At 62.4% G+C, this 453,886-nt stretch carries 432 protein-coding genes, 6 tRNA genes, 2 pseudogenes and 1 riboswitch (2 of these 441 only partly in view); of the genes and pseudogenes, 199 read left to right on the forward strand and 241 right to left on the reverse strand.

Annotated features, from left to right (window positions below; all coding sequences use genetic code 11):
• Positions 1–130: the 3' portion of a Trm112 family protein gene (locus tag BMY38_RS01540; RefSeq protein WP_092759121.1), read on the forward strand. The gene continues 56 nt to the left of window position 1, outside the view; the window shows 130 of its 186 coding nt (coding positions 57–186); its start codon lies beyond the left edge, outside the window; the stop codon is at positions 128–130.
• 23 nt (positions 131–153) lie between these two features.
• On the opposite strand, the gene BMY38_RS01545 is transcribed toward BMY38_RS01540, so the two are convergent.
• Positions 154–1,359 carry a UbiH/UbiF/VisC/COQ6 family ubiquinone biosynthesis hydroxylase gene (locus tag BMY38_RS01545; protein ID WP_092759123.1) on the reverse strand — a complete coding sequence of 402 codons (1,206 nt, stop codon included), beginning with the start codon at positions 1,357–1,359 and terminating at the stop codon, positions 154–156.
• Positions 1,360–1,444: 85 nt separating this feature from the next.
• Between BMY38_RS01545 and BMY38_RS01550 the strand changes: the two genes are divergently transcribed.
• From BMY38_RS01550 to BMY38_RS01570, 5 genes are all read left to right on the forward strand, one after another.
• Positions 1,445–2,770 (forward strand): amidase, encoded by a 1,326-nt coding sequence (locus BMY38_RS01550; RefSeq protein WP_092761066.1) that lies wholly within the window; start codon positions 1,445–1,447, stop codon positions 2,768–2,770.
• 131 nt (positions 2,771–2,901) lie between these two features.
• Positions 2,902–4,077: an aminotransferase class I/II-fold pyridoxal phosphate-dependent enzyme gene (locus tag BMY38_RS01555; protein WP_092759125.1), complete on the forward strand. Its 1,176-nt coding sequence runs from the start codon at positions 2,902–2,904 to the stop codon at positions 4,075–4,077.
• Between the two features lie 9 nt (positions 4,078–4,086).
• Positions 4,087–6,837, forward strand: a complete 2,751-nt coding sequence (locus tag BMY38_RS01560; protein WP_092759127.1) for a DNA translocase FtsK — start codon at positions 4,087–4,089, stop codon at positions 6,835–6,837.
• 215 nt (positions 6,838–7,052) lie between these two features.
• Positions 7,053–7,649, forward strand: a complete 597-nt coding sequence (locus tag BMY38_RS01565) for a LolA family protein (protein WP_092759129.1) — start codon at positions 7,053–7,055, stop codon at positions 7,647–7,649.
• Between the two features lie 142 nt (positions 7,650–7,791).
• A complete protein-coding gene (locus BMY38_RS01570; protein WP_092759131.1) occupies positions 7,792–8,478 on the forward strand; it encodes a type 1 glutamine amidotransferase domain-containing protein in 687 nt (228 codons plus the stop codon).
• A 126-nt stretch (positions 8,479–8,604) separates the two neighbouring features.
• Here the strand turns inward: BMY38_RS01570 and BMY38_RS01575 are convergent, their stop codons facing one another.
• Positions 8,605–10,632: an NADPH-dependent 2,4-dienoyl-CoA reductase gene (locus BMY38_RS01575; protein WP_092759133.1), complete on the reverse strand. Its 2,028-nt coding sequence runs from the start codon at positions 10,630–10,632 to the stop codon at positions 8,605–8,607.
• Positions 10,633–10,751: 119 nt separating this feature from the next.
• Here BMY38_RS01575 and BMY38_RS01580 point away from each other — a divergent pair, with 119 nt between their 5' ends.
• Positions 10,752–11,792, forward strand: coding sequence for a flavin monoamine oxidase family protein (locus BMY38_RS01580; RefSeq protein WP_092759135.1), 1,041 nt, complete (start codon positions 10,752–10,754; stop codon positions 11,790–11,792).
• 8 nt (positions 11,793–11,800) lie between these two features.
• Here BMY38_RS01580 and BMY38_RS01585 read toward each other — a convergent pair whose 3' ends face one another.
• A complete protein-coding gene (locus BMY38_RS01585) occupies positions 11,801–12,394 on the reverse strand; it encodes an enoyl-CoA hydratase/isomerase family protein (RefSeq protein ID WP_092759137.1) in 594 nt (197 codons plus the stop codon).
• Positions 12,391–13,140, reverse strand: a complete 750-nt coding sequence (locus BMY38_RS01590; RefSeq protein WP_092759139.1) for an SDR family oxidoreductase — start codon at positions 13,138–13,140, stop codon at positions 12,391–12,393. Before BMY38_RS01590 ends, BMY38_RS01585 begins: the two co-directional genes overlap by 4 nt.
• A 71-nt stretch (positions 13,141–13,211) precedes the next feature.
• Here BMY38_RS01590 and BMY38_RS01595 point away from each other — a divergent pair, with 71 nt between their 5' ends.
• The 6 genes from BMY38_RS01595 (at position 13,212) to lpxK (ending at position 19,472) form a co-directional block, all read left to right on the forward strand.
• Positions 13,212–14,690: a hypothetical protein gene (locus tag BMY38_RS01595; protein ID WP_092759141.1), complete on the forward strand. Its 1,479-nt coding sequence runs from the start codon at positions 13,212–13,214 to the stop codon at positions 14,688–14,690.
• Between the two features lie 119 nt (positions 14,691–14,809).
• Positions 14,810–16,153, forward strand: a complete 1,344-nt coding sequence (locus BMY38_RS01600) for a TldD/PmbA family protein (RefSeq protein ID WP_092759143.1) — start codon at positions 14,810–14,812, stop codon at positions 16,151–16,153.
• Positions 16,140–16,958, forward strand: coding sequence for a 3'(2'),5'-bisphosphate nucleotidase CysQ (locus tag BMY38_RS01605; RefSeq protein WP_092759145.1), 819 nt, complete (start codon positions 16,140–16,142; stop codon positions 16,956–16,958). The genes BMY38_RS01600 and BMY38_RS01605 overlap by 14 nt, the downstream gene beginning before the upstream one ends.
• Positions 16,959–16,991: 33 nt before the next feature.
• Positions 16,992–17,234, forward strand: a complete 243-nt coding sequence (locus BMY38_RS01610; RefSeq protein WP_092759147.1) for a DUF4170 domain-containing protein — start codon at positions 16,992–16,994, stop codon at positions 17,232–17,234.
• Between the two features lie 4 nt (positions 17,235–17,238).
• Positions 17,239–18,516 (forward strand): 3-deoxy-D-manno-octulosonic acid transferase, encoded by a 1,278-nt coding sequence (locus BMY38_RS01615; protein ID WP_092759149.1) that lies wholly within the window; start codon positions 17,239–17,241, stop codon positions 18,514–18,516.
• Positions 18,516–19,472, forward strand: a complete 957-nt coding sequence (gene lpxK / locus BMY38_RS01620; protein WP_092759151.1) for a tetraacyldisaccharide 4'-kinase — start codon at positions 18,516–18,518, stop codon at positions 19,470–19,472. The genes BMY38_RS01615 and lpxK overlap by 1 nt, the downstream gene beginning before the upstream one ends.
• Before the next feature lie 53 nt (positions 19,473–19,525).
• On the opposite strand, the gene BMY38_RS01625 is transcribed toward lpxK, so the two are convergent.
• Together BMY38_RS01625 and BMY38_RS01630 are read right to left on the reverse strand one after the other, a co-directional pair.
• Positions 19,526–20,194, reverse strand: coding sequence for a DsbA family protein (locus tag BMY38_RS01625; RefSeq protein WP_245737467.1), 669 nt, complete (start codon positions 20,192–20,194; stop codon positions 19,526–19,528).
• Positions 20,195–20,228: 34 nt separating this feature from the next.
• A complete protein-coding gene (locus BMY38_RS01630; protein ID WP_092759153.1) occupies positions 20,229–20,723 on the reverse strand; it encodes a DUF721 domain-containing protein in 495 nt (164 codons plus the stop codon).
• Between the two features lie 73 nt (positions 20,724–20,796).
• Between BMY38_RS01630 and BMY38_RS01635 the strand changes: the two genes are divergently transcribed.
• Together BMY38_RS01635 and BMY38_RS01640 are read left to right on the forward strand one after the other, a co-directional pair.
• Entirely contained in the window at positions 20,797–21,804 is a 1,008-nt protein-coding gene (locus BMY38_RS01635; RefSeq protein WP_092759155.1) for an A/G-specific adenine glycosylase, read from the forward strand.
• A 90-nt stretch (positions 21,805–21,894) separates the two neighbouring features.
• Positions 21,895–23,040, forward strand: a complete 1,146-nt coding sequence (locus tag BMY38_RS01640; RefSeq protein WP_092759157.1) for an alkane 1-monooxygenase — start codon at positions 21,895–21,897, stop codon at positions 23,038–23,040.
• Here BMY38_RS01640 and BMY38_RS01645 read toward each other — a convergent pair.
• Genes BMY38_RS01645 through BMY38_RS01670 form a run of 6 tightly spaced genes read right to left on the reverse strand, consistent with a single transcriptional unit; the run spans position 23,037 to position 28,832 of the window.
• Positions 23,037–23,633, reverse strand: a complete 597-nt coding sequence (locus BMY38_RS01645; protein WP_092759159.1) for a DedA family protein — start codon at positions 23,631–23,633, stop codon at positions 23,037–23,039. The genes BMY38_RS01640 and BMY38_RS01645 overlap by 4 nt on opposite strands.
• Positions 23,634–23,678: 45 nt before the next feature.
• The gene (gene kdsA, locus BMY38_RS01650; protein WP_092759161.1) at positions 23,679–24,515 is read right to left on the reverse strand and encodes a 3-deoxy-8-phosphooctulonate synthase; all 837 of its coding nucleotides are present in this window, start codon (positions 24,513–24,515) and stop codon (positions 23,679–23,681) included.
• A 3-nt stretch (positions 24,516–24,518) separates the two neighbouring features.
• Positions 24,519–25,301, reverse strand: a complete 783-nt coding sequence (locus BMY38_RS01655) for a 3-deoxy-manno-octulosonate cytidylyltransferase (protein ID WP_092759163.1) — start codon at positions 25,299–25,301, stop codon at positions 24,519–24,521.
• Positions 25,298–26,239 carry a KpsF/GutQ family sugar-phosphate isomerase gene (locus tag BMY38_RS01660; protein WP_092759165.1) on the reverse strand — a complete coding sequence of 314 codons (942 nt, stop codon included), beginning with the start codon at positions 26,237–26,239 and terminating at the stop codon, positions 25,298–25,300. Before BMY38_RS01660 ends, BMY38_RS01655 begins: the two co-directional genes overlap by 4 nt.
• Positions 26,240–26,275: 36 nt before the next feature.
• Complete coding sequence (locus tag BMY38_RS01665) at positions 26,276–27,517, reverse strand: glycosyltransferase family 4 protein (protein WP_092759167.1); 1,242 nt, start codon at positions 27,515–27,517, stop codon at positions 26,276–26,278.
• Positions 27,518–27,527: 10 nt separating this feature from the next.
• The gene (locus BMY38_RS01670) at positions 27,528–28,832 is read right to left on the reverse strand and encodes a UDP-glucose dehydrogenase family protein (protein WP_092759169.1); all 1,305 of its coding nucleotides are present in this window, start codon (positions 28,830–28,832) and stop codon (positions 27,528–27,530) included.
• A gap of 166 nt (positions 28,833–28,998) precedes the next feature.
• Between BMY38_RS01670 and BMY38_RS01675 the strand changes: the two genes are divergently transcribed.
• Positions 28,999–30,210 (forward strand): glycosyltransferase family 4 protein, encoded by a 1,212-nt coding sequence (locus BMY38_RS01675; RefSeq protein WP_092759171.1) that lies wholly within the window; start codon positions 28,999–29,001, stop codon positions 30,208–30,210.
• Here BMY38_RS01675 and xrtD read toward each other — a convergent pair.
• The 3 genes from xrtD to BMY38_RS01690 all read right to left on the reverse strand — a co-directional run bounded on the left by xrtD (position 30,207) and on the right by BMY38_RS01690 (position 34,981).
• Entirely contained in the window at positions 30,207–31,769 is a 1,563-nt protein-coding gene (gene xrtD / locus BMY38_RS01680; protein WP_092759173.1) for a VPLPA-CTERM-specific exosortase XrtD, read from the reverse strand. The two genes, BMY38_RS01675 and xrtD, sit on opposite strands and share 4 nt — an antisense overlap.
• Positions 31,770–31,773: 4 nt before the next feature.
• The gene (locus BMY38_RS01685) at positions 31,774–34,203 is read right to left on the reverse strand and encodes a tetratricopeptide repeat protein (protein WP_092759178.1); all 2,430 of its coding nucleotides are present in this window, start codon (positions 34,201–34,203) and stop codon (positions 31,774–31,776) included.
• 97 nt (positions 34,204–34,300) lie between these two features.
• On the reverse strand, positions 34,301–34,981 hold the full coding sequence (locus BMY38_RS01690; RefSeq protein ID WP_092761070.1) for a sugar transferase: 681 nt from the start codon (positions 34,979–34,981) through the stop codon (positions 34,301–34,303).
• Positions 34,982–35,275: 294 nt separating this feature from the next.
• Between BMY38_RS01690 and BMY38_RS01695 the strand changes: the two genes are divergently transcribed.
• The 3 genes from BMY38_RS01695 to BMY38_RS01705 are packed head-to-tail and all read left to right on the forward strand — an operon-like array spanning position 35,276 to position 38,571.
• Positions 35,276–36,166, forward strand: a complete 891-nt coding sequence (locus BMY38_RS01695) for an ExeA family protein (protein ID WP_092759180.1) — start codon at positions 35,276–35,278, stop codon at positions 36,164–36,166.
• A gap of 5 nt (positions 36,167–36,171) precedes the next feature.
• On the forward strand, positions 36,172–37,698 hold the full coding sequence (locus BMY38_RS01700) for a GumC family protein (protein ID WP_092759183.1): 1,527 nt from the start codon (positions 36,172–36,174) through the stop codon (positions 37,696–37,698).
• 27 nt (positions 37,699–37,725) lie between these two features.
• A complete protein-coding gene (locus tag BMY38_RS01705) occupies positions 37,726–38,571 on the forward strand; it encodes a CpsD/CapB family tyrosine-protein kinase (RefSeq protein WP_092759185.1) in 846 nt (281 codons plus the stop codon).
• On the opposite strand, the gene BMY38_RS01710 is transcribed toward BMY38_RS01705, so the two are convergent.
• From BMY38_RS01710 to BMY38_RS01720, 3 genes are read right to left on the reverse strand one after another with little or no spacing between them, the layout of a single operon-like run.
• Positions 38,568–39,419: a glycosyltransferase family 2 protein gene (locus tag BMY38_RS01710; protein ID WP_092759187.1), complete on the reverse strand. Its 852-nt coding sequence runs from the start codon at positions 39,417–39,419 to the stop codon at positions 38,568–38,570. The two genes, BMY38_RS01705 and BMY38_RS01710, sit on opposite strands and share 4 nt — an antisense overlap.
• Positions 39,416–40,579, reverse strand: coding sequence for a polysaccharide pyruvyl transferase family protein (locus BMY38_RS01715; protein ID WP_245737468.1), 1,164 nt, complete (start codon positions 40,577–40,579; stop codon positions 39,416–39,418). Before BMY38_RS01715 ends, BMY38_RS01710 begins: the two co-directional genes overlap by 4 nt.
• On the reverse strand, positions 40,576–41,712 hold the full coding sequence (locus tag BMY38_RS01720; RefSeq protein WP_092759189.1) for a Coenzyme F420 hydrogenase/dehydrogenase, beta subunit C-terminal domain: 1,137 nt from the start codon (positions 41,710–41,712) through the stop codon (positions 40,576–40,578). Before BMY38_RS01720 ends, BMY38_RS01715 begins: the two co-directional genes overlap by 4 nt.
• 218 nt (positions 41,713–41,930) lie before the next feature.
• Between BMY38_RS01720 and BMY38_RS01725 the strand changes: the two genes are divergently transcribed.
• From BMY38_RS01725 to BMY38_RS01740, 4 genes are all read left to right on the forward strand, one after another.
• A complete protein-coding gene (locus BMY38_RS01725) occupies positions 41,931–43,277 on the forward strand; it encodes an oligosaccharide flippase family protein (RefSeq protein WP_092759191.1) in 1,347 nt (448 codons plus the stop codon).
• A gap of 144 nt (positions 43,278–43,421) precedes the next feature.
• Positions 43,422–45,341, forward strand: coding sequence for a right-handed parallel beta-helix repeat-containing protein (locus tag BMY38_RS01730; RefSeq protein ID WP_175495735.1), 1,920 nt, complete (start codon positions 43,422–43,424; stop codon positions 45,339–45,341).
• Positions 45,338–46,762, forward strand: coding sequence for an O-antigen ligase family protein (locus BMY38_RS01735; RefSeq protein WP_092759195.1), 1,425 nt, complete (start codon positions 45,338–45,340; stop codon positions 46,760–46,762). Before BMY38_RS01730 ends, BMY38_RS01735 begins: the two co-directional genes overlap by 4 nt.
• A complete protein-coding gene (locus tag BMY38_RS01740; protein ID WP_092759197.1) occupies positions 46,759–47,694 on the forward strand; it encodes a glycosyltransferase family 2 protein in 936 nt (311 codons plus the stop codon). The genes BMY38_RS01735 and BMY38_RS01740 overlap by 4 nt, the downstream gene beginning before the upstream one ends.
• A gap of 840 nt (positions 47,695–48,534) precedes the next feature.
• On the opposite strand, the gene BMY38_RS01750 is transcribed toward BMY38_RS01740, so the two are convergent.
• A complete protein-coding gene (locus BMY38_RS01750; protein WP_245737469.1) occupies positions 48,535–49,686 on the reverse strand; it encodes a polysaccharide biosynthesis protein in 1,152 nt (383 codons plus the stop codon).
• On the opposite strand from BMY38_RS01750, the gene BMY38_RS18335 reads away from it, so the two are divergent.
• Positions 49,679–50,089: a hypothetical protein gene (locus BMY38_RS18335; protein WP_245737470.1), complete on the forward strand. Its 411-nt coding sequence runs from the start codon at positions 49,679–49,681 to the stop codon at positions 50,087–50,089. The two genes, BMY38_RS01750 and BMY38_RS18335, sit on opposite strands and share 8 nt — an antisense overlap.
• 408 nt (positions 50,090–50,497) lie before the next feature.
• Positions 50,498–51,619, forward strand: a complete 1,122-nt coding sequence (locus BMY38_RS01755) for a DUF2793 domain-containing protein (protein WP_092759202.1) — start codon at positions 50,498–50,500, stop codon at positions 51,617–51,619.
• Between the two features lie 28 nt (positions 51,620–51,647).
• Here the strand turns inward: BMY38_RS01755 and rfbD are convergent, their stop codons facing one another.
• From rfbD to pip, 4 genes are read right to left on the reverse strand one after another with little or no spacing between them, the layout of a single operon-like run.
• The gene (rfbD, locus tag BMY38_RS01760) at positions 51,648–52,481 is read right to left on the reverse strand and encodes a dTDP-4-dehydrorhamnose reductase (RefSeq protein ID WP_092759204.1); all 834 of its coding nucleotides are present in this window, start codon (positions 52,479–52,481) and stop codon (positions 51,648–51,650) included.
• Entirely contained in the window at positions 52,478–53,530 is a 1,053-nt protein-coding gene (rfbB, locus tag BMY38_RS01765) for a dTDP-glucose 4,6-dehydratase (protein ID WP_092759206.1), read from the reverse strand. The genes rfbD and rfbB overlap by 4 nt, the downstream gene beginning before the upstream one ends.
• Positions 53,527–54,087: a dTDP-4-dehydrorhamnose 3,5-epimerase gene (rfbC, locus tag BMY38_RS01770; protein WP_092759208.1), complete on the reverse strand. Its 561-nt coding sequence runs from the start codon at positions 54,085–54,087 to the stop codon at positions 53,527–53,529. Before rfbC ends, rfbB begins: the two co-directional genes overlap by 4 nt.
• Positions 54,088–54,125: 38 nt before the next feature.
• Complete coding sequence (pip, locus tag BMY38_RS01775; RefSeq protein WP_092759209.1) at positions 54,126–55,115, reverse strand: prolyl aminopeptidase; 990 nt, start codon at positions 55,113–55,115, stop codon at positions 54,126–54,128.
• Between the two features lie 66 nt (positions 55,116–55,181).
• On the opposite strand from pip, the gene ubiG reads away from it, so the two are divergent.
• Positions 55,182–55,922, forward strand: coding sequence for a bifunctional 2-polyprenyl-6-hydroxyphenol methylase/3-demethylubiquinol 3-O-methyltransferase UbiG (gene ubiG, locus BMY38_RS01780; RefSeq protein WP_092759210.1), 741 nt, complete (start codon positions 55,182–55,184; stop codon positions 55,920–55,922).
• Here ubiG and BMY38_RS01785 read toward each other — a convergent pair.
• Positions 55,919–56,542 (reverse strand): TetR/AcrR family transcriptional regulator, encoded by a 624-nt coding sequence (locus tag BMY38_RS01785; protein ID WP_092759211.1) that lies wholly within the window; start codon positions 56,540–56,542, stop codon positions 55,919–55,921. The two genes, ubiG and BMY38_RS01785, sit on opposite strands and share 4 nt — an antisense overlap.
• Positions 56,543–57,560: 1,018 nt before the next feature.
• On the opposite strand from BMY38_RS01785, the gene mbfA reads away from it, so the two are divergent.
• The 5 genes from mbfA (at position 57,561) to BMY38_RS01810 (ending at position 61,959) form a co-directional block, all read left to right on the forward strand.
• Positions 57,561–58,538 (forward strand): iron exporter MbfA, encoded by a 978-nt coding sequence (mbfA, locus tag BMY38_RS01790; RefSeq protein WP_092761073.1) that lies wholly within the window; start codon positions 57,561–57,563, stop codon positions 58,536–58,538.
• Between the two features lie 161 nt (positions 58,539–58,699).
• Entirely contained in the window at positions 58,700–59,635 is a 936-nt protein-coding gene (locus tag BMY38_RS01795; protein ID WP_092759212.1) for an AEC family transporter, read from the forward strand.
• A gap of 1 nt (position 59,636) precedes the next feature.
• A complete protein-coding gene (fghA, locus tag BMY38_RS01800) occupies positions 59,637–60,443 on the forward strand; it encodes an S-formylglutathione hydrolase (protein WP_092759214.1) in 807 nt (268 codons plus the stop codon).
• Complete coding sequence (locus tag BMY38_RS01805; protein WP_092759216.1) at positions 60,440–61,060, forward strand: HAD family hydrolase; 621 nt, start codon at positions 60,440–60,442, stop codon at positions 61,058–61,060. The genes fghA and BMY38_RS01805 overlap by 4 nt, the downstream gene beginning before the upstream one ends.
• Positions 61,057–61,959, forward strand: coding sequence for an ornithine cyclodeaminase family protein (locus BMY38_RS01810; protein WP_092759218.1), 903 nt, complete (start codon positions 61,057–61,059; stop codon positions 61,957–61,959). Before BMY38_RS01805 ends, BMY38_RS01810 begins: the two co-directional genes overlap by 4 nt.
• A 16-nt stretch (positions 61,960–61,975) precedes the next feature.
• Here the strand turns inward: BMY38_RS01810 and radC are convergent, their stop codons facing one another.
• Genes radC through sfsA form a run of 3 tightly spaced genes read right to left on the reverse strand, consistent with a single transcriptional unit; the run spans position 61,976 to position 64,402 of the window.
• On the reverse strand, positions 61,976–62,776 hold the full coding sequence (gene radC / locus BMY38_RS01815) for a RadC family protein (protein WP_424338131.1): 801 nt from the start codon (positions 62,774–62,776) through the stop codon (positions 61,976–61,978).
• A 35-nt stretch (positions 62,777–62,811) separates the two neighbouring features.
• Complete coding sequence (map, locus tag BMY38_RS01820; RefSeq protein ID WP_092759220.1) at positions 62,812–63,636, reverse strand: type I methionyl aminopeptidase; 825 nt, start codon at positions 63,634–63,636, stop codon at positions 62,812–62,814.
• A 49-nt stretch (positions 63,637–63,685) separates the two neighbouring features.
• A complete protein-coding gene (gene sfsA, locus BMY38_RS01825; protein WP_092759222.1) occupies positions 63,686–64,402 on the reverse strand; it encodes a DNA/RNA nuclease SfsA in 717 nt (238 codons plus the stop codon).
• A gap of 39 nt (positions 64,403–64,441) precedes the next feature.
• On the opposite strand from sfsA, the gene BMY38_RS01830 reads away from it, so the two are divergent.
• The 4 genes from BMY38_RS01830 to BMY38_RS01845 are packed head-to-tail and all read left to right on the forward strand — an operon-like array spanning position 64,442 to position 67,375.
• Positions 64,442–65,161, forward strand: a complete 720-nt coding sequence (locus BMY38_RS01830) for a competence/damage-inducible protein A (protein ID WP_092759224.1) — start codon at positions 64,442–64,444, stop codon at positions 65,159–65,161.
• Entirely contained in the window at positions 65,158–65,880 is a 723-nt protein-coding gene (locus tag BMY38_RS01835) for a GNAT family N-acetyltransferase (protein ID WP_092759226.1), read from the forward strand. Before BMY38_RS01830 ends, BMY38_RS01835 begins: the two co-directional genes overlap by 4 nt.
• Positions 65,877–66,449, forward strand: coding sequence for a peroxidase-related enzyme (locus BMY38_RS01840; protein WP_092759228.1), 573 nt, complete (start codon positions 65,877–65,879; stop codon positions 66,447–66,449). Before BMY38_RS01835 ends, BMY38_RS01840 begins: the two co-directional genes overlap by 4 nt.
• Positions 66,446–67,375 carry an OmpA family protein gene (locus tag BMY38_RS01845; protein ID WP_092759230.1) on the forward strand — a complete coding sequence of 310 codons (930 nt, stop codon included), beginning with the start codon at positions 66,446–66,448 and terminating at the stop codon, positions 67,373–67,375. The genes BMY38_RS01840 and BMY38_RS01845 overlap by 4 nt, the downstream gene beginning before the upstream one ends.
• Positions 67,376–67,443: 68 nt before the next feature.
• Here the strand turns inward: BMY38_RS01845 and BMY38_RS01850 are convergent, their stop codons facing one another.
• The 4 genes from BMY38_RS01850 to ilvD all read right to left on the reverse strand — a co-directional run bounded on the left by BMY38_RS01850 (position 67,444) and on the right by ilvD (position 71,480).
• On the reverse strand, positions 67,444–68,349 hold the full coding sequence (locus BMY38_RS01850; protein ID WP_092759232.1) for a LysR family transcriptional regulator: 906 nt from the start codon (positions 68,347–68,349) through the stop codon (positions 67,444–67,446).
• A gap of 166 nt (positions 68,350–68,515) precedes the next feature.
• A complete protein-coding gene (locus tag BMY38_RS01855; protein ID WP_092759234.1) occupies positions 68,516–68,875 on the reverse strand; it encodes a hypothetical protein in 360 nt (119 codons plus the stop codon).
• Positions 68,876–68,920: 45 nt separating this feature from the next.
• Complete coding sequence (locus BMY38_RS01860) at positions 68,921–69,703, reverse strand: DUF6478 family protein (protein ID WP_092759235.1); 783 nt, start codon at positions 69,701–69,703, stop codon at positions 68,921–68,923.
• Between the two features lie 13 nt (positions 69,704–69,716).
• A complete protein-coding gene (gene ilvD / locus BMY38_RS01865) occupies positions 69,717–71,480 on the reverse strand; it encodes a dihydroxy-acid dehydratase (RefSeq protein ID WP_092761077.1) in 1,764 nt (587 codons plus the stop codon).
• Between the two features lie 213 nt (positions 71,481–71,693).
• Between ilvD and BMY38_RS01870 the strand changes: the two genes are divergently transcribed.
• The 4 genes from BMY38_RS01870 (at position 71,694) to BMY38_RS18020 (ending at position 75,995) form a co-directional block, all read left to right on the forward strand.
• Positions 71,694–72,674 (forward strand): CPBP family intramembrane glutamic endopeptidase, encoded by a 981-nt coding sequence (locus tag BMY38_RS01870; protein ID WP_092759237.1) that lies wholly within the window; start codon positions 71,694–71,696, stop codon positions 72,672–72,674.
• Between the two features lie 345 nt (positions 72,675–73,019).
• The gene (accD, locus tag BMY38_RS01875; protein WP_092759239.1) at positions 73,020–74,030 is read left to right on the forward strand and encodes an acetyl-CoA carboxylase, carboxyltransferase subunit beta; all 1,011 of its coding nucleotides are present in this window, start codon (positions 73,020–73,022) and stop codon (positions 74,028–74,030) included.
• Between the two features lie 32 nt (positions 74,031–74,062).
• A complete protein-coding gene (locus tag BMY38_RS01880; protein ID WP_092761079.1) occupies positions 74,063–75,292 on the forward strand; it encodes a bifunctional folylpolyglutamate synthase/dihydrofolate synthase in 1,230 nt (409 codons plus the stop codon).
• A gap of 1 nt (position 75,293) precedes the next feature.
• The gene (locus BMY38_RS18020) at positions 75,294–75,995 is read left to right on the forward strand and encodes a RidA family protein (RefSeq protein ID WP_175495736.1); all 702 of its coding nucleotides are present in this window, start codon (positions 75,294–75,296) and stop codon (positions 75,993–75,995) included.
• Positions 75,996–76,072: 77 nt separating this feature from the next.
• On the opposite strand, the gene zapE is transcribed toward BMY38_RS18020, so the two are convergent.
• Positions 76,073–77,122: a cell division protein ZapE gene (zapE, locus tag BMY38_RS01890; RefSeq protein WP_092759241.1), complete on the reverse strand. Its 1,050-nt coding sequence runs from the start codon at positions 77,120–77,122 to the stop codon at positions 76,073–76,075.
• A gap of 135 nt (positions 77,123–77,257) precedes the next feature.
• On the opposite strand from zapE, the gene BMY38_RS01895 reads away from it, so the two are divergent.
• Both BMY38_RS01895 and ggt read left to right on the forward strand, forming a co-directional pair.
• Positions 77,258–78,508, forward strand: coding sequence for an MFS transporter (locus BMY38_RS01895; RefSeq protein WP_092759243.1), 1,251 nt, complete (start codon positions 77,258–77,260; stop codon positions 78,506–78,508).
• 59 nt (positions 78,509–78,567) lie between these two features.
• Positions 78,568–80,307, forward strand: coding sequence for a gamma-glutamyltransferase (gene ggt / locus BMY38_RS01900; protein WP_092759245.1), 1,740 nt, complete (start codon positions 78,568–78,570; stop codon positions 80,305–80,307).
• A gap of 39 nt (positions 80,308–80,346) precedes the next feature.
• Here ggt and BMY38_RS01905 read toward each other — a convergent pair whose 3' ends face one another.
• The 9 genes from BMY38_RS01905 to BMY38_RS01945 form a co-directional block, all read right to left on the reverse strand.
• Positions 80,347–80,829 (reverse strand): hypothetical protein, encoded by a 483-nt coding sequence (locus tag BMY38_RS01905; protein ID WP_092759247.1) that lies wholly within the window; start codon positions 80,827–80,829, stop codon positions 80,347–80,349.
• Between the two features lie 70 nt (positions 80,830–80,899).
• Positions 80,900–81,388: an RNA pyrophosphohydrolase gene (locus BMY38_RS01910; RefSeq protein WP_245737471.1), complete on the reverse strand. Its 489-nt coding sequence runs from the start codon at positions 81,386–81,388 to the stop codon at positions 80,900–80,902.
• Between the two features lie 67 nt (positions 81,389–81,455).
• A complete protein-coding gene (locus BMY38_RS01915; protein WP_092759249.1) occupies positions 81,456–82,790 on the reverse strand; it encodes a S41 family peptidase in 1,335 nt (444 codons plus the stop codon).
• A gap of 9 nt (positions 82,791–82,799) precedes the next feature.
• Complete coding sequence (locus BMY38_RS01920) at positions 82,800–83,900, reverse strand: murein hydrolase activator EnvC family protein (RefSeq protein WP_092759251.1); 1,101 nt, start codon at positions 83,898–83,900, stop codon at positions 82,800–82,802.
• Positions 83,897–85,408: a 2,3-bisphosphoglycerate-independent phosphoglycerate mutase gene (gene gpmI / locus BMY38_RS01925; RefSeq protein WP_092759253.1), complete on the reverse strand. Its 1,512-nt coding sequence runs from the start codon at positions 85,406–85,408 to the stop codon at positions 83,897–83,899. The genes BMY38_RS01920 and gpmI overlap by 4 nt, the downstream gene beginning before the upstream one ends.
• 32 nt (positions 85,409–85,440) lie before the next feature.
• Complete coding sequence (gene rlmH / locus BMY38_RS01930) at positions 85,441–85,905, reverse strand: 23S rRNA (pseudouridine(1915)-N(3))-methyltransferase RlmH (protein ID WP_092759255.1); 465 nt, start codon at positions 85,903–85,905, stop codon at positions 85,441–85,443.
• A 1-nt stretch (position 85,906) separates the two neighbouring features.
• Positions 85,907–86,377 (reverse strand): ribosome silencing factor, encoded by a 471-nt coding sequence (rsfS, locus tag BMY38_RS01935; RefSeq protein ID WP_423787128.1) that lies wholly within the window; start codon positions 86,375–86,377, stop codon positions 85,907–85,909.
• A 36-nt stretch (positions 86,378–86,413) separates the two neighbouring features.
• Positions 86,414–87,751, reverse strand: coding sequence for an amidase (locus tag BMY38_RS01940; RefSeq protein WP_092759257.1), 1,338 nt, complete (start codon positions 87,749–87,751; stop codon positions 86,414–86,416).
• Positions 87,723–89,102, reverse strand: a complete 1,380-nt coding sequence (locus BMY38_RS01945) for a mechanosensitive ion channel family protein (RefSeq protein ID WP_092759259.1) — start codon at positions 89,100–89,102, stop codon at positions 87,723–87,725. The genes BMY38_RS01940 and BMY38_RS01945 overlap by 29 nt, the downstream gene beginning before the upstream one ends.
• Before the next feature lie 362 nt (positions 89,103–89,464).
• Between BMY38_RS01945 and leuC the strand changes: the two genes are divergently transcribed.
• Positions 89,465–90,886 (forward strand): 3-isopropylmalate dehydratase large subunit, encoded by a 1,422-nt coding sequence (leuC, locus tag BMY38_RS01950; protein ID WP_092759261.1) that lies wholly within the window; start codon positions 89,465–89,467, stop codon positions 90,884–90,886.
• Positions 90,887–90,959: 73 nt separating this feature from the next.
• Here leuC and BMY38_RS01955 read toward each other — a convergent pair whose 3' ends face one another.
• Both BMY38_RS01955 and secA read right to left on the reverse strand, forming a co-directional pair.
• Positions 90,960–92,096: a hypothetical protein gene (locus BMY38_RS01955; RefSeq protein ID WP_139204632.1), complete on the reverse strand. Its 1,137-nt coding sequence runs from the start codon at positions 92,094–92,096 to the stop codon at positions 90,960–90,962.
• A 106-nt stretch (positions 92,097–92,202) separates the two neighbouring features.
• Positions 92,203–94,920 carry a preprotein translocase subunit SecA gene (secA, locus tag BMY38_RS01960; protein ID WP_092759265.1) on the reverse strand — a complete coding sequence of 906 codons (2,718 nt, stop codon included), beginning with the start codon at positions 94,918–94,920 and terminating at the stop codon, positions 92,203–92,205.
• Positions 94,921–95,101: 181 nt separating this feature from the next.
• On the opposite strand from secA, the gene BMY38_RS01965 reads away from it, so the two are divergent.
• The 4 genes from BMY38_RS01965 to BMY38_RS18540 all read left to right on the forward strand — a co-directional run bounded on the left by BMY38_RS01965 (position 95,102) and on the right by BMY38_RS18540 (position 97,937).
• Positions 95,102–95,938 (forward strand): peptidylprolyl isomerase, encoded by an 837-nt coding sequence (locus tag BMY38_RS01965; RefSeq protein ID WP_092759267.1) that lies wholly within the window; start codon positions 95,102–95,104, stop codon positions 95,936–95,938.
• Positions 95,939–95,942: 4 nt separating this feature from the next.
• On the forward strand, positions 95,943–97,286 hold the full coding sequence (gene argJ / locus BMY38_RS01970; RefSeq protein ID WP_092759269.1) for a bifunctional glutamate N-acetyltransferase/amino-acid acetyltransferase ArgJ: 1,344 nt from the start codon (positions 95,943–95,945) through the stop codon (positions 97,284–97,286).
• 13 nt (positions 97,287–97,299) lie between these two features.
• The gene (mutT, locus tag BMY38_RS01975; protein WP_092759271.1) at positions 97,300–97,698 is read left to right on the forward strand and encodes an 8-oxo-dGTP diphosphatase MutT; all 399 of its coding nucleotides are present in this window, start codon (positions 97,300–97,302) and stop codon (positions 97,696–97,698) included.
• Positions 97,699–97,808: 110 nt separating this feature from the next.
• Positions 97,809–97,937 (forward strand): hypothetical protein, encoded by a 129-nt coding sequence (locus BMY38_RS18540; protein WP_092759273.1) that lies wholly within the window; start codon positions 97,809–97,811, stop codon positions 97,935–97,937.
• 55 nt (positions 97,938–97,992) lie between these two features.
• Here BMY38_RS18540 and hemH read toward each other — a convergent pair whose 3' ends face one another.
• Together hemH and BMY38_RS01990 are read right to left on the reverse strand one after the other, a co-directional pair.
• Positions 97,993–99,045: a ferrochelatase gene (gene hemH, locus BMY38_RS01985; RefSeq protein ID WP_092759275.1), complete on the reverse strand. Its 1,053-nt coding sequence runs from the start codon at positions 99,043–99,045 to the stop codon at positions 97,993–97,995.
• Positions 99,042–99,854, reverse strand: a complete 813-nt coding sequence (locus tag BMY38_RS01990; RefSeq protein WP_092759277.1) for a methyltransferase domain-containing protein — start codon at positions 99,852–99,854, stop codon at positions 99,042–99,044. The genes hemH and BMY38_RS01990 overlap by 4 nt, the downstream gene beginning before the upstream one ends.
• Before the next feature lie 16 nt (positions 99,855–99,870).
• On the opposite strand from BMY38_RS01990, the gene BMY38_RS01995 reads away from it, so the two are divergent.
• From BMY38_RS01995 to BMY38_RS02010, 4 genes are read left to right on the forward strand one after another with little or no spacing between them, the layout of a single operon-like run.
• On the forward strand, positions 99,871–100,614 hold the full coding sequence (locus BMY38_RS01995; protein WP_092759279.1) for a ComF family protein: 744 nt from the start codon (positions 99,871–99,873) through the stop codon (positions 100,612–100,614).
• A 40-nt stretch (positions 100,615–100,654) separates the two neighbouring features.
• Positions 100,655–100,912, forward strand: a complete 258-nt coding sequence (gene grxC, locus BMY38_RS02000; RefSeq protein WP_092759281.1) for a glutaredoxin 3 — start codon at positions 100,655–100,657, stop codon at positions 100,910–100,912.
• Entirely contained in the window at positions 100,912–101,742 is an 831-nt protein-coding gene (locus BMY38_RS02005) for a carbon-nitrogen hydrolase family protein (protein WP_092759283.1), read from the forward strand. Before grxC ends, BMY38_RS02005 begins: the two co-directional genes overlap by 1 nt.
• The gene (locus tag BMY38_RS02010; RefSeq protein WP_092759285.1) at positions 101,739–102,200 is read left to right on the forward strand and encodes a MarR family winged helix-turn-helix transcriptional regulator; all 462 of its coding nucleotides are present in this window, start codon (positions 101,739–101,741) and stop codon (positions 102,198–102,200) included. Before BMY38_RS02005 ends, BMY38_RS02010 begins: the two co-directional genes overlap by 4 nt.
• 18 nt (positions 102,201–102,218) lie before the next feature.
• Here BMY38_RS02010 and BMY38_RS02015 read toward each other — a convergent pair whose 3' ends face one another.
• Both BMY38_RS02015 and kce read right to left on the reverse strand, forming a co-directional pair.
• Positions 102,219–102,929, reverse strand: a complete 711-nt coding sequence (locus BMY38_RS02015; protein WP_092759287.1) for an NYN domain-containing protein — start codon at positions 102,927–102,929, stop codon at positions 102,219–102,221.
• 64 nt (positions 102,930–102,993) lie between these two features.
• Positions 102,994–103,920 carry a 3,5-dioxohexanoate:acetyl-CoA acetone transferase gene (gene kce / locus BMY38_RS02020; protein WP_092759289.1) on the reverse strand — a complete coding sequence of 309 codons (927 nt, stop codon included), beginning with the start codon at positions 103,918–103,920 and terminating at the stop codon, positions 102,994–102,996.
• Between the two features lie 39 nt (positions 103,921–103,959).
• On the opposite strand from kce, the gene BMY38_RS02025 reads away from it, so the two are divergent.
• Positions 103,960–104,736, forward strand: a complete 777-nt coding sequence (locus BMY38_RS02025) for an SDR family oxidoreductase (protein WP_092759291.1) — start codon at positions 103,960–103,962, stop codon at positions 104,734–104,736.
• A 16-nt stretch (positions 104,737–104,752) separates the two neighbouring features.
• Here BMY38_RS02025 and BMY38_RS02030 read toward each other — a convergent pair whose 3' ends face one another.
• Both BMY38_RS02030 and BMY38_RS02035 read right to left on the reverse strand, forming a co-directional pair.
• Complete coding sequence (locus BMY38_RS02030; RefSeq protein ID WP_092759293.1) at positions 104,753–105,865, reverse strand: S-(hydroxymethyl)glutathione dehydrogenase/class III alcohol dehydrogenase; 1,113 nt, start codon at positions 105,863–105,865, stop codon at positions 104,753–104,755.
• A 157-nt stretch (positions 105,866–106,022) separates the two neighbouring features.
• Positions 106,023–107,516, reverse strand: a complete 1,494-nt coding sequence (locus tag BMY38_RS02035; RefSeq protein WP_175495737.1) for an FAD-dependent oxidoreductase — start codon at positions 107,514–107,516, stop codon at positions 106,023–106,025.
• A gap of 178 nt (positions 107,517–107,694) precedes the next feature.
• Between BMY38_RS02035 and rimP the strand changes: the two genes are divergently transcribed.
• The 4 genes from rimP to infB are packed head-to-tail and all read left to right on the forward strand — an operon-like array spanning position 107,695 to position 113,012.
• Positions 107,695–108,279, forward strand: a complete 585-nt coding sequence (gene rimP, locus BMY38_RS02040) for a ribosome maturation factor RimP (RefSeq protein ID WP_092759297.1) — start codon at positions 107,695–107,697, stop codon at positions 108,277–108,279.
• 3 nt (positions 108,280–108,282) lie between these two features.
• The gene (gene nusA, locus BMY38_RS02045) at positions 108,283–109,902 is read left to right on the forward strand and encodes a transcription termination factor NusA (protein WP_092759299.1); all 1,620 of its coding nucleotides are present in this window, start codon (positions 108,283–108,285) and stop codon (positions 109,900–109,902) included.
• A gap of 18 nt (positions 109,903–109,920) precedes the next feature.
• On the forward strand, positions 109,921–110,553 hold the full coding sequence (locus BMY38_RS02050) for an RNA-binding protein (RefSeq protein ID WP_092759301.1): 633 nt from the start codon (positions 109,921–109,923) through the stop codon (positions 110,551–110,553).
• Positions 110,550–113,012 (forward strand): translation initiation factor IF-2, encoded by a 2,463-nt coding sequence (infB, locus tag BMY38_RS02055; RefSeq protein ID WP_092759303.1) that lies wholly within the window; start codon positions 110,550–110,552, stop codon positions 113,010–113,012. The genes BMY38_RS02050 and infB overlap by 4 nt, the downstream gene beginning before the upstream one ends.
• A 69-nt stretch (positions 113,013–113,081) precedes the next feature.
• On the opposite strand, the gene BMY38_RS02060 is transcribed toward infB, so the two are convergent.
• The 9 genes and pseudogenes from BMY38_RS02060 to BMY38_RS02095 form a co-directional block, all read right to left on the reverse strand.
• Entirely contained in the window at positions 113,082–113,714 is a 633-nt protein-coding gene (locus tag BMY38_RS02060; protein WP_092759305.1) for a hypothetical protein, read from the reverse strand.
• A 108-nt stretch (positions 113,715–113,822) separates the two neighbouring features.
• Positions 113,823–114,623: a cytochrome c1 gene (locus BMY38_RS02065; RefSeq protein WP_092759307.1), complete on the reverse strand. Its 801-nt coding sequence runs from the start codon at positions 114,621–114,623 to the stop codon at positions 113,823–113,825.
• A gap of 12 nt (positions 114,624–114,635) precedes the next feature.
• A complete protein-coding gene (locus BMY38_RS02070) occupies positions 114,636–115,997 on the reverse strand; it encodes a cytochrome b (protein ID WP_092759309.1) in 1,362 nt (453 codons plus the stop codon).
• 10 nt (positions 115,998–116,007) lie between these two features.
• Complete coding sequence (gene petA / locus BMY38_RS02075; RefSeq protein ID WP_092759311.1) at positions 116,008–116,580, reverse strand: ubiquinol-cytochrome c reductase iron-sulfur subunit; 573 nt, start codon at positions 116,578–116,580, stop codon at positions 116,008–116,010.
• Positions 116,581–116,732: 152 nt separating this feature from the next.
• Complete coding sequence (locus BMY38_RS02080) at positions 116,733–117,164, reverse strand: GNAT family N-acetyltransferase (RefSeq protein ID WP_092759313.1); 432 nt, start codon at positions 117,162–117,164, stop codon at positions 116,733–116,735.
• Positions 117,161–117,760 carry a glutathione S-transferase gene (locus BMY38_RS02085; RefSeq protein WP_092759315.1) on the reverse strand — a complete coding sequence of 200 codons (600 nt, stop codon included), beginning with the start codon at positions 117,758–117,760 and terminating at the stop codon, positions 117,161–117,163. Before BMY38_RS02085 ends, BMY38_RS02080 begins: the two co-directional genes overlap by 4 nt.
• 108 nt (positions 117,761–117,868) lie before the next feature.
• Positions 117,869–118,354: a fasciclin domain-containing protein gene (locus BMY38_RS18340; protein WP_245737523.1), complete on the reverse strand. Its 486-nt coding sequence runs from the start codon at positions 118,352–118,354 to the stop codon at positions 117,869–117,871.
• 48 nt (positions 118,355–118,402) lie between these two features.
• Positions 118,403–118,963, reverse strand: a pseudogene (locus tag BMY38_RS18345) (fasciclin domain-containing protein); the annotation flags it as partial.
• Between the two features lie 113 nt (positions 118,964–119,076).
• Positions 119,077–119,397 carry an FMN-binding negative transcriptional regulator gene (locus BMY38_RS02095; RefSeq protein WP_424337512.1) on the reverse strand — a complete coding sequence of 107 codons (321 nt, stop codon included), beginning with the start codon at positions 119,395–119,397 and terminating at the stop codon, positions 119,077–119,079.
• 110 nt (positions 119,398–119,507) lie between these two features.
• Here BMY38_RS02095 and BMY38_RS02100 point away from each other — a divergent pair, with 110 nt between their 5' ends.
• Positions 119,508–120,470 carry a DMT family transporter gene (locus tag BMY38_RS02100; protein WP_139204633.1) on the forward strand — a complete coding sequence of 321 codons (963 nt, stop codon included), beginning with the start codon at positions 119,508–119,510 and terminating at the stop codon, positions 120,468–120,470.
• Here the strand turns inward: BMY38_RS02100 and mtaB are convergent.
• Together mtaB and dapF are read right to left on the reverse strand one after the other, a co-directional pair.
• A complete protein-coding gene (mtaB, locus tag BMY38_RS02105) occupies positions 120,418–121,680 on the reverse strand; it encodes a tRNA (N(6)-L-threonylcarbamoyladenosine(37)-C(2))-methylthiotransferase MtaB (protein WP_245737473.1) in 1,263 nt (420 codons plus the stop codon). The genes BMY38_RS02100 and mtaB overlap by 53 nt on opposite strands.
• A complete protein-coding gene (gene dapF / locus BMY38_RS02110) occupies positions 121,673–122,482 on the reverse strand; it encodes a diaminopimelate epimerase (protein ID WP_092759323.1) in 810 nt (269 codons plus the stop codon). The genes mtaB and dapF overlap by 8 nt, the downstream gene beginning before the upstream one ends.
• A gap of 85 nt (positions 122,483–122,567) precedes the next feature.
• On the opposite strand from dapF, the gene BMY38_RS02115 reads away from it, so the two are divergent.
• Positions 122,568–122,643 (forward strand) — tRNA-Lys (locus BMY38_RS02115).
• 2 nt (positions 122,644–122,645) lie between these two features.
• Here the strand turns inward: BMY38_RS02115 and BMY38_RS02120 are convergent.
• The 4 genes from BMY38_RS02120 to BMY38_RS02135 form a co-directional block, all read right to left on the reverse strand.
• On the reverse strand, positions 122,646–123,290 hold the full coding sequence (locus BMY38_RS02120; protein ID WP_092761085.1) for a CDP-alcohol phosphatidyltransferase family protein: 645 nt from the start codon (positions 123,288–123,290) through the stop codon (positions 122,646–122,648).
• Positions 123,291–123,374: 84 nt separating this feature from the next.
• Positions 123,375–124,310: a phosphatidate cytidylyltransferase gene (locus tag BMY38_RS02125; RefSeq protein ID WP_092759325.1), complete on the reverse strand. Its 936-nt coding sequence runs from the start codon at positions 124,308–124,310 to the stop codon at positions 123,375–123,377.
• Entirely contained in the window at positions 124,307–124,960 is a 654-nt protein-coding gene (locus tag BMY38_RS02130) for a lysophospholipid acyltransferase family protein (protein WP_092759327.1), read from the reverse strand. The genes BMY38_RS02125 and BMY38_RS02130 overlap by 4 nt, the downstream gene beginning before the upstream one ends.
• A gap of 27 nt (positions 124,961–124,987) precedes the next feature.
• Positions 124,988–125,587, reverse strand: a complete 600-nt coding sequence (locus tag BMY38_RS02135) for a lytic transglycosylase domain-containing protein (RefSeq protein WP_092759329.1) — start codon at positions 125,585–125,587, stop codon at positions 124,988–124,990.
• 120 nt (positions 125,588–125,707) lie between these two features.
• On the opposite strand from BMY38_RS02135, the gene BMY38_RS02140 reads away from it, so the two are divergent.
• Together BMY38_RS02140 and BMY38_RS02145 are read left to right on the forward strand one after the other, a co-directional pair.
• A complete protein-coding gene (locus BMY38_RS02140) occupies positions 125,708–126,565 on the forward strand; it encodes a lysophospholipid acyltransferase family protein (protein ID WP_175495738.1) in 858 nt (285 codons plus the stop codon).
• A gap of 20 nt (positions 126,566–126,585) precedes the next feature.
• A complete protein-coding gene (locus BMY38_RS02145) occupies positions 126,586–127,986 on the forward strand; it encodes an L-serine ammonia-lyase (RefSeq protein WP_092759334.1) in 1,401 nt (466 codons plus the stop codon).
• A gap of 16 nt (positions 127,987–128,002) precedes the next feature.
• Here BMY38_RS02145 and BMY38_RS02150 read toward each other — a convergent pair whose 3' ends face one another.
• From BMY38_RS02150 to BMY38_RS02160, 3 genes are all read right to left on the reverse strand, one after another.
• Positions 128,003–129,598, reverse strand: coding sequence for a class I SAM-dependent methyltransferase (locus BMY38_RS02150; protein WP_175495739.1), 1,596 nt, complete (start codon positions 129,596–129,598; stop codon positions 128,003–128,005).
• An 11-nt stretch (positions 129,599–129,609) separates the two neighbouring features.
• Positions 129,610–130,749 carry a GSCFA domain-containing protein gene (locus BMY38_RS02155; protein WP_092759338.1) on the reverse strand — a complete coding sequence of 380 codons (1,140 nt, stop codon included), beginning with the start codon at positions 130,747–130,749 and terminating at the stop codon, positions 129,610–129,612.
• Positions 130,750–130,976: 227 nt separating this feature from the next.
• A complete protein-coding gene (locus tag BMY38_RS02160) occupies positions 130,977–132,011 on the reverse strand; it encodes a LacI family DNA-binding transcriptional regulator (RefSeq protein ID WP_092761087.1) in 1,035 nt (344 codons plus the stop codon).
• An 89-nt stretch (positions 132,012–132,100) separates the two neighbouring features.
• Between BMY38_RS02160 and BMY38_RS02165 the strand changes: the two genes are divergently transcribed.
• The 3 genes from BMY38_RS02165 (at position 132,101) to BMY38_RS02175 (ending at position 134,293) form a co-directional block, all read left to right on the forward strand.
• Positions 132,101–132,177 (forward strand) — tRNA-Arg (locus BMY38_RS02165).
• 439 nt (positions 132,178–132,616) lie between these two features.
• On the forward strand, positions 132,617–133,912 hold the full coding sequence (locus tag BMY38_RS02170) for a sulfite oxidase (RefSeq protein WP_092759340.1): 1,296 nt from the start codon (positions 132,617–132,619) through the stop codon (positions 133,910–133,912).
• Between the two features lie 57 nt (positions 133,913–133,969).
• Positions 133,970–134,293 (forward strand): aldehyde dehydrogenase, encoded by a 324-nt coding sequence (locus BMY38_RS02175; RefSeq protein ID WP_175495740.1) that lies wholly within the window; start codon positions 133,970–133,972, stop codon positions 134,291–134,293.
• A 7-nt stretch (positions 134,294–134,300) separates the two neighbouring features.
• Here BMY38_RS02175 and BMY38_RS02180 read toward each other — a convergent pair whose 3' ends face one another.
• Complete coding sequence (locus BMY38_RS02180; RefSeq protein ID WP_092759342.1) at positions 134,301–135,017, reverse strand: anti-sigma factor; 717 nt, start codon at positions 135,015–135,017, stop codon at positions 134,301–134,303.
• Entirely contained in the window at positions 135,014–135,499 is a 486-nt protein-coding gene (locus BMY38_RS02185; RefSeq protein ID WP_245737474.1) for an RNA polymerase sigma factor, read from the reverse strand. The genes BMY38_RS02180 and BMY38_RS02185 overlap by 4 nt, the downstream gene beginning before the upstream one ends.
• A gap of 328 nt (positions 135,500–135,827) precedes the next feature.
• Here BMY38_RS02185 and BMY38_RS02190 point away from each other — a divergent pair, with 328 nt between their 5' ends.
• From BMY38_RS02190 to BMY38_RS02200, 3 genes are all read left to right on the forward strand, one after another.
• Positions 135,828–136,094, forward strand: a complete 267-nt coding sequence (locus BMY38_RS02190; protein WP_092759346.1) for a spike base protein, RCAP_Rcc01079 family — start codon at positions 135,828–135,830, stop codon at positions 136,092–136,094.
• Entirely contained in the window at positions 136,091–137,461 is a 1,371-nt protein-coding gene (locus tag BMY38_RS02195) for a GDSL-type esterase/lipase family protein (RefSeq protein WP_092759348.1), read from the forward strand. The genes BMY38_RS02190 and BMY38_RS02195 overlap by 4 nt, the downstream gene beginning before the upstream one ends.
• 278 nt (positions 137,462–137,739) lie before the next feature.
• Positions 137,740–139,086, forward strand: a complete 1,347-nt coding sequence (locus tag BMY38_RS02200) for a polysaccharide biosynthesis/export family protein (protein WP_175495741.1) — start codon at positions 137,740–137,742, stop codon at positions 139,084–139,086.
• 29 nt (positions 139,087–139,115) lie between these two features.
• Here the strand turns inward: BMY38_RS02200 and BMY38_RS02205 are convergent, their stop codons facing one another.
• The 11 genes from BMY38_RS02205 to BMY38_RS02255 all read right to left on the reverse strand — a co-directional run bounded on the left by BMY38_RS02205 (position 139,116) and on the right by BMY38_RS02255 (position 149,832).
• Complete coding sequence (locus BMY38_RS02205; protein WP_092759350.1) at positions 139,116–139,838, reverse strand: sugar transferase; 723 nt, start codon at positions 139,836–139,838, stop codon at positions 139,116–139,118.
• Positions 139,835–140,830, reverse strand: coding sequence for a glycosyltransferase family 2 protein (locus tag BMY38_RS02210; RefSeq protein WP_092759352.1), 996 nt, complete (start codon positions 140,828–140,830; stop codon positions 139,835–139,837). The genes BMY38_RS02205 and BMY38_RS02210 overlap by 4 nt, the downstream gene beginning before the upstream one ends.
• Positions 140,827–142,221 (reverse strand): oligosaccharide flippase family protein, encoded by a 1,395-nt coding sequence (locus BMY38_RS02215; RefSeq protein ID WP_092759354.1) that lies wholly within the window; start codon positions 142,219–142,221, stop codon positions 140,827–140,829. Before BMY38_RS02215 ends, BMY38_RS02210 begins: the two co-directional genes overlap by 4 nt.
• Positions 142,218–143,333 (reverse strand): DegT/DnrJ/EryC1/StrS family aminotransferase, encoded by a 1,116-nt coding sequence (locus BMY38_RS02220; RefSeq protein WP_245737475.1) that lies wholly within the window; start codon positions 143,331–143,333, stop codon positions 142,218–142,220. The genes BMY38_RS02215 and BMY38_RS02220 overlap by 4 nt, the downstream gene beginning before the upstream one ends.
• Complete coding sequence (locus BMY38_RS02225; RefSeq protein ID WP_139204634.1) at positions 143,330–143,872, reverse strand: GNAT family N-acetyltransferase; 543 nt, start codon at positions 143,870–143,872, stop codon at positions 143,330–143,332. Before BMY38_RS02225 ends, BMY38_RS02220 begins: the two co-directional genes overlap by 4 nt.
• On the reverse strand, positions 143,869–144,906 hold the full coding sequence (locus BMY38_RS02230) for an acyltransferase family protein (RefSeq protein ID WP_092759358.1): 1,038 nt from the start codon (positions 144,904–144,906) through the stop codon (positions 143,869–143,871). The genes BMY38_RS02225 and BMY38_RS02230 overlap by 4 nt, the downstream gene beginning before the upstream one ends.
• Positions 144,903–145,334, reverse strand: coding sequence for a sugar 3,4-ketoisomerase (locus tag BMY38_RS02235; RefSeq protein WP_092759360.1), 432 nt, complete (start codon positions 145,332–145,334; stop codon positions 144,903–144,905). Before BMY38_RS02235 ends, BMY38_RS02230 begins: the two co-directional genes overlap by 4 nt.
• Before the next feature lie 82 nt (positions 145,335–145,416).
• Positions 145,417–146,583 carry a glycosyltransferase family 4 protein gene (locus BMY38_RS02240; RefSeq protein ID WP_175495742.1) on the reverse strand — a complete coding sequence of 389 codons (1,167 nt, stop codon included), beginning with the start codon at positions 146,581–146,583 and terminating at the stop codon, positions 145,417–145,419.
• Positions 146,580–147,653, reverse strand: a complete 1,074-nt coding sequence (locus BMY38_RS02245) for an EpsG family protein (RefSeq protein ID WP_092759364.1) — start codon at positions 147,651–147,653, stop codon at positions 146,580–146,582. Before BMY38_RS02245 ends, BMY38_RS02240 begins: the two co-directional genes overlap by 4 nt.
• Positions 147,650–148,714: a glycosyltransferase family 4 protein gene (locus BMY38_RS02250; RefSeq protein ID WP_092759366.1), complete on the reverse strand. Its 1,065-nt coding sequence runs from the start codon at positions 148,712–148,714 to the stop codon at positions 147,650–147,652. Before BMY38_RS02250 ends, BMY38_RS02245 begins: the two co-directional genes overlap by 4 nt.
• On the reverse strand, positions 148,711–149,832 hold the full coding sequence (locus BMY38_RS02255) for a glycosyltransferase (RefSeq protein ID WP_092761093.1): 1,122 nt from the start codon (positions 149,830–149,832) through the stop codon (positions 148,711–148,713). Before BMY38_RS02255 ends, BMY38_RS02250 begins: the two co-directional genes overlap by 4 nt.
• A gap of 374 nt (positions 149,833–150,206) precedes the next feature.
• Between BMY38_RS02255 and BMY38_RS02260 the strand changes: the two genes are divergently transcribed.
• A complete protein-coding gene (locus BMY38_RS02260; RefSeq protein WP_092759368.1) occupies positions 150,207–151,235 on the forward strand; it encodes an NAD-dependent epimerase/dehydratase family protein in 1,029 nt (342 codons plus the stop codon).
• 4 nt (positions 151,236–151,239) lie between these two features.
• Here the strand turns inward: BMY38_RS02260 and BMY38_RS02265 are convergent, their stop codons facing one another.
• Entirely contained in the window at positions 151,240–152,010 is a 771-nt protein-coding gene (locus BMY38_RS02265; protein WP_092759370.1) for a metallophosphoesterase, read from the reverse strand.
• Between the two features lie 127 nt (positions 152,011–152,137).
• Here BMY38_RS02265 and BMY38_RS02270 point away from each other — a divergent pair, with 127 nt between their 5' ends.
• The 6 genes from BMY38_RS02270 (at position 152,138) to BMY38_RS02295 (ending at position 160,629) form a co-directional block, all read left to right on the forward strand.
• Positions 152,138–154,249 carry a GumC family protein gene (locus tag BMY38_RS02270; RefSeq protein WP_175495743.1) on the forward strand — a complete coding sequence of 704 codons (2,112 nt, stop codon included), beginning with the start codon at positions 152,138–152,140 and terminating at the stop codon, positions 154,247–154,249.
• 223 nt (positions 154,250–154,472) lie between these two features.
• Entirely contained in the window at positions 154,473–155,828 is a 1,356-nt protein-coding gene (gene hmgA, locus BMY38_RS02275; RefSeq protein WP_092759374.1) for a homogentisate 1,2-dioxygenase, read from the forward strand.
• Positions 155,825–156,778 (forward strand): fumarylacetoacetate hydrolase family protein, encoded by a 954-nt coding sequence (locus BMY38_RS02280; RefSeq protein WP_092759376.1) that lies wholly within the window; start codon positions 155,825–155,827, stop codon positions 156,776–156,778. Before hmgA ends, BMY38_RS02280 begins: the two co-directional genes overlap by 4 nt.
• Positions 156,779–157,010: 232 nt before the next feature.
• Positions 157,011–158,189, forward strand: coding sequence for an acetyl-CoA acetyltransferase (locus BMY38_RS02285; protein WP_092759378.1), 1,179 nt, complete (start codon positions 157,011–157,013; stop codon positions 158,187–158,189).
• Positions 158,186–159,796: an acyl-CoA synthetase gene (locus BMY38_RS02290; protein WP_092759380.1), complete on the forward strand. Its 1,611-nt coding sequence runs from the start codon at positions 158,186–158,188 to the stop codon at positions 159,794–159,796. The genes BMY38_RS02285 and BMY38_RS02290 overlap by 4 nt, the downstream gene beginning before the upstream one ends.
• Positions 159,793–160,629, forward strand: coding sequence for a hypothetical protein (locus BMY38_RS02295; protein WP_092759382.1), 837 nt, complete (start codon positions 159,793–159,795; stop codon positions 160,627–160,629). Before BMY38_RS02290 ends, BMY38_RS02295 begins: the two co-directional genes overlap by 4 nt.
• Positions 160,630–160,689: 60 nt before the next feature.
• Here BMY38_RS02295 and katG read toward each other — a convergent pair whose 3' ends face one another.
• A complete protein-coding gene (gene katG / locus BMY38_RS02300) occupies positions 160,690–162,900 on the reverse strand; it encodes a catalase/peroxidase HPI (protein WP_092759384.1) in 2,211 nt (736 codons plus the stop codon).
• A 123-nt stretch (positions 162,901–163,023) separates the two neighbouring features.
• Between katG and BMY38_RS02305 the strand changes: the two genes are divergently transcribed.
• Both BMY38_RS02305 and BMY38_RS02310 read left to right on the forward strand, forming a co-directional pair.
• On the forward strand, positions 163,024–163,914 hold the full coding sequence (locus BMY38_RS02305; protein WP_092759386.1) for a hydrogen peroxide-inducible genes activator: 891 nt from the start codon (positions 163,024–163,026) through the stop codon (positions 163,912–163,914).
• 84 nt (positions 163,915–163,998) lie between these two features.
• Positions 163,999–165,960 (forward strand): DEAD/DEAH box helicase, encoded by a 1,962-nt coding sequence (locus BMY38_RS02310; RefSeq protein WP_092759388.1) that lies wholly within the window; start codon positions 163,999–164,001, stop codon positions 165,958–165,960.
• Between the two features lie 29 nt (positions 165,961–165,989).
• Here the strand turns inward: BMY38_RS02310 and BMY38_RS02315 are convergent, their stop codons facing one another.
• Together BMY38_RS02315 and BMY38_RS02320 are read right to left on the reverse strand one after the other, a co-directional pair.
• Positions 165,990–166,691 (reverse strand): winged helix-turn-helix domain-containing protein, encoded by a 702-nt coding sequence (locus tag BMY38_RS02315; RefSeq protein WP_092759390.1) that lies wholly within the window; start codon positions 166,689–166,691, stop codon positions 165,990–165,992.
• Positions 166,663–166,944: a hypothetical protein gene (locus BMY38_RS02320; RefSeq protein ID WP_092759392.1), complete on the reverse strand. Its 282-nt coding sequence runs from the start codon at positions 166,942–166,944 to the stop codon at positions 166,663–166,665. The genes BMY38_RS02315 and BMY38_RS02320 overlap by 29 nt, the downstream gene beginning before the upstream one ends.
• 131 nt (positions 166,945–167,075) lie before the next feature.
• On the opposite strand from BMY38_RS02320, the gene BMY38_RS17835 reads away from it, so the two are divergent.
• From BMY38_RS17835 to BMY38_RS02340, 3 genes are all read left to right on the forward strand, one after another.
• A complete protein-coding gene (locus tag BMY38_RS17835) occupies positions 167,076–167,624 on the forward strand; it encodes a hypothetical protein (RefSeq protein ID WP_139204636.1) in 549 nt (182 codons plus the stop codon).
• Between the two features lie 46 nt (positions 167,625–167,670).
• Entirely contained in the window at positions 167,671–168,288 is a 618-nt protein-coding gene (locus BMY38_RS02335; RefSeq protein WP_092759398.1) for a ribonuclease HII, read from the forward strand.
• 115 nt (positions 168,289–168,403) lie between these two features.
• A complete protein-coding gene (locus BMY38_RS02340; RefSeq protein WP_092759400.1) occupies positions 168,404–169,510 on the forward strand; it encodes a site-specific DNA-methyltransferase in 1,107 nt (368 codons plus the stop codon).
• 206 nt (positions 169,511–169,716) lie between these two features.
• Here BMY38_RS02340 and BMY38_RS02345 read toward each other — a convergent pair whose 3' ends face one another.
• The gene (locus BMY38_RS02345; RefSeq protein WP_092759402.1) at positions 169,717–169,902 is read right to left on the reverse strand and encodes a hypothetical protein; all 186 of its coding nucleotides are present in this window, start codon (positions 169,900–169,902) and stop codon (positions 169,717–169,719) included.
• A gap of 478 nt (positions 169,903–170,380) precedes the next feature.
• Here BMY38_RS02345 and dalA point away from each other — a divergent pair, with 478 nt between their 5' ends.
• Entirely contained in the window at positions 170,381–170,896 is a 516-nt protein-coding gene (gene dalA / locus BMY38_RS02350) for a divisome-associated lipoprotein DalA (protein WP_092759404.1), read from the forward strand.
• 72 nt (positions 170,897–170,968) lie between these two features.
• Here the strand turns inward: dalA and BMY38_RS02355 are convergent, their stop codons facing one another.
• The 9 genes from BMY38_RS02355 to BMY38_RS02395 all read right to left on the reverse strand — a co-directional run bounded on the left by BMY38_RS02355 (position 170,969) and on the right by BMY38_RS02395 (position 182,034).
• Positions 170,969–171,475, reverse strand: coding sequence for a L,D-transpeptidase family protein (locus tag BMY38_RS02355; protein ID WP_092759406.1), 507 nt, complete (start codon positions 171,473–171,475; stop codon positions 170,969–170,971).
• Positions 171,476–171,551: 76 nt separating this feature from the next.
• Complete coding sequence (locus tag BMY38_RS02360) at positions 171,552–172,430, reverse strand: SDR family oxidoreductase (RefSeq protein ID WP_092759408.1); 879 nt, start codon at positions 172,428–172,430, stop codon at positions 171,552–171,554.
• Positions 172,427–173,443 carry a tRNA epoxyqueuosine(34) reductase QueG gene (queG, locus tag BMY38_RS02365; protein ID WP_092759410.1) on the reverse strand — a complete coding sequence of 339 codons (1,017 nt, stop codon included), beginning with the start codon at positions 173,441–173,443 and terminating at the stop codon, positions 172,427–172,429. Before queG ends, BMY38_RS02360 begins: the two co-directional genes overlap by 4 nt.
• A complete protein-coding gene (gene fzlA, locus BMY38_RS02370) occupies positions 173,443–174,108 on the reverse strand; it encodes an FtsZ-binding protein FzlA (protein WP_092761095.1) in 666 nt (221 codons plus the stop codon). Before fzlA ends, queG begins: the two co-directional genes overlap by 1 nt.
• A gap of 31 nt (positions 174,109–174,139) precedes the next feature.
• Positions 174,140–174,868: a monofunctional biosynthetic peptidoglycan transglycosylase gene (gene mtgA / locus BMY38_RS02375; RefSeq protein ID WP_092759412.1), complete on the reverse strand. Its 729-nt coding sequence runs from the start codon at positions 174,866–174,868 to the stop codon at positions 174,140–174,142.
• Between the two features lie 90 nt (positions 174,869–174,958).
• Positions 174,959–179,497, reverse strand: coding sequence for a glutamate synthase large subunit (gene gltB, locus BMY38_RS02380; RefSeq protein ID WP_092759414.1), 4,539 nt, complete (start codon positions 179,495–179,497; stop codon positions 174,959–174,961).
• Entirely contained in the window at positions 179,494–179,697 is a 204-nt protein-coding gene (locus BMY38_RS02385; RefSeq protein WP_092759416.1) for a hypothetical protein, read from the reverse strand. The genes gltB and BMY38_RS02385 overlap by 4 nt, the downstream gene beginning before the upstream one ends.
• Positions 179,694–180,401, reverse strand: a complete 708-nt coding sequence (locus tag BMY38_RS02390) for a hypothetical protein (RefSeq protein WP_092759418.1) — start codon at positions 180,399–180,401, stop codon at positions 179,694–179,696. The genes BMY38_RS02385 and BMY38_RS02390 overlap by 4 nt, the downstream gene beginning before the upstream one ends.
• A gap of 109 nt (positions 180,402–180,510) precedes the next feature.
• Positions 180,511–182,034 (reverse strand): NAD(P)-dependent oxidoreductase, encoded by a 1,524-nt coding sequence (locus tag BMY38_RS02395; RefSeq protein ID WP_092759420.1) that lies wholly within the window; start codon positions 182,032–182,034, stop codon positions 180,511–180,513.
• Positions 182,035–182,242: 208 nt separating this feature from the next.
• Here BMY38_RS02395 and BMY38_RS02400 point away from each other — a divergent pair, with 208 nt between their 5' ends.
• Positions 182,243–183,043, forward strand: a complete 801-nt coding sequence (locus BMY38_RS02400) for an undecaprenyl-diphosphate phosphatase (protein ID WP_092759422.1) — start codon at positions 182,243–182,245, stop codon at positions 183,041–183,043.
• Positions 183,044–183,193: 150 nt separating this feature from the next.
• Here the strand turns inward: BMY38_RS02400 and BMY38_RS02405 are convergent, their stop codons facing one another.
• A complete protein-coding gene (locus BMY38_RS02405) occupies positions 183,194–184,177 on the reverse strand; it encodes a complex I NDUFA9 subunit family protein (protein WP_092759424.1) in 984 nt (327 codons plus the stop codon).
• Positions 184,178–184,316: 139 nt separating this feature from the next.
• Here BMY38_RS02405 and BMY38_RS02410 point away from each other — a divergent pair.
• The 7 genes from BMY38_RS02410 to BMY38_RS02440 all read left to right on the forward strand — a co-directional run bounded on the left by BMY38_RS02410 (position 184,317) and on the right by BMY38_RS02440 (position 188,302).
• Positions 184,317–184,403, forward strand: a tRNA-Leu gene (locus BMY38_RS02410).
• Between the two features lie 97 nt (positions 184,404–184,500).
• Entirely contained in the window at positions 184,501–185,115 is a 615-nt protein-coding gene (locus tag BMY38_RS02415; RefSeq protein WP_092759426.1) for a ribonuclease D, read from the forward strand.
• A 76-nt stretch (positions 185,116–185,191) separates the two neighbouring features.
• Positions 185,192–185,755 carry a hypothetical protein gene (locus BMY38_RS02420; RefSeq protein WP_139204637.1) on the forward strand — a complete coding sequence of 188 codons (564 nt, stop codon included), beginning with the start codon at positions 185,192–185,194 and terminating at the stop codon, positions 185,753–185,755.
• A 12-nt stretch (positions 185,756–185,767) separates the two neighbouring features.
• The gene (lptA, locus tag BMY38_RS02425) at positions 185,768–186,253 is read left to right on the forward strand and encodes a lipopolysaccharide transport periplasmic protein LptA (RefSeq protein ID WP_092759430.1); all 486 of its coding nucleotides are present in this window, start codon (positions 185,768–185,770) and stop codon (positions 186,251–186,253) included.
• A gap of 8 nt (positions 186,254–186,261) precedes the next feature.
• Positions 186,262–187,023: an LPS export ABC transporter ATP-binding protein gene (lptB, locus tag BMY38_RS02430; protein ID WP_092761097.1), complete on the forward strand. Its 762-nt coding sequence runs from the start codon at positions 186,262–186,264 to the stop codon at positions 187,021–187,023.
• 209 nt (positions 187,024–187,232) lie between these two features.
• Complete coding sequence (gene hpf / locus BMY38_RS02435) at positions 187,233–187,802, forward strand: ribosome hibernation-promoting factor, HPF/YfiA family (protein ID WP_092759432.1); 570 nt, start codon at positions 187,233–187,235, stop codon at positions 187,800–187,802.
• 32 nt (positions 187,803–187,834) lie between these two features.
• On the forward strand, positions 187,835–188,302 hold the full coding sequence (locus tag BMY38_RS02440; protein WP_092759434.1) for a PTS sugar transporter subunit IIA: 468 nt from the start codon (positions 187,835–187,837) through the stop codon (positions 188,300–188,302).
• Here the strand turns inward: BMY38_RS02440 and BMY38_RS02445 are convergent.
• From BMY38_RS02445 to cysQ, 6 genes are all read right to left on the reverse strand, one after another.
• Positions 188,299–189,675 (reverse strand): hypothetical protein, encoded by a 1,377-nt coding sequence (locus BMY38_RS02445; RefSeq protein WP_092759436.1) that lies wholly within the window; start codon positions 189,673–189,675, stop codon positions 188,299–188,301. The two genes, BMY38_RS02440 and BMY38_RS02445, sit on opposite strands and share 4 nt — an antisense overlap.
• The gene (locus tag BMY38_RS02450) at positions 189,665–191,359 is read right to left on the reverse strand and encodes a DUF5927 domain-containing protein (RefSeq protein ID WP_175495744.1); all 1,695 of its coding nucleotides are present in this window, start codon (positions 191,357–191,359) and stop codon (positions 189,665–189,667) included. Before BMY38_RS02450 ends, BMY38_RS02445 begins: the two co-directional genes overlap by 11 nt.
• Positions 191,356–192,366, reverse strand: coding sequence for a glycosyltransferase family 2 protein (locus BMY38_RS02455; RefSeq protein WP_092759440.1), 1,011 nt, complete (start codon positions 192,364–192,366; stop codon positions 191,356–191,358). Before BMY38_RS02455 ends, BMY38_RS02450 begins: the two co-directional genes overlap by 4 nt.
• A gap of 130 nt (positions 192,367–192,496) precedes the next feature.
• Positions 192,497–193,519 carry a glycosyltransferase family 2 protein gene (locus BMY38_RS02460; RefSeq protein ID WP_092759442.1) on the reverse strand — a complete coding sequence of 341 codons (1,023 nt, stop codon included), beginning with the start codon at positions 193,517–193,519 and terminating at the stop codon, positions 192,497–192,499.
• A gap of 6 nt (positions 193,520–193,525) precedes the next feature.
• Positions 193,526–194,407, reverse strand: a complete 882-nt coding sequence (gene galU, locus BMY38_RS02465; protein ID WP_092759444.1) for a UTP--glucose-1-phosphate uridylyltransferase GalU — start codon at positions 194,405–194,407, stop codon at positions 193,526–193,528.
• A gap of 66 nt (positions 194,408–194,473) precedes the next feature.
• Positions 194,474–195,271 carry a 3'(2'),5'-bisphosphate nucleotidase CysQ gene (gene cysQ, locus BMY38_RS02470; protein WP_092759446.1) on the reverse strand — a complete coding sequence of 266 codons (798 nt, stop codon included), beginning with the start codon at positions 195,269–195,271 and terminating at the stop codon, positions 194,474–194,476.
• Between the two features lie 87 nt (positions 195,272–195,358).
• Here cysQ and BMY38_RS02475 point away from each other — a divergent pair, with 87 nt between their 5' ends.
• A complete protein-coding gene (locus BMY38_RS02475) occupies positions 195,359–196,180 on the forward strand; it encodes an ABC transporter permease (protein WP_092759448.1) in 822 nt (273 codons plus the stop codon).
• A 196-nt stretch (positions 196,181–196,376) separates the two neighbouring features.
• On the opposite strand, the gene BMY38_RS02485 is transcribed toward BMY38_RS02475, so the two are convergent.
• Positions 196,377–197,024 (reverse strand): alpha-ketoglutarate-dependent dioxygenase AlkB family protein, encoded by a 648-nt coding sequence (locus tag BMY38_RS02485; RefSeq protein ID WP_281243197.1) that lies wholly within the window; start codon positions 197,022–197,024, stop codon positions 196,377–196,379.
• A 163-nt stretch (positions 197,025–197,187) separates the two neighbouring features.
• Here BMY38_RS02485 and dnaK point away from each other — a divergent pair, with 163 nt between their 5' ends.
• Both dnaK and dnaJ read left to right on the forward strand, forming a co-directional pair.
• The gene (gene dnaK, locus BMY38_RS02490; RefSeq protein ID WP_092759452.1) at positions 197,188–199,101 is read left to right on the forward strand and encodes a molecular chaperone DnaK; all 1,914 of its coding nucleotides are present in this window, start codon (positions 197,188–197,190) and stop codon (positions 199,099–199,101) included.
• A gap of 66 nt (positions 199,102–199,167) precedes the next feature.
• Complete coding sequence (dnaJ, locus tag BMY38_RS02495; RefSeq protein ID WP_092759454.1) at positions 199,168–200,337, forward strand: molecular chaperone DnaJ; 1,170 nt, start codon at positions 199,168–199,170, stop codon at positions 200,335–200,337.
• A gap of 63 nt (positions 200,338–200,400) precedes the next feature.
• On the opposite strand, the gene BMY38_RS02500 is transcribed toward dnaJ, so the two are convergent.
• Together BMY38_RS02500 and BMY38_RS02505 are read right to left on the reverse strand one after the other, a co-directional pair.
• Complete coding sequence (locus tag BMY38_RS02500; protein ID WP_217638775.1) at positions 200,401–201,186, reverse strand: extracellular catalytic domain type 1 short-chain-length polyhydroxyalkanoate depolymerase; 786 nt, start codon at positions 201,184–201,186, stop codon at positions 200,401–200,403.
• A 334-nt stretch (positions 201,187–201,520) separates the two neighbouring features.
• Positions 201,521–203,782: an NADP-dependent malic enzyme gene (locus tag BMY38_RS02505; RefSeq protein WP_092759456.1), complete on the reverse strand. Its 2,262-nt coding sequence runs from the start codon at positions 203,780–203,782 to the stop codon at positions 201,521–201,523.
• A gap of 81 nt (positions 203,783–203,863) precedes the next feature.
• Between BMY38_RS02505 and mutS the strand changes: the two genes are divergently transcribed.
• Complete coding sequence (gene mutS, locus BMY38_RS02510) at positions 203,864–206,467, forward strand: DNA mismatch repair protein MutS (protein ID WP_245737476.1); 2,604 nt, start codon at positions 203,864–203,866, stop codon at positions 206,465–206,467.
• A gap of 1 nt (position 206,468) precedes the next feature.
• Here mutS and BMY38_RS02515 read toward each other — a convergent pair whose 3' ends face one another.
• Both BMY38_RS02515 and hrcA read right to left on the reverse strand, forming a co-directional pair.
• Positions 206,469–207,035 (reverse strand): nucleotide exchange factor GrpE, encoded by a 567-nt coding sequence (locus BMY38_RS02515; protein ID WP_092759458.1) that lies wholly within the window; start codon positions 207,033–207,035, stop codon positions 206,469–206,471.
• An 18-nt stretch (positions 207,036–207,053) separates the two neighbouring features.
• Positions 207,054–208,118, reverse strand: coding sequence for a heat-inducible transcriptional repressor HrcA (gene hrcA, locus BMY38_RS02520; RefSeq protein WP_092759460.1), 1,065 nt, complete (start codon positions 208,116–208,118; stop codon positions 207,054–207,056).
• Positions 208,119–208,238: 120 nt separating this feature from the next.
• Between hrcA and rph the strand changes: the two genes are divergently transcribed.
• From rph to hemW, 3 genes are read left to right on the forward strand one after another with little or no spacing between them, the layout of a single operon-like run.
• Entirely contained in the window at positions 208,239–208,952 is a 714-nt protein-coding gene (gene rph / locus BMY38_RS02525) for a ribonuclease PH (protein WP_092759462.1), read from the forward strand.
• Positions 208,949–209,581, forward strand: coding sequence for a non-canonical purine NTP pyrophosphatase (locus BMY38_RS02530; RefSeq protein ID WP_092759464.1), 633 nt, complete (start codon positions 208,949–208,951; stop codon positions 209,579–209,581). The genes rph and BMY38_RS02530 overlap by 4 nt, the downstream gene beginning before the upstream one ends.
• Complete coding sequence (hemW, locus tag BMY38_RS02535) at positions 209,578–210,741, forward strand: radical SAM family heme chaperone HemW (protein WP_092759466.1); 1,164 nt, start codon at positions 209,578–209,580, stop codon at positions 210,739–210,741. The genes BMY38_RS02530 and hemW overlap by 4 nt, the downstream gene beginning before the upstream one ends.
• Here hemW and BMY38_RS02540 read toward each other — a convergent pair.
• The 7 genes from BMY38_RS02540 to hemJ all read right to left on the reverse strand — a co-directional run bounded on the left by BMY38_RS02540 (position 210,712) and on the right by hemJ (position 218,077).
• Entirely contained in the window at positions 210,712–211,623 is a 912-nt protein-coding gene (locus BMY38_RS02540) for a ParB/RepB/Spo0J family partition protein (protein WP_092759468.1), read from the reverse strand. The genes hemW and BMY38_RS02540 overlap by 30 nt on opposite strands.
• Positions 211,616–212,404 (reverse strand): ParA family protein, encoded by a 789-nt coding sequence (locus tag BMY38_RS02545; RefSeq protein ID WP_092759470.1) that lies wholly within the window; start codon positions 212,402–212,404, stop codon positions 211,616–211,618. The genes BMY38_RS02540 and BMY38_RS02545 overlap by 8 nt, the downstream gene beginning before the upstream one ends.
• Before the next feature lies 1 nt (position 212,405).
• On the reverse strand, positions 212,406–213,008 hold the full coding sequence (rsmG, locus tag BMY38_RS02550) for a 16S rRNA (guanine(527)-N(7))-methyltransferase RsmG (protein ID WP_092759472.1): 603 nt from the start codon (positions 213,006–213,008) through the stop codon (positions 212,406–212,408).
• The gene (mnmG, locus tag BMY38_RS02555) at positions 213,005–214,873 is read right to left on the reverse strand and encodes a tRNA uridine-5-carboxymethylaminomethyl(34) synthesis enzyme MnmG (RefSeq protein ID WP_092761105.1); all 1,869 of its coding nucleotides are present in this window, start codon (positions 214,871–214,873) and stop codon (positions 213,005–213,007) included. Before mnmG ends, rsmG begins: the two co-directional genes overlap by 4 nt.
• Before the next feature lie 11 nt (positions 214,874–214,884).
• The gene (gene mnmE, locus BMY38_RS02560) at positions 214,885–216,180 is read right to left on the reverse strand and encodes a tRNA uridine-5-carboxymethylaminomethyl(34) synthesis GTPase MnmE (protein WP_092759474.1); all 1,296 of its coding nucleotides are present in this window, start codon (positions 216,178–216,180) and stop codon (positions 214,885–214,887) included.
• Between the two features lie 6 nt (positions 216,181–216,186).
• Positions 216,187–217,509 carry a transcription termination factor Rho gene (gene rho / locus BMY38_RS02565; RefSeq protein ID WP_092759476.1) on the reverse strand — a complete coding sequence of 441 codons (1,323 nt, stop codon included), beginning with the start codon at positions 217,507–217,509 and terminating at the stop codon, positions 216,187–216,189.
• A gap of 130 nt (positions 217,510–217,639) precedes the next feature.
• A complete protein-coding gene (hemJ, locus tag BMY38_RS02570) occupies positions 217,640–218,077 on the reverse strand; it encodes a protoporphyrinogen oxidase HemJ (RefSeq protein ID WP_092759478.1) in 438 nt (145 codons plus the stop codon).
• A 389-nt stretch (positions 218,078–218,466) separates the two neighbouring features.
• On the opposite strand from hemJ, the gene BMY38_RS02575 reads away from it, so the two are divergent.
• Genes BMY38_RS02575 through dnaQ form a run of 4 tightly spaced genes read left to right on the forward strand, consistent with a single transcriptional unit; the run spans position 218,467 to position 221,112 of the window.
• Positions 218,467–219,054, forward strand: coding sequence for a Maf family protein (locus BMY38_RS02575; protein ID WP_092761107.1), 588 nt, complete (start codon positions 218,467–218,469; stop codon positions 219,052–219,054).
• Entirely contained in the window at positions 219,051–219,866 is an 816-nt protein-coding gene (locus BMY38_RS02580; RefSeq protein WP_092759480.1) for a shikimate dehydrogenase, read from the forward strand. The genes BMY38_RS02575 and BMY38_RS02580 overlap by 4 nt, the downstream gene beginning before the upstream one ends.
• Positions 219,863–220,429: a dephospho-CoA kinase gene (coaE, locus tag BMY38_RS02585; protein WP_281243198.1), complete on the forward strand. Its 567-nt coding sequence runs from the start codon at positions 219,863–219,865 to the stop codon at positions 220,427–220,429. The genes BMY38_RS02580 and coaE overlap by 4 nt, the downstream gene beginning before the upstream one ends.
• Positions 220,426–221,112, forward strand: a complete 687-nt coding sequence (gene dnaQ, locus BMY38_RS02590) for a DNA polymerase III subunit epsilon (protein WP_092759482.1) — start codon at positions 220,426–220,428, stop codon at positions 221,110–221,112. Before coaE ends, dnaQ begins: the two co-directional genes overlap by 4 nt.
• A 1-nt stretch (position 221,113) precedes the next feature.
• Here dnaQ and secB read toward each other — a convergent pair whose 3' ends face one another.
• Positions 221,114–221,653 carry a protein-export chaperone SecB gene (gene secB / locus BMY38_RS02595; RefSeq protein WP_092759484.1) on the reverse strand — a complete coding sequence of 180 codons (540 nt, stop codon included), beginning with the start codon at positions 221,651–221,653 and terminating at the stop codon, positions 221,114–221,116.
• Positions 221,654–221,740: 87 nt separating this feature from the next.
• Positions 221,741–222,211 (reverse strand): FxsA family protein, encoded by a 471-nt coding sequence (locus BMY38_RS02600; RefSeq protein WP_092759486.1) that lies wholly within the window; start codon positions 222,209–222,211, stop codon positions 221,741–221,743.
• A 104-nt stretch (positions 222,212–222,315) separates the two neighbouring features.
• Between BMY38_RS02600 and BMY38_RS02605 the strand changes: the two genes are divergently transcribed.
• The 3 genes from BMY38_RS02605 to BMY38_RS02615 are packed head-to-tail and all read left to right on the forward strand — an operon-like array spanning position 222,316 to position 224,421.
• Positions 222,316–222,975 carry a Tim44/TimA family putative adaptor protein gene (locus BMY38_RS02605; RefSeq protein ID WP_092759488.1) on the forward strand — a complete coding sequence of 220 codons (660 nt, stop codon included), beginning with the start codon at positions 222,316–222,318 and terminating at the stop codon, positions 222,973–222,975.
• A gap of 1 nt (position 222,976) precedes the next feature.
• Complete coding sequence (mltA, locus tag BMY38_RS02610) at positions 222,977–223,846, forward strand: murein transglycosylase A (RefSeq protein ID WP_139204638.1); 870 nt, start codon at positions 222,977–222,979, stop codon at positions 223,844–223,846.
• Entirely contained in the window at positions 223,843–224,421 is a 579-nt protein-coding gene (locus tag BMY38_RS02615) for a Smr/MutS family protein (protein ID WP_092759492.1), read from the forward strand. The genes mltA and BMY38_RS02615 overlap by 4 nt, the downstream gene beginning before the upstream one ends.
• Here the strand turns inward: BMY38_RS02615 and BMY38_RS02620 are convergent.
• The 4 genes from BMY38_RS02620 to idi form a co-directional block, all read right to left on the reverse strand.
• A complete protein-coding gene (locus BMY38_RS02620) occupies positions 224,389–225,639 on the reverse strand; it encodes an MFS transporter (protein WP_092759494.1) in 1,251 nt (416 codons plus the stop codon). The two genes, BMY38_RS02615 and BMY38_RS02620, sit on opposite strands and share 33 nt — an antisense overlap.
• A gap of 13 nt (positions 225,640–225,652) precedes the next feature.
• Positions 225,653–226,951 (reverse strand): ATP-dependent protease ATPase subunit HslU, encoded by a 1,299-nt coding sequence (hslU, locus tag BMY38_RS02625; protein ID WP_092759496.1) that lies wholly within the window; start codon positions 226,949–226,951, stop codon positions 225,653–225,655.
• Positions 226,952–227,108: 157 nt separating this feature from the next.
• On the reverse strand, positions 227,109–227,666 hold the full coding sequence (gene hslV, locus BMY38_RS02630; RefSeq protein ID WP_092759498.1) for an ATP-dependent protease subunit HslV: 558 nt from the start codon (positions 227,664–227,666) through the stop codon (positions 227,109–227,111).
• 69 nt (positions 227,667–227,735) lie between these two features.
• Positions 227,736–228,311 carry an isopentenyl-diphosphate Delta-isomerase gene (gene idi, locus BMY38_RS02635; protein WP_245737477.1) on the reverse strand — a complete coding sequence of 192 codons (576 nt, stop codon included), beginning with the start codon at positions 228,309–228,311 and terminating at the stop codon, positions 227,736–227,738.
• 334 nt (positions 228,312–228,645) lie between these two features.
• Between idi and BMY38_RS02640 the strand changes: the two genes are divergently transcribed.
• Positions 228,646–229,086, forward strand: a complete 441-nt coding sequence (locus tag BMY38_RS02640) for a c-type cytochrome (protein ID WP_092759502.1) — start codon at positions 228,646–228,648, stop codon at positions 229,084–229,086.
• A 3-nt stretch (positions 229,087–229,089) separates the two neighbouring features.
• Here the strand turns inward: BMY38_RS02640 and BMY38_RS02645 are convergent, their stop codons facing one another.
• The 4 genes from BMY38_RS02645 to BMY38_RS02660 all read right to left on the reverse strand — a co-directional run bounded on the left by BMY38_RS02645 (position 229,090) and on the right by BMY38_RS02660 (position 234,080).
• Positions 229,090–229,782, reverse strand: coding sequence for a thiamine ABC transporter ATP-binding protein (locus BMY38_RS02645; protein WP_092759504.1), 693 nt, complete (start codon positions 229,780–229,782; stop codon positions 229,090–229,092).
• The gene (locus tag BMY38_RS02650) at positions 229,775–231,304 is read right to left on the reverse strand and encodes a thiamine/thiamine pyrophosphate ABC transporter permease ThiP (RefSeq protein ID WP_092759506.1); all 1,530 of its coding nucleotides are present in this window, start codon (positions 231,302–231,304) and stop codon (positions 229,775–229,777) included. Before BMY38_RS02650 ends, BMY38_RS02645 begins: the two co-directional genes overlap by 8 nt.
• 5 nt (positions 231,305–231,309) lie before the next feature.
• Positions 231,310–232,287 (reverse strand): thiamine ABC transporter substrate-binding protein, encoded by a 978-nt coding sequence (locus BMY38_RS02655; RefSeq protein ID WP_092759508.1) that lies wholly within the window; start codon positions 232,285–232,287, stop codon positions 231,310–231,312.
• A 34-nt stretch (positions 232,288–232,321) separates the two neighbouring features.
• Positions 232,322–232,420, reverse strand: a riboswitch (TPP riboswitch).
• 385 nt (positions 232,421–232,805) lie between these two features.
• Positions 232,806–234,080, reverse strand: a complete 1,275-nt coding sequence (locus BMY38_RS02660) for a tetratricopeptide repeat protein (protein WP_092759510.1) — start codon at positions 234,078–234,080, stop codon at positions 232,806–232,808.
• 152 nt (positions 234,081–234,232) lie between these two features.
• Here BMY38_RS02660 and aroC point away from each other — a divergent pair, with 152 nt between their 5' ends.
• Positions 234,233–235,336, forward strand: a complete 1,104-nt coding sequence (aroC, locus tag BMY38_RS02665) for a chorismate synthase (protein WP_092759512.1) — start codon at positions 234,233–234,235, stop codon at positions 235,334–235,336.
• Here the strand turns inward: aroC and BMY38_RS02670 are convergent.
• From BMY38_RS02670 to BMY38_RS02685, 4 genes are all read right to left on the reverse strand, one after another.
• On the reverse strand, positions 235,333–236,202 hold the full coding sequence (locus BMY38_RS02670) for a DMT family transporter (RefSeq protein ID WP_092759514.1): 870 nt from the start codon (positions 236,200–236,202) through the stop codon (positions 235,333–235,335). The two genes, aroC and BMY38_RS02670, sit on opposite strands and share 4 nt — an antisense overlap.
• Positions 236,203–236,339: 137 nt before the next feature.
• A complete protein-coding gene (locus BMY38_RS02675) occupies positions 236,340–236,630 on the reverse strand; it encodes an HU family DNA-binding protein (protein WP_092759516.1) in 291 nt (96 codons plus the stop codon).
• Between the two features lie 116 nt (positions 236,631–236,746).
• Positions 236,747–238,231 (reverse strand): AMP nucleosidase, encoded by a 1,485-nt coding sequence (locus BMY38_RS02680; protein ID WP_092759518.1) that lies wholly within the window; start codon positions 238,229–238,231, stop codon positions 236,747–236,749.
• Positions 238,228–240,024: an adenine deaminase gene (locus tag BMY38_RS02685; RefSeq protein ID WP_092759520.1), complete on the reverse strand. Its 1,797-nt coding sequence runs from the start codon at positions 240,022–240,024 to the stop codon at positions 238,228–238,230. The genes BMY38_RS02680 and BMY38_RS02685 overlap by 4 nt, the downstream gene beginning before the upstream one ends.
• Positions 240,025–240,116: 92 nt before the next feature.
• On the opposite strand from BMY38_RS02685, the gene BMY38_RS02690 reads away from it, so the two are divergent.
• Positions 240,117–241,079: a DNA topoisomerase IB gene (locus BMY38_RS02690; protein ID WP_092759522.1), complete on the forward strand. Its 963-nt coding sequence runs from the start codon at positions 240,117–240,119 to the stop codon at positions 241,077–241,079.
• Here BMY38_RS02690 and BMY38_RS02695 read toward each other — a convergent pair.
• Complete coding sequence (locus BMY38_RS02695) at positions 241,071–242,240, reverse strand: HupE/UreJ family protein (protein WP_245737478.1); 1,170 nt, start codon at positions 242,238–242,240, stop codon at positions 241,071–241,073. The genes BMY38_RS02690 and BMY38_RS02695 overlap by 9 nt on opposite strands.
• Between BMY38_RS02695 and BMY38_RS02700 the strand changes: the two genes are divergently transcribed.
• From BMY38_RS02700 to BMY38_RS02735, 8 genes are all read left to right on the forward strand, one after another.
• Positions 242,239–243,048 carry a DUF4198 domain-containing protein gene (locus BMY38_RS02700; protein WP_175495745.1) on the forward strand — a complete coding sequence of 270 codons (810 nt, stop codon included), beginning with the start codon at positions 242,239–242,241 and terminating at the stop codon, positions 243,046–243,048. The genes BMY38_RS02695 and BMY38_RS02700 overlap by 2 nt on opposite strands.
• A 30-nt stretch (positions 243,049–243,078) precedes the next feature.
• Positions 243,079–243,684 (forward strand): 3-isopropylmalate dehydratase small subunit, encoded by a 606-nt coding sequence (gene leuD, locus BMY38_RS02705; RefSeq protein ID WP_092759526.1) that lies wholly within the window; start codon positions 243,079–243,081, stop codon positions 243,682–243,684.
• A gap of 242 nt (positions 243,685–243,926) precedes the next feature.
• On the forward strand, positions 243,927–244,772 hold the full coding sequence (locus tag BMY38_RS02710) for a hypothetical protein (protein WP_092759528.1): 846 nt from the start codon (positions 243,927–243,929) through the stop codon (positions 244,770–244,772).
• Positions 244,773–244,888: 116 nt separating this feature from the next.
• A complete protein-coding gene (locus BMY38_RS02715; protein WP_092759531.1) occupies positions 244,889–245,770 on the forward strand; it encodes an endonuclease/exonuclease/phosphatase family protein in 882 nt (293 codons plus the stop codon).
• A gap of 58 nt (positions 245,771–245,828) precedes the next feature.
• A complete protein-coding gene (gene leuB / locus BMY38_RS02720; protein ID WP_092759533.1) occupies positions 245,829–246,932 on the forward strand; it encodes a 3-isopropylmalate dehydrogenase in 1,104 nt (367 codons plus the stop codon).
• 70 nt (positions 246,933–247,002) lie between these two features.
• Complete coding sequence (locus BMY38_RS02725) at positions 247,003–247,977, forward strand: DMT family transporter (RefSeq protein ID WP_424337865.1); 975 nt, start codon at positions 247,003–247,005, stop codon at positions 247,975–247,977.
• Between the two features lie 54 nt (positions 247,978–248,031).
• Entirely contained in the window at positions 248,032–248,643 is a 612-nt protein-coding gene (locus BMY38_RS02730) for a methyl-accepting chemotaxis protein (protein ID WP_092759537.1), read from the forward strand.
• Between the two features lie 43 nt (positions 248,644–248,686).
• Positions 248,687–248,763: transfer RNA gene (locus BMY38_RS02735), tRNA-Pro, on the forward strand.
• A gap of 105 nt (positions 248,764–248,868) precedes the next feature.
• On the opposite strand, the gene BMY38_RS02740 is transcribed toward BMY38_RS02735, so the two are convergent.
• From BMY38_RS02740 to BMY38_RS02775, 9 genes are all read right to left on the reverse strand, one after another.
• Positions 248,869–249,465, reverse strand: coding sequence for a peptide-methionine (R)-S-oxide reductase (locus tag BMY38_RS02740; protein WP_139204640.1), 597 nt, complete (start codon positions 249,463–249,465; stop codon positions 248,869–248,871).
• Positions 249,466–249,602: 137 nt separating this feature from the next.
• Positions 249,603–249,728: a hypothetical protein gene (locus BMY38_RS18545; protein ID WP_281243199.1), complete on the reverse strand. Its 126-nt coding sequence runs from the start codon at positions 249,726–249,728 to the stop codon at positions 249,603–249,605.
• 5 nt (positions 249,729–249,733) lie between these two features.
• The gene (locus BMY38_RS02745; protein WP_092761115.1) at positions 249,734–250,975 is read right to left on the reverse strand and encodes a formate dehydrogenase subunit gamma; all 1,242 of its coding nucleotides are present in this window, start codon (positions 250,973–250,975) and stop codon (positions 249,734–249,736) included.
• Between the two features lie 67 nt (positions 250,976–251,042).
• The gene (gene fdh3B, locus BMY38_RS02750; RefSeq protein ID WP_092759539.1) at positions 251,043–251,642 is read right to left on the reverse strand and encodes a formate dehydrogenase FDH3 subunit beta; all 600 of its coding nucleotides are present in this window, start codon (positions 251,640–251,642) and stop codon (positions 251,043–251,045) included.
• Between the two features lie 11 nt (positions 251,643–251,653).
• Positions 251,654–254,674, reverse strand: coding sequence for a formate dehydrogenase subunit alpha (locus BMY38_RS02755; RefSeq protein ID WP_092759541.1), 3,021 nt, complete (start codon positions 254,672–254,674; stop codon positions 251,654–251,656).
• Positions 254,675–254,687: 13 nt separating this feature from the next.
• Positions 254,688–254,882 (reverse strand): hypothetical protein, encoded by a 195-nt coding sequence (locus BMY38_RS02760; protein WP_092759543.1) that lies wholly within the window; start codon positions 254,880–254,882, stop codon positions 254,688–254,690.
• Between the two features lie 25 nt (positions 254,883–254,907).
• Positions 254,908–255,522, reverse strand: coding sequence for a TorD/DmsD family molecular chaperone (locus tag BMY38_RS02765; RefSeq protein WP_092759545.1), 615 nt, complete (start codon positions 255,520–255,522; stop codon positions 254,908–254,910).
• Positions 255,519–256,103 (reverse strand): DUF3306 domain-containing protein, encoded by a 585-nt coding sequence (locus BMY38_RS02770; protein WP_092759547.1) that lies wholly within the window; start codon positions 256,101–256,103, stop codon positions 255,519–255,521. The genes BMY38_RS02765 and BMY38_RS02770 overlap by 4 nt, the downstream gene beginning before the upstream one ends.
• A complete protein-coding gene (locus tag BMY38_RS02775; protein ID WP_245737480.1) occupies positions 256,100–256,648 on the reverse strand; it encodes a DUF3305 domain-containing protein in 549 nt (182 codons plus the stop codon). The genes BMY38_RS02770 and BMY38_RS02775 overlap by 4 nt, the downstream gene beginning before the upstream one ends.
• Before the next feature lie 124 nt (positions 256,649–256,772).
• On the opposite strand from BMY38_RS02775, the gene BMY38_RS02780 reads away from it, so the two are divergent.
• Genes BMY38_RS02780 through BMY38_RS02800 form a run of 5 tightly spaced genes read left to right on the forward strand, consistent with a single transcriptional unit; the run spans position 256,773 to position 261,091 of the window.
• A complete protein-coding gene (locus tag BMY38_RS02780; protein ID WP_092759549.1) occupies positions 256,773–258,692 on the forward strand; it encodes a 4Fe-4S binding protein in 1,920 nt (639 codons plus the stop codon).
• A gap of 9 nt (positions 258,693–258,701) precedes the next feature.
• Complete coding sequence (locus BMY38_RS02785; protein WP_092759551.1) at positions 258,702–258,893, forward strand: DUF6494 family protein; 192 nt, start codon at positions 258,702–258,704, stop codon at positions 258,891–258,893.
• The gene (locus tag BMY38_RS02790; protein WP_092759553.1) at positions 258,890–259,957 is read left to right on the forward strand and encodes an Mrp/NBP35 family ATP-binding protein; all 1,068 of its coding nucleotides are present in this window, start codon (positions 258,890–258,892) and stop codon (positions 259,955–259,957) included. The genes BMY38_RS02785 and BMY38_RS02790 overlap by 4 nt, the downstream gene beginning before the upstream one ends.
• Positions 259,950–260,621 carry a biotin/lipoate--protein ligase family protein gene (locus BMY38_RS02795; RefSeq protein ID WP_092759555.1) on the forward strand — a complete coding sequence of 224 codons (672 nt, stop codon included), beginning with the start codon at positions 259,950–259,952 and terminating at the stop codon, positions 260,619–260,621. Before BMY38_RS02790 ends, BMY38_RS02795 begins: the two co-directional genes overlap by 8 nt.
• Positions 260,618–261,091 carry a DUF6505 family protein gene (locus BMY38_RS02800; RefSeq protein ID WP_092759557.1) on the forward strand — a complete coding sequence of 158 codons (474 nt, stop codon included), beginning with the start codon at positions 260,618–260,620 and terminating at the stop codon, positions 261,089–261,091. The genes BMY38_RS02795 and BMY38_RS02800 overlap by 4 nt, the downstream gene beginning before the upstream one ends.
• A 6-nt stretch (positions 261,092–261,097) precedes the next feature.
• Here BMY38_RS02800 and BMY38_RS02805 read toward each other — a convergent pair whose 3' ends face one another.
• From BMY38_RS02805 to BMY38_RS02820, 4 genes are all read right to left on the reverse strand, one after another.
• Positions 261,098–261,892 carry an ABC transporter substrate-binding protein gene (locus BMY38_RS02805; RefSeq protein WP_092759559.1) on the reverse strand — a complete coding sequence of 265 codons (795 nt, stop codon included), beginning with the start codon at positions 261,890–261,892 and terminating at the stop codon, positions 261,098–261,100.
• Positions 261,889–262,602: an ATP-binding cassette domain-containing protein gene (locus BMY38_RS02810; RefSeq protein WP_092759561.1), complete on the reverse strand. Its 714-nt coding sequence runs from the start codon at positions 262,600–262,602 to the stop codon at positions 261,889–261,891. The genes BMY38_RS02805 and BMY38_RS02810 overlap by 4 nt, the downstream gene beginning before the upstream one ends.
• Positions 262,596–263,300 carry an ABC transporter permease gene (locus BMY38_RS02815; protein WP_092759563.1) on the reverse strand — a complete coding sequence of 235 codons (705 nt, stop codon included), beginning with the start codon at positions 263,298–263,300 and terminating at the stop codon, positions 262,596–262,598. The genes BMY38_RS02810 and BMY38_RS02815 overlap by 7 nt, the downstream gene beginning before the upstream one ends.
• Positions 263,301–263,373: 73 nt before the next feature.
• On the reverse strand, positions 263,374–264,345 hold the full coding sequence (locus BMY38_RS02820) for a glycosyltransferase family 2 protein (RefSeq protein WP_175495746.1): 972 nt from the start codon (positions 264,343–264,345) through the stop codon (positions 263,374–263,376).
• Between the two features lie 103 nt (positions 264,346–264,448).
• On the opposite strand from BMY38_RS02820, the gene BMY38_RS02825 reads away from it, so the two are divergent.
• Genes BMY38_RS02825 through BMY38_RS02840 form a run of 4 tightly spaced genes read left to right on the forward strand, consistent with a single transcriptional unit; the run spans position 264,449 to position 268,423 of the window.
• The gene (locus BMY38_RS02825) at positions 264,449–265,669 is read left to right on the forward strand and encodes a glycosyltransferase (protein WP_175495747.1); all 1,221 of its coding nucleotides are present in this window, start codon (positions 264,449–264,451) and stop codon (positions 265,667–265,669) included.
• Entirely contained in the window at positions 265,662–266,582 is a 921-nt protein-coding gene (locus BMY38_RS02830) for a glycosyltransferase family 2 protein (RefSeq protein WP_092759567.1), read from the forward strand. The genes BMY38_RS02825 and BMY38_RS02830 overlap by 8 nt, the downstream gene beginning before the upstream one ends.
• Complete coding sequence (locus tag BMY38_RS02835) at positions 266,575–267,612, forward strand: hypothetical protein (protein WP_092759569.1); 1,038 nt, start codon at positions 266,575–266,577, stop codon at positions 267,610–267,612. Before BMY38_RS02830 ends, BMY38_RS02835 begins: the two co-directional genes overlap by 8 nt.
• A 1-nt stretch (position 267,613) precedes the next feature.
• Complete coding sequence (locus BMY38_RS02840; protein WP_092759571.1) at positions 267,614–268,423, forward strand: glycosyltransferase family 2 protein; 810 nt, start codon at positions 267,614–267,616, stop codon at positions 268,421–268,423.
• A gap of 356 nt (positions 268,424–268,779) precedes the next feature.
• Here BMY38_RS02840 and BMY38_RS02845 read toward each other — a convergent pair whose 3' ends face one another.
• The gene (locus BMY38_RS02845) at positions 268,780–269,379 is read right to left on the reverse strand and encodes a nicotinate-nucleotide adenylyltransferase (RefSeq protein ID WP_092759573.1); all 600 of its coding nucleotides are present in this window, start codon (positions 269,377–269,379) and stop codon (positions 268,780–268,782) included.
• Between the two features lie 391 nt (positions 269,380–269,770).
• Here BMY38_RS02845 and ettA point away from each other — a divergent pair, with 391 nt between their 5' ends.
• Positions 269,771–271,426, forward strand: a complete 1,656-nt coding sequence (ettA, locus tag BMY38_RS02850) for an energy-dependent translational throttle protein EttA (protein WP_092761120.1) — start codon at positions 269,771–269,773, stop codon at positions 271,424–271,426.
• 70 nt (positions 271,427–271,496) lie between these two features.
• On the opposite strand, the gene BMY38_RS02855 is transcribed toward ettA, so the two are convergent.
• The 5 genes from BMY38_RS02855 to fliF are packed head-to-tail and all read right to left on the reverse strand — an operon-like array spanning position 271,497 to position 275,365.
• A complete protein-coding gene (locus tag BMY38_RS02855; protein ID WP_092759575.1) occupies positions 271,497–272,105 on the reverse strand; it encodes a hypothetical protein in 609 nt (202 codons plus the stop codon).
• A gap of 12 nt (positions 272,106–272,117) precedes the next feature.
• Positions 272,118–272,825, reverse strand: a complete 708-nt coding sequence (fliP, locus tag BMY38_RS02860) for a flagellar type III secretion system pore protein FliP (RefSeq protein WP_425431615.1) — start codon at positions 272,823–272,825, stop codon at positions 272,118–272,120.
• The gene (locus BMY38_RS02865) at positions 272,822–273,097 is read right to left on the reverse strand and encodes a FliM/FliN family flagellar motor switch protein (protein ID WP_092759577.1); all 276 of its coding nucleotides are present in this window, start codon (positions 273,095–273,097) and stop codon (positions 272,822–272,824) included. Before BMY38_RS02865 ends, fliP begins: the two co-directional genes overlap by 4 nt.
• On the reverse strand, positions 273,090–273,641 hold the full coding sequence (locus BMY38_RS02870) for a hypothetical protein (protein WP_139204642.1): 552 nt from the start codon (positions 273,639–273,641) through the stop codon (positions 273,090–273,092). Before BMY38_RS02870 ends, BMY38_RS02865 begins: the two co-directional genes overlap by 8 nt.
• A 47-nt stretch (positions 273,642–273,688) precedes the next feature.
• The gene (gene fliF, locus BMY38_RS02875; protein ID WP_092759581.1) at positions 273,689–275,365 is read right to left on the reverse strand and encodes a flagellar basal-body MS-ring/collar protein FliF; all 1,677 of its coding nucleotides are present in this window, start codon (positions 275,363–275,365) and stop codon (positions 273,689–273,691) included.
• Positions 275,366–275,489: 124 nt separating this feature from the next.
• Here fliF and BMY38_RS02880 point away from each other — a divergent pair, with 124 nt between their 5' ends.
• From BMY38_RS02880 to BMY38_RS02920, 9 genes are all read left to right on the forward strand, one after another.
• Entirely contained in the window at positions 275,490–276,002 is a 513-nt protein-coding gene (locus BMY38_RS02880) for a flagellar basal body-associated FliL family protein (protein WP_092759583.1), read from the forward strand.
• Position 276,003: 1 nt separating this feature from the next.
• Positions 276,004–276,417, forward strand: a complete 414-nt coding sequence (locus tag BMY38_RS02885; RefSeq protein WP_092759585.1) for a hypothetical protein — start codon at positions 276,004–276,006, stop codon at positions 276,415–276,417.
• Positions 276,414–276,998, forward strand: a complete 585-nt coding sequence (locus tag BMY38_RS02890; RefSeq protein WP_092759587.1) for a MotE family protein — start codon at positions 276,414–276,416, stop codon at positions 276,996–276,998. The genes BMY38_RS02885 and BMY38_RS02890 overlap by 4 nt, the downstream gene beginning before the upstream one ends.
• A gap of 4 nt (positions 276,999–277,002) precedes the next feature.
• Positions 277,003–277,866, forward strand: a complete 864-nt coding sequence (gene motA, locus BMY38_RS02895) for a flagellar motor stator protein MotA (protein WP_092759589.1) — start codon at positions 277,003–277,005, stop codon at positions 277,864–277,866.
• Positions 277,863–279,659, forward strand: a complete 1,797-nt coding sequence (locus tag BMY38_RS02900; RefSeq protein ID WP_092759591.1) for a hypothetical protein — start codon at positions 277,863–277,865, stop codon at positions 279,657–279,659. Before motA ends, BMY38_RS02900 begins: the two co-directional genes overlap by 4 nt.
• Before the next feature lie 62 nt (positions 279,660–279,721).
• A complete protein-coding gene (locus BMY38_RS02905) occupies positions 279,722–281,782 on the forward strand; it encodes a flagellar biosynthesis protein FlhA (RefSeq protein WP_092759593.1) in 2,061 nt (686 codons plus the stop codon).
• Entirely contained in the window at positions 281,779–282,534 is a 756-nt protein-coding gene (locus BMY38_RS02910) for a flagellar biosynthetic protein FliR (RefSeq protein ID WP_092759595.1), read from the forward strand. Before BMY38_RS02905 ends, BMY38_RS02910 begins: the two co-directional genes overlap by 4 nt.
• Positions 282,531–283,604: an EscU/YscU/HrcU family type III secretion system export apparatus switch protein gene (locus tag BMY38_RS02915; protein ID WP_092759597.1), complete on the forward strand. Its 1,074-nt coding sequence runs from the start codon at positions 282,531–282,533 to the stop codon at positions 283,602–283,604. The genes BMY38_RS02910 and BMY38_RS02915 overlap by 4 nt, the downstream gene beginning before the upstream one ends.
• Positions 283,601–283,927: a hypothetical protein gene (locus BMY38_RS02920; protein WP_092759600.1), complete on the forward strand. Its 327-nt coding sequence runs from the start codon at positions 283,601–283,603 to the stop codon at positions 283,925–283,927. Before BMY38_RS02915 ends, BMY38_RS02920 begins: the two co-directional genes overlap by 4 nt.
• Positions 283,928–283,973: 46 nt before the next feature.
• Here the strand turns inward: BMY38_RS02920 and BMY38_RS02925 are convergent, their stop codons facing one another.
• The 9 genes from BMY38_RS02925 to BMY38_RS02965 are packed head-to-tail and all read right to left on the reverse strand — an operon-like array spanning position 283,974 to position 288,417.
• Complete coding sequence (locus BMY38_RS02925; RefSeq protein ID WP_092759602.1) at positions 283,974–284,429, reverse strand: hypothetical protein; 456 nt, start codon at positions 284,427–284,429, stop codon at positions 283,974–283,976.
• Entirely contained in the window at positions 284,429–285,157 is a 729-nt protein-coding gene (gene flgH, locus BMY38_RS02930) for a flagellar basal body L-ring protein FlgH (protein WP_092759604.1), read from the reverse strand. The genes BMY38_RS02925 and flgH overlap by 1 nt, the downstream gene beginning before the upstream one ends.
• A gap of 20 nt (positions 285,158–285,177) precedes the next feature.
• The gene (gene flgA, locus BMY38_RS02935) at positions 285,178–285,591 is read right to left on the reverse strand and encodes a flagellar basal body P-ring formation chaperone FlgA (protein WP_092759606.1); all 414 of its coding nucleotides are present in this window, start codon (positions 285,589–285,591) and stop codon (positions 285,178–285,180) included.
• Entirely contained in the window at positions 285,588–286,373 is a 786-nt protein-coding gene (gene flgG / locus BMY38_RS02940; protein ID WP_092759608.1) for a flagellar basal-body rod protein FlgG, read from the reverse strand. Before flgG ends, flgA begins: the two co-directional genes overlap by 4 nt.
• Positions 286,374–286,383: 10 nt before the next feature.
• Entirely contained in the window at positions 286,384–287,094 is a 711-nt protein-coding gene (locus BMY38_RS02945) for a flagellar hook-basal body complex protein (RefSeq protein ID WP_092759610.1), read from the reverse strand.
• Position 287,095: 1 nt separating this feature from the next.
• Positions 287,096–287,362 carry a flagellar biosynthetic protein FliQ gene (locus BMY38_RS02950; RefSeq protein WP_092759612.1) on the reverse strand — a complete coding sequence of 89 codons (267 nt, stop codon included), beginning with the start codon at positions 287,360–287,362 and terminating at the stop codon, positions 287,096–287,098.
• Between the two features lie 4 nt (positions 287,363–287,366).
• Entirely contained in the window at positions 287,367–287,624 is a 258-nt protein-coding gene (fliE, locus tag BMY38_RS02955; protein ID WP_092759614.1) for a flagellar hook-basal body complex protein FliE, read from the reverse strand.
• 37 nt (positions 287,625–287,661) lie between these two features.
• Positions 287,662–288,054 (reverse strand): flagellar basal body rod protein FlgC, encoded by a 393-nt coding sequence (flgC, locus tag BMY38_RS02960; protein WP_092759616.1) that lies wholly within the window; start codon positions 288,052–288,054, stop codon positions 287,662–287,664.
• Positions 288,055–288,057: 3 nt separating this feature from the next.
• On the reverse strand, positions 288,058–288,417 hold the full coding sequence (locus BMY38_RS02965; RefSeq protein ID WP_092761123.1) for a flagellar basal body protein: 360 nt from the start codon (positions 288,415–288,417) through the stop codon (positions 288,058–288,060).
• A gap of 95 nt (positions 288,418–288,512) precedes the next feature.
• On the opposite strand from BMY38_RS02965, the gene BMY38_RS02970 reads away from it, so the two are divergent.
• Positions 288,513–289,883 (forward strand): FliI/YscN family ATPase, encoded by a 1,371-nt coding sequence (locus BMY38_RS02970; protein WP_092759618.1) that lies wholly within the window; start codon positions 288,513–288,515, stop codon positions 289,881–289,883.
• An 898-nt stretch (positions 289,884–290,781) separates the two neighbouring features.
• On the opposite strand, the gene BMY38_RS02980 is transcribed toward BMY38_RS02970, so the two are convergent.
• The 5 genes from BMY38_RS02980 to BMY38_RS03000 form a co-directional block, all read right to left on the reverse strand.
• Positions 290,782–291,567: a DUF1217 domain-containing protein gene (locus BMY38_RS02980; protein WP_175495748.1), complete on the reverse strand. Its 786-nt coding sequence runs from the start codon at positions 291,565–291,567 to the stop codon at positions 290,782–290,784.
• Complete coding sequence (locus BMY38_RS02985; RefSeq protein ID WP_092759624.1) at positions 291,564–291,968, reverse strand: flagellar biosynthesis repressor FlbT; 405 nt, start codon at positions 291,966–291,968, stop codon at positions 291,564–291,566. Before BMY38_RS02985 ends, BMY38_RS02980 begins: the two co-directional genes overlap by 4 nt.
• Before the next feature lies 1 nt (position 291,969).
• Entirely contained in the window at positions 291,970–292,341 is a 372-nt protein-coding gene (gene flaF, locus BMY38_RS02990) for a flagellar biosynthesis regulator FlaF (RefSeq protein ID WP_092759626.1), read from the reverse strand.
• A 125-nt stretch (positions 292,342–292,466) separates the two neighbouring features.
• Positions 292,467–293,714 carry a flagellin N-terminal helical domain-containing protein gene (locus tag BMY38_RS02995; protein ID WP_092759628.1) on the reverse strand — a complete coding sequence of 416 codons (1,248 nt, stop codon included), beginning with the start codon at positions 293,712–293,714 and terminating at the stop codon, positions 292,467–292,469.
• Positions 293,715–293,932: 218 nt separating this feature from the next.
• Positions 293,933–294,394 carry an Lrp/AsnC ligand binding domain-containing protein gene (locus tag BMY38_RS03000; RefSeq protein WP_092759630.1) on the reverse strand — a complete coding sequence of 154 codons (462 nt, stop codon included), beginning with the start codon at positions 294,392–294,394 and terminating at the stop codon, positions 293,933–293,935.
• A 131-nt stretch (positions 294,395–294,525) separates the two neighbouring features.
• Between BMY38_RS03000 and putA the strand changes: the two genes are divergently transcribed.
• Entirely contained in the window at positions 294,526–297,477 is a 2,952-nt protein-coding gene (gene putA / locus BMY38_RS03005; protein ID WP_092759632.1) for a bifunctional proline dehydrogenase/L-glutamate gamma-semialdehyde dehydrogenase PutA, read from the forward strand.
• A 70-nt stretch (positions 297,478–297,547) separates the two neighbouring features.
• On the opposite strand, the gene BMY38_RS03010 is transcribed toward putA, so the two are convergent.
• Complete coding sequence (locus BMY38_RS03010) at positions 297,548–299,164, reverse strand: GMC family oxidoreductase (protein WP_092759634.1); 1,617 nt, start codon at positions 299,162–299,164, stop codon at positions 297,548–297,550.
• Between the two features lie 132 nt (positions 299,165–299,296).
• On the opposite strand from BMY38_RS03010, the gene BMY38_RS03015 reads away from it, so the two are divergent.
• From BMY38_RS03015 to BMY38_RS03030, 4 genes are all read left to right on the forward strand, one after another.
• Positions 299,297–300,529, forward strand: coding sequence for a TRAP transporter substrate-binding protein (locus BMY38_RS03015; protein ID WP_092759636.1), 1,233 nt, complete (start codon positions 299,297–299,299; stop codon positions 300,527–300,529).
• A 111-nt stretch (positions 300,530–300,640) separates the two neighbouring features.
• A complete protein-coding gene (locus BMY38_RS03020; RefSeq protein WP_245737481.1) occupies positions 300,641–301,339 on the forward strand; it encodes a TRAP transporter small permease in 699 nt (232 codons plus the stop codon).
• Positions 301,336–302,703, forward strand: coding sequence for a TRAP transporter large permease (locus BMY38_RS03025; RefSeq protein WP_092759638.1), 1,368 nt, complete (start codon positions 301,336–301,338; stop codon positions 302,701–302,703). Before BMY38_RS03020 ends, BMY38_RS03025 begins: the two co-directional genes overlap by 4 nt.
• A gap of 2 nt (positions 302,704–302,705) precedes the next feature.
• Positions 302,706–303,473, forward strand: a complete 768-nt coding sequence (locus BMY38_RS03030; RefSeq protein ID WP_092759640.1) for an IclR family transcriptional regulator — start codon at positions 302,706–302,708, stop codon at positions 303,471–303,473.
• Positions 303,474–303,507: 34 nt separating this feature from the next.
• Here the strand turns inward: BMY38_RS03030 and BMY38_RS03035 are convergent, their stop codons facing one another.
• From BMY38_RS03035 to BMY38_RS03060, 6 genes are all read right to left on the reverse strand, one after another.
• A complete protein-coding gene (locus BMY38_RS03035; protein WP_092759642.1) occupies positions 303,508–304,494 on the reverse strand; it encodes an ABC transporter ATP-binding protein in 987 nt (328 codons plus the stop codon).
• Positions 304,491–305,474, reverse strand: a complete 984-nt coding sequence (locus BMY38_RS03040) for an ABC transporter ATP-binding protein (protein WP_092759644.1) — start codon at positions 305,472–305,474, stop codon at positions 304,491–304,493. Before BMY38_RS03040 ends, BMY38_RS03035 begins: the two co-directional genes overlap by 4 nt.
• On the reverse strand, positions 305,474–306,412 hold the full coding sequence (locus BMY38_RS03045; RefSeq protein ID WP_092761127.1) for an ABC transporter permease: 939 nt from the start codon (positions 306,410–306,412) through the stop codon (positions 305,474–305,476). Before BMY38_RS03045 ends, BMY38_RS03040 begins: the two co-directional genes overlap by 1 nt.
• A 47-nt stretch (positions 306,413–306,459) precedes the next feature.
• Positions 306,460–307,437 (reverse strand): ABC transporter permease, encoded by a 978-nt coding sequence (locus tag BMY38_RS03050; RefSeq protein ID WP_092759646.1) that lies wholly within the window; start codon positions 307,435–307,437, stop codon positions 306,460–306,462.
• Positions 307,438–307,664: 227 nt separating this feature from the next.
• Positions 307,665–309,218 carry an ABC transporter substrate-binding protein gene (locus tag BMY38_RS03055; protein ID WP_092761129.1) on the reverse strand — a complete coding sequence of 518 codons (1,554 nt, stop codon included), beginning with the start codon at positions 309,216–309,218 and terminating at the stop codon, positions 307,665–307,667.
• Between the two features lie 148 nt (positions 309,219–309,366).
• A complete protein-coding gene (locus tag BMY38_RS03060; RefSeq protein WP_092759648.1) occupies positions 309,367–310,941 on the reverse strand; it encodes an ABC transporter substrate-binding protein in 1,575 nt (524 codons plus the stop codon).
• 213 nt (positions 310,942–311,154) lie between these two features.
• On the opposite strand from BMY38_RS03060, the gene BMY38_RS03065 reads away from it, so the two are divergent.
• The gene (locus BMY38_RS03065; RefSeq protein ID WP_092759650.1) at positions 311,155–311,763 is read left to right on the forward strand and encodes a hypothetical protein; all 609 of its coding nucleotides are present in this window, start codon (positions 311,155–311,157) and stop codon (positions 311,761–311,763) included.
• 229 nt (positions 311,764–311,992) lie between these two features.
• A complete protein-coding gene (locus BMY38_RS03070) occupies positions 311,993–312,583 on the forward strand; it encodes a GNAT family N-acetyltransferase (protein WP_092759652.1) in 591 nt (196 codons plus the stop codon).
• Positions 312,584–312,751: 168 nt separating this feature from the next.
• On the opposite strand, the gene BMY38_RS03075 is transcribed toward BMY38_RS03070, so the two are convergent.
• The 5 genes from BMY38_RS03075 to betI form a co-directional block, all read right to left on the reverse strand.
• A complete protein-coding gene (locus BMY38_RS03075; protein ID WP_092759654.1) occupies positions 312,752–313,156 on the reverse strand; it encodes a BrnA antitoxin family protein in 405 nt (134 codons plus the stop codon).
• A 117-nt stretch (positions 313,157–313,273) separates the two neighbouring features.
• Positions 313,274–314,920, reverse strand: coding sequence for a choline dehydrogenase (betA, locus tag BMY38_RS03080; protein WP_092761131.1), 1,647 nt, complete (start codon positions 314,918–314,920; stop codon positions 313,274–313,276).
• Between the two features lie 10 nt (positions 314,921–314,930).
• Positions 314,931–316,394 carry a betaine-aldehyde dehydrogenase gene (betB, locus tag BMY38_RS03085; protein ID WP_092761133.1) on the reverse strand — a complete coding sequence of 488 codons (1,464 nt, stop codon included), beginning with the start codon at positions 316,392–316,394 and terminating at the stop codon, positions 314,931–314,933.
• Positions 316,394–317,917 carry a choline-sulfatase gene (gene betC, locus BMY38_RS03090; protein ID WP_092759656.1) on the reverse strand — a complete coding sequence of 508 codons (1,524 nt, stop codon included), beginning with the start codon at positions 317,915–317,917 and terminating at the stop codon, positions 316,394–316,396. The genes betB and betC overlap by 1 nt, the downstream gene beginning before the upstream one ends.
• Positions 317,914–318,486, reverse strand: a complete 573-nt coding sequence (betI, locus tag BMY38_RS03095) for a choline-binding transcriptional repressor BetI (RefSeq protein ID WP_217638776.1) — start codon at positions 318,484–318,486, stop codon at positions 317,914–317,916. Before betI ends, betC begins: the two co-directional genes overlap by 4 nt.
• A gap of 111 nt (positions 318,487–318,597) precedes the next feature.
• On the opposite strand from betI, the gene BMY38_RS03100 reads away from it, so the two are divergent.
• From BMY38_RS03100 to choV, 3 genes are all read left to right on the forward strand, one after another.
• Positions 318,598–319,530, forward strand: a complete 933-nt coding sequence (locus tag BMY38_RS03100; RefSeq protein WP_175495749.1) for a choline ABC transporter substrate-binding protein — start codon at positions 318,598–318,600, stop codon at positions 319,528–319,530.
• Positions 319,531–319,596: 66 nt separating this feature from the next.
• Positions 319,597–320,493 carry a choline ABC transporter permease subunit gene (choW, locus tag BMY38_RS03105; RefSeq protein WP_092759660.1) on the forward strand — a complete coding sequence of 299 codons (897 nt, stop codon included), beginning with the start codon at positions 319,597–319,599 and terminating at the stop codon, positions 320,491–320,493.
• A 91-nt stretch (positions 320,494–320,584) separates the two neighbouring features.
• On the forward strand, positions 320,585–321,604 hold the full coding sequence (gene choV / locus BMY38_RS03110) for a choline ABC transporter ATP-binding protein (protein ID WP_092759662.1): 1,020 nt from the start codon (positions 320,585–320,587) through the stop codon (positions 321,602–321,604).
• A gap of 3 nt (positions 321,605–321,607) precedes the next feature.
• On the opposite strand, the gene rfbA is transcribed toward choV, so the two are convergent.
• The gene (gene rfbA / locus BMY38_RS03115; protein ID WP_092759664.1) at positions 321,608–322,489 is read right to left on the reverse strand and encodes a glucose-1-phosphate thymidylyltransferase RfbA; all 882 of its coding nucleotides are present in this window, start codon (positions 322,487–322,489) and stop codon (positions 321,608–321,610) included.
• A 242-nt stretch (positions 322,490–322,731) separates the two neighbouring features.
• Between rfbA and BMY38_RS03120 the strand changes: the two genes are divergently transcribed.
• From BMY38_RS03120 to BMY38_RS03130, 3 genes are all read left to right on the forward strand, one after another.
• The gene (locus tag BMY38_RS03120) at positions 322,732–322,935 is read left to right on the forward strand and encodes a hypothetical protein (RefSeq protein ID WP_092759666.1); all 204 of its coding nucleotides are present in this window, start codon (positions 322,732–322,734) and stop codon (positions 322,933–322,935) included.
• Between the two features lie 191 nt (positions 322,936–323,126).
• Positions 323,127–323,486 carry a Lin0512 family protein gene (locus BMY38_RS03125; protein WP_092759668.1) on the forward strand — a complete coding sequence of 120 codons (360 nt, stop codon included), beginning with the start codon at positions 323,127–323,129 and terminating at the stop codon, positions 323,484–323,486.
• Positions 323,483–323,860, forward strand: coding sequence for a Lin0512 family protein (locus BMY38_RS03130; RefSeq protein ID WP_092759670.1), 378 nt, complete (start codon positions 323,483–323,485; stop codon positions 323,858–323,860). Before BMY38_RS03125 ends, BMY38_RS03130 begins: the two co-directional genes overlap by 4 nt.
• On the opposite strand, the gene BMY38_RS03135 is transcribed toward BMY38_RS03130, so the two are convergent.
• Positions 323,850–324,662, reverse strand: a complete 813-nt coding sequence (locus tag BMY38_RS03135) for an ABC transporter permease (RefSeq protein WP_092759672.1) — start codon at positions 324,660–324,662, stop codon at positions 323,850–323,852. The two genes, BMY38_RS03130 and BMY38_RS03135, sit on opposite strands and share 11 nt — an antisense overlap.
• A gap of 92 nt (positions 324,663–324,754) precedes the next feature.
• Here BMY38_RS03135 and BMY38_RS03140 point away from each other — a divergent pair, with 92 nt between their 5' ends.
• Both BMY38_RS03140 and BMY38_RS03145 read left to right on the forward strand, forming a co-directional pair.
• The gene (locus BMY38_RS03140; protein ID WP_092759674.1) at positions 324,755–326,002 is read left to right on the forward strand and encodes a KpsE/RkpR family capsule polysaccharide export protein; all 1,248 of its coding nucleotides are present in this window, start codon (positions 324,755–324,757) and stop codon (positions 326,000–326,002) included.
• Positions 325,999–326,679 carry an ABC transporter ATP-binding protein gene (locus BMY38_RS03145; RefSeq protein WP_092759676.1) on the forward strand — a complete coding sequence of 227 codons (681 nt, stop codon included), beginning with the start codon at positions 325,999–326,001 and terminating at the stop codon, positions 326,677–326,679. Before BMY38_RS03140 ends, BMY38_RS03145 begins: the two co-directional genes overlap by 4 nt.
• A 10-nt stretch (positions 326,680–326,689) precedes the next feature.
• On the opposite strand, the gene BMY38_RS03150 is transcribed toward BMY38_RS03145, so the two are convergent.
• The 3 genes from BMY38_RS03150 to BMY38_RS03160 all read right to left on the reverse strand — a co-directional run bounded on the left by BMY38_RS03150 (position 326,690) and on the right by BMY38_RS03160 (position 332,169).
• Positions 326,690–329,707 carry a calcium-binding protein gene (locus BMY38_RS03150; RefSeq protein ID WP_175495750.1) on the reverse strand — a complete coding sequence of 1,006 codons (3,018 nt, stop codon included), beginning with the start codon at positions 329,705–329,707 and terminating at the stop codon, positions 326,690–326,692.
• 126 nt (positions 329,708–329,833) lie between these two features.
• Positions 329,834–331,249, reverse strand: coding sequence for a mannose-1-phosphate guanylyltransferase/mannose-6-phosphate isomerase (locus BMY38_RS03155; protein ID WP_092759680.1), 1,416 nt, complete (start codon positions 331,247–331,249; stop codon positions 329,834–329,836).
• A 77-nt stretch (positions 331,250–331,326) separates the two neighbouring features.
• A complete protein-coding gene (locus BMY38_RS03160; RefSeq protein WP_092759682.1) occupies positions 331,327–332,169 on the reverse strand; it encodes an amidohydrolase family protein in 843 nt (280 codons plus the stop codon).
• A gap of 75 nt (positions 332,170–332,244) precedes the next feature.
• Here BMY38_RS03160 and BMY38_RS03165 point away from each other — a divergent pair, with 75 nt between their 5' ends.
• The gene (locus BMY38_RS03165) at positions 332,245–333,369 is read left to right on the forward strand and encodes a mannitol dehydrogenase family protein (RefSeq protein ID WP_092759684.1); all 1,125 of its coding nucleotides are present in this window, start codon (positions 332,245–332,247) and stop codon (positions 333,367–333,369) included.
• A gap of 37 nt (positions 333,370–333,406) precedes the next feature.
• Here BMY38_RS03165 and BMY38_RS03170 read toward each other — a convergent pair whose 3' ends face one another.
• On the reverse strand, positions 333,407–334,249 hold the full coding sequence (locus BMY38_RS03170) for a DMT family transporter (RefSeq protein ID WP_092759686.1): 843 nt from the start codon (positions 334,247–334,249) through the stop codon (positions 333,407–333,409).
• A 109-nt stretch (positions 334,250–334,358) separates the two neighbouring features.
• On the opposite strand from BMY38_RS03170, the gene dacB reads away from it, so the two are divergent.
• The 4 genes from dacB (at position 334,359) to BMY38_RS03190 (ending at position 337,021) form a co-directional block, all read left to right on the forward strand.
• Positions 334,359–335,807 (forward strand): D-alanyl-D-alanine carboxypeptidase/D-alanyl-D-alanine endopeptidase, encoded by a 1,449-nt coding sequence (dacB, locus tag BMY38_RS03175; protein ID WP_092759688.1) that lies wholly within the window; start codon positions 334,359–334,361, stop codon positions 335,805–335,807.
• Positions 335,804–336,271 carry a TrmH family RNA methyltransferase gene (locus BMY38_RS03180; protein WP_092759690.1) on the forward strand — a complete coding sequence of 156 codons (468 nt, stop codon included), beginning with the start codon at positions 335,804–335,806 and terminating at the stop codon, positions 336,269–336,271. Before dacB ends, BMY38_RS03180 begins: the two co-directional genes overlap by 4 nt.
• 29 nt (positions 336,272–336,300) lie before the next feature.
• Positions 336,301–336,609 (forward strand): DUF5665 domain-containing protein, encoded by a 309-nt coding sequence (locus BMY38_RS03185; protein ID WP_092759692.1) that lies wholly within the window; start codon positions 336,301–336,303, stop codon positions 336,607–336,609.
• Between the two features lie 73 nt (positions 336,610–336,682).
• Positions 336,683–337,021 carry a GlsB/YeaQ/YmgE family stress response membrane protein gene (locus BMY38_RS03190; RefSeq protein ID WP_342707732.1) on the forward strand — a complete coding sequence of 113 codons (339 nt, stop codon included), beginning with the start codon at positions 336,683–336,685 and terminating at the stop codon, positions 337,019–337,021.
• A gap of 153 nt (positions 337,022–337,174) precedes the next feature.
• On the opposite strand, the gene uvrB is transcribed toward BMY38_RS03190, so the two are convergent.
• Positions 337,175–339,334 (reverse strand): excinuclease ABC subunit UvrB, encoded by a 2,160-nt coding sequence (gene uvrB / locus BMY38_RS03195; RefSeq protein WP_092761137.1) that lies wholly within the window; start codon positions 339,332–339,334, stop codon positions 337,175–337,177.
• A gap of 254 nt (positions 339,335–339,588) precedes the next feature.
• Here uvrB and BMY38_RS03200 point away from each other — a divergent pair, with 254 nt between their 5' ends.
• The gene (locus tag BMY38_RS03200; protein ID WP_092759696.1) at positions 339,589–339,900 is read left to right on the forward strand and encodes an ETC complex I subunit; all 312 of its coding nucleotides are present in this window, start codon (positions 339,589–339,591) and stop codon (positions 339,898–339,900) included.
• Positions 339,901–339,998: 98 nt separating this feature from the next.
• Positions 339,999–340,075: transfer RNA gene (locus BMY38_RS03205), tRNA-Arg, on the forward strand.
• Between the two features lie 147 nt (positions 340,076–340,222).
• Here BMY38_RS03205 and BMY38_RS03210 read toward each other — a convergent pair.
• From BMY38_RS03210 to BMY38_RS03240, 7 genes are all read right to left on the reverse strand, one after another.
• The gene (locus BMY38_RS03210) at positions 340,223–341,578 is read right to left on the reverse strand and encodes a sensor histidine kinase (RefSeq protein ID WP_092759698.1); all 1,356 of its coding nucleotides are present in this window, start codon (positions 341,576–341,578) and stop codon (positions 340,223–340,225) included.
• Positions 341,575–342,381: an alpha/beta fold hydrolase gene (locus BMY38_RS03215; protein WP_092761139.1), complete on the reverse strand. Its 807-nt coding sequence runs from the start codon at positions 342,379–342,381 to the stop codon at positions 341,575–341,577. Before BMY38_RS03215 ends, BMY38_RS03210 begins: the two co-directional genes overlap by 4 nt.
• Positions 342,382–342,830: 449 nt before the next feature.
• Complete coding sequence (locus BMY38_RS03220; protein WP_092761141.1) at positions 342,831–343,271, reverse strand: ion channel; 441 nt, start codon at positions 343,269–343,271, stop codon at positions 342,831–342,833.
• A 49-nt stretch (positions 343,272–343,320) separates the two neighbouring features.
• Complete coding sequence (locus BMY38_RS03225) at positions 343,321–344,076, reverse strand: glutaredoxin family protein (RefSeq protein WP_092759700.1); 756 nt, start codon at positions 344,074–344,076, stop codon at positions 343,321–343,323.
• Between the two features lie 13 nt (positions 344,077–344,089).
• Positions 344,090–344,935, reverse strand: a complete 846-nt coding sequence (locus BMY38_RS03230; RefSeq protein ID WP_092759702.1) for a DUF6692 family protein — start codon at positions 344,933–344,935, stop codon at positions 344,090–344,092.
• 54 nt (positions 344,936–344,989) lie between these two features.
• Positions 344,990–345,373 (reverse strand): Cu(I)-responsive transcriptional regulator, encoded by a 384-nt coding sequence (gene cueR / locus BMY38_RS03235; RefSeq protein WP_092759704.1) that lies wholly within the window; start codon positions 345,371–345,373, stop codon positions 344,990–344,992.
• Entirely contained in the window at positions 345,370–347,829 is a 2,460-nt protein-coding gene (locus BMY38_RS03240) for a heavy metal translocating P-type ATPase (protein WP_092759706.1), read from the reverse strand. The genes cueR and BMY38_RS03240 overlap by 4 nt, the downstream gene beginning before the upstream one ends.
• A gap of 145 nt (positions 347,830–347,974) precedes the next feature.
• Here BMY38_RS03240 and BMY38_RS03245 point away from each other — a divergent pair, with 145 nt between their 5' ends.
• On the forward strand, positions 347,975–348,169 hold the full coding sequence (locus tag BMY38_RS03245) for a heavy-metal-associated domain-containing protein (protein ID WP_092761143.1): 195 nt from the start codon (positions 347,975–347,977) through the stop codon (positions 348,167–348,169).
• Here BMY38_RS03245 and BMY38_RS03250 read toward each other — a convergent pair.
• Both BMY38_RS03250 and typA read right to left on the reverse strand, forming a co-directional pair.
• Entirely contained in the window at positions 348,166–348,651 is a 486-nt protein-coding gene (locus BMY38_RS03250) for a c-type cytochrome (protein ID WP_092759708.1), read from the reverse strand. The genes BMY38_RS03245 and BMY38_RS03250 overlap by 4 nt on opposite strands.
• A gap of 359 nt (positions 348,652–349,010) precedes the next feature.
• Entirely contained in the window at positions 349,011–350,831 is a 1,821-nt protein-coding gene (gene typA / locus BMY38_RS03255; protein WP_092759709.1) for a translational GTPase TypA, read from the reverse strand.
• Positions 350,832–351,030: 199 nt separating this feature from the next.
• Between typA and BMY38_RS03260 the strand changes: the two genes are divergently transcribed.
• The gene (locus BMY38_RS03260) at positions 351,031–352,269 is read left to right on the forward strand and encodes a cytochrome-c peroxidase (protein ID WP_245737482.1); all 1,239 of its coding nucleotides are present in this window, start codon (positions 351,031–351,033) and stop codon (positions 352,267–352,269) included.
• Here the strand turns inward: BMY38_RS03260 and BMY38_RS03265 are convergent.
• Both BMY38_RS03265 and BMY38_RS03270 read right to left on the reverse strand, forming a co-directional pair.
• Positions 352,266–353,720 (reverse strand): CRTAC1 family protein, encoded by a 1,455-nt coding sequence (locus tag BMY38_RS03265; RefSeq protein WP_092759711.1) that lies wholly within the window; start codon positions 353,718–353,720, stop codon positions 352,266–352,268. The two genes, BMY38_RS03260 and BMY38_RS03265, sit on opposite strands and share 4 nt — an antisense overlap.
• Positions 353,717–354,985 carry an ROK family transcriptional regulator gene (locus BMY38_RS03270; RefSeq protein WP_092759713.1) on the reverse strand — a complete coding sequence of 423 codons (1,269 nt, stop codon included), beginning with the start codon at positions 354,983–354,985 and terminating at the stop codon, positions 353,717–353,719. Before BMY38_RS03270 ends, BMY38_RS03265 begins: the two co-directional genes overlap by 4 nt.
• A gap of 203 nt (positions 354,986–355,188) precedes the next feature.
• Between BMY38_RS03270 and xylF the strand changes: the two genes are divergently transcribed.
• From xylF to xylB, 4 genes are all read left to right on the forward strand, one after another.
• The gene (gene xylF, locus BMY38_RS03275; protein ID WP_175495752.1) at positions 355,189–356,223 is read left to right on the forward strand and encodes a D-xylose ABC transporter substrate-binding protein; all 1,035 of its coding nucleotides are present in this window, start codon (positions 355,189–355,191) and stop codon (positions 356,221–356,223) included.
• 130 nt (positions 356,224–356,353) lie between these two features.
• The gene (locus tag BMY38_RS03280) at positions 356,354–357,646 is read left to right on the forward strand and encodes a sugar ABC transporter permease (RefSeq protein ID WP_092759715.1); all 1,293 of its coding nucleotides are present in this window, start codon (positions 356,354–356,356) and stop codon (positions 357,644–357,646) included.
• The gene (locus tag BMY38_RS03285) at positions 357,646–358,404 is read left to right on the forward strand and encodes an ATP-binding cassette domain-containing protein (RefSeq protein ID WP_092759717.1); all 759 of its coding nucleotides are present in this window, start codon (positions 357,646–357,648) and stop codon (positions 358,402–358,404) included. Before BMY38_RS03280 ends, BMY38_RS03285 begins: the two co-directional genes overlap by 1 nt.
• Entirely contained in the window at positions 358,404–359,837 is a 1,434-nt protein-coding gene (gene xylB, locus BMY38_RS03290) for a xylulokinase (RefSeq protein ID WP_175495753.1), read from the forward strand. Before BMY38_RS03285 ends, xylB begins: the two co-directional genes overlap by 1 nt.
• Before the next feature lie 12 nt (positions 359,838–359,849).
• Here xylB and BMY38_RS03295 read toward each other — a convergent pair whose 3' ends face one another.
• The 3 genes from BMY38_RS03295 to BMY38_RS03305 form a co-directional block, all read right to left on the reverse strand.
• Positions 359,850–360,494, reverse strand: a complete 645-nt coding sequence (locus BMY38_RS03295) for a VPLPA-CTERM sorting domain-containing protein (protein ID WP_092759719.1) — start codon at positions 360,492–360,494, stop codon at positions 359,850–359,852.
• A gap of 72 nt (positions 360,495–360,566) precedes the next feature.
• Complete coding sequence (locus BMY38_RS03300) at positions 360,567–361,211, reverse strand: VPLPA-CTERM sorting domain-containing protein (RefSeq protein WP_245737483.1); 645 nt, start codon at positions 361,209–361,211, stop codon at positions 360,567–360,569.
• Positions 361,212–361,269: 58 nt separating this feature from the next.
• Positions 361,270–362,445: an NAD(P)/FAD-dependent oxidoreductase gene (locus BMY38_RS03305; protein ID WP_092759723.1), complete on the reverse strand. Its 1,176-nt coding sequence runs from the start codon at positions 362,443–362,445 to the stop codon at positions 361,270–361,272.
• Between the two features lie 80 nt (positions 362,446–362,525).
• On the opposite strand from BMY38_RS03305, the gene yddG reads away from it, so the two are divergent.
• Entirely contained in the window at positions 362,526–363,374 is an 849-nt protein-coding gene (yddG, locus tag BMY38_RS03310) for an aromatic amino acid exporter YddG (RefSeq protein ID WP_342707733.1), read from the forward strand.
• On the opposite strand, the gene BMY38_RS03315 is transcribed toward yddG, so the two are convergent.
• Positions 363,357–364,313 (reverse strand): ABC transporter ATP-binding protein, encoded by a 957-nt coding sequence (locus BMY38_RS03315; RefSeq protein WP_092759727.1) that lies wholly within the window; start codon positions 364,311–364,313, stop codon positions 363,357–363,359. The two genes, yddG and BMY38_RS03315, sit on opposite strands and share 18 nt — an antisense overlap.
• A gap of 186 nt (positions 364,314–364,499) precedes the next feature.
• Between BMY38_RS03315 and BMY38_RS03320 the strand changes: the two genes are divergently transcribed.
• From BMY38_RS03320 to BMY38_RS03335, 4 genes are all read left to right on the forward strand, one after another.
• Positions 364,500–364,703 carry a zinc-finger domain-containing protein gene (locus tag BMY38_RS03320; protein WP_092759729.1) on the forward strand — a complete coding sequence of 68 codons (204 nt, stop codon included), beginning with the start codon at positions 364,500–364,502 and terminating at the stop codon, positions 364,701–364,703.
• Positions 364,704–364,890: 187 nt separating this feature from the next.
• Positions 364,891–365,559: a PAQR family membrane homeostasis protein TrhA gene (trhA, locus tag BMY38_RS03325; RefSeq protein WP_092759731.1), complete on the forward strand. Its 669-nt coding sequence runs from the start codon at positions 364,891–364,893 to the stop codon at positions 365,557–365,559.
• Positions 365,560–365,666: 107 nt separating this feature from the next.
• On the forward strand, positions 365,667–368,459 hold the full coding sequence (polA, locus tag BMY38_RS03330) for a DNA polymerase I (protein WP_092759733.1): 2,793 nt from the start codon (positions 365,667–365,669) through the stop codon (positions 368,457–368,459).
• A gap of 22 nt (positions 368,460–368,481) precedes the next feature.
• Positions 368,482–369,012 carry a pseudouridine synthase gene (locus BMY38_RS03335; RefSeq protein ID WP_092759735.1) on the forward strand — a complete coding sequence of 177 codons (531 nt, stop codon included), beginning with the start codon at positions 368,482–368,484 and terminating at the stop codon, positions 369,010–369,012.
• 10 nt (positions 369,013–369,022) lie between these two features.
• On the opposite strand, the gene BMY38_RS03340 is transcribed toward BMY38_RS03335, so the two are convergent.
• The gene (locus BMY38_RS03340) at positions 369,023–369,595 is read right to left on the reverse strand and encodes a DUF1285 domain-containing protein (RefSeq protein WP_092759737.1); all 573 of its coding nucleotides are present in this window, start codon (positions 369,593–369,595) and stop codon (positions 369,023–369,025) included.
• A 66-nt stretch (positions 369,596–369,661) separates the two neighbouring features.
• On the opposite strand from BMY38_RS03340, the gene BMY38_RS03345 reads away from it, so the two are divergent.
• From BMY38_RS03345 to BMY38_RS03375, 7 genes are all read left to right on the forward strand, one after another.
• Positions 369,662–370,663: an AAA family ATPase gene (locus tag BMY38_RS03345; RefSeq protein ID WP_092759739.1), complete on the forward strand. Its 1,002-nt coding sequence runs from the start codon at positions 369,662–369,664 to the stop codon at positions 370,661–370,663.
• Between the two features lie 74 nt (positions 370,664–370,737).
• Positions 370,738–371,550, forward strand: coding sequence for a DUF58 domain-containing protein (locus tag BMY38_RS03350; RefSeq protein ID WP_092759741.1), 813 nt, complete (start codon positions 370,738–370,740; stop codon positions 371,548–371,550).
• On the forward strand, positions 371,547–374,237 hold the full coding sequence (locus BMY38_RS03355; protein WP_092759743.1) for a DUF4159 domain-containing protein: 2,691 nt from the start codon (positions 371,547–371,549) through the stop codon (positions 374,235–374,237). The genes BMY38_RS03350 and BMY38_RS03355 overlap by 4 nt, the downstream gene beginning before the upstream one ends.
• 1 nt (position 374,238) lies before the next feature.
• Positions 374,239–376,299 (forward strand): hypothetical protein, encoded by a 2,061-nt coding sequence (locus tag BMY38_RS03360; RefSeq protein WP_092759745.1) that lies wholly within the window; start codon positions 374,239–374,241, stop codon positions 376,297–376,299.
• 162 nt (positions 376,300–376,461) lie between these two features.
• A complete protein-coding gene (locus tag BMY38_RS03365) occupies positions 376,462–377,490 on the forward strand; it encodes a TRAP transporter substrate-binding protein (RefSeq protein ID WP_424338119.1) in 1,029 nt (342 codons plus the stop codon).
• Positions 377,491–377,559: 69 nt separating this feature from the next.
• Positions 377,560–378,138 (forward strand): TRAP transporter small permease, encoded by a 579-nt coding sequence (locus BMY38_RS03370; protein ID WP_175495754.1) that lies wholly within the window; start codon positions 377,560–377,562, stop codon positions 378,136–378,138.
• Positions 378,135–379,445, forward strand: a complete 1,311-nt coding sequence (locus tag BMY38_RS03375; protein WP_092759747.1) for a TRAP transporter large permease — start codon at positions 378,135–378,137, stop codon at positions 379,443–379,445. Before BMY38_RS03370 ends, BMY38_RS03375 begins: the two co-directional genes overlap by 4 nt.
• 21 nt (positions 379,446–379,466) lie before the next feature.
• On the opposite strand, the gene BMY38_RS03380 is transcribed toward BMY38_RS03375, so the two are convergent.
• Together BMY38_RS03380 and BMY38_RS03385 are read right to left on the reverse strand one after the other, a co-directional pair.
• Complete coding sequence (locus BMY38_RS03380) at positions 379,467–380,114, reverse strand: GntR family transcriptional regulator (protein WP_092759749.1); 648 nt, start codon at positions 380,112–380,114, stop codon at positions 379,467–379,469.
• Positions 380,115–380,129: 15 nt separating this feature from the next.
• Positions 380,130–380,825, reverse strand: coding sequence for a M48 family metallopeptidase (locus BMY38_RS03385; protein ID WP_245737484.1), 696 nt, complete (start codon positions 380,823–380,825; stop codon positions 380,130–380,132).
• 124 nt (positions 380,826–380,949) lie between these two features.
• On the opposite strand from BMY38_RS03385, the gene BMY38_RS03390 reads away from it, so the two are divergent.
• Both BMY38_RS03390 and BMY38_RS03395 read left to right on the forward strand, forming a co-directional pair.
• Entirely contained in the window at positions 380,950–381,282 is a 333-nt protein-coding gene (locus tag BMY38_RS03390; protein WP_092759753.1) for a TIGR02300 family protein, read from the forward strand.
• An 83-nt stretch (positions 381,283–381,365) separates the two neighbouring features.
• Positions 381,366–381,441 (forward strand) — tRNA-Ala (locus BMY38_RS03395).
• 9 nt (positions 381,442–381,450) lie between these two features.
• Here the strand turns inward: BMY38_RS03395 and BMY38_RS18655 are convergent.
• The 3 genes from BMY38_RS18655 to BMY38_RS03405 all read right to left on the reverse strand — a co-directional run bounded on the left by BMY38_RS18655 (position 381,451) and on the right by BMY38_RS03405 (position 383,875).
• The gene (locus tag BMY38_RS18655; protein WP_425431616.1) at positions 381,451–381,786 is read right to left on the reverse strand and encodes a VIT1/CCC1 transporter family protein; all 336 of its coding nucleotides are present in this window, start codon (positions 381,784–381,786) and stop codon (positions 381,451–381,453) included.
• Entirely contained in the window at positions 381,698–382,600 is a 903-nt protein-coding gene (locus tag BMY38_RS03400; protein ID WP_092759755.1) for an NAD(P)/FAD-dependent oxidoreductase, read from the reverse strand. Before BMY38_RS03400 ends, BMY38_RS18655 begins: the two co-directional genes overlap by 89 nt.
• A 528-nt stretch (positions 382,601–383,128) precedes the next feature.
• Positions 383,129–383,875, reverse strand: a complete 747-nt coding sequence (locus BMY38_RS03405) for an SDR family NAD(P)-dependent oxidoreductase (protein ID WP_092759757.1) — start codon at positions 383,873–383,875, stop codon at positions 383,129–383,131.
• A gap of 1,066 nt (positions 383,876–384,941) precedes the next feature.
• On the opposite strand from BMY38_RS03405, the gene BMY38_RS03410 reads away from it, so the two are divergent.
• A complete protein-coding gene (locus tag BMY38_RS03410) occupies positions 384,942–385,337 on the forward strand; it encodes a ubiquitin family protein (RefSeq protein WP_139204643.1) in 396 nt (131 codons plus the stop codon).
• A 78-nt stretch (positions 385,338–385,415) separates the two neighbouring features.
• On the opposite strand, the gene BMY38_RS03415 is transcribed toward BMY38_RS03410, so the two are convergent.
• Genes BMY38_RS03415 through BMY38_RS03425 form a run of 3 tightly spaced genes read right to left on the reverse strand, consistent with a single transcriptional unit; the run spans position 385,416 to position 387,420 of the window.
• On the reverse strand, positions 385,416–386,204 hold the full coding sequence (locus tag BMY38_RS03415; RefSeq protein WP_245737485.1) for a metal ABC transporter permease: 789 nt from the start codon (positions 386,202–386,204) through the stop codon (positions 385,416–385,418).
• A complete protein-coding gene (locus BMY38_RS03420; protein ID WP_092761157.1) occupies positions 386,201–386,947 on the reverse strand; it encodes a metal ABC transporter ATP-binding protein in 747 nt (248 codons plus the stop codon). The genes BMY38_RS03415 and BMY38_RS03420 overlap by 4 nt, the downstream gene beginning before the upstream one ends.
• On the reverse strand, positions 386,944–387,420 hold the full coding sequence (locus BMY38_RS03425) for a helix-turn-helix domain-containing protein (protein WP_092761159.1): 477 nt from the start codon (positions 387,418–387,420) through the stop codon (positions 386,944–386,946). The genes BMY38_RS03420 and BMY38_RS03425 overlap by 4 nt, the downstream gene beginning before the upstream one ends.
• A gap of 60 nt (positions 387,421–387,480) precedes the next feature.
• Between BMY38_RS03425 and BMY38_RS03430 the strand changes: the two genes are divergently transcribed.
• Together BMY38_RS03430 and BMY38_RS03435 are read left to right on the forward strand one after the other, a co-directional pair.
• Entirely contained in the window at positions 387,481–388,380 is a 900-nt protein-coding gene (locus BMY38_RS03430) for a zinc ABC transporter substrate-binding protein (RefSeq protein WP_092759761.1), read from the forward strand.
• Between the two features lie 395 nt (positions 388,381–388,775).
• Complete coding sequence (locus BMY38_RS03435; RefSeq protein WP_217638778.1) at positions 388,776–389,279, forward strand: DUF305 domain-containing protein; 504 nt, start codon at positions 388,776–388,778, stop codon at positions 389,277–389,279.
• A gap of 194 nt (positions 389,280–389,473) precedes the next feature.
• Here BMY38_RS03435 and gyrB read toward each other — a convergent pair whose 3' ends face one another.
• The 8 genes from gyrB to mutM all read right to left on the reverse strand — a co-directional run bounded on the left by gyrB (position 389,474) and on the right by mutM (position 398,586).
• On the reverse strand, positions 389,474–391,888 hold the full coding sequence (gene gyrB / locus BMY38_RS03440; RefSeq protein WP_092759765.1) for a DNA topoisomerase (ATP-hydrolyzing) subunit B: 2,415 nt from the start codon (positions 391,886–391,888) through the stop codon (positions 389,474–389,476).
• A 99-nt stretch (positions 391,889–391,987) separates the two neighbouring features.
• Positions 391,988–393,088 (reverse strand): DNA replication/repair protein RecF, encoded by a 1,101-nt coding sequence (gene recF / locus BMY38_RS03445; RefSeq protein WP_092759767.1) that lies wholly within the window; start codon positions 393,086–393,088, stop codon positions 391,988–391,990.
• A 6-nt stretch (positions 393,089–393,094) separates the two neighbouring features.
• On the reverse strand, positions 393,095–394,213 hold the full coding sequence (dnaN, locus tag BMY38_RS03450; RefSeq protein ID WP_092759769.1) for a DNA polymerase III subunit beta: 1,119 nt from the start codon (positions 394,211–394,213) through the stop codon (positions 393,095–393,097).
• An 87-nt stretch (positions 394,214–394,300) separates the two neighbouring features.
• Positions 394,301–395,653, reverse strand: coding sequence for a chromosomal replication initiator protein DnaA (dnaA, locus tag BMY38_RS03455; RefSeq protein ID WP_092759771.1), 1,353 nt, complete (start codon positions 395,651–395,653; stop codon positions 394,301–394,303).
• A 34-nt stretch (positions 395,654–395,687) separates the two neighbouring features.
• On the reverse strand, positions 395,688–396,134 hold the full coding sequence (locus BMY38_RS03460) for a rhodanese-like domain-containing protein (RefSeq protein ID WP_092759773.1): 447 nt from the start codon (positions 396,132–396,134) through the stop codon (positions 395,688–395,690).
• Positions 396,135–396,358: 224 nt separating this feature from the next.
• Positions 396,359–396,625 (reverse strand): 30S ribosomal protein S20, encoded by a 267-nt coding sequence (gene rpsT / locus BMY38_RS03465; RefSeq protein ID WP_092759775.1) that lies wholly within the window; start codon positions 396,623–396,625, stop codon positions 396,359–396,361.
• A 245-nt stretch (positions 396,626–396,870) separates the two neighbouring features.
• Positions 396,871–397,647 carry an enoyl-CoA hydratase-related protein gene (locus tag BMY38_RS03470; protein WP_092759777.1) on the reverse strand — a complete coding sequence of 259 codons (777 nt, stop codon included), beginning with the start codon at positions 397,645–397,647 and terminating at the stop codon, positions 396,871–396,873.
• Positions 397,648–397,719: 72 nt separating this feature from the next.
• Positions 397,720–398,586, reverse strand: a complete 867-nt coding sequence (gene mutM, locus BMY38_RS03475) for a bifunctional DNA-formamidopyrimidine glycosylase/DNA-(apurinic or apyrimidinic site) lyase (RefSeq protein ID WP_092759779.1) — start codon at positions 398,584–398,586, stop codon at positions 397,720–397,722.
• 71 nt (positions 398,587–398,657) lie between these two features.
• Between mutM and ubiE the strand changes: the two genes are divergently transcribed.
• Together ubiE and ubiB are read left to right on the forward strand one after the other, a co-directional pair.
• Positions 398,658–399,425 (forward strand): bifunctional demethylmenaquinone methyltransferase/2-methoxy-6-polyprenyl-1,4-benzoquinol methylase UbiE, encoded by a 768-nt coding sequence (ubiE, locus tag BMY38_RS03480; protein ID WP_092759780.1) that lies wholly within the window; start codon positions 398,658–398,660, stop codon positions 399,423–399,425.
• A 1-nt stretch (position 399,426) separates the two neighbouring features.
• A complete protein-coding gene (gene ubiB, locus BMY38_RS03485) occupies positions 399,427–400,956 on the forward strand; it encodes a 2-polyprenylphenol 6-hydroxylase (protein ID WP_092759782.1) in 1,530 nt (509 codons plus the stop codon).
• A gap of 42 nt (positions 400,957–400,998) precedes the next feature.
• Here the strand turns inward: ubiB and BMY38_RS03490 are convergent, their stop codons facing one another.
• Positions 400,999–401,658, reverse strand: a complete 660-nt coding sequence (locus tag BMY38_RS03490) for a flagellar hook capping FlgD N-terminal domain-containing protein (protein WP_092759784.1) — start codon at positions 401,656–401,658, stop codon at positions 400,999–401,001.
• Positions 401,659–401,667: 9 nt separating this feature from the next.
• Entirely contained in the window at positions 401,668–403,179 is a 1,512-nt protein-coding gene (locus tag BMY38_RS03495) for a flagellar hook-length control protein FliK (RefSeq protein WP_092759786.1), read from the reverse strand.
• A gap of 113 nt (positions 403,180–403,292) precedes the next feature.
• On the opposite strand from BMY38_RS03495, the gene BMY38_RS03500 reads away from it, so the two are divergent.
• The gene (locus tag BMY38_RS03500) at positions 403,293–403,577 is read left to right on the forward strand and encodes a rod-binding protein (RefSeq protein WP_245737486.1); all 285 of its coding nucleotides are present in this window, start codon (positions 403,293–403,295) and stop codon (positions 403,575–403,577) included.
• Positions 403,578–403,645: 68 nt separating this feature from the next.
• Here the strand turns inward: BMY38_RS03500 and BMY38_RS03505 are convergent, their stop codons facing one another.
• Positions 403,646–404,227 (reverse strand): transglycosylase SLT domain-containing protein, encoded by a 582-nt coding sequence (locus BMY38_RS03505; RefSeq protein WP_092759787.1) that lies wholly within the window; start codon positions 404,225–404,227, stop codon positions 403,646–403,648.
• Between the two features lie 76 nt (positions 404,228–404,303).
• Positions 404,304–404,477: a hypothetical protein gene (locus BMY38_RS03510; protein WP_175495755.1), complete on the reverse strand. Its 174-nt coding sequence runs from the start codon at positions 404,475–404,477 to the stop codon at positions 404,304–404,306.
• Between the two features lie 259 nt (positions 404,478–404,736).
• Here BMY38_RS03510 and hspQ point away from each other — a divergent pair, with 259 nt between their 5' ends.
• Both hspQ and BMY38_RS03525 read left to right on the forward strand, forming a co-directional pair.
• Positions 404,737–405,063 (forward strand): heat shock protein HspQ, encoded by a 327-nt coding sequence (gene hspQ / locus BMY38_RS03515; protein ID WP_092759789.1) that lies wholly within the window; start codon positions 404,737–404,739, stop codon positions 405,061–405,063.
• Positions 405,064–405,320: 257 nt separating this feature from the next.
• Positions 405,321–407,354 carry an ATP-binding protein gene (locus BMY38_RS03525; RefSeq protein ID WP_175495756.1) on the forward strand — a complete coding sequence of 678 codons (2,034 nt, stop codon included), beginning with the start codon at positions 405,321–405,323 and terminating at the stop codon, positions 407,352–407,354.
• Here the strand turns inward: BMY38_RS03525 and BMY38_RS03530 are convergent.
• Complete coding sequence (locus BMY38_RS03530; RefSeq protein WP_092759795.1) at positions 407,351–408,346, reverse strand: asparaginase; 996 nt, start codon at positions 408,344–408,346, stop codon at positions 407,351–407,353. The genes BMY38_RS03525 and BMY38_RS03530 overlap by 4 nt on opposite strands.
• 217 nt (positions 408,347–408,563) lie before the next feature.
• Here BMY38_RS03530 and BMY38_RS03535 point away from each other — a divergent pair, with 217 nt between their 5' ends.
• Together BMY38_RS03535 and rlmN are read left to right on the forward strand one after the other, a co-directional pair.
• A complete protein-coding gene (locus tag BMY38_RS03535; protein ID WP_245737526.1) occupies positions 408,564–409,037 on the forward strand; it encodes an invasion associated locus B family protein in 474 nt (157 codons plus the stop codon).
• Positions 409,038–409,171: 134 nt separating this feature from the next.
• Positions 409,172–410,347, forward strand: a complete 1,176-nt coding sequence (gene rlmN / locus BMY38_RS03540; protein WP_092759799.1) for a dual-specificity RNA methyltransferase RlmN — start codon at positions 409,172–409,174, stop codon at positions 410,345–410,347.
• A gap of 294 nt (positions 410,348–410,641) precedes the next feature.
• On the opposite strand, the gene serB is transcribed toward rlmN, so the two are convergent.
• Complete coding sequence (gene serB, locus BMY38_RS03545; protein ID WP_092759801.1) at positions 410,642–411,517, reverse strand: phosphoserine phosphatase SerB; 876 nt, start codon at positions 411,515–411,517, stop codon at positions 410,642–410,644.
• A 155-nt stretch (positions 411,518–411,672) separates the two neighbouring features.
• On the opposite strand from serB, the gene BMY38_RS03550 reads away from it, so the two are divergent.
• Positions 411,673–412,815, forward strand: a complete 1,143-nt coding sequence (locus BMY38_RS03550; RefSeq protein WP_092759803.1) for a phosphoserine transaminase — start codon at positions 411,673–411,675, stop codon at positions 412,813–412,815.
• Between the two features lie 66 nt (positions 412,816–412,881).
• Positions 412,882–414,474 carry a phosphoglycerate dehydrogenase gene (serA, locus tag BMY38_RS03555; protein ID WP_092759805.1) on the forward strand — a complete coding sequence of 531 codons (1,593 nt, stop codon included), beginning with the start codon at positions 412,882–412,884 and terminating at the stop codon, positions 414,472–414,474.
• 82 nt (positions 414,475–414,556) lie between these two features.
• On the opposite strand, the gene BMY38_RS18350 is transcribed toward serA, so the two are convergent.
• Positions 414,557–414,937: a hypothetical protein gene (locus BMY38_RS18350; protein ID WP_245737535.1), complete on the reverse strand. Its 381-nt coding sequence runs from the start codon at positions 414,935–414,937 to the stop codon at positions 414,557–414,559.
• Here BMY38_RS18350 and BMY38_RS03560 point away from each other — a divergent pair.
• Positions 414,902–415,184, forward strand: a pseudogene (locus BMY38_RS03560) (IS3 family transposase); the annotation flags it as partial. The gene BMY38_RS18350 and the pseudogene BMY38_RS03560 sit on opposite strands and share 36 nt — an antisense overlap.
• Here the strand turns inward: BMY38_RS03560 and BMY38_RS03565 are convergent.
• The 3 genes from BMY38_RS03565 to BMY38_RS03575 all read right to left on the reverse strand — a co-directional run bounded on the left by BMY38_RS03565 (position 415,181) and on the right by BMY38_RS03575 (position 417,890).
• On the reverse strand, positions 415,181–416,758 hold the full coding sequence (locus BMY38_RS03565; RefSeq protein WP_092759807.1) for a gamma-glutamyltransferase family protein: 1,578 nt from the start codon (positions 416,756–416,758) through the stop codon (positions 415,181–415,183). The pseudogene BMY38_RS03560 and the gene BMY38_RS03565 sit on opposite strands and share 4 nt — an antisense overlap.
• Positions 416,759–417,084: 326 nt before the next feature.
• Complete coding sequence (locus BMY38_RS03570) at positions 417,085–417,558, reverse strand: ATP-binding protein (RefSeq protein WP_092759809.1); 474 nt, start codon at positions 417,556–417,558, stop codon at positions 417,085–417,087.
• Positions 417,555–417,890: an STAS domain-containing protein gene (locus BMY38_RS03575; protein ID WP_092759811.1), complete on the reverse strand. Its 336-nt coding sequence runs from the start codon at positions 417,888–417,890 to the stop codon at positions 417,555–417,557. Before BMY38_RS03575 ends, BMY38_RS03570 begins: the two co-directional genes overlap by 4 nt.
• 110 nt (positions 417,891–418,000) lie before the next feature.
• Here BMY38_RS03575 and BMY38_RS03580 point away from each other — a divergent pair, with 110 nt between their 5' ends.
• The 5 genes from BMY38_RS03580 to pheT all read left to right on the forward strand — a co-directional run bounded on the left by BMY38_RS03580 (position 418,001) and on the right by pheT (position 423,196).
• Positions 418,001–419,179 carry a thiolase family protein gene (locus BMY38_RS03580; RefSeq protein WP_092759813.1) on the forward strand — a complete coding sequence of 393 codons (1,179 nt, stop codon included), beginning with the start codon at positions 418,001–418,003 and terminating at the stop codon, positions 419,177–419,179.
• Between the two features lie 77 nt (positions 419,180–419,256).
• On the forward strand, positions 419,257–419,706 hold the full coding sequence (locus BMY38_RS03585; RefSeq protein ID WP_092759815.1) for a free L-methionine (R)-S-oxide reductase MsrC: 450 nt from the start codon (positions 419,257–419,259) through the stop codon (positions 419,704–419,706).
• Positions 419,703–420,176: an MOSC domain-containing protein gene (locus tag BMY38_RS03590; RefSeq protein WP_245737487.1), complete on the forward strand. Its 474-nt coding sequence runs from the start codon at positions 419,703–419,705 to the stop codon at positions 420,174–420,176. Before BMY38_RS03585 ends, BMY38_RS03590 begins: the two co-directional genes overlap by 4 nt.
• Positions 420,173–420,658: a GNAT family N-acetyltransferase gene (locus BMY38_RS03595; RefSeq protein ID WP_092759817.1), complete on the forward strand. Its 486-nt coding sequence runs from the start codon at positions 420,173–420,175 to the stop codon at positions 420,656–420,658. Before BMY38_RS03590 ends, BMY38_RS03595 begins: the two co-directional genes overlap by 4 nt.
• Positions 420,659–420,802: 144 nt before the next feature.
• The gene (pheT, locus tag BMY38_RS03600; protein ID WP_092759819.1) at positions 420,803–423,196 is read left to right on the forward strand and encodes a phenylalanine--tRNA ligase subunit beta; all 2,394 of its coding nucleotides are present in this window, start codon (positions 420,803–420,805) and stop codon (positions 423,194–423,196) included.
• A gap of 407 nt (positions 423,197–423,603) precedes the next feature.
• On the opposite strand, the gene BMY38_RS03605 is transcribed toward pheT, so the two are convergent.
• Complete coding sequence (locus tag BMY38_RS03605) at positions 423,604–424,008, reverse strand: RidA family protein (protein WP_092759821.1); 405 nt, start codon at positions 424,006–424,008, stop codon at positions 423,604–423,606.
• A gap of 123 nt (positions 424,009–424,131) precedes the next feature.
• Here BMY38_RS03605 and BMY38_RS03610 point away from each other — a divergent pair, with 123 nt between their 5' ends.
• Positions 424,132–424,749 carry a TetR/AcrR family transcriptional regulator gene (locus BMY38_RS03610; RefSeq protein WP_245737488.1) on the forward strand — a complete coding sequence of 206 codons (618 nt, stop codon included), beginning with the start codon at positions 424,132–424,134 and terminating at the stop codon, positions 424,747–424,749.
• Between the two features lie 174 nt (positions 424,750–424,923).
• Here BMY38_RS03610 and BMY38_RS03615 read toward each other — a convergent pair whose 3' ends face one another.
• The 13 genes from BMY38_RS03615 to BMY38_RS03675 all read right to left on the reverse strand — a co-directional run bounded on the left by BMY38_RS03615 (position 424,924) and on the right by BMY38_RS03675 (position 438,005).
• The gene (locus BMY38_RS03615) at positions 424,924–425,964 is read right to left on the reverse strand and encodes a succinylglutamate desuccinylase/aspartoacylase family protein (protein WP_092759825.1); all 1,041 of its coding nucleotides are present in this window, start codon (positions 425,962–425,964) and stop codon (positions 424,924–424,926) included.
• A 1-nt stretch (position 425,965) separates the two neighbouring features.
• The gene (gene rimK / locus BMY38_RS03620) at positions 425,966–426,871 is read right to left on the reverse strand and encodes a 30S ribosomal protein S6--L-glutamate ligase (RefSeq protein WP_092759827.1); all 906 of its coding nucleotides are present in this window, start codon (positions 426,869–426,871) and stop codon (positions 425,966–425,968) included.
• The gene (locus BMY38_RS03625) at positions 426,868–427,347 is read right to left on the reverse strand and encodes an ATP-dependent zinc protease family protein (protein WP_092759829.1); all 480 of its coding nucleotides are present in this window, start codon (positions 427,345–427,347) and stop codon (positions 426,868–426,870) included. The genes rimK and BMY38_RS03625 overlap by 4 nt, the downstream gene beginning before the upstream one ends.
• 89 nt (positions 427,348–427,436) lie before the next feature.
• Positions 427,437–428,624, reverse strand: coding sequence for a phenylacetate--CoA ligase family protein (locus BMY38_RS03630; protein ID WP_092759832.1), 1,188 nt, complete (start codon positions 428,622–428,624; stop codon positions 427,437–427,439).
• Entirely contained in the window at positions 428,621–429,601 is a 981-nt protein-coding gene (locus tag BMY38_RS03635) for a phosphatase domain-containing protein (RefSeq protein WP_139204644.1), read from the reverse strand. The genes BMY38_RS03630 and BMY38_RS03635 overlap by 4 nt, the downstream gene beginning before the upstream one ends.
• 67 nt (positions 429,602–429,668) lie before the next feature.
• Positions 429,669–430,214, reverse strand: coding sequence for an RNA 2',3'-cyclic phosphodiesterase (gene thpR / locus BMY38_RS03640; protein ID WP_092759836.1), 546 nt, complete (start codon positions 430,212–430,214; stop codon positions 429,669–429,671).
• Complete coding sequence (locus BMY38_RS03645) at positions 430,211–431,068, reverse strand: ABC transporter ATP-binding protein (protein ID WP_092759838.1); 858 nt, start codon at positions 431,066–431,068, stop codon at positions 430,211–430,213. The genes thpR and BMY38_RS03645 overlap by 4 nt, the downstream gene beginning before the upstream one ends.
• Before the next feature lie 111 nt (positions 431,069–431,179).
• The gene (locus tag BMY38_RS03650; protein ID WP_092759840.1) at positions 431,180–432,457 is read right to left on the reverse strand and encodes an ABC transporter substrate-binding protein; all 1,278 of its coding nucleotides are present in this window, start codon (positions 432,455–432,457) and stop codon (positions 431,180–431,182) included.
• Positions 432,458–432,527: 70 nt separating this feature from the next.
• Positions 432,528–433,604 carry a branched-chain amino acid ABC transporter permease gene (locus BMY38_RS03655; RefSeq protein ID WP_092761165.1) on the reverse strand — a complete coding sequence of 359 codons (1,077 nt, stop codon included), beginning with the start codon at positions 433,602–433,604 and terminating at the stop codon, positions 432,528–432,530.
• A 74-nt stretch (positions 433,605–433,678) separates the two neighbouring features.
• Positions 433,679–434,668 carry a branched-chain amino acid ABC transporter permease gene (locus BMY38_RS03660; protein WP_092759842.1) on the reverse strand — a complete coding sequence of 330 codons (990 nt, stop codon included), beginning with the start codon at positions 434,666–434,668 and terminating at the stop codon, positions 433,679–433,681.
• Positions 434,669–434,746: 78 nt separating this feature from the next.
• Positions 434,747–435,562: an ABC transporter ATP-binding protein gene (locus tag BMY38_RS03665; protein WP_092759844.1), complete on the reverse strand. Its 816-nt coding sequence runs from the start codon at positions 435,560–435,562 to the stop codon at positions 434,747–434,749.
• 85 nt (positions 435,563–435,647) lie between these two features.
• On the reverse strand, positions 435,648–435,998 hold the full coding sequence (locus tag BMY38_RS03670; RefSeq protein WP_139204645.1) for a hypothetical protein: 351 nt from the start codon (positions 435,996–435,998) through the stop codon (positions 435,648–435,650).
• A gap of 60 nt (positions 435,999–436,058) precedes the next feature.
• Positions 436,059–438,005 (reverse strand): AMP-binding protein, encoded by a 1,947-nt coding sequence (locus BMY38_RS03675; RefSeq protein ID WP_092761167.1) that lies wholly within the window; start codon positions 438,003–438,005, stop codon positions 436,059–436,061.
• A gap of 172 nt (positions 438,006–438,177) precedes the next feature.
• Between BMY38_RS03675 and BMY38_RS03680 the strand changes: the two genes are divergently transcribed.
• Together BMY38_RS03680 and BMY38_RS03685 are read left to right on the forward strand one after the other, a co-directional pair.
• On the forward strand, positions 438,178–440,082 hold the full coding sequence (locus tag BMY38_RS03680; RefSeq protein ID WP_092759848.1) for a hybrid sensor histidine kinase/response regulator: 1,905 nt from the start codon (positions 438,178–438,180) through the stop codon (positions 440,080–440,082).
• Entirely contained in the window at positions 440,079–440,798 is a 720-nt protein-coding gene (locus BMY38_RS03685) for a response regulator transcription factor (RefSeq protein WP_092759850.1), read from the forward strand. Before BMY38_RS03680 ends, BMY38_RS03685 begins: the two co-directional genes overlap by 4 nt.
• Positions 440,799–440,828: 30 nt before the next feature.
• On the opposite strand, the gene BMY38_RS03690 is transcribed toward BMY38_RS03685, so the two are convergent.
• A complete protein-coding gene (locus tag BMY38_RS03690; protein ID WP_092759852.1) occupies positions 440,829–441,047 on the reverse strand; it encodes a DUF6356 family protein in 219 nt (72 codons plus the stop codon).
• Between the two features lie 108 nt (positions 441,048–441,155).
• Between BMY38_RS03690 and BMY38_RS03695 the strand changes: the two genes are divergently transcribed.
• Positions 441,156–441,617, forward strand: coding sequence for an Lrp/AsnC family transcriptional regulator (locus BMY38_RS03695; RefSeq protein ID WP_092759854.1), 462 nt, complete (start codon positions 441,156–441,158; stop codon positions 441,615–441,617).
• On the opposite strand, the gene BMY38_RS03700 is transcribed toward BMY38_RS03695, so the two are convergent.
• The 4 genes from BMY38_RS03700 to BMY38_RS18550 all read right to left on the reverse strand — a co-directional run bounded on the left by BMY38_RS03700 (position 441,589) and on the right by BMY38_RS18550 (position 448,188).
• Complete coding sequence (locus tag BMY38_RS03700) at positions 441,589–442,803, reverse strand: hydantoinase/carbamoylase family amidase (RefSeq protein WP_092759856.1); 1,215 nt, start codon at positions 442,801–442,803, stop codon at positions 441,589–441,591. The genes BMY38_RS03695 and BMY38_RS03700 overlap by 29 nt on opposite strands.
• Complete coding sequence (locus BMY38_RS17845; RefSeq protein ID WP_139204646.1) at positions 442,787–444,400, reverse strand: hypothetical protein; 1,614 nt, start codon at positions 444,398–444,400, stop codon at positions 442,787–442,789. Before BMY38_RS17845 ends, BMY38_RS03700 begins: the two co-directional genes overlap by 17 nt.
• A 147-nt stretch (positions 444,401–444,547) precedes the next feature.
• Positions 444,548–448,066: a DNA polymerase III subunit alpha gene (gene dnaE / locus BMY38_RS03710; protein WP_092761169.1), complete on the reverse strand. Its 3,519-nt coding sequence runs from the start codon at positions 448,064–448,066 to the stop codon at positions 444,548–444,550.
• Positions 448,063–448,188 (reverse strand): hypothetical protein, encoded by a 126-nt coding sequence (locus BMY38_RS18550; protein ID WP_281243202.1) that lies wholly within the window; start codon positions 448,186–448,188, stop codon positions 448,063–448,065. The genes dnaE and BMY38_RS18550 overlap by 4 nt, the downstream gene beginning before the upstream one ends.
• 172 nt (positions 448,189–448,360) lie before the next feature.
• On the opposite strand from BMY38_RS18550, the gene xdhA reads away from it, so the two are divergent.
• The 4 genes in view from xdhA to BMY38_RS03730 are tightly spaced (each overlapping or abutting the next) and all read left to right on the forward strand, a layout consistent with a single transcriptional unit that may run on beyond the window.
• Positions 448,361–449,722 (forward strand): xanthine dehydrogenase small subunit, encoded by a 1,362-nt coding sequence (gene xdhA / locus BMY38_RS03715; RefSeq protein WP_092759858.1) that lies wholly within the window; start codon positions 448,361–448,363, stop codon positions 449,720–449,722.
• Positions 449,719–452,034: a xanthine dehydrogenase molybdopterin binding subunit gene (xdhB, locus tag BMY38_RS03720; protein ID WP_092759860.1), complete on the forward strand. Its 2,316-nt coding sequence runs from the start codon at positions 449,719–449,721 to the stop codon at positions 452,032–452,034. Before xdhA ends, xdhB begins: the two co-directional genes overlap by 4 nt.
• Positions 452,031–452,873, forward strand: a complete 843-nt coding sequence (gene xdhC / locus BMY38_RS03725) for a xanthine dehydrogenase accessory protein XdhC (protein WP_092759862.1) — start codon at positions 452,031–452,033, stop codon at positions 452,871–452,873. The genes xdhB and xdhC overlap by 4 nt, the downstream gene beginning before the upstream one ends.
• Positions 452,870–453,886 carry the 5' portion of an ABC transporter ATP-binding protein gene (locus BMY38_RS03730; protein WP_092759864.1) on the forward strand. 498 nt of this gene lie beyond the right edge of the window, so 1,017 of the gene's 1,515 nt are visible here — the first part of the coding sequence; its start codon is at positions 452,870–452,872; its stop codon lies beyond the right edge, outside the window. Before xdhC ends, BMY38_RS03730 begins: the two co-directional genes overlap by 4 nt.

Genomic DNA, 453,886 nt, shown 5'->3' on the forward strand with positions numbered 1-453,886 from the left:
GCAGACGCAAGGTCCGCTGACATATGATGCCGATGCGCAGGAACTGGTGTCGAAATCCGCGCGGCTGGCTTACCCGATCCGCGGCGGCATTCCGATCATGCTGGTGGACGAGGCACGGGTTCTGGATTGATGCGATTTGATGGACGCGCCGGTTCAGCCCTGCATCAACTCGGGCAAATCGCCGCTGATCCCCGCCGCTTCGCGGATGAACCGTCGGCGCACCGGGGGCATCGCGGAAATCGCCCCCATGCCAAGATCGCGACCCAGCCGCAGGATCGGATTATCGTTCGAAAACAGCCGGTTCACCGCGTCCGTAGCAAACCCCATCATCGACGTATCGAACCGCCTCCACCGCTGATATCGCGCCAGGACATCTGCTGCACCTATGTCTTCGCCACGCGCGCGCGCGCGGCCCAGTACATCGGCCAAAGCGGCGACGTCCCTGATGCCAAGGTTCAGGCCCTGCCCCGCGATCGGATGGATGCCATGGGCCGCGTCGCCCACCAGCGCCACGCGATCGGCAGTGAAGGAATTGGCCAGACTCAGCGCCAGTGGATAGGTATACCGCCCCCCGGCCAGACGCAGATCGCCAAGAAAGCTGCCGAAACGGGGCCGCAGGATGTCGAGATATTCAGCATCGGGCAGCGCGTTCAGATCGGAGGCATTGGCATCGGTTTCAGTCCAGACGACGCTGGAGCGATTGCCGGTCAGCGGTAAAATCGCCAGTGGGCCGGGCGGCATGAAGAACTGATGCGCGATACCACCATGCGGCAGGTCATGTTCGACCGCGCAAACCAGCGCCGTCTGACCATACCCCTTACCCGTTCGCCCGATGCCCGCACGTTTCGCCGTGCCGCCAATCCGTCCGTCACACCCCAGCAGGATACGTCCGGTCAGCGGCTCATCCGCCTGCACCCGGACAGTCGCGCCTTCGGCAGTCTGGTCCGTGACAGTCACACCAAAACGCATCTCGACCCGCGGATCAGCGTCGCAGGCAGCCAGAAGGGCGGGGCGAAGGTGCCGGTCCTCGACCATCTGACCCATGAACGGCTCGCCAATTTCGGCCGCGTCGAACGCCAGATGCAGCGGCGACGCGCCTTCGCCCGCGCGGCCGTCACTGGCCCGGATGCCGATGATGGGTTGAGCGTCGGCGGCAAGCCCGTCCCACAAGCCAAGGTTTCGCATCAACCGCACCGATCCCAGCGCCATCGCATAGGACCGCCCATCGAAAGCGGCGTCGTCAAAATCTGCACGGGGTCGGGCGTCCAGCACGAGACTGGTGATCCCGGCACGGGACAGGGCAAGCGCGGTCAGGGGGCCGGTCAGCCCGCCGCCCACGATAAGGGCATCTGCGTTCATGGTTTCAGATATGATCAGTCAGGCGCCATTGTCCAACCCGGACCACGTCTTTAGCGTGATCCGCGACGATATGACGGAGACAGAAATGCAGGACTGGTTGTGGGCAAGCGCCGCCGATTTGGGGCGCGGCATCGCGTCGGGTGACATTGACCCCGAGGCGCTCTGCGACGCCTATATGACCGCCATCGCGGGCGACACGAACCGCGACACGATCTATGCCCGCCTGACCGAAGACCGCGCGCGGGCCGAGGCTGGGGCCGCCGCGACGCGCGCGCGCAACGGGTTACGGCGCGGCCCCCTGGACGGTGTCCCGATCAGTTGGAAGGACCTGTTCGACAGCGCTGGCACGGCAACTGAAGCCGGGACTGCACTTCTGAAGGGACGTGTTCCGCAGGACGATGCGGTGGTACTGGCCAATGCGACGCATGGTGGCGCCGTGTGCCTTGGCAAAACCCACATGAGCGAACTGGCCTTCTCCGGTCTGGGCCTGAACCCGGTCACCGCGACGCCGCCGAACCGGCACGATGCCGCATTGGTGCCCGGCGGATCGTCATCCGGGGCCGCCACTTCGGTAGCCTTCGGTCTGGCCTCCGTCGCGATCGGGTCGGACACCGGCGGATCGGTGCGCAATCCGGCTGCTTGGAACGATCTGGTCGGCCTGAAGACCACATTGGGGCGCGTGCCGGTCAAGGGCGCGGTGCCGCTGGTCGAATCGATGGACACCATCGGCCCGCTGGCCCGCACAGTCGAGGACGCGGCGCTGGCATTGGCGCTGATCGAGGGCGGAGTTGCCGCCGACCTGAACGGTGCGACGCTGGTGGGCAAACGCCTGCTGGTGCTGGCGGATTATGCCGACACCAGCCGCGATGCGCCCCGCGCTGCCTTCAAGCATGCGGTCGAACGTTTCAAAGCAGCCGGAGCGATTATCGAACGGGCCGAAATCGCGGCTGTCGGCAAAGCCATGGACCTGACGCCATTGCTGTTCGCGCCCGAAGGCTATGCCATCTGGCGCGACGTGATCGAGGCCAGCCCGCATCTGATGTTCGACCGAATCCTCGAACGGTTCCGGCAAGGGCGCGATGTGGCCGCCGCCGATGTGCTGGACGCCCGGCGCAAGCGGCAGGCCGCCGAAGCCGAATATCTGACTGCGACCGCCGGGTACGACGCCGTGATCCTGCCGACCGCCGCGATCCTGCCCCCCGACCGCGAGCGTCTGTTGACAGACGAAGACTACTACGTCGCCGAAAACCTGATGGCCCTTCGAAACACGCGCGTTGGCAATATGCTGGGCCTGTGTGGCCTGACCTTGCCGACCGGCGTTCCGATGTGCGGGGTCATGGCGCTATGCCCCCCGATGCAGGAGGAGCGCCTGCTGCGTCTGGGTGCGGCAATGGAGGCGGCCCTCGCCTGACGCGGACCTTTGCGCTGGCTCGAATGCCACACCCGAGACACCGCGATTGGTTTTCGTTGGACCCTGGACGCATCCCTTTGCTATCCTGATTCAAACGGGGCCGTCAGAGCATCCGTCACGAGGCTACAGGCATGAATTATCCGCAGCGGTTCTCCGAACTGCCCGAATATGCGTTTCCGCGCTTGCGGACGTTGCTTGGCGACCTGTCGCCCGGCAGCAATGCCCCTGTTCAAATGACCATCGGCGACCCGCGCCATGCGCCGCCCGCCTTCGTGGGCGAGGTCATTGCCGAATATGCTCCGTTGTTCATGTCTTATCCGCCAAACGACGGCGCGCCCGAATTATTGTCGGCCTGCGCGTCGTGGCTGAAACGGCGATATGGATATAAAGCTGATCCGGAACGCGAAATTCTTGCCCTGAACGGCACGCGCGAAGGGTTGTACAATGCCGCGATGGCGCTGTGTCCCGAAACAAAGAACGGCCTGACCCCTGCGATCCTGACGCCGAATCCATTCTATCAGGTCTACGCTGTAGCGTCCTTGTCGGTCGGCGCGGAGCCGGTTTACATCAACGCCACAGCGGAAACCGGCCATCTTCCCGATTATGACGCACTGGACGCAGGCCTGCTGGACCGGACGGCCGTGGTCTACATCTGTTCGCCCGCGAACCCGCAGGGGGCAACCGCTTCGCTGGAATACTGGTCGAACCTGCTGCGTCTGGCGGACAAACACGATTTCATGATCTTCGCCGACGAATGCTATGCCGAAATCTATCGCGGTCAGCCGCCTGTCGGCATTCTGGAAGCGGTCCGCATCACCGGGGCCGATCCGGAACGGGTCGTGGCGTTCCACTCGCTGTCCAAGCGGTCGAACCTGGCCGGGTTGCGGTCGGGCTTCGCGGTATCGGGGCCGAAGAATATCGCCCGGATGAAACAGCTTCGCACCTATGCCGGTGCGCCCCTGCCCCTGCCCTTGCAGATGGCCGCCGCGCGGGCATGGTCGGAAGAAGAGCACGTCGAGGAAAACCGCACGTTGTATGCCGCCAAGTTCGAGGCGGCCAAGGCGATCCTGCCCGGCATGGATATCCCCGACGCCGGGTTCTTCCTGTGGCTGCCTGTTGACGATGGCGAGCAGGCCACGCTGAAATTGTGGGCCGGGACGGGCGTCAAGGTCCTGCCGGGTGCCTATCTGGCCCGTGACACACCTGCCGGAAACCCCGGCACATCATTCATTCGCGCGGCCCTTGTCGGCCCGCTGGACGAGACGATCGACGGCCTGACCCGGCTGCGCGACTGTCTTTACGGTTAAGGAGGCCCCATGGCGTATCAGGTGCGGCAACGCGACCCTCTTCTGGACCAGAACATGCAGATCACGCTGGCGCGGCGCGGACGCGAGGGGCTGGGCGTTCTGATGGTGCTGTTTGGAGTGCTGTTGGCGGTGATTCTGCTGACCTATAACCCGGAAGATCCGAACTGGCTGGCCGCGACCGACGCACCGCCGCGCAACTGGCTGGGCGTGTTCGGGGCGTCGCTGGCGGCCCCGCTCTACCTGATCCTTGGGTATGGCGCGCTAGGCCTGTCAGGCGGTCTGATCGTCTGGGGCCTGCGCTTTGCCCTGCACGCCGGGTCGGAACGTGCGTTGCCGCGCGGGTTGTTTGTCATGGGCTGGGTTCCGATCCTGTCGCTCTACAGTGCATCGCTGGTGCCGGGGCCGGGGTGGACACATGATTTCGGATTGGGAGGCTTGTTCGGCGATACGGCATTGGGTGCGCTGCTGTCGGTCCTGCCAATCACGGCCAGTATCGGGTTGAAGGTGCTGTCGCTGATCCTAGCCGCCGGGTCCCTTGTGTCCGGCGCCTGGGTGCTGGGCTGCACACGGGAAGATATCACGAAGGCGGGTATATTTTTCCTCAACGGTCTGGGCAACGCGATCCATCTGATCAAGATCATCACGGGCACCGCCGCGCGCGGGGCCGCCGTCGGCACCCTCAAAGGGGCAACTGCCCTGCGCCAGGCCCGCGCCGCCCGCGCGGAGACCGGATATGAAGACGAAGATGTCTATGATGATGTCGCTCCTGCGCCCCGTCGCAGCCTGATGTCGTGGTTGCCACAGCGCACCATGGCCGACCCGATGGACGACGGCGACGATGATATCGGCCAGGACGACGGCCCCGAGGACGACCGCGTCCGTGCCCGCATCGCCAATGCCGTCCGCACCCGTGTGCGCCGCGCTAACATTTCGCAGGCCCTGAACTCCGGCCATGCACTTGCCGCGCGCGGCCAGTCGCCGGAGGGTGGCAAGCGGGTCGAACCGACATTGACCGGAGCGGCGCCCGCGCAGCCCTCGGCGATCGGAGGAGATTATTTCACGCAAGCACCGGATCTGTCCGAAGATGCGCTGATCGAAGCGACCGTGCAGCAATCGACCAACATATCGGCCCGGCAGGTTCCGTCTCGGACGGTAGTGCAGGCCCCCGCCAGGCCCGCGTCGCCGTCCAGGCAGGCCCGCGCCGAAGCACAGCCTGCCCTGCAATTCGAGGAAAAGGCCGCAGCCTACGAAATGCCTCCGCTGAACCTGTTGGCGGACCCGTCCACGGTAGAACGCCATCATCTGTCGGACGAGGCGCTGGAAGAAAATGCCCGCATGCTGGAGACGGTCCTGGATGACTACGGCGTCAAGGGTGAAATCGTGTCGGTGCGCCCAGGACCCGTGGTCACGATGTATGAACTGGAACCTGCGGCGGGTCTCAAAGCGTCCCGCGTGATCGGGCTGGCCGACGACATCGCGCGGTCGATGTCGGCCCTGTCGGCGCGTGTCTCGACCGTGCCCGGCCGCACCGTCATCGGCATCGAACTGCCCAACGAGCGCCGCGAGAAGGTCGTCCTGCGCGAGATCCTGTCAGCCCGCGACTTCGGCGATTCATCCATGGCCCTGCCGCTGGCACTGGGCAAGGATATCGGCGGCGCGCCGATCGTCGCCAACCTTGCCAAGATGCCCCACCTTCTGATCGCGGGCACCACGGGATCTGGCAAGTCCGTCGCCATCAACACGATGATCCTGTCGCTGCTCTACAAGCTGCCGCCGGAAGACTGCCGGATGATCATGATTGACCCCAAGATGCTGGAACTGTCGGTCTATGACGGCATTCCGCATCTGCTGTCGCCTGTCGTCACCGACCCGAAAAAGGCGGTGGTCGCCCTGAAGTGGACCGTGGGCGAGATGGAGGAGCGCTATCGCAAGATGTCGAAGATGGGCGTTCGTAATATCGAGGGCTACAACGGGCGCGTGAAAGATGCGCTCGACAAGGGCGAGATGTTCAGCCGGACCGTGCAGACAGGCTTCGACGACAATACGGGCGAGCCGATCTTCGAAACCGAGGAAACGGTGCCCGAGAAGCTGCCATATATCGTCGTCATCGTCGACGAGATGGCGGACCTGATGATGGTCGCCGGCAAGGAAATCGAAGCTTGTATCCAACGGCTTGCGCAGATGGCGCGGGCATCGGGCATTCACCTTGTGATGGCCACGCAGCGCCCTTCGGTCGACGTCATTACCGGCACAATCAAGGCGAACTTCCCGACACGGATTTCCTTCCACGTGACGTCCAAGATCGACTCGCGCACCATCCTCGGCGAAATGGGCGCCGAACAGCTTCTGGGCATGGGCGACATGCTCTACATGGCGGGCGGGTCCAAGATCACACGTATCCACGGCCCCTTCTGTTCCGACGAAGAAGTCGAGGAAATCGTCAACCATCTCAAAAGCTTCGGACCTCCCGACTATGCGTCCAGCGTGCTGGATGGCCCCGAGGACGGGGCGGCATCGGATATCGATGCGGTGCTGGGCCTGACGGGCGGCAATACGGGCAACGAAGATGCGCTGTATGATCAGGCGATCGGCATCGTCGCACGGGATCGCAAGTGCTCGACGTCGTATATTCAGCGCAAACTCGGCATCGGCTACAACAAGGCCGCGCGTCTGGTGGAGCAGATGGAGGACAATGGCGCGGTCACGGCGGCCAACCATGTTGGCAAACGCGATATCCTGCTGCCCGATCCGAACGCCTGATACGGGGCAAACCGGGCGTAAGACAGGCGTATTACAGCGGTATTACCTGCGTCATACCCGATTTGCGCAGGGTGAACCCCTTCGATCCGGCGGACTTTTGCCATAGGCGATCCGAATATCGAGCGGGCGTCATCGGATATCGGCGGGATTTCGGTTAGCGGATACCTATATGTTCAGTCAGTCCGATCATACACCAACGACCGAAAGACCCGCACATGCGCCTCCTTGCTCTTGCCGCCACGCTCGCTTCGCTTGCCCTGCCCGCTTGGGCGGAAATTCCTGTGAACCAGATCAGCGGTTACCTGAACAGTTTCACAACCGCGAAATCGGCCTTCACGCAGATAAACGGCGACGGTTCGATCTCGACCGGGGATCTGTCGATCCGGCGGCCGGGGCGTGCGCGGTTCGACTATGATGCGCCCAACAAGGGTCTGGTCATCGCGGGCGGTGGACAGGTCGCGATCTTCGACCCGGTGTCCAACACACCGCCCGAGCAATACCCTCTGAGCCAGACACCGCTGAGCCTGATCCTGGCCGACAATGTAAATTTCGGGCGGTCGGGCATGGTTGTCGCGCACGGCGGCGACAGCACACAGACCGCCGTGACGTTGCAGGACCCGGCGAATCCCGAATACGGCAATATCCAGCTGATCTTCACGCCGAACCCCGTCACCCTGCGCCAATGGGTCATCACCGACGATGGCGGATCGCAGACGACAGTCATCCTGGGTGACATGCAGACGGGCGCGTCGCTGGGGAGCAGCCTGTTCAACATTCCGCTTGAAATGCAGCGGCGCGGGTTGTCGAACTGACCTGCGGGTCGTCCTTCGCCGCGCCGCAGGGCGGGGGACGCATTCGCCTGACCGATACCCGCTGTCGGTTCCTTCCGTTTGGGAAAACGGACCCGAAGACCTATCTGAGCGTTGAGGCACACACACGCTACAGGAGGCTTTCATGGCCAATGTTCTTTTCATCCTGACATCGCACGACAAACTGGGCGACACGGGCAACCCCACCGGTTTTTACATCGACGAGATGGCTGCCCCCTACTGGGCGTTGACCGACGCCGGGCACGACATCACCATCGCGTCCGTCAAGGGCGGCAAGCCCCCGATCGACCCGAACTCCCTGGACGACGATCCGGCCAAGCGGCCCGCCCCGGTGACGCGCTTTCTCGATGACGCGACGGCCAGCGCCAAGCTTGAGAACACACCCGCCGTCGCGACGCTGGACGTTGCGGATTACGATGCGGTTTTCCTGCCCGGCGGGCACGGCACGATGTGGGATTTTGCCAAGAATGACGACATCGCGCGTCTGGTCAGCGGCATTTATGCCAAGGACGGCGTTGTCGGCGCGGTCTGCCACGGGCCGGCCGGTTTGCTGGGTGCAACGAAGCCGGACGGCACACCTCTGGTCGCGGGCCTGCGGGTCAACGGCTTTACCGATAGCGAGGAAAATACGGTCGGCCTGACGGATCAGGTTCCGTATCTGCTGGAGTCGCGCCTGCGTGAATTGGGCGGCAAGTTCGAGGGCAAGGACGACTGGGCCGCGTTCGCCGTCACCGACGGGCGTTTGGTCACCGGCCAGAACCCGCAGTCGGCCGAGAAGGTCGGCGAACAACTGGTAGCGGCACTGGCCTGAACCTTGCCTTGATCCTGTCACCCGCCTGCGGGGTTTCAGACAGGCTCCGCCGTCGCCTTCGGGCGGCGGCATCATTCCGGCCTAATGGTCATCAGGACCGGCGGGATGGAAATTCGGCGGAGCGCTTCAGAGCGTCGCCGCCAGACGCGTCCCCTGATCAATGGCGCGCTTGGCGTCCAGCTCGACGGCCACGTCGGCGCCGCCGATGATATGACAGTTGACGCCCTGCGCCTCCAGCGCATCCGCCAGCCTCCGGTCGGGCAACTGGCCCGCACACAGGACAATCGTGTCGGCTTCGATGACGGTCGGATTTTCCCGCGCTTCGCCGTGGCTGATCATCAGGCCCTCGTCGGTGACGCGTTCGTAATTCATGCCGCCCAGCATTTTCACGTTCTTCATCCGCAGACCCATGCGATGAATCCAGCCGGTCGTCTTGCCCAACCGCTTGCCCGGAGCCTCGGCCTTGCGCTGCAACAGCGTGACCCGACGCGCCGGGGGCGAGGGTTGCGGACCTTCGGGCGACAGTCCGCCGCGATGTTCGGCCGGGTCGGTGACGCCCCAGTCGGTCAGCCATTCGGGCAGGTTTTCCGTTGCGGAATGACCGTCGTGGACCAGAAAGTCGGACACGTCGAAGCCGATGCCGCCCGCGCCGATCACGGCGACCTTTTCGCCCACCCTGGCCCCGCCCCGCAGCACGTCGATATAGCTGACGACTTTCGCGTCGTCCTGCCCCGGAATGCCCGGATCGCGGGGCACGACGCCGGTGGCGATGATGACTTCGTCGAAACCGGCCAGCATGTCGGCGGTGACTTCGGTATTCAGCCGGACGTCGATGGCGAGGGTGTCCAGCATGGTTTCGTACCATTCGACGAAGCCGATGAACTCCTCCTTGCCGGGCACGACCTTTGCCATGTTGAGTTGCCCGCCCACCCGGTCGGCCCGGTCGAAGAGGGTAACGGTGTGGCCACGCTCCGCCGCAGTAATCGCGGTCGACAGGCCCGCAGGCCCCGCGCCCACGATGGCGATGGTCTTGGGCGTGGCGGTGGGGGTCACCACCAGCTCGGTCTCGTGACAGGCACGGGGGTTCACCAGACAGGTGCTGATTTTGCCCTGGAACGTGTGGTCGAGGCAGGCCTGGTTGCAGGCGATGCAGGGCGCGATCTGCGCTGATTTACCCGCCGCCGCCTTGGCGACGAAATCCGGGTCGGCCAGAAACGGACGCGCCATCGACACCATGTCGGCGCAGCCGGTGGCCAGCACGTCTTCGGCGACGTCGGGCGTGTTGATGCGGTTCGACGTGATCAGAGGGATGCCGACCTTGCCCATCAGCTTCCTTGTGACCCAGGAAAACGCCGCGCGCGGCACGGAGGTGGCGATGGTCGGGATGCGTGCCTCGTGCCAGCCGATGCCGGTGTTGAGCATCGTCGCGCCCGCCGCCTCGACCGCCCGGGCCAGTTGCACGACTTCGGCGTGGGTGGACCCGTTGGGGATCAGGTCGATCATCGAGATGCGGTAGATGATGATGAAATCCGGGCCGATTGCGTCACGACACCGGCGCACGACTTCGACCGGCAGGCGCATCCGGTTTTCGTAAGATCCGCCCCAGCGGTCTGTGCGGTTGTTTGTATGCGTCACGAGGAACTGGTTCAGGAAATACCCTTCGGACCCCATGATTTCGACGCCGTCATATCCGGCCTCGCGGGCGCGCAGGGTGGCGGTGACGAAATCCTGTATCTGCTTTTCGATGCCGTCCTCGTCCAGCGCCTTGGGCGGGAAGGGAGAGATCGGGGATTTGATGGCTGACGCGCCGACGCACTCGGGACCGTAGGCATAACGCCCCGCGTGCAGGATCTGCATCGCGATCAGGCCGCCCGCGTCATGCACGCGGTCGGTAACGATACGGTGATTTGCGATATCGGTGTCGTTGAACAGACCCGCAGCACCTGGAAACACGCCCCCTTCGCGGTTTGGGGCCATGCCGCCGGTGACCATCAGCGACACGCCGCCGCGCGCGCGTGTCGCATAGAACTCCGCCACCCGGTTCCAGTCCTTCGTCTCCTCCAGATTGGTATGCATCGAGCCCATCAATACGCGGTTCTTCAAGGTCACATGACCAAGGTCCAGTGGCGCGAGAAGATTGGGGTATAGGGTCATCGGTGCCTCCCTGCATCGGTCGGCGCAGGGTCGGGCATGTGGCCGGGCGGGGCAAGGCAGTGGTGGCAATTTCGTTGCGTCGCGGGCATGTCAGAGGCTGATAAACCCCCGGAGAGAGCATGCCGGAGAACAGTATTCTTATCGTGGGCGCGGGATTGTCCGGTCTTGCGCTGGCCACGCATCTGGTCGGGGCCCGGCGCGACGTTACCCTGATCGAAAGTCGGAAACGGGTCGGCGGGCGCATTTATTCGCCGAACGGCTTCGATCTGGGTCCGGCCTGGATCTGGCCGGGGCAGCCGCGCATTGCCGCCCTGACCGGACGTCTGGGCCTGAAGGTATTCGAGCAGCACTGGCAGGGTGATCTGCTGCTCGAAGACGCGCAGGGATCGGCTCATCGCGGGCCGGGCCAGGCGTCGATGCGCGGCGCGTTGCGAGTGGCCGGGGGGCTGGGTGCCGTGACCCGAACGCTGGCCGAAAATCTGCCGGACGGTGTCTTGCGGGTTGGCGTGCACGCGACTGGCCTGATGCAGGGTGAGCGGGGCATTTCAGTCGTGACCGACGGGGCGACGATCCATGCGGATCAGGTCGTTCTGGCCATTCCGCCCCGGCTGGCCGCAAGTCTGACCTATACGCCGCAGTTATCGACCGCGGAGCTTACGGCGATGCAGGCAATTCCCACGTGGATGGCAGGGCATGCCAAGGCGCTGGCAAGATACGATCAACCGTTCTGGCGGGCGGCAGGACTGTCCGGGGATGCCCACAGCCGCCGCGGTCCGATGGTCGAGATCCACGATGCGTCGGAAGACGGCGGAGCGGGCGCGATTTTCGGATTCATGGGTATTCCGGCATCGGCGCGCAGGGACCAGGCGGCGCTGCGGGACGCGACGTTGGCGCAATTGGGGCGGTTGTTCGGGGCGGAGGCCTCGACGCCGCTGAGCCTTGCGATCACGGACTGGGCGAATGATCCCCTGACCGCGACGACGCTGGATCAGACGCCATTGACGCATCATCCGACCTATGGATTACCGCCCGCGCTTGCCGACCTGTGGGATGGAGCATTGTTGCTGGGATCGACTGAAATCGCGACGCAGTTCGGTGGCCTGGTGGAAGGTGCGCTGGAGGCGGCGGAGGAGGTCTTTGCCAAACTCCGGGACCGCTAGCGGCCCGCTCAGGGCACCATGCCCTTTATGGCCGCGATATGCGCAGCCTCTCCGGCAGCCAGGTCGTGCGCCGCCGCCACCGGGTCGGGCGTGATGCGGTCGATCAGGCCGAAGGCCAGCGCCTCGGATGCGTCGAGGCGCGCGCCGCCCGCAAGGATCAGCTTGGTGCGGGCCGGACCGATCAGTCGCGCCATGCGGGCAGGGTCCGAGGGTTGCGGAAGATAGCCCAGCCTGGCGACCGGATAGAAGAACGTCGCCTGTGGCACCGAAAGTCGGATGTCGCAGGCCAGTGCCATGCCGAAGGCTCCGCCTGCCAATGTGCCGTTCAGCGCGGCAACGGTCAGGCATGGCAATGCCGCGATGGCCGATGACAGGTCTTCCCAAAGCGGCGAAGTGGCAAGGCCTGCGCGGGCCTCTTCCAGATCGGCCCCGGCGCTGAATACTTTCGCGCCCGTTCCGGTCAGGATCAGCAGGCGCAGGTCGGTGGCGTCGCGGACATGGCCGGTCAGGGCCGACAGCATCGCGGCGGTCAGGGAATTGGCCCTGTCCGGGCGATCCAGCGTCAGGGTCAGAACATCGGCGTCGCAGTCGGCGCGGATCATGACAGGCCGATCCGGGCGCGCAGGCCTTCGTCGCGCAGCGACAGTTCGGTGCCGCGAAATTCGTCCGCATCGGGGCCACACATCCAGACCAGTGCCTGCGCCACCCATTCGGGCGGGATGTGATCGGACCAGTCCAGTTCGGCCACAGGCCCCACGCCCGAGGCCTTGATCTCGCGCTGCATCTGCGTGGCGACGGTACCCGGTGACAGGCCCATGACGCGCAGGGTTTCGCCGTGTTCGACGTGACATGCCTCGGTCAGCATCTTTGCGCCCGCCTTGGATGAGCAATAGGCCGACCAGCCCGCCAACGCCCGGTGTGCGGCCCCCGAACTGATAGTGATGATCGTACCCGCCCCTTCCGCCATCATGATCGGCAGGGCGGCACGCATCCCGTGATAGACCCCCTTGAGGTTTACATCGATCGCCGCACTCCAGTCGTCGGGGTCGGTGTCCATCAACGGGCCGATAGGATCGATGACACCGGCGTTGCCGATCACCACGTCCAGCGAGCCGAAGGCCTCGACCGCGGCGTCGGTAGCGCGCGCCATTTCCGACCAGCTGGCGACATCGCAGGGGATCGCCAGCGCGGTCTTGCCGATTTCGCCTGCAAGGTCGGCGATGGCCCCGGTGCTGCGCGACAGAAGGGCGACGTTGGCACCCTTGGCGGCGAAAGCGCGCGCAGCGGCGGCCCCGATGCCACGCGATGCGCCGGTTATCAGAACGGTCTTCGCGGAAAGGTCAGGCATGGTTTCCCCCTGTTGACCCCGCCTTCGGGGTCGGATTTGGTATCTGAGACATTGATAGAGGAACCTTGAGCATGCTGAAATACACCATTCCGGGTGCGGCCGCGTTATTGCTCGCGACGGCCCCACAGGCTTGGGCGCTGGATGCCCAGACCCTCTGGTCCGATTGGCAGGACGTCTACAGCCGGTTCGGAGGCACGCTGACGGCCGCATCGGAGGAGTATTCCGGCGGCACGCTGACCCTGACGGATGTGACATACGAAACCGTCATGGGCGAGGTCACCAACACGGCAGGCTATGGCACCCTGACATTGGTCGAGCAGGACGACGGCAGCGTCGTGATCGAGATTCCGGCGACAGTCGAAACCACCAGCGTGACGGAAACGGATGGCGTGTCCATCGAGCAAACCATGCGCATGATCCAGGATGGCCTGACTGTGGTGGCGCGCGAAGAGGATGGCACCCGGACCTACGACATGGCGGCGGACAGCATCACTGTCGAGATCGACACCGAAGCCCAGGCGGATGAAGAGAGTATTTCTCCGGGTGTCGTGACGGTGGCGATGTCGAATGTCGCCTCGGTCTATCGCTCGGACGTGGACGCAGACGGTGCCTTTTCGCAGACGCTGGCGGCCGATACGATGACGGTCCAGGCCGCGATGGAAGACGACACCGGCGGCACTGTCGACGTCAGCTATGGCATGACCGGAATCACATCGGATCTTGCCGGAAATTACGGTGACGCGCCGACCGGTCCCATCCTGGGTCTTTCGGATATGGGGGTCACCTATGGCGGTGACATGACACACAGCGGCAGCACCCTGTCGGTTGCGGGCGACGGTCCCGATGGCCCGTTCCGTCTTGATGGCACGTCGGAGGCGGGCACGCTCACGCTGGACCTCGGAGCAGATGCGCTGACGTATTCCCTGACATCGACCGGCGGCGATATGGTCGTCCAGATGCCAGGATTTCCGGTTCCGGTGAACATCTCGATGGCCGAACTTGCCAGTGGCTTCCAGATTCCGGTCGGCGCGCCCGGCGAGGAGCAGCCTTTCGGCATGACCGTCACCCTGCGCGACCTGACTGTGGACGATATGCTCTGGGGGCTGTTCGACCCCACGGGACAATTGCCGCGCGACCCCGCCACGCTGATCCTCGATCTGGACGGCACGGCGCTGATGTCCGTGGACCTGTTCGGTAACCCCGATGCGATGGCGAACCTGCAAGGTCCGCCGGGCGAATTGAAGACGCTGGCGATCAATCAGATCCTGTTGACCCTGGCCGGGGCCAGCCTGCGCGGATCGGGCAGTCTGGATTTCCCGACGTCGACCCCCATACCCGAACCGGTAGGCAAAATCGACCTGGCACTGGATGGCGGTTTCGCCCTGATCGACAAGATCGTGGCGCTGGGCTTCATTCCTGTTCAGCAGGCCGCCTTCGTCAAGGGCATGGCCGGTGCGGTCGCGAAACCCGTGGGCGATGACCAACTGGAATCGACGATCGAGTTCCTTCCGGGCGGGGGCATCAGCGCCAATGGTCTGCCGCTGAAGTAACGTCGATCAGACGACAGGCAGGCGCTCCGTGGCAACGCGGGGCGTTTTGCATGTGGCGCGGCGGCCTTGTTCGCAGGCGGCGGCAAGGCTACCTGAGGGACAACCATGAAGGCTGCGCCATGACCGATCTCTCCCATCTGACCGAAGCCCTTCTGCATGCCGCCCGCAAGGCCGGGGCCGATGCGGCGGATGCGCTTGCGGTGGACGGCACCTCGGTCTCGGTCGATGTGCTGCGCGGCAAGCTGGAACACGCGGAGCGGTCCGAGGGCATTGAGATCGGGCTGCGCATTTTGATCGGCAAGCGGCAGGCCTGCGTTTCGGCTTCGGACATCAGCACCGCGACGTTGGAAATGATGGCCGAACGCGCCGTCGCCATGGCCCGCGAAGCGCCGGAAGACCCCAATATCGGGCTGGCGGACCCCGATATGCTGGTGCGCGATTGGGATGTCGCCCGGCTTGACCTGGTCGACGACAGCCCGGCGCTGTCGCCTGCCGATCTGCAGGATATGGCCGCACGGGCCGAGGCCGCGGCGCTGGCCGTGAGCGGTGTCAGCCAGGTGTCGGCAGCGGGCGCGGGATATGGCGACAGGCGAGTGCATCTGGCGGCAACGAACGGATTCGCAGGTGGTTACCGTCGAACGGGCACATCGCTGTCCTGCGTCGCGATCACGGGCGAGGGCGCGAAGATGGAGCGGGATTACTACGGTGACAGCCGCATCCACCGCGCCGATCTGGACAGCCCTGAAGACGTGGGCCGTATCGCGGGCGAACGCACGGTCGCGCGGACCGGGTCGACCAAGCCGCCCACTGGCGCGTTTCCCGTAATTTATGATGAGCGGGTCGCGGGTCAGTTGATCGGGCATCTGTTGTCGGCGGTGAACGGCGCTTCGGTGGCGCGGGGCGCGACATTCCTGCGCGATGCCCTGGGACAGCAGATCCTGCCCGCGCACCTGTCATTGACCGAAGACCCGACCTTGCCGCGCATGTCGGGCAGCCGACCGTTCGACGGCGAAGGCCTGCCGGTCACAGCACGCGATATCATCGCGCATGGCATGTTGACGGGCTGGACGCTGGATCTGGCGACCGGGCGCAAGCTGGGCATGGCCAGCACCGGCAATGCCGCGCGCGGCACATCGAACCCGCCCGCTCCGTCGGTTACCAATGTTCTGCTGACACCGGGCGATGCCACGCGCGAGGATTTGCTGGGGCAGATGGGGACGGGTCTTCTGATCACCTCGATGATCGGGTCGTCTATCAATGCCACCACCGGAGATTATTCGCGCGGGGCCAGTGGCTTCTGGGTCGAGAATGGCCGGATCGTGCGGCCCGTGAACGAATGCACCGTGGCTGGCAATCTGCGCGATATGCTGATGACGCTGATCCCGGCGAACGATGCCCGGCGGCACGTCGGACGACAGGTTCCGTCCTTGCTGGTCGAAGGGCTGACGATTGCCGGAGGCTGATGCCGCGCTCGGCGCTGACCTGTCGCTTCTGGCCGATGCCGCCCGCGCTGCCGGGCGGATCGCGGGCAGACATTTCGGCCAAGGCCCCGAGACATGGGACAAGGGCGATGGCCAGGGTCCGGTGACCGAGGCCGATCTGGAAATCGATACCATGCTGCGTCACGACCTGCTGGCCGCGCGACCTGGTTATGGCTGGATGTCCGAAGAAACCGCCGATGGACCGGAACGCCTGGATGCCACGCGACTGTTCATCGTCGATCCCATCGACGGAACGCGCGCATTCATCGACGGCTCCCGCGATTTCAGCCATGCTTTGGCTGTGGTCGAGAACGGGGTGCCGATCGTCGCGGCGATCTTTGTTCCGATGAAAAACCGGTTGTATCTGGCCGCGTCTGGCCAGGGCGCGACGCTGAACGGTGTTGCAATCCGGATGTCTGGCCGAGCCGGTCTGGACGATGCAACCGTGCTGGGCAGCAAGCACAACTTTCACGACACTCATTGGACCGGTGGACGCCCCCCGGTTCTGCAACGGTTCGTATCGTCGCTGGCTTACCGCATGGCTCTGGTGGCCGAAGGGCAATACGACGCGATGATCGCCCTGCGTCCAACCTGGGAATGGGACATCGCCGCCGGTGGCCTGATCGTGACCGAAGGGGGGGGCCGGGTCGCGGACAGACGGGGCGCCCCACTGCGGTTCAACAACCCGCATCCCCAACTGGATGGCATCGTAGCGGGGACGCCCGTTGTTGCGGATGCCCTGCTGAACCGGCTTGTCCCTGTTTCCCCTGCCCGGCGGACACGCTAGATCAGGACAAAGCAATACCTTGAGGAGGCCGATATGGTCCAACGCCTGCATCTTGTTTTCGGTGGTGAGCTGGTAAATCCCAGTTCGACGCAATTCGCGGACATGGACAACATCGACATCGTCGGCCTGTTCCCCGATTACGCCAGCGCCTATGACGCCTGGAAGGGCGCGGCGCAACGCACCGTGGACGACGCCCATGCCCGGTATTTCATCGCCCATATCCATCGTCTGCAGGACGAGGAATCTGCCGTATCGGCGACCGAGGAACCGGGCTGACACCATGTGCCGATCCGTTCTTCTGGGCGCGTATCTCATGCTGACGGGTCGCGCCTCTTTCGGCGAGCGCATTCTTCGCAGGCGCCTTGCGAGAGGCAAGGAAAATGCCTCTCGTCTGGACGAACGTCGCGGGATTGCGTCGCTGCCCCGCCCAGATGGGCCATTGATGTGGCTGCATGCGGCGAGTGTCGGTGAAAGCGTGTCTCTGCTGGAAATGATCCGTCGCCTGGGCGAGGAACGGCCCGATCTGTCGTTTCTGATCACGACCGGAACCACGACGTCGGCGCAGGTTCTGATCGGCCGGATCCCGGCACGTTCCGTGCATCAGTTCGTGCCGCTGGATATTGGTCCGTGGGTGCGCCGGTTTCTGGATCACTGGACCCCCGATCTGGTCGTTCTGGCCGAAGGAGAAATCTGGCCTACGCTGCTGCTGGAGAGCGGCAAGCGCGACATTCCCGTCGTCATGATCAACGCTCGGATGACACATCGCGCGCATGGGCGCTGGCGCGTGGCACGGCGAGCGGCCCGGCAGATGATGGCGCAGATCCGTCACGTTCAGGCACAGGATCAGGTAACCGCGAACCGCCTTGTATCGCTGGGCCTGCCGGAAACACGGATCGAGGTAACGGGCACGCTCAAGGAAGGATCTGCCGCACTGCCCCATAATGAGACGGAGCGTGTGCAACTGGCCGCCGCGATCGCGGGCCGTCCCTGCTGGTTGGCTGCCTCCACGCACGAGGGCGAGGAGGCGATGGCCGCCACGGCCAACAAGCTGGCCCTGCGGTCCTGGCATAAACTGCTGCTGGTGATCGCGCCGCGCCACCCCGAACGGGGCATCGGCATCGTCGCTGGTCTGCGGTCGGGCGGCTGGAAGGTCGCGCAGCGGTCGGCGGGCGAGCCGATTTTACCGGACACCCAGATCTATGTCGCCGACACGATGGGCGAGATGGGACTCTGGTATCGTCTCTGTCCCGTCAGCTTCGTCGGCGGATCACTGGTGCCGATCGGAGGACATAACCCGTTCGAACCGGCGGCCCTGGGCAGCGCCATCCTGCACGGGTCCAGTGTCGAGAATTTCGCCGACATTTACGCTAGGCTGTCCAGCGCAAAGGCCGCGGTCGTCGTGTCCGAACAATCGCTGGGCGAGACCGTAGCACGGATACTCGAACCGGACGAAGCCGCAAAGATGGCGCATGCCGCATGGACGGTCTGTTCCGAAGGCGCGGAGGTCACGGAAAAGGCGATGGACCTGCTGATGGCGATGCTCGACGAGGTCGATTGATGCGCGCGCCGCGCTTCTGGTGGCGCCCTGCCGGTCTGGCTGCGATGCTGCTGTCGCCGCTGGGTGCGCTTTATGCTGCCGGAACGGCCCGACGGGTGGCGCAAGATGGCGTGACCGTCGGTGTCCCGGTGATCTGCGTCGGCAACCTGATTGCGGGCGGCACGGGCAAAACGCCCACGGTGATCGCGGTTGCCGAGCGGTTGGCGGCCCGCGGCATAGCGGCGCACATCGTGTCGCGCGGATACGGCGGGCGGCTGACTGGCCCGGTGCAGGTCGATCCGACCCGCCACGAAGCCGCCGATACGGGGGACGAACCGTTGTTGCTGGCGGCCTTCGCGCCGACATGGGTCGCCCGCGACAGAGCCGAGGGCGCGCGCGCCGCCGCCGCCGCGGGGGCGCAGGCCATCATTTTGGACGATGGGTTCCAGAACCCATCCATCGTCAAGGATATCTCGATCGTGGTGGTCGATGCCGGTGTCGGGTTCGGCAACGGGCATGTAATTCCTGCGGGACCGTTGCGCGAACCCATTGCGACGGGACTGGCGCGGGCCGATCTGACGCTGACCATCGGGCGTGGCGATGTGGCCCTGCCCGACCCGCCGCCGCGTCTGCGCGGGCATCTGGAGCCATTGGCGACCGGAATGGACTGGCGGGACCAGCCGGTGTTTGCCTTCGCTGGCATCGGTCGGCCGGAGAAGTTCTTCGAGACGTTGCGCGATCTGGGGGCCGACATTCGCGGCACCGCGTCGCTGGCCGATCATCAGCCCCTTGGCCCTGCCTTGCTGAAACGTCTGGGAGATCGGGCGGCCAGGCTGTCGGCGCAGCCGGTAACGACGGAAAAGGACGCCGTGCGGCTGCCCGCTGCGCTGCGGGGCAGGGTGATGACGGTTCCGGTCCGGTTGGTGTTGGAGGACTGGATGCCGTTCGAAACCGCACTGCACCAGGTCGGCCTTTGACGAATAGGCAGACTACAAAAACGAACGGCGTTGGGCGTCACAAAGATCGGAGTTTAGCTGGCAGCGGCGTCGATCAAAGTACCGATCTGCGTCAGACTCATGTTGCCTGCGGACAATTCCCCATTGATCAGGAATGACGGCGTAGACCGGATATTGTCGGCGTCTGCGTTTGCCTCATACCAGGACACAAGGCTCTGGGCCAGATCGGCATTATTCAGGCAGGCGTCCACCTCCTCCTGCGACAGACCGGCCTGCACGCCAATGCGTTTCAGACTTTCTGCGACGGCGGCGGCATCACCCTGACGCGCCCATTCGCCCTGTGTCCGGTAAAGGATGTCGGCCACGCTCATGTAGCGATCTGGTCCCGCACACCGCGCGACCATCGCCGCCCAGAGGCCATAGCGGTCGAAAAATACTTCGCGGTAGGTGAAGTGCACCTTGCCGGTATCAATGTAATCGCGCTTGAAATCCTTGTAGGTATCGTTGTGGAAATTGGCGCAGTGCGGGCAGGTGAAGCTGGCGTATTCAATGACTTTCACCGGCGCATTTTCGTCACCGAGAGTGATGTCCTCGATCTGGACCGCCGTGCCCTGCGCATTGGCCGCACCAATTCCCACAAGTCCCGAAAGTGCGGTCTGCCCGCCCCGCAACAGATTGAAGACACTGCCTCCGGCCACAAGGCCCATGCCGGTCAACGCCAGAATGTTGCGCCGTGTGATCATGTCCGTCTCCTCGTGCGGGCCTGCGATGGCGCAGTCAAAGCCCTTGTTTCGATATGATATTGGCCGCCAGTTGTTCAAGGGACCGGCGCAATCCTTCGTCGCCCACGCCCTGCGCCTGTTCGCGCGCAAGGGTCCGGGCCTGTTCGCTGGGTTGAACGCGCGGTTTGGGCTTTGGCGCGAATTCCGCCTGCCCCTCGGCAAAGCCGGTGGGCGCGGTCTGAGTGATGTCGATGCGGCTGATGGCGCGGTAGCCGTAACAGGCATTCACCCGTTCGATGATCTGCGGCAGACGCATCTGAAGCATCGGAGCCTGCGCCCCGGTCGTCAGCAGGGTCAACACCGCGCCGAAACCGCCCCGTGGAAAGCCCACTTTGACGGGTCGGCAGATCGTGGCCGTATCGGCCCCGGCGATTTCCGCCCAATGCGTCAGCAAGCGCGTTTCCGAAAACCCGCGCTTTTCGCCCATGCGCTTGATGTCGCGCTCGACCAGTGTCGAGACACGGCGCGCGGATTTGCGAAAACGGGTCATGGCTGCGGGGTTCCTCCTGTGGTCGCGGCATCCTACATCAGCGGCAGGATCAGGAACAGGAACAACCTATACGATGTATGATCGACGGACGGACGCCTTGCGCGATTGGTATGCGACGCAGGCACGCGACCTGCCTTGGCGTGTGCCTCCGGGGTCGGACACCGTTCCGGACCCCTATCGCATCTGGCTGTCCGAGGTCATGCTGCAACAGACCACCGTAGCTGCCGTAAAGGCGTATTTCGCCCGCTTCACGACGCTTTGGCCCACGGTGCGCGACCTTGCCGCAGCCGAGGATACCGATGTGATGGCGGCCTGGGCCGGTCTTGGATACTATGCGCGTGCTAGGAACCTGTTGAAATGCGCGCGGGCCGTGGTGGCGGACCATGACGGGCAGTTCCCGGAATCCGAGACCGACCTGCTGACCCTGCCCGGCATCGGGCCTTATACGGCGGCGGCGATTGCGAGCATTGCCTTTCAGACCCGTGCCGTTGTCGTCGACGGCAATGTGGAACGGGTAATGGCCCGGCTGGGTGCCATCGAGACGCCCTTGCCCGCGGCCAAACCCCAGATCCGAGTGTTGGCCGATCTACTGACGCCTGACGAACGCCCCGGCGACCATGCCCAGGCGGTGATGGACCTGGGTGCAACGATCTGCACACCGAAATCGCCAGCTTGCTTTCTGTGCCCGCTGCGCGACGATTGTGCGGCGCTCAAGCTGGACATCGCCGAGTGCCTGCCGCGCAAGATGCCCAAGGCCGCGAAACCCGAGCGGCGCGGCTATGTCTATCTGGCGCGGCGCGGCAAGACCTGGCTGGTGGAGACGCGCGCGCCCAAGGGCCTCTTGGGTGGAATGCTGGCATTTCCGACCTCGGACTGGTCCGACAGGCCGATCCCCGCCGCGCCGTTCGACGCCCATTGGCAGGAACGCGGTGAGGTGCGGCACACGTTCACGCATTTCCACCTGACGCTGAAAGTGCTGACCACGATGGCCCCCGGCAACCCGGATCGGGGCAGGTTCGAAGCGCTGGACCCCGACGCCCTACCGACGCTGTTCGCCAAGGCGCACAAACTGGTGACGTAGCGTTTCCCTACTCACGCTTGAGCCAAAGCGCCGGGAAGCGTAAATTTGCAGGAATTCAGGGGCTACCACAGCCCGGAGCTGTCGCGACCGATGACCATTACGACAATTCCCCCGGCGCGAATGGCGCGCCCCTTGGCGGCACTGCCCTTCTGGATGTCGCTGACCATGGTACCGATCATCTTGATCGGTGCGGTGCAAGGCGGCGTCTGGGTCGTGGCGATGCCGATCTATGCCTGGGTGGTCTATACAATCCTCGACATGATTGCCGGGTTGGAGGAGGGCAATGCCGACCCGGACATGGATCGGACGCGGCTGGGCTGGTACCGTGCGATTACGCTGATCTGGGCGCCGGTGCAGTTCGTCACGCTGTTCGGTCTGATCTGGTACGTTACCCGCGCCGATCATTTGTCCGCATTGGAGATGTGGGCGCTATTCTTCGGGATGGGCGTCGCGTCGGGCACGATCGGCATAAACTACAGCCACGAATTGATGCACCAGAGACCCAGGCTGGACCGCTGGCTAGGCGATATCCTGTTGGCGATGGTCCTGTATTCCCACTTCCGCTCTGAACATCTGCTGGTCCATCATCGCTATGTCGCCACGCCGCGCGACCCGGTCACGGCGCGATATAACGAAGGCTTTCACCGCTTCTTTCCCCGTGTGCTGCGTCAATCGCTTGTGTCCGCCTGGAAAGCCGAGGCGGCGATGCTGGCACGCAAATCGCTTCCGGCATGGGATCTGTCGAACCCGTTCTGGCGCTACGCTGCATTGCAGGGCGGGATGCTTCTGCTGTCCATTCTGCTGGGCGGTTGGGTCGGGATTGTTCTGTTCCTCGTGCAGGCGGCAACGGCGATCTGGCAGTTGGAGCTGGTGAATTACATCGAGCACTATGGCCTGACCCGGCGCCATCTTGGCGGCGGCAAATACGAGCCTGTGCGCCCGCACCACAGCTGGAATTCTGCACAGAAGGCATCGAACTGGCTGCTGATCAATCTGCAGCGCCATTCCGACCACCATTATAAACCGGATCGACCGTTTCCCCTGTTGCAGACCTATTCGGAAGACGAGGCCCCGCAATTGCCTGCCGGTTATCCGGTGATGACAGCGGCAGCGATGATACCGCCGCTCTGGCGTCGGATGATGAACCCCAGGGTCCGGGCGTGGCGACGGCAGTACTATCCCGATATCGAAGACTGGTCGGCCTACAAAGCGGCGACGAACCCGCTGCCGCGCTAGGTGCCCGACTGTCGGATGAATCGCCACAGATAGATGCCAACCGCCCCTATCAGGACGGCGGTTCCGACCGGATCAATCCAACCCGATACCTTTTCGTATTGCGATTGCAGCACGTATCCCAGCGCAGCCAGACCGCCGATCCAGACAAGGCTGCCCAGCGTCGTATAAACCAGAAACCGACCCAGAGGCATCCGCGCGACCCCTGCGGGCACAGAAATCAGGGTGCGGACACCCGGCAGGAAGCGTCCGATCAGGACGGCCAGTCCTCCGTGACGCTGGAACCACAGGGTGGCGGCATCCACGTCACTGGCCGACATCGTGAGCCAGCGACCGTGACGTTCGGCAAAGTTGCGCAAACGGACCGGACCGATCCTGAACCCGACCCAATACCAGAATGTCGCGCCCAGAACCGATCCGAACGTGCCAACCAGGATAACGATCGGCAGCATGAATTGCCCCCGCGCGGCCAGAAATCCGGCCAGCGGCATGACAACTTCGGACGGAATCGGGGGAAATACGTTCTCGATAAACATCAAAAACGCGACGCCAAGGTATCCGCCCTGCGACATGGCGGCGGCGATCCATTCAAACATCAGCAAGGTCCCTCAACGTTCGACCCCAACGCGGCAAGACGCGTTTCAGTTGCCCTTGCGCAGATTGTCGAAGGACCGGAGTTCGCCGATCAAGGCCTCCATCTGGTCCACCGGGATCATGTTCGGTCCGTCTGAAGGAGCACTGTCCGGGTCCTGATGGGTTTCGATGAACAACGCCGAGACCCCCACTGCGCAAGCCGCCCGCGCCAACACCGGCGCGAATTCACGCTGCCCGCCCGACGTCGTGCCCTGTCCGCCGGGTTGCTGCACCGAATGCGTCGCGTCGAAGACGACCGGGTATCCCGTGCGCTCCATCACCGGCAGGCCACGGAAATCGCTGATCAGCGTGTTATAGCCGAAGCTGGTGCCACGGTCACAGAGCATGATCTTTTCATTGCCGGTCGAGGCGACCTTGGCCGCGACGTTCTCCATATCCCACGGGGCAAGAAACTGACCCTTCTTGATATTGATGGCACGGCCGGTTTCGCCCGCCGCCAGCAGAAGATCGGTCTGTCGCGACAGAAACGCAGGGATTTGAAGCACGTCGCAGACCTGCGCAGCGGGGGCGCAATGGTCGGGAAGATGCACGTCGGTCAGAACGGGGCAGCCGAACTCGGCCTTTATCTGGTCGAGGATGCGCAAGCCCTCCTCCATCCCCAGACCGCGCTGCGTTCCGATCGAGGATCGGTTGGCCTTGTCATAGCTGGCCTTGAAGATGAACCGCGTGCCCGTCGGTGCGCAGGCGGCAGCGATCCGTTCGGCCATCATGCGGGCGTGGTCAAGCGACTCCAACTGGCAGGGGCCGGTGATCAGGGCAAAGGGATGCGACCCACCGACCGGAATGCCTGAGACGTCGATGACCTTCGAGGCGATGGGGTCCATGGCTCAGGCTCCTGCAAGGACGGATTCGATACGCGCGATATCTTCGGGGTTGTTCAGCTCCCAGAACAGGCGACCCCTGGCGTCGACTTCGACGCAGGCGACGGTCGCGCCGTTTTCCAGGAACCGCAACTGTTCCAGCCCTTCGCGAGCTTCCAACGGACCCTCGGGCCACGACATATAGGCGCGCAGGGCGTCGGGGCGATAGGCATAGACGCCGACGTGGTGGAACACCGGCACCGGATCGGGGATCTTGCCGGGCGCCATATAGGGAATGACTTCCTTGCTGAAATACAGCCCATGCAGATTGGTGTCGAACACCGCCGTTGTGCCGCCGACGCGACCGGCTTTGCGGTCCTCTATGAACATATCGTAGGTCTGCCGGTCACAACGCAGGACCGGAGTGGCGACCTGCGCCGTTGTATCGTCTTTCATTCGGTCGATCAGCGCTTCGACGAACCAGGGCGGCGTCAGCGGCGCATCGCCTTGCAGGTTAACGATCAGGTCGGCGTCAACCTGCGCCAACGCCTCGGCACAGCGTTCGGTGCCGTTGGTGGCCTCGGACGACGTCATCAGAACGGACGCGCCGAAACCTTCCGCCGCGTTGCGGATGCGGTCATCGTCGGTCACGACATGAACGGCATCGATACCGCCAACCTGCAATGCCGCTTCCCAGGTCATCTGGATCAGAGACTTTACCGTTACGTCCTTCTGGCGAAGTTCGGCCAGCGGTTTGCCCGGATACCGGGTCGAGGCATAACGCGCCGGGATCATCAGAACGGTCTTCATGCGACACCTGCCCGCAAAAGATCATGGATATGGAGGATGCCGACCGGCACATCACCGTCACAGACAATCAGGACGCTGATCTTTCGTTCATTCAGGATCGCAAGCGCCTTGGCAGCCAGCATGTCAGGCGGCACCGTCAGCGGGTCGCGCGTGGCAACATCGCCAGCCGTCCGGTCCATCAGGTTCGCCATGTTGCGCCGCAAGTCGCCGTCAGTGATGATACCGCGCAACACGCCATCGGCGACGACAGCCCCGATGCCGAATCCGCCCGCCGTCATTGTCAGCAGCGCGTCCGGCATCGGCGTATCGGGGGACACGGTCGGCACCTTGGTATGCATCAGCTTTTCGACCCGCGCCATCTGTGCACCCAGTTTGCCGCCGGGATGGAAAACGCCAAAATCCTCGGGGCGGAATTTGCGACGCCGCAACAGAGCCACGGCGAGCGCATCGCCCAGAGCCAGCGTCAGCGTTGTCGATGTTGTCGGGACCATGCCGATGCCGCAGGCTTCGGGCAGGGCCGGAATGGTCAGATGATGGTCGGCGGCGCGCATCAGGGTAGACAAAGGCCTGGACGAGAGCCCGATCAGCGGCACGCCGAAGCGGCGCGTGTGTTCAATGATGTCCCGCAGCTCAACCGCCTCGCCGGAATTCGAGAGCATGAGAACAGCGTCGTCGCCGCTGATCATACCCATATCGCCGTGACTGGCCTCGGCCGGATGCACGAACAGCGCGGGCGTGCCGGTGGATGCCAGCGTGGCCGCGATCTTGCGGGCGATGTGGCCGGATTTTCCAATGCCCGTAACAATGACCCGACCCGGCAGTGTCGCGATAAGGTCGACCACGGCATCGAAATCGGGGGGAAGGTTATCGGCCAACACGGATAATGCCGCGGCCTCGGTTTGCAAGACCTCTCGGCCGGTATCAGTCGCATCGCTCATGCGCTTGCAGATAGGCCGGGGGCGGCGGTCACGCAACTAGAGTTGCAGGTGTCGGTCCGGGTGCACCATCGCGTTGATACGGGCGACATGCTCAGGCAGGCACTTGGTCAGGAAATCATACTCCGCCACCACGTGTTCGCGCGCTGCCGGACCCAGATGGGCGAAACGGTCCGGATCGGCCAATACTTCGCTCACCTGTGCGGCCAGCGCGTCGGGCGACAGGAAGTCGACCAGCAGCCCCGTCTGGCCATGTGTGATCGCTTCGCGCACCGGGGCCACGTCGGACGCTACGACAGTTGCCTGCATCGCCATCGATTCCAGCAAAGACCACGACAGCACGAAAGGCATCGTCAGATAGATGTGGCACCGGCTGATCTGCACGACGCGCTGAAAGTCGGCATAGGGCACCTGCCCCAGAAAATGCACGCGGGACCAGTCGACCAGATGGCCCACCTCGCGCTCCAGTTCCGCCCGGAACCCACCCTCGGCCTGACTGGCCTTGCCGTAACTGGTGCCCGATCCGCCGACGATCAGGGCACGGGCCTTCGGGCGGGCCTTCTGAATTGCGGGCAGCGCGCGCATGAAGGTGTGGAAGCCGCGCGTGCGCTCCATATTACGGGCCAGATAGGTAAATACCTCGTCGTCGCGGGTAATACGCCCCGCGCGGCCAAGGTTCAGCGTGACATACGCGTCGGGCAACAGGCGGTCGGTGCGGATGCCATCGTGGCAGACGTAAAGCTTGTCGTGGAACGATTGCGGAAACGTATCGCGTTGCCACCGGGTCGGTGCCAGCCCCTGATCAACGACGTGGATATTACTGTTGGGAACGGCGTTTCGTGCCTGCAGAAGATAGGACGAAGCCGCGCCGGGCGGATCATCGGGGTCAAAGCCGACGGGACCGCCATCGGACAGGTAGTAATACTCGAAAAATCCCAGGATCGGCACATCCGGAAGGACGTGTTTCAGGAACAGCAACTCGCCCCATCCGGTGTGTCCCAGGATGATGTCGGGCACGAAACCCTCGTCCCGCAGAACGGCGGTCGCCTGCGCGGCGGCGTATCCATAGCCCACCGCCTCCTCCCATGTCTTGGACAGACCATAGGCGTTCTTGGCCGGGGTGTGGTGAGGTTTGTAGACCACCTTTCGCACGCCCGGCATGTCGGGAAGGTTCCGTCGTTGCGTCAGGAATACCAGTTCGTGCGTGCCTTGCGCGACCAGCCAATCCAGCATTTCACGGTATTGGCCCGGCATGTTCTGGTGGACGAACAGGATCTTCATCGCAACCGCCTCAGCGTCCCACGGCGTCGTAAGCCTCGAACCCGGCAGCCAGCGCGTCGGCACGGTTATACACGTTCCGCAGATCCGCCAGACGCGGGACAGCCATCGCCGCAGACAGGCGCGACAGGTCGAGCGCGCGGAACTCGTTCCATTCGGTCAGGATTACGATCAGATCGGCACCATCGGCGGCGGTATAGGGATCGGTGATCCAGGCCACGCCGGGCAGCAACGCCTCGCCCTCGCGGAACCCTTCGGGATCGACGACCCGAACTCGCGCCCCGCTGCCGACCAGCGTGGGCACGATCGTCAGGCTGGGGGCCGCGCGCATGTCGTCGGTGTTCGGCTTGAACGTTACGCCCAGAACGACAACGGTCTTGCCGTTGAAACTGCCGTCGCACAGGTCGCGGAGTTTTTCGACCATTCGGGTCTTGACCCCTTCGTTGACGCGTATCACCGCTTCTGTGATCTGCATCGGGACGGCATGTTCCTGTCCGATCCGGGCCAAAGCGGCAGTGTCCTTGGGAAAACAGGACCCCCCATAGCCGGGTCCGGCATGCAGGAACTTGTTGCCGATGCGACCGTCCATCCCCATCCCTTTGGACACCTTCTTGACGTCCGCGCCGACCTTTTCACACAGGGCCGCGATTTCGTTGATGAAAGTGATCTTGGTCGCGAGGAAAGCATTGGCCGCGTATTTGATCATCTCTGCGGATTCCAGGTCGGTGACCATGATGGGAAAATCCCGCAGATACAGCGGTCGATATATGTCGGACATGATCTTTTCTGCCCGCTCGGATTCCACGCCCACGACGACGCGGTCGGGGCGCATGAAGTCGTCGATGGCCGCGCCTTCACGCAGGAATTCCGGGTTGGAGGCGACATCGAAGTCGGCGTCGGGTGCTGCTGCACGGACGGCTTCCGCGATCTTGCGGTTGGTGCCGACAGGAACGGTGGATTTGGTGACGATCACGGCATGACCGGTCAGCGCCTGCCCGATTTCGGCGGCGGCGGCCATCACATAGGTCAGATCGGCGTGACCATCGCCCCGGCGGGTCGGTGTGCCCACTGCGATAAACACCGCATCCGCGCCATCGACAGCTGCTTTCAGGTCAGTCGTGAATGACAGCCGCCCGGCGGTGACGTTGCGATTCATCAGATCATCGAGGCCTGGTTCGAAGATGGGAACGGTGCCGCCCTCCAGCATCTCGATCTTCCTGGGGTCCTTGTCGACGCAGATCACGTCGTGGCCGAAGTCGGAAAAGCAGACACCGGACACGAGGCCGACATACCCCGTGCCGATCATGGCGATTCGCATGTGAAATCCTTCGAATTGTCTTCTGCCCAAACCGGCTTGTCGCGATCCATCATGGCAAGGTTGTGGCGGCAGGGCCATCCGGCAGCGCGAAATCCCCTGTCGATCTTGCAATTATTGCCCGCCCCCTGTCCCTTGTCCGTCACTCCGACCCGCCAAGAGGTCCCGCATGAGCAGTCGCCCCTACCCCGATAGCGCCATCCGGCGCGTTCTGATCGTGGTCGAAAACCTTCCCGTTCCTCTGGACCGTCGCGTCTGGCTGGAGGCGACGTCGCTGACGGCGGCAGGATACGAGGTGTCGGTGATCTGTCCCATGGGGCGCGGCTGGAACAAGACCTATGAATTGATCGACGGCATTCACATCCACCGCCACCCTGCCCCGCCCGAAGCGCATTCCGGCGCAATCGCCTATGCCCGCGAATATGCCCATGCGATCCGGCACTGGTTTCGGTTGGCGCGTGTCATCCGGCAGGAGCGCGGGTTCGACGTGATCCATGGCTGTAATCCACCCGATCTCGTTTTCCTGCTGGCGCTGCGTTACCGCTTGGCCGGGGTGCGATACCTGTTCGACCACCATGACGTCTGTCCCGAATTGTTCGAAGCGAAATTCGGCAAGCGCGGCCTGCTCTACGGGGTGATGCGCCTGTGGGAACGGATGACTTTCGCCTGTGCCCATGTCAGCATCGCCACCAATGAAAGCTTCGCCCGCATCGCACGTGATCGCGGTGGCATGGCCCCCGAAGACGTGTTCGTCGTCCGCTCCGCCCCGCGCATCGAGAAATTTCTGCCCGGAGCGGGCGACCCGGAATATCGCAATTCAGGCACGATGCTGGGCTGGATCGGCATCATCGGTCAGCAGGAGGGGTTGGAGCTTCTGGTCGAGGCCGTTCGCCATCTGCGCGACATGGGCAAGATCGACGTTCACGTCCTGATCATCGGTTTCGGCCCGCACCAGCCGGTGATCGAGGCAGAGGTCGCACGAGCCGGGCTGACGGACCATTTCACTTTCACCGGCGCGCTTTATGGTGAGGCGATGCTGGGCGCACTGAATGTTATCGACATCGGTGTGGCGCCTGATCCGAAGAACGCGATGAATGATATCAGCACCATGAACAAGGTCATGGAATACATGACGCTGGAAAAGCCCGTGGTGCAGTTCGACCTGACAGAAGGACGGGCGTCCGCCGGGGATGCGTCGCTGTATGCGCGGGCCAATGATCCCCGCGATCTTGCCGACCGGATCGCATGGCTGATGGACAACCCCGATGACGCGCGCGTCATGGGACGGCGAGGGCGTGAAAGAGTGCTGGACAGACTGAGCTGGGACCATTCGGTGCCGCAGCTTCTGGCGGCCTATGAGCGGGTGTTCTCCAAGGATTAGTCCGGCACCAATGGTGCCAGCTTCGGCAGAGCCGCTCGCGCGATTTTCTGGAGTCGCGCCTCGGCCACGTCATCGGCTTCATCTGGACCGATAGGGGTTGTGAACCGCACTATCATCCCGTCGCTGCGCCCTGTCACCAGCCCGTCCCGAACAGCCGAAAACTTGGCCTGCCAATCGCTGGTCATGCGTTTGCCGCGTTGTTCGAACCAATAGATCACCATCTGCCGGTCCAGACCCTTCTGGATGATGGCCCGGTTCACGCCGAAGTTCGCGCCCCCCGCCGTCAGGGTCGAATGATCCAGTGAGGCGATCTCCCACCCGGCGCCGGGCAGGCAAACCTCGGGCGAATGGATGCCGGTGCCATCGGCCTGCCGCGCGTACCACGCGACGAACAACCCGACGCCTGACGTCTCGCCCGGTGCCACGTAATCGGCGACCAGATAGTCGCTTGCCCCCAGCACGCGCGCGACATCCGGGGCCAGTATCCCGCGTCGACCGATCCAGTCGTCCAGTTGCATCGGATAGGCCGACAAACGCGCCCGTGGCTCCGGCCCGGTGTCGTTTATCGTCAGGTGCAGCGCCGTGATGCCCAGCGTCAGAACCGTCAACATCACAAGGACGCGCGTGCCGCCGATGCTACCCAGCCGCGCGGCCTGTCCGACAAGGCCAGATGTGTCCAGATCCAGCATCGGGCCGCCGGCGGGTCGACGTCGTGCCAGAAGCGCCGCAACGATCAGAAGAATTGCGATGCACAGTGCAAAGACCACCCAGCCCTGAAAGATATGCAGAAACCCTTGCGCCTGGGCGATGCCATAGCGGTCGACCAGAATGCCGATGATTCCGACGCGGACAGCGTTCAGGATGATCGCCAGCGGCGCGGCCATTGCGAACAGGATCACGCGATGCGCCATCGGCCCGCGATACAGGATCGCCGTCAGATAGGAGAAACTGAGGATCGGGAACAGGTATCGCAGGCCCGAGCAGGCCTCGGCCACCTGAAGCTGCCAGACGCCCAGATCGATGATCTGTCCGTCCAGGAAAACCGGGATGCCCGCCGCATCCACCAGTGCCACACCGATCTGCGCCGACAGGCCCTGCAACGCAGTCGAGACCTTCCAGTACAGGACCTGCGGCAGGGGCAGCATGAAGATCAGGTGAAAGACCGAGGCCCAGTGCCTGCGCCCGCGCGCCCATCCCATCGCAATCAGGACGACGGCCATGACCCATAGGATCATCCCGTATGTCACCAGATCGGGGATCGAGGTGCGCGCGCCTGCCAGGGCAAGGGCCAGCGCCGCAGCACCCAGCAACAGGCCGGGCCAGCGAATGGGTGCGCGGTCGACGCCAGTTGGGTGGTCGCGCATTTCGCGCAGGAACAGAAACAGTGAAATCAGCGGTATCAGGGGTCCGTGGCTGTATTCGGGCGTGGACCAGGCCTGTCCCAGGGACACGAACCCGGACCAGAACAGAGGTATCACCGCCAGCGTCGCGCCCAGCAGGACGAAGGGTGCAAGCGCAAGGCGTTGCCGCATCATGGCAAGGGGGTCGGCGAACGTCATCGCGTTATCCTCCCAGCGCCTGGAGCTTGGCTTGCGCGGCCCGTGCAACGGGATGATCTTCTGCCGCAAGTGTCAGGACCGTTTCGAACGACGAGCGTGCCTCGTCCATTTCACTCAAAGCCATAAGCACCTGCCCCAGCCGCAGTTGCACCTGCGGGTCTTGCGGCAGACCCCGTGCGGCGCGGCGCATCAATGGCAAAGCACCAGTTGCATCGCCACGCTGGAACGCGATCCAGCCAATGGTGTCGGAAACGGCGGGATCGGCATTGCCCTGCAACGGCGCGACGATACGGGCCGCCCGTTCAAGTTGCGCCGGGTCCGCACCTTCGGCGGACAGCAGAGTGGCAAGGTTGTTGGCAACGACCGGGTCCGACGCGTTTTCGGCGTACAGGGTTTCCAGAAGTGCGATCGCCCCTGCAGTTTCGCCGATTACATCCAGCCGGTTCGATTCGATCAGGCGGAGCGGGCGCGAGGCAGGATATGCGGCGAGCGCGTTTGCCAGCAGGGCGTCCGCATCGTCGCGGCGTCCCTGACCGGCAAGTAGCGAGAAGAGACGCAGGGCCGGGGTATCGCCTGCCGCAGGCTCATCCAGCAGCGCGCGATATATATCCTCCGCGCCGATGGGGTCGCCTTCGGCCGCATAGAGGTCACCATCCAGAAGGCGCAGCGCCACGTCGCCCGGACGCCGCGCCGTCGCGCGATCCATCTGCGCCCGTGCGACATCCAGATCGCCGCGCGCGACAAGCCCCGAAATCAGGCGCGTGAAGGCCACCTGACGCCCCGGATCGGCGCTCAGCATACCGTCGACAACGGTCCCGGCCTCCCGACCCTGGCTCAGCAGGAGCGCCGCTTCGATGGTGGCGCGGGCAGATATGGCTTCGGGATCATCAATGCGGCGCAGGCTGGACAGAAGATTCGTCACTCCGGCCCAATCAGATTGGGCCATCCGAAGATCGGCCAGCAGGACGGCGATTCCTATGTCGCCAGGGGCCGCGGAATGCGCGACGTCCAATACCCGTGTTGCAACGAATTCACGTCCCTCAGTCACCAATGCGCGGGCGTAGCGTTCAGATTCGCGCGCCGCGTTGCCCGAGACTTCGGCGGCAGCGGCCAGTTGTTCCAGTGCCAGACCCCGCGTGCCGTCCTGCGCATGGGCTGCGGCCAGTAGCGTCATCAGTTCGGTGTCCCGCGGGCGCTGTGCCAAGGCGTTTCGCAAGTCCACGATCGCGTCCTTCGGACGTTCCTCGTCGATGGCCCATGTCGCACGCAGTTTCAGCGCCTCGATCTCGCCGGGGTCCATCTCCAGCGCGGCATTGACCAGGATACGTGCCGCCGGCCTGTCGCCCAGCCGGTCATGCATGCGTGCCAGCAGCACCTGAACAATGCGCGCTTCGGGTGCGTTGCCCAGATCGTCCAGCATCCGGCGCAGCCCTTCGATTGCGCCATCCCGGTCGCCCATGTCGAAGCGGATCGAACGGTCCATGGCGGCATAGATCACCGCTGCCGGAGAATCGTCCGCTTCGTCGATCAATCGTGACAGTTCTGTCAACGCAGCGTCGGAGCCGCGCGTCGATTTCAGGAATCGGACCAGCATCGTCCGCATCGACACGTCGCTGATCGGCGAGCCGTCCGCCAGCGCGCGCAACACGGCTTCCGCGTCGTCGACCCGGCCCCTGGACATATAGCGGGCCACCAGAAGCCCGGCGATCCGGGGATCGTCTGGATAGAGCCGGGCCAGATCCAGTAGCCGGTCCTGTGCCACATCCATCTGGTCGGCGTCGGCCAGCAGGGAAATTCGCAGCAACTGCAACTCGGGCAAACGAGGGTCGGCGGCAAGGGCTGCATCCAGAACAGGTAGCGCCGCAGTCGGGTCGTCGCTTGTGGCTATGTTCTCTATCGCGATGCGCAACAGGACCGGCTGCGCGGGCCGCTGCTCGAGCAAGGCCTGCGCTGAGGCCGATATTTCGTTCTGCCGGGGACGATTGCCTTCACGCCGGGCATTTCGATATCGGACCGCCAGGCGCAAAGCCTGCGTCTCAAGTGCTTCGGCATCAATCTGATCGGCTGCTTCCGCCTGCCGTTCCAACGCGTCCCAGTCGGCGCGCATCAAGGCGATCTCGCCCAGCTTGCTGCGGAATTCCAATATGTCGGGGAATCGCTCTGACAGCAGGGTGAACTCCTGCTCGGCCTCGCGGATGGTTCCCTGCGCAAGAAAGGCCTGTGCGATGGCCCCACGGGTTTCGGCATCGTCGGGATCTATTTTCAACGCGTTCCGATACTGGATGATCGCGCGCGCCTGGTCGCCGTTGGCGGCGTATTCCAGCCCGCTGCTGCGATATTCTGACAACCTATCCGCATCGGACTTGCAGCCCGATACCAAAATCGCCACAGCCAATGCCGCAGCGCAAACCCTGAGGGGACGCCTGATATTCATTTTATGTGAACCCGTTCTGCTCGGTTCTTATTATGCGACCAGGATGACCGGTGACGCGGTCTGCAGCAAACTGTGAGGTCGCGAGGGTGTGGATAAGTCATCGACCTGTGGCGCGCAGGACAACAGCAAACGTCGCTGCAATGATTGCCACATCGGTCCTCAGAGACAGCGCGGCATCGTAGGCACGGTCGAATTCTGCACGCGCGGCAAAGGACGAACTGTTGCGGTCGGAGACCTGCCACGGTCCTGTCAGACCGGGGCGCAAACGGAAATAAGCCTGTCCGGAATACATTTCGCGCTGTTCGGGCAACATCGGGCGCGGGCCGACAAGACTCATATCGCCGGTCAGAACATTCACAAGCTGCGGCAGCTCGTCGAGCGATATCTTGCGAATGAACCGGCCCAGCCATGTGATGCGCGGATCGCGTGTCAGCTTTTGGTCGCGATCCCATTCGGCGCGGGCGGACGGATTGGCGTCAAGATATGCTGCAAGCGCTGCATCGGCATCAATGACCATAGAGCGTAGTTTCCACATCCGGAAACGCCGCCCGCCAAAACCGATGCGATCCTGACAGTAGAATGCCGGGCCGCCATCCAGGACAACCAGCAAGGCGAATACCGCGATCAGTGGCAAGACGACCGGCATCGCCATGAGGACCAGCAGGATGTCCAGGGCGCGCTTGACGTATCGACGATAGCTGACGGAAGACACCGGAGACGCGGGCGCTACAGCAGTTGCGCCGATCATGATCGCCTTGGGGTCGAACTGCATGGTCATCGCGGCGTCTCCGTTCATTCCTGTCGGGGCCATCTCTGGCCCGCGTTAAGAATGAATGTGACGCCCCCGATTGTTCGGTTTATGGCCGATTAACCCTGAATCATGGCGGGTCCGGTGTCATTTCAGGACGGATTGCGGCGCTGCCTTGAAGGTGCCGCGACCTGCCGCTGATTGTTCCTGTCCCCGCCTTAGTCCTGTCCAATTTTACAACAATAAAAGGGGAATAGTTTTGTGTCCCGGCATGTAACCGGAAACAATGGCACCAAAAAACAATGGACTGTTTGGAACCTAGTGATGAGTCAGCTTCAGAGCCTCTACAAGGATCACTTCGGAATGACCGGACGCCCGTTCAGCGGGCTGGCCGATGGTTCCGGTATATGGTGGGGCAAGGCGCACATCCGGGCACAGGCGGCATTGGAATACGGTCTGTTGTCGGGGGCGGCCTTCGTCGTGCTGACCGGTGCCGCCGGATCGGGAAAGACCTCGCTGCTTTTGAACATGATCGAGACCGCGACCGACGATCTGAAGATCGCCATGGTTTCGGGTCTACGCCGCGGCACCGGATCTGTTCTGCCGTGGATTCTTCAGTCGCTCGGCGAGGATATTACCGGCGATGAGGCCGAAACGGAGCTGCACGGTCGGGTTCAGAACCATTTGATCGGCGAATACGCCGCTGGTTGTCGCGTCGTCCTGATTCTGGACGAAGCGCAAAACCTGTCCACCGATGCATTGGACGAACTGCGCGTGCTGTCGAATATCAACACCGCGCAGGATCAACTGGTGCAGATAGTGTTGTGCGGTCAACCGACATTGCGCGATCATCTTCGTGCGCCAGAAATGGCAGGCCTGGCTCAGCGGGTCGCCGCATGGGGGCATTTGGCCGAACTCGATCGTGCCACGCTCGACGGATATGTCGGCATGCGTCTTGCTTCGGCAGGCGGCCCCGAAGACCTGTTTGAACCCGAAGCGCTGGATATGATCCATGCTGCAACCGGTGGATTGCCGCGCCCTATCAACCAGTTATGCGAACTGGCGCTGGTCTATGCCATGACCGGCGGCGGCGACAAGATCGGGCCCGAAGCCATAACGCAGGTTCTGGAAGACGGGTTGTTCCTGTCGCCCTTGCCACCCGTCCCGGCCCCATCCACGCCGCGCGAAAGCCGACTTCGACTGGCGGCGGGGTAACCGGCATGATGGCTGAAATTCGTTTTTATGCATCCCTGTTCCGTCGTCGGCTGGGGTGGTTCCTGCTGGCGCTGTTTCTGAGCACCGGCACTGGCGTCGCCGTCGCCGTAAGCCTGCCGCCGGTTTTTGCCGCCAAAGCCCGTCTGGTGGTCGAATCCGAAAAGATCCCGGACGAGTTGGCCGCGTCTACCGTTCAGACTCAGGCCTTCGAACATCTGGAGATCATCGAACAGCGCATCCTTTCCCGCGAAGCTCTGCTGGATATGTCCAACCGGCTGGCGATCTACGGCGATGTCCGCCCCGCGCCCGACCAGATCGTGGAAGACCTTCGCAAGAGGATCACATACAAGATCGAAGGTGGGCAACCGCGACCTCGCGATCCGGTCAAGGCAACGATGCTGATCCTCGGGTTCGAGGCCGAAACGGCCGTCATGTCCGCCGCCGTTGCCAATGAACTGGTGACCCGCGTCATGGCCGAAGACGTCGACATGCGGACGACTGTGGCCCGCCAGACGCTGGAATTCTTCGACCAGGAAGTTTCGCGCCTTCAGCAACAGTTGAGCCAGAGCGGCGCAACCCTTCTGTCGTTCCAGCAGGAGAACCAGGATGTCCTGCCCCAGACCCGTGAACTGCGGCAATCGCGTACCTCCGCTATCGAAATGGAGTTGATGCAGCTTGAGCGGGATACGGACGATTTGCGCCGCGAACGTGAGCGTCTGACCCGCCTGAACGAGTCGGTGCGCCGCCGCGAAGGCACTCCGGACGCAGGTTATGAAATGCGCCAAGTCGCCGCGCTGCGTGAAACCCTGGACAATCTGCCATCGGGCGACCCCGGTGCCGCCGACATCGCACAGCGCATTGCCGCCCTGACCCGTCGGATCGAAGCTCAGGGTACGGGCACCGGCAACCGCACCGCGTTTCAACGGCGCCGCGACGACATCGATGCCCAGGTCGACGACAATGATGCGCGCCGCATCGAACTGATTGACGAACTGGAACGGCTCCGGATCGGTCTGGCCGTCGCCCCGGTGAAGGCTGCTGAACTTGCAAGCCTCGAGCGGGATCACGAAAATCTGCGCCAGCTCTACGATCAGGCACTTGCATCCAAAGCTGTCGCCGAAACCGGCGATGCCATCGAAGCTCTGTCCAAGGGGCAACGGATCGGCATCATCGAACAGGCTTCGATCCCTCGCGTGCCGGATCGTCCAAACCGCAAGATCGTCGCTATCGCAGGCCTTGTCGGCGGCGTGTTGCTGGGCCTTCTGATCGTCGTCGGGCTGGAATTGCGCCTGGGATTCCTGCGCCGTCCGGTCGATCTGCAGCGTCGGCTGGGCATCACGCCAATCGCGACCTTGCCGTTCATCTCGGAGTTGGGCGATGCACCTGCCCACATGGGCCGCAGCCTGCAACGAAAACTGGCCATTGCCGCCGCCGCGATCGTCTTGGTGGCTGTCATCGGTGCAATGCTGTCGGGCCATTTGCCCGGACCCACGGAAATCGCGGCGCGCATTGATCGCATCAATTTCATCTGACGCCATCCATACGGAAGGATCTGCACAATGGACCGACTACAAGCCGCTATCGCGCAGGCCCGCGCCGCTCGCCAAGCCGTCCTTTCCACTCAGGCCGGTGTCCCTGCCACAACCCCGGAGCAAGCAGTCTCGCTGCCGAAAGATAACTGGCAAGCGCTGACCCGGTTTGAACCGGACACGGACCATCTGACAGAAAATCGGATCGTTACCCGCGACAGTGGAGCGAAAAGTGCGCCGTTCGACGTGCTGCGCACCCGCGCTCTTCAGCAGATGTCCATGCAGGGCTGGAAGCGGTTGGCAGTCACTTCACCCGGACCGGGCTGCGGCAAAAGCACGGTCACAATGAACCTTGCCTTTTCGCTGGCCCGCCAGCCCGACATCCGTACTCTTGTCATCGACCTGGATCTGCGCCGCCCGATGTTGGCCACGCTTCTGGGGTTGGAGGCACGGCACGAGGTCACTGCTGCGATCAGAGGCACGGCGACACCTGCTTCGCAGATCGTCCGCGTCAGCGATAACCTTGCCTTCGCGACAACGCGCACCCCGGTTCACGACCCTGCCGAACTTCTGCAAGGTCGGCGCATCGGCGATCTCTTGTCCCGGCTGGAAGAGGAATTCGCCCCCGATGTGATCCTGTTCGATCTGCCCCCTATCATGGTCAGCGACGACGCCATCGCCTTTCTGCCAAACACTGATTGCGCCCTGATGATCACCGCCGCTGAGCAAAGCACGCTAAGCCAGGTCGATATCTGCGAAAAAGAACTTGCTGCCCAGACCAGCGTTCTGGGGGTTGTGCTGAACAAATGCGCGCATCCCGGCGACGGGCAGCGTTATGGCTATAACTATGGCTATGGGGTTGAGCCCGCAGCCTAACGATGCAGCATCCAGACCATTCTTGCCAATCTGATCCGGGCCAGCGTCATCATGGCACGGACCTTTTCGATCCCTGTCAGACCGGATGCGCGCAGCACTCTGGGCGCATGGATAAGGACCGATACGGGCATGGCAAGGGCGCGCAGAATCCAGGCGGCATTCGATTTGCCATTTGCGCGATGCAACTCTCGCGCCTCCTCGGTCATGCGACGCCACTTTTGTGACAGGGCCGGCCAGTCCTTTCGAGACGGGTGCCCGACGCGCAATTCGTGCACGTAAGTCAGCTTAAAGCCCAACGCCGTCGCCCGCAGGCACCAATCCTTGTCCTCGGACATGCCTGCCCGGAACGGACCCACTTTGTTGAATACCTTGCGCGTGGTCACCAGATTACCGGTGCCTGCAAAACCATCACGCGCGACGTAGGTGCGAAAGTCGAAGGCGAACACCTGTTCGAACGCCTGTGCGCCACTGTGCATTCCTTCGGTTTCGTGAAAGACGTAAACCTCGCCCGTGACCAGATCGCCCTGATCGGCGACGGTCAGCGCAGTTTCAGCCCAATTCGCGTCCGGCAGGCAATCCGCATCCAGAAACAACAGCAGCGGTGCATCGGTCTCGACCACGCCACGGTTGCGCGCATTCGCTGCCCCCGCCAGCGGTTCGTGCAGCAGATCGACACCCGGATAACGCGACAACATATCCGCGATGTCCCCCTCGGAGCCGTTGTCGACAACTGCAACCGCGACTTCATCCGGCAGTGTGGGCATCAGGGCGGCAAGACACCGATCCAGCCGCACAGGATCGTCCTTATGCGGGATGATGACGACGGCGCGCTTGTCCGGATCTTTCACAGCGTGGCCAGCAGGTCGGATAGCGCCGCCTCATAGCTTGCCAACCGCACCAGTCCCGCAACGTGAGCCGTCTTGGTTTCTTCAGCGACGGCCTTTCGATCGACCCAGGCCGTCTCGACCGCGCTGCGGATCGTCGCCGCGTCGTCACGGGTGCAGTCGACTGTCCGGTCAAAACCCAGCGACCCGAACAGACCCGCAAACTTGCGACTGTAGGCCATCGGAACGACAGGCACGCCGGTCGAAAAGGCGGCAATGCAGGCATGCATCCGCGCACCCAGAAAGAAATCCATCGCTGAAATATACCCCTTGGCCTCGGGCGGGGAGGCGAAGGATGGGGCCAGCACAGTTTCCCGGTGCCGATCCGCCAGCGCAGCGCAGGCCCGCAGATCATCCTCGCCCGCCATCGGCCCGTCCGGCACGATCACATGCGGGATAAGGTGGACCGTTGCGCCCTGAGCCTGAAACCAGCGGATCAGATCATCGATCAATGCAGGATAGTCCAAGCCCAATCCGAATTCATTCTTGCCGGTATAACCGCCACCCATCAGCAGGCCAGAGACATTCAGCCCGACATGCGGCCCCTGCCCCAGATCGGGCTTCGGTCCGCATGGCATCCGCAATGCCACATCCGAAGCCAGGATCGGGGCGGCCTTGATGCCAAGCTCACCCATGTGGATTCGGGACGGCTCATCCCGCACAGCCACCAACGCACAGCGATTCAGATGTATTCGCGCCGCAATGCGCGATGTGGGCTTGGTGAAAGGCCCCACCGTCTGCGGCGCGAAGACGAAGGGCTTGCCTGCCAAGTGCGCCAGCGCTTTGAGCGCCAGCATCAGACGCAGTCGCTTGGGCCCGTAGATATCAGCGAAACTGTCGCCACCGCCGATGTCGATCACCGCATCCTGACGTCTCAGTTCAGCCCAGTAACCAGACCGGCGCTTGATCCATTTCCCCGACAGCGGCACGATGCGGATATCGTCGCCGTGGATATACGGCTCCCTTGCATCGGGATAGTCGGCGATGGTGATCGCGATCGTCCGGTCCAGCCTGACGGCGATGTCCCGCAGGATGGCGACCTGCGCCACGCTGAGCGCGCCGACCCCCAGGTTATGCGAGCGTGTCGAATGCATCAGCAACAGAACGCGCAGCGGGCGGGTCACTTGCGCAAGCCCCGGCGCAACATCCCGAGAAAGTTGCGGACTGTTTTCAGCAAGCCCAGCTGCCGTGACAAGGTGGCCAGATGCAGTCCGCGGTAGGCCGGGATCGGACGCCCCAACACACGCAGCGCTGTCAGACGGGCGACAAGCGCACGGCGACGCTCGCGCTGGCCCGGCTGAATATCCATAAGACGGGCCATGTCGAACGGCGCCAGATCCAGACGACCGGCGGCCCGCGCGCCTTCGGCGATCTGTTCGCCCAGAACCGTCCGCGCGAGGACAAGGCTGACGCCCTCCCGCTCCTCGAACAAGGGATATCCCTTCTCGTCAACCTCCCAGGCATCGGCGCAGACCAGATCGGCGGCCATGCCGGAGCCATCCGCGCAAATCTTGCAGCGATGCTGAACGTGACGCGACAGGATGCCCCCCCAACTGTCGTGATAGCTCATCGACCGGCTGGACCCATCCGCCAACGTCGCGGTCGCCTGACCGGGCCAACCATTTCCACGATAGCGGAAGGCCGTGACCTCTGTCTCGGCCACGTCCAGAGCTGCCAGGATGCCACGCGCGCCCGTGGTCGACGGCACGCCCGCGCAAAAGAACGACAGGATCACCGGAACAGCGCGCGCCACGACCGGATCACGCGACCGGATCGCGGCCAGTGCAGCGGCATCGCAGGGTTTGCCGACAAAGGCAACGCGGCGTCCATCGGCCAGAATGTCAGGCAGGGCATCAAGTGGCGCGGACGGCGCATAACGCGACCCTGCGGTCGTCCCGAATGTCGCCGGGTCGGCGGACAGCACCGTCCGGTTGCCCATCGGATCGTTTGGATCGGGCGCGTTCTGAACCACTGCCTGCACCACACCCGAACGGAGCAGATGAGTCAGAACTGCCGTCAGCGCGCCACCGGATGCACCACGATGGCGTTGGCTGGCATCCATCGACCACCCGGTCCAGGCGCGCCGATACGGCCCCCACATGGTGTCGTCGGTGCGCGACCCGGCATCGACCGTAACACCCAGACCAGGACAGACAGCGGCAATCGCCTCGTCCGCCCCCACGGGAAGGGCCGAAATCTGTCTTGGACGAAGAAAGCCCGGCTCCTCCATCCGCATCGCGAGCGCATGCGGGAACATGGCCGCGCACCCCCCGCAGCCTGCGCAGAGATCGCCGCGATTTACGACGGACAAAGCCTGGGACGCGCCAGAGGCGTCGCCCGCGAGGGGAGGTCTGATGGTCTTCAACGTCTGCTCTGCCTGCCGCGGTTTGCCTTCTGTCGGGCTTGCGGCTTGACCCGAGCATGGCAAGACACGCACAACGCCGCAACCCTTTTTGCCCGTGAGAGGCACTGTCGATGCTTCGTCCCGCACTTCTGATTCTTTCGGGCAACGCCGCAGCATCGGGGTTTCTCTTCGTGCGGAACCTTGCCGTCGCGGCCCTGGTGCCGGTTGCAGACTACGGCATCGCCGCGACATTCGCACTGGCGATGGCGGCGGTCGAGATGGCCTCGTCCTTCGGTCTTCAACAACAGATTGTGCAGGCTCGTGACGGCGACGACCCACGATTGCAGGACGCACTGACGGGCTTTCAACTGCTCCGCGGCGTGCTATCGGCGATCGCGCTCTTTGCCCTGGCAGGGCCCTTGGCGATGTTTCTGGGCATCCCCGAAGTGACATGGGCCTATCGCGTCCTGGCGCTCGTGCCCCTGTTGAACGCGCTGCAACATTTCGACATCCATCGCCTGAACCGCAACGCGCGCTTCGGGCCATTAATCGCCGTTAACGCCGTTCCAGCGATGCTGTCACTGGCCGTGGTCTGGCCGCTGGCGATCTGGGTCGGGGACTGGCGCGTGATGCTGGGTGCCATCCTGTTCCAGGCGGCCACCGGCGCGATCCTGTCCCACCTGGTGGCCGAACGTCCCTGGCGCGCCGCGGTGGACCGCGTGTTCTGGTCGCGAACGCTGCGTTTCGGGTGGCCGATCCTTCTGAACGCTGTGATCCTGTTCCTGGTGTTTCAGGCCGACAAGCTGGCGGTCGGGCGCATTCTGGGGATGACGTCCCTCGGGGTCTTTGCAATGGCCATCACGCTGACACTCACACCGTCGCTGGTCGCGGCCAAGACGATCCAGACGGCGCTGCTGCCGCGACTGTCCGGCATGGTGGATACGTCGGGTTTCGCCGGGCTGGCGGGTGTGGCGCTGACGGCGTCGATGGTGGCAGGTCTTGCACTGGCCTGCGCCGGAATTCTTCTCGGTTGGACAATCGCGCCATGGATCACCGCGACCGGTTATGCCGCGCTGCCACAGTTGATCGGGCCGCTGGCAGTGATGCAAGGCATCCGCATCGCCAAATCCGGTAGCACCGTTGTCGCGCTTTCGGTTGGCCTGACAGGAAACGCCGCCCTGTCGAATTTGCCGCGCATCGCTGCCCTGGTTGCAGGCGTGGCGGCCCTGTACCAGGGATACGGCCTGCCTGCCCTGATCTGGCTTGGCGTTGCTGGCGAAACGGCAGGGTTCGTCCTTTCCACTGCATTGGTAACGTACCGCACCGGATTGCGATGGTCCGCTGATCAGATCGCATTGGGTGCTTTCGGGATCGTCAGTGCGGCGGCAGCACTGGTGATGCCGTTTCTGCTGCTGGCCGCGCTGGCCGCGCTGGTGCCCCTGCTGTTCGAACTGCGCTCCGCCCGGCAGACGACGTAGCAAGGACACAGCGACGCCAAACAATCGTCCCGTCCGGTGTTTATCCTTTTGTGCATGGGCCAGCGCACGCTAGCCTATCCGCAATCGACCCCAGCAGAGGGTCACGAGCAGCAAACCGGCCAGCGTGTCGGACCGGAGCAGGCAATGATCTTGCACGCATTCTTCCGCGCCGGTTTGGCGCAGGCGGGGGTTTTGGCCCTGATCGCGGCGACGATGTTCGCGTCGGTGGCCATCGCCGAGCGCGATCTTCTTGTCACCCCCGCAACGCTGAACGATGTGTTGGCCACTGCCGGACCGGGCGACGTGCTGACTCTCGCGCCCGGACAATATCCCCCGCTTACCCTGCGGCAGGGCGGGGCAATGCTGAACCCGCTGAAGATGCGTGCCGCCGACCCGGACAATCGTCCCGTTTTCCCCGAACTCCTGATTGTCGGGGCCCAGTATATTTCCCTGACTGACCTGACCTTCGATCTGATCCCGCGGGCCGATACGCGAGAGAAGAGTTTCCGCATTCAGGATGCGCGGGGCATTATCCTTCGCGACCTTCTGTTCGACGGCGCGGAGCGGCCAGACGCAGAGGGGATCGCACGGCCCTGGGGCATTGGGCTGAACATCACCGACAGCATAGATATCTCTCTGACAGGCAGCGAACTGCGAGGTTTCGCGCGCGGACTGGTCGCGGCCCGGACGGAGCAGCTGAGCGTATCCGACAACCTGATCCACGGCATGCGCGAAGACGGGATGAATTTCGTGCAGGTCCGCGATGTTCTGATCGAGGACAACGAGATCCGCGATTTTGCGCGCGCCATCGGGTCGAGCGATCATTCTGACATGATTCAGTTCTGGACCCGTGGAACCAAGACGCCCAGCGACGGCATCATCATACGCAACAACCTGCTGACCTCGGGCGAAGGGCGATTTACCCAGTCGATCTTCATGCGCAACGAAGAGGTGGACTCGAACCGTGCGGGCGAAAGCATGTACTACCGCGACGTGGTGATCGAAGGAAACGTGATCATCAACGCCCAGTTGCACGGCATTACCGTCGGTGCCACGTCAGGCCTGACGATCAACCGCAATACCGTTGTCCGCAATGCCGTTTCGCAAGGTCCGGAGCTAAATCCAGGCCGTTGGACACCACGCATCAACATCGACGATCGGTCGCGCGATGTTCTGGTCCTCGGGAACGTGAGCCATGCCGAACCCCAGGTCGGCTGGCAACCCGATTGGGTCGTGGCTGGCAATGCCGTAGTGCAGGATCGTGTGCCGGGGCAATCCAACCATTACGACAGGGTATTCCGGAGCGTCGACCCGACCCGCCCGGCCCGGATCGAGGATTTCGCCGCCAGACCAGACGGGCTGTTGGGCGGTCGTGATATCGGCGCGCCACGGCTGATTGCGCTGTCCGAAATGGCGGCGTTGCCCGGACCGGATACGCTGCGCGATACGACACCCCCGACAGACACGCTCAGCGGGATCATTCGCCTCTACCCCGATCTGAATGTTATTCGAGCCGATGGCGGACGCGGTGCTCCTCCACTGGAATACGCTCTTGGCGGACCTGCGATCATGGTCGGCGACACGCTGACTCCTACCGTTTTATCGCGCGAAATGACATCGGCCCTGTTCGAAGCGTCGCGGTTCACCATCAAGATGCGGCTAAAGCCGGACGGGGATTACCGTGGCGCGGGCGAAGTCCTGCGACTTCACGAATCCTTCCGTGTGAACGTGACCGGGCGTGGTATCGTCGAAGTCGAAGTGCTGACCGATATCGGCGGCGTGGCGCGTCTGAAATCACGCCCCACACGGCTGTATCGCGACGGCGAACTGGACCTGACGATCTCTTACGATGGACCCGTCGGTAGCCTGCGGATCATGTCCGGTGACGAACTCATCGGCGAACGCCCCCTGAGCGGGCGGCTGAGACCGATGCAGGACTGGGGCCTGTCGTTCGGCAACCCATTCGGCAAGAAACTCAGCTTCGACGGCCGGATCGAGGAATTCGAGGTTCGCACCGATCCGCCCGACCCCAGTGCGCTTCTCGATACTGGATATCATCGGTGACGGCACGTGCCCTGCATCCTACGACCGGCGCGCAGGAGATTAGCAACCGCCTGCCCCTGCTGACCGTCATCTACTTGCTGACCGTGGTTTTACCGGCGGCGATAAACGTCGGATCGCTCTATTTGACAGCGCTTCGCATTCTTCTGCTTATGGTGACGATTCCCATGCTGGTGTCGCTCCTGACAGGCCGGTACGGGCGCGTTCTGGCGACAGACTGGTTATTTCTGGGGCATGCGTTGTGGTTGACGCTGGCGCTGGCGATCAACAATCCCGACCGTGTGATTCAGCAGGCTCCTTCTGTCGGCATCGAGTTTCTGGGGGGCTATGTTCTGGGCCGCGCCACGATCCGGTCGCGGGAACAGTTCATCGCCCTCTGCCGGTTTCTGGTCTTGATCGTTCTGATACTGCTGCCATTCGCATTGCTGGAAACCCAGACCGGCAATCCCTTGATCCTCAGGGCCATCCGCGCCCTTCCCGGCATCACGTCGGTCGATGTGACGCGCGATGATCCCCGCCTCGGCCTGGCGCGGGTGCAGTCGACTTTCGCGCATCCGATCCACTTCGGCCTTTTCTGCTCGGTAACCTTCTCGCTGGCGTTTGTCGCCCTGCGCGGCAGGATAGGCACGACGCGGCGCTACATCGTCTCGGCGATGATCGCCCTCGCCGGATTCACCGCCCTGTCGTCGGGCGCATTGCTGGCGGTTGCACTTCAGGTCGCACTGATCGGCTGGGCCTGGATGTTCAAACGATTGGACAACCGTTGGTGGCTATTGATCGGACTATTTGCCTTGGCCTGGGTCGCAGTCGACCTGTTGTCCAACCGTAGTCCGTTCAAGGTGTTCATGAGTTATGCGACATTCTCGCCGCACAATGCCTATTGGCGCAGCATCATTTTCGAATGGGGTGTCATGAACATTTTCGGGAGTGTCGAGAACGAAATCCCGGCCAGCGTTCTGTTCGGTATCGGCCTGAACGACTGGGTGCGGCCCAGCTATATGTATTCTGGATCGATGGATAATTTCTGGCTGGTCATGGGCGTGCGGTATGGTGTGCCCGGCTTCGCCCTGATCGCCCTGGGCTGGGTGGTTCAGGTTGGCTCTCTGATGCGGCTGAAGCTGGGTCCGGACCATCCGCTTCTGTATATCCGGCGGGCCTGCGTCTTCACCTTCCTCGGTCTCAGTTTCACGCTGGCCACAGTGCACGTCTGGGGCAATGTGTTCTCCTTCGTCATGTTCATGGTGGGAGCGACCGGCTGGCTTTTGCAACCGGATGCCCTGGCCAGGAACGGGTCCGACAGGGACGATGGCACGCCACAGCCCGCCACCCGCAGCGCTCGACATTCTTCGGGTCAGACGGCCTACAGCCGCTTCGCCCCCCGCCCCGGACGACAGACAATACCTGTTGCGGGCCAATCCAGATGAACGATCTGCCATGCCTCGGCGTCGTGATCGTGACTCACGGGTCCGCCGACGTGATCGGCGACTGCCTCGACACATTGCTGGCGTCGACCGGCGTGTCGCTGACTGTCGTGATCGTCGATAACGCCTCGACCGATGACACGGCGCAGGTCGTCGCGCAGCGCAGCGCAGCGCCTCCTCATACAATGATGTGGCTTCCGACCGGTCGGAACGGCGGCTTCGCGGCTGGCGTCAATCATGGTCTGACCCATCTTCTGGCCGATCCGGGATTGGATCGGTTCTGGGTGCTGAACCCGGACACTCTGGTGCCGCAGGGCACGGCGGCCGCATTTGCCACTCATGCCGCCGGGCAGCCGTTCGCTATGATCGGTGGTCGCGTCGTCTATGCCGATCCGCCAGGCAATGTGCAGATCGACGGCGGGATCGTCGACTGGCGAACAGGACAGACACGCAACCTCAATCAGGGGGCACCTTCCGACGCGCCGCCACCCGATCCCGATGCCGTGGATTTCGTAACCGGCGCAAGCCTTGTCGCCAGTCGCACTTTCATCAGCCGTGCGGGCCTGATGCCAGAGAATTATTTCCTGTATTACGAGGAGGTTGACTGGGCGATGTCCGCCCGCGACCTGCCTTTGATGCACTGCCCTACAGCCATAGTCGAACACCGAGCCGGCACCGCCATCGGATCGCAAAAACCCGGACAGTATGCTTCGCCATTCAGCGAATGGTTCAAGCATCGCGCCCGGATGATCTTCGTGCGTCGTCATCGCCGGGCCTCTCTGTACGGGGCATTTGCCTTTACCCTCGCCAAGTCGCTGCAGATGATGATCCGCCGTGATCCCCGTTCCGCCGAAGCGGTTCTGCGGGGGGGGCTGGGATTGCCGCCGCCCAAGGCCGTGCGTCAACGTCTGGTGGCTGGCGGTGTCCAGCTATGAAGGACCCGACCCTCGTGAGGCTGGCTTTGCAAAAGCTGCGACGTCGCCAAAACCCGGATTTTTCGCACCGCTTGCAAGCGTCAGCACAGGGGCCAGAAGATCCGCGTCGGGCTGCGTCAGGTGCCATGGATACGGACAGGGCGTCGCCGAGGCGTCAGTTTTCTTCGGCAACGTGACTGAAACGCCGTCGGTGTGCTGCGACCAGACCCAGCGACTACGTGGTCTCGGGAAAGACTGTCTTTGCCGGCCGCGATCCAGCTTGGCGCGCTTTCATCCGATCAGACGTGACAGTGGTCCTGTGTCACCTGCGCCGACGCTATATGCTCTATCGATAGCCCAGCAACAGGATGCACCCTCCATAGAGTACATGCTCGACCGGATAGGGATCGTCGATGCCGTGGATCGGAAGCCGCAGCAATGCAGGTGCAGCGCAACGTCTGGTATGGGCGCGGTTCTTTATCGGCTAGGCGTGCCGATGTCTCCTTTCCGGCATGGCATGGTGCGATGGGAAGGGAGGGGCCCGGTCGTCGCTTCGATCCGGATCAGACTGGTCTGGATTTTCTGTGGTGCTTTGGACGCGAGGGAATTCGGCGCAGGACCAAGCGGCCAAGACAGGGAGCAACCGCTGACGACACGGGATTTTGTGAAACGTGATATGTTGAAAGTCGCGTGACGTCATCGGGGAAACCCGCGTATCGGTACGGAACCTGTCCATCGGTATGACGGACAGGTTGCCAGTATCCGGCGTGGGACCATCGATAAGTGTTGGCGATCGCAGCCCATTCATTCGGAAGACCATATCCAAATATTTAAGGGATAGTCTGACCTGACTGTCCCCGATCAGGAAATATGCGCAATTGGCAGGGTTTCTTCAGGATCGGTCGGATTTCGGAAGCCGGGGATGCGGCGTGCGAGCGCGGAAAATGCCTCCTCCGGCTGGCCACTGGCGATAGCATTGCGCAGGGCACGCAAAATCTCGGCGACCTCGAATTCGGACAGGCCTGCATCTTCAAGGCAAAAAATCCGGTGATGGGCTGTTGCCTTTTCGGTTCCGTCGCAAAGTGCCTGTTCGTGGCGGTTCTCTCCTTCGCAAAGGCCCACGATTTCCACAGCAATCTCGCCATTTGGAACCTTCGGCGACCGGATCGTCCGACCCGCCGCCACGATAGCCTGCAGTGCAAGATCCAGAATGCGGACCGGTTTCCCCATGTCGAGGACGAATATCTCTCCTCCCCTGGACATGGCTCCGGCATAAAGGACCAGCCGCCCCGCCTCGGACACTGTCATGAAATATCGGGTGGCGTGCGGGTCAGTGACCGTGACCGGCCCGCCCCGGCTGATCTGATCCTGAAAGATCGGAACGACAGATCCGGAAGATCCGAGGACGTTGCCGAAGCGTACGATCGACAGGATCGGGCCATCGTCCCCCATGCGATGCGCGATATCCTGAACGATCAGCTCCGCCAGTCGTTTGGATACTCCCATGACACCACTTGGACGCATGGCCTTATCCGACGAAACCAGGATGAAACGTTCAACACCCGCCTGCACGGCAGCCGTGGTCAGAACATGCGTTCCGAGCGCATTGTTCGACAGGCCGACGAGAGGGTTTCGCTGAACGAGGGAGACATGTTTGTAGGCGGCGGCGTGCAGCACGATATCGACCGACTGCTGTGCTAGAACCTGTGCAACCAGTATCCCATCGGTGACGGAGCCCAGGACCGGGACCAGTTCGACCTGGGCAGCGGATGCGGTTTGAAGCAATGTCCGGTGCACGTCAAACAGCGCGACCTCGCTGAGGTCGAAAAGGATCAACCGGCCAGGCCGGTGATGGATCAGCTGCCGACAGAGCTCGGAGCCGATGGACCCGCCTGCGCCTGACACCAGCACCGACTTTCCGACATAAGTCTCGAGACCGTAGAGACCGTCGAGCGTATCCTCCCCGACCTCTGTCCGTCCAAGGAACATGTCTGGGGTCGGCATCTTGTTCATGGGATCGACCGTTGGCCGTCTGCCAGGAAGCTGCCTTGAATTCAACTGGGCGAAAATTGCCCGCGATACTGTCATCATGATGAACAGGCAGGCGGAGAAGATCATCGGCACTGCCAAAGGCAAGGTCAGCCCAGATAATGCACCCGCCATGACGGCGATCAGTGCGAGGCTGACAGTTGTGACCGCCGTCCGCAGGATGATCCGCCCGTCGGCGTCAGATGCCCCAGAACGGGGCAATCCGAAAGCAACCATGATGGTCGCGGACAACATCACAAATCCAGCAAACGCCCCGACCGGGACCGTCGATACTTCTGTCAAATTCCGGTCCGCCGCGGTCGAAAAAAGCGCGATCAGCAGCGACATCACAACAAATCCAAGGTCTGTCAGAAGTACGCCGATATAACTGTCGATGTCCTGTCGGGATGCCAGAACCGCCGTATTGTCTACCTGTTCCGAAACCTTCATCGCCGTCCGTCTCTTGTCGAAGGAACCTGCCGGGAAATCGACTCACATGCCTTGCCCGATGGGTTATGGTCAGGTTCCAGCGATAGACCGGCTGGATTAACATACCGTAAATAATTGACCTCAAGAGTTCTCCCATGAGCAGCAACCGGGCACGGCGCGGTGTTGGAAGATTTTGATTACGTTACCGGGGCCCCTCAGGCGGCAATAAGCCCCATTCCGGGTCTGGTAAGGTCGGACTTTGGACCGGCCAGAAGTGTCACCGATTGACGCTGCAACAGCCATTAACAGACCGTTAACTGCTCGCTCACAGAGTCCGATCCTTCACATCACCGGAGGCGCGGCACCCATGTCGGAAAATACCACAATCCTGTCCCTGCCACTGATCCAGGGCGGACAGGCACAAAAGCACATCACTCATAACGAGGCGATCCGCCGCCTGGATACGCTGGTGCAGCCGGTCGTGGCCGACGTCGTCCGCACTGCGCCGCCCACCACTCCGAACGAAGGCGACCGCCATATTGTGGCAATCGGCGCAACCGGCGATTGGGCTGGACAGGATGGCTCGATCGCGGTGCGTCAGGGCGATGCCTGGGCATTCATCTCTCCGCGTCAAGGCTGGCGCGTCCATGTAATCGCGTTGGGTGCCGATATCGTTTTTGACGGAACGACTTGGGGCACGCCCGAAATCGGACTTCTGGGAATCAACGCCGCGGCCGATACGACGAATCGTCTGGCGGTCGCGTCCGATGCGACGCTTCTGACGCATGACGCGGCGGGCGATCATCAGTTGAAAATCAACAAGGCGACGACGGGCGATTCAGGCAGCCTTTTGTTTCAGACCGGCTATTCGGGCCGGGCCGAAATGGGATGCGCCGGGGAGGATGGCTTCTCGATAAAGGTCAGCGCCGACGGCACCACCTTCGCGAACGCGATGACCGTCGATCCGGCCTCCGGTCGGGTGGCCTTTCCGTCGGGCGCAGCCGTGCCGACCCGGGCGCAGATTGGCGGACGCTGGTATTGCTACTCGGATTTGCGTTGGGTCACATATTCCGCATCCTATGGCGTCAACTCGGGAAATCATGATCAGGACGGAGGCACGGGTACCGAACCCGATGTGAACTGGAGCCACCTCGGCCTCAGGGTGGAAGCCGGAACCCGCATCACCCGTTTGATCGGATCGCTGCGTCCCAGCAGTCCGCAGATCACCGGCTATGACATGCGGTTGACCTTCCAATATGGCGACTGGTCGACGGGATGGTCCGACGATGCCGGAACGACACGGACGGTTTTGTTCAGTGCAGACAACCAGCCCCTTCAGGATGGTTGGAGCAAGCTGGACGAACGGTTTGCAAATACCGCGATACCGCAAGACGGGCATGTTCTGCTGTATCTGAAACCGCGCGGCATACTCTCGGCGACGCAATATATCTACACGTCGTTGCAACTGGATATGATCCCACCCGCCTGATGCCTGATCCTCAGGCGCGCGCCGGGTCTCAGGACTTTATCACCGCGCGCAGCCCGTCCCGCCAGTCGGGGCGGGCAATTCCAAACACGGCCATAAGCGACGTGCAGTCCAGTCGGGAATTCGCCGGGCGCACCGCAGGCGTGGGCCAATCGGCAGTGGTGATATCCTCGACCTTGCAGTCCAATCCGGCCACGTCGAACACAGCGCGCGCGAAACCGGCCCAGCTGATGTCAGGCCTGCCAGAAAGGTGATGAATGCCGGACGGCGCACCGACGCGCAAACCCTGGACCATTGTCAGGCAGGCCGCGGCAATGACGGACGCAGGTGTCGGGCCGCCGATCTGGTCGGCCACTACCCTCAGAAGCTCCCGTTCCGCACCCAGCCGCAGCATCGTTTTCACGAAATTTTCGCCATGGGCCGAAAACACCCAGCTTGTCCGCAGGATCGCATGCCGACACCCGGAATCCGAGACAGCCGTTTCGCCCTCCAGCTTGGATGCTCCGTAAACCCCAAGCGGACCGGTCGGGTCTTCCGGCAGGCGGGGCGCATGGCCGCTGCCGTCGAAAACGTAGTCCGTGGATATCTGCACCAGCGGAATGTCCAGATCGGCGCAGGCGCGGCCCATCTCGCCCGGCGCAGCACCATTGATCCGGGTGGCCAGCGCCACCTGCGTCTCGGCCCCATCGACATCGGTGAACGCACCGGCGTTGATGACGGCATCAGGGCGCGCGGCCCGGATTGCAGCGTCGCAGGCCCCCGGAACGCTCAGATCGGCCTGCGCCCGGTCCAGACAAGTCACGTCGCCGGAGAGGGTGGCCAACTCCCGCGCGACCTGGCCGGTTTTGCCGAAGACCAGGATCATGTCCCGTTGCCCAAACCCGTGCCCAACCGCGCCCCGACGCCCTCGCGCGTCAGCAAGGGGCGCCACCATGCCTCATTTTTCAGATACCACCGCACGGTTTTCTCCAGTCCGTCCTCCAATGTGACGGAAGGACGCCATCCCAGCTCCGTCCTGATGCGGGATGGGTCGATGGCATAACGGGCATCGTGACCGGGCCGGTCGGTGACATGCTCGATTAGATCAGCGTGGGGGGCATCTTTGGCCCGCAACCGGTCCAATATCGCGCAGATGCTGCGGACCAGGTCGATATTGCGCACCTCGTTCTCGCCGCCGATGTTGTAACTGCGCCCGACCTGACCCTTGCGCACCACCGTCAGCAGGGCATCGGCATGATCTTCCACATACAGCCAATCGCGCACATTTTCGCCCGCGCCGTAGACCGGGATGGACCGACCGTGCAGCGCGTTCAGGATGACCACAGGGATCAGTTTTTCGGGATAATGATACGGTCCGTAGTTGTTCGAGCAATTCGAAAGAATGACCGGCAATCCATAGGTCTCGCCCCAGGCCCGGACCAGATGGTCGCTGCCGGCCTTGCTGGCCGAGTATGGGCTGCGCGGGTCGTAAGATGTGTCTTCTGTGAACATGCCCTCTGCGCCAAGCGATCCGAACACCTCGTCGGTCGAGACGTGATGGAAGCGGAACCCCTCCGGCTTGCCCATCGCCTGCCAATGCGCGCGCGCCGCTTCCAAGAGGTGAAATGTACCCATCACGTTGGTAGCCATGAACGCATCCGGTCCGTCGATGGATCGGTCAACGTGGCTTTCGGCGGCAAGATGCATGACAGCATCCGGAGCGTGATCGGAAAACACAGCATCCAGTGCGGAACGGTCGGTGATATCGGCCTTCACAAACGCATAATTCGGCGCATCGGCGACCGCGGCGACGTTCGCCAGGTTGGCGGCATAGGTCAGCGCGTCGAGGTTCACGACCTCCATCCCTTCGCCGACCGCCTGTCGCACGACCGCGGACCCGATGAACCCTGCACCGCCTGTAACCAGAAGTTTCATGTCGCTGCCTCGAATATGAACGGGCTGTCCAGATCGGCCAGCGGCGGCGCGAGGGCGTCCTTATCGGACAGGATCGGGTCACCTGCCTGCGGCCAGTCTATGCCGCAACTGTCCCAACGGATTATCCCCTCGGCTTCGGGGGCATAGAATGCTGTGCATTTATAGACAATCTCGGTCGCAGGCTCCCGCGTCTGGAACCCATGGGCAAAGCCCTCGGGGAGCCAGAGCATGCGCCCGTTCTCGGCGCTCAACTCCACACCGAACCACTGACCATAAGTCGGCGACCCGCGGCGGATATCGACGGCCACATCGAACAGGCGACCACGTCCGCAGCGCACCATCTTGGCCTGTGCCTGCGGCGGAGTTTGAAAATGCAATCCTCTGATCGTGCCGGGCGCGCCAGACAGTGAATGATTATCCTGCACGAAAACGGCGTCGATCCCCAGATCCGCAAAAGTGCGTGCGTTCCAGGTTTCGGCGAAAAACCCCCGCGCATCACCAAAGCGGCGTGGCGTCAGAACCTTCAGCCCTTCGATCCCGGTATCATCGACCTGCATGACGCCCCCCTGCTTTTCTCCAGCTACCGGAGGTGGGGTCAGAAGCGCAACTGTGCCGCGTGATGCCGCCCAAGCCCGTCCGTCGCTGCGACCAGACGGTCCGAAATACCGGATTCCGACAGCGCGTGCCCGGCGAACGGCGCAATGTCGAGGCTGACGTCCGACCAGCTCTCAGCCAAAAGATGCGCCGACAGCGGTGGGCAGATCATGTCATAACGACCCTGCACGATATGCCCGCCGATGCCTGCCAGTTTCGACAGGTTCTTCCGGATCCAGCCATCGTGATCCAAAAAACCCTTGTGTGTGAAATAATGGTTTTCCAGTCGCGCGAATGCCCGTGCATATTCGCCCCCCGGCTCGCCGGAGCGGCCCTGTGACTGGACCGAGGCCAGTGCATTTTCCCATGCCGCCCATGCCCGGGCGAAACGGGTCTGTTCGTGCGGTGGCGTATCGAAAAGGCGGCGGTTGTAGGCCGCAATCAGATCGCCGCGTTCGTCTTCGGGCACCATGCCGACAAACCGCGACCATTGATCCGGCCAGAATGCCCCGGCCCCGCCACCATAGAACCAGTTCAACTCGCGTTGTTCCATCAGGAACACGCCGCGCAGAAACAGATGCGCCGCGCGGTCGGGATGGGTGATGGCATAGACCAACGACAACGTCGCACCCCAACTGCCGCCGAAGACAGCCCAGCGGTCGATATTGAGCAAGGTCCTGATGCGTTCGATATCGCCAACCAGATGCCATGTCGTGTTGTTGGCGACGCTGGCGTGCGGGCGCGACCGGCCACAGCCACGCTGATCGAACAGGATGATGCGCCAGATCGAAGGATCGAAAAACCGTCGCATCATCGGGCTGCACCCGCCGCCGGGACCCCCATGCAGTACGACGACCGGCAAACCTTCGGGGTTTCCGCATTGCTCGACATAAAGGCTGTGTCCCTCGCCCACGTCCACGACGCGCTGATCGAAAGGATCGATCGGAGCATAGAGTGCGCGGGCGCTGGTCTGGGGCGTGTTCCTGTCCATTCTCTGGCCTATATAGAGTGCGACACCCCGGACGCCATCGGGAACGATGTGAAAAAAGAGGACGCCATGACCACCACTATCGACGCCGCCGAGATCGAGAAGTTTCAGGCGATGGCCGCCGAATGGTGGGATCCGAACGGAAAGTTCAAACCGCTGCACATGCTGAACCCCTGTCGGTTGGATTACATCACCACGCAGATCGCGGCAGAATTCGACCGCGATCTGACGGGCGATCGGCCGTTTGCGGGTCTTCGCCTGCTCGATATCGGATGCGGCGGCGGTCTGCTGTCGGAGCCGATGGCCCGGTTGGGCGCGACGGTCGTGGGGGTCGATGCGGCAGCCCGCAATATTCCCGTGGCACAGGCCCATGCCATGCAATCCGGTCTGGAGATCGACTATCGCCACACTTCCGCCGAAGACCTGATTGCCGCGGGCGAGCCGCCCTTCGAAGTGGTCCTGAACATGGAGGTGGTCGAGCATGTATCGGACCCGCTGACCTATCTTACCGCGTGTCACGATCTGATGCGGCCGGGCGGGCTGATGATCTGCTCGACCCTGAACCGCAATCCAAAGTCTTTCGTCATGGGTATCATCGGGGCCGAGTGGATAATGCGCTGGCTGCCCAAAGGCACACATGACTGGTCGAAGTTCATCACACCCGATGAATTGTTCGACCTGCTGACGCGCGCCGGGCTTCGCCCCGAAGATCGCATGGGGTTCGTGTTCAATCCCGTGACCTGGACCTGGCACCTGTCGGAGCGGGATCTGTCGGTGAACTACGTCACGGCCAGCGTGCGCCCTGACTAGGCCTGTTTCGCACCGTAACGCGCCAGAAACGTGTCGACCGCCCCATCGATGACGCGCTGACGCTCTGCTTCGGTGGTGGTCTTGCGGATGCCGAACATAAGTTCGGAAAACAGATGCGACTTGCACAGCTCGGCGAACTGGTCGGCGGCAAGCTCCAGATCGTCGATCACCAGATGCCCGTCCTCAACCGCATCGCGCATGTAGTCGACCATCCGTTGGCGAAACAGCTTGGGGCCCGTTTCATAGAATTCGCGGCCCAGCTCGGGAAAGCGGTCCGACTCGGCCACGCACATGCGAAAAATCGACTGGCCAAAATCCGACAGGAAAAACTCCAGCATTCGCTCTGCCGCGACGCAGAGAACCCTGCGCGGGTCACATTCATCGCACAGAATTGCGTCCGCTTCCTCGATCTGCAGGCAGCATTCGGCCTTGGCCACTTCCATGAACAACAGGCGCTTGTCCGCGAAGTAGCTGTACAGGGTGGCTTTCGATACGCCCGCTGCCTTGGCGATCGCATCGACGCTGCTCCCTTCATAGCCATCAGCCATGAAAACAGCACGCGCGCCTTCCAGCACCTGATCGAACTTACGACCCTTTTTGATCGGCGACACATCGTTCATGATTTTTCCGCACCCTTCCTGTCGAAATATACTCCGCAACCGCAAGTGCACAAGCACAACGGCGCGGACTGTCAGGGTGCGGAACCGATCAGCGCTTGCTGTCCTGGGTTGGTTGAACAGGTACCGGCGGTGATGCGGGCGGTGCGTCAGCGGAAGGCGGAAAAGTCAAATAAGGCAGATTAGCCCCCCACCCCGCTGTCATGGCGGGTCGAGCGGTAGCAGAAAACAACAGTAAGAACATCAGGAACAGACGTATCATGCTAGAAACTCCTTAAAAGTGGCCACGCAAAAAACTTCGGCCAAGTGAATTTCGCAGGTTTGCCGTCAGTGCGACGGCCTCGATATGCCACGCGCGCTAAATGGAAAAGCGGACGGGACCGTTGATCAGTCTTCATCGTCATCCGACAGATTTCTGATCACTTCGTTAAGCGATAAGGTTCCACAGTCCGATTCTTTTACACCGGCAGAGCGCTCCAGCATAGTGCATCCTCCCGAAGCTCAGACTTGGCGGCTGGACTGAGCAGCGGTTGGATCGACATAGCCCCATCCGTCACCGCCGATTTTGATAGCGTGACCTGTCCGACGACAGACGATCATCATCGACGATGTCGATCGTCTGGGCCATGGCAGGAAATGCAATCGAGGCGCTCAAGCAGGTTGCTAATAAATCCTGGACATCTGTTTGTTCCCTTTCACTGGAACTGAACAGTTCGGTACACATGCACGTGATATGTTTGGTTTCGCTCCGCCAGCAGAAAATAAACCAATCGGTTCATCTCGATCTGCGAGCCGAGAAACCACCCCGCGACAGAACCACTCGCCGGGGTCCGTCGCAGGGTGCCGCCGCCCGAGGGGATAGAAACGGGCGACGTGTTCGCCGACCGGGTTGGGTTCCGGCCTGCTGTCACGTGTGAACAGTTTGCGCCCGCGGCGCAGACGGTGCAATTCGCGAAACTTTGCCATCGGCCAAGGTCCGCGCAGGGTTGCGCTGAACGTGGCCGGGCGTATCTTCACAATCATGATACCGGGCTTGTCAAATCGCCGTCGCTTCCGCGACCTCTCCGAACAGGAAATTCTGGCTTTGGCGATTTCGTCCGAGGAAGACGACGCCAGCATCTATCGGCTCTATGCCGAACGCCTGCGGGCCGAATATCCCGACAGTGCCGCCATCTTCGACGCCATGGCCGAGGAGGAGAGCGAGCATCGCCGTCGCCTGATCGACCTGCACGCCGCGCGTTTCGGCGACGTCATCCCCCTGATCCGCCGCGAACACGTCGCTGGCTTTTATGCCCGCCGCCCGGTCTGGCTGATCGAGAATCTCGGACTTGATCGGATAAGGTCCGAAGCCAGCGCGATGGAGCATGAGGCGCATGCCTTCTATACCCGCGCCGCACAGCGCACCTCCGACGCGGCGACGCGCAAATTGCTGGGCGATCTGGCCGCCGCCGAAGCGGGGCACGAGACGCGCGCGGAAGAGCTGACGGAGACAGGCCTGACCGCAGGCGTCCGCGATGCCGAAGACCAGCACGCGCATCGGCAGTTCGTCCTGACCTGGGTGCAGCCCGGTCTGGCCGGCCTGATGGACGGCTCTGTCTCGACCCTCGCGCCGATCTTCGCGGTCGCCTTCGCCACTCAGGACACATGGACGACCTTCCTCGTGGGCCTCGCCGCATCGGTCGGCGCGGGTATTTCGATGGGGTTCACAGAGGCCGCCAGCGACGACGGTCAACTCTCGGGCCGGGGCGCGCCCTGGAAGCGGGGGATCGCCTCCGGGCTGATGACGACACTGGGCGGTCTGGGCCATGCCCTACCCTACCTGATCCCGCAATTCGGGCTGGCCACCGGCATCGCCATCGCCGTGGTCTTCGTCGAACTCTGGGCCATCGCCTGGATCCAGAACCGGTTCATGGACACCCCGTTCTGGCGCGCCACCCTGCAAGTCGTCGTCGGCGGTGGCCTGGTTCTGGCGGCAGGCATCCTGATCGGCACCGGATGAACCGCGAAACGCTGCGGCGCCTTGCCTTGCGAGCCGTGATTGCAGTGGCCCTGGGTGCCTCGCTCTGGCTGCTGTCGGATACTCTGCTGGAACGGACCCGGACGGAACAACGGTGATGCCACCTCTCGACAGCCCCTGCCAGCCCCGCTAGCGATCACCCCATGTTGGCGATCTTCCTGAAAACCGTGCCCTTCTTCGCGTTGATTGCCTTGGGCTATGCCGCCGGGCGCACGAAGTTCTTCACGTCCGAAGCAACCGCATATCTGACCAAGTTCGTCTTCTGGTTCGCCCTGTCGGCGATGCTGTTCAACTTCGCGGCCAATCTGACGCTGGCCGAAATACTCGACTGGCGGTTCATCACCGCCTATCTGTGGGGCACTGTCACCGTCTACCTGATCGCGACAGTCGTCGGAATCCTCCGCCGCCTGCCCATCGCCGAATCCGCCGTCGAGGCGCAATGCGCCGTTATCGGCAACGTCGGTTTCCTTGGCATCCCGATGTTCGTGCTGTTGCTGGGGCCAGAGTCGGCAGGCCCGATGCTGATGGTGCTGGCGACTGACCTGATCATATTCTCCTCGCTGATCGTGATCCTGATCACCGGATCGCGCGACGGCCGGGTGTCGGTCAAAACTCTGCACACCGTCGGGTTGGGACTGGTGAAGAACCCGATGATCGTTTCGATCGTTCTGGGTATCGCATGGTCATCCACGGGACGCGAACTCTGGCAGCCGGTCAATGAATTCCTCGCCATTCTGGGCGCCGCTGCGACGCCCGGCGCACTCTTCGCCATCGGCGCATCGCTGGCCGGCAAGACGGCGGAGCGTATTTCGGTCGCGGGCTGGCTGACATTCTGCAAGCTGGTGCTGCACCCGGCGGCAGTCGCGCTGGCGGCGCTGGTGATCTTTCCGGTCGCCGATCCGTTCGCCGCTACGGTGATGATTTCCGCAGCCGCCTTGCCGGTCGCGGGCAACGTCTACATGCTGGCGCAACATTACGGGGTCGCGCCGCAACGGGTCTCTGCCGCGATCCTTGTCTCGACGGCGGTCTCCATCGTAACCGTCTCAGTCGTCATCGGACTGCTTACTGGGGGTATCTGACGTGAAGACCTTATCGGAAAACCGCTGCTTCGGCGGCACGCAGGGCGTGTATTCCCACACCTCCGACGCGACCGGAACACAGATGACGTTCGGCCTGTTCAAACCCGAACACGCCACCGGCGCGGTGCTGTGGTATCTGTCGGGCCTGACCTGCACCCACGAAAACGCGATGACCAAGGCCGGGTTGCAGGGCTGGGCCGCGAACGCCGGTCTTTCGCTGGTGTTTCCCGATACGTCGCCGCGCGGCGAAAGTGTTCCCGACGACGACGATTACGCCATGGGACAGGGCGCGGGTTTCTACGTCGACGCGTCCCAAGGCGAATGGGCACGGCATTTCCAGATGGAAAGCTATATCACCAAGGATCTGCCCGAAGTGGTCTTCACCGCCTTCGATCTGGACGACACGCGGCAGGGCATCACCGGGCACTCGATGGGGGGCCATGGCGCTCTGACGCTCGCGCTGAAGGAACCCACGCGCTATCGCTCCGTCTCGGCCCTCGCGCCGATCTGCAACCCGTCGGCCAGCGACTGGGGCACGCCGCAACTAACCGCCTATACCGGGCGTCCGGCATCCCACGACGCCACCGTCCTGCTGACCGACGGGGCGCACCTCCCCCCCGCCCTGATCGACACCGGCACCTCGGATCAGTTCTACGACAAGCTGGGGACGGCGGCCTTCGCGGCGGCGCTGGCAGAGACGAAATCGGAAGCCACGCTGAACCTGCGGCGTGGCTACGACCACAGCTATTTCTTCGTCTCGACCTTCGCGCCGGACCACGTCGCCTTCCATGCGGAGCATCTGGCATGACGATCCGCGCCGTTATCTTCGACATCGGAAACGTCCTGATCGAGTGGCAGCCCGAGCGGTTTTACGACCGCACCGTAGGCGAGGCGCGCCGCCGGGAGATGTTCGCCGCCGTAAACCTGCACGGCATGAACGACCGTGTCGATCTGGGCGAAGGCTTCCGCGACATCATCTACGAAACCGCCGAGGCGAACCCGGCTTTCCGCACTGAAATTCGCATGTGGCACGACCATTGGCTGGAACTGGCGAACCCCGTGATCGACCACTCGGTTCGCCTGCTGCATGCCCTGCGCGCCAAGGATGTGCCGGTTCACGCCCTGACCAATTTCGGCATCGAAAGCTACGATCTGGCGAAGGGGCACTTCGATTTCCTGCACACCTTCGATACCGCCTTCGTGTCCGGCCACATGAAGGTCATCAAACCCGATCCGCAGATCTATCGCATGGTCGAGGACACGCTGAACCTGCCCGGCGACGCGCTGCTGTTCGCGGATGACCGCCATGCAAACGTCGCGACAGCGAACGCGCGCGGCTGGAATGCGCATCTGTTCGAACATCCGCAGGGCTGGGCCGACCGATTGGTGTCCGAAGGCCTGCTCACCGCGGCCGAGGCCGCATGAACCCGCCGTTCATTCCCTTCGCGGCGGAAGCCAGGCTGGACTGGCTGGACCTGACGCATGCGCTGGCGGCAGGCCACGATCTGCCGCGCGCCGAGACGAAGGACAGCTTCCTTTATCGTGGCGACGACACCATCCTCAGCCGGGCGGCATGGATCGACGAGCTGGGCGCGCTGGTGAAAACGGCGACGATCTTTCCGGACAATCCCGCCATGGACAAGCCGACCGTCAACGGCGCCGTATCGCTGTTCTCCGACACCGACGGGACTCTGGCCGCAATGCTGGATTTCGCGCTGGTCACGAAATGGAAAACGGCCGGCGACAGCCTTCTGGCCGCGACCCGACTGGCCCGACCCGACGCCGCGCGCATTCTGATCGTCGGCAGCGGTACCGTCGCCCGGTCGCTGCACGCCGCGTATTCGGCGGCCTTCCCCGATGCGCGTTTCGCGGTATGGTCGCGCACCGCGGCCACGGCGCGAACATTGGCCGACAGGCTTGGCATCGACCACGCCCCCGATCTGGCCGACGCCGTGCCGCAAGCCGATATCGTCACCTGCGCCACGATGACGACCGATCCCATCCTGCGCGGCGACTGGCTGCGCCCCGGTCAGCACATCGACCTGATCGGCGCCTATCGCCCCGACATGCGCGAAGCCGGGGACGATGTCCTGCGCCGTGCCACGATCTTCGTTGACAGTCGTGCGACCACGATGGACCACATAGGCGAACTGAAAATTCCATTGGCCGAGGGCGTGATTGATGCGTCGGACGTAGTGGCGGACTACTACGACGGGAACGCGATGCGGCGCAGGTCGGACGATCAGATTACCCTGTTCAAGAACGGCGGCGGCGCGCATCTCGATCTGATGACGGCGCGATATATTCTGGATACTGTCGGCTAGGCTTCGACGGCCCGTCTCAAAGCAGGCTTTCGGCCCGGAACGACACCTCGGTCGCCTTGCCGATGATCAGATGGTCGTGCAGCGCGATGCCCAGAACCTGCGCGGCGTCGCGGATCGCATAGGTCATGCTCACATTCGCCTTCGATGGGGCCGCGTCGCCGGACGGATGGTTGTGGACAAGGATCAGGCCCGACGCATTCAGCGCCAGCGCCCGCTTCACCACTTCGCGTGGATAGACCGGCACATGGTCGACCGTGCCCTCGGCCAGTTCCTCATCCGCGATCAGCACGTTCCTGCGGTCCAGGTACAACACGCGAAATCGTTCGGTCACCTGATGCGACAATGCAGTCCGAAGGTAGCCAAGCAATGTGTCCCAGGATGACAGGACCGGCTGCTCGATCACTTTAGAGCGCACCATGCGGTGCCCCGTCGCCTCCATGATCTTGAGGTTTTCGATGACCGCCTGACCTACGCCCTGCACGTCGGCCAACTGGTCCGCCGGGGCGGCCATCACCCGATTCAGGTCGCCGAAGCGATGCAGCAGGCGCTTGGCCAGCGGTTTGACGTCACCCCGCGGCAAAGCACGAAACAGGATCAACTCCAGCAATTCGCAATCGGGCATCGCCGCGGCACCCCCCTCCATGAAGCGCCGCCGCAGGCGGACACGATGGGCAAGGCGAGGGTCGGGTTCCAACAGGGAGGATGGAACGGGAATTGTCTTCGGCATTGCCATGCCGCCTGCGAACAGGTCTTTCACGGGTGCCTCATTGAAGCTGCCGGGCTGGCTATCAGGCGAATCGGTGTCGAGACTGGTCATGTCCCGAACTCTCGCCCGCAATGGTTAAGGCATGGTTAACCGTTTGAAGCCGCATCATATGTCGGGTGGAACATCCCACCGGGCGACAGCGTGAAAATTTCCGCCCCCGTCGCCGTCACCCCGATCGAATGCTCAAACTGCGCCGAAAGCGACTTGTCGCGGGTCACGGCGGTCCAATCGTCGGCCAGCACCTTGGTTTCGGGCCGTCCCAGATTGATCATCGGCTCGATGGTGAAGAACATCCCCTCCTCCAGCACCGGACCCGTTCCGGATCGGCCATAGTGCAGCACGTTGGGCGGCGCATGAAACACCCGCCCCAGACCGTGGCCGCAGAAATCGCGCACCACGCCCGTGCGGTGCCCCTCGGCATAGGCCTGAATGGCATGGCCGATGTCGCCGAAGGTATTTCCCGGCTTCACCGCTTCGATCCCCTTCATCAGGGCGTCGTGGGTGATCTGGATCAACCGCTCGGCCTTCCGGCTCAACCGCCCCGCGACATACATCCGCGAGGTATCGCCAAACCAGCCATCGACGATCACCGTAACGTCGATGTTCAGGATATCGCCGTCCTTCAGCACCTTGTCGCCGGGAATCCCGTGGCAGACGACGTGGTTCACGCTGATGCAACTGGCATGGGCATACCCCTTGTAGCCGATGGTGGCCGAGGTCGCGCCCGCCTCGGTCACCCAATCGGTGATCATCTGGTCCAGCGCGCCGGTCGTCGCCCCCGGCACCACATGTTCTGCAATTCGGTCAAGGATCTCTGCCGCCAGCCTGCCCGCCCTGTGCATGCCCGCAAAATCCGCGTCCTCGTGGATGCGAATGCCGTCCCGTGTCAGTCTGCCGCGATGTTCGTCCAAGGGTCTGCCTCCGGTTCCGTCGCGGGCCACATAATGCGCCTGACGGGAATTATCCACCAGTGACGGTTCCCGTGAACGGCAAGGCGCCTTGCGCCCAGACCCCCTCGACCGTGATCCGCGAGTCCAGCGCGATGACTTCGACCCCCGCCGCGCGCGCCGCATCGAAGGCGCGCCCGTAACCGGGGTCGATGTCCGACGCGACGCCAATGCGATCGCAATCCGTCCGTTGCAGGGCGAACAGAACGACCGCACGATGCCCCTGCCGGACCATTTCGGCCAATTCCCCCATGTGTCTGGCCCCGCGCAGGGTCACACAATCGGGAAATTCCGCCAGATCGCCGGTGCGGCGCAGGGTGACGGCCTTCACCTCGACATAGATATCCCGCTCCGGCCCGGTCAGCAGAAAATCGACGCGGGAGTTCGCGCCATACCCGACCTCTGCCCGCACTGTATCATAGCCATCCAGCCCCGGCACCGCCCGAGCGCGCAACGCCTCCCCCAGAACCCGGTTGGGCAGGCCGGTATCCACGACAACGCGATGACCCCCCGGCAGATCGGCCAATCGCCATCCATACTTCAGCTTTCTCTTCGGATCGTCATTCGGCTCCAGCCAGATACGCGCACCCGGCGCGGCCTGCCCGGTCATCGCACCGGGGTTGGGGCAATGCGCGGTCACTTCCGTCCCGTCGTCCAGAACGGCATCGGCCAGAAACCGTTTGTACCGACGGACCAGCGTGGCGGGGATAAGCGGAGTGGCGAAGCGCATGGGGCCGCCCTATACCGTGACCCGACACAGGAGACCATGATGCCAAATCCCACTGCCGCCATGCTCGTCATCGGGGACGAAATCCTGTCGGGCCGCACCCGCGACGCCAACATGCACCACCTGGCCGGCCAACTGACCGAAGCGGGCATCACGCTGGCCGAGGTCCGGGTGGTCAGCGACGATCACGACGCCATCGTCCGCGCCCTGAACGACCTGCGCGATACATGGGATACGGTGTTCACGTCCGGCGGCATCGGGCCGACGCATGACGACATCACGGCGGATGCGGTGGCGGACGCCTTCGACGCGCATATCGACGTGCGCGACGATGCCCGCGCCCTGCTGGCCGCGCATTACGCCAGGACGGGGGCGGAACTGAATGCCGCCCGCCTGCGCATGGCACGCATTCCCGAAGGTGCGACCCTGATCGACAACCCGGTCTCCATCGCGCCCGGCTTCAGCATCGGAAATGTCCACGTCATGGCAGGCGTCCCCAGCGTGTTTCAGGCGATGGTCGCGACCGTCCTGCCGACATTGACCGGGGGCGAACCGATGCTGTCGACCTCGACGCGTATCGACCGGGGCGAAGGCGATATCGCCGGGCCGTTGGGCATACTGGCACAGGACTATGCGGACCTGTCGGTCGGCAGCTATCCGTTTCAGAAAGACGGCAAGTTCGGGTCAAACATCGTGATCCGGGGGCAGGACCGTGCCCGTCTTGAGGAAGCCACCGCCAGACTGGCGACCCTGCTGGGATGACCGGAACCGACCCGTACGATTGGCAGAGGATCATCGATATCTGCTGGCCAGCCGAACGGATGCTGCCCGTGGGGCCATGGACCCTGCGAATCACGCCGGGTGCGGGCGGGCGCGTGAACTCGATTTCAGGCGACGCACCGGACGATTTGAGCTTGGCTGAAGATACCGCACGCGCGCAGGACCAGCGTCCCAGTTTCATAATCCACCAAGGCCAGGACACCCTGGATGACGCGCTGAATGCGCGTGGCTACGTCATCGAAGACGCCGTGAACATCTGGGCGATGGATGTAGGCCCCCTGACTCAGATGCCGCTGCCCCATGCCACTGCCTTCACCATCTGGCCGCCGCTCCAGATCATGCGCGACATCTGGGCTGAAGGCGGGCACGTCACTCCGGTCCGTCAGGCGGTCATGACCCGCGCCGCGCAACCCGGCGGCATCCTGGCGCGTGTCGACGATCGCGCGGCAGGCGTGGGCTTCGTCGCGGCGGGTGACGATACGGCCATGCTCTCGGCCATCCACGTGCTGGCCCGCCACCGCCGAAAGGGTGTCGCGGGCAATATCCTGCGGGCCGCGGCCCATTGGGCGCGCGACCGCGGCTGCACACGCATTGCGCTGGTGGCGGAGCGCGCAAACCTGCCTGCCACTGCGACCTATGCTGGTCATGGCATGGAAATCGTCGCAGGTTATCACTACCGCCGCGCACCGGAGCTGTCATGAATCCCACCGCACTCGACCTGCCGCAAGTCGATCCGCTGCCCGCCGAGACGCAGCGCTATTTCGACATCTGCACTGAAAAGCTGGGCTTCGTGCCCAATGTCCTGCGGGCCTATGCCTTCGATATCGACAAGCTCAACGCCTTCACGGCGATGTACAACGACCTGATGCTCGCGCCCTCGGGCCTGTCGAAACTGGAACGCGAGATGATCGCCGTTGCCGTCAGCGCCGAGAACCGCTGTTTCTACTGTCTTGTTGCCCACGGCGCGGCGGTGCGTGCATTGTCCGGCGACCCGACACTGGGCGAGATGATCGCGATGAACTACCGCGTCGCGCCCATCGACGCCCGCGTCCGCGCGATTCTGGATTTCGCCGTCAAGATGACCAAAGCCTCCGCCACCATCGAAGAATCCGACCGCGCCATCCTGCGCGACCATGATCTGACCGACCGCGATATCTTCGATCTGGCGGGCGTGGCGGGCTTCTTCAACATGACCAACCGCGTCGCCTCGGCCATCGCAATGGTACCGAATCCCGAATATCATGGTCAGACGCGTGGTTCACGGACGTGATACTGCGACTCGGCCTGCTTCTGCTGATCTTTCCGCTCGGGGTTCAGGCCGCTGACCTCACCATGCCATTCCCGGCCACCATCACTTTCACCGAAACCCGCGCCCTGGGCAGTCACCGCATCGCGATCGGTCCGTTTGATGAAACCCTGCCGTCCGTCACGGTCGAGGGCACGATCACCCGGCAAATCTGGCAGCTGACCGGCGCCGAGACGACGCTGCAAATCCTTGCTCCCCTGCGCGAACAACTGAGGGACGACGGCTGGACCCAGGTCTTTGCATGTTCCACTCGGGTTTGCGGCGGCTTCGACTTCCGGTTCGAAATCGACGTGACTCCGGCCCCGCAGATGTTTGTCGATCTGGCCGACTTCAGCTATCTGGCGGTTCAGAAGTCCGATGCATGGACCACTCTGCTGGTCAGCCGCTCGGGCGATCTCGGCTATGTTCAGGCGACGACTGTCGACCCGGATGGCACGGTCGAACCTGCGAAAAGCACATCAAACGCCGCATCTCCGCCCAGCACCCCGCCGATTGCCCCGCCGACCACGACGTCCGATGTCGCTCAGGCTCTGGTGGCCGAAGGTCACGCGGTCTTGTCGGATCTGGCGTTTGCCACCGGGTCATCCGATCTGACCCAGGACAGCTATTCCTCGCTCGAGTCGCTGGCGGCGTTTCTCAGGGATAACCCGTCAACCACCATCGCGCTGGTCGGCCATACCGACGCCGTCGGCAGCGCTGCCGGCAACATTGCCATTTCCCGCAGGCGGGCCGAAAGCGCGCGTACCTTGTTGACCGGGCGCTATGGCATCGCACCCGGCCGGATCGAAACGCAGGGCGTCGGCTTTTACGCCCCGATCGCACGCAATGACACCGAAGCGGGACGGCGTACCAACCGACGGGTCGAAGTCGTCATCACCTCAACCGATTAAGCCCTCAAACGCAAAACGGACCGCCTGAAACAGACGATCCGTTGCATGTGCTGGCGGTGCAGAGGGGGTTACCAGTCGCCCGGCCCGCTGTCGCGGAAGCTGTCGACAAGGAAATCAATGAAGGCGCGAACCTTCGGCTGGGTATAACGGCCCGGCGGATAAACGGCATAGATGCCCTGAGTCTCGGGCGACATCCCCTCGATCGCGGGAACAAGTTTGCCCTCTTTCATTGCCTCGGCATAGAGAAAATCTGGCAAAAACGCGATGCCCAGCCCGTTCACAGCGGCGTTGAGCAGCGACTGCCCGTCGTTCACCGTCAGCCATCCGGCGGACCGGACCTGCCGCTTTTCACCCGACGGCGCGGTCAGCTTCCAGACCGAACCGTTTGCCTGGTTCGAATAATGCAGCAGCTTGTGTTCGTTCAGGTCGTCGATCCGCTGCGGGCGGCCATATTCCTCAAGATATTCCGGCGAGGCGATCATCTGACGATGCGTCTCGGCCAGCTTGCGGGCGCGCAGGCTGCTGTCTTCCAGGTCGCCGATGCGCACTGCCAGATCGAAACCTTCCGAGATCAGCTCGACGTAGCGATTGTCGAGGACCATGTTCACCGTGATATCGGGATATTCATGCAGGAACCCGCCCAATATCGGCGAGAGATGATTCACCCCGAAATCCGTCGCGACAGATACCCGCAGCATTCCCGACGGTGCCGATTGCATGGATGTGACCAGGGCGTCGGCTTCGCCTGCGTCATTCAGAACGCGGCGGGCGCGGTCGTAATAGGCAAGGCCGATTTCGGTCGGCGACACGCGGCGCGTCGTGCGGTTCAGCAGGCGCGCACCAAGGCGCGTTTCCAGCGAAGAGACGTGCTTGGACACCGCCGATTTCGAGATGCCAAGCTTCTTGGCGGCATCGGTAAACCCGCCCTGGTCGACGACAGTGGCGAAGGCTTCCATTTCAGACAGTCGATCCATGCGGCAGCATCCTGGGAGTAATTGAACTTGCTCCTAGAACTGTCATCCGATTGCGGCAGGACAGTGCCACACGTGGGTCAATGCCGGGATCAATTCGGGATTAAAGCGGGGCAGGAAACGCCAAAGCCGCCACATTAACCTATTGTAAACCAAGTATTAACTGAAATCAGCTTTCGTTAATGTGGCGACGGAACGCCGCCTTCAGCACCCGCAGCTCGTCGCGCAGGGCGCCCATCTCGGCGCGAATATCCTCGGGCGCACCCAGACCTGTGACGATAGTGATACTGTCCAGCGCCGTTCCGTCGGGCGCGCGGACCACGACCGTATGAACCCCGTCGGTCAGCAACGCGGTCCCCAGCTCTCCCTCGACGTGATAGCCGCCCTCGGCGGCAGCCGGTGTCAGATGGCCGAGGCTTTCTCCCTCCATCGTCATTTCCAGGGCAGGCGGCTCGCCAGCACCGACAAGCAATCCGCGATAGATCCCCCCGGTGATCGAGGTGCGGTTCAGGATCCAGGTGTCGGACATGGGTCGCGGGCCTTTCTGTCTTGATATCGGCGTGCCGGGAATGGGTCAGATATCGGCGCGCGGACGACGGGTCAGGGTCAGGTCGCGAATTCGCACGCGGCTCATCTCGGGCCTTTCGAAAATCAGATCGATCCACGCATTTTCCAGTTTGGCCGGATTGATCTCGTGGAAGCCAAGGTCGAATTCGGCGATCACCGGGCTTCCCGCACGATCGCCTGGCCGCAACTCGCTGACCAGTTGTTCGGTGTTCGGTCCCTGCCGGATGTTGAGGCGCACGAACATCTCGATCGGACGCTCACTGTCGAACAGGGTCGAAACACCAAGAATGTGAGACCGGCGCAGACTGCGCGCGGCCTCGACCGGCAGGTCCATCGCCAGAGACAGGAACGACCCGCGAAACCCCAGCGCATCCACCGACAGAACGAAGGGTGCCCTGGCGTCGCTATCCGGGGTCCGGGTCTGATGCACGGTAATCTCGGCCAGCGGGCAGTCGTGGAACAGCATCACGCCGTCAGCCAGCCGCGTTCCGCCGACCGCACCCGCGACCGAAGCCGGGTGCATTGCGTGCGCCCAGGGCGAGGGCCGCCAGGCCCAGTCACATTGCGGCGGGCGGTCGATCTGACCGATGATCGCCTGCGCCCCCGCCAGACGCCGATCCGCGACCTGCGCCAGCAGGCGGGCGTGATGCGCGATCTCGCGGGCCTGTGTTGCCAGGCGGGCCAAGGTCACGGCATCCGCCGCCTCACCGTCTTCGGCAGCCTGATGCCAACGGCGCATGGCGCGCCGCGACCGCAGGCTCTCCAGAAGATTGGGAAGGGGAAACACCACGCCGCCCGACCCCTCAGAGGTCCATGTAGACGTGGGCTTCTTCGCTGCCGCCGGGATGCGTGCAGGCCCCGGACTGCGCCGACCCGACCAGTTGCGCATATTTCCAGAGCGCGCCCGATGCATAGATCGTCTTGCGCGGCCCGGCCCAGTCGGCCCGCCGTGTCTCCATCTCGTCGTCGCTCACATTGACCGAAATCGTGCCTTCGATCGCGTTCAGGGTAATGACGTCGCCATCGCGAACAAACGCGATCGGCCCGCCATGCGCGGCCTCAGGCCCGACATGACCGACGCAGAACCCCCGCGTCGCACCCGAAAAACGCCCGTCGGTGATCAGTGCGACCTTTTTGCCCATGCCCTGCCCGGACAGCGCCGCCGTCGTCGCCAGCATCTCGCGCATGCCCGGCCCGCCTGCGGGGCCTTCGTTGCGGATGACGAACACGTCACCTTCTTCGTACTCCCGCGCCTTGACCGCGGCGAACGCGTCTTCCTCGCATTCGAACACCCGCGCCGGGCCGGTGAACAACTGATGCTGCGCTTCCATGCCCGCGACTTTCACGATGGCGCCTTCGGGGGCCAGGTTGCCCATCAGACCGATCACGCCGCCGGTCTTGGTGATCGGCGTTTCGACCGGATAGATGACGCGCCCATCGGCCTCCAACGACACTTCGTCGATCTCCTCGCCGATGCTGCGGCCGGTGACGGTGATGCAATCCTCGTGGATCAGACCGGCCTTGCGCAGCTCCTTCATGACGACAGGCACGCCGCCCGCTTCGTAAAGATCCTTGGCGACATAAGCGCCGCCCGGTTTCAGATCGACGAAATACGGCGTGTCGCGGAAGATGTCGCAGACGTCCTGCAGGTTGAAGTCGATCCCCGCCTCGTGCGCGATGGCGGGCAGGTGCAGACCGGCATTGGTCGACCCCCCGGTGCAGGCCACGACCCGCGCCGCGTTTTCCAGCGACTTACGGGTCACGATGTCCCGCGCCCGGATATTCTTTTCGATCAGATTCATGACGGCCACGCCCGAGGCGATGCAGTATTGGTCGCGGCTCTCGTACGGGGCGGGCGCGCCCGACGAATTGGGCAGCGCCAGACCGATGGCCTCGGACACGCAGGCCATGGTGTTGGCCGTGAACTGTCCACCACAGGCACCCGCCGAAGGGCAGGCGACCCGCTCCAGAATTTCCAGCGCCGCATCGCTCAGATCACCGGCCTGATGCCGACCCACAGCCTCGAACATGTCTTGCACGGTCAGATCCCGACCCGCATATTCGGCAGGAACGTCCGACCCGGCGGGCACCCGACCCGGCAGGATCGACCCGCCATAGATAAAGACCGACGGCGTGTTCAGCCGCACCATCGCCATCATCATCCCCGGCAGCGATTTGTCGCAGCCCGCCAGACCGACGATGGCATCGTAGCAATGCCCCCGCATCGTCAGCTCGACCGTGTCGGCAATCGCCTCCCGGGATGCCAGCGACGACCGCATCCCCTCGTGTCCCATGGCGATGCCGTCGGTGACGGTGATCGTGGTGAATTCGCGCGGCGTGCCATGCGCTTCCTTGACGCCCAGCTTCACCGATTGTGCCTGACGGTTCAGCGCAATGTTGCAGGGCGCCGCCTCGTTCCAGCAGGTCGCGACCCCGACGAAGGGCTGATGAATATCCTCGTCGCCCATCCCCATGGCATAGAAATACGACCGGTGCGGCGCGCGCGACGGGCCCTCCGTGACGTGGCGGCTGGGCAGATTGGTCTTGTCGGTGGGGGTCTTCGTCATCTTGGTCGTCTCCATGTCCCTTTGCGCATGGGATAGACCCGGCATGCCGGTGGGACAAGCGGGCTTGTCCCGACGCGCCGCGCTGCCTGCAGCGAAACAAGACGGTCGCCAAGGGCACATGGCCAGTTGTCCAGACCTCCCTGCGCGTCTAGGCTTGGGAAAATAACCCGGCAAACGGGAGACCATAGGCAGACATTCCAGAGGGCATCAGGCATGTGGACCCCCCGTTTCGAGCGTTTCGTGGCTCCGGCTCGTGCCAGACCGCAACTCTGGCGACTGATCCTCGGGGTCTTGCTGATCGGCGCGATCATGTTCCTCGCCTTTATCATCGTCTCCATCGGGTTGCGGGCCGTGTTCGGCCAGGCCGAGGCGAACGCCTATCTGTCATCGCTCTCGACCGGCGGGACGCCAACGCTGGTGGTGATGATGCTTGCGATGTTCATCTGGCCACTGCTGGGCGCGATCGTCGTCGTGCGCATGCTGCACCGGCGCTCCGTCACGACGGTGTTCGGCCCCGGCCTCCTGCGCGATTTCTTCATCGCCGCCGCAATTGCCACGCTGGTCTTCGTCGGCGCGACGCTGGTTCTGCCGATGCCGTTCGACCCGGTGCCGAACGTCCCGATGTCGCTGTTCCTCAGCTTCCTACCGCTCGCCGTGATCGCGATCGGCATCCAGACCTTCGCCGAGGAGGTGGTCTTCCGTGGCTACATGCAACAGCAACTCGCCGCGCGGTTCCGCAATCCGCTGATCTGGATGCTGATCCCCGCGGTGTTTTTCGGAAGTCTGCATTCCGATCCGTTCGGTGGGGTCGACAAGCTCTGGCTGATGCTGCCGCCGACGCTGTTTGGCCTGATCGCCGCCGACCTGACCCGCGTGACCGGATCCATCGGGGCCGGCTGGGGGCTGCATTTCACGAACAACGCCTCGGCCATTCTGATCCTGTCGCTGGATGGCAACCTGTCGGGCCTTGCCCTCTATCGTACACCCTTCGGCGTCGAGGCGCTGTCGCTGTCCAACCCGCTGGTCTGGCAGGAGATGCTGATCACGGTCATCGTCTGGGCCAGCATCCGGCTCTGGCTGGCGCGGGGCGGGGCGATTTCGGGGGGCGGCACGTCGGGCGGCAATCGGGACGACAGTCAGGATGCCGGTCAGGATGCCGATCGCAGCCGCGAAAACTCGCCCGGTCCGGGATGACGGACGCCTGAGTCGGCATATCGAAACGCGGGCTGGAGTGTGTCCGGGACGTTCCGCCCCGTCCTTGCGGAACACCCATGTGCCGCTCCGTCTCGCCAGCCTGATCTCGTTCAATTTCATTCATTCGGCGCACGGATGCAGTCGTCCGTGCTGCCGGATACCGACAAAGATGGCCTGCTCCGCTGCCCCCGCGCCGACTGAGGACAAAGGCCTGAAAACAAAGGCTGCAGCGCAGTCCGATGCGCAGTTCGACCGGCCTGACCTCCCACCCTCCGCCCCTCCGGCGCGAATTGCATTCCGCGCCTGCCGTCGCTATCTCCGGCGGGACCACGCGGGGAATACGCCATGAACTGGATCTCGAACTACGTCCGTCCCAAGATCAACTCGCTGTTCTCACGGCGCGAGGTGCCCGAAAACCTGTGGACCAAGTGCGACCAATGCGGGACCATGCTGTTCCACCGCGAACTCAAGGACAACCTTAACGTCTGCACGAACTGCGACCATCATATGTACATATCGCCGCGCGACCGCTTCGCGGCGATGTTCGACGGTGGCGTCTTTGTCGAAGTGTCGGTGCCCCATCCTATCGAAGACCCCCTCAAGTTTCGCGACCAGAAGCGGTATCCCGACCGCCTAAAGGCCGCGCAGAAAGCCGCGAACGAAGCCGAGGCGATGCTGGTCGCCGAAGGCGAAATCCACCGCACCCCGGTCGTCATGGCGGCACAGGACTTCGGCTTCATGGCCGGGTCGATGGGCATGTATGTCGGCAATGCAATCATCGCCGCCGCCGAACGCGCCGTTGCCCTGCAGCGTCCGCTGATCCTGTTTTCCGCCGCCGGGGGGGCGCGCATGCAGGAAGGCATCCTGTCGCTGATGCAGATGCCCCGCACCACCGTCGCCGTGGAAATGCTCAAGGAAGCGGGCCTGCCCTATATCGTCGTCCTGACCCATCCGACCACGGGCGGCGTCACCGCCAGCTATGCGATGCTGGGCGACGTTCACATCGCCGAACCGAATGCCCTGATCTGTTTCGCCGGTCCCCGCGTCATAGAACAGACCATCCGCGAGACCCTGCCCGAAGGGTTCCAGCGCGCCGAATACCTGCTGGATCACGGCATGCTGGATCGCGTGACCCCGCGCGGCAAGCTCAAGGGCGAACTTGCCACGATCCTGCGGATGCTGACCGGCCAGAGCCCTATCGTCCACGGCGACCTGCCTGCCCCCGACACCATCGCTCCGCCGGCCGAAATCGCCGAGCCCGCGGCACCCGCCCCGGCCACTGAGAAGGCCGCCGCCGAAAACACCTCCGGCAAGCAGGCCCGGAAGGTCGAGGCCAAAAAGGCCGAGGCCCGGTGAACGACGGCTCCGATGTCGTCCTTGAACGGCTGATGACCCTGCACCCCAAGGTCATCGACCTCGTTCTCGACCGGGTGCATCGCCTGCTCTCCGCCCTCGATCATCCCGAACGCCGCATTCCGCCCGTGATCCACATCGCGGGCACGAACGGCAAGGGTTCGACCCAGGCGATGATTCGCGCCGGGCTGGAAGCTGCGGGGGATGTCGTCCATGCCTATACCTCGCCGCATCTGGCCCGCTTTCACGAACGTATCCGCGTCGCGGGCGCATTGATCGAAGAAGACGATTTGGCTCGACTGCTTGCGGAATGTGAAGCTGCCAACGGCGGCGAACAGATTACCTTCTTCGAGATCACGACCTGCGCCGCTTTCCTTGCCTTCGCTCGCACTTCCGCCGACTGGACCCTGTTGGAGGTCGGCCTCGGCGGGCGTCTGGATGCGACGAACGTGATCCATCCGGCGCTGACCGTCATCACCCCGATTTCAATGGATCACGAGGCCTTTCTGGGCGACACGATCGAGGCTATTGCAGGCGAAAAGGCGGGTATTCTGAAATCCGGCGTTCCCTGCATCGTCGGTCCGCAGGACGAACGGGCGCTGGAGGTCATCGAATACCGCGCCGCCCGTCTGAACGCCCCGCTGCACGTTCAGGGTCAGCACTGGCACGTCATCGAAGAAGACGGCCACCTGATCTTTCAGGACGAGGACGGGCTTATGGACCTGCCCCTGCCCCGCCTGATCGGGCGTCATCAGGTCGACAACGCGGGCATGGCCATAGCCGCCCTGCGCGCCCTGAAACGCACCGCCGGTGCCGATGCCGCAATGACCGACGCGGACTGGCCCGCCCGGATGCAGCGCCTGCGCACCGGCCCGCTGGTCGACGCAGCGGGCGACGCCGATCTCTGGCTCGACGGCGGCCATAACCCCGCCGCGGGCCACGCGCTCGCCGAAGCCCTGACCCGCCTGCCGCCCCGCCCCCTGCACCTGATCTGCGGCATGCTGAACACCAAGGACGCGACCGGCTACATGACTCCGCTCGCCCCCCTTGCCAAACATCTTCATGCTGTTTCCATCCCCGGCGAGGCGAATACCCTGCCCGCCGCCGACACAGCCGCTGCCGCCAAACGCGCGGGGATACCTGCCAGCACTGCCCTTTCGGTCGCGAACGCCATCGCCACGATCAAGGCGACCACCCCTGACGCCCGCATCCTGATCTGCGGCTCACTCTACCTTGCGGGAAACGTCCTGCGCGAGAACGGCTGACGTGGCCCGCGGCGTCTTCCCGCCGGGGTCGGAAGCCGCGGCCAATGCCCTCGCCCTGTCGCCCGCCATTGCGTCGCACAGCCACCTTTTCCTGATCGGTCTGACCGGCAGCGCGCCCGACGGCACCCCGTCCGCCGACCCGGAAACCCAGTTCCGCGCCGCCTTCGACAAGATCGCCGCAACCCTCGCCGCCCTGATCCTCTCGGCCCTCGCAGCCCCCGCCAGCGCCGCGACCTACGGGTTCTGCTGGCAGGGCGCGAACGACTACCGGATCGAAGGGTATATCTCCTATCCCGACACTGCCGAAGGCCGGATCGTGACGGAAAATACCATCACCGGCTTCGGCATCACCGGTTGGCGCGGCGACACCTACCTGGGCCGCTGGTCGATGAAGGACCTCACGCCCGACACCTCCTGGACGCTGCGCTTCGACACCCGCACACTGTCCTTCCCGATGGGCGGCTATATCGAGAACGGCACCTATCAGGAATGGAACGCGAACGGTTTCGCCAACGACTGCGGCATCCCCGGCTTCGGTTTCAACGGCGGCAACCGGGCGCAGGACATCTGCGTGGACGGCGTGTTCATCGAAGAATCCGGAGTCGCCCCCGATACACCGCTTTCGATCTCGCCCAATGCCGAAGATCCCTGTGGCCCGGTACCGATGTCGTCGCTGTCAATCTTGGGCCGCATTTTCGGCTGACGGCCGGATATCATCCCCGACGTCCGACGCGGATCACCCGTGGATCACCCGCGCATCATATCCAGGGTTCGCACAAGTTATTCTTGACCCGCGCCCCAATCCGCCGCCTGCATTTCCCGCAATCGGCTGGCCGTTCGTTCGAACTCGAACACGTCTCCGGGCGACAGATCCTCGGGTTCCGCTTCCGCCGACATGATCAATCTGACACGGGCCTCATACAGCGCATCGATCAGCGTGACGAACCGCCGCGCCTCGTTGCCGTGAGCCCGGCTCAACTTCGGCACATTCGTCAGGATCAGGACCCGAACGGCCCGCGCCAAAGCCAGGTAATCCGCCGCGCCCAGAGGCTTGCCACACAGGTCCGCGAACGACGCCCGCGCCACGCCGGACCGGAAATCCTCCAGCCGCAGGTCGCGCCCCTTCACCCGGAGTGTCAGGCCTTCCGACACGCCATCGGTCAGCCGCTCCCAGACCTCATCCAATGCGCCGCCGCCGATGAAATACGTCTGCTCATCGCCCAGTCTGTCCTGCCGATAATCGCGCGCGGCGACCAACTCATGAACGATCATCCGTTCCTTCACCATATTGATAAACGGCACGAAAAGTGCCCGGTTTAGCCCGTTTTCATAAAGATCGTCCGGCACCCGGTTCGACGTCGTGACCACATGCACACCTGCAGCGAAAAGCTTCTCGAACAGGCGGCCTACGATCATGGCGTCGGTGATGTCTGTGATCTGCATCTCGTCGAAACACAGCACGCGCGTCTGGGCGATCACCGACCGCGCGAAGGGCTCCAGCGCGTCACGCGTCTCGGCGGCGCGGGCCTCGTGCATCGCCTCGTGCGCTTCCTGCATGAAGGCGTGGAAATGCACCCGCCGCGACGGCACCGGCGAGGCTTCGTGGAACAGGTCCATCAGCATCGATTTGCCGCGCCCGACTCCGCCCCAAAGATAGACGCCCATCGGCCCCTCGGCGGGCTGTGTCCCGAACCCGAGAAAGCCCTTCTTTACCGGCGCAGCCAGTTTCGTGCGGATCTTTTCCAACGGCACCAGCGCCGCTTCCTGCGCGGGGTCGGCGGTCAGACAGCCCTCGGCCACGCGGGCCGCATAGAGTTCGGTCAGGGTCATACGCCGGTCTAGCCTTGCGATGAACGGTTCCTCAACCGTTCGAACCGATAAATGCTGTGCAGCATCAGGAATTTTCATAGTCGCATCAGAACATCTGAATTGACCAAATCGATCAATCCGTAAAAACCTCTTCGGATGACCGCCCGCACCCTTCCTGTTGTTAACCGTTTGTTAACCCCTGTCCTGATTTCGGGCTGTATCATCCTGATGGTCGGTTTCTCGATCCGCGCCAGCTTCGGCGTGTTCCAGCTTCCCATTGCCAACGAATTCGGCTGGCCAAGGGCGGAGTTCTCGCTCGCCATCGCCATCCAGAACCTTGCCTGGGGTATCGGCCAGCCGATCTTCGGTGCGATTGCCGACAGGTTCGGCGACCGCAAGGCCATCGTGATGGGCGTGATCTGCTATGCCGCCGGTCTGGTCCTGTCGTCCTTCGCAACCACACCCGGTGCGCACCAACTGCTGGAAATCCTTGTCGGGTTCGGCATCGCGGGCATGGGCTTCGGCGTCATCCTCGCCGTCGTCGGCCGCGCCGCATCGGACGAAAACCGCTCCATGACGCTGGGCATCGCGACCGCCGCAGGCAGCTTGGGTCAGGTGTTCGGCGCACCCGCCGCCGAATTTCTTCTGGGTTTCTATTCGTGGCAGGAGGTATTCCTGATCTTCGCCGGCATCGTCGGCCTTGCCCTCTTCGCCCTGCCGATGATGCGCGCGCCCGTGGCCACCAAGGCCGAGCTGGAGGAGACCTTCTCAGAGATACTGGGCAAGGCTTTCCGCGATCCGTCCTATGGCCTGATCTTCGTGGGCTTCTTCTCCTGCGGCTACCAACTGGCCTTCGTGACCGCGCATTTCCCGGCCCTGGTGACCGAGATGAGCGGCCCCATCCTTCCCGGATCGATCCTTCACACCATGGGTATCACCACGACCGCTGCCCTGGGCGCGGTGTCGATTTCGCTCATCGGACTGGCCAATATCGCGGGCACGCTCTACGCGGGCTACCTCGGCAAGCGGTATTCCCGCAAATACCTGCTGGCGGGCATCTACATGGGCCGCACCCTCATCGCCGCCGCTTTCATCGCCTTCCCGATCACGCCCCTTACGGTAGTCACCTTTTCCATCGGCATGGGGTCACTCTGGCTGGCGACGGTGCCCCTGACTAGCGGCCTCGTCGCCCATATTTACGGGCTGCGCTACATGGGCACGCTCTATGGGCTGGTGTTCTTCTCGCATCAATTGGGCAGCTTTCTCGGCGTCTGGCTGGGCGGCACACTTTACGATTCGACCGGCAGCTATGTGACGGTCTGGTGGATCGGCGTGGGCGTCGGATTGTTGTCGGCAATCGTGCATCTGCCAATTCGCGAAGTGCCGCTGAAACTGCGCGAAGTCTGAAGACTTGCCCTTGCGGCAAGACGCGTCATTCTGTCCCCATCATCGAGAGGAGAGAACAGATGCGTATTGCCCTGACACTTTCGTTTTTACTGGCGCTTCCAGCCTATGCACAGACCGCCACCGAGGCCGTCGCCCCCGAAGGCGCAACCGGCCTCGCGACCGAAGCTACGGCCCCCGTAACATCCGACACGTGGATGGTCGCCGCAGCTAATCCGTTGGCGGTTGAGGCGGGGGCCGACGTACTGCGCGCCGGCGGGTCCGCCGCCGATGCGATGATTGCCGTGCAGGCCGTTCTGGGTCTGGTGGAGCCTCAGTCCTCCGGCCTTGGCGGGGGCGCTTTCCTCGTCTGGTACGATGCCGCGAGCGGTGAAATCACCACACTGGACGGGCGCGAAACCGCGCCGATGGCAGCGACCCCGACCCTGTTCCAGGATGAAACCGGCGCGCCGCTGGGCTTCTTCGATGCCGTCGTCGGCGGCTTGTCCGTCGGCACACCCGGCACACCCATGCTGCTGGAGGAAGCGCACCGCCGCTGGGGCACGGCCAACTGGTCCGGTCTGTTCGATGCGGCGATCACACTGGCGGACGAAGGATTTCCAACCTCCCTCCGCCTTGCGATGCTTGTAGCGGAAGACGCTGAACGACTGGCTACATCTGAAGCGACAGCGGCCTATTTCCTGCCGAACGGTCAACCTCTGCAAAAGGGCGAGACCCTGCGCAACCCGGCCTATGCCGATACCCTGCGTGCCATGGCAGCGGATGGTGCAGCGGCGTTCTATTCCGGTGAGATCGCCGAAGGGATCGTCGCCGCCGTACGTGATGCGGCGCTGCCCGGCTTGCTCTCGCTGGATGATCTGAGCGCGTATCAGGTGAAGGAACGCGATGCCGTTTGCGCACCCTATCGCGGGGCCGAAGTCTGCGGCATGGGGCCACCGTCATCGGGCGGCCTGACGGTCGGTCAGATCCTAGGAATGCTGGAGCCCTATGACATCGCCGCCATGGGCCCCGATTCGGCTGAAGCCTGGCGGCTGATCGGCGATGCCTCGCGCCTCGCTTTTGCGGATCGCGGTCGCTACATGGCCGACAGCGATTTCGTTCCCGTTCCGACAGCCGGTCTGCTGAACCCGGCCTATCTGGCCGAGCGCGCCACGTTGCTGCAAGGCGATGACAGCCTGCCTGAAGTCAGCGCAGGCACTCCGCCATGGGATCACGCCATGCTGCTGGCGGATGATCGCAGCATCGAACTGCCCTCGACCTCGCAGATCTCGATTGTCGATGCGGCAGGCAATGCGCTCTCGATGACCACTACCATCGAGAACGGTTTCGGCAGTCGCGTCATGGCTCCTGGCGGCTTCCTTCTCAACAACGAGTTGACCGACTTCAGCTTCGCCACCCAGGACGACGGCGTGCCAATCGCCAACCGTGTGGAACCGGGCAAACGCCCCCGGTCCTCGATGGCACCGACCATCGTGCTGCGCGACGGCGCACCGATTCTGGTCGTCGGATCGCCTGGTGGCAGCCGCATCATCGGTTATGTCGCCAAGACCATCGTGGCGTATATGGACTGGGGCATGGATGTGCAGGCGGCCGTCGCAATGCCGCATCTGGTCAACCGCTTCGGAACCTACGACGTTGAGGCGGGAACCAGTGCCGAAGGCCTGACCGAACCGCTGACCGCACTGGGGTACGAGGTGAATGCCCGCGACCTGAACTCCGGGTTACACGCGATTGCACTGGACGAGAACGGTCTGAGCGGCGGGGCGGACCCGCGCCGCGAAGGCATCGCCATCGGGGAGTGACGACGCCGGGACGCGGGCGGAAACCCGCGCCCCGGAGGATCAGTCGACCGGAACTTCGCAATTGCCCGTCAGGCAGGCCTCGGCGTCTGTTACCACCGCGGGCGTGGCCTTCAGAGCGAACAGGGGACACGGACCTTCGACCAATACGTTCTCACCGTCGCGCCGTTCGACGAAGACCAGCATCCGGTCAAGCGGCACGCCCCCGCACCACGCCCCGATGCAACCTACTTCGACTGTCAACGGAAAGCTGGCGTCCTGGTCGAAACCAGTCGCGCTGGCCAGTTTTCCGTCGAACCGAGTCTTGACGGAATAGCCCTGGCGATTGTTCGGATCATCTCCGGTGGAAGGCACCGTTTCGCCCGGCAGCAATTGTATCCGCCCCACGGCCATGACGTACTGCGCCTCCGACGCGTCGGCCTGTTTGAAGCTGCCCTGAACCGTAGGGGTAATACAGGACAGGGCCGAGGCTTCACTGGCGATGGCGGTCGACATCAGGGCGGCGGCGAAAAGGAGTCTGGTCATGTTCGGTCTCCGGGGAAATAACGTCTGATCGAAGGATGAGAGCGGTATGGGCGATAGGCAATAACGCCGACTATAACAGGCCGAACCTGGCCAAAACATGAGCATAGAGATCGCGCTTGAACGGCACGATCGAAGTCAGGACATCGGCGGCGGGCATCCACTGCCACCGCTTGAATTCGCGTTCGTGATAATCAAGGTCCACCGCATCGTCCGGTCCCGCGTAGGACATGCGGAACCAGTGCTGCGTTTGCCCGCGATACTGCCCCTTCCAGAGTTTGGGGACCAGATCGAGCGGCAGGTCATAGGGCAGCGGATCGCTCAATTCGTCGATCACCCGCACGGCATCGGGTGCGATGCCCGTCTCTTCCCGCAATTCGCGCAGGGCGGCGGCGCGGGGGGCTTCGCCGCTGTCGATCCCGCCCTGCGGCATCTGCCAGGCACCCGGATAATCCAGCCGCTCCCCGACCCAGATCAGGTCATCCGGATTGGTCAGACAGACACCGGCACAGGGGCGATAGGGCAGTTTCGCGATGTCGTCAGAGGTCAGGCGAGGCGTCATGTTACGGGTCCTTGCGAAAAAGGGGCGACCAGACAGCCGCCCCCTTGTTGATCTGCCGACTATTGAATCAGCGCGCTTCGATGGCGGTCAGGCCCTTCAGGATGTCGATGGCATAGGCCATCTGGTAATCTTCCTCGCGCAGTTTCGCGGCCTCCTCTGCGGCGACCTGTTCCTTGCGGATCTGCTCCTGCTCGTCATCGGAGAGACTGTCGTTGGACAACGATCCGCGCAGACTCGATTCAGTGCGGGTCGGACGGGCGGTTTCGTCGGCGGTCTCCTCCGGGGTGGCCGGGTCACGGCGCGGCTGGACGACCACGATATCGGGCGAAATGCCCAATGCCTGGATCGACCGGCCTGACGGCGTGTAATACCGCGCCGTGGTCAACCGGATCGCGCCATCGCCCTGCACCGGCATGATGGTCTGCACCGACCCCTTGCCGAAGGACTTGGTGCCGACGACCACGGCACGACGATGATCCTGCAAGGCACCCGCGACGATTTCGGACGCGCTGGCCGAGCCGCCGTTGATCAGCACGACCATCGGCAGGCCGTCTATGATATCGCCCGGCTTGGCGTTGAAGCGGTCGCCACCCGCGCTTTCCCGCGACCGGGTCGAGACGATTTCGCCCTGCTCCAGGAAGGCATCCGCCAGATCGACGCCCGCCGTCAGCAGGCCACCGGGGTTGTTGCGCAGGTCGAGGATGATGCCGTTCACGTTCTCGATGCCGCCCATCTCCTCGACCGTCGTCTCGAACCCGTCGATGACATTCGGCAGGGTCTGGTCGTTGAAGGTCGAGGCGCGGATGATGACGGTATCGCCTTCCTTGCGGACCTTTGCGGCCGTCAGCTTGATGGTATCGCGGGTGATGGTGATGTCGATGGGTTCTTCCAGACCGTCCCGCACGATGGTCACCACGATGTCGGACCCGACCGGGCCGCGCATCAGGTCGACTGCCTCTTCCAGGGTGAATCCCAGGATATTCTCGCCGTCGACGGCGGTGATGAAATCGCCTGCCTCAATGCCCGCTTCGAAGGCAGGTGTGCCGTCCATCGGCGTAATGACCTTGACGTAGCCCTCCTCCTGCGTGACCTCGATCCCAAGGCCGCCGAATTCACCTCGCGTATCGGCCTGCATATCCTCGAAGTCGCGCGGCGGCAGATAGGAGCTATGCGGGTCGAGCGAGGTCAGCATGCCGTTGATCGCCGCCTCGATCAGCTCGCCTTCGTCTACCTCCTCGACGTACTGGTTGCGGATGCGTTCGAACACGATTCCGAAAAGGTCGAGCTGTTCATATACGGTGGCCTTTTCGGCCTCCTGCGCCAGAAGCGGACCGGCTATCTGCGTTGTGGCCAGGATACCTGCCAGAACGCCGCTTCCTGCGGCCATTGCGAACTTGTTCATGTCGTTTCCCTAATCGGTGGCGAACCAGGTCGCCGGATCTGTGGGCATACCGCCCTGTCTGACTTCGATATAAAGCGTTTCGGAGCGCGATGCGCCACCGCCCGCAACGGAATCTTGAAGGAAATCCGCATTTCCCGGCGATCCGCCGCCCATCAGCCCCAAGGGCGCCCCCTGCGTCACGATCTCTGAGAGACGAGCGTAGACCCGTGACAGCCCGGCGAAAACCAGCAACGTGCCGGGTCGGGGCTCCAGAATGATCACGTTGCCGTAATCCAGCAACGGCCCGGCATAGCGCACAGTGCCAGAAGCAGGCGCCGTAACGATGGCCGCAGGGTCGGTCGCCAGTACCAGTCCGGGGCGTGCGATGCCCGCGGCATCCGGTTCGCCGGCTGCGCGGAGCAGGCGACCGGCAACCGGGAGAGGCAACGGCAGCGACAGATCTGCCACCGTTTCCACGGGTGGCAGCACGCCCAGACCTTCGGAAAAGGCCTCCAGTGTGTCGATACGCCCCAGAAGCGCGGCAATGCGGGCCGCATCCTCGGCCATGCGGGGCGGGGGATCGGTACGATCGGCGATTGCCTCCGACAGGGCGACACGCGCGTCTTGAACGCCGCCCAGCCCCTGGACCAGGCTGTCGGCGGCGCTCTGCTCCAGCGCGCGCAGATCGCGCAGGTCGGACAGGTCGCGGCGCAGCGCTTCTGCGCGGGCTGTCAGCGCGGGGACAAAATCGCTCAGGATCATGGACGACCGCGCCGTGCCCAGCGGACCTGACGGGTGCAGCAGAAGAAGCGGCCCCGGTTCGCGTTCCATCGACTGCAGCGTGGCGATCAGATGCGCCACCTCGGCCTCGCGGGCCCGCAGGTCTGCGGTCAGCGCGCGTTCGCGGATCGCCACCTGGCGCAACCCGTCGCGCAGGGCCGACAACCCGCCCTCATAGGCCCTGATCACGGCGGTCAGGGCCTCGACCCGGTCGCGCGCGGTCAGCGCCTGCTCCAGTCCGATGGCCGCTTCGGTCAACTGCGCCGCCGCCTGCCGTGCGGTATCGGCTGCGGTCTGCGCCTGAACCGGCCCCGCAACCAGCAGCAAAAGAAGAAGGACGCGCGAAATCATTCCAGCAGGTTTTTGCCGGTCATTTCCTCCGGCGGCTCGATCCCCATCAACGCCAGTAGCGTCGGGGCCAGATCGCCCAGCTTGCCATCGCGCAGCAGTGTGCCATCTGGGCCACCGTACAGGATTACAGGAACCGGATTCATTGTGTGGGCAGTATGACGCTCGCCGGTGATGGCATCAATCATGGTTTCGCAATTGCCATGGTCTGCACAGACGATCATCGCGCCATCAGTGCCGTCCAGCGCCTCCAGCACGCGACCAAGTCCCCGGTCCACTGCCTCACAAGCTTTTGTCGCTGCATCCAGATCGCCGGTGTGACCCACCATGTCCGGATTGGCATAATTCACGACGATCAGATCGTAGCCCTTTTCGATGGCAGCCACGAAATGGTCCGTGACCTCGACCGACGACATCTCGGGTTGCAGATCATAGGTGGCGACATCCGGCGATTTGGGCATGAAGCGATCCTCGCCCTTCTCCGGCGCCTCGATCCCGCCGTTCAGGAAGAAGGTGACATGCGGGTATTTTTCGGTTTCGGCCAGATGGAACTGCGTCTTGCCCTTGCTGGAAACCCAATGTCCCAGCGTGTTCGACACCGTCTGCTTGGGAAACACCGTCGTCATGTAGGCGTCATGCCCCTCGGAATAATTGACCATGCCCAGCAACTGCAGCCTGGGGCGGTTGTTGGTCGTAAAGCCGTCGAAGTCGGGGTCGGCCAGCGCAGACAGGATTTCGCGCACACGGTCGGCACGGAAGTTCAGGCAGAAGACACCATCGCCGTCGTGCATGCCGTCATATCCGTCCAGCGGGGTGGCGCGCAGGAACTCGTCCGTTTCGCCCCGCGCCTTGCCGGCAGCCAGAGCATCGCGCGCGTCTGCGGCGTGATCGCCCTCGGCCCAGACCATCGCGGCCCAGGCCCGCTGCACCCGGTCCCAGCGGTTGTCGCGATCCATCGCGAAATAGCGTCCCGTTATCGTACCGACCGTCGCGCCATCGGGCAGCCCGTCGAGGAGTTGATCAACGAAACCCTCTGCCGATCCAGGTGCCACGTCGCGCCCGTCGGTAATGGCGTGGATGACGACCGGAACACCCGCATCGGAAACCGCATGCGCGGCGGCCAGCAAATGATCGATGTGTCCATGTACGCCGCCGTCCGAGATCACACCCATCAGATGTGCCGTGCCGCCCGAAGCCTTCAGCGAGGCGATCCAACCCGTCAGGGCGGCTTCATCGGAAAAGGTCCCCTCGGCCAGCGCCTTGTTGATCAGGCCGAGGTCCATCCAGACGACGCGGCCTGCGCCGATATTCATGTGACCGACTTCGGAATTGCCCATCTGACCTTCCGGCAGGCCGACGGCAGGGCCGAACGTGGTCAGCCTTGCATGCGGGCAGGTTTCCATAAGACGATCGAAGTTCGGAGTGTGGGCACGGTCGGGCGCGGATTGTTCCGGCCGATCCGAGATGCCCCAGCCGTCGAGAATGCACAGGATGACGGGTTTTCTCTGCATGTGTCTTTCCCTTGTCCGAAACGATCCGGGCCTCAGACCCTATGATAAGGTGCGCCTGCCATGATGGAAGCTGCACGATACAACTGTTCCGCGACCATCACGCGGACCAGTATATGCGGCCAGACCATCCGCCCGAAGCTGATCGCCAGATCGGCACGGTTGCGGATGTCGGGGGCGATGCCGTCCGCCCCGCCGATCACGATGGCCACGTCTCGCGCGCTGTCGCGCCAGGCAGCCAGGCGGGCGGCAAAATCGGGAGAGGTCGGTTGCTCACCGCGTTCGTCAAAAATCACCAGCGCCGCGCCGGGCGGAATGGCACGGGTAATCAAGTCACCCTCGGCGGCCATCCCCGCACCTCTGGCATCCAGCTCGACGACGGTGACGGACGGCAGGCCCAGTCCGCGCCCGACCTTGGCGAAGCGATCCAGATAATCCTCCACCATCGCCAGTTCAGGCCCCTTTCGCAGGCGCCCGACGGCGATCAGATGCAGCTTCACCTCAGGCTTCGCGGCTCGGCTCGGCCGCCGGATCGAGCCACATCTTTTCGAGTTGATAGAACTCGCGCACTTCGGGACGGAAAATGTGGACGATCACATCGCCTGCATCCAGCAGAACCCAGTCGCCCTGACTTTTGCCTTCGGTACGGGCGCTGCGGCCCAGACGGGTTTTCAGCCGCTCGGACAATTTTTCGGCCAGCGCGCCGACCTGGCGGGTCGAGCGACCCGAGCAGACGACCATATGGTCCGCAACGGAGGATTTACCGGCGAGGTCGATCTGAACGATATCTTCGGCCTTTTCCTCGTCCAGAGCGGTCAGGATAAGGGCGAGCGTCTCGTCGCTGGCGGTTTTGTCCGCCGTGGGGCGGGAAGCATGGGTGTCGGCGGGCAGGGTCCGATCCTCCGGGGATATAAGGGCGGGCGCATTAAGCGCGGTCAGCCATGACGTAGCATCGGAACGCCGTCCCGACAATCGCAGCCCGCCATATGGCCCCGATAGGCGGACAGTTCAATCGACCGTTTGGTCCGGACGCCTTGCGGCCCATGGCATCCGCGCGTGCATCCGCCGGGCCAGTCCGATCAGATCCGCATCCGCGCCGCGCCGTCCGATCAGTTGAACGCCCATCGGCAGGCCGTCCTGAAACCCGACCGGAACCGAAATCGCAGGCAACCCGATCAGGGAGGCCGGGACCATCACGGCCATCCATCGGTGATAGGTGTCCATCGACTGCCCGGAAATGGCCTTGGGCCAGTCGAGCGTGGCGTCGAAGGGGAAGCACTGCGCCGACGGCAGCGCGATCACGTCAACTTCCAGCGCATCCATACGTCGAGCCCATTCGGCGCGAATGGCGCTGGCGTCAGTGACGTCGCAAAGGGTCAGGGCGCGACCCTTGGCGACCTCCCAGTGCAATTCGGGTTTGGACTGTGCGGCGAAGGCATCAGTCCAGAGTGGAGCCATCTTCTGCGCTATGGAAAACGCGCGCAGCACCGTCCACGATTGCCACAGGTCATCCGCATCTATCGGCGGATCGAGGGTTTCAGCCACCCCGTCCAATGCCACTTCGCAGAGCGACAGAACCCCGTCGTCGCAGGGAAAGCCCCCGGCCCAGTCGCCCAGCCATCCGACCCGCAACGGCCGGGCGGCGACTGGACGATAGGTCGGGGCCATGACCGACAGAAGCAGTTCCAGATCGTCGGGTGTGCGCGCCATCGGGCCATCGGTGGCCAGCGGATGCAGGATCGGATCGCCCACCGGCGCACCGCGTACGGTGCCCTGGGTCGGGCGCAATCCGAAGACATTGTTCCAGGCCGCCGGATTGCGCAGGGATCCCATCATATCGGACCCGTCGGCCAGTGCCACCAGCCGCGCGGCAAGGGCCGCGCCCGCGCCGCCCGAACTGCCGCCAGCACTGCGCGTCTTGTCCCACGGGTTCAGCGTGGTTCCGTGGACAGGATTGTAGCTGTGCGATCCAAGGCCGAACTCCGGTGTGTTGGTCTTGCCGATGACGATAGCCCCCGCCGCGCGCAACCTCGCCGCCATCGGGCCATCGGCATGCGGGACGTGATCGGCGAAGGCCGGGTGGCCATAGGTCGTGCGGATACCGGCAGTATCGGCCAGATCCTTGATCGCCATCGGCAGGCCCGACAGCGGGCCGGGACGCGGGTCCGATGCTTCGGCCAGCAGGCTGTCGCGACCGCGCAGCGAGACGACGGCATTCACGTCGCTGGCCGCGATCCGGTCCAGGGTGTCTGACATCAGGTCGCGGGGCGACAGCCGCCCGGCGCGCATCGCCGACAGCAAGTCCAGCGCGGACGGGTCAGTCGGCACCGAGGATCGCACTGTCATCCGGTCCTTCGAGCGATCCGTCGTGCGGCGTGTCGGACGCGTCGTCAGACAGCATCCGAACCTCGCGCTGCGGGAACGGTATCGAGATATCGTTTTCCCGGAACGCGTCCCACAGCGCCAGATAGACGTTGCCGCGAATATTTGTCAGCCCGTCGGTCGGGTCGGAAATCCAGAACCGCAGGATATAGTCGACCGAGGAATCCCCGAACCCCACGATATGACAGACCGGCGGCTTGGATTTCAGCACCCGCTTGGTGTCGCTGGCCGCGTCGATGGCGACCTTGCGGACCAGATGGGGATCGTCGCCGTAGGCCGTGCCGAAAAAGATATCGAGTCGGACCAGTGCGTTGGAATGGGACCAGTTGATCACGAGGCCGGTAATCAGATCCTCGTTCGGAACCAGATATTCGCGCCCGTCCCGCGTGGTGATCGACACGTAACGGGCGGTCAGTGCATTGATCCATCCGAAGGTATCGCCGATGGTGATGACGTCACCGGGTTTTATTGACTTGTCCAGCAGGATGATGACCCCGGACACGAGATTCGAGACGACCTTTTGCAACCCGAAACCCAGACCGACACCGATGGCGCCCGACAACACCGCAAGCCCGGTCAGGTCGACCCCGATGGCCTTGAGTCCCAGGAAGAATGCTCCGACATAGAGGACGATCTGCAAAAGCTTGACGACCAGCACCCGCATAGAGGGGCTGATATCTTCGTTTTTCGAGATCCTGGCGGACGTGGCGTGTGCCAGAAACCGCGCCACCGTGAACAGGATGCCGATCACCACAAGTGCGGTGATTAACCCCAGCAGCGAAATGCGGAACTCTCCGAGCTGTATGGCAAGGCCGTCCGTGATCTGTCGCGCCGTGTCCAGCGCACCCAGATAGAACAGCGTCACGTATACCAGAAGAGCCCAGTTCACGATCTTGCGCAGGAACGGGTTGCGGACCAGACGCGCGACGAAGCTGACGACCATCCAGGCCGTGCCGATAGTCGCGGCCAGCCCGACAAGATAGCTGTAGGACGGCCATCGAAACATCTGTTGCATCGTAAGATACGCGACCCAGGCGAGGGCGGCGAAGATCACGAGGCCAAGCCGGTTTCGGAAGATGACCAGCCAGCGGAGTTGCCATTTCGGCCGCCCCGTCTGTGTGCGCATCCATTCGGTCATGCGTTCGCCAGCCCAGCGGCGCAGCAGCCAGGACAGCAACATAACCCCCAGAATGATCAGGATCTGCCAGAGCTTCCAGCCACCCTGCAACAGGCCTGAAAGGAAGGTAGTGGCCGTCGACCAGCCGGTCAGCAATTCATCCCTGAGGGGGATCGTTTTCAGAATATCTTCTTCCATCCTTCTCTATGCGGCAGTTTGGACGTGCGGAGCAACAATGCCGACAGCGCCTGCGCTATTTCTCATGCTGTTTCGCCTTGAACGGTCACCGGCGTATGGGACGGCTGCGGCGTTCCGAAAGGCTCGGTCATGTGGGCCTCGCACTGTCATCAACCGAAATCCTGGATCGCTCATAACCGCGGCAAGCCTTGCAGGGGACATGTCGCCCGCGTATCTGACCGTCCATGAAACGCGTCCACGATCTGAGCGACCACGATTTCCTGCCCTGGCGGTTTTTCGGCCGCGCCCACGGGGTGACGGCGCGGCGCTGATTGCGTCCCTTTCGCCCATTTCAGACAGACACACCCGCGAGGATTTCGCACATGACCGGCCACACCACCAAAGCCCGCACGCTCTATGACAAGATCTGGGACGCCCATCTGGCGCACGAAGCCGAAGACGGCACCTGCCTGCTGTATATCGACCGGCACCTGGTCCACGAAGTGACCAGCCCGCAGGCTTTCGAAGGGCTGCGGATGACGGGCCGCACCGTGCGTGCGCCCGACAAGACCATCGCCGTGCCCGACCACAACGTCCCGACCACGCTGGACCGCGCCAACGCGGCCACCATGACCGAGGACAGCCGCATCCAGGTCGAGGCGCTGGACAAGAACGCCAAGGATTTCGGCATCCACTACTACCCCGTTTCGGATGTCCGTCAGGGCATCGTGCATATCGTCGGGCCGGAACAGGGCTGGACCCTGCCCGGCATGACCGTCGTCTGCGGCGACAGCCATACGGCAACCCACGGCGCCTTCGGTGCGCTGGCGCATGGGATCGGCACGTCGGAGGTAGAGCATGTTCTTGCGACCCAGACCCTGATCCAGCGCAAGGGCAAGAACATGAAGGTCGAGATCACGGGCAAGCTGCGCCCCGGCGTCACGGCCAAGGACATCACTTTGTCGGTCATCGGCAAGACCGGCACCGCGGGCGGCACCGGATACGTCATCGAATATTGCGGCGAAGCGATTCGCGATCTGTCGATGGAAGGCCGCATGACCGTTTGCAACATGGCCATCGAAGGCGGCGCACGCGCCGGTCTTATCGCGCCGGACGAGAAGACCTACGAATATTGCATGGGTCGCCCCCACGCCCCGAAAGGTGCACAATGGGAAGCCGCGTTGGCATGGTGGAAGACGCTCTATTCCGACGATGACGCGCAGTGGGATATGGTGGTGACCATCGCCGCCGAAGATATCGCGCCGGTCGTCACATGGGGCACGTCGCCCGAGGATGTGCTGCCGATCACCGCATCGGTCCCCGCGGCGTCGGATTTTACCGGCGGCAAGGTGGACGCGGCGCAGCGATCACTGGATTACATGGGCCTGACACCGGGCACGCCATTGTCCGAGGTCGCCATCGACACGGTATTCATCGGCTCCTGCACCAATGGCCGGATCGAGGATCTGCGCGCCGCCGCCGCGATCTTGCGTGGCAAGAAGATCAAGGACGGGTTGCGCGCCATGGTCGTGCCGGGGTCTGGCCTTGTGCGCGCGCAGGCCGAAGAGGAAGGGCTGGCGCAGGTGTTCATCGACGCAGGGTTCGAATGGCGGCTTGCCGGCTGTTCGATGTGCCTGGCCATGAACCCCGATCAACTGTCGCCGGGTGAACGCTGCGCGGCCACGTCGAACCGCAACTTCGAGGGGCGTCAGGGCCGCGGCGGACGCACACATCTGATGTCGCCCGCGATGGCAGCGGCTGCGGCAGTCACCGGCCACCTGACCGACGTGCGCGAGATGATGTGACGCGAAAGCGAGCTTGAAAAATGACAACGGGCGGCCCGATGGGACCGCCCTTTTTTCAGCCCGGTAATGTCTGTCAGTTCGAGGCGACATCGACCTGCGCGACCGGGGCCACCAGATCGCCCAGCATCACGTATTCGCCTTCTGCCTCGCAGCCCGGCATACGGAACGTCAGATTCTGCGTAATGGTGGCAATGCCCGGCGTGGCCTGTATGGTTCCGGCAACGATCTGCTGGCCGCAGTTGCTTGCCAGAACGGGGGCCTCGATGCTGATCGCGACGGCCTGGCTGGCCGGGGCTGTGTAGACGAGGGCGACGCGCGCGTCGTCAAGCGTCGCGTCGCCCAGTGTCGTCAGATAACCGCCATTTCCCGACAGGATGCGGGCGATGTTGCGCGGCGTCTCGGGCGCGATATGGCCATCGGTGCCATAGTCGGCGTCATCTTCGAAGGCGTGCAGTTCCAGCCCGACGTCGTTCTGCCAGTATAGAACCGTGCGGGCGTAATCGTCCATATCCGCAACGGTTGTGATCTGGTTGACCGGGTCGCGATCGGCGACGGCCACGGCGATGACCGCCATGGCGGAAAGTGCCGGCATCGCGACCTGCGCCATACCATTCTCATCCAGTGCGACGGCGATCTGCAAATCGCCCTGCAGGATATCGGCACGGGCAGCTCCGTCGCAGGGCGCAGCAATATACAACCCGACGATCGCGCCGGCCTGCGGTTTCGCATCGACGGTCACAGTGCAATCGGGCGTTGCAACGGCGGCCTGTGTCGGTCGCAGGTTTTCGATCTTGCGGATCGGGGCCGGTGCCAGCGTGGCAAAGGTATCGGGATCGGCGGGCAGCGATGGCAAACTGTTGGTCGCCGCGGTTACGGTGGTTGCGGAGGGATCCGGCTGTGCGCTGTCCTGCGTGGACGTGACTGCGGTCTGCTGGAGTACGGCGGACACGGGTTGAACCTCCGTAGCCAGCGCGGAGGCACGCGTGTTCGTGTCATCCGGCCCAGGCATCATCGTCAGGACGATCGCTGCACCAAGGACCGCAATGCCAAACGCGGCAAGCCGCACCGGGCTTTGCGACCGGACGGCGGCAAAAGCCGTGCCCACGACCGAAGATCGGGACGACGTGTTCGTCTTCTTGTCGCTTGATGCGGACACCGGAGGCTGCTCCGGGGCGTCATCTTCCAGCGCGTCGAATTCTTCCTGTGTCATCACATTGATCCTCGGAAACATGGCGTTTCCTTGGTGATGACAGCGGAATCAGGCGATTCTACGGAGCAGTCGCGCTGATTTCCCGACCATTGTCCCTACCCGAGCTTCAATACGCTCCGTGGCAGTGTTTGAATTTCTTGCCCGATCCGCAGGGACAGGGATCGTTGCGGCCCGGATTGCCCCATGTGGTCGGATCGTCCTCAAGGAAGCCGGGCGTGGCTTCGGACTCATCCGCACCGGGGGCGGAGGTCGATTCTGCCTCGGCGGCGGCAGGTGCGGCCTGTCCGGCGGCGGCACGTTGCTGGGCGATCATCTGTTCGATCATCGCCTTGCGCTCCTCCTCCGACAGGGGGCGCACGCGAGCCAGCTTCTTGGTCACCTCGACACGCAGGCTGTCGAGCATCGTTTCGAACAGCTGGAATCCTTCGGTCTTGTACTCGTTCAGCGGATCGCGCTGCGCATACCCGCGGAAGCCCACGACCGAGCGCAAATGTTCCAGGGTCAACAGATGCTCACGCCATTTGCCGTCGATGGTCTGCAGAAGGAACTGCTTTTCGATCTGCCGCATCTGTTCATCCCCGAAGGCCTCGGCCTTTTCGGCCATCAGCTTGTCGGTCGCCTCGTACAGGCGTTCGCGCACGATCTCCTGATCGACGCCGTCCTCGTCAGCCCATTCGATCACCGGAGCCTCGACGGCCAGGATTTCGATAACCGCAGCATACAGACCCTTGGCGTCCCACTGATCGGCATAGGACTTGGGCGGCAAGTATTCGTCCACCAGATCGTCGATCACCTGCTGGCGCATGTCCTGCGCGATCTCGGCGATGTCTTCGGCTTCCATGATTTCCAGCCGCTGCTCGAACACCGCCTTGCGCTGATCGTTCATCACGTCGTCGAACTTCAGCAATTGCTTGCGGATGTCGAAGTTGCGTCCCTCGACCTTCGCCTGCGCCCGCTCCAGCGACTTGTTCACCCATGGGTGAATAATCGCCTCGCCTTCCTTCATGCCCAGCGTATTCAGCACCTTTTCCAGACGTTCCGATCCGAAGATCCGCATCAGATCGTCGTCCAGCGACAGGAAGAATACCGACCGGCCCGGGTCGCCCTGACGACCGGAGCGTCCGCGCAACTGGTTATCGATGCGACGGCTTTCGTGGCGCTCGGTGGCCAGAACAAACAGCCCCCCGGCTTCCAGCACCTGCTTTTTTTCGTCGGCGTGTTCCGCCTCGATCCGGGTGCGGATTTCGTCAGGGTGCGCTTCGGGATCGGCGGCCAGCGCCTCCAGCACCTTCATCTCGACGTTGCCGCCCAATTGGATATCGGTCCCGCGCCCGGCCATGTTGGTGGCAATCGTGATCGCGCCCACCTTGCCCGCATCGGCGATGATCTGCGCCTCCTGCTCGTGCTGACGGGCGTTCAGGACGTTGTGGGGCAGACCTTCGGCTTCAAGCAACTGCGCCAGCATTTCGGACTTTTCGATGGACGTGGTGCCGACCAGCACCGGCTGACCCTTGGTGTGGGCGGTCTTGATCTCGGCGACCACGGCGGAAAACTTCTCCTGCGCGGTGCGATAGACCTGATCGTGTTCGTCGGCACGTGCGATCGGGCGGTTGGTCGGAACCTCGACCACGCCCAGACCATAGATCGATCCAAATTCCTCTGCCTCGGTCGCCGCCGTGCCGGTCATGCCCGCCAGCTTGGAATAAAGCCGGAAATAGTTCTGGAACGTCACCGAGGCGAGGGTCACGTTCTCCGGCTGGATCGGCACCCCTTCCTTGGCCTCGATCGCCTGATGCAGACCGTCGGACAGGCGACGACCGGCCATCATGCGGCCCGTGAATTCGTCGATCAGGACGACCTGATCGTCGCGAACGATATATTGCTGATCCTTGGCGAACAACTTGTGCGCGCGCAGACCCTGGTTGACGTGGTGGACGATGGTGGTCGATTCCGGGTCATAAAGCGACTGGCCTTGCGGCAGGATACCCGCAGACAGCAAGCGCTCCTCCAGCCATTCGTTGCCCTCGTCGGTGAAGGTGACGGAGCGTTGCTTCTCGTCCTTTTTGAAGTGCTCCTCGGTGATCTCGGGGATCAGCTGATCGACGCGCGTATAAAGGTCGCTGCGGTCTTCGGACGGGCCCGAGATGATCAGCGGTGTCCGCGCTTCGTCGATCAGGATCGAGTCGACTTCGTCCACGATGGCGAAGTTATGCCCACGCTGCGCCATCTCGGCCTTGGAGGAGCGCATATTGTCGCGCAGGTAGTCGAACCCAAGCTCGTTGTTTGTGGCGTAGGTGATGTCGGCGGCATAGGCCGCGCGCTTCTCGTCGTCGGGTTGCTGTGGGACGACGACGCCGGTGGTCAGGCCCAACGCGCCATAGACCTTGGACATCCAGTCCGCGTCACGGCGCGCCAGATAGTCATTGACCGTGACGACATGCACACCCTTGCCAGACAGCGCGTTCAGATAAGCCGGAAAGGTTGCAACGAGCGTCTTTCCCTCGCCCGTTTTCATCTCGGAAATGTTACCCTGATGCAGGAAGATGCCGCCCATCAACTGCGTATCGAAGGCCCGCAGGCCCAATGCGCGGCGAGCCGCCTCGCGGCAGTTGGCAAACGCTTCGGGCAACAGGTCGTCCAGCGACTCGCCTTTTTGCGCGCGTTCCTTGAGAGTTTCGGTCTTCGCCTTGATCTCGTCATCGGAAAGTTTCTGGAACTCCGGCTCCAGCGCATTGATCCGTTCGACCAACTTCAGCGTGCCTTTGACCTTGCGGTCGTTGGGTGTGCCGAACACCTTCTTTGCAATTGCACCAAGTCCAAGCATCAGTCGTCCCGCCTCTCGCGCCCTTGCCGACCGTGAAAAGGCCCCATATCACAGGGGCAAATCATGGGCGGGCGCGGTAAAAATAAGTCCTCGTCGCACTTAAGACCCGCCCCCACGGGTGTCAACGAACGCCCATTGGGACACAACCGAACACTGGCCTGATGGCCTGAAAGGATCACATATGAAATATCTCCTGATCGGCGCAGCCGCGCTTAGCCTCACCACGCCGGTTTTCGCCGATAGCGACACGACCGTCGACGCAGATACGGTTCTGGCGACCGTCAATGGCACCGATGTCACGCTGGGCCACGTGATTGCACTGCGCGAACGCCTGCCCGCGCAATTCCAGCAATTGGATGATGCTACCCTGTATCAGGGCATGCTCGATCAGGTGATTCAGCAGCAAGTACTGGCTGATGCCGCGACCCCGTCGAAAGCCACCGAAATCGGCAAGGAGAACGAGGTGCGCGCCTATCTCGCCAGCCGCGAAATCGACAGGCTGTCGTCAGAACCGGTCAGCGACGAAGCCCTGCAGGCGGCCTATGACGCGGAATACGGAAACATGGAGGCCCAGCCGGAGTTCAATGCCAGCCACATCCTGGTCGAGACCGAGGAAGAGGCGCAGGCCCTGATCGAAGCCCTGGACGGCGGTGCCGACTTCGCCGAACTGGCGCAGGAGAAATCCACTGGCCCGTCCGGTCCCAACGGAGGTCAGCTGGGCTGGTTCGGCCCCGGCATGATGGTTCCGGAATTCGAAAATGCCGTTGCCGGAATGGAACCGGGTGAAGTTTCAGCTCCGGTGCAGACGCAGTTCGGCTGGCATGTCATCAAGCTGAACGAGACCCGCGATCAGGACGTCCCCGAGTTGGACGAGGTCAAAGCCGAACTTGAAGCAATGGTCCGCAATGCCGCCGTGGAAGCCGAAGTAGATCGCCTGACCGGCGAAGCCGATATCAGCCGGAGCGAAGTCGAAATCGATCCTGCACTGATCCGCCAGACTGATCTGCTGGAGGAATAGTTCGATGGGCAAAGACGGGAAAAAGAAGGCTTCCAATACGGCGAAGGGTCCGAAAAAAAAGGACCTGATCGCCCGGATCGCCCAGCTGGAGGCGCAGGTGAATGGTCCCAAGGGACCGCTGACCTCGCCCCTGGCGCCCGAATTTCCCGAATTGCCCGCCATTGATGGCGTCCGCTTTGCCACGGCACAGGCGGGCGTCAAATACAAGAACCGCACCGACGTGATGCTGGCCGAAATCGCCGCCGGATCGTCGGTCGCGGGCGTCTTCACCACGTCGGCCACGAGATCGGCCGCCGTGCGCGACTGTCAGGACAAGTTGAAGAGAAAGGCCGCGTCCGGCGGTTGGGCGATTCTGGTGAATTCGGGCAATTCCAATGCCTTCACCGGGGCGGCGGGCGATCAGTCGGTTCAGGCCATCAGCACAGGGGTCAGCCATGCGCTTGGCCTGCCCGCGTCGCGGGTGTTGACCGCTTCGACCGGCGTGATCGGTCAACCCTTGCCGCACGACCGGATCACTGCGGTGCTGGACAAGCTGGCGACCAGGCTGGACGCAGGCGAGATGGGCACGGCGGCCCGCGCGATCATGACGACGGACACCTTTCCCAAGGGATCGAGCCGCACGGTCGATGTCGGCGGCAAGACCGTGACCATCGCCGGTATCGCCAAGGGATCGGGCATGATCGCCCCCGACATGGCGACGATGCTGGCCTATGTTTTCACCGACGCCGCCGTGCAGGACCGCGCCTTGCAGACCATGCTGTCGGACCTGACGAAACAGACGTTCAATGCCGTGACGGTGGACAGCGATACATCTACATCTGACACATTGATATTGGTGGCCACCGGCCACGCCGGGAACGAGCCGATCACCTCGGCGCGGACCAGGGCGGGGCGCGACTTCAAGGAGGCGCTGCATCAGGTGCTGCACGATCTGGCGTTGCAACTTGTCAAGGACGGCGAGGGCGCGACCAAACTGGTCGAAGTCCGCGTGAAGGGTGCCGCCAATGCATTGGATGCCCGTCGCGTCGCCTCGGCCATCGCCAATTCGCCACTGGTGAAGACCGCCATCGCGGGCGAGGACCCGAACTGGGGCCGCGTCGTCATGGCCGTCGGCAAGTCCGGCGCGCAGGCCGACCGCGACAAGCTGCGCATCAGTTTCGGTGATATTCTGGTCGCCGAGAACGGGCAGGTCAGCCCCGGTTACACCGAAGATGCGGGCGCGGAATATATGAAACGCGACCGTATCCTGCTGACAGTCGAGATGGGTATGGGTCAGGCCGAAGACACGATGTGGACCTGCGATCTGACCTATCGCTACATCGAGATCAACGCGGACTATCGGTCTTGATCCGGCTCCGCGGATGAAAACCGTACTGGTTTCGGCTGTCGCGCTGATTGACGTCGACGGGCGCGTACTTCTGGCACAGCGACCGGAGGGCAAGCCGATGGCGGGCCTGTGGGAGTTTCCGGGTGGTAAGGTCGAGCCGGGCGAAACCCCCGAAGCCGCCCTGATTCGCGAGTTGCAGGAAGAGCTTGGAATCGACACATGGGCCAGTTGTCTGGCACCCCTGACGTTCGCGTCACACGGATATGACGACTTTCATCTGCTGATGCCGCTGTTTGCCTGTCGCCGTTGGCTGGGACAGCCACAGGCACAGGAAGGTCAGGCTCTAAAATGGGTGCGGCCAAACGATTTACGGGATTATCCGATGCCTGCTGCCGACATTCCGCTAATCGCAATTTTGCGGGATTGGCTGTAACTTGCCTTCAACAGTTCATGATTTGAGCAAGAAATTGCCATAATTTGTCTTCCTTTGTCTATTTTATGACATAAGATCGTCCCAGTTCGCGCTCCAAAGGGGGAAACCGCATGCTCAAGACTATCGTGATCGGAAATCACCTGTCGATTCAGGGTCAACTCGTTCAAATGTTGAAGGACGGCCTGTGTCAGGTTCGTGTCGGCACCCAGATTTTTACCGGGCGTCTTATCAGCGGTTGATCCGTCCGCATGACCCCGTTCCGCGATTTGCAGATCGGGGTCATGTCACAAGGCATCAAAGCCAGCCTGACAGATTGTCGTCGATAATGTCCGACAGTGCGTCAATATGCGCGTCGTCGTCGTTCAGGCACGGAATGTAGGTGAAGCTTTCACCGCCTGCATCTTTGAAGCTTTCCTTGATCTCTTCGTTGATCTCTTCCAGCGTTTCGATGCAGTCGGCAGAAAATGCAGGCGCGATCACGGCGATCTTTTTCTTACCTGCCTTGGCCAGGCGCGCGACTTCTTCTACCGTATAGGGCTTCAACCACTCCTCGGGGCCGAACTTCGACTGGAAGGTCGTGGTGATCGCCGCCGCATCCCAACCCAGCCGTTCGCGCAGCAGGCGCGTCGTTTTCTGGCATTGGCAATGATAGGGGTCGCCCTCCATCAGATACCGTTTCGGCACCCCGTGGTAGGAACAGACCAGAATGTCGGGCTTGTCCGTGGCGGCGGCATAGGCACGCTCAACCGATTGGGCCAGGGCCTCGATATACCGAGGGTCTTCGAAATAGGCGGGCACCGTGCGGCTGCTGGGCTGCCACTTCAGTTTCATCAGCGCGCGGAAGAACTGATCGTTCGCGGTGGCCGAGGTCGCGCCCGCATATTGCGGATACAGCGGAAAGAACACGATACGGTCGCACCCGGCCTCCTGCAGCGCGCGCACCTTGTCGATGGTCGACGGCTTGCCGTAGCGCATTGCATAATCAACCATCACCCGATCCCCATGCCGGGCCTGCATCCGCGCGGCGATCTTGGCTGTTTGCGCCTTGGTGATCGTGGCCAGCGGGCTTTCCCCGGCCTCGTGATTCCAGATCGACTTGTAATTCGCGCCAGACCGGAACGGCCGCGACGTCAGGATGATGCCCTGCAACAGGGGCTGCCACAGGAACGGCGAATAATCGATGACGCGGCGATCTGACAGAAATTCGTTCAGATAGCGGCGCATCGACCAGTAATCGTATCCGTCCGGTGTGCCCAGGTTCGCGACAAGCACACCGATCTTTCCCATCCGCACCTTCGGGTGATCGACTGGGGCATGCGGCAGCGGCGTATAGGTCATGTCATTCATTCGCCTGATCCAAGTTCCGGAACCCCCAGCGCATCGGCCAGTCGGGCCTGCGCCGATCCGGGGCGGAGCGGTTTCTGTTGCGTGTCGGACGGGGCCCAGCCCGTCAGGAAGACCGTCTGGAACGTAGCCTTGATGCCATCGCCCTCGGGGAAAGCATCAGCATAGATCCGTGCCGCCCGGTCGAACAGGGCGCGCGGCGGGGTGCGGCGATGACGCGCAGCCAGGGCATTGGTTTCGCCCATGGCGCGCAGGTCGTGGGCCAGTTGTGCCAGATCACGATACCGCACCGTCAGCGTGATCGCATCCGCCACCGGCAGCGCCAGTCCCGCCCGGCCCAGCAATGCGCCCAGATCGCGGATTTCGCCCATCGGTGCGACACGTGGGCTAAGTCCGCCCAGAATCTCCGTCTCGGCCTGCGCCAGCGCGGCCCGTAATTCGGTCAGTGTCTCGCCCCCCAAGGTCGCGACCAGAAGCAAACCATCCTCGCGCAGGGCACGGCGACATTGGATCAGCTGTCCCACCGGATCATCGGCCCAATGCAGGCACATCGCGTGAATGACCAGATCATGCGCGTCGGGCGTAAGGTCCAGCACATCGCCCTCGGCCACCAATGCGGCATCGGGCACAGCCTTGGCCCAGACGTCCGGATGAGCGGTAACGATCACGGGCGATGTAAAGGTTCTGTTAACGTCTTTCAGTCTTTCCTGAACTTCCTCGATGGCGGCGGCGTGCAGGAACCATGCCGACCCGTCCGCGCGGGCGCGGTGCAGGGCAAGGCTTGAACGATCGGTCAGGGGCGGTTGAGGCATATCGGGGACTTAGGACATGGCGATCACGTTGCAAAGGGTGGCACGGCGGAGTGCTGCGGTGCTGCGCGAGGCGCTGTATCCGACGACCTGTATGATGTGCGACGAACGCGTGCAGGAAGATGGCGCGCTCTGCCCCGCATGTTGGACCGATACGCCGTTCCTGACGGGGGCCTGTTGCGATATGTGCGGCACCGGCCTGCCGGGGCAGGATGACGGCGTGGCGCGTTGCGACGATTGCCTGACGTTTGCGCGTCCATGGGACGAGGGGCGCGCGGCGCTGGCATATGGCGGTGGCGCACGGCGGCTGGTGCTGGCGCTGAAGCATGGCGACCGGACCGAACTGGCCAAGGGCGCGGCGCGCTGGATGCACCGCAGTGCCCGCGATATCCTGACACCGGAGACACTTCTGATTCCCGTGCCCGTCCATCGCTGGCGGCTGCTGCGCCGCCGCTACAATCAGGCCGCTTTACTGGCACGGCAACTGGCCCGGCTGACGGGCGGGACTTGTGCGATGATGGCTCTGACTCGCCACCGCGCAACATTGAGTCAGGATCACAGGTCCGTCCCCGACCGTTTCGCCAATATCGCCGGTTCGATCCGCTGTACGGCGGGCGCGACGGTCGCCGGGCGGCACGTCGCATTGATCGACGACGTAATGACCTCGGGCGCGACACTGGCCGCCTGTGCCGATGCGCTGCGGCAGGGCGGGGCGTCCCGCATCAGCGTGCTGGTACTTGCGCGCGTTGCGAAGGACCGCTGACCGTCTATATGCAGGGCTGACCTCTGAAGGAGCGTGAGCCATGAAAACCGTTGAAATCTATACCCAGCCGCGCTGCGGGTTCTGCACCGCCGCATTACGCCTGCTGGCCAAAAAAGGCGCGCCGGTGACCGAATTCGACGTCAGCCGGATGCCCGGCAAGCGTGCCGAAATGATGCAGCGCGCCAAGGGTCGCAGCAGTACACCCCAGATCTTCATCGGCGACACCCATGTCGGCGGCTGCGACGAGCTGTTCGCATTACAGGATGCGGGCAAGCTCGACGCGCTGTTGCAAGCCTGATGCGGGCGGGTCTTCTTCAGCTCAACGTCTCGGACGATCCGACGGAAAATCTGGCCGAGACGCTGGCACTCATGGCCGATGCGGCTGCGCAGGGCGCGGAGATCGTTCTGACGCCCGAGGTCACGAACTGCCTGTCCTTCAACCGCAGCTATCAACGCGACATCCTGCGCCCCGAGGTTCGCGACCCCACGCTGGCGGGCCTGAGAGACGCAGCTCAGGCGCATGGTATCTGGTTGCTGATCGGCAGCCTCGCCCTGCGCACGGCCGACCCGGAGGGACGCTTTGCCAACCGCTCGTTCCTGATCAACCCGGCGGGCACGATTGTCGCGCGCTATGATAAAATCCACATGTTCGACGTCGACGTGAGCGCGACCGAAAGCTATCGCGAGTCGTCCGCTTATCGCCCGGGCACCCAGGCCACCTTGGCCGATACGCCCTGGGGCAAGCTGGGAATGACGGTTTGCTATGATGTCCGCTTCCCAATGCTCTATCGCAAACTGGCGCAGGCCGGCGCGTCTTTTCTGACTATTCCCGCCGCCTTCACTGCCGTTACCGGGGCCGCCCATTGGGAGGTGCTGTTGCGCGCCCGCGCGATCGAGACGGGGTGCTTCGTCCTCGCCCCCGGACAGACCGGATCGCACGCCGTCACGCCGGACCGGACGATCCAGACGCATGGTCACTCCATGGTCGTTGCCCCCTGGGGCGAGGTTTTGCTGGACGCCGGGACCGAACCCGGGGCCTATGTCGTGGACGTCGACCCCGACGCGGTGACCGGGGCCCGGTCGCGTGTGCCTTCGCTGACCGCGGATCAAAGATGGGAAGGACCATGACCGAGGCCGCAGACGACGACGCCGACAGGCTGGCCGTGGCGCTGTTCAGCGAAATGCTGACCGCAGATCAGCTTGTGCGCGCACGTCTGACCCGCGCCCTGCCCAAGGGAATGGAGTTGTCGCATTTCATCGTGCTCAACCACCTGGCGCAGACTCCGGTGGAACGTAGCCCGACGGAACTGGCCCGCACCTTCCACCTGACGCGCGGAGCGGTGACCAATACGCTGGCGAAACTGGAATGGGCGGGGCATATCCACGTTCGACCCGACTGGGACGATGCGCGGCGCAAGCGTGTCGCCATAAGCCCGTCCGGCATTGCCGCGCGAGAAGCGGCGCTTGCCGCGATCCGCCCGATCATGGCGCAGGCGGTGCGCGAAATCGGCGAGGGCCGGACCCGCGCCGCCATTCCCGTGCTGCGCGAAATCCGACAGCGGTTCGGCGCGCCCGACGTCGAATAACCCTCAGGCGGCGGATCGTCAGTCCCGGCGTCGCACCATCAGCTGATTGCCCTCTTTCCGGGTCTCGAGCCGCCGAATGTCGCCAATCAGCTCGCTCAGCTTGCGCTTGCCATAGGTCCGGGTGTCGAAGTCGGGCACCGCGGCCATGATCGTGCTGCCCAATGCTCCCAGTGCAACCCAGTCGTCTTCCTGGTTCATCTGCTCCATGGCGCGCAGGATCATGGGCAGCGCGTCCTGGGGCTTCCGCTTGGTGGCGGCAACGGTGGCATCTTGCGGCGCGGCAGGTTCGTCGATCAGGTTTTCGATCAGGATGAAGCGGTTGCAGACGTTGCGCAGACTTTCGGGGGCCTTGCCTTCGCCAATGCCGAACACGTCCAGCCCATCCTCGCGAATCCGCGACGCCAGCCGGGTGAAATCGCTGTCGGAGCTGACCAGAACGAAACCGTCGAAGCGCCCGCCGTTCAGGATGTCCATCGCGTCGATCACCAGCCCGATGTCGCTGGCGTTCTTGCCCTTCGTATTGGCGGTTTCCTGATGCGCGACCAGCCCCAGCTCCAACACCTTGTCGGCCCAGCCGCGCAATTGCCCCGACGACCAGTCGCCATAGACCCGCCGCAATGCCGGTTCCCCGAGACTGGTTATCTCTTTCAGGATCGCCTCGGCGAATTTGGCGGGAATATTATCGGCGTCGATCAGGACGGCGAGGAGAGGACGGTCGCGGTTGGCCAAGGCAAGCTCCTTTTCGACGTGCCTAGCGAAGCCGGTCGCCGCCGTCCATTGCGGCGGACGCCACTCAGAATCCGACCCGGTCGCCGCCTTTGAGCGCCAGCATCTGACGCGCCTCGGCGGGTGTGGCGACCTCCAGCCCCAGCGCCTCGATCATCTGTCGCGCTTTCGTCACCTGGTCCGCGTTGGTCCGCGCCAGCTCGCCCGGCCCGATCCACAGATTATCCTCCAGTCCGACACGGACATGGCCGCCAAGGGTCACTGACTGCAGCGCAATCGCCATCTGCTTTCGCCCGGCGCCCAGCACCGACCATTCGAGGTCATCCCCGAAAAGGCGATCCGCCGTGCGCTTCATGTGCAGAACGTCTTCCGGGTGGCCGCCGATGCCCCCCAGAAGTCCAAAGACAGATTGCACGAAAAACGGTGCCGTCACGAGACCCCGGTCCACGAAATGCGCCAGCGTATAGAGATGCCCGATATCATAGCACTCGATTTCGAAGCGGGTTCCGTTTTCGGCGCATGTCGTGAGGATATATTCGATATCCGCAAAGGTATTGCGGAAGATGCGATCCTTCGACCCTTCCAGATATGGTTTTTCCCAATCGTGATTGAACTGTGGATAGCGGTCGAGCATCGGGTAGAGGCCGAAATTCATCGAACCCATGTTCAGCGAAGCCACCTCGGGCGCGAAATGCGCCGCCGGTTTGACCCGTTCCTCGACCAGCATCGTGGGGGCGCCGCCGGTCGTGATATTGACGACCGCGTCGCACCCCTGACGGATCACGCCCAGGATCGGCGCAAAGGCTTCGGGCGACTGGTCGGGCTGACCGGTCCGGGGGTTGCGCGCATGGACATGCACGAGGGCCGCACCCGCCTCTGCCGCTCCGATGGCGGCCTCTGCGATCTCGGAGGGCGTGACTGGAAGATGCGGAGACATCGTCGGTGTGTGGATTGCGCCGGTAACGGCGCAGGTGATCATGACCTTGCGGGGCATCGCATCCTCCGGTTTGTTGACAGCTTGGGAGGGTTCGGCATGGACATGCAACTGAAAGATGCGCGGGTCATCGTTACCGCAGGCGCTTCGGGCATCGGGCGCGAGATTGTGCAGGCCTTCCACGACGAAGGCGCGCGCATTGCAACCTGCGATATCGACGAGGCCGCGCTGGAGGCGCTGCGCGACGACCTGCCCGGCGTCCACGCCACTATCTGCGACGTATCGGACCCGGCCGCCGCTGCCGTGTTCGTCGCCGACGCCATCGCACATCTGGGCGGGCTGGATACACTGGTGAACAACGCGGGCATTGCCGGGCCGACGGCGGCGGTCGAGGACATCGACCCCCACGACTGGGCGCGCACGCTGAACGTCTGCCTGACCGGACAGTTCAACTGCACCCGCGCCGCCATTACGGCCCTGCGCAACAGCGACAACGCGTCGATCACCAACATGTCCTCGGCAGCGGGTCGGCTGGGGTTCGCGCGGCGCACGCCATATGCGGCGGCGAAATGGGGGGTTGTCGGATTCACCAAATCACTGGCGTTGGAACTTGGGCCGGTCGGTATCCGTGCCAATGCGATCCTTCCGGGGCTGGTCGCGGGCGATCGTCAGCGCCGCGTGATGGAAGCGCGCGCCCAGTCCCGTGGCAAGACTATACCCGAAATCGAGGCCGAAGCCTTTGATCGCGTGTCTATCCGCGAGTTTGTCACGGCCCGGCAACTGGCCGATCAGATTCTTCTGCTGGCCAGTCCGCGCGGACGCACGATTTCGGGTCAGGCCATTGCCATCGACGGCGACCTGGGAATGCTGGGCTGAGGGAAATCCGAAAAGGTCAGTAGATGACCACGCTGCGGATGCTTTCGCCCGCGTGCATCAGATCGAAGCCCTTGTTGATGTCAGACAAGGGCATCGTGTGCGTGATCATCGGGTCGATCTCGATCTTGCCATCCATGTACCAGTCGACGATTTTCGGGACGTCGGTTCGGCCCCGCGCGCCGCCAAAGGCCGTACCGCGCCAGACCCGCCCGGTGACAAGCTGGAAAGGTCGCGTCGAGATTTCCGCGCCCGCGGGGGCCACGCCGATGATGACGCTCTCGCCCCAGCCCTTGTGCGCCGACTCCAGCGCCGTTCGCATAACGCCGACATTGCCGGTCGCATCGAAGGTATAATCCGCGCCACCCCTGGTCAGGGCCACGAGATAGGCAACCAGATCGCCGTCGATTTCGGACGGATTCACGAAATCGGTCATGCCGAACCGGGTCGCCATCGGGATCTTGTCGGGGTTCAGGTCGACCCCCACGATCTGATCCGCACCGGCCAGCCTAAGTCCTTGAATTACATTAAGTCCGATACCGCCCAGTCCAAACACGATAGCGGTCGAACCGATCTCGACCTTGGCGGTATTTATGACGGCCCCTATGCCCGTCGTGACGCCGCAGCCGATGTAGCAGATCTTGTCGAACGGAGCATCTTCGCGGACCTTGGCAAGCGCGATTTCAGGCAGGACGGAGTGGTTCGCGAAGGTCGAGCAGCCCATGTAATGCAGGATCGGATCGCCATCGAGGGTCGTGAACCGCGATGTGCCGTCGGGCATCAGGCCCTGACCTTGCGTCGTGCGGATCTTCTGGCACAGGTTCGTCTTGGGGTTCAGGCAATACTCGCATTCACGGCATTCGGGCGTGTAGAGCGGAATAACGTGATCGCCGGGCTTCAGGGTGGTGACGCCTTCCCCGACTTCCAGAACGATTCCAGCACCTTCGTGGCCCAGAATCGCGGGAAACAGTCCTTCCGGATCAGCGCCCGACAGGGTGAATTCATCGGTGTGGCAGATGCCTGTGGCCTTCATTTCGACCAGCACCTCGCCCGCGCGGGGGCCGTCGAGATTTACATCCATGACTTCAAGGGGTTTTCCGGCCTGAACGGCGACGGCGGCTTTGGTGCGCATGGGATTCTCCTGTTTCGGAGCAGGGTGAAGCAGACGCGGCTGCGGGGCAAGACGCGGCGCCCTGTCCCGGTGCGGATCAGGGATTTCTGATCCGAAACGAACGTCGGACCGACGGGTGATCTGCGGGTGATCCGCGTCGGACGCGACGGCGGATGGCTCAGGCCGGGATCGGCCCGCCTGCCGCCAGCATTTCGAGATGGAGCGCCGCAAGGTCCGCGTCCCGTCCGGCGGTCACCGCTGCCCTGACCTGCCCGTCCTTGATATACCGCGCGAGAAACGGGCCGGTGGGATCCCCGTCGAATTCGATCTCGTCCCAGTCTTCGGCGTAACCGAGATAGCGATACTGGCGGCCCAGTGCCGTCCAGAAGAACGGAATGTCCAGCGGCACCCCCTGCCCCAGCATTGCCAGTGCTGCATTGCGACCATGCTGACAGGCGACCCGCCAGTGTTCGATCCGGGCCGTCCCGAAAGGCGTCGGTGCGACTGCGCAGTCGCCGGCGACATAAACGCCGGACAGGCCGGGGACCGACAGGCCGGGGCCGGTCACCACGCCGCCGTCGTCCTGTGTGCGCAATCCGTCGATTGCATCTGTGGCGGGGGTCACACCCATCGCCAAAAGGACAAGATCGGCGTCGATCGTTTCGCCGGTTTCCAGCGTCACGCCCGTTGCATTGTCCTTGCCGGTGACTGAGGTCAGGGATGCGCCGGGGACGAATGTGATGCCCTTCGCCTCATGCTCGTCCTGAATGATGCGCCCGAGACGTTCGCCCAGAATACGGGCCAGCGGCACCTGCTCGCGCATTGCGACAGTGACCGACAAACCGCGCTTGGCCAGCGACAAGGCCCCTTCCAGCCCGATGAAACCGCCCCCGATCAGAACGGCGGATCCGGTCGTCTCGGTCGCCTGTGAAATCGCGGCGGCGTCGGCGCCGGAGCGGAGCGTATGCACACCCGGCAGATCGACACCCGGCAAGTCCGGGCGATTCGGGCGGCCACCGGGGGCGATGAGCAGCTTGTCGAAGGCATGGCGACCGCCATCGGCCATGACCACCTGGCCCGGTTCGATGGCGACAGCCTGGCCAGACACCAGCGTCACATCCAGGTCGGCCAGCGTATCGGCATCCGTCAGGATCGCGTCGTCGGGAGTTCTGCTACCGGACAGGACGGCCTTCGACAGCATCGTGCGGTCCAGCGGCAGGCCATCGGGAGAAATCATCTGGATGATCCCTTCGAAGCCCATCTCCCGCAGGGTTTTCGCACAGGTATTCCCCGCCGCCCCGGCACCGACTATCACGATGCGCTCCGGGTTCAGGCCCAGACGCGCATGGTCCGGTGCCAGGTGCAGATCGGTGTCGGGGATATCGACAATCACCCGCCCGTCCTTCTGCGTGACGGTATATCGACGCAGGTCCGCATGGCCGGGCGGCTGGATTTGCCGACCCGTGCGGGCGTTGAAACACGCATGATGAAAAGCGCATATCAGCGTGCCGTCGCGCACCACGCCCTTGGCCAGCGGCAGGCCATAATGCGGACAGAGATGCGCCAGCGCGGTCACGTCGTCGCCGGTGCGGATCAGGATGACCTTTGCCCCGTCGGGCTGATGCGGCACACCTTCGGGAATATCGGCCAGGGCGATGTCGATCTGGGTCATGGGTGTCTCCGGTTTCCGGCGGAACAATCTGTCTGCCAATACAAATGCGCAGACCGCTTGCATGTTCCCCACCCCTTCCTTATATGCCCCTCAACAGCGGCGGCCAACTGGCCCCACCGGATAAGTCAACGGGCCGCGCGCCCGTTTTTTTGTGCCTTCACCCAACGTCCAGGGAATCATGTCCGATCTGATCGCCAAGACCGCGCAGGACAAGCGCATCGCCGAGATCGTCACCCCCGTCATCGAGGACATGGGGTTCGAGTTGGTGCGTCTGCGTCTGATGTCGGGCAAGACGGCGACGTTGCAGATCATGGCCGATCGGCCCGAGGGCGGCATCGAGGTCGACGAGTTAGCGAAGATCAGCACGGATGTCTCCGCCGTTCTGGATGTCGAGGACCCGATTTCCGAGGAATATACGCTGGAAGTCAGCAGCCCCGGCATCGACCGCCCCTTGACACGGCTGAAGGATTTCGACGTCTGGGACGGCTATGAGGCGCGGATCGAGACGGAAAACCTGATCGACGGCCAGCGCCGGTTCAAGGGCTGGCTGCGCGGCACGGAAAACGGCGAAGTCCTGATCGAGATCGAACAGGGCACCGAGACGCCGACGATCGGATTGCAGTTCGACTGGCTGTCGGACGCCAAGCTGATCCTGACGGATGATCTCATCCGTGAGGTGCTGAAAAACCGCAAGGACAAGGGTCAGATCGACGAGACCCAGTTCGACGAAGTAGAAACTCTCATGGACGGCGAGGAAGACTAACCCATGGCCATCACATCCGCCAACCAGCTGGAACTTCTCCAGATCGCCGACGCGGTCGCCCGCGAGAAGATGATCGACCCCGGCCTCGTGATCGAGGCGATGGAGGAATCGCTCGCCCGTGCCGCCAAGTCGCGCTACGGCAGCGAAATGGACATCCGCGTGTCCATCGACCGCAAGTCGGGCCGCGCCACTTTCACCCGCGTCCGCACCGTGGTCGAGGACGAGTTGCTGGAGAACGAAAAGGCCGAGTTCACCGTCGAGCAGGCCAAGCCGTATCTGGACGACCCCAAGATCGGCGACACGTTCGTGGAAGAAGTGCCGCCTGTCGACATGGGCCGGATCGCCGCGCAGTCGGCCAAGCAGGTCATCATCCAGAAGGTCCGCGAGGCCGAGCGCGAGCGTCAGTACGAAGAGTTCAAGGACCGCGCCGGGACAATCATCAACGGTGTCGTCAAGCGCGAGGAATATGGCAACGTCATCGTCGATATCGGCGCGGGCGAAGCGTCGTTGCGCCGTAACGACAAGATCGGGCGCGAGAGCTATCGCCCCGGCGACCGGATCCGCGTCTATATCAAGGACGTCCGCCGCGAGGAGCGCGGGCCGCAGATCTTCCTGTCGCGCACCGCGCCCGAGTTCATGGTCGAGCTGTTCCGCATGGAAGTGCCCGAGATTTATGACGGCGTGATCGAGATCAAGGCCTGTGCCCGCGATCCGGGATCGCGTGCCAAGATCGCCGTGATCAGCTATGACAGCAGTATCGACCCGGTCGGCGCCTGCGTAGGTATGCGCGGATCGCGCGTTCAGGCCGTCGTCAACGAGCTTCAGGGTGAAAAGATCGACATCATCCCGTGGACCGATGACGCGGCCACGTTCCTGGTGAATGCGCTGCAGCCCGCCGAGGTCACGAAAGTCGTGATCGACGAGGACGCCGAGCGGATCGAAGTCGTGGTGCCGGAGGAGCAGCTGTCGCTGGCCATCGGTCGTCGCGGTCAGAACGTGCGGCTGGCGTCGCAACTGACCGGATTGGATATCGACATCCTGACCGAGGAAGAAGAGAGCAAGCGCCGCCAGGCCGAGTTCGAGCTGCGCACCAAGCTGTTCATGGAGGCGCTGGATCTGGATGAGTTCTTCGCCCAGCTTCTGGTCTCCGAAGGGTTCACGAACCTTGAGGAAGTCGCCTACGTCGAGGTCGACGAACTGCTGGTCATCGACGGTGTCGACGAAGGCACGGCGGGCGAATTGCAGGCCCGTGCCCGCGACTATATCGAGGCACAGAACAAGGCCGCGATGGATGCCGCCCGCGAGGCGGGTCTGGCCGACGATCTGGCCAATTTCGAGGGTTTGACGCCGCAGATGCTGCAGGCGCTGACCGCCGATGGCATCAAGACGCTGGAAGACTTCGCAACCTGTGCCGACTGGGAACTGGCCGGGGGCTGGACCGTCGAAAAGGGCGAGCGAATCAAGGACGACGGCCTGCTGGAGCCTTTCGATGTCTCGCTGGAGGAAGCGCAGGATATGATCATGACCGCCCGCGTGATGCTGGGCTGGGTCAGCCCCGAGGATGTGGTCGGATCGTCGGAAGGCGATGCCGAGGCCACCGAACCAGAGGAGGCCGGGGCGTGATCGCCCCGGATCGTTCCCCTGACGCGCGGCGGCAGAGACAAAAATCGCGACGAGCCTGATCGTCGCTGCATCGTAACCGGCGAGACCGGCTCCAAGTCGGGGCTGATCCGTTTTGTCGTCGGACCTGACGATACGATCTATCCGGATGTGGCGAACAAGCTGCCCGGACGGGGAATATATGTGACGGCATCACGTGAGGTCTTGGAAAAGGCCATTGCGAAGCGCATGTTCTCCAAGGGTGCGAAGAAACAGGTCCGGATTCCCGACGGATTGCCGGACCTCGTCGAATCGCTGCTTCTCAAACGCCTTCAGGACCTGCTCGCCATGGCTCGCAAGGCCGGCAAGGCGATCACCGGCTATGAGAAGGTGAAGGTTATGCTGATCCGGGAAGAGGCGCGCGTTCTGTTGCAGGCCTCGGACGGATCGGAGCGCGGCAAGGGCAAGCTGTCGACGCCTGGGAACGGCAAATGGATCGGTTTCCTGACGGCAGATGAGTTGGGTTTGGCCTTCGGACGAGACCGGGTGATCCATGCGGCGGTGTCTGCTGGAACCTTGGCCAAACGTATTGTAGAGGAAGCCGCAAGGCTTCAGGGCATCAGACAAGTGAATGGCAGCACTCCGGCTGCCGAGAAGGATACTGGGAACGCATGAGCGATCAGGACGGCAAGAAACCCCTCGGACTTTCTGGTGGCGCGCGTAGCGGCACCGTAAAGCAAAGCTTTGCCCGTGGACGTACCAACAATGTTGTGGTGGAGACCAAGCGCAAGCGCGTTTCGGTCCCCAAACCCAGTGGCCAGTCCGCGGCCGCGGTAAACGCGCAGGGTGGTAAGCAGACCAGCACCACCGACGCTGAAATGGATCGTCGCCTGAAGGCGCTGCAGATGGCCAAGGCCCGCGAGGCCGAGGACACGGAGCGCCGTCAGCAGGAAGAGCAGAAGCGCGAGGATGAGCGCAACCGTCGCCGCGCCGAGATCGAGACCAAGGAGCGCGAAGAGAAAGAGCGCGAAGAACTGGCCCGAAAGCGTGCCGAAGAGGACGCCCGTCGTCAGGAAGAGGCGCGCGAGGCCAAGGCCCGCCCGTCCGAGCCTGTCGCCGCGGAGCCCTCGCCCGACACTTCGCCGCGTCAGCGCAACCTGGGCCCCGATGCGCGCCCCGGCCGCAACGATGGACCGCGCAAGCGCGAAGAGGAAACCGGCAAGCCCAAGGGCGACGGCGATCGCCGGTCCGGCAAGCTGACCGTCAATCAGGCCCTGCGCGGTGGCGAAGGCGGGCGGACACGTTCGCTGGCCTCGATGCGCCGCAAACAGGAGCGTCAGCGCAAGGGCGGCGGCAACGTCACCCAGGAAAAGGTGATGCGCGAAGTGCGCCTGCCCGAGACCATCGTGGTGTCGGAACTGGCCAATCGCATGTCCGAGCGGGTCGCCGCTGTCGTGAAATCCCTGATGACAAGCGGCATGATGGTCACCCAGAACGAGGTTCTGGACGCCGATACTGCCGAGCTGATCATCGAGGAATTTGGCCACAAGGTCGTCCGCGTCTCCGATTCCGACGTGGAGCAAGTGATCGAGATCACCGAGGACAAGCCCGAGGATCTGGTCGAGCGCGCTCCGGTCATCACGATCATGGGCCACGTCGACCACGGCAAGACGTCGCTGCTGGATGCGATCCGCAAGACCAAGGTCGTGTCGGGCGAGGCCGGCGGCATCACGCAGCATATCGGGGCCTATCAGGTAGAGGTAAACGGCAAGCCGCTGTCGTTCCTCGACACGCCGGGTCACGCCGCCTTCACGTCGATGCGGGCACGTGGCGCGCAGGTGACGGATATCGTCGTTCTGGTCGTCGCCGCAGACGATCAGGTCATGCCGCAAACGGTCGAGGCGATTGCGCATGCCAAAGCCGCGAACGTGCCGATGATCATCGCTATCAACAAGATGGACCGTCCCGGTGCCGATCCGCAGAAGGTCCGCACGGACCTGTTGCAGCACGAGGTGATCGTCGAGGCGATGTCCGGCGAGGTTCAGGATGTCGAGGTCTCCGCCCATACTGGCGCAGGTCTGGATCAACTGCTGGACGCCATCGTGCTTCAGGCCGAAATCCTCGAGTTGAAAGCCAACCCGAACCGCGCCGCCCAAGGTGCGGTGATCGAAGCGCAGCTTGACGTGGGTCGTGGCCCCGTTGCGACCGTTCTGGTTCAGAACGGCACATTGCGCAAAGGCGACATTTTCGTCGTCGGCGAGCAGTGGGGCAAGGTTCGCGCGCTGGTCGACGATCAGGGCAAGCGCATCGACGAGGCCGGACCTTCTGTTCCGGTCGAAGTGCTGGGTCTGAATGGCACGCCCGGTGCCGGTGACGTGCTGAACGTGGTCGAGACCGAAGCACAGGCGCGCGAGATCGCGGAATACCGCGAAAAGGCCGCCAAGGACAAACGTGCCGCCGCCGGTGCCGCGACGACGCTGGATCAGATGATGGCCAAGGCCAAGGAAGATCAGGGCGTTTCGGAACTGCCGCTGTTGGTCAAAGCCGACGTTCAGGGCTCGGCCGAGGCAATCGTGCAGGCGATGGAGAAGATCGGTAACGACGAGGTCCGCGTGCGGATCCTGCATTCGGGTGTCGGCGCCATCACCGAATCGGACATCACGCTGGCCGAAGCCTCGGGTGCGCCGGTCATCGGCTTCAACGTCCGGGCCAATGCGCCCGCACGGGCCGCCGCGAACCAGAAGGGCGTGGAAATCCGATACTATTCGGTGATCTACGACCTGGTGGACGACATCAAGGATGCCGCCTCGGGTCTGCTGTCTGCCGAGATCAAGGAGACCTTCATCGGTTACGCCGAGATCCGCGAAGTCTTCAAGGTGACGGGCGTCGGCAACGTCGCGGGCTGTCTGGTGACCGAGGGCGTGGCCCGCCGGTCGGCAGGTGTGCGTCTGTTGCGCGACGACGTCGTGATCCACGAAGGCACACTGAAGACCCTCAAGCGCTTCAAGGACGAGGTCAAAGAGGTCCAGTCCGGTCAGGAATGCGGTATGGCCTTCGAGCGCTACGAGGATATCCGCAAGGGCGATGTCATCGAGATCTTCACACGCGAGGAAATCGAACGCTCGCTGGAGTGATCTGCCGGCTTGCCGGATCTGTATGGAAAGGGGTCCCTCTCGGGGCCCCTTTTCACATGTCGGTGTGCTTTATCGCGGCGGTTTGGCGCTGAAGATCGGATGCGCGCGGCGCGCGGCGCCCTCGGGTTTGGCGGCGAAGCCTGGTTCCGTACGCGACACGGATTTCGGACCCGGTTGTGAAAGGCGCGGCGCGGCTGCCGGTGTCGGGGTCGGCGCGGAGAGGCGGGCCTTGAGATGCACAGGCATCGGCGGCACATCGTCGACCGGAACCGCCTTCAGGGCATCGTCCTGCACCGCCCCTGATCCAGGCTGACGAATCGGGGCGACCGGTTCGTCGGGTGTATCGCGCTCGATATCCGCAGTCCCGGCTTGCGGTCGGGACAGGGCCTTCCGCTCTGGCCGCCTGCGCGCCAACATCAGCATTTCGCGGGTCATATCGGCGGTATCCATCGCCGCACGGCTTTGCACCGCCAAGAGCAGCGACATCAGGCCAAAGGCGATAATACCCAGGCCCAGGGCCGACGCCGCGATCCGTGCAGTCAGCGACACCTCGCCGGTAGCGCCACCGCTGCCGGGCGTCGCACCAAGGGCAAACCCTGCAATGGCAAGCAGAAGACCGATCGCGGCCAGCCCCCAGCCAATGTTGGAGAACAGCACGGATATACTGCGGCCCAGCGGATACGTTTTTTTGAAGTCGCTCATGTGATCCCCGTTTTCTGCCTCGACACTGCCGCTTGCGGCGCGCCTTGCCCAACGAAAAAGGCCGACCCCGAAGGGTCAGCCCGATTTTTGCCGACCGACATGGCGCGATCAGATGTCTTTCGTGCCTTTGACCGGGGCCCAGATACGCTTGTTGGTCAGATAGAGCAGCACCGAGAACAAAGCCAGCATGATGATGGCTGTCAGACCCATCTGCTTGCGTGCCGCAAGTTTGGGTTCAGCGGTCCACATCAGGAAGGCAGCGACGTCCTGCGCCGCACTTTCCAGATCGGCCGGGGCACCGTCGTCGAATTCGACATAATCGTCGCCCAGAGGGGGAGCCATGCTGATCCAGCCGCCCTTGAAGGCCTTGTTCCCGTAGAGGATCGAGCCTGCTTCCTCTCTTTCCTCGCCGGTGTAGCCGGTCAGGAGCGAGGCAATATATTCCGGTCCGCCGCTGCCCTTCAGTAACTGTTTGATACCAAGATTCAGAGGTCCGTGGAAACCGGCGCGGGCCTTGGCCATCAGGGACAGATCGGGCGCCCCGACGGAATTGTTCACCGGAAAAACATCCGGCGGCGTGGCCGTGCGGTAATCGCCTTCGCCATCGGCCAGGGTCCTGTCGAAAACCTCGATCTCGCCCGCGTAGGCCTTGACCTGATCTTCCGAGAAGCCCGGTCCCCCGGAGTCGCCCAGCGTGCGGATCGGCACGAATTTCAGGCCATGGCACGAGGAACAGACCTGGGTATAGACCTTGAGACCCCTTTGCAGCTGGTTCTGATCAAACGTGCCGAACGGCCCCTCGAACGAGAAGTCGTAATCGGTGATTTCCTGCTTGTAATGGTCAGCCGCAAAGACTGCAGAAGTCGTGACGACAAGTGCCGCAAGGGCGCGTATGATGGTCGAGAACATCTGTCCCTCTCCTTATTCGGCGGGCGTGCCGGATTTTTCACCGGGCAACCGCATTCCGGTCGCACTGCCGGTTTCCCCATAGTGGGCTGCGAAATCTTCCTCGATCGTCGCAGGGCGGGCCAGCGGCTTTTCGATCACGCCAAGCAACGGCAGGATCACCAGAAAGTAGGCGAACCAATAGGCTGCGGCGATGAGCGAGATCCAGTCATAGGGTGACACGGTCGGCATGGACCCCACCCACATCAGCACGAGGAAATCGAGTGCGAGCAAGGCGAACCACCACTTGAACATCGGGCGATATCGGCCCGACCGGATCGACGATGTGTCAAGCCACGGGGCCAGTGCCATCACGATGATCGAGCCGAACATGGCGATCACACCGAAGAACTTGGCGTCGACGATGCCGCCGGTGATCCAGTCCACCGCGATCACGACCCAGACATCCGCTGTGAAGGCCCGCAAAATCGCGTAGAACGGCAGGAAATACCATTCGGGCACGATTTCAGCGGGCGTAATAAGCGCGTTTGCCTCGATGTAGTTGTCGGGATGGCCCAGATAGTTGGGTATGAACCCGACAATGGCGAAGAACACCAGCAGGATAACGGCCAGCGCGAACAGGTCCTTGATGACGAAGTAGGGCCAGAACGGCAGAGTGTCCTTCTTGGCTTCCTCCTTGGACGTGCGACGCACCTCGACCCCGGTGGGGTTGTTGTTCCCGGTCGTGTGAAACGACCAGATATGCACGATCGTCAGGCCGAGAATCAGGAACGGCATCAGGTAGTGCAGCGAGAAAAAGCGATTCAGCGTCGGGTTTCCGACTGCCGGTCCGCCCAGCAGCCAGGTCTGAATCGATTCGCCGATCCACGGGATCGCGCCGAACAGGCCGGTGATGACCGTGGCCCCCCAGAAGGACATCTGACCCCAGGGAAGAACGTAACCCATGAAGGCCGTGCCCATCATCAGCAGATAGATAACGATGCCGATGATCCACGTAACCTCGCGCGGGGCCTTATAGGAGCCGTAGTAGAGACTGCGGAAAATATGCGCATAGACCGCCACGAAGAACAGCGAGGCACCGTTCGAGTGAAGATAGCGCAACGCCCAGCCGCCATTGACGTTTCGCATGATTTGTTCGACCGACGCGAAAGCAAGATCAATCTGCGGCGTGTAGTGCATCGCCAGGACGATCCCGGTCACGATCTGGAGCACCAGCGTGAAGGTCAGCACGATGCCCCATATCCACATCCAGTTCAGATTCTTGGGCGTGGGGATCATCATCGTATCGTATATCAGGCCGATGATCGGAAGACGACGTTCGATCCAGCGCTCCGCCGGAGAATTCGGTTTGTAATGGTCGTGGGGAATGCCAGCCATTTGTGCCTCCTCAGCCCAGTCTCAGGGTTGTTTCGTTGGTAAACGATGCCAACGGAATATCCAGGTTGCGCGGTGCGGGACCTTTGCGGATGCGTCCGGACGTATCGTAATGCGACCCGTGGCAGGGGCAGAACCAGCCGCCGAAATCACCCGATTCGCCACCGATCGGAACGCAGCCCAGATGGGTGCATACACCGATCATGACCAGCCATTCGCCGGCCTCGTCCATTGCCCGGTTCTGGTCCAGGGCGGGAGAGTCCGCCAGCTGATTCGGATTTTCGTACAAATAGTCGACCGGATCGGGAAGATCCTCCAACGGCGTGGCACGGGCGGCCGCGATCTCGTCCGCGGATCGCCTGCGGATGAAGACGGGCTTGCCCAGAAACTTGACGGTAAGCTGTGTGCCGACCTCGACGCCGGACACGTCCACGTCGATTGAGGCCAGCGCCTGCACATCCGCCGCAGGGTTCATCTGATTCACCAGCGGCCAGACTGCGGCCCCCGTAAGGACGGCCCCCGTGGCAGCGGTGGCATAGTAGAGGAAATCGCGGCGGGTGCCCGCGTGATCGTCTGCGTGTGACACGAAGCCATCTCCCGGTTTGATATCGGCCTTGCGCAGGGCCGGTCCTAGAACGCACGAGCGGAGCCTGGGATCACTCCCGAACCCGCGTCCTGCCTCCCTTAGCGCATGCCGGGGGGCGAGTTCCAGCGGACAAACGCGCGCAGGGGTACGTTTTACAGGTCGCGGTCCATATCGCGGTGCGGAATGCCTGCATCATCGTAGACCGGGCCATGTGCCTGGAAGCCCAGACGTTCATAAAACCCGAGCGCGTCGATCTGCGCCCCAAGGGTGGCACTGGTGAAACCACGCTCGGCCAACCTGTCCATGACATGACGCATCAGTGCAGTGCCAAGGCCCGTGCCGCGCGCGCGTTTCAGCACGGCGACCCGCTGGATCTTGGCGACCTCGCCCTGGGGCAGAACCCGCAGCGTGGCGACGGAGCCTTCGGCGTCGGTCACCAGCCAGTGCAGGCAATCGGCATCCCTGCCGTCCACGTCCTCGGCGGGGGCGACGTGCTGTTCGGCAATGAAGACCTCGGCACGCACGGCAAGCGGCGCGCGCAGGTCGGTCACTTCACCGATAACCTGACCGGTGGGCAGCTTCATGACGGAGCCGTTGCCGCCATCGCCGGGCGGGCGGAGAAGGCGGCCTGCCAACCGGCCAGGACATCGCGTCCCGCGCGCCAGTCGCGGTCATCATGACGCAGGTCGAGGTATTCCAGGGCGCAGCCGACGGCGATCTGCCCCATGGTCAGCGGACCTTGCAGCATCGGCATCGACCGCGATTCGAGTGCATCGAGCGACCGGGCGATCTTGGTCCATTGCGCATCGAACCATTCAGGCCACCACAGGTTTTCAGGCCGAAGACGTTTTTCGTAGGTGATGGCCAGAGCGGATTCCAAAACAGCATCGCAATTCGCTTCGAGCGACAGAACTTCCCACAGGCGATTCTCGGGATACAAACCGGATTGGGCGCGATGATCCAGAAACCGGCAGATCACCCGGCTGTCATAGATCGCCGGACCTTCGTCGCGGACCAGGGCCGGGATCTTGCCGGACGGATTTGCCGCATTCAGAGCGGCATCCCCGCCCATCGGACTGGCGGCCACGTCCCGCACCTCGATATCGTCCTGCGCGGTCTCGATCAGCAGAACGCGGCATTTACGTGCGAAGGGAGAGGCGGGGGAACTGAGAAGCTGCATATATGGTCTCCGGGGGCAATGGTCCGAACACAATCTAGCGGTGGAACCCGGATTCACAAACGCCGCCCCCGGAGACAAGGGGCGGCGCAGGTGCGGTGGCGGTTGGGCCTACTTTGGCAGCAGCACGCCCTCGACCACGTGGATCACGCCGTTCGACTGCATCACGTCCGCGGTCGAAACCTGATATGCATTGCCGGATTCGTCAAAGATATAAACCGAACCGGATGACGTCATCTGAACCGACAGCGCGTCGCCGGAGACGGTCTGCAGGTTCTTGAACTCGCCGGGGGCAAGCCCGGCGGTCAGGTCTGCGGCTGTCATCTGACCGGCCACGACATGCGCCGTCAGGACCTTGGTCAGGGTATCCTTGTTTTCCGGCTTGAGAAGCGTCTCGACGGTGCCTGCGGGCAGCGCGGCAAAGGCTTCGTCCGTGGGGGCGAAGACGGTGAACGGACCGGGGCCGGACAGCGTCTCGACCAGGCCGGCGGCCTTGACGGCGGCGACCAGTGTCGTGTGGATCGGCGAATTCACTGCGTTCTCGATGATGTTCTTCTGGGCGAACATCGCAGCGCCGCCGACGGTCGGGTTGGCCATGGCATCGGCAGCGGCAGGGGTCGTATCGGCAGGCGCAGCTTCAGCGCCCGGCAACAGGACCGCGTCGATTACGTGAATGACGCCATTCGACTGGACCACGTCGGCGACGGTGACAGTTGCGACCCCGCCCGTCTCGTCTTCCAGCTTGATCTGATCGCCGTCCATAAAGGCCTGCAACGTGCAGCCTCCAACTGTCGACACGGGATAGCGTCCATCCTCACTGGCGATCATGCCCTGGATTGCGTCCGACATCGCGGAATCGGCAACCACATGGCAGGCCAGAACCCTGGTCAGTGCAGCCTTGTTTTCCGGCTTCAGAAGCGTCTCGACGGTGCCTGCGGGCAGCGCGGCAAAGGCTTCGTCCGTGGGGGCGAAGACGGTGAACGGACCGGGGCCGGACAGCGTCTCGACCAGGCCGGCGGCCTTGACGGCGGCGACCAGTGTCGTGTGGATCGGCGAATTCACGGCATTTTCGATGATGTTCTTTTGCGCGAACATCGCTGCGCCGCCGACTTCGGGGTTCGGGGCAGAGTGGGCATCGGCCAGAACAACGCCAGCGGTTCCTCCGGCAAGAACAGTGGCAAGGGTCAGGGTACGTAGGAAGAACATGGGTCTCTCCGAGGTTGGAACAATGGTCCGGCGTCTTTCTGTCCGGTCATGCTCAGTTACGGAGAACATTGGGGATAGGTTTCAAATCGGATGAAATAAATATCAGCGACCGGTCATCGGGGCGGATCGCGCATCAGGCCAGACAGCGCCGCGACCTCCTGCCCCGAAGGCGCGCCGGTGACCGCTTCTGCGGCGCGCGCCCGCACCTTGCCCGGTTTGTTCTGTCCCAGCTTCCACGTGGCGGTGGACTTGGTCATCGTCGTCCGCAAAGGCACGATCTGCCGCATCAGCCGGTCCCGCGCATCGGGTGTCATCTTTGGGACGGTCCACGGCATCTTTGGCAGCAGGCGTCGCTCCTGATCGGCGCTGAGCCGGTCGAGATGATCGCGCAACACATCGTCCGGCAGCCGCGTCAGACGTCCGCGCAGATGCAAAGCGCACCGAACGCACGCTTGCGCGCGAAGGCCAGGCTGCGCGCATCCGGTGTCTGCCGAAAGGCGGAATTGGGGTGCATGGGCGGGTTTCCATCTATGCGGGTGCCGTCATGGTTGCCGCGCCGGATCGCCGCGCGCAAGGTGCGGCAATGGTCGCCACTCCCGTTTCCACCGCTGCATCGCATAGCCTGCGATCCGCCATATCCCTGCGCCTTATGGCGGCGGGGTTCGCCACGGGTCTGGGGTTTTGCGTCCATGGCGCAGCGGCCTATGCCGCCACCGGCCAGATCGTGTTCCTGCGCGCCACACTGTCGATCCCGGTATTGCTGCTCTGGGCCGCTCTGACCTCAAGACCCGCCGATTGGCGACCCAAGGCACCCGGCAAGCACGTGATCCGGGGGGTGATGGGCGGGCTTTCGATGATCCTGAATTTCTACGCCCTGGGGCAATTGCCGGTGACTCATGCGCAGGCGCTGTCATATCTCGCCCCGGTGCTGTCGATCCCGGCTGCGGTGATCTTGCTGGGCGAGCGGTTGTCGACCCGCACGGTTCTGGCCGTGGCATTCGGCTTCGCGGGGATGATCGCGATGCTCTACACCTCTGTCTCGCGTCCGGGCTGGGGCTGGGCCGAGCTGTCGGGCATGATCGCGGGCATAACGTCGGCAGGTGTGATGGCGGTGGTGCGCGTCCACATCAAGGCGATGACGGCGACCGAGACGACGATCTCGATCGCGCTATCTTTCGCCGTCGTCACCAGCGCCATAGGCGTGGTCGCGGTGATGGTGACGGGATGGGTGCCGATGACCCCGATCCTGTGGGCCTGGATGGGTGGGGCGGGAGTGTTGGGCGCTGCGACGCATATCTCTGCTACGGCATCGGTCGCGAGGGCGCCGGTCTCGACGCTGGCCCCGTTCGATTATGCCGGGTTGGTCTTTGCCGTGATCCTGGATTTCGCGATCTTCTCGCGTTTGCCGGGGGCATGGGGCTGGGTCGGAATCGGACTGATCGCGATCGCCGGACTTATGACGGCGATGACGGGACGGCCCGTAGGCAGCGGTCTGCGCGCCCGGTGATCTGCGACTGGACGATCGCACCCTCGGGTTGATCGCTATCGAAGGTGACTTCGGCGAACTGCGCCGTGCGGCCCATGCGAGGGGTTTCCATCAGCACATTGTGGTGCCGCCCGATCTGAGCGGTCAGATGGCGTTCCACCGCCGCATCGCCCGCCGCTCGCAGCCGCGCAGCGCGCTGTTTGATCAGTCGACCGTCGACCGCAGGCATCCTGGCCGCCGGGGTGCCTGTGCGGGCCGAATACGGGAAGACGTGCAGCCACGTCAGGTCGCAGTCCTCGACCAGCCGCAGGGAGTCGGCGAAATGCGCCTCGGTCTCGGTCGGGAATCCGGCGATGATATCCGCGCCGAAGGTCATATCGGGGCGCAGTTTGCGGGCCTGCTCGACAAAGGCGATGGCGTCACCGCGCAGGTGCCGCCGCTTCATCCGTTTCAGAATCAGATCGGCACCATGCTGCAGCGACAGGTGCAGATGCGGCATCAGGCGTTCTTCGTCGGCGATGCAACGCATCAGGGCGTCATCCACCTCGATACTGTCGATGCTGCTGATCCGCAGGCGTGGCACAGTCGTCAGCTTGAGGATGCGCGCCACCAGATCGCCCAGTCGCGGCGCGCCCGGCAGATCCGCGCCCCAGGATGTGAGGTCCACACCGGTCAGCACGATCTCGTTGAAACCCCGGTCCACCAGCCGCGTGATCTGTTCGACCACGACGCCCGCGGGCACAGACCGCGAATTGCCGCGACCATAGGGGATGATGCAGAAGGTGCAGCGGTGGTCGCAGCCGTTCTGAACCTGCACATAGGCGCGGCTGCGCGTGCCGAACCCGTCAATCAGATGGCCTGCTGTTTCGGTCACGGACATGATATCGTCGACCTGTACCGGCTCGGTGTTACCGGTCGCCAGACCCGCCCATGTCGCAGCCTGCATCTTTTCGGTGTTGCCGATCACGGTGTCGACCTCGGGCATGGCCGCAAAGCTGTCGGGGTCGGTCTGGGCCGCGCATCCGGTGACGACGATCCGCGCTTCGGGGTTTTCACGGCGCAGGCGGCGGATGTCCTGTCGGCCTTTGCGGACCGCTTCGGCGGTGACGGCGCAGGTGTTGACGATCACCGCGTTGGAGAGGCCCGCCGTAGTAGCCAGATCTCGCATCGCCTCGACCTCATAGGCGTTCAGGCGGCAGCCGTGGTTTGACAGGATCGGTGCTTCAGCCATGCCAGACACCATCGAAGACATGCGCCGTCGGCCCGGTCATCCAGACGCCATCGTCGCGCCAGTCGATCAGCAGTGTGCCGCCATCCAGGTCGATGCGAACCGTTCGTCCGGTCAGCCCGCGCCGCGCCGCGGCCACGGCCACTGCGCAGGACGACGAGCCGCTGGCCAGCGTGACGCCGACGCCCCTTTCCCAGACCCGCATCCGCAGATGGTCAGGACCGATCAGATGGGCGACCTGCACGTTGGTGCGTTCGGGAAAGAGCGGGTGATGTTCGTTGGTGCGTCCGAGGGCAGGCAGATCGACCGCAGTGGCATCGTCCACGAAAAAGGTGCAATGTGGGTTGCCCATTCCGGTGGCCACCGGATCGCCGTCGATCGGCAGGTGCAGGGTGTCGACATCCCTCGCCAATGGAACGTCCCGCCAGTCGAGCAGCGGCGCGCCCATATTGACCGACACGCCGTCCCCGCTGCGACGGGCATGCAGGATATCGCGTTCGGTCCGCAGGGTCAGGGCGTCGACGCCACGCCGCGCCATTTCCCAGGCCGCAACGCAGCGGGTCGCATTGCCGCAGGCACCGGCAGTGCTTCCGTCCGAATTGTAGAAGGTCAGCGCGACATCGGCATTGGTCCCGTCCTCGATCAGGGCAAGCTGGTCGAAGCCCACGCCGAAGTGCCGGTCACCCATGGCGATGGCCGTCGCGGCATCGACCGTGACGCCCGCGCGCCCGTCCACCACGACGAAGTCGTTGCCCAGCCCGTGCATCTTCATGAACGGCAGGCCATCTGTGCCAGAAGTCACCATCAGCGGGCAGATACGCCCGACAGGCCAGTTTTGAAAGACCCCCCGCTTGACGGCATCAATCGGCGGCGATAGGTCCGCCCCCGGAGAGCCGATAGCTCAGTTGGTAGAGCAACTGACTTTTAATCAGTAGGTCCAGGGTTCGAGCCCCTGTCGGCTCACCATTTTATCCTGATTTCGCCAGACGTTCGTGAATGCGCATTCCGCGTCGCGCGACCGTGGCGACACAACACAACACGATGACCCAAAGCGCAAATGCCAGAACCGTTCCGGGCGCGATCCACGGTGACAGCACGATGCCGAGCGCCGCAGCCAGCGTGATCGCCGCCATGCGGTGCTGTTTGGCCATCGGACCACTGTAATCAGCGTCCTGCCCCAGCGATCCCCCGAAGGCGCGCAGATACGCCACAAGAATAGCCAGTGCGGTTGCGGCCCAACCCAGCGATGGCTCGCCCGCACCGAGGCCGACACCGACCAGGATCGCGATATCGGCCACGCGATCCGGCACCTCGTTCCAGAATGCACCGGTTGGGCCGCCGCGCCCGGCCTCGAGCGCCAGCATGCCGTCGAACAGGTTGCACAGAAGGCGAAGCTGAACGAACAGCCCCGCCACTAGCAGAACCGCGACCTGGCCCCATCCGTCCGTCCACGCCACGGCGGCGAACCACAGCCCTGCCAGAAGCGCGGCCATGACGCTGAACGCCGAAACCTGATTGGGTGTGATCGGCGTTTTCGCAAGCGCGCGTGTGATACCTTGTGCCCAGCCGGTGTTGCGGCTGGTCAGGGGGCGGCGGTTCTTCGTCTCGGTCATCTTTTCATTTTCATCGGCTGCGGCCCCGGTTGATGTACGGCAGTCCATGGTGGCAAAGGCCCATGCCATGTGCAGCGCTGTCGCTCACGTCCACCAATACCGTGTCAAATGAAAGAAGATCGGCGCGGAAAACACCACCGAATCGAGGCGGTCGATGAAGCCGCCGTGCCCTTCGATCGTGTGACCCCAATCCTTGACGCCCCGGTCGCGCTTGATGGCCGACATGACCAGTCCGCCGCAAAATCCCATGATCGCGATGGTGAAAGCCATCAGCCCGGCCTGCAACGGCGTGAACGGCGTGATCCAATAGAGCATCAGGCCGATCGCCGTCGCCGACAGGACGCCGCCGAAAAAGCCCTCGACTGTCTTGCCCGGTGACAGGCGGGGGGCGATCTTGCGGCGCCCCAGCAGCTTGCCCCAGACGTATTGCAACACGTCCGACATCTGCACGACTACGATCAGGAAGGCGATGAGCAACACGCCGCGCCCTTCGTAGCCGGGGATTTCCAGCGTCAGCAGGGCAGGCACATGGCTGACCGCGAAAACCGCGATCATCAGCCCCCATTGAATTTCCGCGACCCGGATCAGGAAGTTATCGGTCTCGCCCCGCAAAGCGCTGATGATCGGACCGAGAAGAAAGGCATAGACAGGAATATAGATCGAATAAATACCGTATTCCCCTGCCCAGACCAGCCAATACTGCAGAGGTATTACTACGAAGAAACTGATGGCCAGCGTCCAGTGATCGGCACGCCGCGCATTGGTCAACGTCACGAATTCGCGCAGGGCGGCGAAACTGCAGAGCGCAAACAGGATCACCACGCCGGTCCGGCCGGCAAGGAACGCGACCGCGATCAGGATGGCCATGACCCACCAGGCCCGGATACGCGCGACAAGGTTTTCGACACCTTCGTTCTGTCCCTCCGGGGACAGGCGACGTTGCAGCACATATCCGACGGCGCTGGCGACGATCAGCAGGCCGCCGACCCAAAGTAAAAGCGTAATCAGGTCGGGGATCATGACGCGTCCTCCGACAAGGCCAGCAAGGCATCGCGGCTGCGGGTCAGGAAGGCATCCTTCGATTCGTGGGGTTTCAGGCGAACCGGCGCGCCGAAACGGACGCGGCACAGCAGAGGGATCGGCACGACCTCCCCTTTGGGCATGACGCGATTCAGGTTCTCGATCCAGACCGGGACCAGATCAACCTCCGGTCGAGCCGTGGCCAGATGGAACAGCCCGGTTTTGAAGGGCAGCAATTTCTCTGCGGTCAGGTTGCGCGTGCCTTCGGGAAACAGGATCAGAGAGCTACCCCCATCAAGCGCCTCCGACATCTGTTCGACAGGTGCTTCGCGGGGGCCTGCGCCGATCCGGTCGATCAGCAGGGCGTTGAACACATGCTGCCCGACGAACCGTTTGATGGGCGTCGACAGCCAGTAATCGGCTCCTGCTACTGGCCTCACGCGATCACGCAGACGCGGTGGCAGTACCGCCCAGATCAGGACGAAATCGCCATTGCTGGCGTGATTAGCGTAATAGACGCGCGTCCCCGGCAAAGGTTCAACCCCCCGCCAATCGGCACGGACGGCGGTGACGAGGCGGGCAAAAACCTCGATCCCGCCAGCGACGGCGCTGGCGGAGATACGGGTCAGAATGGACGGTTTCGCCGGCATGACGCCGACCCTAGCGACCAGCTCCGGTCAGGAACAGGTCTCGGCCCCGACGAGTCCCGCAAAGCCTGTCGCCGTTCGGCATTCGGGCTCCGGGGCCTTGGCCAGAATGCGCCCCTGTGCATCAATCGGTGGCATTTCGGTCATGCCTGCGTCGTAGCGTTGCCAAAGTTCTCCGCGCAGCCCGGTCTCGCGCAACAGACCCCGGCGCTTGGCTTCGAAATAGTAGCCCTTTGCATACCACATCATCGCCTCGTATTCGCTGCCATCGCTGACCATCCATGCACCGCGCAGATAGCGGATCGAGTATTTCAGGCCGGTGTCCGCATCCAGAAGCTGCGATGGCTTGCCGACCATGCCCATGTTGCGCGCGGTCGCAGGCAGGATCTGCATCATACCGTAATACGGGCCGTTGCGGGCGCGGGCGCGATAGTCGCTTTCCCGCTGCACGACCTTGTGGATCAGGCTGGCGGGCATATCGTAATAATCCGCCCACTTCTCGATAAGAGACCGCACCGCGGGCGTTTCGCCGGGATAGAGCGCAGGTTGTGGTGCAACAGCGACTTCCGGTTCGGGCGTGGAAGCACAGGCGGCAAGGACAAACAGCAGCGGAATAAGCAGACGGAACATTGGCTAGCCTCGTGGTTTTCCGCGCAATACCCCATCGTTTTCCCGGATTGGAGTCCCGGAACGGACCATCGGCAAACCTCCGCGCTTGAAACACGGGCCGCCATGCGTCAACCCGGCACCATGAGAACGTTATCTTACTGGGCGCAGGGCGCGATGCTGCGGCTTCTGTTGCTGTTGGTCGCGCCACTGTCGCTGGATCGGCGGCGGAAGGTGCTGGGCTTCGTGACGGAATGGCTGGTCCGCCTGACGCCTCTGCATCGGCGTGCCGACCGCAACCTTGCATTGGTCTGGCCGGATCGTCCGGCGGAAGACCGGACTGCCATCGTACACGCCGCCGCGCGTAATGCCGGTCGCAGTCTGACCGGTATCTGGTTCAACGCGGATTTCGCCCGCGAGGTGGCAAACCTGCGTCCCGAAGGTCCGGGCCTCGACGTGCTGCGAACCGCACGGGCCGAGGGGCGCGGCGCGATCATCGTGTCCGGCCATTTCGGTCAATGGGAGGCCATCCGCCATGTTATGAAGCGCGAGGGGCTGGAGGCCGGGGCGATTTATCGGCCCAACAACAACCCCTATTACGAGCCGATTTTCCGCGCCGGCATCGACCTTGGTGGACAACCGATCATTCCCAAGGGGCGCAACGGGTATCGGCAGATGATCAAGCATATCCGGTCCGGCGGCTTTATGGCGCTCCTGCCGGATCAGCATATCGGCGACGGCGCGCCCCTGCCGTTTCTGGATCATGACGCCAAGACGTCGCTGGCGGCGGCGGAACTGGCCTTGCGCTATGACCTGCCTCTTGTGCCGGCCTTCGCGCCCGAAGTGGACGGTCAGTTGCACGTCATCTTCGAAGATCCGATCCCCCATACCGATGCCGAGACGATGATGCAGATGTTCAATGACAGGCTGTCGTCGTGGGTGACACGCCATCCGTCGCAATGGCACTGGCTGCATCGGCGATGGAAGATTAAGCGAAGCTGATCCCCGAAAGGCGACCTGTCATGTTCCTGAGCATCTTCGATATCTTCAAACCCGGCATCGGCCCCTCCTCATCGCATACGATGGGACCGATGGTCGCCGCCGCGCGCTTTCTTTCGGCCCTGCGTGGTGGCGCCGAACCCGAGCCGGGGGCAGGACAACCGGCACATCTGACCGCGACACTGCATGGCTCGCTGGCCTGGACGGGCAAGGGTCACGCAACCGATCGCGCTGTCATGTTGGGTCTTCTGGGGTTCGAGCCTGCGACTGTCGACATGGACGCCGCCGAGACGGCACTGGCCGAATTGCGAAGCACTGGCGAAGTGACGCCCGCTGACCTGCCGGCGATGCGCTTCGATCCCGAAGCCGACGTCATCTTCGACTGGGGCCCGCCCCTGCCCGGCCATGCGAACGGCATCGTCCTGCGGGCCTTCGATGTCGCCGGAAACCTGCGGATGGAGGAGACGTATTATTCCGTCGGCGGCGGCTTCGTCGTGACTGAGCGTGAACTGTCCGATCCACCCGATCTGCATGCCGCCAAGGCCGAGGCCGGGTATCCCCATCCCTTCGGGTCGGCAGCCGAGATGCTGGCGATGGCGGCCAGGTCCGGGCTGACCATCGCGCAGATGAAATGGCAAAACGAATGCACGATTACACCGGAGCGGGATCTGGGCGCCAGGGTCGATGCCATATGGACTGCGATGAACGGCTGCATAGACCGGGGATTGCGGCAGGACGGCATCTTGCCCGGCGGGCTGTCGGTCAAGCGTCGGGCTAAGGCGATCCATGCGCAATTGCAGGACGAAGCGGGCAAGAACCTGGCCCATCCGCATGTCGTCAATGACTGGCTGTCGGTCTATGCCATGGCCGTCAACGAAGAAAATGCGGCGGGTGGCAAGGTCGTCACCTCGCCCACCAACGGCGCGGCGGGCGTCGTGCCCGCGACGATCCGATATTACCGCGATCACTGCGTCGGCGCGACCGACGACGGCATCCGGACCTTCCTGCTGACCGCTGCCGCGATCGGCGGTCTTATCAAACACAACGCTTCGATTTCCGGGGCGGAGGTCGGCTGTCAGGGTGAAGTCGGCTCGGCCTCGGCAATGGCGGCGGCGGGGCTGTGTGCAGCACTTGGAGGCACCAGCATGCAGATCGAGAATGCCGCAGAAATCGCGCTGGAACATCATCTGGGCATGACCTGCGATCCGGCGGGCGGCCTGGTGCAGGTGCCCTGCATCGAACGCAACGGTTTGGGTGCGATCAAGGCGGTTTCTGCGGCCTCGCTGTCGCTGCGCGGTGACGGCACGCATTTCATGCCGCTGGACAATTGCATCGAGGCGATGCGCCAGACCGGGCGCGATATGTCCGAGAAATATAAGGAAACCAGTCAGGGTGGTTTGGCCGTGAACCTGCCCGAGTGCTGATGACACCCGGTCCGGTCTATGCGTCCGTGGCTTCGGCCCTGGGCTTTTTCGAGGCCGCCTCGCGCGCCTTCATTTCATCCCAGAGGGCGCGATAGCGCGGCTCTTTCATCAACTCCGCGAATTGATCCCGGTGCCACTGGACCCCTTTCTTGTGCAACTGTCGGATTTTACGGTCAGATCGAAGGTCGGCCAGCATCTGCGCGAAACCCGGCGCACCTGATATCAGCGATTTGTCGCGCCCGCCGATCAGATTCCACTTGTCCCAATATTCGAGACCAAGATCTTCGTTGATATGGTTCGCCCGGCCCCGGTTCTTCTTGAGAATATAGCTCTCCATCGACCGCAAAGGATAATGATGCATGTAGGCCGCGTCCTGGCAGCCGTCCCATTTCATTGTCCAGGTCTTGCCCTTGTTCATCCGACCCGAGATGTCCTCGCCGGTAGGTGACTTCCAGACAATCCTATCCTGCCAGTCGTCTTTCACACGGGGGCGGTGCAAACCGAAATGATACATCGCCTCGGGCTTGCGAAACATGGTCTTCACATCGCGCATCTTGCGACCGCCGCGCTTTGGCACAGGCTCGCAGATGTGGAACTGGGCAGTCAGCGGCTTGTCCTTGAAGGCCTCCACTCCTCCATTGGCGAAGATCTTCCACGGGAAGCTGACCACATCCGTTTCAGGCCCTAACACGCGCATCAGACCCTGAATCGTGCCGTCCGTACATCGGATATTGATGAACTCGTCAACGTCCGCGATCAGTATCCAGCTGGCCTTGTGGCGCAGCACGTGATCGCGCGCCCATTTCAATGCCGACTTGTGCGGGCCGCGCTGCAGCACGGTATTGACCTGATGTGTCAGCACACCGCCGGCCGCGCCCGTCTCCTCCAATCGGTCTAGAATCGGATCAGTGGTGTCGTCGCAATCGTTGGTGAAGATCAGGAAATCGGTGAATCCGATGGCGCGGTGATGCGCGATCCATTCGAGAACGTAGGGTGACTCGTTCTTCATGGTCGAAATGATCAAAAACCGCTCGTCCGTCGGCCTGGCGCGCAGGATTACGGTTTCGGGCAAGGTCAGGGACCAGAACTGTCCGGCCTGCTGCACCTCCGCGTCATCCAGACGGGCGGCAATGTCGCCGACCGCTTCACGCACAGGGCGTCCCATTTCGGCGCCCCAATGCCAACCTCCCCCCGCGATCACACCGCCGGGTCGCACTATGCGAACGGCCTGCTCCAGATCGGCAAGGATCATATCATATTGCTTGTTTCCATCCAGCCAGATCCAGTCGAGCGTGGCATCCCGCATCGCGCACAGCGCCTCGACAGAGGTCTGCCGCAGGATTGTAGCGTCGGGGAAGGCGGTCGTGACGGCGGCGTATTGCGCATCCCGTTCCGCTTGCGGGGCAGTATAGGCGAAGGGGCGCGCGTCCTGTCCTTCGTCCTCTCTCCACGGGTCGATCAGCGTGAGCGTGCGGGGCGCAGCGATTTCGACCAGCGCACGCGCCGTTCGGCCCAGATGAGTTCCGACCTCTGCCCCGCGCGCGCCTTTGGGAAGGCTTTCGATCGCGGTTAGGGCATTGTCGCGGACGGGGGTTTCATCAATCTCGGACACGTCGGATGCGTTCACGCAGACAGCAACGCTTCAAGACGGTCCAGCTGTGCGCGGACCGCCTCCTCCGCCTCGGGATGCCGGGCAACCTTGCGCTTGCCCATGATCCGTTTGAGCGCCCTGAGATTGTCATCGCGCACGACGGCCTCCAACCGGTCGGAAATCAATCCGGCGGACGAGAGCGCGGCAATCCAGTGTTTCAGCATTTCCTCATCGGTGGGTTGCTTGTCGCACCAGACCTGTTCGAACAGCATCATGATGAAGTCCAGAACCGCCTTGGGCAGATGCCGCCGGTCCTGTTTGAACGGCGAATGGAAGACGTCGGTGATGATCTCGTAGCTGGGCCAGTAGTGTAGATAGCCGTCGTCGCCCAATTCACGCATCAATTCGTCCAGGGCAACGCGCAGCACCGCCTTGCTGACCGAATTGGCGGAAATGCAGGATACCGGTCGGAACGTCGCGATCAGCGGCACCGGCGACAGCGTGGTGATTATCTTTGCGTCGGGACGGTGCTTGCGGATCAGATCATAGATCGCGCGGATATTGTCCTTGTTTTCCTCGACCGTCGTGACGCGGAACTTGTGGCGCGCGGGATCGTAGGCCTCCTGCGGTATGGACCGCCAGAAGACGCCGCCCGTCACCTCGTCATACCAGACTTCCGACAGGCCGAAGGTCAGGATGAAAAGGTCGGTCTTGGAGAAGATGTCGAGGGTCTGTTTGCGGATCTCCTCGTCGTATCCATAGCTTTCGGCCTCGTAACCATGCCACAGCGCCTCCTCGAATTTCTTGCCCTCGAAGGCCCATTCGAACTGCTGACGGATGACGAAGCTGTTCACCATGCCTTCGCCGCATTTCACGACATAGGCGTTCGACCCTTCGTCGCGCGTCAGGATGTCGTAATTCCGCGATGCCAGCCAGTTCGAGATATTGGCCGCAAAACAAGATCCGAATGCAGTGATCTTGGTGTCCGGTTTGACGATCCGCTCCGATGGCTCCCACCCCTGGGTGACCCAGCTCAGGGCTGAGTCTGCCTCGGCCATCTTTTCGAAGTCGGGATTGAAGTTGGTATGTTCGCCCCGAAACCAGGTTCTGAACACACCCTCTCTTCGGGTGTGCTGGAAGTTGAATGTATTGGCTTCGATTTGCATGTTCATGGGTCAGACGTCCTTCGGCTTGCATGGTGCCCGCGTCACCGGTTGAGAGCGCGGATACCATCGGTCTCGGTCTTGCGGATCAAACGGGATGGCCGGGCCCGCCATATTCGATCGCGCATTGATATTGTCGCTCGTGCTCTCGCGAAGTCATGGCGGCGTCATCAGTCGCTTGCCATCGAAATGAGGCGAAAATAGGCACATATCCGAAGATTGTTTCTATTTTCAGGTCAATCGATCCGGACCGGACGCAGGGTATCGCCGGGAATGAAGGTCGGAACGAGTTCGATGCGCCGATCCTCGCTGTCGAAGACGTGAGTTCCCGCGACGATGCGGGCGGCGACCTGCCCGGCCTCGCGACGTCGGCTGTCGACTGTGGCCAGTTTGCGCGGCAACCCATCCAGCAAAGTGAAGGCATTGAATCCGGCCAGCCCCAGCGTGTCGCCAACATCAAGCCCCATTTCCAGCGCATACAACAACCCGCCCGCACCAGTCAGGTCGTTGGTGTAAAACAGGAAATCCAGATCTGGCGTGCGCTCGAGCATGGCTTTGGTCATCTCTCGCCCCTTGGCGAAGCCGGACCAGCCGGAATAGGCCATATGGTCCGCGACGGTCACACCCGCTTCGGCCAGCGCACGCTCCAGCCCTTCAAGCCGCTTGCGGGCACGATGATCACCGTCGACCTTGGTGCCCAGGACACCGACCCGACGATAACCCCGCGCGACGATTTCCGTGCCGACCTGATAACCCGCGCGCCAGTGACTGATGCCCACCGCAGCATCCACAGGATCGCCGTCGACATCCATCACCTCGACCACGGGAACGCCGCAATTTGCCAGCATTGCGCGACTGGCATCGGTATGTTCCAGACCAGCGATGATGACGCCCGACGGACGCCATGACAGCATTTCGAAAAGGGTCTTTTCCTCTTTCGCAGGGTCGTAATTGGTGGTTCCGATCACCGGTTGGAGCGGCGTGTCGCCCAATATCTCGTCCACACCGGCCATCATTTCGGGAAACACCAGATTCGACAGGCTGGGAACGATCACCGCAACCAGATTGACCCGGTTCGACGCCAGCGCACCGGCAATCTTGTTGGGCACGTAGCCCAATTTCTTGGCCGCTTCGATCACCTTTGCGCGTGTCTTGTCGCTGACGTCGCCGCGGTTTCGGAGAACCCGGCTGACAGTCATCTCGCTGACACCGGACGCTTCGGAGACGTCGCGCAATGTAAGATGTTGGTGTCGGGTGTTTTTGCGGGTCACATCGGTCTCCGGGTACCGGGTCGACGGACGATAGCCCGTGCCGGGGGCGGTGGACAAGACGCGGCAGGCAGCGCTATCACGCGGACTTGGGTCCCGTAGCTCAACTGGATAGAGCAATCCCCTCCTAAGGGATAGGTTGCAGGTTCGACTCCTGCCGGGATCACCAACTGTAATTTCTGGTTCCAACTCACATCAGTCAGGTGCGTTTTGCCAGATATGTACATCGCATCCGACGTTCAAAATAACTCGGCAAGGCGCTGAGTCCGTAATTTGGCTGATATCCAGGATAAGATGCATCGAAATTCATCCGAAGCGGTTCAGGCACTGACGGTTCGATGATTTACAGGACCATATGATCGCTTTTGCACTGCAGATCGTTTTCGCGCCCTCTTCCGATCTGAGATGACATTACGAAGGTATGGGCAAGACTTGGGCCCGTTTGGATTTCCCAGTTTCCTCTGCGTGGAATGTGCCGGTGGGCCGGGGCGGTCCCGCAACAAGGATCAGTAAGATTTGTCCGGGGAATAAACCTCCGCCCTGGGACGTCTGTTACATGACGCTCGCAGCGGAGGCTTCGGGCGATAATCAGCCGTAGGGAGGACAATATGACACCCAAGGACACTGACGCCCCGCATGTAGGTGGCTTCTTCGCCGACGATCCGGAGGCAGCGGACCGCGCCTTCTTCGGGCGCGTGACGCACGGGGATCGCAGGGGATTTCTGAGAAAGGCTGGACTCGCGACCATGGGTGCGATGGTGGGTGGGGTAATCCCGTTCCATCGCAATATGCCCGCAGGACTGATCCCTGCCGCCCTGGCTCAGGAGAACGTCCTGATGGGCAAGGACGGGTTGACGCTTCTTAACGATCGTCCCGTGAATGCCGAGACGCCGCCCCACCTGCTCGACGATGCAATCACGCCCACAGCGCGACACTTCATCCGCAACAACGGCATCGTTCCGGATGATATGGACCCCGCCGCATGGACGCTGACGATCGACGGTTTCGTGGATACACCGATGGAACTGACGATCGCAGATCTGCGTGAGCGGTTCGAGGTTGTGACCATGGCCCTGACACTGGAATGCGGCGGAAACGGGCGAAGCGCCTTCGATCCGCCGGCGAGCGGCAATCAGTGGACATACGGCGCGGTCGGCTGTTCGGAATGGACGGGCGTGCGACTGCGCGACGTACTGGAGGCGGCGGGTGTACAGTCGAATGTCATCTATACCGCCCATTACGGAGCTGATTATCACCTGTCTGGAGACCCCGACAAGCAGCCGCTATCGCGCGGGGTTCCGATCGCCAAGGCGATGACCGACAACGTTCTGATAGCGTTCGAGATGAACGGCGGCCCCCTGCATCCGATGAACGGTGCACCGCTGCGTCTGGTTGTGCCGGGATGGCCCGCATCGACTGCGCAGAAATGGCTGACGCGAATCCAGCTGAGAGACCAGGTCCATGACGGCGCGAAGATGACCGGCACGTCCTACCGTGTCCCGAACCGCCCCATTGCCCCGGGCGAGGAGGTTGCGACGGAGGACTTCGTCATCATCGAGCGGATGCCGGTGAAGTCGCTTGTGACGTTCCCGGCCAACGGTGCAGAGATCGGCATGGAGACGGAAGTGCGCGGCCATGCGTGGTCCGGCGATCGGAGCGTGGATGCCGTCGAGGTCTCCATCGACTTCGGCGCGACCTGGCAGCCGACGGATCTGGACCCGGCTGTCAATGAAGGTGCCTGGCAGAACTGGCGAGCCGATATTTCCTTCCCGCAGGCCGGTTATTACGAAGTCTGGGCCCGGGCCACGGACAATACCGGCGAGATGCAGCCGCATGCGATCGACTGGAATCCCAAGGGCTATCTCAACAACACGATGCACCGCGTCGGAATTCGGGTCAGCTGAGCATCTGCAGCGGGGCGGCAAATGCGTCGCCCCACTGATAAGAATCTGGAGACATTAATGAAAATCAATATATTGTGGCCGATCCTGTTCGCCATGACGTTCACCCCTGCGGTGGTCGGCGCGGGCGAAGACCCGGAATTCGGGGCGCTGTTCATAGCCCCCGGCGTGGAAGAAACCTTCTACACCTGTACCGCTTGTCATTCCGAACGGATCGTCGCGCAGCAGGGCCTTAGCCGGGATAAATGGGTCGATATGCTCGACTGGATGGTCGAGGAGCAGGGCATGCAGGAAATCGAGGAGCCGGACTACACTGTCATCGTCGACTACCTCTCGGAGCATTACGGCGTCGACCGGCCGAATTTTCCTGCTCCGATGAACTGAGCACAACTCACCCGATGCAGGGGCCGGCCGCCTGGGCAGCGCTCCGGACGGCGGCTACCACGGAAGGGGCCGACATGCGCAGGGCGATCTGTCGCAGATACGTCCCTATGGCCTCGAATTTCCCGGCGTCCATGCCCGTGGCGACAACAAGGTGGTACGTACCGTCGGACGTGGACCATGCGGTCGCCTGTATGCCGTCTTGCGTCGGCAAGGCGCCCGCCTTGCGCATCCGGAAATAAGACAGGCGACACCCGTTCTGACCGACGTAGTATGCGGCGGCACCATCGGGCAGGTCCCGGACGGCGACAGTGGTCAGGTTCGCCGATTCAAGGTCGGGCCAGTCAGCAGCGATGCTTACCGCAACGGGCACGACGGCGGCTGGCCGAGCCTCGGTCATCGTCGCAAAGCCCGCATGCACCTCAAGCGGTGTAGGGGTCTGCGTTGGCCATTCCATCAGCAATGCCAGTCCCACAAGCCCTGCCGCGATCGCAGCCGTCAGCCCGGTTCGGACCGGCCACCGCCGCTCCGGGCCGGGCACCATGGGACGGTTGGCACCGGGGTGCAGCATGGCGAGAGAGGAAGAGAGAGAACGAATCTCCTCCAACGTGGCGACCAGCGTCGGCTCATGCTTCAGTCGGCCTTCGAAGGCACGAGCATCCCTCTCGGGAAGCTCCCGGTCATGATAGGCGCTCGCCAGCTCCCAATCGCTATCCTCGATGGTCATGTCTTCTGCGTCCTTGCTCTCGGCGTCTCCGCCGGGTCCTCGATCCTGGCCAGCAGCGCCCTGCGGGCCCGGCTGACCCTGCTCATGACGGTGCCATGCGGTACGTCAATAACCGTTGCCGCCTCCGCGTAACTCAAGCCCATCACATCGACGAGGAATACGATTTCCCGCATCGCCGGTGGGAGTCGTTCGAACGCCATTCGAACGAGCGTATCGCGTGCGACATCGACCCCGACGAGTCCATTCGATAGACGTTTCTCGGACGCAAAGTATTCCCTTCTGACTCGCCGTTTTCGCAATTCGTCATAATGAAGGTTCCTGATAACCCGGAACATCCATGGACGAAGCTGTGACATCTCGGCAGGGGCACTATTCGCCCTCAGGCTACGTTCGATGGCATCCTGAACAAGATCCTCCGCCTCCGCAGGATCGCCGCAAAGAGACCCGGCATATGCCTTCAATTCCGGCAGGAGGACATTCAAGGCATTAGTCACCTGAGACAGCTACCTCCCACTGGTTAAGGATTGAAAAGAAGATGCTCTAGGCGAACCCGAGCGTTGGACCGGCGTCAAGTCTCTCTGACCGACCCATTCCTGGGCTTTGCGACCGTCAGGCTGTCCATATCCGGTCCGGTGGCATTCAAATCGTGAGGCATCCAACGGCTGGTCACCGAGACACGATCATCTGCTGGCATTAAGGTTTCGTTTACTGCTCCTTCAGAGTGTCCCGATCGTAGCGCGCCCCATTCGCCCTCGGTTGCGCGCCGCCGTCCGGTCTTTCGGGCGCGGGGGCAGCTGACGAGGCATCCTCATGTACGATCCTTTCAAGAACCGCATTCCGGAAGCGACGGGCCCCGCTTCGGACATTCTTCCGGTCCTGCCTGCGGACGAGACCGACCTGCCGCAGGTCGCTGCGGCGCTTTACATAGAAACGGGCGGTGCCCTGTCCATCGTGACCGCATCGAACGAGATTCGCACAATTATCGTCGGCGACCTGTCGGTCCTGCCGGTGCGAGCCCGCCGCGTCCGCGCAACCGGCACGACCGCCACCGGCATCCATGCACTGTTCATCGCATGAGGTTCGATTTCGCAATTACTTCCACATCGGACGTGCTTCGGGGAAGAGTGCGGCGCGCAGGGCATTGGTCCCGCGCGCTGTTCACTGAGGGCGATACGGGTTTCACCTATGATCCGTCAGACGTCACTTCACTGTTTCAGGATGCCGCCGGAACCCTTCCAGTCGTGGCAGATGGCGACCCTGTTGGTCGCATGGTCGACCAGAGCGGCAAGGGCCACGACGCGTTGCAGACGATTGCCGAACGGCGGCCGCTGTGGCGGACCGATGGCATCAGGGGCTGGCTGGAGTTCGACGGTACGGATGACGAGATGACCGTGCCGCAGACTGCCTTGTCGCAGACCGCCACGAGCTTCGTCGGTATCGTGGCCCTGACGGCGAATGGCTATTACCCGATGATCCTGGGGGATCAATCGCTGTCGAGTGGGCTAAGCGCAGGGTTCGGCAATGGTAGCGGGCGCAAACCGCGCTTCGGCATCTCCGGACACAACCCGGTCACCCTGATTGCCGCGGACGCGCTGACACTCGGGCAGGTGACGTCCATGGCCTATGTCTGGGATGGGTCCAACCGCGTTCTCTTGCGGGATGGCAGGGAAGTCGGGCGCGACGTCCAGACCGCCACATGGGTAAAGGGCGATCAGCCGCTGCTATGCTATTCCGGGTCGAATGTCCTGAAGTCGTCGATCCTGTTTCACGGCGGTCTGGCCATCGATCGCGGTCTGTCCGGAGTTGAGCTGGCAAAAATCTCGGCCCGCTTAGGACAGGAATTACCCGCAGCGGGAACGGCATGGATCCTGGGCGACAGTTCCATCGCATCCTATGCGGGGCTTCCCTCGGTCCTCGGCCTTCTCGACGGCGCGCGAGCCATGCAGGATCTGGCGGCACCAGGACAGACCATTGCGCAACAGATGGCAGCCTGGACCTCGGCGAATGTAACGCAGGCGCTTGACGGTTTCGTCCTGATCCAGCTTGGATTGAACGACCTCGACCCGTCCGAGACAGCGAATTCCGCCATTGGCCGGCTTCAGATGCTGGTCGATACCGTACGTGCAGATATCGGGTCCGCTCCCGTGCTGATTGCCCAGATGACGCCTGCACGGCAGCGTCTTCTGGATATCTACGGGGCACAGGAACCGGCAGCTCAGGATAAGTGGCTGGCAATAAATGCCGCCATTGCGGGTCAGGGGACAACTCCCGTCACGGGAGTCGACGCCCGCATCACCACGCATGTCGCCGCGATGGACGACGGGACGGGCGCTTTGGCGGCGGATTTCGATACAGGCGATGGCATCCATCCGAACACGGCCGGTCGCCAGCTGATCGCGGATGCCTGGAGAGCGGGTTTGAATGGGTTGGATCTGTCGGTCTGACTGGAAATCACCGGGGCGGCCTGCATGGATCGTCCCGGTAAACCAACGGGGCCAAGCGGCCCGAGGTCAGTTCTCCAAATTAAACCAAATTTTAACTATTACGCGAGAACCATACGGCAGGTCCGAAATGCCCTTGGGCGGTGTGGAATACATTTATGAAATTGAAGATAAACCGTTTCGGAGGTCGTGCATATTCTTGTTGAATCTTGGATACTGCTTGATCGGGCGCGCTGTATGACTGCTGCACATCGGCTCGCGTCGCCGATCGGAATGACAACATGATCAGGACCATGATCACCGGGCTGGCATGTCTTGCCCTGACGGGATGCGGCGCAGTCTACTCATCGTCATCTGTGCCGCGCGATGCACCCGGTGTCCGCGTCCTGTCGCTGACGGCGGACTCGGTGTTGACCGCCAACTCTACTCCCTATGTCCCCCGTGCCCTGCCTGCGGTTTTCGAGGCCAATGCCGGGGCCGGATCAGACCTGGGCGCGCCTGGTGCGGTGCCGCCCGCCGCATTGTCGCGCCCGGTGCGCCCCGGGCCGCTGGCTTTGGACGCCCCGCCAGCGGTGCGATCCGGGTCCTATGCGATCGGCATCGGGGACGTCCTGTTACTGGCCACCCGCTCCGACGGTTCAACCGCCGCAGAACTTTCGGGCCTGCTGGCCGCCGCAAACCGGCGTCAGGGCTATACGGTCCGTAGCGACGGTGCGATCGCCATTCCCGACATCGGGCGAGTTCCGGTTGCCGGACTGACCCTCGAGGGAGCCGAAGACGCATTGTTCCAGGCCCTTGTTGCCAACAACATCGACCCGACGTTCAGCCTTGAAGTGGCGGAGTTCAACTCCGGGCGCGTATCAGTCGGTGGTGCGGTCGCCAACCCGACGGTCGTTCCGGTCGCTCTGACCGAATTGACATTGGATGCGGCTCTGGCTGGTGCCGGTGGCGTATCAACGGGCAACCTCGATTTCGCGCTGATCCGCATCTATCGAGATGGTCGGCTTTACCGGATTCCAATTGCGGATTACCTGTCCCGGCCAGCCCTCCAGAAAACGGTTCTGATCGCGGGCGACAGTGTCTTCGTCGGCGAGGAGTTTGATCTGGATCGGGCGCAGGCCTATTTCTCGGAGCAGATCCAGCGCGCCGGTCTACAAGCCGCTCAGCGCAGTCAAGCGCTGGCCGAGTTGACCACCGAGGTTGGCCTGCGGCGCGCGGCACTGGATGAAACGCGGGGCAACTTCCAAGACCGGTTCGCGCTGGATGCGGTCGAGCGCGATTATGTCTATCTGACCGGCGAAGTGCGGATGCCCAGCAGGTTTCCCCTGCCTTTCGGACGACAGGCCACACTGGCCGACGCCCTGTTCGAAAGCGGCGGGTTCGAGTCGAAAACCGCAAACCCCGGTCAAATTTACGTATTGCGCGCGGCTGCCGATTCCGCCGAGCCGGGAGCAGTGATCGCATGGCATCTCGATGCTCGGAATGCAGTGATGTTCACAGTCGCGACCCGGATGCAGATGCGGCCCGGTGATGTGATTTTCGTCGCCGAGCAGCTGATCACGCGGTGGAACAGGTCGATCAGTCAACTTGTGCCGCAGGTCATCGCAGCCGGGAACGCCGCAAACTGAGCCGCCCGGGCGCGACCCCGTTTTCGCGATCAGCGACCACCGCCGCTTGCCACGACCCGAAGCGTCTTCAGCGCGATCCGGGTGTCCATCACATACCCGCGCCTGCGGACATAGGTCAGGTCTGCGGCGACTTTGGCGCGTGTCGCGTCGGCCCCCTCCGCATAACCGAGGTCGACCTGTGCCAGACCCGTTATACCAGGCTTGACCGCATGACGCTCGTGATAGCCCGGAATCGTTCGAAGATAGTGCCGCGCATGCGGCAGATAGTCGGGTCGCGGTCCGATCAAACTCATCTCACCGCGCAGGACATTGATGATCTGCGGCAGTTCGTCGATGCGGGTTCGACGGATGAACCGCCCGACTGTCGTAATCCGGTTGATTTCCAGCGGGTCATGGGCGCGGCGATTTATACGATGGGTCGATGTCATGCTGCGGAACTTGATAACCCGGATCGGCTTGCAATCCTTTCCCATCCGCTTCTGATGAAAGATCAGAGGCCCGGCGTTCGAGGATCGGTTTACAATGGCAAGTCCGACCGCGCAAAGCCCCAGTATCGGAAGCAGGGCCAGGGAAACGACAAGGTCAAAAGCGCGTTTGGCACCTGGAAAATGCGCTTCCGGTTTTATGGATACGGCGACTTTCACAGGGCGCGCAAAAAGAACACCTCGTTGACCGTAGATCGCATCAATGAATGCGCTGGACGGGCCGCAGAATTCGGACGTTATCGCCAGGCCGCCTTCGAAATCATTCATGTCGACGTCTTGCGCCTTCTTTGAGATCGCGCGGGCCGGGCCAGCAGACGCAGCCGATGAAGGACATGCCCGATAGTCCCTCTGCCCACCATGGCGACACCGATACCGGCCATGGCCCCAAGCATCGCCGCGATCCACAGTCCCCGTGGATAGGCTCTCCGCCGCTCCCGGTCGCGCCCGATTAACCGCCGTAACGATGTCAGATCCCCTTGCCGACCGAACCCCCGCGCAAGCCGTCGCTCGCGCAGGTCGGTGGCGCGGAGCCAGAGATCCGGAAACTCGGCCCTGAGATTCTTGTCGAGAATCCGAAACCCGTCTTCGAACCGCTGCGTGATCACATGCCCAAGCCCACCGGGGCTGTCTCGCTTGATGATCAGCGGGGTGTCCAGAAAGCGGAAACGCGCGATCCGCGCCGCTCGCAAGTAGAAATCCAGGTCCTCGTAGGTCAACGACTCATCGAATGGGCCGACCGCATCGAAGAGATTGCGACTGGCGAAAAACGATGGGGCGTTGATCCAGCCGCGTCCCAGGGCAATATCCTCCATGACCCAGCCATCGAGCGGTTTTCCGAAGGGCGGGCGATGCCGAATACGGACGCCATCCCTGCGCAACCGGATGGCCGCGCTTTGCATGCAGACCATATCGGTCGCCTCGGTCACAACGGCAGCCATGTTGCGGGATACGAAAGTCGGCAGATACATGTCGTCGGAGGCGATCATGCCGATCCAATCGCCGTCGGCAGCCGCGATACAGCGGTTCAGACTGGCACAAACGCCCTTGTTCGAGACATTTTCCAGCAGGATCATCGGCACCGGAGAGCGCGCTGCCATATCGCGAAGGATCGCCAGCGTGCCGTCGGGTGAAGCATCGTCGCAAACCACGATTTCAAGGTTAGGATAATCCTGAGCCCAGAGACTCTCGATGCAATCGGCCACGTGATCGGCGTGGTTGTAAGCGGGCACGACGATCGTGACCCGAGGCGGGTCGATCATGCGGGATGCCTCCGAAAGAACGCGGCGGGTTGCAGGGCCAAAATACCCAAGGCCGCCTGTATAATGGCCAGCAGCCAGGTCAGCGCAGGCACATTGAGGGAGAGCGTCGCCAGCAACAGGGCAGTCGCTGTCAGGATCAACGGGACCGGACCTGGCGACATCGCCTGTGCAGCCCCCCAGATCAGCCCCGCCGCCAGGTAGGCGCCATAGGCGAGCGCAAATCCGACGCCGACGGCGGTCAGACCCAATATCGGCATCAGGATCAGCGATAGCCCGAGGCACAGCATCGCGAAACCAAGTTCGGCCAAGAAGAATATGCCCCCCGCCCCCCGCGCCAGCATGGCGAAGCCCATGGCCCAGGCAGGCAGTCGCAGGATCGTGCCAAGCGCCATCCAGCCCAGAAGCGGTGCCGCCGGTAGAAACGCTTCGGAATAGAATAGGGTCAGTACCAGATCCGCCTGCCCCGCCAATACGACCAGGACCGGCGCGCCCAACGCCAGTATGAGGCGGATTTGCGTGTCGATCAGCGCCCGTGCCTCGGCAGGGCGCGACAGCAGGGCCGTCAAACGGGGATAGAAATCGGCAGATATCGCGGCCAGGACAAATCCGGCCTGCGTTACCGCCAACGCCCATGCCGCAGTGAACAGACCGACCGCATCCAGCCCCAATCGGGAGGCGATCTGCGCCCGCAGGACTAGCAGGACCATGGCTGAAAAAGCTGTTCCGGCTACTGTCGCCATGCCCAGTCGCACCAGCCGGGGCCAGAGCGCCGGACCGGGCCGGGCACCTGTCGCCGCAGGCCGCGCCGGAACCATCCAGACCAGGCAGGCCAGCACGGCAGGCGGCACAAGAACCAGTGCAGGCAAGGCAGCCGCGCCCCATTTCGCGATCGCGGCCAATGCCAGGACGGTGCCAGCGGCGGCGGCGGTCACCTGGACGCGGGCAAGGGTGTGTATGCGCCGTTGTCCCTGCAAAAGGGCGGTGCCGGCCCCGGCCAGAAGCGCGACAGGTATGCCCAGACCCACAAACGCGACTTCGGCCCCGCGTGTCGGATCGTCCAGAAGCCAGCCTGCCAGCGGCACTCGAAAGACGAAGACCGCCACGGCGGCGATGCCGCCCTGAACGATAGCCGCGCGCGGCAAGAGCAGCGTCGCGCGCGTCAGACGGTGCGGGCGTGCGGCAATCATGCGGACCGTCGCAGGGCCAAGGCCAAGCCCAGCTATCTGCGATCCGAAGGCCTGTAACGCCAGCATCAGGCCAAGCACGCCCAGCCCGGCCGGTCCCAGCCACAGCGATACCAGTTTGAATCGTACCAGTCCCATCAGCAGGATCGCGACCTGCGCCGATCCGGTAACGGCGAAAGCGGCCAACAGAGGGCGCAGGGAGGTCATAGCGCAGCCCGCAAAACATCTGCTACGCGCCTGGCATCCTCTTCGGGCAGATGCGGTCCCATCGGCAGGCTGAGAACCGTTTCCGAAATGCGATCCGCCTGTGTCAGAGCCTGTCTGTTGATACCAATCCCCCGGTGCGCGCCCTGGCGATAACAGGGAATCGGATAATGTATCCCGGTGCCTATTCCAGCGTCTGCCAATCGTGCCGCCAGTCGGTCCCGATGCGCATGACGCACGACATAGAGGTGCCAGGACGGGTCGGTACCGGGTAGCGTCACAGGCAGGACCAGCCCGGTTCCGGCCAACTCCTCGGCATAGATCCCGGCAATGCGGGCCCGCCGCGCGACCCAGGTCGTCAGATGCCGCAGCTTGACGGCCAGAACCGCCGCCTGAAGCGGATCGAGGCGAGAGTTTATACCAAGCTCTACCGCGTCGTACTTTGCCGTCGCACCATAATTGGTCAGGCGGCGAATACGATCGGCGATCTTCGGGTCGTCGGTCGTGACCGCGCCCCCGTCGCCCAACGCGCCCAGCGTCTTGGCGGGATAGAAGCTCCAGGCGACGGCATCGCCATGCGCCCCAATGGGGCGGTCACGAAACCGGGTGCCATGCGCCTGCGCCGCATCTTCGACCACCTTCAGACCGGTGTCGCGCGCAAGGGCCAGAAGCCGATCCATCGGGGCAGGCTGACCATAGAGATGAACGGGCAAGATCACGCGGGTCGTGGAGTCGATGGCGGCGGCGGCGGCCTTCGGGTCCATCACCATTGTGACCGGATCGACGGCGACCGGCTGCACCCGTGCACCCAGGGCCGCGATGGCGTGCCAGGTGGCGACAAAAGTATGCGCTGGGACGATGACGCCATCGCCGGGTCCCACGCCGCAGGCGCGCAGCGCAAGTGTCACGGCATCCAGTCCGTTACCGCAGCCGACCGCATGCTTCGCACCGCAATACGCGGCCCAATCCGTCTCGAACATGGCGACTTCGGGACCGCCGATATACTGCCCCGACCGGGCGACACGCAAAAGCGCCGCCTCGATCCGGGGGGCCAGTTCGCGGCTTGCGGCGGCAAGATCGAGAAACGGTATGCTGCGCTTCAGGGTCGCGGTCACACGGCAATCCTCTCCTGCGCGGCGAGCAGACCGGGAGCTGCACGGTTCCAGTCCGATGCGGTCAGGCGATACAGGATATCGGTTTCGGTCGCACCGATCCGGGTCGCGCCGAACCTGTCGTGGAAGGCCAGCGCCGCAGTGTTCGCGCGGCGCACGTCAAAGGTGGCCTTCGGCAGGCCCAACAGGTCGAACCCGATACGATAGACCATCAAGGCCGATTCGAGGGCTGCGCGCCGCGGCTTCATTGCCGGATGCAAAAGCCAGCTGCCCCAGGTGAAGCCTGCGTCGCAAAGATTCGACAACCTCAAGAGACCGCAATCGCCGGTCGGGCCTGCAATAACGTAGTAACCACGAATTTCGGCCTTTTTCAGCCACCGGACCTGTCCCTCTATGCCGCCCGTGACCGGATGCAGGTGGCGCGCCAATACCGGATCGCTGCGCAGACCGTGGACGAAGGCTGCATCGCCGGGCGTGATGCTGCGCAAGGACACGACCGGCCCCGAAAGCGTCATGGGAAGTCTCGCATAAAGGGTGTTCACGCTGGTCGCCCCCTCGGCAGAGGGCGCGTGCGCAGCAACCAAAGTCGGGCCGGACGTTCGACCAGGTAATGGGCCGCTGTGGCGATGATCAGCGTCAGCACAATCGTGACCAGCCAGTACGACGGCGCGGACAGATCGACGAGGCGCGGCAGACCGAGGATCACATGAAACTGGAACAGGTAGAACGCGTAGGAGATGCGGCCGAACCAGACCACGGGACGCGCCGAAAGCAGGCCGTTTGGGGTATGTGTCAGATGCAGGACCGCCATCCCGACGACCGGGATCAGCAGCGGTGCCCACATCGTCGGCAACCCCTGTCCTTCGACACCGATCATCAACGTCGCGAACGCAAGAACGCCGAGCATCGGCAACCACCCGGGCACCTGCACGCCGCGCAGGGCCAGGTGGCCGAAGGCGACACCGGCCATAAACTCCGGCAAACGAAAGATCGGGGTGGCATACTGAAAGGCGAACCCCGGCCCGTTCGGAAAGATATAATAGGTTCCGGCAATCATCCCCGAGAAGATCATCGTCGTCAGTATGACCCATATCAGCGTCTGTTCCGGCAGCGCGTGCAGCACATGCCGCACCGCCGGAAATGCGGTATATAATGCGGCTTCGACCGACAGGGACCAACTGCTGGCGTGGTTCCAGATATTGAAAAGATTTGGAAACCATGCCTGAAGCATAAGCCCCGAAATCAGCACCGTGGTCGCGATCGCAAGTGGACTTTGGTCCGACGACAGAAGCCACGGCAGCGCCATCACGGCGGCCAGTGCATAGAGCGGATAAATCCGGGCCATCCGGGCCCGCGCAAACCTGCGCAGATCCGGACCGTCACGACAGGCAAGCGTCAGTACGAACCCCGACAGTACGAAGAATACCGTCATACCGGCCGCGCCCGCCTGAAAAATTGCCGCCAGCGGTCCGTCGACAATCGGTGCCCGGATATGCAGGTGAAAGCCGAAGACCCAGACAGCAGCCACTGCGCGCAATCCCGTCAGGGCCAATATCTCGCCCTCTGGGGGTGTCATGCGGTTGTCGGACTGAAGGTGACATGACGCACGGCGACCCGGAAGGCAGCGTGATCGCGAATGTAGTCGGCTTCTTCATAGGCTGCGGATGCCATGACCAGGCAAACAGTCTCCGGTGCGAAATCCGTAAGATCGCGCCATGTCATCGGACCGACGAGCAAGGCCCGCGCCGGATTATCGAGACGATAAGACCGCGCGCCTCGCGCCGTCTCGAGTGTCAGGGTCAGAGCACCCGCAAGAGGGACGAATACCTGCCAGAGAGTGCGGTGCGCATGCCCCCCGCGCGGCGCGCCAGAAAAGCCGTGCAGCCAGTAGAGCCGCTTGATATCGAATGGCAGGGCCAGACCCTCGGCGACAGTAAGCTGCCCGCGGGAATCACCATGACGGGCAAGATCTATCCAGGGAGAAAGGGGCGGTGTGTCGAACATTCGACAAGATTTAGGTAATGACGGTTAAGGGATCGTTAACAACGACTTGCCGTAACGGCAGCGCCCCTGTCCCGGGCTTGCCTCAATCCTCTGACAGATCGGCGAGTTCGCGGCGATAGGCGGCAATTACCAGCCTTTCGTCAAAGAACTGCTCCGCCCGGCGACGCGCGGCATTTCCCATATCGATACGCGCCGGAGGACCGATCCCGATCATCTCGGTCATCGCGCGCGCCAGGTCGTTCGGATCGCGCACCCGGCAGAGAAGCCCGGTTTGGCCCGGCACGATCGCGTCGCGACATCCGGGATGGTCCGTCGTGATGATCGGACGCCCGGTCGCCGCCGCTTCAAGCAGGCTGCGGGGCAGGCCCTCGGCATAGTAGCTGGGAAGGACAATGCAATCCGCATCCGCAAGGTAGGGCCGCACGTCCGCAACATGGGCGATAAACTCCAGCCCATCTATCCTGCGCCAGCTTTCCAGATCCCGCGCGGCGACCATTCCCGCATCGCGGTCGTCGAATGCGCCCAGAACCGTGACATGCGCTTCAACGTCCCAGCGCCGCATGATCCGCAGTGCTTCCACCAGATCGGCAACGCCCTTGTCGCGCAGCAACCGCGCGATCATGAGAAAGCGAACCTGCGCACGCGATGGCGCGAACGGAGCCTGCGCAAACCTGACCAGATCGACACCCGATCCGGGAAGCGACTTGATCTGTCCCGCGGTCAAAAAGCCCCCGTCGAGCAGAAGTTCCGCATCGTTCGCATTCTGCACAAAAACCGGAGCGACACCCTTCAAACCCCTTTTATAGAGCCTTCCCGCCACCCAGCCCAGCATTGACCCCCGTCTGGCAAAGGCGGTTCCCAGCCCTGTTACATTCGGAACAACGGGAATTCCCAACGGGCGGGCCGCCAGCGCCCCATAGAGGTTGTTCTTGATCGTCCAGCTGAGCACCACGTCCGGGGCCAGCCGCCGAAATGCCAGCCGCATTCGCCAGATCAGCGCAATCTCCGACAGGGGATTCAGACCCCTGGCGTCCATCTTCAGCGGCACGACCCTGCATCCCATGGCGGCAATTTCGCCGTCATGGATCGACGGCGGAACCAGCGCGACAAGCTCGTGCCCGTCGGCCAGCAGGGCCGCGATCAAACCGGCGCGGAAGTTCACAAGATTGAAGCCCGTATTTGCGGTCAGCACGATCCGCAGGGGGCCGCGCGGTCCGCAAGAAGGACTACGGTGGGTCGGGTCGGTCACAACGGAAACCTCTGAACATCGGGATATCCCCCGATCCAGGTCTGATAGGGGACGAAACACTGTTCGAAGTGATCGGAGGTCGCCATCCAGACGACGAAAAGCGCGAGCAGCGCGACCCAGGGCACGGTCGCCAGAACCCTGCGGCTGTCGCGGGTCGGAAGATACGGAATGCGCGCAAAGATCACAGCCTGGACCGGAACCAGATAATAGGCGAGCCGATCCGCGATAACCGTCGAGACGGGAAGGATCGCGACCATTGCCATCATCCCGAGACTTCCGATCAGGACGAAATCGTAATCCTCCGGCCAGGCCCGCTTCCATGCCGAGCGCAGGAACAGGCGAAAGGCCAGCCCAGACAGAACGATGAACATGACGCGGAAGATCGCACCCTGCGCCACAAGGTCCGTATCGACATAGCGCGCGGTCGCGATCGCGACTGCTTCGCCGGACCACAGGAAAACGATGCCGGGAATGGCCAGCAGTGCCGCCATTGCCAGTCTTGTCCAATTGTAACGGCCCCCGACCAACGGCAGAAGAAGCGCGAAGATCAGGGCGCTTTGGTGGAACAGGCTGGCCAGTCCGACCCAGATGCCGAAGCGGACGACCCTGCGGTCCATCATCGCCGTGAATGCAACGCAGACCAGACCGATCGCGATGGCCTGTCGCAGCGCGCCCATCGACATATTCACCACGAGGACCGGGTACAGGAATGCAAGAAAGGCGAACGGATCGGGTTGCCGTCTGGCCAGCGCGTGAACGCCGGCAAAGAAGATGATCGCGGTGGCGACGTTGACGAATGGGTAGGGCAGGCCGGCTGCCCCGATCGTCTCGATCATCAGCCACCAACCCGGATCCCGCCGAACGATAGACCGATCATAGGAGGGGCTGCCGACAATCTCGAAATGATTGAGGTATCCGGACCAGTCGCAACCGACTTCGAAGCGGAACGCCACGAACAGGAACATCGCCGCCATGATGATCCAATAGAGCTGATCGCGCAGCCGGTGATACGGCGCAATCCCCCAGCGCAGCAGCATCAAGGCCACAAAAGGCAAAAGATAGACAATCACCCTGCCGCCCCGCGCAGCAGCGCCGCGACCCGGGGTGCCCAGACCTGCAGGGAATAGGAACGCTCCACCTTGGCGCGCCCCGCGGCCCCCATCCGCGCACGCAGGGCCGGATCGTCCAGCAGCGTGATCAATGCGTCGCGCCAATCCTTTGCGGTCCTGGCCAGGAAGCCGTTCACCCCATGTTCGACGATCTCGGTGTTCACGCCCGTAGGCGATGCCACGACCGGTCGTCCGCAAGCCATGTACTGGATCAGCTTGTACCCGCATTTCCCGCGCGACCACGGGCTGTCGTCCAGCGGCATGATGCCCACATCCATGCCGCGGATCGCCTCGACCTCCGTATCTTCGGACCACGGCAGATACTCGATGCCGTCCTCGATCTCTGACGTGCCGCGCGCCCCGATGGCCCGGAACAGGCCGCCACGCGGGATCACGACGTCCACGATCAGACGTTGCATCGGCGCGGCATGATCTGCCCATGTCATCGGCGTCCCGACCCAGCCCACGCGCAGGCCACCGTCCGGCGGGGGCAATGGGCTGGCCGGATAGCGCGACAAATCGACGACTGTCGGCACGACCTCGACCCGACCGGCCCCGGCGGTCCTTGCGCGGTCGGCGATATAGGGATTGCCCGCCATGACGATGCGCGATGCAGCCATCACCCCGTCGATCTTGCCACCCAGAAGCCCACGCACAGACGCGCGGCGGTGGTGGTCATAGCGGTGAAAGACGGCATCGTCATGGTCCGATACTACCGGCACATCCCGCGGCCATGCCGGACGCTCCAAAAGCCATGGAAGCCAAGGCAAAGCCTCTTTTTCCAGCCAGATCACATCGGCAGAGCCAGCGGCGCGCAAATCCGCCAGACGGGTTCGGATATATCGACCCAGATGCGCTTTGCGCGACCCACCGCCATAGAGAGCCGAAATATAGGTTGCATCGAAGAACGGGCGGGTCGAAACCTGAAACCCTTCGGCTTCGAGAAACGGGACGTATTGAGCGGTTCGCAATCGCGATGACGCGGCGACGGCGTCGTATCGCGACAGGATCACGAGCTTCACGATGCAGACCCCAGAATCGTATCGTAAAGACTTGCGTAGGCCCGCGTCCCATCCTCCAGCGAGAACAGCGTCTCGGCCGTGGCACGGGCGCGGTCGGGCAGGTCGGGGTCATGGCGCAGGGCCGACAGATCGGACAGCGCGGCGCGCGCCGCATCCATGGTACAATCCGCCATCAGCACGCCGACACGATGACCGGTTACGATGTCCGCGACATTGCCGACGCCCGCGTTCGCAATCACCGGGCGGCCCGTGGCGAGGATTTCCGCCAATCGCGTAGGAGAAGACCCCAGTCTGGCCGGTCCGGTGGCGTAGAACATCGCCGAGGCGTGGTGGCCAGCGATCCGCGCCGCCACGTCTTCCGGCGGCACCGACACGATTGTCAGTCGCGCGGTCGGTACATTGGGCAGGCCTGCGCGAACGACATCGGAGTCGTCGCGAGTTACGACCTCGAATAGGGCAGTGGGGTCATCGGACGCCGCTGCCGCGAACAGCGCATCGAGCCAATCCAGACGAAACCAGCCGGACGTGACCGACCCGACGCAACCGAACACCATCGGCGCGTCGGGTGGCGGGCGCATCGGGAACCTGTCCAGATCGGCACAGGTCGGGATCACGACAATGCGTTGGCCGATAAGCTCGGACGGGTAGATGCCTTGCAGGTGTGAAACCGCCGCGTCGGTCAGGGATACCACGCCCGCGGCATCGCGAAGGCACAGCCGTTCCATACGTCGCAGAACCCGTTCCATCGGCGACCCGGCCGTCAGGCGACCCGCTTCGATCATCTCGTCCAGCCAGAGCGCGCGCATGTCGAATACGAACGGAACGCGGGTCCGCCGCCACAGGGCCCGGGCAATGGCCGCAGGAATATAGGACCGGGCGTGGATCAGGGCGATAGGCTTCTGCCGCATGATCCTCATCGCAACTTTGAACATCGTCGCGAAATTTCGGGCCGCGCCAATCCTGCCTGCCCGGAACCTCTGCGGTCGCCAGTCGATGCCATGCGCCGCGCAATCGGCCCGCAGTGCGGCCATGTGGGATGCATCATCGGCATCGTCGATCTTTTCGGCAGTCAGAAGCGTGATATCATGATTACGCGACAGCCCGCGCAGATAGCTCATGACCTGACTCTGACCCAACGGATCCGCCAGCCCGGTGCGCGTCAGATAGAGTATGCCGGGACGCTTCACAGGTCTGCGCGCGCGCCAAACCAGCGGCTCGGCGCTTTCGCACTTCGGCAGGCACCCAGAAACCGTCGCACCGTGTGGACCTCTCTCCTTCGTCAATCGGAGCGACTGCGGATCGACCCGCACCCGATGCGACACCGACATCGCCTTGCATGAAGGTCGTTGAACTTCAACGGCATCACAAGTCCATCTCTCGGGCAAAGGAGAATACAGTCACACTTCATCGCTCCCCGGAGCCATCAAGCATTGGGTTTACCGGGGTCATCGCTTAGGAAACTCGGGATCGACAGCCAGCCCGAGGCCGACCCATGACCGACAAAGACCCCCGCACCATTTTTGTGACCGGCACCGCCGGGTTCATCGGTTTCCATCTTGCACGGCACCTGCTGGACGAAGGTTTCACTGTGGTCGGCTTCGACGGGATGACCGATTACTACGACGTCGCTCTCAAACGTCGCCGCCATCAGATGCTGCTCCAGACCCCGGGTTTTCGTGCCGTCGAGGGGCGGCTGGAGGATTCCGACCTGCTGAAGCGCACCATGACCGAGGCCGCGCCCGACGTTATCGTTCACTTGGCCGCGCAGGCGGGCGTCCGCTACAGCCTGGAAAATCCCCGGTCCTATGTCGAAGCCAATCTGGTCGGCACATTCAACGTGATGGAATGCGCCCGCGAACTGGCGGTCGATCATTTGCTGATGGCCTCCACCTCTTCGGTCTACGGGGCGAACACGCAGATGCCGTTCACCGAAGACCAGAAGACCGATGCGCCCCTGACACTTTATGCCGCGACCAAGAAAGCGAACGAGCACATGGCGCATTCATATGCGCACCTGTGGAAAATTCCGACGACGATGTTCCGCTTCTTCACTGTCTACGGGCCCTGGGGCAGGCCCGATCTGGCGCTTTATAAATTCGCGAAGGCGGCCTTTGCCGGAGAGGCGATCGACGTCTACAACCACGGCCGCATGTCGCGCGACTTCACCTATATCGACGATCTGGTTCGTGGCATCCGTCTGCTGATCGATACGCCGCCGGTGGAGCCCGCCGACCCGTCCGACATCGCGCCGGGCGATACGCTCAGCCCGGTGGCGCCTTACCGCGTCGTGAACATCGGCAACGGCGAACAGGTGCAACTGATGGAATTCATCACCGCACTGGAAGCCGAGCTGGGCTTCGAGATCAGGAAGAACATGATGGAAATGCAGAAGGGCGATGTTCCCGGAACCTGGGCCAGTTCGGATTTGCTGGAGAGTCTGACTGGTTATCGTCCCGACACGCCCGTTCGCGCCGGTATAGCGAAATTCGTCGCCTGGTATCGCGACTACCACGGCGTGTAATACGTCAGGTCAGGGTCCTGAAGGTCCCTTCTTCCAGAACACCTACGGTCAGAAGGCCCGAAAAATGCGCGCCGGTATCAAGCGCGATGCGCCCGTCGGCTATTTCCGGAACGTCGACGACCGTATGCCCGTGCGCCACCCAGATGCCATCGCGCCGTGGTGTGGTTCTGAAGTCGGGATGGCCCCAGATCATCGTTGTGTCCGCCTGCCCGGACACGGCCAGGCGCGGGTCCAGTGCGGCATGAACGCAAACCAGATTACCTGACCGCCACAGCAACGGCAGGTTCGACAGCCAGATCTCCAGACCCGCGGGCAGCGCGGCGCGCAGGTCTGCTGCTGCAGATCCCAGAGCGTCAGGATCGGATATGTCGGTATCTTCGATGCCGAAACTGGCCATCGTCGTCAGGCCGCCATTGTGCAACCAGAGACGTCCGCAGGATACCGGATCGGCAAGAAAATCCAGCATCATCCGTTCGTGATTTCCCATCAGCGTGACGACCGGGATCGGGCTGGTCCCCGGCAAAGCTCTGAGCTTTTCAAGAACCTGGGCCGACTGCGCGCCCCGGTCTACGTAATCGCCCAGAAACACCAGGGCCGAGGGCCCATCACATCCAGCCAGATCGCCGTCGATCCGGGCCAGTGCCGACATCAGCAGATCGTGCCGACCGTGAATATCGCCCACGGCGTAAACGCGGACATCGGGTTGTAATGGCGCAGAGAATTGCGGTCCCCTGCGACGCACCGCAAGTCGGTCAATAAGATACCTGACGATCATCTATGTCCCCTGCACTGCACTCTGATGCTCGGGCAATCCGGCAAGAGAATGCAAGCACCGCGCGTTGATGCGCAAGGGATGCTGTGCCATGCCTGACCGACGCCATCCTGCAGGACGATGCACTTCCATGACAGCTCAGACCCCGATTTCCACCGCTACTCTGCCATCGCGGGACGATGAGGTCGATTTGGTAAGTATCCTGAAACTGCTCTGGCGGGGGCGGTGGTGGATCGTCGGGGCGACCACGATCTCGCTGTCCCTCGGTGCGATCTATGCGTTTTGGATTGCGGTCCCGGTCTACACTGCCTCCTCCACCGTCGCTCTGGACAGTCGCGAAGGCAATGTCATCGAGTTCGAAAGCGTCGTGTCCGGCCTCTCGTCGGATATCTCCACGATCAATACCGAGATCGAAGTCATGCGATCGCGCGACCTGATCGGGAAACTGGTGCGCGATCTGAACCTGACAGCCGACCCCGAGTTCAACCGCGCCCTGCGCCCGCCCACATTTTCACTGCGCGACTGGCTCGCGGACCTTGCCGGGGCGGGGTCCGAGCGTTCTCCCGCCATTGCAACTGACCAACAGATTCTCGACCGGGCGATCAACGCCGTACTGGCAGCAACATCAGTGACAAACCTGCGCAATAGTCTCGTATTTCAGGTCACTGCCCGGACCGAAAACGCGGTGAAATCAGCACAGATCGCGAACCTGTTGGCCGAGATCTATATTCGGGATCAGATCGAGGTAAAGTTCGACGCCACTGCGCAGGCCACCCTATGGCTGGGGCAACGGGTGGCCGATCTGGGCCTGGAATTGCAAGTGGCGCAATCGGATTTGCAGGCCTTCACGGCCAGCGCCGACCTTGTCACCCCAGCCGAAGTCGCGGGCCTGAATCGACAGATTTCGGACATACGATCCCGACTTGCCTCGACGCGCGCCCAGATCGACACCGACGTCGGCCGGGCCGATATGCTGGCTGATGCGCTGGCGGCGGAAGACTGGCCCCGGCTGGCCAGCCTGACCGGGGACCGCATACTCGACCGTTTACTGGCGCTGCCCGACGATGACAGCAAGGCTACGGCATTGCGCGCACGCGGCGAACAGCTGGCCAACATCGCCACCCGGTCCGAAAGGCGCGGAACGGCCCAGATCGCTGCGCTGACCACATCGCTGGCGGAGTTGGAGGCGCAGATCAACGCCCAGTCCGAGGGGCTTGTCGAATTCCAGGGGTTGGAACGGAAGGTAGAGCAGGCCCGTGTCCTGTTTGAATATTTCCAGAACCGCCTGCGCGAAACGACCGTGCAGCAGGGCATCCAGCAGGCCGATGCCCGTCTTCTGTCCCGCGCTGTCGTGCCAGGCGAGCCGTCCGAGCCGCGCAGGCCGGTCATTCTGGCGCTTGCTGCAATGCTGGGACTGATGGCGGGTGCCGGTGGTGTTCTGCTGCGCGAGGTGCGCAACACCGGCGTCCAGTCGGCCAACGATCTGGAGGCACTGACCGGTATCGTCGTCATGGGTCAATTGCCGATGATTGGCACAAAATCCAGCCGGGAGATGATCGAATACCTGTCACAGAAACCGAATTCCCGGTTGGCCGAGTCTTTTCGCAACCTGCGCACTTCTGTGATGCTTTCGAACCTTGATCGACCGCCGCAGATCATCATGTCTACCTCTTCCCTGCCGAACGAGGGGAAGACGACACAATCCTTGGCGCTGGCGCAAAACTTCGCAGGTATGGGCAAGTCGATCCTGCTGATCGAGTGCGACATCCGCCGCCGGATTTTCGGATCGGAACTGGGGTTCAGGGACGAGATTGGCCTGCTCTCTGTCCTGTCGGGCGAGGTCATGCTGGCAGATGCGGTGCAGCGCGATCCTCAGTTGGGCGCAGTTGACGTTCTGGTCGGCGACAGTGGCACATCGAATCCCGTCGACATATTTTCGTCAGACACCTTTCGGGCGTTCCTGACGGACGCGCGCACTGTCTACGATATCATCATCATCGACACGCCCCCCGTGCTGGCCGTGCCGGACAGCCGCGTCATCGCACAGCATGCGGACGCCATTCTCTATGCGGTGAAGTGGAATTCGACACCCCGAACAGCGGTGCGCGAAGGGATGCGCCTGCTCGAAACGGTGAATGCCAGGATTTCTGGGCTTGTGCTGACCCAGGTCGATGTCAAGCGGATGGAGCGGTCCGGATACGGCGCATACGGCCAGTATGACAAAGGCTACTATTCCGACTGACGCACGGCCTGACTGCCAAGAACATCACCGGCAATCCCGATCAGACATTGATACAGTGGCGCAAACGTTTTGTGTCGCAGACTGTTCCGCAAAGACGCGACCACGTTTGTCACAGGACAAGGCCGACAAGCCATCGCCGCAGGATCAGGCGGCGGGTCACAGTCGATTCCAACAGTTGTCAGTTACAAAACCAATAAATACCCTGTGGCAAAGGGAGATCATCATGACCGAATATCCCAAGCCCCGAACCCTGCGAGCCGGGCCGGTCGATAGGACCCGCTCCTATATGCCCGGCTTCAGCAACGATTTCGAGACCGAGGCCCTGCCCGGTGCGCTGCCGCAGGGGCGCAACAGCCCGCAAAAAGCGAACTACGGCTTGTACGGAGAACAACTTTCCGGAACTGCCTTCACCGCGCCCAGCCACCAGAACGAGCGGACGTGGTGCTATCGCATCCGCCCGTCGGTCAAGCACACGCATCGGTTTGCCAAGATCGACCTGCCATACTGGAAATCCGCCCCTCTGGTCGATCCCGATATCGTCAGTCTGGGGCAATATCGCTGGGACCCTGTGCCCCATGCCGACACACCGCTAACCTGGCTGACGGGCATGCGGACGATGACGACGGCTGGCGATGTGAACACGCAGGTCGGCATGGCGAGCCATATTTATCTGGTGACCGAATCGATGGTCGACGCTTATTTCTATTCCTCCGATTCCGAGCTTTTGGTCGTGCCGCAGGAGGGCCGCCTGCGCTTCTGCACCGAGTTGGGCGTGATCGACCTGGAGCCGCAGGAGATCGCCATCCTGCCACGCGGTCTGGTCTATCGCGTCGAAGTGCCGGACGGCCCGGCGCGCGGATTCGTCTGCGAAAACTATGGCCAGAAATTCGCCCTGCCGGGGCGCGGGCCCATCGGCGCGAACTGCATGGCGAACCGGCGTGACTTCAAGACGCCCGTTGCGGCCTTCGAAGACCGCGACGCGCCCAGCACCGTCACGGTAAAATGGGCCGGCCAGTTTCATGAAACGGAGATCGGGCATTCGCCGCTGGACGTCGTTGCGTGGCACGGCAACTATGCGCCCTGCAAATACGACCTGCGGACCTATTGCCCGATCGGCGCGGTACTGTTCGACCACCCGGACCCGTCGATCTTCACCGTGCTGACCGCGCCATCCGGCATCGAGGGGACGGCCAATATCGACTTCGTCCTGTTTCGCGACCGCTGGATGGTGGCAGAAGATACCTTCCGCCCGCCATGGTACCACAAGAACGTCATGTCAGAACTGATGGGCAATATCTTCGGCATATACGATGCGAAGCCCAGGGGCTTCGTCCCCGGCGGCATGTCCCTGCACAACATGATGCTGCCGCACGGACCGGACAAAGCCGCGTTTGAGGGGGCATCGAATGCGGACCTGAAGGCGGAGAAGCTGGAAAATACGATGTCCTTCATGTTCGAGACACGCTTTCCGCAGCATTTGACGCCCTTCGCCGCACAGGAAGCGCCATTGCAGGACGACTACATCGATTGCTGGGCCGATCTGGAGAAGAAGTTCGATGGCACACCGGGGGTCAAATGATCCTCGCGTCCTATCCCATGCGACGGGACGGGCAATTACGGATCGTTTCGCCAGACCGAAAGACCAGCACCCGGATGAAGCGGCATTCTTTCATCGAGATGATGGAGTACGGTATTGACGAGCCGGATGGCCCGCCGGAGCCGTTCGATATTGCCCGTTGCACCGCCCCCCTGCCCCGCGCGCATCAGTTTCTCGACGGATCGGCCTACGTCAATCACGTCGAACTTGTCCGAAAGGCGCGCGGTGCGCCGATGCCCGCTAGGTTCTGGACTGATCCGCTGATGTATCAGGGCTGTTCCGATCCTTTTCTCGGACCGATGTCCCCGATTGTCGGCGATCCGGCTTGGGGTATCGACTTCGAAGCCGAAGTGGCGGTCATCGTGGCCGACGTCGACATGGGGGCGACAGTGGATGAGGCGCGTCAGGCGATCCGGTGGGTGATGCTTTTGAACGACGTCTCCCTGCGAAACCTGATCCCGGACGAACTGGCCAAGGGATTCGGCTTCGTTCAGTCCAAACCGCCCTCTGCCCTTGCCCCGCTGGCCAGAAGTGTCGACGACGTGACAGGATGGGACGGTGACCGCCTTCATGCCACGATGTGCGTCGATCTGAACGGTATGCCATTCGGGCGAACCGATGCCGGACAGGACATGACATTTGGCTTCCCGCAACTGATTGCCCACGCCGCCAGAACCCGACCGCTGCGTGCGGGCACAGTGATCGGCTCCGGCACGGTCTCGAACAAGCTTGATGACGGGCCGGCGCGAACCGTCACTCAGGGCGGTGTCGGCTATTCCTGCATTGCCGAGCACCGGATGATCGAAACCATCGAAACCGGCGCGCCGGTCACACCCTTCCTGCAACCCGGCGATGACGTCCAGATCTGGATGGAAGACGCATTTGGCAATGACCTGTTCGGGCGCATTTCACAAAAAGTCCAGATGCCCTGAGCCGACCTTCCGCCACGACCGGGAACTGGACCGAGAAGAAGATCGCGTCGATCAAATCGGTCCCGATCTATAGGCGTTCACCGCCGGATACGACACGAATTCCGGCGTCGTCACCGGCAACAACAAGTCAGCCATGCTGATCGGTACCGTCCCGCACTCCGCGTTACAGCTCGCAGGGGACGTTGCCGCACCCGAAGACCCGGCATAGGGTCTGACCAACGGAGGAGCTACCATGACCAATCCCGCCACCCCCCAGATCGTCGGCTGGGCGCACAGCAAGTTCGGCAAGGCCCCCGAAGGCGATGTCGAGCAATTGATCGCAAGCACCGTTCCCGAAGCGCTGGACCACGCGGGTATCACCGCAAGCGACGTTGATGGCATCTTCGTCGGCGTCTACAACAACGGCTTTTCCCGGCAGGCGTTCGAGGGCGCGCTGGTCGGCATGGCTGTGCCCGAACTGGCATACGTGCCGTCGGTGCACCTGGAAAACGCCTGCGCCACCGGGTCCGCCGCGCTCTATGCCGCACTGGATTTCATTGCTGCGGGGCGGGGCCGCATCGCGCTGGTCGTGGGTGCCGAAAAGATGAGCGCGACACCGGGCGTCGAGGTCGGCGACATCCTCCTGACCGCCGCCTATCGCGCCGAAGAAGGCGAGATCGATGGCGGGTTTGCCGGCGTCTTCGGCCAGATCGCGAACCGTTATTTCCAAGCGCATGGCGACCAGTCGCGCGAACTGGCGATGATCGCGGCCAAGAACCACACGAACGGCGCGCGGAATCCATTCGCCCACATGCAGAAAGATCTGGGCGTCGACTTCTGCAATACCGTCAGCGACCGCAATCCGATCGTCGCGGGGCCGCTACGGCGCACTGACTGCTCGCTCGTTTCCGACGGGGCCGCCGTCCTTGTCGTGGCGCACCCGGACGTGGCCGCCGACATGCGCCGTGCCATCGGCTTCCGCGCCCGCAATCAGGTCAACGATGTTCTGGCCCTGTCACGGCGGGACCCGACCGAATTTGCGGGCGCGCGCGGAGCCTGGGCCAAGTCGCTGGATGAGGCGGGGCTGACGCTGGACGACCTGAGCCTCGTGGAAACCCACGACTGCTTCACCATCGCCGAATTGCTGGAATACGAGGCCATGGGCCTTGCACCCCGCGGCCAGGGCGGGCGGGTGATCCGCGACGGCATCACCACGCGCGACGGCAAGCTGCCCGTGAACCTGTCGGGTGGGTTGAAATCGCGAGGTCATCCGCTGGGCGCGACCGGCGTTTCACAGCACGTGATGGCCGCAATGCAACTGGCCGGTGACGCGGGCGACATGCAATTGGACGGTGCTGCGCTGGCGGGTGTGTTCAACATGGGCGGCGCTGCCGTGGCCAATTACGTCTCGATCCTGGAACGCGTGAAATGACGGAAACCGGGAATCGCGATCCTCGCCTGCCCTGGACGACCCGCACCACGAACCTCGCGCATTTCCTGACGCGCAATGCCCGTCGTCTGGGTGACCGTCCCGCGATCATCGATGCCCGTGGCACACTGACCTGGTCCGAATTGGACACCCGCGTCAGCGCGTTGGCCGCCGCGATGCGCGACCGGTTCGGAATCAAGGCCGGCGACCGCGTTCTGGTTCAGTCCCCCAACAACCGCGAAATCACCGAGACGATGCTGGCCTGCTGGCGGTTGGGCGCGGTCTGGGTGCCCTCGAACTACCGCCAGCGCCCGGACGAGGTCGCCTATCTGGCCCAAAAATCCGATGTCGCGCTGATGTTCTGCGAACAGGATTTCCCCGACCACGCGACCGTATGCGTCGAGGCCGCACACAAGCTGACCGAGGTCGTCTGCATCGGGCAGGGGTTCGGCACACCCTATGATGACTTGATCGCCGCGCATGACGGCATGCCTGTCAGCAATGCCGATATGGACCGCGATGCCCCCTGTTGGCTGTTCTTCACCTCCGGTTCGACCGGGCGACCCAAGGCCGTCGTCCTGACCCACGGCCAGTTGACCTTCACAACGCTCAACCACCTGAACGACCTTATGCCCGGCACTGGTCCCGATGACGTCAGCCTTGTGGTCGCGCCGCTGTCGCATGGTGCGGGAATGCACCAACTCGTTAACATCGCGGCGGGTGCCGTGTCCGTCCTGCTGCCGCCCGGTCGCTTCGACCCTGCCGTCGCGTGGCGTCTGGTTCAGGACCACGGTGTCACGAACATGTTCACCGTGCCGACCATTGTGAAGATGCTGACCGAACACCCCTCCGTCGATCAGTTCGACCATTCCAGCCTGCGCTACATTATCTATGCGGGTGCGCCGATGTACCGCGAGGATCAGAAACATGCGCTGGGCAAACTGGGTCGCGTTCTGGTCCAGTATTTCGGACTGGGCGAGGTCACCGGCGCGATCACTGTTCTGCCGCCGCACGATCACCACATCAATGACGGCCCCGAAGCCCGCGTCGGCACCTGCGGGTTTGAGAGGACCGGCCTGCACGTTACCATCCAGAATGACAGCGGCGCACATTTGCCGCCCGGTCAGACGGGCGAAATCTGCGTTGCCGGGCCAGCGGTCTGCGCCGGATATTACATGGATGATGCAGCCAACACGAAGGCCTTCCGCGACGGCTGGTTCCTGACTGGCGATCTGGGTCACATGGAAGCCGAAGGCTATCTTTTCATCACCGGGCGGTCGTCGGACATGTACATCTCGGGCGGATCGAACGTGTATCCGCGCGAAATCGAGGAGCTGATGCTGACCCATCCCGCCCTGTCCGAAGTCGCGATCCTTGGCGTGCCGCACAAGCAATGGGGCGAAGTCGGTCTGGCAGTCTGCGTCTGCGAGGCGGGCAAGTCGGTGACCGGCGACGAAATCACGGCGCTGCTGAAGGACAGCCTGGCGAAATACAAGCTGCCGCAGGAATATGTGTTCCTGGATGAGATGCCGAAGACCGGCTATGGCAAGATCACCAAGAAACTCGTGCGCGAAGCATTGGAAGCGCGCGGAGTCTTGCCCGCAAAATGACCCCATCCATCAGCCGCGATCTGATCCGTCACCCCGGTCCCAAACGCTCCGACCGCATTCTGTCCGCCCGCGGCACCGTGACGACGCGGACCGTGACATTACCGCGGGGTTCCGTGTTGATGCAGGCCGTGGCGCAGGCGATGGACGACGCCGGATGCGACAGTGGCGTGATGGTGCTGGATGGCCTGCGGATCGGACCCTATCGCTATGTCATGCCCGGCCCGTCGCACGACGCCGATCATGCCGCATGGTACAGTGCGCCGCGTGATGGCGGGTCCGGAAAAATCGTTTTCGGGACTGCCATTGTCGGACGGCGCGACGGTGCCTGGTGGCTGCATTGCCATGCGCGCTGGACGGATGGTGACGCGACCAGAATGGGTCATTTGCTGCCCGACGATGTGAAGCTGTCTGAAGACGCGCAGATCACTTTGCACGCTTTCAAGGGCGGCGCGTTCGAGGTGCTGCACGACGCCGAAACCAACTTCTCGATCTTCCATGCGATGGGCGGGATGGCGGACGGCAACGCAGTGATTGCCAAAATCAATCCTCACGAGGATATCTCGAGCGCGCTGGAAACACTGATCCACGGCGCCGGGTTCGCCCGCGCGAAAATCCACGGCATCGGCAGCTTGATCGGTGCAGTGTTCGACGGCGCACCGCCGATGACGTCGCCCATATCCGAAGTGTTGATCCCGCCGGGCGCGATCTGGAATGGCGCGCTGCATCTGCCGATGGAATGTGTCGACCCGGACAACGGGCAATACGCGGGCCTTCTGACGAAAGGCCGCGCGCCGGTCTGTGTGACGTTCGAAGTAATGATCGTTGCCACCTGATATGAAAACGCCGGACGAACCGCTTGGGTCCGTCCGGCGCGAAAGGCTTTGATCCGCAGATCAGTGCAGGTCGAAGCGATCCAATTCCATCACCCTGGTCCAGGCGGCGACGAAATCGTGGACGAATTTGTCGCCCGCGTCGGACTGGGCATAGACCTCGGACAGTGCCCGCAGTTGCGAATTCGACCCGAACACCAGATCGCAGCGCGTCCCTGTCCAGCGAGCTTCGCCCGTCTTGCGATCCCGACCTTCGAAAACCTGCGCATCGTCGGACGCGGGTTTCCACTCGGTCGCCATATCCATCAGGTTGACGAAGAAGTCGTTCGTCAACTGACCCGGACGATCCGTCAGCACACCGTGCGATGTACCACCGTAGTTCGCGCCAAGCGCTCGCAAGCCACCGACCAGAACCGTCATTTCCGGTGCCGACAAGGTCAGAAGTTGTGCCCGGTCGATCAGCATTTCCTCGGGTGAGACCTTGAATGTCTGTTCCTGATAGTTGCGGAAACCGTCGGCTTTCGGCTCCAGAGGTTCGAAGCTCTCGGCATCGGTCTGCTCGGCGCTGGCGTCGGTGCGGCCCGGCGTGAAGGGCACATCAACGTCGTGACCTGCATCGCGCGCGGCCTTCTCGACCGCCGCAGTTCCGCCCAGCACGATCATATCGGCCAGTGACACCGGCTTGCCGAAATCGCTGCGGATGCTGTTCAGCACGTCCAGTACCTTGGCCAGCGTGTCAGGCTGGTTGACCTCCCAATCCTTCTGCGGCGCAAGACGGATGCGCGCGCCATTGGCCCCGCCCCGTTTGTCCGAGCCACGGAACGTCGAGGCCGAGGCCCATGCCACGCCGACCAGTTCGGATGTGGTCAGACCCGACGCGAGGATTCGGGCCTTGAGGTCCGTGACATCATCCGCACCGATCGGCGCATGATCGGCGGCGGGAATCGGATCTTGCCAGATTAGATCCTCCTGCGGGACTTCCGGCCCCAGATACCGAACCTTTGGCCCCATATCGCGGTGCGTCAGCTTGAACCAGGCACGGGCATACGCATCGGCAAATACGTCGGGGTTCTGATGGTAATGCGTTGAAATCCTAAGATACTCCGGGTCCATCTTCAACGCCATATCGGCTGTGGTCATCATTGGCGGGTGCTTGACCCCATCCAGATGCGCGTCCGGCACGGCATCGGCCATGGCCCCGCCCGCAGGTTTCCACTGATGCGCCCCGGCAGGCGATTTCGTCAGCTCCCACTCGTTGCCCAGAAGGGTGTCGAAATACGACATGTCCCAGGTAATCGGCGTAGTCGTCCACGCACCTTCGATGCCCGATGTCGTGGTATGCGCACCGTGTCCGGTCTCGAAGGCGTTTTTCCAGCCGAAACCCATGTCCTCCATGCCACCTGCTTCCGGTTCCGCGCCGACAAGGGCCGCGTCGCCTGCGCCATGCGCCTTGCCGAAGGTGTGGCCACCTGCGACCAGTGCGACGGTTTCCTCGTCATTCATCGCCATGCGGGCAAAGGTGTCGCGGATGTCATAGGCCGACTTCAGGGGGTCCGGGTTGCCGTTTGGGCCTTCCGGGTTGACGTAGATCAGACCCATCTGCACGGCGGCCAGCGGGTTCTCCAGGAACCGTCCCAACCCGTCCTCGCCCTTATCATAGCGAACATCCTTGTCGCCCAGCCACTCGTCTTCGGTGCCCCAGTAGATGTCTTCCTCGGGCTCATAGATATCGACTCGACCGCCGCCGAACCCGAACGTCTTGAAACCCATCGATTCCATTGCGACATTTCCGGTCAGGATGAACAGATCGGCCCAGCTGATCCTGTTGCCGTACTTCTGCTTGATCGGCCACAGCAGACGCCGCGCCTTATCCAGGTTGCCGTTGTCGGGCCACGAATTCAGCGGCGCGAACCGCTGACTGCCCGAAGTCGATCCACCCCGCCCGTCTGCCGTGCGATAGGTGCCAGCACTGTGCCACGCCATGCGAACGAAGAACGGACCATAATGGCCATAATCGGCTGGCCACCAGTCCTGACTGTCGGTCATCAGCGCGGTCAGGTCGGCCTTGACGGCGGCCAGATCCAGTTTGGCGAACTCAGCGGCATAATCGAAGTCCGGCCCCAGCGGGTCGGACGCGGGCGTGTTTTGATGCAGAATGCTCAGCTTCAGCTGGTTCGGCCACCAGTCGCGATTGCTGCGGGACTTGTTGGTGGCGTGCATCGAGACGCCGTGAATGACCGGGCACTTGCCGCCTGCGCTGTCGGAACCGTCCATGATACTCTCCTGCTGTATGTTTAAGGTCTGGGCGAGCGTTATCCGCCCCATCTGCCCCGCATCTAACAGCAACTTTCGATTGATATAAGTTGCATTTTCCTATGCCATCAATAACTTTAACTTATGGCGAACATTACCCTCAAACAGTTGCGCTATTTCGAGGCATTGGCCCGTCACACGCACTTCGGACATGCGGCAGAGGCCTCGGCCATCTCCCAGCCGGCCTTGTCCAGCCAGATCAAGGATCTGGAGGCGACGCTGGGAACGCAGTTGTTCGAGCGCAACCCCCGGCAGGTCCGGTTGACGTCCTTCGGCATCCGGTTCCGCGACCGGGTCCGCGATATCTTGCGCAGCGTGGATGAATTGGGCGATCTGGCCCGCGTATCGAAAGGTGCGTTATCGGGACGGCTGCGGATCGGGGTGATTCCCACCATTGCTCCTTACCTGCTGCCGACCCTCGTGCGCAGCCTGACCGCGACCTATCCCGACCTCGATCTCGATATCCGCGAAACGATCACCCCGCGTCTGATCGACGATATAGCGGACGGCCATCTGGATGCGGCCATTGTCGCTCTGCCGGTGTCTGAGCCTTCGCTGACCGAGGTCACGCTGTTCACCGAAGATTTCGTCCTCGTCCGCCCCGAGGCTGACGGCGACCGCCCGATGCCCGCCCCGGATCAATTACAGCATATGCGCCTGTTGCTGCTGGAAGAAGGCCATTGCTTCCGGGATCAGGCACTGTCGTTCTGCAAAATACCCACCGCGCGCACACGGCACGGGCTGGACGGATCGTCGCTGTCCACTTTGGTGCAGATGGTCGGCGCCGGGCTGGGCGTCACGCTGATCCCGGATATGGCGGTGCCGGTCGAAACCCGCTCGGCCCCGGTCGCCATTGGACGGTTTGCCGAGGTGCAGCCCAATCGAACCGTGGGCATGATTTGGCGCAAGACCACGCCGCTGGCCGATCATCTGCACGAGATGTCTCAGGTCGTTCGACGTGCCGTCACCCCCTGAACGCTGCCCTATACTTCTGGGCGTAATGGGCGTAGGGACCGGCGCTTGCCGCCCTGACCGCAGGGCAATCGAAAGGCCATCCCCATGAAAAAAGCCCTCGCCGATGCGCTCGAGGCGCGTGGTTACGACACGCTCACCCCTGTTCAGCAGGCCGTGCTGGAACCCGAACTCGACGGCGTCGACATGCTGGTATCCGCGCAAACCGGCTCGGGTAAAACACTGGGCTTCGGTCTGGCCATCGCGCCCACGTTGCTGGGCACCGCCGAACACTTCCCAGACGCCGGCGCGCCGCTGGCCCTGATCATCGCGCCGACCCGCGAACTGGCGATGCAGGTGAAACGCGAGCTTGACTGGCTCTATGACAAGGCAGGGGCTGTCATGGCCTCGACCGTCGGCGGCATGGATATGCGCGACGAACGGCGCACGCTGGCCCGCGGCGCGCATGTCGTCGTCGCCACGCCGGGCCGTCTGCGCGATCACATCACGCGGGGGTCCATCGATCTGACGGAAATCCGGGCTGTCGTTCTGGACGAAGCGGACGAGATGCTGGATCTGGGCTTCCGCGAGGATCTGGAATTCATTCTGGGCGAATGCCCCGAAGCACGGCAAACGCTGTTGTTCTCGGCCACGGTACCCGCCGCTATCGCGAAACTTGCCGAATCCTATCAGCAAGAAGCCGTGCGGGTCGCCACGGTCAGCGCGCGTGAACAACACGCCGACATCGAATACCACGCGCTGGACGTGTCGCCGCGCGATGCCGAAAACGCAATTATCAACGTGCTGCGATTTCACGAGGCCCCGAACGCCATCGTCTTCTGCAACACTCGCGCCATGGTGAACCGCCTGACGACGCGCCTGTCGAACCGGGGCTTTTCCGTCGTAGCGCTGTCGGGCGAATTGTCGCAGGCGGAGCGCACACACGCCCTGCAAGCCATGCGCGACGGACGTGCGCGGGTCTGCGTGGCGACAGATGTTGCCGCGCGGGGCATCGACCTGCCGAACCTCGATCTGGTGATCCACGCTGAACTGCCGACCGGGTCGGACACGTTGTTGCACCGGTCTGGCCGGACGGGCCGCGCCGGACGCAAGGGCGTCAGTGCCCTGATCGTGCCGCCGTCGGCCAAGAAAAAGGCGCAGCGCCTGCTGGGCTGGGCCAAGTTGTCGGCGACATGGGGCGTTGCGCCCTCCGCCGATGCCGTCCGTGACAAGGACCGCGAGCGTATGCTGGCCGACCCGGCCTGGCACGAGGAGATCACCGAGGACGAGGAGCAGGCCGTCAACGACCTGGCCACGCGGTTCACCCCGCAGCAGCTTGCCGCCGGGTATCTGCGCCTGAAGGCCGAACGTCAGACTGCGCCCGAAGACCTGTCCGCAGTGTCATCAAAGCATACGCCTGACCCGCGTCCGGAATTCGGCCCCTCGGTGTGGTTCGCCATTCAGGGCGGGCGCAGCGCGCATCAGGACCCGCGTCGCCTTTTGCCGATGCTGTGCAAGGTCGGTGGTCTGACCCGCGACGATATCGGCGCGATCCGGATTCGGGACGAGGAGAGCTATTTCCAGATTGCCGATGTCAAAGCCTCGGCCTTCGAGAAGGCCCTGGGCCCCGACATGATCGGCGAAGATGGCCTGACGATCCGCCGCTCCGAAGCGCCGCCTGCACAGGGAAAGCCGTCTTACGATCGCGGCCCCAGGCCGGGCAGCAAGCCGTATCAGGGCAAACCCCAAGGCACGACCAAGCCGGTCGAATGGAACGACGACCCGGCCCCCCGCACGCGCAAGCCAAAGCCGGAGCATCCGAACGCCAAGCCCCGCAAACCTCATGCGGAACGGCCCGAGGGCGTTGTCGAAGATTTCAAGCGGTCATCGAAACCAGGCAATAAACCCGGCGCGAAACCGTGGCAGGGCAAGCCAGGCGGCAAATCTGGTGGCAAGCCGTTCAAGGGCAAACCGGGTGGCAAGCCAGGCACCGGCGGCACCCCGGTCGGCAAGCCCAACAGCAAGAAGAACAAGGCGCGGGCGGCGGCGAAAAAAGCTGGCGAAAGCTGAGCGTATTTCTGTGTGGACGGCGCAGTCCGTCACAACATCCGGATGACCTTGGGGTCCAGCGCCAGCACATACCCCTGCCGCGTGATATTGCGGATCAGAAGGTGCGTCACGATCTGGTTGCCCAGCGTGTCGCGCAACCGCTTGATCCGGGTCGCGCCCGCCGCTTCCTCGCAATCGCTCTCGGATTTACCGGTGATGACCGCCTCGATCTGGGCACCGGTCAGCGTGTCCCCGTCCAACCGCGCCTCGGCCAGAACGGCCAGCGTTTCCATCGCCGCATCGGTCAGCTTCAACTCGATATCGTTCAGCATAACGGCGTTCTCGGCGCGGGCCAGAACTAGCGACGTGACCTGAATTCCTGACCGCTCGATCTCGCCCATGCGACGATTCAGCGTGACGATCGCAAGCAATAACACGACGCAGGCGATAAGAAGGGCCGTTGCGAACACCAGCAGAACGAAGATGATCACCCGGTAGCTGGTCAGAACCTCTGAAAACGCTGTGCCCGACTGGGCCAGCACCTCCAGAAGGCCGATCTCGGCGCGGGTGGTCAGGTCCGATTCGATGAAAAGCTGCTCGACCCGCAGGTTGAACGCGTTCGCGTTCGGCAATGTCGCAAACAGAAAGATTGCCGCCGCCAGCAGGATCGCGACGATGGCGGCGATTCCCAACCCGATGACCTTGTTCGACGCCGCGCGCGTTTCAGTAACGGAGGAAGAATTCGCCGGCACTTGCTTTCCTTTTCTCAAGGCCATCTTCGTCGTCGAAGACAGAGATCACCTGCAACAGCTGCCAACCATCGTCCAGCCTGTCGCGCAATGCGGCGGCAGCGGATGAGGAATCGCAGGCATCATCGGGCAATTCGACGACACCGTAATGCAGCCGCAGGGGATCGTCCTGCTTGGCCTTGTAGTCGGCATAACACGCTGCAGAGGCGGGACCTGCAAGCACGAAAGCCATCAAGATCAAAAGTGCGCGTTTCATGGAGTCCTTGATGGGGCATAGACGCTTGGCAAGCAATGACGGTCGTTCCGTTATCTCATGACACCGCACCGTCATTGAGCGTCAGAGCATCAAGGATAATGGTCTGTCCATCAACCAACTGGAGGTCTGTCATGTTTCGCACAACGCTAGCCGCCATTCTGTCCATGGCCCTGTCATTGTCTATGATCGCTGTTCCCGCCGCCGCCGATCAGCGCAGCTATGCGCATAATCACGATAACCAGAACAGAAACATCGCCATCGGTGTCGTAGGCGGCCTTGCCGCTCTGTTGCTGCTCAAGCGCGCCGCCGATCGCCGCGAGGAGAAGGAAGCCGCCCGTCGCGCCGCCACCGTCCGCCGCGATAACCGTAACGAACGAAATGACCGAGTCTTGCTGGGTCGTGACCGTGACCGTGACCGTGACCACCATGATGATAACGATCGCGGGCGCAATCAGCGGAACGCCAAGATTTTACCGGAAAGCTGCTATAGAACGTTCCGCACTGATCGCGGCACAGTTTCAGGCTATGGCGCGCGCTGCATGCAGAATGCGGTCGCCCGGCCTGCTATCTTGCCACCGCAATGCATCCGTCAGGTTCGCACCGACCGGGGTGCGCGCAACCTGTACACTGCGCGATGCATGAGCCGCGACGGCTGGACCTCCCGCACCGCACGGCGTTGACGCAATCGCGTTGACCCACCGCCGGAGCGGGGGCAGGGTCGGCTTCATGTCGATCCTGCCCCTGGACTACCTTCATGAACGCGCGGCCTTTGACCGGGGCGCGCGTTTCGTTGTCGGCCTGGACGAAGTCGGGCGCGGTCCCTGGGCCGGACCCGTGGTCGCCTGCGCTGCCCTCCTGATCGGACCTGCGCCAGCCGGATTGAACGACAGCAAGAAGCTGACGGCGAAGCGGCGGGAGGCTTTGGTGCCGTTTTTGCTGGCCTGCTGCGATGTCGGCTTCGGCGAGGCGACGGTGGCCGAAATCGACGCCCTTAACATCCGGCAAGCCACGCATCTGGCCATGCGCCGGGCGGTGGAGGCCCTGCCAACACTACCCGATCACCTGTTGATCGACGGCAATGATTGCCCCGCCTGGGTCGCCTGCCCCTTCGACCTGATCATCGGCGGCGACGGACTTTCGCCATCAATCGCGGCCGCGTCGGTCCTTGCCAAAACACGGCGGGATCAAGGCATGGTGGCGCTGGCGCAACAGCATCCCGGTTATGGATGGGACAGCAACGCAGGATACGGCACCAAGGCCCATCAGGACGGACTGGCCAAACATGGCGTCACACAACATCATCGGCGTTCCTTTGCCCCAATACGCAAGATGTTGTGTTCCTGACCCTGCCTTAATCTTGCCTTTCTTGCCCGCTGGACGGTGAACCAACCGCCCGCCATTCTGGCCGGACAACAACAAGGCGCCCCGTCAATGAGGGTGCCGTTCGAGGCGACAGACAATGGCAAAACCCACACCGGAAGCCCCCGTGCTTCCGCTCGATACCATCATGTCCGGTGACTGCGTGGCAGCGATGAATTCGCTTCCCGAAAACTCGGTCGACCTGATTTTCGCAGACCCCCCCTACAATCTGCAACTGCGTGGCGATCTGCACCGTCCGGACAATTCCCGCGTCGATGCCGTCGACGATCACTGGGATCAGTTCGAAAGCCTGAAGGCCTATGATGCCTTCACGCGTGGCTGGCTCAAGGCGGCCCGACGGGTGTTGAAACCCGATGGCGCGATCTGGGTGATCGGGAGCTATCACAACATTTATCGCGTCGGCGCAACGCTGCAGGATCAGGGATTCTGGATCTTGAACGACGTCGTCTGGCGCAAGACCAACCCGATGCCGAACTTTCGCGGCAAACGCCTGACGAATGCGCATGAGACGATGATCTGGGCGTCAAAATCAGAAGGGTCGAAATACACCTTCAACTATGAAGCGATGAAGGCCCTGAACGAAGGCGTGCAGATGCGCTCCGACTGGACCTTCCCGATCTGCACCGGGCACGAACGTCTGAAAAATGCGCGGGGCGAAAAGGCTCATCCGACGCAGAAGCCCGAATCGTTGCTGCATCGCCTGCTGATCGGCTCGACCAACCCCGGCGACGTGGTGCTTGACCCGTTCTTCGGAACCGGCACGACCGGCGCGGTGGCCACGATGTTGGGTCGCCATTTCATCGGCATCGAGCGCGAAGAAGAATACCGCCAGATCGCCGCCGAACGCATCGCGCGTGTCCGCAGTCTTCCGCCCGCAGCACTGGAGGTCTCGACGTCCAGGCGCACCGAACCGCGCGTGCCGTTCGGGCAGCTTGTCGAACGTGGAATGTTGCGTCCGGGCGAAGAACTCCAATCCGGCAATGGCCGACATCGCGCCAAGATCAGGGCCGACGGCACGCTGGCCGGTGAAAATATCAAAGGGTCGATCCATCAGGTCGGCGCGGCATACGAAGGCGCGCCCAGCTGCAATGGCTGGACCTACTGGCACTTCAAGCGCGAGGGGAAATCGGTCTCGATCGACATTCTGCGCCAACAGATTCGCGACGAGATGATCAAGCCCGACTGACGTTGCGACCGAGTTACCGCCTGCGTTCCCTGCCCAATGTCCGGGGAACGCAACTTGCCCCTGTTCCCGTTTGTCGGGTTCAGGGGTTTTTTTTAATGCACCGGAAAACAGGCGAACTTCACGGCACATAACGAAAAGCGCGCCCCCGAAGGGACGCGCTTTCCAGAGAACCTTCTGGTTCCGATGGCCCGTGAGGGCCGTCGAAATCAGTCCGACGCTGCGGCAGCGGCCAGCAGAATGATGGCCAGGATCGGAACGATGATGCCGGCGGACGAGGACGAGGTGTCCTCGACAATGACGACGGGCTCGACCGGGGTCACCGGAGCGATACCGCCGGCGAAGGCGGTGGTGGAAGCAACCGACAGAGCGGCAGCGAGAGCGAGTTTCTTCATAGTATCCTCCAAGATACGCCAATGATGAGGCGAATTTGCCAAATCTTAAGGCACCCAAGACTGTACCTCGTAAGACTCGTTAAGCAGCTATGCCAAACCTTTGCAACGCCCGGACAACGCGCGTGCGATCGCTTTCGCTCGGGTCTTGTCAAATTGGCAACACCTGTGTTCCGGCCTCCGACGCAAAGCGTATCCAATTGATATCCCCCGTCATACGAATCGACAAAGCCAGGATGGTGAAGGGCATTTCTTCCTGCACTGGTCTCTCCGGGCTACCGGCGGGTGTCGTGTCGACCCCGCTGACCGAAGTCCGATCGGGCCATGTGATCGAGACTCCTGTCAGGAATGGACATATTCTTCCGAAGGCAAAATCCCGTCACAGGCGCGATGTTTCGCCTTTCGAAGACGCGATCATGGCATTTGCCTCGCCGGACGCTCCGATATACTCCGACGTGACACGAAAGACCTGGGGACGCCGATGAACCGCCGCACTGCATTGATCCTGCTCGCTTCCACCGCGCTGGCCGCCTGTGCGCCGACGCCGACGCCGCCCGCGCTCGGCCCCAACGGCAAGCCATTGCCCAAGCTTTACCGCATTTCCGATACCGACGGCCGACGACTGCCGTTCCGCGCGCTGGATGCCGTGAATGCGCTGCGTCAGGCGTCCGGGGCCCCACCGCTGACCCTGGATGCCAAGCTGACGGCCGCTGCCGAAACCCATTCCCGCGATATGTCGTTGCAGAACCGCCCGTGGCATTTCGGCTCCGACGGCTCGTCTCCCATCGATCGAGCGCGCCGGGTCGGCTTCGATGGCCGCCTTCTGGGAGAGGCGATCTCGGAAACCTATGAGACCGAATTGGAGACAGTGGCCGCCTGGTTGCAGGAACCCGGACCGCGCCGCGTTCTGCTGGATCCGAACGGACGTCGCATGGGATTCGGCTATTTCCAGGAATCCAACGGCAAAATCTGGTACACGCTGAACGTCGGCACCTGATCGGCACGAAATATTCGAATCGCGAACGGGGCCCTGCGGCCCCGTTTTTTTGTCAGAACTTCGGGATGTGATTCAGGCGTAGATATCCACCGGCGTGCCATCGCGCACCGACGCATAGATCACCTTGATCTCCCGATTGGTGACCGCAACGCATCCGGCCGTCCAGTCGCCGCTGCTGGCGCGCCGCTTGTCGCCCCACCCGTGAACGAAAATTTCGCCTCCCGGCTCCTTACCCATCTCCGCAGCATAGGCGCGATCGGCCTCGTTCGGATAATCAATGCCGACCGACAGAAAATACGCTGAATTGGGGTTACGCTTGTCGACGGTGTAACGGCCTTCGGGCGTCTTGCCGTCGCCTTCGAACTGCTTGGGCCCGACGGGGGCAAAGCCAAGCTGGATCTTGTATTGTTCCAGCATCGTGTTGCCGTTGAACAGCGCCAGCTGGCGCGATGATTTCTGGATCACGACTCGCGTGACCTCAGGCCCGTCATAGGAAATGAACTTGCTGCCGCATCCCGCCAGAAGGGCGGTCGAACCGAGACCCAGTGCCAGCGCGCCCCGACGTGTATAATTATTCATATCTGCCTGCCTACCTGCACTCTGCGTTGCATCTATAAGGCATGTCTTACAGCAATTTGGCACAGCAAGGAACGCCTCATGTTTGCACGATCCCCGAATCGCGGTCGCGCTGCAACAGGTTCGCCAGACCGCTGCGGTAATCGGGGAAGCGCAGGGTCACGCCCAGGTCCGCCTTGATGCGATCATTTCGCACCCGTTTCGATTCGGCATAGAAGCTGCGCGCCATCGGACTCATCTCGGCTGCTTCAAAATCCACTTCCGGCGGCAGCGGCAGGCCCAGCAGTTCGGCAGCATGGCCGATCACATCCTGCGGTGGAGCCGGGTCGTCGTCGCACAGGTTATAGATCGCGCCGGGGTCGGGCCGGGCGATGCTGGCCATCAGCACCTGCGCGATGTCATCGACATAGATGCGGCTGAAAACCTGACCCGGTTTCACGACACGCCGGGCGCTGCCGTTGCGAACCTTTTCGAACGGCCCACGACCGGGCCCATAGATCCCGGCCAGGCGAAAAATATGCAGGGGCGCACCTGTTCTGGCCGCCAGATCCTGCCATGCCGCCTCCGCCTCTACCCTAAGGCGCCCGCGGCGGGTCGTGGGGGTCAATGGCGTGTCCTCGTCTACCCAGCCGCCGTCATGATCGCCATAAACACCCGTCGTTGAAAGATATCCGACCCACGCCTTTGACCCCAGATGCGTCTCTAACATTGGCAGATACGCATTCAGGACCGGATCGCCCGTCACGTCCGGTCCGGCGGAAATCAGAACATGGCTCGCCCGTGCCAGCGCAGTGTCCAGCGGCGCACCGAAGATCACCGGCTCCACGCCCTCGGCGCGTAAGGCCTCGGCCTTTTCATCTGACCGCGTCGTGCCGATGACCGTCCAGCCTTGTGCCAGCAGGAGCGGCGTCAGCGCACGGGCCGAGTAACCGTGCCCGAAGCTCAACAACGTCTTCATATCCGCTCCACGGCCCAACGCGCTGCGTTCGAGACGCCGGCATCCGGGTCTTCGCACAGACCCTGCACAAAGGTTTTCAGGCGATCCGACCGAGAATTTCCAATCGCGTAACAGACATTCCGCACCATTCGATCCCGTCCGATCCGCTTGATAGGGCTGCCACTGAACCGTGCTCGAAATGCAGTATCGTCCAACATGGCCAACTCATCAAGATCAGGGGTGCGATGCGGGCCATGGTAGCGCAGGTCCGATGCCTCGACCGCAAACTTGTTCCACGGGCAAACCGCCAGACAATCGTCACAGCCATAAATGCGGTTACCCAAGGCAGGGCGTAGACCTTCATCCACCGGACCGCGATGTTCAATTGTCAGATAGGAAATGCACCGGCGCGCATCTAATTGAAACGGCGCGGGAAAAGCATCGGTTGGACAGATGTCCAGACATTTGCGGCACGATCCGCAATGCTCGGCCTCGGGCGCATCCGGCTCCATGTTCAGCGTCGTGAAGATTGCCCCCAGAAAGACCCAGTTGCCGAAATCGCGTGACAGAAGGTTGGTATGTTTTCCCTGCCACCCCAGACCCGCTGCCTGCGCCAGCGGCTTTTCCATTACCGGCGCGGTGTCGACGAAGACCTTCACCTCGCAGTCGCCCTCCGCGACCATCCAGCGCGCGACGCGTTTCAGCGCCTTCTTGACCACGTCATGATAATCGCGCCCCTGCGCATAGACCGAAATCGCCCCATGTTCGGGTCTGTTCAGGTCATTCAGCGGATCGTGTCCGGGCGAATACGAATGCGCCAGCATCACGACCGACCGTGCTTCTGGCCAGAGTGCCGCCGGATTGCCGCGCCATGTCGAACGCTCGCCCATCCAGGTCATCTGACCATGATATTCCGCGTCCAGAAACGAAGCCAATTGTCCGGGCGCTTTCGGAATGGCATCCGGCGCGCACACCCCGACAGACACGAATCCCGCCGCCCGCGCCTCGGCCTCCAGCCGGACACGGAAGGACATCAGAAATCCAGATCGGCGTAGTGTTTCGCCGGTCGGAATCCCGGCACCACATCCGCCAGGATCGAACGGAACGCCGGGCGGGACTTGATCTTGGAATACCAGTCGCGCACGGCCTGATTGCGACCCCAGTCAACGTCCGAACTATAGTCCAGGCACGACAGATGCGCGGCAGCGGCGAAATCGGCGACGGTCAAGTCCGGCCCCGCAAGCCATCGCGACCGATCCAGCAGCCAGCCCATATAGTCGAGGTGGAACTTGATCGCCTTTACCCCATCCTTGACGTTTGCCCCGTCGGGATAGCCCGCGCGCGTCAGCTTCTTGTTGACCCGCTCATAGACCAGCTTCGATGTCACCTCGTGATGAAACTTGTCGTCGAACCAGGCCACCAGCCGCCGCACCTCGGCGCGATGCGCCGGGTCCCTGGGCATCAGCATCGGGCTGGAGTTCGTCTCCTCCAGGTATTCGCAGATCGCCCCCGAATCCGACAGCGTCAGCCCGTCGATTCGCAGGACCGGCACTTTACCCGCGGCGTTGCGGCGCAGAAACTCGGACGACGCTTCCCAATAGCGTTCGTCGATCAATTCGACGTCGAGTTTCTTCTCGGCCAGGACAAGGCGGACCTTCCGGCAGAACGGTGACAGGGCAAAATGATAAAGCTGAATCATGGGACCGGGATGCCCTGTGTCGGCGGGATTTTCAATCCTCGAAGCACGCCGCGCGCCCATCTGAACGGATCGTCGCTGCTCCATCCTGCACGCGGCGGGCCTTGCGCTGCAACGCAGGGGTCATCGCGGCGGCATTCCTGTCCTTTGGGTTCGGCAGGATCGAAGCCAGGGCGGCGGCCTGCGGCGCACTCAGGTCCCCGGCATCGACCCCGAAATACAGTTGCGCGGCCGCCTGCACGCCAAAGACGCCCTCGCCGAATTCGGCCATGTTCAGATAAACCTCGATGATCCGCCGCTTGGGCCAGAGCGTTTCCATCAACGGTGTCAACCCCGCCTCCAGCGCCTTGCGCAGCCAGCTTCGACCCTGCCACAGAAAGACATTCTTCACGACCTGCTGGCTGATCGTCGAAGCCCCGCGCCCGGCTCCCGCCTCGATCGCATCGCGAATGGCGGCGACGTCGAAGCCCCAATGACGACAGAAATTCGCGTCCTCGGCGGCGACGGCGGATCGGGCCATCACCGGCGCGATGGCATCGATATCGACCCACTGCCGCTCGACCTCGCCCAGCCGCAGCCCCTCGGCCAGAATATAGGGTGTCGTCGGCGGGTCGAACCAGCGATAGGCCAGCACCCAGACGACCACGGCGACCGCACCCCACAGGGCAACGCGCCACAACAGGCGCAAACCACGACGGACCAGTTCTCCGATCCGGGGTCGCAGGCCTGTCTTGGCCGACTTCTTCGTTTTCTTCCGCGCCATCGCCTTCACCAACCGGCACGGCGCGTCCGGGTCAAGGAAGACCCTGCCTGATTCCTGGTCAGGCGGGGCAATACAGTCACAAACAAGGGACTATTCCGCCGGAATCGCGCCCGCCTCCTCGCTCAGCGGGGCCTTCAGATGGATCAGCATCTCCTTCGGGCAGATCTGCAGGAAGTTACCGCGCTCATTTTCCCAATCCGACAGGATGCGCTGCGCCTTCTTGGAGCCGGTTTCCCTTGCGTGCCGCTCCACCAAGGCACGCAACTGCGCGTCCCAATGGTCTACGGTCACAGGGCAGGTAACCAGCGTTTCCATGTTCATCAGCGTCGGGGCCGCGCCCGCAGGGTCGTACAGATACGCCATCCCCCCGGTCATGCCGGCGCCGAAATTCGCGCCGATCGTCCCCAGAATCACGGCAACTCCGCCGGTCATGTATTCGCAGCCGTTGGACCCGCAGCCCTCGATCACCACCGATGCGCCCGAATTGCGGACCGCAAAGCGTTCCCCGGCCCGACCAGCCGCGAACAGATAGCCATCGGTCGCACCATACAGGACCGTGTTGCCGATGATCGTATTCTCGTCCGCTTTCAAAGGGCTGGACATCGCGGGCCGCACCACGATCGTGCCCCCGGACAACCCCTTGCCGACGTAATCGTTGGCGTCCCCCGACACTTCCAGCTTCAGACCGGGGGCCAGAAACGCACCCAGCGATTGCCCGGCAGAGCCCTGCAATTTCACCGTCAGGTGATCCGGTTGCAGCGAATTGCGCATCCCGAACTTCGAGACGACATGACTGGAAATCCGCGTGCCCACGGTGCGGTGCGTATTCTGCACCGCGTATTGCAGCTGCATCTTCTCGCCGTCGTTCAGGAAGCGTTCGGCATCCTTCACGATCTGCGCGTCCAGCGTATCCAACACGGCATTACGGGGCTTGTTGCGGTCATACCTGATCCGATCCGCGCCATCGACGGTGATCAGCAGCGGGTTAAGGTCGAGGTCATCCAGATGCGCCGACCCCCGCGACACCTGGGTCAGCAGATCGGCGCGCCCGATGATGTCATCTATCGATCTGGCCCCGATCTCGGCCAGAATTTCCCGCACTTCCTGCGCGTAGAAGGTGATCAGATTGACCACCTTGTCCGCCGTGCCGGTGAACTTGGCGCGCAATTCGGGGTTCTGCGTGCAGACGCCGACGGGGCAGGTATTCGACTGGCACTGTCGCACCATGATGCAGCCCATCGAGATCAGAGCCGCTGTCCCGATGCCGTATTCCTCGGCCCCCATCATGGCGGCCATGACAATATCGCGCCCGGTCCGCAGGCCGCCATCCGTGCGCAGGGTCACCCGTTCGCGCAACTTGTTCATCGCCAGAACCTGATGCGCTTCGGTCAGGCCCATTTCCCACGGCAGGCCGGCATATTTGATCGATGTCGCCGGTGACGCCCCCGTCCCACCGTTATGTCCCGAAATCAGGATCACATCGGCCTTGGCCTTGGCCACGCCCGCCGCAATCGTTCCGACCCCGGATGACGCCACCAGCTTTACCGTCACCTTGCAGCGCGGGTTGATCTGCTTGAGGTCGTAGATCAGCTGCGCCAGATCCTCGATGCTATAGATGTCGTGGTGCGGCGGCGGTGAAATCAGCGTCACGCCCTTGGTCGAATGCCGCAGCCGCGCGATCAGGTCGGTGACCTTCATGCCCGGCAACTGCCCGCCCTCACCCGGCTTGGCGCCCTGCGCGACCTTGATCTCCAATTCCTCGCAATGGTTCAGGTATTCGGCGGTGACACCGAACCGTCCTGAAGCGACCTGCTTGATCTTGGCCGAGGGGTTGTCGCCATTCGGCTCCGGCACGAAATGCGCCGGGTCCTCGCCGCCCTCGCCGGAATCCGACTTCGCGCCGATCCGGTTCATCGCGACGTTCAGCAGCTTGTGCGCCTCGGGCGACAGCGCGCCCAGGCTCATGCCCGGCGTCACGAACCGCTTGCGGATCGAGGTGATGCTCTCGACCTCCTCGATCGGAATCGGCTTGGCCATCGGCTTGATCGCCAGCAGATCGCGCAGGTGAATCGGCGGGTTCGACTGCATCGCGTGGCTGAACTGCTTCCACAACTCATACGACCCGCGATCGCAGGCGGCCTGCAACATGTGCATCGTCTGCGCTTCCCAGGCGTGCTTTTCGCCCGACCGCCGCGCCTTGTAGAACCCGCCAATCGGCAGGATGTTCGACGTCGCCTGCCAACCCGTGGCGTGGATCGCCTCGGCCTTGCGCTGAATGCCGTTGGTGCCGATGCCGGAAATCCGCGACAGCATGCCGGGGAAGAACTCCGCAACCATCGCCCGGCTCAGACCGACCGCCTCGAAGTTGAGGCCGCCGCGATACGAGGAGACCACCGAAATCCCCATCTTGGCCATGATCTTCAGCAGACCCGCGTCGATGGCGCTGCGATAGCGGTCCACCGCCTCGTCCAGCGTGCAATCCAGCAAACCCTTGCCGATCCGGTCGGCCAGGCTGTCCTGCGCCAGATAGGGGTTCACGGTTGTCGCGCCGCATCCGATCAGCACCGCGAAGTAATGCGGGTCGATACATTCGGCAGACCGCACATTGATCGAACAGAAGGTCCGCAGACCCTTGCGCGTCAGCCAGGAATGCACGGCCGAAGTCGCAAGGATCATCGGCATCGCAACCTTGTCCTCGTCCTGCATCCGGTCGGTCAGCACGATATGCCCCGCACCGGATCGCACGGCGTCTTCGGCCTCGGCCCGGATCCGGTCGAGGTTGGCTCGCAGCGCACCGGGCGTGCCGCCGGTCGGGAAGGTGCAGTCAAGCGTGACGACCGAATCCTCGAAGTGTTCGAACATGGCCTGAAACTGGGCGTTGCCGACGAAGGGCGACGGCAATTCCAGAATCTCGGTCTGCGACGAATCCTCGTCCAGCACGTTCTTCAGGTTCCCGAACCGCGTCTTCAGGCTCATCACCCGGAATTCGCGCAGGGAATCGATGGGCGGGTTCGTGACCTGACTGAACGACTGCCGGAAGAAATGGCTCAGCGGACGGTATTTTTCCGACAGAACGGCGCTGGGCGTGTCATCCCCCATCGACGCCAGTGCTTCTTTTCCGTCCTCGGCCATCGGCGCCAGAATCTGCTCCAGCTCCTCGATGGAATATCCTGCCGCAACCTGGCGCGACCGCAGCGCGGCCCCCTCGTGAAGCGCCACTTCGGACACGTTGCGCGTCATCTCACCCAGGTTGGTGATCCGCTCGACCCAGTCCCCGAACGGACGGTCTGCTGCCAGTTTGTCCTTCAGTTTGGCGTCGTGGTACAGCTCGCCCGTTTCCATGTCGACGGCGATCATCTGGCCCGGCCCCAGCGCCCCCTTCTCGACCACGGTGGATTCGTCGACCGGCACCATTCCCGCCTCGGACCCGGCGATCAGCAGGCCGTCGCCCGTCAACGTATACCGCATCGGCCGCAACCCGTTCCGGTCCAGCCCGGCGCAGACCCAGCGCCCGTCGGTCATCGCCAGTGCGGCGGGTCCATCCCATGGCTCCATCACCGCGTTGCAGTACGAATACATGTCACGCCAGGTATCGGGCAGTTCCACAGCCGATTGCGACCAGGATTCGGGCACCAGCATCGTCTTTGCCATTGGCGCCGACCGCCCGGCCCGCACCATCACTTCGAAGACCGAATCCAGCGCTGCGGAATCGCTCGCGCCTTGCGGAATGATCGGCTTGATGTCCTCGGCCATCTCTCCGAATGCGCCCGAGGCCATTCGGATCTCGTGGCTTTTCATCCAGTTGACGTTGCCCTTCAGCGTGTTGATCTCGCCGTTGTGGGCCAGCATCCGGAACGGCTGCGCCAGCCACCACTGCGGGAAGGTGTTCGTCGAATACCGCTGGTGATAGATTGCGAAGGCGCTCTCGAACCGCGCATCCTTCAGGTCGGGGTAGAACTCCGCCACCTGCTCGGCCAGCATCATGCCCTTGTAGATCACGCCCCGGCACGACAGCGACGCCAGATACAGCCCGTTGATCTGGGCGGCAATCGCAGCCTTCTCGATCCGGCGGCGGATGACATACAGCTCGCGCTCGAAAGTGTCCTCGTCCACTCCCTTCACGTTGGAGATCAGAATCTGTTCGATCTCGGGGCGCGTCGCGTTGGCTTTTTCGCCCAGAACCTCGATGTTCACGGGCACATGGCGCCAACCGTAAATATAGTATCCCATCCGCAGGACTTCGGTTTCCACGATCGTCCGACAGATTTCCTGCGCGGTGAAATTGTCGCGCGGCAGGAAGATCTGGCCCACCGCGATCCGCAGCCCCTCGTGCGGCTCGTGTCCGGTGCGCCGGATCTGGTCCTTGAAGAACTCGACCGGGATCTGCACGTGAATGCCCGCGCCGTCGCCGGTCTTGCCGTCGGCATCGACCGCGCCCCGGTGCCAGATCGCCTTCAGCGCGTTGATCCCCGACTCGACCACTTTGCGCGACCGCTTGCCATTGACGTTGACAACAAGACCGACGCCACAGGACGCATGCTCGGATTCCTCGTGATAGAGACTGATTTCGCCCATCGCCTGACGGCGCTTCAGCTCATCGCGTTCCCAATCGGAAAAATAATGGGTCATGGATCATCTCCTTCGACGAAGAGGGATCGCGCCTCGTATTCGGCGCGTGTTTTTTTGGGGTGATCGCCCGCCAGCCGGGCATAACCGGGCGCGCGGTCGATATAGATTTCCGAGATCAGCGGGAAGTCATCGGCTTCCGCAAAGAACAGGCAGCGACCCGACAGGTTGCCCGACCGGCGATATACCGAAATATCCGTCATGCCACGCCCTCCGCATATTCGGCATACAGCCTCTCTACGCGAGTCTTGCGGCCCCGGATGATTGCGCCGATCACATCACTCAGCAGACCCGCATCCTTCAGCGCGCCAGCGATGTTATGCCGTCCCTTCGGCAGAACAAAGCGATGGACGCGGTTCATCTCGGGCGCGAAATCCAGATGCGCGACGTCCTCGCGGCACCCACCTCCCGCCGTCAGGTAATACTGCGTCTTTGTGTCGGCGAAGGTCCCGCCCACATTGTCGACGGGCAGATCGCCGAACTTATCCTTGATATCCGGCCAGCGCGTGTCATCCATCAGCGTGCGATCCATCGTCAGTTGCGGCGAAAAGGCGATGGCGCGCCGCACCCGGACATCACGCGGCAGCAGCAGCGCGCCAAAACCGCCCATCGAATTGCCCAGCGTCACGATTTCATCGATCCTCTCGGACTTTCGCAGATACCGGATCAGCTTGACGATGCGCCGCCACAGACCGGGAGCCGCGAACCAGGTTGCGCGCCGGTCGGTCACGAACAGCACGTTGTTCTTTCCCTTGTCCGAGGCTGATCCGGCAAACTCGTCCAGCGGCGCGCCACCGAAACCCGCCTTGAGGCCGGTGAAGACGACGACCATCCGCCGCGTGCTGCCGGGCAGCCAGCGCAAGATCAGCTCCTCGTCCTGAAGCACGGTATCGATGGTCGATGACATGAAATGTGAAGACCTCGCAAAGAGTCAGCCAGGCTGACGTTTCTCTTTACCGAATTACACCCTGTGTATGTACAGGGGGTGCACGGGGGGTGCACAGGGGGTGCGCCGGTTATTCGGCAGCGATCTCCGGCACGACAGAAGCCGAGAATTTCGCCAAAATCGCGTCAGCCGCCTCGCGTCCGTCGCGGATTGCCCAGACCACCAGAGACGCGCCGCGTACGATGTCACCCACTGCGTAGATGCCGTCCAGCGGCGTCGCGTGGGTGCGGAAATCGGCCCGGACAGTGCCCCAGCGCGTGACTTCCAGCTCCGGATGATCCCACAGCGTCGGCAGATCTTCGGGCTCGAAACCCAGCGCCTTGATGACCAGATCGGCGTCCTCGACGTAGTCTGCATCTTCGATCAGTTCCGGCGCCTGGCGACCCGTCGCATCCGCCTCGCCCAAGCGCATACGCTGGACGGTGACGCCGCTGACGATGCGGTGCATCGTTGCCACGTCCTCGCCCTCCAGCTCGATACCTTTCATATCGACGGCCACCCCGCCCGCCATGGCATCGCCCGCGCCTGCCTCAAAGCCCGTGGGCGCGGTCAGCCAGACGAAATCGACGCCCTCTTCCTCGGCGTTGGCGACTTCGCGCTGAGACCCCGGCATATTGGCCCTGTCGCGGCGGTACAGACACTTGACCGACCTGGCCCCCTGCCGGATGGCGGTGCGAACACAATCCATCGCCGTATCGCCGCCGCCGATCACGACGACGCGCTTGCCCTCGGCCGACAACTCGCCGCTGTCGAACTCGGGCACATCATCGCCGAAGCTCTTGCGGTTGGAGGCGGTCAGATAGTCGATGGCGCGCACAATACCCTGTGCATCATGGTTATCACCGCCCAGTTCGCGGGATTTGTAGACCCCGGTGGCGATGATCACCGCATCATGCTTTTCGCGGATGGCGTCGAAGGTAATGTCGCGCCCGACCGCGGTATTCAGCACAAACTTCACGCCGCCCTCGGCAAGCTGATCGTTGCGACGCTGAACCACGTCCTTCTCAAGCTTGAAGCCGGGGATGCCATACATCATCAAGCCGCCCGCGCGGTCATGGCGATCGTACACTGTCACCTGCACACCGGCCCGGCGCAGCACGTCCGCCGCAGCCAGACCGCCCGGCCCGCCGCCGATAATTCCAACCGATTCCTTGCGTTCGGTGCGCGGCTTTATCGACGGAACCCAGCCCATTTCGAAGGCCGTGTCGGTAATGTATTTCTCGACCGCGCCGATGGTGACAGTGCCGTGGCCGGATTGCTCGATCACGCAATTGCCTTCGCAAAGCCGGTCCTGCGGACAGATACGACCGCAGATTTCCGGAAAGGTATTTGTCGCCTGACTGATTTCATAGGCTTCCTGCAACCGTCCTTCAGCGACCAGGCGCAGCCAGTCGGGGATGTTGTTGTGCAGGGGGCAATGGGTCTGGCAGTAAGGCACGCCGCACTGGCTGCACCGGCCCGCTTGCTCGGCGGCCCGTTCGGCGGCAAATTCACGATAGATTTCGTCAAAATCATGCCGCCGCGCATCGGCTTCGCGCTTCTCGGGCGTCTTGCGATCGACGGTCACGAACTGAAGCATCTTACTGACAGCCATCGGTCCCTCCTGGAGAAATTCAAGCCCCGAATATCCGAGGCGCTACGGAATATAAAGTCAGCAATGCTGACCTATATTCCGATTTATTTGCGAATTCTACCTGTCAGGCGGAAATAATGCGCCATTAAAGGACCGAAGCGGTCCTACCAGACCTCTTTCCTTCGCCTACCCGCTTCGACAGTGTGCGGGAAAACAAAGTGAGTCGAGCATGGCCATCTGGCATCTTATCCTTCTGGCGCTGGTTCAGGGCGTTACCGAATTCCTGCCCATCTCCTCCTCGGCCCACCTGATTCTGGTGCCTGCCGTATTGAACATTCAGGATCAGGGCGTAGCCCTTGATGTGGCGCTCCATGTCGGCACCCTGGGTGCTGTCGTCCTGTACTTTCGCGCTGACGTCGCCCGCGCCCTTGCCGGCACCATCGGTCTGTTCCGGCGGCGCTGGGGACCCGACGAACGCCTGGCGGCCGGCCTGGCCATCGCCACGGTTCCTGTGGTCATTATCGGCCTTGTCCTCAAGGTCACGGGTGCAGCGGATGCCATGCGATCCGTCGTGGTCATCGGCTGGGCGACAATCGGATTCGGTCTGCTGCTCTGGTGGTTCGACCGGCGCGGGGGCGAGACCCGCACCATTGCCGACTGGACCTTGAAGCATGCACTGATCTTCGGATTTTGGCAGGCCATCGCGCTGATCCCCGGAACCTCGCGGTCCGGCATCGCCATCACCGGCGCACGGGCCCTGGGCTATGCACGTGAAGATGCGGCCCGAATTTCGATGCTGATGTCGATCCCGACCATCCTTGCCTCTGGTGCATTGTTGTCGATCGACGTGATCGGGCAGGCCGACGGAGCCTTGTTGCGGGATGCTGCGATCGGAGCGGTCATGGCTTTCATCGCCGCTTTGACTGCGCTGTCATTGATGATGCGGCTGCTACGCTCGGTCAGCTTTACACCCTATGTGATCTATCGCCTGATTCTGGGAACGACCCTGCTGATCTGGGCCTATGGCTAGGGCTCGCAGGTAAAACCGGCACCGACCCGCCCACCCAACATCGTAAAACTTCGATGAGGCTTTGTGACTTGCGCGCGCTTCAGTCAGATCGCGTGATATGTCTGGCACGCCAACATGCAGAACCGGAACATAGGGCCGTTTGGCCGTCCGTCAGGTCTTCATGTTCCGGGCGCTGTCCTTGATATCTGAATACTGCCCCGACGGCCGGAACCGCCACAGGTAACCGGGCAGAATCGCCTCCATCGAGGTGGGTGCGATGCCCAGCGCGTCGAAACCCGGATACTCGCCGGTAACAATGTTATCATTCGCCAGGTTGCGGACCTGATCGCGGGTCAGGGTGCCATTGTGCAAAAGTCCCCCGGTGATCGTCTGACCCATATCGAGGACCCACGCCATGATCCGCGCGACGAAGAACGGCACGGTCAGCAAAAGGGCGCGGCGTCTGATCACATGCAGCATGGTTTGCATCAGTTCGCGGAAGGTATCGACGTCCGGGCCGCCCAGTTCGTAGATACCTGCCTGTGCCCTGCCCTCGACACCAAGCGCAGCGGCGGCGGCAACGTCGTCGACGAAAACCGGCTGAAATTTCGTGTTAGGGCCGACGACGGGCAGGACAGGAGCCAGACGCGCCATTCCGGCGAAGCGATTGAAAAAGTTGTCCTCCGGCCCGAATATCAGCGAAGGGCGCAGAATTACGGCGTCGGGCATATGTTGCGTCACACCCGACTCTCCCTTGGCCTTGGAGCGGGCATAATCGCTGTCGCTGCCCGCGTCGGCCCCGATGGCGCTGACGTGGACCATACGGTCGATACCCTCCGCAGCGGCAAGACGTGCGATGCGGGTCGCCCCTTCGGCCTGCACCGCATCGAAGCCGTTCTTGCCGGACTCTGACAGGATGCCGACGCAGTTCACCACAGCATCGGCACCCGACAACGCTGCGGCAACCGAGGCATCATCGCGGATATTGGCGAAAACCGGCACCACCTGACCGACGGCCCCGTACATGCGCACGAAATGCGCTTCGTTCGGACGACGCATGGCGACGCGGACGCGCCAGCCCTGCTTGGCCAGGCGACGGGCGATATAGCGACCGACGAAACCGGAACCGCCGAATATTGTGACGAGCTTCTGCATGGGACGCGCCTTTCGTGTTGCCGCATCGGATACCGCCCGGCGCGGGTCCGGGCAAGGGTGGCAATGGTCGCGACCAAATTTCCCGGTGCAGGCGATTGACACCACCTGAAGCCGGATATACCCACCCCGCACCGTGGACGCCCAGATGGCGGAATTGGTAGACGCGCTGGCTTCAGGTGCCAGTTCTCGCAAGGGAGTGGAGGTTCGAGTCCTCTTCTGGGCACCACGGTCTACCGAACATGAAACGCCCGGCGCGCCTCCTTCCAGGGCCGCCGGGCGTTCGTGTTTTCAGACTGCCGGTTTCTGGACGAAGGACGCATGCCATGACGATCACCCTGCACAAGAACGATCTGCCCGATGGGATGCACCTTGGGTCGTCAGTCGCCATCGACTGCGAAACCATGGGCCTGAATCCGCATCGTGACCGGCTTTGCCTGGTGCAGTTGTCGTCCGGTGACGGAACAGCGCATCTGGTGCAGATTGCCAATGGCCAGACGGCGGCTCCCAACCTGTCCCGGTTGGTGAACGACCCGGACGTGCTGAAACTGTTTCACTATGGCCGCTTCGACATCGCGGCGATGTACCATGCGTTCGGCGCGCTGGCGCAGCCGGTCTGGTGCTCCAAGATCGCATCGCGTCTGGTCCGCACCTATACCGACCGGCACGGCTTGAAAGCTCTGCTGCAGGAGCTGTTGCAGGAGGATATCTCCAAGATGCAGCAGACGTCGGACTGGGGGGCGGAGGATCTGACCGAGGCGCAGATGGCTTATGCCGCGTCAGACGTGCTGTATCTGCATCGCCTCAAGGCCGCACTGGACGACCGCCTTGCCCGCGAGGGCCGGACCGAGATCGCGCAGGCCTGTTTCGATTTCCTGCCGACCCGTGCGAAGCTTGACCTGATCGGTTATCCCGAGACGGATATCTTCGCCCATTCCTAATACGGCGCGACAGCACTACATCACATCCATGATCATGCGTGACACCCTGAATCCCGTTCGCAGCCGGATTATCCGGTTGGCGACGCTTCTCCTGCCGGTATTGGCGTTGATGCTGTTGTCGACGCTTTTCCTGGTGGCGCGCAGGGTGAACCCCGACGATGCCATTCCTTTCGCCGACGTGGATGTCTCGATGCGCGCCCGCGAACAGCAACTGACGATGCCACGCTTCACCGGCGTATCTAGCGGCAGCACCGCTTTCGATCTTTCGGCGCTGCTTGCCCGGCCCGATGTCGCCGATCCCCGCCACATGACCGCCGAAGCCCTGCGCCTGATTCTGCGCGACGATCTGGGCGGTCAGGCCATCGTGATCTCCAACGAGGGCGATATCGACACCGGAAAGCGTAACCTGATCCTGACAGGCGACGTGCGGATCGAAACCTCGACCGGCTACGCCCTGATGACCGATCGATTGGAGGGGTCGCTGGCGGACCTGTCCATCACATCGCCTGGCAAGATCACAGGCACCGGTCCACTGGGCGATCTGCGCGCCGGAAGCATGGAGATTTCGGAACGTGCGGACGGCACCGCACGGCTGGTGTTCACGAACGGTGTCGACCTGTTATACAGACCTCCAACCTGAATTGGATATCTCATGTTCTTGCGCCTGATCCTTCCGCTCCTTCTTGCGCTGTTCCCCGCTCTGCCCGCCGCCGCGCAATCGGCAGCGATCGGATTCGGGCAGGGCGATTTCGACCGGTCCGCCCCTGTAGAGGTCACGGCAGACAATCTTGAGGTCGACCAGGCCTCCGGACGCGCCACCCTGACTGGCAATGTCGTAATCGCGCAGGGCGACCTGCGGCTGTCGGCGAACCTGGTGACGGTCGATTATGCTACCACGAACGGCAACCGCACGATCGAGCGTCTGAACGCCGAGGGCGATGTTCTGATCGTTGCCGGTCAGGATGCCGCCGAAGGACAGACGGCGGTCTATACCCTTGGCACGTCGGACATTCTGATGACCGGCGATGTCGTTGTGACTCAGGCCGCTGGCACACTGGCGGGCGATCGCGTGGCGATCAACCTGAACTCGGGCGCAGGCACGGTGACGGGACGCGTGCGAACCACGCTGCAACCGTGACCGGCGATATGACCCAGATCGAACCGGTGCTGTCCGTGACCCCCGGCGACGGCGGGTTGTCGATCCGAAACCTGCGGAAATCCTATCGCAAGCGCCCGGTGATCCGCGATGTGTCGATGGAACTGGCGCGTGGCGAAGTCGTCGCCCTGCTGGGGCCGAACGGGTCGGGCAAGACGACAACTTTCTATTGTATCGCGGGCCTGGTGACGCCGGATGGCGGGCGCGTCGCACTGGACGGCGCGGATGTGACCTATCTGCCGATGTATCGCCGCGCCCAGGCCGGGATCGGCTATTTGCCGCAGGAAATGTCGATCTTTCGCGGACTGACGGTCGAACAGAACATCATGGCCATCCTTCAGATCGCCGAACGCAAACCTCACCGTCGTCGCGAACGGCTGGAGGAGTTGCTGGGCGAATTTCATATCGAACACCTTCGCCGGGCCTCGGCGATGGCGCTGTCGGGCGGAGAACGCCGCCGGGTCGAAATCGCGCGCTGCCTCGCGGCGAATCCCCGTTATCTGCTGCTGGACGAGCCGTTCGCGGGTGTCGATCCGATTGCCGTGGGTGACATCCGCGCCCTGGTGGTCGAACTGAAATCGCGCGGTATCGGAGTGCTGATCACCGACCATAATGTCCGGGAAACGCTGGAAATCGTCGACCGGGCCTATATTTTGCACGATGGCGGCGTTCTGATGTCCGGCAGCCCGGACGAAGTCGTCCAAAACGACAATGTGCGTCGCGTCTATCTGGGCGAGGGATTCTCGCGATAAGATGCTATTGGGTCGATTGCCATGCGTTTCAAGATTGACAGACCCCCGATTAAAAGCGCCCAATCGACGAATGGAGCCCCTCTCGCTGCACCTGTTCCCCTGGCGGAAACGCCTGTGCAGACCCCGGTCGCAGATTGCGGCACGGCAGCGGACCCGTCAGGACAAGATCGACGGGACGAGTGGCTTCGGTACTCAATACAGGAGCTATCATGCGCTATCAGATCACCGGAAAGCAGATCGACATTGGCGAAGCTTTGCAGACTCACGTGCAGACCGAACTCGGCTCGGTGATCGACAAGTATGCGCAGCGACCGACCGATGCCATAGTGGTGTTCTCCAAGTCCGCGCACGAATTCATATGCGAATCGACTGTCCATCTGTCGACTGGCCTGACCGCGCAGGCCAAGGCCAAGGCAACCGAAATCTATGCCGCCTTCGACGCCTGCGGCGAGAAGATGGACAAACAGTTGCGCCGTTATAAACGGCGTCTCAAGAACCACCATCAGGACCGGTCCCGTCCGGTTGAACTTTCGGGAGCGTCCTCCTATATCCTCGCCGCCGAAGGGTCCGAGGATGAGCCCGACTCGCTGGCCCCCGTGATCGTGGCCGAAATGCAGACAAAAATCCCGTCTCTCTCGGTTGGAGAGGCGGTCATGCAGATGGAATTGACCGGCGCGCCCGTGCTGGTTTTCAAGAATGAAAAGGGCGGTAGCGTAAACGTGGTCTATAAACGTGAAGACGGAAACGTCGGCTGGATAGACCCCGCAACCAGCACCTGAATTGGTCCGAAGTGGCCGAACGAGGATGAGCAATGCAGTTAAGCGAAATCCTGGCCCCTGGGGCTGTTAAGGTATTGCCGAAAGCGTCCAGCAAAAAGCGGCTGTTCTGCGATCTGGCAGAGATTGTGCAGGATTTGCACGGGGTGGACTACAACTCCGCCTTCAGCGCCCTTCAGGAACGCGAGGCGCTCGGCACAACGGGTGTGGGCGGCGGTGTCGCCCTGCCCCACGCACGGCTGGAAGGGCTCGATCAGGTCCACGGCGTTTTCGTGCGGCTGGAAACTCCGCTCGATTTCGACGCAACGGATCGTAAGCCGGTCGATCTGATCTTTTCGCTGTTCGCGCCCGAAGGGGCAGGTGTCGCGCACCTCAAGGCTCTGGCACTGGTATCCCGGACCCTCCGGGAGGCGTCGGTCTGTGCCAAGCTGCGGGCGAATGGCGATCCCGCGATTCTCTATACCGTTCTGACGGAAGCGCAGGCGTCGGTCGCCGCCGCCTAGGCATTCTTCCAGCGCTTGAAACCGAATGCGAGGAAATCGCGACGATAAGCATCGACGCAGGCATCCTCGATCTCTTCTGTTGAAATGTCTGTCAGCAGATCCCGGTCCGGCAGGGCAAAAACCGGCGAAGGCTTCTCGGCAAGTTCGGCCAGACGGTCCAGCTCCCTCTGCGCCTCGCCTTCGCGGATGATACGTTGTGCCAGAACGGTTTGCGCCTGACCGGCCAGCAGCGCCGATTGACTGGCCCATTCCCGGGCGACCGGAAGCGAGGACTGGCCGTTTAGATTGGCCTTCAAAAACTTCAGAAACCCCAGAAACGCATCTGACCCGGACCCGTCCAGATCAACCGCATGCTGATTGGTCAATATCCGGCGCAGATTGTTCGCCTGCGGTCCCTTGGCGCTTAACAGGGTGCGAAACGCATCATGGGCACGGGCGAGCGGATGCCGGACCACTGCGAAGCTGACGAAATTCTTGGTCTTGCGCATCCATGGGCGCAATTGCTTCTGCGTCATCCCCTCGGTCGGGGCCACACCATCCAGCGCCGTCAGCCAGTCCCGGACCGCATCGTCCGGTCCCCCGGGCAGAGGCAGGGCCAGCAACGGACTGTCCGCCGCCGCCATGAGCGTCGGAATGGCAGGGCCCCGCACAGGTTCGGCATTGACGGATCGCGACAGCAGGAACGGGTCCAGCGTCGCCAGATGCGCGCGCATCTGATCGGGATTCTCCAGCTTGTCCTCGACTTCACCCGGATTCTGTCGCTTCAGCTTGCCCGGCACCTCGGTCAGTCGATCACCCGACCCCAGAAACGCGGCCAATCCGTTCAGAACGTCGAGATCGCCGATATCGTCATAACCAATCCAGAACGCTCCCTGCCCCGATAGCTGCAAGTGTCGCTGGATCCGATCGCGGAACTGGCGCTGGCGTACGATCAAGGCATCGAAATCCGACCCGACGAATGTCGCCTTGGCGGACTTTGCCATCTTCGGGTTGGTCAGACGCCATTGGCCTGTTTGTGACGCAATCGCCAGCGAGACATAGCTGTCCAGAGGATTACGCGTCAGCACGACCTTGCCGATTCTCGGATCGTCAAGCAGACGATCAAGGACACGGGGGTCGTGATCGTGGAAAAACCGCAAGCCGGTCAGGCCCGGCTGGTCGACAATCCTGTCGAGCAGGGGCAGCGGGTCGCGTTCGCGGGCGGCAATGTCGATCCCGAAAAGCTCGCGTCCGTTGTGTGTTCCGATGAACGATGGATTGAAGACCTCCCCGTGGCTCGTCACATCGGACAAGGTGTTCAGCGATTCTTCCAGGTGATTTGACCCTGTCCGCATCTCGGCAAACATGACGAATGCATCGAACCTAGCGGACATTTTGCGATCTTTCCTGCGCGGCACGATTGATCCGGGTCGGCATGGACCCGAAGTCGCCCACAACCTGCGGTTTTATGCCCCCGTTCCGAAGTTGTAACAGGAAGTCAGGCAGACCGGAGATGTCGCGCATCTGGGGCAGATCGGTCAGGCGGCGGGGGCCGGGGCCGGTGATTTCATCAAGAATATTCTGCAGCTTTTCGATTGGCTGTTCCACGAATTCAGCCAGAGTCCAAAGATGCACGCGCGCTGCTACGCCTGTCGCCCTCAGGGTCCGCAGAAACATTATTTCAGCTCGCTGCAATCGTGCGGCCTCGGCCTTGATTTCATCGAAGTCCATGTTCGATGTATGCAGCGGAACCACCCAGGCTCCCGAGATGATGGCCAGCGTCGCATTCGGATCGCGAGCCAGAAACGATCCGATCTGGGGCGTGTCGCCCGGACCATAGAAGAATGACTGCCGCTCACCGCGCGTGGACCACAGAAGGTTCGTCAAAAACTGTTCGGGCCTATAGTCGCGCAAGGCGGGACTGTCAGACAGGCAACCGTTCATAACGGTTTCTCCGCCGGCAAATTCAACCTGGTCCGGATGATACAGGTGGCCGTGGACACGCCCCCCCAACCGACGGGCGAGCCAGGGTTCGAACTGATGGAAAACCTGTTCGAACCCCGAGAATACATTGTAGCGAGCACAGCTCAGGCCGTTCTCGAAACCCGGTGCGGGAAAGCGCGCCTGACTGTACAGGCCCGGACGACCACGGCCCCGCCGTTCGTTTGCCTTGGAGAATACCCGATCAATCTTTCCGGGATTCGGATCCGCATGGCGTTTGATCGGCCGCTCATCGTCGAGGAAAGTGGAATACAACCGTTCCGCATGGGGCCAGATCTTGCGTGCCACAAAACAGTCCGACCGTTCCAGCAACGGCTGATGATCGTCGTAGAAGACATGTGGTTTCCCCTGGACGTCGAATTTCGACAACGTCAGCGAATGGCTTTCGATATCAGCGGAATATCGCCGCGAGAGAGACTGAAAATAGCTTTCATCAGGAATCCAGACCTTGGAGAAATAGCTATCGACAGCGGGTCGGTCCGGGGCATTGAGAATCGACTCCAGCGTGCGACGGGTCAGACACCACCACTGGCTGCCCAAATGCGGCGAGATGCCGTCGGGGATGCGCCGCCGCAACCCGAACCGCCGCTGAAGCCGGACGTAGGTGTCGAAGGCACGCCGGTTCTTTCGCCACGAAAATGGAAAGCGCAGGGTGAACCGCTCCGTCTCCAGCCCATCGACTGTCCATGTAACCTGATGCGTCGTCACCGATTCGATGAAATCGGTTTCAGGGTGGGTCGCCAGATAATCCTTCAGTTGTGCCACAGGCCGCAGTGGCAGACAGGACCCTGAAGCCAGAAAGACGTGCCGCACATCCGGGAAGTTATCGAGCAGGCGCTCGGCCGCGAATTGGGTGGCCCGCACCAAAGACCATGTGCCCCATTCCACCCGCGTCCGCCGGGAAAACCGGACCAGCGGTTCGCCCTGGAACCGATCACGGAAATCCTTGAACGTGCGCGGTTTGACCTTGCCGTCGACATGGATGATGACCGGGCAATCGTTCGCCGCGAAATAGCGCGCGACCTGTTCGGCACGATCGAACGCGGTGTGCACCAGGAGAACGAACCCCAGAGTCACGCCCAGTTTCCCTTGGAAATCAGCCCGAGAATTTCGAGCTGGCGCCAATTTACATAGCGTTCGGACCACTTGCACCAGAGGTCCGCCGATACATCCAGGCCATCGGAATAGGCCCTGTATTCGTCGCCACGGCGATAATGTTCCGACCGTTTGGCTTCCTCGGCGGCGCGCTCGACGAACAGGCTTATGAACTTGGCATGCAGCAACACACCCGTCGTCTTTTCGCCGCCACTCGCATCGTATGTCAGGTTCAAGCCGCGCGGCAAAAGTGCGTGGGTGGAGCTGACATAGACGAAATCCTTGTGCCATTTAACCAGCGGCACCTTGTTGAGCGCCGGGGCCGTTTTCGGTGTCGTGGCAAAGAAGGCGCGCGCGCGGACGCCGCCCTGAATCCAGAGGTTCTCATAAGTCGAATTACGCTCGAACATGTAGTTGCCGCTGTCGAACCAGGTGGCGATTTCGAAGGGATTTTGTCCCTCGGAATACGTCTGTCCGCCAATCGGCCCCTTGGGATACATATCCAGCAGCATAGCCCCGAAACTGCGTATCGAGCTGGCATCGAGCCAATCGGTCAACGCGCGCAGGGGGCGGGTGTCGCAGAACGGGTAAACCAGAAATTCATCCACATCGACCGTCAGCGACCAATGGCGATGCGCATATTGCCGTTGCAGCCAGTTCAGCCAGTCGACCCCGAACGCGGACTTTGCATAACTATGGGATGTCGACCAGACCGAGACATCCGTCTGTTCGGTCAGAAATTCGCGCGTCCCGTCGTCGCTTCCGTTGTCGACGAACAGAAAGTGGTCGACACCCAGTTTGCGATAATACTCCAGAAAATACGCCAGCCGCAGACGTTCGTTGCGAACTGTCGTGAACGACAGAATCGCACCAGGCCGGATGACGTGTGTCCGGTCGCTGACGACCGAAAGCTGACGTCGGCGGCGAAGCGCGCGCACCCGCCAGTACCGGCGGCGCAATCGCATTCTGTAGGACGAAATCAGTCCCATCGCGTTGCCAGACCCCGCCGTAACACATCATTATTCCCCAATTGGACTTTGACCATTGTTTCCATTGATAAATCAATCTGGGCACCTGCCGAAGATTGTCGCATGATTCTATTTCGCAACTGTTTACGCATCAATCCCACCCGCCCCTCGACAACAGACCGAGGCCTTCAAGCTGTTGCCAGCCATGATATCGCGTCGAAGCTTCAGTCCAGAGAACTGGGCCCGAGGCCAGAGCGTCATAGTACTCGTCATAGAGGTTTGAATTTTCAAAGTGTTGGCGACGTGACATTTCTTCGACGGATTTTGACAGAATTGTCGGCAGAAACTTGGTGTGCAGCAGGATACCCGTCGGAGCTTCGCCCCCGTGCCTGCCGTAGACGTGATTCAGGTATCGCGGAAGCAAGGAATGTGTGGAGCTGACATAGGCATATCGTCGGTTCCATCGCACCAGCGGCACTTTGGACAAGGTCGGTGCGCGGCGCGGGTCGGCGCGAAAGAACGCGCGCGCACGCGGCCCGCCCTGTACCCACAGGTTCTGGAGTTTGGGCTGGCGGATCATGACGTAATTGCCGGCGTCGAAGTATGGAATGCCCGCGATAGGGTCTTTTTCAGGGTCCGACGCACCCGATCCCAGTGCCCCGCGCGGATACATGTCCAGCATCATCGCGCCCATCGTCGGCCGACCGGTCACGTCCAGCCAATCCGTCAATGCGCGCAGATTTCGGCGATCATGATGGGCGTAAACGAACAATTCATCCGCATCCAGCGTCAGGCACCAGTGGCCGTGCCCGTATCGTGCAAGCAGCACGGTCAGCCAGTCGACGCCGAAGCGTGACGCCTTGTATCCATGCGGCGTGGTCCAGGTCGACACGTCGGGCTGATCGGCCAGCCACTTTGCCGTCCCGTCGTCGCTGTCATTGTCGACGATCAGAAAGTGATCGATACCAAGCGCGCGGTGGTGTTGCACAAAATACGGCAGGCGGTCCATTTCGTTCCGCACCGTGGCGAAACAAAGGATTGCGCCTGCCGCAATATCGTCGGTGCGGTCACGCAGCGGTGACAGTTGCCGTCGCTTCGCAAACGATCGAAGCAACAACCGCCGACGTCTCCAGCGCAGCTTGTAGGCCAGCCAGAGGTCAGCAGGACGCGACATGCCAGGTTAAGTTCCGCTCAGGCTCAGATCGGACAGGAAGGCGGAAAGCTCATCCCGCAGGTCGGGCCGGGCCAGCCCGAAGGCGACCGTTGCCTGCAAAAACCCGGCCTTGGACCCGCAGTCATATCGCTGACCTTCGAAGCGAAACCCATAGACGCCGTCACCGTCGATCTCTCGGGCGATGGCATCGGTCAGCTGGATCTCGCCACCCGCACCGGCACCCAGCCCGGTCAGGTGCTTCATCACCTTCGGACTGAGGATATAGCGCCCGATCACGGCCAGGTTCGACGGTGCGGTCCCGGCTTCGGGCTTTTCCACCATACCGCGCACCCTGGAGGTTTGACTATCCGTGCTATCGACATCCAGGATACCGTAGGACGAGGTACGGTCCGGCGCGACCTCCATTGCGGCGACCATGCTGCCGCCGGTTTCGGCATAAGCCTCGATCATCTGGGCAAGACACGACGTTTCGGCGGCGATCACATCGTCGGGCAGGATCACGGCGAAGGGTTCATTGTGGATCATCCGGCGCGCGCAGGCCACGGCATGGCCCAGCCCTTTTGCGCGATGCTGCCGAATATAGGCGATTTGCCCCGAATCCATCGTCGTGCGCTTCAATTCTTCCAGGAGATCCAGCTTTTTCTTCTTGCGAAGTTCCTGCTCAAGGATGGGACTGTCGTCGAAATAGTCCTCCAGCGCCGACTTGCCGCGCGATGTCACGAAGATAAACTCCTTGATGCCGGCCGCACGCGCTTCGTCGATCGCATATTGGATCAGGGGCCGATCCACGAGCGTCATGATTTCCTTGGGAACCGATTTCGTAGCCGGCAGGAATCTCGTTCCCAGGCCTGCGACCGGGAAGATTGCCTTAGTGACTGTCCGCTTCATTTGACCACTCTCTCAAGTTCAGAATTCCTTATCGCGTGACACAGAAATATGCTGGATGCCTGACAATCAATGCTTTTTGAGATCGACCCCCGGAGCGAGCGCGATGAAGAACGGATTCTCATAGCCCGGCTTGCCATATGTCAGCGGTGTGTGATCGTTAAAACGCACCACCTGACCGCCCGCACCTGACAGCACGGCATGCCCTGCTGCGGTATCCCATTCCATCGTTCGACCCAGTCGCGGATACAGGTCCGCCTCGCCCGTGGCGACCAGGCAGAACTTGAGGGATGAACCTGCGGATTTCAGATCCGAGACCGCATATTTGCCGATGTAATCATCTGTTGCCTGATCGCGATGCGACTTGCTGGCCACGACCGAAAGGGCCGAATTATCCGCTTTAGAGACTGAAATAGGGGTGCAAATGCCGATCTTGTCCTGATTGAAAGGTCCCGTTTCCTCGACTGTCGTGCCATCGGCCTGGGTCCAGAACAAGCGGTCGCGGGCAGGGGCGTAGACCACCCCCCGGACCGGCGTGCCATCTTCGACCCAAGCGATATTGACGGTGAAATCGCCACGACGTTTCACGAACTCTTTCGTGCCATCCAGAGGATCAACGATGAAAAAGTTTCCAGCTTCCAGATCATGGGTCGCCGACTGTTCTTCGGTGATTAACGCAGCATGGGGGAAAGCCGCCTGCAGGCCAGCGGAAATCAGCGTGTCAGCGGCTTCATCGGCTTCGGTTACCGGACTTTCGTCTGATTTTGAACGCACTTCGAAGTTTGGGTCAGCATAGATTTCCATGATGCGGTCACCTGCCTGCAACGCAAGTTTGCGAAGCGTTAACATCATTTTGTCGAATTCCATGCCTAGATCCCCCTGGAAACGCTGTCGCTGACACGGCAGGCTTATGGTAAGGTCCCGGCAAGGGGCAAGCGCAGGCAGGAAGCGTCAATGTTCAAGATCGAACGCCGGGATACGATGACGACTCGTGCGTTTACCCTGGCAGAGTTGATTTTTCATGCCACGGTCCGGCAGATCCGAAAGGGCCATTCCAGCGGCCTTCAGGCGCTGTTCATGAGCATTCTGCAATCGGTGATCTTTATCGCCGCCTTCGTTGTGATGTTCAGCGTTCTCGGACTGCGCGGCAATGCCATCCGGGGCGACTTCATTCTTTACATCATGACAGGCGTCTTTCTGTTCATGACCCACATCAAGGCGATGGGCGCCGTCGTCGGGGCCGAGGGCCCGGCTTCGCCAATGATGAAACATGCGCCGATGAACACAGTGATATCGATCACAGCAGCGGCCTTGGGGTCGCTTTATGTGCAATCGCTGTCAATGTTCCTGATCCTGTTCGGTGTCCACGTTGCCTGGAACCCGATTGTCATTGAAAATTTTGGCGGCGCGGCAATGATGTTCCTGTTGGCATGGTTTGTCGGGGTGGCCATCGGCATGGTCCTGCTCGCCTTGAAGCCCTGGGCGCCGAACTTCGTCCAGGTCGTCAATTCTATCTACAGCAGGGTGAACATGATCGCCTCGGGCAAGATGTTTGTAGCCAACATGCTGCCGGCCAAGATGTTGGCGTTCTTCGACTGGAACCCGCTGTTCCACGCCATCGATCAGTCGCGGGGATACACATTTATCAATTACAATCCGCATTACACCAGCTGGCAGTATCCTCTGAAGGTCGGTTTGGTTCTTCTGGTGATCGGCCTGATGGGTGAATTCTATACCCGCCGTCATGCGTCCCTGTCCTGGTTCGCAGGGAAATGAGGGGTTATGCTGCCGATCCTGTTCGGGGTGCTGGCTGGTTTTCAGGTCAACCCCGTGCAGGCAACGCAGGACGTCTGGCCCGCCTGTTCGACGTGGCGGCAGACGATGTGCTGAACCTGCGAAAAGGGCCGTCCCTTGACGCGATCTTTGGCGAGCAGGTCCTGTCGGGATGCTGCACGCTCGCGCCGTAAGATAGTTATCTCGAAGGCACACTTGTCTCGTCACTCACCACCCGCAGCGTCAGATTGATTCGTCCTGGCGCGTCCAACAAGGTCGATGTTCCCGGCGCAACCCGGTCCACCCCATGATGCAGCAACCGCGCCGCTCCACCGAGAACCAACACATCGCCGGACCGCAGCCAGAGCGATTCGGTCTTGCCGCCGCGTTCGACATTGCCGATGCGAAACAGCGCGTCGTCACCCAGCGAGATCGATACGACCGGCTGGTTGAAATCGCCTTCGTCCCGATCCTGATGCATACCCATCCGCGCATCGGGGCCATACCAGTTGACCAGACAACTTTCCGGCGGGCGTGCACCGGGCACCACAGCATCCCATACCGCGCGCACGCTGTCTGGAATCGGGGGCCATGGCACCCCCGAGGAATGCCGTGCCTCGTACCGATAGCCCCGCCGATCTGTTACCCATCCCAACAAACCGGCCGAGGTCATGCGGACTGATAATGGCTGGCCCCGTCGTGTCACAGGCACCACGAATGGGGCGGCACGGGCAATCGCGCGTACGTCTGCGACCATCGCCGCCTGCGCCACCGCATCCAGAAAGCCATCGAAAACCTGTACGCCCCGAACGTCGCGTCGCGGGTGGCTGTCTGATGTTTCCGTCAAATTCGCCCCCTTCACATCCTTGCGAGCGTAAAACCCCCTCCTTATATACCCCCTGATCCGCGGACGGGCAGTTTCCGACCGCAACGATTTTAACCTGGGATTAGGGCCGGGGCGCCTGAGAGGGCTCCGGTTCGAGCAAATCGCCAAGAGAGGACTATTCGAAATGGCAAAAGTCATCGGTATCGACCTCGGGACCACCAACTCCTGCGTCGCCATCATGGACGGGTCGCAACCCCGTGTGATCGAAAACGCGGAAGGGGCCCGCACTACGCCGTCCATCGTCGGCTATACGGAAAACGAGCGTCTGGTGGGTCAGCCCGCCAAACGTCAGGCCGTCACCAACCCTGAAAATACCATTTTCGGCATCAAGCGTCTGATCGGTCGTCGGTTCGACGATGAGCATCTGAACAAAGACAAGAAGAACCTGCCGTTTAACGTCGTCTCCAGCAATGGTGACGCCTGGGTCGAAGTGCGCGGTGAAAAGTATTCCCCCGCTCAGGTCAGCGCGCTGATCCTTCAGAAGATGAAGGAAACGGCCGAATCGTATCTGGGCGAAGACGTCACGCAGGCCGTCATCACGGTTCCCGCGTATTTCAACGACGCCCAGCGTCAGGCCACCAAGGACGCGGGCAAGATCGCCGGTCTGGAAGTGCTGCGTATCATCAACGAGCCGACGGCGGCCGCGCTGGCCTATGGTCTGGACAAGAAAGAAACGCGCACCATTGCGGTTTATGACCTTGGTGGCGGTACGTTCGACGTAACCATTCTGGAAATCGATGACGGCCTGTTCGAGGTCAAGTCGACCAACGGCGACACCTTCCTGGGTGGCGAAGATTTCGACATGCGGATCGTGAATTACCTCGCAGAGGAGTTCAAGAAAGAGCATGGCACCGACCTGACGCAGGACAAAATGGCCCTTCAGCGCCTGAAAGAGGCGGCGGAGAAGGCCAAGATCGAGTTGTCCTCGGCCAATCAGACCGAGATCAACCAGCCCTTCATCTCGATGGGGTCCAATGGTCAGCCGCTGCACATGGTCATGAAGCTGACCCGTGCCAAGCTGGAATCGTTGGTCAGCGATCTGATCAAGGCGTCGATCAAACCGTGCAAGGATGCGCTCAAAGACGCGGGCCTGTCCACGTCGGATATCGACGAAGTCGTTCTGGTCGGCGGTATGACCCGCATGCCCAAAGTTGTTGAAGAGGTCACCAAGTTCTTCGGGAAAGAGCCGCATAAAGGCGTGAACCCCGATGAAGTCGTGGCTCTGGGTGCCGCCATTCAGGCCGGTGTTTTGCAAGGCGACGTCAAGGATGTGGTCCTGCTGGACGTGACTCCGCTGAGCTTGGGGATCGAGACTCTGGGTGGTGTGTTCACTCGTCTGATCGACCGCAACACGACGATCCCGACCAAGAAATCCCAGGTCTTCTCGACCGCCGAGGATAATCAGAACGCTGTCACAATCCGGGTCTTCCAGGGTGAGCGCGAGATGGCGTCCGACAACAAGATGCTCGGAAACTTCAACCTCGACGATATCCCGCCCGCCCCGCGCGGCCTGCCGCAGATCGAAGTGACTTTCGATATCGATGCCAACGGCATCGTGTCGGTCAGCGCCAAGGACAAGGGCACCGGCCGCGAGCAGCACATTACAATCCAGGCGTCGGGCGGTCTGTCGGATGAAGACATCGAACAGATGGTCAAGGATGCTGAGGCGAATGCCGAAGCAGACAAGGGACGTCGCGAGTTGGTCGAAGCCCGGAACCAGGCCGAAAGCCTGATCCATTCGACCAAGAAGTCCTTGGAAGAGCATGGCGACAAGGTCGATCCGTCCACCGTCGAAGCGATCGAGCTAGCCGTCACTTCGCTGGAAGAGTCGATGGACTCGGAGGATGCCGGCAAGATCAAATCCGGTATCCAGAACGTATCCGAAGCCGCGATGCGTCTGGGCGAGGCGATCTACAAAGCCTCGGCTGCTGCCGAAGAAGGGGATGAAGCCGCACCGGCCGATGGTCCCCGTGACGAGAGCGAGGATGAGATCCTGGATGCCGATTTCGAGGACCTCGATGACGAGAAGCGGGCCTGATCGTCTTATGAATGACAGACAAGGCCGGCCCCAAGCGGGCCGGTCTTTTCGTTGGAGACCTGAGTAATGGCGAAACGTGACTACTACGAGACGCTCGGCGTGTCGAAGGGGGCCGGGCCGGACGAAATCAAAAAGGGGTTCCGGGCCAAGGCCAAGGAACTGCACCCGGACCGCAATTCCGACAACCCGAACGCCGAAGCGCAGTTCAAGGAAGCGAACGAAGCCTACGACGTCCTAAAGGACCCCGAAAAAAAGGCTGCCTATGATCGCTTTGGTCATGCCGCATTTGAGGGCGGCATGGGCGGTGGTGGCCATGGTGGACCGCGTCGCGGACCTGCGGGGGCCCAGCAAGGAGACTTTGCCAGCGCGTTCTCGGACGTGTTCGAAGACCTGTTCGGCGACTTCATGGGTGGCCAGCCCGGTCGCGGTGGTGGTGGTCGGGCGCGTGCGACCCGTGGCTCGGATCTGCGATACAACATGCGGATTTCGTTGGAGGAAGCCTTCGCCGGACAGCAAAAGACAATTACCGTTCCGACCGCCGTGCAGTGTTCCACCTGTAACGGCAAGGGCACCGAAGGCGCATCCGAACCCGCGACCTGTCCGACCTGTTCGGGCATGGGCAAGGTGCGTGCCCAGCAGGGTTTCTTCACTGTCGAGCGCGCCTGCCCGACCTGTTCGGGCGCGGGCCAGATCATCAAGAACCCGTGCAAGGTCTGCGGCGGCGGTGGACGCGTTGAAAAAGAACGGCAGTTGTCGGTGAACATCCCCGCCGGCGTCGAAACCGGCACCCGTATTCGCTTGTCCGGCGAGGGCGAGGCGGGGTTGCGCGGCGGGCCAACCGGCGATCTGTATATCTTCATCGACGTAGCCGATCATCCGATTTTTCAGCGCGACGGTGTGAACCTCTATTGTACGGTCCCGGTCTCGATGACCGCCGCGGCCCTTGGGGGCGAAGTAGAGGTGCCGACCATCGATGGCGGACGCAGCCGGGTTAAAGTGCCAGCCGGGTCACAGACCGGGCGACAGATGCGCCTTCGGAGCAAGGGGATGCCCGCGTTGCGGGGCGGCGGCTCGGGTGACATGATGATAGAACTGGCCATCGAGACGCCGGTCAACCTGACGTCCCGCCAGAAGGAACTGTTGAAGGAGTTTGACAAGATCGACGCCGACAACAATCCGCAGGGCGACAGCTTTTTCCGAAAGGTCAAAGGCTTCTGGGATGGAATGACGCAGTAGCGCCATCGAATTTGATACGGCGAAGGGCACCCTTGGAACAGGGCGCCCTTCTTCTTTGATATTCTAGGTGATCGAAGCTTCGCGGAAGAACCGCACCATCTCCGCCGTTGCATCGGGTCCGGCGGGGTCGGCATAGCTGCCGGAGTGGTGACCGCCCGACCACGCATGACCCAACCCCTCAACCTGCCATAACTCGGTCGCCAGGGTTTGACCGCGTTTGGCTGCGCGCGAGACGGTGACACGGCGCCCGTTCGCAGTGACCTCGCTGCGGTCGGCATCGGTCATATCCGGCGGCAGGAAAGAAGCACCATTGACAGGTGCGACGGTGCTGTCTGCCGTACCATGGAAGACGATGGCGGGAACGGCCAGTGGCAGCACGGCATCGCCCCCGGATCGCATCGCACCGAAAGCCGACATCACGTCCTGCGCAGACCCGACCGGCAAACCGGAGTGGATGCCAACCGAAGCGAAGACTTCGGGATAATGCGCACCCAGAATGGCGGCCATCGCGCCCCCGGCTGACAATCCGGCAACGTGAACCTTGCGGGTTCCACCGATCCGGGCAAGCACGTCGCCGACGACCGACACGATCGCCGCAGCCTCTCCGGCACGACCCTGATGATACGGCTCGAACCAGTTCCAGCAGCCATTGGCGTTCGCAGCGCGCGATTGCTCGGGCCAGATGACGTGCGCACCAATGGCTTCGGCGGCGGCATTCATCCGGGTACCTGCGGCAAAATCTTCGGGTGTCTGGGTGCAGCCGTGCAGCATGACGATCAGTGGCGCGTCGTCGGATGGAGTGGATGGCGAAAAGAGACGGTAAGGAAGCAGTCCTGTTTCGCGGACCATGCCAGTATCGGCTACGGCCCGTCTGGGTCGTACCGCCTTGCCGCGCTTTGGCTTCGGAGACGGGGCACCATCAGGCAGTGCGCGTGACACGGGGGTGACATCCCGCATCGGCATCTCTTCCTGAAACGTTCCGGTCGGGGAACCGCGAAGAAGAGATTGGATCTTGTCCGTAGCGTCCCCGAGACGGCCAGTACGAACTAGGTCCAGTATAGTTTTCATCTCTGCCATCGAAGCCTCCTGACAGGTGTTTGTCTTTGCAGACGTCCCTGCCAAAAAATATGCCGCAATGCAGCATTATCAAGTGCAGGTGCAGCATAATACTTATGAACACCGGTCATCCGCCTACTCGACAGGCAGCCAGCAATGCCATGTTCAGAATATCCGACGAAGTGGAGCCGGTGGATGCGATCTGGACCGGACGGTCAATTCCGGTCAGGATCGGCCCGATGACCGTCGCTCCCGCCATTTCCTGCATCAGCTTGACGGAAATCGACGCCGAATGGCGTGCCGGAACCACCAGGACGTTTGCCGGTCCGGTGAGACGCGAAAATGGATAGTTGGCCGCGACTTCGGCGTTCAGGGCGACATCGACAGTCATTTCGCCCTCAAACTCGAAATCGACCCCACGCGCTTCCAGAACGGCAGGCGCGCGGTTCATTTTTTCTGCGCGCTCGCTAACTGGGTATCCGAAGGTAGAGAAACTGACGAAGGCCACGCGCGGTTCCATCCCAAGCCCACGAGAAACGCGCGCGCCCGCCTCGGCGATCGTGGCGAGGTCTTCAGGCTCGGGCCATTCATGGACAAGCGTATCGCCGATCAGAACGATCCTGCCCCGATGCAGCAGCGCGGTAATGCCAACCGCCTGAGGGTTGTTCTGAATATCGAACACATGATCCAGAAGGCGAATTGCATGCGCCGATTTTCGGGTTGCGCCGGTGACCAGTCCGTCACCATGCTCGTGCGCCAACATCAAAGCCGCAAAGACATGGCGATCCCTGCTGGCCAGACGATGGATATCCTGCGCATCGAAGCCTTGGCGCTGCAGACGTTTATAGAGGTATGTCTTGTATTGATCGAGATGGCGGGTATTGGCCGCATTGATTACCTCCAGCTCGCGAACGGCATCTCCTAGGCCCGCCGTCTCCAGCTTGGCCCGCACATCCTCGTCGCGTCCGACGATCAAAGCCTTGCCATATCCGTTGCGTTGATAGGCGACGGCGGCGCGCAGCACTCGGGGGTCGTCGCCCTCGGCAAAGATCATCCGGGCCTGAGCTTGGCGCGCACGGGCGGAAATACCCTGAACGATAGTCGCTGTCGGGTCCATCCGTGCGGCCAGATCGTGGGTATACCGCTCCATATCGACAATCGGACGCCGTGCGACGCCGGTGTCCATGCCAGCGCGCGCAACGGCGGGCGGGATCACATGGATCAATCGCGGATCGAAGGGCGTGGGGATGATATAGTCTCTGCCAAAGGACAATTTACGCCCATAGGCCATCGCAACCTCATCCGGAACGTCTTCACGGGCCAGGGCTGCCAGCGCCTCCGCGCATGCGATCTTCATCTCATCGTTGATGGCGCGGGCGTGGATGTCCAAGGCACCCCGGAACAGATAGGGAAAGCCCAGTACATTGTTGACCTGGTTGGGGTAATCGCTGCGTCCTGTCGCCACGATGGCGTCGGGGCGGACGGCATGTGCCTCTTCGGGCGTGATCTCGGGGTGGGGGTTCGCCATTGCGAAAATCACAGGGTTTTCCGCCATGTCAGAGACCATTTCAGGTGTAACCGCACCTTTGGCCGAAACGCCCAGAAATACATCTGCGCCTTTCATCGCCTGATCCAGCGTGCGTAAGTCGGTCTTGATCGCATGCGCCGACTTCCACTGGTTCATTCCTTCGGTCCGGCCCTGCCAGATCACACCTTTGGTGTCGCACATTACGCAATTCTCATGTCGCGCACCCATCGTCTTGAGCAGCTCCAGGCAGGCGATTCCTGCCGCACCGGCCCCGTTCAGGACAATCTTGACGTCTTCGATTTTCTTGCCGGAAATGTGCAACGCGTTGATCAACCCGGCGGCGCAGATCACGGCGGTGCCATGCTGATCGTCGTGGAAGACGGGAATATCCATCGCCTCTTTCAGCTGGCTTTCGATCATGAAGCATTCGGGCGCCTTGATGTCCTCGAGGTTGATGCCGCCGAACGACGGGCCCATCAGCTTGACGGCGGCCACGAAGGCGTCGACGTCTTCGGTATCGAGTTCGATATCGATCGAGTTCACATCGGCGAAGCGTTTGAACAGCACCGCCTTGCCTTCCATTACCGGTTTCGACGCCAGCGCGCCCAGATTGCCCAGTCCTAGCACGGCCGTGCCGTTGGAAATCACCGCCACCAGATTACCCTTTGTGGTGTAATCGTAGGCCAAAGCCGGGCTTTTCGCGATTGCTTCACAGGGGACGGCGACGCCGGGGGAATAAGCCAGCGACAGATCGCGTTGCGTCGCCATCGCGGTGGATGCATTGATCTCGATCTTTCCCGGTCTGGGATCAAGATGGTAGGCAAGCGCCTCCTCATCGGTGATTTTTGTGCGCCCGGTCATGATGTTCCTCCCCATGGTTCAGATGGTGTAGCGGAGGTCGGCGCAGGGAGATAGGTTGCCTGGACGACCAAGGGGGCCTTCATGTCAGTCACGCCGATGATGGCGCAATATCTCGCGATCAAGGCAGAAGCGCCCGAGGCGTTACTGTTCTATCGTATGGGCGATTTCTACGAACTTTTCTTCGATGACGCAGTCGCCGCGTCCGCCGCACTCGATATTGCACTGACCAAGCGCGGGCAACATCTGGGGCAGGACATCGCGATGTGCGGCGTACCCGTCCATTCCGCCGAAAATTATCTGATGACACTGATCAGAAAGAGTTTTCGCGTGGCGGTCGCTGAACAGCTCGAATCACCGGAAGACGCCAAAAAGCGTGGGTACAAGTCGATCGTCGCGCGCGGCATCGTGCGGCTTGTCACACCCGGAACGTTAACCGAAGACACACTGCTGGACGCACGGGCCCATAACTACCTTGCCGCGTGGTGCGAAGTGCGGGGTAAAGGGGCGCTGGCCTGGGCCGATATCTCCACGGGCGCGTTCCATGTCGCGGAGTGTCCGCGCGTGCGGTTAGGGCCGGATCTGGCGCGGCTGGGTGTTGCTGAGGTGGTGCTGGGCGAAAACTCGGGCGTCGAAGGCATAGTCGAGGAGCAGGGTGCCGCCGTCACACCGCTGGGGCGCAGCGCATTCGACTCAGGTTCGGCTGAAGGGCGATTGAAAGCCTTGTTTGACGTGGGATCACTGGATGCCTTCGGGACGTTCAGCCGGGCGGAGCTTGGCGCGATGGGTGCGCTCGTCGAATATGTCGAGCTCACGCAGCGCGGCAAACTGCCGTTGATGCGCCCGCCGCGCCGCGAAGCCACGTCCGAATTGATGGCCATTGATGGTGCCACCCGACGCAACCTGGAGTTGACGCGCGGGGCAGGCGGAGGACGAGACGGATCGCTTCTCTGGGCTATCGACCGGACGGTGACTGCGGGCGGCGGGCGTTTGCTGGAACGGCGCCTATCCGCACCTTCAACGGTCGAGGCGGTTATAAAGGCGCGGTTGGATGCGGTGAGCTGGGCGGTCACGAATGACGCCATGGGAAACGATATCCGTAGCCGCTTGCAACATGCGCCAGACATGGATCGCGCCCTGTCGCGACTGTCTCTGGATCGAGGCGGGCCGCGCGATCTGGCGGCCGTTCGCGGTGGTTTGGAGGCCGGGGAAGCGTTGTTTTCCTATTTATCAGAGACTGATTTGCCCCTCGATATTTCGGACATGATTGGGCAGGACGCACTGCTATCCCTGCTGAGTGCCGCGCTGGCCACCGAACCGCCGCTGCTTTTGCGGGACGGTGGCGTAATCGCCCCCGGATATGACGCCGATCTGGACGAAGCCCGGAAGCTGCGCGACGAAGGGCGCGGTGTCATTGCCGCCTTGCAGGCGGAGTATGCCAAAGCGACCGGGATCACCTCGCTCAAGGTCAAACATAATAATGTACTGGGGTATTTCATCGAAGCGACTGCGACGCATGCCGACAAGATGCGCGCCGACGAGCGGTTTATCCATAGACAGACGACGGCCAATCAGGTGCGGTTCACGACCGTCGAATTGTCCGAGTTAGAGACTAAAATTCTGAATGCGGGCGGGCGGGCACAAAGCATAGAGGACCGCATCTTCGCCGAATTGTGTGCGCGTGTTCTAACTGCATCCAACGCGATTTTCGGAGTTGCCCGTACATTGGCCGAACTGGACGTCGCAACCGCTTTGGCCGATCTGGCACGGGGCGAAAGCTGGACACGTCCGAGGGTCGATAGCAGCCGAGCCTTCGATATCGACGCTGGTCGCCACCCTGTGGTGGAACGCGCCCTCAAACGCGATGGCGCACCGTTCGTAGCCAATGACACACGCCTGACCGCCGAGAACGGCGCAGCAATCCGCCTGCTCACCGGACCGAACATGGCAGGCAAGTCGACGTGGCTGCGGCAGAATGCCCTGATCGCAGTGCTGTCCCAGATGGGTAGTTTCGTGCCCGCAGACGCAGCACATATCGGTATCGTCAGCCAATTGTTCAGTCGTGTCGGCGCGTCTGACGATTTGGCGCGGGGGCGCTCCACGTTCATGGTCGAGATGGTCGAAACGGCGGCGATCTTGAATCAGGCCGACGAACGCAGCTTCGTCATTCTGGATGAAATCGGACGCGGAACCGCCACGTATGATGGCCTGTCCATTGCCTGGGCCACCATGGAGCATCTGCACGACGTGAATCGCTGCCGCGCCTTGTTTGCCACGCATTACCACGAGATGACGGCGTTGTCGGGCAAGCTGTCGGGGGTTGAGAATGCCACCGTCGCGGTGCGCGAATGGGACGGCGAAGTGATTTTTCTGCACGAAGTGCGGGACGGGGCCGCGGACCGGTCTTATGGTGTGCAGGTCGCGAAGCTGGCGGGCCTTCCAGAAGCAGTCGTTGCCCGCGCACGCGACGTGTTGCAGGCACTGGAGGAGGGGGAGCGGGCAGGGGGAGCGAATCCCCGTGCGTTGATTGATGATCTGCCGCTCTTTTCCGCGACACCTGCCCCCGCACCCGCACCGAAAGCGAAAAGCGCGGCCGAGGACCGGCTGCGCGATGTACTTCCAGACGAGCTGACGCCGAAAGAGGCGCTCGATCTTCTGTATGAGCTAAAACGACTGGCCGACGGCTGACCTATACCGGGGTGGATGACACTCCGACCTGCGCTGGCCTGAGCAGGCGATCATGTAGCATGAACCCCTCGGCGGCGATCTGAATGATCTCGCCGGCCTTGGTGCCGGGCAGGGGTGCCTCGAACATCGCCTGATGGATTTGCGGGTCGAACTTGTCACCCACTTCGGGAGCAATCAGGGTAACGCCGTGCTTGTTGAACACATTCAATACTTCTTTCAGCGTCAGTTTCACGCCTTCGATCACACCATCCTCCGCTTCTCCGGCGGCATCCAATGCGCGACGCAAATTGTCGTAGATCGGCAGCATGTCCCGTGCCAGACGGGAGGAGCCGTATTGTTCGGCCTCGACCTTGTCGCGGGCGGCACGCTTGCGCACGTTTTCGGCCTCGGCCAGCGCACGCATCAGTCGATCGTGTATTTCGTCCCGTTCTGCAACAATAGCCTCGACCGTGGCGCGACCCGATTTGGGCGCAGCCTCCGGCTCTTCCTCCATTGCGGCATCGAGATCGAACTCCTCTTCCATCATTTCGGGATCGTCGAGGAACGCGTCTTCCTTCGGCTCGGCCATTCTTAAACCTCTTGCGAGTTATCGTTTGGGACCGGACAACATGCGTCCGACCAACTGTGCTGTGTAGTCCACGATCGGAACGATCCGACCGTAATTCAGGCGGGTTGGGCCGATCACGCCGACCGCGCCCACGATTTTGCGATCCGCGTTCATATAGGGTGAAACAACCAGAGATGAACCGGAAAGTGAGAAGAGTTTGTTCTCAGACCCGATGAAAATGCGCACACCTTCGCCATCTTCCGTCAAAGACAGAAATTCAGTGATGTCGCGCTTGCGCTCAAGATCGTCGAACAGGGTACGAATACGTTCCAACTGCTCGTCATCGCCGCCGTGTTCCAGCAGATGCGACCGGCCCCGCACGATCAGGCGTTCCGATCGCTCGCCCTCGTTCTCCCAGGCAGCCAGGCCCTTTTCAATCAGGTCGTGCGCCAACACATCGATTTCACGCCGCCGCTCGTTGACTTCCCGCTGCATCAGGTTTTGCAGATCGGAAATCGTGCGCCCCTCGATCAGGGCGTTCAAAAGATTCGCTGCCTCGCGTATCGAACTGGGCGTCTGCCCGGCGGGCGGCACAAAAATGCGGTTCTCGACGTGTCCATCCGCAAAGACCAGCACAACCAGTGCACGGTCGGGAGCAAGTGAGACGAACTCGATATGCTTGATCGGAGCTTCGCGCTTGGGGGCCAGAACCAGCGATGCGCCTTTGGTGATACCCGACAGCGCGCTTCCAACACGGTCCATCATCGCGGTCACGTCGTCTTCCGAGGTCCCGACACTCGCTTCGATCCGGTCGCGGTCGTCATCACCCAGATGCGCCTCCAACAGGCCATCGACGAACATTCGAAGACCCGCCTGGGTAGGAATGCGACCGGCGCTGATGTGCGGGGCCTGCAACAGACCCAGAATTTCCAGATCCTGCATGACATTGCGGATCGTGGCGGCAGAAACCTGCTCGCTCATCGCACGGGTCAGGGTGCGGCTGCCAACCGGGTCGCCGGTGCCCAGATAGCCCTCGACGACGCGGCGGAATACTTCGCGTGATCGGTCGTTCATTTCAGACAGGGTCTGGGCGTTGGAATTCATGACGCTTTCTTTGAAGGGGCGTCCGGGATGTATGCAACCCCAGGCCCAGGGTCAATCGCAGGGTTGCACCTGTTCCGAGGCAGAGGCATGTCGGACGCAACCCAGATCAGGAGAAATATGATGCGACCCTCGGGACGAGCCCTCGATCAGATGCGAGATATTTTCATCGACACGGACGTCACCATGCACGCCGAGGGGTCTTGCATGATCCGTTGCGGCAACACGCATGTGCTGTGCACGGCGTCACTGGAAGAACGTGTGCCGCCCTTCCTGCGCAACACCGGGCAGGGCTGGGTGACTGCAGAATACGGCATGCTGCCGCGAGCCACTACAACTCGGATGCGGCGTGAGGCCACAACAGGCAAGCAATCGGGGCGGACGCAGGAAATTCAGCGTCTGATCGGGCGGTCGCTGCGTGCTGGAATTGACCGGAATGCCCTTGGCGAGAGACAGATCACCATTGATTGCGACGTCATACAGGCCGATGGCGGGACAAGGTGTGCGTCGATCACCGGCGGTTGGGTCGCCCTGCGTCTGGCGATCAACAAGCTTATGAAAGCCGGCGATATCGTCACCGATCCGATCATCGATCACGTCGCCGCCGTCAGCTGCGGCATCTATGCCGGGCAATCGATTCTGGACCTCGACTACCCTGAGGATTCCGAAGCCGGGACGGATGGCAATTTCGTCATGACCGGCGACGGTCAGATGATCGAACTGCAGGCCAGTGCCGAGGGCGCAACCTTCAGCAAGGATCAGTTTGGTGAACTGATGGCCCTTGCCGACAAGGGTGTGGCCGAATTGGTTGCCGCGCAGAAAGCCGCCACCGCGTGAGACGGTTCGAAGGCAATGAACTTCTGATTGCGACTCACAACGCAGGCAAACTGGCGGAGTTTCAGACGCTGTTGGCCCCGTTGGGTATCGCCTGTCGATCGAACACAGATTTCAACCTGCCAGAGCCGGAGGAGACCGAGGAAACTTTCGTCGGCAATGCGCGCATAAAGGCGAAGGCCGCCGTCGATGCGACCGGCCTGCCCGCATTGGCAGACGATTCGGGGATCGAGATCGCTGCGCTGGGCGGTGCTCCGGGCGTACGTACTGCCGATTGGGCTGAAACCGGGACCGGTCGCGATTTCAAGCTGGCCATGACCCGTGCCTGGACAGAATTGGAAGCGAAAGCCGCGCCCGAGCCGCGCAACGCCCGGTTTTGCGCTACGCTCTTGTTGATGTGGCCAGATGGGCATGAGGAAATCTTCGAAGGTCACCTGAACGGGCGAATTGTCTGGCCGATGCGCGGCGCGGAAGGCCACGGCTACGACCCGATCTTTTTGCCCGATGGACTCGATCAGACTCTGGGCGAGATGTCGGCTGAAAGGAAGAATACCATCAGCCACCGGGCTGTCGCCTTGCGCAAGATGGCGGGCTGCTTCGGGGGCACCACAGCTGGATCGCTGGACGAATGACCGAGAACTGGCAAAGAGCCGGGTTCGGTCTTTATATTCATTGGCCATTCTGCGCGGCGAAGTGCCCCTATTGCGACTTTAACAGTCACGTCACGACCATGGTCGACCAGGCAAGGTGGCGCGACGCGCTGCTCCGGGATCTGGCCCACTGGGCCGGTAAAACGGAAGGCCGCGTCCTGACCTCGATTTTCTTCGGGGGTGGAACGCCCTCAATGATGCCGCCCGATACAGTCGCCGCGCTGATCGACGCTGCGCGGCGACATTGGACCCCTGCGAACGATCTGGAAATCACGCTGGAGGCAAACCCCACATCTGTCGATGCCGCGCGGTTTGCGGGATATGTGGATGGAGGCGTAAATCGATTTTCTGTCGGGCTTCAGGCGTTGAAGAACGATGACCTGCGCGCTCTGGGCCGCCTCCATACTGTGGCCGAGGGACGGCGCGCCTTCGACATTGCCCGCGACCTGACCGATCGAGTGTCCTTCGACCTGATCTATGCGCGGCAAGGTCAGGCGCTTGCCGATTGGCAAACTGAATTGACGGCTGCCCTGAAGATCGCGGGTGAACACCTTTCGCTTTATCAGCTGACGATCGAGGACGGCACGGCCTTTTCTGCCCGGTATGCCGCCGGGGGACTTACTGGATTGCCCGACGAAGACCTTTCCGTCGATTTATATAATCTGACGCAGGATCTCTGCGGTGCCGCTGGTTTGCCGAGATACGAGACCTCCAATCATTCTCGACCGGGTCGGGAATGTCGGCACAATCTGATCTATTGGCGAGGGGGCGACTGGGTCGGCATCGGGCCAGGCGCACATGGGCGCCTGTCTTTGTTCGACGGCAGATGGTCGACCGTGGCCGAGAAAATGCCGCAGGCCTGGCTGGTGCAATCCGAAAAGGTCGGGACCGGCAACAAAGCGATGAATATCCTTCCGCAGACCGATATTTCCGATGAATATGTCCTGATGGGCCTGCGGACGCGGGAGGGTATGGATCTGGCCCACCTGGACCGCATCGGCGGACGCCTCGACCCGGCAGGACTGGCGGAAATGGTCGGGGATGGCCATTTGCAGCTGCACGACGGATGGCTCAAAACGACCGAAAGCGGTGCTTTGCTGTTGAACGCCGTCTTACGGAAGATCGTCGCGGTCGATCCCTGACGACAGCAAGGCGCAAAGCCTGTCCAGTTGCTCCAAGGACCGATAGCGGATTGAAAGGCGGCCGCCCTCTTCACCACTCGCATGATCGATGGACACGCCGAGACCCAACGCAGCAGCAAGATCACCTTCCAGGGCGCGCGTATCCGCGTCTTTCTCCGCCGGGGATGCAGCGGTGGCTCGCTTGCCCTTTGGCTCGGACGCACCGCGCGCAAGACGTTCGGTCTCGCGGACGGAAAGACCGCCATTCACCACCTGGCGGGCCAAAGCTTCCGGATTCGGCGCGTTGATCAGGGCGCGGGCATGCCCAACGGATAATGTACCTTGCCGCAGAAGATCTTGAACTGCGTCCGGTAGTTTGAGAAGGCGCATCAGATTTGCGATGTGACTGCGCGATTTGCCAAGAACCGTGCCTAGCTGTTCCTGCGTGTGGCCGAACTTCTCCATTAGCTGCCGAAAGCCTAACGCCTCCTCGATTGCGTTCAGATCGGCCCGCTGAATGTTCTCTATGATAGCGATTTCCAGCACTTCAATGTCGTCCAGATCCCGCTGGATGACAGGAACCTCGTGCAGCCCGGCCCGCTGCGCCGCCCGCCAGCGTCGCTCTCCCGCAACAATCTGGTAATCGCCGGACACTTTAGGATCAGGGCGAACGATCAGCGGTTGGAGAATGCCTTTTTGGGAAATCGAGGCAGCCAGGTCAGACAGATCTTCCTCATCAAACGTGCGCCGAGGCTGATCCGGATTCGGATGTATTTTTTCGATCGGGACGAAAGCTTCGCTCGATATGGTTTGCATGGCCATATCCGAAGCCGAAACGCCAACGTCAGCCATCAATGCCGACAAGCCACGCCGCATTGCTCGTTTTTGTGGTGCGTCAGACATCAAGCCCCTCAACCATTTGATTTTTATTAATAAGTTCTGACGCAAGACTCCGATAGGCTATTGCGCCACGACTTGTGGGGTCATAGTTCAACACTGGCATGGCATAGCTAGGCGCCTCACTCAGACGAACATTTCGCGGAATTTTAGTCTCGAAAACCAGATCACCAAGATTCTGTCGCGCATCTTCCTCGACTTGGAGACAAAGATTGTTGCGACGGTCAAACATCGTCAGAACTATTCCCTCCAACCGCAGATCAGCGTTTGCTGTGCTTCTGACCTCCCGAACTGTCAGCAATAGCTGTGACAGACCTTCCAGAGCGAAGAACTCCGCCTGTAAAGGGACGAGCACGGTGTCAGAAGCCACAAAAGCATTTAAAGTAAGTAGGTTAAGGGACGGCGGACAATCGACGAGAATATAGTCGTACGGAGCGTCACGCAGCCGCAGCGCTTTGCGAAGGTGCATCACACGTCTGGCACTATTCATGAGCTCTGTATCGGCGGAGCTCAGATCCATCGTTGCTGGAATAATCCATAGATGTTCGACACTTGTCTCAAGTGCGATGTCGAGAGGTGACGCTTCGCCTAAAATTAGGTCATAGGTACTTTGTCCACGAACCGACTTTGAAACGCCTAGCCCAGTGGACGCATTTCCTTGCGGGTCAAGGTCGACAAGCAGAACGCGATGGCCGCGCATAGCGAGCGCGGCTCCCAGATTTATCGCAGTTGTCGTCTTGCCGACACCACCCTTCTGGTTCGCGATACTAATGATTCGCGCCTTCATATCATGCTCGATTCAGGTTTTGGGCATGCAGAATGACGGACTCTTCATCGGTCTGACTATTCAGCACATCCAAATCATAGACCCATTCTTCGCGAGCCGCCAGAACCTCTTCCCGCCATGTTCGGCCCTTGGGGAATAGATAATGGCAGCTCTCATGTGCATGCGGCTTCGCAAGATTAAAAAGTGTGCTCAATGATGCCACCGCGCGTGCGCTAATGACATGAGCATTGATTGGCGGAATTCGTTCGATGCGTCCGTTGATAATTCTCACATTGAGGCCCAGCTCTCTCCGGACAGTATGCAGGAAGGCACACTTCCGAGCATCGCTTTCAACCAAAACGACATCAATCTGATGCCCCATGCATGCGGCAACCACGAGTCCGGGAAAGCCGCCCCCACTACCAATGTCAAGCCATGGTCCCGTCTCGGGTCGGTGGGCGTTAGCAATTTCGAGAGAATCTTCAATATGACGCCTACGAAGATCTCGCAGACTTGCTTTGGAGACTATGTTGATGCGTGGCGACCATTTTCGAACCAGGTTTTCAAGTTGCTCAAGAACATCCTGTGTTTCACGTGAAACAATTTGCTGTCTATGATCCGTCACGCGGAACGGCGTTCTTGTCGACGCACGGCCGCAAGAATCGCCACAGTGGCCGCAGGTGTCATCCCTTCGATCCGACCGGCCTGAGCTACAGTTTCTGGTCGCACGTTAAGAAGCTTTCCGAGTAGTTCTGTCGATAGGCCGTTGATGGCTGCATAGTCCATATCACACGGAATCAAAACGCCTTCTCCAGCCTTCAGAGCTTGAATTTCTCGATTTTGACGCACAGTATAATTTGCATAAAGCGCATCTCTCGCCACTTGAAGCTTAGTTTTAGAACTATGCTCATCCAGTTCCGGGACGATATTTTCAAGCAGCGGCAATAGATCAGAACCAAGCCCCAGAGCTTCGTATCCTGACTTTGCTGGGCCGCCCGATCGAATATTGAACCCCGCGGCAGACAATCTTGCACTGGAAATGGATTTTTCTTTCAGTACATTAGCGCAATGGTCTATCGCATCACGCTTCTGCGAAAAATGCGCCCAGCGGCGATCGGAAATGCAGCCTATCTCACGACCAAATGGCGTAAGGCGTTGATCCGCATTATCAGCACGCAGCGAGAGTCGGTATTCTGCACGTGAAGTGAACATCCGATATGGCTCGGATACGCCTTTTGTCGTGAGATCATCGATCATGACACCGATATAACTTTCCGACCGAGAAAAAGTTACACCAGATTTACCGGAAGCTTGCAGAGCAGCGTTCAGACCAGCAACGAGACCCTGCGCGGCTGCCTCCTCATATCCAGTCGTTCCATTAATCTGACCCGCCAGGTAAAGCCCATCCATTGACCGCATCATCAATCCTGACGTCAGGCAACGTGGATCAACGTAATCATATTCAATTGCATAACCGACTTGCGAAATCTCCGCTCGTTCAAGGCCCTCAATTGTATGAACGTAATCTTGCTGAACATCTTCGGGAAGAGACGTCGAAATACCGTTAGGATAGACCAGATCTGTCGAAAGTCCTTCTGGCTCGAGAAAAATCTGATGAGATGACTTTTCAGAAAACCGGACGATTTTATCCTCGATCGATGGACAATAACGAGGACCGGTTCCATCGATCATTCCACCATACATCGCTGATTTTTCAAGATTGTCGCGGATGATATCGTGGGTTCGCTCGTTTGTGTGAGTGATGGCGCAAGAAATCTGCTGTACAAATGGCCTGTCGTGCAGAAAAGAAAACATTTCCGGATCGTCATCGCCATCCTGGCGTGCCAACACATCCCATCGGATTGTACTTCCCCGAAGACGCGGCGGCGTCCCGGTTTTCAAACGGCCCAATTCAATCCCAAGATCAATGATTTGATCCGCAAGGCGCGTCGATGCCTTGGCATTCATACGGCCACCTATGATCTTACGATCCCCAATATGGATAAGGCCTTTGAGAAATGTGCCGGTCGTCAGAATCAATGCATCCGACGTTATCCTTGCGCCATTCGCTAAAATGACCCCACGCGCCTTTTTCCCATCTTCAAATATTAGCGCCGTCACTTCACCTTCGACAAATGTCAGGTTTGGGTGTGACTCGATTTCTTCGCGCATGACACTTTGATACAATGCTCGGTCCGCCTGGACCCGCGGACCTTGCACCGCGGGACCCTTGCGACGATTCAAAAGTCGGAATTGGATCGCCGCGCGGTCGGCAACGCGTCCCATCACACCATCCATAGCGTCGATTTCACGAACCAGGTGACCCTTGCCTAGCCCACCAATTGCCGGGTTGCAGGACATTATTCCCAGGTCATCAACTTTGAACGACACCAGTGCCACTGAACAGCCCATACGCGCGCCGACGCAAGCAGCCTCGCATCCTGCGTGACCGCCTCCAATGACGACGATGTCATAGTCCTGATGTTTCACGTGAAACAACCTTATTTACCTATGCAGAAAGAAGAAAAGACTTCATCTAAAATTTCGTCAATATCAACCCCGCCGATAATTTCGGATAGTGCACTTGCGGAATCTCGCAAGGACAATGACACCAATTCAGGTTCAGCATCAGACATCTTTGCCTGTACTTCGACCATGATCGAGAGTGCCACATCAAGTGACGCCCGATCGCGCTCGCGGGATATTAATCCGGCATCAGGAATCCGTTCAGAAAGTATGGTGCCTATGCACAAAAGCAGCCCCGGTATACCCGCTCCGGTACTGACAGATATAGCGTTGGCATCGCCATTCAGATCACCCTTGGATCGGATCACTATGTCCTGATCCAAGACAGGTACATCCCAGGTCGGAGGAGTTGCTTGCTCATACAGGAAAATGCGCAAATCTGCAGATTTTGCGCGAGTGATAGCCCTGTTTACGCCAATCAGTTCAACTTCATCTGATGTTTCTCTAAGCCCGGCCGTATCTAACAGCGTCACAGGCAAACCATTGATATCACACCTAACTTCTACAATATCACGTGTTGTTCCGGCTACTGCAGTCACGATAGCAGCATCTGAATTGCTCAGGGCATTCAAAAGTGACGATTTTCCAGCATTTGGCTCTCCCACCAATGCCACCTCGAATCCTGTCTTCAATCGCGCCACCGATCTCACAGTTTCAAGTTCGGCTGAAACGCTCTCAATCACTCCGGAAAGAAGCATCGAAACTTCACGGGAAACATCCTCAGGTACATCCTCGTCAGCAAAGTCGATCGTCGCTTCAACCAGAGCGATGGCCCGCAACAAATCTCGTCGCCACCCTTCGACCCGACGTGATACTTCGCCGTCCAGAACACGCATAGCATGACGTCGCTGCCCTTCCGTCTCCGCATCAATGACATCCGCAAGACCTTGAACTTGGGTCAGGTCCAGCCTTCCATTCATAAGGGCACGGCGCGTGAATTCTCCCGGTTCCGCCATGCGAAGCGGTGGCATCCGCTCCAACTCCATCAGAACCGCGCGTACGACGGCGACACTCCCATGAAGATGCAGTTCGATGACATCTTCGCCGGTAAAGCTTGCACCACGTTCAAAAAACAGGACAAGCGCCTGATCCAGAATATCGCCCTCGGAATCTCGTAATGTAGCGAGGCGGCTGGACCTTGGTACAGGTGGTGACACGCCCATTGCCGTCAGCGCAGCGCAGCATTCCGGCCCGGAAATCCGCACAATCGCGACTCCCGCCTTGCCCTGCGCCGTGGCCAGGGCAAAGATCGTATCTCCGGCCCCGGTCACCTTGGATCAGGAGTTCATAGAGTCGAAGAAATCCGCGTTGGTCTTCGTCTGTTTGAATTTTCCGATGAGAAATTCAATCGCATCAGTCGTGCCCATCGGATTCAGAATCCGCCTCAACACGAAGGTTTTCTGCAGGTTCTTGGGATCGACCAGCAGCTCTTCTTTTCGTGTGCCCGATTTCAGGATGTCCATCGCCGGGAAAACACGCTTGTCGGCGACCTTGCGGTCCAGAACGATCTCGCTGTTGCCGGTGCCCTTGAATTCTTCGAAGATCACTTCGTCCATCCGGCTGCCTGTATCAATCAGTGCTGTTGCGATGATCGTCAGCGATCCGCCTTCTTCGATGTTCCGCGCCGCGCCGAAAAACCGTTTCGGCCGCTGCAGGGCATTCGCATCGACACCACCCGTCAACACCTTGCCCGAAGATGGTACAACCGTGTTAAAAGCCCGGCCCAACCGAGTGATCGAATCCAGCAGAATCACCACATCCCGCTTGTGTTCGACCAGACGCTTGGCTTTCTCGATCACCATTTCACTGACCGCGACATGCCGCGTTGCCGGTTCGTCGAACGTCGAGGAGATGACTTCCCCCTTCACCGACCGTTGCATGTCTGTGACTTCCTCGGGCCGTTCGTCGATCAGCAGAACCATCAGATAACACTCCGGATGGTTCGTTTCGATCGACTTTGCGATGTTCTGCAACAGCACGGTCTTACCTGTCCGGGGTGGCGCAACTATCAGAGAACGCTGACCTTTTCCGATAGGCGCAACCAGGTCAATGATCCGGGCGGATCGGTCTTTGATGGTAGGGTCCTCGATTTCCATCTGGAACCGCTCATCGGGATATAGCGGTGTCAGGTTATCAAAGCTGACCTTGTGCTTGGCCATTTCCGGATCGGCAAAGTTGATCTTCACCACTTTGGTCAGGGCGAAATATCGTTCATTCTCGTCGGGCGCCTGGATGATGCCATCGACAGTATCGCCAGTTCGAAGCGAATGCTTCCGGATTACGTCAGGCGACACGTAAATATCGTCCGGGCCTGACAGATAATTTGCCTCGGGCGACCGCAGGAAGCCGAAGCCGTCCTGCAAGACTTCCAGCACACCTTCACCGGAAATTTCCCATCCTTCGTCTGCCCGTTCCCGCAGGATCGAGAACATCATCTCACCCTTGCGCATAGTCGAGGCGTTTTCAATCTCAAGCTCTTCCGCCATATCGACCAGCGCCTTGGGTGACATAGCTTTGAGGTCACGCAGGTTCAGTTGCTCGGGCGGTCCGTCGTTATCGTCTTCGGGACGGGTATCGTCGAGGATGTCGTCATCGCGCATGGCAAAGCTCCGCAGCGGAAGGGCATAGCGACCCAAAGGGTGCAGCCGTATTGGTCTTCGGGAAATCGGTAACCGGACCAGGACGGTCCACCGTTGGCAGCCAGTTAGGCATCTGATCTCCCCAAGTCAATCAGAACGGTCGTACGATAACCGAAATAACGATGATGATCATCAGAACCGTCGGTACTTCGTTCATCAACCGGTAACTCCGCCCGGTGGCCGCTGCCGTCCCCGCCGCCAACGCCTTGCGCTGCCCCCCACACCACATGTGAAATATGGTCATCCCGATTATGCTGATCGCCTTGATCCAGGGCCAGACCTCGCCCCAATCGACGCCGCCCATTCCGACGATGGACAGGCCGAAGACCCATGTCGCAATCATCGCCGGAGTCATTATCGCCTGCAGCAGACGGCGTTCCATCACCTCCAGCACCGGGATCATCTGCGGCACTGCGTCCCGTTGTTCGACATGATAGACGAACAATCTCGGTAGATAGAAAATCCCCGCCATCCAGGCGATCACCGAAATGACATGCCCCGCCTTCAACCACAGATACAGATCGTTCATCGGTCCCGCCTTTCGCCTTACTTCCTAACAATAAGAAAGAAAGAAAAAAGGATGATGTTGTATGTAGGGGCAGTGGATATCGGGGATTAAATTCTCCGCACAACACAGTCCACAGATCGGTATTCCGATCTGCGGCGACAGACAATCCGGTGGATAAGCTGTCAAGTTTGCAACCATGCATGTGAGTGGCGGTGTGTATCGTTTTGGGGAGATCCCAGAACATCGCAGGGGAGGAATCGTCGGGCCTCACAGCTCGGGCCAACCGACAGGTCGCGTGCAAAAGATCTCGACAGTGGCGGAGAAACCGGCGACTTGTCCTCAGACAGTGCAGGGTCCAATCCTGTCACAGGGTTACCGACAGGTTTATCCGCCCCTTTGTCCCCGGATCTATCCCCGTGCTGATTCTCGCTTCCACCTCCCGCACCCGTCAGAATCTGCTGCGCAATGCCGCGATTCCTTTCGAGTCGCGCCCGCCGCGCGTGGATGAGGTGGCCGTGAAGGACGCGCTTCTGGCCGACGGCCAACCACCCCGGAACATTGCCGATGCCCTGGCCGAGATGAAGGCGCTCAGGATTCGCGCGCCGGGCTTCATCCTTGGCTGCGATCAGGTTCTGGACCATGACGGTGCGCTGATGTCCAAGCCTGCATCGCCTCAGGAAGCCAAAGCGCAACTGACGATGCTTTCAGGTAAAACGCACAACCTCTTGTCCGCAGCCGTGATCGTCGAAGATGGCGAGCCGATCTGGCGGCATGTCGCCACTGTCAGGATGACAATGCGAAAGGTGACGCCGGGATATGTCACGGGCTATGTCGAGCGAAACTGGGACACGATCCGAAATTCCGCTGGAAGCTACGCACTCGAAGGTGAAGGAGCGCGGCTGTTCCACCGGGTCGACGGTGATTATTTCGCGGTGCTGGGATTGCCGCTGCTGCCACTGCTCGATTTCCTGATCACACGTGGTAAACTCGACGCATGACATGTCTGGCCGGGGTCATCGGCGACCCGATTGCTCAAAGCCGCTCGCCTCGTCTGCATGGCCATTGGTTGCGTCGGTATGAAATCGACGGACATTATGTGCCTCTGCACGTAACGCGCGACATGTTGAGCCAGACGCTGGAGACACTTCCGAAACTGGGGTTTCAGGGGTTGAACGTGACCATTCCCCATAAGGAAGCGGTGTTTCGCCTGGCCAACGATGTCACCGAGCGGGCCCGTGAGGTCGAGGCGGCGAATACGCTGACCTTCCGTGACGGGCGCATTCTTGCGGATAATACCGATGGCATCGGGTTCATTGCCAATCTGCGACAACAGGCCCCGGTGTGGCAGGTGAATGCGCCTGCACTGGTATTGGGGGCAGGGGGCGCAGCGCGGGGAATCATTGCCGCACTGCTGAACGAAGGTGTGCCGCGGGTGACCATCGTAAACCGGACGGCCGCGCGGGCAGAAACGCTGGCGGATTTGTTCGACCGACGGGTGCGGACCATGCCGTGGGAGATGGCCAGCCCGGCGCTGGCGGATCACGGGTTGCTGGTAAACACCACCAGCCTGGGAATGACTGGCCAGCCGCCTTTGGTGCTCGACCTGGCTGCACTGCACGCCGACACCACCGTGTCCGATATCGTCTACACGCCTCTCATGACGCCGCTGTTGAAAGATGCTCAGGACCGTGGCGCCACTGTGGTCGAGGGTCTGGGGATGCTGCTGCACCAGGCCGTTCCAGGATTCACGGAATGGTTTGGCGTCGTGCCAGATGTGGATGACGAGTTGCGTGCTGCGGTGCTGGCGTGATCCTTGGCCTGACCGGCTCCATCGGGATGGGAAAATCCACGACGGCGCAGATGTTTCGCGATCTTGGTGTGCCGGTATGGGACGCTGATGCGACCGTGCATCGTCTCTATGCAAAGGGTGGGGCGGCGGTGGAACCGATCCTGGCCCTGTTTCCCGATGCTTTGCGTGACGGTGCCATCGACCGCACCGTGATGCGCGCCATCGTCGCCGCCGATACGGGCGCCCTGACGAAGATCGAGGCGGTTGTTCACCCTCTTGTCGCCCAGGACCGCGCGGAATTCCTGAAGACCCAGGCACCGCTGCTTGTCCTCGATATCCCGCTCTTGTTCGAGACCGGCGCCGATGCGACCGTTGATCGCATCGCCGTGGTCACTGTCCCGCCGGAAATACAGCGCGCTCGTGTGCTGGAACGGGGGACGATGACGGCTTCAGAATTTGACGCGATCCTGGCGCGGCAGGTGCCGGATGCTGACAAACGGGCGCGTGCCGATTACATCATTCCGACGACTGACATGCAGACGGCGCGCGATGCCGTCACCGATATCGTAGCGGAGCTGACATGAGGGAAATCGTCCTCGACACCGAAACCACCGGGTTCGAACCTGAATCGGGTGATCGCATCGTTGAAATCGGTGCGATCGAGCTGATCAACCACGTTCGCACCGGCAAGGAGTATCACCAATATATCAACCCCGAGCGGTCCATGCCCGACGGCGCGTTTCAGGTGCATGGGCTGGGGGATGATTTCCTGAAGGATTTTCCCGTCTTCAAGCAGGTCGGGCAGGCGTTCATAGATTTTATCGGTGACGCCAGGCTGGTCATTCATAACGCCGCATTCGACATGAAATTCCTGAACGCAGAACTGGACGGCATGGGCCTGCCACGCCTGCCCTATGATCGGGCCATCGACACTCTGGCCATCGCACGGTCGAAATTTCCCGGCTCGCCTGCATCTCTGGATGCTTTGTGCCGCCGGTTCGGGGTCGATAACGCGGCACGCACAAAACACGGCGCTTTGCTCGACAGCGAAATTCTTGCGGAAGTCTATCTGGAACTGATCGGCGGACGGCAACCGACGATGTCGCTGGTCAGCCAGCAGGAAGGGCAGTCCACGGCACAGGGCAACTGGACCCCACGCCCCCGGCCGGAGCCGCTTCCATCGCGTCTGACCGAAGAAGAAGCCGCCGCCCATGCCGCATTTGTCGAAACACTGGGCGACGGCGCGATCTGGAAGACCGGGGGATAGATCAGGACGGTTTGACCTGTGCGGCCTCGGCCTGGACCCGGCGCGTCAATTCGTTGCGATACAGCGCCACGAAGTCGATATTTTCGAGGTTGAGCGGCGGAAACCCCCCATCGCGCGACACGTCAGACACGATCCGGCGCAGAAAAGGGAACAGCATCCGCGGGCATTCGATCATCAGATAGGGATGCATCTGGTTGTCGGGCACATTGGCGATCTGGAAGACACCGGCATAGTCCAGCTCCAGCGCGAAGATCGGGTCGGTCCCGCCCTTCACCTTTGCCGTGACGTTCAATTTCACCGCGACTTCGTACTGACCTTCTGTGGTGCGCTTCTTGGCCTCCAGACCAACCTGAACATTGATGTCCGGCTGTCCTTCCATCGCCTGACCCTTCTGGACGGCGATGTTTTCAAACGACAAATCCCGGATGAACTGACCCAGGACCTGCATCTGCGGCATTTGCTGGGGCTGTGCGGCTCCGTTCGTGGAGGCCGCGTCAGTCGGGGCGGCAGCGTCGGTCGTAGTCTTTTCTTCGTCGGCCATCTGGCGAAATCCTCGGTGTAGAAGCGTTGCCCTCAGCTACCAGAGGGGCTGGAGCGTCACAACCGGAGCCTGCCCGACTCACTCCTGTTATTCTCTGGTCCATCCGGACGGGCCGTCCCTGCGGGGAACTTCGACATAATCCCCCTCGACAACGTCATTGTCAGCGGTGGGCGACCTGCTGTGCAGGTCGGTGCCGACGGAAAAGGACTGCACTTTGATGCGCGCGCGAACCTGCCGCATCACAAAATCCCGCACGGCCGGTATCAGCAGAGCAAAGCCTATCGCGTCGGTGAAGAAACCCGGTGTCAGCAACAGAAGGCCCGAGGCCAGAATCATGGCACCATGTGCCAGCGCGCGCGTCGGATCGGTCAATTCGTTGAGCGAGGCCTGCACTTGCGCCAATGCGGCCAGCCCCTGCCGCTTGACCAGCGTTGTGCCCAAAATCGCGGTCAGAACCACGATGGCGAGGGTCGGCCAAAGGCCAAGCCAGCCGCCCACCTGAATAAACAGCGCGATCTCGATGATCGGAACGACGATAAAAATTGCCAGCAGCCACATGGTTTCGCCTCTCATTTCGGGGGATTGCTTTCCTTGACCCGCCTGAGGCCTTACATATGTAGAAGGCGCGAGATACCAAGTCCGAGTGTGTGCCGGAGAAAAGGATGAACGACGCCGTGATACAACTTCTTGTCCTTGCGGCGATTGCCCTGTTTCTGGTGATCCGTCTGAAGAACGTGCTGGGCACCCGCACCGGCTTTGAAAAGCCCACCGCGATCGATCCGGCGCGGTCGAACGATGTGCGCCGTGATTTCGAAGTTATCGAAGGTGGGCCTGATCGCGACATTACCGATCACGTCGACGACGGCACCGACAGCGCCAAGGCGCTGGCCGCGATGAAGCTGGTTGAGCCGGGGTTCAGTGTTACCGAGTTCGTCAGCGGTGCGCGACAGGCCTATGAAATGATTCTGATGGCATTTGAGAACGGCGACCTGTCCGAGGTGCAGCCGTTCCTGTCTGAAGATGTCTATGAAGCCTTTCTGGCTGGTATATCCGACCGCGAAGACAAGGGCCTGAAGGTCGAGGCCAATTTCATTGGTGTGCGAGAAACCTCAGTTCGGTCTGCGGAGATCGACCGCGACACGAACGAGGGGCAGATCACCCTGCGGTTCGTGGCCGAGTTGACCAGCGTCGTGCGAGACGAAGAGGGTACCATCGTCGAAGGCAATCCGAACGAAATCAAGAAACAGCGCGACGTCTGGACCTTTGCCCGCAAGCTGGGCACCGGCGACCCGAACTGGAAGCTGGTCGCGACGGGGGACTGAGGTGTTCCGGACCGACCCGACCAGGGCCGCCCCCGAAACGGGGCGGCTTTGCTTTGTCGATCTGCCGGGTTGGGCCGAGGATGATCTGGAAGATGCACTGGAGGCGTTGCGCCTGAACCCCGCGACAGTCGATGGCGATGCGAGAAGCTTTTTCGAGACCCGTTTTCAACCGGGAGAGCCGATCGCCGGACATTTTACAGGCTACTATGAACCTGAACTGGATGCTGCGCTGACTCCTTCGGACGCATTTCCCGTTCCGATCCATGCCATGCCGCCGACTGGAGCGTCTGCACCCCGCGCAACGATCCTCCCGATGTTACAGGGCGGCGAAATTGCGTGGCTGCGAGACGAGGTGGACCGGTTCTTTCTTCAGGTGCAGGGGTCGGGCCTGTTGCGCCTGCCTGACGGTGGGACGTTGCGGGTCGGTTATTCCGGATCGAACGGGCATCCTTATCGGTCCGTTGGCAAGCTGCTGAGCGACCGCGGCATCTTCGGCCCGAACATAACGGCCGAGGCTTTGAAAGACTGGCTGCGCGCCGATCCCGCGCGGGGTCGGGCGGTAATGAATGAAAACCCCAGCTACATCATGTTCCGCAAGATGGATGCACCGTCAGGGCAGGGACCGCTGGGTACGCTTTGCCCCGTAACCCCGCTGCGCAGTCTTGCCGTCGATCCGGTGCATACCCCGCTGGGCACCCCGGTCTGGATCGAGACCGATGGCCATGCCCGGCTGTGTATCGCGCAGGACACAGGGTCGGCGATCATAGGGCCGGGCCGGGCGGACCTGTTCTTCGGAACAGGTGATGCGGCGGGGCTGGCGGCGGGACGGCTGAACCATCCGGGGCGGTTTATTCCGTTGCTGCCGCGATGAAACGGCGGGGCCTGACTCCGGAAGACCGGGATATCTGGTCGCGTTATTCCCGTACCGCGGATCCGCTGCATCCCGTGCGCCGCGACAAGGCACCCGTACCGCAGACCACGCCCAGGCCCACGGCGAAAACGCCCGACCCGATTGCTCCGTTCGAGATGGGCACCCGCGCCCGGTCCAAAACGTCGAGCAGTGCGCTCGCCCCGTCGCTTTCGGATCAGGTGAATGGCGCACCGCTGCGCATGGATGCCAAGGCGCACAAACGGATGCGGGCGGGCAAACTGCGGCCCGAGGGGAAATTGGACCTGCATGGCATGACGCTGGACATGGCACACCCGGCATTAATGCGCTTCATCCTGTCTGCCCATGCAAATGGCAAGCGGCTGGTAATTGTTGTGACCGGCAAGGGTAAGGCCAAGCCCAGCGAAGGTCCGATCCCGACGCGTCTGGGCGTGCTGAAGCATCAGGTGCCGCAATGGCTGCGAATGGCGCCACTGTCGAACGTGGTGCTGCAGGTCACGGAGGCGCATCGATCACATGGTGGATCAGGCGCGTACTATGTCTATCTTAGACGTTAGAGACGCTTTCGCACGGCGGACGGCCAGCGTGGCAAGGATGGCGGAGATGACGAAGTAAACAGCGATCGCAGGCATCTGCTCAGGCAAGTCGTATCCCGCATCAATCAATACCCCGGTCAGCCCCGGTCCTATGGCCGACCCCAGAACCATGATCGCCACCGCCATCGCCTTGATCGAACCCAGATGCCGCGTGCCGTAGTATTCCGCCCAGAATGCCGTTGGAACGGTGGCTTGCGCGCCGGTGCCAAGGCCCAGAGTCATCAGCCCAAGGGCAGCGCCCGCAAGGCTTTCGCTTTGCCCTAGGACAAGGAACGCCAATGCGAATGGCAGAAGGTATATCGACATCAGACGCCCCGTCCCGATTCGATCGAGGGCTGCGCCCGAAGCGAAGGTCGTTACGACCGATACCAGCATGAACAGGGGCATCAGGGCGACGTAATCGACCAGCGCCCAGCCCTTGACCGTTGTCAGGTGCACCTGGTGAAAGAACAGCGCCGTGCCGAACGCGGGCGGCCCCAGAAGCAGCGGGATAAGCGCCCAGAACAGCCAGTGCCGCAGCATGTTGCCGCGCGTCCAATGGTGCCCGCCCATGCCCGCGACTGGCGTATCGGCAGCCAGCGATTGTGGCGTACGTTCGGCCCGCAAAAGCCGCAGGATCACCGGCATCGCCAGCAGGACCAGGGCGGCGGCGACAAGCCAGAGTCTGCGCCAGTCGCCCAGCGCCAGCAGGGCGACGAACACGATGGGCAGGATGGCTTGGCCCAGCGCAAACCCCATCGATGCGACCGACAGGGCCTTGCCTCGCGTCGCGACGAACCACCGCGCCATGGCGACCGCCGAAATATGAGTCATCAGCCCCTGACCGAAAAACCGCAATGCCAGCACCGTCGCGATCAAAGCGATCACGCTTTGCGCATTGGCCATCGCCAGAGAGGACAGTGCCAAACCGCCCGCCGCAAACATCGCCAGATGTCGTACCCGCAGCCGGTCGGTCAATCCGCCCGCTAACACCATCGCCATCGCCGAAGTTGTGGTGGCGACCGTATAGGCCAACCCCCATTCGCCGTCGGTCAGGCCAAAGTCCGCTTTGATGCCATCCGCGAACAACGAAATGAAGTATGTCTGCCCGAAGCTGGATGTGAAGCAGATCAGGACGCCGGCCGACAGGAATGCCGCATTGTCGCGCAGGAAGCGCAGGTAGGCGGCAGGCCCCTTCAAGATTGTGGGCCAGTCACAGCACGTATCGGGACAGGTCCGTAGACCGCGAAAGTTCGCCCAACTGCGCTTCGACGAACCCGGCGTCGACCGTGACTTCCTTGCCGGGTGTGTCGGGTGCGTCGAACGACAGCTCTTCGAATACGCGCTCCAATACGGTATAAAGCCTGCGTGCGCCGATGTTTTCCACCGCCTCGTTGACCTGTGCTGCGATCTGCGCCAGTGCAGCGATGCCTTCGTCGGTGAAGGTTACAGTGACTTTTTCAGTCGCCATCAGGGCGGTATATTGCCGCGTCAGCGCGTTGTCGGTCTCTGTCAGGATGCGCACGAAATCGCCTTCGGTCAGTGCACGGAGTTCGACGCGGATCGGCAGGCGGCCCTGCAATTCCGGCAAAAGGTCTGATGGCTTGGCGATGTGAAATGCGCCTGAGGCAATGAACAGGATGTGGTCAGTCTTGACCGGGCCATGCTTGGTGCTGACGGTCGTGCCTTCGATCAACGGCAACAGGTCACGCTGCACACCTTCGCGGCTGACGTCGCCGCCGCGCTGGTCGCTGCGGGCACAGACCTTGTCGATTTCGTCGATGAAGACGATACCCGATTGTTCGACCGCACGGATCGCTTCGCGCGTGACTGTCTCGGCGTCCAGCAACTTGTCCGCCTCCTCGTCGATCAGCAGGTCATAGCTGGCGGCGACGGAAAGGCGCTTCTTGACGGTGCGCTGCATCATCTTGCCGAACAGATCGCCCAGGTTCGCCATCTGATCCATGCCCGGTTGACCGGGGATCGCCATCCCCATCGGGTTCGAAGTATCGGCCACCTCCAGTTCGATCACCTTGTCGTCCAGCTCTCCGGATCGCAATTTCTTGCGGAACGACTCGCGTGTGCCTTCGCGGGCATCGGTTCCGGCCAGGGCGGAAATGACGCGATCTTCGGCGGCGGTATGCGCCTTTGCCTTCACATCTTCGCGCATCTGTTCACGGATCATCAGCTGCGCCGCGTCCACCAGATCGCGAATGATCTGCTCCACGTCACGTCCGACATAGCCGACCTCGGTGAATTTCGTGGCTTCGACTTTCAGGAACGGCGCGCGCGCCAGCTTGGCAAGCCGGCGACTGATCTCGGTTTTGCCGACGCCGGTGGGGCCGATCATCAGAATGTTCTTGGGATAGACCTCGTCACGCAGATCGTCGCCCAGCTGCTTGCGACGCCAGCGATTGCGGAGCGCCACAGACACGGCCCGCTTGGCATCTTTCTGTCCGATGATGAACCGGTCGAGTTCGGATACGATTTCGCGCGGGGTCAGGTCGGTCATCGGTCACTCCTTCGTTGAGGATGTAGTTAAGGACCCATCACGGAAACGCAACGCCACTTACGGTGTGGTGCAGTGGGGTATCGCGAAATCGGTCTGTCGCGCAGGGCGTGGCCAAACCCGGCCATTAATGCAGCAGTTCCGATCAGCTAAGGGTGGATCACTCTCCGCCGATGGATTCCACTGTCAGGTTGCCATTTGTATAGACACAGATGTCCGCCGCGATCGCCATCGCCTTGCGCGCCACGTCCTCGGCCGACAGATCGCCATCCATCATGGCGCGGGCGGCAGCGAGGGCATAATTACCGCCCGATCCGATGGCCGCGACGCCATTTTCCGGTTCCAGCACATCCCCCGCTCCGGTGATGATCAACAGGTCGGTGCCGTCGGTGACGATCAGCATCGCCTCCAGCTTCTGCAGATATTTGTCCGTGCGCCAGTCCTTGGCAAGTTCCACGCTGGCACGGGCCAGTTGTCCGGGCGTGGCTTCCAGCTTGGTTTCCAGCCTCTCTAACAGGGTGAAAGCATCGGCGGTCGATCCGGCGAAACCCGCGACGACGCTATGACCACCCGGCGACAGGCGTCGCACCTTGCGGGCAGTGCCTTTGATGACGGTCTGGCCAAGGCTGACCTGACCGTCGCCCGCGACCACCACGCGGCCCGCCTTGCGGACGCCGATAATCGTGGTGCCGTGCCAGCCGGGGAAGTCGTCAGCCATATGTTCGCTCCGTCGTCGGTTTCGTGCCTGATATGGGACGCTCAGGCGCAGGATGCCAGAGGCGTCACGTCAGCGCGCCGTCGCGACGTTGTCCGCATTTCCGAAAATCCGGGCGTGGTGGTCACGCAGATAGATGCGCAGCCATGGCGTGAAAATATCCGGGCGGGCCTCGATTTCGCTCGTCAGACTGGAGAGTTCGGCCCATCGGGTCGCCTGAACCTCTTCCGGGTTCGGCTGGATGGTCAGGGCCTGATCGGTTCGGGCGACGAAGATTTCGGCGACCTCATGTTCGATCATGCCGCCCCCCACGTCGGCGCGGTATTCAATCGCCGGTCGTGGAGACAGGGTCAGCCCGGTAATCCCCAACTCCTCGGTCAGACGCCGGGAGGCGCAGGCAGCGGAAGCTTCGTTCCATTGCGGATGGGTGCAGCAGGTGTTCGCCCACAGGCCAGGGGTATGGTATTTTCCTGCCGCGCGGCGCTGGATCAGCAGATGGCCATTGGCAACGACAAAGACCGAGACGGCCTTGTGACGTAACCCTTGCCGATGCGCCGCCAGTTTTTCCACAGGCGTCAATTTGCCGTTCACCCAAGCGGGGATCATGGTCTGGGCACCGGCATCCGGAGTGAGGGTCGTAGGAGTCATGAGGCCTCTGCGGCTGGTCCCATCGGAGTCATCGGGCGTCAGCCCACAAGACAGAGCGCACGATGTCCTGCATAATGGGTCTGAGGGCAGAGGCCCAGTACCTCTGTCAACCGTCTGTCGACAAGGGCGGTGGGTGGTAGAATAACGGTTTGTCCGTTCGCATACATTGACAGTCTTCTCTACCAAGTGGGCATGAAAGGCTGGGAATTGCCGCGCCGGGACGATCTGACACAGGCGAACTGCCATATCTGACAGAGAATTGTGTTGCCGATCAGCGGCTCTGAGTGTTCATCTTGATGAACGACTATATCCGCAGAACCCACGGGAGTGCCGAATGAAACAGAGCCTTTACATGATCGCAGCGATTCTTTTCGCCGGTCCCGCGCTGGCCGACGCCCATCTTACCGCGACCGGCGATGCCGCCGAGGGCGAAAAGGCGTTCCGCCAGTGCCAGTCGTGCCACGTGGTTCAGAATGCAGATGGCGAAGTGCTCGCGGGTCGCGCCGCGAAAACCGGGCCGAATCTGTTTGACGTCGTGGGACGCGAGGCCGGGTCTGTCGAAGACTTCCGGTACTCCGACCTGATGGTGGCCGCAGGCGAAGCCGGAATGATCTACGATGAATCCAGTTTCATGGCCTACGTCATGGACCCGACGAATTATCTCCGGGAAGTCACGGGCGAGACTTCGGGCCGATCCAAGATGAGCTACAAGGTTCGCAAGGAAGAAGATGCACTGAACCTCTATGCGTTTCTGGCACAGTTCTCGGATCAGTAACCGTCACCCCAGATAGGCGCGCAATGCAGGCGTAGGGTCGTCGAACAATGCTCCGGTCGCGACTGGCGGCTCCAGCACACCGTCTGAAATCAGGGCTGTCCGGTCGGCAATCATCCGCGCGTCTTCCGGCGCGTGGGTGACCATCAGAACCGACAGTCCTTCGGACTTTGCCGTATCGCGCAGCAGCGTCAGCATCTCGGACCGCAACGCCGGGCCAAGTGCTGAAAACGGCTCGTCCAGCAAAAGCCAGGGCCGACCTCTCAGCAGGGCACGGGCCAGGGCAGCGCGGCTTTGCTGTCCGCCCGACAGATCGCGGGGCAGACGGTTGCCCATGCCGGTCAGGCCGACACGCTCCAGAACCGAATCACGGGCGATTTTCTGGTCCGATGTCAGCCGCAGATCCGGACGCAGGCCCAGCCCGACGTTTTGCGCGACGGTCAGGTGCGGAAACAGGTTCTGATCCTGAAACAGCAGCGAGAGGGGGCGCTCTCCGGGAGGCAGATCGGTGATGTCCTTCCCGTCGACCGTGATACGACCAGCGGCAGGGGGCAGAAATCCGGCGATGGCAGCCAGCAACGTGGACTTTCCCGATCCGCTTGCACCCATGAGCGCGGTGATGCCGCCTTCGTCGAAGACAGTATCCGCAAAAAGCTGAAATTCCCCTTGTTCGAGACGGATCTGGTCAAGTTTAAGCACGGCGCCCCCCGCGTTCGAACAGCCAGAACAATCCGAGAGACAACAGTACAAGAAGGAGGGCGGCCGCCTTGGCGTCGTCCATCCGATAGGCCCCCATCAGTTGATACAACACCAGCGGCAAAGTTGCCTGATCAGGCGAAGCAAACAGAGCAATCACCCCCAGGTCACCCGCCGCCAGAGCCGCTGTCAGCCCGGCGGCAAAGCCCCCAGGTCGCCGCAGGCGCGGGATGGCAACAAGACGCACCCAGGTCAGCCCCGCAATTCCCAACGATTCCGACAGGCGTCCGTAATCGTCACGCAGGTCCCGCATCGCGGGGATCAAGGCGCGAAGGGCAAATGGCAGGGCGAAAATTGTGTTCACGAAGGTCGTCACCGGCAAGGCCAATGACACTGGGTTTATCCACGGCAGCAGAAGAATATAGAGACCGGTGCCCAGAACCAGAGGCGACGCTGCGATGGAAAGCGACCCGACCACTTCGATCCACCCCCCCCGAGGCAGGTCGACAATGGCTTTGGACATGAAAAATGCCAGAGTCAGGGTCGATGCGGCTGCAACCAGTGCCACGATCAGGGACCGCAGTGCTGCGGCCCAGACACCTGCGCTCAGGCCGGTCAGGTTCAACACCCCTTCGCCCAGAACCAGGATCATGGGCACGAGAAGGAACATGCAGGCCAAAGCGATCACGGCAATGTCCTGTGCGCGCAGGCCAAGTCCTCGACTGTCCCAGCGGGGGATGGCCCGGTCCAACCCGGCACCGAACCCGGAAGGCAGCGTCAGACGGAGCGATACAAGGGCGGCAGTGCCCCCGATGACCAGCTGCACGGCACCCAGGAGGGCAGCGCGGGACAGGTCGAAATCGAAGCGAAAAGCCTGATAGATCGCCAGTTCCACAGTCGTTGCCCGCGGGCCGCCGCCGAGGGCAAGCGCAACTGCGAAAGATGTCGTGCTGATCAGGAAGATCACGAGGAAGATGCCCGGAACGACGGCCCGCAACATTGGCCATTCCAGACGGCGGAACGTATCGGTAGCCGTGAAGTCCAGCGATGCGGCCAGCCGCAACCGCTCGCCCGGTATCGACAGCCAGCCTTGCAGGATCAGGCGGGTTGCAAGCGGCATGTTGAAGAAGACATGGGCCAGGATAACGCCCTGCCAACCATAGATAGAGACTGTTTCAACGCCGATCCAACCCAAGGCCGTGTTCACGATGCCGGATCGTCCGAAAACCGCGATAAGTCCTAGGACTGCGACAATCACCGGCAGAATGAACGGCGCGCCCAGCAGCACGATGACCATGCTGCGCCCGATAAAGCGGCGACGCGCCAGCGCGCGGGCAATAGGCACGGCCAGCAGGACCGAGATACCGGCGGACAAGGCGGCTTGCCACAACGTAAACCACAGAGCGCCCCAGTCCGACGGGTCGAGGCCGCCCCAGCCTTCGGCCCGCCAGGCGACCGCACTCAGCGGCAGCAAAAGGGCACCCGCGACGATGATCGCGGCGATCAATCCGAGGCGGGCGCCCATTTGGGTCAGCGTCCCAGTCCGGCCTCGAACTCGGCCACGACGATATCGCGCAGAGCTTCGGCCTCGGCGGAATCGTAAATCAGGGCGACGTCGGGCAGGGGCAGATTGGCGAAACCTGCGGGCATCTTGGCCGGGTCCAGCTTGGCGGGCAGGGACCAGTTGCCTTCGGGAATGATGCTCTGGAAGTCTTCGGTCAGGATGAAATCCATGAAAGCCTGCGCCAAATCGGGTTGATCTGTCATGGCCAGTTGCGCGGCGGTTTCCACCATGACGTAGTGACCCTCGGGGAAGATCGCGGCCTTCTTGGTTTCATCCCCTTCGGCAATGATATGATAGGCCGGGCTGGTCGTATAGCTGAGTACCATGTCAACCTCGCCTTCGGTGAACATGCCATAGGCTTCGGACCACCCCTTCGTGACGGTCACGATCTTGGGGGCCAGCTTTGCCCAGGCGGCTTCGGCATCGTCGCCGAACACCTTGTGAATCCACAGGGCAAGGGCCAGTCCGGAAACGCTGGTACGCGGGTCCTGAATGGCAATCCGCAACGTATCCGGGGCATCCAGCAAAGCCTGAAAACTAGCGGGAGCGTCCATTTTCGTAGCGTCGTAGACGAAGGCGGTGTGCCCCCAGTTGAAAGGAAGGAACGTATCGTCCGTCCAGTCGACCGGCATGGTCAGCCCGTCAATCATGACGTTATGCGGTGCGAACAGCCCGGTCTGGCGTGCGCGTTCGGCGTCATCGGTATTCAGTCCGATCACGACGTCGGCGCGTGTCGCATCACCCTCCAGACGCAAGCGCGGCAGCAAATCGCCGGTAACATATTCGATTTCGCAGCCGCACTTGGTCTCAAAAGCTTGTTTGATAGCTGGGCCGGGGCCCCACTCGCTGGCAAAGTAGTCAGGGGCATAGATCGTCAGCGGTTCCGCAGTGGCGGCAGCCGTCAATAGGCTCAGGCCCGCAGCGATGGTGGTGGTCAGTTTCATCTCTCACTCCCATGGCGACGGACGGGGGTAGGAGCATGAGACATCGCACCTTCCCTCCGCCGGTCTTAACCGGTTCAGGTTCAACGGGTCCGCATGCGCATCTCAGCCGGTGAAGGCCCCCCGAGGTGGGTTCTGGATAGCGCCCTTGCCCTGTGGGGTCCAGTGAAGGATTTCAGGGGTGATTTACGGGTGATCCACGGGTGATCTGCGTCATACCCAAAAAATGCACAGAAATTAGTCTTGTCGTGAGGGATGGTGCGGTGCTCGGATCCGTCCAAGCGGGAAGCGGTGCTCCGAGGAAGGCATTCCGGCCGGGCGGAGCTGCCATTGGCCGATGCCGCCCCGCAGGTTCTGCCGTCAGATCGAGACTGCCCGGCTTGTCCCGTGGATCGCGGATGCGCCGCGCGCGCGTTCCCGGAGCTGAATGTCGCGGGCGCGCGCCGCGAAGAACGGGTCCGGGCCGACGCAGACCCGGGCGCCTCGTCGATGCGATGGCAGGACGGATTTCGAAGGTCGTTTCACAGGCCGGCCACGAGGTTCCTGGTCAGTGCGCCGGGCCGCGTGATCGACAGGACCGTCCGGGCCTCTTGCCGTCGACCGTCGCGAACGAGGCACGCCGCGAGGGAGAAGTCTATCAGATCGCGCTGTGCGTTCGAGCCGCCGATACGGGCGTGATCGTGCATCGCCTCGCCGAAGTGCGCTGCGGCCCGTGCCCAGTTTCCGTCCTCCATCTCGCGATAGGCCGTCGCGATCGTTCGTGTCATGTCGCCCACCGGCCCCGTCGCGCAGTCGATAATGGCGTCGAGAGCATCCCGATTCCCACCGCGCGCATGGGCGATCGCCGCGTGGACATCGGCGAAGGCGAGGCCCGGTTTCGGAAACCGGGCTAGTGCATAAGCACTCAGGGTCTTCCATCGCTCCGCCGGTACATCGACGCCGACAAGTTCGGCCCGGAACAGCAGCGCGGCTGCATCCGTCAGCACATTGAGAGGCGGACCTTGGCTGCTTTCCGGCGAAATCCCCTCGTCCAGGACCTGCCACATCCGGTCCAGGTCACCGGTTTCCAGCGACCATAGCCCGACATGCCAGGAGACGTGGTTGTAGAGGATTCCGGACCGGTCATAGGTCCGTGACCAGTCCGACAGGTATTCGAGTCCCTCCCGATCCTGAAGGTTCTCGTAGTAGAGATGCGCCCGGATATGTGCGGAATGCGCGCTGTCCGGATTGGCGGCAAGCGCGGCCTCGACGTTGGTTTCCGCAGCCGCCAGTTGCCCGACCTCCAACTGGGCGAATGCCAGTTGCGCGCGGCACCACCAGTTGTCGCCATAGTGGGGCGCCAGACGCGAGACGAAAGCCAACTGTTCCGCCTCGCGCCCGGGCAGGCCGGAAAAACCGATCAGGCCGAAGACGCTCGTGCACATCTGTGCGATCAACACGTCCGTCGGCCATTCCTCGACGTGTTCATAGACGGCGGCCCGCGCCGCGGCCGCCTTTCCCTCCAGCAAAAGGCCGGACGCATTTATGTGCGAGCGTTCGCGCGCGCCGAGGCCGGACGCCAGGTCGCGGGCGCGTGCCAGGCTTGCCATGACCCGGTCGGGACGCGCGCGCATCTGCATGTCGCGGGCGATCCCGATATGAGCGAGCGCAAATCCCTCGTCGGCGTCGATCGCCGCCTGAAAGGCATCGGCCACGCCCGGCTCCGCGCCCAGAAACCTGTGGACGCCGAGGTCGTAGGCGTTTCGCGCCTGCGGCGACCGCGTGCCGATGGAATTCTCGTATGCATCGTCGAGCATGTCAGGTTCCTTCCCGGACGCGGACGCGTCAAAGACTGGCAGTGTCGCCGGTTCCAAGTCAACACGCCGGACGGTTTGACGGGAGCGCCGCCGGGCGGGGCGGTTGCGTGGAATGCGCGGGATGGCTAAGCCGTCGCGCGAGGAGAGCGCCCATGTCGATGAACACCTTCGGTCACCTGTTTCGCGTCACGACTTGGGGCGAGAGCCATGGGCCTGCGCTGGGCGCCACGGTGGACGGCTGCCCACCGGGTGTTCCAGTCACTGCGGATGGCATCCAGCAATGGTTGAACAAGCGCAAACCGGGTCAGTCCAAGCACACGACGCAGCGCAAGGAAGCCGATGAAGTCGAGATTCTGTCGGGCGTGTTCGAAGGCGTCAGCACCGGCACTCCGATTCAGTTGATGATCCGCAACACCGATCAGCGGTCCAGGGATTACGGCGATATCATCGAAAAATTCCGGCCCGGCCACGCGGACATCACCTATTGGCAGAAATACGGCGTTCGCGATTATCGCGGCGGCGGCCGGTCTTCGGCGCGGGAGACAGCGGCGCGCGTCGCGGCCGGGGGCGTGGCGCGATCGGCGCTGGGACATCTGCTGCCAGACGTGCGGATCACCGGGTACATGGTCCAGATGGGTGAGCTGGAAATCGACCGCAGCCGATTCGACTGGGATGCGATCGGGCGTAACGACTTCTGGTGTCCCGACCCCGTCGCCGCAGAGGAATTCGCGGATCATCTGGATTGGCTGCGTAAGGACGATCACAATTCGGTCGGCGCGGTCATCGAATGCGTTGCGCGCGGGTTGCCTGTCGGTCTGGGTGCGCCGGTCTATGGCAAGCTGGACACCGATCTGGCCGCCGCGATGATGTCGATCAATGCTGTCAAGGGCGTCGAGATCGGCGAAGGCATGAACGCCGCCCGCCTGACCGGACGGAGCAACGCCGACGAGATTTCAATGGGACCTGACGGCCCGGTTTATTCGTCGAACCATTCGGGCGGAATTCTGGGCGGCATCAGCACCGGCCAGGACGTTGTGGTGCGGTTCGCGGTCAAGCCGACCTCGTCCATCCTGTCGGAACGGCGCACGATCACCAAGTCCGGTGAAGATACCACCATCGTCACCAAGGGCCGCCACGACCCCTGCGTCGGTATCCGTGCCGTGCCGGTTGGTGAGGCGATGATGGCCTGCGTCGTGCTGGATCACTTTCTGCTGCACCGCGGTCAGGTCGGCGGTGCGGGCGGGGTGATCGGTTAGGCCCGTTTCAGGCGGCTGAGCTGTACCGCCAGTATCCCGAAGGTCACGATCACGACGCCGACGATATCTAATGGTCCCAGCCGTTCGCCCAGAAGAGCCCAGGCGATGACGACGCCGAAGAACGGATTGAGGAAGTGGAACGTCGCGGCAGGTGTTGCGCCGATGCGGGCGACCAGAAGGAACCAGATCCAGGTGGCGGCCAAGCCGGGGATCAGCGTGGTATAGGCGAACGCCGCGATCAGACGGGGGGTCCAGATGACATCCCAGGTTTCCAGAACAAGACCGACAGGCAGGAGTGCGGACGCCCCGACCAGCATCTGGAGGCCGACCACCATCAACAGATTGCCCCCTCCGGATGCGCCGCGCACCGATAGCGTGGCGATGGTTAACGCGATCACGGCCAAGAGACCCATGGCAATTCCGGTCAGATCGGCCCCGCCCTGCAACCGTGTCCCCATGATGAGAAGGACGCCGAACGTTCCGGCCAGCAGGCCCGCGACACCCAGCAGGCGTGTGCGTTCGGAAAAGATCACCCAGTTCGCCAGTGCCACCAGAAGCGGCAGGGAGGATGCGATGATGGCGGCCAGCGAGGCTTCGATCCATTGCATCGCCACAAAATTCAGACCCAGATAAAGAGCGTTCTGGCAGATGCCGAAGACGATCACTGCCCGCCACTGGCCGCGCGTCAGCTGCATTCGTTGTCCGATGGCATAGGCGATGGCGATGCCCAGCATACCCGATATGGCGAACCGCAAGGCCAGCGACAGGATCGGCGGCGCCTCGGCCACGATGATGCGGGCCGAGGTGAACGCCGACGACCACATCAGAGCGAACAGAAGACCGTAAAGAAGAGAGCGCAGGTCCATGACGTATCCGAGCGGTGTATATACGGGCCAGACCCTGACCATTTCATACGGATGAGCAAGGTGCGGTCGGTCTGGGCAAGAAAAAAGGCCCCGCGAGGAGGCCTTGGTTCATCTTGTTTGATGGATAGTGAACCCGATTATTCGTTGACAGAATCCTTGAGAGCCTTGGCGATCGTCATCTTGACGACCTTGTCGGCGTCCTTCTTGAACTGCTCGCCCGTGGCGGGGTTGCGAACCATCCGCTCGGGACGTTCGCGGCACATGATCTTGCCAACACCGGGCAGGGTCACGGCACCGCCGGCAGACACTTCCTCGGTGATGATCGAAACGATTGCATCCAGCGCGCCGGATGCGGTTTTCTTATCCGCATCCATCTTATCGGCCAGAGCGGCGACAAGTTGCGTCTTGGTCATCGGTTTGTTGGCCATGTGGCTCTCCCTTTCCCCGTAGGGACTTGCTTGAATCGCTGGACCTTAACCCGTGAATTCACCGGGTCACAAGATTTTGTATGTCTGAAATTCACGAGAACGGGTGGAAATCCACCTTAAAGGAAGGCTGTTTCCTCGAAACTGCGCAACTTTCGGCTGTGCAGCCGCTCCAGAGGCATTTCGCGAAGCGATTCCATGGCGCGAATTCCGATCATCAGATGGCGGCTGACCTGGGTCTTGTAGAAGGCCGAAGCCATCCCCGGCAGCTTCAGCTCGCCATGCAGAGGCTTGTCCGATACGCATAGCAGCGTGCCATAGGGCACCCGGAACCGAAATCCGTTTGCGGCAATGGTCGCCGATTCCATGTCCAGCGCGACGGCGCGGCTTTGCGACAGGCGCTGCACAGGACCGGCCTGTTCGCGCAATTCCCAGTTCCGGTTGTCAATTGTGGCCACGGTTCCGGTGCGCATGATGCGCTTGAGCTCATATCCCTCTAGGGCGGTAACCTGCTCGACGGCATCTTCCAGCGCGACCTGCACTTCGGCCAGTGCCGGGATCGGAACCCAGATCGGCAGGTCATCGTCCAATACATGATCTTCGCGCAGATAGGCATGGGCCAGAACGAAATCGCCCAGGCTCTGCGAATTTCGAAGGCCGGCGCAATGCCCGACCATCAGCCAGACATGCGGACGCAGGACGGCGATATGGTCTGTCGCGGTCTTGGCATTCGAGGGGCCGATTCCGATATTCACCAGAGTGATACCCGCGCCATCTTCGCGGGTCAGGTGATAGGTCGGCATCTGCGGCATCTTGGGCAGATCGATCATCAGCGCATCGGGATCGTCCGCCGTCACCCGCTGTCCCGCCGGACCGACCAGCGCGACATAGCCCGAGGTCGGGTCGCGCAGTGCCTCGCGCCCGTAGGCGATGAACTCATCGACGTAGAACTGGTAATTGGTGAACAATACATGGTTCTGGAAATCGACCGGATCGGTCGCGGTATAATGCGCAAGCCGGGCCAGCGAATAATCAATGCGCTGTGCCGTGAAGGGCGCAAGCGGACGGGCACCGTCTTCGTATGTGAAACCGACGCCGTTGACGATGGCATCGTTCGTGGTGTTGAGATCGGGCACATCGAACACGTCGCGCATCAGGAAGGGCAGGACGCCGTCCTGCGGCACGTTCAATTCGGAATCGTTGAGAACGGCGAAATGGACCGGGATCGGCGTGGACGACAGACCCACGGTCACCGGCACGTCGTGTGATTTCATCAGCAGCTCGATCTGCTGCGTCAGGTATTTCCGGAACAGGTCGGGCCGGGTGATGGTGGTGGCGTAATGCCCCGGCTCGGCGACATGACCGAAGGACAGGCGGCTGTCGGTGCGACCATAGCTTGTCGTCGTGATCCGCACTTCAGGATAGAACGCACGAAAGCGACTGTCGGGCATCCCGCCTTCGATGGCCTTCTGGAACGCCTGCCGCAGATAATCCGTCCCCTGAGCATAGAGCCGGATCAATTCCGCGACTGCGGCTTTGGCGTCGGTAAAGCTGCGGTGCGGGGCAGGGTCCGGGCTGCAAATCGGGGTGCGGTTCAAGGTCATGGGGTCTCGATAAGGTCGGTGAGTTCAAATTTCGTGACATCCACCAGCCCCAGATCGCTGATCCGCAATTCTGGGATCACGACGAGGGCCAGCAGGGAATGTTGCATGTAAGCGTTGTTCAGGATGCAGCCGGCGTCACGCATGGCCTGGATCAACGCTTCGGCCTTGGCGGCGACGTCTGCGGCGGGGCTGTCGGACATCAGGCCGGCGATGGGCAATTCAACCAAGGCGCGTTCCGTGCCGTCGGCCCAGAAGGTGACGCCACCGCCGACTTCGGCCAGCCGGTTGGCGGCCTGCGCCATCGCGGCGCGGTCGGTGCCGACGACAATCATGTGGTGACTGTCATGCGCCACGGTCGAGGCCATGGCCATCTTGCCGGTATATCCGAACCCCGCGACCAATGCGTTGACGACGCCGCCGGTTCCTCGGTGCCGTTCGACCAGAGCGATCTGGCACGTATCGCCCTCTGCCTCGACCCGGCCATCGCGGACCGGAAGACGGCGGGTCAGAGCCTTGGTCGGGGCTTGATTTTCGACGACACCGATGACCTTGGCGGTGACTTCGTTCGCTCCGATCGGGGCGGGAATTTCGAAGTTCGTATCAGTCAGAGTCTTGCCCATGTGGACGGTGTTGCGGGCAGCATCGGGCCAGTCGAGGTGCGGGCAGTCTACGATCAGCTTGCCATTCTCGGCGACCGTCCTGCCCATCGCGATGACCCGTTCGATCGGAAGCGTCGTCAGGTCCGACGTCAGGATGACATCGGCCCGCCGACCCGGCGCGATTGAGCCGAGTTCGCGTTCCAGGCCAAAGTGCGTCGCCGTATTGATCGTGCACATCTGCAGCGCCACCAGTGGGTCGCAGCCGCAGGCGATGGCATGACGAAGAACGCGATTCATGTGGCCATCGTTCACCAGCGTCCCGGCCATGCAATCATCGGTGCACAGAATGAAATTGCGCGGATCGAGGCCACGCTCGGTCACGGCTGTAATCTGTGTTTTCACGTCGTACCAAGCCGATCCCAGTCGCATCATCGAGCGCATCCCCTGCCGCACCCGGGCCACGGCATCCGCTTCGCAGGTGCCTTCGTGGTCATCGGCGGGGCCACCGGCGGCATAGGCGTGAAATGCGGGTCCAAGATCGGGCGATGCGTAATGTCCGCCGATGGTCTTGCCGGCCCGTGCGGTCGCCGCCATCTCGGCCAGCATCTTCGGGTCGCCGTTCGCCACGCCCGGAAAGTTCATCATCTCGCCCAGACCAACGATGCCGGGCCATGTCATAGCCTCGGCCACGTCGTCGGGCGTGATCTCGTGCCCGGTGGTTTCCAGACCGGGGGCCGAAGGCGCGCAGGATGGCATCTGCACGAACATCGAACAGGGCTGTATCCGCGCCTCGTCATGCATCAGGCGGACGCCGGGCAGGCCGAGGACATTCGCGATTTCATGTGGGTCGGTGAACATCGCCGTGGTGCCATGCGGGATGACGGCGGCGCAGAATTCGGCCGGAATCAGCATACCGGATTCGACGTGCATATGCGCGTCGCACAGGCCGGGAATGACGTATCGCCCCTCCGCTTCGATGATTTCGGTATCCGGTCCGATGCAGTGACCGGCATCGGGACCGACATAGGCGAAGCGGCCCTGCGCGATGGCGATCTGCCACTCCAGCACTTCGCGCGTGTGGACAAGAACGACCTTGCCGCCCCGGATCACGGTGTCGGCGGGCGCGCGTCCGGCGGCGATGGCAATGAGGGTCGGGGCCGCGTCGGGCCAGGAAGGGAGGGTCTGAGGCGTCATGGCGAAAGGTGTCATGGGATGACGGGCGGTGCAATGGGGGCTGCAACACGACGGCGGGGAACCGACTCGGCCAGCTTGGGCGTTACCCCTGCATGAGCGCCCCGGATCTGATCTATTACCCCGACGACCGTCCTGGCATCACCCGCCGCAAGGCCGGTCGTGGCTGGTCGTATCGCGCGCCTGACGGCACAACCATCGACGACGATGCAGAGCGGTCGCGCATTTCGGCGCTGGCCGTCCCTCCGGCCTATGCTGATGTCTGGATCAGTCCACGCAAGCGGGGCCATCTTCAGGCCACGGGATACGATGCGCGGACCCGCAAGCAATATCGCTATCACGCTGATTGGTCCGAATGGCGGTCGCTGCAAAAGTTCGACGGTCTGGGCGACTTCGGTGCAGCCCTTCCCTCGCTGCGCAGAACCATTGCCCGCGGCCTGAGTGGAGAGGCGGGAGAGCGTGATTTCGCAATCGCTGCCGTCCTGCGCCTGATTGACCGCGTTTCAATTCGCGTAGGCACCGAGGCCTATCGTTCGGAAAACGGCACCGAAGGCGCAACGACCCTGCGGTTCCGCAACCTCAAGATCGACAACAATGGCGTAAAGCTGGATTGGCGCGCCAAGGGCGGCAAGCGGGTGCGACGACAGATTTCGGATCGGACACTTGTGCGCGCGCTGCACGATCTGGCCGATCTGCCCGGTGCGCCGGTCTTCGAGTGGATAGACAGCGGCAAGCGCCGCACTGTGCATGCAGAACATGTCAACGACTGGCTGCGAGAGGCGACGGGACTGGATCATGCCACCGCCAAGACGTTCCGCACCTGGAACGGATCGGTCGCAGCGATGGAAGCGGCGATGCGCGCGGGCGAAGGCGTAACCATCAAGGCGATGTCCGAGGCCGCCGCCGAGGCGTTGCACAACACGCCGACCATCGCGCGCAATTCCTACATCCATCCCGAGGTGATCGCCCTGGCGGAAAACTGGCGCGACGTGACGGTACCCGATCACCCGCCGACCCTGCGTCAGGGCGAACGGGCACTGCTGGATCTGTTAGGTTAGGTAGGGAAGGTCGCCCAGAACGCCGACCCGGTTCAAAAACCAGTAGGCGGCGATCGTCGCAATGATGAGCGAACCGGGAATGGCGATGGCGCGACGATAGAACGGGCGGGACCCGAAGGGCAGACCGAACAGCAGGAACGCAACGGCGATGACCGTCAGCTGCCCGATTTCCACGCCGATATTGAACGAGATCAGCGAAGCGATAAATTGGGTGCCCACGCCGAATTGGGAGAGGACACTGGCGAATCCCAACCCGTGCAACAGGCCGAAACCGAAGACCACTGCGATCCGGGGCCATCCGATATCGCGGGTGCCGCCTTTCCAGACGTTCTCGATGGCGACCCATATGATCGATGCGGCGATCAACGGCTCAACGATGTTGCCGGGAACGGAGACGATGCCGAGCGATGCCAGCGCCAGAGTCACGGTATGGGCCGCCGTGAAAGCAGTGACCTGCCAGAGTAACGGGCGCCAAGCGAGCGCATAGAAGAACAGGCCCAGCACGAACAACATGTGGTCCATGCCCTTGGGGATGATGTGATCAAATCCGGACACGATATATCGGTCGATCACATCGCCCAGCGATTGCTGCGCCACACCGGTGCGCGGCATCGGGTCAGACAGGGCACCGTTGGTCAGATAGGTTTCGTAGGCGTCTTCGCTGCCCGTAGCGACCTGACGGATAATCAACCCGCCCAGCTTTGCGCCCCAGCCGAACACCACCGGGTCGTTGCCCACAGGCAGACCGGCCGTCAGGATCAGCGTGCTGTCCCGGCGGATCCGGGTGTCGCCGACGGACGGAATATCAACCGACGTCAGCGTCAGCGGAAGATCGACCCCGCCGGACTGGAGGGTTATATCCATGGCAATCTCCGGCCATGCAGCATCAAGTGCGGAGGCCAGTTCGGAGGGGGCAAGCGCGCGCAGGGCATCGTTCTGATCGGCAAGGGGCGACTCGTCGGTATCCGCGACTTCGGACAGGTTCACGCCGACGATCAAGGGTTCGACCGATGTGCGCAGCGTGATCGTCACACCCTCGGTGCCGATTTCGATATCGGCAACGGCGGGCTGCACCTCGTGCGCCGCGACCGTGAGTGGGAAAGCCATTGACAGCAACGTCACCAAAGCCACCCTGATCGAGACCTGCAGGAGAATGATCATGCCCACCCTTTCAAAAATAGTCGTTGTCGCACTGAGCATGTTCGCCGCACCGCTACAAGCGCACGAATTCTGGATCGATGCGGAAGACTTTACCGTCGCCAGCGGTGAAGCGGTCACCGCCAGTTTCCGCAACGGGGAGAACATGGTTGGATCGGCGCTCAGCTATATTCCGGCCCAGTCGGCGCGGTTCGACATGGTGGTGAACGGCAAGGAGATCGAGGTGCCGACGCGCATCGGCAATAATCCGGCGTTCAACGTCGCAGGCCTGCCGGATGGTTTGCTTGCGATCCTGCACGAGACGACGGATCAGAGCGTCACCTATACGGAATGGGAAAAATGGGTGACGTTCACCGATCATAAAGATTTCGCCTTTGCCCAGCAGGCCCATATCGACCGGGGTCTGTCGCAGGATACCTTCAGGGAAAACTACCGTCGTTATGCCAAGGCGCTTGTCGCGGTCGGGGACGGGTCTGGCGAAGATCGGTTGAACGGTCTGAAAACCGAAATCGTGGCCGGTCTGAATCCCTATACCGACGATCTGTCGGGTGGTTTGCCGGTCCAGGTTTTTCTGGATGGTGCCCCCATCGCCGAGGCGCAGTTCGAGATGTTCGAGCGCGATGCCGCAGGCGAGGTCGTCATCACGAGACACAAAGCCGATGATCAGGGACGCGCAACGCTGCCGATGATGCCGGGCCGCAAGTATCTGATCGACTCGGTCCAGATCGAAGAACTGGAGCCCGCCACCGAGGGCGATGCTGGCTGGCTGACCCATTGGGCCGCGTTGACCTTCGCCGTGCCCGAGGCGTAGACCGTCCGGGCAATTCCCCCGGAGGACATCATGGACAAGTTCGAGACCATCACCGGAGTCGCGGCCCCTCTGCCGCTGATCAACGTCGATACCGACATGATCATCCCCAAGCAGTTCCTGAAGACGATCAAGCGATCCGGTCTGGGCGTGAACCTGTTCGACGAGATGCGTTATGGCGACGATGGGGCGGAGCTGCCGGATTTCGTGCTGAACAAGCCCGCCTATCGCAATGCCGAGATCATCGTGGCGGGCGAGAATTTCGGATGCGGATCGTCACGCGAACATGCGCCATGGGCCTTGCTGGATTTCGGGATTCGTGCCGTGATCGCACCCAGCTTTGCCGATATCTTCTACAACAACTGCTTCAAGAACGGCATTCTGCCAATCGTGCTGCCGCAGGATCAGGTGGATGCCTTGATGAACGATGCCCGAAACGGCGAAAACGCGCGCATCACCATCGACCTCGACACGCAGACGGTCACCGGCGCGGACGGCAGGACCTATCCGTTCGAGGTCGACAGTCACAAGAAGCATTGCCTGCTCAACGGGTTGGATGACATCGGCCTGACGATGGAGAAGGCGTCGTCTATCGACGCTTACGAATCCCGTCTGTCTCAGGACCGTCCCTGGGTCTGACGTCAAGCACATTAACACCATGCTTTAACTATCTGAAAATGTGAAGTTTATCGATAAACCAGGAAGCTTTGCGGCTTTCTGGGCACACAAATTCGCCCAAGGCTTTGCGTTCTGCCTCAGCCGGTTGCGAGGCGAAGTTAAACAAGGCACGTTGGTGGCAAGAATGAGGCAGTCGCCCCAACGAGGGCAGAGCAAACAAGGTCCCAACTCATAAGGGACCATCCGGCAAGGATGAACAGGCAGTGATTTCGCAGCTTCCCGGTGCGTGCATCCGTGCGCTACTCATGGTGTCGATGGTCTTGACCCCATCGCTGATGCTGCCCGAGATGAATTCCCAGATCAGTGATGCGACAGTTCTGATCGCTTTGTTCGCCGCCCTTTTCGTGATCGTGGAATATGGCTCCACCTACCCCGGTCTGGTCGAGTTTCGCGGCGCGCCGCCGTTCAACCGCGTGCGCTTCATCACGCTGTTCGTTACGCTGACGCTGATTGCCATTGCGCTGTCGGGCAAGCAGGACGCTTCGCTTCTGTCGCGGCTGGTCATGGCTGTGGGCGTTCTGCTGGGGCAGTCAATGGACTTCCCGCTATCGCCGATCCGCCTGATTTTGTGGTTGCTGCCCGAAGGGACAACATTGTCCGAGGCGCACAGTGTCCGCGCAGCCGCCGGTCTTGCCTACCTGACGTCGCTGGTGGGGTTGACGATCTTTGCGATCATGATCCGTGTCAAAGGCTGGCCCTCTCCGACGGGCAGCTTCAACGTCTGGATCAATCTGCCGACCTTCGACCCGACCGCCGGAGCCGATGTCGTCAAGCGTCTCAATCGTGACGGTGCCGTTAACATTCTGTTAGGGCTTATGCTGCCATATCTGACACCACCGATCGCGATGTTCATCGCAAACTCCTACGGGATCTCGATGATGAACAGCGATCTGATGATGGTCTGGGTGATGTCGCTATGGGCCTTTCTGCCTACTTCTCTCTTCCTGCGTGGCATCGCGATGCGTCGACTTGCGCTGATGATCTCGCAGAAACGTCGCCGTTTCGGCACCGATGGCGCGATCCCCGATCCGGCATTCATGCCCGCCTGACGTCAATTGGCGCGGCCGTCGCAGCCTCTGTCTGGCTGACGGCCTGTGCCGCATCTGCGGAAATCATCCGCTTTGCAACTTATGATACCGGGCTGGGCCGCAAGGGGCCGGGCGTGATGCTGCGCGACCTGCGGGCCGCCAGGAACGAACAGTCCGAGGCCGCGCTGGCGGTCATCGCCGCCGGTCAGGCTGACGTGATCCTGTTGATGGACGTCGACTGGGACCAGGGTGGCCTTGGGCTGGATGCACTGGCCGAGCGGTTGGCCGAACTGGGTCAGAGCTATCCATATCGACTGTCGCTGCGTCCGAACTCCGGTATCCCGTCCGGTGTCGATCTGGACGGCGACGGCACCACGCACGAGGCGCGGGATGCGCTGGGTTACGGCTGGTTTACCGGCGACAGCGGGCTGGCTCTGTTGTCGCGCTATCCGCTGGGCACGACACGTGACCTGAGCGGTATGCGCTGGTCCGACAGATCTGAAGCTGCGCAGCTTCTGTCGCCGGAAGCGCGTCAGATTGTTCCACTGGCCACGACGGCGCAATGGGTCGTGCCAGTGACACTGGGCACGACCGAGATTACGCTGATCACCCTTTCGGCGGGCACCCCGGTGTTCGACGGTCCGGAAGATCGGAACGGTCTGCGCAATCGTGACGAGCTGGCGCTGGTCTCGGAACTTGCCCGGGATGCCGACCTACCGTTGGTCATGGGCCGTGCCAATCAGGACCCGGAGCGGGGGGAAGGTGTTCGGGAGGCCCTGTTCGATTTACTGAACCTGACCGCACTGCAGGATGCCCGACCAACCGCGCTGGACGGATCGTCGGCGACTGTACGCTGGGACGGTCCGGGTGAGATGCGCGTCGATTACGTCCTGCCGCCGCGCGCGCTGAGTGTGGTCGGTGCGGGCATCATCTGGCCCGAGCCGGGCGATCCTCTGCGCGACACCACCGAAACCGCCGGCCCCGCGCGGCTGGTCTGGGTCGATGTGACGGTTCCTTGACGCTTGCCGGGTCAGGGACTACGCCACCGTCAACCGGATAACGAAAGGCCCCAGACACATGGCGAACCCCTCCCTCCTGATCCTGCCGGGCGACGGTATCGGTCCCGAAGTCATGGCCGAAGTCCGCCGCGTGATCGACTGGTTCGGTGCGAACAAGAACCTGACCTTCGACGTGTCCGAAGACCTTGTGGGCGGCGTGGCGTATGACAAGCACGGCACGCCGCTGACCGACGAGACGATGGCCCGCGCGCAGAAGGTTGATGCCGTCCTGCTGGGCGCTGTCGGTGGCCCGGCCTACGACAACCTCGATTTCAGCGTGAAGCCAGAACGTGGCTTGCTGCGCCTGCGCAAGGAGATGGACCTGTTTTCCAACCTGCGCCCGGCACAGTGCTTTGACGCGCTGGCCGATTTTTCTTCGCTGAAAAAAGAGATCGTCGCCGGTCTGGACATCATGATCGTTCGGGAACTGACCTCCGGGGTGTATTTCGGCGAACCGCGCGGCATACACAAGGAAGGCAACGAGCGGGTCGGGATCAACACGCAGCGTTATACCGAATCGGAAATCGCCCGCGTCGCCCGCTCGGCGTTCGAACTGGCGCGCAAGCGGTCGAACAAGGTCTGTTCGATGGAAAAAGCCAACGTGATGGAGAGTGGTATCCTGTGGCGCGATGTCGTGCAGGAAATCCACGATGCCGAATACCCGGACGTGGAGCTGTCACACATGTATGCCGACAACGGCGCGATGCAGCTGGTCCGCGCGCCCAAGCAGTTTGACGTCATCGTGACCGACAACCTGTTTGGTGACGTGCTGTCGGATTGCGCCGCGATGCTGACCGGGAGCCTGGGCATGTTGCCGTCTGCATCGCTGGGTCTGCCGATGGCAAACGGTCGTCCCAAGGCGATGTATGAGCCGGTTCACGGATCGGCCCCCGATATCACCGGACAAGGCAAGGCCAACCCGATCGCCTGCATCCTGAGCTTTGCGATGGCCCTGCGCTATTCCTTCGACGAGGGGGCATATGCCGACCTGCTGGAAGGCGCGGTCGAGAAAGTGCTGGCCGATGGCGCACGCACGGCGGACCTGATGGGCCCGGATGGCGGCACCCCGATCAGTACGACCGAAATGGGCGATGCAATCCTGGCGGCGCTGGACGCCGCCTGACCTGAGCCAACCGCGACGCTCCTTCGGGAGGAGGGTGTCGCGGCCTCATATAAAACTCCGGAGCGTGACCTTGCCCGACAAATCCTCCCCCCTTCCCGGTATCCTTCTGTCGCTTGCGGCCTTCGGGCTGTTTTCGACTCATGACATCGCGGTCAAAATGCTGGGCAGCGATTATGCGGTGTTCCAGATCGTGTTCTTCAGCGTCCTGCTCAGCTTTCCGCTGGTGATCTTTATGCTGCTGCGGGACAACGAAAACGGCACGCTGATCCCGCGCCATCCCTGGTGGACCGCGCTGCGAACGGTCTCGGCGGTGATCACCGGATTCTGTGCCTTCTACGCCTTCTCCGTCCTGCCGCTGGCTCAGGTCTATGCCATCATCTTCGCTTCGCCGCTTTTGATCACAATTCTGGCAATTCCCGTTCTGGGCGAAAAGGTCGGCCTTCACCGCGGGGCCGCCGTCGTGGCCGGTTTGATCGGGGTCATGGTGGTTCTGCGACCCAGCGACCTGAATCTCGGGCTGGGTCACGCGGCGGCGCTGACGGCGGCTTTCACCGGCGCGCTGGCTTCGGTGATCGTGCGCAAGATCGGGCGCGACGAACGCTCGGCGGTGCTGCTGCTTTATCCGATGGTGGCGAATTTTGCGGTGATGGGGATGCTGATGCCCTTCGTCTATCGTCCGATGCCGCTGGGCGATCTGGGGCTGTGGGCGATGATGGCCGCCCTGGCATTTCTGGCATCGCTCGCGTTGATCCAGGCATACCGCAGGGCCGATGCGGTTCTGGTCGCGCCGATGCAGTACAGCCAGATCCTCTGGGCCGCGCTTTACGGATGGGTGTTCTTCGACGAGACCATCGACCGGGGAACGGCGATCGGTGCGGGCATCATCATCGCGTCGGGCCTATATATCGTGCTGCGCGAAGGACGGGGGCGATCGCGAAATGCGCCCGTCCTGCGCACAAGGTCCCGCGCCGAGACGGGAACGACACCGCGCATTTCGCCCCTGCTGTCGGCCAAGGATCGTGCTGTACCGCAGGACGAGACTTAACTCGCCTTTAATGCCGCGCTGCTATCGCACAGTGAAAGCAAGTGGGATGCAATCATGCGGCAAAAGGAAACCTGGCAAAACGATCCCATCGTCCGGGTGGAAAAACACCTGTATCCGTTGATCCCCGGCCTGTTGCGGCATTCCATATCTGCCAAGGCGGCTGGCGCCGACCTGATTCGCGCGGTGCAAAAGGCCGCCTCTGCACTGCGGGCAGCACAACACAGGTATCTCGACCCGATAGACATCAAGTTGACCCCCGACACGCGATCGAAGTTCGATGATATGGCGAATCTGCTGGATCGGATCGCCGCAGCCCTGCGCGACCCCGCTGGCCTGGAAGCGACGAATTTTCTGGATGTCGAGTATCTGTGCGGTGCGTTCACCGATCATGTCGAGTCGACGCTGGACGCGCTGAGGGCTGATTTTCTGAACGAGGTTCTGGCACGGCAGGAGCGGGCAAAAATGCTCTCGACCATCGCGGCCAAGGAAGTGACCTCGATCAGTCGCCAGATCTATTTCATCTCGATCAATGCGTCGGTCGAAGCGGCGCGGGCGGGGGATGCCGGTCGCGGATTCGCAGTTATCGGAGAGCAGATTCGCGGTCTGTCACAGGATGCCGCAGCGGCACTGAAACGCATGTCGGGCAGCGGTGCGCGGCTGCAATAACGCTTGCCACCAACGGGTGGGGCCGATATGCCCCGCGCACGGTCGGGCTGTGGCGCAGCCTGGTAGCGCATCTGCTTCGGGAGCAGGGGGTCGGAGGTTCGAATCCTCTCAGCCCGACCAGTTTCAGCACATCGAGAACACCCGGCCTGTTGGACCGATTGCCGAACGAGCGTCCGCTATATAATGCCCGCGCAATCAGAGCTTCGGAGCATTTCAGCGTATCCGTCAGGCCGCTTCGGGCGAGAAGTTCAGTGAAGTGCCATTGATGCAATGCACCAACTTGTTCTCGACGTACAGAATGTGACCAAGATGCGAGGCACAGCGTCGGCAATGCACTTCCAGCGACAGCAGCGGGTCAAGGAGATCGCGTTCCTCATCGGAAAACTGTGAAATGTCGACCTCGGTCGGTAGCATGGGCGCGTCTTTATCACCGTCTCTTTGGGCGAACTGGGAATAGACCGACTTGTCGATCCCGGTCAGAACCGAATTCGGATAGGAATGGCGATAAAACAGCCAGCCCTTGTCGATCACGACCTTGAACCGTCCTTCGTATAGCGGAAGATCGCAGCCCTTGCAGGTGTAGGTTCCGTCCTCCTCACTGTCCCAGAGCGGGTCCGATTTCGGGGCTTCGGTCCCGCCAAGGCGCATGATCGTGTATTCGGTTTCAGTCAGCATCGCGCGCCATTCCTCGTCAGTCCGCGTGACTTCGAAGTGAAAGGCGTCGCCATCCCTGGCAATCGCCCGACCTCCCAGTGCCATGCCCGCAAATGCGGCGGGAACTGAGCTGAACAGGAATCGGCGCGTCGTCCTTATCTTCAACATAACAATAACCTCCGGAATATATCGCTCATCAGACCGGAGATGGAGCCTTTAGGCGACTCAATTGTGCGGCACGAAGTTTGATCAGCTTGTGATCAGACGCGTTCGATCGGTAGCAATCCGCCTATCGCGCCGGCGGATCAGTTCAGTCTGACGGAGGAAGCGGCCTGTCGCTCGGCTGAAGAAAAACCAGCGTTATCATAGGCAACCTGTGCGATCACGGCGATCAGCAGAGCGCTGGCGAATGCGGCGAACATGGTTTTCATCGTCTCTACTCCGCTGGTGCGTTGCCGGGTCTGTCCCGCTCAGCCATGATTTTTTCTGCCCAGATCGAATGGTGTTCAACCGCCCATTGCTCCTCGACCTCGCCCTTACCCATGGCGTCGTAGGCCCCTTCCATCCCGACAGAGCCAAGATAGATATGCGCGAAGATCACGGCGGTCATTCCGAAGGCGACGATGCCATGCCAGATCTGGGAATACTGCATCTCTTCCTGCGGAGTCAGGTCGATGGGCAGCGGTCCAAGCCCGACAAGTTGCGGCAAACCCCAGTCATTGAGCAGCCCGAAGGTCGAGGCGAACATCGGCAATTCGAAAGGGAACAACATCGACAGGCCGGAAACCGAAAGCGATGCGCCGCCAAGTATAACGATCCAGAAAATGATTTTCTGGCCTGCGTTGAACTTGCGTGCAGGCACATGGCCCTTGCCGAAAATGCCGCCGCCGCGCGCCAGCCATATCAGGTCGTCCTTGTTTGGAATATTCTGGAGGACCCACATGAAGAAGATCATCACAAGACCGATCATGAAGGCCCAGCTGATGTTGTTGTGGACCCATTTGGAGGCGATGGCGACCGGCGCCCAGCCTTCGGCCCCAAACAGCGGAATAAATGCGATCCGCCCGAACAGTACCAACAGTCCAGTGATCGCCAGGGCAATGAAGCTGCCTGCGGTCAGCCAGTGGCCAAAGCGTTCATAGGTCTTGAACCGCAAAAGGGTGCGCCCGGTTCTGGGTCCTTCGATCCGGATGCGACCCCGGATCACGAAGAACAGCGCCAGGAGTGCCAGGGTCACCAGCAGCAAGATGCCGCCCCAGATTCGCAGCGGCCCCGCGCGCCATTTCAGCCAGGTCATACCACCATCCTGAATCAATACGGTCGCAGCCGGGCCACGTTGCTGTGTCGTGATCGGGATGGAGTTGAAACGAATGCCGCGCCAGAGTTCCGGATCGGATGCGCCACCCAGTGTGCCGAGGTCATCGGTTATCGGCAATCCGATGCCGCCAGTGTCTGCCGCGCGGGAGGCATCGTTGAGGACAGGCTGATCCTGACCCTCTCGTTGCGCCTGCTGTCGGGCCATGATGTCTGCCAGCGTCGGCGCGCCGCCGGTCGCCGAACGGTCCAGCGACTGAACGTCCGGAGCGGTGCCCCCCGGTGGAATCACATCCACGGATACGCCTTCCTGCGCCATTGCAGGAAGGGTGAATGCGATCAGAAACAGAAACGCACGGATCATGGATGTTCCCCCAGAAGCCAGGACGGCCCGCCCCGATTTGCCGGAGCCAGCCAGATCGGGAATGATTTCAGCCGTCGCGGACTTCGGGACCATAGGCCGTGGACCAACCCCAGGCGCCCGAACCGAATCCACGCGCCACTATCCGCTCGCGGTATATCGAACTGACCTCGTTCGAATCCCCGGCCAGCAAGGCCTTGGTCGAGCACATTTCGGCGCAGATCGGAAGTTTGCCCTCGGCGATACGGTTGCGACCGTATTTGGTGAACTCCGCCTCGCTGAAATCTTCCTCCGGTCCACCGGCACAGAACGTGCATTTGTCCATCTTGCCGCGCGATCCGAAATTGCCGGCGGTCGGATATTGTGGTGCGCCGAACGGACAGGCGTAAAAGCAATAGCCGCATCCGATGCAGAGATCCTTGGAGTGCAGGACAATGCCGTCATCGGTTTGGTAAAACACGTCGGTCGGACAAACCGCCATGCAGGGCGGATCGGAGCAGTGCATACAGGCGACCGAGATCGAGCGTTCGCCCGGCTGACCGTCCTGAATGGTGACCACCTTGCGGCGGTTGATGCCCCATGGAACGTCGTTTTCGTTCTTGCAGGCGGTGACGCAGGCGTTGCACTCGATGCAGCGCTCGGCGTCGACGAGAAATTTCGCTCTTCCCATGATCTCTCTCCTTACGCCGTGTAGATTTTACACAGGGTGCACTTGGTTTCCTGCATCTGGGTCACCGAGTCATAGCCGTAGGTCTGGGCAATATTGGTCGATTCCCCCAGAACATAGGGATCGGCCCCTTCGGGATATTTGTCCCGCAGGTCGCGCCCTTCGAAGATGCCGCCGAAGTGGAATGGCATGAAGGCCACACCTTCTCCGACGCGCGGTGTCACCATGGCCTTGACCAGAACCTTGCCCTTTTCAGGGCCTTCGACCCAGACGTCATCTCCGTCGCGAACACCCAGATCATTGGCATCGCGCGGATTCATCTCGACGAACATTTCCTGCTGCAGTTCGGCCAGCCAGCGGTTGGAGCGGCTTTCGTCGCCCCCGCCTTCATATTCGACCAGACGCCCTGATGTCAGGATAAGCGGGTACTCTTCCGAAAAGTCATTTTCCTGGATCGAGGCATAGCGCGTCGGCAAACGCCAGAACTTCTTGTCTTCATAGGTACCGTATTCAGCGACCAGATCGCGGCGCGGCGTATACAGCGGCTCGCGATGCAGGGGCACCGGGTCGGGGAAAGTCCAGACCACGGCACGCGCCTTGGCGTTACCGAAGGGCGCACATCCGCGGGCGATTGCGACCCGCTGGATGCCGCCCGAGAGATCGGTCTTCCAATTCACACCACCGGTCTTCTGTTGGTAGTCGGATTCGATTTCGCCGGTCATTGTTTTCTCGCCGACTTCCTCCCCGTCGGTGGCACCTTCGGCCGGGGCTGTCGTCGCCTCGGGGCGTCCGTCGGGGAAGCCTGCCACCCGGTTAATCGAGTCGACCTCGTCCTGCGTCAGATCGCTGTCCCATCCCAGGTCACGCAACATCTGCATCGTGAATTCGGGATAACCGTCCTCGATTTCCGATCCGACAGAATAGACCCCCTCTGCCAGAAGGTTCTCGCCATCGCGTTCAACGCCGAACCGGGCGCGGAAGGTCAGGCCGCCTTCGGCCACCGGCAAGGACATATCGTAAAGGTTGGCCGTGCCGGGGTGGTTCATCTCGGGTGTGCCCCAGGATGGCCATGGCAGACCATAATAATCCCCGTCGGCCGGTCCGCCCACGGCGCGCAGCGTTGTCTTGTCGAACGTGTGCTGATTGGCCATGTGCGTCTTGAGACGTTCGGGCGACTGGCCCGTATAGCCGATGGTCCACATGCCGCGATTGAACTCGCGGGTGATGTCTTCGATATTCGGCTCTCCGTTTTCGACCGCGATGTTGCGGAAGATGCGGTCCGCGAAGCCCAGCTTGGTGGCGAACTTGGCCATGATCGTATGATCGGGCAAAGATTCGAACAACGGCTCCACGATCCGATCGCGCCACTGCAGGGAGCGGTTGGAGGCTGTGACAGAACCGCGTGTTTCATACTGGGTCGAAGCGGGCAGGATATAGACGCCATCTTCGCGATCATTCATCACAGCCGTCAGGGTCGGATAGGGGTCGATCACCACCAGAAGATCCAGCTTCTCCATCGCCGTCTTCATTTCCGTCATACGCGTCTGGCTGTTGGGCGCATGGCCCCAGAATATCATCGCACGGGTGTTGTCGGGCTGGTCGATATTCTCGGCATCCTCCAGAACGCCGTCGATCCAGCGCGACACAGGGATGCCCGTCTCGTTCATCATCATGCGGTCGGCCCCGTCGGCGCCCTTGCCCTCCATGACGTCGAAGTTCGACTTGAGCCAGTCCAGGTCTTCTTCCCACACCCGTGCCCAATGCGCCCAGCTGCCGTCCGACAGGCCGTAGTATCCCGGCAGCGTGTCCGCCAGAACACCCAGATCGGTCGCACCCTGCACATTGTCATGGCCACGGAAGATGTTGGTTCCTCCACCGGAGATTCCTATGTTGCCCAGTGCAAGTTGCAAAATGCAGTAGGCCCGCGTGTTGTTGTTGCCGTTGGTGTGCTGAGTGCCACCCATGCACCAGATGACCGTGCCGGGCCGGTTTTCCGAGAGTTGACGCGCAACCCGGCGAAGTTGCGAACCGGGTGCTCCGGTCACGCGCTCGACTTCTTCCGGGGTCCACCTGGCCACTTCTTCACGAATCTGGTCCATGCCCCAGACGCGGGTGCGGATGAATTCCTTATCCTCCCACCCGTTATCGAAGATATGATACAGAATGCCCCAGACCAGCGCGACGTCTGTGCCTGGCCGGAAGCGCACATATTCGTCGGCATGCGCCGCAGTGCGAGTGTACCGGGGGTCGCAGACGATCAACGGGGCGGAATTCTCTTCCTTGGCCTTCAGCAGATGCAGAAGCGACACGGGGTGCGCCTCTGCCGGGTTGCCGCCGATAAGAAAGATTGCCTTGGAATTGTGGATGTCATTGAAGCTGTTCGTCATGGCGCCATAGCCCCATGTGTTGGCCACGCCGGCAACAGTAGTCGAGTGGCAGATGCGCGCTTGGTGATCGACGTTGTTGGTGCCCCAGTAGGCGGCGAATTTGCGGAACAGATAGGCCTGTTCATTGTTGTGCTTCGCGGACCCCAGCCAATAGACTGAATCCGGCCCGCTTTCTTCCTTGATAGACGTTATCTGGTCGCCGATCTCCTCGATGGCCTGATCCCAGCTGATGCGTTCCCAGACTCCGCCGACCTTCTTCATCGGATACTTCAGGCGGCGCTCGCCATGTGCCGTTTCGCGGACTGCGGCCCCTTTGGCGCAGTGGCCGCCCAGGTTGAACGGACTGTCATAGCCCGGCTCCTGGCCGAACCAGACGCCGTTCTCGACCTCGGCGATAACGGTACATCCGACCGCGCAGTGCGTGCAGACCGAGCGAATTTTCTCGGCCCCGGCAAGGGCCGGATATTCCGACATGTCGGCGCGGGCGACGGTGCCGCCAGTCGCGCCGATTGCGGCAAGACCGCCAATGGCCAGGCCCGATCCGCGCAGAAAAGCACGGCGGTCGACGCCAGATTTTGCAGCCCGGTTGATGACGCCGATGCCGCCGTTGCGACCGACTGGCGTGGACGTGGTTTTTCTACGAAGCATTCTGTCGTCCCCCTCAGAAGCGCGCGCTGGCGAAATAGGCGCGGGTATGTTCGGTATCGGCGAGGCCCTTTTGCGGCCCGGTCGCGACTTCGGCCTTCGCGGTGCCGGCTACGGTCGTGGCGGCAACGGCGGCGGGCGCGGCGACGGCCAGCTTCAGAAAGCCACGGCGGCCTTCATCCTGCGTCTTGACGTCGGTCTTGTCGGTCATGTCTCGTCCTCCAAAGACGCGGCCCTCAGGCGGCCGCCAGCCGGAACGCTTCGCGTTCGATTTCCATGAATTCACGCCCCACTTCGCCCACGCGGGCGTAGAGAGAGGCTTTTTTGGCTTTCGCCAGATCGGCGAAAAAGTGACCTGCCCATGGCGCAACATGCCTGGCCCAGAAATCGCGCTGACGCGACAAGGTCAGCGGATTGCCGAACCGCCCGACAATGATCGCGCCCAGCACTTCCATCAGTGAAGCGATCCCGTCTTCGGGTTCGAACACGCCGTCGGCACGGGCCAGACCCAGCGCGGCGAAATCGCGACGCAGCGCGCCCAGTGGCTTTTCATTGAGGAAACCGGTCAGGTAGAAACTGGCGTAAGGCAGCAATTCGCCGCGCCCCATGCCGATGAACAGATCGTTGTATTCGTGGCGCACAGCAGACGGGTCGGCGGTACGGGCGGCTTTCGCCAACCTGTTGATCGCCTGCCCCAGAGGCGTATCGTCGCCTTGCAGGGCCGCCGTCTGGTCCAGTGTCATCCGATCCATCGGACGCGCCAATACCAACCCAAGATAATTATAGAGATCCGCGCGAAGGCGGTCCTCCTGGGACGGCTGCCCCGGTCGCGCGGAAGCGCTGGCGTTCATGCGTCACTTTCCTCCTCGAAGGTGAAGCGCATCCGTGGGGATGGCATCACCGGCAGGGTCGCGAACTCCTCCTCCGCGACCTCACATTCCGAGGGTTTCACGGCAACCGGCTTTTCTGCAAGCAGTTTCTTTTCAATGGGCTGAGTCTCATTTTCCAGAGTCTTTTCGTCGGAAACCGACGTCACGACGCGCTTGACGTGAGCGGCCATACCTTTTCCGACCTCGTGGGATGTCTTTAAAGCGCCGCCATTCAAGCCGTTTCCGGTAAAGTCCCCGTCATAATCGTTCAGACCGTCGACGCAGGCCAATACGGGGTTCGACCGCCAGAGACTGCGCAGCGCACGATTGCGGATATGGGTCGGCACGACCTTGGCCAGAAAGGCGGCCACGTCGTCTCCGGATTTGATGGTGTCCGGGTCGGGCAGGTTCAGGTGCTTCAACAATTCCGCTTCGGTCATCCCGTCCTGGGTGGCGCGTTCGACCTTCAGGATTTCGGATTCCCTGGCCTCAGTCGCGGCAGCGGTTTCTGCCTTTTGCGCGTCTGCGACCGCTTGCTTTCGACGGGACCAGAAATCGCTCATTTCCGCGCCCTCAGCGATTGCGGCGTACGCCAGACGTCGGCGGGTTGAGTGATGCGCGCATCGCCGATGCCATCCTGCGCATCGCCCTGCCGATGCTTGTCGCGGCGGCGTTTGACGAACGGCTCGTCTTGGTGATGCAGGGCCACGAAAGCCTCGACCCATTCGATCATGCCCGCGGGCATCGCGACCTTCTCGACCCGATCCTCGGCGTCGATCTCGTGAAAGCTTGCCTCGAACGGCGAGGCGGTGACCAGAACCGGATCGGGCCGCCCGCCTCCGCGCAGCCCGACCCACACCGAAGGCACCTGCGACGTCAGGTTCTGCACCAGACTATCGGTATCCTTGCGATGAAGTTGCAACGTCAGGGTGGCGGCGTGATATTCGATTACGTCCCCATCCGTGCGCGTCATCCGCCAATCTGCGGCGGGCGCGCGCGGGACGATGCCTGCCAAGGTCCAGACATGCGCGATCCAGCGGGTCACACCGGGGCTGCGGCGCATCACGACGCCGACGGGCATTTCCACGATCTTGAGGGCTTGGAACATGGCACCTATGGTGACGCAGAAAGGTTGGTCATGAAAAGGGGAATCTTGATCTCTTTGCTGGCATTGCCTTGCAACCCTGCCCGCACCATGGCCATCTGACCTGCGGGAACAGAGGGAGATTGGAATGGCCGGACACCTTGTCCTGTGCAGTTGTGCGGGGTCGCAGACGCTTGACGCCGATGGCCTGTCGACGGCGACCGGACGTACCTGCTCCCGTGTTCACGATGCCTTGTGCCTGGCCGCACCGGATGTTGTCGCCCGTGCCTTTGCCGACGTCGATACGATCATGGCCTGCGGGCAGGAGGCCGAGGCCCTGACTGCTCTGGCGCAGGAGGTCGGTGCCCCGGCCCCCCGATTCACCGATATTCGCGACCGGGCTGGTTGGGGCGGGGGCGATCCGATGCCCAAGCAGGCCGCATTGCTGGCCGAAGCCGCCCTGACCCCTCCCGAACCGCGAGTGCTGGATGTCGTATCCGAAGGTCTGTGCCTGATTGTCGGGCCGGCCGACCTCGCCCTGGCGGCGGCGACGCGATTGCAGGACGCGCTTACTGTGACCGTACTGCTGTCCGAAGGGGCGGACGCACCTCAGGATCGCCGCTTCGATGCCGTTTCGGGCCGCATCTGTCGCGCGTCAGGCGCACTTGGCGGGTTCGAAATAACGCTGGACGCCTTGAGGCAGATCGACCCATCCGGGGCGGAGATCACGTTTGGTGCCCCCCGCGATGGCGCAAAATCCCATTGCGATGTAATTCTGGATCTGACCGGCGGCACGCCGCTGTTTCCCGCACACCACAAGCGGGACGGTTATCTTCGCCCCGACCCGAAGAACCCGTTGGCCGTGGCAGACGCGGTGCTGGAAGCCAGCCAGATGGTCGGCACATTCGAGAAAGTCCTGCACGTCCGCACCGAGCCGTCGCTCTGCGCCCATTCGCGGGCGGGGATCACCGGATGCACGAATTGCCTCGATCTTTGCCCGACCGGAGCGATCCTGCCCGACGGCGACCACGTGACCATCGACCCGATGGCCTGCGCCGGCTGCGGGGCCTGTTCGTCGGTCTGTCCGTCGGGTGCGGTGAGTTATGACGCGCCGCCCGTCGACGACATCTTCCGCCGGATCGAGGTGCTGGCCCGGACGTTCCGCAAACATGGTGTGACGCCGACCCTGCTGGTGCATGACGACTACGGGCGCGAGATGATCGCCCTGTCCGCCCGGCACGGCGGGGGCCTGCCAGACCACGCCGTGCCGCTGCACCTGCCCGCCATCGCTGTCTTCGGTCACGCCGAGATGATGGCCGCGCTGGGGGCGGGCTTCGCGCGCGTCGACATCCTGCCTTCACCTCAAACGGAACGCGACCCGATCAACGGCCAGATCATGTTGGCCAACGCGCTGGCCGGGCGCGATGCCGTACGGCTGGCGGAGGTTGCCGATCCGGATGCGCTGGAACACGCGACAGGCGAAGCATTTTCACCGGTCGATTACGATACCATCCTGCCGCTGGGTACGCGCCGTCAGGTCACGCGCGTCGCGGCGGCGACGATGCACGATGACACGCCGGTCCTGCCCCTGCCCAAGGGCGCACCCTATGGTGCCGTGATCGTCGATACCGACGCCTGCACGCTCTGCCTGTCGTGCGTGTCCCTGTGCCCGTCGGGCGCGCTGATGGACAATCCTGACCGGCCCGAATTGCGTTTTCAGGAAGACGCCTGCCTGCAATGCGGTCTCTGCGCCTCGCTCTGCCCCGAGACGGCGATCACCTTGCAGCCGCAGTTGAACCTGTCGCCCGACGCCCTGTCACCGCGAATTCTGAACCAGGAAGAACCCGCCGAATGTGTCGAATGCGGCAAGCCGTTCGGCGTCGCCTCCACCATCGAGCGGATCGCCGGAATGCTGGCAGACAAGCACCCTATGTTCGGCGCGGAAAAGGCCCGGATGATCCGGATGTGCGATACCTGTCGCGTAAACGCGATGGCGCATTCCACCGACAACCCGTTTCAGTCAAAGCCGCGCCCCAAGACGCGGACCAGCGACGATTATCTGAACTAGGAGATACCGATGTCCGACGATTTCAACATGTCCATGCGCAAGTTCCTCAAGCAGGTCGGCGTGACCTCGCAGCAGGAAATAGAAAAGGCCGCGCGCGCCTCCGGCCATTCCGGCCCGTTCAATGCAAAAGTCGTCCTGACGATCGACGGTCTGGAGCTTGAGCATGTCGTGACCGGCACGATCACCGGCACTCCGGAATGAGCGCACCATCGCGCGAGGATGTCCTCGCGGTTTTGAAAACCATTGATGCACCCGGTGGTGGCGACATCGTGTCTGCCGGTCTGGTCCGCGCGCTGTCGGTCGATGGCGGCGAAGCCCGGTTCGTGATGGAAATCGCGCCCAATCAGGCCACCGTCATGACCCCGGTGCGTGACGCTGCCGAAACGGCACTTTCGGCAATGCCCGGCATGGTCAAAGCTACTGTTCTGCTGACCGCACACAGCGACAAGGCCCCGCCCGACCTGAAGCCCGCTCGCGCCACCGCTGCACCTACGGGGCCACAGTCGGTGCCGGGTGTGGCCCGTATTATGGCCATCGCCAGCGGCAAGGGTGGTGTCGGAAAATCGACTCTGTCGGCAAATCTTGCCGTCGCGCTGGCTGCCGAGGGCCGTCGCGTCGGTCTGCTGGATGCAGATGTCTATGGCCCGTCGCAGCCCCGCATGCTGGGTGTGTCCGGGCGGCCGCAATCGCCCGATGGCAAAACAATCCTGCCGCTGCGCAACCATGGCGTCACGATGATGTCGATGGGCCTGATGACGAACGAGGATCAGGCTGTCGTCTGGCGCGGCCCGATGCTGATGGGCGCATTGCAGCAGATGATGACTCAGGTCCAGTGGGGCACGCTGGATGTGCTGATCGTCGATTTGCCGCCCGGCACCGGCGACGTGCAGATGACGCTGGGACAAAAGTATGCGGTCGATGGCGCGGTGATCGTCAGCACCCCGCAGGATGTCGCCCTGATCGACGCGCGCAAGGGTATCGACATGTTCAAGCAAATGGGCGTGCCGGTCGTCGGTATGGTCGAGAATATGTCGACGCATATCTGTTCGAACTGCGGACATGAGGAACATATCTTCGGCCACGGCGGTGTCGCGAAGGAGGCCGAGAAGCTGGGTATTCCCCTTCTGGCCGAAATTCCGCTGCATCTTTCAATCCGCGTGGCGGCGGACGGCGGCGCCCCCGTGGTGGCATCGAAACCCGAAAGCCCACAGGCAGAAGCCTATCGTGTGCTGGCCCGCAAGTTGGTCGAAATGGGTCATGCCTGAGATCATCGGCGACCTTACCTTTCCGCCGATGTTGCGCGGTATCATGGCGCCCGATCCTCGGGCGGCGGCCATCGCACAGGCACGAGCGGGGTGTGACGGAGGGTTGATCTGCTGGCGCGGCGGTGACGCACTTGAGGTTGGTCTGGTGCTGGCTCCGGACGTGGCACTGTCGCGGGCAATACAGATGTTGCCTCTGAGCGCGATGGCCTTGCGTGATGCGCTGGGCGCGATCGGTCCACCCGAACTGCCGATCCACCTGACGTGGGACGGGCGAATTCTTCTGAATGGTGCCGAAGCCGGACGGTCGCGGATCATAGCCTCCGCCGGGCAGGCGGAGGCCGTGCCGGATTGGATCGTCAGTCACCTGATATTTCGATTTCTACCTGTCGATGGCGACATTGATGTCACCGCGCTCTGGTCGGAAGGGGGCGGGGATGTCACGCCGGAAGACCTGTTGGAATCCTGGTCCCGGCACCTGCTGCATCGTCTTTCGGAATGGGACGACGGGCCGGAATCGCTGCATGTCGACCTGACGGGCTGTTCCTGGGAGCGGGAATCGAAGGACGCGGCCTTCATAGGGCTGGACGAATCGTTCGGTCGCTTGCGTCGCGACGGGGACGCGACCACAATGGACCCCCTGACAGACTTGCTGGAAACGCCATGAACCTCGCCCGCGCGATCCATTTCGACGACAGCGACCGGAACGTCTATCATGTGCCGGCCCGCACCGGCGAATGGTGCATCGCCGGCGGGTTCGAATTTTCGAACTGGTCGGAGGGCGATCTGGCGGGCAAGGCACGGCAGGCCTTCGCAAACGGCTGGCTGGGTCTGGAAACTTTCGGACGCGTCACCTTTGTCGCCGTCACCCGCATTGAACCTGCGGAGCGCGAGGCGCTGATCGCCGACCTTGCCGATCATTTTGTCCAGATGCACGGTGCGCCTTCGCTTGAGGCGGCCTATCCCGTTGCGACTCAGGAAATCGACGCGATGATCGACCTGTGTGACGGTGTCGATGCGAACCGGGTCCTGACCGTCGCGCGACAGTTGGGCGAGGCAGGCGTGACAGAGACGTTCCGTATTCTCGACGCACGCGAGGCCGAGATCGAGCAGGTCGCCGTTCACGGCGAGGAGTAGTGCCGATCAGCGTTCGGCGTTGAAGGTGAACAATTGCTCATCCGCCACGCGGTAGCCGTTGATCAGCACTTCGGCCCGCTCGGAGACCAGCCAGTCCTCCAGTCTGGCGGCGGCCCCAGCCTTGATGTGATCGTATCGGGCAGGGTTTACGGGCAAATAGGCATATTGATTGAACATCGCCGGGTCGCCTTCGAATAGGATCGACATGCCGTCCTTGTTCCCGAACTTCAGCCAGCTTGCCCGGTCCGACAGGACATAAGCCCCCATGCCGACCGCCGTATTCAGCGCGGCCCCCATACCCGCCCCGACTGGGCGGTACCAATCGCCTTCGGTCGGGATACCCGCCGCATTCCATAGGGCCAGCTCGGCCTTATGGGTGCCGCTGTCGTCGCCACGGCTGACGAATGGAGCTTGCGCGGTTGCGATCCGGGCCAATGCCTCAGTCGCGTCCCCGGCTTGTGCGATACCGGCAGGATCATCGCCGGGGCCAATGATGACAAAATCATTATACATGATCTCGCGCCGGTGCGTGGCGTTGCCAGCGGCGACGAAGGCCTCCTCTGCAGCTTTGGAATGAACCAGAACCGCGTCGACGTCCCCCGCTTCGCCCAGGCGCAGGGCCTGTCCCGTGCCGACCACGATCAGTTCGATGTCTATGCCGGTGTCCGCCGCGATCTGGGGCAGCAGAATATCGGCCAAACCGGAATTTTCGAACGATGTCGTGACGGCCAGCTTCATGGTTTCCGCCGAAGCGGAGCCGGCGGAGAGGAAAAGGGCGGACATTAGAAGTGCACGGATCATTCGACGATATCTCCATTCAGGAAGGCTTCGGCCTCGGGTGTTGCGGGGGCCGCGAAAAAGGTCTTGGCAGGTCCCGTTTCGTGTATCCGGCCATGCAAGAGAAATATGACATCGGACGCAAGACGACGCGCCTGCCCCATGTCATGGGTGGCCATCACCAGCCGAGTGCCTGCCGCCGCCGTCCCGGCCAGCAGCGCCTCGATCTGCCGCGTGGCCCGCCCATCGAGCGCCGCACAGGGTTCGTCCGCGAACAGGATTTCGGGTTCGGTGATCAGGGCGCGGGCCAGTGCCAACCGTTGCATTTCACCTCCCGACAGCGATGGCGCGGGCTGCGCCAGCATCGCGGTCAGATCGAAACGATCGGCAATTGCGCGGGCCCGTGCTTCGGCCTGCGCGCGGGACGCACCCCGCAAACGCAGGGGAAACATCAGATTGGCCAGAACCGAACGCCGGAGAGCGATGGGGCGCTGGAACACGTAGGCCTGCCGTTCGCGCGCGATCGCGTCGGCAACCGACCAGCCGACGTGCCCGTCCGCAGTTCGTTGCAATCCGTGCATCATCCGAAGCAGCGACGTCTTGCCCGACCCGTTCGGCCCGATCACGACTGTCACGCCGATGCGTCCGAGCGTCAGGTCAACCGGCCCGATCAGTGTCTTGCCCTGCCGTCGCAGGGTTGCGCCGGTCAGGGTCAGGGGAAGCGCCGCTACCATGTGCCCTGCCGTTCGGTTCGCATCGCCCAGTGGCTGCCCCAGGACACGATCAGCGCCAGCGCGATCAGGATGATGCCCAACCCCAGCGCCAGGGCAAAGTCGCCGCGCCCGGTTTCAAGTGCGATGGCCGTCGTCAGAACGCGCGTCGCACCGTCGATATTGCCACCGACGATCATGATCGCGCCGACCTCGCCGATGGCGCGTCCGAACCCGGCGAGCGCGGCCGTCAAAAGGGCGCGGCGGGCGTCGATCAGCAAGGTGACGATGCGCTGACCCCGCGTTGCATTCATCGAAATCAGCAGGTCGTGATAGTCGGACCAGAGATCGCGCATTGCCTGATAGGCGATGCTGGCGACCAGCGGCGTGATGATGATGATCTGCGCAACAATCATCGCCGTCGGTGTGAACAAAAGGCCCAGAACCCCCAGCGGCCCGGACCGTGACAGAAACAGATAGACCACCAGGCCCACGACCACAGGCGGTAATCCGATAAGGGCGTTCATCGTGGCGATGACCGCCCGCCGCAGACGGAAGCGACGCACCGCCAGCCATCCTCCCAGGGGCAGCCCGACGAGACAGGAAATCGCCAGCGCCGTCAGCGTTACCCGCAGCGATCGAAGTGTGATTTCGATCAGTTCCGCATCCAGCGTCACGATCATGCGAAACGCTTCGGTCAGTCCGGCCAGCAGATCGCCCATGTGCCCCCTCGTCCCTCCGGGGCTACTTGGACCGGAGGGGGGCGGACGTTCAAGCCCCCAGGGGCGTGCTGTTCTAAAACCGTCCGGTCAGGACCGAGGCCCACATACCTGCCTGTCCCAGCCTGCCATCGCGGTGAATGCCGGTTCGTGCGAAGGCCAAAACCCGGGTCAAAATGGGAAGCGACCGGAGCGCGGTCACCTGATCGAGAAGTTGGGCGCAGTCGGGCCGAAGGTTGTCCCGGACCGCATGCAGGTTGGCAAGGTTCGCATCGGTCCAGTCGCGGTATCGTCCGTTGATCATGCCACGAAGGCGCGCGAGACACGCCGAAAAACCGCCGTTTGCACCGATCTGGTTGCCGCCGTGCTGCCGGTAGAGAATGCCCGGACGGTCATCGAAAATGACGGCACCGCCGCATCCGGTCACTATCTGATAAATCCACCAGTCGTGAACAGGATCGGCGCGCAACTTTGACGCGGCATGTCGCATTAGGTCGACGGCCGGACGGTTCAGTACCATCGTGTTGCCGCCGGCGATGTTGCGGGCCAGCGCATGACGAAATGACGGTTCGATACCGGGCGCGCGGGAGAGGCGACGCCGGACCATCGTCTCGGACGTCTCGACCGAGCGTCCGCCATAAAGCGCTGGGCCTTTCGTGATCTGCGCAAGCGCATCCACAGCAGCCCGGATCTTCCCGGGCAACCAGATGTCGTCCTGATCCGACAGGGCAACGACGTCGACGTGACCGGGCATCCGTTCGAGCAGGGAAGCGAAGTTCGCGCCATAACCCGTGCAGGGTCCATCAAGCATGTGAACGGCGAACGGCGCGGTTTCGGCAAACCGCAGCACGATGTCGCGCGTGTCATCGGTCGAGCCATCATCGCTGACCAGCAACAGATCGGGCAGACGCGTCTGGGTTGCCAATGATTCGAGTTGTTCCAGGAGAAACCGACTGCCGTTGAAGGTGGCCATCGCCACGGCGACCGTCAGGTTTTCGCCTTGCCTGGATGGCATTCGGATGGGCGACGCGATTGTCGCCTCATCCATTAACCCTTTTGAAAGGACAGGTGGAGATAACTCGATCATGGCTCGAGATATGAACACAACCTATGAATGCAACGTTAAGCCGGGGGTTCCGAAACGTCGACAATTGACCGCACGCCCGCTGCACGTGGCCTTCGCGATCGAAGCGCTTCACGGCGTGTCCGGCGGTGCCGAACGGGTTCTGGCCGATGTATCCCGCATCATTCACGAACGCGGGTACCGGGTTACCGTCATCACACACGAGGGACGCAACGGACCCAGCTTTTATCCGTTGCGATTCGGGATCGAACGGGTCGATGCCCGCCCCCGCCATTCGCGCCGTCGGAAAGCGCCTGTCCTGGATCGCGCCCGGGGTATCGCCGCGCGCAGCAAGATCGCCTCCATTCCGATCTGGCTGGTGCAGTTCGTGCCGATGGTCCTGCGGTTGCGCCGCATTCTGCGAGACACCAGGCCAGACGTGGTGATCGGGTTCATGCCCTCGATGTTTCCCTACATGTCGCTGGCTGTACTGGGATTACCGGTGAAATCCGTCGCGTCGGTTCACAATGTCCCGAAGCGGGAATTCGGGGCCGACCCCAAGCGCTGGAACCAGAACAGGATGGACAGGAAGATGCGGCGGCTCTCGCTGCGGTTCTCCGATGCGGTCACGGTGTTGCTGCCGTCCTTCGTGCGTCAGCTGCCGCTCCCGGAGGCGGCCGCGAAAACACGCGTCATCCCGAATATGGTGAAACGCTATGAAGGGCCACTGGCGGACGTTCGCGAAAGCCCGGATGAGCCGAATGTCATTCTGGCCGTCGGACGGTTGGCGGATGCCAAGGACCATCAGTCTCTGATCGAAGCCTGGGCGATGCTGGAGGATCGATTTCCGAATTGGGAAGTGCGGATTTTCGGCAACGGTCCGCTGAAGTCCAGCTTGTCGCGCCGCATCCGTTTGGCCGGAGTGAAGCGGCTGAAAATCCACAAGCCAACGCCCGAGATCATGTCTGAATATGCTGCCGCACGCATTCTTGCCATGCCGTCCCGACACGAAGGCTTCGGGCTGGTGACCGCCGAGGCGCTGTCCGTCGGTCTGCCGGTTGTCGGATTCGCGACCTGCGAAGGCACGAATGAACTGGTGCAGCACGGATACAACGGACTGCTGGCCAACCCCCGCGGCGGACGGGCGCGCGGTTTCGCAGTGGAGCTTGAGAAAATGATGACTGACGCCTATTTACGCACTCGCCTTGCCGCCGCGGCCCCGAAGTCGGTCGAACGGTTCGACCCCGAGGTCATAGCCGACCATTGGGAAGACCTGATCCGGTCGCTTGTACAGGTGGCGCATGACTGACCCGATGCACCCCGATCCCTGTGGCCAGATCGACATTACTGTCTGCATCCCGGTCTATAATTCCGCAGGAGAGATCGCACGCAGCGTTCAGTCCATCATCACCCAGACGACAACCGCGCAGGTCGAAATCCTGCTTTGCGACGACGGTTCGACGGACGAAACACGGGCGATCATCGCCGGTTTGCAACGGCAGCATCCCAATATCCGCCTGCTGGTCAATGACCGCAATAGGGGCCGACCGTTCAGCCGCAACCGTCTCGTCGCCGAGGCAAGGGGCCGCTATCTGACCTGGCTGGATGCCGACGATGAGAAATACCCCGAGATGATGGACCGGCAGTTTCAGATGCTGGAGCGTCTGGTCGCGGAGAACGGTCCCGAAGCGATCGACGGAGTGTTGGTCTTCACCAATTTTCACTGGCTGTGGCCCAGCGAGGACGCACCCAAGCTGATGACGCCACCGGAAGGCGATCATCACATGGAGGAGCTGCTGAATGCGCGCTTCGGCGGCTATCTCTGGCTGATGATGGGTACGACCGAGACTTTCCGCACTGTTGGTCCTTTCGACACGGCCTTGCCGCGCCTGCAGGACCTCGATTTCTTCGTTCGGTTCGTCCAGAAGTGCGGCCGCTTTCGTCGGATCGAATCCGATGCGCCGCAATGCATATATTACAAAGACGATCGTGCGCGGGGCGCAATGCAGGTCTGGCAATCGTGGTGCCATATCTGGAGTAAGCACCGTCAGATCTTCAATGCCTATGGTCCCGAAAATGCGCTGCGATGGCGGCGGCACCACTACCGTGTCGCCCGCCGTTTTGCCAAAGCGAACCGCGACTGGCTAACCTATTGGTTCATCGCAGCGCAGGAGGTTTTCTTCATCGCCCGCGCCAGGGCAAGGACGGGTTTCGGTGTCTAAAACACTTTACCTTCATATCGGAACGCACAAGACGGCGACGACGACGCTTCAGCATTTCCTGGCCAAGAATCGCAAGGCACTGCGCGCGGTAGGGCTATTCTATCCTCAGCAGAACATCGTCGGCGCGCCCAGACATTATGCGCACCACCGTATCGCCCATGCGATCGCCGGGCGGGACGACAAATTGGATTTCGACTGTGCCACCGCATTCTTCGCCAAGGCGATGGAATTGGCAGGCGAAGATGACCGCATTCTTATCAGCGCCGAACCGTTCTTTCGTCACATGATCAAGCGAAAGAACGATCCGGCAACAGACCCCGAACCGGCCCTTTACCGCTATGCCAAAAAGGTCCGTGCGGCCTGCGGCGACGCGGATGTGCGGATCGTCGTGATGCTGCGCAGACAGGACCTGTTCATCGAATCGATGTATGGCGAACATGTCCTGTCCACCGGCTATCAGCATGAGATCGCTTCGTTTATCGAGGAACGCCACTGGATGCTTGATTATCGCCAGCGCCTTGCGGTCTGGGCCGATGTTTTCGGTGCCGACAATATCATGGTCCGCACCTTCGAGCGTGAATCGATGGACACCCCTGTGGAGCAATATTTCCTGAATTGGCTCGGCGTCGATTGGTGCGACGGATTCGATGCAGCCGGCGATCAGAATGTCGCGCTCAACCGCACCTTCGTGGAGTTCAAGCGCCAGATGAACTTCCCCAACCAGCCCAGTGGTCACAACACCAGGCTTCGCGAATGGCTGACGATGGCGGCTGCGCTCCCCTTTGCTGCGGATCTGCCGAAACGGGGGAAATATTACCTTAACCCCAAGGATCGCTATACTCTGATAAAGGCGCAGGAGGACGGTAACCGAGAAGTTGCGCGCACATATTTCGCCCGCGAAAATCTGTTCCTGCGACGGGTGGAACAGGATGCGAAACATTACCCCGGCACAGATATCGTAACGGATCGGGAGATCCAGAAAATCACCAGGCATCTGCTGCGAATGATCGCGCAGCCCGGCGTCGGCTGACATGACACTGTGGCCCGAGGTTTCGGTCGTCATCCCGATGCGAAACCGGGTCGTGTCGACCGCTGCTGCCGTCCGGTCGGCCTTGGCGCAGAAGGGCGTTTCAGTCGAGGTCATCGTGGTCGACGACGCATCCGATGGGGAAGATGCGGACAGGATTAACCGTATATTCGGCGACGCGATTACTCTTATACGTTGCGATATGCGCCGCGGCGCACCGACCGCCCGAAATCTCGGTGTCGCCTCGGCACGCGCGGCCATGGTCGCATTTCTCGACTCCGACGATGTATTCCTGCCGGACAAATTGCGGCTGCAGCGCACAGCGATGCAAGCCGGTGCACGGGGCTTTTCGGTCACCGGATTTCGCACGAAAGCCGGTCGTCGGTTCGTGTTGCCACGGCAAGCCACGCTGGGGATTGCGGCGCGCAATACCTTCGGCGGAACCAGCGGCCTCATGGTGCGGACCGACATGATCCGCGCGGAACCTTTTGCCCCCGATATGCCGGCGGTTCAGGATTGGGAGTTGTATCTACGCCTTCTGCGTCTGGGCCCGCCTGCAGTCCTGAGACAGCCGCTTTATGTCTGTGACACAAGCGGGGTTGACAGAATCACAGCGAATGCGCGGCGCCGTGCATTGGGACACCGGATGCTGCAACTGCGCCATTTTAACGACAGAACCGACGCGGGGCGTCTTGCCCTGAAAGTGCAAGCGCTGAACCGCGTACTTTTGGCCGATGCGGCGCGCGGAGGCCTTGGGGCCGTGACCCGTACGCGGATGCGCCTGTGCCGGAGCCTTCTAAGCCGGATAGCCTAAGCCCGGTCCTAGTGCACAGGGCGCACCAAAGCACTTTGTCCAAGGCTCCTGTCGGCAGGTCCAACCTGGGCGGCCGTCCCCGAGGCCCGACCCGGATCGACAACCCTGTCCGAAACGGCCCCAAGTCGTCGCAGACCGCAGGGGTGCCGCAGCGCATATGCCAGCCTGTGGTGACCGCGGCATGAAGCGTCCGGCAGATCGCAATAACCCTTCGCCCGCGAAACACGGTCGGAAGATGTTAGGAAATCCGGACCGGGCAGGCGGGTCGTCTCAGGTTCAAAAAACCGCCGCGTCGCACCCCCGCCGCTGTGGCATCCGCATCCGTCCGATATGGCCCAAGGTTACTGGGTCACGGCCTAGCGCCAGCCACCCTCCGCGCGGATCGCGCTGGACGATGTGGTGTTCATCGGCACATTCAGGAAGGTCCACGCCGGGGACGTTTGCCGCCCTAGCCCTTGCGCCGCCTCGGTCGGAATTCGCGCGTTTCGATAGATCGTCGCGGTCGGAGAGCTGAGCGCCGCCGCGCGATCGCCGGGCCGGGCCAATACAGCGACGGGCACGGCAGCAAGAATGCTGCGCCAATGGTCCCAATGGTGGAACTGCGCCAGATTGTCCGCCCCCATCAACCAGACGAACCGCACACCCGGGTATCGCGCCTGCAACGCTGCGATCGTGTGTGCCGTATAGCGGGTGCCCAGCCGCACCTCGAGATCGGTGACGACGACGCGTGGATTGTCGATAACGCTACGTGCCTGCGCCATACGACGATCCAGCGATGCCGGGCCCTGCGTTTTGAGCGGATTGCCCGGACTGACCAGCCACCATACCCGGTCAAGACCCAGACGCTTGATCGCCTCGCGGGTGATGTGACCATGACCGGCATGGGCCGGGTCGAAAGACCCGCCCAAGAGGCCGATTATCTGCCCCGGTCGGGCAATGGGAAAGCCGTTGCGCATCGCGTCATCAACACCTTACCGCACCCATCGCGCAAGGGCGCGATTGTCGGCCTCTTCAGCGCGCGAGGTCATGAACAAAGTGCATCCGAGGTTCAGATGCCGTTCATCACCTCCCGCCGCCATGCCCATAACCGAGCGTCGCGCATCGTGCGAAACGCCGACCGAACTGGCCCGTGCGCGCGTTGCTGTCTGGGGAACACGCTCGCTGAAGGCCGGAAATCTGGCGGCAGCGGCCAATCAACCGCTTCGATTCCCGGCGTCGGTACTGCGGCACGCGACGGCCTGGCGCCCGCCGATGGCGGCTGCGACCGCAGGTTACGCCGGGCGCATTGCCCCCGCGCGGGTGGCGATATACATGGCGGCCATACCCCGAAACCGGAGGAATTCCAGCATGGCGAGCTATCAATACGTCTATCACATGGACGGCGTGTCCAAGGCCTATCCCGGCGGCAAGAAGGTGTTCGAAAACGTGCGCCTGTCGTTCTTGCCCGGCGTCAAGATCGGCGTCGTCGGCGTTAACGGCACCGGCAAGTCGACTCTGATGCGGATCATGGCCGGACAGGACAAGGACTTCCAGGGCGAGGCATGGGCCGCCGAAGGAGCGAAAGTCGGTTACCTGCCGCAGGAGCCGAACCTCGACGACAGTCTGACGGTGCGCGAGAACGTCATGCTGGGCGTCTCCGAGAAGCAGGCCATCCTCGACCGTTACAATGAACTTGCCATGAATTATTCGGATGAAACCGCCGAGGAGATGGCCAGTCTGCAGGACGTCATCGACAGTCAGAACCTCTGGGATCTGGACAGTCGTGTCGACATCGCTCTGGAGGCACTGCGCTGCCCCCCAGATGATGCGAGTCCGGCAAACCTGTCGGGTGGCGAACGCCGTCGTGTTGCGCTGTGCAAGCTGCTGCTGGAAGCGCCGGACATGCTATTGCTGGACGAGCCGACGAACCACCTGGACGCCGAGACGATCGCCTGGTTGCAGCGACACCTGATCGACTACAAGGGCACGATCCTGATCGTGACACACGACCGTTACTTCCTCGATGACATCACGACCTGGATTCTGGAACTGGAGCGGGGCCGCAGCATTCCCTACGAAGGCAACTATTCATCCTGGGTCGAACAGAAAGCCAAGCGATTGGCGCAGGAAGCCAAAGAGGACAAGTCGCGTACCAAGACGCTGGAGCGGGAACTGGAATGGATGCGCGCCGGGGCCAAGGCGCGACAGTCGAAGTCCAAAGCCCGGATCGCAGCCTATCACGAAATGGCGGACCGCTCCGAGAAGGAGTTGGTCGGCAAGGCCCAGATCATCATTCCGAATGGCCCGCGCCTGGGAAGCAAGGTAATCGAGGTCGATAATCTGACCAAGGCCTATGGCGACAAGCTGTTGTTTGAAAACCTTTCGTTTTCGCTTCCTCCGGGCGGCATTGTCGGAGTCATCGGGCCGAACGGCGCGGGTAAATCGACCTTGTTTCGCATGCTGACGGGGCAGGAGCAGCCCGACACCGGAACTGTCGAATTCGGTGATACGGTCAAGCTGTCCTACGTCGATCAGTCGCGTGATGATCTTAACCCGGACGAGAATGTCTGGCAGGCGATTTCCGGCGGGGCCGAACTGATCAAGCTGGGCGACGCTGAGATCGCCTCCCGCGCCTATTGCGGGGCATTCAACTTCAAGGGCGCAGACCAGCAGAAGAAGGTCGGCATCCTGTCAGGCGGTGAGCGCAATCGCGTCCATATGGCACGGCTCTTGAAAGACGGCGGAAATGTTCTGCTGCTGGACGAACCGACCAACGATCTGGACGTGGAGACGCTGCGCGCGCTGGAAGACGCCATTGCGGAATTCGCGGGCTGTGCCGTGGTCATCAGCCACGACCGTTTCTTCCTCGACCGGCTATGCACGCACATCCTCGCGTTCGAAGGCGATGCGCATGTCGAGTGGTTCGAGGGTAACTTCGAGGCCTACGAAGAAGACAAGGCCCGACGTCTGGGGCCGGAATCGCTGAATCCGACGCGGGTCAAGTACAAGAAGTTCTCACGTTGATTCAACGGCGCATGTCAGCGTGTCCGCTACCCCCTGGGGCGCGCGCTCGTTCGCTGGACAGTTGCGCGCCTTACCGCGCCCCCTGTTCAAGCTGACGCAAGGCGCGATGCACAGCCCGGACCTGTCCGCCCGGCAAGGCGCGCAGGTCGCTGGCCTGTTCCAGCGATGGCTTGCCCATCAGGCTCATGGCAATCACCGCCGGATGTTCGCGTGCCATGCTGGCCGTGTCGAACGTCTCTGCAATCAGTCTGTGTACGGAGTCGGGGGCGAGCGTGGTGGATTGCAACGGCGTATCGGCCCGACGATCAGGCCGATACGGCTCGGGAGCCGTCAGCGTCAGGCGCGGCCCGACGGTCGGTCGCCGCGCCGGTTCTGACGCGTCCGCTGTCGGCGCCACCGGGTCAGGACGCAGGCGGGGCGCCGGCTTGGTAAAGACGCGTGTTGTCTTGGGCGCAGCAGGTGAGGGCGCCGGGGTCTGCGCCATTCCGGCGCGTCCTTCGACGGTTTCGACCAGATCGCGCGCCCAGTCACGCAGACGCTCGGGTGCGATAGACGTCGCATTGGTTCCCCCGGTGCCAAGCATAGCGATCAGGGCGTGTGCCTTTTCTGCGTTGCTGGCGGGCGACGCGGCGGCAGCTCGGGTCAGGGGCACGGCGGGTTTACCGGCAGTATTTGGCATGAGAAGTCCTTGTCAGAGATAGCTTCGCACCAGCGCGCCGGACACCAATGTCCAGCCATCCACCACAACGAAGAATGCGAGTTTGAAGGGCAGTGAAACGATTGCCGGGGGCACCATCATCATGCCCATCGACATCAGGATCGCGGCGGCGACCATATCGATGATCAGAAAAGGCATGAAGACCAGGAACCCGATCTGAAACGCCCGACTGACTTCCGACAAAAGGAACGATGGCACCAGAACGGAAAGTGCGCCGGGTTCCGTCCCGGGGCGGAGATCCTGCAAATGCGCCAGCGTATTGGCGTCGACGCGGTTCGCCATAAAGGCGCGGAACGGCTCGACTGCGGCGGGGATCGCCTCACTCGCGTCCATTTCGCCGCGCGTCAACGGGCCGACCCCGGCTTCCCAGGCGGCCATCGCAACAGGCTCCATCACGAAATAGGTCAGGAACATCGCCAGACTGACAATCAGCATGTTGGGCGGCGAAGCCTGCAACCCGATGGCCTGTCGCATGATCGAAAGAACCGTCACGATGAACGGAAAACAGGTCACGGTAATCGCAATGCCGGGGGCGAGGCTCAGAACTGTCAGCAGCGCGATCAGCTGGACCGTTCGCAGGGTCAGCGTGCCTTCGCCAAGCTCTATCCCCAGTTCCTGCGCGTAGACCGTTCCGGGCAAGGTCAGCATTGCGGTGAGAACGAGGCCAAACAGAAATCTCACGCAATGCCATCCGTTTCGGCCACTTCGGTCAGGCGAACGGCAAGGCGACCGGACGGATCGCCGTCCATCTCCTGGAGTTCGCCGCGCGCGATCAGGCGGTCGCCCGCATACAGTTCGACCGGGTCCGTCAGCCCGCGGTCCAGTGTCAGGATGGCGTCACGCTTCAGCGTCAGAAGTTCCGCCACCGTCGGATGTGCCCGTCCGACCGAGATTGTGATCTCGACAGGAACGCGGGACATGGCGGATTTCGTGTCTTGGGTCGGATCAGCCATTCAGGGCCTCCTTAACGCCGGCGGCATCCTGCCCCCGGTCCATCGTTGCAAGAAAGGTTTCAAGCGCATCGTCCAGCGCGGTCAGCACGCCCTCCAGATCGATCTGACGCTCCTGACCCGTCCACCGGATCAACGCCTGGGACATCGACAAGACAGGCTCTGACGTGACGGTGACGCGTTCTGCCGCGATGCCGCCCCGTTCCAGCAGGCGCGCAACCGGAGCCGCGTCTTCGGGCGCGACCACGAGCGTAAGACATTCCGTCCCGGCATCGAGAACGGCCTCCACCTCCTCCAGCAGAATCGGCAGAAAGGCCCGTTCGACCGTGCTGGGCAGAAGTTTGTCGAACACGTCGCGGAGAGCAGGCTCCAGTGTCATCAGCGCAGTCGTCATAGCCGCGCGCTGATCCCGCTCCAACCCGGTCAGACGTTCGGCCAATTGCGCAGCGACGCGGGATTGCTCCGCTTCGACCTGAGCCATGGCGTCATCCCATCCCGCGTTGTAGCCATCGTCGAACCGGTCGTTGGCATGGTCGACGGAGGCCATCCCAGGCGCCTGTCCGCGGGTGCCGAAATCTTCTAGCCTCAGGGCCATCACCGGACCTCACCGGGCGTGTCGTCCATCCATCCGCGCAGGACTTCGATGGTTTCCTCCCGGCGATCCGTGATCAGACGCCGCAGGCGATCGACCGGATCGTCACTCGACGTGACATCCTCCTTGTCCCTTTCGGACAGGGTTGGCAGCGCAGACAGGTCTGAAAGATCGGGCAAGTCGCCCATGTCCGGCAGGTCGCCGAGATCGGACAGGGGTGTGGGCTTGACCGCACCGGGTGCGGAAAGTTCCAATGGGGCGGCTGCCGTATTGGCTGACGGAGGACCGAGGGCCGTCGAAGCAGCTGCACTCCGATTGGTCAATTGCGGCGTCATCACCCTGTTCAGAACGGGACGCACGACAAAGGCCATAACTCCAATCGCAACAAGAGCCAGCAGACCCGCCGTCACCATCTGCGTCACCTGTCCGCCGCTGAGCCATGGCAGGGACAGGCCCGGAGCCACATTGCCCAGCTCATCAAGCTGCTCGAACTGCATGGTACGAACGGTGACCACATCGCCACGATCGGCTCGGAAACCGACTGCCGATTCGACCAGCTCGCGAATGACCGACAGTTCCTCCCCGGTGCGCGGCGTCCACGCAATCGTTCCATCGGCGGCCGGTTCGCGCAGCCCGTCTACCATGACGGCCACGGTCAGACGGTCGATTGCACCGGGTGCCCGCTCGATCTGTCGCTGGGTGGCCGAAAAGTCGTAGTTGACCCGTTCCCGCGTCTCGGCGTTGCTGCTTTCGCTGCCGCCCCCGTCGGCGGCGTCGCCCTCGGGCAGGTTGCTGGCCACTGTAACGCCCGCGCCCGCTCCGCCCCGGTCGGAGGCGGTTCGCTCCTCCGTATCGGTGCTGATTACCACGCGGCTGTCAGGATCCAGCACGCGTTCGGTGATCGTCTCACGGTCCTTGCGTGTCTCGACCGCGACCTCGACAACGAATCGCCCGTCGCCGACCCGTGCAGTCAAAAGATTTTCGACCGCAGCACGCATCTCTGCAATTCGCGAATCGCGCTCCTCTGCTTCGGTGTCGACAGCCCCGCCGCCGACCACGCGACGGCTGGCGGCATCGATCACTGTCACATCCTCGGGCACCAGGTTACGGACGGCACCGGCCACCAGCGACTGGACCGCACGGGCCAGCGACGATCCGACCGCGCCCGATGTCATCTGCACCGTGACCGAGGCGGTGGCCGTACGGTCGCGTGAAAATGGCGACGAATCGGCCGTGGCCAGATGGACCCGTGCCAGCTTGACCCCCGGCGATGCCAGAATCGTTCGCGTCAGCTCGCCTTCGCGGGCGCGCCAATAGGCGGCGTCGAACATCTGCGAAGTGGTTCCGAACCCACTGAGCCCGTCGAGCAATTCATAGCCGGTTCCATCCATGCGCGGCAGGCCTTCGCCCGCCAGTTGCATCCGTAACTCATCGCGCTCAGCACCGTCGACATAGATTGAATCGCCCGTGATTTCATAGGCGACGCCTCTCGTATCCAGGTTTGCGATCACTTCCGCCGCGGCAGAGGGATCGAGCCGTGCGAAAAGCAGTTCCATCCGGGGAGCGGTGGCCAAACGGGTCAGGAAAAACACCGACAGGAATGCCAGCAGCGTCGCGACGGCAAGCACGCCAAGCCGACGCTTGTCCTGCCCCTGCCAGAAGGTTGTCAGATTCTCCACGTGCGATCCTCCGGGATGCGATGCACCCGTTCTGGGCGTCGATGCACAGGATTCCGCAATTCCATTAACATTCGGTTAGTCACCAGTCGGGTAGGACAAATGCGGAACTCACGAGGATGCTGGTATGCGCGACACCGACGATTCTGCCGACAAGGCGACCGGCAAGCCACGCCGTGGCATGGGAAAAATGGGGTGGATCGCGACCCTGATTCTTGTGCTCGCGCTGGGTGGCGGCGGATTCTACGCGACTTTTTCCGGAATGGTCGGCGGCGGGCAGGACATGGCAAACCCGATACCTGAACAGGGCGAGGCCGGCGGCTACGACACCGCGACATCGGATGCGCCCAGTTATCTTGAACTCGACCCGCTGATGGTGTCGGTCGGCGGTGCAGGTTCTGTCCGCCAACTCCGGTTCCGCGCCTATCTCCAACTGGATGACCTACGAACCGATGTGGCGTCTCTTCAGCCCCGCATCCTGGATATTTTCGCGACTTACCTGCGCGCGATTTCCGTCGCCCGGCTAGAGGACCCTACGGCACTTCTGCACCTGCGCGCGCAACTTCTGCGGCGGGTTCAACTGCTGACCGGACCGAATGCCGTCAGCGACCTACTCATCATCGATTTCGTGATCACCTGAGATGCAGATATTCACCTTTATCTCCGACGTACTCCTGGTGGCCGCAACCCTTGGCATGGCGCTTTGGTGCCGCATTCTGAGCCAGCGGCTGAAGGCGTTCAACGACATTGACACGGGTCTGGGCGGAACGATCGCGGCGCTGTCGCTTCAGGTCGACGACCTGAAGGCCTCGATCGCATCGGCAGCGGCATCGGCATCGGCGCAGGGCGATGACAGGGCCAGAATTCTGTCGGCAGCGACGGAAAAGGCTGACGACCGGATCGGACGGATGGAAATGCTTCTCGCCAGCCTGGAAGACCTCGAGGAGGAGGCATCGGATCGCCTGCTTCGGGATCCGGTTCCGCCTGTCGGCATCGAACCCATGCCAAGTTTCCGGGCCGCGAGAACGGTGGATTTCGGAAGGGGGGGCCGATGAAAGCGTTCTTCATTCGCAACGTGAAGCGCCTCTCGATCACGACACTGATCGCCATTTTGCTGATCTCGGCGCTCAGTCGAATTGTGTCGGCGGGCCTGGCCGGTCTGCCCGACGAAACCCTTGATCCGACCGACGCATCCTATGACCGCAACGCATTGCTCTGCCCGCCATCGGATGAGGTATCGATGCTGATCACCCAGATCGGTCAACGGGGCGAAGATCTCACCAACCGCGAGATGACGGTCGCGCTGCGGGAACAGGATATCGCCGTCGCCCGGCAGGAAATCGAAGGCGCGCTCGCCCGCCTGACAGAAGCCGAAGAGAAGCTCGCCGCGCGGATGCAGCAATCCAGCACGGCGGCGGATACTGATGTGGACCAGCTGGTCCGCGTCTACGAAGGCATGAAACCAAAAGAAGCCGCCGTCCTGTTCGAGGCTATGGAGCCCGCATTTGCCGCAGGCTTTCTGACCCGGATGAGCGCCGATGCGGCCTCCGCCCTGTTTTCGAACCTGTCACCGGAAAAGGCATATGCGCTGAGCGTAATCATGGCCGGGCGCAATGCCAACGCGGCAAGGGAGTAGTCCTATGGTCGGCGTCGTAGGTATCGTCTTCATCTTCGTCATGGTTTTTGGCGGCTATCTGATGGCGGGGGGCAAGATGGCCATCATCCTCAAGACCTTGCCATATGAAATCACCATGATCGGAGGGGCCGCCATCGGCGCTTTTCTGGTGGGCAACAGCATTCCCGAGATCAAGCATACGCTCAAAGACATCGGGAAGGTGTTCAAGGGCCCCATATGGAAGCCCGGCGACTACCGCGATCTGCTGTGTCTGCTGTACGAGCTGGTTCGTCTGGGGCGACAGAATGCCGTTGCCCTCGAAGAGCATATCGAGAACCCCGCCGAATCGTCAGTCTTTCAGGAGTATCCCCGAATTGTTGCCGACGCCGAGGCAATCGCGATGATCTGTGATACCTTGCGCGCCATTTCGATGAACTACGATGATCCGCATCAGGTCGAAGATGTGTTGGGTCGCCGGATGGAGGAAAACCTCCACCATTCGATGCACTCCAGCCATGCCTTGCAGTCGATGGCAGACAGCCTTCCGGCCCTCGGCATCGTGGCAGCCGTACTGGGCGTGATCAAGACAATGGGATCCATCGACCAACCTCCTGAAGTTCTGGGAAAATTGATCGGCGGTGCCCTCGTCGGCACATTTCTCGGCGTGTTTCTCGCATACGGCATCGTCGGACCTTTCGCCATCCGCCTGAAGGCGATCTGCGAGCAGGACGCTCATTTCTATTCCCTGATTCAGGATGTCCTGGTCGCCAACCTGCATAACCACGCGACCAACATCTGCATCGAGGTCGGACGCCAGTCGACACCGACCCACATGCGGCCCAGCTATTCCGAACTCGAAGAAGCCATAAAGGCGAGGAGGGCCGCATGATACGCATGATTGTCGTCATGGTCCTGATCGGATTTGGCGGAGCATATCCTCTGTCCGCCGAAACCGCGTCGGTTCAATCCGGTGAACACGCAACCTTCAGCAGGTTGGTTTTTCCGGACAAACCCGGTCGGACATGGCGTCAGGAAAGACCGACGCCATCGCGCGTGGAAATCATCTTTTCGGAAGGCGCGCCCGATCTCGACCTGACTCGGGTCTTCGATTTCATCCCCCGCGACCGACTGCGGGAAGCTGTATTCACGACAGGAAAGCTGATCCTGACTCTTGGCTGCGAGTGTCCGGTCGACATCAGCCAGATCGCTTCGGGGCATATCGTCGTCGACGTCGGAGACGGACCGCCATTGCCTGCCGGAGATCCCCGCCTGGAAGCGAATCGCGCAGTCTTACCCGCTAAGCCCCGTCAGCGACTTTTGCCGCTGGTCTTGCCGCCCCGCAACTTGACGGGCCCGACATTCTCGGAGCCCATGGGTCCGACCGTAGCCGACGCGCAGATTACGGTCGCCGACACATCCGGTCCGCCACAAATGCGATTTCATCCCCTCGGAAACGTTCCCCTGACGCTGATCGAGCCGAAATCGAAGGGCGACACCCAGAGCGCCCAGGCCTGCCCGATCGAAGCACTTGCAGCTGAAACTCTGCTTCAGGATCCGGCCGAGGCGCTGCAATCGCTTGGTGCACAGATCGGGCTGTTGCTCGACGGCGGTGACGTACTTGACCGGTCCGCGGTCACCCGGTTGTCGCATATTTACCTTGCCATCGGGTGGGGGGCCGAAGCGCTGCAGATCGCATCAACCAATTCAACCGATCAAACGGCCCTTTCCACTATTGCCGCAGCGCTGGACGGTATTCCGAACCCCGGTGGCCCGGTTCCCGACCCAGGGTGCGGCCCTGCAACTGCCGTGATCGCGCTTTTGTCCCTTGAGGGGCCTTCGGGCTGGGATCGGACAGATTTGCCCGCCGTAACGGGTTTTCTCGATGGCATGTCGACGGATCGCTGGCGCGACTTGCGAGACAGGCTCGAGGCCGCGCTCGGAGAGGTGAACTCATCGCAGGTTTTGGCAGGTCTGGGGCCCGCACAGGACGATACGTTCGACGCATCCACGCCGAGCGTGCGGGCTGCCGGTACAGACATTGCTGCCATCGAGGCCACGATCGAAATTCTCGCACGCGCCCTGACGAAAGGCATTGCTGCACCTGATCTGCAGATCGGTAACGCATTGGCGCTCCGCCCATCGATCCCTGACGGGCCGTTGCGTGATCAACTGGATGTTTTGCTGGCGGAGACGTTCGTGGTTGCGCGCAGACCCGGCGAAGCCGTCGCGATGGTTGCGAATGGGGATGCATCCGCCCCCGACATTCTCGACCTCGCATTGCGACATCTCTCACCCTCCCAAGCTGCCGAATTTGTCGTACGGCTGCGACCGCACCTGACTGCATTTCCTATTGCGCGGCAGAAGGCCCAGGCCATGTTTGCGAATCTCGACCTGCCCGAGATCGCCCGACGGTTCGCGGACGACGGTCCGCCCACACAGGACTTTGTTCCGACCGAGGCCATCCTCCCGCTAGCGGATGTCGACCCATGGCTCTCGCGGAATATGGCGATGCTCGCCGCCGCGCCAGCCGAAACATGGACCGACCGGAACCGGTTGGCGCAGGCAATCGTGTCCCGCAACGCAAGCGACCTGCCGCCAGCCGACCTTGCTGCCGCCGAGGCGGTTCTGTCGGAAAGCCGCATTCTCTCGGACCTCGTCTCCCGGCTTGTCCGGTCGCCGTAACCCCGCATTAACCAGGCGCGCGTAAGAGCGGGAAATCGCCGTTCGCCCGACAGGATGACTGCATGAGATCAATGTTCCAACCAACGGCTATGATGGCCCTCGCTCTGATGGCCGTCATCCTGATGATGATTTTACCCATGCCGTCCTGGGTTCTCGATATCGGTCTGTCCGCCAGCTTTGCGATCGCAATCCTGATCTTCACGACGACACTGTTTATCGAGCGTCCGCTGGATTTTTCCGCCTTTCCGACGATCCTGCTGGCTTCCCTAATGTTGCGTTTGTCGCTCAACGTCTCTTCCACGAAGCTGATCATCGGGCAGGGGCATACCGGAACCGACGCCGCAGGATCCGTGATCGAGGGATTCGCATCTTTCGTAATGAGTGGCAGTGTCGCGTTGGGACTTGTGGTGTTCGGCGTACTGCTGATCGTGAACTTCATGGTCATCACCAAAGGCGCGACCCGGATGGCCGAAGTGGGTGCGCGGTTCGCGCTGGACGGCATGCCGGGCAAGCAACTTGCCATCGACAGCGATATGTCTGCAGGGGCCATCGATCATGAGGAAGCCAAGCGACGCCGCGAGGTTGAATTGGCCGAGACGACATTCTTCGGATCTCTTGATGGCGCATCGAAATTCGTCAAGGGCGATGCCGTCGCGGGCCTCCTGATCACGTTGCTCAACCTTGTCGTGGGGTTGAGCGCCGGAATGATCGCACATGGAATGCCGATCGGTCAGGCTGTTGAAACGTATGCGATTCTTACGGTGGGTGACGGACTGGTGTCGCAGATCCCAGCCGTCATTATTTCGATCGCATCCGGACTTTTGCTGGCGCGTGGCGGCGGTAAAGGGGCCGTCGACAAGGATATCGCCGCACAGATCGGCCGTCATCCCGCTGCGCTTGGGACTGTAGCGCTGATCATGATGGTTTTCGCCTTGGTTCCCGGCTTGCCCTTTCTGCCTTTCACCATAGGCGCCGTTATTCTGGGGGGTACTGCGGCAATTCGGTTTCGTACCTTGGCCAAGCCCGAGGCGCCGCCACCGGAAGACATCGCTCCGATCTTGAACGAACGGCAGATCGGGGACGTTCTGGCGCTGGATGAGATCCGCGTCGAATTCGCGCTCGATCTTGTTGACCTGGCGCTGGACCCCTCGAACGGACTGGAATCGCGGATCACAGGGCTGCGAAACCATATCGCCGAGAAGTTCGGCATCATCCTGCCGGAAATCCGCCTGACTGACGATCAAGGTCTGCCGGCAGGCACCTATGTCATTCTGATTCAAGGCGTCGAAGCGGCCCGTGACCGGCTGGAGCGCGATCACGTTCTGATGCTGACTGGTGCAGGCACACCGGAACGGGTTCCGGGCCGAGCCGTGAAAGAACCGGTATACGGTGCTCCGGCCAAGTGGATTCCATCGTCGGCGGCGACTGATCTGATCGGCGAAACCATTGTGACACCGGGCGAAGTTCTCGCCACGCATCTGCTCGAAGTCATCAAGTCGAATTTCCCGCGCCTTCTGGGTCTCAAGGGTTTGCAGCATCTGCTGGACGCCTTTACCAAGGTTTCCTCGCCCGAAAAGGCGGTCGCGAACCGGCGTCTGCTGGAGGAATTGGTACCATCGAAAGTCTCACCGGAACTACTGCTCTCGGTTCTCCGCCTTCTGCTGGCCGAACGCGTTTCGGTGCGAAACCTACCGGTCATTATCGAGGCGATCGCCGAGCAGCGAGAGACGGGGCACGGAGCCGATGATATCGCGGAACACGTTCGCCGTCGCCTGTCGGCACAGATCACGGCCGAGATGAAACGTCCCGACGGAACGCTGCCGCTGATCCAGCTTTCCCCGGATTGGGAGGCTGCGTTCGAACGGTATCAGCTTGATGGCGCGACGGGTCGTGGCGACGTCGCGCTGCCTCCGGACATGTTTCAGAAGCTGGCCATCGGGCTGGCTCAAAGCATCGGAAAGGCGGCGGAACAGGGCAATCATGCGGCAATTGTCACATCAGCCCGCCGCCGCCGATTCGTTCATGACATCATGGCCGCCCGCGGCCTGCCGAACTCCGTCATCGCTTATGAGGAAATCGGGCCAGCAACTACACCGGCGATCCTCGGATCAGTGGCCGCATGATCGAGGCCGCGCTGGCGCTGCACGACGCGGCGCTGCCGCTCCTGTCGCAATTGTTCGCGGTATTCCTGCGTGTCGGTGGTCTGATGCTGGTCGTGCCGGGCTTCGGTGACCGCCTGATCCCCATGCGTATCCGGTTGGTCGTGGGCTTCGCCCTGTCGGCCGCCATCGCGCCGTCTGTTCCCGTACCTGCGGCGGTCACGCCCGACCTTGTCGCCGTCGAACTGACAGTGGGCTTCGCTCTTGGAACAGTCCTGCGGTTCATCGCTGCCGCCCTGACCATGGCCGGGATGATGGCGGCGCAATTGACGTCGCTTTCGCAGCTGTTCGGAAACGTCGAGCCATCATCGGCCATCGGCAACCTGCTGAACATGGCGGGGCTGGCTCTCCTGATGGCGTCGGGGTTGCCGATGATGCTGATCGAGATGCTGATGCGCAGCTATGACGTGCTGCCACAGGGCCTGGCCATGCCCGGGAACGATGTTGCCGGATGGATCGTTACCCGTGCATCCCAGGCCTTCGGGCTGGCCTTTGCCATGGCCGCTCCCTTTGCCCTGGCCGCCCTGATCTACAACGCGGCGATGGGTGTTATAAATCGGGCGATGCCCCAGTTGATGGTTGCCCTGGTAGGCGCACCTGCGATCACCGGGGCCAGCGCGGTTCTGTTGTTTCTGGCCGCACCCTTGATCCTGACAGTCTGGAAAACCACGATGGTCGCCGTTCTGGCGGATCCCATCGGCGGCGGAATGCCATGAGCAAGGACGACGGCGCAGAACGCAGTCACGAGGCCACGCCGCAGAAGCTGGACGAGGCGCGCCGCAAAGGCGAGCTCGTCAAATCGCAGGACCTGGCAAGTTGGGCCGGATATCTGGGCGCGCTTCTCGCGCTGATCGTGGTTGCGCCCGACGTTGGTCAGCGACTGGCGGATCTGGGTGGCAGCCTGTTGCAGGATGCCGAGGCGCTGTCCGCCCCTTTGGCGTCCGGTGGTCCGGGTCGCTCCGCCGACGTCATGCTGGAGGGGTTGATCGCGATCGGCCTGATCGTTTCCCCCTCGGTCACGCTTGTCATCGTCGTTCTGATCGCGCAACGCGCCATCGTCGTTGCGCCGTCCAAGCTTGCGCCCAAGCTCTCGCGCATTTCCATCCTGTCGAATGCCAAGAACAAATTCGGTCCCAGCGGATTGTTCGAGTTCTTCAAATCCGCCGTGAAGATGATCCTGTTCGGCAGTCTGATGGTCTGGTTCCTGCTGCGCCACGCGGACCGTTTCATCGCGGCGGCGGCGGGCGACCCGCGGGCGATTCCCGCCATGATGACCGACCTCCTGGCCAAATTCGTCGTTGTTGTCGTGATCGTGTCGGGTGCCATCGCCGCCATCGATTATGCCTGGCAACGCCATACCCATATGGCCAAGAACCGTATGACCCGGCAGGAGGTTCTGGACGAGATGAAGCAATCCGAAGGCGATCCGCAGTTGAAAGCCCAGCGACGGCAGAAAGCACAGGAAATCGCGCTGAACCAGATGCTTCAGGATGTGCCGGATGCTACGGTGATCGTCGTCAACCCGACGCATTATGCCGTTGCCCTGAAATGGTCGCCCATGGACCCTTCACCCCCGGTTTGCCTCGCCAAGGGGGTCGACCACGCCGCTGCGCGCATCCGCGAAGCAGCGGCCCAGGCAGACATTCCGATCTTCAGCGATCCACCAACTGCGCGGGCGCTTCATGCCACGGTTGAGGTCGGAGAAGCGATTGATCGCGAACATTTTGCCGCCGTCGCGGCTGCGGTCCGGTTCGCCCGAGCCCTGTCGGGCAGGGACGAGACATGACGGACAAGACCGATCTTGTGGTTCTGTGTCAGCTGGCCGGTCTGACGGCGGAGAAATCCGCCGCCCGGCTGGCGCGTATACAATCGCTGATCGACACGTTGGAGGGGAAGGCGGCCGATCTGCGCCGGGCGGCTCCGGCGGCACCCGTTTCCATCACCGAGGCAGTGATGCGGGATCGTTGGCATCGCTGGCGGACCCAGCAGATTACCTTACTCAACATGCAGGTGGCGCGCCTCCAGGCCGTGGCCCAGCCCCAGCGTGAGGTGCATGCGCGAAATACCGCGCGCAACGCCGTCCTCGAGAAGCTCAGCAAAAAGCGATGACGGCAGCGCGATGATTGTTACGCGGCGCCGTGTCGGCTTGGCCGTATCAGCTTGATTGGCGCGTAACCGAAGAAATCAGGACGCGGGCAGTTTCATCGTCCAGACGCTCACGCAGAACATCGTCCAGACGCAACCGCAGACGCTGCATCGAGACGGGGTCCGTGAAATTTCCATCGAATCCCCCGAGACTCCCATGAAGAAACAAGGCCTCGGTCAGACCGTCGCGCAGCACGGGTTCGCGCAACAGGATATCTTCCTGCCCGGTGTTGTCCGATGCCACGCCCAGGCTCAGGATGACATGGCTCCAGACCTGACCATCGCGCAGGATCGGGACAACAAAAGCTTCGCGCAGTGTCGCCACGGCGTCCAGCGCCTTGGGCTGCTCCGGCACGGCCTCGCTCTCGTCTGCATTGTCTGCCACGGGTTTCAGAAAGTGACCTGCAGCCGCCCCCCCGACAAGCGACAGGGCGATCGCGAACAGGGCGAGGATCTTCGCCATCATCAGAACGGCAGCAGGATGTCGGCCACCTGCTGTCCGTATCGCGGTTGCTGCACATCGGTGATCTGGCCACGTCCCCCATAGGAGATACGGGCCGCCGCGATCTTGTCATATGTGATCTCGTTCTGGCGCGAAATGTCCTCGGGTCGGACGTAGCCGGTCACCAGCATCTCGCGAAGTTCGAAATTCACGCGCACCTCCTGGCGGCCCTCGATCCGCAGCACGCCATTGGGCTGCACATCGACAACCGTCGCGGCGACGCGCAGGGTCAGTCGCTCTTTTCGACGAACCCCGCCGGAGCCGTTCGACGCGCTTTGCGACGATGTCCCGACCGCACTGGCCAGGCTTGATCCATCGGGCAGACTGTCCTGAACGGCCTGTGGCAGACCAAATAAATCGGGGATCTGCAGCGACTCCGATCCGCTGCGCGACCGGTTGGTGGCATTGTCGATCTCGGCGCGTTCGTCGATCTCGACCACGACGGTCAGGATGTCGCCACGCCCGCCCGCCCGCCTGTCACCCAGAAGCGACTGACGGTCGCCGGTCCAGAGCGACGCCGCCCGCAGTGGATCGCGTTGCGCCAGAATGTCGATGGGTTGGGGTGCCGTCATGGCCAGATGTTCCGCGCTTTGGACGACGGGCGTCAGCTCCGGTGCCCGACCCACGTCGGCAATCTTTCCGCAAGCGGACAGCAGGACGAATATCGCGAGGACAGGCAGAAAGGGCTTCATGGAAAGGCTCCGCTCTCAGATCAGTTGACGACGACGGAACCGGTTGCGGTGGCAACCCCGGTAACCGTCGATCGGGAAGAAAGGTTCATTACGCGCACCGGTTCGCCGGTGCCTGCGCGCGACAGGGCACGCCCGTCGAGTGTGATGGTCAGGCTGCCGCGTCGATACACGAGCGGTACGATCATGTTGCGCTGTACCACCGTCGGCAGACCGACATCGCGGGTCTGGATCGGGCGGCCCGGATAAAGGTTCACCCGCGCCTCCAACCCGATGATGTCGCGTGGGTCGAGAAACCCGTCGGGCGCATCGGTATCGACAAAGCCCAGGTCGTCGGCCGTCAGCACAGTCCCCGCGCGGATCGCGCGGACGGCCATGACCGACTCGGCCGCAACCGGGCCAGCCGTCAGCAGCAACAGGATCGCGATACGGATCATCGGATCTGTGTCGTTGCCGACATCATCTGATCCGCCGCCGTGATGACCTTGGCGTTCATTTCATAGCCACGCTGTGCTTCGATCAGTTCGGTGATTTCCCGCACTGCGTCGACCGAGCTGTCCTCCAGATATCCCTGGCGGAAGAAGCCCAGCCCGTCTTCGCCCGGAAAGCCGACCAGCGGAGCGCCCGATGCGCCGGTCTCCGAGTAGAGATTGGACCCGAGCGCTTCGAGTCCCTTTTCGTTGGTGAACCCGACGAGGGTCAGCTGACCCAGAAGTTCCGGCTCGGTCCGGTCGATGAAATAGGCATATATCTCGCCCTCGGGGTTGATTGAAATCGACCGGGTATCGTCGGGTATCGTGATGTCCGGCACGACCGGGTGGCCGTCCGACGTGACCAGAAGCCCATCGCCGGTGCGCTTGAGCGCACCATCGCGGGTATAGGCGGCAGAGCCCGAGGGAAGCGTCACCTCGATATAGCCACGCCCCTCGATGGCGAGATCCAGGTCGCCGCCGGTCTGACCCAGCGCGCCCTGCGCCACCTCCATGGTGACGGCGGTCGGGCGAACGCCCAGACCCAGCTGCACACCTGCAGGCACGATCGCGCCGGTCGCGGAGTTTATCGATCCGGCGCGGGTAACCTGCTGATAGTGAAGGTCCGCAAACTCGGCCCGGCGGGCGTTATAGCCAGTGGTGTTCATGTTGGCGAGGTTGTTGGAAATGACCTCCACCCTTGTTTGCTGCGCGGCCATGCCGGTCGCCGCGATACTCAGTGCACGCATGGGTGCCTCCCTATTGATCCATCAGGCGCAGCATCGACTGCATCCGTTCGTGTTCGCGGTCCATGAAGCCTTGTCCCATCTCGTAGGCATTCTGCACGGCGACCATCCGTGCGATCTCGATCACCGGGTTGACGTTGGACGATTCCAGAAACCCCTGTTTCACGGCCGGGCTTTCGACTGGCTGGAAGCCGTCGGTGGCGAACATCGTGCCAGCACGTCGGGTCATCGCACCGGCATCCTCGGGTGTGACGACGCCGATTTGACCGATCGGCTGGCCATCGGCGGACAGGGTGCCGTCGCCGCCGACATATATGGCGCGCGCATCCGTGGGGATGAATATCGGAGCTCCGCCCGCATCCAGAACAGGGTGGCCTTCGGCTGTCCGAAGACCGCCATCCGGACCGGACAGAAAGGCCCCTGCGCGGGTCAGATGCGGGGTGCCGTCGACTTCGACGAGGAAATACCCCTCGCCTTCGATTGCCAGGTCGAAGGTGCCGCCCGTTTGCTCCAGGCCGCCCTGATCGAACCGGGTCTGGCGCCCGTTGGCATAGGCGAAGGACACCGATGGCGCGCCGTCGCCCGCGATCACGAACTCCGAAAAGATCAGGCCTTCGGCGCGATAGCCGGTGGTGTTCGCGTTCGCGATATTCTGCGCGATCACGTCCATTTCGCGCAGCAGACCGGCCTGTCGACCGAGCGTCGGATAGATACCGTCGGCCATGTCAGAACCCCTGTATGATGGGCACGAGCGTGTCGGTAAAATAGCGGCCCAGCGTCAGTGTCATGAACCCCATCGTCGCCCAGAAAACACCAAGGATGGCCGCCATTTTCGGCACGAAGGTCAAAGTCATTTCCTGTATCGACGTCAGCGCCTGCAACAGCCCGATGGCCAGCCCGACGACCAGCGCCACACCCAGAATCGGAGCCGAAATCAGGACTGCGACCCAGAGGCCCTGGCGCAGGGTGTCGAAGAAAATAAGCTCGGACATCGGTCTAGACCGGCATCCGCAGAATTTCCTGATACGCTTCGACGACCTTGTCACGGATCGTGACAACCGTATCGACGGCCATCTGCCCCTCGGCCAGCGCCGTTACCAGCGCATGGGGGTCTGCGCTGCCTGTTATGGCGGCTTCCGCCTGCTGTTCGGCCTGACGCAGCATGTCGGTGAAACCCGACATTGCTTCGGTCGCGGCATTGGTCTTGGGCGCGGGCGTTCCGCCCAGTCCCGCAAGGATCGGATTAAGGTCCATTCTGGCCTCCTGATTTCGGTGGTTCGGTCTGCGTCTGTCAGCGTTTGAGAATATCCATCAGTTGCGTCGACATGCGCCGCACCTGTTCGAACATCTTGAGGTTGGCTTCATAACTTCGCTGGGCTTCGCGGGCGTCGGCCAGTTCGGTGACCAGCTCCACGTTGGACCCTTCGTAATAGCCCTCCGCGTCCGCCATCGGGTGTGCGGGGTCGTTGATGCGGGGTAATTCTCCACGGCGGAGTTGCACCGGTCCCGTTTCAATCCCGCCCGTGCGGCGCCCCTGCTCGACCTCGGCGCGAAACTCCACGGTCTTGCGGCGATAGCCGGGCGTATCGACGTTGGCGATATTTTCGGCGATGTGGCGCAGGCGTTGGCTCTGACCGCGCATTCCGCTCGACAGCACTCCTAAAGCGTCTGAAAATTCGGCCATGGGCTACCTCCGGTTCAGCGCGGCGCGCATCAGGTCGAGGCTGCTGCGATATACGGTCAGCGCCCGGTCGTGCATGCGCGCCGCCTCTAGTCCGCGCATGACCTGATCCTCCAGATCGACGGAATTGCCGTTCGGATCGGCTGCGACATCGCGCATTTCATAAGATCGCGCCGCCGTGCCCGGCCCGGACATATGATCCGGCCGCGTCCGGCGCGGTGCAAATCCGTCGTCGACCGAAAATGGCGCCATGTCGCGGGCGCGAAAGCCCGGTGTGTCGGCGTTCGCCACGTTCGTGGCGATCACGGCCTGGCGATTGGCCGCATGCCGGGCGGCACCGGCGGCAAGGCCGAAAATGGCGGGCATCTCGTTCACAGGGGCAACTCCTTCGTCGTCCGTGAAACGAAGCCTTAAGACTGATTCCTTTAGAAATCGTTTCAACAACACTTCGGAGACGCACCATGATCCATACCAAGGACGCTCCCGACGGCGATCCGTTCGGATCCTTTCGGGCACAGGTTGCCTTCCTGGATCGCAGCTTCCCGCAAGGCAGGATTGCCCGGCTGGACCCTTCGGGGTTCAGCGTCGAAGGCCTGTCGGACCACGCGATCCTGGGCGATGAGCTTCTGTTTCACGACGCAGGCGGCACGCTCCGGCGGGCCGAAGTCTCGCGGCTGGACCGCGATAGCCTCTGGGCGATCCCTTATGCGGCGTCCGACGGTTTGCGGATCGGCCTTCCGGTGCGACCGTCAGGGACGCCACGCATCAACCCGCACGAGGGCTGGATCGGACGAATCGTCGATCCCTTCGGTCAACCGCTGGACGACATGCCTCTGGCACCCGGCTTCTCCGTGCCGCTGCGCGCGGCTCCGCCGGCCCCCGCGCGCCGACGTGGCATGGGGCACCGGCTGTGCACAGGTTTCGCCGTTCTCGATACGATGCTGCCGATCGCAAAGGGGCAGCGGATCGGTCTGTTTGCCGGGTCGGGCGTCGGTAAATCGACCCTCTTGGGAAGCCTTGCGCGAACGATGGAAGCGGATATCTGCGTTCTCGCCCTGGTTGGCGAACGCGGGCGGGAGGTGTCGGATTTCGTTCGCACCGTCCTCGGACCCGAAGGGATGGCCCGCACCATCGTGGTGGTCGCAACGTCGGACATGCCCGCCAATACCCGCCGCCGGTGTGCCTTCTCGGCGCTGGCCGTGGCCGAACATTTCCGCGATCGGGGGCGACACGTCCTGTTCCTTTGCGACAGCCTGACCCGCCTGGCCGAAGCCCATCGCGAAGTCGCGAGTGCCGCGGGCGAGGCGACGTCCCTGCGGGGCCATCCCCCCAGTCTGACACCGCTTCTGGCTTCGCTCTGCGAACGGGCCGGACCGGGGGAAGATCGGCCGGACAGCACAGTGCAGGGCGACATCACGGCGGTCTTTTCGGTCCTTGTCGCCGGTTCGGACATGGAGGAGCCGGTCGCCGATATCGTGCGCGGACAGCTGGATGGCCACGTCGTTTTGGCCCGTGACATCGCGGAGGCGGGGCGGTTCCCGGCCATCGACGTCCTTCGGTCCATCTCGCGCAGCCTGCCGGCTGCGGCGAATGCCGAAGAAAACGCACTGATCGCCGAAACCCGCCAGCTTCTCGCCGTTCACGACCGAAGCGATCTGATGGTCAGCTCGGGCCTGTATGAACGCGGGTCCAGTCCCGATATCGACCGTGCCGTCGCCCTGATACCGCGTCTGAACGACATATTCTCGGCGCAGGGTCTGACCCGCTCGACCGACGGCTTTCGCCTGCTCGCCGGATTGCTCGGACGATCGTATGCCGGTCCGGGCGGATGACGGCCAGCACGGCGAATCGGTTTGACCCATCTCGATCCCGTTTCGGGTTCACGCCCTTCAACACTGCAAACGGGGCCGTCAGACCGGACTGCATGGCCGGGAAAACGTCGCTGACATCACTCAGGCTGCCGGTCGGGCACATCGCGCGTCACGGCAATATCTTATCCGAGGCCCCTGCCGACGAACGACAGGAATGGATGGAAACCGGCCCCACCTGTGACATCTGGACACGATCATGATCCCCGCAGAAAACGAATGCCCTAACGGACGGCAGGATTGATAAGTTCTCGACTCCCCCGTGTCCGCTGTCCCGCAAGACGCCAAGCGGCCGATATTTTTCAGCCCGGACTTTCTGATACCAGACGGTGTGACGGTTGGCTGGCGGCCTGCGAAGAAAGGATAGCGTGCAGGCTCCTCTACTGGTCTGCCGGATCGTTCGCCTGCACAGAGGGCGATGCAGATGCGGACCTTGGCGGCTGGGTCCTGGCGCATCGGAATTGGCACCATCCGGCTGCGGTCCGCGTTGACCCGCGAAACTTCTGGCTCCCGTATCCACCGCCTGCCACGCAGGGCGCGGGACAACGACCGACCCTTGACCTGCGGCATCGCGAAAACCGGGCATGCCGTGCGGGTATGGCGGACCAAAGGGAAGGGGCGATGCGGCGGCTGTATCGCGAACTCTGGAAAGGTTTCTGCCAATCCTGGCATCGGCTTGCGAGGTAGCCGGTCCTGCGCATGTTCCGTTCGACCGACACGCAGCATGGCGCGATCTGCGGCATCTTGATCAAGCGCAATTTCACGATACCGAAGCGCAGGAACGGAAAAAAGCGCAGAGAGGCTGGCCGTTTGGCCGATCTGCCGCATCGTCCGGACCTGACCCGCGATCGAAGACGGAATGTCAGAACCCGCGCAGCAGTACCAATGCGGGCGACGATACCGTCAGGGAGGTATCCGATTCGTCGAGTACGGTGAACCTGTCGAGAACCCGTCCCAGGGCTCCGTCACTGGCAAGATCGTCGATTTGATCGGTGCCGAAAATCGAGCGGGATCGCTCGAGGAATGTCTCCAGCTGCTTGTCGAGCGACAACGTGGCAAAGGACGACGGCAGCCCCATGGCCGTTTCCATGACCTGACGGATTGGCGCGATCCCCATGATCGTGAACCACTTCGTGCGGTTCGATCCCGTGCCCGCGGCGAGCGCAGGAAGTTCGCGTTGCACATAAAGCGCGAGGCGCATCGTTTCGCTGGTCTGGCCCATATCGGTCTCGAACGCCTGATCGCGGTAGCGGGCTTCGATCTTGTCGGCGAAGGTGGATATCTTGGTGCTGGGCACCGGAAAATCGCCGAACCCGAAGGCACGGGAAAGATCGCGGTACCGTTTGTCCGACAGCTTGTTTGCCAGCGCATCAGGCTCAAGCGTTCCCTCTTCCAGAACGCGCCGGATCAGGAATTTGCTGCCGATATCATCGCTCAGGCCGAAGGCGCCCAGCGCCACCGACAGAAGGCGGTAGTCGCCTACCAGAGCTTCAGCCGTATCGATCTTGCCGATGTTATCGCGAAAATAGGCAAGGTCGCGCTGCAGTGCGACACCTTCGCCATGGGCCTTCCGCTGCGTCTCGATCGTGTTCTGCAGGAACCGCCACCCCGACAGGCCGCCGGTCGGAACGAAAGGTTGAAAACTCACGTCCTGGCGACGGCAAGCAGCACCGCCTCCTTTCGGCGCAACCGACCGAGATGCCGAAGGGCTTGATAGAACTGCCCATCCTGCAGATGTTGGCGCAACGCGTCGATGCAGGCGCGATCTTCGGGGTCGACGAAGGCATGGCGCAGAGGCGCGAGCGCCGCGACCAGATCCGGCAGGGCATCGGCGGGGCACAACTCGCCGATCAGCATCATCTGAACCGAATGAGCCAGCCGCCCGACCGGCGTGACCGCCGCCGCAGGATCAATGGCATCGCGCAGGCGGAGCAGCTGCGTTTCGGGTGTCAGCAGGCGCAGACGAGCGCCGCGGCCGACGTTTTCGATCACCGCTCCGTTGACGACGATGCGGTCGCCGGCCGGGAATTTCAACATCAGCCCCGCCATATCAAGCGGCCCCCGACGACAAGCCAGAAGCAATGCGACGATTGATCTCGCACAGAACGGAAGGCCTGGCGGACCCGTTCAGCACTTCGCTGGTATGGCGATCGACGAAACCGGCCAGACTGATGAGACTGGCGCGCAGTTCTGCGGGCATCATATTCGTGTCATCCGCGCAGGCGATGGCCGCAGCCTGCCAGAGCCGCCGGTTGTCGTGTAGGGCCGAGACGCGCGCAGTGGCGGTCGCCGCTTCGTCGGCAAAGACCTGTTCCATCCGGCGTGTGACCTTGGCGAAGACCAGGGCCTCGGCCCGTCCGGGCGATGTGATTGAAGCGTCGAGGGCGGCATAGGCGGTTGCCGCGTATTGGGGATATCCCATGGGTACAGTATCTCACTTTTAGCGAGCTTCGTGGGATGCACGGAAGTGCCGCGCACGAAGGTCCGGCGCTTCGCGCCAAGGTCCGAGCGCCCGTCCCGGAGGATACCGGAGCGGGCGTATTCAGATCAGCGGAACAACGACAGGATCGACTGCGGTGCCTGGTTGGCAATCGACAGGGACTGGGTCGCCAGCTGCTGCTGGACCTGCAGGGCCTGCAAACGTGCCGAGGCTTCTTCGAGATTGGCATCCACCAGCGCACCGATGCCTGTCGTCAGCGAGTCCGACAGCTTCGAGATGAAATCCTTCTGCGTTTCGATCCGCCCTTGCGCCGAACCGAAGGACGCAGCCGCGTTGATCGAGGTCTGGATCAGGCTCTCGATGTTGCTCAACGCGGAATTCGCGCCATCCTGGCTGGTCACATCCACATCGGACAGTGCGGCCAGCCCACCTTCGGCAGTGCCGTCCAGGGTTTCTGCGCGTGCCACGGTGATCGTATTCGCGGCAGTGGCATCATTGTTCGTGACGGTGATGGCACCCGTTGTCGCGTTCCGGGTGAAGGCCGTGTCCGCCAGTTCGTTTTCTGTGGCGAAGGCTGTCATCTTGGCAAAGATCGCGTTGCTGACATCCGCTTCGGTATCGCCGTCACGTGCAACATAGGAGAAGGTGGTGGCGCTCGTTCCAATCTCCTGCCCACCGACTCCAGTCAGCGAAACGCTGTAGCTCGCACCCGCCTGGGCACCGCCTGCCGTGAAGGACACGGTCACGTTGCCGCCCGCTGCGGCCGCAGATGCGCCCGAGACGCTCAGCAGGTCGTTCGCCGCACCGACGGCCGTCGCGCCCAGAACAGCGGCTTCCGTGCCCAGATCCTGCTTGCCGACGTTAATGTCGCTGGACTTCACCGTGGAGCCCGACCTGTCCAGAGACGACAGGATATTGACGGAGCCCGATCCGGCCTCGTTGCTTTTGTTGGACAGCAGGTTCAGACCGTTGAACTGCGCGGCACCGACGACCGATCCGATCTGATCGCGCAGGGCCGCAATATCGGTCTGGATCTTGGATCGATCGACGTTCTCTTCCTGCGAGGCGACGATCTTGCCTTTGATTTCGGTCAGCAGGTCGGTGATCGTTTCGGAGGCGTTGCGGGCCACCGACACCGTGGATTCGCCCAGCGCGAGGCTTTCCTGGATCGACTTGAAGCCCTGAACGTCTGATTCCATCTGCTTCGAGATGGCCCACACGGCCGAGTTGTCCTTGGCGTTCGCGACCTTTCTGCCGGTCGAGATTTCGGACTGGGTCGTCCCCAGGTTCTTGTTGACGGTTTGCAGGGTCTGAAGCGCGACCATCGCGCCGTTGTTGGTCAGAATGCTGGACATGGCTGTATTCCTTTGAATGCGCCTGCTTCGCAGGCCCGTTACATCCGCTTTCGCGAACTGATCGACATTCTGTCCTGACCCCCCGAAACGTGTCGGTCGGCCTTTGGTCGCCATTCATGGCTGTGACCCTGCTAGGCACCCGACCTTAACCGCTGCTTAACGCGCAATGCCTCTATCCGTCGGATTTCCCTTAGATTTGATGAAACTCACCCGACACTTCAGGGCAGCGGCAGCGCGGCATGCTCGACCACGACTTCCATCACTGCATAGGTCCGCGTCTCGCGCACACCCGGCAGCTCCAGCAGCGTCTCGGACAGGAAAGCGCGATAGGCGGCCATGTCGCGATGCCGTGTCTTGAGCAGGTAATCAAAACCGCCCGCGACCATATGGCAATCCTCGACCCCGTCCATCCGCCGGATCACTTTGGCGAAGTCGTCGAAGACATCCGACGACGTGCGATCCAGCTTGACCTCGACGAAGGCGGTCAGACCGCGCCCCAACGCGGCGGGCGACAGCACGGCCCGAAACCCGGCGATCACACCGTCGCGCTGCAAACGCCGCATCCGTTCTGCCGTGGCGTTCGGCGACAGGCCGATCCGGTCCGCCAATGCGGTCATTGCGATTCGCCCGTCGGCCTGCAGGATTTCGAGAATATTGCGGTCGTGCCGGTCGAATTGCATTGGATTTCTCGGTGTATTTGATGTTTCAAAGGCGATCTATCGGAAGAATGCCCGCCTGTCCCTGATCTTTGGTGAAAACCGCATCCAGAAGCGGCGTATTCGGGGGCATCGCACGGAAACCGGAGACTGCCATGCCCTTCGCCGCCCCCTATGCCCCTGCCGACGAATCGCTGATCGCATCCTTGATGCCGTTCGCCAGGGTCGCCCCGACGACACGCGCCCATGCGGAACATCTGATCGGGGCCATTCGCGGTGCCCGCACCCGGATCGGGGGGCTGGAGGACTTTCTGCGCGACTACGACCTGTCGACCCGCGAGGGCCTGGCCCTGATGGCGATGGCCGAAGCGCTGTTGCGGGTGCCCGACCAAGGCACCCAGGACGCGTTGATCGCCGACAAGATCGGTGCGGGTGACTGGGACGGGCACGAGCCTTCGGACGCCTGGCTGGTGTCGGTCGCGACCTGGGGCCTGGGTCTGTCGAACCGCCTGTTGCGGCCCGGCGATACCGTTCCCGGCGTGCTGGGCGGGTTGACCCGGCGCATCGGTGCCCCAGCGGTCCGCGCCGGCGTGCGTCAGGCGATGCGCTTCATGGGCCACCAGTTCGTGCTGGGCGAGACCATTGAATCCGCCCTCAAACGCGCCCGCGAAATGGAGGCCAAGGGCGCGCTCTACAGCTATGACATGCTGGGCGAGGGGGCCCGCACCCGCGCCGATGCCACCCGTTACGCCAAGTCCTATGCCGACGCGATCGAGGCGATCGGCAAATCCGCCGGCACCCGTCCCCTGCCGTTCCGGCCCGGCATTTCCGTCAAGCTGTCCGCGCTGCACCCCCGCTACGAGCCGCGCAACAAGGACGCGGTTCTGCGCGACCTCGTCCCCGTGCTGCGCGATCTGGCCAAACGCGCCAAGGCCCATGACCTGAACCTGACCATCGATGCCGAAGAGCAGGATCGGCTGGAGCTTTCCATCGCCGTGATCGAGACCGCCTTCGCCGACGATGCCTTCCGCGACTGGAATGGCTTCGGTCTGGCGATCCAGGCCTACGGCAAACGCGCGCTGGCCGTCATCGACTGGGCGGGCGAGCTGGCCCGGACCCACGGTCAGACCCTGATGGTGCGGCTGGTCAAGGGTGCCTATTGGGACACGGAGGTCAAACACGCTCAGGTCGAGGGGCACGCCGATTACCCGGTTTTCACCCGCAAGGCGGTCACCGATCTGAACTACCTCGCCTGCGCCAAGCGGATGCTGGCGCTGCGCCCGCATCTCTATCCGCAATTCGCCACCCACAACGCGCTCTCCATCGCGCAGATCATGACGATGGCGGGCGACGCCACGAAAGCCGGGCCAGGGTTCGAGTTTCAGCGCCTGCACGGCATGGGCGAATCTCTCTATGCCGCCGTCATCCGCGAAACCGATGTGCCCTGCCGGATCTATGCGCCGGTTGGCGGGCACCGCGATCTGCTGGCCTATCTGGTCCGCCGTTTGCTGGAAAACGGGGCCAGCACATCCTTCGTCGCCATGGCCGGGGACAAGGATGTGCCGGTCGATGATGTTCTGGAATTCCCGACCGATCTGGCCGAAACGCCGCGCCACCCGCGCATCGCGCTGCCCGGAGCACTGTTCGGGGGCCGCCGTAATTCCGACGGTGTGGAATGGGGCGCGCAGGACGATCTGACCGCCCTCGCCACCGCGATGCGCAACGCGCCCGAAGCGCCGGAAGTGAAGCCTCTGACGGCCAGGCAGATCGACGCCGTGATGTCGCGCGCCGCCAGGGCTGCGCCGCTCTGGCGGGATACACCCGTCGCGACCCGCTCCACCGCCCTGCGCCGCGCCGCCGATCTGCTCGAAGACAACCGTGCGGCCCTGATGGCGACTCTGGCGCGCGAAGCGGGCAAGACCATCGACGATGGCGTGGCCGAATTGCGCGAAGCCGTCGACTTCCTGCGCTACTACGCGGACGAGGCCGAAGGCATCTGCATCCCCCGCATCCTGCCCGGTCCCACCGGCGAGGCGAACCGCTGGCAGGCGCGGGGACGGGGCGTCTTCGTGACCGTTGCCCCGTGGAACTTCCCGCTCGCCATCTTCCTCGGGCAGACCGCCGCAGCGCTGTCGGTCGGCAATGCCGTCGTCGCCAAACCCGCGCCGCAGACCCCGCGCATCGCCGCGCAGGCCGTGGCCCTGCTGCATCGCGCGGGCGTGCCGGAAGACGCGCTGATCCTTGCCCCCGGAGGGGTCGAGGTCGGGCAGGCTTTGATGACGCATCCGGCGTTGGCCGGCGTTGCCTTCACCGGCTCCACCGCGACGGCCAAGGCGATCAACCGCGCGCTGGCGGACCGGGACGGGGCCATCGTGCCGCTGATCGCGGAAACCGGCGGCGTGAATGCGATGATCGTCGATGCGACCGCCCTGCCGGAACAGGTGACGCGCGATGTCGTGGCCTCGGCCTTCCGCTCCGCCGGGCAACGCTGCTCGGCCTGTCGCATCCTTTATGTGCAGGAAGATGTCGCCGACCGGATGCTGGAGATGATCCAGGGTGCCGCGGCGACCCTGACGCTGGGCGATCCGATGGACCCGGCCACCGACGTCGGCCCGATCATCGACGCCGACGCCCTGTCGCGCCTGACCGACCATATCGCCGGGCACACTCCGATCTGGCAGGGGGACGCGCCCGACGGTCTGTTCCTTCCGCCCACCATAATCGAGTTGGGCCGCGACGAGAAACTGACGCAGGAAATCTTCGGGCCGATCCTGCATGTCAAACGCTGGAAGGCCGGTCAGATCGACCGCGTGCTGGACGAAATCGCGGCGACCGGCTTCGGCCTGACCTTCGGGCTGCACTCCCGCATCGACGCGACCATCGCCCATGTCACGGCGCGGGCGACGGCGGGCAATGTCTATGTCAACCGCAACCAGATCGGCGCCATCGTCGGCTCGCAACCCTTCGGTGGCCACGGATTGTCGGGCACCGGCCCCAAGGCGGGCGGTCCGCTCTATCTGACGCGCTTCGTCGAGGAAGTCGTGGTCTCGACCGACACGACGGCGGCGGGCGGCAACGCGACCCTGATCGCGATGGAGGCGCGCTGAACCTCGCCCGGACGTCGGACACATATCCGACGTGGATCACCCGTGGATCACCCGTCGAATCCGCCGGGTCTCAGACGCTGGCCCGCTGGTCCTCCAGGATCATATCGGAGGCCTTTTCTCCGATCATGATCGCGGGCGCATTGGTGTTGCCCGACACGATCTCCGGCATGATCGAACAATCTGCGACGCGCAGGCCAGCGATGCCATGCACCCGCAGACGGTCGTCCACCACGGCCCCCGGACCCGACCCCATCTTGCAGGTGCCGGTCGGGTGATAGATCGAGACCGAGTTGCTGCGCGCCCAGTCCAGCGTGCCCGCGTAATCGTCGAGAGACAGGTCTTTCGTGGGCCGGAATTCCTCGGATATCTTGTCGGTCAACGGTGCATTGCGCGCGATGCGCCGGGCGATGTTCACACCCTCGACAATCGTGCGACAGTCGGTTTCCTCGGACAGGTATTTCGGAATGATCCGCGGATAGACCCCGGCATCGCTGCTGGCCAACCGGATTTCCCCACGGCTTTCGGGCCTTAGCTGGCAGACCGACATCGTGAACGCCGAAAAGGGATGCACCCCTTCGCCCGGTGAATCGGCGGACCACGGCTGCACGTGGAACTGGATATCGGGCGTCGCCACATGCTCCCCGGTTTTGAAGAACCCGGTCGCCAGCGAAGCCGCCATCGTCATCGGCCCGGACCGGAACAGTGCGTATTTCAGCGCGATCTTCGCCTGATCGACCAGCGACCGAACCTCGTCGTTCAGCGTCGGCTCGTTGCATTTGAACACCAGCCGGGCCTGCAGATGGTCCTGCAGGTTCTTGCCGACACCGGGCAGGTCGGCCTGCACCTCGATGCCATGTTCCTGCAACTGCGCCGCCTCGCCGATGCCCGACAGCATCAGCAGTTGCGGCGAATTGATCGACCCGCCGGAGACGACGACCTCCCGCCCCGTCTTGACGATATGCTCCTTGCCGGAGCGGTCCCGATAGACGACCCCGGTGCAGCGTTTGCCCTCCAGGATCAGCCGTGTCGCAGCCGCATTCGTGATGATCGTCAGGTTGTCGCGCGACCGGGCAGGGTTCAGGAAGGCCACCGCCGCCGAACACCGCCGCCCCTTCTTGGTGGTCAGCTGGAAATACGCGGCCCCTTCCTGCGAGGCGCCGTTGTAGTCGGGGTTGAAGGGATAGCCTTCGTTCTGCGCCGCCGCGACCCAGGCGTCGCAGATCGGCCGTTGCAGACGCATGTTCGACACCCAGAGTTCGCCCTCGGACCCGTGATGGTCGTCGGCCCCCCGCTCCTGATGTTCCGACCGTTTGAACAGCGGCAGCACGCTGTCCCAGCCCCAGCCCTTGTTGCCCATCTGTTGCCAGCGATCGTAATCCTCGGCCTGTCCGCGCACATAGAGCAACCCGTTGAGCGACGACGACCCGCCCAGAACCTTGCCGCGCGGCCAGGAGATCGAGCGGTCGTTCAGACCGGGGTCGGGTTCCGTGCGGTAGCACCAGTCCACCGAGGGATTGTTCATCGTTTTGAAATATCCGACCGGCACGTGGATCCAGGGGTTCCAGTCGCGGCCCCCCGCCTCCAGCAGAATCACCTTGTTGTTCGGATCTTTCGACAACCGGTTTGCAAGCACGCACCCGGCGGAGCCGCCTCCTATGACGACATAATCTGCAATCTGTTCCGCCATCGGATAAATCCCCAACTCATATTTTGAACCGGATGCATGCCCGATCACGAAAGAAAAGCTTGTCAGGCGGAGTTTAGAATGCTGAATAATGAGACTGCAAGTATCATATTTGCAATCTAAGGGAGGATTAATATGAAAGCGTCCAACGCTCTGAGCGGGATATCCCGCCGTGATCTGTTCAAACTGTCGGGCCAATATGGCCTGTCATCCGTCGTTCTGGGTGCCTCGGCCCTGACAGGTGCCGTGACTTTGGGAGACGTCGCCCGCGCCGCTGAATCGACCTATGAAAAGCGCTTCGCCAAGGAAGCGAAGCATACATTCAAACTGGGCGCGGCCGGGTTCAATGCGCGCAACCTGTTGATCGAACGCGCTGGTGTGCTTGAATTTGCCCGCGATCTTGAAAGCCGCACCGATGGCGAAATCCGGGTCGAGTTCATCGGCGACAACCAGATCTGTGGCCAGACATCCTGCGTCGAGAAGACCCAGTCGGGCATCGTCGACATGTATGCGGCCTCGACCCAGAACTCCGCTGGCGGCGCGCCGTACCTGAACGTGCTGGACTATGCCTACATGTTCCCGGGCCGGGCCTCGCAGTATCACTTCCTGTATTCGCCCGAATCGGTGTCCGTCCTGCGCGACCCGCTGGAGAAGCGTCACGGACTGAAATTCCTGTTTTCGCACGCCGAACTGCGCGGCATGCAGATGGGTTCGACCTTTGCCGACAAGCCGACGGTCACCAAGCTGGAAGAATTGTTCGGCACCAAGAACCGCGTCACGGGGACCCAGCTGGGTCGCATCGCGATGGAGCTTCTGAACCTGAACCCGGTTCCGGTCGCATGGGAAGAGACGCTCGACGGTCTGAAGCAAGGCCTGATCGACGGGGCGGAGACCTGGGCCTCGGCCGTGGCCTACGCCAACATGTCGCCGGTCGTGTCGCAATCGGTCGACCTGAGGTTCTTCTGCGGGACCGAGCATACGTCGATGTCCGCCTCCAAGTTCGACGCCCTGGGCGGCGAGCTTCAGGACGCGGTCCTGGAATCGTCTTACCTGGCGCAGGTCCACGTGCAGGCCGCCAACGAGGCTGCGCTCGTCAAGACCGTCGGCTTCAGCGATCCGGTCCTGCCGGGCACGATCTTCGCCGAAAATGATGTGCGCGTGGCCTTCCTGGCCGACGACCAGATCAGGATGGCCGAAGAAATGTGCTCCCCCGAGTTCAACCCTGAGCCTTGGGCGCAGTGGCGCGAGCGTCTGAACGGCTGGGCCGGTGGCATGGACACCTACCAGACGATCTATGACGTCGCGCGTCAGGTTCCGGCCGATATGAAGCCCGAGAATGTCGAGCCGCGCCGTTGGTGGAAGTCCTGAGTTCAGACGAACCGCAGGAAAACGGACCGGGCGCATCATGCGTGCCCGGTTCGATCACGGGACAGATGATGAAGCACGCGTCATCGTAATCCGCACAGGCCCTGAGTGGCCATGACAGCTTGGGAGGGCACGTCGATGGGATGGTTCGACGGAATGGGCGCGATCATATCCGCCCTTTTTGCAAACGACGCCTGGACACTGGGCGACGCACTGCGGGCCAATCCGCAGGCCCTGTGGACGCTGGGGTTTCTTGTCACCGTTCTGGGCGGGCTCGCCGTGATGGCGATCTATCGCGCGGTTCCGTTCATCGAACGGTATTTCGAACCGACGATCATGGTGGTCAGCTATCTGACCATCGGTGGCATCATCTTCATGGGCGTCATCGACCGCTTTTTCCTCAACGGTCAGCCGCCCTGGTCCACGACTGTCCCGCCCTTCCTGTTCCTGATCATGACCTGGGTCGGATGCAGCTATAACGTCAAGCTGCGGACCCATCTGGCCTTTGCCGAGTTCCGCACGATCATGCCCCGCACCGGACAATTCGCCTGCCTTCTGCTGGACGCCGTGCTGTGGCTGGGCTTCGCCTGGATCGTGATCGTCACATCGACGCAGGAAACCATCGGTGCGGCCGCGAACTTCCGTTTCATGGCCGGCACCGACAACGTCATGCAGTGGTGGTTCCTGATTTCCGTCCCGCTGGCCTGGCTGCTTCTGTCGGGTCGGGTGTTCCAGAACCTGGCCGACGACCTGCGCAACTATCGCCGCGGCGACGTGATGATCCGGCAGGCCGTGATCGGGGGTGATGCATGACCGACGGCACCATCGTCACGCTGATTTCCATCGGCGTTACCATCCTGTTCATGCTGGGCGTTCCCGTCTTTCTGGTCATCGGCTACTGGGTCATCGGCATGTCGTTCCTTCTGGCGCTGCCGCTGCTGAACATCGGCGCGGCGTTGGCCGACGTCTTCACCGACGGCTTCGCGCTTCTGGCAATGCCGCTGTTCATCCTGACCGGCGACCTGATCAACCGGTCCGGCATCGCGCGGCGCCTTTCCGACTTCGCCTACGCCTGCCTCGGCTGGATACGCGGCGGCCTCGCCATGGCGGCACTCGGGGCCTGCGGCCTGTTCGCGGCGATCTCCGGCTCCAACTCGGCCACGACGGCCACCATCGGCTCGATGCTGCACCCGGAAATGGTCAAGGGCGGCTACGACGAACGCTTCTCGGCGGCAACTGCGGCGGCGGGCGGCACGGTCGGGATCATCATCCCGCCGTCGATCATCTTCATCGTCTACGGCTTCCTTCTGAATCTGCCGATCAGCGACCTGTTCGTCGCAGGCATCATTCCCGGCACGCTGATGGTCATCGCCATGATGACGGCGGCGTTCATCCTGTCGTGGAAGAACAAGTGGGGCATCCTGATCGGCCTGTCCTTCGGTCGTATCGTCAAGACGGCCATCGGCGCGTGGCTCGGCTTCTTCGCCATCGGCCTTGTCCTCTGGGGCATCTACACCGGCAAGTTCAGCCCGACCGAGGCGGCGGGCGTCACCGTCGGCTTCTGCATCATCGTCGGTTTCATCTCCCTGCCGCTGTACAGGATGATCAACCACGGACGCGGCGACGACCGGCCCGACATCGCCGACCGCACCTATTCCGAGATGCTGGTCGTGCGCGGCTTCGGCCCGCTGGAACTGCCGTCGATCACCATGCGTTCGGCGCAGATCACCGGCATCCTGGCACCGCTGATCGCCGTCTCCGTGGTGATGCAGCAGATCCTGTCGGTCATGGGCGCGCAGGAGGTCATCAGCGCTTTCGTCATCGGCATGGGGGGGTATTACGCCGTCCTGTTCACCGCGATGGCCATCGTCTTCGTGTCGGGCATGGTGCTGGAAAGCCTTCCGGTCACCATCATTCTGGCCCCGATCCTGGCCCCCATCGCGGCGCAGGTCGGCATTGATCCGATCCAGTTTGCAGTCATTTTCCTGGTCGGGGCGTCGATCGGGTTCATCACGCCGCCCTATGGCCTGAACCTCTATGTCGCATCGGGCGTCACGGGCGTTCCATACTTCCAGCTCCTGCCCTATACGGTGCCATATCTCGTGGCGCTGATTTCGGTCTGGATCCTGATCTCTCTGGTCCCGGAACTTTCGACGCTACTTCTGCCGGGCAGGTGAACATGGACGGTCAACGCAGCGATCCCATTCCCACGAACCTGCGCCTCCTCCTCCTGCTGGAGGAGGTCGCGCGCAGCGGCGAGCCGATTACGCCGACGGAAATCAACCTGACGCTCGGCCTGCCGAAACCCACGATCCATCGCCTGTTCTCGACCCTGCTGGACGAAGGCTTTCTGCAACGCGACATCGGGGGTCGCGCCTATCTGCCGGGCCCGCGCCTGCGCAGCCTTGCGGGTGGCGTCCTGTCGTCGTCCCGCATTCGCGCGTCCCGCCAGACCGTGCTGAAACGTCTGAGCGCGGAAATCGGCGAAACCTGCAACATCGCCCTGCCAGACAACGAGAGCATGGTTTATCTGGAGCGGGTCGAGACCGAATGGCCGTTACGCATCCAGCTGCCGACCGGCACGCGGGTGCCGTTCTACTGCACCGCGTCGGGCAAGATGTATCTCTCGTCTCTGTCGCGGCGCGCGCTGGACAGTTACCTGTCCTCCACTCCGCTGACGGCGCGCGCGCCAGGAACCTTCACCGACCGCGTCCAGCTCGAGGCCGAAATCGACCGTATCCGCGCGGAAGGCTATGCAACGGACCGGGGCGAATTCATGCCCGACATGATTGCCGTCGCCGTTCCGATCAACGAGGAGAATGGACGCATCCTCGCGACGCTCTCGTTCCACGCTCCGACGCAGCGCCTCGATATGGAGCGGGCGCTGTCGTTTTTGCCCAACCTGCAAGCCGCGGCACGTGAACTGGCTGCCATCGTGTCGGGCTAAAAAAACCGAACCCGACCTGACGGACCCGTTTCCGTCAGGCGGCCCCCTTCAATGCGATTTCCCCTGCATGATGGCAGGCAACCCGGCCGGACCCGAAGGCCTCCAGTCTGGGCCGTTCCACCGAACAGATTTCAGTGGCCAGAGGACAGCGCGGGTGAAACGCGCAGCCCGACGGCGGATCGGTCGGATCGGGAATTTCACCCTCCGGCGGCTCCACCTCGCGACCGAAGGCATCCAGACGGGGGGCAGCCTCGATCAGCATGGCGGTGTAGGGGTGCGCCGGTTTCGTAAACAGATCTCCCGGCGCGGCCTCCTCGACCAGACGTCCCAGATACAGCACGCCAATGGTATCGGCCATGTGCCGCACCACCGTCAGATCGTGGCTGATGAAAAGATAGGTCAGCCCGTGTTCGTCCTTCAGGTCGCTCATCAGGTTCAGAACCTGCGCCTGCACCGACACGTCCAGCGCGGAGGTCGGCTCGTCGCAGACGATCAGCTTCGGCTCGGACGCCAGCGCGCGGGCGACGCAGATGCGCTGCCGCTGCCCGCCGGAAAACTGGTGCGGATATTTCCCGGCGTCGTCGGGCGACAGACCCACCTGCGTCAGCAGCTTCTCGGCCAGCCCGACCGTGTCGCCGCCCCGCGCCGCCACCGGCTCGACGATGATATCGCGGACCCGCCAGCGCGGGTTCAGCGAGGCGAAGGGATCCTGGAAGATCATCTGTATATCGCTGCGGATGCGGTCGATCACCGCCGCGTCCGTCTCGGTCACCAGGTCAACGCCCTCGATCTCGACATGGCCTTCCGTCGGACGCAACAGACCCACCACCATCTTGCCGATGGTCGATTTGCCGGACCCGGATTCACCGACCAGGGCATAGGTCGTCCGCGCAGGTATCTCGAAACTCACGTCAGATACGGCAGTCAGCATCCGTTTGGGCAGCCGTTCGATCACGCGGTTCAGCCACGGTTTCGAGACGTCGAACACGCGCGTCAGGTTCTGAACGGATACAAGGCTCATGCCGCCGCCTCGTCCTGTTCGATGGGGAACCAGCAGGCCGCCCGTTCGTCCGCCGTCCCGACCTTCGGGCCGGGATTGACGCGGCACTTGTCCTGCGCGCGCGGACACCGGGGATGGAAGGCGCAGCCGTCGGGCATCCGGTTCAGACGCGGCATCGCACCGGGGATCTGGCGCAGCCGGGCCTGTCCCGCGCTCGCCGCCGGGGTCGAGGCCATCAACCCGTCGGTATAGGGATGCCGCGGCTGTCCCACGATCTGGCTGACCGGCCCGATCTCGGCCAGACGGCCCGCATACATCACCGCCACACGGTCGGCGGTCTCGGCAATGACGCCCATGTCATGCGTCACCAGCATCGCCGCCATGCCCCGTTCCCGGCACAGGCGCTTGAGCAGCGCGATGATCTGCGCCTGCACCGACACGTCCAGCGCCGTCGTCGGCTCGTCCGCAATCAGAAGCGTCGGTTCGGCACAAAGCGCCAGGGCAATCACCACCCTTTGCCGCATCCCGCCCGAAAACTCGTGCGGATAGGCTCCCATGCGGTTCCTGGCGGACGGAATACCGACCTCGTCCAGCCCCTGAATGGCCCGCGCATCCGCCTCGGACCTGGACACATCCAGATGCCGCAGGATCGTCTCGGACAGTTGCTCGCCAATCGTCAGAAGCGGGTTGAGCGATGTCAGCGGGTCCTGGAACACCATCCCGATCCGCTTGCCCCGCACCCGGCGCATCTGCGCCAGCGTGTAATTATCGATCCGCTCCCCCTCCAGCAGCACCTCACCCGCAGAGATATGCGCCGGAGGGTCCAGCAGGCCGATGACAGCGTTTCCGGTCATGGACTTGCCCGCCCCGGATTCGCCGACGACGCCGAGGATTTCACCGGCCGCGATATCCCACGACACATCGTCCACGGGCCGCAGCGTGCCGTGCCGCGTCGGAATATCGACGGTAAGGTTGCGAAGGCTCAGAACCGGCATGTCCATCACCGCAACCTCGGGTTCAGCGCATCCCGCAGCCAGTCGCCCAGAAGGTTCACCGAAAGCGCCAGCGCCAGAAGGGTCAGGGCCGGGAAGAACAATATCCACCACTCGCCCGAGAACAGGAAATCCTGACCAATTCGGATCAGCGTTCCGAGCGACGGTTGGGTGGGCGGCGCGCCGACACCCAGGAACGACAGCGTGGCCTCGGCGATGATCGCCAGCGCCAGCGAAATCGTCGCGATCACCAGCACCGGCGACAGCACGTTGGGCAGGATGTGCTTGAGCATGATCGCGCCCGGCTTGCGCCCGATCAGCCGCGCGGCCTGCACATATTCCTTGTTCTTCTCGACCAGCGTGGCACCCCGCACGACGCGGGCGAACTGCACCCAGTCCGACAGGCCGATCGCCACGATCAGCACCCAGATCGCCATCTGGTCGCGGTATTCGATGGGGATCACCCCGCGTGCCACCCCGAAGATCAGCAGCGCCACAAGGATCGACGGGAAGGTCAATTGCACGTCGGCGACGCGCATGATGATCGTTTCGACCCAGCCCCCGACGTATCCGGCCAGCAACCCCAGCAGCACCCCCAGCACCAATGCGAACAGCACCGCCATGAAGCCCACGAACAGGCTGATCCGCAGGCCGTAGAGGATCGTCGACCAGACGTCGCGGCCCTGATCGTCGGTGCCCAGCCAGAACGACTCGCCGGTGAACGCATTCGGCACACCGGGGCGTGAAAACCCGTTCATCAGGTTCAGGCTGGCCGGATCGAAGGGATTAGTCGTGGCGATCCAGGGCGCGAAGATCGCGGACAGGATCATTGCCAATGTGACCACTGCCGCGACGACGGCCACGGGTGAATGGCGGAAGGACCAGGTGACATCCGCGTCCCAGATCGACCGCCAGCGGGACGGCTGCACCACCTCCGCCGGCTCCATCCGGTCCAGCGGCTCCACTCCCTGTCGGGTGGCGTCGGGAAGATTGCTCATGTGTGCCTCCCGTCGATGCGCAGGCGCGGGTCGACCCAGACATACAGGATATCGACCAACAGGTTGATCATCACGAACATCACCGAAATCAACATCAGATAGGCGGCCATGACCGGAATATCGACGAACTGCACCGCATTGATGAACAGCAATCCGACGCCGGGCCACTGGAACACGGTCTCGGTAATGATCGCGAAGGCGATGATCGCGCCCAGTTGCAGACCCGTCACGGTAATCACGGGCACCATCGTGTTCTTCAGCGCGTGACGAAAGTTGACGGACTTTGCCGACAATCCGCGGGCACGGGCAAAGCGGATGTAATCCTGTCGCAATACTTCAAGCATCTCGGACCGGACCAGCCGCATGATCAGCGTCATCTGGAACAGGCCCAGCGTGATTGATGGCAGGATCAGCGATTTCAGGCCCGAGGACGTCAGGAACCCGGTCGTCCACCACCCAAGGTCCACGACATCGCCGCGCCCGAAGGTCGGCAGCCATCGCAACTGCACCCCGAACAGATAAATCAGCAGAATCCCGATCAAAAAGGTCGGTAGACTGACCCCGATCAGGGACACCGACATGATGATATTCGCCGCCCATCCATCCCGCCGGATCGCCGTGAACACGCCCAGGCCGATACCGACCGTCAGCGCCAGAACGCCGGACACGAAGGCCAGTTCCAGCGTCGCGGGCGCGCGTTCCGCGATGATCTGCGACACCGGGCGCGACTGACGATAGCTGATGCCGAAATCGCCGGTGACGGCGCGGCCCAGAAATCTGGCGTATTGCACCGCGAACGGGTCATTCAGGCCCAGCGCCTCGCGCAGGCGTTCGACGTCCTGCACCGTGCGTTCCTGCCCCAGCAGGTTCTCGATCGGATCGCCGACGAAGCGGAACATGGAGAACGCAACCAATCCCACGGCCAGAAGCACGATGACGGACTGAAAGACACGACGGATGATATAGGCCAGCATCGTTAGGGTGTCCCCTCTCGGGCCCGGCGGGTCAAGCGCAGAGGTGCTCCGGACTGCTTGCGGTATGCCCGCGCGGTATCACACGGCCGTATCGGGCGAAGCAAAATTCATTCCGGCCTGCAACGGCCCGCGTGCCCCCGTCCGTCACCGTCACAGCCAGGAATGCACGCGGTGACATCATGCGGCGCGCGCCCCGGCATGGTTGCCTCCGGGATATGGTCTCCGGTTTATTCCGGCACATTCATCCAGCGCAGCACGAGGAAATTGTCGGGCCGCTGCACGACCTCGACGCCTTCCTTCACGCCCCAGACCAGCGGCTGGATATAAAGCGGCACATAGGCCTGCTCGTCCGCCATGATCCGGTTCGCCTCGTCCAGCATCGCCTGCCGCTTTGGCTCGTCGATTTCCGACTGAATCATCGGCATCAATTCGTCGATACGCGCGTTCGAGAAGCCGCCGAAATTCCACGACCCCATCTTGGTTTCCTCGTTGGGTGTGGCAACGAGGAAGCGCAGCGGATGTTCGGCGTCGAATGTGCCCGGCGACCAGCCCAGAAGATACATGTCGTGATCTTCCGCGCGCAGCGTGGTCCAGTAGTTCGCCACCGGCATGGATTCATACAGCGGTTTCAGACCCACCTGCGCCAGCATCGCGTTGATCGCGGTGCAGACCGCCTCGTCGTTCAGATAGCGGTCGTTGGTGCATTTCAGCGAGAAGGCGAACCCGTCAGGGTAGCCCGCCTCCGCAAGCAGTTGCCGCGCCAGATCGGGGTCATAGGTGCCCGGCGCGATGTTTTCGGAATACCCGCGCAGGCCCGGTCCGATTAGCTGCGTCGCCTGTTCGGCGGACCCGCGCATCACGGTTTGCAGGATGGCGGGGATGTTGATGGCATGGGCGACGGCCTGACGGACGCGGACGTCCTTGAACGGGTTGCCCTCCTCACCGCCCGCGATCAGGTTCTCGGCATCATGCGGAAAGCCCAGCATGATGACCCGCGCCTCGATCCCACGGATCACATCGACACCGTCTGACTGCTCGATCCGCGCGGCGTCCTGAATCGGGACCGGCTCGATCAGGTCCAGCTCGCCGGACAGCAGCGCCGCGACCGCCGTGGCGGAGTTCTGGACGGGTTGATAGACCGCCTCGGTCACGTTGCCGATGTCATCGTCCCACCAGCCGTCGAAGGCCACCAGCGTGGTTTTCAGACCCGGCTGGCGCTCGGTGACCATGTATGGCCCGGTGCCGTTGGTGTTCAGCGTGGCAAAGTTGCCCTGTTCGATACTGGGCAGCGCGGCGTCGTTCTCCTCGGCCCAGCCCTTGTCCAGCATCATCCAGTTGGCGATGCTGTCGGGGAAGATCGGGTTCGGCTCAGTGGTGTAGAATTCGACGGTGTAGTCATCGACCGCCTCGACCCGCTCGACTCCCGCGAACCAGCTCGAGGTATCGGATTCCGGGGCCGATCCGCGCTCATAGCTGAAAATCACGTCCTCGGCGGTGAAATCCTGCCCGCCATGGAACGTCACGCCTTCGCGCAGGGTAAAGCGCCAGCCTTCGCCCGCGCCGATCGGCTCCCATGCGGTGGCCAGCGACGGCTCCAGCTTCATGTCGCGGTCGCGCCGGACCAATCCTTCGTAGACGTTGATCAACAGGCTGAACACCGGGGCGGAATTCCCGGCATTCGGGTCCAGCGTCGTCGGATCGGACGTGGTGGCGAACCGCAACTCGGCCGCGCCTGCGGGCAAGGCCACGGCCAGCAATGCGGCGGTCAGAATGGTTTTCATCGGATGGTCCCCCGGAAATACCTGGACCCGCATCGTGACAGATGCAGACGGCAGGTCAAATCAAGTCTGATCCGCGACGGTCCCGCGACCCCCGCGCACAAACGAAAAGGGACCCCGAAGGGCCCCTGATCCGGGCACTGGCAATGCCTCAGTTGGCGGTGAAGTACTTCAGCTTCGGGTCATCCTCGGGGCTGACCTCGGTGCCGACGGCATCCGTCATGCCCCAGTTCAGAACCTGATGGTGCAGCGGAATGTACAACTGCTCCTCCTGCACGGTGTTCCAGATCTCCGCCACCGTCGCGGCGCGCGCCTCCAGATCGGTCTCCGACGCAAGGCTCTCGATCTTCGCATCCGTCGCCGCGTCCGAGAAGCCGGTCGGGTTCCACGATCCACGCTCCCCATCCTTGCTGTGCACCAGGAAGTTGAAGATATACTCGCTGTCATAGGTCGGCACGCCCCAGCCCAGCAGATAGAAATCCGTGGTGCCGTTCTGGATCAGCGGGAAGTGCAGCGCCTTGGACTGCGCGTTCAGATTCACCGTGATGCCGATCTGACCCATCATGCCCGCAACGGCCTGACAAATCGCCTCGTCATTCACATAGCGGTCGTTCGGGCAATCCAGCTGAATGGTGAACCCATCCGCATACCCGGCCTCGTCCATCAGGGCCTTCGCGCCCTCGATGTCCTGCGGCTGCACGGCATCCAGCTCCTCGGTCCAGCCATCGACGAAGGGCGGTGCGATCATGCCCGCGGGCTGCGACTGGCCGCGCATCACCACCTGTTTGATGGCGTCGCGGTTGATCGCCATGTTCATCGCCCGGCGCACACGCACATCGGCAAGCGGGTTGGCACCTTCGATGTTATCCCGCTCCAGATCGTCGGCCCCGATGTTCAGGCCAAGGAAGATCACGCGGTTCTGCGGCGCGGTCTTGACCACCAGACCGTCGGTCCCCTTCACCCGATCCAGATCCTGAACCGGGACGTCCTGAATGAAATCGACCTCGCCCGACAACAGCGCGGCAACCCGCGTGGCGGCGTTCTGGATCGGCGTGTATTCCACCCGGTCGAATCCCAGAGGAAAGTCGTCCACGCCCCAGTAATCGGGGTTGGCGACCAGAACCGTCTTCACATCCGGCTCGCGCGATTCGACGGTGTACGGCCCGGTGCCGTTTGCGTTGGTGGCGGCGAAGGTCGTCTCGCCGTCGGCCATGTTCTGCACGTCCACCACGTCGTTGGCCTCGGCCCATCCGCTGTCCATCATGAACAGGTTGGTAAAGTTGTTCGGCAGGATCGGGTTCGGCCCGTCCGTCACGAATTCCACGGTGTAATCGTCCACGGCCCGGACGTCGGTGATGGAGGTCAGCAGCTCCTTCATCGCCGAATTCTCGGACTGCGCTCGCCCGAAGCTGAACACCACGTCCTCGGCATTGAAATCGGCACCATCGGCAAATGTCACGCCTTCACGCAGCTTGAACACCCAGACATTCGGGTCGTCCTCGGACACGGCCCATTCGGTGGCCAGCGCCGGTTCGAACGCGCCGGTGACATCCCGGATGATCAGCGGCTCATAGATCTGATGCGCCAGCGTATGCGTCGGCCCTTCGTTCTGGGCATGTGGGTCCAATGTCAGACTGTCGCCCGCGCGCGCCCAGCGCAGGGTTTGTGCCGAGGCGCCAGTGGCGGCCAGCGCGGCAATTGTCAGGATCGCAGTGGTGCGAAGCATGGGTCTCTCCTATTGGCAGACGCCCCTGTTCCGGGGCTGATACGCGAAGGGAACATCGTTTGGCAGACAGAGGCAAGGGGATGCAGTCGCGCGAAGATGGCCACGTCCGGTCACAACAGGCCCGAGCGGCCCGAACGGCAGATTTCCGGAATCGGCGGCCCGGATGTATGATGGACCCCGTTAAGTCCAGTACAAGTGAGAAGGAGTAACACCATGTCGGACGAAACGGACAAGGCAAATCACGACGCAAAACAAAAGGTCGCCGACCATCTCGAAGAGGTTCAGGGCAAGATCGAGAACGAAAAAGGCGAGCCGGAGATCACTGACAACGAGCATGTCGAGAACAAGAAGCTCGGCAATACTTCCGACAAGCAGAAAGAGTGGGTCCGGGACGAGATCGAGGAGGCCATCGACGAGATCCTGCAGGAGGTGAACCGGAACGATATCGTCAAGGCCGACTGCCTGATGCGTAAATTGCGCCGGACCCTGAAACGTCGCATGACCGACTCGGACAAGCGCACCGAGATGTTCAAGCTTCTGGTGTTGGCACGAAAGGCGAAGCGCAAGATCACCGATCCTGCCGCCCTCGCGTTCCGAGACGAGCTGGACGACTTGCCAGAGGATTTTGCCGGCTTCGGTATATCCCGGGCGGCATCCTTCGCACCGGACGCCCCGATCTCTGCCATCGCGGAAATCAGCGGCTCCGCCGAGGAAGCGCTGGCATCTGCCCTTTCGATCGAAACGGTGGAAGACTTGGCGACCCATCCGGCAATCGCGCTCGCGATGCAGGTAATGGAAGCCGCGCGCCGTCGCGACTGCTGACGCGATCTACGCGTGACCGGACCCGGAGCGCCGGTCTTTCAAGGTGCCGTGCGTTCCGGCCCGATCGGGGTGTTCCGCTACCCGGATTGCGGAACCCTGCCCGGCGCAGGCTTGGGCGAGGACAGAAATATGCGACCGAGCGACGAAGGGTTGGCCCCTTGAGTGAGCACAGGTCGAAATGGACGCGCCGCGTCCTGATTGCGGGCAGGGCGGTCGCATAGGATGAAGCATGTTCGTGTCAGGACGAACTGCGGATGAAGATAAACAGTTTGGACAAATCTGGGGGTGTCCCGTGAATAGCATTGAGATCGAGTCGTGCCGCAGTCTGCCGCCCAGAGAAGACCTTGATACGATCCTGGCTCAATATTACGCGCTTATCGTCCAGCGAATGCGGGACATCGGCTTCGACATTGACCCTGCCGCCCCGGAAAGTGCGCTTGCAGAGTTCTGGGCGAATGCGGACGAATATTTACCGCCGAAGGGCTGTCTGGTCATCGCCCGGAGAGGGACCGGGCAAATCGTGGGATGTGGAATGATGAAACGTCTCGATGAACATACCGGCGAATTGAAACGGGTCTTTGTTATCGAAGACGCAAGAGGAACCGGCACCGGTCGGGCACTGATCGAGGCGCGCGAAACCGCGGCGCGGAGCATGGGGTTGAAACGGCTGGTCGCGGATACGCTCACGCCGAACGTCGAGATGCGAGACCTGTATCCGAAGCTTGGATTTACAAAGCTGGACGAACCGATAGAAACGACGACCTACAAGGATCGGCCCATGCTGCGCCCACATCTGCACTATTTCTCAAAAAAGCTTTGAGAAGCCGCAACCGCATGACCCTTCCTTCGAGCCGCTTTTCATCGGTGGCCCGCCGAAGTCGGTTTCTTCCCGCGAAACCGCAGGCCCCGCCGCAGGATCTTCATCGGGCGATCGCCCGTTCTTGCGGAAAACCGTCAATCCGACGCTTTCCGGGCACCCGTCACACCTTCACCCATCATCCGCATCGCGCCCCATGACGGCCCGATGCTCCGCCATCGCCTGCTCGAACGACGGGCGCGGCTTGCCCATCCAGGTCTGACGATATTTCGGCGCAAGGTCCTCGCCCTCGATCAACCCACCCAGACGCGCCAGCATGAACGACCGCAGGATTCCGTTCATGCGCGGGCCATAGCCGTCGCCCATCGACCGGAAGAATCGCAGCACGTCGTCGTCGATCCGCACGGTCACACGGGTCTTGGACCGGCCGCGGGTTTCCCAGATTTCACGCCACAGGGGCGGGAAATATCCGACCGCCGTGATGCGCGAATGCATGTCCCACTGGAACGTCTCCAGGGTCCGCACCATGTCGTTGATATGGTCCCGCTGCCGGGCACCTTTCGCCAGTTCCGCCATTGCCACCTCCCGTTCAGATCAGGGGGTGACCCTCGGGGCGAGCGGTTAACCGTTTCTGAACGGTGCCCCGCGTCTGCACGGGGGGTGCACAGGGGGTGTACGCCGGGCACCCCCCTGTCAGCGCTGCGAAATCGCCCAGCCGGGATGAGTCCAGAACTCCGCGTTCGACTTGGGCAGCGACCGTCCCAGAATATGGTCCGACGCCTTCTCGCCCACCATGATCGACGGTCCGTTCAGATTGCCGTTGGTGATGCGCGGAAAGATCGAACTGTCCGCCACGCGCAGTCCGTCGACGCCGATCACCCGGCACTCCGGATCGACCACCGCCATCGGATCGTCCGCCGCGCCCATCTTGCAGGTGCCGCAGGGATGATAAGCCGATTCAACGTGTTCCATGATCGCGGCATCCAACTCGTCATCGGTCTGGACATGCTCACCGGGCTGGATTTCATGCCGCCGGAACGGTGCAAAGGCCTCCTGCGCGAAGATCTCGCGGGTCAGGCGGATACAGGTTCGAAAGTCCGCCCAGTCCTGCGGGTCGGACATGTAGTTGAAGCGGATGCGCGGTGCCTCCATCGGGTCGGCCGATTTCAGCGTGATATCCCCGCGCGAGGCCGAGCGCATTGGCCCGACATGCGCCTGAAACCCATGCCCCTCGGCGGCGGCCTGACCATCGTAGCGCACCGCCAGAGGCAGAAAATGGTATTGGATATCAGGATATTGCACCCCTGCATTCGACCGGATGAAGCCAGCGGATTCAAAGTTGTTCGTCGCGCCCGGTCCGGTCCGGGTAAACAACCACCGCGCGCCGACATAGGCCTTGCCCAGCAGGTTCCAGTATCGAAACAGGGTAATCGGCTGCGACGCCGCCATCTGGATATATATCTCCAGGTGATCCTGCAAATTCTGCCCAACCCCCCCCCGATCCGCCCGCACCTCGATTGCGTGGTCGGTCAGGTGTGCGGCGGGGCCGATGCCCGACAGCATCAGCAGCTTGGGCGAGTTGATCGACGACGCCGCGACGATAACCTCCGCCCGGGCTTCGACCAGCCTGCCGCCCGCCAGATGCACACCCGTTGCGCGCCCGTCGGTAAAGGCGATCCGTTCGGCCAGCCCGTGCACCACGTCACACCGTCCGGTCGCGCGGGCGGGTTTGAGATAGGCGTTGGCGGCGGACCAGCGCTGGCCGCGCCAGACCGTCTGCTCCATCGGGCCGAAGCCCTCCTGCTGGTAACCGTTATAGTCATCGGTAACCGGATATCCCGCCTGCCGCCCGGCCTCGACGAAGGCACTGTAGAGCGGGTTCAGTCGCGGTCCGCGCGTGACATGCAGCGGTCCATCACTGCCGCGCATATCGGCATCGCCACCGTGCCCGCCGGAATGCCAATGTTCCATCCGTTTGAAATACGGCAGCACGTCGCCGTATCCCCAGCCGGTCGCGCCCATGTCCTGCCAATGCTCGAAGTCGAGCGCGTGTCCGCGCACGTAGACCATGCCGTTTATACTGCTGCTGCCGCCGACGACCTTGCCGCGCGGCGTCGCCAGAATACGACCGTTCAGATACGGCTCGGGTTCGGACGCAAAGCCCCAGTTGTAACGATTCATGTTCATCGGGAACGACAGCGCTCCCGGCATCTGGATCAGCGGGCCCATGTCGGTGCCGCCATATTCGATCACGAGGACGGATTTGCCCGCCTCGGCCAGCCGGTAAGCGATGGCACTACCGGCGCTTCCGGCACCGACAATGACGTAATCCGCGATCATGCTGGCCATATCAGTACGCGGCCTCGACCGGCGACATGCCGACGTAGACGGTCTGAACCTCGGTGAAATGATCCATCGCCATGCGCGCGTTTTCCCGCCCGATACCAGACGCCCTGGAGCCGCCGAACGGCATGCCCGGAGGTGTCAGGTTGTATTGGTTGATCCAGCAGGTTCCGGCCTGAAGTTGAGCCACGACCCGGTGCGCGCGGGTCAGGTCGCGGGTAAACAGACCGGCGCTGAGGCCGAATTCGGTGTCGTTGGCGCGGGCGATGACCTCGTCTTCGTCGGTGAAGGTCAGGACGGACATGACCGGCCCGAATATCTCCTCGCGCACGCAGGTCATATCGTCGGTGAGGTCGGACAGAACGGTCGGTGCAATCCAGAAACCTTCGCGGTCGATACGGATGCCGCCGGTGACGACGGTCGCGCCTTCGGCCCTGGCGGTGTCGAGATGGCGGAGCACGATATCCAGTTGCGCCTGTGTCGTCATGGGACCGAAGTTGGTGGCCTCGTCCAGCGGGTCGCCGATGACGGCGGTCTCGACCCGCGATTTCAGCCGTTCCAGAAATTCCTGAACGATGCTTTGGTGGACAAACACACGTGTCCCGTTCGAACAGACCTGACCGGAGGAATAGAAGTTTCCGTTGATCGCGCCCGACACGGCGTCGTCGATATCGGCGTCCTCGAAAATCAGGATCGGGGACTTGCCGCCCAGTTCCATCGTGACCTGCTTCATCTGAGCGGAGGCGGCTGCGGCGACCTTTTTGCCGGTCGGCACCGATCCGGTCAGCGAGACCTTGGCGACACGGGCGTCGGTGGTCAGGGCCGCGCCAACATCGCCCATTCCCTGCACTACGTTGAACAGGCCCGCGGGCAGCCCGGCCTCGTGCAGGATCTCGGCAACCTTGAGCGCGCAGAGCGGTGTCGATTCCGACGGCTTGAAGATCATCGCGTTTCCGGTGGCCAAGGCGGGCGCGCCCTTCCAGCAAGCGATCTGTGTCGGGTAGTTCCACGCACCGATGCCGACACAGACGCCCAGCGGGCGGGGGATGGTATAGGCCCAGTCGCCGCCGAATTGCATCGACGTCCCGGTCAAATCAGCGGCCAGACCGCCGAAATATTCCAGTGCGTCGGCCCCTGACGTGGCGTCGGCGACAAGGGTCTCTTGCAGGGGTTTGCCGGTATCGAGTGTCTCTAACACGGACAATTCGTGATTGCGTTCGCGGATGATGTCGGCGGCGCGGCGCAGGATGCGACCGCGCGATGTGCCGTCCATCGCGGCCCAATCCCTTTGGGCGCGGGTCGCCGATGCCAGCGCGCGTTCCAAGATCTCGGGGGTGGCGGCGTGGACGGTGGCGATGGTCTCGCCCGTAGCTGGATAGATCACCGGGATCGGCGCGCCGGTCGTGTCCTCGACATAGGTGCCGTCGATGAAGTGGCTGGCGGTGGGTCGGGCGTTTGGAAAATCTGTCATCATTCCCCCCTCGGGAAGCGCTGGTTATCTTCCAGCACGTTCAAATCCATGTGGTTGCGCATGTAGCGCTCGGACGCGACGCGCAGGGGCTGGTAATCCCACGGATAATATCCGCCCTGTCGCAGAGCTTCGTAGACGATCCAGCGGCGAGCCTGACTTTCGCGGACCTCTGCGTCGAAACGGGCCAGATCCCAGCGGGCGTCGGCTTCCGTTCGGAATTGCGCCAGCGTATCAGCATGGGCAGGATCGTCCGCCAGATTGGTCAGCTCGTGCGGGTCGGCATCCAGATCGAACAGTTGCTCCGGGTCCAGCGTGCAGCGCGTGTATTTCCACTGTCCCTGCCGTAGCGCGACGAGCGGCGCGTAGGATCCTTCGGCTGCATATTCCATCGCGACAGGGGAGGTGCGGACGCCGCCCCGTCCCAGCGACACGAGCGACTCTCCGGTCGTCCAGGGTGCGACCTCGGATATGTCGACACCGGCCAGATCGCACAGCGTCGGACAGACGTCGATGTTGCTGACCGGGGTCAGGTCCAGCCCCGGTTCGATACCGGGTGCGGCGATCATCATCGGCACACGCGCGGAGCCTTCGAGGAAGGACATCTTGTACCACAGCCCGCGCTCGCCCAGCATGTCGCCGTGGTCGGATACGAACAGGATCACGGCCTCCTGCCGGGTATCGTCCAGCACCTTGAGTATTTCGCCGATCTTGCCATCCAGATAGCTGATGTTGGCGAAATAGGCGCGGCGGGACCGGCGGATATCCTCCTCCGTCACGTCGAAATTGCCGCGATCGTTGGCGTCGAGGATACGCCTGGAATGGGGGTCGTGCGCGTCGTATGCCATCTCGGGAACCGGCGGCATCAGGTGCTCGCACCCTTCGTAGAGGTCCCAGAATTCGCGGCGTGCGACATAGGGGTCGTGCGGATGCGTGAAGCTGGCCGTCAGGCACCACGGGCGCGCATCGTGGCCGCGCGCGTAGTCATACAGCTTCATCTTGGCGTGGTGGCAAACCTCGTCGTCATATTCCATCTGATTGGTGATCTCGGCCACACCGGAGCCGGTGACCGACCCCATGTTGTGATACCACCAGTCGATACGTTCGCCCGGTTTGCGATAATCGGGCGTCCAGCCGAAATCGGCAGGGTAGATATCGGTGGTCAGGCGTTCCTCGAACCCGTGCATCTGATCGGGGCCGACGAAGTGCATCTTGCCCGACAGGCAGGTCTGCCACCCCGCGCGGCGCAGGTGGTGGGCGTAGGTCGGGATGTCGGAGGCGAATTCCGCGGCATTGTCATAGACTTTGGTGCGGCTGGGCAGCAGGCCCGACATGAAGCTGGCCCGGCCCGGCGCGCACAGCGGAGACGCGGTGTAGCAATTGCGGAACCGGCGCGATTTGGTGGCCAGTTTCTTCAGGTTCGGAGCATGCAGCCAGTCTTCGGGGCCGTCGGGAAACAGCGTGCCGTTCAGCTGATCGACCATGATGATCAGGATATTCGGTCCGGTTTTCGCGGTATCGGTCATCGGGTCAGCGCCTTTTCGATGTAATCGAGAACCAGATCGGTCGATGCGGCACTGGTCAGGTTGTCGCGGCGCAGGGCCTGGCGGACATACAGCCCGTCGATCATCGCGCCAATGCCCTCGGCCAGACGCTCGGGGTCATCGCTGAGCGGGCGCAGCGCGTACATCAGATTGGAGCGAAGTCGCGCGTGATAGATGTGCAGAAGGCGGCGGGTCTGCCCCTCGCGCTGGGCCTGGACGTAGAAGTTAAGCCAGGCGGCAACCACTTCGTCGCGAAAGTTCGAGGGTGCGAAACAGGCACGGACGATGGCCGTCAGGCGCTCGCGCGGGGTATCGGCCATGACCAGCGCACCCCGCACCTCGGCGGCGAAAACGAACAGGACGTGGCGCATCGCGGCCAGCAACATGTTATCCTTCGATCCGAAGTAATGGTGCGCCAGCGCGGGTGACATGCCCGCCCGCCTGGCAATGCGCGCGACGGTAATATCGGCAGCCCCGCTGACCGCAATTTCGCTGATCGTCGCGCGGACGAGCGCATCACGTCGCTGGGGTTCCATTCCGATGCGTGGCACGGCAGGCTCCGATGGTAGAGTTGCAAAACAAGGACGGGTCTGTTCTTAATTGAGCCGTCAATCAATAACAACGCCCGAATGGGCAATCGTCAACAACCGGGAGTATCCGAGATGAAACGTATTCTGACTGTCGCCAGTGTCCTGGCTTTGACCTCTGGCGCGGCCTTCGCCGATGCCCACGCCGCCTGTAGCGAAGTGATCTTTGCCGATGTCGGCTGGACCGACATCACCGCCACAACTGCGGCCACCAGTGTCCTGCTGGATGCGCTGGGATATGAGACCGACACCAAAGTCCTGTCGGTTCCGATCACCTATACTTCGATGGCCGAGGGCGACATCGACATCTTTCTGGGCAACTGGATGCCGACGATGGAAGCGGACATTGCGCCTTACCGCGAGGCCGGCTCGGTCGATACGGTCCGCGCCAACCTTGAAGGTGCGAAATACACGCTGGCCGTCAACAAGGCTGCGATGGATCTGGGCATCACCAGCTTTGACGACATCGCCGCAAATGCCGACGCGCTGGACGGCAAGATCTACGGCATCGAACCGGGTAACGACGGCAACCGTCTGATCCAGTCAATGATTGATGATGATGCCTTCGGCCTGTCCGGATTCGAGGTCGTCGAATCGTCGGAGCAGGGCATGCTGGCGCAGGTCGACCGCCTGTCCAAGCGCGACGAGCCGATCGTCTTCCTAGGGTGGGAGCCGCACCCGATGAACGCCAATTTCGACATGGGCTATCTTGAGGGCGGCGACGACTTCTTCGGCCCCGACCTTGGCGGCGCGACGGTGTATACCAATACGCGGGCAGGATATGTGTCGGAGTGCGAGAACGTCGGCGCATTGCTGAACAACCTGGAGTTCACGCTGGCCATGGAGAACGAGATCATGGGCGCGATCCTGAATGATGGCGCAGATCCGGAAGACGCCGCGGCGGACTGGCTCAAGGCCAACATGGATGTGCTGGACGGCTGGATGGACGGAGTGACCACGCTGGATGGCGGCGACGCGATGGAAGCGGTCAAGGCTGCGCTTCAGTAAGCCGGGACCGATCAAATGGGGCTCCGCGATGTTCGCGGGGCCCTGTCACATTGCAAGGGGCCCTGCATGAACTGGCTGACCGACAGAAAAATTCCCATCGGCAAGTGGGCCGCCGGGGCCTTCGACTGGTTGCAGGACGTTGGACAGCCGTTCTTCGACGGGTTGGCCAGCGTGATGGAGACAATGATCGCGTTTATTCTGGCCCTGTTGCAGGACCCGCCGAACACCGGATGGCTGGGCGCGCCGCGCGGAGAAATTGCATATCTTTATCCGCAGGAATTTCACCCGCTGATCGTGATCGCCCTGTTCGTCGCATTGACGTGGTGGTTGCAGCGGTCGTGGAAAATCTGCGCGTTGATCGCGGTCGGTTTCCTGTTCATCCTCAATCAGGATTATTGGGAAGAGACGACGGAAAGCCTGACCCTGGTCCTGTCGGCCTGCGTCGTCTGCATGGCGGTCGGCGTGCCCATCGGCATCGCCGCGGCGCATCGGCCGCGCCTCTATTCATGGATGCGTCCGGTGCTGGACCTGATGCAGACCCTGCCGACCTTTGTATATCTGATCCCCGCGATCGTGTTCTTCGGCATCGGCATGGTGCCCGGCCTGATCGCCACGGTGATCTTCGTGCTGCCCGCGCCGATCCGCCTGACGCATCTGGGTATTGCCTCCACTCCAGCCGCGCTGACCGAGGCGGCGGAGGCTTTCGGGGCCACGCCGCGCCAAACGCTGTGGAAAGTGGAGTTGCCCTATGCTCTCCCGCAGATCATGGCCGGCTTAAACCAGACGATTATGCTATCGCTGTCGATGGTGGTTATCGCCGCACTGGTCGGGGCGGACGGGCTGGGCGTGCCCGTGGTGCGTGCCCTCAACCAGGTGAACACATCGCTCGGCTTCGAGAGCGGTTTCGTCATCGTCGTCGTCGCCATCATGCTGGATCGCATGCTGCGGATGGAGCGGAAATGAGAGTTGTTGCCATGCAAGGCAGGGAACGGCGACAACCTGCGGGCGACCGTGCAGACCGGGCGATGATTTCACTGCGGACCGAGGCCGAGACATGAGCAAACCTGCCGTTGAATTCGACAACGTCTCGATCGTCTTTGGGGACAGGCCCGAAAGCGCGCTCCCGGCCATGGACCGTGGCCTCTCACGTGCCGAGGTTCAGGCCGAGACGGGGCAGGTTCTGGGTGTTCACAACTGTTCACTGACAGTCGAGGAGGGGGAAATCCTCGTCCTGATGGGCCTGTCCGGGTCCGGCAAATCGACCCTTCTGCGGGCCGTCAACGGGTTGAACCCGGTCGCGCGCGGCAGCGTGACGGTGCGCGCCGACGACTGGTCCTGCACCCTGCCGGATGCGTCCCCGTCGGAGCTGCGGCATTTGCGCCGCGAATGCGTATCGATGGTGTTTCAGCAATTCGGCCTTTTGCCGTGGCGACGCGTGCGCGAAAACGTCGGTCTGGGTCTGGAACTGGATGGAATGCCCGCTGACAAACGGCGCGAGGCTGTCGATCTTCAACTGGATCTGGTCGGCCTGACCGACTGGGCGGACCACCGTGTCGGCGAATTGTCGGGCGGTATGCAACAGCGGGTCGGTCTGGCCCGCGCTTTCGCCACGAATGCACCGATCCTTTTGATGGACGAACCGTTCAGCGCATTGGATCCGCTGATCCGCACCCGGTTGCAGGACGAATTGCTGGAGCTTCAGGCCCGGTTGAAGCGCACCATCGTCTTCGTCAGCCACGATCTGGACGAAGCCTTCAAGCTGGGCCAGCGCATCGCGATCATGGAGGGCGGGCGGATCATCCAATGCGGCACACCCGCCGACATCTTTACCAATCCGGTAAACGAATATGTCGCCGATTTCGTCGCCCACATGAACCCGCTGGGTGTGTTGACCGCCGCAGACGCGATGACAGCGGGCGCGGGCGGACAGGGTGAAGCGATCCCCCACACGATGACGATCAAGGAACTTATCCGGCTTTGCGCGATGCGCGACGGCCCGATCCCGGTTCAGCGCGAGGGAAAGATCATCGGCAGCGTCGACCGACAGGCGGTGCTGACCTGTCTGGCGCGCTGACGTTCAGGTGCCCGCAAGCCGCCGCAGATAATCGCCATAGCGGTTCTTGGCATAGCGCTCGGCCTGCGCCAGCAGCGCGGTGCGGTCGATCCAGCCGGCGTCAAAGGCGATTTCCTCCAGACAGCCGGTTTGCAGGCCTTGGCGTCGTTCCAGCGTGCGGACGAAATTGCCGGCGTCCAGCAGGCTTTCGTGTGTTCCCGTATCCAGCCAGGCATAGCCGCGTCCCATGCGTTCGACGTCCAGCGCGCCATCGTCCAGATACATCTGCAGGAGCGATGTGATCTCCAACTCACCGCGCGTGGACGGCATGATGGTCGCGGCCCGGTCGGGGGCGGTCCCGTCCAGAAAATACAGCCCCGTCACCGCATAGTTCGACGGCGGCATGTCCGGTTTCTCGATGATCTGGCGCGCCTTGCCGTCGGCATCGAAATCGACAACGCCATATCGCTCCGGGTCCGACACCTGATAGCCGAAGACGGTGCCGCCGCTCTGCCGTGCGTCGGCGGCGCGCAGAATCTCGGGCAGGCCGTGGCCGAAGAAGACATTGTCGCCCAGCACCATCGCTGAAGGCGCGCCGTCCAGAAAGTCGCGGGCCAGCAGATAGGCTTGCGCCAATCCATCCGGGCTGGGCTGTTCGATATAGCTGAGCCGAATACCCCACTGACTGCCGTCCCCCAGCGTGCGCTGAAACTGCGCGCGATCATCCGGTGTGGTGATGACGGCGATATCGCGGATACCCGTCAGCATCAGGACCGAGATCGGGTAATAGACCATCGGCTTGTCATAGATCGGCAGCAACTGTTTCGACACGCCTGCGGTCACCGGATAGAGCCGCGTGCCGGAGCCGCCGGCCAGAATAATGCCCTTGCGGGGGGTCTGGATCATGGCAGCTCTCCTGCGCAAAAATGTAAGTGCGCTTTTGCGTTGTTTGTATGGGTTTGTGGCAGGTTCGACAAGACAAAGGCACGGACGCGGCAGGATGGCGCAGAATGGACGTCAGTATGGCGACCTTCCGTTTCAAGACAATGAATACTTCTCAATCCGGCCCGTTCCACGCCCGCACCTTTCCCTCACCGTGCCATGGCGGGCTGTCATTCTTCTGGTGTCAGAACAGAAGGAATTGCACCATGTCATTTCGTCGTATCGCTACAAAATGGACGACGGATACAGCCACCCACGTGCCGCATGGCCTGCGCCTGAAACTGATGGTGCACCCGCAACTTTCGGACGCCGGAATGCCGGTCGGCGCGCCCACGTCGACGCAGGCGGACGCCATCCCCGCGGTCGAGGCATTCCTCTACGACGACTGCGATGCATTCATCTTCACATGAACCGGTCCAGCCTGCGACCTGACGTTTGTGCCCTGCGGGACGATAACCTGTGGCAGGCCCCGAATATTCCGTATCGGCAGGGTTACGTCGCAGCACTCATGCCTTGGTCACCACCGCGTCCGGTTTCCCCGGATTACGCTTGGCAATCGCCGCCCCAGCCGCAATGGTTGCCGCGATATCATGGAGGCCGCATGGCAAAGACGCAGTTCGCAGTCGAGATGGGAATGGGCACCGATCTGCGGGGGGCCGATTATACCAAGGCGGCCCGGCGCGCGGTGCATGATGCGCTGCACCGAAATTATCTGACCGTCGCGGATGCCTTCGGGTTTCCGAAGTCCGAGATGATCGTCGATATCCGTATCGGCATCGGTAAGCCGGAGGCCGTCGATCTTGAGGAAGTGAAGCGCGAGGCACCCTACGGACACATCTCCGCCGAAGCCGTCAAGGGCGGGGCAGACCTGGAAATGAACGGCAATATCGTGATTGTCGCCAATGCCATCGTCAGCGTGTCTTTCGACGTGCAGGCGGACGGCGCGGAGGGGGCGCCATGACCGAACGGGCACTGATCCTTGAGATGGGCATGGGCGCAGACGTGCATGGCCAGGATATGACCAAGGCCGCCCTGCGCGCGGTCAGCGATGCGATCCGGCATTCGTCGCTGACACTGTTCGGGGCTTATAAGCACCCATCGGCAATGCGGGTCGAAGTGACTATCGCGGTGCCGTTACCCGATCAGGTGGACAAGGCGGCCGTGGCGGCGGCCCTGCCATATGGCATGATCGAGGTGACCGTCGTCGAAGGCGGGCTGCACGACCGGGGCATGGGCGGCAGGGAGGATATCACGCTGGCCATAGCCGGAGTGAAAGCCTTTCTCGATACCGAAGGACATGGATTCACGCTGGACGGGTCCGGGTCTAGTTATTGAAGTCGAGCGTGTAGCGATTCAGCAAGATCAGACCGATGACGGTCAGTCCCATTCCCAGGCCGAAGACATAAAGCGGTGACACGAAAGCCACGTCATAAAAGCTGTAGAGCGCATGCCGCAATGTGCCGATGATATGCGTCAGCGGGTTGAACCAAAGGACAGACTGATAAGGCTCGGGCACGTCATCGAATAAGAAGAAAATTCCAGAAATCAGGAACATAGGGCGCATAACGATAGCCCAGACCCGCTCCCACAAGGGGAACATGCTGAACAGGAAGCAGTTCATCGTGCCCAGCCCGAACGCCAGCACGGCCAGCATGGCGACGGCCAGGGCAATCTGTGTGAAATCGACCGGCGCGCGGCTGCCGGTCCATGCGATCACGCCCGTCAGAATGATCGACGCGACCAAAAGCTGCACCAGCAAGTTCAGCATCAGCCGAGCCGTCAGAGCATCCAGATAGGACATCACCGGATAGGTCAGCAACTGGCGCGAGAACTTGATGGATTGTGCGACCTTGCCCGCCAGATCGAAGAACATCGTGAAAGGCAGTACGCCGCTGGCATAGAACAGCGCGAAACTGGACCCGATGGGCGGGCTGCGCAGCGCCAGCGAGAACAGATATGTCATCAGCAGGATGCCGATCACCGGTTCGGCCACCGTCCAGAGAAAACCGCCGGGGGAGCGTCCGAAGGTCGAACTCATTTCCCGAAGGATCAGCGCGGCGACCCGCCGGATGAAGCCGGCACGGCGTGGGGCTGCCGGAAAAGTTAACGTCTGTGTCCTGTCGGTTGCGTCAAACATGGAATGCGAAATCTCCGACCGCTTGTACCTTGCCGCGATGCCGCCCCGCGTGTTGCATGAGGGAGACAAAGGTTTTCAGCAGGTTCCCCCGAATGAATACGCAAGCGGACGGCCCGACCGCAACACTGAAGAAGCCGCGCAGCAAGCGGCAACGCGCGTTGGAGCAGAAACGTCTGCGTGAGAAACAGATCGAAGCCGCCATCCTGCCGCCTGCCGAACCCGCGCGCGTTCGTGGCCGTCATTGGGCAATGGTCCTTGGGTTCGTGCTGGTCGTCTGTCTGCCGGTCGTGATCGCGGGCTGGTATCTGACCGCCCGCGCAGCCGACCAATTCGCGTCTTTCGCAGGGTTCACCGTGCGGCAAGCCACCCAGACCGCGCCCGCCGTCGAAATTCTGGGTGGTTTGACCGACATCTCGGGAACATCGACCGCCGACACCGATATTCTTTACAACTTTCTGTTTTCACAGGAACTCGTGCGTGCCGTCGATGACCGCATCGACCTGCGCGCAATGTGGTCCCTGCCACGGAACGATCCGGTATTCGCCTTCGACCCGGACGGCACGATCGAGGATCTGGTGCATTACTGGCGTCGCATGACCACCGTATCCTACGATTCCGGCACCGGCCTGCTGGAGGTTCGGGTGCTGGCCTTCACCGCCGAAAATGCGCAACGCATCAATCAGACGCTGTTCGAAATCAGCACCGAGACGGTAAACGACCTGAACGCCGTCGCCCGCAGCGATGCCACCCGCTATGCCGCGGAAGACCTGCAAAATGCGCTGGACCGTCTGAAGGACGCACGAACGACATTGACCGCCTTTCGCAACGACAACCGGCTGGTCGATCCGAATTCGGCGATCCAGGGTCAGGTCGGCATCCTGAACACGCTTCAGGCACAGCTGGCCGAAGCTCTGATCGAGTTGGACCTGCTGGGCGAGACAACCCGCAACAGTGATCCAAGGGTGACGCAGGCGCGGCGCAAGATCGAAGTGATCCGCACGCGTATCGAAGACGAGCGCAACACGCTGGGTTTTAACGACAATACCGGCGAGGCCAGCGCCTTTGCCACAATCGTGGGCGAATACGAAGGCCTGATCGTCGATCTGGAGTTTGCGGAGCAATCCTATACCTCTGCGCTGAGCACCTACGATTCCGCCGTTGCCGATGCCAACCGGCAAAGTCGCTATCTGGCCGCGTATCTTGGCCCGACCATTGCGGAACGTGCCGAATACCCGCGTCGTGTCGTGTTGCTGGGGTTGCTGGCGCTGTTCCTGGTTCTGGGTTGGGCGCTTCTGGTGTTGGGATATTACAGTCTCAAGGATCGTCAGGCGCGCCTGTGATCGTCCTCGAAAATCTGCGAAAAAGCTTTGTGCTGAACGGTGCGGTCCGGCATGTCGCCAGCAACATCAACGCGGTCTTTCCTGCCGGGCGATCCGTCGCGCTGCTGGGTCGAAACGGGGTGGGAAAATCGACGCTTCTGAAGATGATCGCAGGGGCCGACCGTCCGACATCCGGGCGTGTCATCTGCCATGGCAGCGTGTCCTGGCCGGTGGGTTTCGCCGGGTCGTTCCACCCAGATCTGACCGGCGAACAGAACACCCGGTTCGTCGCCCGTATCTACAACACCGACACCGCTCAGATGATCCACTTCGTGCGCGACTTCGCCGAACTGGGACAGCATTTTCATCTGCCGGTCCGCAGCTATTCCTCGGGGATGAAATCGCGGCTGGCCTTCGGCGTCAGCATGGCGATCCGCTTCGATACCTATCTGGTGGACGAAGTCACCTCGGTCGGCGACGCCAATTTCAAGGAAAAGAGCAAGACCGTCTTCAAGGCCCGCATGCAGAAAGCGGGTGCGATTGTCGTATCGCACAGCAATTCGATGTTGCGCGACATCTGCGACATGGGTGCGGTTCTGGATGGCGGTCGGCTGACCATGTTCGAGGATCTGGATCTGGCCATCGACGTCCACGGAGAGAACATGCGCCGCAGCCGGATGCAGCCCGCGCAAACCTGACGGAGCGGCATCAAAGGAAGCTGAGCGAATTTTCCATCTCAGCCGCGGTTTCGACCCCGTCCAGCTCGATCAAACTGCCATCGTCGAAGGTGAACTCCACCCGGCCATTCGACACGGTGGCAAAGCGCGACAGGACTTCGGACGCCGACAGCGCCTCGCCCCCCCACAGATCGCGCGAAAGGGACAGCATGTCTTCGGCAGGCGTGAAGTCGGTGATCCGGTCAACGCCGTCTCCGACCCCATGTTCGAACCGGTCGTTGCCCGTGCCGCCGGTCAGGGTGTCGTTCCCCGCATCACCCGACAGCGTGTCATTCCCGGCACCGCCGATCACCAGATCGTCGCCCGCATCGCCTCGGAACAGATCATTACCCCCGTCCCCCATGATCGAGTCGTTTCCGGCACCGCCATACACTTCGTCATTACCATGACGATTGGATTGCGGGTCGTCGATGAACAGATCGTTGCCATCGTCCAGATACACCAGATCCTGCCCCGCGCCCCCGATGACCTCATCATCGCCCGCCCCGGCATAGATGGTGTCGTAATAGCTGCCGCCGTCGATCCGGTTGTAACCCGATCCACCGTAGATCAGGTCATTGCCACCTTCGCCCTCGATGAAATCGTCCCCGCCCCGGCTCATGATCGTGTCGTCGCCATCACCCGCATAAATCGTATCGCGCGCCTTTGACCCTGTCTGCGTGTCGTCGTCGAAATAATCGTTTCCATTCCCGAGATATACGACATCTCGTCCACCGCCGCCCGACACCCAGTCATTGCCGTCGCCAGCATAGATCGTGTCGAAATAGCCGCCGCCCTCGATCCGGTCGTCGCCTTCACCGCCGTACAGAAGGTCGTTGCCGTCGTCGCCCTTTATGACATCGTCGCCGCCGCGGCCAATGACAGTATCGTCGCCATCTCCCGCATAAATCGTGTCGCCCGCCTTGGACCCCGTCTGATCGGAATCCTCGAAGACATCGTTGCCCCGGCCCAGATGAACGATATCCTTGCCGTATCCCGCATCGACCCAGTCATCGCCATCGCCTGCAATGATTGTATCGTACTGACCGCCTCCGAAGATCGTGTCGTTGCCGTCTTCACCATACAGCAAGTCATTGCCGCCGCCCCCGACGATGCGATCATTGCCGCGCCCGCCGTATACCGTATCGGTCCCTTCGATGTCGCTCTGATCGTCGTCCTCGAACAGGTCGTTGCCATCGTCCAGAAAGATCAGATCGCGTCCGGTTCCACCCCAGACGCTGTCGTTGCCCATTTCGGCGTGAATCGTATCGGCCCCGGCACCACCGTCCATCCGATCGCTGCCGTCGCCGCCGTTCATCAGATCGTCACCGTCACCGGCGAACAACGAATCCCGACCGGCGTGGCCGACGATCCAGTCGTTGCCTCCTTTGCCATCAATCCGGTCGTCGTCGCCCGACCCTTCCAGAATTTCGGAGGAGTTCGTTCCCTCGATACTGGACCCGATTGCCACCGAACCGAAGGCCAGACGCTGAACCGAAGACAGATCGATCGTGGCGCGCAGGGCTGCCGCCGCAAGGCTGGTTCCGTCGCTGGATGTGATCTCCAGCACTTCGTCGCCATAGGTTATCGTCGCGCCCGTCGACGTCGTCTGAATGTCCAGGTCGCCGACATCGCGCAATTGCCGCCACCGGGTCAGATCCAGTCGGTCTTGCATCACATCGAAATCGGCGATGCGGTCCAGCTCGTCATCGGCCGCCATAGAAAAGACATCCCGTCCCGCTCCGCCCGAGAGCGTGTCGGTGCCGGACCCGTCCATCACGATATCGTCGCCATCGCCCCCATTGACGGCGTCGTTTCCCCCGGCCCCGTTAATGATGTCGTTCTTCGATGTGCCATTGATCGTCTGACCATAGTCCCGCCCGCCCCAGGTCACACCGGCCTCGGCCAGCGAGATGCCGAACTGCGACACTGTCGCTTCGCCCTGGCTGCTGATGAAAACCTGGAGTTCATCGCCGATGCGAACAGCGCTGATGGCCGAGACGTTGTTCAGGCTGATCCCTTCGCTGTCCTCGACCGTGTCGAGGTGGTGCAGGCGACCGTCGGGCAGCAGGACGAACAGCGAGACACCGTCGTCGCCGCCCGCCGCAAGCACATAGGTGCGGTTGTCCACCGTAACGGTTTCAAGCACCAAGGCCCCATCGAAGCGCGTGTCGCGGCTGTCCAGCAGATGGTCCGTCGGTGTCAGGCTCCCGTCGCCATCCAATCGCATGACCGAAAGGGTCGAACTGCCGGATGCGGTGACCAGAACGAAGGTCTGGTCGTACATCTGGACCGTTTTCAACGCCGTTGGCGTGGCGATGCCGAAGCCGTTGTCTGCACCGAAGGACGACACTTCCTCGACACGGCCGTCGCCCCGCAGTCGATAGACGACAACGGCGTTCAGCCCGTCCACGGCGGCCATGATATAGGTCGTGCCGTCGACCACCGCCGAGGCCAGATCCTGAATATCCTCCCCTTCGATCCAGCGTGACCCGCTTATCGGGCCGCCCATTTCGGTCAGGTCGCGATTGGATTCGATCCTGTAATCGCGCAGGCCGGTGACGCCCTGTTGCGCGGTGATCAGGAACTGTGCGCCGTCCATCTCGACCTCGAGCGCCTGGCGCAGCCTGCCGGTGAACGGCAAGGGGGCATCGAACACGCGGGTCCGGTCCAGATCGCCTCCCGTGCGCAAATCGAAGCCGATCAGATCGTCGGTCCCGGTCCCGTCAATATAGACGTAGGACGTGCCGTTCAGCGACAGGGACCCCAGCCCGGTCAGGGCAAAGGGTGACATCCAGCCCGGAATCTCTTGAAATTCAACGGTCGCGGCGGTCGTGTCGCCGTCTAGCGCATAGACCTGTATCCCCTCGTCCACCAGGCTGAGCGTATACAGCATCGCCGTGCCATTGTGCCAGAACAGCTCCATATCCACGATGCCCGCCCCGGTCGTGGGTTCGGCATCGGCGTCAAGACTGGTCCCCAGCTGCGCGCGGTATATCAGCTGCTCCATCTGGAAGCCCCTGCCAGAAGATGTGTCCGATACACTGGCGGTGCTTCGCGGTTGGCCATTGTCGGCATTGCGGCAAACATCGGGCATTTAGCCGCAATTCGACTCGGGCTTTAGGCGAAGGCGCGACTATCGCTGATAGGGATCTTCGAACCGGATGATATCGTCTTCGCCCAGATAGGCACCGGTCTGCACCTCGATCAATTCGACCGGAAGCTTGCCGGGGTTTTCGAGCCGGTGTCGCGCGCCCAGCGGAATGAACACCGACTCGTTCTCGCCCACCAGCGTGATTTCTTCGCCGTTCGTCACGCGCGCGGTGCCGGCGACGACGACCCAGTGTTCGGCCCGGTGGACATGGCTTTGCAGGCTCAGCGCCGCGCCCGGATCGACCACGATCCGCTTCACATGAAAGCGGTGCCCCTTGATCAGCGTCTCGAAGAACCCCCAGGGCCGGTGATCCTTGGGAAAGGTATCGGCCTGGGCGGCACCCATGGCGCGCAGTTGCGCGACCACGCCGCCCAATTCTCCGGACCGGCTGCGGTCGGCAATCAGGACCGCATCCGGCATGGCGATCGCGACGATGTCCCGCAGGCCCAGACCGACGATATGCTGCCCCGCGCTTTCCGACCGCAGCATCGTGTCCGCGCAATCCACCGCCAACGCCGGGCCATGGGTCGCGGTGCCCGTTCCGTCGGTTGCAGCATGGCGATACACCGCATCCCAGCCCCCCAGATCAGACCAGTGCCCAGTGTATTCCACGACCGACAGGTTGTCGGCCTTTTCCATGATCGCGACATCGACCGAGACGTCATCGCAGGCAGCCCAGGGCTCTTCGGCCAGCCGCAAAAACCCAAGGTCCGGCCGGGCGCGGCCGATGGCATCGCGTATATTGGCCAGCATCTTGGGCGCATGGCGCGCGCAGGCGGCGATCATCGTGCGCGCGGTGAACAGAAAGACGCCCGAATTCCAGAGATGGCCGCCATCCGACATCATCGCCTCGGCCGTCGCCCGATCCGGCTTTTCGACAAAGCGCCGCAGCGGCGATGGGCTGGGAGCGTCGGGCGAGATTTCGAGGTATCCATACGCGGTTTCAGCCCGATCCGGGCGGATGCCGAAGGTGACGATACCGCCCGCCTGCGCCGTCGTTACCCCGGTCTGCACGGCGGCGCGAAAGGCGGGTGCGTCAGGCATATGATGATCGGACGGAGCGGCAAGGATCAACGCCTCCGGGTCGTGCTGCGCCAGCCGCAGCGCTGCGGCCAAGAGCGCCGGGGCCGTGTTGCGGGACGATGGCTCCAGCAGGACGGCGCCGGGGTCGATCCCGACTTCGGCCAGTTGTTGCGTGACGATGAAACGGAACGCCTGATTGGTCACGGTCACGGGCGCGGCGAAGCCCGGCCCCGAGAGACGCAGCGCGGTTTGCTGAAACAGGCTGGTGTCGCCGATCAAAGCCGCGAATTGCTTGGGATAGCTCTTGCGGGACAGGGGCCAGAGCCGCGTGCCCGATCCGCCGCACAGGATGACGGGCGTTATGGTCGTCGTCATCGGCGGTTTCCTCGTTTCAACGCAGCACAAAGCATAGCCGACCCGGTCCCGCTTGCCACCCCGTGCGGGATCGCCCGTTACACCGCTGCAAGGCCATAGAATTGTATCGCCGTACCGCCCAGAACCTGCGCCCGCTCGTTCGGCGTCAGCCCCGACAGCAGCATGCCGGTGGCGCTGACCCAGCCATCGTACGCGCCAACCATTTCCAGCACCGGCCAGTCGCTGCCCCACATCACGCGGTCGGGTCCGAATACCTGCAATACATGGTCGGCAACGGGTCGCAGCCTTTCGGCGGACCAGTCCTGCCCGGCCTCGTTTGCCAGCCCGGACAGTTTGCACATCACCTGTGGCAGGGCCGCCAGCCGCGCCATGTCGGCCCGCCAGCCATCGCCGGGATCGACCCCGCCCGCGATCAGTGGCTTGGCGCAATGGTTGATGACAAGTGGCAGTTCCGGGATGCCCTCAGCCACCTGCGCCAAAATCCGCAGATGCCGGGGCTGAACCAGTGTATCCAGCCGCAGGCCCCGCTCGGCGACGGCTCGCAGCCCTTGCACGACGGCGGGTCGCGCGATCCAGTCGGTGTCGTCGATATCCTGCAGCATCGGCCGGACGCCCTTCAGCTTTGGATCGCTCGCCAGATCCTCCAGCCGGTTTGCCACGTCTGCGGACTCCAGATCGACCCAGCCGACGACGCCCCGGACGAAGGGCGCATCCTTCGCCAGCGCCAGAAGAAACCGTGTCTCGGCTTCTGTTGCGGCAGCCTGAACAGCCACGGTGCCGTCGATGCCATGGCGCACCAGCAGAGGCAAAATATCTTCGGGCAGAATATCCCGACGGATCGGCGCGACGCTGTCGTCCATCCAGTGATAATCGCCCCGTTCGACCCGCCAGAAATGCTGATGTGCGTCGATCCGATCCATAGTCCTGCCCCGATGATGCTTGACGGATCCTGTATGGGCCGATCACAAGCGAAAGTTCCAGTCCGAGGAGGGGTCATGACCCAGACACCCATCCTGCAATTCGGGACCAGCCGGTTCCTACAGGCCCACGCGGACCTTTTCGTGTCCGAAGCGCGAACGGCGGGTCAGGACGTCGGCCCGATCGCCATCGTTCAATCCAGCGGTGACCCTGCGCGCGCCAACCGTCTTGCCGCATTGACGCAAGGCTATGACGTTCGGATCGAAGGGCTGGAAAGCGGTCTCCCTATGCAACGTATCGCGCGGGTCACCAGCATCGCGCGCACTTTGTCGACGGCCAGCGATTGGCCCGAGGTCACGCGCGTGTTCGTCGACGAAGCGCGGATCGTTCTGTCGAATACCGGTGACGACGGTTTTGCCCCGCGTCCCGGCGACACCGATGAAACCACGCGAATCCAAAGCCTCTCCTATCCGGCCAAGCTGACACGGTTGTTGCGCGCCCGGTTCGATGTGGGCGGGGGGCCGCTCCAGATCATGCCGATGGAACTGGTAGCCGACAACGGCACCGTATTGCGCGACCGGGTTCTGGCCTTGGCGAAAGACCGTACCTTCCGCGACTGGCTGAGCGTCCGCGTGATCTGGGTGAATTCACTGGTCGACCGCATCGTCTCGCAACCGCTGGAACCGGCGGGCGCGGTCACGGAGCCCTATGCGCTCTGGGCGATCGAGGATCAGCCGGACCTGATTTCGCCCTGCGACCACCCCTCCGTCCGAATCTTGCCCGACCTGAAGGACGTCCAAGCGCTGAAATTGTTCATCCTGAACCTGGCGCACACCTGGATGGCCGATCAGTGGTTGCAGGACCCGGAGTTCACGCCCGATCTGGTCCGCCTGTTCGTCGCCCGGCGCGAGGCGACGTTGCGACGACTTTTTAAGAGCGAGGTGCTGCCGGCCTTCGATGCCGCAGGCATGGGCGATACCGCGCGTGCCTATGTCGAAACAACGATCCAGCGGTTCGCCAACCCCTTTCTGGATCATCGGATCGAGGATATTGCCGGAAATCATGCACAAAAAGTCGACCGCCGTATCGGTGCATTCCTGACCTGGGCGCAGGCGAAGGGGGATGTTACGCCCAAACCCATCCTGTCGCGCATCGCGAAACGGGTTCGGGCGGCAGGCGCATCCTGGACAGAGGCCCCGTAATTTCGTGTTTCAGGGCGGTGCAGGACAGGAGCCGGGCCTAACGCCGCATCGCAACCGTTCCCAACCCTGCGACTACCAGAACGGCCAGACCGGCAAGGGCGAGGCGGTCGGGAAAGGTGCCGAAGACTGCAAGGCCCAGCACAGTGGCCGAGATCAGCTGGAAATACACGAAAGGTGCCAGAACCGTCGCCCCCGTCCGCCGGTACGCAATCACCAGCAGCAGGTTACCCGACGCCGATGCAACCCCCGACAGAAGCGTCAACCAGAGGATCGGGGCGGTCAGGGCCGGCACATCGACCAGGCCGGGCGGGGTCAGCAGGACCGTTCCCAACACCGTCTGCGACAGCATCATCTGGCGCGGTGGCGCAAGATGCACCAACCACCGCGAGGCGGTCAAAAAAGCACCGTAGAAAAGCCCCGCCAACAGCGCGAACCCCAGGCCTGGCGTCATGCCGAACCCCGGTTGCACCACCAGCAATACGCCGCAGAATCCCAACGCCAAGAACACGGATTGCAGCCGCGTGACCCGTTCACCCAGCAGTCGGACCGACAGGACATAGCTGAAGATCGGACCGACGAAGAACGCGCCGAATACGGTTGCGATATCCTCGGTCCGAAGCGCGGTCAGTATGCTGGCGATCCCTGCCGCGATCAGCCCTGCGCGCAGCCAGACGCGCCAGTCGCGATACAGCGTCCATTGCACCCGGCCACCCAAAATCAGCGCAATCATCATCGCCCCGACGGCAAAGCGGCTGAAGGCCACGAAGAACGCCGAGACGCCGTGCTCGCCGGTCAACAGCTTGCCCGCCGTATCCCCCAGCGGAATCAGCGACATGGCGACAAACATCAGCGCCACTGATCCAAGCGTCTCGCGGTTCATGGGGCGTCGCTATCATCTGGCCCGGATGCTGCCCAGTGTGCGATCCGCACTTCACAACCCCCCAATCCCCATGCATCAATAATTTAACTTGGGAGATGAGGTGATCGGGATGCAAAGACGGTTCTTTCTGACGGGTGCGCTGACGACCGTGGCGCTTCCGGCCTGTGCGAATGCGCCGGATTACTCTTCGCGCCCGGCTGCCAGACCGGCGGATGCCCTGATCCGGTCCGCTCCCGGTGCCGACCGTCTGGTCGAGGAGGCGGGGCTGGGCGGCAAGGTCGGATTCGTCCTGTCCGATGCAAACTCGGGTGAGGTCCTGGAAACCTACAATCCGCTGCGTCCGTTACCGCCCGCGTCCGTTGCCAAGGCAGCGACCTCCCTTTACGCGCTCGAGACGCTGGGCGCAGGGTTCCGGTTCGAGACGCGGCTGATCGCGACCGGTCCGATCAGAAACGGTCGGCTGAACGGCGATCTGGTTCTGGTGGGCGGTGGCGACCCGTCGCTCGATAGCGACGGGCTGTATGACCTGGCCGCGCAGGCGAAGGCTGCTGGCGTGCGTGAAGTGACCGGCAGACTTCTGGTTGACAGCTCGGCCCTGCCGTCCATCGACCGCATCGACCGGACCCAGTCCGATACGGTCGGCTATAACCCCGCGATCGGCGGTCTGAACCTCAATTTCAACCGGGTACATTTTTCGTGGACCCGCACGGGCAACTCCTACACCACCGCGATGGCCGGACGGACCGAGCGATTCCGCCCCGCCGTTAACACGTCGACCATGCGCGTCGTGGACCGGTCGCTGCCGGTCTATACCTATGACCGTGTGGGCGATGTAGATGTCTGGTCGGTTGCACGCGGGCAATTGGGCAATACAGGATCGCGCTGGCTGCCGGTCCGCAACCCCGACCTTTATGCCGGGGATGTGCTTCGCACGATGTTGCGCACGAACGGGATCGTCGTGCCCGCCGCGCAACGCGGTCGCGGGCAGGGCACGGTTATTGGCCTGACCCAAAGCGCGTCTCTGGATCGGATCGTGAACTCCCTGCTGCGATTCTCCACCAACCTCGTGGCTGAGGTTCTGGGCCTGACCGCCACCGCGCGCAATACGGGTCCGCCCCGCAACCTGGGCGCATCGGCGGATACGATGTCCAACTGGGTGATGCAGCGCACGAGGGCCCGCCGCCCGGATTTCGACGATCATTCGGGCTTGAACGGTACCACACGGATTTCTGCGTCCGACATGGTGCAACTGCTGACTGCGCCAGGCGCGCAGGCGCGGTTGCAGCCGTTGATGAAGGAGTTGACGCTGGATGGTCCGCCGCGTCAGCCGGTGCGGGCAAAGACAGGCTCCCTGAATTTCGTGTCGGGACTGGCCGGTTATTTCAATGCCCGGTCCGGCCGCCAACTGGCCTTTGCGACATTCTGCGCGGATATCGACCGCCGCGCTGGTCTGTCGATCGATCAGCGGGATCGTCCGGCGGGCGGGTCCGCCTGGAGCCGCCGGTCGCGGTCGCTGCAATTCGACCTGATCGAACGCTGGGCAATGGTTCACCAGTGACGGCATCGCGACCTGCAATCGTGCTTGTGCGACCGGAAATCGCGGGCAACACCGGATCGGTCGGGCGAACCTGCGTGGCGCTGGACCTGGATCTGTGCCTGATCCGCCCCTATGGATTCGAGATCACGGACCGCAATGTGCGTCGCGCGGGGCTGGATTACTGGAAACACGTTCGTCTGTATGAATACGACAGCTGGGACGACTTCCTGATCCGCCGTGCGCCGCGCCCGGAGGCCATGTTCCTGTTCGAGGAGTATGGCGCGCGCAGCTTTTATAACGTTGATTATACACCGGACTTCCATCTTGTCTTCGGACAGGAAACCCTCGGTCTGGGCAAGGCGGAGCTGTCCGGACATGAAGATCGTCTGGTCAAGCTGCCGATGCGGTCGCCGCACATCCGTTCGCTGAATCTGGCCAACGCCGCGACGGCGGCGTCATATCAGGCATTGCGCGGCATCTTGTGAGTGCCGCGCGCGCTCAATAGGGTTTCGGGATGGATCAGAACGCTCTCCAGGAAGAAGTCGCCAGCCTGCGCCGTGAGTTGGCCCGCCTGAATCGTCACCGCTTCATTCAGATTCACAACTCGGTGCCGCGGCTGATCCTGTTTCAACTTTATCGCGGTCTGGCGTTCGGCCTGGGTTCGGTTCTGGGGGCCACAGTGGTGCTGTCGGTGCTGGTCTGGTCGCTGGCCCAGATCAATTTCATACCGGTCATAGGTGATTGGGCGACGCAGGTTCTGGACGTCATCCAGCCCAATCTCGACGTGGATGTGGAGGTTCAGGATAAACCCGATCAACCCTGAGATTTCAGGGGTGATCCACGGGTGACCCGCGTCGGATATGGGTCACCCGTATCGGATCGCACGAAAAGAGAGAATGGGGCGCGAAACGGTGCGAAGCTGCGCGGAGTTGGGCGCGGGACATACAGGGAGAGATCACATGGAAGAGTTTCTGCAGGGCCTCGGCACAGTCGTCTTCGTGCTGCTGGCGCTTATCGGCCTCGTCGTCGGCGCGGTCGCGGGCAAGCTGACGGGCCGGAGCGTGGCGCTCTACGCCCTGATCGGCGCGCTCGCCGCGATTGCGACGCCGTTCCTGCTGGCGGCGCTGGGCATCACGGTATTGGCGGCGGGCGGTGTGCTGCTGGTGGTGATCGTGGGGGCCATCGGCGCGGCAGTCGTCGTGGGTTTGGTGCGGGCGGTTAGTGGCCGAAAGTAAGGGACAGACTTTGTACAGGTAGAGCGAGGCTGGCACTTGGTTGATCTGAGTACCAGCCTTCGGAAAGCCAGGTTTCCGGATATCAACCAGACAGGAAATAGTCTGATCCGTTGCCCGCAGTCCCATGAGCTGCCGCGACCGGCATAAGGGTGATTACCGCTTCTTTCGCCGCTGCACATTCCCGCCCCTCTGTCCCGGACGCCCGGCCGTTGACCGGCCTTCGGCCTTGCGCGCGTCTTCGACGGCCTGTTCCACCGCCGATTGCCGCGTCAGCGGATCGTTCGAGACCATCAGGTCCACCGTTTCCAGCCGCTTGACCTCGTCTCGCAGACGCGCGGCCTCCTCGAACTCCAGATTCTCGGCGGCCTTGCGCATCTGGTCGCGCAACCCGTCGAGATGGGCCATCAGGTTCGCGCCCGCCAGCGGCTTTTCGATCCTGGCGGTGACCCGGTTCATGTCGACGTCGCCCTGATAGAGACCGGCCAGAATATCCTCGACGTTCTTCTTCACGGTTTCGGGCGTGATGCCGTGTTCCACGTTATAAGCCATTTGCCGGGCCCGGCGGCGGTTGGTTTCGCCTATGGCGCGCTCCATCGACCCTGTCACGCGGTCGGCATACATGATGACGCGACCCTTTTCGTTGCGTGCGGCGCGCCCGACGGTCTGCACCAGCGACGTCTCGGAGCGCAGGAAGCCCTCCTTGTCGGCGTCGAGGATGGCGACGAGGCCACATTCGGGGATATCCAGCCCCTCGCGCAGCAGGTTGATGCCGATCAGCACGTCGAAGGCCCCCAGCCGCAGGTCACGCAGGATTTCGATGCGTTCCAGCGTGTCGATATCGGAGTGCATGTAGCGGACCTTGATGCCCTGTTCGTGCAGGTATTCGGTCAGATCCTCGGCCATGCGCTTGGTCAGCGTGGTGACCAGCGTGCGCATTCCGTCGGCGGTCACAAGACGAATTTCGTCCAGCAGATCGTCGACCTGCGTGCCAACCGGGCGGATTTCGATTTCCGGGTCCAGAAGGCCGGTGGGACGGATCACCTGTTCGGTGAAGACGCCGCCGGTCTGCTCCAGCTCCCATGCCGCCGGGGTGGCGGAGACGAAGACGGATTGCGGACGCATGGCGTCCCATTCCTCGAACTTCAGCGGGCGGTTGTCCATGCAGGACGGCAGGCGGAACCCGTGTTCGGCCAGCGTCATCTTGCGCCGGAAGTCACCTCGATACATGCCGCCGATCTGCGGCACGGAGACGTGGCTCTCGTCGGCGAAGACGATGGCGTTGTCGGGGATGTATTCGAACAGCGTGGGGGGCGGCTCGCCCGGGGCGCGGCCGGTCAGATAGCGGGAATAGTTCTCGATCCCGTTGCAGACGCCCGTCGCCTCAAGCATTTCGAGATCGAAGTTGGTGCGTTGTTCAAGCCGTTGAGATTCAAGCAACTTGCCATCATCCACCAGTTGTTTCAGGCGAACGTGTAATTCCTGTTTGATGCCCTTGATGGCCTGCTGCATCGTCGGACGCGGCGTGACGTAATGGCTGTTGGCGTATATGCGGATCTTGTCGAACGTGCCGGTCTTTTCGCCGGTCAGCGGATCGAATTCGGTGATCGACTCCAGCTCGTTGCCGAAGAATGACAACCGCCAGGCCCTGTCGTCGAGGTGGGCGGGCCAGACCTCGACCGAGTCGCCGCGCACGCGGAAGCTGCCGCGCGCGAAGGCCACGTCGTTGCGGCGGTATTGCTGCGCCACCAGGTCGGCCATGACCTTGCGCTGATCGTAATCGTTGCCGGCAATCAGGTCTTGCGTCATGGCACCGTAGGTTTCGACCGACCCGATGCCGTAAATGCACGAGACCGAGGCGACGATGATCACGTCGTCGCGTTCCAGAAGCGCGCGGGTGGCCGAGTGGCGCATCCGGTCGATCTGTTCGTTGATCTGCGATTCCTTCTCGATGAATGTGTCGGAGCGGGCGACGTAGGCTTCGGGCTGATAATAGTCGTAGTAGCTGACGAAGTATTCGACCGCATTGTCGGGGAAGAACCCCTTGAACTCGCCGTAGAGCTGCGCCGCGAGGGTCTTGTTGGGGGCGAGGATGATCGCGGGGCGCTGCGTCTCTTCGATGATCTTGGCCATGGTGAAGGTCTTGCCGGTGCCGGTCGCGCCCAGCAGAACCTGATCGCGCTCGCCCTCGTTCACACCACCGACCAGCTCCGCGATGGCGGTCGGCTGATCGCCCGCAGGCTTGAACGTGGTGGCCATGCGAAAGATGCGCCCGCCCTCCAGCTTGGGTCGGGCGGCAGGTGCGCGGGAGGTCATCGGCACATCAATGTCCGGCCTGTCGGGCAGGGTCAGGATTTCGCCCTTGGGGCGGTTGGTATTGTTGTGGGCCATGCGTGCCTCTGGAGCGTCGGACAATACCAGTATCTATTGCGCATCCCGCCTGTCGCAAGGCTGCCGGCGCATGCTCCTGACATGGGCGGCCTCTGATGATCTCTTGCATGACCGGCTCGCAGGCGGCTATTCCGGTTCACGACCTTCAAATCGCGACCGACCTACGCCGGAGATTTCCCATGCGCGCACGCATCTACAAGCCCGCCCGGACTGCCATGTCGTCGGGCACGGCCAATACGCATGAATGGCTGCTGGAATTCGTCAACGAGACCCCGCGCGAAATCGACCCGCTGACCGGCTGGACCGGATCGCGCGACATGCAGGCTCAGGTCACGCTGAGGTTCGAGACGCAGAAGGAGGCCGAGGAATATGCCCGTGACCGGGGCATCGAATATACCGTCCTGCGTCCGCACAGCCGCCGCGCCAACCTGCGTGCAGGTGGCTATGGCGAAAATTTCGCCACCAACCGGCGTGGCGTCTGGACGCATTGATAGGGTATCGATCTTTACTCGGATGAGAAATCCGGGCAGTCATCGCAGTGTCAGGTCGCCCGGTCGAACTTCTCGGTATCGGAAGGGCGCGTCCCTGCGGGCCCATAGCTCAGCTGGATAGAGCAGCCGACTTCTAATCGGCAGGTCGAGGGTTCGAATCCTTCTGGGCCCGCCACCTGACCTGTCGAAGGGTTCAGGCGCCATACGGTGCGCATGGCACGGGACCGAGGGACGACCTGTCGGAAAGCGTCGGCTGAACCTGATCTTGGCACGTTACGACACGCCAGGGGACCATGCGCCTTATGGCGTTCGGCAAGTCTTTCTATTGCGTTAACCGGTCAAGAGGTGCCTTCAACGTCCAGCGAAAGCCCTCCGTCGCGTATTCGCGGCTTGTCTGTCCCGATGTTACGCCTTCAAGGAGAGGGCCGGTTACCTGATAACCAAAACCCTTGCGCGTCGGTACAATGACCGGCGGGCCGTCTGTTTCTATCCATGACATTTCCAACATCGGACTTGGCATATCATTGATCTTCCAGGACAATGTAACTGCGCCAGCTTCTTTTGATAGCGCACCGTATTTGGCGGCATTGGTGACCAGCTCGAATATCGCCATGCCAATGGCCTGTGTCACCGATTTGCTGAGGTGAACAGCCGGGCCGCTGATTACAACCTGAGGGTCCTCCGGGTCTATCAGGTGCGCAAACTGAGCATGCGCAAGCGATTCCAAGTCTACATTACTCCCCTTACTGCTGATCAACATATCCTGGTTCGAGGTAAGACTGGCTATACGGTTGTTAAATGCAGAAAAGAAATCTGCACCCTTGTAGAGACGCCACGTCTGTCGTGCGATTACCTGAACGACCGATAGTAAATTCTTCGATCTGTGGTTGATTTCCTCTAACAAGACTTGGATTTTGGCTTCGGATGCCTTTCGTGCGCTGATGTCACTGAAGATCGCCACGAAGCCTGAATATTCCTGCGTTTTGTCATTTATGGCAGCGATGCTTTTTTCGACATGAAGCAGACGGCCATCCTTGTGAAGCTGCACAGCCTCACTTCTCAGGGTTTCTCCAGTGGCGATGTGCAAAAGATCGTCTGCCATCGTTTCCTGGTCTTCCGGTGTAACCAAAAGTGAATCGAACCGTTCCCCAATCGCTTCGGCTTCGGTGTAACCGAACAGATCCTCCGCAGCGGGATTCCAAGCGTGAATGATCAGGTCCCTATCGACCGACACGATGGCTTGAGGCGATGATCGTACCAGGCTTCGGAATTCGTCGCTTTCACGCCGCTTTGCTACAAGTTCCCGCTCGAATGAGCGGCGTTGTTCATTCTTAAAAACGCAAAAATGCGCATTTATCATGCGCCCGTTGATCAATGTTGCACGGCCATTCATAAAAACGCCAAACCGCGTACCATCGCTACGTTCAATATCTATGGAAATTTCTGCAAAATGGCCATTCATGAGCAGAAGAGGGCGGAGATGGGTTTCGAAATAAATACGACCCGCCCGCGACAGGACATCGACAAAACGAAGGCTTTGGCACTGATCGGATGGGTCTATCCCCAACCACTCCCTTAGCGTAGCGTTGGTGAGTTCTATTTGGCCAGTTTCATTCATGACAACAAGCCCGCAGGGCCATAGGTCCGGGTCGATTCCGAAGGCAATCGCCTCGGTCATGAAACGACCCGCGGACGAACAAACTCCACCAACGCTTCTGTTGTGGCTTCGGGGTAGCTGACGTGCGGACAATGGCCGGTCGCGTCCAAAATCACATGGTCGGCATTCTGCATATTGTCCATTAACCATGTCCAGACGGTGGGAGGCACCAGGGCATCGTCCCGGCACTGTAACACCAGCGTAGGCTGCGTTATCATCTTCACGTCCTCACGGTGGTCGAACAAGAACGTGACTTTTGCAAAATGCCGGGCAATGTCGGGATCTGTTTGACAGAAACTTTCAGTCAATTCTTCGCCAAGCGCCGGGCGATCGGGAACGCCCATGATCAGCGGTGCCATATCGCGTGCCCAACCCAGATAATTTACATCGAGGATATCCAGCAGACCAAGAAGATCTTGCTTCTCAAACCCGCCAACATAGTCCCCGTCGTTGGCATAGCTGGGCGACGGGCAGATCATAACGAGCCGGTCGATAAGGTCAGGGCGGCGTTTGGCGGCCAGCCCGATCGTCATCGCGCTGACAGAATGGCCGACCGCGATCACGTCCTTCAGACGGAGTTCGTCAAGGATTGCGACAAGGTCATCCACATGTCCGTCCAGGGAGGCGTAACGAACAGGGTCATAATGTTCCGTCGCGGATTTCCCATAGCCCATCAAATCATAGGTGATGACGCGAAAATCATTCTCGAATGCGGGGGCCACCTTGCACCACATGCCGCTGTCGCAGCCATAACCATGCAGGAAAACGATAGTTTTTTCGCCTGATCCGGTAATTTTGACAGCACAATGCTCGACTGCAGTCATCATGTTCTCCAAAAAACGCGATTAATGTTGGTTACCATACCCCCGAAGCAAATGAAACGAAGCACAAAGGCTGAGATGACTATCAAGTTACGGAAATAAAGTGCGAAAACCAGTCATCTGGGGGAAACGGATTGCTACACCGACACTGCGGAAATTTTCAGGGAGGCTATGCGAGTGGCGATACCTATGTGCATGTGCGGGCAGTGCAGGCCGGGTTCGGTCGGGCCACCCATCCCGTCCTGGTTTGCCCAGGCTTTGTCTGAACACGTTTCGTGCGGGATCGTGAATGGGTATTGCGGACTGGAACTCCGCGGAGGGGGTCGTCCAGCCACTTCACTATCCATGCCCGTGTGCCGCCTTGAATCTCAACAGTGACCGACGCTTGGGCTGCGCAAGAGACTTAAATTCCACCGCGTTTGTCGATAGGGATGGTTGAAAACCATTCCATTTTATCGCTTGAACGGGTTTTTTCCGCCCATGATTTGCAAAAGGAAAGCACCCGAAGTCGTGATCAACAGGAAACCCTGGAAGGCTCCCATTGCCGTCATGAAACGAAGATGTCCGTTCGGGATAAGGTCGCCTCGTCCGAGAGTCGTGAAATTGACCAGTGAGAAATAGTAGTAATCCATGAAATTCAGGACTTTTCCCTCATCAGGTGGAGATGATGCAAGATCGCCGATCTGAAGGCTGTGCACGGCAAACCAGAATCCGCCTGCATACAACAATGCTTCGATTGAGTGAGCAATCGCGATCATCGTAACCGCTATGGCAACGCAGTGCGCGGGATGACGTGCAGGTTTCACGAACTTGGCTGCAAAGCGCAACGCGACATAGTGGACTGCGGTGCTGGCGGCGATCAGGACCGCCACCAGCACGATTGCCGTTATCATCATGATCCCAATACGGGCTGGCCGTTACGCCAAGGTGTAAAAATCGGCACTATGCAAAGGCCGCGACGGTCATCGCCACTGCCATGCCGACCATCATCAGATTCTCGGTCAGCGACACGAAGCCCAGAGGCACTTTGCTGTCACCGCCGACGCACGCGCACTTCAGTTCCCGCTTGTCGATGTAGACAGCCTTGAAAACCGATACCGCGCCGATGGTACCGATGAAAAGAGCACCGGGAACAGACAACCACGGCAGGATCATTGCCGTCATCAGAAGACCTGCAATCGTCTCGACGAAGGGATATACGTAGCCATAGCGGACCCATCGTTTCGCCAGAAGATCGTAGTTAAGGAACATCGTCGAAAAGCTTTCGATGTCCTTGAGTTTCTGGAGGCCCAGAAGCACCATCGAGATCGAGATGAACCAGCCCAATGTCTGCCAGGCGAAGATCGAGGGCAGTGCAACCCAGGCGAAAGCCAGAGCCAGCAGGGCCGCGACCGAGAACAACGCGATGACCGGCTGGTAGGTTGTGTCATCGGCATCCCGGACCGTCTTGCCGAAATGGACCTGAAGAGCTTCGTAGCCGCCGACCCGCTTCCCGTCGATGAAGGTCTGCGGCGTCGTCTTGACATCATGCTCGCGCATGAAGGCGTCGGTCTGCTCGCGCGAGGTGAGTTGGTGGTCCTCCACCTCGAAACCCTCGCGCTCAAGCAGATCCTTGGATTTGAGACCGTAGGGACAGGTGTGTTCGTCCATCGCCATCCTGTACAGGACAGCAGTCTTCGCCTGGGTATCCTTGGGCATTGAAGCTCTCCTCTCAGTTACAGGTCAGATATCCGTCGAAGCCAACCCGCAGTGCCGGTTCCGTCATGAGGTCGAAGATCAGGTCCGCACCTTCACCTTCGTCCGAATCCGGGGGCGTCAGGGTCATGCGGATGCCTTCGGCTTCCATCGTCGCGGCATCGCCTTCAAGCAGGATCAGCGATCCGGAAATCTTGGCCACGCCACGTCCGTCCGCGGTTGCAAAAATCGGATCGGCGTCAACGGCACGTTCGAAACGGCAGGTTGCATCGGTGCCCAAGGCGCGGGTGATTTCCTCTTCGGTCATGGGGTCCGGCCGGATACCGGCGATCACGGGAGTGGCCAGCGCTTCGGCGATTGTTTCGACCGGGGCTTCGGCATCGGATTTCCCGAGGAGAGCGTCTGCACCGGCTTCACCATTGCGATCGATATCCTCGATCATCCAGCGCATCTCGGAAATTTCCCGGTTCTGGGCGACCACGATCTCCTCGGCCAGTTTGGCCACGCGGGGATCGGTGATTTCGGCCCGGCGCGAAGTCAGGATTGCGATGGAGTGGTGCGGGATCATCGCCTTCATCCAGGCCTGATCTCCGATCGTGTCCTGGCTGCGGAACAGGTACAATGCGCCTGCGAAGACTATGGCGCTGCCCCCGAAGATGGCGAGATTGATCATCTTGTCGGAATACATGCTCAGCATGAAAAGCAACATGATCACCGCCATCATCGCCCCCATATAGAGAGCCATGTAAACGCGGCTTTCGCTGTAATAAAGGTGCTCCCAGGCATAGGAATTTGCGTACATCAGACCGTACATCACGATCGTGGATGTGACGATCATGCCTAAAAAGCGCCAATATGACATGGTATTCTCCTCTGATTACCACATCAAACAACCTTCCAGTGCAGGATAGTTCCCTCAGGGTTCCAAAGATTTTATGATCGGGCAATCCGGTCTGCTGTCGCCACGGCAATGCTCGATAAGTTCAGCCAGCGTTGCACGCATGGCAAGCAGTCCCGCGATCTTGGTGTCGATTTCGGACAGATGCCCATTGGCGATGCGTTTTACCTCTGCCGAAGTGCGGGCCTCGTCTTCCCACAGTGCCAGAAGCGCTCTGCAATCGTCGATCCCGAAACCCAATGCCCGCGCTTTCCCAAGGAACGTCAGCTTGTGCACGTCACTATCTTGGAACGACCTGTAGCCGTTGTCTTCGCGCAGGGGTCGGACAAGCCCGATCTCTTCGTAATAGCGGATCGTCTTTGGCGGTACGCCGGACCGCTCTGCCGCAGCCGAAATATTCATGCCGGAACCTCCATGGGCATTGCCGCAGGCGTGGGGTCTGCGGCGGGTGTCGCGGCCCGGCGCAACCGCAGCGCATTGGTCAGAACGAAGACCGACGACAGCGCCATTGCCCCCGCCGCCAGCATTGGCGACAGCAGGGTGCCCGTGAAGGGATAGAGCACGCCTGCCGCTACGGGGATCAGCGCTACGTTGTAGGCAAAGGCCCAGAACAGGTTCTGACGGATGTTCCGGATGGTTGCCTTGCTGATGGCCAACGCACGGACGACGGCATCCAGCTCGCCGGCCATCAATACCACGTCCGCCGCCTCGATGGCGACATCGGTGCCGGTGCCGATGGCGATGCCGACATCGGCTTCGGCCAGCGCCGGCGCATCGTTGATGCCATCCCCGACGAAGGCGATTGCGCCGTGGTCGGCGCGCAGCTGATGCAGTGCATCGACTTTGCCTGCGGGCATCACTTCGGCCACGACGTGATCAATGCCCAGTCGATCGGCAACGGCACGTGCGGTGGTCGCCGCGTCGCCCGTGATCATCGCGACCTCCAGCCCCAGATCGTGAAACGCACGGATCGCGGCGGGGGTCGAAGCCTTGACCGGATCATCGACGCCGATCGCAGCCGCCACTGCCCCGTCGACGGCGAGCCACAGCGGTGTGCGGCCTTCGCTGGCAATACGATCAGCCTCGGCACGTAGGGGGGCGGGGTCGATGCCGCGCTGCACCAGGAACCGTTCGGCCCCGATCAGCACGGCGCGGCCTTCGACCGTGGCGGTGACGCCAAGGCCGGTGTGGCTCTCGAAGTCCTGCGCTTCGGGCACGTCCAGTCCGTCCTCCTCGGCGGCGCGCAGGATGGCACGGGCGATCGGGTGTTCCGACTTCGTCTCGACTGCCGCTGCAAAAGCCAGGGCAGTGGCGCGGTCATGGCCGGTCGCAACGGACAGCGCCGTCAGTGCGGGGCGCCCTGCAGTGAGCGTTCCGGTCTTGTCCAGTGCCACCACCTTCGCACCCTGCAACGCCTGCAATGCGTCGCCCTTGCGGAACAGCACACCCAACTCTGCCGCCCGTCCCGTGCCAACCATGATCGAAGTCGGAGTGGCCAGACCCATCGCACAGGGGCAGGCGATGATCAGGACCGAAACGCCTGCCACCAGTGCCAGCGCCGGATCGACCAGCAGCCACACCGCGACCGTCAGCGCCGCCAATACCATGACCACGGGGACGAAGACGCTCGTCACCCGGTCGACCATCGCCTGAATCGGCAGTTTCGCGCCCTGCGCCGCCTCGACCATGCGGATGATCTGCGACAGGACTGTATCTTCGCCCACCGCTCCGGCCCGCATCGTCAGCGCGCCCGCGCCATTGACCGTGCCGCCGGTCAGCGTGTCGCCCGCGACCTTGCGCACGGCGTCCGGTTCACCCGTCACCATGCTTTCATCGACCCATGACGCGCCATCGGTCACGGTGCCATCCACCGGCAGTCGCTCGCCCGGCCGGACCTCGACCAGATCACCGCTCACCACCTCAACGAGGGGAACCTCAATGACTGCTCCGTCGCGGATTACTTGCGCGGTGGCGGGTCGCAGCCCGACCAGCCGGGCAATGGCGGCGCCGGTACGGCCCCGCGCCCGTGCTTCCAGCCAGCGACCCAGCAGGATCAGCGTGGTGATGACCGCAGCCGCTTCGAAATAGATGGCGCGCGTGCCTTCGGGGAAAATTCCGGGTATGAGAAGTGCCACAGTCGAATATGCCCAGGCCGCAAACGTCCCGATCGCCACGAGGCTGTTCATTTCGGGCGCACCACGCAACAGCGCGGGGATGCCCTTGGTGAAAAAGCTGCGTCCCGGCCAGGCAAGGATCACTGTTGTCACCACGAACTGGAACCACCAGGACGTCATGCGTCCGACGGCACCTTCGAACGCGTCGCGGAAACCGGGAATGAAGTGGCCGCCCATTTCGATCACGAAGACCGGAAGGGTCAGGATTGCGGCGATGACCAGCCGCTTGAGCAACTCTCCCGCGATATCGTCATGGCTGCGACCGCTCTGTGTGCTGTCGCCATGCGGACTGGCGTCATAGCCGGCCTCGGTCGATGCGCGGGCCAGTTCGGCAGGTGTCGCCGTGCCTGCAAGCGTTGTGACAATTGCGCGCCCCGTCCCGAAATTCGCCTCGGCCCCGGTCACGCCGGGAACCGCTTTCAGGGCCTTCTCCACGCGACCCACGCAGGACGCACAGGACATGCCGGAAACATCCAGCGTGATGGTATCCGTCGTCGCCGGATAGCCCGCCCGCTCCAGCGCGGCGGCAAGTTCGGTCATCTCCGGTGCCCCGTCGACCGTAGCGCGCCCAGTCGCAAGGTTGACCTGCGCACTCGTCACGCCCGGCACGCTGGCAAGCGCTTTCTCGGCGCGTCCGACGCAGGACGCACAGGACAGCCCCTCGATTTCGAAAGTCTGGGTCATCGTCGTCTCCGGATTCGATTCATTCCCCCTAATGAAGGTTCCCAAGACTGGAAGGTCAAGGGACTTCGAAAATATTCTGGCCCGGCTTGACCTTCCAGCGGGGGAACATCCCACTTACACCGGACGCAAGCCCGAGGAGATTTCCATGCGCCTGAATGTCGAGAACATGACCTGCGGTCACTGCCGCGCCTCTGTCGAAAAAGCCATCGCGTCCGTCGATCCCGCCGCCAGCGTCACTGTCGACCTGCCGGGCCGGACCGTGGATATCGAAAGCGAAGCCGATGCCGAGACCCTGATGGGTGCCATCCGCGCGGAAGGCTACGAGGTGCGCGCCGCCTAACCGCCTGAGCGCGCGGCCTGTGCCGCGCGCACACGTTCCGGCCAGGTGGATTTGATATAGCCCAGCACGTCACGGATTTCTGCGTCCGTCAGGATATCCGCAAATGCGGGCATGCCGCTGTTCGCATTCTCCAAGCCGAGTGCAGCCATCGCCGCATCTCCGCCAAGCTTGGTATAGTTGAACAGCGTCGCATCGTCGTGATGCCAGGTATGTCCGGATTCGTCATGCGGCGGGGGCGGATACTTGCCGTTGGGTCCGGGCGACCGCCAATCCGGGGCACCTTCGAGGTTTGCGCCGTGGCAAGAGGCACATTGCGCAGTATAAATCGCTTCTCCCGCGGCAACGTCCACCGTAGCGTCCAGAGGCGCCAGATTTTCACGCAAACCGGTTATGTTTGTCGTGCCGGGCCAGAGTGCGATCACTGCGCCGCCCAGTCCTGCCAGCACGACGACTCCGATTACGGTCAAGGTCGCGACCTTCATGCGGAAATTCCGGATGAAACCGTGATTTCCGGACGCTTCCCTTCCGGCTGCTTCGGTGCGGATTTCGCAGAAAGCTGCGCGGTCAGGGACCTTGGACTGGTGGATTTCAAGTGGACTTCCTCCGGGGGCGTATCGAGACGGGCCGTATGCTGGACTTCCTGCGCGGGAGGGCAAGCGACCGGTTGTCGCACCGACGTGACCAATATTCCCATGGTGGTGCAAGGGCGAAACTGCTGAAGCCACGTGCAGTCCAGACGGATTACCCGATACCAGGTTTCGGTATGCGCCGTATTAGGCATATCCGAAAAAGCGACCGGATTTCAGTCCGGCCGCCTGTTTTCACTGTGTCGGTTCGCGGTCTAGCCGGCGGCGCGAGAAGCCCGCTTGCGCTCGTGCGGGTCGAGAAAACGCTTGCGCATACGGATCGCGCTGGGCGTCACTTCGACAAGTTCATCGTTGTCGATATAGGCGATGGCCTGCTCCAGCGAGAGGGTGATCGGCGTGGTCAGGCGCACCGCTTCGTCGGTGCCGGACGCGCGCACGTTGGTCAGCTGCTTGCCCTTGAGCGGGTTGATTTCCAGATCGTTTTCACGCGAATGTTCGCCCAGGATCATGCCCTGATAGACCTGCTCCTGCGCGCCGATGAAGAACTTGCCGCGATCTTCCAGTTTCCAAAGCGCATAGGCCACGGACACACCCGATTCCATCGAGATCAGAACGCCTGCGCGACGGCCCGGAATCGGACCCTTGAACGGCGCCCATTCGTGGAACACGCGGTTCATCACGCCGGTGCCGCGCGTGTCCGTCAGGAACTCACCGTGGTAACCGATCAATCCGCGCGACGGCACATAGGCGATGATGCGGGTCTTGCCCGCGCCCGCAGGCTTCATCTCGGCCAGGTCGCCCTTGCGCGTGCTGGTCAGCTTTTCGATTACCACGCCGGAATAATCATCGTCGACGTCGATGGTGACCTCCTCGATCGGTTCGTGCTGGACGCCATCGATGTCCTGAAACAGGACCTGCGGGCGACTGATCGACAGCTCGAACCCTTCGCGGCGCATGTTCTCGATCAATACGCCCATCTGCAATTCGCCACGACCGGCAACCTCGAAAGCTTCGCCGCCGGGGGTGTCGGTCACCTTGATGGCGACGTTGGTCTCGGCTTCCTTCATCAGACGCTCGCGGATGACGCGGGACTGCACCTTCTTGCCATCCCGGCCGGCCAGCGGGCTGTCGTTGATGCCGAAGGTCACGGTGATGGTCGGCGGATCGATCGGTTGCGCCGGAATCGCTTCGGTCACGGAGGTGTCGCAGATCGTGTCGGCCACGGTGGCTTTGGCCATGCCCGCGATGGTCACGATGTCACCGGCCTCGGCCAGATCAATGGGCTGCTGGGACAGGCCGCGGAAGGCGAGGATCTTGGTCGCGCGGAACTGCTCGATCTTCTCGCCGTCGCGCGACAGGGCCTGAACCGTCTGACCAGCCTTCAGCGTGCCCGATTCGACCCGGCCCGTCAGGATGCGACCGATGAAGGGATCGGCCCCCAGTGTCGTTGCCAGCATGCGGAACGGCTTGTCACGGTCGGCGATCTGCTTGGGGGCGGGGACGTGCTTGACCACCAGATCGAACAGCGCATCGAGGTTTTCGCGCGGGCCATCCAGTTCGGTATCGGCCCAGCCATTGCGGCCCGACGCATAGAGGACAGGGAAGTCCAGCTGATCGTCGTCGGCGCCAAGGTTGGCGAACAGGTCGAAACATTCGTCCAGCGCACGGTCCGGCTCCGCATCTGGCTTATCGACCTTGTTCAGCACGACAATCGGCCGCAAGCCCAGTGCCAGTGCCTTGGAGGTCACGAACTTCGTCTGCGGCATCGGTCCTTCGGCGGCGTCCACCAGAAGGACCACACCGTCGACCATCGACAGGATGCGTTCGACTTCGCCGCCGAAATCAGCGTGGCCAGGCGTGTCGACGATATTGATGCGGATACCCTTCCATTCGACCGACGTGGCCTTGGCAAGGATAGTAATGCCGCGCTCGCGTTCCAGATCGTTGCTGTCCATGGCCCGTTCGGTCGTGGCCTGGTTTTCACGATAGGTGCCGGATTGCTTGAGCAGTTCGTCAACCAGCGTTGTTTTGCCGTGGTCGACGTGCGCGATAATCGCAATGTTGCGAAGGTCCATGAAACTCGTGCCTCGAATAGGGGGTTGCGGGCGCGTTACCGCCAATCGAAGGGGAAGGCCAGCGTTTATGCTGCGGTGCAGCCTTCTGCCCCACTTCCGCCGCCTGCGTCGCTGTGATTACGTCACGCCTATGTTGCGCGCCCTTTTGATCCTTTCCGCTCTTTCCGTGTCCGCTCGGGCCGAGGGGTTTCCGCCTCCGGTGACAGACGATGCCTATCGCGCGACCGACCCGGCCAAGGTTGCGCTGGGGCGGTTGCTGTTCTGGGACCCGGTCCTGTCGGGCAACCGCAACATAAGCTGCGGCACCTGCCACCAACCGCAGTTCGGCACCGGCGATGGTCTCAGCCTGGGTCTGGGAGAAGGTGGCATCGGGCTGGGAACGGCCCGTGTGCCCGATCCGGCGAACCCACCCGAACAGCGTATCCCCCGAAATGCGCCGGGCCTGTGGAACCTTGGTGCGAAGGAATTCACCGCACTGTTTCACGATGGGCGGATCGAAGACCGGGACGGTGTGTTGCGCACTCCGATGGGGCCGGAAATGGTCGAAGGGTTCGACACGTTACTGTCGGCGCAGACCATGTTCCCGGTGCTATCGGGTGACGAGATGGCCGGGCACTACTCGGAGAACGAGGTCGCGCAGGCGGTGCGGCAGGGCCTGATCACAGGGTCTGACGGGGCGTGGGAAAAGCTTTCGGCGCGGGTCCGTGCAATCCCCGAATACCTTACGATGTGGGAGACGGCGTTTCCGGGCGACGATACACTGGATTTCACCGACATATCGGATGCGATCGGACAATTCGTCGAGTTTGAATGGCGCAGCGACACGGCCCCTTTCGACCTGTGGTTGCGGGGCGAGGACGATCTGTCGGCCCGCGCGTTACAGGGGGCGGAGCTGTTCTATTTCACCCAAGGCTGCGCATCCTGTCACAGCGGCCCGTTCCAGACCGACCAGGATTTTCATGTAACCGGGCAGCCGCAGCTTGGGCCGGGCAAACGCGCGCGGTTCGAACGGCACGCCCGCGACGAAGGCCGTGCCCGCGTGACCGGCGACGCGGCCGACCGTTTTGCCTTTCGCACGCCGTCCTTGCGCAATGTGACCGAGACCGGCCCCTGGGGTCATGCCGGGGCCTATGCAGATCTGCGCGATTTCATCGCTGCCCATGCCGCACCCCGCGCCGCATTGTCGGAATATGCCCGCGACGTGACATTGCCCGACGCCGGGCCGGAGATCGCCGCGACCGACTGGACGTTCATGGACGATGCGGCGGAGGTAACGGCGCTCGCCACTGCCGTTCGCGGCCCTGACAGGGTGCTTACGGAAACGGAGGTCACGGCCCTGATGGCCTTCCTGGAAACGCTGCGGGACGAGACCGCCCTGGCCGGCCGGCTCGGTATACCCGAAACCGTGCCATCGGGTCTTCCGGTGGATCGGCCCTAGCGGATCAACCGGACCGGACCGGGTGTAACGGTCACCCAGTCGCTCACGTCCCCGTCGGGCCAAATCACCCGTGCTTCCGCCGAATCCGCATCCCCGATCCCGAAGTGCAGCGGCAGGACCGATCCCCCTGCGTGACCGCCGCCGACCGTCAGTTCCTGCGTCTGGACGGTCGTGCCCGTCCGCACTTCGACCCAGGCGCCGACACCTGCGCGGTTCCCTCCGGGCTGCTCCAGCGTGATCGATAGGGCATTCCCCGCATCCGACACGTTCCTCCAGACTTCCAACGGCGCGCGCCGGTTGACCACCGCCAGATCCAGCCGCCCGTCGCCATCCAGATCGGCCAGCACCGCACCGCGACCCCGATAGGTCGATGCGACCCCGGCGGCCTCGGACACTTCCCGGAATCGTCCGTCCTCGTTCAGCAGCAGGTTATTCGGGTCCTCGATCGCCATGTCCGGCATCTGATCGACGTTACCCTTGGCGATGAAAAGGTCCGCATCGCCGTCATTGTCCACATCGCCCCAGGCCGCGTGCCACCCGGTCGAGGGTCGCCCGTCATCGCCGACATGCGGCCGCTGCGCGAAGGTGCCGATATCGAAGGGTGCCATCGTCAGACCGGTGGCCGTGGACAGCATCGTCAACTGATCGCCCATCGAGGTCAGCATCAGATCGGGCCGCCCGTCGCCGGTGATATCACGGGACGCGATGCCCATGCCCCAGATTGATGGCCCGTCGAAACCGTCATCCGGTCCCAGGAACCTCCCGTCGGTCAGCGACCACATCTGCTCCGTCCCGCCCGAGACATAATAGTGCCGGTCGTTCGACAGCCGCAGGGTTGCTGCGCCATCGCGGTTTTCGTCCGAGAACAAGACCGACAATGCACAGAACCCCGGCGTCAGCACTGTCGCCAGATAGCCCTGCCTCTGGGGGCGCAGCAGAAGGTTGTCGTCGCAGGCGCGAAACGGACCATCGGGGTCGTCGCGATCGACGTAATTCCCGAAGGCAAGCGTCGGGCGGTCGCGCCCCGCCTCCCACGTGGCCGAAAAGGCCGTCGTCCATCTGTCGCCCCCTGGCACGCCGAAATCGTGGACCGCAAAGCCGCAGGCGCCGTCGCCTTTCAAGGTCACGTTTTCGCCGACGCGCAGAATGACGAGATCGTCCACCGCGTCGCCGTCCAGATCCAGTGCATAGACCCCGCTGGCCCCGGTGATCGCCGGAAACGCCCCGGCCTCGAACACCATATCGCCCCGGTTGTGCAACAGCATTACAGGATTGGCGCCACCCGCCGCGACCAGTTCGGGCAGGGCATCGCCGTCGCAATCGAGGGCCGCGATGCCGCCACCTACGAAATGTTCCCATCCGCCGTCATAGACATGGGACGGTATGGTCACCGGCTCGAACCGCGGCTCGGCGACGACTGGCGTGGCCAGAAGCAACAGCAGCCATTTCATCCCATCAGCCTCGGGGTCAGGTCCGACAGGGCGAGGGCGGCGGCTCCGCGCGCCCAGACCAGATCGTCCCAGGCGTTCACTTCGATGGGCGGCGGCGTGTTCAGCGTCAGACCCGAGACCTCGGCCAGCATTTCCTCGGCATAAAGATAGTCATAGCGCATCCGGCTGCCCGACAGGATGATGCGGCGTGGGTCGAACAGGTTGGCGACATTCGCCAGCCCGAGCGCCAGATACCGACCGGCGCGATCAAAAATTGCGCGCGCGGCCTCGTTCCCGTCCTTGGCCTGATTGTAGAGGGCTTCCAGCACTTCACCCCGCGGCGGCAGCGCGCCGTCCAGCGCGATCGGCGCCTCGCGGACCAGCGCGAAATCGGCAACATAGGCTTCCAGGCAGCCCCGTTGTCCGCACCGACACAACGCGCCGTCCAGCTGCACCTTGGTATGGCCCAACTCCATCCCGAACCCGTGCGCGCCGCGGTAAGGCGCATGGTCCACGACCAGCCCCAGACCGACGCCGTATTCGATGGTGACGACCGCGAAATCCGACAGCGACCTGCCTTTGCCGAACCACAGCTCGGCCATGGTCAGCAGGTTGGCGTCATTGTCGACCGACACCGGCAGGCCCAGACGATCCGAGACGGCGCGGGCCAGATCGACGTTGCGCGCATCAAGGATCGGGGACCAGCGCAACAGGCCGGAGGCGTGTTCGACCATGCCCGGCAAGCCCAGGCCTACACCCAGAACGGGTGGCGCATCGGGACCTGCGCTGTCCAGCAACCGGGCATAAAGGACGGATAGCTCGTCCAGAAGGCTTTTGATCGAGCGGACATCGGCGGCGCGGGGAAGCGTCGCCTGGGCAACGGGCTGCCCTGCCAGATCGACCAGAATCGCGGAATATTCATGGTCGCTGATCTTCAGGCCCGCGACCAGGCCCCGCTCCGGGTTCACACCCAAAGTGACAGGGGGTCGTCCGCGCCCGACATGCTGTGTCTCGTCCTCCAGTTCACGCAGAAGATCGGCGGCCAACAGGTCCGATACCAGCGGCGTGACCGATCCGGGCGAGACTTCGAGTTCCTTGGCCAGAACCGCCCGGCTGATTCGCCCAGCCGAACGGACCTGCTCGTAAATCTGCTGCCGCAGGGACAGCGTGCCTTGCTGGCGCGCGCCGCGAAGGGGGCCGCATCCGGGCGCGTCGGCCCCGGCAAGCTGAGTTGCAGCGGCCCCCTGCGTCAGCCGCTTCGTGCGCTGTGGGGCGTCAAGTCCCATTAGTTCGACCCCACAATATAAAATCCTACACATGCCCGGACTGCAGGCAGTGGATCGGCGTCAAGGCGCGTTGCGCAGGGGTTTAGTGAACGATTGTTCCACCGCGACGTCAAATTAATTTTGACAATCGAATATAAACTTGGTTCCTTGGTCCAATCAGGCTCCGCCAATGTACGGGGCCGGTGATCCATTGGGAGGATACCATGAAGACTCTACTGACGGCGGCTGCGGTCGCCTCGATGACATTTGCTGGCACCGCTGCCTTTGCGGACGCCCATGCGCCCGTCGTCGGCGTAAGCTGGTCCAATTTTCAGGAAGAACGCTGGAAAACCGACGAAGCAGCCATCAAGGCCGCGCTGGACGCTGCTGGCGCGACCTATATTTCGGCTGACGCGCAATCGTCCTCGTCCAAGCAGTTGTCGGACGTCGAATCACTGATCTCTCAGGGCGCCGACGCGCTTATTATCCTGGCGCAGGACAGCCAGGCTATCGGTCCGGCAATTACCGCCGCGTCGAACGAAGGCATCCCGGTCGTCGGGTATGACCGCCTGATCGAAGATCCCTATGCGTTCTATCTGACGTTCGACAACGTCGAAGTCGGCCGCATGCAGGCCCGCGCCGTTCTGGAGGCCGCACCCGAGGGCAACTACGTCATGATCAAGGGCTCCGGCACCGATCCCAACGCGGATTTCCTGCGCGGCGGTCAGCAGGAAATCCTGCAGGAGGCCATCGATTCCGGCAAGATCACCATCGTGGGCGAGGCCTATACCGATGGCTGGCTGCCTGCGAATGCCCAGCGCAACATGGAGCAGATCCTGACCGCCAACGACAACAAGGTCGATGCCGTCGTGGCATCCAATGATGGCACCGCCGGTGGCGTTGTCGCGGCGCTGACCGCGCAGGGCATGGAGGGCATTCCGGTGTCCGGTCAGGATGGCGATCACGCCGCGCTGAACCGCGTCGCCAACGGCACGCAGACCGTGTCCGTCTGGAAGGACGCGCGCGAGCTGGGCAAAACCGCCGCTGAAATCGCCGTGGCTCTGGCCGGTGGCGCAGCGCCTGCCGATGTTGAGGGTGCCGAGTCCTGGACGTCGCCCGCCGGCACCGAACTGACCGCCATCTTCCTGGCCCCCGTGCCGGTGACCAAGGACAATCTGTCCGTGGTGACGGACGCCGGCTGGATCGAGGTCGATGCGCTGTGCCAGGGCGTCACAGGTGGTTCGGCCCCCTGCAACTGATCCGGGTCGACTGATCCGACAGACGGCTCGTCCCTCCGGGGGCGGGCCCACCAGACAGAAGCGTTTCCCGAGACCCCCGCGCCATTCCCGCGCGGACGCGGATCGGACCCACGCCGCGACCGGAGGCCCCATGACTGATGTAACCACCCCAGCCGCAAGACCCCGTAGGGGCTGGAAGGCGCTGGACCTCGATACCCGCCTGCTGGGCATGATCGGGGCCTTCATCGTGATCGCCATCGCCTTCGACATCGCGTCGGGTGGTCGGTTCATCACTCCGCGCAACCTGTTCAACCTGACGATCCAGACCGCCAGTGTCGCCATCATGGCCACCGGCATGGTGTTCATCATCGTCACCCGCCACATCGACCTGTCGGTCGGGTCGGTCCTCGCCACGACCTCCGCCGTGATGGCGATGACGCAGACGTCGCTGATGCCAGACGTGCTCGGCCTCGGCCTCGGCCATCCGCTGACGGCCTGGGTCGCGATCCTGTTCGGCATCGTGACCGGCGCGGCGATCGGCGCGTTCCATGGCTATCTGGTCGGCTATCTGGCCATCCCGGCATTCATCGTGACGCTGGGGGGCCTTCTGGTCTGGCGCAACGTGGCCTGGTACCTGACCAGCGGTCAAACCATCGGCCCGCTGGACGAGACATTCCAGTTGTTTGGCGGCATCAACGGCACGCTGGGCGTCACGGGCAGCTGGATTTTGGGACTGGCGGCATCTGTGATCACGCTCTGGGCGCTGTTCGCCGCCAGACGCAATAAGATTAGTCACGAATTCCCGGTCAAACCGATGTGGGCCGAAGTCACCGTCGCGGCCATCGCCATCGGCGCGATCCTGGGTTTCGTCGCCCTGCTGAATGCCTATTCCGTCCCGTCCCGAGTGTTGCAGCGTAACTTCGCGGCGCGCGGCGAGGTGATGCCCGAGGGGTTCACCCAGGGTTACGGTGTGCCGATCTCCATCGTCCTGCTGATCGTCGTGGCCATCGTGATGACGGTGATCGCCAAGCGAACGCGGTTCGGGCGATATATCTTCGCCACCGGGGGCAACCCCGATGCGGCGGAGCTGTCGGGCATCAACACGCGGATGCTGACGGTCAAGATCTTCGCCCTGATGGGTGTGCTGTGTGCCATTTCGGCGGTCGTGGCGTCGGCCCGTCTGGCCAACCATTCGAACGACATCGGTATCCTTGACGAACTTCGCGTCATCGCCGCCGCCGTCATCGGGGGCACCGCGCTCAAGGGCGGCATCGGCACGATCCATGGGGCCATCATCGGCGCGCTGATCATGCAGTCGCTGCAATCGGGCATGGCGATGGTCGGCGTCGATGCGCCGCTGCAGAACATCGTGGTGGGTGGCGTTCTTGTCCTCGCCGTCTGGATCGACATCGTTTACCGCAAGCGTACGGGGGCAAAAGACTGATGGACCGCACCGGAACCCCGCTTGTCGAACTCAAGAATATCTCGATCTCCTTCGGCGGCGTGCGTGCCGTCGACGATGTGTCGCTGGACCTTTATCCGGGCGAAGTCGTCGGCCTTCTGGGCCACAACGGCGCGGGCAAGTCGACGCTGATCAAGATCCTGTCCGGTGCCTATCAGCGCGACTCCGGCACGATCCGCATCGACGGGAAGGACGCCGATATTCGCAGCCCGGCCGATGCGCGGCGCTATAATATCGAGACGATTTACCAGACGCTTGCCCTTGCCGATAACCTCGACGCGCCCGCGAACCTGTTTCTGGGGCGTGAGTTGACGACGCCGTTCGGTCTGGTGGACGATGCAAGGATGGAGGCCGAGACGCGCAAGATCATGGCGCGCCTCAACCCCAACTTTCGCAAGATTAACGACCCGGTGTCGGCCCTGTCAGGCGGTCAACGCCAATCCGTCGCCATCGCGCGCGCGGTGTATTTCAACGCCAAGATCCTGATCATGGACGAACCGACTGCGGCGCTGGGCGTGCACGAGACCAAGATGGTCGCCGACCTGATCCAGGAGCTGAAGGCCCAGGGCCTCGGCATCTTCCTGATCAGCCACGACACCCGAGAAATGATGGATCTGTGCGACCGGGTGTCGGTCATGAAGAACGGTCAGCTGATCGGGACAGAACGGGTCGAAGACGTGACCGAAGACGACATCCTGTCGATGATCATCATGGGCAAGAACCCCAAAGCAGCGGCCTGATGTTCATCGGATTGGACCTTGGCACATCGTCGCTCAAGGCCATCCTGATCGACGAAAACGACCGGGTTCTGGCCGAACACTCCGTTCGCCTGTCGGTACAGAGACCCCACGACGGTTGGTCCGAACAACATCCCGATAGCTGGTGCGACGCCGCGCGCGATGCCCTGAGGGGACTGGCGGCGGCCCATGATTGCAGTGGTCTGCAGGGCATCGGCCTGGCCGGGCACATGCACGGCGCGACCTTTGTGGATGCCAAGGGACATGCCTTGCGGCCCTGCATGCTGTGGAACGACACGCGCGCGCATACTCAGGCCGCCACGATGGACGCGGACCCGCAATTCCGCGCCATTACCGGCAATATCGTCTTTCCCGGCTTCACCGCGCCCAAGGTCGAATGGGTTCGCAGGAACGAGCCGCAGATCTTCGCCAAGACCGCCAAAATCCTGCTGCCCAAGGATTTTCTGCGTCTTTACCTGACCGGCGAATATGTGTCCGAAATGTCGGACGCAGCCGGGACCGCATGGCTCGATACCGGCGCGCGCGACTGGTCGGATGACCTGCTGTCCGCCTGTCACCTGACCCGCGATCACATGCCGTCTCTCGTCGAAGGCTCTGACGTCAGCGGGTATCTGCGCCGCGACCTTGCCGCCGACATTGGCCTGCCCGCTGTGCCGGTCGCGGGCGGCGCGGGCGACAATGCCGCCGCCGCCATCGGCGCGGGCGTCGTGCAGGACGGCAGTGCCTTCCTGTCGCTGGGCACATCGGGCGTGCTGTTCGCCGCGACCGATGGCTATCGCCCCGATCCGGCCACGGCCGTCCACAGTTTCTGCCACGCCGTTCCCGGCACCTGGCATCAGATGGGTGTCATCCTGGCCGCGACGGATGCGCTGGAATGGCTGGCGCGCCTGACCGGGCAGTCCGCCGCCCATCTGACAACCGATCTGGAGCCATTGCGCGCGCCCGGCAAACCGCTGTTTCTGCCGTATCTGGGGGGCGAACGGACGCCGCATAACGACGCCGCGATCCGGGGGCAGTTCCTGCATCTGGACCACGCGACCGATGCGCGCGCCGCTGTCCGTGCCGTAATGGAAGGCGTGGCCTATGCCTTTGCCGACAGCCGCGATGCGCTGGCCGCGACCGGCACGACCATCGAGCGCGCGCTGGCGATGGGCGGCGGGTCGCGGTCGGAGTACTGGCTGAAGGTGCTGGCCACGACGCTGGGGTTTCCACTGGACGTCCCCCTTGCCGGAGAGTTCGGTGCCGCCCTGGGCGCCGCACGTCTGGGCCGGATGGCGGCCACGGGTGCGGGTGCTGAAATCGCAATCCCGCCTGCAATCGCACGCAGCGTCGATCCGGACCCGGCGTTGACCGAGGCCTATGCGGTAAAGCACCGCCAATACGTCAGAGCTTATGGTGTCCTAAAGGATCTCTGATGCCGCGAGGGTTCAGGCCGTGGCACGACCGCTTTTGAAGCGGCGCATCAGCCCAAGACCGCCCAACGCCCCCAGCAACAGGAAGCCCGGAGCCGGTAGAGGGACGACGGCGACGGCGGCGGTGCCATTGACCACCAGCTGCGCCGAATAAAGCCGGAAATTGTCAGTGCCCTGTGTACCGATCTCGTCGAAAGTGAAGCCCAGCGACAGGTTCGACAATGCGGCAGAGAACGCGTCGTTGGTCAGGCTGTCGGTTGCCACGCTTAGCGTCCATGTCTGGGGTGAGGCGCTGTCGAAAAGGATTCCGTTATAGTCGCTGTTGATGTTGCCCGGTTGCGACCCGAGGATGTTCACCTGCCAGATCTCGGCCGAGTTTCTGGCCGGACCGGCGCTGTCATAGGTCAGGGTCAGGGCGATGCTGTCGATCACGGCACCGACCAGATTCGAAAAGTTGAACGAAGCGTAGAACAGGTCCGCGACCGGGCGATTTTCCTGCACGCGCACGAATTGCCCGCCCAGCCGGTCGGCCCCCTGCGGATTGATCCGGCCCTGGCTGCGACCGTAATCCTGCAGATACGTTCCGATGACCGCCGCGGAAACAGGGGCGCTCATCATCAAAGCGAGCAGCGTCAGGACGATGCGGAAAAGCTGTTTCATTGTCCTGCTATCGTTGACAATCTGGACCAAAGAAAGGCGGGCGCACACCGGCTCCGGGTATTTTCGCCCGGATCACACCGAGGCGGGGGTTCGCGATTTGCGGCGCATCAGACCCAGGCCGCCCAGGGCAGCCAGCAACAGAAAGCCAGGCGCAGGCAGCGGCACGACGGCACTGGCCGCCGTCCCGTTTACCGTCAGCGAGACGCTGGCAAGGTCGAAGGCTGCTACGCCGTTGAAGATGCCGTTCTCTGCAAACGAAAAGCTCAGCCCCAGGTTGGCCAGCGCGGCGTTGAAAACATCGGCCTCGTCGCCGGTCGATCCACTGACGACGAACCCGGTTGCAGGCGAATTGTCGTCAACCAGAGTGCCCAGAAGGAAAGAACTCGTATCCAGAGGATTTGTCGTGCCGACCGAGGCGTTCCATTGCTCGATCGGGAACAATCCGAAAAAGCTCGTCGGCCCTGCTCCACTGAATGCGAAGGTCAACTCGAAGGAATCGATTGTCGCGCCTGAAAGCCCGCCGAACTCGAAGCTGTCGGTGAAGATCGTACCGTTGTCGACGATCTGGACGCCCGCCGCACTTTGCGCGAAGCCCTGACCGTCCCGGTTGCCTGTCGAGGTATAATCGTAAGTGTACGACCCGATGACGGCCGCAATTGCGGGGCCAGAGAGAAAAACAGCCGAGAGCGCGGCCAGAATGGGGGGCATGTGTTTCATATGCCCGGTCTGCCGGGCGATCTGGACCAGAATAGGGCGATACAGGATTAAAATTTCGTCAAATGACGGCGTCTTCGGGGAAGGGCACCCCGGCCGCAATGCGATCCGGGCCGAACGGCGCAAGGTCCAGGCTGACATATCGCCCATGAACGATCCGTTCGGCCAGCCCGCGCCCGAGAGCAGGGGATTGCTGCAATCCGTGGCCGGAAAATCCGTTCAGGACGAAAAATCCGGGCAAATCAGAATGATGCCCGACGATGGCATTCCGGTCGAAGACGTTCAGATCGTAGTGTCCGACCCAGCTTTGCTTGACGCGGATCTCCTCGAAGGCGGGAATGCGGGTTGCCAGCGCGGGCCAGACCTTGTCTTCCCACATTGCCCAGTCGCCTGCGAAATCCTCCGGGTCGACCGCCGGATCCACATCGGGCGTAGCCCCTGCCATATAGGTCGCGCCGTCCGTGCGCACATGCACGCCCGACGGATCGATGGTCAGAGGCAGATCCTTTTCCAGCGGTCGCGCCGCCTCGAATATCCAAGTGTAGCGCTTGCGGGCCTCGACCGGCAGGTCCAGCCCGGCCATGCGGGCGACCTGTGCGCCGCGTGTCCCGGCGACGTTCACGACGATATCCGCGCCCAGCACCGCGCCTGACGCCAGCGTCACACCCCGGATGCGGCCACCGATGGTGTCGATTTCCGTCACCTCATCCGCCAGATATGTAACACCCCGGCCCTGAGCGATGCGCCGCCACCAGTCGAACATCGTGGTGCCGTCGAAATAGCCTTCGTCCTCGGTTCCGTGCGACCCCAGCACAATCCCGTCCAGATCGTAGAACGGCCATTTCGCTGCCATCTCTCCCGGTGTCATCAGCCGCGTCGCAGACCCGGCGGCAATCTGCACGGCATGCGCACGGGTCAGGCGGTCGGCCTCCGCTGCATTACCTGCCAGATAAAGGTATCCAAAGGGGTGGAAGTGGATCGGTGCCACGCGCGGATCGTCCATGCGCGACTGGAACGTCTTGATGAAGTCCACGCCGAACCGGCTGATGGCGACGTTCAGCGGATTACCGAACTGCTGCCGGATGCAGCTGTTGGTAAAGGCGGTGCCGCTGGCGGCGTAACTTGGATCACGTTCGACCACAGTGATCGCCGAGGCAGGGTGACCCAGCTCGGTCAGCCACCACGCAAGCGAAGAGCCCATGATGGCCCCGCCCACGATTACAATTCTGTCGGCCATCGTGCATTCCCCGTTTGCACAAATGCTACAGCTTGTGCCCGCCCGCACAAGACGGCATCGCATCCGGTATGACCAGGAACATGGCAACATTGGCGGGCTTCGGTGCTGTCGTGCTGTGGGCAACGCTGGCGCTGTTCACCACGCTATCGGGTGCAGTGCCGCCGCTGCAACTGCTGGCAATGTCTTTCGCCATCGGTGGTACGCTGGGTCTGATCGCGGGCGCGCGCCGCCGGGGATGGCGCAGTTGGCGACAACCCTGGCCGGTCTGGGCGTTGGGGGTCGGCGGGTTGTTCGGCTATCACCTGCTCTATGTTCTGGCGCTGCGCTGGGCCCCTGCCGTTCAGGCCAGCCTGATTGCCTATCTGTGGCCGCTGATGATTGTTCTGCTGGCTTCGCTGGGGACCGGCCTGCGGGCGCATCATCTGATCGGTGCGTTGATAGGGCTGGCGGGAGCGGCTCTGATCGTGACGGGCGGACAGGGTATCGCGCTGTCGGGCGAATATGCGATCGGATATGCCACCGCGCTGGTCGCCGCGGTCTTCTGGGCCGGTTATTCCGTTCTGTCGCGCCGCTTCGCACAGGTCCCGACCGATGCGGTCACGGGGTTCTGTCTGGCGACGGCGGCCCTGGCGACCGTGGCGCATCTGGCGCTGGAACAGACCGTCTGGCCCAGCGGGACCGAGTGGATGGCCGTGGTCGGGCTGGGGACCGGACCCGTCGGCCTGGCGTTTTTCCTCTGGGACATCGGTGTGAAGCGCGGCGATCTGCCGGTGCTGGGTGCGGCCAGCTATGCCGCCCCTCTCTTGTCGACTATCGTCCTGATCGCAGCCGGACAGGCAGAGGCGACATGGCTGATCGGTCTGGCGAGCGTCCTGATCACAGGCGGCGCGATATTGGCGGCACGTGACATGTTATTTCGCCGAAGCTAAGCCCTGCGATCCCTCTGAGTGGGTCAGCGAAACGAAGACGTCTTCCAGATCGGCTTCCTCGGTGCGCACATCCCGGATCGAGATGCCTGCTTCACGGATGAAGCTCAGCAACTGTTCGGCCGAGGTCTTGGCCCGCGCATAGCTGAAGGCCAGTGACCCGTCGGCACGCCGTTCCAGATCAACCCCTGCGGGCAGGTCAAGGTCGCCGGGTGGCGTTTCGGGCGTGATGACCATGGTCTTGGCATCCAGCCGGCTCAAAAGGTTCACGGTCTTGTCGCGGATGACCAGTTCGCCATTCGCGACGATGGCGATTTCGTCGCACATTTCCTGCGCTTCTTCGAGATAATGCGTGGTCAGGATGATCGTTGTGCCGCGTTCCTGATTCAGGCGCCGGACATTGCGCCAAAGCATCTGTCGCAGCTCGATATCCACGCCCGCCGTCGGTTCGTCGAGCACAAGGACCTGCGGATGATGCACCAGCGCCTTGGCCAGCAGAAGCCGCCGCCGCATGCCTCCGGACAGGGTTCGCGCGTAGGCATTCGCCTGTTCAGAAAGCCCGACAAGTTCAAGAATTTCAGACGTTCTTCGCTGCGATTTCGGCACACCATACAGACCGGCCTGAACCTCCAGCGCGTCGGCGGGAGAGAAGAAAGGATCAAGGTTCAACTCCTGCGGCATCACGCCGATGGCGGCGCGCGACTGGCGCGGGTTCACATCCTGATCGAAGCCCCAGATACGCACCTTGCCTGCCGTTTTTCGAACCAAGCCGGCCATGATGTTGATCGTCGTGGACTTGCCCGCGCCATTCGGTCCCAGAAGGCCGAAGATGCTACCGGTCGGGATGGTCAGGTCCAGACCTTTCAACGCCTCCTTCGGGGGGGATTTCCCGTCGCCCGCGTAAACCTTGCGCAATCCTTCGATCTCGATGGCGTTGGTCATGATGCCTCCGGCTGGGTATCTGTCGTTCGGGACGTAGAAGACGGATCCCCGCAAGGCAACTGCTGGCTCTGCCTCGGACCTGTGCGCGTTTGTCGATCTGTGCAGGTCGCTTGCAAGGTGCCCGACCGATACGCCATAACAACGCAACTGACTTTATGCCCCCAGCGACAGCCCCGAGGCCAAGATATGCCGACTGCCAATCCCAATCCGCACCACGCCGTCAAAGGCGATGCGCCCGAAACCGAGATCGTTCACACCGCCCGTGTCGCCTGCGATGGCGGGGCGGGGGGGCATCCGCTGGTGTGGCTGTCGATCGATCCGGTGCTGGGGTGGGTTGAATGTGGCTATTGCGACAAGCGGTTCGTGCTGGAGGGCGACGACGGCCACTGAAAGGCGCGCGCCGGGTGCCGATCGTGCCGGGATCGCCTGTCGTTGCCGTTTGGGGCCATGTCCTGAACCGTGACCGGGGTCAGGCAGTTCGGATCGCGACGCGCGCACCCGTGACGTTCACGTGAAGTTACGGAACGGCATCCGTGTTGTTACCTGACTATAAACAATTGGGCGCTATACTCGGCGTATGACACGTTCCGACACCATCCCCACGATGTGCCGACCCTATGATCGGGCCGAGCGTCTCAGCGACGCCGTGGTCCATCTGGCCGGGCTCGCGCTGGCCGTCGTAGCAGTGCCCGTGCTGATCACGATGACCGCCATACTGCGGGGCGATGCCATGGGGATCGCTGCTGTCTCCGTCTATGGTGCCACGTTGATCGGGATGCTGTCGGCTTCGCTGGCCTACAATCATGTGCCGGTGCCGGAATGGAATGACCGTCTGCGACGGCTGGACCTGTCTGCGATCTATCTCAAGATCGCTGGGACAGTGACACCGTTCGCCCTGTTGTCGGGCACAGGATCGACGTTTCTGATCGCGATGTGGACGGCCGCCATCGTCGCTACGGCGACGGCCTTCCTGCGACGGCGGCGGTCGACCGTCCTGTCGGTAGGCATCGGACTGGCGATGGGTTGGGCCGTACTGATCGGCGGCGGCGAGGTAATCGCCACGACATCCTGGCCTGTGTTCGGGCTGATGCTGGCGGGGGGCGTCCTGTATTCGCTGGGCACTCCGTTTCTGATGCTGGAAAAGATGCGCTTTCACAATGCGATCTGGCACGGATTTGTTGTAGCCGCGTCGGTTGTCTATTTCGTCGCGATCATGTGGCATATGGTCGGCACGCGGATCGCCTGAAAAACCGCGGGCGTTTCCGACAACGTTCCCGAAGTCACCGTCTGTGCCAGTGGCACCTTGTCCCGGTTCATGGCATGAGACCCCGAAGATTTCCGGAGGGACAAGCGATGAGTTTCGGCAAGGGCTGCCACCTGCACCTGATCGACGGATCGGCCTATATCTTTCGGGCGTTCCATGCACTGCCGCCTTTGACCCGCAAGTCGGACGGGCTGCCCATCGGTGCAGTGTCTGGCTTTTGCAACATGCTGAATCGCTACGTCGAGAATAACGCCGGACCCGACGCCGCGACGCATGTGGCAGTGATCTTCGACAAGGGCAGTCATACGTTTCGCAACGATATGTACGATCAGTACAAGGCGAACCGATCCGAAATGCCCGAGGATTTACGCCCGCAAATCCCTTTGACGCGCGAAGCGACACTGGCCTTCAACATCGCCTGCGAAGAACTTGCCGGGTTCGAAGCGGACGACATCATCGCCACGCTTGCGCATCAGGCGCGGGACGCGGGCGGACGCGTCACGATCCTGTCGTCGGACAAGGACCTGATGCAGCTGGTCGGCAGCGGCGTCGAAATGCTGGACCCGATGAAAAACAAGCGCATCGACGACGACGGTGTGTTTGAAAGGTTTGGTGTCGCGCCGAACCGGGTCGTGGATGTGCAGGCGCTCGCGGGGGATTCGGTGGATAACGTGCCGGGCGCGCCGGGCATCGGTATCAAGACCGCCGCGCAGTTGATCCAGGAATACGGATCGCTGGAGGAGCTTCTGGACCGCGCCGATGAGATCAAGCAGCCCAAGCGCCGCCAGACCCTGATCGACCACCGCGCGCAGATCGAATTGTCCAAACGTCTGGTGCAATTGGATTGCGAGATGGACCTGCCGTTCACGTTGGACGACCTGGAAATCCGGGATGCGGAGCCGGACAAGCTTCTCGATTTTCTGAACCGCATGGAGTTTCGCAGCCTGACCCGTCGCATCGCCGACCGCTTTGGCAAGGAACCGCCTGCCATGATCGAGACCGCATCCGTGGTCGACGCGCCCGAAGCAGTAGAAGATGCGCCCATCGACCATTCGACATATGAGGTCGTGCGCGACGAGGCTGCGTTGCAGGTCTGGCTGGACCGGATCGCCAGGGCGGGTACGGTCGCGGTCGATACGGAGACCACATCGCTTGACGAAATGCGCGCCGATCTGGTCGGCGTGTCGCTGGCTACCGAACCGGGCGTCGCCTGCTATGTGCCGCTGACGCATCGCACCGGCGGCGGCGATCTGTTCGACACCGACGCGCTGGCCGAAGGGCAAATACCGCTGAACCGCGCGCTGGAGATGCTCAAACCGATGCTGGAGGATGCGAGCATCCTGAAGGTCGGGCAGAACATGAAATACGACCTCAAGATTTTTGCCCGTCAGGGCATCGCTGTGTCGCCGATCGATGACACGATGTTGCTGTCCTATGCACAACATGCAGGTCTGCACGGGCACGGCATGGACACGCTGGCGGACCGTTATCTGAACCACCAATGCATCCCGATAAAAGATCTGATCGGCACCGGAAAATCGCAGGTTACCTTCGACCGCGTCGAGGTCGACCGCGCCGCGCCCTATGCGGCTGAAGATGCCGACGTGACTTTGCGCCTGCACCGTCTTTTGAAGCCGCGGCTGCATTCCGCCAAGGTCACCAAGGTTTATGAGACATTGGAGCGCCCCCTTGTGTCGGTTCTGGCGCGGATGGAAATGGCGGGCGTCAAGGTTGACCGGGACGTGCTGTCGCGCATGTCCGGCAAATTCGCGCAGAAAATGGCCGGGCTGGAGGAGGACATCCATGCCAGAGCAGGCCGGCCGTTCAACGTCGGATCGCCGAAGCAGATCGGCGAGATCCTGTTCGACGAACTGGGCCTGCCCGGCGGCAAGAAAGGCAAGACCGGGGCCTATTCGACAGGGGCTGACATTCTGGAAGACCTTGCGACCGAACACGAATTGCCGCGTCTTCTTCTGGACTGGCGGCAATTGTCCAAGTTGAAATCGACCTATACCGATGCCTTACAGGATCACATTCACCCCGAAACGGGTCGCGTTCACACGTCCTATTCCATCGCCGGGGCCAGCACCGGGCGTCTGGCCTCGACCGATCCGAACTTGCAGAACATCCCGATCCGCACCGAGGAGGGTCGTCGCATCCGCGAGGCTTTCGTCGCGCCCGAAGGGCGTGTTCTGGTGGCGCTGGACTACAGCCAGATCGAGCTGCGGATTCTGGCCCATATCGCCGGAATCAATGAACTGAAACAGGCGTTCAGGGACGGTCAGGACATTCACGCGATCACCGCCAGCCAGATGTTCGGCGTACCGCTGGAAGACATGACGCCCGACGTTCGCCGTCAGGCCAAGGCAATCAACTTCGGGGTCATCTACGGCATCTCGGGCTTTGGGCTGGCCCGTAACCTGCGAATTCCACGGGCCGAAGCACAGGCCTTCATCGACACCTATTTCGAGCGCTTTCCCGGCATCCGCGACTACATGGACGACACGGTGAAATTCGCCAAGGAACATGGTCGTGTCGAGACGCTGTTCGGTCGTCGCATTCACACGCCCGAAATCAATGCAAAGGGTCCCGGCGCGGGCTTCGCCAAACGCGCCGCGATCAACGCCCCGATCCAGGGCACCGCCGCCGATGTGATCCGCCGCGCGATGGTGCGGATGGACGCGGCTATCACCGATCTGGACGCCAGGATGCTGTTGCAGGTGCACGATGAATTGCTGTTCGAAGTTGCCGAAGCGGACGTCGGTACCCTGATCACCCGCGCTAGCGAGGTGATGGAGGGTGCGCATTTGCCGGTTGTCGACCTGTCGGTCGCGCTGACGGTCGATGCGGGGCAGGGTGTGAATTGGGCCGAGGCGCATTGATGGCACGCAGAGCGTCCGAAACATGCTGATTGCCTTCAATAAACCGATGAACGTCCTCAGCCAGTTCACCGACGAGGGTCAGTGGCCCGGCCTGAAGCACCATATCGACGTGCCGGACGTATATGCAGCCGGGCGGCTGGATCGGGACAGCGAGGGGCTGCTGATCCTGACTGATAACGGCAAGGCGCAGGCGCGTATCACCTCGCCGAAAAACGCGATGCCGAAGACCTATTTCTCCATGATCGAAGGGACACCGCAGGATGACGCGCTGGAGGAGCTGCGTCAGGGCGTTACGCTGAAAGACGGGCCGACGCGCCCGGCTATGGTGGACAAGGTGCCCGCTCCGGAGTGGCTCTGGCCCCGCGTTCCGCCGGTGCGGGTCCGCAAGACGGTGCCTGATGCGTGGCTGCGCCTGACGATTACCGAAGGGCGCAATCGTCAGGTGCGGCGGATGTGTGCCCATGTCGGGTTGCCGGTGTTGCGATTGATCCGCTGGCAGGTCGGGGACTGGACGCTGGAGGGGCTGGCACCGGGGGACTGGCGCGTCCTATGATGCAATGCGACTATCCGCGCAGGGCGGCGGCCTCGATCAGAGGAAAGAATATACCGTTCGACATCAGCCCGAACTGCCCATCCCGCTCCGTTCCGATTTCAACCAGCCGATAGAACGACTTGCGATCGATCAATGCCTCCAGCCCCCGGCGCACCTCGACATAGGGCGATGGCTCACCGTCCTCGGCAAACGTCACCCGGATCGGGTTGTCGGAACCAGCAGTGACCAGATCGCCGACATTCGTCTCGAAGGTGATCTTGCCATCTTCGGATTCGAAATCCACGGCGACGAAAGGCGCGTCCTCGACCACGATTCCGACCTTTTCGACCGGGGTGACGAGAAAATGCTGCTCACCCTCTTTCTTCAGGATCGACGCGAAAAGACGCACCAGTCCGGGTCGTCCGATTGGCGTGCCTTCGTGTATCCATGTGCCGTCACGCTTGATGGTGATGTCGATTTCGCCACAATAGGGTGGGTCCCACAGATGCACCGGCGGCATGCCGCGTTTGTCTTGCTTCGCGGCGACCTGGGCGGATTTCAGGAAAGACGTCGCCGACGGGGTAACGTGTTCTTGTCCGGCCATTGCCCTTTGCCCTCGCATCCGTCAGCCATACTTATGACATCAGATAAGCCGCGCGGGAGAAATGCAATGTCCGATGACCTTCTCGACGAGATCGAGGCGCTGGGCGCCCGGTTGACCGATGCACGTACCGCGATCGCCACCCGCATCATCGGGCAGGACCGTGTGGTGGAGCTTTCGCTGGCGGCGATGTTGTCGGGTGGACATGCGTTGTTGCTGGGTCTGCCCGGACTGGGCAAGACGCGGCTGGTTGAAACCCTGGCAACCGTCATGGGCCTGTCGGGCAACCGTATCCAGTTCACGCCAGACCTGATGCCGTCGGACATTCTGGGATCGGAAGTGCTGGAAACCGCGCCGGACGGAAGCCGGGCCTTCCGCTATGTCGAAGGGCCGATCTTCGCCCAGCTTCTGATGGCAGACGAGATCAACCGCGCCAGCCCACGCACCCAATCCGCCCTGTTGCAGGCCATGCAGGAGCGCGAGGTCACTGTCGCCGGCCAGACCCGCAAGCTGCCTGCGCCGTTCCATGTGTTGGCGACGCAGAACCCGATCGAGCAGGAAGGGACATATCCCCTGCCCGAGGCGCAGCTGGACCGCTTTCTTGTCAAGATCGACGTCGATTATCCCGACCGCGAGACCGAGCGCGCCATCGTACTGGCCACCACCGGAGGGGCCGAGGCCGAGGCGCGGGCCGTTTTCGACCCCGAAAGCATGATGGCGGCACAGGCTGTGGTGCGGCGGATGCCGGTTGGCGATGGAGTGGTGGACCTTATCCTCGATCTTGTCCGCGCCTGCCGCCCCGATAACCCCGATGCACCCGATTCCGTCCGCAAGCATGTTGCCTGGGGGCCGGGCCCGCGCGCGGCGCAGGCCCTGATGCTTCTGGTTCGCGCGCAGGCATTGCTGGAAGGGCGTCTGGCCCCTGACCAAAGCGACGTCACCCGGCTGGCGCGACCCGTTCTGGGTCACCGCATGGCGCTGTCGTTCGCAGCGCGGGCCGAAGGTGTGATGCTGGAAAATGTTATCGACGAAGTCGCTGCCCGTGTCGGGCGGGTCGAGCAGGCGGCTTGAAAGAAGCCCTTCATACGGCCGCGTCGCTTCGTGCCAGGTCTGAGAGCGCGGCGGCTGGGCTTCCCGGACTTCTGATGTCCGCCGAACGCCTGGCTGCGACGATCCTTCTGGGCGATCACGGACGCAAGCGGGCCGGATCCGGCGATGCCTTCTGGCAGTTCCGAGCGGCCCAGCCGGGCGATCCGCGCAAGTCCATTGACTGGCGGCAGTCGGCACGCGGGGATGGCCATTTTCTACGTGAAACCGAATGGCAGGCGGCCCAGTCGCTGATGCTTTGGGTCGATGATGCGGCATCGATGCGGTTTGCCGGTTCGGGGGTGGATCGTCCGTCCAAGCTGCGCCGGGCTCAGACGCTGGGACTGGCGCTGGCGGTTCTTGCGGTGCGCGCGGGCGAACGCACGGGACTGGCCAGTATGGCCGAACCGCCGCGCGCTGGCTCGGCGCAACTGATCCGAATGGCCAGTGCCTTGATGGAGGGCGGTGAGGTTCCCGACTATGGCGCGCCCCGGCCTCGCGTCATGCCATTTGGGTCGCGCGCAGTGTTTCTGTCGGACTTCCTCGGGCCGGTCGAAGCGGTGACGGACGCCCTGACTGCCGCTGCCGACCGGGGCGTCCAGGGGGTGTTGCTGCAAATTCTCGACCCGGAAGAGGAAGCCTTTCCCTATGACGGGCGCACCCTGTTCGAAAGCATGTCGGGGGCCGTCCGGTTCGAGACATTGAAGGCCGGACAATTGCGGGACGATTATCTGGCGCGACTGACGGCACGCCGCGCCGCGTTGCGCGATCTGTGCGCGCGAACCGGCTGGCGGTATCAATTGCACCACACTGACGGATCGGCGGAGGCTGCGTTGCTGCCGCTTTATACCGCGCTGGAGCGTCGCAAATGAGCGCGATCGCCTTTACTGCGCCGCTGCTTCTGGTGGCCCTGATCGTGCTGCCGATCCTGTGGTGGCTACTGCGTGCCGTGCCGCCCGCGCCGATCCGACGGCGGTTCCCCGGCATCGTTCTGCTGCTGGGTCTGAAAGACGACGAGAGCCAGACGGCCACGACACCGTGGTGGTTGCTGCTGCTGCGGATGCTGGCGCTGGCTGCTGTAATCGTGGGCTTTGCCGGTCCGATCCTGAACCCGCGGACGGTCGGCACAGCCACCGGACCGCTGCTGGTGCTGATGGATGCAAGCTGGGCGTCGGCGCGCGATTGGCCCGCTCGCGTGGCCAAGGTCGACGAGATGTTGCGGGACGCGGCCCGCGTCGGTCGCCTTGCCGCGGTTTTACCCCTTACCGACCCATTGCCCGAAGAGATCCCGTGGCAATCCGCTGCTGCCTGGGTCGAACGTCTGCCCTCGGTTCAGCCGCGTGCATGGGAGCCTGAATATCAGGGCCTGACCGATTTGCCGCTGGAGGGCGCCGAGATCGTCTGGATGTCCGACGGGTTGGCGCGTGAAGGACGTGACGTCCTGTCTGCCCGCGTGATCGAAAGCGACCGTCCGATTCTGGGCCTTACGCCCGCCCGCTATGAGGACGGCGTGATCAACCTGCGCGCCCTGCGTCTGGGCGACGGGACCGAACGGTCTGTCGAATTGCGCGCAGTTGGCCCCGGCCCGAACGGCGCCTTGACGCAGCTGGGCGTGGCCCCCGCCAATTTCGCTGCCGGCGCATCCGAGGCCGAGGTGTCCCTGACCCTACCGCCCGAATTGCGCAATCGCGTGCAGCGGTTCGAGATCAGCGGTGAGCGCAGCGCCGGGGCGGTGTCCCTGACCGATGACAGCCTGTCGCGGCGCGAAGTCGCACTTTTGACGCAGGCCGGGGACGAGTCGCAGGATCTGTTGTCGCCGCTCTACTATCTGCGCAACGCGCTGGCCCCGACCGCCGACCTGATCGAAGGTGATCTGGAAACCCTTCTGCCCGCCACTCCGGACGTTCTGGTGATGGCGGATGTCGCGCGCCTGTCGCCTAGTGAGACCGATCAGGTGACGGAATGGGTCGAGAACGGCGGGCTGCTTTTGCGCTTTGCCGGCCCGACCCTCGCCGCATCCGATATCAGCCGCGAGGACGAAGACCCGCTTCTGCCGGTTCGTCTGCGATCCGGCGGGCGCACGGTCGGAGGCGCGCTGTCGTGGGGGGAGCCGAAAACGCTGCGACCTTTCGACGAAACCTCGCCCTTTTTTGGCCTGACCCTGACCGATGAGGTATCGGTGACCAGTCAGATCGTCGCGCAACCCGATCCGACACTGGCAGACCGCACCATCGCCGCCTTGGCCGATGGCACGCCGCTGGTGACGCGCAAGCCAGTGGGACAGGGTCAGATCGTGCTGTTTCATGTCACCGCCAATGCCGAATGGTCGACGCTGCCGCTGTCGGGTCTGTTTGTTCAGATGTTGGAACGCCTTGCCGTGTCGACCCGTCCCGCCGCTCTGGAACCCGAGGCGCTGGAAGGCACGACGTGGGTGCCGCGCATCGTCCTTGATGGATTCGGTGTGCCGCGCGATGCAGGTGCGATGGCCGGTGTGCCGGGCGAAGACCTGATCGACCCGAAGTCTTCCGCCGATTTGCCTGCCGGGCTTTACGAAGGGCCTGGGCAGAGCCTTGCGCTCAACGTCCTCACTGCGGATGCCGAGCTTGTGGCGGCGCGTTGGCCAGCGGGCACTGTTATCGACGGACTGACCCGGGCGACACAGACCAACCTCATGCCGTGGCTTCTGGCGGCGGCGCTGATATTTCTGACAATAGATGCGATCGCTTCGCTCTGGCTTGGCGGGAGGCTGCGGCGTGGGCTGGCGACCGCCGTGATGGCAGCACTGATAATGGTAGCACCGGACGCGCAGGCGCAGGAGATTGATGTTCCGGGCGAAGTGGCGCTGGCCTATGTCCGCACCGGCAATGCGCGGATTGACGAAATATCCGAAGCGGGCCTCAGGGGCCTGTCCGCTGTGCTGGCGCAACGCACCTCGGTCGAGCCGGAAGCCCCGCGCGGCGTCGATCTGGAGACGGACGAACTGGCTTTTTTCCCACTGCTCTACTGGCCGGTCGATCCGGCGCAGCCGATTCCGTCCTCCGACGCCTACGCGCGGTTGAACCGATATCTGCGCGGCGGCGGCATGATCGTTTTCGATACCCGCGATGCCGATATCGGCGGCTTCGGGTCGTCGTCGCCCGCTTCGGTCCGCCTGCGCGATCTGGCCGCGCCGCTGGATATTCCTCCGCTGGAGCCTTTGCCCGACGACCACGTCATGACACGCAGCTTCTATCTTCTGCAGGACTATCCGGGCCGCTATAATTCGCGCGACGTCTGGGTCGAAGCCAGTCCGAATGTCGAACAGGTCGAAGGCATGCCGTTCCGCAACCTGAATGACGGTGTGACGCCGGTGGTGATTGGCGCGAACGACTGGGCCGCCGCCTGGGCCGTGGATGAACAGGGGCGAGCGCTGTTGCCGATCGGATCTGGTTTCGCGGGCGAACGACAGCGCGAGATTGCGCTGCGGTTCGGCGTAAATCTCGTGATGCATGTGCTGTCGGGCAACTACAAATCCGATCAGGTACATGTGCCCGCGCTGCTCGACCGGCTGGGAAACTGACATGACGCGCCAGATCATCTTCGATCCGATGTTGCCACTCTGGCTGATCGCCGCGCTTGCCGGGGTGGCTCTGGCCGTCTGCGTGCTGGCGGCGGTTCGTGGCCTGCCCGGCTGGTGGCTGCGCGCATTGGCCGTCGGGACGGTGGCATTGGCCCTGCTCGACCCCAGCCTGCAGACCGAAGACCGGGAGCCGCTGTCGGACATCCTGCTGATCGCCGTCGACGAAAGTGCCAGTCAGGGCCTGTCGGATCGCCGCGACCAGACCGAAGCGGCCCTGGCCGATCTGCTGGAGGAGGCAGCGGGCGATGGCCTCGATACCCGTGTCACCCGGGTTGCCGACGGCGATGGCGACGAGGGTACGCTGATGATGGGCGCGCTTGGTGAATTGCTGGCCGAGGTGCCACGCGACCGGGTGGCCGGGGCAGTCATCATTTCGGATGGGCAGGTGCATGATGCGGCGCAACTGCCGGAATTGCCCGCGCCGCTGCATTTGTTGCGGACCGGTCGGGACGGCGACTGGGATCGGCGACTGATCGTGTCGAACGCGCCCAGCTTTGCGATTCTGGACGAGGAATTCACCATCACCCTGCGGATCGAGGATCAGGGTGATGTGCCCGCCGATGCCGGGACCGAGGCCGATATCGTGTTGGCCATCGATGGCGGTCAGCCCCGCGCCTACCGGATGCCGGTCGGCGAGGATATCCAGCTTCCGGTCATCCTGCCGCACGGCGGACTGAACGTGATTGAGTTTTCCGTGCCCGAAGCCGAGGGCGAGTTGACGGACCGTAACAATGCAGCCGTTATCCAGATCAATGGTGTGCGAGACCGGTTGCGGGTGCTGCTGGTCTCGGGCGAGCCGCATCCCGGCCAGCGGACGTGGCGCAACCTGCTGAAGGCGGATTCGGCCGTCGATCTGGTGCATTTCACCATCCTGCGGCCACCCGGCAAGCAGGACGGGGTGCCGGTCACCGAACTTTCGCTGATCGCCTTTCCGACACGGGAGCTGTTCAGCGAGAAGATCGACGAATTCGATCTGATCATCTTCGACCGTTATCAGCGGCGCGGCATCCTGCCGTCAGTCTATCTGGATAATGTGCGCAGTTACGTCGAACAGGGTGGTGCCCTTCTGGTTGCCGCCGGGCCTGATTTTGCCAGCGCGGACAGCATCTTTCGCTCGCCGCTTGCGCCGATCCTGCCAGCCGCGCCGACGGCTATCGTGTTGAACGAAGGCTTCCTGCCAACGGTCTCTGAAACCGGACAGAAACACCCCGTGACCGAAGGGTTGCCTACGGGGTTCGGGCTGGATGGTGCGCCCTGGGGGCGCTGGTTCCGGCAGGTTCAGGTCGAGGCGCTGCCGGATGCGGAAACGGTAATGACCGGCGTGAACGACGAGCCGCTTCTGATCCTTGACCGCGTCAAGGCGGGGCGGGTGGCGCTGTTGGGGTCGGATCACGTGTGGCTTTGGGACCGGGGCTTCGAAGGTGGCGGCCCACAGGCCGAATTGCTGCGCCGTCTGGCCCACTGGCTGATGCAGGAACCGGAACTGGAGGAGGAGGCGCTGACCGCCGCCGCACTGGGGCAGGAAATCACTGTGACACGCCGGACGCTGGGCGATGCGCCAGGTGCCGTCACCGTTACCGCGCCCGATGGCACCGAGTCGCAGCTTGAATTGACCATGCAAGCGCCGGGGCGCTTCGTCGGACGCATTATCGGGGCCGAACAGGGCCTGTATCGCATGACCGAAGGCGAGCGGACGGCCGTTATCGGGCTTGGCCCCGCAGCACCGCGCGAATTCGTCGAAACGATTGCGACGGACACGATTCTGGCCCCTGCGATTGATGCACGACAAGGCGGCGCGATTGCCTTGCAGGACGGATCGCCGAACCTTCGGTCCGTGCGTGAAGGTCGCCGGGCAGCCGGTCGCGGCTGGATCGGCTGGACCCCGCGCAATGCTTATCTGACGGCGGATGTACGCATCCTGTCCCTTGTTCCCGCGTGGCTTTTCCTTCTGCTTGCCGCGGGTCTGGCGACATGGGCCTGGCTGCGCGAAGGCCGTAGCTGAGAAGATTGGACGGGGAACCGTGGGTAGCTGCTCGGGTCTGCAAGACCGGCCGTTTGTACGAATTTGGTTTTTTACATTTCAATTCGTTTGATGTTGATGTTCGCGGCATACGCATGGCCAAGAGCCATTCAGGCCGAATTCATTCCAGGAAGGATGAACGACATGATCAATCGCAGATGGCTGGCCGGTCTTCTGAGCGGTGCTGCAATGGCGCTGACTGCCTTGCCCGCCTTGGCGCAGGAGGTAACGCTGAAGCTGCATCAGTTTCTGCCCGCGCAGGCGAACGTTCCGAAACTGATCCTCGATGTCTGGGCCGACAAGGTCGAGGCCGACTCGGACGGTCGCATCAGGATCGACCGTTATCCGTCCATGCAGCTTGGCGGGACACCGCCGCAGTTGATGGATCAGGTCGCCGATGGAGTCGCAGACATCGTCTGGACGGTTGCCGGATATACACCGGGCCGCTTTCCATCGACAGAAGTGTTCGAACTTCCGTTCATGATCAGCGATGCACGCGCCGCGTCATCGGCCTATTGGCAGATGTATGAAAGCCGCATGCAGGACGAATTTGCGGACGTTAAGGTACTGGGCACTTGGGTCCATGGACCGGGCGTAATCCATGCCAGTAAACAGATCCGCACACCTGCCGATATGCAGGGTCTCAAGATCCGCGGTGCGACCCGTCAGGTGAATACCCTGCTGGAAACGCTGGGGGCCACGCCGGTCGGCATGCCCGTGCCTTCCATCCCCGAGGCGCTGTCCAAGGGCGTCATCGACGGCACGACCATCCCGTGGGAGGTGACGGGCGCGCTGAAGGTGCCGGAGTTGGTGAATTACCATACCGAATTCGAAGGTCGGATGCTTTATGACGTGACTTTCGTTCTGGCGATGAACAAGGCCAGGTATCAGAGCCTGCCTGACGACCTGAAAAAAGTGATCGACGATAATTCCGGGCTGGAATTCTCGATTTTCGCTGGGGGCACGCAGGCCGACAGCGACGGCCCTGCCCGTCAGGCTGCTGTCGACAACGGCAACCAGATTGTCACTCTTTCCGAAGCGGAAGCACAGGCCTGGGTCCTGGCGTCGCAGCCGGTCTATGACGCATGGATCGCTGAGATGGAGGCGAAGGGCATTGACGGTCAGGCATTGATCGACGAAGCCCGTAGGCTGATGGACGAATACGAGGGCTGATACTGGCCAGATATTCATGGGGCTGCGTCCGACCGGATGCCGCCCCGTTGCTTTTTCAAAGGGGCGGGAATGCTGCGACGGATCATGGAGGCGCTTGCCCGCGTCATGGCCACCCTGGGTGGTCTGGTGCTGACGGCGTTGATCGTGATGACGTGCCTGTCGATCTTCGGGCGTTTCCTGAACGGGGTCCTGCATTCGGACCTGCTGGACGGGACCGGTCTGGCGATCTGGCTTCTGTCGCTGGGGATCGGGCCGATCAACGGCGACTTCGAACTGATCGAGGCAGGGATGGCCTTTACGATTTTTGCGTTCCTGCCGATCACGCAGTTGCGCGACGGCCATGCCGCGGTCGATATCTTCACCAACATGCTGGGCGAGGGGGTGAACCGGGTTCTGTCGGTTCTGTGGGCGACGTTGTTTGCCGCCGTTCTGATCCTGATTGCCTGGCAATTGTGGCAGGGGACACAGGCCAAGATGCGCTATGGCGAAACGACCTACCTGATCCAGTTTCCGATCTGGTGGTCCTATGCAGCGGCATTGGTCGGGGCGGTCTTGTCCGCCCTGGTGGGGACCTATGTCGCGCTGGTCCGACTGACAGAACTGGCGACCGGCACGCCGATTATCGCGTCCGACGGTGCGGAGCAGTGAGTAACCTCGAAATAGGCCTGTGGTCCTTTCCAGGTCTGCTGGCGCTGATTTTCCTGCGCGTGCCGATTGGATTGGCGATGTTCGTGACGGGGCTGGTTGGCCTGTATTACGTGACCGATGGCAATACCGTCGCACTCAGCCGATTGAAAAACGAAACCTATTCGACCTTCTCTTCCTACTCGCTCTCGATTGTGCCGATGTTCCTGCTGATGGGGCATTTCGCTACCTTGGGTGGCATGAGTCAGGCCCTGTTCCGAGCCGCCGAGGGATTTCTGGGCCATCGAAAGGGGGGCGTGGCAATGGCCGCGATCGGGGCCTGTGCAGGCTTTGGCGCGATCTGTGGATCGTCGCTGGCGACGGCCGCCACAATGGGCCGGGTCGCCCTGCCGGAATTGCGGCGCTATGGTTATGACGGAGGCTTCTCGACCGCCACCTTGGCGGCGGGGGGCACATTGGGCATCCTGATCCCGCCGTCGGTCGTGCTGGTGATCTATGCCATCCTGACCGAGCAGAATATAGCCAAGCTGTTTCTTGCGGCCGTCCTGCCCGGTGTGATTGCGGCGGTGGGCTACGTCATCGCCATCTCGATCTATGTGCGGCTCAACCCGACATCCGCAGGCGTCCGCGAGGCCATTCCGATGGCGCAGCGCTTCCGGCAACTTGGCGCGGTCTGGCCAGTGCTTCTGGTCTTCGTCGCCGTTGTGGGTGGCATCTACGGCGGTATCTTCACGCCGACAGAAGGGGCGGCGGTCGGCGCGCTCGGCACAGGACTGATCGCGTTGGTCAACGGTGGGCTGACCGGTCGGACCCTGATCGAGAGCTTTATGGTAACCGCAAAATCCAGCGCGATGATTTTCTTCATCGTTCTGGGCGCTGCGATCTACAACGGCTTCCTGGCGCTGACGCAGGTGCCGCAGGAAATTTCGGCCTGGGTCGTGGATCAGGGGTTCGCACCGGTGACGGTGCTGATCGTGATCCTGATTTTCTATCTGCTTCTGGGTTGCGTGATGGACAGTCTGTCGATGATCCTGCTGACGATCCCGATCTTCTTTCCTGTCATCATGGTTCTGGACTTCGGCATGACCCCCGAACAGGTGGCGATCTGGTTTGGCATCTTGACCCTGATCGTGGTGGAGGTCGGGTTGATTACCCCGCCCGTAGGTATGAACCTGTTCGTTATCAATGCGATGGATAAGGCGACGCCGATGTTGCAGACCTATCGTGCGGTACTGTATTTTGTCGGTTCAGACATCCTGCGCGTTGCGATCCTCGTGGCATTTCCGGCGATCACGCTGTTCCTGATCTGAGTTAACTGCACGCACTCTCAGTCAGTTTACCAGCAGCCGCAGCCCCTTGGTGACATCGGCGCGCACCGCCAGCCGCAATCCCGGTTCGTCCCCCGCCCGCAGGGCGGCGACAATCAGGCGATGGTTCATCGGCAGTTCGGTGCGGTTCAGCCGACCATAGAGTGCGCGCATCGTCGGCCCCAGTTGCAGCCAGACCGTCTCGACCATGGCCAGCATCGCCGGGGCCTGTGCGCGCAGATACAGCGTGCGATGGAATTCGAGATTTGTGCGGATATAGCCCGAAGCATCGTGTTTGGCGATCTGTTCGGCAATGGTGGTATTGATCGCCTCCATCCGGTCGATCAGGGCAAGATGGGCACGGGGCAGGGCGCGCAGGGCGAGCTCCGGCTCCAGCAGTGACCGCAGGGCGGCAAGTTCCTCGATCCGCTCGTTCGAAAGGGCGGGCGTGGTGATGCGGCCCGAAGCCGACAGCGACAGCGCGCCTTCGGCGACCAGACGGCGCAACGCCTCGCGCACGGGGGTCATTGACACGCCGTAGTCGCGGCCAACGCCGCGCAGGGTCAGCGATACGCCGGGGTCCAGCTCGCCATGCATGATCCGACTGCGAAGCGACCGATAAAGACGATCGTGCGCGGCGCCGGTGCCGTCGGAAAGCGGATTGAGCAACATGCGCCGACCTTGCCCCTAAGTCCCGCCGAAATCCACAGCGTGCAGCGCCGCGCCTTCACGTTTCAACCATGCGCGGCGCGGGCCGTAATCGGGCATCAGTTCTTCGACCTGTCGCCAGAATCGCGCGGAATGGTCCATATGGGCCAGGTGGGCGACTTCGTGGGCGACGACATAATCCTGCACGTCGGTCGGTGCCATGATCAGACGCCAACTGAACATCAGCTCTCCGCGCGACGAACAGGAGCCCCAGCGGGACCGGGTATCCCGGAACGTCAGTTTCGTCGGCGCCCGTCCCAGCGCGTCGGCATACCGATCGACGGATGACGCAAGATGCGTACGCGCAAGGGTCTGCATCAATGCCTTCACGCGCGGCCCTGCACGGCCATCCTCGGGCACCGCGATGACATCGCCGGTAAACCGGGCCGATCGGCCTGGTCCCTTCACGACCGGCACTTCACGCCCGAACAGCGGCAGCGCACTGCCGACGATGACATGCCTGGGCGGCGGGGCGGCGGCGACGTTGCGCGCGATCCAGTCGGCCTGGGCATCTATGAAGGCGCGGGCTTCGGCCAACGGCATGGTCTTGGGCATCGACAGCGTCACACGCCCGTCGGACCGACCCACCCGCAGCGACATGCGGCGGGATCGGCCAGAACGGCGAAGATGCACCAGAAGTTCTGGCATTCCCGGTACACAAAGCGTGTCGCTCAAAGCAAATCCCCCATCTGTAATCAGGCCCCGATCAGGGGGCTTGCCAGCCCTTGCCCCCTGTGGCATCCGACCCCAATTCGCTGCACCCGGGCCGCTTTTGGCCGGACGAGATGAAGGAACCGACATGCCCAAGGAAGAATGGGGCGTCAAGCGAGTCTGCCCGACGACCGGCAAGCGCTTCTACGACATGAACCGCTCGCCCGTCGTCAGCCCCTACACGGGTGAAGCCGTGAATGTGGACACTGGGACCAAGACCCGAATCCTTGCCGCCGACAAGGACGATGTGGACGCCAAGAAGAAAGCCACCGAAGACGATCTGCTGCTGGACGACGACGATGTCGATCTGGACGATGATGATTCGGAAGATGACGCAGAAGATGTTCTGGCAGACGACGATGATGACGACACTGTCTCGCTGGACGAAATCGCTGATGTCAGTTCGGACGACGACGACTGATCGGGTCGTTTGAAACCGGGGCGATGCATGCGACATTTCTGCTTGCGCCGCCCATGGGCCTGCCGTAGATCGCAGGCCGGTCAGGGGCCTTAGCTCAGTTGGTAGAGCGCTTGCATGGCATGCAAGAGGTCAGGGGTTCGACTCCCCTAGGCTCCACCACGATCATCATTATCTTTGCCATACGTGCCTCAGTCGACGAGTGTCGCCGCCAAGTTCATGCAGTTGTCTGTCCCGTCGTGCGATCAGTTCCGAATGTTCACGGGCGAGGTCGGACTGTTCGGTGTCCGCCCGGAAACTGACCGAAGCGTAGTCACACGCAACTGTCGACATCGTCTTTGCCACCAGACCGATCGTACCGGACAGCAGGATTTCGGGCGCTGCCTGCGGCGGCGGTGACGTCGACCAAAGGATCGACTCAAGCGTTTTTCGACGTTCCGCTTCGTCCGGCCAACTGGTTGTGCACAGTGGTCGCAGCAACCGCAGCCTGGCCCATCGCGAATGCAATCTGATCGAGCCCAGCGATCACGTCGCCGATGGCGAAGATTCCGGGATGCGAGCTTCGCTGATGCGCATCTACCTCGATGCAGCCTGCCTTGCTCAGTCGCAGCCCGAGCGCCTTGGCGATGTCGTTGCGGGGCGCGGTTCCCAAGGCGGCGTAGAGAGTGTCGAAACGGTGAACGCTTCCATCTTCCAGCGTTGTGACGACACAGTCGTCGTCGATTGTCAGTGTGGCCAGCGGCGACGTCGGCGAACTCGGCAATTTGTGGACCGCCGCGCTGGTTCCTGAGGGCTGGATCAGGGTGACATTTTCGGAATAGGTGCGCAGAAAATCGGCCTCGGCGGCCCCGTGATCCCTGTCGCCCAGAACGCCTATGGCCTTGCCGCGCACCTCGTAGGCATCGCAGATCGGACAATAACGGATCAGACCGCGCGCTACCGCATCGTCGTGCTCTTCCTCTGCGATTGGCGGTCGATGGTTGACCACGCCGCAGGCCAGAATCACGGTGCGGGCTGCTATATCGCCCTGATCGGTTCCAACCCGAAATCCATCCGGCACGGCCGTCACGCTCCGAACGGTTCCTTGCGTGAGAGTAGCACCATAGGATTGGGCGCTACGCCGCATCCGCTCCAGAAGCTCCGTCCCCGATATGCCATCCGGAAAAGGCGAGACGTTGTGGGTTCTCGGAATCAGCGCCGCGCGACCGGCACCCGCATCTATCACCTCTGTGTCACGCAAAAACCGCGCCAGGTAGACTGCCGCCGTCAGACCGGCTGGCCCGCCGCCGACGATCACGCAGTCCTTACGCCGAGCATTCATCATATCGCCCTCTCAATTTGTGCCTGACGAAACTCGTCAGCCGGGAAATTCTTCGACCATACGCTGAAAGACCGGACCGCTCATCATCGCCAATATTCAAATGGACGCGGATGGGTTGCATCAGAATTGTGCCGTTTGCGGTCCGCTGAACCCTGAAGTTGTCTCATCTCCGAAGCATTTCAAGGTCGCCATTTCCACGTCCTTGTCGATGGCGAAATCGACCATGATCGTCAAACGTCACCTTTAATGGATCAAGCGCTAAGAGGTTCATCGATTGGCGCTTGCTGGCCGTCGCAGGCGCCTTCGTGCGCGCGATCGCGATCCTGATTCAGCAGCAATGGAGTTATCCGATGACGATATCCTGTTGAGGCGTGTAGCAGGATCGACGACCATGTCACAGAGATACGCAAGGCACCGTCAGTACCGGATGGCTCCCGGATGCGGTACTGGCGGCGATGTCCGCCAATGTAGTCAAGACCGTCCCCCAATATCGAGAGACGGTCGAGACATCCTCAGCCGATCTGAGGGTCAGGACATCAAAAGCCCGCCGTTTATATCGATACTGGTGCCGGTCATGAAGCTGGACTTGTCCGACGCCAGAAATACCACCAGATCACCGATTTCCTGGGGCCGCCCCTCGCGCTTCAGCGGGGTGGCGTTGGCGACGTTGGCGCGCACCGCATCCTTGGTAAAGATATTGTGGAAGTCGGTGTCGATCATGCCTGGATTGATCGCATTGACCCGAATATCTGGCCCCAGTTCCTTGGCCAGACCGCGTGTGAAGGTCATCATCGCGCCCTTCGACGTGGCATAGGCCACCGCACCCGGTCCGCCTCCATCGCGTCCTGCCTGACTTGCAAGGTTCACGATGGCGCTGCCCGCCGACATATGCGGCAGACAGGCTTTGATCATCAGAAAGGCCGACGTCAGGTTCAGGTCCATAACCGCATTCCAATGAGCCAGGTCCATTTCAGCGATGGTTTTGCGGGCTACCAGGCCGCCGGTGTTGTTGACCAGAACATCGACCGCACCAAAGGTCTCGACCGTTCTGGCGATCAGGGCGTCGACATCCTTTTGATCGGTCAGGTCGCCTTTGAGGGCCAGCGCCTTGCCACCCGCCGCTTCGATCTCCTTCACGGCGCTGTCGGCCCCGACCGAACTGGAGTGATAGTTGATCACCACATTCGCGCCCTCGGCTGCCAGAGCCATCACGCAGGCCTTCCCGATGTCGCGTCCGCCGCCTGTTACGATTGCTGTCTTGCCGCTGAGTGTCATCTTTGGAATCCTTGTTGTTAGTAGTCACAGACGCGGGATCTTAAGATCCGCCGTCGAATGTCATGGGGCGACGACGCGGCGGGCGCGTTCTTCGTTATCGTTACAATACAGGTTGCAGGCGTGTCCCGGACCATCGATCGGGATGGCGCCTTTTGACCACGTCTGCTGCCAGCAGTTCTGGTGAATGGACCGCTCTACGGTGGATCGTCTTCGCCTCATATTGCATACTAGTATGCCAGTATTTTCGTTTGCACAACGGATACCTGATCCGCGCCAGATTATTTCACCTGCCTAAAGCATTTTGCTTTTAACCTGAGGCATATCCAGCAGCCTTAACGGAGTTCCAGCATTCCTGTGGATCGAAGAGGTCGCCAGGAGCTTCAAACAGAGCGTTGGAAGTTCTGGCCCCGATCCGTCGCCGTTTCCGTGCAGAACCCCCAAGGGGACTTCGGCTCGATGGAGTTGTGTTTCAGTCGCTCAAAAACCCATCTTCCGATTTTCCTTCTGAGCGATCCTGACGGCACCTTTTCCGGTCCGTACATCTTTTGAGAGAGGTTGCCACTGTGGATTATTCGGGATGGGACATCCCGTGGCAGGGATCTCCCCTGTCGCCCTGCGCCACGCTTTTGGTGTCTGGCTTTGTGTCCTGTTCCGCGGGGCCATCATGTTGGACTCGGAGCAGACAGAACAGACGTCACACATGGCACGCGGCGCTTCCTGCCGAAGCTGTCGCAGTATGGATCCGTCGCATTGGAAAGTCAGGATACATCCTCTAAAGGATTTCTGGCAGTGTTACGGTTTTGATGGTCTTCACCGGAATGATCGGACAGCTTTATCTATAACCTTTTGGATTGCAGCAATATTTTCACTTTTGGAAAATTTGGATGATCATTGCTGGATCATGTGCCACCGGTCGGAACGTGGCGATAGATCAGGATGGTATGCAGAGGCCGAGTGCAGCGACCAAAATCAAAAAACTTGAAAACAATCGAAGGACACTGAAATGAACAAGTTCATACCTATTGCCGGTGCCGTGGGAATTGCGGCCGTTGCTGCGATCTATTGGATGGCCTTGCCGCCTGAGGACAACGATCCTGATATCATTTCCGAGAACGGGCTGCACTGGCACTCGACAGTCGAGCTGTATGTGAACGGCGTTCGCAGGGAAGTCTCGCCCAATATCGGGGTCGGCCCGGCCTTTGTCGGCGCCCCCAACTTTAACCGTCGCTCAGGGATGGCCGGGCTGCACACCCATGATCCGGACGGCACCGTTCACGTCGAAGCTTCGGGCACGGTCAGGCAAGAAGACATCAGTCTGGGAACGTTTTTCGCGACTTGGGGCAAGTCCTTCGACGACTATGGCAGCAAACTGAACATGAAGGTCAACGGTGTCGAAAACAACGAAGGTGTCGACTACGTTATGCAGGACGGTGACCGCATCATCCTTTCATTTTTTCCCTAGAGGTGTTCGGAAATATTCGTCTCCGTCATGCACCCGCAGGAACTGTGCGGTCTTGGCGGTAAATCCTTTGCCAGTGGTCTAAGCCCGCTTGGCGACTGACGACACAATGAACGCGGCGGCGGCGACACAGACGATGGTCGGTCCCGTCGGCGTGTCGAAAATCCACGAAATCCAGACTCCTAGAGCCGCAGATCCGATACCGATTCCGGATGCGATGAGCGCCATCGCTTCGGGCGTTGCCGCAAAGCGTCGCGCGCTCGCAGCCGGTATCAGGAGAAGCGCTCCGATCAGCAATGCGCCGACAACCTTGATCGCCACCGCTACGACGATGGCGAGGGCAAGCGTCAGGATCAGCTGTTCCCGACGTGGATCTACGCCCGATGCATGGGCCAGATCAGATCCCAGCGTCGCGGTCAGCAACGCCGACCAGCGCCATGACAGCAATCCCAGCACTATTGTGGCTCCGCCCCAGATGATCGCGATATCGCCGTGTCCGACGGCCAGAATGTCACCGAACAGGTAAGCGACGATATCGATTCTCACGTCGGGAAGCAGCGAGACGGCGACCAGTCCGACGGCAAGCGCAGAATGGGCAGCGACACCAAGCGCGGTGTCCGATGCCATCCCCCGACCGCTCAACGTCGAGATCAGCAGTGCCATCAGCAAAGCGACGACCATGGCGCCTGCGAAGACAGGCGCATCGAAAGTCAGGGCTAGGGCCACCCCGAGGATGGACGCATGCGCTGTCGCGTCGGAGAAATACGCCATGCGTCGCCAGACGACGAAACATCCCAGCGGTGCAGCTGCGATGGCCACGCCCGCGCCTGCTATGGCTGCCCGCGCCAGGAAGCTGTCGAACAGGATCACTCCGCAACCTCGTCCGAATGATCGTGATGATGATGATGATGATCGTGGGTGTGTTCGTGTCGATACAGCGCCAGTGCGCCTTGGGTGCCGGTCCCGAACAGGGCGCGGTATTCGGGGGCGGATGCGACCTGTTCGGGGTGACCCTCGCAACAGATGTGACCGTTCAGGCAAATAACCCGGTCTGATGCGGCCATAACGACGTGCAGTTCGTGACTGACCATCAGGACGGCGCAGCCGGTTTCGCTGCGGATCGCTTCGATCTGGCGGTAGAAGGCCGCGGACCCCTGTTGATCCAGGCCCTGCGTCGGCTCGTCCAGAATCAGAATCTGTGGATCGTTCAACAGGGCGCGGGCCAGAAGAACCCGTTGCATCTGCCCCCCCGATAGCGCGCCAAGCTGTGCGCGTGCCACTTGCGGAAGACCGGCACGGTCCAGTGCAGATTTTGCCGCGCTGTCGCTTACAGGTTTGGGCAAGCTCAGAAACCGACGCACAGTCAGCGGCAGATTGCGATCCACCGGCAGGCTTTGCGGGACATAGCCGATCCGTAACCCTTCCTGCCGGACAACCCGACCTGCACTGGGGCTGATCGCCCCGATCATGGCACGCAGCAGAGTGGATTTGCCCGACCCGTTTGGCCCGACGATAGTCACGATTTCACCTTTGCGAACGGCCAGCGTGACATCATGCAGGATCTGGCGGCCTCCCTGACGTATCTCAAGACCTTCGACGGAGATCAGGCTCACGATGCGCTGCCCCGGCAAACGGGGCACAGGCCTTCCGCCTCCATCACGGCGCGTTCGACTGTGAAATCCGCACCCGTCGTGGCTTGGCCAAAGGCTGCGCCTGCGTCGGCATGGGCTTCTGCCACGGCGTTGCAGTTCCGGCAGATCAGAAGGACCGGAGCATGAGGCTGACCGGGCGCGGTACAGGCAACGAAGGCATTCAGACGCTCGACCCGATGTGCAAAACCATGCCCCACCAGAAAGTCGAGCGCACGATATGCCACGGGCGGTTGCGCCCTCATCCCGTCAGTCCGCAAAACATCGAGGATATCATAGGCCCCGACGGCCCGGTGCTCCTTGAGCAGTATTTCCATAACCCTCCGACGGACCGGAGTCAGATGCAGGTCGTTGATATTGCATTGCACATCGATTGCCGCGATTGCGGCATCAATACAGTCGGCATGGTCATGTTTTTCAAATCCGATGGGTGTCATGAAGACTTGATATGTTATAACATACAATCTAGCAATGCTGTATTCAGTCAGGAGACCATAATGACCGTCCGTCTTGCCGCCGTTCTGTCGTGCATCACTTTACCCGCATTGGCGGCACCTCCTGCCGTTCTGGCCGATATCGGTCCTGTGCATTCGATGGTCGCCCGGGTAATGGATGGCGTCGGAACTCCGGGCCTTATGCTGCCGCCCGGTGTGACGCCGCATGGGTATTCCATGCGCCCGTCCGAAGCAGATGCGCTAGACAGGGCGGAGATTGTCTTTTGGGCTGGCGACGTGCTGACGCCTTGGCTGGGCGATGCAATCGAAACGCTGGCCGATGATGCCATCACGGTCGAACTTCTTGATATCCTGCCGAAGGCGGCAGATGCCTCCAAGGTCGATCAGGGCGATGAAAACCGCGGCGCCGGCGACCCTGACCTGCGCGAAAGAGAAGCCCATGCATGGCTCGACCCTGCTAACGGCAAGATCTGGCTTGCTGCGATAGCCGATGTCCTGGCCAAAGCCGACCCGGAGAACGCCATCATATATGCTGCCAATGCAGAAGCCGGTCAGGCAGAGCTGGATGCTCTGGCAATGGAAATCCAGACCCGGTTGAATGGCGTTAAAGATCGCGGCTTCGTGGTCTTTCATGACGCTTACGGCCCGTTCGAAGATCGTTTCGGACTGAAGTCGGTCGGGGCGATTTCTGTCGGGGACGCAGCGCCCCCTTCTGCGGCGCAGGTAGCAGCACTCCGCAGCGCGATCGTCGCCCTTCGGGCTGTTTGCGTGTTTTCGGAACCTCAGTTCAATTCCGGCATCGTCAAGACCCTGATGGAAGGGACGTCAGTGCGCGCTGGTACCCTCGATCCGTTGGGCGCAATTATCAAACCCGGGAAAGAGCTTTATCCGACATTGCTTCGAAACATGTCCCTTTCTTTCGAGACTTGTCTGGCCGAATAAAACGTTTCGATGATTTCCCCGGGAGGGACATGAGACCCGCAATTAAACCACTCAACCACTGTAAAGCTGAGTGTCTGCGATATGCAGGTCATGACAGCGATTAGCGTATCCAAAGGCCGCCCTCCGGCCTGCTGTCGCGTTCCGCATAAGCCTCACCAGATGGGTGCGGGTTTGAAGTTTCAACCTTGGCTCGGTGCCAGAAAATTCCGACAATTGAGCCGTACATCAGCATCCCAACCCATGCCGACGTAAGGTATTCGTTGGCCATGCATGCGGTAGCAGCTGCCGCGATCAGTATAATGGATGCAGTTCAGTGTGATGGGGTTTGATGCAATCGCCTCAGGAACCCACGACCGGTTATCGAAGTTTACATCCCCTAAAGCCGGAGAAATATGATGACTTCCCAAAATCAAGCACCCGCCAACCTTATCCATAACGGAGAATACTCCGATTTTCGCTTTATCGACATGATGGCTGCGCACCATTCAATGGCCATTTCCATGGCAGAAGTCGCTGTAGACAAGGGCGAGCATCAGGAACTTGTAAAGTTCGCCAAGAGTATGATCGAAGATCAGAAAAAAGAGATCGAAAAGTTACAATCGATCCTCGATGATATCGACGGGTCGAAAAAGGTCGCTACTGAACCCCATCCTCATGAACGCAGTATGCATGGTATGGACAGCTCCAGCGAGCTTGCCCAGAAGACGCCATTCGACAGGGCATTCATCGATTCGCAATTGCCTCATCACGCCTCTGCTATCGAAATGGCGGCAGTGGCGCTTAAGCAAAGCACAAATGAAGATATCAAGACCATGGCGCGGCAGATCATTGACGCTCAGTGCCAAGAGGTCGGTAAGATGATCGACTGGCGGCATGACTGGTATGGAAAAAAGGGGTAAGTTGAAGCTTTTCGGCGAAACTCACGCCCATTAGACTTTCGGCAAGATATATCCGGCATGGAATGCCATGCCGGATATAAACGGCAGATGTTTAACCACTGCAATTGCGATTAAACTAATTCCGAATATCGCAAGAATGACTAATCAGGTTGGTGCGCAATTCTGTATTAAGAAATACAGGTTCGACGACATTATCAGAAATCGAGGTTTTCCACAGACAGGGCATTATCCTGAATGAACTCCCGCCGTGGTTCGACCACATCCCCCATCAGCTTGGTGAATACATCATTGGCTTCGGCAATATCCTCGATCTTGACCTGCAAAAGAGTTCGCGCATCAGGGTCCAGCGTCGTTTCCCACAATTGACCTGGGTTCATTTCACCCAATCCCTTGTACCGCTGTAGCGACAGGCCCTTTTCCCCTTCAGCTAGAATCGCGTTCAGCAGGTCGGTGGGACCATGCACGATGATTTCCCGATCCTTGCGGATAAGACGGGCAGGGTTGCGATAGACATCCCGCGTCTCGCTCGACACCTGTGCCAGTTTACGCGCCTCGCCGGAGCGCAACACCGCGCCATCCAGTGTCCGGACTTCCTCGACGCCACGCAGAACACGGGCCAGCTTGATACCGTGATCCTGCGTGATGCGCCCCTGCCAGCCGCGTTCATATTCTTCGGCGACCTGATCAAGCCGCTGTGATACGGAATCCGCGACACCCTGAAGATCGGCATCCGCCTTACCGGCTTCGAACGCGCCAGCCAATGCGGCCTGCTCCAGAATATGGCGCGGGTAATGCGTCGGGAAGGCATCGAGGATGCGCTTGAAATTTCGAGCACCCTGGATGACGCGATCCAGATCGTTGCCTGCAATTTCCTCACCAGATGGAAGCCGCAGCGTCGCACCTTCGGTGCCTTGCTGAACAAGATAATCTTCCAGTGCGGTCTGATCCTTCAGGTAAACTTCGGACCGGCCGCGCCCGACTTTGAATAGCGGCGGCTGGGCAATATACAGGTGCCCGTTCTCGATGATCTGCGGCATCTGCCGATAGAAGAACGTCAGCAGCAGCGTCCGAATATGCGCGCCGTCGACATCGGCGTCCGTCATGATGATGATCTTGTGATACCGCAGCTTGCCGACATTGAACTCGTCGCGCCCGATGCCGGTGCCCATCGCGGTAATCAACGTGCCGATTTCCTGCGACCCCAGCATCCGGTCGAAGCGCGCCCGCTCGACGTTCAGGATCTTGCCGCGCAGGGGCAATACAGCCTGGTTCTGACGGGACCGGCCCTGTTTGGCCGACCCTCCGGCGCTGTCGCCCTCTACCAGGAACAATTCGGCCTTGGAGGGATCCTTTTCCTGACAATCGGCCAGTTTGCCGGGCAGGGAGGCGACGTCCATCGCCGTCTTGCGGCGCGTCAATTCGCGCGCCTTGCGGGCAGCTTCGCGGGCAAAGGCGGCTTCGATGATTTTACCTACGACCTGCTTGGCGATCTGCGGATTTTCCTCGAACCATTCAGCCAACTTTTCGTTCACGAGGTTTTCCACGGCGGGCCGTACTTCGGACGACACCAGCTTGTCTTTCGTCTGGCTTGAAAACTTCGGGTCCGGCACCTTGACCGACAGCACGCAAGTCAGCCCTTCGCGGGCATCGTCACCCGTAAAGCTGACTTTTTCCTTCTTCGCGATCCCGCTGGACTGCGCATACAGGTTGATCGTCCGCGTCAGCGCGCCACGCAGACCCGCCAGATGAGTGCCACCGTCGCGTTGCGGAATATTATTGGTGAACGGCAGGACCATCTCGTTATAGCTGTCGTTCCACCACATCGCCACTTCGACCCCGATGCCGTCACGTTCCCCGATCATATAGATCGGGTCGGGCATGACGGCGGTCTTGCTGCGGTCGATATAGCGAACGAATTCCCGGACGCCGCCCTCATAGAACAGCTCGCTCCGAAGCGCTTCGGCCGGGCGTTCGTCTTGCAGTACAATCTTCACGCCCGAATTCAGGAACGCCAGTTCCCTTAACCGGTTTTCAAGTGTCTTGAACACATAATCGAGGTTCGAGAACGTTCCGGTCGAGGCCATGAACCGCACTTCGGTCCCTGTCTCGTCCGAGGGGCCGACGACGGACAGGTGTTCGGTTGTAAATCCGCCCTCAAATCGCGCAACGTGTTCCTTGCCGTCCCGCCAGATGCGCAACTCCAGCCAATCCGACAAGGCGTTCACGACCGACACGCCGACACCGTGCAGGCCGCCCGACACCTTATAGCTGTTCTGGTCGAACTTTCCGCCCGCGTGCAGCTGGGTCATGATAACCTCGGCCGCCGAGACGCCCTCTTCTTCGTGAATTCCAACCGGAATTCCGCGTCCGTTGTCGCGCACCGATACACTCGAATCCGCGTGAATTTTGACCGAAACTTCGGTGGCATGACCGGCCAGGGCCTCGTCGATGCCGTTGTCCACGACCTCATAGACCATGTGATGCAGACCCGACCCGTCGTCGGTATCGCCGATATACATGCCGGGACGCTTACGAACCGCCTCCAATCCCTTGAGAACCTTGATGGAATCCGCGCCATATTCCTGCGGCTTAGGGGCTTGGTCTGACATGTGGTTTTCTTCCCGTCTTTTCCCCCCACATATACGGTTTCAAGGGGGCATTGTCACGGCAATCGCACCATATTTTGTGGCGTCAGCGGCGACCGACAATCAAGGCGTGATATCCTCCGTTCGGCTGCAGCCCGCGTCGTCCGCGACACGCAGATGAAGGGCATCCCGTCCCATATCGACAAAGAGTTCGGGGCCGGAGCCGGTCAGAAATACCTGTCCGCCCAAGTTCAGAAGCTCGGCATAAAGCGCGGCCCGACGATCAGCGTCCAGATGCGCGGCCACTTCGTCCAGCAAAAGGATCGGGGCTTGCCCTGTCCCGGACTTGAGAGCCCGCGCGTTCGCAAGGATCAGCGAAATCAGCAGCGCCTTCTGTTCTCCCGTCGAACAAAGCCGCGCCGCCATGTCCTTTGCGGCGTATATAGCCGACAGATCGGCGCGATGCGGCCCGACCAGGGCGCGTCCTGCTGCCATGTCGCGGGGCCGAGACCGCCCGAGCGCGTCGCGCAGCGCATCCTGGGTCAGGGGGGCGTCGTCATCGGGGTGCGTCAACGCCAGATTGGCGGCTGGAAAGGGGTCATTCGACTGTTGCGCGCTGGCCAGCCGATCCAGTGCGTCCAGGCGCCGGGCGTGAATTGCGGCTCCGTGGCGCGCCATCTGCATCTCCAGCGCGTCGTACCACAGGTCATCGCGCACCCCGTCCTTCAGCAGACGGTTGCGGTCGCGCATGGCCTTTTCATAGGCCAGCACTGCCTCGCCATGATCGGGCAGGAAGCTCAGCGTCATGCGATCCAGAAACCGCCGTCGTCCCTCGGCCCCCTCCAGCCAGAGTCGATCCATCGACGGGACCAGCCACAACACACGCGCCAGTCGGGCCAGCGCAATCTGCGGGACGGTTTTGCCGTCGATCCGGGTGGTCCGTGGCTGCCCCGGCTCGGCACGCAGTTCGACCCCGTGCCCTGACAAGTCGGCAGTCACCTTCCAGCCAATGGCCTCGGGACGGCGAATAATCTCCTCGGCGGCGGCACGGCGCATGCCGCGACCGGGCGACAGCAGAGAGATGGCTTCCAGCAGGTTCGTTTTGCCTGCTCCGTTCGGCCCGTGGATCGCGACGGGACGGTCATCGAACACCAGCCGTGTGTATCTATGTGACCGGAAATGCGACAGGGCCAGCGTCGTGACGCAGCCCGCGCCTTCAGACACGCGCCATCACACGCGCATCGGCATGACGACGTAGATCGCCGACAGGTCGTCGCCTTCGCGCATCAGGGCCGGATCGCCCGCGTTGTTGAACAAGAACGTCGCCATCTCGAAATCGACCTGCGCGGCGATTTCCTGCATGTATTTGGCATTGAAGCCGATTTCCAGTTTTTCGTCATTATAGGCAACGGCCAGTTCTTCTTCCGCAGCACCAGAATCTGGCGCGTTGACCGAGAGGGTCAGGCGATCTTCATCCAAGATCAGCTTGACCGCGCGCGAGCGTTCCGAAGACACGGTGGCGACGCGGTCGACGGCCCTGGCAAAATCCTTGGCGTCAACCTTCAATTCACGTGTGTTGCCCACCGGAATGACGCGGGCGTAATCGGGGAAGGTGCCGTCGATGACCTTGGATGTCAGTGTGATGTCGGGCGTTGCGAAGCGGATCTTGGTTTCCGACACCGAGACAGCGATCTGCGCATCATCGTCCGAGAGCAGTTTGCGCACCTGATCGACCGTCTTGCGGGGTACGATGACGCCGGGCATGTCCGCAGCGCCGTCCGGCAGGGCGGCATCGACGCGGGCCAGACGGTGACCGTCCGTGGCGACTGCGCGCAGGGCCTTGCCATCATCGCCATTGGCCACATGCAAGTAGACGCCGTTTAGGTAATACCGTGTCTCCTCGGTCGAGATGGCGAAGCGGGTCTTGTCGAACAAGCGCCGCAGCACCTTGGCCTCGCAGGAGAAATTCGCGTCATAGTCCGATGTCGCCATAACCGGGAAGTCTTCCTTCGCCAGCGTCGCCAGTGAAAAATGCGACCGTCCTGCAGTGACTTCCAGCCGGCCTTGCGCTTGGTCTTCGACAATCTGGACCAGCGCGCCATCGGGCAGTTTCCGCACGATTTCATGGAAGAGTACCGCCGAAACGGTAGTGCCGCCGGGCCGTTCGACCTGCGCTATGGCCCTGTCGATCACTTCGATATCCAGATCGGTGGCCTTGAAACTGACGCCGTCGCCATCCGCTTCCATCAGCACGTTCGCGAGGATCGGAATGGTGTTGCGCCGTTCGACGACGGCTTGCGCCTGACTGACGGCGTCAAGAAGGGCGGCACGCTCGATGGAAAATTTCATGGCTCAAACCTCGGATGATCGGATCGGCAGAATAGCGGCGGAACACGTCGGCGCAACCGGCCATCAGACCTTTCCGAAACGGGCGGCTCAGCTTTCCAGTTTGCGTTGCAAAAGCTGCGCATCCTCGGCGATCTGATCGTCGGCGATCATCAACTCCTCGATCTTGCGAACGGCATATAGAACCGTCGTATGATCGCGGCCGCCAAACTTGCGGCCAATCTCGGGATAGGACCGTGGTGTCAGCTTCTTGGCCAGATACATCGCCATCTGCCGGGGCCGGGCGACAGTGCGCGACCGACGGGCAGAGGTCATGTCCGACATCCGCAGAGAGTAATGTTCGCACGTGACTTTCATGATCTCGTCGATCGTCAGTTTGCGTTCCGAGACGCGCAGCAGGTCGCCCAGAACATCCTGCGTCTGCTCCATCGTAACGCTCTGCTTGACGAGATCGGCATAGGCGAACAGGCGCATTACGGCCCCTTCCAGCACTCGGATCGAGGCGGTGATGCGGCTGGCGAGAAATTCCAACACGCCATCTTCCAGTTGAAAATCGGGGTTATGGGCGGCGAAACTGTCGACGCGGTGTTGCAATACGCCCAGTCGCAATTCGTAGTCGGCAGGGTGCAGGTCAACGACCAGACCCGATTGCAAGCGCGAGGTAATGCGTTCTTCCAGATCGGAAATATCGGCGGGGCTGCGGTCGGCGGAAATCACCACCTGCTTTCCCTGGTCGACCAGCGCGTTGAACGTGTGGAAGAATTCCTCTTGGGTGGATTCCTTGCCGGCAATGAATTGCACGTCATCGACCAGAAGGACGTCGACGGTACGAAACAGATGCTTGAAATCCATCGTGGCCTTTTCGCGCAGGGCCTGAACGAAGCGATACATGAACTGTTCGGCGGACAGGTACATCACCCGCTTGTCGGGGTTCTGCTCCTGCATTTCCCAGGCGATGGCCTGCATCAGGTGCGTCTTTCCCAGACCCACGCGGCCATGCAGAAACAGCGGATTGAAGCTGACCGGGCCACCTGTGGCGACACGGCGGGCGGCGGCATGGGCCAGTTCGTTCGATTTGCCGACGATGAAGCCATCGAAAGTGAACCGCTTGTCCAGCGTGTTTTCCTGACCGGCGCGGGACCGCTGGGTCGATTCGTCGGATGTGCGGGTCTGGGCCGGGGCGGCAGATCTGGAGGCCCCATGCGAAGATGCACTGCAAACAAGACGGGCCGCGGAATCACCGTTGGCCGAGACGTGACGCAGGATTACGTCGCGAAAGTTCTGCATCACCCATTTGCCGATGAACTCCGTCGGCGAGGCGAGCGACAATGTGCCCTCCTCCATCGACCGGAACGACAGTGGTTCGATCCACGTCGTGTAATTATGTGCGCCGATGTCCTTTCGAATCCCGCCCTTGGCAAGACTCCATGCGTCATTCGTCATTAATACGGCCCTACTCGCCCCTAGAATGTTGTCATCAGGACTGGCGCCAATCCAGTCCGTGGGCCTTCCATCCATTAAGGCCCCCCCGGTGTGCATGCTCGTTCAGATCACCTTCAAACCCTTCGGCCACGTTGATGCATTCAACCGGTGTCCCCTTGACAGAGAGGGCATCGGCGACGGCCCGGGCCGCCTGCATCGAGCGTGCGCCGGAGCGACAGATGAACAGGAAGCGGGATGGCAGTTCCCCGACCTCTTGCATCAGCGCCCCGACGAAAGCCGGGTTCGGGGACATGTCTGGCCAGGACTTCCATTCAAGACGAATGACGTCCTTGCCAAGCTGCGACAGGTCGGACGTGCCGACGAAGCTCCACTCGGCGGCGGTCCTGACATCCACGAGCACGGATGCGGCGTCTTTCGACAAGATTTCCCACGCCTCCCGAGGCCCCACCTCGGAGATTTGCGGACCTGCATCCGATTTCATCTATGTCCCCACTCAGCGATCTGACTCGCTGAGACATGAGATACCGTTCGCTGCCTTGGAGCGGCAATGACTCTTCTTTCTTGACTCGGCGGATGACCGCAAAGAATCTGTCTTTGAGCAATCAACGCGCGGAAAACAGGCAAGAAAAAAGCCCACCTGATGGCGGGCTTACAAATCTCTTGACCTGTGACAAACCGATTGGGTCGTCCAGATAGAATCGGGTGTCAGGCTCCGATAGACTTCACGCGCGACGCAAGGCGCGAGACCTTCCGGGATGCGGTGTTCTTATGGAAAACGCCCTTGGTCACGCCACGCATCAACTCGGGCTGGGCGGCCTTCAGCGCGGCTGCGGCGGCGGTCTGATCGCCGGATTCGATCGCTTCTTCGACTTTGCGCAGATAGGTGCGAATGCGCGAGCGGCGGGCCTTGTTCACGGCGAATCGACGCTCGTTCTGGCGGGCACGTTTTTTGGCTTGGGGTGAATTGGCCATGGTGTTCGGTCCTTGCAGTTCAGTTCATATATTGACTGCGCCCAAGGGCCACCCATCTGACGCCGTGATAAACGGGGTCGGGCAATTCCGGCCAAAGCGGGCCTCACACGCATGATCGGCGTCGTCTAGACGCGGGGGGCATCCGCGTCAAGCGACCGCGAACAGGCACCGCAAACCGAGGGGTGATCCACGGGTGATCCGCGTCGGATATACGTCCGACGTTCTTGCAACCCCACGCCGCCGATTCAGCGGTCGCGAAACTGCGGCTCGCGCTTTTCGAGGAACGCCTTCATGCCCTCGGTCTGGTCTTCAGTCGCGAACAGCGCGTTGAACAACCGGCGTTCGAACAGCAAGCCATCGGTCAGTCCGGCGTCCTGGCTGTAGTTCACGGCTTCCTTGACGGCGGTGGTGGTGACCATAGACTTCTCGGCAATCTTGCCTGCGGCGGCCATCGCTTCATCCATCAGTTTCTTGGCGGGCACGACACGGCTGACCAGACCGGAGCGCTCGGCCTCGGTGGCATCCATGAAACGACCCGTCAGGTGCATGTCCATCGATTTGGCCTTGCCGACCGCATGGGTCAGGCGCTGCGTGCCGCCAAGACCCGCGATAACGCCGAGATTGATTTCGGGCTGACCGAACTTGGCGGTATCTGCCGCGATGACGATGTCGCACATCATCGCCAATTCGCACCCGCCCCCCAGCGCATAGCCTGCGACCGCGGCGATGATCGGCTTGCGAACCCGCAGAATCGCGCCGACCTCCTTGCTGAACAGATCGCCCATGTAGACGTCGATGAAGGTCTTTTCGCTCATCTCGCTAATATCCGCGCCGGCGGCGAAGGCCTTTTCCGACCCGGTCAGAACGATGCAGCGGACCTTTTCATTGTCCTGCGCGGACCGGAGCGCCTTGGCCAGTTCCTCCAGCAGGGTGGAGTTGAGAGCGTTCATCGCATCCGGCCGGTCCAGCCGGATAACCGCCACGTGATTGCCGACATCGACGTTCAGTGTTTCGTAGCCCATTTGTCGCTCCGCAGGTTCCAAGACATCAGGCCTGCCCCGAAGACGGCGGCGATTCAAGTCAACAGTGGTCCCTCATCGTTGACAAACTCCGCAGAAGAAGCTCGATCGCCCCGATTGAACGATGCGGCGGATCGCGCCATCGCAGCCCGGTGTGGGGCAGGGGAGACCTTCGCGGTCATAGACCCGGAAGCTGTGCTGGAAATAGCCGAGGGTGCCGTCCGCCTGTCTGTGATCGCGCAGCGAAGAGCCTCCGGCCCGGATCGCCTCGTCCAGAACGTCGCGGATGATCGGGACCAGAGCGGCGACGCGGGGCGCGGCAATTCGTCCGGCCCTGCGCTTCGGTGCGATGCCCGCCCGGTGCAGCGCCTCGGACACGTAGATATTGCCCAGGCCCGCCACGATCCGCTGATCCAGCAGCGCAGATTTCACCGGCGTGTTGCGACCCCGGAAGGCGGCGATCAGGTGCGCATCGTTGAAGGTATTGCCCAGGGGTTCCGGCCCCAGTTTCGCGATCAGCCGGTGGTTTTCCAGGTCATCCGTCGGCCACAGGTCCATCGCACCAAAGCGACGGGCATCGTTGAAGGTGACCCGGTGGCGGTCGGTGTGGAAAACTACGTGGTCGTGCTGCGGGTGCCAGCCTGCATCGCGGCGGAACGTGCCCGGCTGAATCCCGGTCGGTGCCGAGAGGTCGTCGACCACCATCCGCCCCGACATGCCCAGATGCACGATCAGCGTCTCGCCCGTATCAAGATGCAGCAACAGGAATTTCGACCGCCGACCCAATGCGCGGATCGTCGCACCCCGCAGGCGATCCGCCATGCGATCGGGGAACGGCCAGCGCAGATCGGGACGGTTCACATCCACGCGGGCAAGGCGCGCGCCGTCCAGCGCGGGGGCCAGACCCCGGCGCACCGTTTCGACTTCGGGAAGTTCTGGCATGGGCGGCGTCCGTTGCAGGCGGGCGTATGCGCCCTATAAGTCAGACCAACACAGATGAGGAGCCATGCGTCATGACGCAAGAGACCGACAGCCGGAGTTCTGGGCGCACCACGCATTTCGGCTTCGAGACCGTACCCGAGGCGGAGAAAGCCGGTCGTGTTCACGGGGTCTTTACCAATGTGGCGTCGAAATACGATGTGATGAACGATGCGATGTCGCTTGGCGTCCACCGCATCTGGAAGGATGCGATGCTGGACTGGCTGGCCCCGCGGCCCGGTCAGCGCCTGTTGGACGTGGCGGGCGGCACCGGCGACATCGCCTTTCGGTTTCTGGAACGCGCACCCGGGGCCGAGGCGGTGGTCTGCGACATGACCGAAGGCATGCTGGTCGCAGGACGGCAACGGGCCGAGGCCGCGAACATGGCCGACCGTCTGGAATGGGTGGTGGGCGACGCGATGGCCCTGCCGTTCGAAAGCGGCACCTTCGACGCCTATACCATCAGCTTTGGCATCCGGAACGTGACGCGGATTTCGGATGCCCTGCGCGAGGCATACCGCGTGTTGCGGCCCGGCGGTCGGTTGATGGTGCTGGAATTCAGCCAACTGCCCAACCCGTTGATGCAGAAAGCCTATGATCTCTATTCATTCAATGTGATACCGCCGCTGGGACAGGCCATCGCGGGGGATCGGGACAGCTATCAGTATCTGGTCGAGTCGATCCGCCAGTTTCCGGATCAGGACCGGTTCGCCGGGATGATCGTAGATGCGGGGTTCGGAAACGTGAAGTATCGCAACCTGTCGTTCGGTATCGCGGCGCTGCATTCGGGCTGGAAGATCTGAGGTGAGGGGACCGCATAACATCTGGCGGCTGATCCGCACCGCCGGAACATTCGAGAAGACGGGCGCGATGGATGTCGTGCTGGACCAGATGCGCGCGCCGCGCGAATTGCGGATTGCCGCGCGCATTCTGGGATGGCCGTTCAAATGGCTGGGCTACTCCGGCGATCCGACGTTGCCCCCCGTGCTGCGGGCGATCACGGCATTGGGACCGAGTTACATCAAGCTGGGGCAGATCCTGTCGACGCGACCCGACTTCGTCGGCGGCGATCTGGCGCTGCAACTGCGGGTGTTGCAGGACAAGCTGCCGCCGTTCCCGACCGAGATTGCCCGCGACATGATCGAGCGGGATCTGGAGATGCCGGTCGACGCGATGTTCACCGAATTTACCGGGCCGGTTGCCGCCGCATCCATCGCGCAGGTGCATCAGGCGCGGTTGGTGGGGGATGGCCGCAAGGTTGCGGTCAAGGTCTTGCGGCCTGGCATCGCGCGCGCCTTCGCCCGAGATATCGACGCCTTCTACATGGCGGCGCGGATGATCGAATGGCTGTCGCCGTCCGCGCGCCGTCTGCGCCCGATGGATGTGATCGCGCATTTCGAGGCCACCGTCCGGCAGGAACTTGATCTGCGGACAGAGGCGGCGGCGGCCGGAGAATTCGCGGCCAATATCGCCCGCGACGAAGGATTCGAGGTGCCGGGCGTCGAATGGGCCTTGTCGGGGCGCGCGGTGCTGACGCTGGACTGGGCCGAAGGCATCCAGATGGCGGACATCGACGCCATTGACGCAGCGGGCCATGACCGTGCGGTGCTGGCCAATCGGGTGATGCAGATGTTCCTGCGCCATGCGTTGCGCGACGGATATTTTCACGCCGACATGCATCAGGGAAACCTGAAGGTTGCGCCGTCCGGGGATATCATCGCGCTGGATTTCGGCATCATGGGACGGCTGGATGAATACACCCGCCGCGTCTATGCCGAGATTCTGATGGGGTTTATCCGCAAGGATTACCGCCGCGTCGCCGAAGTGCATTTCGAGGCCGGATACGTGCCCGCCGACCAGGATATCGACATGTTCGCCCAGGCCCTGCGCGCAGTGGGGGAGCCGATCTTCGGTATGGACGCCTCGCGTATCTCGATGGGTCGGCTGCTTGCCTATCTGTTCGAAGTGACGGAGCGGTTCGGAATGGAAACCCGGACCGAGCTGATCTTGCTGCAACGCACCATGGTCGTGGTCGAAGGCGTGGCCCGCACGTTGAACCCGCATATGAACATTTGGCAGGCAGCAGGCCCCGAGGTCGAACGCTATATTCGCGAAAACCTCGGACCACGGGCGTTTGCACGCGATCTGGCCCGGACGGCCCGCGTTCTGGCCCGGTTCGGTCCGCATTTGCCGCGCGCGGTCGAGGATGCACTGCGCCGTCCCGAACGATCGAGGGAGGAAGCGGCGCGCCAATCGCGCTGGCCCGCGGCGATGCTGTTTGTCACCGGGGGAACGACGGTCGCACTGGTTTGGGCGTTGTCCCTGATGACCTGAAGGCTTGGCGCCTTTCGTGTGCCGCAGGGGGCGTCGGCATCGCTATTCGACCGGACGCCGGATCGATTGCAACTGATCGGCCGGCAGACGAATGCCGCCGTTCAGGACCAAGTCCGTCCCTGAAGCGCCCAGCACAACCTCGGTGATCTGCGCATAATGGTCCACCGCTGTGGTGTCGAGTTGACGCTCGCCCGCCCATGCCTCGACCTGCAATGTGTAAATTCCGTCGGGTATGGTGTTGTCAAGGCCCATGCCGGGCCAGCGCAACGTTTCGCCGTCGGGGTCGATGGCCTGCCGCGCCACCTCCGCACCCTGCGCGTCCAAAGCGACAAGATCGGCCCGGTCGGCGACCGGGTTGATCCGGGTGTGCAGTTCGGTTTCTCCGCCCTGATGCGCAATGGGTCCGGAAGACCGAACCTCCATCCCGATCCAGTCCGATGCGCCGCTGATCTGCTGAGTGTCCAGCCGCTGGATCATCTGCGCCAGCAGGTCGTTGGTCTTTACCGATTGTTCGACATTGGAGAAGGTTGCCAGTTGTGCGGTGTAGGCGGTGGAATCCGCCGGTTCCAGAGGGTCCTGATTTCGGATTTGCGCCGTGAGCAAGCGCAGGAACGTGTCGAAATCGGATGTGGGCGACGTGCTGGCAGCGCTTGCCGTTGTATTGCTGGTGGCCAGACTGGTCGTGGACGAGGATATATCCATCGAATTCTCCTAGAAGCTCAGGTCGAGGCGGCCGGGTTCGGTCCGCCGTCCTGGCGTGTCGTGACTGATCGAAACATCAGTGTCAGGAGAGGCATCCTGTCTGGCCCCGCTCCCGCGTCGCTCTGGCGCGCGCGGGGCATGTCGTTCGAAACCGCCGCTCCTATCGCCTGTGTCGATGTCGATACTGTCCAGCGTCACCCCATCCGTGATCAGGGATCGGTGAAAGGTATCCAGATGCTGCCGGACGGCGAGGAGCGCCTCGGGTCGCTCTACGGTGATGGCAAGGTGCAGGCCCCGTTCCGTTGTCTGAAGGCTGACGCGCAGACGTCCCAGATCGGCGGGCGCAAGCTCCATCTCGGTCGAGAGGGTGCCATCGGCCGCAAGTAGCGTACCGGGCGTCGGCGCGCCGTTCCCGAACGCCTTTACCTGCGCCGAGAGTGCCTCGGGCAACTGTGTCAGCGCCACGGGAGAGACGGCACGTAAGTCGACCGGGGTCACCAGCGCAGTTGCCGGAATGCTCATTGCGGCGGCTTCGGTCGCCGAGAGCGAAACTGTCGGCGCTGTCGGAGCCGTTGGGGCGTCGAAGGGCGGGGCCGAAAACCCCTGGGCAGGTGTTGGCGCGGCGGACTGGATCCGGCTTATATCGATTTTGACAGAGCTGGCCTCTGGAAACGCGGTGGTTCCGGGTCGGATCGGGTCGAAAGCGGGTTTCAGTGCCGATGTCACCGGCGCAGGGCTGACCTCGATGCGGCGGGGGACATCCTGAACGGGCCGCATATCGTCCGGGGTCGCGGATCTGCTGACTGATCCGGGCATGTCCAGATCCGGCGAAGGTCGCTTGGTATGTGCGCGATCGTTCAGGATTGGTGCCCCAGGCCGCTGATCGGATCGGACGGTCGCATCCGAGGGCGGTTCCATTGGCCCGATGACCTTGCCCTGCGGAGGGCCGGCGACGTTTGGCCGGATGCCCTGGGCATCGGAAATTACCGCTGTCCGATCGGACGAAACAGGGTGTGCGGTGGGCAGGCGGCGCATCGCATCAACCGGAGGGGTCGGTTCCGGCCAGTTCACGCCGCGCCCGTCCAGGCGACTGGCGGTTTGATTCGATGACGAAGGTATATGGTCCGGCGCGGTTGCCGGAAGACCGGCAGGATCGGGCGGCGGTTTCGCCGGGGCCGCCGCAGTGCCGATGTCGGCGGTGATTTCCGAAAACTCCGCCGCACTATCGGCATGATTTGACGAAAGCGCCACGCGAAGCCACTCGGGCAGATCGCGAAGGGCACCATCCTCGACCCCGGCAGTGATCCTTGAAAGATCCGGGGGGGATTCGCGCTCAGTCCGGCCGTCAGGCGTAGAAGGACGGTTTTCCCCGGTGCGGCTGGTCCGACCGGTATCTCGGGGCGCATGCTGCAGAATGGCTTGAAATTCACCGACGCCGCCTTCGGGCGAGGCAAGGCCTATCGGGGCGGAGCCACCGGGTGCCGACCCATTGTGAGGGCGCATCGAAAGTTCAGGTGTCATGGCCCCTCCGTCATCAGAGAATCATCTCGTCCGAGCTGTCTATGCGGCTGGCGTTACGAAATCCTTTACCCGGATATGATCTGACCGAAGGACAAGATTCGGAGGAGCCGCAAATGGATATGATATCGGGATCGATGTCTCCGCATTCGACCACGTCCCCGGATTCGGCCGGTCAGCGTGAGGCGGAATTGCGGGCACAGGCGCAACAGCTGGAGGCTTTCCTGTTTACGGAGCTTCTGCGGGCTTCGGGCACGGGGGCCCCGTCGCCGTCGGGCGGTGGCGACACGCAATTCGACAGCTTTCTGCGGCAGGCCCAGGCCGATGCCGTTGCACAAAGCGGTCAGACCGGGCTGGCGGAGGCCATCTATCGCTCTATGGCGAAAGGCGCGGGGGCCTGACCGCGCCGGGCGTCCGGACATCGCCCGTATCAATCAAACCCGACGAAATATCGTCGGATAAGACCTCATCAGGAACAGCGCGGAAGTTGGCGCTGATACATTGCAGCGCGTGATTCGATCTCGCTTGAAATGCGGACGAGCCATGGTTTGCTGAGGTACGTGCCGCGCCGATAGCCGGTTCGTCCGTCGTGATAGGCAAGATATTGATTGCGGGCATCGGCCAGGGAAATACCGAGTGTCCGGTTCGTCTCGGCCATGTACCATCCCATGAAATCAGTCGCATCCCGGATGCTGTCGCGGCGCGAGCGGCGGCCGCCTTCCTTCTGCTGGTATTCCTTCCAGGTGGCATCCAGCGCCTGGGAATATCCGAAAGCACTGCTCTGACGGCCCACGGGGATCACGCCCAGCGAAAAGCGAAGCGGCGTGCGCGCGTCGGAAATGAACTTGGATTCCTGATAGATCGTGGCCATTTGCACGTGCACCGGCACGCCCCACTTGCGTTCGGCCGCCTTGAAGGCACGCAGATAACCCGGCCTTTGGTCCAGAATTGAACAAGCGTTATCCAGATCGCGCGGCGCACGACCATCCCCACGGATTCCACCGCATGCGGTCAGAATCAGCAGAAGGCTCATCTGCATGTATTTCATCATGTCTTTACTGCCCGGTCATTTTGTTTTTACCGATTTTGAAAATCCATACCCGATTCTGCCCATCCTGCCAATCACATCAGACGAAGACCGCGAGGATCAGCGGCAGAGCGACCACAGCCATCAACGTCGAGACGACGGCCAGACCGGCGACCGGCTGCGCTTCGGTCCCGTATTTCGTCGCCAAAAGATACGATGTGACCGCCACTGGCAGCGCCATCTGCACGATAAGAACCCCAGTGTGGCGGTCCAACCGAACGCCATGCCCACGGCGAAGGCGAACCCGGTACAGACGAAGACCTTCAGAACGGAAAGACCGGCCACCGGGCGGTGTCATAGGCGTATTTCAGTGTAATCCAGGCGAAAATGATGCTGGCCAGGATGAATACGGGGCCACGATCTGCAGGACTGTATAGGCCAGAGTCACACTCTGTTTCCGCCGATTCGCACCTGCGCCGATTTACAAGTTGCGGGGCCAAGGCGTAGGATTGGAAAGGCGAAAGGGCAAGATCATGCTGCACAACGAAGCGAAATACGCACTGGGCGAGGTCGTCCGGCACAAGAAGCACCCGTTTCGCGGGGTAATCTTCGATGTCGACGCGGAATTTTCCAACAGCGAGGAATGGTACGATGCCATCCCGCAGGACTCGCGTCCAAGGCGGGATCAGCCGTTCTATCACCTGCTGGCCGAAAATGACGAAAGTTACTATGTCGCCTATGTGTCCGAGCAAAACTTGATGCTCGACCGCACGGGTGAGCCGGTGACCCACCCCGATATCGGCGATCTGTTCGGTGCTTTCGACGGGCGGCAATATCCGCTGCATTTCGACCTGAACTAGATCTCGTCACTCCTGGACAGGCCTTCCCGGCGCAACTGGGTCAGGGTCCAGACCCGCGCCCCGGCACACATCCGTCGGGCTATGAACGCGAGATTACAGGGCCACTGCCCAGGGTATATGGACCACTCGCCGCACAGGTCAGACCCTGGGGACCGGGGGTAAACAGGGGCCATCGCGGCACGGCTTAAGTCCATCTTCACCATTTGCTGGCAGGTCCGACACGAAGCCCCGTCCCGAGGGCGGAGATGTCGATCGGCATGAACGGATCTGTCCCCGACACCCTGTTTCTGGAGGAACGTCGCCGTCGTCTGGCGGCGGAGCGGACGCTCGACCACACCCGGAGAGAACTTGCGCGTACCCATTCTGCCCTGGTGGCAAATGCCGACAGACTGTCGCGGCGGTATCTTTCAGAACGCGATCAGAACCTGAAAATGACGGAACGGCAGCAGGCCGTCCTGCAACAGCGCAAGGAAGCGGCAGAGCGGGCAGACCGGGCGCGACGCCGGTTGTGGCACGCGCTGGAGACGATGCGCGACGGGTTCGCCCTGTTCGACATGCAGGGGCGGTTGATCGCGGCCAACCACGTCTATCTCGACCTGTTCGATGCGGCGTCCGAACTCGCCCCCGGATGCCATGTTTCCGAGGTTTTCACGTTGGCGGCGGATGAAGGAGCCTTCGACATCGGCGACCTGCGCCCCGCCGCATGGGCGCAGGCGCAGATCGCCCGCTGGGACGCAGAGGTGATCGCGCCCCTGACGCTGCAACACTATGATGGCCGCATTCTGCAATTTCAGGACCGGCGCGCACCGGACGGCGATGTCGTGTCGCTGGTCCTCGACATCACCGAACACCGGGCGCGCGAGGCTTCGCTGGCCGCCGCCCGCAATGCAGCCGAACAGACAGCGCGGGCCAAGGCTGACTTTCTTGCCCGGATGAGCCACGAGATCAGGACACCGATGAATGGCGTGATCGGCCTGTCGCAGATGCTTGCCGAGCAGGCGGACGACCCGGAAATGGAATTGTTCGCCCGCACGATCCACGATTCGGCCGAGGCGTTGCTGGTCATCGTCAACGACACGCTCGACGTCTCCAAGCTGGAGGCGGGCAAGGTCGATCTGCGGCATGACCCGCTGGATCTCGAGTCGTTGCTGATAGATTGCCTGCGGCTGGCGGCGGTGGCGAAACATGCGGGTGTTCGGGTCGATCTGACCTATCCGATCGGCGCGCGAACCCGGTTCCTTGGCGACGAGGGGCGTATCCGGCAGATCGTCATGAACCTGTTGGGCAATGCGCTGAAGTTCACGCAAGCCGGTCATGTCATCGTTCGCGTGACGCCGGGCGACGATCTGATCCGGATCGCCGTCGAGGATACGGGACCCGGCATTCCGGAAGACAAATCCGCGCAAGTGTTCGAGGCGTTTGGCCAGGTCGACGACCCCGATGGGTCATCGACCGAAGGCACGGGGCTGGGCCTGACCATTTCGCGTGGTCTGGCGGAACGAATGGGCGGAACGCTGACGCTGTCCAGTCAGCCCGGAACCGGATCGACGTTCACGCTGTCGCTGCCGCTGGTCGGCGACGGGGAAGCCGATGCGATGCCCCCCCTGCCGGACAAAATCGCAGTTCACGCAGGTCCGTCCGGTGACCTGATCGCTGCGCGGCTTGGACAGGCGGGATGCCTCGTTCTTCGCGACGCGCCGGAGGCCGATACGCCAATCCTGCTGCCACTGGCGCTGTCGCATGAAGATCAGCGCGCCGCCCTGTCGCAAGCCGCCGACGGGACGCAGGTCGTTCTGCTGGGCCGCGGGGAGGAGGCCGACCCGGCGGTTGCCGACCGCGCCGATGCGGTCCTGCCGCGCTTGGTCACGGGGGCCGCGCTGGCAGCGGCATTCGCGGTGTCGCCCACGACCCGCCCCGCCCGCCTGCTTCTGGCGGACGACAATGCCACGAACCGCCTGTTGCTGGACCGGATGCTGCGCGACCAGCCCTATAAGCTGGATCTGGTGGCCGACGGCGTTCAGGCCGTCGATGCCTATGCACGCGAGCGGCCCGATGCCGTCATCCTCGACATATCCATGCCGGGCCTCGACGGGTTCGGTGCCGCCGCAGCCATTCAGACGCTGGAAGCGGAGCGCGGTGGCAGCCCGTCTCCTCTGCTGGCCCTGACCGCGCATGTCGGCGACGATATGGCGGAGCGGCTGGAGGCCGCAGGGTTCATGGCGTATCTGACGAAACCATTGAAGAAAAACCTGCTGCTGGAGGCTTTGACCACGGCGTTGGACAGACCCTAGCGCAAGCGGACGTTATAGTGGCCCGTCACCTTGTCCCGGCAATTCGTGATCGGCCCATGGGTCAGCCGTTTCGCGACCGGCGCACCTGCGTCCAGCACGCCCAGACGAACCAGCATCGCGGCAATCACCGCTTCTGCCGCGCGCGTCGTGCCGTCGACTATCTTGAGCGCGATGCCGCGATTCAGCTCCGGTATGATGGCGATGAACACGGCCTCGGCGCCGGTCTTGACCGCCACGCGCCCCCCCATGGCGTGCATCAGATCGGTGCATGCCCGGCCTTCACCCGCAACCAGCATGGGTTCCGCCCCCATTGCACGGGTCAGCCGCACCATGGCGTCCTGACGCAGGCCACCGCCATCGCGCGCCCCGGCGAACAGCCCCATTGCACGTCCGAAGGCATCCAGACGCGTGGCGAAATTCGGTGCGGAGCAGCCGTCGATACCATAGCCGGGGCTGTCCATCCCGGTCACCTCCTCGAAGGTGCGGCGCACCGCCAGTTGAACCGGGTGATCCGGCTCGACGTATTCGGGACCTGCACCCAGATGTTTCGACAGCGCCAGAAACCCGGCATGCTTGCCCGAGCAATTGTTGTGCAACTGGCAGGGCCTGTCGCCCGCGCGGATCAGGTCGGCCCTGGCATCGTCGGAGTATGGCATATGCGTGCCGCACCGCAGGTTCTGTTCCGACATCGCGAGGTCGCGCAGCCAGGCGTTTACGCCCGCGACATGCACCGCCGCGCCTTCATGCGAGGCGCTGGCCAGCGCCAGTTGCGCCGATGTCAAATGTGCCCCCGCACCCGATTCCAGAAGCGGCAGCGCCTGAACCATCTTGCAGGCCGATCGGGGGTAGATCACCGCCGACGGGTCCCCCCAGGCTTCGACGATTTCGCCTGCGCCGTCGCACACGACAATGTGACCGCGATGCACCGATTCGACCCGGTCGCCCCGGATCACCTCGACCAGATCGACGGCTCCTTCGTTGACTTCGGTCATGCCGCTCTCTCCATGCGCGAAATTTTGCTTGCCGGGCTTTCCCCGGTGGTCCCCCCTGCGCTATCATCGGCATGCAGTATTGGGAACCGCGTGCACCGGGTTCGAAGGCCGGACAAAACCGGGCAGCCGGGGCCGCCGACGAGAGGCAAGGACGAACATGAAATTCAAGGCGATTGGGGCCACGATCTGGGCCGCACTTCTGACCACCGCATTGACGATGCCAGGCTTTGCACAAGACAGCTCCAACAGGGTGAATACGGAGACTGACTGGTCCGTCTTTGTCGAAGACAACCCGACCCAGTGCTGGATCGTGTCGGCCCCCAAGTCGATCCGAAACACCCGCGACGGTCGTGAGGTCGCGGCGCAGCGTGGCGATATCCGCCTCTTCGTCAGCTACTGGCCCGGTAGCGACAAGAAGGGCGAGGTCTCGGCGACCGGCGGCTATCCTTATGCCAGCGGCTCGACCGTGACGGTCGAGATCGGGACCGAAAGTTTCGAGATGTTCACCGATGGCGAACTGGCCTGGGCCGCATCGCCGACGGATGACGAGCGGCTTATCGCGGCCATGAAGCGCGGCGCGAACGCGGTCGTGAAGGGGCAGTCCGGACGCGGCACCCGAACCGAGGATTCGTTCAGCCTGATGGGCTTCACAGCGGCCGTCACCGACGCCGAGAAACGCTGCGGCGGCTGAGCCGGGCGCGACACTGACGCAACATTGTGTATTTGCGATTTTCGGCAGGCGTCCCTATATGGGGCGCCTGTTTCCATTGATCCCGCCCACCATTGATCCCGCCCAGTCGCGATCTGACCTTTCGGATATCTGTCATGCAAGTTCCCATCACGCAGGATGTACACACCATCCCGCGCAAATTGCCCGAAAGCGACCGCCTGAATCTGATCGGTCTGACCCGCGACGCGTTGCGCGCAGCGTTGATTGCCGTTGGCACGCCGGAAAAGCAGGCCCGGATGCGGACCAATCAGCTGTGGCAGTGGCTGTATCATTGGGGCGTGCGGGACTTCGCGCTGATGACGAATCTGGCCAAGGATTTCCGCGCCACTCTGGCCGAGAACTTTACCATCGAATTGCCCGAAGTGATGACCCGGCAGGTATCCGAGGACGGCACCCGCAAATATCTTGTGCGGATCGCCGGCGGGCACGAGGTCGAAGTTGTCTATATCCCTGAAGACGGGCGCGGCACACTGTGTGTTTCCAGTCAGGTGGGATGCACCCTGACCTGTTCATTCTGCCATACCGGCACGCAAAAGCTGGTTCGCAACCTGACACCGGGCGAAATCGTCGGGCAGGTCATGCTGGCGCGGGACGATCTGGGCGAATGGCCGGAAAAGGGCGCGCCGAACGACCCGACCGCGCGGCTGCTGTCGAACATCGTTCTGATGGGCATGGGCGAGCCGCTCTATAATTTCGAGAATGTCCGCGACGCCATGAAGATCGTGATGGACGGCGAGGGCATCGCGCTGGGCCGTCGCCGCATCACCCTGTCGACATCCGGTGTCGTTCCTGAAATCGCCCGGACCGCGCGGGAAATCGGCTGCCTTCTGGCCGTCAGCTTCCACGCTACGACGGACGAGGTGCGCGATACGCTGGTCCCGATCAACAAGCGGTGGAATATCGCGGTGCTGCTGGACGCGCTGCGCGAATACCCCAAAGTTTCCAATTCCGAGCGGATTACCTTCGAATATGTCATGCTGCACGGCGTCAATGACAGCGATGACGACGCCCATCGCCTGGTCGCGCTGCTTCAGGGAATTCCGGCCAAGGTGAACCTGATCCCGTTCAACGAATGGCCCGGTGCGCCCTATACCCGCTCCAGCAATAACCGCATTCATGCCTTCGCGAAGATTTTGATGGAAGCGGGCTATGCCTCGCCCATCCGTACACCGCGGGGCGAGGATATCATGGCCGCCTGCGGTCAGTTAAAATCAGCGACCGAACGGCAGCGGAAAAGCCGTGCCCAGATCGCCGCCGAAGCGGGTCTTTAGACGGGCGCAGGACGTTACCGTTTACGCGGGCGCGGCAGAAACACCGACAGGACGAAGCGGATCGGGTCGATTTCAACCATTGGACTGTCCTTGGGGTAAGGGGTCTGTCTGCCGCATAGTCCCAGTCAGTGACAGCCCGATGACAGCTGGAACCAGTCCCACATCATGCGGACCGCAATGGCGGAGGTGACGATCACCAGCAAGGGTTTGATGATCCGCGCGCGCCGACAGGCTGCAAGTCGCGCGCCGATGATCTGACCCGCATCCTTTGCCCGCCAAGCGGTCAGCGCGACATCACGTAACGAAGTCGTCCCGGTGATAGCCCTGTAGATAGAGCAGTGCCGTCAGGTCGCCGTGATTTACGCGCAAACCGGCCCCGGCCTGCACGGCGGGTTTCGCATGCAGCGCCACGCCCATTCCCGCCCGCCGCAACATGTCCAGATCGTTCGCCCCGTCCCCCACGGCGATGACATCGGTTTCGCCGATCGCCATTTCGGCGGTAAGTTCCTCCAGCGCATCGACCTTGGCCTGCCGTCCCAGAATCGGCAGGCCGGGCTGGCCGGTCAGTTTGCCGCCCTCCAGCAATAGAGTATTCGCCCGGTTCCAGTCGAACCCTAGCCGCGCCGCTATGGCCGACGTGAAGGCCGTGAACCCGCCTGACACCAATGCTGCTTTTGCCCCCTGTGACTTCATCGTTGCCAGCAAGGTCTCCCCGCCTGGCATCAGTGTGATGCGGTCGGCCAGCACCCGGTCGATGACCGACGCATCCAGTCCGGCCAGCAATCCGACGCGTTCGTGCAACGCCCCCTCGAAGTCGACTTCGCCATTCATCGCGCGCACCGTGATTTCCGCCACCCGTTCGCCCACGCCCGCCTCAGTGGCCAGTTCGTCGATGCACTCCTGCTGGATCATGGTCGAATCCATATCGGCCAGCAGCAGGCGCTTCCTGCGCCCTTCCATCGGCACGACGTTCAGGTCGACACCCATCGCGTCCATCTGGTCCCGCGTCGCGTCCAGCGTGTCGGGTAGGCGATCCAGGTCGAACTCCGCCGCGATGCCAGGGTTCAGCCAGCGTGCGACACCACCGCCCCATCCGTTGCGCAGCGCTTCCACCAAAGAAAGGTCCACGACGGGCGCATCGGGCGAAGAGATCAGGACAACGGTATGCATCGCGGCGGTTTCCTATCGTGAACGCAGAACGCTGCCGCCCCGCTATTTGTCGCGCCTTAGCCCGATAATCGGCCTTGCGCGACCCCTTCGCGGGGAATAGCGACATCGGCGGGACACCCCTCCCCAACGAGGGGCATTTATCTGCAAGGATAGTTATGACTGATACTCTGAACGCGGGCGCGCGGCCCGTGACAAAACCGTCCAATCCGCGTTTTTCGTCCGGCCCCTGCGCCAAGCATCCGGGCTTTTCCCTTTCCGATCTGAGCGATGCACCCCTGGGCCGCAGCCACCGCGCCGCGCCGGGCAAGGCGAAACTCGCCGCCGCCATCGACCGGACCCGCGCCATTCTTGGCGTGCCCGACGATTACCGCATCGGCATCGTGCCCGCCTCCGACACCGGGGCCTACGAAATGGCCATGTGGACGATGCTGGGCGCGCGCCCCGTCACCATGCTGGCGTGGGAGAGCTTCGGCGCAGGATGGGTCACCGACGTGGTCAAACAGTTGAAGCTGGACGCCGATGTGCGGACAGCCGACTATGGCGCGCTGCCTTCGCTGGACATCGATCCGGACCGCGACATCTGTTTCACCTGGAACGGCACTACCTCGGGTGTCCGTGTTGCGAACGCCGACTGGATCGACGATGACCGCACCGGCCTGACGCTCTGCGATGCCACCAGCGCCGCATTCGCGATGGACTTGCCGTGGGACAAGCTCGATGTGGCGACGTTCAGCTGGCAAAAGGTGCTGGGTGGCGAGGGTGCGCATGGTATCCTGATCCTGTCGCCCCGCGCGGTCGAGCGGCTGGAAAGCTATACGCCCGCTTGGCCCCTGCCCAAGATATTCCGCCTGACCAAGGGTGGAAAACTCATCGACGGGATATTCCGGGGCGAGACGATCAACACCCCATCCATGATGGCGGTCGAAGATTATCTCGTCGCACTGGACTGGGCCGAAACTCTGGGCCTGTCCGGCCTGATCTCCCGCGCCGACGCCAGTGCGCAGCATGTCTGGGACTTCTGCGAAAGCCGCGACTGGATTGCCAATCTGGCCGACGATCCGGCCACAAGGTCCACCACATCGGTCTGCCTGAAGTTCACCGATCCGAATTTGCCCGCCGACTTTGCCAAGCGCGTCGCCAAACGGCTGGATGTGGAAGGCGTGGCCTTCGACATCGCCAGCTATCGCGATGCACCCGCAGGTCTTCGGATCTGGTGCGGATCGACGGTCGAACCCGATGACGTTGCGGCATTGATGCCGTGGATCGAATGGGCCTATCGCGCCGAACTCGCCGCCTGACCCGGCCCTTCGGGCGCGCGGTTTCGCGCGGCCGACACCCCAGATTTTTTCAAAAAGGAGCCTCTGATGGCCCCCAAAGTTCTCATCTCCGACAGCTTGTCGGACGCCGCCGTCCAAATCTTCCGCGATCGCGGCATCGATGTCACCTTCGAGCCGGGCCTCGGCAAGGACAAGGACCGTCTGGCGGACGTCATCGGCCAATACGATGGCCTCGCCATCCGGTCCGCCACGAAAGTCACCGAAAAACTGCTGGACCGTGCGACCAATCTGAAGGTCGTCGGTCGCGCCGGTATCGGCACCGACAACATCGACAAGGACGCCGCCTCGCGTCGCGGTGTCATCGTCATGAACACACCCTTCGGCAATATGATCACCACCGCCGAACATGCCATCGCCATGATGTTCGCAGTCGCCCGCCAGATCCCCGAGGCGAATACGTCGACCCATGCAGGAAAGTGGGAAAAATCCCGATTCATGGGTGTCGAGCTGTCCGGCAAGACGCTCGGCGTGATCGGGGCTGGCAACATCGGCGGCATCGTCTGTGACCGGGCGCGGGCGCTGCGCATGAAGGTCGTCGCCTATGATCCGTTCCTGTCCGAAGATCGCGCCACCAAGCTGGGCGTCGAGAAGGTCGAGCTGGACGATCTGCTGGCGCGTGCCGATTTCATCACGCTGCACGTCCCGCTGACCGAGCAGACGAAGAACATCCTGTCTGCCGAAAGCATCGCCAAGACCAAGCCCGGCGTTCGCATCATCAACTGCGCGCGGGGCGGTCTGGTGGACGAAGCGGCGTTGGCGGAGGCCTTGAAATCCGGCCATGTCGCGGGGGCGGCTTTCGACGTCTTCGCCGAGGAACCGGCGACAAACAGCCCGCTGTTCAACCTGCCGAATGTCGTCGTCACCCCTCACCTCGGTGCCGCCACCACCGAGGCGCAGGAAAACGTCGCCCTGCAAGTGGCCGAGCAGATGTCGGACTACCTGCTGACCGGTGCCGTTACCAACGCACTCAACATGCCGTCGGTCACTGCGGAAGAAGCCAAGGTCATGGGCCCCTGGGTCAAGGTCGCCGAGCATCTGGGGGCCTTCGTCGGCCAGATGACGAACGAACCGCTGAAAGCGATCGAGATCATTTACAACGGATCGGTCGCGTCGATGAACCTCGAGGCGCTGAACTGTTCGGCCATTGCGGGTGTCATGAAGGCGACCAACCCGGACGTGAACATGGTGTCCGCCCCGGTTGTCGCCCGCGAACGCGGCGTCGAGATCAGCACAACGCATCAGGACAAATCCGGTGCTTTCGACGGCTATATCAAGCTGGTGGTCAAGACGGCGACACGCGAACGGTCGATCGCGGGCACGGTGTTCAGCGACGGCAAGCCGCGGTTCATTCAGATCAAGGGCATCAACATCGACGCCGAAGTCGGGGCGCACATGCTCTATACCACCAATCATGACGAACCGGGCATCATCGGAACCCTGGGCGTGACCATGGGTGAGAACGGCGTAAACATCGCAAACTTCACATTGGGCCGGTCGGACCGGGGCAAGGATGCCATCGCGCTGCTCTATCTGGACGATCAGCCGGATGCTGACGTTCTGGACAAGCTACGGGCGACTGGCCTCTTCCAGAATGTCTCGCCGCTGCGTTTCAACGTCTGATCGGGCCGACCTGACAGGCCGGGGCGTGGATACAACGCCCCGCTTTTCCAAACGCGTCTTCGCTTGATAAGTGTGACGCGTTTCACCTGATCTGGTGGGCCATTTCACTTGGTTTGAGCCGGGATAAAGCGGGAAGTGTCTGATCAATGCGGGACGGGCGGCCCGACCGATGTTCCTTAACATGATCAAAGGCCGTGAAAGGATCGCTTGAAACCTCTTTTGAAGCCCCTTCGAAAGCGCCGCTTGCCCGCAGGACGGCGGCGGTCCACGGCTTGGCGAGAGGGACAAGCCGTTGCAGAAAGTGATCATCGGCTGACAGGCGGCGAATGTTGCCCGCCCCGATAACGGCTTCCAGTTCGCAGAGCAGCCGAGGAACCGAAACATGACCATCTCCCGGCCGATGCGCTTCGACATGATCTGCGAGGCGAACGGGATTGAGCACCGGCTGACCAAGATGCGTCATCCCTGGACGCACGTGCAGATCGGGCGCATGAACTTAACGGTCAGTCACGGTTAAACGGTTCCACTACGACAGCGATGAGCAGTTGCGCGCAGATCTCAACGACTTCTTCGCGGCATACAATTTTGCGCGACGCCTGAAGATACTCGGCGGACTCACTCCATACCAATACATCTGCAAAATCTGGACAACCGAGCCGGAAAGATTCAAATTCGATCCAAACCATCAGATGCCGGGACTTAACAGCTAGTATCCCAGGGCACAGCCGTCTTTTCGAGGGTCGCTTGCCCCTTCGAGATACCCGCTATCGTCGATGCGAATGGATTGGGCACCTCCGATCGGTCCTTCGGGAATCCGAACATTGTGGCCCATCGCATAAAGCTCGGCCCTGACCGTATCGGAATAGCCGAGTTCGACACTCATCACACCGTTGTCTGAAAATGCACGGGGTGCGTCGATTGCGCTTTGCGCGTCCATCCCGAAATCCACCATGTTCGACAGAAACCGCAGATGTCCGGCGGGCTGATATGCGCCGCCCATGACACCGAAGGGCATCGTGACGCGGCCGTTCTGCCGCAACATGCCCGGAATGATCGTATGCATCGGTCGCTTGCCCGGCCCCAATTCGTTCGGATGCCACCGCTCCAAAGTAAAGCCAGCGCCCCGGTTCTGCATCAGGATGCCGAATTTGTCGGACGCGAGTCCGGTCCCGAAGGAATGGAAGATGGAGCAGATCAACGATACGGCCATGCGGTCCCGGTCGACCACGGTGATATAAACGGTATCCTTGTGGATCGCCTCGGTCAGAGGGGCTGCTGCGGCCATCGCGCGTTTCGGATTGATGAGAGCGGCCAGTTTTTCTGCCGTGCCTGCATCCAGCATATGCATCAGCCGCACCGTATGATCATGGTCGGCCAGCAGGCGGTTGCGGGCGTCATAGGCCAGTTTTGCGGCTTCGGCTTCGATATGCGCGCGTTTCGACCCCATTGGGTCCAACGCCGTGATATCGAAATGTTTCAGAATATTGGCCATCAGGATAGCGGTCGCGCCCTGTCCGTTCGGTGGATGCTCGACCAGATCGATGCCCTTGTAGGTGCCGCTGATCGGGTCGGTCCAATCGCAGGCGGTGGCCGCGAAATCGGACACGACGTGAGCGCCGCCAGCGGCTTTCAGCGTTGCCACCATATCTTCGGCCACCTCGCCGACATAGAACCCGTCGCGGCCCTTGTCGGCGATCCGGCGCAATACTTCGGCTTGACCGGGCAGGGCAAACTGATGGCCGGTTTTCAGAGGCTTGCCTTGCGCTAGATAGACGTCCCGTGCGCTGCCTTGCAGGCTCTCCTTGGCCAAAGCCCAGTCGAAGGCGACCCGCGGGGCGATGGGGACGCCGCTCTCGAAATAGGGGATCAACGGTCCGAGGATGTCGGCCATGCCCAGCTTGCCGAGTCGGTCGGACAGCGTGCAGAACGCGTCGACCGCCCCCGGCACCGTGACTGCATGGGCGGAATTGACCGGCACAGTCTTGAGCCCCTGTGCCCGGAGTTTTTGCGCGGACGATCCCTGTGCCGCCCGGCCCGAGCCGTTGAGAGCGAGGATATCTTCCCCGCCAGCGGGTTTGATTAGGGCGAAAGCGTCTCCACCCAGGCCGGTCATCTGCGGTTCGCACAGTCCCAGAATGACGGCACCCGCGATTGCTGCGTCCACTGCGTTTCCACCGCGCGCCAACGTGTCGATGGCAATTTTTGCGGCCAGCGGATGCGAGGTCGCGCACATGCCGTTCGTGGCAAGCACCGGGGATCGACCGGGAAGTTGAAAATAACGCATATTGGCCCCTTGGTGCGGCAAGTTTCGGCGGAGGCTATGATGGCGATGCAAGGGTGCCAAGGCCCATTCCGGGTGCCGTCGCGGGGCAGGGGCATGACCTCGACGGAGATGACTTGCTTCGGGGGCTGTCATCCTGCCGTCGAGGGAAGCTATGTGGAGCTACGGGTTGATTGTCGCTTCGCTTCAGGGCCGGGATGGGACCCAACTACGGCAGCAAAACGATCCATAATGGTGTATTTCGCGACAATTCTGCCAATCTGGCAAGGGGACCCTGGATTGGAAACACCGGCGGTTTGGGGTTAGTGCCATGCGGGACGTCGCGTTGCCTATCCCTCGTCTGCCTGTTCCAAAAACGAGAAACTCAGCCGGTTTATGCCGCCCTGGCGTTCGTAGACCATATCCTCGGTAAGGGTGTGGATGATGAACCAGCCGAAACCGCCTTCCGGCAGGTCGTCGATCGGGAGTTTCGCCTCAGGCAGGTCGACCGAGGCCAAGAGGGCGGGTGGCAAAGGGCGTCCCCTGTCTGTCGTTTCGACATGCAGACGGCCGTCTTCTCGGGTCACCTCCAGCATGACCCAGGCGGCCCCGATATCGGTCATGGCATGCTCCACGATGTTGTTGAGCACTTCGCCCAGAACAATCGTCACATCATGCTGCAACGAAAGTCGCAGACCTGTTGCGTCGAAGGCGCGGTGCAGCCGGGCAAGCTGTATGCTGACATCGTTCGCAGTCGCCGGAAACCTGCTGCGAAGCACGGCACACTGTGGCGACGGCATCGCTGCTGCGCGCGACGCAGTCATGCTGCCGACCGTCCGGCGGTAGGGGCCGCATCATGCAGGATGAACACGCTGTCCATTCGGGTCAGGGTCAGGACCTTGCGCACGATGGTGCCGCAGTTCGCCAGTTCCAATCGTCGCGCCCCGCCCAGCATCTTCATGATCGCCACGAGTGCGCCCAGTCCGCTGCTGTCCAGAAACTCGATCCGGGTCATGTCGATCATCACGCGATCGTCGAAGTCCTGAACCATCTGCCGGACCGCTTCCTTGAAAGGGACGGCGCCGGCGGCGTCGATCCGCGTGTCCTGCAACGTCAGAATCAGCAGGTCATCCGCGATCCGTCTTTCAATTTTCATTGCATACCTCGCATGACAGACGACCGGCCGTGCCGTGCGGCCACTGGAATCCCGCGCCTTTGACTGTCAGATTAGGACGCAGGTCTTACCAGAACGTGAATCGGAACAAGATGCAGCAAGTCGTGATTTCCGGGGCCAAGCGGACTCCGATGGGCGGGTTTCAGGGGGCGCTGTCGCAGGCTTCCGCATCGGAGCTTGGTGGCGCGTCAATTGCGGCGGCTCTGACCGATGCCGGAATCTCCCCGGAACAGGTCGGGGAACTGCTGATGGGATGCGTGCTTTCCGCAGGTCAGGGCCAGGCCCCGGCGCGCCAGGCGGGGTTCCATGGCGGACTGCCCAAGGACGTGCCCGCAACGACGCTCAACAAGATGTGCGGCAGCGGTATGAAAGCCGCGATGATGGCTCATGATCAGATACTTGCGGGTCAGGCGCATGTCATGATCGCGGGCGGAATGGAGAGCATGACGAACGCCCCCTATCTGTTGCCCGGCATGCGGGCCGGGGCGCGGTTGGGGCATGGCGTGACGGTCGATCACATGTTTCTGGACGGGTTGGAGGATGCCTACGACAAGGGCCGGTTGATGGGCACCTTCGCGGAGGATTGTGCCGAGGCCTATCAATTCACCCGCGAGGCACAGGATGAATATGCGCTGCGATCCCTGAGCCGGGCGCAGGCGGCGATTTCGTCGGGCGGCTTCGACCGCGAAGTCGCACCGTTTCAGATAGTTACGCGCAAGGGCCAGACGGTTGTCGCGCAAGACGAACAACCCGGCACGGCGCGGCCCGACAAGATCCCGACGTTGAAGCCCGCGTTCCGCAGGGACGGCACGGTGACGGCGGCGAATTCATCGTCGATCAGCGATGGGGCTGCCGCTATGGTATTGGTTTCAAGCGATTTTGCGGACCGGGAAGGTGTTCCGGTCCGGGCCAGGATCATGGGTCACGCGAGCCATGCGCAGGAGCCTGGTCTGTTCACGACAGCACCCGTGCCTGCGGCCCGCAAGCTGCTGGAAAAGCTGGACTGGTCGGTCAGTGATGTCGATCTGTGGGAGGTGAACGAAGCCTTTGCCGTCGTGCCGATGGCCTTCCTGCATGAAATGGGTTTAGACGCTGATATTGTTAACATAAATGGCGGTGCCTGTGCCCTGGGCCACCCGATCGGCGCATCGGGTGCGCGGATCATGGTGACGCTTTTGCACGCCCTCGAGTCGCGCGGACTGAAGCGTGGAATCGCCGCAATCTGCATCGGCGGCGGTGAGGGAACGGCTATCGCGCTGGAGCGGGATTGAGGGTGGGATTTCATGGGTGAAGAACGGGTGATCCGTGTCGGATATGCGTCGGACGTCATGAGGGGTGGAAAGCCGCGATGACCCATTATCCGACCCTGCACAAGACCATCGCCAGCCTGACCGAAGGCGAGGACGATACGGTCGCGCTGATGGCCACGGTCGCCTGCGAGGTGCATCACGCCGACGACCGCTTCGACTGGACCGGGTTCTATCGCGTGACCGCGCCGGGGATGCTCAAGATCGGGCCGTATCAGGGCGGCCACGGCTGCCTGACGATCCCGTTCGACCGGGGCGTCTGCGGAGCTTGCGCGACCACGGGCGAGGTGCAGCTTGTGCCCGACGTCGATGCCTTTCCGGGACATATCGCCTGCGCATCGTCGACCCGGTCGGAAATCGTGTTGCCGGTGTTCGACCGCACCGGCGCGCTGATCGCGGTGTTCGATATCGACAGCAACCGGGCGGGTGCCTTCACGTCCGAGGACGCAACGGAAATGTCGGCGATGCTGAATTCGGTTTTCGCGCAGTGAAGACGCTGCGCGATCTGATGGCGACCCATGCGCGGGCCGGGACCCTGGACTGGATCGGTCTGCGGCCGGAACGCCGGGCGGATCTGACGTCTGTCGACCGGGCCGTGGTGTCCGGGGCCGGACTGGATGGCGATCATGGGCGACCGGGCAAGCGGGCAGTGACGTTGATCCAGGCGGAGCATCTGCCGGTGATCGCGGCGCTGTGCGAGGGCGAGGCAACGCCCGGTAACCTGCGGCGCAATCTGGTGGTGTCGGGCGTGAACCTTGCCGCCTTGCGCGGACGGGAGGTGCGTCTGGGCGAGGTCGTGTTGCGGATCAACGGACCCTGCGCGCCGTGCAGCCGGATGGAGGAGACGCTGGGGCTGGGCGGTTATTCCGCCGTGCGGCACCATGGCGGCTGGTGCGCCTCGGTGGTGACTCCCGGTGAAATCGCCCTGGGCGATGCGGTGGCGCCGCTGGCGGCGCAATGATCCGTCCGGCCACATCAGCCGACCGGACGGCCATCCGCGATTTGCATCTGGCCTCGTGGCGCGACAGTTATGGTGCGGAATTATCGGCGGACTATCTGCGCGACACACTGCCCGCCGCCATGGATGAGAAGTGGTCCGCGCGGACATTCGGCGCACCGGAACTGACCCTGGTGGCCTATACCGATACGGAGATGACCGGGTTCGCCTGCGCGTTGACCGACCGCGATCCGCCGTTGATCGACAACCTGCACGTCCGGCCCGAATTGCGCGGTGGCGGAACGGGCGGGAAATTGTTGGCGGCGATGAAGGTCGCGCTGCGGGAGGCCGGGTTCGTCCGTGCCTATCTGACGGTGCTGGAGTCGAACCCGCGCGCGCTGGCCTTTTATCTGGCGCAGGGCGGCGTGGACGAGGGGCCGGTGGACGATATCATGGTGGGCCATGTGGTGAAGGCCCGGCGGATCGGGTTCGATCTTTGCAGTTGAACTGTCGTCCCCGGCCTTGAGGCGAAGACTATTCGTCGGGAATGCGCCGGGTCCGGCCAGAGGATGACCCTGCGCCGTTCGCCCCATCTTCAAACTCCCGGCGGGATGCGGTAGTCGGGCGGGAAATCTACGGGATGCACGACCATGAAATTCACCCTCTCCTGGCTGAAACGCCATCTCGACACGCAGGCTTCGGTCGACGAGATCGCCGAGACGTTGACCGATCTGGGTCTGGAGGTCGAAGGCATCGAGGACCGTGCGGCGCGGCTGCGCGATTTCACCATCGGCAAGGTGGTGTCGGCCGAGAAGCACCCGGATGCCGACCGGCTCAAGGTCTGTCAGGTCGAGACCGACGAAGGTGTCCAGCAGATCATCTGCGGTGCGCCCAACGCGCGCGAGGGGATCACCGTCGTCATCGCCAAGCCGGGCGTCTATGTCCCCGGCATCGACACGACCATCGGAGTCGGCAAGATCCGCGGGATCGAGAGTTTCGGAATGATGGCCTCCGAGCGCGAGCTGGAGCTGTCGGAGGAACACGACGGGATCATCGAACTGCCCTCGGGCGCGGTCGGGCAGCGGTTCACCGACTGGCTGGCCGAGAATGACCCGGCCAAGGTCGATCCGGTGATCGAGATCGCGATTACGCCGAACCGGCCGGACGCGCTGGGCGTGCGCGGCATTGCCCGCGATCTGGCGGCGCGGGGCCTGGGCGTGTTGAAGCCATTGGAGACGCCCAAGATCGACGCCGGGTTCGATTGCCCGGTCAATGTGACCATCGATGACGATACCCGCGACGGATGCCCGGTTTTTGCCTTGCGCCTGATCCGGGGCGTCCGGAACGGGCCGTCGCCCGAGTGGTTGCAGGATCAGTTGCGGGCCATCGGGTTGCGGCCGATCAGCTTCCTCGTGGATGTGACGAACTGGTTCACCTATGACCTGAACCGGCCTTTGCACGTATTCGATGCCGATATCGTCAAGGGCGACCTGCGTGTGCATCGTACCGCCGGGGGCGAGACGATCACGGCGCTGGACGACAAGGCGTATACGCTGCCTGCGGGCGCGATGGTGATTTCGGATGACGCGGGCGTCGAAAGCATCGCCGGGATCATGGGGGGCGCACATTCGGGCGTGACCGGGGCGACGGTGAACGTGCTGGTCGAAAGTGCCTATTGGGACCCGGTGCAGATCGCGCTGACGGGCCGGGCGCTTAAGATCAATTCGGACGCGCGGTATCGGTTCGAGCGGGGCGTCGACCCGGCGTTCACGCCCGAGGGGCTGGACTTCGCGACGCGGATGATTCTGGACAACGCGGGGGGCGAGGCGTCGGAAATGGTCGTCGCGGGCGCGGTGCCGGATGTGGACCGGGCCTATACGCTGGACACGGCGCGGATCGAGAGCCTTGTCGGCATGTCGATCCCCGGCGACGAGCAGCGTGCATCGCTGACCGCGCTCGGTTTCCGGCTGGACGGCGACATGGCGCATGTGCCGTCGTGGCGACCGGATGTTCAGGGCGAGGCCGATCTGGTCGAGGAGGTCGCGCGGATCGCGTCGCTGACCAGGCTGGAGGGACGCCCGATGATGCGCGCGCCCGGTATCCTGCGGCCCGTTCTGACGGTCGCGCAGCAACGCGAACGGATGGCGCGGCGGACGGCGGCATCGCTTGGGTATAATGAATGCGTGACCTATTCGTTCATCGATCAGGCGTCGGCTGCGCTGTTCGGGGGGGGCTCTGACGCGACGCGGCTGGACAATCCGATCAGCAGCGACATGAGCCACATGCGGCCCGCTTTGCTGCCCGGTCTGTTGCAGGCGGCGGCGCGCAATCAGGCGCGCGGCATCGCCGACATGGCGCTGTTCGAGCTGGGCACGGCGTTTCATGGCGGCGCACCGGGGGAGCAGCATCAGATGATTTCGGGTCTTCTGATCGGGCATACCGGGCCGAAGTCGGTGCATGGTGACCGCCGACCCGTCGATGTCTTCGATGCCAAGGCGGATGCCGAGGCGGTGCTGTCGGCCATCGGTGCGCCCGCACGCGCGCAGATCCTGCGCGGCGCGGCAGAGTGGTGGCATCCGGGGCGGTCGGGGCGCATCTGTCTGGGGCCGAAGAAGACGCTGTCGGTGTTCGGCGAAATCCACCCGAAGGTGCTCAGGGCGATGGACGTGAAAGGTCCGGCGGTGGGCTTCTCCATCTGGCCGGGCGAGGTGCCGATGCCCAAGGCCGGCGGCACGGCCCGCGCGCCGCTGGTGCTGTCGGATTTGCAGGCGGTGGAGCGGGACTTTGCCTTCGTCGTGGATGCACAGGTCGAGGTTCAGGCGCTGGTGAACGCGGCGCAGGGGGCCGACAAGGCGCTGATTTCGGACGTGCGCGTGTTCGACGAATTCGTCGGCGGCAGTCTGGGCGAGGGGCGCAAGTCGCTGGCCCTGACGGTGCGCCTGCAACCGACCGATGCCACGCTGACCGACAAGGAGATCGAAGCGGTGAGCGCGAAGATCGTGGAGAAGGTCGCGAAGGCGACCGGGGGCGAATTGCGGCGGTGAGCCGTTTGCGGGGGCCGGTATTCGGTCCCGCGACGCCTTTCGCAAGCGAAGAAGGAGGAGGCGGCTGCCTCGGGCAGTCCCTGTGATTTGGTCGCGTTGGTTCTCGGGCGGGCATTGTCCGTTCCGGGGTGGGAGAGGCGGCTTCCGCCGTACTGACGCCGGGCCCTGCGAAATAGTCGTGCGGTGTTGAAGTGGAGTTTTGCGGACAAAGTGAGCACTCGCTGCGTTTGCACGAATGCCCGCTTTGATGGCTTTGACCAGCACGTTTAGCCGATCTTTGGCGAAGTTTTAGGGGCGATACATGACGGCAGTCCTTGCATTGCGGATAATATCGGGCGCGGCGACGTGCGGGTTGCGACTTGCCTTCCGCCGCGCGTTCTCAGCGCAGCGGGACGCGGCTTTCCCGGTTACGCGGCAGGCGCGCGGGCGATGACCTTGATCTCGAAATCGAACCCGGCGAGCCATTTGACGCCAATAGCGGTCCAGTTCGGGTAGAGAGCCTGATCGAAGACGGAGGCTTTGACTTCCATGATGTCACCGAACTGGATTTCCGGATCGGTGTGGAAGGTGGTCACGTCGACGATGTCATCAGTGGTGCAGCCTGCAGCTTTCAGAACGGCCTTCAGATTATCAAAAGCAAGCGCGACCTGTTTCTTAAAATCAGGTTCGGGCGAGCCGTCTTCGCGGCTGCCGACCTGGCCGGAGACGAAGACCAGATCACCCGATTTGATCGCGGCCGAGTAGCCGTGCTGCTCATATAGCGCGTGCCGGTTGGGGCTGGCCGGAAAAATTGCTTCGTTGTTGAGTGCCATGGGGACCTCTCATGTCTGGTATGGATTCGTTCACCGCTTTCAAATACGATGCGTATGTGGAGCTACTCATATACATCTCGTATGTCAAGTGGCGTGCGCTACGTATGTAAAAGGAGGCAACCAGTGGCTAGCAAGACCCGAGCCGAAAAGATGGAAGAGACGCGCGAGAAACTCATTGCAGCGGGCCGGAAAGCGTTCGCCGAGAAGGGATTTTCTGCGGCCTCTATGGACGAACTGACTGCGGAGGCCGGTCTGACGCGTGGCGCACTCTATCACAACTTCGGTGACAAACAGGGTCTGATGGCGGCTGTGGTGGACCAGATTGACACAGCCATGGCAGCCAAGGCGCAAGCTGCCGGTGAGAAAGCCGGTGGCGGCTGGAAGGGTCTCATGGCCGAGGGTGCGGCCTACATCGAGATGGCGCTTGAGCCGGAAGTGCAGCGCATTGTGCTGCTGGATGGCCCGGCTGTCCTTGGTGACCCGTCACAATGGCCGAGCCAAAACCGCTGTCTGCAAGCTACTATTGCGACATTGCGCGACCTCGCCGCTGACGGTCGGATCAAAGCCATTGACATCGAAGCGCTTGCTCGGCTGTTGAACGGTGTCGCCCTCAACGCGGCGCTCTGGGTTGCCGCCAGCGATAATGCCCGCGCAACCTTGCCCAAGGCCATCGCGGCCTTTGAATGTCTGGCATCCGGTGTCCTGAACACGGAGGCGGACGCGGTAGGAGAGTTCTGCTGACCCGTTAGTTCTGCGAGTAACCCTCTGTCACTCCCTCTACATAAAACAAGACATTGGTGCGACCCGCAGCATCAGTCATTACGGGCTCTAACCGGCCCTTGCGCACACTTGGCGACGGAATCGCGCATCGCTGGTGGCAACCGGGGTTCGGACGCTTGAGAGCGTTCATTGGCCTCAAATGATCTCGTCTTCGTCGAACAGCGGGTCGTCGGCCATCTGGGCGGTCAGGCCGTCGACGGCGGTCTCGGCGTGGGCGACCGAGGCGACGCGGGCGAGGTGGAACACCGCGTCGCCCTCGTTGACGACCGGCATCACGGCGCGGCCGACGATGATGCCGTCGAAAGGGGCCTCGATCTCGCGTTCCTCGCGTCCGAACGGATCCGAGACGGCGGCGAGGACGGTGCCCGCGGCGACGACGTCGCCGTCGCGTTTGAAAACCCGCAGCAGGCCGCCGGAGGGCGCGCGCAGCCATTTCGACGCGGTGCACACCTGCGGCGGCGTGGTGGCCGCAGCGATGCCGCGCCCGCCGACCATGCCCTTGTAGCCCAGCACCCGCAGGATGCCCGCGACGCCCGCACGCACGGAATGTTCGTCGAAGCGCAGGCCCTCGCCCGCCTCGTAGAGCAGGATATCCTTGCCCATCGCCTTCGCCGCGCCGCGCAGGGACCCGTCGCGCAGGGGCGATTGCAGGATGACCGGCGCGCCGAAGACCTGCGCCAGATCCATGGTCACCGGATTGTCGGGTGAAATGCGGATCTGCGGCAGGTTGGTGCGATGGACAGCCGCCGAGTGCAGGTCGATGCCGAAGTCCGACCGCGCGACGATCTCGGTCAGGAACAGATGCGCCAGACGCGAGGCGAGCGAGCCTGCGGGACTGCCGGGAAAGCTGCGGTTCAGATCGCGGCGGTCGGGCAGATAGCGCGAGTGGTTCATGAAACCGAAAGCATTGACGATGGGAATGACGATCAGCGTGCCCTTGACGGCCTTGCGTGCCGTCGCACGCAACAGGCGGCGCACGATTTCCACCCCGATAACCTCGTCGCCGTGGATACCCGCGCTGACGAAGACGACCGGTCCTTCGGACTTGCCGTGAATGACATGGACCGACATCGAAACCGGCGTGTGGTCCGACAGGTGGCTGACGGGCAGGTCGATCGTGGCGCGCCCGCCCGGTGCGACGGAGTGTTCGCCGATGGCGAAAGGCGCGCGCGGCATGTCAGCCCTTGCCCCTGGTCTTGGTGGCACCGGGCTTGGCGACCTTTTCCAGATGTTCGATGATCTTGCCCGCGATATCGATGCCGGTGGCGTTTTCGACGCCTTCGAGGCCGGGAGAGGAATTGACCTCCATCACGACCGCGCCGTGGTTGGCGCGCAGCATGTCGACGCCGCAGACCTGCAGCCCCATGGACTTGGCCGAGCGGATCGCGGTTGAGCGTTCCTCGGGCGTCAGCTTGATGACGGCGGCCGACCCGCCACGGTGCAGGTTGGAGCGGAATTCGCCTTCGGCACCGGTCCGCTTCATCGCCGCGATGACCTTGCCGCCGACGACGAGGGCGCGGATGTCGGTGCCGCCCGCTTCCTTGATGAACTCCTGGATCAGGATGTTGGTATTGGTGGCGCGGAACGCCTCGATCACGGATTTGGCGGAGCGGTCGGTGTCGGCCAGAACGACGCCGAGGCCTTGGGTGCCTTCCAGCAGCTTGATGACCAGTGGCGCCCCGCCGGCAAGGGCCAGCACCTCCTCGGTCTGTTTCGGGTCGTGGGCGAAGGTCGTCACCGGAAGGCCGATGCCATCCCGCGCCAGTAGCTGCATCGAGCGGAGCTTGTCGCGCGAGCGCCCGATGGCGACGGATTCGTTGAGGGGATAGACGCCCATCATCTCGAACTGGCGCAGAACGGCGAGACCGTAGAACGTGATCGACGCGCCGATCCGCGGGATAACGGCGTCGAAGCCTTCGAGTTTCTCGCCGTTGTAATACATCTCGGGGCGGCGGCTGGCGATGTTCATGTAGCAGCGCAGCGTGTTGATGATGTGCAATTCGTGGCCGCGTTTCTCGGCGGCTTCCTTCAGGCGCTGGTGGGAATAGAGATTGGCGTTACGAGCCATCATGGCGATTTTCATTGGACTGCCTTTCCGCGCCGCCTGGGCGCAAGGTTTGGGTCTGTCTTCAATCGGGTCCGGCGGGTGTGCACGGCCACATTATGGGCATTCAGCGCGGTGCGTCCGACGATCATCGCGCTGCGCATGTTGGACCGGTCGGTCAGAGACAGGTCGATCCGCCAGGTGTGACCCGCGATCAGAAGGTCGGTGCGGATGACATAGCGGGTTTCGGGCACGCCGCTGGTATTCTTGATATCGCGCGTGTCGTGAATCGGGTGTTCCAGCGTTGCGCCGATTTTCGCACGGGCATGGCGCACGCGAAACCGGACCCAGGGCTGGCCGTCGCGCTCGAAAGGTTCGATCCGGTCGGCATGAAGCGCAGAAGTCCGTGCGCCGGTGTCGATCTTGGCCGCGATGTCGGGCAGACCGAGTTTCGGCAGACCGACCCTCTCCATCCAGCCGACGACAATCAGTTCTTTTGGCTTGGACACCGCCATCCCCTTGATCGGACTATGTGTCCATAGCGGCTACATCTATCCGAGTAACGGGCAAAGGAAAGCAGCATGTGCAGGGCGGCGTCGGCGCGTCAGCCATATTCCCGTTTGTCGTCAATGACTTTTCCGTCGTTCGGCAGCGTGTCGACGCGGCTGATACGGCCCTTCAGCTTCAGGGTCTGGGCCACGCTTTCGCCCCATGCGCGCGGGTCACCGTCATCGGCCTCGATGGCGATATCCATCGCATCCATCTCGCCCTCGCGGGTAACGGTGACGCGGGCGGCGCGGATCTCGGGATGGCGGGCGACCAGTTCGGCGACCTGTTCGGGGCGAACGAACATGCCCTTGATCTTGGCGGTCTGATCGGCGCGGCCCATCCAGCCCTTGATGCGGACATTCGTGCGCCCGCAGGGGGAGGTGCCGTCCATCATCGCGCTCAGATCGCCGGTGGCGAAGCGGATCAGCGGATAATCGGGGTTCAGCGTGGTGACGACGACTTCGCCGACCTCGCCGGGCGCGACGGGATCGCCGGTGCCGGGGCGGACAATTTCGAGGATAACGCCTTCATCGACGATCATGCCGTCCATGGCATGGCTTTCATAGGCGATATTGCCCAGATCGGCGGTGGCATAGCATTGCAGGCAGGCGATGCCCCGGTCGGCATATTCCTGTCGGAGCGACGGGAACAGCGCCCCTCCGCCGACCGCGGCGCGCGTGAAGGCGAGCGTCTCGCCCATCTCATCCGCCCGGTCGAGGATCACCTTCAGGTAGTCCGGCGTGCCCGCATAGGCGGTGCAGCCGATGTCCTTCGCGGCCCTGACCTGAAGGTCGGTCTGGCCGGTGCCGGCGGGCAGGACCCGCGCCCCGACGGCGCGCGCGCCGCTTTCGAAGATCATTCCGGCGGGGGTCAGATGATAGCCGAAGCAGTTCTGCACGGTGTCGGAGGGTCCGATGCCGCAGGCGTGCAGGAAGCGACCCATGCGCCACCAGTCATGGGTGATGCCGCCGGGTTCGTAGATCGGGCCGGGCGACTGGAACACATGCGCCACGTCGCCGACGTGCAGACCGCCGAACGGGGGCTGTCCGGTCTGCCATCCGGACAATTGCGCTTTGCGCAGGACGGGCAGTCTGGACAGGTCCGACAGGTCCCGGATATCCATATCCGACAGGTGGCTTCCGGGTATCCTTGCCACCCGGTCCAACTGTGTCCTCAAGGCGTTCAGCTGGGCGGCGTGTCGCGCGTCCGTCGAACGGGTTTCCAGATCGTCGTAATGGCTCATTCCACCCCCCAATACCGCAATGCTCCGTCGAAGCTGGGCGCGTGAAAGCACGGAACACCCGCCGCTTCGATCGCCGCGAAGGCGGCCATATCGTCGGCACCTACGCCCGGTGCCGGTTCGCGCAATGCCACGCCGCGGATGCGACCCGGATGGCGGGCGATCACATCGCGGTAGACGATGGCGTCCTGTTGTCCGGAATCGCCCATCAGATAGGCGGGAAGGTCCGGGTTCACAGCCAGCAAGGTGTCGATCGCCGCGCCCTTGTGCGTCAGGTGGCTTGCGCCGACACCCTCGTCCGTCAGGCCAAGGTCGCGCAGGAACATCGGACCCTTGGGCACGCCTTCGCGCGCGAACAGACTGTCGAGAAAATCATGCAGGTTCCAGGGGCTGGATGAGACGTAGAACACCGGGTTGCGCCCCCCATCGACCAGAGTGGTCATCAGCGCGAGGGCGTCATCATGCACCTGTCGCGTCAGGGCGGAACCGGTGAAGGTCGTCCAGAGGTTTCGGGCCAGTGAATGCGCGCCGGTCTGGATCATCGTGTCGTCGATATCCGAGAGGATCATGTAGTCGGCATCGGGCGCGGGGATGCGGGCGGGAAACGGGACCGGAGGCTGGCCCGCGATGGCCAGCGGCACATCGACCCAGCCTGGGGCGAAGTCGCCCTGCACGATCAGCCGGACATAACCTTCGGCATCCGATGTCGCGGTGACGCCGGCGCCGGTGACAGGGACGTCAGCCACTTCGTCGGTGACGAACAGATTCACCATCTGGCGCAGGTTGGTCCACCTAGATTGCTCCGCATCCGGCTCGCTCCGCCGCAGATGGCTCAGAACCCGACCGCGCAGCACGACGCCTTCGGGCGTGGCATAGCCGAGATAGGGTTCGAGGACAGGTTCGGAATCGTCGCGGTCGCCGATCCGCTCAAGTCCGGATTCGACAAGACGGGCCGCGCGTCGGGCAAGCGGTTTCAGCAAGTGGACCTCCGATATGTTCCGAAGGTCAACGGCTTGCGGCGGCAGAAGGGTCCAATGCAATCGTGCGTCATGCCGCCCTCAGCGGGTAGGCCGCGAGCGGTTCATAGATCGGGCCCCTTGGTGTCAAAACGGACGACCAGAGCATGGCACCCGTCACAGGGGCCTGCGGCATGGACGGCACGCCGAGGCGGGATATCGTCGCGGGCAGGTCGGACGTCTCGGACGGAGCCGAATTGGGAAAGCGCACCAGCGTCACGTGCGGGCGGAAGCGTTCGCACGGCAGGTCGATTCCGGCGCTGCGGGCGGCATTGCGGACGGTCTCGCGCAGGGCGGTCAGATCGGCACCGGGCATCAGGTCCAGCACGACCGCACGCGGTTTGCGCGCCCCCAGCGCGGCAAAGGCCAAGGGGCGCAGGGTCGCGGCAGCCAGCCGCTTGGCCGACAGAGTGTCGCTCAGCGCCTCCAGCCGTTGCTCGGGCTGGTCGTCCAGAAAGGCCAGTGTCACGTGCAGATCGTCGGGCGCGACCCTGTTGCCGCCGCGCATCCGGCCCTGTGCAGTGACCAGCGGCCCGATCCATTCGGTGGGCACCGAGAGGCCGACGAAAGCCCTCATGACAGCCACCGTTTGCGACGGCGATAGGAGCGCACATCGCGGAAGGACTTGCGCCCCTCGTCCGACATGCCGAGGTAGAATTCCTTGACGTCCGGGTTTTCGCGCAGGTCTGCCGCAGGGCCGTCCATGACAATGCGGCCCGATTCCAGAATATAGCCGTAGTGCGCGAACCGCAGCGCAACATTGGTGTTCTGTTCGGCCAGCAGAAAAGTCACGCCCTGTTCTTCGTTGAGGCGTTTCACGATGCCGAAGATCTGTTCCACCAGCTGCGGGGCAAGGCCCATCGACGGCTCGTCCAGCAGGATCATTTCGGGGCGTGCCATCATGGCGCGGCCAATGGCGCACATCTGCTGTTCGCCGCCCGAGGTATAGCCGGCCTGCGATTTGCGGCGTTCGCGCAGACGGGGGAAATAGTCGTAGACCATCTCCAGATCGTCGGCGGTCGCCTTGCCGCCGTCGCGCCGGGTGTAAGCCCCGGTCAGCAGGTTTTCCTCGATCGTCAGATGCTCGAAGCAGTGACGGCCCTCCATCACCTGAATGACGCCACGCTCGACCAGATCGGCGGGCGACAGACCCTGGATGCGATCGCCCTTGTAGAGGATCGAGCCCTTGGTGACGTCGCCGCGTTCCGACCGCAGAAGGTTGGATATCGCCTTGAGCGTCGTCGTCTTGCCCGCGCCATTGCCGCCCAGAAGCGCGGTGATGCCGCCCTTGGGAACAGAAAGTGACACACCCTTCAGCACGAGGATCACGTGGTTGTAGATCACCTCGATATTGTTGACCTCCAGCAGCGCGTCTTCGGTGGCCGGTTCGGTCGCGGGGTCGGGTTTCGCATCGAGTTGGGTATCGGGCATCAAAGGTCTCCCTCGCGTCATTGCCGGGGCCCGCACGGGGTCTGGGGAACAAGGCGATGGTTTCAGTCCAGGCCCCGGCCCGATGCGAACACCGGGCCGGGACAGGTCACATTACTGGCAGGCCAGGTCGACGTTGTTTTCCGCGGCATAGGCGGCGGAATCTTCGGCAATCAGCGGGTCGATCACCGATGCGTCGGATTCGATCCAGTCGGTAATGATCTTCCATTCCTTGGCCGATGCATCCCATTGCTGCACCTTGCCCTGACCCGATCCGCCGTGGTCCTGGCAGGACACCGTGAACGCAGGCCCGAAGTTCGGCATGCCCAGGCTTTCCATCAGCGCCTCGTCGATGACCAGCGCCTCCATCCCGTCGCGCATCATGGCGGGAGTAATGTTCGGTTCGCCATGGATTTCCTGCGCTTTCTTCACCGCCTCGGCGGCCAGCATCGCGGCGTAGAAGCCCCGGTTGTACAGGACCGTTCCGACCTGATCGCCGTTGCCCGCCGCCTTGCCCGCGCCGGTCACATATTGCTCCAGATCGGCGAAGATCGGAAAATCTGTGCCGACATTGTGCATCGCCAGCGCCTTGTAGCCATCGGCGGCGTCGCCCACCGGCAGCACGTCGTTTTCGGACCCGGCCCACCAGTTGCCGATGAACTGATCCATCGGATAACGGATGTTCGCGGCTTCCTGGATGGCGACCTGGTTCATGACGCCCCAGCCCCACATGATGACGTAATCGGGCTGTTCGCGACGGATTTGCAGCCACTGGGACTTCTGCTCCTGACCGGGGTGGTCGACGGGCAATTCGGTCAGTTCGAACCCATGTTTGACCGAGAGCTCCTGCAACGTCCGGATCGGCTCCTTGCCATAGGCGGAGTTGTGGTAGAGCAGCGCGATCTTCTTGCCTTCCAGGCTGCCGTCATTTTCGGACAACAGGTAGTTGATCGCGATCGACGCGCCGTCCCAGTAGTTGGCCGGATAGTTGAAGATGTTGTTGAACACTTCGCCGTTCGCGGCCGAGGTGCGGCCATATCCCATCGTGTGCATCGGGATGCCGTCGGCGGCGGTCTTGGGGATCAGCTGATAGGTGATGCCGGTCGACAGCGGCTGATAGACAAGCGCGCCTTCGCCCTTGGTCGACTCGTAGCATTCCACACCTTTTTCGGTGTTGTAGCCGGTTTCGCATTCGATGACCCGCGTCGGCACGCCGCCGATGCCACCATCGCGTTCGTTCAGCAAAGTGAAGTAGTCGGCATAGCCATCCGCGAACGGGATGCCGCCCGCCGCATAGGGGCCGGTGCGATAGCTGAGCGACGGAAACACGAGTTGCGCCATCACCGGGGTCGCGGCCATCATGGCCGCAACGGTCAAAGTCAAAAGTTTCATCGGTGTATCCTCCCTAAGGTTCCGATATTCACGGGCGGGATCTAGCCCGCCTTCTCAATGACCCGGCCCGTCAATGCGGGAAGGGCCACAATCTCAGTTTTTCCTTCGTCACGCGCCATATCTGCGCCAGCCCGTGCGGCTCCACGATCAGGAAGAACACGATCAGCGCGCCGACGATCACCAGATTCAGATGTGCCACGATGTCGGTGGGCCAGCCCAGCAGATCGACGCCGACCAGCTTGAGCACGACCGGCAACAGCACGAGAAACGCAGCGCCCGCGAAACTGCCGAAGATAGAGCCAAGCCCGCCGATGATGACCATGAACAGCACGAGGAACGATTTCTGGATGCCGAAAGCCTCACCCACCTCGACCGCACCCAGATAGATCGTGAAGAATAGCGCGCCCGACACGCCGATGAAGAACGACGACACCGCGAAGGCCGACAGTTTGGCGCGCAGCGGATTCACTCCGATGATTTCGGCGGCGATGTCCATGTCGCGGATCGCCATCCATTTGCGCCCCATCGTGCCGCGCGTCAGATTGCGCGCGACCCATGCAAGGACGATCACGAACACGAGGGAGAAGGCATATTGCGCCCAGGCCTCGGTGTTCGGTCCGGTGACGGTAATGCCGAAGACGCTGCGCTCCGGCGCGCTGATCTGTCCGGAGGCGGAGTAGTTGTAGAACCACGGCACCTTATTGAAGAGCCAGACGAGGAAGAACTGCGCGGCCAGCGTGGCGACGGCGAGGTAGAACCCCTTGATCCGCAGGGACGGCAGGCCGAACAGCGCGCCGACGGCGGCAGTGACGAGGCCCGACAGCAGCGTGACGGTGAACATATCCATCCACGGAAACGCGGTCATGAATTTGTAGGACGAATAAGCCCCGACGGCCATGAACCCGCCGGTCCCCAGCGACACCTGCCCGCAGTAACCGACCAAGATGTTCAGGCCGAGCGCGGCGATGGCATAGATCAGGAACGGCACCAGCAGCGAGCTGGCCCAGTAATCGTTGACCAGAAAGGGGACGACGAAGATGGCAAACGCCAGAATGACCCAGTAACCCCAACGGTCGAACTTGATCGGGAAGGTCTGATTGTCGGCAGGGTAGGAGGTTTTGAAGTCTCCGGCTTCACGGTAGAGCATGGCATCCCCCATCGATGGGCGTCACCCATTCTGCAATTGTCGTTTTGTCCGTCGTGTCGATAGGACCCACCGCCTCAAACCCTCTCAATGATCTTCTCCCCGAACAGGCCCTGCGGACGGAACACCAGGAAAACCAGCGCCAGCACATAGGCGAACCAGTTCTCGGTCGCGCCGCCAAGGAACGGCGCGCCGATCAGGAATTCGAACAGCTTCTCGCCGACACCAATGATCAACCCGCCGACGATGGCACCGGGGATCGACGTGAACCCGCCCAGCATCAGGACCGGAAGCGCCTTGAGCGCGATCAGCGACAGCGAGAACTGCACACCGGATTTCGCGCCCCACATGATGCCAGCGACCAGTGCCACGAAGCCCGCGATGGACCAGACCAGCACCCAGATGAAGTTGAGCGAAATGCCCACGCTGAGCGCGGCCTGGTGATCGTCGGCCACGGCCCGCAAGGCGCGGCCCTGCTTGGTGTATTGGCTGAACAGCACCAGACCCGCGACCAGCAGTGCCGCGATGATCGTCGCCACGATATCCAGATTGTCGATGAAGAAGCCGTAGCCGAAGGCCTCGAACGTGGTCTGGTCGATCCAGTCGTTGATGCCCTGCGGCAGGCCGACGTCCAGCTTCTTGATCTCGGACCCCCACATCAGGTCGGCGACGCCTTCGAGGAAATACGCGAGGCCGATGGTCGCCATGAACAGGATGATCGGTTCCTGGTTCACGAGGTGCGAAAAGATATAGCGATTCACCAGCCACGCGAAGCCCGCCATCACCACCACGGTCAGCAGAATCGCCAGCAGGGCCGGGGCCTGCCATCCGAAATACTGGATATCGGTGCCGAAGATCGCGTTGATGAGATAGCTGAACGGCACCTGTCCGTTCTGGATGCCCACCAGCGTCATCGCGGCAAACAGAGCCATGACGCCCTGAGCGTAGTTGAAAATACCGGACGCCTTGAAGATCAGCACGAATCCGAGGGCGACGAGCGCATACATCACGCCCGCCATCAGGCCGTTCAGGGCGACTTCCATTCCGAAGAGCAGTTGGTCGGGCATGGTTTTCCTCAGCTTTCCAGATCGGGATCAGATGCAAGAAACAGGGCGTGGAGTTTGCCGCCGCGCGCGGCACATCGCTCAGTCATGCGCGACCCCCAGATAGGCGTCGATCACGGCCTGATTGTTGCGCACTTCGTCAGGTGTGCCGTCACCGATCTTGCGGCCGTAATCCATCACGACGACCCGGTCCGACAGGTCCATGACGACGCCCATGTCGTGTTCGATCAGGGCGATCGTGGTGCCGAATTCATCGTTCACGTCGAGGATGAAACGGGACATGTCCTCCTTCTCCTCGACGTTCATGCCGGCCATCGGTTCGTCCAGCAGCAGCAGGCTGGGTTCGGCGGCCAGCGCGCGGGCCAGTTCGACGCGCTTCTTCAGGCCATAGGGCAGGCGGCCCACCGGGGTTTTTCTAATCGCTTGAATTTCAAGGAAATCAATGACCCTTTCAACCGCCGCCCGGTTCTCGGTTTCTTCCTTCGCCGCGCGACCCCACCAGATCGCCTGACTCAGCATATTGGTCTTCATGTGGCCCAGCCGTCCGGTCATGACGTTGTCCAGAACCGACATGCCCTCGAACAGGGCGATGTTCTGGAACGTCCGCGCGATGCCCTGCTGCGCGACCTCGTAAGGCTTCATTTTCGGACGCAGCTTGCCGCGATACCAGACCTCCCCTTCCTGCGGGACGTAGAAGCCGGAGATCACGTTGAGCATCGACGACTTGCCCGCCCCGTTCGGCCCGATGATGGCACGGATCTCGCCCTCGCGGATATCGAAGGAAATGTCCTTGATCGCCTCGACCCCGCCAAAGCGCAGCGTGATGTTGCGCAGGTCCATGACCGTGCCGCCGATGGTGCGGCCGTCGGGGGTGGTGATGGTGTCGGTGTCTAGCATGGTGTTCTCCGTAGGGCTGCAGTCAACCCTTCACCCACCCGCGCTGAAGTAATTCCCATTCCGTGGGCCGCTACGTGACCAGAGGTCAGATCGGAGGAAGAAGATCGCTTCCGTTCTCCAGAAGACCGCTCTTGCCAGCCATCCGAATTGACGACGCGAGGAGTAACCCGAAGACATGCGCAACGAATGGGATGCTCAATCGCATCATCCTGAAAACCTCTTGTTCCGTTGGGACGACAAAAGCAAAGAAGCCGTTTCGAACCGCACTTCCCGTTGCGTCTAGAACCGGGATCAATATCCAAACAACCCCCATCTTCATGCCGAACGGCATCGACAGAAACGGCAGGCCCAGCGCGATTGCGCCGAGCGGAATCGCAACCCTGAATAAGGATAGCACATCCCCGATCTTCTCGAACAGATCGAGTGATCGTGCCATGATCCAACTTGTGTGCCACATAGGGGGTAGTTTGGGCTACTAAATCGGTCGGAAGCAAGGTCACTCCGCCGCCTCCAACGCCTTGCCCGTCACCGGCACGACCGCCGCGTCGCACATCTTCACGGTTGCCTTGATCTTGCCCTTGCGGCCGTCCTCGTAGGTCACGTCCGTCTCGGTATAGACCTCGCCCACATCGCCATAGAGGCCTTCGATCAGGTCGGCGTATTTCTCCTCGATGATCCGGCGGCGGACCTTCTGGGTGCGCGTCATCTCGTCGTCGTCGGCGTCGAGTTGTTTGTGCAGGACAAGGAAGCGGTGGATCTGACAGCCCGCCAGCATGTCGTCTTCGGCGACGGATTTGTTCACCGCCTCGACGTGGGCCGTGATCGTGGCCAGCACGCGGGGGTGCTGCGCCAGTTCCTGATAGGAGGCATAGGCGATGTTATTGCGCTCGGCCCAGTTGCCGACGGCGGTCAGGTCGATGTTGATGAAGGCGACGCAGCGGTCGCGGGTGTTGCCGAAGACCACGGCCTCGTAGATGTCGGGATAGAACTTCAGCTTGTTTTCGACAAACTTGGGCGCGAACAGCGCGCCGTTCGCCATCTTGCCGACGTCCTTGGCGCGGTCGATGATCCGCAGGTGGCCGGTGTCCGGTTCGATGAAACCGGCGTCGCCGGTCGCGACCCAGCCTTCGGCGTCCTTGGTGGAGGCGGTGCTTTCGGGGTTGTTGTAGTATTCGACGAAGCTGCCGGGCGAGCGATAGAAGACTTCCCCGCTTTCCGCGATTTTCAACTCGACGCCGGGTGTCGGCGTGCCGACCGTGTCGGAGCGGACTTCGTGGTCCTTCTGCTGGGTGATGAAGACCGAGGCTTCGGTCTGACCGTAAAGCTGTTTCAGATTGATCCCGATCGAGCGATAGAAATCGAACAGTTCCGGCCCGATCGCTTCGCCCGCGGTATAGCCGACACGCACCCGGCTCAGGCCCAGCGTGTTCTTCAGCGGCCCGAACACCAGCAATTCACCCAGACGATATTTCATCCGGTCGAACAGGCCGACAGGCTCGTCGTCCAGAAGCCGGGGTCCGACCCCTTTGGCATGCGCCATGAAGTGGTCGAACATCGCCTTCTTGATCTTCGAGGCGTCCTCCATCCGGATCATCACGTTGGTCAGTTGCGTCTCGAACACGCGGGGCGGGGCGAAGTAATAGGTCGGACCGATTTCGCGCAGGTCCTGCATCGTGGTGTCGGCGCTCTCGGGGCAGTTGACGCAGAACCCGGTGACCATGGCCTGCCCGATGGAAAAGATGAAATCCCCGACCCAGGCCATCGGCAGATAGGCCAGCACGTCGTCGGTCTGGCGCAGGTGGTCAAACCCGCTGGAGGCAAGTGCGGTCGACACGATATTGTCATGGCTCAGCACGACGCCCTTGGGTTTGCCCGTCGTGCCGGAGGTGTAGAGCATCACGCAGGTTGTGGCGCCGGTCTGCTGCGCCCGGCGACGGTCCATTTCGGCGCGGTCGGCAGTGCGCCCTGCTTCGCGCAGGGTGGCGATGGACGACATGACGCTGTGGTCGTATTTGCGCAATCCGCGACCGTCCAGATACAGGATGTGGCGCAGCCCCTCGATCCGGTCGCGGACCTCCTCGACCTTGTCGACCTGCTCCTGATCGGCGGCGATGACGAACTTGGCGCTGCAGTGACCCAGCACATAGGCGATCTCCTCGCCCACTGCGTCCTGATAGAGCGGCACCGGGATCGCCCCGGCGCATTGCACGGCGACCATCGACATATAAAGCTGCGGACGGTTGCGTCCGATGACGGCGACATGCTCGCCGATCTCCAGACCGAGGGAGATCAGGCCAAGCGCCATCTCTTCGATCTCGGTGCGGGCCTGATCCCAGGTCCATTGCTGCCAGATGCCGAATTCTTTCTCGCGATAGGCGGGCGCATCGGCAAAGGCCGTCGCGTTCCGGTCCAGAAACTCCGGAATCGTGTGCAGGTCGGTCATGTCGGTCGTCCTCCCTCCGCGGTCCTGACGAAACGCGGCCTCCGATGCCACCATCCACGGTGATTCCTTCAATGGTGTTTCCCGATTCTAACGAATTGTAACGACATGCTGTCGTCGCGTGCGGCCTTGCCGTGTCCGGCCCCCGTGATACCGTCGTGGTCAGAGGGTGCCCATGACCGACCGCAAAGCCACCACCACGCGCCTGACGCAAGCGGGGCTGAACCTGATCGGGCAGGCCCTGTCGATCTATGATGCCGATCTGCGGCTTGCGGTCTGCAACCGCATGTTCGCAACGATGTTCGATCTGCCCGAAGAATTGACCCGGCCCGGCGCGGATTTTGCCGACACGATCCGGTTTCTTCTGGAGCGCGGCGAATACGGCCCGACGCCCGATCTGGAAGCGATGCTGGCCGAGCGGATTGCGCAGGCCCGCGCGTTCGAGCCGCATTACATGGAGCGCGCGCGTCCCAACGGGCAGGTGATCGCGGTCGAAGGCTCGCCCTTGCCGCAGGGCGGGTGGGTCACCGTCTATACCGATATTACCGCCGCCCGCGCGCAGGAGCGCCTGCTGCGTGCTCGGTCCGAGGTGCTGTCGGATCAGTTGATCACCCGGCACGAGGAACTGGCCCAGGCCAACCGCCAGCTTGCCGCCACCAACGCCGCCCTGACCGAAGCGCGGCGCGAGGCGACCGAGATGGCCGCCCGCATCCAGCTGACGACCGAAATGCTGCCCGCCCATATCGCGCGGCTGGACCGCGACCGGCGCTATACCTTTTCGAACCGGCGGCTGGGTGCGGTGATGCCCGGTTCGCGGTCCGACATCATCGGGTTGCGGATGGACGAGGCGCTGAGCCCGTCGACCTATGCCACGGTCGAGCCGCATCTGACCCGCGCCCTGTCCGGCGAAGCATCGGTGTTCGAAGTCACCCATGCGCCATCGTCCCGCCGTATCCGCATCAGTTTCACCCCCGATGTCGAGGACGATACCGTGACCGGAGTCTATGCCCTGTCGGTCGATATCACCGAGGAGGCGCAAGCCCGCGCCGCGCTGTCGCAGGCTGCGGGCCGTCAGGTCGCCGCGCAACTCACCAGCGGCATGGCGCATGATTTTGCCAACCTTCTGACGGTAATTCTGGGCCTGAAGGACAAGCTGAGCCATATGGACCTGCCCCCGGCCGCGCAGCAATCCGTTGCTGCCATCGGCGTGGCCGCCACCCGCGGCGGCGTGCTGACGCGTCAGATCGCGGGACTGTCCGGTCCCCGCGACCTGAGACCCCGCGCCACCGACCTGCATGCGTTTCTGGCCGAGGTTGCGGTGCTGGGCGGCGCATCCCTGCCGGATGGCGTGACGCTGGATTGGTCGGTCATCGGTCTGGACGCCCCGGTCCTTCTGGACCCTGAGGCGTTGCGCGATGCGGCGTTGAATCTGATTCTGAATGCCCGCGATGCTATCGCACCCGGCCCCGGTACGATCACCCTGACCGCCCGTGCTCTGCGCGATATCTGGATCGAGGTCACGGTGACCGATACCGGACCGGGGTTCAGCCCGCAGGCGCTGGACCAGGGATTGCAGCCGTTCTTTACCGAAAAGGGCGAGGATGGCACCGGCCTTGGCCTGTCGATGGTTTATGACGTGGTGAAACTGGCGGGTGGACATACGCGGCTTGGAGCCGCGCCCGGCGGTGGCGCGCAGGTCACCTTGCGCCTGCCCCTGCGGCATCCGCCTGCCGGACCTGCCCCGATGGTCGTTCTGCTGGTCGAGGACGCGCCGCACATCCGCGAAGCCGTGCGTGATCAACTGGTGGCGGCCGGTCATTCGGTGCTGGAAGCCGCGACGGTGGACGAGGCACTGGGGTTGCTGGACATCGACGGCATAGGTCTCGTGCTGTCGGACATCATGCTGAAATCACGCGATACGGGCCTCGACCTGGCGCGCGCCGCGCGGGCGAGAGGGCTTGCGACGGCCCTGATGACCTCGCTGCCGGTCGATGCGCCGCTCTATCGCGAAGCCGCCGCCGGTTGGCCTGTTCTGCGCAAACCCTTCTCGATCGATCAGCTTGCGGCGGCGCTTCCGTGACCGCGCGCATTGCCATTCTGGATGACGATCCTGCAATCCGCACCCTGTTGGCCGATGCGGTCGAAGCCGCGGGAATGCAACCCGCCACCTATGCCCGCGCCGAGGCCTTCGAAGCCGCCTTGCGCAACGCGCCACCGGGCCATGGCCCGGACGTCTGCCTTGTCGATCTGGGCCTGCCGGACCGCGACGGACTGGCGGTCGTGTCGCGGCTGGCGCTGGAAGGCGGCGCGGCGATCATCATCATCTCCGGTCGGGCGCAGGTGCAGGATCGGATCACCGGATTGGAGCTGGGGGCCGACGATTATGTCGTAAAACCCTTCGAGCCGGCCGAGATCATCGCCCGTATCCGCGCCCGTCTGCGGAAGCCGCCGTCGCCGCCCAGCCGCCGCATGGCGCGGTTTGGTGGTTTCACGGCAGATTTCGACCGGTTCACACTGACCGGGCCGACCGATCTGGTCGAGGGCGGCGAGGCGGCGTTCAGTCAGGCCGAGGCGGAAATTCTGCGGCTCTTCCTCGACCGCCCGCGCCGTCTTCTGTCACGTGCCGAGATGCAGGAAGCGCTGGGAGGGGCGGCGGGTGACAGTTTCGACCGTGCGATGGATGTCCGCATTTCGCGCCTGCGCGCCAAGTTGGGCGAAGACCCGAAAAACCCGGCGCTGATCAAGACAATCTATGGGGCCGGGTATATTTTCCTGGGTGACGTGGTCTGGGGCTGACGGGCGGGGTTGCCGACTTCCGTCCGGAGTTCAGTGACGAGCCTCGATGCGGGCATGCAGCGCCTTGATCTTGCGGCTGGCCGTCGTTTCGCACAGCGGCGGCACGAAGGCATGGATCAGTGCCGCCGCCCCGGCCAGAAACAGCGTTCCGGCGAACCAGAGCGCAAAGCGCATGTGCCCGAAATAGCTTTCGTTGACCGAGGCCGGATGATCCTGAAATCCGCGGATGAAAAGGGCGATTTGGGTCATGGTGGCCTCCGAAACTGAACCGATTCCGTGCAATATGAATGGTTCACGGCGTGAAATTATCCAAGATTGCCTTGCAGGATGCGGGAAATTTAGAAAATAATCCCACGTATGGATCATAATATAGACGAAACTGATCGCCGTATTCTTCGACAGTTGCAAACTGACACGACGCCAAGTCTCGACGCCCTTGCGGAACGGGTCAGCCTGTCCCGCAATGCATGCTGGCGACGCATACGGCGGCTGGAGGAGGCGGGTGTGATCCGGGAACGGGTCGCACATCTGGACGCGGCGCGGCTGGGACTGGGACTCTCGGTCCTGATCCTGATCCGGGTCGGCGCGCATGATCCAAGCTGGCTGGCGAAGTTTCAGACGGTTGTGGCCGCCATGCCCGAAATTCAGGGCGCGCACCGCATGACCGGCGATCTGGATTACGTGCTGCGCGTCCGGGTGCGCGACGTCGCCGACTACGACCGGTTCTACAAGGCGCTGATCTCGCGGGTGCAGATGGCCGATATCTCGGCCAGTTTCGTGATGGAGGACATCAAGGACACGACCGCCCTGCCGATCTGACGGGGCGGGAGGTCAGTGTGGCGGCGGCGGTTTTCAGGATGTGCAGGCAGGTGACGAGATCGTCGGCGGAGGTGTCTTCGGCGAAATCGTGGCTGATGCCGCCGATCGACGGGGCGAACAACATGCCGGCCGGCATCAGTCGGCTGACGTTCGTGGCGTCGTGCAGGGCACCCGACGGCATGTTACACCAACGTCCGGGCGCATGGGTATCGGCGGCGGCGGCAAGAGCGGAGCGCAGGCCCGCATCCATATCGGCGGGCGGCAACCTGGCAGTGGCGGAAATCGTCAGCGACAGTCCAGTTGCCGCCGCGATCTGCGCGAGGGCGGTGCGGATCGCCTTCTCCATCCGGTCCAGACGAGGGGTGTCGGCGTCGCGCCACTGCACCGTGAACCGGACCCGGCCCGGTACGGCGGAGGGCGCATTCGGATGCACCGCGACATGACCGATCGTCCAGACCGATCGCGGCGTGACGATGGCACGCAGCGCGTCGCGTATCGCGTAATCGGCGTCCGAAAGGCCCCGCAGCGCATCGGTGCGCATATCCATCGGCGTCGTGCCCGCATGGTTCTGCTGTCCGCCCAGCGTGACCTCCACCTGTCGCAGGCCGACGATGGCGGTCACGATACCCGCGACCTGACCTGTGGTATCCAGCACCGGACCCTGTTCGATATGCGGTTCGATATAGGCGTCGAACCGCGTCGGGTCAGGGAATCCGCCAGTGGCTGGCAGGGCCTGGCGGGCTGTGCCGAAAGCAACGCCATCCAGATCTTTCAGCGCGTCGGCCTGATCCGGCGTCATCGCGCCAGACCATATCTCAGATCCGGTCGTTGCGCCGAACCGTCCCTCCTCGTCCTGAAAACTCACGACCGAGACGTTGGGGTTTTCCCGCGCCACCTGCAACGCTGCAATCACGCCGAAGGCCCCGTCGAGCCATCCACCCTCGGGCTGCGTATCAGTGTGGCTGCCCATCAGAAGTCGACCGCGCAGGCCCCAGACGTTGCCTGCGGGGTCGATTCGAGGCGTCAGCCCGGCGTCCGCGAACCTATCCGTTAGCCACAGTCGGGCGCGCACGTCGTCCGTATCGAAAGCCCGCCGCACCACGCCCGTGCCCCGCGCCCCGATGGCGCGCAATTCGTTCAAATCCGACAAGAACCGGTCGGCAGACGGGTCAGACGAAGTCGACATAATCCTCGATCACGCTCAGCTGGGTCACCCCCTGCAACACGACCGAACTGGCATCGAAAGTCAATTCGACCGCGTTCGAATAGACCAGTGCGTCGCCCAATACGTCTTCGACTGTCGTCGACACTGTCAGTCCCAGGGCTGCCCGGTCGAGGATCAGCAGGTCCTGCGCCCAGTCTGTCACGACGTCGTAGCCGCCGCTGAAGACGAACCGGTCCTCCTCCGTGCCGCCGGTCAACGTGTCATTGCCATCACCGCCGATCAGCACATCACGGCCCGTCCCGCCGTCCAGCCGATCCGCGCCCGAACCACCCAGCAGGGTATCGTCGCCGGTGCCGCCATAAAGAATGTCGTTGCCGTGGTCGCCGCGCAGCCGGTCATTGCCTGCGTGGCCGAACAGGTTGTCTGCCTCGGAATGGCCGCGCAGGTCGTCATCGCCATTTCCGCCCTTGAGCGTGTCATTGCCCTGTCCGCCCTCCAGCTTGTCGTTTCCGGATCCGCCGTGCAGGCTGTCGTCGCCGTCCTGACCCTTCAGGAAATCGGCCCCCTCTGCTCCGGCCAGATTGTCCCGTCCCGAGCCGCCCAGCAGCGTGTCATTGCCGCTGTGGCCTTGCAGAAGGTCATCGCCGTCGCCCCCCAGCAGGGTGTCGCTTCCCTTCCAGCCATAGAGCGTATCGGCACCGTCACCGCCCAGAAGGCGGTCGTTGTGCCGCCCCCCGCCCAGAACGTCGTCGCCCAGACCGCCATAGATCGTGTCGCGCCCGTCGCTGCCCTTCAGCGTGTCGTTGCCGTATCCGCCCTCCAGCCGGTCGTCACCGGCCTGCCCGTCGATGTAATCGGCCCCCTGGCGCGACAGGATGCGGTCGTTTCCGCCTCCGGCCATCACGCGCACCGTGCCGCCGGGCGTCAGGATCGTGTCGTCGCCATCCGCCATCGTGAGGGTCAGCACTTCGGTCGTCGCATTCCAGGCGGTGGTCCAGCCGGAGGTGTCGACGGTGCCACCGTAAAGATGTTGCAGCGCCTGTTCGTCCAGGGTCCGCAAGGTTTCGGCACGCGGGGTGCGCTGATCGTAGCTCATCACTGTGGCCAGCGTGGAATCGACCTGACCGTCCAGAGTGGTACCACCCTCATGCGGGTGCTTCAGTCCCATGGCATGGCCCAATTCGTGCAGCACGACCTCGAAATTGAAGGTGCCGGGGCGCCAGCTTCCGAGGCCGTCTATGGCGAGGATGCCCGACCCTGTATAGAAATCCGCCGACGCGGCGTAATTTGCATATCCGGCAACGCCCGGAATACCGTTCGCATTATAGGTATTTATCATTGCGTCGCCGCCGGTAATTTCGACCATGACGATGCCCGCCGCGGCCTCGAACAGGGCGATGGCGACTTCGAATTGCTCGCGCTGATGCGCGCTGAACGTCGACGTCGAATCGACATCGTAGCCGGAGGCCCGAACCGTCTCGACCGATGGCACGTCGCTACCTTCCAGATAACTGTAGGTGACGATGACGGGCGTTCCCGTGCTGAACGACGTATTCCACCGGAAGAACGGAGTATCCAGATAGGCAAGCAGGGCAGTTTGGTCGGTTACGACGGGCATGGCGGTTCCAGTCAGCACAGTTCGGGGACCAGGGTCAGGCCCTCAGATGCGCCGGATGCAGGGGTCCGATCAACACAAACCGGGTTAATACGTTAAGAAAACCCTAACGGATCAATGGGATGAAGGAGAAGCCCCAGCGGGCATCCCTCAGACGTCCTCGACCAGAGCGACACCGGGCAGCGATCTCAGCGCGCCCTTAACCTGAGGATTGACCGGGTACAGGTCGGGCAGGCGCAACTCCACTTCGCCGGGCAGGTCGTCGCCCAGCAGGCACAGGTGCATCGGGCCGCGTCCACGTGCGCCGGACTCGCCCGTCAACCGCGCGAGCAGGCCCTGCAGGGGACCGACCGCGCCCGCATCGTCGAGGAAGATGCGCAAACCGACCTGCGGCGCGGCATCCACGGCGTCGTCCATCGGCACGACGGACCGGGCCAGCAGTTTGAGCTGATCCGCTTCCTGTGTCGCCTCGACGTGCAGGATGACGCGGGACCCGGCCTCCAGGTATTCGCGCGACGCATCCAGCGTGTCGGAGAACACCATCACCTCATAGGCGCCGGTCGGATCGCTGGCCTGCACGAAGGCGAAGCGGTTGCCGCGCGCCGATTTGCGTTCCTGCCGCGACGACACGATGCCCGCGATCTTGGCTGCCATCGGGCCATTGCGCGTCTGCGCCTGCACATCGGCCAGCGTCAGGACCTTCTGACGCTTCAGCGCGACCATGTAGTCGTCCAGCGGATGGCCGGACAGATAGAAACCGATGGCCTTGAACTCTTCGCCCAGCCGCTCGGCCGGCAGCCAGTCGTCGCGGAACGGCAGACGGGGTTCGGGCAGGTCATCGCCCGCCTCGCCGAACAGGCTGACCTGATTGCTGGCGCGCTGATCGTGGATCGCGGCGGAATAGCCGACCAGCGCGTCCAGCGCGTCAAGGACGCGGGCGCGGTTGCCGTCGATCTGGTCGAAGGCCCCAGCGCGGGCGAGCATTTCCAGGGGTCGCTTGCCGACACGCTTGAGGTCCACACGGCGCGCGAAGTCGTAGAGGGTGGCGAACGGCTTGCCGTCGCGCCCGGCGATCACCAAACCCATCGCTTCGACGCCCACGTTCTTGAGCGCGCCCAGACCGTAGACCAGTGCCCCATCGGCAACCGTGAACCGGGCGGCGGAGCGGTTGACGCAGGGCGGCACGATCTCTAGCCCCAGTCCGCCGCGATCATGCGACTTGCGAACCTCCTCGGCATAGACGGCCAGCTTGTCGGTCAGATGGATGTCGCTGTTCATGATCCCGGCCATGAACTCAACCGGGTGGTTCGCCTTGAGCCATGCCGTCTGATAGCTGACGACGGCATAGGCGGCGGCGTGCGACTTGTTGAAACCGTAGTTGGCGAACTTGTCGAGCAGGTTCCAGACTTCCATCGCCTTGGCCTTGTCGACACCGTTCTTCGCGGCCCCTTCCAGGAAAAGCGGTCGCTGGGCGTCCATCTCGGCCTGGATCTTCTTGCCCATCGCGCGGCGCAGAAGGTCAGCCCCGCCAAGCGAGTATCCCGCCATTTCCTGCGCGATCTGCATCACCTGTTCCTGATAGACGATGATGCCCTGCGTCTCGTCCAGAATGTGGTCGATCGACGGGTGCAGCGCGTCACGCTTGGACAGACCGTTCTTGACCTCGCAATATTTCGGAATGTTCTCCATCGGGCCGGGACGGTAGAGCGCCACCAGCGCTACGATATCCTCGATGCAGGTCGGTTTCATGCGCCGCAGCGCATCCATCATTCCGGTCGATTCCACCTGGAAGACGGCGACCGCGCGGGCGGCGGAGTACAATTCGTAGCTGGCCTTGTCGTCCAGCGGGATCGCATTGATGTCGTTCACTGTCCCAGGCGCCGGTTCATACAATTGACGGCCGTCGGCGGCAAAGTGAATGTCCCGTCCCTGTTCGCGGATCAGGCGCACCGCATCGGCGACCTGCGTCAGCGTTTTCAGGCCAAGGAAGTCGAACTTCACCAGACCGGCCTTTTCGACCCATTTCATGTTGAACTGCGTCGCCGGCATATCCGACCGCGGGTCTTTATAAAGTGGCACCAGCGCGTCCAGCGGACGGTCCCCGATCACCACACCGGCGGCATGGGTCGAGGCATTTCGCAGCAACCCCTCCAGTTTCTCGGCATAATCCAGCAGGCGCTTGACGGGGTTCGTGCGACCGTCGCGCCGATCCTGCTCGCTCTCGCGCGCGGCTTCGCGCAGGCGCGGCTCGTCGGCGAGCGCCTTGGTGATGCTGACCGGCTTTACCCCCTCGACCGGGATCATCTTCGACAGCTGGTCGCATTGAAAATACGACATGCCCAACACACGGCCTACATCGCGCACCGCGGCCTTGGACAGAAGCGCGCCGAATGTGATGATTTGGCCCACGCGGTCACGGCCGTACTTGCCCTGAACGTAGGTGATGACCTCTTCCCGGCGGTCCATGCAGAAGTCGATGTCGAAGTCCGGCATCGACACCCGTTCGGGGTTCAGAAACCGCTCGAACAGCAGACCGTAGCGCAGCGGATCAAGGTCAGTGATCGTCAGCGCATAGGCCACCAGCGACCCGGCACCCGACCCGCGTCCCGGCCCGACCGGGATGTCCTGATCCTTGGCCCATTTGATGAAATCGGCGACGATCAGGAAGTAGCCCGGAAAGCCCATCCCTTCGATTACGCCCAACTCGTAGTCGAGCCGTTTCTCATACTCCTCGACAGATGCCGCATGCGGGATGACGGCAAGCCGCGCCTTCAGCCCCTCCTGCGATTGGCGACGCAGTTCGGCCACTTCGTCATCCGCGAACTTCGGCAGGATCGGGTCGCGGCCATACGCCTTGAAGGCGCAGCGCCGCGCGATCTCCAAGGTGTTTTCCAGCGCCTCGGGCAGATCGGCGAACAATACTTCCATCTCGCCCTGCGTGGCGAAATGGTGGCGCGGGGTGACCTGTCGGCGTGGGGCCTGCTGATCGACATAGGCCCCCTCGGCGATGCACAGGAAGGCGTCGTGGGCTTCGTGCATTTTCGGATCGGGAAAATAGACATCGTTGGTCGCCACCAGCGGCAACCCACGGGCATAAGCCTGTTCGACGTGAAACCGCTCGGTCGGCTCAGGGCTTCGATGGCGCTGCAATTCGACATACAGCCGGTCGGCGAAGATGCCGTGCAACCGTCCCAGCACCGCTTCGGCCTTGGGCTCCTGGCCGTCCGCGACCAATCGCCCGACGGCCCCGTCCGGTCCGCCGGTCAGGCAAATCAGTCCCTCGGCATATTCCGCCAATTCCTCCATCGTTACCTGCGGCGCCATCTCCGGACGGTTCAGATACAGGCAGGAGTTCAGCTTCATGAGGTTTTCGTACCCGACCTCGGTCTGCGCCAGCAGGACAACGGGTGCGGGCTTGCGCGGTTTTTCCCCCGGCGCGGCAGGGTCGTGCATGACGTCGATCTGGCAACCCATGATCGGCTGGATGCCACGTGCCGCCAGACTGCTGGCCGCTTCCAGCGCGGCGAACATGTTGTTGGTATCGGTCATCGCAACGGCCGGCATCTGCGCGCGCGCCACCAGATCGGGCAGGCCCTTCAGCCGGATCGCGCCTTCCAGCAGCGAATATTCGGTGTGCAGGCGCAGGTGGATGAATCGGGGACTGCTCATGCACGGCATTTAGCAATGCCGCGCACGCGCCGAAAGGTCCGTCCGCCGCCCAGCGCCGGATAAACGGCATTGACCGCCATCAGCATTCCCGACAGAAGCCGTCCCCCCAGGTATTTGGTCACGTCGTGGAATCGTATCGGTCAGCGCCATGGTCTCGGTGACACCGGGTGAAGGGCTTCGGGGCATGGACCCCTTGCAAAACGTGGCCGGGGCGGGTTTTCTGTAACGGCACCCTCTACGCCGCATCGAGGGGCAGCGAGCTGAGCCAATTTGTATCGCGGCGAAAGATCCTGCATGGACATCCCTTTCCGCTTGAATGGCGAGGACGTCACCGCCGCGACCTCCGACCCGACCGCGACCCTGCTGGACTGGCTGCGCGAGACGCGGGGCCTGACCGGCACCAAGGAGGGCTGCAACGAGGGCGATTGCGGGGCATGTTCTGTGATCGTGACCGGGGCGGATGGCACGTCCAGGGCCCTGAACGCCTGCATCCTGTTTCTGCCGCAACTGGTCGGCAAGACCGTTCGCACCGTCGAAGGGCTGGCCGCCCCGGATGGCACGCTGCACCCGGTTCAGCAGGCGATGGTCGATCATCACGGGTCGCAATGCGGGTTTTGCACGCCGGGTTTTGTCACGACGATGGCGGCGGCCCATACGGTGGGGGCGACCGATCATACCGACCAGATTGCCGGAAACCTGTGCCGTTGCACCGGCTACGCCCCGATCCTGCGCGCGGCGCGCGCCGTCGTGACCGCACCTGTGCCGCAACACATGCGCGAAGCCCCCGCCCCCGGTTCCCGAATATCCAACTCGGGTCATCATCATCCGCGGGACGCCGACGATCTGGCGCAATGGTATCTCGATAACCCCGACGCCACTCTGGTTGCGGGCGCGACGGACGTCGGCCTGTGGGTCACCAAGCAGTTTCGCCCCCTCGGCAGGCTGGCCTTCCTTGCCGGGTGCGACGACCTGCGCGGCGTCACCGTGACCGACGGTGCAATCGAAATCGGCGCGATGACGGACATGGAAACCCTGAGACACGCCATCGCTCCGCACCATCCGTCCTTTGCCGAACTTCTGCGCCGGTATGGCAGTGTGCAGGTCCGCAATGCGGCGACGATCGGCGGGAACATCGCCAACGGCTCGCCCATCGGCGACAGCCCTCCGCCGCTGATCGCGCTGGGCGCGACCCTGCATCTGCGGCGCGGGGACGCCCGGCGGTCGATGCCGCTGGAGGAGTTCTTTATCGACTACGGCAAGCAGGACCGGCAGCCCGGCGAATTCGTCGAGCGTGTGACGATCCCGCGTCAGCCCGACACGCTGACCTGTCACAAGCTGTCCAAACGCTTCGATCAGGACATTTCCGCCGTCTGCGCGGCTTTCAATATGGCCGTCGAAAATGGCGTCATCACCAACCCCCGTGTGGCATTCGGCGGCATGGCCGGCATACCGAAACGCGCAGCCCGGACCGAAGCGGCGCTGGAAGGTCAGCCCCTGACCCAGGCAACGCTGGCGGAGGCGGCCAGAGACCTTGCGCAGGATTTCACACCGATGTCCGACATGCGCGCCAGCGCGACCTATCGTCTGGCAGCCGCGCAGGGGATGCTGCTGCGTCTGGTCCTGGACGCGCCCGACCTGCTGGCGGTGCAGCCATGAGCGTTGCCAAACCCCTGCCGCATGAAAGCGCGCGCCTGCATGTGACCGGCACCGCGCGCTACACCGACGATATTCCGGCCCCCTCCGGATGCCTGCATCTGGCCTTCGGCTTGTCCGAGGTCGCCTCCGCATCGCTCGATACCCTCGATCTGGACGCCGTCCGCGCCGCACCCGGCGTCGTCGCCGTAATGACGGCGGACGATCTGGATCCGATGCCCGACTGTTCCCCGTCGAACCGGGACGAGCCTCTGCTTTGCACCGGGACGATCCACTATGCCGGTCAACCACTGTATCTGGTGATTGCCGACAGTCATCTGAACGCCCGTCGCGCAGCCCGGCTGCACAGTGCGGGGGTCACCGAACATAAGCCGATCCTGACCATCGAAGAGGCGCTTTCAGCAGAATCGTGGTTCGATGGCGGCCCCCGCATCTGGACCGACGGCGACGTCGACGCGGCGTTGGAAAGCGCCCCTCATCACCTGTCCGGGCAGATCGAGATGGGCGGTCAGGAGCATTTCTACCTGGAAGGCCACGCAGCACTTGCCCAACCATCCGAGGCCGGGGAGATGCATGTCTTCACCTCGACCCAGCACCCTACCGAAATCCAGCACAAGGTGGCGGATGCTCTGGGCGTCCCGATGCATGCCATCCGGTCGGAAGTGCGACGCATGGGCGGCGGCTTCGGCGGTAAGGAAAGCCAGGGCAATGCTTTGGCAATCGCCTGTGCCGTTGCCGCGCGCCTGACCGGCAAGGCCTGCCGGATGCGCTATGACCGAGACGACGATTTCACTGTCACCGGAAAACGCCACGATTTCCGCGTGGCCTATGATGTGGGTCATGACGCCGAAGGTCGCGTGCTGGCCGTTCGGTTCCGACACTGGACACGCTGCGGTTGGTCGCAGGACCTGTCATTGCCGGTCGCCGACCGGGCGATGCTGCACGCCGACAACGCCTATGACATCCCGGTCATGGCAATCGAAAGCTGGCGGCTGCGGACCAATACGCAATCCGCCACCGCCTTTCGCGGTTTCGGAGGGCCGCAGGGCATGCTCGGGATCGAGCGGGTGATGGACCATGTTGCCCATGTCCTGGAACGCGATCCGTTGCAGGTGCGGCGATTGAATTTCTACGATGATACAGGATGCGAAGTTGCTGCCTCCGGCGGGAATATTTCCGGAGCAAAGACGGGGCGGACGCACTACGGGCAGGCGGTCACTGACTTCTGTCTGGGTGCGATGACCGACCGGTTGGCCGCAAGCTGCGACTACGACGCGCGGCGGGCGCGGGTGGCGGAATGGAATGCGGTGAATCCGGTGCTGAAACGGGGGATCGCCCTGACGCCGGTGAAATTCGGGATTTCGTTCACCCTGACTCATCTTAACCAGGCGGGCGCTCTGGTGCATGTCTATGCCGACGGGTCGATCCATCTGAACCACGGTGGCACCGAGATGGGGCAGGGGCTGCATTCGAAAGTCGCACAGGTCGCGGCGGACCGGTTCGGATGCGATCTGGCGCGCGTGAAGGTGACGGCAACGGATACCGCCAAGGTGCCGAATACGTCGGCGACGGCGGCGTCGTCGGGCGCGGATCTGAACGGCATGGCGGTCAAGGCGGCCTGCGATACGATCCGGGCACGCATCGCGGATTGGCTGGCCGCGGAACACCAGGCCGATGCCTCGTCGGTGGTCTTTGCCGATGATGCCGTGCAGGTCGGTGGTGCGACCTATTCCTTCGAGAAAGTCGCCGCGATGGCCTTTGCGGGTCGGGTTTCGCTGTCGTCCACGGGCTTCTACGCCACCCCGGAAATCAGTTGGGACCGGGAGGCGGGGCAGGGTCGCCCGTTCTTCTATTTCGCGTATGGCGCAGCCTGTTCGGAAGTCGTGATCGACACATTGACGGGCGAGAACCGCATCCTGCGTACCGATATCCTGCACGATGCAGGGGCGTCCCTGAATCCGGCGCTGGACATTGGTCAGATCGAAGGCGGTTTCGTGCAGGGTGCCGGGTGGCTGACCACGGAGGAGCTGGTCTGGGATGACGCAGGCCGTCTGCGGACGCACGCGCCGTCTACCTACAAAATCCCCTGCGCGTCTGACATTCCGGCCATCTTCAATGTCGCGCTTTGGGACGCTCCCAATCCGGAGGATACGATTTACAGATCCAAGGCCGTAGGCGAGCCGCCATTGATGCACGGAAACAGCGTATTGATGGCGCTGTCGGATGCCATTGCGGCTTGCGGTGCCGCGTATCCCGCGCTGAACGCCCCCGCCACGGCAGAACGGGTGCTGGCCGCGGTGAGGGCCCTGAAATGAGCATCAATGTCCGCCGGCTGCGCGCCATGTTGGCCGCGCGGGGGACGCTGGTCCGTGTCGTGGTGGCTGATGTGCGGGGATCGGCACCGCGCGAGGCCGGGGCCGAGATGCTGGTCTGGGCAGACGGGTTTCACGGCACGATCGGCGGCGGTGCGCTGGAATGGCGGGCACTCCGGATTGCGCGCGAGGTTCTGCGGACAGGTGCAACGCGGGTCGAGCGAATACCGCTTGGTCCCGGGCTGGGTCAGTGCTGTGGCGGGGCCGTCACGTTGGTTTTCGAACGGCTGGACGCTGTGCCGCCGATGCCCTGGCGCCGTGAAATCGCGGGGTTCGGGCTGCTCGAAGAAGACGGCACCGGGTCGTCGGCCCCACTCTGGATCTGGGGCGCCGGGCATGTGGGGCGTGCACTGGTCGCAACACTGGCACCGCTCCGCGATATTGTCTGGGTGGACGATGCGGCGGCGCGCTTCCCGGTAACCATGCCCGACGAGGTAGAGCGACTTGTGGCCGCCGACATGCCGCGCGCCATGGCCTTCGCGCCCGGTGACGTCGATCACCTTATCCTGACATATTCGCACGAAATCGACCTGGCGCTGTGTCACGAGGCGCTAAACCAGGGGTTTCGAACCTGCGGGCTGATCGGATCGGCCACCAAGTGGGCGCGGTTCCGGTCGCGTCTGCTGGCGCTGGGGCATGAAAAACAGGCGATCGACCGCATCACCTGTCCGATCGGGAACCCCGCGCTGGGCAAGCATCCACAAGCCATTGCCGTTGGTGTCGCCGCCGCGCTACTCTCGCCAGAGTTGTCCGCAGAGACGACGGAAGGGACGCCCGCTTGACCACACTTCTGGAGCTTTCCGGTCTGACAAAGGCCTACCCCGGCGTGGTCGCCAATTCGGACGTCTCGTTTTCCATCGCGCGAGGCGGCGTGCATGCCCTGCTGGGCGAGAACGGTGCTGGAAAGTCGACGCTGGTCAAGACGATCTATGGCCTGGTCAAGCCCGACAGCGGTTCGATGCGCCTGAACGGCAAGCCGTATACCCCGTCCGAGCCGCGCGATGCGCGGGCGGCGGGCGTGGCGATGGTATTTCAGCACTTCAGCCTGTTCGAGGCCTTGTCAGTTGCTGAAAACGTCGCCTTGGGCATGGAAACCCCGCCGCCGATGCGCGACCTCAGCCGTCGTATCCGTGAGGTGTCGGAGGCTTATGGCCTGCCGCTCGACCCGACGCGCCGCGTTGGCGACCTGTCGGCAGGAGAGCGGCAACGGGTCGAGATCGTGCGGTGCCTGTTGCAGGATCCCAGCCTGCTGATCATGGATGAGCCGACCAGTGTGCTGACTCCGCAGGAAGTGGGAATTCTGTTCGCGACGTTGCGCAAGCTGGCGCTGGAGGGGACGTCGATCCTGTATATATCGCACAAGCTTGAGGAAATCCGTGCACTGTGTGATGCGGCGACGATCCTGCGGGGCGGCAAGGTGGTGGGCGAAGCCAATCCGCGCAAGGCATCGGCGGCGGAACTGGCGGAACAGATGGTGGGCACGAAACTGACGCCGCCAAAGGCCCGTGCCGGGGCCGTCGGCGAGATCATCCTGCAGGTGTCGCGTCTGTCGATGCCACCGGCGTCACAGTTCGGCACGCCGTTGAAGAACGTCTCGCTGGCCGTGCGGGCTGGCGAGGTTCTGGGTATCGGCGGGGTCGCCGGCAACGGTCAGGACGAGCTGCTGTCGGCCCTGTCCGGGGAACGTCGGACGTCGCGGGAAACGGTGCTTCTGGAGGGCACCGACGTGTCGCGCATGCCCCCATCCGCCCGGCGCGCGGCAGGTCTTCTGACCGCCCCGGAGGAGCGTTTGGGC

Origin of the sequence: Jannaschia helgolandensis, assembly GCF_900109285.1 — a bacterium.
Taxonomy (GTDB): Bacteria; Pseudomonadota; Alphaproteobacteria; order Rhodobacterales; family Rhodobacteraceae; genus Jannaschia; species Jannaschia helgolandensis.

What these genes read in the sequence shown, in the direction of transcription:
- BMY38_RS01545 (WP_092759123.1), bottom strand. Translation starts at nt 1,359, where the DNA reads ATGAACGCAGATGCCCTTATCGTGGGCGGCGGGCTGACCGGCCCCCTG.
- BMY38_RS01550 (WP_092761066.1), top strand. Translation starts at nt 1,445, where the DNA reads ATGCAGGACTGGTTGTGGGCAAGCGCCGCCGATTTGGGGCGCGGCATC.
- BMY38_RS01555 (WP_092759125.1), top strand. Translation starts at nt 2,902, where the DNA reads ATGAATTATCCGCAGCGGTTCTCCGAACTGCCCGAATATGCGTTTCCG.
- BMY38_RS01560 (WP_092759127.1), top strand. Translation starts at nt 4,087, where the DNA reads ATGGCGTATCAGGTGCGGCAACGCGACCCTCTTCTGGACCAGAACATG.
- BMY38_RS01565 (WP_092759129.1), top strand. Translation starts at nt 7,053, where the DNA reads ATGCGCCTCCTTGCTCTTGCCGCCACGCTCGCTTCGCTTGCCCTGCCC.
- BMY38_RS01570 (WP_092759131.1), top strand. Translation starts at nt 7,792, where the DNA reads ATGGCCAATGTTCTTTTCATCCTGACATCGCACGACAAACTGGGCGAC.
- BMY38_RS01575 (WP_092759133.1), bottom strand. Translation starts at nt 10,632, where the DNA reads ATGACCCTATACCCCAATCTTCTCGCGCCACTGGACCTTGGTCATGTG.
- BMY38_RS01580 (WP_092759135.1), top strand. Translation starts at nt 10,752, where the DNA reads ATGCCGGAGAACAGTATTCTTATCGTGGGCGCGGGATTGTCCGGTCTT.
- BMY38_RS01585 (WP_092759137.1), bottom strand. Translation starts at nt 12,394, where the DNA reads ATGATCCGCGCCGACTGCGACGCCGATGTTCTGACCCTGACGCTGGAT.
- BMY38_RS01590 (WP_092759139.1), bottom strand. Translation starts at nt 13,140, where the DNA reads ATGCCTGACCTTTCCGCGAAGACCGTTCTGATAACCGGCGCATCGCGT.
- BMY38_RS01595 (WP_092759141.1), top strand. Translation starts at nt 13,212, where the DNA reads ATGCTGAAATACACCATTCCGGGTGCGGCCGCGTTATTGCTCGCGACG.
- BMY38_RS01600 (WP_092759143.1), top strand. Translation starts at nt 14,810, where the DNA reads ATGACCGATCTCTCCCATCTGACCGAAGCCCTTCTGCATGCCGCCCGC.
- BMY38_RS01610 (WP_092759147.1), top strand. Translation starts at nt 16,992, where the DNA reads ATGGTCCAACGCCTGCATCTTGTTTTCGGTGGTGAGCTGGTAAATCCC.
- BMY38_RS01615 (WP_092759149.1), top strand. Translation starts at nt 17,239, where the DNA reads ATGTGCCGATCCGTTCTTCTGGGCGCGTATCTCATGCTGACGGGTCGC.
- lpxK (WP_092759151.1), top strand. Translation starts at nt 18,516, where the DNA reads ATGCGCGCGCCGCGCTTCTGGTGGCGCCCTGCCGGTCTGGCTGCGATG.
- BMY38_RS01625 (WP_245737467.1), bottom strand. Translation starts at nt 20,194, where the DNA reads ATGATCACACGGCGCAACATTCTGGCGTTGACCGGCATGGGCCTTGTG.
- BMY38_RS01630 (WP_092759153.1), bottom strand. Translation starts at nt 20,723, where the DNA reads ATGACCCGTTTTCGCAAATCCGCGCGCCGTGTCTCGACACTGGTCGAG.
- BMY38_RS01635 (WP_092759155.1), top strand. Translation starts at nt 20,797, where the DNA reads ATGTATGATCGACGGACGGACGCCTTGCGCGATTGGTATGCGACGCAG.
- BMY38_RS01640 (WP_092759157.1), top strand. Translation starts at nt 21,895, where the DNA reads ATGACCATTACGACAATTCCCCCGGCGCGAATGGCGCGCCCCTTGGCG.
- BMY38_RS01645 (WP_092759159.1), bottom strand. Translation starts at nt 23,633, where the DNA reads ATGTTTGAATGGATCGCCGCCGCCATGTCGCAGGGCGGATACCTTGGC.
- kdsA (WP_092759161.1), bottom strand. Translation starts at nt 24,515, where the DNA reads ATGGACCCCATCGCCTCGAAGGTCATCGACGTCTCAGGCATTCCGGTC.
- BMY38_RS01655 (WP_092759163.1), bottom strand. Translation starts at nt 25,301, where the DNA reads ATGAAGACCGTTCTGATGATCCCGGCGCGTTATGCCTCGACCCGGTAT.
- BMY38_RS01660 (WP_092759165.1), bottom strand. Translation starts at nt 26,239, where the DNA reads ATGAGCGATGCGACTGATACCGGCCGAGAGGTCTTGCAAACCGAGGCC.
- BMY38_RS01665 (WP_092759167.1), bottom strand. Translation starts at nt 27,517, where the DNA reads ATGAAGATCCTGTTCGTCCACCAGAACATGCCGGGCCAATACCGTGAA.
- BMY38_RS01670 (WP_092759169.1), bottom strand. Translation starts at nt 28,832, where the DNA reads ATGCGAATCGCCATGATCGGCACGGGGTATGTCGGCCTCGTGTCCGGT.
- BMY38_RS01675 (WP_092759171.1), top strand. Translation starts at nt 28,999, where the DNA reads ATGAGCAGTCGCCCCTACCCCGATAGCGCCATCCGGCGCGTTCTGATC.
- xrtD (WP_092759173.1), bottom strand. Translation starts at nt 31,769, where the DNA reads ATGACGTTCGCCGACCCCCTTGCCATGATGCGGCAACGCCTTGCGCTT.
- BMY38_RS01685 (WP_092759178.1), bottom strand. Translation starts at nt 34,203, where the DNA reads ATGAATATCAGGCGTCCCCTCAGGGTTTGCGCTGCGGCATTGGCTGTG.
- BMY38_RS01690 (WP_092761070.1), bottom strand. Translation starts at nt 34,981, where the DNA reads ATGACCATGCAGTTCGACCCCAAGGCGATCATGATCGGCGCAACTGCT.
- BMY38_RS01695 (WP_092759180.1), top strand. Translation starts at nt 35,276, where the DNA reads ATGAGTCAGCTTCAGAGCCTCTACAAGGATCACTTCGGAATGACCGGA.
- BMY38_RS01700 (WP_092759183.1), top strand. Translation starts at nt 36,172, where the DNA reads ATGATGGCTGAAATTCGTTTTTATGCATCCCTGTTCCGTCGTCGGCTG.
- BMY38_RS01705 (WP_092759185.1), top strand. Translation starts at nt 37,726, where the DNA reads ATGGACCGACTACAAGCCGCTATCGCGCAGGCCCGCGCCGCTCGCCAA.
- BMY38_RS01720 (WP_092759189.1), bottom strand. Translation starts at nt 41,712, where the DNA reads ATGTTCCCGCATGCGCTCGCGATGCGGATGGAGGAGCCGGGCTTTCTT.
- BMY38_RS01725 (WP_092759191.1), top strand. Translation starts at nt 41,931, where the DNA reads ATGCTTCGTCCCGCACTTCTGATTCTTTCGGGCAACGCCGCAGCATCG.
- BMY38_RS01730 (WP_175495735.1), top strand. Translation starts at nt 43,422, where the DNA reads ATGATCTTGCACGCATTCTTCCGCGCCGGTTTGGCGCAGGCGGGGGTT.
- BMY38_RS01740 (WP_092759197.1), top strand. Translation starts at nt 46,759, where the DNA reads ATGAACGATCTGCCATGCCTCGGCGTCGTGATCGTGACTCACGGGTCC.
- BMY38_RS01750 (WP_245737469.1), bottom strand. Translation starts at nt 49,686, where the DNA reads ATGAACAAGATGCCGACCCCAGACATGTTCCTTGGACGGACAGAGGTC.
- BMY38_RS01755 (WP_092759202.1), top strand. Translation starts at nt 50,498, where the DNA reads ATGTCGGAAAATACCACAATCCTGTCCCTGCCACTGATCCAGGGCGGA.
- rfbD (WP_092759204.1), bottom strand. Translation starts at nt 52,481, where the DNA reads ATGATCCTGGTCTTCGGCAAAACCGGCCAGGTCGCGCGGGAGTTGGCC.
- rfbB (WP_092759206.1), bottom strand. Translation starts at nt 53,530, where the DNA reads ATGAAACTTCTGGTTACAGGCGGTGCAGGGTTCATCGGGTCCGCGGTC.
- rfbC (WP_092759208.1), bottom strand. Translation starts at nt 54,087, where the DNA reads ATGCAGGTCGATGATACCGGGATCGAAGGGCTGAAGGTTCTGACGCCA.
- pip (WP_092759209.1), bottom strand. Translation starts at nt 55,115, where the DNA reads ATGGACAGGAACACGCCCCAGACCAGCGCCCGCGCACTCTATGCTCCG.
- ubiG (WP_092759210.1), top strand. Translation starts at nt 55,182, where the DNA reads ATGACCACCACTATCGACGCCGCCGAGATCGAGAAGTTTCAGGCGATG.
- BMY38_RS01785 (WP_092759211.1), bottom strand. Translation starts at nt 56,542, where the DNA reads ATGAACGATGTGTCGCCGATCAAAAAGGGTCGTAAGTTCGATCAGGTG.
- mbfA (WP_092761073.1), top strand. Translation starts at nt 57,561, where the DNA reads ATGATACCGGGCTTGTCAAATCGCCGTCGCTTCCGCGACCTCTCCGAA.
- BMY38_RS01795 (WP_092759212.1), top strand. Translation starts at nt 58,700, where the DNA reads ATGTTGGCGATCTTCCTGAAAACCGTGCCCTTCTTCGCGTTGATTGCC.
- BMY38_RS01805 (WP_092759216.1), top strand. Translation starts at nt 60,440, where the DNA reads ATGACGATCCGCGCCGTTATCTTCGACATCGGAAACGTCCTGATCGAG.
- BMY38_RS01810 (WP_092759218.1), top strand. Translation starts at nt 61,057, where the DNA reads ATGAACCCGCCGTTCATTCCCTTCGCGGCGGAAGCCAGGCTGGACTGG.
- radC (WP_424338131.1), bottom strand. Translation starts at nt 62,776, where the DNA reads ATGACCAGTCTCGACACCGATTCGCCTGATAGCCAGCCCGGCAGCTTC.
- sfsA (WP_092759222.1), bottom strand. Translation starts at nt 64,402, where the DNA reads ATGCGCTTCGCCACTCCGCTTATCCCCGCCACGCTGGTCCGTCGGTAC.
- BMY38_RS01830 (WP_092759224.1), top strand. Translation starts at nt 64,442, where the DNA reads ATGCCAAATCCCACTGCCGCCATGCTCGTCATCGGGGACGAAATCCTG.
- BMY38_RS01835 (WP_092759226.1), top strand. Translation starts at nt 65,158, where the DNA reads ATGACCGGAACCGACCCGTACGATTGGCAGAGGATCATCGATATCTGC.
- BMY38_RS01840 (WP_092759228.1), top strand. Translation starts at nt 65,877, where the DNA reads ATGAATCCCACCGCACTCGACCTGCCGCAAGTCGATCCGCTGCCCGCC.
- BMY38_RS01850 (WP_092759232.1), bottom strand. Translation starts at nt 68,349, where the DNA reads ATGGATCGACTGTCTGAAATGGAAGCCTTCGCCACTGTCGTCGACCAG.
- BMY38_RS01855 (WP_092759234.1), bottom strand. Translation starts at nt 68,875, where the DNA reads ATGTCCGACACCTGGATCCTGAACCGCACCTCGATCACCGGGGGGATC.
- ilvD (WP_092761077.1), bottom strand. Translation starts at nt 71,480, where the DNA reads ATGACGAAGACCCCCACCGACAAGACCAATCTGCCCAGCCGCCACGTC.
- BMY38_RS01870 (WP_092759237.1), top strand. Translation starts at nt 71,694, where the DNA reads ATGTGGACCCCCCGTTTCGAGCGTTTCGTGGCTCCGGCTCGTGCCAGA.
- accD (WP_092759239.1), top strand. Translation starts at nt 73,020, where the DNA reads ATGAACTGGATCTCGAACTACGTCCGTCCCAAGATCAACTCGCTGTTC.
- BMY38_RS01880 (WP_092761079.1), top strand. Translation starts at nt 74,063, where the DNA reads ATGACCCTGCACCCCAAGGTCATCGACCTCGTTCTCGACCGGGTGCAT.
- zapE (WP_092759241.1), bottom strand. Translation starts at nt 77,122, where the DNA reads ATGACCCTGACCGAACTCTATGCGGCCCGCGTGGCCGAGGGCTGTCTG.
- BMY38_RS01895 (WP_092759243.1), top strand. Translation starts at nt 77,258, where the DNA reads ATGACCGCCCGCACCCTTCCTGTTGTTAACCGTTTGTTAACCCCTGTC.
- ggt (WP_092759245.1), top strand. Translation starts at nt 78,568, where the DNA reads ATGCGTATTGCCCTGACACTTTCGTTTTTACTGGCGCTTCCAGCCTAT.
- BMY38_RS01905 (WP_092759247.1), bottom strand. Translation starts at nt 80,829, where the DNA reads ATGACCAGACTCCTTTTCGCCGCCGCCCTGATGTCGACCGCCATCGCC.
- BMY38_RS01910 (WP_245737471.1), bottom strand. Translation starts at nt 81,388, where the DNA reads ATGACGCCTCGCCTGACCTCTGACGACATCGCGAAACTGCCCTATCGC.
- BMY38_RS01915 (WP_092759249.1), bottom strand. Translation starts at nt 82,790, where the DNA reads ATGAACAAGTTCGCAATGGCCGCAGGAAGCGGCGTTCTGGCAGGTATC.
- BMY38_RS01920 (WP_092759251.1), bottom strand. Translation starts at nt 83,900, where the DNA reads ATGATTTCGCGCGTCCTTCTTCTTTTGCTGCTGGTTGCGGGGCCGGTT.
- gpmI (WP_092759253.1), bottom strand. Translation starts at nt 85,408, where the DNA reads ATGCAGAGAAAACCCGTCATCCTGTGCATTCTCGACGGCTGGGGCATC.
- BMY38_RS01940 (WP_092759257.1), bottom strand. Translation starts at nt 87,751, where the DNA reads ATGACAGTGCGATCCTCGGTGCCGACTGACCCGTCCGCGCTGGACTTG.
- BMY38_RS01945 (WP_092759259.1), bottom strand. Translation starts at nt 89,102, where the DNA reads ATGGAAGAAGATATTCTGAAAACGATCCCCCTCAGGGATGAATTGCTG.
- leuC (WP_092759261.1), top strand. Translation starts at nt 89,465, where the DNA reads ATGACCGGCCACACCACCAAAGCCCGCACGCTCTATGACAAGATCTGG.
- BMY38_RS01955 (WP_139204632.1), bottom strand. Translation starts at nt 92,096, where the DNA reads ATGACACAGGAAGAATTCGACGCGCTGGAAGATGACGCCCCGGAGCAG.
- secA (WP_092759265.1), bottom strand. Translation starts at nt 94,920, where the DNA reads ATGCTTGGACTTGGTGCAATTGCAAAGAAGGTGTTCGGCACACCCAAC.
- BMY38_RS01965 (WP_092759267.1), top strand. Translation starts at nt 95,102, where the DNA reads ATGAAATATCTCCTGATCGGCGCAGCCGCGCTTAGCCTCACCACGCCG.
- argJ (WP_092759269.1), top strand. Translation starts at nt 95,943, where the DNA reads ATGGGCAAAGACGGGAAAAAGAAGGCTTCCAATACGGCGAAGGGTCCG.
- mutT (WP_092759271.1), top strand. Translation starts at nt 97,300, where the DNA reads ATGAAAACCGTACTGGTTTCGGCTGTCGCGCTGATTGACGTCGACGGG.
- BMY38_RS18540 (WP_092759273.1), top strand. Translation starts at nt 97,809, where the DNA reads ATGCTCAAGACTATCGTGATCGGAAATCACCTGTCGATTCAGGGTCAA.
- hemH (WP_092759275.1), bottom strand. Translation starts at nt 99,045, where the DNA reads ATGAATGACATGACCTATACGCCGCTGCCGCATGCCCCAGTCGATCAC.
- BMY38_RS01990 (WP_092759277.1), bottom strand. Translation starts at nt 99,854, where the DNA reads ATGCCTCAACCGCCCCTGACCGATCGTTCAAGCCTTGCCCTGCACCGC.
- BMY38_RS01995 (WP_092759279.1), top strand. Translation starts at nt 99,871, where the DNA reads ATGGCGATCACGTTGCAAAGGGTGGCACGGCGGAGTGCTGCGGTGCTG.
- grxC (WP_092759281.1), top strand. Translation starts at nt 100,655, where the DNA reads ATGAAAACCGTTGAAATCTATACCCAGCCGCGCTGCGGGTTCTGCACC.
- BMY38_RS02005 (WP_092759283.1), top strand. Translation starts at nt 100,912, where the DNA reads ATGCGGGCGGGTCTTCTTCAGCTCAACGTCTCGGACGATCCGACGGAA.
- BMY38_RS02010 (WP_092759285.1), top strand. Translation starts at nt 101,739, where the DNA reads ATGACCGAGGCCGCAGACGACGACGCCGACAGGCTGGCCGTGGCGCTG.
- kce (WP_092759289.1), bottom strand. Translation starts at nt 103,920, where the DNA reads ATGCCCCGCAAGGTCATGATCACCTGCGCCGTTACCGGCGCAATCCAC.
- BMY38_RS02025 (WP_092759291.1), top strand. Translation starts at nt 103,960, where the DNA reads ATGGACATGCAACTGAAAGATGCGCGGGTCATCGTTACCGCAGGCGCT.
- BMY38_RS02030 (WP_092759293.1), bottom strand. Translation starts at nt 105,865, where the DNA reads ATGCGCACCAAAGCCGCCGTCGCCGTTCAGGCCGGAAAACCCCTTGAA.
- BMY38_RS02035 (WP_175495737.1), bottom strand. Translation starts at nt 107,516, where the DNA reads ATGACCCAGATCGACATCGCCCTGGCCGATATTCCCGAAGGTGTGCCG.
- rimP (WP_092759297.1), top strand. Translation starts at nt 107,695, where the DNA reads ATGTCCGATCTGATCGCCAAGACCGCGCAGGACAAGCGCATCGCCGAG.
- nusA (WP_092759299.1), top strand. Translation starts at nt 108,283, where the DNA reads ATGGCCATCACATCCGCCAACCAGCTGGAACTTCTCCAGATCGCCGAC.
- infB (WP_092759303.1), top strand. Translation starts at nt 110,550, where the DNA reads ATGAGCGATCAGGACGGCAAGAAACCCCTCGGACTTTCTGGTGGCGCG.
- BMY38_RS02060 (WP_092759305.1), bottom strand. Translation starts at nt 113,714, where the DNA reads ATGAGCGACTTCAAAAAAACGTATCCGCTGGGCCGCAGTATATCCGTG.
- BMY38_RS02065 (WP_092759307.1), bottom strand. Translation starts at nt 114,623, where the DNA reads ATGTTCTCGACCATCATACGCGCCCTTGCGGCACTTGTCGTCACGACT.
- BMY38_RS02070 (WP_092759309.1), bottom strand. Translation starts at nt 115,997, where the DNA reads ATGGCTGGCATTCCCCACGACCATTACAAACCGAATTCTCCGGCGGAG.
- BMY38_RS02080 (WP_092759313.1), bottom strand. Translation starts at nt 117,164, where the DNA reads ATGAAGCTGCCCACCGGTCAGGTTATCGGTGAAGTGACCGACCTGCGC.
- BMY38_RS02085 (WP_092759315.1), bottom strand. Translation starts at nt 117,760, where the DNA reads ATGCAGCTTCTCAGTTCCCCCGCCTCTCCCTTCGCACGTAAATGCCGC.
- BMY38_RS18340 (WP_245737523.1), bottom strand. Translation starts at nt 118,354, where the DNA reads ATGGCCAACCCGACCGTCGGCGGCGCTGCGATGTTCGCCCAGAAGAAC.
- BMY38_RS02100 (WP_139204633.1), top strand. Translation starts at nt 119,508, where the DNA reads ATGGTTGCCGCGCCGGATCGCCGCGCGCAAGGTGCGGCAATGGTCGCC.
- mtaB (WP_245737473.1), bottom strand. Translation starts at nt 121,680, where the DNA reads ATGGCTGAAGCACCGATCCTGTCAAACCACGGCTGCCGCCTGAACGCC.
- dapF (WP_092759323.1), bottom strand. Translation starts at nt 122,482, where the DNA reads ATGGTGACTTCTGGCACAGATGGCCTGCCGTTCATGAAGATGCACGGG.
- BMY38_RS02120 (WP_092761085.1), bottom strand. Translation starts at nt 123,290, where the DNA reads ATGACCGAGACGAAGAACCGCCGCCCCCTGACCAGCCGCAACACCGGC.
- BMY38_RS02125 (WP_092759325.1), bottom strand. Translation starts at nt 124,310, where the DNA reads ATGATCCCCGACCTGATTACGCTTTTACTTTGGGTCGGCGGCCTGCTG.
- BMY38_RS02130 (WP_092759327.1), bottom strand. Translation starts at nt 124,960, where the DNA reads ATGCCGGCGAAACCGTCCATTCTGACCCGTATCTCCGCCAGCGCCGTC.
- BMY38_RS02135 (WP_092759329.1), bottom strand. Translation starts at nt 125,587, where the DNA reads ATGTTCCGTCTGCTTATTCCGCTGCTGTTTGTCCTTGCCGCCTGTGCT.
- BMY38_RS02140 (WP_175495738.1), top strand. Translation starts at nt 125,708, where the DNA reads ATGAGAACGTTATCTTACTGGGCGCAGGGCGCGATGCTGCGGCTTCTG.
- BMY38_RS02145 (WP_092759334.1), top strand. Translation starts at nt 126,586, where the DNA reads ATGTTCCTGAGCATCTTCGATATCTTCAAACCCGGCATCGGCCCCTCC.
- BMY38_RS02155 (WP_092759338.1), bottom strand. Translation starts at nt 130,749, where the DNA reads ATGAACATGCAAATCGAAGCCAATACATTCAACTTCCAGCACACCCGA.
- BMY38_RS02170 (WP_092759340.1), top strand. Translation starts at nt 132,617, where the DNA reads ATGACACCCAAGGACACTGACGCCCCGCATGTAGGTGGCTTCTTCGCC.
- BMY38_RS02175 (WP_175495740.1), top strand. Translation starts at nt 133,970, where the DNA reads ATGAAAATCAATATATTGTGGCCGATCCTGTTCGCCATGACGTTCACC.
- BMY38_RS02180 (WP_092759342.1), bottom strand. Translation starts at nt 135,017, where the DNA reads ATGACCATCGAGGATAGCGATTGGGAGCTGGCGAGCGCCTATCATGAC.
- BMY38_RS02190 (WP_092759346.1), top strand. Translation starts at nt 135,828, where the DNA reads ATGTACGATCCTTTCAAGAACCGCATTCCGGAAGCGACGGGCCCCGCT.
- BMY38_RS02195 (WP_092759348.1), top strand. Translation starts at nt 136,091, where the DNA reads ATGAGGTTCGATTTCGCAATTACTTCCACATCGGACGTGCTTCGGGGA.
- BMY38_RS02200 (WP_175495741.1), top strand. Translation starts at nt 137,740, where the DNA reads ATGATCAGGACCATGATCACCGGGCTGGCATGTCTTGCCCTGACGGGA.
- BMY38_RS02205 (WP_092759350.1), bottom strand. Translation starts at nt 139,838, where the DNA reads ATGAATGATTTCGAAGGCGGCCTGGCGATAACGTCCGAATTCTGCGGC.
- BMY38_RS02210 (WP_092759352.1), bottom strand. Translation starts at nt 140,830, where the DNA reads ATGATCGACCCGCCTCGGGTCACGATCGTCGTGCCCGCTTACAACCAC.
- BMY38_RS02215 (WP_092759354.1), bottom strand. Translation starts at nt 142,221, where the DNA reads ATGACCTCCCTGCGCCCTCTGTTGGCCGCTTTCGCCGTTACCGGATCG.
- BMY38_RS02230 (WP_092759358.1), bottom strand. Translation starts at nt 144,906, where the DNA reads ATGACACCCCCAGAGGGCGAGATATTGGCCCTGACGGGATTGCGCGCA.
- BMY38_RS02235 (WP_092759360.1), bottom strand. Translation starts at nt 145,334, where the DNA reads ATGTTCGACACACCGCCCCTTTCTCCCTGGATAGATCTTGCCCGTCAT.
- BMY38_RS02255 (WP_092761093.1), bottom strand. Translation starts at nt 149,832, where the DNA reads ATGAGCTATCTGCGCGGGCTGTCGCGTAATCATGATATCACGCTTCTG.
- BMY38_RS02260 (WP_092759368.1), top strand. Translation starts at nt 150,207, where the DNA reads ATGACCGACAAAGACCCCCGCACCATTTTTGTGACCGGCACCGCCGGG.
- BMY38_RS02265 (WP_092759370.1), bottom strand. Translation starts at nt 152,010, where the DNA reads ATGATCGTCAGGTATCTTATTGACCGACTTGCGGTGCGTCGCAGGGGA.
- BMY38_RS02270 (WP_175495743.1), top strand. Translation starts at nt 152,138, where the DNA reads ATGACAGCTCAGACCCCGATTTCCACCGCTACTCTGCCATCGCGGGAC.
- hmgA (WP_092759374.1), top strand. Translation starts at nt 154,473, where the DNA reads ATGACCGAATATCCCAAGCCCCGAACCCTGCGAGCCGGGCCGGTCGAT.
- BMY38_RS02280 (WP_092759376.1), top strand. Translation starts at nt 155,825, where the DNA reads ATGATCCTCGCGTCCTATCCCATGCGACGGGACGGGCAATTACGGATC.
- BMY38_RS02285 (WP_092759378.1), top strand. Translation starts at nt 157,011, where the DNA reads ATGACCAATCCCGCCACCCCCCAGATCGTCGGCTGGGCGCACAGCAAG.
- BMY38_RS02290 (WP_092759380.1), top strand. Translation starts at nt 158,186, where the DNA reads ATGACGGAAACCGGGAATCGCGATCCTCGCCTGCCCTGGACGACCCGC.
- BMY38_RS02295 (WP_092759382.1), top strand. Translation starts at nt 159,793, where the DNA reads ATGACCCCATCCATCAGCCGCGATCTGATCCGTCACCCCGGTCCCAAA.
- katG (WP_092759384.1), bottom strand. Translation starts at nt 162,900, where the DNA reads ATGGACGGTTCCGACAGCGCAGGCGGCAAGTGCCCGGTCATTCACGGC.
- BMY38_RS02305 (WP_092759386.1), top strand. Translation starts at nt 163,024, where the DNA reads ATGGCGAACATTACCCTCAAACAGTTGCGCTATTTCGAGGCATTGGCC.
- BMY38_RS02310 (WP_092759388.1), top strand. Translation starts at nt 163,999, where the DNA reads ATGAAAAAAGCCCTCGCCGATGCGCTCGAGGCGCGTGGTTACGACACG.
- BMY38_RS02320 (WP_092759392.1), bottom strand. Translation starts at nt 166,944, where the DNA reads ATGAAACGCGCACTTTTGATCTTGATGGCTTTCGTGCTTGCAGGTCCC.
- BMY38_RS17835 (WP_139204636.1), top strand. Translation starts at nt 167,076, where the DNA reads ATGTTTCGCACAACGCTAGCCGCCATTCTGTCCATGGCCCTGTCATTG.
- BMY38_RS02335 (WP_092759398.1), top strand. Translation starts at nt 167,671, where the DNA reads ATGTCGATCCTGCCCCTGGACTACCTTCATGAACGCGCGGCCTTTGAC.
- BMY38_RS02340 (WP_092759400.1), top strand. Translation starts at nt 168,404, where the DNA reads ATGGCAAAACCCACACCGGAAGCCCCCGTGCTTCCGCTCGATACCATC.
- BMY38_RS02345 (WP_092759402.1), bottom strand. Translation starts at nt 169,902, where the DNA reads ATGAAGAAACTCGCTCTCGCTGCCGCTCTGTCGGTTGCTTCCACCACC.
- dalA (WP_092759404.1), top strand. Translation starts at nt 170,381, where the DNA reads ATGAACCGCCGCACTGCATTGATCCTGCTCGCTTCCACCGCGCTGGCC.
- BMY38_RS02355 (WP_092759406.1), bottom strand. Translation starts at nt 171,475, where the DNA reads ATGAATAATTATACACGTCGGGGCGCGCTGGCACTGGGTCTCGGTTCG.
- BMY38_RS02360 (WP_092759408.1), bottom strand. Translation starts at nt 172,430, where the DNA reads ATGAAGACGTTGTTGAGCTTCGGGCACGGTTACTCGGCCCGTGCGCTG.
- queG (WP_092759410.1), bottom strand. Translation starts at nt 173,443, where the DNA reads ATGTCCTTCCGTGTCCGGCTGGAGGCCGAGGCGCGGGCGGCGGGATTC.
- fzlA (WP_092761095.1), bottom strand. Translation starts at nt 174,108, where the DNA reads ATGATTCAGCTTTATCATTTTGCCCTGTCACCGTTCTGCCGGAAGGTC.
- mtgA (WP_092759412.1), bottom strand. Translation starts at nt 174,868, where the DNA reads ATGGCGCGGAAGAAAACGAAGAAGTCGGCCAAGACAGGCCTGCGACCC.
- gltB (WP_092759414.1), bottom strand. Translation starts at nt 179,497, where the DNA reads ATGACCCATTATTTTTCCGATTGGGAACGCGATGAGCTGAAGCGCCGT.
- BMY38_RS02385 (WP_092759416.1), bottom strand. Translation starts at nt 179,697, where the DNA reads ATGACGGATATTTCGGTATATCGCCGGTCGGGCAACCTGTCGGGTCGC.
- BMY38_RS02390 (WP_092759418.1), bottom strand. Translation starts at nt 180,401, where the DNA reads ATGTCATCGACCATCGATACCGTGCTTCAGGACGAGGAGCTGATCTTG.
- BMY38_RS02395 (WP_092759420.1), bottom strand. Translation starts at nt 182,034, where the DNA reads ATGGCTGTCAGTAAGATGCTTCAGTTCGTGACCGTCGATCGCAAGACG.
- BMY38_RS02400 (WP_092759422.1), top strand. Translation starts at nt 182,243, where the DNA reads ATGGCCATCTGGCATCTTATCCTTCTGGCGCTGGTTCAGGGCGTTACC.
- BMY38_RS02405 (WP_092759424.1), bottom strand. Translation starts at nt 184,177, where the DNA reads ATGCAGAAGCTCGTCACAATATTCGGCGGTTCCGGTTTCGTCGGTCGC.
- BMY38_RS02415 (WP_092759426.1), top strand. Translation starts at nt 184,501, where the DNA reads ATGACGATCACCCTGCACAAGAACGATCTGCCCGATGGGATGCACCTT.
- lptA (WP_092759430.1), top strand. Translation starts at nt 185,768, where the DNA reads ATGTTCTTGCGCCTGATCCTTCCGCTCCTTCTTGCGCTGTTCCCCGCT.
- lptB (WP_092761097.1), top strand. Translation starts at nt 186,262, where the DNA reads ATGACCCAGATCGAACCGGTGCTGTCCGTGACCCCCGGCGACGGCGGG.
- hpf (WP_092759432.1), top strand. Translation starts at nt 187,233, where the DNA reads ATGCGCTATCAGATCACCGGAAAGCAGATCGACATTGGCGAAGCTTTG.
- BMY38_RS02440 (WP_092759434.1), top strand. Translation starts at nt 187,835, where the DNA reads ATGCAGTTAAGCGAAATCCTGGCCCCTGGGGCTGTTAAGGTATTGCCG.
- BMY38_RS02445 (WP_092759436.1), bottom strand. Translation starts at nt 189,675, where the DNA reads ATGTCCGCTAGGTTCGATGCATTCGTCATGTTTGCCGAGATGCGGACA.
- BMY38_RS02455 (WP_092759440.1), bottom strand. Translation starts at nt 192,366, where the DNA reads ATGGGACTGATTTCGTCCTACAGAATGCGATTGCGCCGCCGGTACTGG.
- BMY38_RS02460 (WP_092759442.1), bottom strand. Translation starts at nt 193,519, where the DNA reads ATGTCGCGTCCTGCTGACCTCTGGCTGGCCTACAAGCTGCGCTGGAGA.
- galU (WP_092759444.1), bottom strand. Translation starts at nt 194,407, where the DNA reads ATGAAGCGGACAGTCACTAAGGCAATCTTCCCGGTCGCAGGCCTGGGA.
- cysQ (WP_092759446.1), bottom strand. Translation starts at nt 195,271, where the DNA reads ATGGAATTCGACAAAATGATGTTAACGCTTCGCAAACTTGCGTTGCAG.
- BMY38_RS02475 (WP_092759448.1), top strand. Translation starts at nt 195,359, where the DNA reads ATGTTCAAGATCGAACGCCGGGATACGATGACGACTCGTGCGTTTACC.
- dnaK (WP_092759452.1), top strand. Translation starts at nt 197,188, where the DNA reads ATGGCAAAAGTCATCGGTATCGACCTCGGGACCACCAACTCCTGCGTC.
- dnaJ (WP_092759454.1), top strand. Translation starts at nt 199,168, where the DNA reads ATGGCGAAACGTGACTACTACGAGACGCTCGGCGTGTCGAAGGGGGCC.
- BMY38_RS02500 (WP_217638775.1), bottom strand. Translation starts at nt 201,186, where the DNA reads ATGGTCCGCGAAACAGGACTGCTTCCTTACCGTCTCTTTTCGCCATCC.
- BMY38_RS02505 (WP_092759456.1), bottom strand. Translation starts at nt 203,782, where the DNA reads ATGACCGGGCGCACAAAAATCACCGATGAGGAGGCGCTTGCCTACCAT.
- mutS (WP_245737476.1), top strand. Translation starts at nt 203,864, where the DNA reads ATGTCAGTCACGCCGATGATGGCGCAATATCTCGCGATCAAGGCAGAA.
- BMY38_RS02515 (WP_092759458.1), bottom strand. Translation starts at nt 207,035, where the DNA reads ATGGCCGAGCCGAAGGAAGACGCGTTCCTCGACGATCCCGAAATGATG.
- hrcA (WP_092759460.1), bottom strand. Translation starts at nt 208,118, where the DNA reads ATGAATTCCAACGCCCAGACCCTGTCTGAAATGAACGACCGATCACGC.
- rph (WP_092759462.1), top strand. Translation starts at nt 208,239, where the DNA reads ATGCGACCCTCGGGACGAGCCCTCGATCAGATGCGAGATATTTTCATC.
- hemW (WP_092759466.1), top strand. Translation starts at nt 209,578, where the DNA reads ATGACCGAGAACTGGCAAAGAGCCGGGTTCGGTCTTTATATTCATTGG.
- BMY38_RS02540 (WP_092759468.1), bottom strand. Translation starts at nt 211,623, where the DNA reads ATGTCTGACGCACCACAAAAACGAGCAATGCGGCGTGGCTTGTCGGCA.
- BMY38_RS02545 (WP_092759470.1), bottom strand. Translation starts at nt 212,404, where the DNA reads ATGAAGGCGCGAATCATTAGTATCGCGAACCAGAAGGGTGGTGTCGGC.
- rho (WP_092759476.1), bottom strand. Translation starts at nt 217,509, where the DNA reads ATGCGCGATGACGACATCCTCGACGATACCCGTCCCGAAGACGATAAC.
- hemJ (WP_092759478.1), bottom strand. Translation starts at nt 218,077, where the DNA reads ATGAACGATCTGTATCTGTGGTTGAAGGCGGGGCATGTCATTTCGGTG.
- BMY38_RS02580 (WP_092759480.1), top strand. Translation starts at nt 219,051, where the DNA reads ATGACATGTCTGGCCGGGGTCATCGGCGACCCGATTGCTCAAAGCCGC.
- dnaQ (WP_092759482.1), top strand. Translation starts at nt 220,426, where the DNA reads ATGAGGGAAATCGTCCTCGACACCGAAACCACCGGGTTCGAACCTGAA.
- secB (WP_092759484.1), bottom strand. Translation starts at nt 221,653, where the DNA reads ATGGCCGACGAAGAAAAGACTACGACCGACGCTGCCGCCCCGACTGAC.
- BMY38_RS02600 (WP_092759486.1), bottom strand. Translation starts at nt 222,211, where the DNA reads ATGTGGCTGCTGGCAATTTTTATCGTCGTTCCGATCATCGAGATCGCG.
- BMY38_RS02605 (WP_092759488.1), top strand. Translation starts at nt 222,316, where the DNA reads ATGAACGACGCCGTGATACAACTTCTTGTCCTTGCGGCGATTGCCCTG.
- BMY38_RS02615 (WP_092759492.1), top strand. Translation starts at nt 223,843, where the DNA reads ATGAAACGGCGGGGCCTGACTCCGGAAGACCGGGATATCTGGTCGCGT.
- hslU (WP_092759496.1), bottom strand. Translation starts at nt 226,951, where the DNA reads ATGACCGACCTGACCCCGCGCGAAATCGTATCCGAACTCGACCGGTTC.
- hslV (WP_092759498.1), bottom strand. Translation starts at nt 227,666, where the DNA reads ATGGCTGACGACTTCCCCGGCTGGCACGGCACCACGATTATCGGCGTC.
- idi (WP_245737477.1), bottom strand. Translation starts at nt 228,311, where the DNA reads ATGACTCCTACGACCCTCACTCCGGATGCCGGTGCCCAGACCATGATC.
- BMY38_RS02640 (WP_092759502.1), top strand. Translation starts at nt 228,646, where the DNA reads ATGAAACAGAGCCTTTACATGATCGCAGCGATTCTTTTCGCCGGTCCC.
- BMY38_RS02650 (WP_092759506.1), bottom strand. Translation starts at nt 231,304, where the DNA reads ATGGGCGCCCGCCTCGGATTGATCGCCGCGATCATCGTCGCGGGTGCC.
- BMY38_RS02655 (WP_092759508.1), bottom strand. Translation starts at nt 232,287, where the DNA reads ATGAAACTGACCACCACCATCGCTGCGGGCCTGAGCCTATTGACGGCT.
- BMY38_RS02660 (WP_092759510.1), bottom strand. Translation starts at nt 234,080, where the DNA reads ATGCTCGACGATGCATACGAGAATTCCATCGGCACGCGGTCGCCGCAG.
- aroC (WP_092759512.1), top strand. Translation starts at nt 234,233, where the DNA reads ATGTCGATGAACACCTTCGGTCACCTGTTTCGCGTCACGACTTGGGGC.
- BMY38_RS02670 (WP_092759514.1), bottom strand. Translation starts at nt 236,202, where the DNA reads ATGGACCTGCGCTCTCTTCTTTACGGTCTTCTGTTCGCTCTGATGTGG.
- BMY38_RS02675 (WP_092759516.1), bottom strand. Translation starts at nt 236,630, where the DNA reads ATGGCCAACAAACCGATGACCAAGACGCAACTTGTCGCCGCTCTGGCC.
- BMY38_RS02680 (WP_092759518.1), bottom strand. Translation starts at nt 238,231, where the DNA reads ATGACCTTGAACCGCACCCCGATTTGCAGCCCGGACCCTGCCCCGCAC.
- BMY38_RS02685 (WP_092759520.1), bottom strand. Translation starts at nt 240,024, where the DNA reads ATGACGCCTCAGACCCTCCCTTCCTGGCCCGACGCGGCCCCGACCCTC.
- BMY38_RS02690 (WP_092759522.1), top strand. Translation starts at nt 240,117, where the DNA reads ATGAGCGCCCCGGATCTGATCTATTACCCCGACGACCGTCCTGGCATC.
- BMY38_RS02700 (WP_175495745.1), top strand. Translation starts at nt 242,239, where the DNA reads ATGCCCACCCTTTCAAAAATAGTCGTTGTCGCACTGAGCATGTTCGCC.
- BMY38_RS02695 (WP_245737478.1), bottom strand. Translation starts at nt 242,240, where the DNA reads ATGATCATTCTCCTGCAGGTCTCGATCAGGGTGGCTTTGGTGACGTTG.
- leuD (WP_092759526.1), top strand. Translation starts at nt 243,079, where the DNA reads ATGGACAAGTTCGAGACCATCACCGGAGTCGCGGCCCCTCTGCCGCTG.
- BMY38_RS02715 (WP_092759531.1), top strand. Translation starts at nt 244,889, where the DNA reads ATGCTGCGCGACCTGCGGGCCGCCAGGAACGAACAGTCCGAGGCCGCG.
- leuB (WP_092759533.1), top strand. Translation starts at nt 245,829, where the DNA reads ATGGCGAACCCCTCCCTCCTGATCCTGCCGGGCGACGGTATCGGTCCC.
- BMY38_RS02730 (WP_092759537.1), top strand. Translation starts at nt 248,032, where the DNA reads ATGCGGCAAAAGGAAACCTGGCAAAACGATCCCATCGTCCGGGTGGAA.
- BMY38_RS02740 (WP_139204640.1), bottom strand. Translation starts at nt 249,465, where the DNA reads ATGTTGAAGATAAGGACGACGCGCCGATTCCTGTTCAGCTCAGTTCCC.
- BMY38_RS18545 (WP_281243199.1), bottom strand. Translation starts at nt 249,728, where the DNA reads ATGAAAACCATGTTCGCCGCATTCGCCAGCGCTCTGCTGATCGCCGTG.
- BMY38_RS02745 (WP_092761115.1), bottom strand. Translation starts at nt 250,975, where the DNA reads ATGATCCGTGCGTTTCTGTTTCTGATCGCATTCACCCTTCCTGCAATG.
- fdh3B (WP_092759539.1), bottom strand. Translation starts at nt 251,642, where the DNA reads ATGGGAAGAGCGAAATTTCTCGTCGACGCCGAGCGCTGCATCGAGTGC.
- BMY38_RS02755 (WP_092759541.1), bottom strand. Translation starts at nt 254,674, where the DNA reads ATGCTTCGTAGAAAAACCACGTCCACGCCAGTCGGTCGCAACGGCGGC.
- BMY38_RS02760 (WP_092759543.1), bottom strand. Translation starts at nt 254,882, where the DNA reads ATGACCGACAAGACCGACGTCAAGACGCAGGATGAAGGCCGCCGTGGC.
- BMY38_RS02765 (WP_092759545.1), bottom strand. Translation starts at nt 255,522, where the DNA reads ATGAACGCCAGCGCTTCCGCGCGACCGGGGCAGCCGTCCCAGGAGGAC.
- BMY38_RS02770 (WP_092759547.1), bottom strand. Translation starts at nt 256,103, where the DNA reads ATGAGCGATTTCTGGTCCCGTCGAAAGCAAGCGGTCGCAGACGCGCAA.
- BMY38_RS02775 (WP_245737480.1), bottom strand. Translation starts at nt 256,648, where the DNA reads ATGTTCCAAGCCCTCAAGATCGTGGAAATGCCCGTCGGCGTCGTGATG.
- BMY38_RS02780 (WP_092759549.1), top strand. Translation starts at nt 256,773, where the DNA reads ATGGCCGGACACCTTGTCCTGTGCAGTTGTGCGGGGTCGCAGACGCTT.
- BMY38_RS02785 (WP_092759551.1), top strand. Translation starts at nt 258,702, where the DNA reads ATGTCCGACGATTTCAACATGTCCATGCGCAAGTTCCTCAAGCAGGTC.
- BMY38_RS02790 (WP_092759553.1), top strand. Translation starts at nt 258,890, where the DNA reads ATGAGCGCACCATCGCGCGAGGATGTCCTCGCGGTTTTGAAAACCATT.
- BMY38_RS02795 (WP_092759555.1), top strand. Translation starts at nt 259,950, where the DNA reads ATGCCTGAGATCATCGGCGACCTTACCTTTCCGCCGATGTTGCGCGGT.
- BMY38_RS02800 (WP_092759557.1), top strand. Translation starts at nt 260,618, where the DNA reads ATGAACCTCGCCCGCGCGATCCATTTCGACGACAGCGACCGGAACGTC.
- BMY38_RS02805 (WP_092759559.1), bottom strand. Translation starts at nt 261,892, where the DNA reads ATGATCCGTGCACTTCTAATGTCCGCCCTTTTCCTCTCCGCCGGCTCC.
- BMY38_RS02810 (WP_092759561.1), bottom strand. Translation starts at nt 262,602, where the DNA reads ATGGTAGCGGCGCTTCCCCTGACCCTGACCGGCGCAACCCTGCGACGG.
- BMY38_RS02815 (WP_092759563.1), bottom strand. Translation starts at nt 263,300, where the DNA reads ATGGGCGATCTGCTGGCCGGACTGACCGAAGCGTTTCGCATGATCGTG.
- BMY38_RS02820 (WP_175495746.1), bottom strand. Translation starts at nt 264,345, where the DNA reads ATGGATGAGGCGACAATCGCGTCGCCCATCCGAATGCCATCCAGGCAA.
- BMY38_RS02830 (WP_092759567.1), top strand. Translation starts at nt 265,662, where the DNA reads ATGACTGACCCGATGCACCCCGATCCCTGTGGCCAGATCGACATTACT.
- BMY38_RS02840 (WP_092759571.1), top strand. Translation starts at nt 267,614, where the DNA reads ATGACACTGTGGCCCGAGGTTTCGGTCGTCATCCCGATGCGAAACCGG.
- BMY38_RS02845 (WP_092759573.1), bottom strand. Translation starts at nt 269,379, where the DNA reads ATGCGCAACGGCTTTCCCATTGCCCGACCGGGGCAGATAATCGGCCTC.
- ettA (WP_092761120.1), top strand. Translation starts at nt 269,771, where the DNA reads ATGGCGAGCTATCAATACGTCTATCACATGGACGGCGTGTCCAAGGCC.
- BMY38_RS02855 (WP_092759575.1), bottom strand. Translation starts at nt 272,105, where the DNA reads ATGCCAAATACTGCCGGTAAACCCGCCGTGCCCCTGACCCGAGCTGCC.
- BMY38_RS02865 (WP_092759577.1), bottom strand. Translation starts at nt 273,097, where the DNA reads ATGGCTGATCCGACCCAAGACACGAAATCCGCCATGTCCCGCGTTCCT.
- BMY38_RS02870 (WP_139204642.1), bottom strand. Translation starts at nt 273,641, where the DNA reads ATGGCCTCCGTCGACCATGCCAACGACCGGTTCGACGATGGCTACAAC.
- BMY38_RS02880 (WP_092759583.1), top strand. Translation starts at nt 275,490, where the DNA reads ATGCGCGACACCGACGATTCTGCCGACAAGGCGACCGGCAAGCCACGC.
- BMY38_RS02885 (WP_092759585.1), top strand. Translation starts at nt 276,004, where the DNA reads ATGCAGATATTCACCTTTATCTCCGACGTACTCCTGGTGGCCGCAACC.
- BMY38_RS02890 (WP_092759587.1), top strand. Translation starts at nt 276,414, where the DNA reads ATGAAAGCGTTCTTCATTCGCAACGTGAAGCGCCTCTCGATCACGACA.
- motA (WP_092759589.1), top strand. Translation starts at nt 277,003, where the DNA reads ATGGTCGGCGTCGTAGGTATCGTCTTCATCTTCGTCATGGTTTTTGGC.
- BMY38_RS02900 (WP_092759591.1), top strand. Translation starts at nt 277,863, where the DNA reads ATGATACGCATGATTGTCGTCATGGTCCTGATCGGATTTGGCGGAGCA.
- BMY38_RS02905 (WP_092759593.1), top strand. Translation starts at nt 279,722, where the DNA reads ATGAGATCAATGTTCCAACCAACGGCTATGATGGCCCTCGCTCTGATG.
- BMY38_RS02910 (WP_092759595.1), top strand. Translation starts at nt 281,779, where the DNA reads ATGATCGAGGCCGCGCTGGCGCTGCACGACGCGGCGCTGCCGCTCCTG.
- BMY38_RS02915 (WP_092759597.1), top strand. Translation starts at nt 282,531, where the DNA reads ATGAGCAAGGACGACGGCGCAGAACGCAGTCACGAGGCCACGCCGCAG.
- BMY38_RS02920 (WP_092759600.1), top strand. Translation starts at nt 283,601, where the DNA reads ATGACGGACAAGACCGATCTTGTGGTTCTGTGTCAGCTGGCCGGTCTG.
- BMY38_RS02925 (WP_092759602.1), bottom strand. Translation starts at nt 284,429, where the DNA reads ATGATGGCGAAGATCCTCGCCCTGTTCGCGATCGCCCTGTCGCTTGTC.
- flgH (WP_092759604.1), bottom strand. Translation starts at nt 285,157, where the DNA reads ATGAAGCCCTTTCTGCCTGTCCTCGCGATATTCGTCCTGCTGTCCGCT.
- flgA (WP_092759606.1), bottom strand. Translation starts at nt 285,591, where the DNA reads ATGATCCGTATCGCGATCCTGTTGCTGCTGACGGCTGGCCCGGTTGCG.
- flgG (WP_092759608.1), bottom strand. Translation starts at nt 286,373, where the DNA reads ATGCGTGCACTGAGTATCGCGGCGACCGGCATGGCCGCGCAGCAAACA.
- BMY38_RS02945 (WP_092759610.1), bottom strand. Translation starts at nt 287,094, where the DNA reads ATGGCCGACGGTATCTATCCGACGCTCGGTCGACAGGCCGGTCTGCTG.
- BMY38_RS02950 (WP_092759612.1), bottom strand. Translation starts at nt 287,362, where the DNA reads ATGTCCGAGCTTATTTTCTTCGACACCCTGCGCCAGGGCCTCTGGGTC.
- fliE (WP_092759614.1), bottom strand. Translation starts at nt 287,624, where the DNA reads ATGGACCTTAATCCGATCCTTGCGGGACTGGGCGGAACGCCCGCGCCC.
- flgC (WP_092759616.1), bottom strand. Translation starts at nt 288,054, where the DNA reads ATGGCCGAATTTTCAGACGCTTTAGGAGTGCTGTCGAGCGGAATGCGC.
- BMY38_RS02965 (WP_092761123.1), bottom strand. Translation starts at nt 288,417, where the DNA reads ATGCCCGCCATTTTCGGCCTTGCCGCCGGTGCCGCCCGGCATGCGGCC.
- BMY38_RS02970 (WP_092759618.1), top strand. Translation starts at nt 288,513, where the DNA reads ATGATCCATACCAAGGACGCTCCCGACGGCGATCCGTTCGGATCCTTT.
- BMY38_RS02985 (WP_092759624.1), bottom strand. Translation starts at nt 291,968, where the DNA reads ATGGCGGGGCTGATGTTGAAATTCCCGGCCGGCGACCGCATCGTCGTC.
- flaF (WP_092759626.1), bottom strand. Translation starts at nt 292,341, where the DNA reads ATGGGATATCCCCAATACGCGGCAACCGCCTATGCCGCCCTCGACGCT.
- BMY38_RS02995 (WP_092759628.1), bottom strand. Translation starts at nt 293,714, where the DNA reads ATGTCCAGCATTCTGACCAACAACGGCGCGATGGTCGCGCTTCAGACC.
- BMY38_RS03000 (WP_092759630.1), bottom strand. Translation starts at nt 294,394, where the DNA reads ATGCAATTCGACCGGCACGACCGCAATATTCTCGAAATCCTGCAGGCC.
- putA (WP_092759632.1), top strand. Translation starts at nt 294,526, where the DNA reads ATGCCCTTCGCCGCCCCCTATGCCCCTGCCGACGAATCGCTGATCGCA.
- BMY38_RS03010 (WP_092759634.1), bottom strand. Translation starts at nt 299,164, where the DNA reads ATGGCGGAACAGATTGCAGATTATGTCGTCATAGGAGGCGGCTCCGCC.
- BMY38_RS03015 (WP_092759636.1), top strand. Translation starts at nt 299,297, where the DNA reads ATGAAAGCGTCCAACGCTCTGAGCGGGATATCCCGCCGTGATCTGTTC.
- BMY38_RS03020 (WP_245737481.1), top strand. Translation starts at nt 300,641, where the DNA reads ATGACAGCTTGGGAGGGCACGTCGATGGGATGGTTCGACGGAATGGGC.
- BMY38_RS03025 (WP_092759638.1), top strand. Translation starts at nt 301,336, where the DNA reads ATGACCGACGGCACCATCGTCACGCTGATTTCCATCGGCGTTACCATC.
- BMY38_RS03030 (WP_092759640.1), top strand. Translation starts at nt 302,706, where the DNA reads ATGGACGGTCAACGCAGCGATCCCATTCCCACGAACCTGCGCCTCCTC.
- BMY38_RS03035 (WP_092759642.1), bottom strand. Translation starts at nt 304,494, where the DNA reads ATGAGCCTTGTATCCGTTCAGAACCTGACGCGCGTGTTCGACGTCTCG.
- BMY38_RS03040 (WP_092759644.1), bottom strand. Translation starts at nt 305,474, where the DNA reads ATGGACATGCCGGTTCTGAGCCTTCGCAACCTTACCGTCGATATTCCG.
- BMY38_RS03045 (WP_092761127.1), bottom strand. Translation starts at nt 306,412, where the DNA reads ATGGAGCCGGCGGAGGTGGTGCAGCCGTCCCGCTGGCGGTCGATCTGG.
- BMY38_RS03050 (WP_092759646.1), bottom strand. Translation starts at nt 307,437, where the DNA reads ATGCTGGCCTATATCATCCGTCGTGTCTTTCAGTCCGTCATCGTGCTT.
- BMY38_RS03055 (WP_092761129.1), bottom strand. Translation starts at nt 309,218, where the DNA reads ATGAAAACCATTCTGACCGCCGCATTGCTGGCCGTGGCCTTGCCCGCA.
- BMY38_RS03060 (WP_092759648.1), bottom strand. Translation starts at nt 310,941, where the DNA reads ATGCTTCGCACCACTGCGATCCTGACAATTGCCGCGCTGGCCGCCACT.
- BMY38_RS03065 (WP_092759650.1), top strand. Translation starts at nt 311,155, where the DNA reads ATGTCGGACGAAACGGACAAGGCAAATCACGACGCAAAACAAAAGGTC.
- BMY38_RS03070 (WP_092759652.1), top strand. Translation starts at nt 311,993, where the DNA reads ATGTTCGTGTCAGGACGAACTGCGGATGAAGATAAACAGTTTGGACAA.
- BMY38_RS03075 (WP_092759654.1), bottom strand. Translation starts at nt 313,156, where the DNA reads ATGGCGGAACTGGCGAAAGGTGCCCGGCAGCGGGACCATATCAACGAC.
- betA (WP_092761131.1), bottom strand. Translation starts at nt 314,920, where the DNA reads ATGATCGCGGATTACGTCATTGTCGGTGCCGGAAGCGCCGGTAGTGCC.
- betB (WP_092761133.1), bottom strand. Translation starts at nt 316,394, where the DNA reads ATGACAGATTTTCCAAACGCCCGACCCACCGCCAGCCACTTCATCGAC.
- betC (WP_092759656.1), bottom strand. Translation starts at nt 317,917, where the DNA reads ATGACCGATACCGCGAAAACCGGACCGAATATCCTGATCATCATGGTC.
- BMY38_RS03100 (WP_175495749.1), top strand. Translation starts at nt 318,598, where the DNA reads ATGAAACGTATTCTGACTGTCGCCAGTGTCCTGGCTTTGACCTCTGGC.
- choW (WP_092759660.1), top strand. Translation starts at nt 319,597, where the DNA reads ATGAACTGGCTGACCGACAGAAAAATTCCCATCGGCAAGTGGGCCGCC.
- choV (WP_092759662.1), top strand. Translation starts at nt 320,585, where the DNA reads ATGAGCAAACCTGCCGTTGAATTCGACAACGTCTCGATCGTCTTTGGG.
- rfbA (WP_092759664.1), bottom strand. Translation starts at nt 322,489, where the DNA reads ATGATCCAGACCCCCCGCAAGGGCATTATTCTGGCCGGCGGCTCCGGC.
- BMY38_RS03120 (WP_092759666.1), top strand. Translation starts at nt 322,732, where the DNA reads ATGTCATTTCGTCGTATCGCTACAAAATGGACGACGGATACAGCCACC.
- BMY38_RS03125 (WP_092759668.1), top strand. Translation starts at nt 323,127, where the DNA reads ATGGCAAAGACGCAGTTCGCAGTCGAGATGGGAATGGGCACCGATCTG.
- BMY38_RS03130 (WP_092759670.1), top strand. Translation starts at nt 323,483, where the DNA reads ATGACCGAACGGGCACTGATCCTTGAGATGGGCATGGGCGCAGACGTG.
- BMY38_RS03135 (WP_092759672.1), bottom strand. Translation starts at nt 324,662, where the DNA reads ATGTTTGACGCAACCGACAGGACACAGACGTTAACTTTTCCGGCAGCC.
- BMY38_RS03140 (WP_092759674.1), top strand. Translation starts at nt 324,755, where the DNA reads ATGAATACGCAAGCGGACGGCCCGACCGCAACACTGAAGAAGCCGCGC.
- BMY38_RS03150 (WP_175495750.1), bottom strand. Translation starts at nt 329,707, where the DNA reads ATGGAGCAGCTGATATACCGCGCGCAGCTGGGGACCAGTCTTGACGCC.
- BMY38_RS03155 (WP_092759680.1), bottom strand. Translation starts at nt 331,249, where the DNA reads ATGACGACGACCATAACGCCCGTCATCCTGTGCGGCGGATCGGGCACG.
- BMY38_RS03160 (WP_092759682.1), bottom strand. Translation starts at nt 332,169, where the DNA reads ATGGATCGGATCGACGCACATCAGCATTTCTGGCGGGTCGAACGGGGC.
- BMY38_RS03165 (WP_092759684.1), top strand. Translation starts at nt 332,245, where the DNA reads ATGACCCAGACACCCATCCTGCAATTCGGGACCAGCCGGTTCCTACAG.
- BMY38_RS03170 (WP_092759686.1), bottom strand. Translation starts at nt 334,249, where the DNA reads ATGAACCGCGAGACGCTTGGATCAGTGGCGCTGATGTTTGTCGCCATG.
- dacB (WP_092759688.1), top strand. Translation starts at nt 334,359, where the DNA reads ATGCAAAGACGGTTCTTTCTGACGGGTGCGCTGACGACCGTGGCGCTT.
- BMY38_RS03185 (WP_092759692.1), top strand. Translation starts at nt 336,301, where the DNA reads ATGGATCAGAACGCTCTCCAGGAAGAAGTCGCCAGCCTGCGCCGTGAG.
- BMY38_RS03190 (WP_342707732.1), top strand. Translation starts at nt 336,683, where the DNA reads ATGGGGCGCGAAACGGTGCGAAGCTGCGCGGAGTTGGGCGCGGGACAT.
- uvrB (WP_092761137.1), bottom strand. Translation starts at nt 339,334, where the DNA reads ATGACCTCCCGCGCACCTGCCGCCCGACCCAAGCTGGAGGGCGGGCGC.
- BMY38_RS03200 (WP_092759696.1), top strand. Translation starts at nt 339,589, where the DNA reads ATGCGCGCACGCATCTACAAGCCCGCCCGGACTGCCATGTCGTCGGGC.
- BMY38_RS03210 (WP_092759698.1), bottom strand. Translation starts at nt 341,578, where the DNA reads ATGACCGAGGCGATTGCCTTCGGAATCGACCCGGACCTATGGCCCTGC.
- BMY38_RS03215 (WP_092761139.1), bottom strand. Translation starts at nt 342,381, where the DNA reads ATGACTGCAGTCGAGCATTGTGCTGTCAAAATTACCGGATCAGGCGAA.
- BMY38_RS03220 (WP_092761141.1), bottom strand. Translation starts at nt 343,271, where the DNA reads ATGATAACGGCAATCGTGCTGGTGGCGGTCCTGATCGCCGCCAGCACC.
- BMY38_RS03225 (WP_092759700.1), bottom strand. Translation starts at nt 344,076, where the DNA reads ATGCCCAAGGATACCCAGGCGAAGACTGCTGTCCTGTACAGGATGGCG.
- BMY38_RS03230 (WP_092759702.1), bottom strand. Translation starts at nt 344,935, where the DNA reads ATGTCATATTGGCGCTTTTTAGGCATGATCGTCACATCCACGATCGTG.
- cueR (WP_092759704.1), bottom strand. Translation starts at nt 345,373, where the DNA reads ATGAATATTTCGGCTGCGGCAGAGCGGTCCGGCGTACCGCCAAAGACG.
- BMY38_RS03240 (WP_092759706.1), bottom strand. Translation starts at nt 347,829, where the DNA reads ATGACCCAGACTTTCGAAATCGAGGGGCTGTCCTGTGCGTCCTGCGTC.
- BMY38_RS03245 (WP_092761143.1), top strand. Translation starts at nt 347,975, where the DNA reads ATGCGCCTGAATGTCGAGAACATGACCTGCGGTCACTGCCGCGCCTCT.
- BMY38_RS03250 (WP_092759708.1), bottom strand. Translation starts at nt 348,651, where the DNA reads ATGAAGGTCGCGACCTTGACCGTAATCGGAGTCGTCGTGCTGGCAGGA.
- typA (WP_092759709.1), bottom strand. Translation starts at nt 350,831, where the DNA reads ATGGACCTTCGCAACATTGCGATTATCGCGCACGTCGACCACGGCAAA.
- BMY38_RS03265 (WP_092759711.1), bottom strand. Translation starts at nt 353,720, where the DNA reads ATGAAATGGCTGCTGTTGCTTCTGGCCACGCCAGTCGTCGCCGAGCCG.
- BMY38_RS03270 (WP_092759713.1), bottom strand. Translation starts at nt 354,985, where the DNA reads ATGGGACTTGACGCCCCACAGCGCACGAAGCGGCTGACGCAGGGGGCC.
- xylF (WP_175495752.1), top strand. Translation starts at nt 355,189, where the DNA reads ATGAAGACTCTACTGACGGCGGCTGCGGTCGCCTCGATGACATTTGCT.
- BMY38_RS03280 (WP_092759715.1), top strand. Translation starts at nt 356,354, where the DNA reads ATGACTGATGTAACCACCCCAGCCGCAAGACCCCGTAGGGGCTGGAAG.
- BMY38_RS03285 (WP_092759717.1), top strand. Translation starts at nt 357,646, where the DNA reads ATGGACCGCACCGGAACCCCGCTTGTCGAACTCAAGAATATCTCGATC.
- xylB (WP_175495753.1), top strand. Translation starts at nt 358,404, where the DNA reads ATGTTCATCGGATTGGACCTTGGCACATCGTCGCTCAAGGCCATCCTG.
- BMY38_RS03295 (WP_092759719.1), bottom strand. Translation starts at nt 360,494, where the DNA reads ATGAAACAGCTTTTCCGCATCGTCCTGACGCTGCTCGCTTTGATGATG.
- BMY38_RS03300 (WP_245737483.1), bottom strand. Translation starts at nt 361,211, where the DNA reads ATGAAACACATGCCCCCCATTCTGGCCGCGCTCTCGGCTGTTTTTCTC.
- BMY38_RS03305 (WP_092759723.1), bottom strand. Translation starts at nt 362,445, where the DNA reads ATGGCCGACAGAATTGTAATCGTGGGCGGGGCCATCATGGGCTCTTCG.
- yddG (WP_342707733.1), top strand. Translation starts at nt 362,526, where the DNA reads ATGGCAACATTGGCGGGCTTCGGTGCTGTCGTGCTGTGGGCAACGCTG.
- BMY38_RS03315 (WP_092759727.1), bottom strand. Translation starts at nt 364,313, where the DNA reads ATGACCAACGCCATCGAGATCGAAGGATTGCGCAAGGTTTACGCGGGC.
- BMY38_RS03320 (WP_092759729.1), top strand. Translation starts at nt 364,500, where the DNA reads ATGCCGACTGCCAATCCCAATCCGCACCACGCCGTCAAAGGCGATGCG.
- trhA (WP_092759731.1), top strand. Translation starts at nt 364,891, where the DNA reads ATGACACGTTCCGACACCATCCCCACGATGTGCCGACCCTATGATCGG.
- polA (WP_092759733.1), top strand. Translation starts at nt 365,667, where the DNA reads ATGAGTTTCGGCAAGGGCTGCCACCTGCACCTGATCGACGGATCGGCC.
- BMY38_RS03335 (WP_092759735.1), top strand. Translation starts at nt 368,482, where the DNA reads ATGCTGATTGCCTTCAATAAACCGATGAACGTCCTCAGCCAGTTCACC.
- BMY38_RS03340 (WP_092759737.1), bottom strand. Translation starts at nt 369,595, where the DNA reads ATGGCCGGACAAGAACACGTTACCCCGTCGGCGACGTCTTTCCTGAAA.
- BMY38_RS03345 (WP_092759739.1), top strand. Translation starts at nt 369,662, where the DNA reads ATGTCCGATGACCTTCTCGACGAGATCGAGGCGCTGGGCGCCCGGTTG.
- BMY38_RS03350 (WP_092759741.1), top strand. Translation starts at nt 370,738, where the DNA reads ATGTCCGCCGAACGCCTGGCTGCGACGATCCTTCTGGGCGATCACGGA.
- BMY38_RS03355 (WP_092759743.1), top strand. Translation starts at nt 371,547, where the DNA reads ATGAGCGCGATCGCCTTTACTGCGCCGCTGCTTCTGGTGGCCCTGATC.
- BMY38_RS03360 (WP_092759745.1), top strand. Translation starts at nt 374,239, where the DNA reads ATGACGCGCCAGATCATCTTCGATCCGATGTTGCCACTCTGGCTGATC.
- BMY38_RS03365 (WP_424338119.1), top strand. Translation starts at nt 376,462, where the DNA reads ATGATCAATCGCAGATGGCTGGCCGGTCTTCTGAGCGGTGCTGCAATG.
- BMY38_RS03370 (WP_175495754.1), top strand. Translation starts at nt 377,560, where the DNA reads ATGCTGCGACGGATCATGGAGGCGCTTGCCCGCGTCATGGCCACCCTG.
- BMY38_RS03380 (WP_092759749.1), bottom strand. Translation starts at nt 380,114, where the DNA reads ATGTTGCTCAATCCGCTTTCCGACGGCACCGGCGCCGCGCACGATCGT.
- BMY38_RS03390 (WP_092759753.1), top strand. Translation starts at nt 380,950, where the DNA reads ATGCCCAAGGAAGAATGGGGCGTCAAGCGAGTCTGCCCGACGACCGGC.
- BMY38_RS03400 (WP_092759755.1), bottom strand. Translation starts at nt 382,600, where the DNA reads ATGAATGCTCGGCGTAAGGACTGCGTGATCGTCGGCGGCGGGCCAGCC.
- BMY38_RS03405 (WP_092759757.1), bottom strand. Translation starts at nt 383,875, where the DNA reads ATGACACTCAGCGGCAAGACAGCAATCGTAACAGGCGGCGGACGCGAC.
- BMY38_RS03410 (WP_139204643.1), top strand. Translation starts at nt 384,942, where the DNA reads ATGGCCTTGCCGCCTGAGGACAACGATCCTGATATCATTTCCGAGAAC.
- BMY38_RS03425 (WP_092761159.1), bottom strand. Translation starts at nt 387,420, where the DNA reads ATGACACCCATCGGATTTGAAAAACATGACCATGCCGACTGTATTGAT.
- BMY38_RS03430 (WP_092759761.1), top strand. Translation starts at nt 387,481, where the DNA reads ATGACCGTCCGTCTTGCCGCCGTTCTGTCGTGCATCACTTTACCCGCA.
- BMY38_RS03435 (WP_217638778.1), top strand. Translation starts at nt 388,776, where the DNA reads ATGACTTCCCAAAATCAAGCACCCGCCAACCTTATCCATAACGGAGAA.
- gyrB (WP_092759765.1), bottom strand. Translation starts at nt 391,888, where the DNA reads ATGTCAGACCAAGCCCCTAAGCCGCAGGAATATGGCGCGGATTCCATC.
- dnaN (WP_092759769.1), bottom strand. Translation starts at nt 394,213, where the DNA reads ATGAAATTTTCCATCGAGCGTGCCGCCCTTCTTGACGCCGTCAGTCAG.
- dnaA (WP_092759771.1), bottom strand. Translation starts at nt 395,653, where the DNA reads ATGACGAATGACGCATGGAGTCTTGCCAAGGGCGGGATTCGAAAGGAC.
- BMY38_RS03460 (WP_092759773.1), bottom strand. Translation starts at nt 396,134, where the DNA reads ATGAAATCGGATGCAGGTCCGCAAATCTCCGAGGTGGGGCCTCGGGAG.
- rpsT (WP_092759775.1), bottom strand. Translation starts at nt 396,625, where the DNA reads ATGGCCAATTCACCCCAAGCCAAAAAACGTGCCCGCCAGAACGAGCGT.
- BMY38_RS03470 (WP_092759777.1), bottom strand. Translation starts at nt 397,647, where the DNA reads ATGGGCTACGAAACACTGAACGTCGATGTCGGCAATCACGTGGCGGTT.
- mutM (WP_092759779.1), bottom strand. Translation starts at nt 398,586, where the DNA reads ATGCCAGAACTTCCCGAAGTCGAAACGGTGCGCCGGGGTCTGGCCCCC.
- ubiE (WP_092759780.1), top strand. Translation starts at nt 398,658, where the DNA reads ATGACGCAAGAGACCGACAGCCGGAGTTCTGGGCGCACCACGCATTTC.
- BMY38_RS03490 (WP_092759784.1), bottom strand. Translation starts at nt 401,658, where the DNA reads ATGGATATATCCTCGTCCACGACCAGTCTGGCCACCAGCAATACAACG.
- BMY38_RS03495 (WP_092759786.1), bottom strand. Translation starts at nt 403,179, where the DNA reads ATGACACCTGAACTTTCGATGCGCCCTCACAATGGGTCGGCACCCGGT.
- BMY38_RS03500 (WP_245737486.1), top strand. Translation starts at nt 403,293, where the DNA reads ATGGATATGATATCGGGATCGATGTCTCCGCATTCGACCACGTCCCCG.
- BMY38_RS03505 (WP_092759787.1), bottom strand. Translation starts at nt 404,227, where the DNA reads ATGATGAAATACATGCAGATGAGCCTTCTGCTGATTCTGACCGCATGC.
- hspQ (WP_092759789.1), top strand. Translation starts at nt 404,737, where the DNA reads ATGCTGCACAACGAAGCGAAATACGCACTGGGCGAGGTCGTCCGGCAC.
- BMY38_RS03525 (WP_175495756.1), top strand. Translation starts at nt 405,321, where the DNA reads ATGAACGGATCTGTCCCCGACACCCTGTTTCTGGAGGAACGTCGCCGT.
- BMY38_RS03530 (WP_092759795.1), bottom strand. Translation starts at nt 408,346, where the DNA reads ATGACCGAAGTCAACGAAGGAGCCGTCGATCTGGTCGAGGTGATCCGG.
- BMY38_RS03535 (WP_245737526.1), top strand. Translation starts at nt 408,564, where the DNA reads ATGCCAGGCTTTGCACAAGACAGCTCCAACAGGGTGAATACGGAGACT.
- rlmN (WP_092759799.1), top strand. Translation starts at nt 409,172, where the DNA reads ATGCAAGTTCCCATCACGCAGGATGTACACACCATCCCGCGCAAATTG.
- serB (WP_092759801.1), bottom strand. Translation starts at nt 411,517, where the DNA reads ATGCATACCGTTGTCCTGATCTCTTCGCCCGATGCGCCCGTCGTGGAC.
- BMY38_RS03550 (WP_092759803.1), top strand. Translation starts at nt 411,673, where the DNA reads ATGACTGATACTCTGAACGCGGGCGCGCGGCCCGTGACAAAACCGTCC.
- serA (WP_092759805.1), top strand. Translation starts at nt 412,882, where the DNA reads ATGGCCCCCAAAGTTCTCATCTCCGACAGCTTGTCGGACGCCGCCGTC.
- BMY38_RS18350 (WP_245737535.1), bottom strand. Translation starts at nt 414,937, where the DNA reads ATGACGCATCTTGGTCAGCCGGTGCTCAATCCCGTTCGCCTCGCAGAT.
- BMY38_RS03565 (WP_092759807.1), bottom strand. Translation starts at nt 416,758, where the DNA reads ATGCGTTATTTTCAACTTCCCGGTCGATCCCCGGTGCTTGCCACGAAC.
- BMY38_RS03570 (WP_092759809.1), bottom strand. Translation starts at nt 417,558, where the DNA reads ATGACTGCGTCGCGCGCAGCAGCGATGCCGTCGCCACAGTGTGCCGTG.
- BMY38_RS03575 (WP_092759811.1), bottom strand. Translation starts at nt 417,890, where the DNA reads ATGAAAATTGAAAGACGGATCGCGGATGACCTGCTGATTCTGACGTTG.
- BMY38_RS03580 (WP_092759813.1), top strand. Translation starts at nt 418,001, where the DNA reads ATGCAGCAAGTCGTGATTTCCGGGGCCAAGCGGACTCCGATGGGCGGG.
- BMY38_RS03585 (WP_092759815.1), top strand. Translation starts at nt 419,257, where the DNA reads ATGACCCATTATCCGACCCTGCACAAGACCATCGCCAGCCTGACCGAA.
- BMY38_RS03595 (WP_092759817.1), top strand. Translation starts at nt 420,173, where the DNA reads ATGATCCGTCCGGCCACATCAGCCGACCGGACGGCCATCCGCGATTTG.
- pheT (WP_092759819.1), top strand. Translation starts at nt 420,803, where the DNA reads ATGAAATTCACCCTCTCCTGGCTGAAACGCCATCTCGACACGCAGGCT.
- BMY38_RS03605 (WP_092759821.1), bottom strand. Translation starts at nt 424,008, where the DNA reads ATGGCACTCAACAACGAAGCAATTTTTCCGGCCAGCCCCAACCGGCAC.
- BMY38_RS03615 (WP_092759825.1), bottom strand. Translation starts at nt 425,964, where the DNA reads ATGCCGCGCGCGCCTTTCGCCATCGGCGAACACTCCGTCGCACCGGGC.
- rimK (WP_092759827.1), bottom strand. Translation starts at nt 426,871, where the DNA reads ATGAAAATCGCCATGATGGCTCGTAACGCCAATCTCTATTCCCACCAG.
- BMY38_RS03625 (WP_092759829.1), bottom strand. Translation starts at nt 427,347, where the DNA reads ATGGCGGTGTCCAAGCCAAAAGAACTGATTGTCGTCGGCTGGATGGAG.
- BMY38_RS03630 (WP_092759832.1), bottom strand. Translation starts at nt 428,624, where the DNA reads ATGAGCCATTACGACGATCTGGAAACCCGTTCGACGGACGCGCGACAC.
- thpR (WP_092759836.1), bottom strand. Translation starts at nt 430,214, where the DNA reads ATGAGGGCTTTCGTCGGCCTCTCGGTGCCCACCGAATGGATCGGGCCG.
- BMY38_RS03645 (WP_092759838.1), bottom strand. Translation starts at nt 431,068, where the DNA reads ATGCCCGATACCCAACTCGATGCGAAACCCGACCCCGCGACCGAACCG.
- BMY38_RS03650 (WP_092759840.1), bottom strand. Translation starts at nt 432,457, where the DNA reads ATGAAACTTTTGACTTTGACCGTTGCGGCCATGATGGCCGCGACCCCG.
- BMY38_RS03655 (WP_092761165.1), bottom strand. Translation starts at nt 433,604, where the DNA reads ATGCTCTACCGTGAAGCCGGAGACTTCAAAACCTCCTACCCTGCCGAC.
- BMY38_RS03660 (WP_092759842.1), bottom strand. Translation starts at nt 434,668, where the DNA reads ATGCCCGACCAACTGCTCTTCGGAATGGAAGTCGCCCTGAACGGCCTG.
- BMY38_RS03665 (WP_092759844.1), bottom strand. Translation starts at nt 435,562, where the DNA reads ATGCTAGACACCGACACCATCACCACCCCCGACGGCCGCACCATCGGC.
- BMY38_RS03670 (WP_139204645.1), bottom strand. Translation starts at nt 435,998, where the DNA reads ATGGCACGATCACTCGATCTGTTCGAGAAGATCGGGGATGTGCTATCC.
- BMY38_RS03675 (WP_092761167.1), bottom strand. Translation starts at nt 438,005, where the DNA reads ATGACCGACCTGCACACGATTCCGGAGTTTCTGGACCGGAACGCGACG.
- BMY38_RS03680 (WP_092759848.1), top strand. Translation starts at nt 438,178, where the DNA reads ATGACCGACCGCAAAGCCACCACCACGCGCCTGACGCAAGCGGGGCTG.
- BMY38_RS03690 (WP_092759852.1), bottom strand. Translation starts at nt 441,047, where the DNA reads ATGACCCAAATCGCCCTTTTCATCCGCGGATTTCAGGATCATCCGGCC.
- BMY38_RS03695 (WP_092759854.1), top strand. Translation starts at nt 441,156, where the DNA reads ATGGATCATAATATAGACGAAACTGATCGCCGTATTCTTCGACAGTTG.
- BMY38_RS03700 (WP_092759856.1), bottom strand. Translation starts at nt 442,803, where the DNA reads ATGTCGACTTCGTCTGACCCGTCTGCCGACCGGTTCTTGTCGGATTTG.
- BMY38_RS17845 (WP_139204646.1), bottom strand. Translation starts at nt 444,400, where the DNA reads ATGCCCGTCGTAACCGACCAAACTGCCCTGCTTGCCTATCTGGATACT.
- dnaE (WP_092761169.1), bottom strand. Translation starts at nt 448,066, where the DNA reads ATGAGCAGTCCCCGATTCATCCACCTGCGCCTGCACACCGAATATTCG.
- xdhA (WP_092759858.1), top strand. Translation starts at nt 448,361, where the DNA reads ATGGACATCCCTTTCCGCTTGAATGGCGAGGACGTCACCGCCGCGACC.
- xdhB (WP_092759860.1), top strand. Translation starts at nt 449,719, where the DNA reads ATGAGCGTTGCCAAACCCCTGCCGCATGAAAGCGCGCGCCTGCATGTG.
- xdhC (WP_092759862.1), top strand. Translation starts at nt 452,031, where the DNA reads ATGAGCATCAATGTCCGCCGGCTGCGCGCCATGTTGGCCGCGCGGGGG.